Here is a 461,373-nt window from a genome sequence, read left to right as displayed (position 1 = left end):
GCCTTTTACTGCATCCGATAATTGTACTAAAAATTCGCCAAAAGCGTGCTCGTCGGTGATTGTGACATCCCCTTGATTACCAGTCGCTAAACTAAATAAATCGGGGTTTAAAATACGCGAAATTTCTTCGACTTCTTTGAGTGATAACTCTTCACGCATCCGAGTATAAAGATTGTATTCGAGATTTTTCAGTTGCAGTTTTAAGCTCTTTATCTGTTTTTCGGTCTCTTTAATCCTAAAATCGAGAGTATGTAAACTTTGTCCTTGAGCACTGGTAATAGAATGCGACAGCTGCTCATATTGGTTTTTAAGCTGTTGCAAATTGGTTTTTAACGTCGGTAGGCCAACTAACTCAAATTCTTGATGCAAACCATTAAATTGAATAAACCACTGCTCAATTTGGCTATTGCGGCGCTCAATATCACGCAGTTGTTGCATATAAAGATTCTGTTTTTGCTCAAAATCGTGCTTTTCACTTTCGATATCGGCCAAGTTTTGTTCGAGTTCTTCTAGTTGGGCATGTTGATATTGTTCAAAATCAATTAATGCTTGGTCTATTTTAGGTGTATGAGCCGCAAGTTTACCTTTTAATATGCTTTGATTTTCAAGCATGGCTTCAAGCGCAGCGATGGGCTCTTGCATTGCTTCGAGTGCTTTGAGCTCTTTGCGCGAGCGATTTACTTTATCAAATGCGCGGCGCCAGACTTCATAAAAGTCGACTTTAGAATTTGACATATGGCGCTCAAACACTCGTAGCATAAAGCGTTTTACATCTGGTGCGCCAAGTTTATGCAAGTTTAAGATTTTACGGAAAATCTCTTTGTAAATAGCGGAGTCTTGCACATTATTAAGGGGGATCATTTTTAAGCTGATCTCAGAATCAAATGCGCTGGCTCCCCCAGTTAGTAGTGCATTAAGCTCTTGTGCTTTAAGTTCAAAAGGCGTGAAGTTTAAGCTCTTTAAGTGGTTAAATAACTTAGTATATTTAACGATGGTTTTGCCTTGAGTGTAATCTTCAATATTCAGTTTGCCGTTGTAGCAAAAAAATTGATGGGCAAACCCTGCAATTTTACCAAGACCTGCCACACCAATGACCACAGGGCCATGAGGGAGTTCGGCTTCGAGTAAGATGTACGATTGATCGGAGCTAAAATAAAATTTACGTGTTTCTTCTAAGTCGTGGCCATCCCATTCTGTGAGGCGTAAATCATTAATCAGAGGAAACTGAAGCGCATTAATAACTGAACTTTTACCCGTATTATTTGGCGCGCAAATTGAGCTGCTTTTATCAAGCGGGATCACACATTTGGCATATCCGGCGGTATTAAGTAGGGCAAGTTTTGTCAGGCCGTATAAATGTTGCATTAGTTGTCCTCCTGCAGATCAAGTTCGTTGATTTGCATTAATGCATCCAGATAGCGATAAATTGGGCTTTGAATTATAAAGCCTTGCTCGACTTCTTTTGCCAAACCAAAGCGGCTCATGCGCATAAATACATCTTTGCGTAAGTCTGAGCCTGAAAAAATTTCGAGCTGATCGTACAGGTGTTTATTTTGTTGTACTAAGATTTGCATCAGTTCTAAATCACACACTTGTTCAAACAGGGCACGCAGTGGGTCTTTGCCAAGGTTGGCAAAGTACTCGACCAAGACATAGGTGGTGAGGGCAAAGGCACGGGATATTTTGCCCATATTGGGCGTGCTGTCTTCAATTTCAAGGTAATAAAAACCTCGGCCATCTTTGATTAGATGGTGACCAAGTGATTGAAAAAGTTCAGTATATTGCTCATGGCAATGGTCAAGTTGTTGCCAAAGTTGTACGTCTTGTTCACTAATGTGATAACCACTGACCAGCTTTTTATTAATGTGCTGTAACTCTGTGAGTTCAGCTAAATTTATGTGTGTCATATTAATTCGATTTTAAAGAAGTCGTTTTTAACGATGCGTGATAAGGGTGTAATTTAAATTGGCAATCGGCTAATGCGATAACGCTCGGTTGTGCGCTGTGTGTAACGGTTAAGTCGGGATCATTGGCCATTTTTTGATATAAAAACAGTAACTCATCCGCTTCAAGCTCAGGGTATTGCGTATCAAGCCAGGCCAAAATGCCCGTTTGTTTGTTACCAAGATCTGCTGTAAAACGGGTTTTAACGCTAAAAAAGTCTGGAATATTAGGATTGATAAACGCAGGTACGTGGCTTTGATCTGGTAGTTGGTATTCTTCTTGTTCAAATTCGTCAATGTGTGCCATGTACGCCACCATTTGATGGGCGGTACCTAAAGAGAATTTTTGTTGATCAGATGTTATGTGTGGTTGATGGGCACTGAGTACGGCATCGACGCCATTTTTACGAATTGCACCTAGCACCTTGGCTGCTTGGCGAGTCAGGAGCGTATTGCGACGTAACTCTTCACGCAGTGGCATTAGCATATCGGCACTTTTGCGCAGGCTTTCACGCCCTGTTAGGTGCATGTCTAAAATGCGGGTGCGTAATTGTTCTAACATCCGCTTTTCGCTAAACAGCTTGCCGGTGATTTGAATTTGCTCGAGTAGGGTGCTGATCTGCTGCTCAATCTCGCTAAAACACGCTTTAAATTCACCGCCAATATCAACCATTTCAAGCATAGGTTCGATGTATAAATCAAATGCTTCAATCACGGCTTGATAACGTTTTTCGAGTGAGCGCTGTGAGTGATCGGCTTTGGCCTGTTCAACAATATTTAATATGGCATTTTCGTTGTGATAAAACAGTTTTACGATTTTACGTACCCGTTCATCCATAATGCGGCAATTACGGCGCAATTCTTCAAAATCATTGTCTTGACCAGCTTGCGCTAAACGATGACCAAGGCGGGCTAAATCTCTAATTAGTACATGCACTTCTTCGGCAATGCCAAGGCTTTCTTCTTGCAATAAATACTGGGCAAATTCAGCCACGGCACGATTGAGTTCAAGTTGAGATGACTTTGCCAGCGGGATCAAAATATCGTGATTGAGTAGTCGGTTTGCTTCTTTAAAAATCTTATCGCCCGGCCAGGTGGGGTATTTAGTTTTTAAAATAGTTTGTACATCATGAATGTTAAAATCGGCCATATTAAAGCGTCGGATCAAAGTCTCAATTAAGGGCCAATGTTCAGACAAAATAGTCAATATTTTCTTCGGTGGGATCATACCTATCCACTATGTTGTTTAATAATTATTCTGTTAGGAAGTACTACTAAGATAGTAGGTACACTGCGGTAGTTTTATGTCATTTTAAGTGCTAGACTACGCGCCGCTTGATTGTAACGCAAATATTTTACTTTTCTAACAAAGGTTGTTAACGAAAAATGGTTACTGGTATTATCCTGTCGCTAATCGCACTTGCATTTGTGCTGATCGTTATAGAGGATATTATTCACGTAAACAAGGCCAAAACCACGCTTTTTTTTGGTACTTTATGTTGGATAATCGCTTTTATCTTCCCTATTCACGGTGAAAGCCCTGAAACTATTCAACATCAATTAGATCATAACATTCTTGAAATAGCGACTTTGTGGTTATTTTTGATGGCTGCTATGACCTTTGTTGCCTATTTGAATTCAAAAGGATTTATTCAAAACTTAGTTCATCGCATTATGCCAAGAGAAATTAGCGAACGTCGCTTGATGTTTTTGGTTGGTGGTTTTGCCTTTTTGTTTTCATCAATTTCCGACAATGTGACTGCGACCTTAATTTCGCTTGCGGTGGTAATGTCGCTAAAACTTGATAGTAAAAAGCTGATTAAATACACCACGTTAATTATTTTTGCTGTGAACTCAGGTGGTGTATCGCTGATTACCGGTGATGTAACAACGTTAATGATTTTCTTAGCGGATAAAGTCACCATTGGTCATTTGCTGTTATTGGTAGCGCCGGCGATTTTCAGTGTGCTTGCTCTTGCGGTTATGCTATCGATTGGTATGAATGGCAAAGTATATTTTGAACCTGATACCTCACGTCGAATTGAAAAAACCGATATCACCATTGCGGTTATTTTCCTTTCAACCATTTTTGGTACTTTGGCTTTGAGTGTTTTATATTCGGTTCCGCCATTACTGACGTTTTTATTCGGTTTAAGTTTTATGTTTTTAGTCGCGCAGTTTTTAATGCGTAAAAAAGACGTAAACAAAAAAATCATCGATTACATTCGTGAGATTGAATACGATACCTTGTTATTCTTCGTTGGGGTTTTACTGCTGGTTGGTGCGATGAAAGAAGTAGGGGTACTGACTCAATTTACTCACTTATACGAGATTTTAGCGCCAGAATACGCAAACTACTTTATGGGGCTATTATCAGCCACGGTTGATAACGTACCGTTAACGGCTGCGTTATTAAAAGCAGACATTGCGATGGATGCGCGCCAATGGCTAACCTTTACTTATGCAACCGGTGTGGGTGGCTCAATGCTTATCATAGGTTCAGCTGCTGGTATTATTGCAATGAGTAAAGTAAAAGAACTTACCTTTGTTAGCTATTTACGCTTAAGTATTTATTTACTAGCGGCTTACACCATTGGTTATGTTGGTTCGTATTTTGCTGGATTATTAATTACCGTAAATTAATGATTGACAGCTAGACGTCTAAACGTTAGATTTAAAACCCCGCTAAACAGTGGGGTTTTTTATTGCCAGTTTCTTAAATTGGCAATAAACAGAAGAGGTGCGAAGGCCAGGTAGAACATACGAGGACGCGGTGTCCGATGATGATGTTTCGAGGGGGACCTTCGCCGAGGGGGAATAACCACCGTACAGTTATTTTCTCGGTTTAAGAGGCTGAATCCTCTGAACTGTCACCTATTTTGGTGGAGAGCTTCTGGCAGTGGATTACCGTTTTCATCTCAAAGTACCCTTGCCGTGCAGTTCTCCTTGTGTATTTTTATCAACAAATGACGTTGATAAATAAGGAGACCCAATGAGTTCATCTTTTATTGTTGCCAAGTTTGGTGGCACAAGTTTAGCCGATTTTGACGCCATGTTTCGTTGTGCGCAAATCATTCATGACGATAACAATGTCCGTGTTGTTGCAGTAAGCGCAAGCGCGGGTGTGACCAACCATTTAGTTGCCTTAAGTCATAAAGACATCAGTGACGCAGTGCGCCAAAGTCATATTGATGGTGTGTTAGCTATTCAAAATAATATTCTGGCAAAATTAACCCTTGATGCCGATTTAGCCACTTTATTTAGCCAAACCTTGGCTGACTTTGAACAATGTGCAGCCTTAACGAGCACTAGCGAGCAGCATAACGATGAATTACTGAGCTTTGGCGAGCGTTTATCATCATGTTTGTTCACCCAAGTATTGCGTGATTTAGGAATAAAAGCTGAACGATTTGATGTACGTAGCGTACTTAAAACCGATGCACATTTTGGTAAAGCAACACCAAATGTAGCGCAGACACGCGCTGCAGCTCTTGAACATTTAGTGCCGTTATTAAACGAAACCGTAGTGGTAACTCAAGGCTTTATCGGTTCTGATCAGCATGGTCGTACAACGACGTTAGGCCGTGGAGGTTCTGATTATAGTGCAGCATTATTAGCCGAAGCGATTGATGCCTGTAGTGTACATATTTGGACTGATGTAGTTGGTATTTTTAGTACCGACCCACGTTTATGCCAAAAGGCGAAACCGATACCAAAACTGAGCTTTGATGAAGCTGCTGAAATGGCGACTTTTGGCGCCAAAGTGTTGCATCCTGCGACTATTTTGCCTGCAAGCCGTGCCGGGATCAGCGTTTTTGTTGGTTCAAGCCGCGCCCCAGAGCAAGGTGGTACTTGGATTGAGAAAGAAAAGTCGCAGCATCCTGGAATTCGTGCCGTTACTCAGCGTAAAAATCAAATTCTACTGACCTTAAAAAGCCCTGAAATGTTGCTTGCCAGCGGCTTTTTAGCCCGTGTATTTACCATTTTATCTGAATACAATATTTCGGTTGATTTAGTCACGACATCTGAAATTAGTGTTGCTCTGACCCTCGATAACGCGCCAAATGCTAGCCGCCCAGAGCTAGATCAGGCATGTCTTCAGCGCTTAAGTGAATTTTGCCATGTGACGGTTGAAAACAACTTAACACTCGTGGCACTAGTAGGTTCTGAGATTCAATTACGTCAACATGAAATGAACTTAATGCAAGTTTTGGCTGATTTTAATATCCGCATGATTTGCCACGGTGCCAGCAAACATAACCTTTGCTTTTTAGTCGAGCAAAGTGAATCAGATGCGGTTGTACAGTCCATTCACCGTCGCTTGCTTGAAGTGTGTTAATCACCATAGCCATTAAAAAAGCGAACTAAACAGTTCGCTTTTTGTCACTATTTGCTAGTAATAGCTTGATTCAACAAGTCACTATTACTAACTTAGGTATTTGTTTTTGGTGCGTTGTTAACAGCGTGAAAGCAAAATCGTAAAATTCGGTGCTAAAATTACGTAAATTGTGGCGTTCAATCAGTTCAAATACATTGGGGCGAAGGAGTTGTGCAATGGGCCGTTTTAGGGTTTTTGCCAGTGCTTCTTTGAGTGTCCAAATGCGATAAAAATACGCGGCATGTTGTTTTGGGCTAAGTCGGCCTGCCTGTTCAATCAATGTCACTTCATCAACATGATAAAAATGGTGCGCAAGTTTATCAAACGCGCGTAATTTAGTCGTCTTTTCAAGATCAATACCAAACGAAAATACATGCTGTTGTTGCATGCACAGTGCAACTGCGACCATTTCATGGCTATGCGAGAGGCTGAGTTTTATCGGCAAAAGCTGATTATGGTGGTAGAGCTCAAGCTCTTTTTTTGTATCGTTAAAGCGAGTTTCAAACGCAGTGCAGTGATCGTCGTACTGAGCGCTAAGGAGCTGCTTGATAATATGGCGGCTTTTTAAATATTCACGCTTGGCTTTAGGCTGTTTACGTTTTGCTAAAATTGCAATTTCTGCTTGGCAAAGAAAGTGCTCTGGCACTATCTGCTCTAAATTGAGTTCGCTGGCATTGGCAACAAAAACCGTGAGTTCACCCTCATGCAATGACTGGTTTGCAAGGCCGGTATCAAAAGTTGCGGTATGAATAATTAAATTGTTGGCAAAATAATCAATTGGCATGAAAACTCAGCAATTAAGTTCAATTGGTTATGAATTATACCTAAGTAAGTGATCCAAGGAACTGTTTTAGCTATATGAAGCGCCTCCATTATGGTTTAATAGCGAAAAATTATAAGAGATGGGCGCAATGGCACAGATTCGTGATGGCTTTCAGAGTCGTTTAGGTTTTGTATTAGCAGCGGCAGGTGCCGCTGTTGGTTTAGGTAATATTTGGGGTTTTCCAACACAAGCTGCAAACCACGGTGGTGGGGCATTTTTGCTGGTGTATTTTATCGTAATTTTTTTACTTGCCTTACCTGCTTTATATACCGAATTATATTTGGGCCACAGCGCACAAGCCAATCCTGTGGTGGCGCTTCGTAATGCGTGTAGCGAACAAAGCAAAAAAATGGGTGCTGCAGCGGGATATATTGGCTTAAGTGGCGCAATTGTAATGTTGAGCTTCTATTCAATTGTTGCAGGGTGGATGATTGCATACAGTATTGAACCGGTTGCTCGCTTTTTTGGTGCAACGGCAGTGGCCGATTTTTTAAATAGCGATACCACGCTCCGTAATTTTATTTTCACGCCAATTATTTTGATTTTAACTGCGGGTATTATTTTACAAGGGGTTAAATCGGGTATCGAAACTTGGTCTCGTCGTTTAATGCCGATGTTGCTGCTATTGCTAATTGGTTTGATTGGATATATTGCCACACTTGATGGGGCAATGGCTGGTTTTAAAGCCTATTTAGTGCCTGATTTTTCTAAAATAATGGATCCCGATTTAATTATTGCAGCCATGGGTCAAGCGTTTTTCTCTTTATCGCTCGGTGTTGGTTGCATGATGATTTATGGCTCTTATTTAAAGCCGCAAGAAAATTTACCTAAGCTCGCTTGTTCGGTTGCGTTGCTTGATACGAGTGTGGCTTTTTTAGCTGGCTTGCTGATTATTCCTGCTATTTTTGTTGCGCAACAACAAGGTGTTGAAGTCTTTCAAGATGGTAAGTTGATTGGCGAAGGGCGACTCATTTTTGCAGTCTTACCTGAATTATTTGCCACTATGGGCCAAGTAGGTTTATTGGTTGCGTTATGTTTTTTTGTACTGATGTCGATAGCTTCTGTTACATCCACAATTTCATCAACTGAAATTCCGGTGGCATTTTTAGTTGAAAGTCATGGTTTAGAGCGCACAAAAGCAACTTGGTTGGTGACGCTGGTGGTATTTGTCTGTTCAAGCGTGATCATTGTTAATTTCGATTGGTTGTTTGGCTTAGTGATTATGTTGTTTACCCAATATCAATTACCGTTAATGGGCCTATTTTATTTTATTACGGTGGGCTGGATGTGGCGCCGAGGTAATAAATTATTGCAGGTGACTTCAGGACCGCATTATTGGTTTGCGCAATATGTACGGTTTGTTTGCCCAATTTTAATGACTGCAGTGTTTTTAAACGTGGCATTTTCATAATATATTTGACGTTATTCGATAGAAAAAAGCCGAAAGAGCGATGCTCATTCGGCTTTTTTTGTTGGCTAGGGGTGCTGATATATCGGCAGCGTTAAACCACGGTATTAGTTAAAACGCGTTGTTCAGCAAATTGCTTAATGTTGAAAAAAGTAACAGTGGCAATTTCATCGAGTGCTTCTTGAGTAAAAAAGCCTTGGTGGCCGGTGATCAAGACATTTGAAAAACTTAATAAACGTTGAAATTCATCATCTTGAATAATTTCATTACTCATGTCTTTAAAAAATAATTCGGATTCTTGTTCGTATACGTCTAACCCTAAATATCCTAAGGTTTTATTTTTTAATGCTTTTATAGTCGCTTTAGTATCAACTAAGGCTCCTCTGCTGGTATTAATTAACATGACGCCTGGTTTCATTTGCTGATAGGCATCGTCATTAATCATGTGATGGGTTGCTGGCAACAAAGGGCAGTGCAGAGAAATAATGTCGGATTCTGCGAGCAGGGCTTCGAGTGATACATAGTTGAGTCGATCCGAGCTTGGTTTGGGGTCGTGGGCTAAAATACGACAACCAAAACCCGTGAGTATATTACAAAGCGCTAAGCCAATTTTACCTGTGCCAATCACGCCGACCGTTTTTTTATGCAGGTTGAAGCCTAACAATCCATTAAGGTCAAAGTTGCCTTCTTTTACCCGATTATATGCCTTATGGGTTTTGCGGCTTAAGGTGAGCATTAACGCAATACAATGCTCTGCGACGGCTTCTGGGCTGTAGGCGGGCACACGAGTAATATTAATACCAAGATTTTTTGCTGCAATTAAATCAACATTATTAAAGCCAGCACAGCGTAGCGTAACCAGTTTAATATTCAGTTTCAGTAAACTTTGCAGTACCGACTCAGATAAATCATCGTTAACAAATGCGCAGACAGCATCACAACCTTGCGCAAGTTTGGCGCTTAATTCGGTTAGCCGTTCACTAAAAAACAGTAATTGATGTTCAGCAGAGTTATGAGCGATAAAGAAAGATTGTTCGTATTTTTGGGCACTAAAAAACGCAATTTTCATGTTATAAAATACTCTCTATGACTGAGCTTATCGCATCGGGTTTAGTGCGTGGTGCATAACGTGCAACAACTTGACCGGTGCGGTTAATCAGAAACTTGGTGAAATTCCATTTTATTGCCCGCGCTTGCATTAATCCTCTTGAATTGGTTTTTAGAAAATTAAACAGCGGCAAAGCGTCGGGACCATTTACAGCCACTTTCGCAAAAATTGGGAAGCTGACACCAAATTGTAGCTCACAAAAATGTTTTATCTCATCGTTTTCGGCAGGTTCTTTGTTCTCAAACTGATTACAGGGAAATGCCAATACTGTGAAACCTTGATCTTTATATTTTTGATAAAGTTGCTCTAATGCAAAATATTGAGGAGTTAATTCACATTTACTGGCTGTGTTAACAATTAATAGTGGTTTTCCCTTAAATTGAGCCAAATCACAGTGTTCGCCGTTTGTTAATGGGGCAGTAAAGTCAAAAATTGACGCCATCATGGGTCCTTTAAAGTACTAGGAGAAGCGATTTGTTCTCCTTATAATCAGATTAATTTTCACAGTCTAGCAAGCAAATAGGACAAAATTATGTCAATCAAAGTGGCCTTTATTGGTTTAGGTGTGATGGGGTTTCCCATGGCTGGGCATTTAAAAAAAGCAGGGTACGACGTTACGGTTTTTAATCGTACATCAGCAAAAGCAGAGCAATGGGCCCATCAGTATCAAGGTTTGTTTGCGTTAACCCCTGCACAAGCAGCTAAAGAAGCCGATATAGTGTTTGTATGTGTTGGTAATGATGATGATTTACGCGCAGTGACTATCGAGCATGACGGTGTTTTAGCAGGTATGAAACAAGGTGCTATATTGGTTGACCACACGACAACTTCGGCCGATGTTGCAAAAGAAGTCGCCACAGCGGCTAAAAAGCAAGAGATTGAATTTTTAGATGCGCCAGTTTCGGGTGGTCAGGCGGGCGCCGAAAATGGTGTGCTTACGATTATGGTTGGTGGCGATGAAGCTGTGTTTAATAAAGTACAGCCAATTATGGCCAGTTACGCACGTTTCAGTCAGCTGCTTGGGCCTGTTGGGTCGGGTCAATTGTGTAAAATGGTTAACCAAATTTGCATTGCAGGTGTGGTACAAGGTTTGGCTGAGGGCCTACACTTTGCCCGCTCAGCAGGGCTTGATGGTGAAAAAGTGATTGAAACTATTTCCAAGGGTGCTGCAGGGTCATGGCAAATGGAAAATCGCTACAAAACAATGTGGGCAGGTGATTATAACTTTGGTTTTGCAGTTGATTGGATGCGTAAAGATTTAGGAATTGCACTTGATGAGGCACGTAAAAATGGATCTACGCTGGCGCTTACGACATTAGTGGATCAATTTTATGCTGAAGTACAAGCTATGGGTGGTAATCGTTTTGATACATCGAGCTTATTCGCACGTTTAGAAAAAGATAGAACTAAATAAGTTTTCGTGGGTAAATGTGACGTTGTTATAAAAGGTGCGATCAAACGCACCTTTTTAGCAGAAAATTAACGGGGTTAATTAGGCAAGTCCACGGGGTAAACGGCAGTCTTGAAATGTTTCTGCTAATTTGACTATCCAAAGCTCTTCGGCTGTGAAACCAGTATCATTGGTTTTGATTATGCTGAAGGGAGTTTTGGTAGGCTCGTTTTCTTCTATCGAAGAGTGTACTGGTGCTGTTTTCACCGCAGATGCATTTAAGTCATCAATTTGTGCATTAAGATCGGCTAAGCGAACATTTTTATTGCCATCAACACTGTACCAACCACCTTTTGCGGTGATCTCAGGTAACGTACCATGGGCTGCGACATAAGCCGCTTCAAACGCTGCTAAAACAGCTGTTTTATCAAGAGTGGTCATCGTATATCCTATTTTTATCGATACGAAGATTAGTTTGAAGCGAATAGTTATACCGATTTTTGCACTAACTTTCAAATTTTTGCCGTTTTTTCTTTATTTTCGCCGCTTTTAAACTGACAATTGCGGTAAGTTTTTTATTAATCAACAGAGTCAATTATGCAACGCAAAGACTTGCTACAGATCTTAGATAGCTTATTAAAGCCTCATTTAGTGCGAGACTTTTGCCCGAATGGATTACAAATTGAAGGTAAAAATGAGATTAAAAAAATTGTCACTGGGGTAACAGCAAGCCAAGCGCTAATTGATGCAGCGATTGCTGCTAACGCTGATGCGATTATTGTTCATCATGGCTATTTTTGGAAAAATGAAGCTTATCCTATTGTAGGGATGAAAAAGCGCAGAATCGCGGCATTGTTGGCTCATGATATTAACTTATTTGCTTACCATTTGCCGCTTGATGTTCACCCCGAATTGGGTAATAACGCTCAGCTGGCTAAATTACTCGATTTGGAGTTTGAGCAAGGTTTAGAGCCGGGATCTGCGCCAAGTGTGGCGGTTCGTGGTCGTTTACGTACCCCAATGTTAGGCCAAGATTTTGCCGATAAAATTAGTACGGCACTCAATCGTCCTGTGCTTAGCAATTTAGTCAGGCAAACTCCGATTGAAACCATTGCTTGGTGTACGGGAGGTGGTCAAGGCTATATTGATTTAGCCGCAGAACAAGAAGTTGATGCGTATTTAACGGGTGAGGCTTCAGAGCAAACTATTCATAGTTCGCAAGAGCAAAATATTGATTTTTTTGCAGCCGGTCATCATGCTACTGAGCGCTATGGCATTAAAGCCCTTGGTGAATATTTAGCTGAAAATCATTTGTTTGATGTTGAGTTTATTGATATTGATAACCCGGTTTAAGTATTTGGTTTGAGTAATAAAAATGGGCCGTTAGCCCATTTTTTATTGGCTTATTTCGAGCCAAAGATTGCCAATCCATTCATGTTGATGCTCGGTGAGCGCCATTAATGCTTCCGGTGTTGGTACAAACTGACGCCAAAGCGGATTCATCGGCATTTCTTGCCAATCGGTAGGGGCCGCAATAACATCAACACCTTGTTGATTAAACAATTCAACCGCTCTTTGCATATGGGCTATCGAAGTAACGAGAGCAACTTGGTTATCAACTAACTTAGGTGCCAGTAGTAAGGCTTCTTCTGCAGTATCGCGGGCTTTGGGATTGAGTAAAATTCGTTGCGGATCAAAGCCAATAGCGATGGCGGCTTGGCGCATAATTTCGCTATTACTGACACCCTTAAAACCACCTCCAGAGACAACCAGTTTGGCGCTAGGATAAAGTTTTGCTAATCTTAAGCCTTCGTAAAGCCTAGCTAGAGAGCAATGGCCTAGTTGTGAATTGGCTGGACGGCTTTTGTTGGGCATAATTTTACAACCAAGTACCACAACATAATGAATAACAGGGTGTTTATTTGAGTTAAATGCGCTGTAACTTGCTTCTTTTTTTTCAATAATCAGATTGCTGATAAAAGGAGTACTGAGCAAAATCAGCAAGACAAGCGGCAAGAACATCAGTAATAAGCCGCTACGCCGTTTTTGTCTGATTAATTGTATTAGGCCAAGTAAGACCAGCATCAGCATCAGTGGTAATGGCATTACCAAGCTACCAATCAGTTTTTTTAGTTCAAAAAAATCCATCTAAACAGTCTTTTAATGCGGTATTTAAGAGGTGCTATCTTACGGTTTTACGAGGATGAAACCCACAAAAAAATCGTTTTTATTCGATATCTTGATAACGTTTTGACAGTGGGCTTTGACAAACAAAGCCCTCATGAACGTCATACTAGCGACGGTTTTGTTTGCAGGTATTTAAAAAGTGTCGGTAAACAGGATTATCTTTCATGTTCTTTTTCATTGCTAAATACATTGGACGATTAAGCCCAAGTGCACCAAGCGGAATAGATTTAATTAATCCTTGGCTTTCATAAGGTGTTACCAACCAATCGGGTAGGGCAGCTACACCCATGCCCGCACTGACTAATTGAAAAATCAACAACCCCTGATCGACTGTTTTTAAATTACCGTCATACCGGGCATTTTGAATAAAGTGTTTAAAAATATCCTGACGCTCTTTTGGGATTGGATACGAAATAATAGTTTCATCTTTTAAATCAAGTGCGGTGACATAGGCTTTTTTAGCCAGTTCATGATCAGGTGACACAATGAGTTTGAGTTTGAAATCGAATAGGTGCGCATATTCGAGTTTATCTGGCTCACGAATATCAGAGGTGAGCACTAAATCTAACTCATCATTAAGTAAATCAGGGATAGCGTCGTAGCTAAAGCCACGTTCGTAATCAATTTTAATGTCGGGCCAAAAGTTATTAAATTCTTTTATTGTTGGCAGTAACCAGTGAAAGCAAGCATGGCACTCAACACTTAAACGCAACTGTGAGATCGGTTGGTTGAGGCTTTCTTTTAAACGGCATTTGGTGGCTTCTACTTTGGGTAAAATATCGTAAGCAAGTTCTAATAAAAGCATACCTTGTGGGGTAAAACGCACTGGGTGGGTTTTACGTTCAAACAGTTGGCAGTCAAGTTTGTTTTCTAGATCTTTGATTTGATGTGATAAAGCAGATTGAGTCAAAAAGAGCTCGCGAGCTGTATTCACTAATGAGCCGGTCTCTTTTAGGGTGGCAATGGTCTTAAGGTGCTTTATGTCTATCATCTTTAATAATTCTCATGTTTGATGTGAGAGAACCTAATGGAAAGTCATCATATCCTTTACTTTTAGATGTTTCAACTTCCAGATGGCTATATTTTTAGGTTGCTAATCCTGTTTAGGTTAATAATGAATCAACAAGACAGCGTTGTCATGGTTTTATTTCAATTTAAGCGGATGACTTTTTTAAATTTTTATTAATTAGATGAATTAACTTCACTTATTTAATTGTTAGTCATAAATGACACATTAAATAAAGAGAGAGCTGGGCAGTCTCTATAAGGGTTCAAAGCAATGTTAATTAAATTCATATTCAATGCGAAAACGTTTCGTTTTTAAGTACAAAATGTTCAGTATAATATTTTAGCCATCTAAACATCCAAATAGAAAGGTGAGATATTATGGCAACAATACATAACTTAGGTTTTCCAAGAGTCGGAAAACGCCGTGAATTAAAACATGCTGTGGAAGCATATTGGGCAGGTGATTTATCACGCACTGAACTGTTTGTTAAAGGCCAGGCTATTCGAGCGCAAAACTGGGCGTTGCAAGCAAATGCTGGGATTGCGCTATTACCTGTGGGTGATTTTGCTTGGTATGATCATGTACTCGCAACCTCATTAATGGTCGGGGCTATCCCAAAGCGCCATCAAGATGACAACGAAACAGTCGATATTGATACCCTTTTTAGAATGGGACGTGGGCGTGCCCCAACGGGATGTGCATGTGCTGCCAGTGATATGACAAAATGGTTTAATACTAATTATCACTACATTGTACCAGAGCTGCATGCAGGACAAGAGTTTGCGTTAACCTATACCGAGTTATTTGAACAAGTTGCTGAGGCACAAGCTATAGGGCATCAAGTAAAACCTGTTTTAGTTGGTCCAGTGACCTATTTGTATTTAGCTAAGGGAGTTGGGGAGGAGTTTGATAAATTATCGCTGCTTGAAAAGTTGCTTCCTGTTTATCAGCAAGTACTGACAAAATTGGCTAGCATGGGGGTTGATTGGGTGCAGATTGATGAGCCGATTTTGGCCCTTGAGCTCAATGAAGCATATCTAACAGCATTAAGTAAGAGCTTTAATGTTTTGCAAGGTCAAGGAGTGAAATTATTACTGGCGACTTATTTTGGTTCAGTCACGCAATATCTACCCCAAATAACCCAACTTGCCGTAGACGGGGTGCATCTTGATTTAGTAGCAGAACCACAATCGCTAGATACAATTAGTCAAGCTATTGGCGTTGATAAAGTGCTTTCATTAGGTGTGGTGAATGGTCGTAATATTTGGCGTGCCGATTTAAGCGCGGTATACGAAAAAATTAATGCATTAGTTACCAAGAGAGCTGAGCAAATTTGGTTAGCGCCATCGTGTTCTTTGCTTCATTGCCCAGTTGATTTAGCGCAAGAGCAAAAACTTGATCCTGAATTAAAATCATGGCTGGCGTTTGCTAAGCAAAAAGGCAGTGAGTTAGCGTTATTAAATACGGCCCTACAAACTGGAGATACTCAAGCTATTAACCAATATTCTGCGCCAGTTAAAGCTCGTTTAACGTCTGCGCGCGTGAACAATAAAGAGGTGCAGCAGCGTGTTGCGGCATTAACAACAGCTGACGGACAGCGCCATAGTAGTTTTAATGTACGCATCGCTGCCCAGCATGTCGCGTTGCAATTGCCTTTATTACCAACAACTACAATAGGCTCATTTCCACAAACTCAAGTTATTCGTCAGGCTCGTCGAGATTATAAAGCGGGGTATTTAGCGTTTGCTGATTACGAAGCGCAAATGAAAGCCGAAATCCGTTATGCAATAGAAGAGCAAGAAGCGGTAGATTTAGATGTGCTTGTGCATGGTGAAGCTGAGCGTAATGACATGGTTGAATATTTTGGTGAGTTACTTGAAGGTTTTGCGTTTACGCAATACGGCTGGGTGCAATCGTATGGCACTCGATGTGTAAAACCGCCTGTTATTTATGGAGACATTAGTCGCAGTAAACCAATGACGGTGCAATGGACAACCTATGCCCAATCGCAAACTAATAAACACATCAAAGGCATGTTAACCGGTCCTGTCACTATTTTGTTTTGGTCATTTAGTCGCGATGACTTAGATAAACCAACGATTGCCAACCAAATTGCACTTGCGCTTCGTGATGAGGTCGTTGATTTAGAACGTGCTGGCATTCAAATTATTCAAATTGATGAGCCTGCCTTTAGAGAAGGTATGCCGCTTAAAGCATCACAATGGCAAGAGTATTTAGCATGGGCGGCTTATGCATTTAGGGTGTCAGCCAGTGGTGTAAAAGATGAAACCCAAATTCATACCCATATGTGCTATTCAGAGTTTAATGACATTATTGATTCGATTGCAGATATGGACGCGGATGTGATCACCATTGAAACGTCTCGTTCCAACATGGATTTGTTAAACGCATTTGAAGAGTTTGCCTATCCAAATGATATTGGCCCAGGAGTGTACGATATTCACACTCCAAATGTGCCCCAAGTACAATGGATGAAAGGTTTAATTCATACTGCTGCCAAAAAAATACCAGTACAGCGTTTATGGGTAAATCCTGACTGTGGTTTAAAAACGCGTGCTTGGCCTGAAACCCGTGAAGCGCTAAAAAATATGGTGCAAGCCGCCAAAGAATTACGCCAAGAGTTGCGTTAAGTGTGCCTGATCGAAGCGCAAAATGATGTTAGATGTAAGTTGCCAAGCCTAAACTCACTGCGAGCTTAGGCTTTTTTGCTATGCGCTTTTTTAAAGCTAGATTAGCTCACTGAGCATTTAAATTGAGTGTTTTGCTGTTTTATCGAGCAATTGAACTGGTGTTGAGCGATTTTTTGTTTATAAGTCGTTAAATAATGATAAAAGAGAGAATTGGAATTAACACTTTGAACTGTTAGCAACGAGATAATGTAATGAACTTAATTTTAAAATTAATACTGGGTATTATTGGTGGCTTTTTAATTGGACTCTATGCGCCCACTTTAATTGTCGAACTTATTTATACTGCCAAAGTGGTCATTGGCGAGCTGATTGGTTTTACCATTCCCCTCATCATTGTTTTTTTTATTACGTCAGGGATTGCCAGTTTACCGCAAAATTCAGGCTCATTATTAGGTAAAACGGTTGGTTTTGCCTATGGCTCAACCATTATTGCAGGTACGCTTGCGTATTTGGTGGCAAGCTTAGTGATCCCGCAACTAGGCGGCGAAATAAACCTTGCAAGCAGCGATGCAGTTGAAATTCAATCCTTCATTAATTTAGAAATCCCACCTTTATTTGGTGTAATGACAGCACTTGTGACAGCCTTTATTTTTGGTATTGCGATTAGCAATATGAATTTAACCCACTTAAAACAAGTGTCTGACCAAGGTCGCGATGTGATTGATGGTTTATTAGCTAAAGTTATTATTCCGGCATTACCCTTTTACATTGCAGGTGTATTTGCCGAAATGACGGTGGCAGGCACGGTTTTTGATACGTTAAAAACCTTTGCACTGGTTCTTGCAATGGCGTTAGTGATGCATTGGCTTTGGTTAACTGTACTGTATGTGGCAACAGGGATCGCGTTAAAACGTAGCCCACTTGAGTTACTTAAAAACATGTTACCAGCCTATTTTACAGCATTAGGAACGATGTCGAGTGCTGCTACTATACCGGTTTCGCTCCAGTCGACAAAAAATAATCAAGTTAAAGACGCCATTGCTAACTTTTGTGTGCCTTTATGTGCCACAATCCATTTATCAGGTTCAACCATCACTATTGTTACGTGTGCAACAGCTGTAATGTTTTTATCGCCAGACTTGGCGCTACCAAGCCTAACAAGCATGTTGCCATTTATTTTTATGCTTGGCGTTGTAATGATTGCTGCTCCTGGTGCCCCAGGTGGTGCGGTGATGTCGGCACTTGGTTTACTTACTTCTATGCTTGGCTTTAATGAAGCCGCTGTTGCTTTAATGATTGCACTTTATTTAGCACAAGATAGCTTTGGCACAGCTTGTAATGTAACCGGTGATGGTGTAATTGCATTGTGGGTTGACAAATTTTCACAAACAAAAGAATAAGTTGTTATAAAAACGGCTAGATTAAGCCTTTTTTATTAATAGCGTTTAAAACGAAATATGGTAAATTGGTCATTGCGTTGTAATGCCCATTTTTGACGATAGATGTATATGAGGAACCTGCTTTGATTAACGTACTTTTAGTTGATGACCATGAGCTGGTAAGAACCGGAATAAAACGTATATTAGATGATATACGTGGCTTTAAAGTGATTGGCGAAGCAAAAACCGGTGAAGAAGCGGTGACTTTTTGTCGTCAAAACCATCCAGATATTGTGCTGATGGATATGAATATGCCCGGCATAGGCGGATTAGAAGCAACAAAGAAAATTTGTCGTTACTGCCCAGATGTAAAAGTGATTGTATTAACCGTGCATTGCGAAGACCCATTTCCAAGTAAAGTGATGCAAATTGGTGCGCACGGTTATTTAACCAAAAGCGCAGGCCCTGATGAAATGGTCAATGCAATTCGTGCGGTTAATTCTGGTCAGCGTTATATTGCTCCTGAAATTGCTCAGCAAATAGCATTAGCACAATTTAGTGGCCGCAGTGATGAAAATCCTTTTAAAAGTTTATCTGATCGCGAATTACAAATTATGTTGATGATCACCCGAGGTGAAAAAGTACAAAATATTGCCGATCAACTCAATTTAAGTTCTAAAACCGTCAACAGCTACCGTTACCGTATGTTTGAAAAGTTAGGTATTGGTGGAGATGTTGAGCTGACTCACCTTGCTATCCGCCATAAAATGATTGAAATTGACACCGATAGTTTTTCGTAAGTAATAGTTTGTGTTTGATGCAATTGAATTCTTAAAAACTTTATCGAGTGAGCCGGGCGTTTACCGGATGCTCGATAAAGACGACCATGTTATCTACGTTGGTAAAGCAAAAAATCTTAAAAAGCGTGTGAGTAGCTATTTTCGAGCCAATATTCCTGAAAGTAAAACTCGAGCATTAGTTAAGAATATTCACCAAATTGAAGTGACCCTCACAAATACTGAAACCGAAGCCTTATTGCTTGAGAACAATCTCATTAAGCAATATATGCCACGTTATAATATCTTGCTGCGAGATGATAAATCCTACCCTTATATTTTAGTGACAGAACACCGTCATCCAAGAATTGCATTTCATCGAGGTAGTCGTAAACAAAAGGGCGATTATTTTGGTCCATTTCCAAGTTCAGGCGCGGTTTCAGAAAGCTTACGCTTAATGCAAAAAATCTTTCCGGTGCGTCAATGTGAAGATGCGTATTATCGAGCGCGAAGCCGACCTTGTTTACAGTACCAACTAAAACGTTGCTCTGCACCGTGTGTTGATAAAGTATCTGACGAGGAATACCAACAAGAAGTACAGTTTGTGAAACTGTTTTTAAGTGGTAAATCGTCTCAGGTCATTGCTGCATTGGTAGATAAAATGGAAAAGGCCAGTCTGGCACTTAATTTTGAGCTAGCAGCAAAAATCCGCGACCAAATTTTGTTACTGCGTAAGATGCAAGAACAGCAATCGGTCAGTGGTAATTTTGCAGAAATGGATGTGATTGGCTACCAAACTAAAAATGGATTAACCGCGGTGCATTTATTAATGATCCGCGATCATAAGATTTTAGGCAGCAATACCTTTTTTCCTAAAATTCCAAAAGATTCGATTGATGATGAGATTTTATCGTCGTTTATTGCCCAGTATTATTTATCGGTAGGTCGCTCAAGTCGGATTGCAAAAGAAATTATTTTACCTTTTGCTATAGCTGATACCGAAGTGCTTAATGCGGCAATTTCTCAAGTTGCAGATAAAAAAGTGCATTTAAAAGCTGTGCAGCGAGGAGAACGCGCTGAGTATTTAGAGTTGGCTAATAAAAATGCCCTTAATAGCATTTTAACCAAACAAAGTGCGCAAGACTCAATTAATAAGCGTTATGCAGCTTTAAAGTCAGCTTTGGCACTTGATGAAATTAATCGTATGGAGTGTTTTGATATCAGCCATACCATGGGAGAGAATACCGTCGCTTCTTGTGTGGTGTTTGATGGCCAAGGACCAAATAAAAAAGAATACCGCCGCTATAACGTTAAAGGGATCACTGGCGGCGATGATTATGCCGCCATGGCTTTTGCACTTAAAAAACGTTACGGCAAAATGACCGATGTGACTAAAGTCCCCGATGTCGTTTTTATCGATGGTGGAAAAGGGCAGTTATCGCAAGCTGAGCACTTTTTCTCTACGTGGACGCTTGAAAAACAACCGCTATTAGTTGGGGTTGCCAAAGGTGTTAGCCGAAAAGCGGGTTTAGAAACATTATTGATTGACGCAGGGCGAAAAACCATTAACCTCAGTGCCGATTCAATTGCATTACATTTAATTCAACATATTCGGGACGAATCGCATCGTTTTGCGATTGCTGGCCACAGAAATAAACGTCAAAAACAACGTAATCAATCTGTGTTAGAAGAAATACCTAATGTTGGACAAAAAAGGCGCCAAGCCATATTGAAGTTTTTAGGTGGTATGCAGGGTGTTTTAGGTGCCAGTATTAGCCAGTTAGAAAAAGTACCCGGGATCAGTCAAGAGTTGGCTGAAAAGATATTTAATCATTTGCATGACAAAAGCTAAGGCTTCATGCGAATATAACCAAAAAGAAACCTCCTAGTCGTTATGTGGAATATTCCTAATACCCTTACAGCTTTTAGACTTGTTTTAATTCCCATTTTTATGGTGATTTTCTATATCCCAGGTGAATGGGCTTATTTTGGCGCAGCGTTTGTTTTCTGGCTTGCATCAATTACAGATATCCTCGATGGCTACTTAGCCCGTAAACTTCAACAATCAACCCCTTTTGGAGCCTTTTTAGATCCAGTCGCAGATAAGGTGATGGTATGTGTCGCTTTGGTGATTTTAGTTGAGCATTATCAAAGCCTTTATGTCACCGTCCCTGCAATGATTATCATTAGTCGGGAAATTGTGATTTCTGCTTTACGTGAATGGATGGCAGAGCAAGGTAAGCGTGGCAATGTCGCTGTATCACAATTAGGGAAAATTAAAACTGCTGCGCAAATGTTGGCGATCATTGGCTTAATTTGGCAATTTGAACCATGGATGACACAGTTAAGTTTCGGCTTATTCTATATCGCAACCTTCTTAACCTTCTGGTCAATGGTGCAATATTTAACAGCAGCCTGGTCTGAATTGCAGAAAAGTTCATCATAAACGTTCAATTAAACAGCGCTTTAGATAAAAAATAAGCAAACAGTTCAAAAGTGACATTTTTTGTATTGACGATAAAGATAATCTCTGTAGAATTCGTCCTCGTTGAAAGGCACTAGCCATTCAGTAAACGGTAAGTCACGTTACCGAGTGAAAACTAAATTACTTGACAATGAAGCGGTACTAGCTCAGTTGGTAGAGCGCAACCTTGCCAAGGTTGAGGTCATGAGTTCGAGCCTCATGTACCGCTCCAAATTTTAGTAAGTAAATGGCGGAATGGCAGAGTGGCCATGCACCGGATTGCAAATCCGTTTACCCCGGTTCGACTCCGGGTTCCGCCTCCACTTATTAGATTTCACATCGCGAAAGCGGCCCGATGCCCGGGTGGTGAAATCGGTAGACACAAGGGATTTAAAATCCCTCGACTAACAAGTCGTGCCGGTTCAAGTCCGGCCCCGGGCACCATATGTGAAATACAATTTGATAGTAAAACCGAAAGAATTAATATGATGCGGTACTAGCTCAGTTGGTAGAGCGCAACCTTGCCAAGGTTGAGGTCATGAGTTCGAGCCTCATGTACCGCTCCATATTAGTTTTTAGCTTCACACTGCGAAAGCAACCCGATGCCCGGGTGGTGAAATCGGTAGACACAAGGGATTTAAAATCCCTCGACTAACAAGTCGTGCCGGTTCAAGTCCGGCCCCGGGCACCATCTATGAAGCTATAAAGTAATAGAGAATAAAGTAAAGAATATACCGAAAGAATTAATATGATGCGGTACTAGCTCAGTTGGTAGAGCGCAACCTTGCCAAGGTTGAGGTCATGAGTTCGAGCCTCATGTACCGCTCCATATTAGTTTTTAGCTTCACACTGCGAAAGCAACCCGATGCCCGGGTGGTGAAATCGGTAGACACAAGGGATTTAAAATCCCTCGACTAACAAGTCGTGCCGGTTCAAGTCCGGCCCCGGGCACCATATACGAAGTTGTAAAATAATAACTATACCGAAATTTAAGCGGCACTAGCTCAGTTGGTAGAGCGCAACCTTGCCAAGGTTGAGGTCATGAGTTCGAGCCTCATGTGCCGCTCCAAATTTAGATGTTGGCGGAATGGCAGAGTGGCCATGCACCGGATTGCAAATCCGTTTACCCCGGTTCGACTCCGGGTTCCGCCTCCAATCACTTCACACTGCGAAAGCAACCCGATGCCCGGGTGGTGAAATCGGTAGACACAAGGGATTTAAAATCCCTCGACTAACAAGTCGTGCCGGTTCAAGTCCGGCCCCGGGCACCATACTTACCTTCCTTCTGTAAAAAACAAAATACTCTACATCACTTTTAAAAAATATTTTTTCATTATCCCTTTAATTTTATCTTTTTAATTTATCGCTTGTGTTCAGATCAATTTTAACGATCGTTTTACTGGTAGTGCCTGGAGTAAGGTTATACTTGCACCGACATTAGGTGATTACGGTCTTACACTTGAGAAAGTATTAGAACATGAGCTTGCTACCTCAAATAAAATCGAAGTAATAACACCTATCATGCTGCCATTTTTATTGGCAGAGAATAATTTATTAGAAGCTTATAAAGTAGATCAGACAAACGCTATTTTTGAATTAGCAAAAAAAATAGGTGCTGAAGGGGTTATTATAAGTACGGCAGAAGGAAGTGAAGCATCAAGGTCGGTTGTTTATGCTAAAGCAGAGCTTTCAGCTCAATTGGTAGCTGTAGATTCGAAGGCCATAGTCACTAGTTCAATACATGATGAAAGGTCGATGTTTGTGAATGTGAACGAACTAGTCCAAATTAGCTCAGATAAAATAATCGCAGATTTGAATGAAGCTATTATAAGAATAAAGACTATTCAGTAAAAACTTGTGTGTCATGTTTGCGTTTTGCTTCATGGCACATACAGTATATACGTTTGGTTATTATCTCTCGCTATTGTTGATTTTAAAAAAATTGGTGTGTTGAAATTTCGCTCTTGCACAACTCTCAATCAGAAAACGCGATTTCAACCAATCACTATAAAATCCCACCAGAAAGCCGCTACATTATTCTCACTAGCAAATCTGTCATTGGAAACAGTAAGCTGCAAAAACTAAAAGATAAACTAAAATTTGGCCCCAAAGTAAATCACTGAAGCTATTTATGAGTTCAATCATAAAAAAGATACCTTATATAAAGAGTAAGTAGCGCTTAAAAACGGTGGGCTAATCTATCACAATAAATACATCAGTGCGAAAAGCTAACGGTCTGACCATTTTAAATGGGTTATTTCATTTAGTTATCCACAGGTTTTTGTGAATAAGGTGAGGGTAAGGTGGTGTTAAGTCTGTATGACTAACTAAGTGAAATAAATCGTAAATTTATGCAAAATAACGCTTGCCAAAAAAGTTCGCCGCCCTATAATGCGACCCCACTGACACGGCAGCACACCACGCTTAGCGGGGTATGAAGGTTGAGTCAGAGAGTTAAGTAAAACTTAGTTTGCTTCGAAAGAATTTAAAATTAAGTGTTGACTTGAAAAGTGAAACGTTTATTATAGCGCTCCACTTCGCAGCAAGCTCTTAGGGTTGGCGCTGCAACGTTCTTTAACAATTTAAGCAATCATCTGTGTGGGCACTCGTACAGATTGAGTTCTAACAGCTTAGTTCGAAACTTCGGTTTTGAATGAAGCAAAAAATTTAGAGTCTCAATTTAGTAAAGTGAGTGGCTACACAGTCATAAACAGAATTCATTGAGCAGTCGAAAGACTAAAAACTTTTAATTGAAGAGTTTGATCATGGCTCAGATTGAACGCTGGCGGCAGGCCTAACACATGCAAGTCGAGCGGTAGCACAGAGAAACTTGTTTCTTGGGTGACGAGCGGCGGACGGGTGAGTAATGCTTGGGAACATGCCTTTAGGTGGGGGACAACAGTTGGAAACGACTGCTAATACCGCATGATGTCTACGGACCAAAGTGGGGGACCTTCGGGCCTCACGCCTAAAGATTGGCCCAAGTGGGATTAGCTAGTTGGTGAGGTAATGGCTCACCAAGGCAACGATCTCTAGCTGGTTTGAGAGGATGATCAGCCACACTGGAACTGAGACACGGTCCAGACTCCTACGGGAGGCAGCAGTGGGGAATATTGCACAATGGGCGAAAGCCTGATGCAGCCATGCCGCGTGTGTGAAGAAGGCCTTCGGGTTGTAAAGCACTTTCAGTCAGGAGGAAAGGTTACGTTTTAATAGAACGTAGCTGTGACGTTACTGACAGAAGAAGCACCGGCTAACTCCGTGCCAGCAGCCGCGGTAATACGGAGGGTGCGAGCGTTAATCGGAATTACTGGGCGTAAAGCGTACGCAGGCGGTTGATTAAGCGAGATGTGAAAGCCCCGGGCTCAACCTGGGAACTGCATTTCGAACTGGTCAACTAGAGTGTGATAGAGGGTGGTAGAATTTCAGGTGTAGCGGTGAAATGCGTAGAGATCTGAAGGAATACCGATGGCGAAGGCAGCCACCTGGGTCAACACTGACGCTCATGTACGAAAGCGTGGGGAGCAAACAGGATTAGATACCCTGGTAGTCCACGCCGTAAACGATGTCTACTAGAAGCTGGGGTCCTCGGACAACTTTTTCAAAGCTAACGCATTAAGTAGACCGCCTGGGGAGTACGGCCGCAAGGTTAAAACTCAAATGAATTGACGGGGGCCCGCACAAGCGGTGGAGCATGTGGTTTAATTCGATGCAACGCGAAGAACCTTACCTACACTTGACATCCAGAGAAATCGCTAGAGATAGCTTTGTGCCTTCGGGAACTCTGAGACAGGTGCTGCATGGCTGTCGTCAGCTCGTGTTGTGAGATGTTGGGTTAAGTCCCGCAACGAGCGCAACCCCTATCCTTAGTTGCCAGCGAGTAATGTCGGGAACTCTAAGGAGACTGCCGGTGATAAACCGGAGGAAGGTGGGGACGACGTCAAGTCATCATGGCCCTTACGTGTAGGGCTACACACGTGCTACAATGGCGAGTACAGAGGGCAGCAAGCTAGCGATAGTGAGCGAATCCCTTAAAGCTCGTCGTAGTCCGGATTGGAGTCTGCAACTCGACTCCATGAAGTCGGAATCGCTAGTAATCGCAAATCAGAATGTTGCGGTGAATACGTTCCCGGGCCTTGTACACACCGCCCGTCACACCATGGGAGTGGGTTGCACCAGAAGTAGCTAGCTTAACCTTCGGGAGGGCGGTTACCACGGTGTGATTCATGACTGGGGTGAAGTCGTAACAAGGTAGCCCTAGGGGAACCTGGGGCTGGATCACCTCCTTATCACGATTTAGAACTGATTTGTTCGCAGTGTCCACACAGATGATTGTTAGTTAAACGGCTTAGGCTGTTTAATTAATATTGCTCTTTAAAAATTTGGAAAGCTGATAGAAAAAATTCTTTGAATCGAAAGATTTGAAAGAGTTTTCAAAAGTAAAATTATGCCATTTGCATCGAAAGATGTGATTGGTGTCTACTTTAGTATTCAATATTTAACTTCTGGCGAAGTTTAAATCAGTCCTTTATGTATAACTCAAACTATTTTGGGTTGTATGGTTAAGTGACTAAGCGTACACGGTGGATGCCTTGGCAGTTGGAGGCGATGAAGGACGTATTAACTTGCGATAAGCCTAGTCAAGCTAGTAAAAGGCGCTTGAGACTAGGATTTCCGAATGGGGAAACCCAGTGAGTTTACTCACTATCATATAGTGAATACATAGCTATATGAGGCGAACGCGGAGAACTGAAACATCTAAGTACCCGTAGGAAAAGAAATCAACCGAGATTCCGGAAGTAGCGGCGAGCGAAACCGGAGCAGCCCTTAAGTTTATTTGTGATTAGTGGAATGTTCTGGAAAGGACAGCGGCACAGGGTGATAGCCCCGTACACGAAAATCTATAGTAAGTGAAATCGAGTAGGTCGGGACACGTGTTATCTTGACTGAATATGGGGGGACCATCCTCCAAGGCTAAATACTCCCAACTGACCGATAGTGAACCAGTACCGTGAGGGAAAGGCGAAAAGAACCCCTGTGAGGGGAGTGAAATAGAACCTGAAACCGTGTACGTACAAGCAGTAGGAGCACCTTCGTGGTGTGACTGCGTACCTTTTGTATAATGGGTCAGCGACTTATATTTTGTAGCGAGGTTAACCAATTAGGGGAGCCGTAGGGAAACCGAGTCTTAACTGGGCGTATAGTTGCAAGGTATAGACCCGAAACCCGGTGATCTAGCCATGGGCAGGTTGAAGGTTGAGTAACATCAACTGGAGGACCGAACCCACTAACGTTGAAAAGTTAGGGGATGACTTGTGGCTAGGAGTGAAAGGCTAATCAAACCGGGAGATAGCTGGTTCTCCCCGAAATCTATTTAGGTAGAGCCTCGGACGAATACTTACGGGGGTAGAGCACTGTTAAGGCTAGGGGGTCATCCCGACTTACCAACCCTTTGCAAACTCCGAATACCGTAAAGTACTATCCGGGAGACACACGGCGGGTGCTAACGTCCGTCGTGAAGAGGGAAACAACCCAGAGCGCCATCTAAGGTCCCAAAGTGTATGTTAAGTGGGAAACGATGTGGAAAGGCCCAGACAGCCAGGAGGTTGGCTTAGAAGCAGCCATCCTTTAAAGAAAGCGTAATAGCTCACTGGTCGAGTCGGTCTGCGCGGAAGATGTAACGGGGCTAAACATACCACCGAAGATGCGCCTGCGTACTTTGTATGCGGGGTAGGGGAGCGTTCTGTAAGCCGTTGAAGGTGATTCGAGAGGGTTGCTGGAGGTATCAGAAGTGCGAATGCTGACATAAGTAACGATAATGGGAGTGAAAAACTCCCACGCCGGAAGACCAAGGGTTCCTATCCCATGTTAATCAGGGTAGGGTGAGTCGACCCCTAAGGCGAGGCGGAAACGCGTAGTCGATGGGAAACGGGTTAATATTCCCGTACTCGGCATGAATGCGATGGGGAGACGGAGCAGGCTAGGCAGGCATGGCGTTGGTTGTCCATGTGAAAGTAAGTAGGTTGGAGACTTAGGTAAATCCGGGTTTCCTTAAGACTGAGATACGAGACGAGCTACTACGGTAGTGAAGTTGTTGATGCCATACTTCCAGGAAAATCCTCTAAGCTTCAGTTCATGAAGAATCGTACCCCAAACCGACACAGGTGGTCAGGTAGAGAATACTAAGGCGCTTGAGAGAACTCGGGTGAAGGAACTAGGCAAAATAGTACCGTAACTTCGGGAGAAGGTACGCTGCTGATGGTGAAGGGACTTGCTCCCGGAGCTATTGGCAGTCACAGTAACCAGGTGGCTGGAACTGTTTATTAAAAACACAGCACTGTGCAAAATCGCAAGATGACGTATACGGTGTGACGCCTGCCCGGTGCCGGAAGGTTAATTGATGGGGTTAGCGGCAACGCGAAGCTCTTGATCGAAGCCCCGGTAAACGGCGGCCGTAACTATAACGGTCCTAAGGTAGCGAAATTCCTTGTCGGGTAAGTTCCGACCTGCACGAATGGCGTAATCATGGCCACGCTGTCTCCACCCGAGACTCAGTGAAATTGAAATCGCAGTGAAGATGCTGTGTACCCGCGGCTAGACGGAAAGACCCCGTGAACCTTTACTATAGCTTGGCACTGAACATTGAACCTACATGTGTAGGATAGGTGGGAGACTTTGAAGCAGGAACGCTAGTTCTTGTGGAGTCGTCCTTGAAATACCACCCTTGTAGTTTTGATGTTCTAACGTAGGTCCCTAATCGGGATTGCGGACAGTGCCTGGTGGGTAGTTTGACTGGGGCGGTCTCCTCCTAAAGAGTAACGGAGGAGCACGAAGGTTTGCTAAGTACGGTCGGACATCGTACGGTTAGTGTAATGGTAGAAGCAAGCTTAACTGCGAGACGGACAAGTCGAGCAGGTACGAAAGTAGGTCATAGTGATCCGGTGGTTCTGAATGGAAGGGCCATCGCTCAACGGATAAAAGGTACTCCGGGGATAACAGGCTGATACCGCCCAAGAGTTCATATCGACGGCGGTGTTTGGCACCTCGATGTCGGCTCATCACATCCTGGGGCTGAAGTCGGTCCCAAGGGTATGGCTGTTCGCCATTTAAAGTGGTACGCGAGCTGGGTTTAGAACGTCGTGAGACAGTTCGGTCCCTATCTGCCGTGGGCGTTTGAGAATTGAGAGGGGTTGCTCCTAGTACGAGAGGACCGGAGTGAACGAACCGCTGGTGTTCGGGTTGTCATGCCAATGGCACTGCCCGGTAGCTACGTTCGGAATCGATAAGCGCTGAAAGCATCTAAGCGCGAAGCGAGCCTCGAGATGAGTTCTCACTAGAGCTATAAGCTCTCTGAAGGGCCGTTGGAGACTACAACGTTGATAGGTTGGGTGTGGAAGCGCTGTGAGGCGTTAAGCTAACCAATACTAATTACCCGTGAGGCTTAACCATACAACGCCAAAGTGGTTTGTATGAAGCACTGAAGAACAAGCAAGAAGTTAAATAGCACTGAAGTAGACGAATTTGAAATCAGCCTTCCGAATTTTAGTTAATTGCCAAGGCGATTAACGAACCAGATTTGCTTGGTGACAATAGCGTTTTGGACCCACCTGATCCCATTCCGAACTCAGTAGTGAAACGAAACAGCGCCGATGGTAGTGTGGGGTTACCCATGTGAGAGTAGGACATCGCCAGGCTCCTAATTTAAAGAAAGCCTCTGAGAAATCAGAGGCTTTTTTGCATTTGGAACAATGAAAACAACGTCTTTTATATTAAAAATATCATTTTATCCTTTTGATTTGTGCAAGCGTTTGCTTTAGGATCGTTTTAAATGAATTTTTGAAATGACATGCCTGTGTTAAGACATTTTGTAGCGTTACTCATCACTACTTTCTCATTTTTTTGTTCTGCTGTAGAAGTACCAGATTTATATCAATTTAAAGTACTCGTTTCTGATAAGTCTAATAACGCTCGCGCTGCTGCTAGTAAACAAGCGTTGTTAGGTGTATTAAGTAAGGTGAGTGGCCAAGCCATTGAACAAACAAATCCTGAGATCCGTTTAGCGCTTCAGGACATTTCACAATTTATGCTTAAATTTGAATATCAAGATGCAGAGTATGGATCACAGCTTTTAGTGGTGAAATTTGATCCAACCAAAATTAATACGTTACTCAATGAATTACGTGCTCCTATTTGGGGGAACCGCCGTCCACTAGTGCTGATTTGGCTTGCCGTTGAAGATGCGCGTCAGCGAGAATTATTAACGCGCGAAAGCTTTCCTCAACTTGAAGAAGTATTGTCGGATAAAGCCAATCAACGTGCAGTACCGATAGTGCTACCTTTATTAGATTTAGAAGACAGGTTTAACATTACTGTCAGTGATGTGTGGGCTAATTTTTCTGAGCCAGTTGATTTGGCCTCTGTTAGGTATAATCCCGAACGTATTGTCACCGCTCGTATTTATAAGTTACCTAACCAATCAGTTTGGCAACTTGACTGGCGTTTTACGGTTAACTCAGAATTTCAAAACAATGTATTGGTAGGTGAGCAGCAGCAAATTATAGCGCAGATGATTGATGAAATAGCGCTGTCGTTATCGAGCCAATATGCAGTATTACGTAATGATTCTGCAGAGCAAGAAGGTGAATTTTTTATTGTTAATGGCATCAATGATTTTGTGCAAATTGAACAAGCGAAACGTCGGCTATTGAGTTTATCAGTAGTGCGAGAAGTCAATATTGTCTCAATGAAACAAGGTGAATTAGTATTTTCGTTACTGCTAAACGGTACTAAAACAGATCTAATCAATACCTTAAGTTTAGATAAAGGTTTTAAACGTTTATTTGATCCACTTGCTTCAATTGAAGCGCAAAGTATTAATCGTTATCAATGGATAGGCGAGTAATACATGTTGTCACATGAACCAATGCAAATGGCACTTGCTGTAACCTTACCTGATGATGAAACCTTTACTAGTTATTTTGGTGGTGAAAATTCGTTAGTAGTGAGTCATTTAAAAAATAGTTTTGAACAAATGAAAACAGATTTTCAGTTCACCTATTTATGTGGCTTAGCTGATTCGGGTAAATCACATTTACTATATGCGACTTGTGTGTATGCTCAAGAAAGGGGCCTTTCTACTATTTTATTGAGTATGAAAGAAATTATCGGCTTAGAACCGAGTATGCTTGATGGCCTTGAGTCTTTAAGTGTGGTGTGTATTGATGATTTACACCTGATTGCGGGGCATCCTAATTGGGAAAGAGCGATGTTTAACTTTTATAATCGCTTTAACGAACCTGATAAATTATTGCTTGTTGCATCTGACTTATTACCAGATATGATCACCATTCAGCTGCCGGATTTAGAGTCGCGTTTGAAATGGGGCACAACCTTCCAAATACGCTCAATGAGTGATGATGATAAAGCCGAGGCCTTAGTTAAACGCGCGAAAATGCGTGGGTTAGAGCTTTCAATTGAGTGTGCACGCTTTTTATTAACAAGGTTAAGTCGCGACATGCGAGCCTTACTCGATGTGCTTGATAAGCTTGATCATGCTTCAATGGTACAACAACGCAAGCTGACCATTCCTTTTATTAAAGTTACTTTAAACTTATAGTGTTAGCGACTAGCATCTAGTCGTTAATTTCAGTTATCATTAAGGATTGTAATAATCCTTGAAATCGGCAAATCTACCTCAGTAGAGGGATCAGAAATCTAATGAACTTAGAAACTATTGTATCGCAAGCACTTGCTGCGGTTGAAAACGCAAGTGAGATCGCACAACTAGAAGATGTGCGTGTAAATTATTTAGGTAAAAAAGGCCAAATTACGGATTTACTTAAAACCTTAGGTAAGATGGATCCGCAAGAGCGTAAAACTGCCGGTCAAGTTATTAACCAAGCGAAAGAAACGGTACAAGACCAAATTAACGCAAAGCGTGAATTACTTGTATCAGCTGCGCTTGCTAAAAAATTAGCGCAAGAAACCATTGATGTAACTTTACCAGGGCGTGTAATGCCTTCAGGTGGTTTACACCCAGTTACGCGTACGATTGAGCGTATTGAAAGCTTTTTTGGTGAGCTTGGTTTTGAAGTCAAAGCAGGCCCTGAAGTTGAAGATGATTTTCATAACTTTGATGCCTTGAACATTCCAGAGCACCATCCTGCACGTGCTGATCACGATACCTTTTATTTCAATCCGAAACTTGTATTGCGTACTCAAACGAGTGGTGTACAAATTCGTACGATGGAAACAGAGCAACCGCCACTGCGAATTATTTCTCCAGGTCGTGTTTATCGTAATGACTATGATCAAACACATACGCCAATGTTCCATCAAGTTGAAGGCTTAATGGTTGATAAAGATGTTAGCTTTACTGAACTAAAAGGTATTTTGCACGACTTCTTACGTAACTTTTTCGAAGAAGACATGGAAATTCGTTTCCGCCCTTCTTATTTTCCATTTACTGAGCCTTCGGCTGAAGTAGATGTAAAAGGTAAAAATGGTAAATGGCTTGAAGTGCTAGGGTGTGGCATGGTTCATCCAAATGTACTTAAGTCTGTAGGCATTGATCCTGAGCATTACACAGGTTTTGCTTTTGGTATGGGTGTTGAGCGTCTAACTATGTTGCGTTATGGCGTTAACGATTTACGTGCCTTTTTTGAGAATGATTTAAAATTCCTAAACCAGTTCCGTTAAGAGTGAAGATTTAAATGAAATTTAGTGAAAAGTGGTTAAGAGAGTGGGTTAACCCAGCAATTGAAACTGAGGCTCTTTCGGAACAGCTGTCGATGGCCGGTTTGGAAGTGGATGGCTTAGATCCAGTAGCGGGTGCATTTAGCGGTGTTGTTGTTGGTGAAGTAGTTGAATGTGGCCAACATCCTGATGCAGACAAATTACGTGTTACCAAAGTAAATATTGGTCAAGAAGAGTTACTTGATATTGTTTGTGGTGCCGCTAACTGTCGTCAAGGGTTAAAAGTAGCTGTTGCAACAGTAGGTGCTGTTTTACCCGGTGATTTTGTCATTAAAAAAGCAAAACTACGTGGTCAACCATCTCATGGTATGCTCTGTGCTTTTTCTGAGTTAGGTATTACGGATAACTCAGATGGTATTTTAGAATTACCTGCTGATGCACCAATAGGCCAAGATATTCGTCAGTATCTTGGTTTAGATGATTTTATTGTTGATGTTGATTTAACCGCTAACCGTAGCGATTGTTTAGGTATCAAAGGACTAGCTCGCGAAGTTGGAGTACTTAACTCACTTGATGTAACACCTATTACGATTACACCTGTTGCAGCAACAATTGACGACACCCTGAATATTGAGCTTGTTGCACCGGCTTCATGTCCTCGTTATTTAGGCCGTGTTATTAAAGGGATTAACTTAGCAGCGACAACTCCACTGTGGATGGTTGAACGTTTACGCCGTAGTGGCGTGCGTGCTATCGATCCCGTTGTTGATGTTACAAACTACGTATTACTTGAATTGGGTCATCCAATGCATGCGTTTGATTTAGCTAAAATCGAAGGCGGTATCAAAGTACGTAATGCATCACAAGACGAAGAATTAGTATTGCTTGATGGGAATACCGTTAAGTTACATGCAGATACTTTAGTGATAGCCGATCATCAAAAACCGCTGGCAATGGCAGGTATTTTTGGTGGTCTAGATTCAGGTGTCACTGAAACAACTCAAGATATTTTATTAGAAAGTGCATTTTTTAGTCCGCTTGCAATTGCAGGCCAAGCGCGTCGTTATGGCTTACACACTGATGCGTCACATCGCTATGAGCGTGGGGTTGATTACCAATTACAACACGATGCAATGGCACGTGCAACTGAGTTGTTACTTGAAATTGTGGGTGGTCAAGCAGGTCCAGTGGTTGAAGCGTTAAGCCAATCTCACTTGCCAGCAGAAAAATCAGTTGTACTGCGCCAAAGTCGATTAGATAAAGTCATTGGCTATGCAATTGCGCCTGAAACAGTTACGGATATTTTAACTCGTTTAGGATTAACCGTTGTTCATACCGATGGTCAATGGACAGCAGTTGTACCAAGTTTTAGATTCGATATTAGTATCGAAGAAGATTTAATTGAAGAAGTTGCTCGTGTTTTTGGTTATAACAACATTCCAAATGTTGCGCCAAAAGCGAGTCTTAAGATGACTACTCATAATGAGGCGACGTTATCGGTTAAGACTATTCGAAATACCTTAGTAACTCGTGGTTACCAAGAAGCGATTACCTACAGCTTTGTTGATCCAAAAGTCCAAAATTTAATTCATCCTCAAGCAGATGCATTAGTATTACCTCATCCAATTTCGATTGAGATGTCTGCAATGCGTGTGAGTTTATTACCAGGGTTACTGTCATCACTGATGTACAACCAAAATAGACAGCAAAGCCGTATTCGTTTGTTTGAACATGGTCTTAAATTTATTAAAGATGAACAGGCTGAAAATGGTGTTGCTCAACAAGCCGTTATTGGTGGTGTGATCACTGGTTCTGTTATGGGTGATCATTGGGCTGTGCCAAGTCGCCATGTCGATTTTTACGATCTTAAAGGTGACGTTGAAGCATTATTTGCATTAACAGCTGATAAAGCATCATTTGAGCTTAAAAATGAGGCGATTGAAGGCTTACATCCAGGTCAATCGGCTGCAATTTACCGCGATGGTAAAAAAATTGGCTTTTTAGGTACTTTACATCCTGAAATACAAGCTAAACTATCGATTAATAGTCAGACTTTTGTCTTTGAAATCGAAATGTTAGGGTTAGAAAAACGTCAATTACCACAAGCAAAAGAGATCTCTAAGTTCCCTGCAAACCGCAGAGACATTGCGATCGTTGTAAAGGATGAAGTTAAATTAGCTGATATTCTTGCTGTGATAGAAAAAGTTGGCGCAAATCAATTGGTTGACCTAAACTTGTTTGATGTGTATAAGGGCAAAGGTATTGAGTCAGATCATAAAAGTCTGGCTATTGCTCTAACACTGCAAAATGGTGATCGTACGCTCGAAGAGCAAGACATCAAATTAGTAGTAGATCAAGTAGTGGCCGTTTTGGCTGAAGAGTTTAATGCATCGTTGAGGGACTAGATATGGCGCTTACTAAAGCCGACATAGCTGAACACCTATTTGTTAAATTGGGTATTAATAAAAAAGATGCCAAAGAACTAGTTGAAAGTTTTTTTGAAAATATTCGTGCAGCTCTTGAAAGCGGCGAACAAATCAAACTTTCAGGCTTTGGTAACTTTGATTTACGTGACAAAAACCAGAGACCAGGTCGAAATCCTAAAACGGGTGAAGACATTCCAATCTCTGCACGTCGCGTGGTGACTTTTCGGCCAGGCCAAAAGCTCAAAACCCGAGTTGAAGTAGGTACAACTAAGTCAAATTAAAAATAAAGGCAGCGCAAGCTGCCTTTATTTTGTTTTAATTTCAGCGATAAATTTTAACTGTGTTTACCATACAGCTCAGCTACATTTATCTTCAAAACTTCAAAACTTCAAAACTTCAAAACTTCAAAACTTCAAAACTTCAAAACTTCAAAACTTCAAAACTTCAAAACTTCAAAACTTCAAAACTTCAAAACTTCAAAACTTCAAAACTTCAAAACTTCAAAACTTCAAAACTTCAAAACTTCAAAACTTCAAAACTTCAAAACTTCAAAACTTCAAAACTTCAAAACTTCAAAACTTCAAAACTTCAAAACTTCAAAACTTCAAAACTTCAAAACTTCAAAACTTCAAAACTTCAAAACTTCAAAACTTCAAAACTTCAAAACTTCAAAACTTCAAAACTTCAAAACTTCAAAACTTCAAAACTTCAAAACTTCAAAACTTCAAAACTTCAAAACTTCAAAACTTCAAAACTTCAAAACTTCAAAACTTCAAAACTTCAAAACTTCAAAACTTCAAAACTTCAAAACTTCAAAACTTCAAAACTTCAAAACTTCAAAACTTCAAAACTTCAAAACTTCAAAACTTCAAAACTTCAAAACTTCAAAACTTCAAAACTTCAAAACTTTATTTACGGATACAAATTTTTCGATAAAGCATAAACAGTGTTAATTTTTAGTGTAAAGCGTGTGCACGATTAAAATCCAAGCTTTAATTTCTCGGTGAAACAAACTTCCCATCTTGAATATCAGATAAGGTTTTATCTGCGAGGTCTTCTAAACTCTCGATTGATTTACCTTCACCGGCAAGTAAATTTTCAAGTCCTGCTAAGTCGATTTTCGCGCCGCCAGACTCTTGTGCGATTAATCCCCAAATATAGGCATTCTTATAATTTTTTTGTTTGTAGAATAAGTTAACTAAGGTGGTAAAAATTTCTTGGTTAATTGGTTTATCACCTTTATAGAGTTCTAATGAACGATAAAGTAGGGTAATGGTTTTATCAAGATCAAATTTAATGTAATAAGTGGCGAGCAAAAATTGTAACTCAGAGGTTTGCATGCTTGGCTGGTTTTCTTGTTGTAGTAATTGTTCTAAGGCTTGCTCAGAACCGTTTCGAGACCAGTGATAATATAGCAGCTGCGGTAACTGTGAATTGACAGTTTCTTGGGAAAGGCGTTTTATTTCTTTAAGGCTGGTGAGGTAGCCATTCATGCGAGAGGTTTTTTTGTCTTTTAATTTTATATGCTCAATGCCAGACGCTAAGTGAATGCATTTTGAGTATTTTTCAAAGCCATTGAGCAACGTAAATTTATTTACATCAGTTGGTTGTTGTTTTTCATAGTAGCGGGCCACAATCACATCTGAACGCTCAAAATTACAATGGCCATCCGTGTTGAGATCCTCGCACATCAGTGGTGATTGCTCGCAGACTTCTCGCACACTTATTTGGCTATCACAGCCTACTAACAATAAAGTACTTAAAAAAAGCAGGTACGCTAGCTTCATTGATTTTCCTTAAAAAACTTTACATTTGTCAGTCTAGACCAAGCTAATCGATCCTAACAGTAGAGAAATAAGCAATATTAAATTAGAATAGGCTCGCCCAATTAGGGCTATCCGTTCAAAATTTGTTTATTAGGCAGAAAAAATGACCTTATCTCACGAGCAAAACTATCAAAAAAGTTGGCAGGAACGCCAAGATTACGCAGAAAGTATGCAACCTATTATTGGTAAGTTATATCGCAATGCCGGTATTGAGATCGCCATTTATGGCCGTCCATTGGTAAGCGCAAGTACTATCGATATCATCAAAGCACATAAAACTGTGGCACAATTTGAAGAAAGTAAACTACGCCTGCGTGAAAGTTATCCATTCTTAGAAGCTATCAGCAAGATGCAATTGGCTTCTGCCCGTATAGATTTAGGTAAATTAGCTTATGGTTTTATTTATAAAAATGCGGGTGAAGGCCGTAGCATTGAAGAATATTTAAACGATGAACTAGCTGAAATCATCAATAAAGATGATCAATCAAAACCTCGTGACGTAGTGCTATACGGTTTCGGTCGTATTGGTCGTCTATTGGCTCGTTTATTAATTGAACGAGGCGGTTCTCACGCTGACCTTCGTTTACGTGCCATTGTTGTTCGTGGTGGTAAAGACGGTGATCTAGAAAAACGTGCGAGTTTATTACGACGTGATTCAATCCATGGTCCGTTTAATGGTTCAATTACTGTTGACCATGAGCGTAATGCAATTAAAGCTAACGGTGCCTACATTCAAGTGATTTATGCCAACTCTCCAGCAGAAATCGACTACACAGCTTATGGCATTGATGACGCATTAATTGTTGATAATACTGGTATTTGGAGCGATGAAGCTGGTTTAAGTCAGCATCTTCAATCAAAGGGTGCTGCAAAAGTATTGTTAACCGCTCCTGCTAAAGGCGATATTAAAAATATCGTATATGGCGTCAATAACGGCACTATTGGTAAAGAAGATAAAATTGTTTCAGCAGCAAGCTGTACGACAAATGCTATTACGCCAGTATTAAAAGCAATCAACGATAAATATGGCATTGCTAATGGTCATGTTGAGACCGTGCATTCTTATACCAATGACCAAAATTTAATTGATAACTACCACAAATCTGAGCGACGTGGTCGTAGTGCTGCGCTAAATATGGTGATCACCTCAACAGGTGCGGCTAAAGCAGTTGCTAAAGCATTACCAGAGTTAGCGGGTAAATTAACAGGTAACGCTATTCGCGTACCAACCCCAAATGTATCAATGGCAATCATTAATTTGAATTTAAATAGCAGCACTAATCGTGAAGAATTAAACCAATTCTTACGTGATACTGCGCTTTATTCAGATTTACGTGACCAAATTGATTATACAGCTTCAACCGAAATCGTTTCTTCTGATTTAGTTGGAAGTCGCTATGCGGGTGTGGTTGATTCACAAGCAACAATTGTTGAAGACAACCGTGCAATTTTATACGTATGGTATGACAACGAGTTTGGTTATAGCTGCCAAGTTGTGCGCGTAATGCGTGACATGGCTGAAGTTATTCACCCAAGCCTGCCACGTTAATTCGTGTATTAAATTAAAAAACCAGCCTAGTGCTGGTTTTTTATTTCTTTTAGCTAAAGACAGTTTATACCGCACTTGCAAGTATGATAGTCTTGGCAACATTGTGCTAAAAAGGTTAAATAAATGAAAATTTCTAGTCAATTCGACTCTGGTAATATCATAGTTAACGCAATTGAAAATCCAATGGATATTCAATTGGCAATTAACAAAGATAATAATTCTGATTTTTTTCAATGGTTTCATTTTCGTTTAGAGTCTACTCGTGGTGTAAAACATCAACTTCATATTGGCGGCCTTTTGCAATCGGCTTATCCTGATGGCTGGGAAAATTACCAAGCCGTTGCGTCGTATGACCGCCAAACATGGTTACGTTTACCAACTCAATATAAAGATGGCGTATTAACCATTGAGTGTGAGTTAGAGTGCGATCATGTTTACATCGCATATTTTGCACCTTATAGCTATGAGCGCCACTTAGATTTAATTGCCTGGGCACAATGTCAAGAAAGCTGTGATGCTGAAGTCTTAGGCCAAACGATTGATCAACGTGATATGACATTATTACGTATTGGTGAGCCATCGCCAGAGAAAAAGAACATTTGGGTGATTGCACGTCAACATCCAGGCGAAACAATGGCAGAATGGTTTGTTGAAGGTTTACTTCATAAGTTATTAGATGATGAAGACGCACATGCCGCTGCATTGTTAAATAAAGCGGTATTTTATGTCGTGCCGAATATGAATCCGGATGGTTCAGTACGTGGCCATTTACGCACAAACGCAGCAGGTCGTAACTTAAATCGTGAATGGCAAACGCCATGTGAAACAAACAGCCCAGAAGTATTTTATGTTCGTCAAAAAATGCTCGAAGTGGGTTTAGACATGTGTTTAGACATTCATGGTGATGAAGCACTTCCGTATAACTTTGTGGCTGGTTGTGAAGGGATCCCAAGTTATGATGAACGTCATAAAGACTTAGAAGACAGTTTTAAAGCGGCTTTATTAACAATTACACCTGAATTTCAAGATGTGTTTGGTTATGAAAAAGATGAGCCAGGTCAAGCAAATATGACCGTTGCATCAGCATGGATTGGTGAGCAATTTAAAACCCTAGCTTATACCGTTGAAATGCCATTTAAAGATAATATCAACTTACCTGATCCAGACTACGGTTGGTCAGATCGTCGCTCATATTCATTTGGCCAAGATACCTTAGCAGCCATTTTAAATGTGGTCGATAAACTGTAATCGTTAAAAAAACAAAATAATAATAAGAGGAAGTTCACGTGCAAGAGTTTGGAAATTTTTTAGACAACCTTGATGGTTTGTTAGGGGGAGCTTTTTGGTTCCCGTATGTGTTATTAGGGGTAGGTTTATTTTTTACTATCTATCTTAAGTTCCCACAAGTTCGTTATTTTCGCCATGCCATCCGTATTGTAACGGGTAAATATGAGAAAAAAGGTTCTGAGGGTGATACCACGCATTTCCAAGCGCTTGCTACAGCGCTTTCTGGCACCGTCGGGACCGGTAATATCGGTGGGGTAGCGCTTGCAATTTCTATCGGTGGTCCTGCGGCGTTATTTTGGATGTGGATGACTGCTTTTTTTGGTATGACAACCAAATTTGTTGAAGTAACTTTATCTCACAAATACCGAGTTAAAACCGAAGATGGCACTATGGCGGGGGGTCCAATGTACTACATGGATCGTCGCTTAAACATGAAATGGCTAGCAATTTTATTTGCTATCGCAACCGTAATTAGCTCATTTGGTACCGGCAGCTTGCCACAAATTAATAACATTGCCCAAGGTATGGAAGCGACGTTTGGTTTTGCTCCAATGGCCACAGGCGCTGTATTATCTGTTTTACTTGCGTTAGTTATTCTTGGTGGAATTAAACGTATTGCTGCGATCACGTCACGTGTTGTGCCGCTTATGGCTGCTATTTATATCATCGGTGCTCTAGGTGTTATTTTCTACAATATCGAAAACATTGGTCCTTCATTTGCGTCTATTTTCACCAATGCGTTTTCAGGTTCTGCTGCCGCAGGTGGTTTCTTAGGGGCATCATTTGCCTATGCATTTAATAAAGGTGTTAACCGCGGTTTATTTTCAAATGAAGCGGGTCAAGGTTCTGCACCGATTGCCCATGCATCAGCAAAAGCAGACGAACCTGTATCAGAAGGTATGGTCTCTATTTTAGAACCATTTATTGATACCATTATTATTTGTACGTTAACCGGTTTGGTTATTTTGTCATCGGGTGCTTGGACTGAAAAATTCGAAACTCAATTCGAGCGTTCAAGTATGAGTTTCCTAAAAGGCCAATACTCAGAAACTAATGAAACCGATAGAGCTGCGTTATACAGCTACCTTAATGGTGAAAAAAATAATGTTGAGCTTTATACCGGCCATATTAATGTGATTGAAGGTAAAGCAGTCAATAACGACTTTACCGTAATTCATTCGCGCTCAGTAGGCGAAGACATTCGTTTTGGTTTAACGGCTCGCCATGTGTTTACCGGGACTGTTGAAGTGGTAAACGGTGAAATTGAAGACACTGCTATTATGGTAAAAGGAAAGTCTTTAGTTCATTCTGCAGAGCTTACCACCATTGCATTTACCCGAGGTTTCTTTGGTGATAATGGCAAATACATTGTTTCTATTGGTTTATTATTGTTTGCGTTTTCAACTGCAATCGCTTGGTCTTATTACGGTGATCGTGCAATGACTTATTTGCTAGGTAGCCGTTCGGTCATGCCGTATCGGGTATTTTATGTGGCAGGTTTCTTTTGGGCCTCGTTTGCAGATACAACCTTAGTCTGGAAATTAGCCGCAGTTGCGATTGTGGTGATGACACTTCCAAACTTATTAGGGATCTTAATCCTTCATAAAGAAATGAAACAGTCAGTGGATGACTATTGGATTAAGTTTAAAAAAGACAAGGACGAGGAAAAAGAGTAGAATATGCGGCGTCCATCAGGACGCCTTTTTTATTCGAGTCCTTGGCGCAATCGCTAAGTAGTATTTAGGAGCGAGTATGGCAAGAATTGATTGTCCAAACTGCGGTAAACCTGCATCAAGTAAGCATGAACAATGTCCTCATTGTGACTGTAAGTTACAAGGATTGACAGAATATGATCGTCTGGCTTTAACCAATCAAATCTACAATCAAAAAAAGCAAAAATTGATGAATCAATCATTTTTAGCTCTGATTTTGTTTCTGGGTGGTTTTTTGTATTTGTATTCCAGATCACCAGCAACAGGCACTCCAGAATTAATGGCTTGTAAATTAGCTATTGGCGCAGGGTTTGTCTGGTATCTGATTAATCGCATTCGTATCGTTTTTTTGAAAAAGAAATAAATTCATGAACATAGAACATTTGGTTAATAATATTACTCCGCAATTGTATGAGCGCTTACAATATGGTGCAGCAACAGGTAAATGGCCTGATGGCACGGTATTAGAACCTGCGCAGCGTGAACAAACCATTCAGTTAGTCATGCTCTATCAAGCAAAAGTTGAAAAATCCCAGCAACAATTTACCGTCGGTGCTGATGGCCACATCGTACAGAAATCAAAGCAAGAGTTAAAAAGCGAATTTGCCAATAACAATGACATAGCAAGGTTTAGTCAAAATGATATTTAAAACCCTTTTTACGCCAAAGTGGAAACACCCGAAATTAGCCACGCGCTTAAATGCGGTTGAACAACTTGATTCCTCGCAAAGTAAAGATCTGCAAATTTTAAATCAACTCGCGTTTTCGGATGAATCAGTTGAAGTACGTCGTAAAGCCCTGACCAAACTTAATGATATTAAAATTTGGTGGCAAGCGTTTAAAGAAGAACAAGAGCATTCAATAAAAGAAATGGCTGAAAAACAAGTCATGAATGCGGTATTAAACCAAAATGATTCATTACCAGCACAATGTCGTACAGACTACATAGATCGTTGTGGTCGCCCACAAGTACTTGAAAAGCTAGCTTTAACAGATAGCGATTTGGCATTGCGCTTAAAATTATTAAAGCGTTTGGCCAAAGCAAACTTAATCGAAACAGCCTTTAACGAGGCCGATGAAGCATTTCAGTTGCAGCTAATGGATTTAATTGAGCAATATTCGCTATTGCGCACCGTTAAAAATAAGGCACAAGGCCACGCGGCTGCAGTAATTGCAGATAAATTAGAGGCTCAAAAACTAGCCAAAGAAATGCCACCTAAGGTAGAAAAAGAAGTTCAGCTTATTTTGGCCAAACTCAATGCATTACGTGAAAAGAATGATTATTTAGCAGTAAAAGCCGATGCAATTGCACTTTATGATGCATGGAATAATCTTGAACTGCAGTGGTTAGCAACAGAGCAAAAAGAAACCTTTAAAGAAAAATTTCGTTTACTTGAAACAAAACTAGAGCAAAAAATTGCATCACTTGCCGCAGCCTATGAGCAAGAACAGCAACGTATTGAGCAAGCAAACGAAATTAAAGCGCAGCAAGCAGCCCTTAATGATGCGCTCGCTCAGCTTGAAGCCAAGATTGAAACAGCGATGGCCGATTTGTCACACCAACAGTTAGAGCAGTTGCAGCAAATGCAACGTAACTGTGATGCGTTGTTAAAAATCACGCCGAATGTAGCTGCTGATGTGCAACAACGCTATCAAGGTTTTGCGAAGAAAGTAGCGTTATTACCGGAGGTTATTTCTGCTGTTGCGGCAATTAATCAGCAATTAAATGCTTATTCAGCGTTAGTTGTACCTACTGATCAAGCAAGTCTTGAGACTGTGCAGCAAGCGTTTAGCCAATGGCAAAACGACACTAAACAGTCAATTAATGCTTTACCAAAAGAGTTGGTAGCAAATTACCGTAAACCATTTAATGCACTTGTTAAACAATGGCAAGAGCAGGTTGCGCCGATAAGCCAAGAATTAGTGCAGCTTCAAACTCAGTGCCATAAAAAATTAAAAGATTTAAAACGCTTAATAAACCAAGGTCGTTTTAATGTCGCTTTTGGTGTCTTTAAAGGGATGGATCAACTTTATCAAGGGTTAACTCCGTCGTATCAAGAGACGTTGCAAAAAGAGTATCAGCAGGTTGAAGAGCAATTAGCAAACGCAAAAGATTGGCAACAATATGTTGGTGAACCAAAGCGTGAAGCACTGATTGAAGAGCTAAAAGAATTTGTACAAACCCAATGTACAGATCCAAAAGCCCGTGCTGAGCAAGTTAAAAAATTTCGCAGCCAATGGAATGAATTAGGCAAAACAATTTCAGAGCAAGATAAACAAAATGGTGAGATTTTTAACCAGTTGGTTGAAGCCGCATTTGTTCCTTGCCGTGAGTATTTTGCTGAGCAAGAAGCGATACGTGCGCAAAATATTATTGAGCGTGAAGCAATCATCAGCAAAATGCAGGCGCTGCACAGTCAGCTAGAAAGTACAGAATTTGACTTAAAAGCGGTTGAAAGCGAATTTAATAAGTTAACTAAAGCATGGCGCAGTGCTGGCAGTGTAGAAACAAAAGCTTTTAAACCATTGCTTGAAAGTTACAAAGTTGCTGAACGTCCAATTACGACAGCGATCCGTACTATGCACCGCACCCATGCAGAACAAAAAGCTGAGCTAGTTGCACAAGCTAAATTATTAGTTGAAAGCGATGATGTTTTCTCTGCAGCTAATGAAATTAAAGAGCTGCAAAAGAAATGGAAAACCATTGGTTTTGCAGGTAACAAACAAGAGCCTGAGTTATGGCAGCGTTTTAGAGCTTATAACGATGAGTTATTTGCCAAACGAGATACTTATAAATCAGAGCAAGACGAACGTAATGTTGCCTTAACAGCACAGTGGTTAAACGAACTTGCCCAGTTACGTGAAGCGTTTAATGAGATTTCGCAAAACAAATCTCAGTTAGTTGAATTACAACAACAACTAGCAACATTTACGGCGCAAGTTGGCTCAGATGCAAAAAAAGTACAAGAAGGGATCACCACGCTTAATCAATTAATAGAAAATGCGATTAGCACGATTAATTCTAAGCAAGTGAGTGAGAACTACCATGCTTTATTTGCAGCATTAGAGCAAAATGAAGCACCACAAGAGCGCTGGATTAAAAAGGTCAGCACACATTTAACTCGTGAGCAGTTATTGGTGCGTATCGAGATTTTATCTCAGGTGCCAAGCGCAACAACAAACGAAACATTGCGCATGAGCGAGCAAGTGGCAATGCTTAATGAGCGTATGTCGGGTCAAGAGTTAGACCGAGATCAGCTGCTCCTTTTATGGGTTAACCAAGGTGAGCTCACCGACGCCCATCGTGAGCAGCTCACAGTGTTAAAGCAGCTTTATACTGCTTAAACATTCAAAAAATAAAAAGCCAGGTTATGCCTGGTTTTTTATTGCCAAAAATCTGAGTGTTTAACTTCTTTGTGCTTGCTAAGGCCTTACCTTAAAGATTTTTATCTTGTTTTGATTGTGTGGTTATTGATGCAACCAGTAATAAAATACCACTGACTGCGGTAATCATCATTACCAAATACTCAATCGGCGGGGCTTCAAAATGAAACAACCGATTCATAAAAGGTAAAAACAGCGCTAATGCGAGCATGAGCAAAGCACACAGTACAACCCACCACAAAGCTCGATTGGGCAGTTTTAGCGTGTGATACAAAGATAAAGACCACGAACGATTAATAAAAATCAACCAAATATCACCTATAATCATGGCACTAAAGGTCAAAGCCCGAGCTTGTTCAGCAGGCAATTTCACCCATTGGGCTAATAGATAAACCGCAAGCAAAATCAGCAGTAATATTACTCCTTGCTGTAATCCTCGCATTAAGAGCTTTTTATCAAATATTTTGGCATTAGCAAGACGTGGCGAGCGCTGCATTACATTTGATTCCTCTTGCTCGGCTTCAAAGACCACAGAGCAGGTTGGATCAACCATAAGCTCAAAAAACACAATATGAACTGGCAGTAAAATAAGTGGCCAGCCCATCATGACTGGCAACATCGACATGCCAGCAATGGGAATGTGCGCTGCAATGACAAATACCACGGCTTTACGAATATTATCAACAATACGCCGGCCTAACCGAATAGCTGCAACCAGCGCGCTAAAATCATCATTAAGCAATACCAACGCTGCAGATTCTCGTGCCACATCAGTACCGCGACCTCCCATTGCAATACCAATGTGCGCGGCCTTTAAAGCTGGGGCATCGTTAACGCCATCGCCTGTCATGGCAACGATTTCTTTGCCATGTTTTAGTGCCATCACCAAGCGTAATTTTTGCTCAGGTTGCACTCGACAATACACATTTACTTGCTGTAAGCGTTTTAATAACTGTGCTTCATTTAAATCATCGATTTGAGAGCCTGTGAGCACCCCATTTTGAACATCAAGGCCACATTGGGCCGCAATGCTAAGTGCGGTGGCAGGGTAATCACCCGTGATCATCACCACTCGAATACCAGCTGTTAAACACTCTGTAATGGCTGCTTTTGCTGTTGGGCGCAGCGGGTCGGCTAAGGCAATCAGGCCAATAAATTGAAAATCAAAATCATGCTGCAACTTGGGTAAATCGGGTTTTTTAAAGCGTGCTTTTGCAATCGCCAGCACCCTTAAACCTTGCTCAGCGGCGCGATTAACATAAGAGTTAATGTGATAAGTTTGTTGATCCGACAGATGGCATAAATCAATAATGGCTTCAGGGGCTCCTTTTGCGGCAATAACAAAATCTGCGCTATCGGGTGATTGCCATACGCGCGACATAGCCAATAATTCAGGCGTCAGTGGGTAATCTTCAATTAAAGTCCAAGTATTGTGTAGGTGCTCTGAACCTGCAAGTACATCAAGCCCTACGTGCAAAATAGCTTTTTCCATTGCATCAAATGGATCGCGATGGCTCGAAAGCATCGAAAACTCGAGGGTTTCATGAAATTTTTCAGCAAAAGTGTCAGCGGTATTATTATGATTTTCAGCAGTTAAGGGGTTAAAATTATGGACTTCGTGATTGGCAATAATTTGCGCCAGTGCCATCTTGTTTTGAGTAAGCGTGCCAGTTTTATCAACGCACAACACTGTGGCTGCGCCTAACATTTCGATTGCAGAAATCTGTCGGGTAAGTACTTTTTTCTTAGCAATACGCCAAGCGCCAAGACCCAGAAAAATAGTTAAAATCAATGGTAATTCAGCAGGCAGCAGTGACATGGCCATAGTTAGGCCAGCCAAAATACCATTTAACCAGTCATCACGGGTGAAGCCGTACCAAAGCGCCAAAATAATCACTAAAATAATGCTCCAAAGTGCCACCACTTTGACGGCATGCGACGTCTCTTTTTGTAAATGACTGCTTTCACTTTTGAGCGAATATAAGGCTTTTCCGATGCGGCCAAGAGCGGTTTTTTCACCTGTTGCCAGCACTCGAGCTTTACCACTTCCTTGCACGACTAAAGTTCCTGAATAAACACAAGGCGTATCGTCACCACCGGGTTGTACCATTTCACTCATTGCTTCGTGACTGGCGCTTTTTCTAACCGATACCGACTCACCGGTTAATAAAGATTCATCAATCGTCATATTTTGGCTTGCAACTAATACTGCATCGGCCGGTACACGGTCGCCTTCTGCCAAAAACAGTAAATCGCCATTGACAACATCTTGGCCTGCAATACGCACTTGCTGATCATCACGAAGCACCAACGCCCGTGGGCTCGATAAGTCGCGCAGAGCTTCAAGCGCCCGTTCACTTTTACGTTCTTGCACAAAACTCATTGCCATGATGATGACCACTGAGCCGAGCAAAATATACGCATCTTCATTGCTGCCAAGCAGTAAATAAATACTGCCGCAGGCAATGAGCAATATAAACATGGGCTCACTTAAAATAGTCCAGGCGATTGCGAGCAATGAGCGTGGTTTTGCGCTGGGTAAGGTATTTAATCCGTCTTCTTTAAGTCGATTTTTGGCGGCAGAACTACTGAGGCCTTTGAGTAAATCGGCATTGTCGGATATATATTTCCTATAAAAAACAACTCATTGGGAGTCGTTAATATCTAGACTATTTTGTAGTGGTTGGCTGTGCGCTAACGTACTTAATTAAGTCATTGGCTAAGATTTGTTTGGTGGGTCAGCGCACCGACATAACAACAATATCAATGAATAATTAACCTGAAAGCTGGGTGGTAAATCTATTTTAGGCAGCTTTTTCAACGTTAACTGCGTTGGATTAACGTGCAATAGGGCGGCTATTGACACGTTAAGCGGCCTTCTTATCTTTGAAACTATCTGGCTAGAGACACATAACTAAGTAATCGACATTTAATTCAATATCTTAGTAATTCTTTTATCCAGGACTCAGGCGGATCAATCATCTTTATTCGCTTACTAACTATTTAAGCAGCCATAACATAGGAGTTAACCATGAAAACATTTTTAGCCATTGTTTTATCTCTTGCCTGTATCGCGCATCCTGTTAGCGCAGAAGATTCAAAACGAGACTGTGAGAGAAATACACGTTCAAAAGGCAACATGATGTATCAAAACGGCGTGATGGATAACCAGCGTATGATGAAAATGAAAGAGATGTCTGCGTTGATGACACAAATTGTACAAGAAGATAATTTAGAAAAACGCGAAAGCCTGATGGCTGAGCATATGAATAAAATGCAAGAAAATATGAAAATGATGGGGGCGACGATGCAAAGAAACGCCGATGACGATAACCAACAAGCAATGCCAATCGATGAACGCATTACCATAATGGAAGGGAGGATGAACATGATGCAAAAGTTTATCGATCAACTGGTCAGTCACAACGCGCAGCGAGAAATGCAGCTAAACCAAGCTCATTAACGCGCAAGATGATCCCAGATTACAAAAAATTCGCTTACACGATCCTTAATGTGCTTGCGCTTTATACCCTGTTGAGATGGCCAAAAAAGGGCATCTATAAATTTAAACTTGTTGCAAAGCGGTATGCAGCGTTTTTGGATATGTCATTAAGCTTTTGGCATTATCTATCACTCAACGAAGTTGAATCTAATGTTAAAAATTACCCGTTCTATTTTTACACTCGTGATGGTCACGATATTGCCTTTTGGTGCCGTAACGCAACTTCAGGCGACAGAAATGACAAATCGTGATTGGTGGCCTCAAAAGCTCAATTTGCAATCACTACGTCAAAATGCAGCACAATCTAACCCTATGGGTAGCACTTTTAATTATGCTAACGAATTTAATACGTTAGATCTTAATGCTATAAAAGCCGATATCAAAGACCTACTAACACAATCACAACCTTGGTGGCCCGCAGATTATGGTCATTATGGTCCGTTTTTTATTCGTATGGCATGGCACAGTGCGGGCACTTATCGAGTTGCTGATGGTCGCGGCGGTGCTGGTGGAGGGCAGCAGCGTTTTGAACCGCTTAACAGCTGGCCTGATAACGTAAGTCTCGATAAGGCACGGCGCTTACTTTGGCCTATCAAAAAGAAATATGGGCGTAAAATTTCATGGGCAGATTTAATTGTTTTAACTGGTAATGTCTCGCTAGAGTCAATGGGATTTAAAACCTTAGGTTTTGCTGGAGGCCGTAAAGATGATTGGGAGCCAGATTATGTGTATTGGGGGCCAGAATCAAAATTTTTAGCTGATGAGCGTTACACTCAAGAACGAACATTAGCAAATCCTCTTGCTGCCGTACAAATGTGGCTCATTTATGTAAATCCAGAAGGCCCTAATGGTAATCCAGATCCACTTGCAGCAGCCATCGACATTCGCGAAACCTTTGCTCGAATGGCTATGAACGATGAGGAGACGGTCGCCCTAATTGCGGGTGGTCACACCTTTGGTAAAGCACATGGAGCTCATAAACCTGCAAAATGTTTAGGGCCAGAGCCGGCCGCAGCTGACATCGAACAACAAGGCTTAGGTTGGAAAAACACATGTGGTAAAGGTAATGCTGAAGATACAATCACCAGTGGTATCGAAGGCGCTTGGTCAAGCAGCCCTACAGCTTGGACCCAGCAATATTTAATTAATCTATTTGCTTTTGAGTGGGAAAAAACCAACAGCCCAGCAGGCGCAATTCAATGGATCCCCATTAATAAACAAGCTCAAAAACAAGTGCCAGATGTGCATATTGCCGGTATGCGCCATGCTCCAATTATGTTTACTACTGACCTTGCGCTTAAACAAGATCCGATTTATCGGCCAATTGCGCTGCGCTTTAAAGAGAACCCACAAGAGTTTGAGCTCGCGTTTGCACATGCGTGGTTTAAGTTAACCCATCGTGATATGGGGCCTAAAGCTCGTTATGTGGGCAGTGATATACCCAAGCAAGATTGGCTTTGGCAAGATCCCATTCCAGCACTTAATCACAAGTTAATTAATAGTAAAGACATCAATAAACTAAAAACCCAAATCCTTAAATCTGATATTACAGGGTCACAACTTATTAGTACTGCTTGGGCAGCGGCATCAAGTTTTCGCGGGAGTGATTTACGTGGAGGTGTTAATGGCGCTCGAATTCGCCTTGAACCGCAAAAAAATTGGCCAGTAAACAATCCTACTGAATTAAGTTCTGTACTTGCGCGGTTAGAAAAATTACAGCAGCAATTTAATCAAGCACAATCAGGCAATAAGCAAGTTTCTTTGGCTGATTTAATTGTACTTGGTGGCGCTACAGCCATTGAACAAGCCGCTAAAAAATCTGGCCAAAATATAAGCGTTCCGTTTACACCAGGGCGAATGGATGCCACGCAGCAGCAAACCGACATTGAAAGTTTTAACCAACTTAAGCTCACCGCAGATGGCTTTCGCAATTATTATAGTAATGACAATGTAAAATCGCCGATTGAGCTACTCATTGACCGCGCTAACTTATTAACGCTGACAGTGCCCGAAATGACAGTCCTTGTTGGAGGAATGCGAGCGTTAAGCGTGCATAGCGACCCATTAGGTCATGGAGTTTTTACCTTGCAACCTGGAGTCTTAAGTAATGATTTTTTTGTTAACTTACTCGATATGACAACCGTATGGACAAAATCAAGCCAAACTGAAGGTGTTTATGAGGGGCGAGACCGTCAAACGAATTAGTTAAAATGGACCGCAACGCCAGTCGATTTAGTGTTTGGATCTAATTCAGAACTGCGAGCTGTTGCCGAAGTGTATGCTGCAGATGATGCAAACAAGCAGTTCACCGATGACTTTATAGCCACGTGGATAAAAGTGATGAATCTCGACCGCTTTAATCTCTAAAAATAACAAGCCCATATGATAAATAGCTGCTGACATAAGTGAGTTAAGTGTAGTTTTGCTCACATAGTACGACAACGGTTTTTAAATTAGCACTGTTGGCATCAACGTGAGCTTTGGTATTGGTGTAGGTGCAAGCCTGCTTGCGAAGGCGAGCGCAGCTCGGCAGTTTTTGTGTCGGGCTTTAACTCGACGCTTATTGCATTGTGATTTTTTACCACCAAGTACTTTTTTACCACAGAATACACCGAAGCTTCGCTCACCGAGAAAAGCTAAGTGATTACAGCCAACTAATTAATAGCTTTTTCTTTACTCTGTGTTTCTCTTAACCTCAGTGGCTAACCTTCTTTTTCACCAAAGAAAGCTCAGCGGTTAAAAGACTTTCACCACAGAGCGCTGCGCTACACCGAGCTTTTGATTGTTAATATCCGTGTTTGTTTGGAGATTTTACCGTAGGTGCATGCCTGCTTGCGAAGTCGAGCGCAGTTCGGCCGCTGTTGTAGGTCGGGCTTTAGCCCGACAGCTATTTAACAGCATTACTCGTTTTCACATCAACAATTGCTTTTAAATTGAAAACCGCTTTTTAAATTAACATTGTTGTCGCACTGGCGACAGCAGCCAAGTGGAGGCTATCGCCGGTCTCCCCTTGGAACCCCTCGACGCCCCAGATTTTCAAAAAATAGGCAAACTGATCTTCAAAAATACATTTGATGTGAACCATAAACGCCATGAAGCGGCTCGCTACTCCATCCCTGTACGCTACCCAGTTCGGCCATCCAAGGCCTCTCGTTCAAAGCAATGCTTTTCACCCATGCCTTAGCATGGCTTGCTCGACTTCCTGTCGCGCATTATTCATCAAATCTATTTTTTCAGGTTTGATTTAAGGGGGAATTGTTGGCATCGGCGTGAGCTTTGATATTTTTGTAGGTGCAAGCCTGCTTGCGAAGTCGAGCGCAGTTCGGCCGCTGTTGTAGGTCGGGCTTTAGCCCGACAGCTTTTTAAAAACCGTTTTCAAATCAATAACTGCTTTTAAATTAAAAAACCGCTTTTTAAATTGGCATTGTTGTCGCGCGGGCATGGGCAGCCAAAGAGGGGCTGACGCTGATCCCTCTCTGGACACTCTCAGCGCCCCGACATCACGCTTTATCCTGCGAATAATCAATTGATGAAATTTAGGTTGTTTTGTAGCAGCGACTTTATGTCGCGACTTGTTTTGAGTGTAAATTTCCGGTTAGGCTTCAGCCCGACAGTCGTTGCAGAGCATTCGTTGTTGTTAAATCAACATTCGCTCTAATTTACAAAAAATTGCTTTTCAAATTAACACCGTTGTCGCACTGGCGACGACAGCCAAAGAGGGGCTGGCGCTGACCCCTCTCTGGACACTCTCAGCGCCCCGACATCACGCTTTATCCTGCAAATAATCGATTGATGTGAACGCCAACGGTGAAGATAGGCCATCCATGGCCAAGCTTCACCTTGTATTTCATCCATGAAATACATGGCTCATCAATCGTTTATTTTTAGGGCGTGATCACGGGGGAAATTGGCATCGGTGTGAGTTTTGATATTTGCGAAGCTGTAGCTTGCTTGTGAAGGCGATCGAAGCTCTGCAAAACACCCAAACTAAATCAAATTAGAGTAGGTGCCTTTGTTATTTGGTCTTCCTAAATGCATGTATATATATACAGTGTTAATGAGTTTCTCGTATAGTCAAGAAAACGAGCAATTGGGTCGTTTTCACCTCAAAGCAATTTTAGCCTTAGAGGCAGAAAGCTTTTTGTAGCAATATGTTATCCAATGTGATAAAGATTCCGGAAGTAGAAACTCGAGACGGTTCACGGCAGAAAAACGACCCAATCGCTCGATATTAAATTGTTAGGCATCACGGAGGATCCATATGCATCTTGCACAATTGAATATAGCCAAAGCTAAATACTCTTTAGAGGCTCCTGAAATTAAAGAATTCGTTGATAATTTAGAACCTGTTAATAATTTAGCAGAATCAAGCAGTGGATTTATATGGCGCTTGAAGGATGAAGATGGAGATGCAACGAATATCCAAGCGTTTTCTGACCCTAATATTATCGTAAATATGTCAGTTTGGGATTCAGTAGATGCTCTGAAAAACTTTATGTTCAGAACTCATCATAGAGATTTCCTGCGTCGCAAAAAAGAGTGGTTTCATAATATTCCAGAAGATAGTTATGTTTTATGGTGGGTTCCGGTAGGTCATATTCCTACAATTGAAGAAGCTGTAGAAAAACTGGAATATTTACGAAGTAATGGTGATACACCCAATGCATTTTCTTTTAAAAGTAATTTTAGCGTAGCTGAGTATAGAGAATGTAATGCCTAACAAGGCAATTAAGCAGGACTAAAAACAGTTTGCTTGGTTTCGCTTCGCTACACATTTTAGCAAACAATTTTTAGCCCCTTATTGGGGCGTTGAGGCTGTAGAATTACTAATTTGGTCAAGTTTTTAGGTGATTTAAGGGGTCTCAAATGCATTGCTTAGTACGAGATAATCGCTTAGAAAGCGATACAGGAGGTCAAAAAAATGGCCAAATTTATAAAAATAGAAATTCTACAGTCTCGTTATATGCCTGAGGATTAGTTCCCGAAAAATGGATATTGTTTTTAAATTTACCCTATTAGGCATTCTAATATTTTTTGCTGGTTTTCTACTCTTTCAAACTTACATTAAAGAGGGGAAGAAAATTGACATTGAGAATGTTGGCTGGTGGAAATTTAATATGATTCTTAGGGGCTCAGCATTTGTTCTATTTTTTAGTATGCTGTTGTCTATTACAGGGTTAACTATCGCATTTTCCTTTGGTTCTTCATTAATTGAGCACTATTGGAATACTTGGTTTTAAAGGCATATAACAAGCCAATAAAGTGCGGGACTGCTAAAGCTTGGCTCAGTTCCGCTTCGCTACACAGTTTAGCCAAGCATTATCAGCCCCTTATTGGGGCGTTGAGGCTGTAGAATTTCTCTTTTTTAAGAAAAACAGGCTGTTTTCTGGGTTCCAAATGCATTAGTTAATGCCTTAAATGCGCTTAGGGTTGATTACAGGAGCTCGTTTTTTAGTTAAATTTGGCTGTTGGAGTTATTCTACAGTCTCGTTAGTGTCTTCGAGGAATAATTATGGAACAAGATGCTTTAAAAAATCAGGGTGAAGAATTAACTGCCCAAGGGAGTCTTCTTTCTAGAAAAAAAGAAGGAATAGTGTCCTTTGCTGTTGTCACTTTACTAGCACTTATAGTTAGCCTGAGTTCTTTGACGATTGTTTCTTCAAGACAATCATCCCTTGCTAGTGCTGAAGCTGATATGAATACTCTGCAAGAGCAAATTACAGCGTCTATTTTTCTAACACTTGATGCAAATGGGAGTAATGAAGAGAGCGCGGTGAAAGCTATAGAAAAGACAAGTTCAGGTGGTAACATAATTGAGCCGGAAAAAATAGCTAGATTGTATGAGTTGCTTTCTAACAAAATTGACACAACAAAGTCTCAAATCAGCAATGGCTTAACCAACCAAAACTCTTCAGAGAAATATTTTGATCAAACAGCTTATATGTTGGATGCATACCCTTTCAAAGTAATGTCCAGCGATATGTTACTTGGTTTGCTACTTATAAGCTGTGGGATTCTTGGCTCAGTTATGTCAACTATGAGAGATGGTGCAGGACGTGTATCAAAGCCTATAATTCTTGGAGCTTCGGTAGGGTTTGTTGCGTTACTTGGCGTAAAAGGTGGAGCAACAGTATTTATTCTTTCTAGTGCAGGTGCAAACATTCCCTTTAACCCATACAGTACTGCGTTTGCAGGCGTTGTTGCTGGAATGTTTAGTGAAAAATTATATTTGGCGTTATCACACCTTACAGATAAGGCGTTTGGCGATAGAGACACTAACAAATCAAGTAACACGGACGCCAAAGGCGCCGGTTCTTGAGGCGTTATGTACTATGGAGAGAGATGTGAAGACTCGTGATAAAGAAGAGATTTATGAAAAGGGTTTAACTTTGGCACTATCTGGCTACCAGTTGATTGAAGCGTCCCTAAAGTTATATCTTCGAAATTACTTCAACATCGCCAGATACTTGATTTCTGACCAGCTCTATTTCGGATTTGATGGTAAGGATTACGATAATGCGCCACTCGGTAAGCTCGTAAGTGTATTTGCAAAGACTTGTCCCGACAACAATCTAGTTTCTGAATTAAAAGCTGAAATATCTCATCGTAACCACATAGCGCATCAAGCTGCATTAAATTTATATAGAAAAGAGCCTTTACCCAAAGAACAATTCAGCGAATTGTCGGATGAAATTGAAAACCACAGTAGAAACATCACAAGCTTACTCAGTAGGCTAAATGAGATTAATCAACAATTAAAAAGCAGATTTGAGTAGTGATCAAGTCGCACATAACAAGTGTAGCCACCTGACACAAATTGCTCCGCGCTTTTTTGTGTTTTCGCTACGCTCAATTTTACACAAAAAAGCACTCCACAATTCGTGCAGGTGCTACAAGCGTTAGCTACCCATTAATGAACATGGACGTAATATGAAAGTTTTATTTCTCTTATCTATTATTTTCTTTTCTACATACAGCGGTGCTGTTGTGAAGAGGCATGATGTTCCTCCTGAAAATTATGTTCTTGATAAAATACCTGAATACTTAATTGATATGCCCCATGAAGGTCATGGTGTATTAATAAATTCACAATGGGTTTTGACCGTAGCACACACTATTTTTTATGATTATGTTGGTAAAGATCTAGTAGTTGGTTCAAAAGCATATGAAATTGAAAGCGTTCATATACACCCTGATTACAGTGCACCTAATAAAGGTTTACTTAAAGGCGATTTAGCGCCTTTAATGAGATTTTTCAAATCTAGAAGTGATATAGCGTTAATCAAATTAACTTCAACTGTTAGCGGTGTAGAACCAATCAATATATATTCTGGTAAAAGTGAAAAAGACAAAACAATTACTGTTTATGGTAGGGGAGCTACTGGGAACGGATTAACTGGCGAAGATCCTAGTACTAAATCACTTCGTGTGATGAACCAGTTTCAAAATATTATTGAAAGCGCGGAAGGTAACTGGCTAGCATTTAAATTCGACGAACCAGAAAGCGCATTATCACTTGAAGGCATGCATGGTTCAGGAGATAGCGGGGGTGCTTCTGTTATCTTTCAAGAAGGTATTCCTTTTCTTGTAGGCCTATCAAGTTGGCAATTAGGGCATGGCGATATATCTACTTTTAAAGGTGGTTTGTATGGTACTACTGCTTATCAAGTTAGGGTATCAAATTACCATGACTGGATATTAGGTGTATTGGGTAGCTAACAAGCTGTTAAACAAGGACAAAAAACAGTTGGTTTTTGCTCCTTCGTCGCTTATTTTAACCAACTATTTTATTGCCTGTTAACAGGGCGTTGAGGTTGTAGAATTACTCATTTGGTCAAGTTTTTAGGTGATTTAAGGGGTCTCAAATGTATTGCTTAGTACGAGATAGTCGCTTAGAAAGCGATACAGGAGGTCAAAAAAATGGCCAAATTTATAAAAATAGAAATTCTACAGTCTCGTTAGGCGAGGTTGTAGAGTACGCCAATTAACAAGAGGCAATGATTGATGCTAGAAATATTAAATGCGTTAGTGAGCCCAGCTCTAGCAACGGCAGTGGCGTATATTGCATATCAACAGTGGAAAACTAATGACAGAAGAGAAAAGCGAGAGGCAAGGGCAACGAAGATTGCGATATATAAAAGTGTCAAAAAGCATTTAAATTATATAGATGTTTTGCGCTCTATCGATAAATCGCTTCACGATGATTTTCAACAAGCAGCTGCTGAAGCAGAGTTTATTTTCCCTGAAGAAATCACAGAGTGTTTAGATAAAATCGATGTTTACTCATTACAGTGGTTATCGAACAAGGAATGCCAGGATAGCGCAACGGACCAGTCGAATAGAGAAACATTGATAAATCTTGAAAAAGAAATGGAGAAATACATTGACGATCTTCAGAATATTCATTGCAATATATTCGTCATTTTTAAAAAATATATAGATTGATCGCCTAACAAGTGCATGCAAAGGACGGCAAACTCCGCGGCACAAATTGCAATTGGCTATGCCAATTTTAACGCAATTTGCACCACTCCGTTTGCCGCCTTTGACGCAGGCGTTAGTGCGTCAAGCGAAGCTTGATGCATCTTGCAGGGTGCAAGTCCCTGTCGGGTAAGGTTTAACTCACCACCCGTATCGAGTGTTGCGCCTATGGCGGAGCTGTTTTTTTTCAGCGAACAAGATAGGTGAAGCGTACACAGAGAATTAAGTAGGCCACAGGGGATCCGTGTCCCTGAAGTGCTGAGATCGCTCCGATAAATACAGTCTGACTGACGAGGTTTGTAACGCCACTGAAGTCCAAGCAAAGCAACCGTAATGAGTGAGGTTGTGGCGAGTCAGCGGAGTTATTAAGCCGTGGCATGTTTTAAAGAGATGCATCAGGAACTTGAGAGAGCCAAAGGTGTTCCGCAAGGACGCGGTAGGGAAGCTAAGTCAAAAGCAAGGCCAACGATGACCCTTTGGCAGTCAGACCAGTTCGTAGTAGTTTGAGACGGGAAAGCCGATCACATGGCGAAGGGGCTGGCAGTTATATCACGTGTTTAGCAGACACATAGGCCGGACAATGTAGGGCTGGACTCACTATGATAACCGAACTAAACGCGATCACATTTAAATCACAGCGCCACCCCAAACACAGGTTTCAGAACTTATACGGATTACTAAGGGAAGATTTCCTGTATCAAAGTTGGGGTCAGCTCAATAAACAAGCAGCCGCTGGTATTGATGGCATCACCATGCCTGCTTATCAGCAGCAACTTGTTGGCAACATTACTCGACTGAGCGATGCCCTGAAGCATAAGCGCTTTCGAGCCAATGACATCAAACGTGTCTTTATTCCCAAAGCAAATGGCAAACAGAGACCGCTGGGCTTGCCCACGGTGGATGATAAATTGGTGCAACAAGGCGTGAGCCAGATATTGCAAAGTATCTGGGAAGCGGATTTTCTGCCCAATAGCTATGGCTACCGACCGAATAAAAGCGCCCATCAAGCGGTGCACAGTTTAGCGTTGAATCTTCAGTTTAAAGGATACGGTTACATTGTGGAGGCTGACATTAAAGGCTTCTTCAACAACCTTGATCACAACTGGCTGATGAAGATGCTCAAACAACGCATTGATGACAAAGCCATGCTGAGTTTAATCAGCCAATGGCTTAAAGCCCGCATAAAATCACCTGAAGGGGTATTTGAATACCCGAAAAGCGGTACGCCGCAAGGGGGGATCATTAGCCCGGTACTGGCGAACATCTACCTGCATTACGCACTCGACTTATGGTTTGAAAAGAAAGTAAAACCCCGAATGCGTGGCCGCGCGATGCTCATCCGGTACGCCGATGATTTTGTGTGTGCGTTCCAGTACGCCAACGATGCTGAGCGATTTTACGAGGTGCTGCCAAAACGACTTAAGAAATTCAATTTAGAAGTGGCAGAGGAGAAAACCTCACTGCTACGATTTAGTCGATTTCACCCGAGTCGAAAACGGCAATTTGTGTTTCTTGGTTTTGCCTTTTACTGGGCAAAAGATGCACAGGGAAAACCTCGACTCAGGCGGCGAACAGGGGCGGAAAAGCACCGCGCCAGCATGAGCGAGTTTTACCAATACATCAAAGTCAAGCGGTCAAACAAGCTCAACACTTGGATGCCGCAACTGAAACGCAAACTGATGGGATACCGAAATTACTTTGGCCTGCCAGACAACAGCTGCAGCCTTGATAGATTGTACAGTTATGTGTTGCACAGTTTATACAAATGGCTGAATAGGCGCAGTGGCAGACGCAGTTACAATTGGAGTAATTTCAAGAAGATGCTAATGTATTATGCAATTGAGCGACCAAGAGTGAGTAAGCGATTTATTCACGTAGATTGGTACTAGGAGCGTGTTGATTTACACGCGTGAATATATAACTGAAGAGCCGGATGCGGTAATTCCGCACGTCCGGAACTGTGTGGGGTCGGCCCAGTAATGGGTCGCTCTACCACGATTATACCTCTATGAGTTAATTTCTTCGACAGTCTAATAAAAACATAAATAGGGAAATAAAATGAAGATTGGTCAATGTGTTTACTTCGTCTGCCTACTATTACTTTCCGTTGATAGTTTAGCGGTAGTTGTTCGCCATGATGTTCAAGCCAGTAACTATGAATTAGAAAAAACACCATCGTTTTTCGTTGATATGCCAAATGGCGGACACGGTGCTTTGATAGCACCTAATTGGGTTGTGACGGTAGCGCACCTTTTACCACCAAATATTCTTGATAAAACACTACAAATCGGCGAATACGAAGTTGAAGTTGAAAAGGTAATTATCCATCCAGGCATAACGGATATTCCGGAACACATGCTGAGTGGGGATGCTGCTGAATTAATGACTTTTATGATGACTGCGCACGACATTGCTTTAGTCAAGTTAAGCTCTAATCTACCAGAGAGTGCCACTATTGAAATATATTCTGAAAACAAGGAACTCAATCAAGTAATAACAGGCTATGGCCGAGGGACAACGGGCAATGGTATAACCGGTTCTGTTCAAGGAACTCAGGGAAAATTCAGGCACCTGCAAAATAGAATTGAAGAAGCGCATACTAATTGGTTATCAATCACTTTTGACTCAGGTGAAAAAGCCCTTGAGCTTGAAGGGATTGACGGTTCAGGTGATAGCGGCGGCCCTTTGATTATGGCCTCTGAAGGAAAAAACTATTTAGTTGCCTTGTTTAGCTGGGACTATATTGAGGGCAATTTAGAAGAGTTTGTCGCTGGGCATTACGGCAAAAAGTCTTATCAGGTCAGAATTTCTGCTTATAGTGACTGGATCAGAAAAACCATGACCGAGAACTAAATAACGGTATATAACAAGAGACTATGGCGTCAATAGCTAATTTTAAACTTTTGGCGCTTCCCACATTACTCCGTCTCTGAGCATCGAATTTAAGATCACAATCATCTTCCTGACACACGCAATAAGCGCTACTTTTTTCGGTTTCCCAGCAGCAACTAATCGCTGATAAGTTGATTTAAAAACAGGGTTTGATTGGATGGCTGACATCATCGCCATGTATAAAACGGTGCGTACTTGATGTCGACCACCCTGAATTTTGCGCAGCCCTTTATAGCGGCCACTTTCGCGATTCATAGGTGCAACGCCAACCAATGCACCGGCTTCTTTATTCGACATATAGCCAAGCTCAGGTAAGTTGCTGATGATGGAAGCAGCGGCAATTTTACCAATGCCTTTCATGCTTTGCAGGATCGTGTTTTTGGCTGAATATTCAGGGCATGATTCAATGAGTGTTAGAATTTTATTTTCAATTTTTTCAATCTGATTTTTAAAGGCCGTTAAAATAGGTTTGATGGTTGAAATCAGCTCTTTTGGTAAAATTTGCAGGCGGTTTTTTTCCATCGTTTGCATAACTAACAGCTGATTTCTTCTGGCAACCAAATCACTCATAGTCTGCATAATGTCAGGCTTTAGGGTGGAGAGTGTGGGTTTAATTGCTTCGCCATAATGTGCAATTAACTGTGCATCCAGCTTATCGGTTTTAGCGCGTTGACCAATGGCACCAGCAAAGCGTTTTATGTGTATTGGGTTGGCAATGACAAAAGGTAAATTGGCCTTTGCACATGCAATAATAAAGGGCATTTCAAGGCGGCCAGTGGCTTCAATAATGATGCGGTTTGGAGAGTGAATTTTGATTTTTTAATTGCCTCAGCAATCCCTTTTTCATCGTTCTTAACGGTGAAATAGATATCAAGAGGGCGAATATAAATATCGAGTTGAAATTTGCCGGTATCGACACCGACATTAATGTTTTGATTAGTATTTGTTTTCATAATAAGCTAACTCTTGCTTGCATAATGCGGGTTCGAGACCCAGTAGACTATTCGAGTGTGATGCTTGGAGTCTTTTGTGGCGTTCATTCTTGTTATCGGTCTCTCAACAGAGGATCCATCGCTCAATCGAACTACCACAAAAGAGAGCTTTAGTTGCAGCTAAAGCCTGGGTCTCACATTACCCGAACTCGGTTTAAAAGAATAATTTGATGGGTTTATTATCCATACAAAGCGCTCAAAGCCGACGCGAAGAAATGCGCGGTTTAGCGCGGCGTTAGCAGGTGTTCGGGGTTTTAACGGTTTCAGTCAGTAGTTTTATTCCGGCATTGCTCGCGTTTGGTATTTTTAGCGGCAGCGCCAAAAGTTAAAGGTCGCCAGTTTGCGGGTTTGCTGTAAACGGTGGTGGCGGTAGCGTTGTTCTTTTTGGCTTCGCTTAACAGTTTTATAGGTTCCGGTTGGCTCGCTGTGTCGCAGTTAACGGGTTTAGTTTTTAATTAAAAGCAGCCGTGCCGTTGTTTGGGTTTGCCAGTGCGGCAAGCCGCGAAAGTTTGGTTTGGGCTCCTAACAAGCAAAGGCAAGGCGACGCGTACCGCGCGCTTGCTTTGAGCGTTATATGCCACGGAGATTCGGCGATGAAAAATAAGCCTTGGCTCGAAATTTACAATGAATCGTATCAAGATTGCATTGTTGGAAATCATGAAGGCTTAGTTGAATTACAAAAGGCTATTGATAAAGCCTTGGATGAAGGTAGCTATAAATTACCTGAGAGTTTAGATTCTGATTTTCTATCTATTCGTATTACTGAGATAAAACCTCATGAAGAGGAAATACTTAAATCAGATAAGTTAATAGGTTTAGCTGTAATGTCTGGGTTATTTATTTGGGGGCTGGCTTTACCAATCTTTGCTATCTATCAACTTTGGCAATTATTTCAGTAGCATATAACAAGCAATTAAAGCGGGACTTTTTACAGTTTGCTCGGTTTCGCTTCGCTACACAATTTTAGCAAACTAATAAAAAGCCCCTTAATGTGGGCGTTGAGGCTGTAGAATTACTCATTTGGTCAAGTTTTTAGGTGATTTAAGGGGTCTCAAATGCATTGCTTAGTACGAGATTGTCGCTTAGAAAGCGATACAGGAGGTCAAAAAAATGGCCAAATTTATAAAAATAGAAATTCTACAGCCTCGTTATGTTTAAGGCAGGCTCCTTTGATTAGAAAATGTAAAAAATGTAATTGTGCAATACACCCAATTGAAAAAGTTGGCACTGGTGGTAATTACTCAACATACACTTGTCCTGTGTGTGGTGCCAATGTCTCAATGGGTAGAACAAAGAGTGTATTGGTTTTTATTGGCTTGGCATTTATTGCATTTGCGGTGGCATACTTTTATAAACATCATGTCCGGTAACATTTTTTAGTTCCGTGGCATCACAACATAACAATTAAATATTATCGCCAGCAAAAAGCGCTGGCTGCGACGTCAACCCGCTGCGCGGTTTTCCGCGCTAAATTTGGGCGTTAGCTCTCAAGGATATTATGAAGCACATTAAACTATTATTTATTACAACATTATTAGTGTTACTTGGTGGTTGTAAATCAACAACTAGTGTTTCAGACAAAAATGTCAAAGTGAATGAATCACGAATTGACTACTTATCTATTGGTGAGTGGCATTTGGGAGATAAACGAGAGTTAATACAATCATTATCAACGTTACCAAACCTAAAGCCTGTTAGTGTTACTGGTGGTCTAGAAACTTCTGAAGCCATATTTAATAACGAAAAGAAGAACATTTCATTTGTATTTGAACAAAATGAGTTGGTTTATAGCCAAGTGTGGATGTATGAAGGAAATAATATTGAAGAAGCGGCAGTAGAATTTGCTAATTTGTATCAATATTTTGAAGACAACCTGGGAGGTGGCAGCTTAAAAGGATTTGATGCAAGCGGAGGTTTTAATGCTGGTTTAATAAAAAACGCCGTATTAGAACTCTACAGAAACGTTAAAACCAGTGTAGAAAAAACAAATTTAGATCAAGAGCAAAAAATGGCGTTCACAATCAACTTGGATTTAATTCCGAATATTCAGCCAAGAAAAAATAAATTACATGGTTCATTCATTTATTCAGGGGAACATGATCTTTTTCTAGTTTTTCTATTTGAAGATTTACCAAACTCAGGTGATCGTTCTTCTAAAAATCATGTGAGTTTAGATGCAGTTGAGAGCTAACAAGGCAATAAAGTCGGACTCGTAACAGTTTGCTCGGTTCCGCTTCGCTTCACATTTTAGCAAACTATTACTCACCGCTTATTGCGGCGTTGAGGCTGTAGAATTACTTATTTTAGGAACTGATTCTACACTTCTTTCTTTGCTCGATTTTTAACCTTGAACCCACCGAGTAACTGTGATCTAATAGATATTATTCACCCATTGTAACGTGTTATGGCCAACTATAAGCCTGACTTATCCTGCCAAAATAAATTCATTCCTATCAATTTCGCTGAGCAAATATTGCCAGGCACCTTTGAGTATGCCCTTTGTTATATTGTTGAAAATAAACTCGATTTAACGGGGTTTGATGCATGGTACAACAACGATAAAACAGGAGCTGCGGCGTATTCGCCTTCAGTGATGCTCAAAATTATTTTACTCGGATATGCGCATGGTTTAATTAGCAGTCGGCGTATGAAAACAATATTTTGTTCATGAGACTCTTTTGCAAGAAATAGCGGGTGACGTGCAGCCGCATTTCACCTCAATCGCGGCCTTTGTGGCTAAAATGCACCAGCAAATTGAACCGCTGTTTACCCAAGTGCTGATGATTTGTGATGAAGAAGGGTTAATTGACCGCAACCTATTTGCCATTGATGGCTGTAAGTTAAAATCCAATGTAAAAAATAGTAGGGTTAGGTCTATCTTTGCTATGGTGATAATTACCCTATAAATTCACAAGCTTTTAGCCCTCGGTAAAGCGCAGCGCCTTTGTGTTATCGGTGGTGGAAATAGCTTTAAACATCAAAGCAAACCTGACTAAATATTTGAATAAAAATAGGAACTAAGTTATCGTCTGTTGGTTAATAAAAACGCTAAAACAAGTAATTTCAAAGGCTCGTTATATTGCTATAGGTATTTTGAAGTTTATCGTAGGTACTTGAGTCACTCTTTATAGGAGCTAAAGACATGGAAAATTTAGGTTTTGTATTTGGAATAATAGGCATGTCTATGGGCGTAATAGGCTTTGTTTTTGGTATTATCTCAATGTCTAAAATTGATAAGCTTGAGAAAAGACTTAAAGAGCTTGATGTTTTAAATCATGACTTTAAGTCAAGTTGAACCCTATATTTTACTTCACAGGCCAGTCGCAATCTAACAAATCGATTATTCCGATCTTAACTCGCAGTGCGCTTTTTGTTGGCGTTATATAGCTTTCGGGTAGTGTTTTATAATTTGGTTTTGAAAGTCTGAATTGTGTTTGGTTAACGGTGAAGCGGCATTTCTCTGTGTTGATTAATCTTCGAGATAAGCAAATTTATTAATACCTAAAATGTCACTCGCAGCGCGCCGATTGGTGTTATCTCAAGTGCGGTAGCGTGCTTGGTTTTAAATACTGCTTTAGTAATTTGTATTAAAAATGGCTTTAGCTGCACTAGAAAGCCTATGCTCAATCGTTTTGTGTTTCTGTACATTCATTATCTATACATTATCTATGCGAGCTGGTGTATTGATAAAATCATTTAGTTGACTATATCAACTAAATTCGATATCGTTGATATAGTCAACTAAATCGAGATCCTTTCATGCCTTCATTGTCACTCAGTGAAACTTTGCACAGATTAATGCATGCCTACAAAACGCAATTGCTTAGCGATATTGCATCCCAAGAGATTGGTTTACCAATCACTCATATCCGAGCCTTAAAAGGTGTGTGTCGCAATCCTGAATCGACGGCCCAGTCGATTGCTCTGCGTATGCAGCGGGATAAAGCGCAAATTACCCGAGTGCTTAATGAGTTACAGCAGGGTGGGTTGATCACTAAAATCGATAATCCTAAGGATGGCCGCAGCCAGTTATTGCGACCCACTGCTGAAGGGGAAAAAATTATGACCCAGATCAGTACCTCAGAGCTTAAAACCGTGGCGCACATGACGCAGGCGCTCAGTTCAGCCGAAGTCGAAACCTTTATTAAACTTGCCAATCGGATCAGTAAAAGTGTGGATGAGGCGGCTGCCGTTAAAAGCGGTGCGGATTGCCATGCTCAAGAAAGCCTATCCGGTAAGCCAAAAAACACGAATGACAAAGAAGCCGTTGAGACACACTTAATGGCAGTAAACGCTACAGGAGAAAATCATAATGAATAAAGCTGCACCACGTGAGCTCAAAGTGATCCGCTCGACTTATATCACTGCGCATATGTTACGCATGACCTTAGGTGGTGCGGGATTCGCTGGTTTTCCCATTGATCAAGAGAGTGCCTATATCAAGTTGTTATTTCCACAAGTGGGTGAACGTCCCTTGATGCGAACCTACACCATTCGCCAGCAACGTGCTGATGAAATTGATGTGGATTTTGTATTGCACGATACCGACGGCCCCGCTTCGAGCTGGGCGAAAACGGCGCAGGTGGGCGATGTCATTCAAATAGGCGGACCCGGGCTTAAAAAACTAATTAACTTTGAGGCGGATTGGTTTTTACTCGCAGGTGATATGACCGCCTTGCCCGCTATCAGCGTGAATTTGGCACAATTACCAAACAATGCAGTGGGTTACGCTGTGATTGAAGTACTGAGCGAAGCCGACATTCAACCTCTCGCGCATCCTGAAAATATTAAACTGCATTGGGTGATCAATCCACAGGCCGACCCCGAAGGTCGCCCTTTGGTTGAGCGGATTGCCCAACTACCTTGGCTCGCAGGCGAGCCTGCCGTGTGGATTGCCTGCGAATTTAACAGCATGCGCGCGCTAAGAAGATATTTCAAGCAAAGACATCCATTGCCTAAAAGCCATTTTTATACCTCGAGTTATTGGAAAATAGGTTGCAATGAGGGCGAGCATAAGCTGGTAAAGCAAGAAGATGAGCAGATAGAAAATGGAGCGAGCGCTTAAACCCTGCTCTTGAACAAACCGAGCTACTCAACAAGATAAAGTCGCCAAATTTGATTTCGCGACTTTGACCTGCTTGCTGTTTATACCGAAATTAATATTTAAGGTTTTGATTTATATTGGTTAATTTTATAGTGTGAAAATGAAGCTCAACAGACTAGATAGCTACTTTGGCTATTTTTTTGAGTTGATCGGCTAATACATTCAAGCTAAAAGGTTTGATCATAAAGCCAGATACTTTTGCGGCTATTATTTCTCGAACCGTTTGTGCGCTATCTTCGCAGGTAACCATTAAAACAGGGGTTGTGCTCAGTAATTTGTCATCTCGAATACGACAAAGTAGGCTTTTTCCATCGAGTTTAGGCATGTGTAGGTCTGTGATAACTAAATCAAAATGCTGTTGTTGCATAAATAAAAACGCTTGCTCGCCATTGGTCGCCTCAACGATATCGTCGTAATGTAATTTACGCAGCATGTTGGTTAGCACATGGCGCATAAGAGGCATATCATCAACAACAAGTATTTTCATAATACGTATAATAATTACAAAGTTAATTAGATACTAAGTTTAGTTAACAAACTGAATATTAGCTATTAATGGTTTTTACAGCTGTTTTAAACTCACTTGGTTAATGCTGTAAAGTGTTTGTAGTTTAGTTTACGGGTTACGTTTTTGAGTCGAGAAAAACAGCTTTTAGTTGCTATTCGAGAGATCCCACTTTGTTATTCCTCAACTGTTACTTCCACCCATCGGGACCATTCTTGGTGTTAATAAAAAGCTAAAAAAGAAAATAAAATTTATTGCTTATGGCAAATCTTTACATTTAAACATGTGTACATACATTGGTTGGTGGTTTTTTGAACTATTTTTGACTAGTGTTATTTAAAGGTGGATTGGATGCCGCTTAACGTGGTTCGGCAGATAAATATTTTAGTTTAATACTTATGTTCAAGGATGAGGTTATGCTTAATCAATTTAAACTCGGAATTAAAATAGGTTCTGGCTTTGCAATTTGTTTATCTTTGATGTTAATCGCTTCGGTATTTTCATATTGGGGTCTTTCAAGTGCAGATGAAGGTTTTTCAAGTTATCGAAGTCTTGCACGCGATACCAATCTCTCAGGTCGTTTACAAGCCAATTTATTAATGATCCGAATGGATGTTAAGAATTATCTTATTTCAAATGATGATAAATTTTTAGCCGAATACGATGCTAGAAAAAAGAATGTGTTGGAGTTGTTCCAAAACGCAAAAGTTGAAGTTCATGACCCTGAACGTGCTCAAATCGTTATTTTAGCGCAAAGAGGTTTTATTCAGTACAGCAATGAATTTAGTCAAGCAGTTGATTTAGTTAAGCAGCGAAACGAGTTGGTGACAACGCTACTTGATCCCAATGGGCTTGCAATGCGTAAGGCCATTTCTGAAATTATTGCATCAGCTTATCAAGAAAAAGATAACGACGCTTCTTTTTATGCCGCTCAAGTTCTAGAAAATTTATTATTAGGTCGGCTTTATACCAATAAATATTTAAAAACTAACGATGTGACGGATTACAATTATGCCCGCGACTTTTTAACCCAAGAGCTACAGACAAGCGCTGCGTCGCTTGATGAACAACTTGATAATCCATCACGACGCAGGTTGTTTAACGAATTTACCTCGGCCTCAGCTTTATATATCCGTACCTTAAATGAAATTTATGCTGTTATTGAGCAACGAAATCAAATTATTCATAATCAACTTGATATATTAGGACCTAAAATAGCCAATGATCTTGAGCAGTTAAAACTTTCGGTTATGAAAGAGCAGAATTTAGTGGGCCCTGCGCTTCAATCAAGTAATCAGTTTAGTGTCTTGGTTATGCTGATATGTACCTTAGTCGCACTGATCGCGGGCGTTATCATTTCATTCTTTATTACTCGGTCTATTACACGACCCTTGGGGCAGGCTGTTAAAGTTGCACAAGCATTAGAGCAAGGCTCACTTAATACAAAAATTGAAGCAATCGGTAAAGATGAAATTGCCATTCTTATGGAGTCGTTGGCTAAAATGGCAAAAAGTATTGCTAATATGATTTCAAATATTAATGACGCGAGTGGCGAGATATTTAATTCGGCCGAACAATTAGCCAGTGCAACGGTGCAAACCAGTGAAGGGGCGCAAGATCAGCTGGTTGAAACGGATCAAGTTGCAACGGCGATGCATCAAATGGCCGTCAGTGTGCAAGAAGTTGCGCGCAGCGCCGCACAAGCAGCGCATGCGGCCGAAGAGGCAAGGGTACAAACCTTAAATGGATTTGAAGTGGTCAACAGTACGCTTGATAATATTCATCAGCTAGAGCGTGAAATGAGCAAAAGCTCAGAGGAAATTGCCAATCTTAAAAATCACTCTGAAAACATAGGCGGTATTTTAGATGTGATCCGTGATATTGCTGAGCAAACAAATCTGTTGGCATTAAATGCAGCAATTGAAGCCGCGCGAGCCGGGGAGCAAGGCCGAGGGTTTGCGGTGGTAGCTGATGAAGTAAGAACACTGGCACAACGTACTCAAAACTCGATAAGCCAAATAGAGAGTTTAATTAATCACTTACAAGCAGGTGCATTAAAAGCTGTTGGAGCAATTAATGTCGGTCATGACCAGTTGCAAGTGACAGTGATACAAGCTGCAAAAGCGGGTGAATCATTAGCTTTGATCCGTGATGCTATCAATACCATTAATGATATGAATGCTCAAATTGCCAGTGCCTCTGAGCAACAAAGTATGGTGGCCGAAACGATTAATATTAATGTCACGAATGTAAGGCGCATTTCAGATGAAAGTGCAGCTGTTTCATCACAAACCGCCCACTCATCAAGCGAATTGGCGATGGTTGCTGAGCAATTAAAGGGTTTAGTAGGTCAATTTAAACTCGCGTAGTTCTTACATTACAATGGCAAAACTAAAAAAGGGTAAACCGACTAAATCGGTTTACCCTTTTGTTTTTTTCAAGCGTGTAAAAAAAATTTACGATATTAATCTTTCTTTTCTATGGTTACTTCTATCGTTTTTGCATTTTCAGCAAACCATTTTTGTAAGTAAATTGTACCTGCAACTGGCGCTTGTCCGGGCTCGGGTACTTCTTGGTAGCGCACGCTGTTTTTAGTTTCTTTTTCAAATTCAAATGTAATTGTTTTTTTCGTCATCAGGATTATGCCATTTATGAAATTAGCTAAAGCATGCCATATCTCTGTGGGTTTAAAAATAGTGCATGGTATTTTAGTTCGGTTTAAAGGTTTGATAGTGCAAGAGTCGATTTTATTTTAGGCACTATTGGCATGCTGTTCATTACTCGGTAGGATTTGCATTCCTAGACCTAGTGCGCTGAGCATAAGACATGACAACTTTATATATCACCGGAGCAGGTGTCAGTGCTCAAAGCGGGATCCCGACATTTCGTGGTCAAGATGGCTATTGGACCATCGGAAGTAAAAATTACACGCCGCAGCAAATGGCAACACGAGCGATGTATCAGCAACAGCCTGCTGAGTTTTTAACTTGGTATTATCATCGATTTGCAACTTATCGGCATCATGGTCCAAACGAAGTGCATTTTTGGCTTAGTGATAAACAATTGATCACTCAAAACATTGATGGACTCGATGCAAAAGCGGGCAATAAAAATTATATTTCAATTCATGGTAGGTTAAATGAAGTAACACTATTTCATCAGCAAGGAGCATTAGTTGAGCGTATGCCTGCACCTTGGGAGCAAGTAGATGAAGCACATTTAACTGAATCATTACTCGATATATTTAAAATTGGTAGCAGCGGTCCACAATTAAATGTATCGCTTAAACCTTATGTTTTGCTGTTTGATGAATGTTATACCGAGTTGTATCAAATTGAAAAAGCAGAACAAATGATGATGTGCGCCAGTAAAATTGTATTTATGGGCACATCGTTCAGTGTCAATATTACTCAAATGGCATTAGAAATTGCCAGATACCACCAGATCCCAATTGAAATTGTTGACCCAGAGCCATGCCATGTATTGCATGATGATGTCACTTACCATGTGATGACGGCAAGTGAGTACATTGCAGGGCAATAATAACTAACCTCAATTCTGGATAATACATCACTCACAGCTAGCTATTTTCAACACTAGTAGCGGCCCGCTATTGACGCGTCAATCTGCGTTGTTAGCCTTGAAAATCTCTTATCCAGAGCTGAGATTAGTTTTTTGCAGATTCTACAAATGCGAGTACCGCACTGAGTTCTGGCAACGCAGGAAATGCCCCTTTTTGAGCGCAGGTTAAGGCACCGCAATGTAAACCAAATTGCAGTGCTTGTTGCAAGCATGCAATATTACGAAGTGATTGGTTTAAAGTCAGTTGTTGTTGCTTGGCGAAAGTGCTTAATTCAAATAAAAAACCTGCAATTAAGCTATCACCGGCAGCGGTTGTATCAATGGCGTTTATTGTTGGTGCTGCAAGACTGATGGTCTCTGTTTGAGTGACAATTTTTGCCGGTAATGGCCCATTCGATAATACAATAACCTTAACCCCCTGATGGAGTATTCCAGCTAAATAGTCGGATTCATTTACTCCCTTAAGTTTAGCCAGATGGGTTAATTCGTCTTGGCTGAGCTTAATAACATCAACCCATTGAAAACATTGTTCAACATAGCTGCCTATCTCGGTCGGCTTTTGCCAAAGAGCAGGGCGCAAATTAACATCAAAGCTAATGAGTTGTTGATTTTTTTGTGCTTGTTGGATGAGTTGATATGTAACCTTGGCAATCGTATCATCGGTTAAGGTATTAGAACAAAAATGGAAAATCCCATCATCTTGCCAGTGAATGGCCGAAAAGTGGGCCAAGTTGACTTGAATATCCGCGGTATTATGCCGATAAAAACTAAAACTGCGTTCACCCAAATCGTCTAATGTAACAACAGCCATGGCTGTTTGGCTGTTTGCTACAGCAACAAGGTATCGTGTATCTACACCATAATCGTGCAGCGCATTTTGTAATATGGGTGCAAAACCATCGGTAGCTAAGCCGCCGGCAAAAAAGGCTTGTCCGCCTAATTTGGCAAAGCCGACAGCCACATTAGCAGGCGCACCACCGGCAATTGCAAGAAACTGCGTGCAGCGGCTATCTGCAGGCAACATATCAATTAAAATCTCACCAAAACTGATTAAGCGGGTCATGCTATGTCCTAAAAAGGCTACGGCTCCTTTAGGAACCGTAGCCTTTGTTTGATAAAGGTTGAAATTAAAAACTATATTTTAATGTTAATGACGTTGTGCGACCATTTAAGGTACGGGCACGAATGATGTCATTACCAGGAATAGATCCTTCTTCTGCTTCGGTGATACCGACCGTATTAAAAAGGTTATTCACATTAAGCGATAGGTTGAGGTTTTCTGATAAGTCATAGCTTGCAAAAGCATTAACTTGGGTATAACCGTCAAATTTTAAATCGTTATTATCTTGAGCATAGGCGGCTGTAGAACCTATCAGGTTAACGCCTACCGCACCTTGGGCAAAATTATAACGACCCATCAAGGAGTAAATCATATCTGCTTGACGTCGAGGTGTATTTCCTTCGAGTTCAGGGCTTAGCGCATCTTTGTTAATGGTGGCATCAGTCCAAGTGACATTGCCTCTAAAATCGAATGAGTCAATAAAGTAAGTCGCTTCTAGCTCGAGCCCTTTAGCCTCATATTCTCGGTCAAAAAAGCGTTGGCTGGTCGCTTCAAAATTTTGCTCTTGGGTAGTGGCAAAAAAAGCGGTTGCAAAGATTTTAAAAGAATCAAAACGTTGTTTTATGCCCAGTTCATATTGTTTTACTTCATCAACTGCATCTTGTGCTGAAACAGAACCATCGGCATTAACCTTACCAAATAATAAGCGGTCAGCATTTGCGCGGCCACCTTTACTAAGCCTTGCAAACAGAGCTTGATCAGCGGTCACTTGGTAATTTGCACCTAATGAGTAAGAGTTATAACTCCAATCATAATTAACAATGCTGGCATGTGAATTATCAATGCCGGCTACTGCCTCTTCAGGTTTAGAAATAATACCATCGCCATTCATATCGACGGTTGATGTTACTGCGCCGGCATAGGTACCTGTGGCATCACCTGAATCGCGACGGACGCTGGCATCAATTGATACGTTATCAAAACGGGTTGAAAGTGCTAAATAGGGTGCCCGTGTTTCGTATTCGACATCGTAATTGCGTTGGCAGCAATTGCCCCAATACGGCGTGCCATAAGCATATAAGCCATTATCTGAAAATGAGGTTCCATCTTCTGCAACCACATTTAATAGTGCAGCGTTATCTCCTTTGACTTCCATCAAATAAGAATTCCAAAGCCATGACATATCAATTGATTGTGATGAGGCAAAGTAGCCCAATGTTAGGGTGGTATTTTCGTTTAAAGATTTTGATAATTTTAGGTCATTCATAATTGAGCCAAAATCATTCATGCTGACATCAAAGGTATGAATTCTCATGGCTAAATCGCCATTAAAGGTATTGCCTGCTGAAGGGCCATTGGCATAAGTGAGTATTGCATTGTCGCCACCAATTGAAGTAGCAATACTTTGCCGGTCTGCCACTTCTGCAGGGAATGGTGATAAAAATTGCCCCGAAACACTGGATTTTTTGAAGCGATTTTCGATATTCCAATCGTTACCTAAATCAAAGTTTGCAACAAAACCTATGCTATCAACACTTGGGTTCATGCCATCACGCATATCACCGATGCGTTTTTCATTATTTTTACCAAGGCTTAATGTATTAATAAAATACGCTGAATGAGGGGTATCAGAAAGGGCATCAAACCCAGCTAACGAACTACCATCTGAGTGCATTGGCATTGGTAAATAGCCAACGCTTTTATCATCTAGATGTTTGTAATAAACGCGAATGAAACCGGTCTTAAATTCTTTGGTAATATTGGCTTTAATTTGGCCTCCTTTATTACTGGTATAACCGGTATCACGTGGGCCTTCGCCTTGGCGTAAAAAACCACCAACATGAAAGCGCATACTATCTGATAAATCACCGCCATATTCAAAATCGGTGCGGTATTCATCATAATCTAGGCCAAAAGTGGTTGAAATACTGCCCGATTCACTTTCACCTGTTTTTGAAATAAAGTTAATGATGCCACCGGGTGCGTCACTTGCAAGCGTGGATGCTGAACCACCCCGAATCGATTCGATGCTTTGCACTGTATTGTCTAAACGCATAAAAATATCAGCATTACCAAAGGCGATATCGCCAAATTGTAATACAGGCAAACCATCTTCTTGCAATTGTAAAAATTTAGCTCCACCTGATGCAACCGGTAGGCCACGTACGGCAATATTGGCATTACCTTCACCGCCAGTCGCTTCTGAGCGGATCCCCGGTAAAATTCTAAATGCTTCTGCGGTGCTGCGCGGCGTGCTAATTGCTATTTCATCGAGCGAAATGTTGCTTACCGAGACACTTGATGCCATTACTGTGGTTTTTTGTGGTACCCCAGTTACAATTATTTTTTCAAATTGATCACCATTTTTGCTATTTGCAGACTCGTTTTGCTGCGCTGCAACTGAACTTGACAGTGCAAGGGCAATTGCACTGAAGGAAAAGATAGCCTGTTGTTGTGTTGTCATTGTGTGCCTCGTATCGCAATTTTATGAAGTGTTGTCGTATCGAGTTATCTTCTTAATCGATTAAGTTAAATTAGCAAAAAATTTTATCTTTGCAATAGCAATTGTTCATTTTTTAACAAATATTTTATTAGATTACTTAAGTGCCTTGGCTGAAGGATCATAAAACCAGTTATAAATCATGCCGATAAAGAGTAAGAAAGCAAAACCAGTCGCAAGAACAAAACCGTATTTGACATGACCAAAATAGTCACTGATCACACCCATTAAGAACGGAGCCACAGCAGCTGACAGCGCAGTGAAAAATAAAATTACTCCAGCAATAGCACCATGTTGTTTAGGCATAAAACACGAGATCCCTTTGGAATTTAAAGTCGGATAAATCATCGACATAAATAATCCACATAAAGGTAATAGCAATACTGCAACATCAACGCCATAGAGTAAGGTGCCTAAATAACATAAGAAAATCAGCCCACTTAAGGTCATCATTACACTTTGCCAACTAAAATGTTGTAATAACCATACAGCTAAAAACCGCCCAAGTGCCCGTAAAACAAAAAATAAGGTGAGTGCATAGGTAGCGAGCAACGGCCAGTTCCCTTGGTATTCTTGCAATAAGGTGGGCATCCAGACATAAATGGCAACCTCAGTGGCGACATACAGCGCAATCGCAAGTGAAAAGCCAAGCGCATAGCGGTTTTTAAGTAAACTAAGCGTTTGGTTAAAATTACTTTTTTGTTCAGTTGGATTTTTTTGTGGTGCAATGGGGTAATCAGTACGCCATGCAAAGATACATAGAATAGAGCATAAAACACCTGCAAAAACATAAAGGTATGTCCAACTGACCCCAGCAATTAATAAATAACTGACAATAGCTGGACCAAAAATAGCCCCGACCGCAAAAAAGCCTTCAACTTTATTCATGGTTTGGGTGTGTTCGTGGTTTGAAGTTGAAATATCACCTAATAAAGCGAGCGCACCGGTTTTAAATAAACCAATAGCGACACCAATCAAACAAAGCAACGCTAAAAAGGCGTAAAAAGTTCGACTGAAATAAAACATAAAACAGGCTAAAGCAAAAAGCGATAAGCCTATTAAAATGGTGGGTTTTCTGCCGATATGATCAGCTAAAAAGCCGAGTAATAAACCACTTAGCGCAATCATTGCCATTGGTGCGTAATGAAATGCGCTGGCTTGAGTCATGGATAAATTAAATTCTTTAATCAGTTCGGGAATAATCATGCCAACTGCGTCGGATGTCATCGCAAACATAAAAAACATCATGTATGTCAGCCATCTAACGTGTGTCAGTGACTGAATATTAGGTTGTGTGTGTTCTATTTTCATAAGTGTCTCTGCTTTTTAATTCAAAATATTCAATACCTTAGCTTTTAATGGTAGTGGGTTTTAATTAAGCCGCCAAAAAAGTGCAAAAAAATCTTGAATAAATAAGCGGCTTGATTAAAGATATATCTTAATCGATTAAGATTCAACATCACATTGAGATGGATATGAAAAATAGAGTACAGCTTATCACCTATGCAGATCGCATCACCGGTCATGACCTATCAGCGTTAGATCAGTTGTTAACAACACAACTGAAAAGCCTGTTTTCGGGTGTACATATCTTGCCGTTTTATTTTCCAATTGATGGCAGTGATGCGGGATTTGACCCGATTGATCACACCCAAGTCGATCCTCGTCTTGGGGATTGGCAAACTGTCCGTCAAATTGGTCAGCACAGTGAAATCATGGCTGATTTAATTGTTAACCATATGTCGGCACAATCAGAAGAATTTTTAGATGTATTGGCAAATGCTGAAGCTTCTCCCTATTGGGATTTGTTTTTAAAAGAAACAGATATTTTCCCAGCAGGGATCACGCAACAACAAGCGAAACAGATTTATCGCCCACGTCCGGGAAGCTGCTTTAGCCAAAAAACGCTTAATGATGGCCGTGTGATTAATTTTTGGACCACATTTACCGATAATCAAATCGATATCAATGTTGAATCGCCAGCAGGGCAAGCATATTTAGAGCGTGTTTTAACCCTATTTGCTCAAAATGGTGTCAAAATTATTCGTTTAGATGCGGCAGGTTATGCGATTAAGCGGGCAGGGACTTCGTGTTTTATGACCGATGAGTCTTTTGCATTTGTTGATACGTTGTCGCGCCGAGCGAATGAACTTGGCATGGAAACTATTGCTGAAATTCATAGCCATTTTGAAACGCAAATCGCGGTGGCCAATCGTGTTAACCGTGTTTACGATTTTGCTTTACCGCCGTTAGTCCTGCACACTTTATTTAGTCTAAATTGCACCGCTTTACTGCATTGGTTAGATATTGCTCCACGGAATTGTTTAACAGTGTTAGACACCCATGACGGCATTGGTATTATTGATGCAGGCCCACAAGGCGAAAAACCAGGCTTATTAAATGCTGCCGAAGTGGATGCATTAGTTGAAAAAATTCATACCAATAGTGATGGTCAAAGCCGCTTAGCAACAGGGGCTGCCGCCAGTAATTTAGATTTGTATCAGGTTAATTGCACATTTTATGATGCACTTGGCCAAGATGATTTTGCTTATTTATTAGCAAGAGCAATCCAGTTTTTCTCTCCCGGTGTTCCCCAAGTTTATTATGCAGGCCTGTTTGCTGTACCAAATGCCATGGCATTACTCGGCAAAACGAATGTAGGGCGGGATATTAACCGTCCTTATTTAACAGGTTTGGATCTTAACGAAGCTTTTGAGCGGCCGATTGTAAAAGGCTTAATGAAATTAATTGAATTTCGTAATACTCACGATGCTTTTAATGGGGATTTTTCTTGTACGGGCACGGCAACAACAGCTCAATTATCTTGGCAAAAGCATGGTCAGATTGCGCAGCTTAATTTTGATTTAGCAAAAATGACTGCCGAGATCATCATTGATAATGGCATTGAAAAAACTGGTTTTGTATTAGCTGATTTACTCGTTGGATTAAGCTGATTCGTTTAAAAGAGTCAATTAGTAGCGCGGTTAATACTCTAACGGTGTGAGTATTAACCGCTTTGTCCAACCAAAATTTGGTAATCTATATTTTCTTTAACTCGTTTTTTAGCTAAAAATAATTCTGCAGCTCTGATCCCCTTATCAACGCTATTTTGATGCACTGTGGTTAATCGAGGTTGTAATGATTGACCTTCTTGCGTGCCATCAAATCCGACGATCCGAATATCTTCAGGTATTTTAAGCCCTTGTGCTTGCGCTTGTCTGATGGTGGCGATAGCTATCACGTCGCTCATGCAGATAATAAGTTCTGGTCGAGGCGAGCAGCTTAGGGCCTCTTTAGCGGCCATCGTTGCAAATTCGCTGCTACTTTCGGGAATGTTCCAAATTCGCTCACCATTTATAGCTAAACCATGTTGCGAAATAGCCCTGAGATAGCCGCTTAACCTTTTGTGAGCAATTGAATTTTTCTCGGCATTAAGTTGGTTTTGGTCATAAACACGACACACTAAGTCTTGTTCGATTAAACGTAAACCAAAAATGGCGATGTGCTCTGTGGGGGTTTTTAAACTCTGGTTGGTTAAGTCAAACGCGGCTTGTTGATTGTCGATGTTGACCGAGGCGCAATCGGCTAAATCAAAATCTACGGTGACAATTTTTTTATTAATTTGAGCTAAATGCTCAACTATGTTGCTATTACGTGGATTACCATAACAAATAAACCCATCCACAAAATCAACAATATCAAGCAAGTTATCAGAACTACCAGAATAAAGTAATAAGCTGACATTATGTTGCTCAAGTACACCCGCCACGCCTTTAATAAAGCTGCTTGCTACTGGATCTGAGACCATATATTGAACGCTATCGGGCAGAATTAAAGCGACAATGTTTGATGTGCCACGGCGTAATGATTGTGCGGCTTTGTTTGGCCCAAAATAGCCAAGCTCTTTGCAGGCCGCTAAGATGTCGTTACGACGTTGTTTTGACAGTTGATCGGGCCGATTAAATGCATTCGAAACCGTAGCATTTGAGACACCTAAATGTAGGGCCACACTTTTTAAGGTCCATTTTTTTTTGGTATTCATACAGCTACAACTGACAAACAAAATACAATACTTCTATCATAAAGAGGCCGCTTTCGAAGGGCAATCGCTAATTGTAATTAATCACTTGTCAGTTTTAACAATGGTTAGCTTTCAAACGCTAAGCTAACCATTGACTAACGTGCTTTTTAGTAAGCGACACCAATGCGTTGGTTGGGATAGGTCGCATTTTCGAGTTCATCAATCATGGCTTTTGCATAATCGGTCACCGAAATTTTACTGTTTCCCTCATCATCTGTGATGAGTGCATCGGCGCCAATTCGGTATGAACCTTGCGCTTCACCTGGAAAAATTTGAGCTGCAGGGCTAATAAAGGTCCAATTCACATCACTTTGGCTTGTTTTGAATACTGTGAGCGCTTGTCCTTGGGCTATTGCTTCATTTTTATATTCCGCGGGAAAATTAGGTAGGCTGACTAAAGTGACACCCGGCGATGCTTCAAGAGAACCCGCACCACCAACCCAAAGTAATCGGGATACGCCCATTTTTGGCAGTTCTGCTAATAACATTTTCGCTGTGTTTGCCACAATGTCATGGTTGCCAAGTGCTCGGCCTCCAATAGCAACAATGACGGCATCGACGTTACTCAACACTTCGCGAAGCGTGTTTATTGGTTGTGAAAGGTCATATTGTTGAATGTTTACCTCTTTATCGGTAATAGTATTTGGGTCTCGCACTAAGGCTGTCACCTCATGGCCGCGTGCGTTTGCTGTTGCTAAAATATGGCTACCGATCCAGCCAGATGCACCTAAAATTGCTACTTTCATAATGGTTTCCTCAAAGTTGTAGGGAAGATTGTTGTTGACCTGGCTAGTTTATTGTTTCTTTAATTTTCGATAAATAAGCTAAACTGATGCAGATTGTATCGTTTTAGTTTACTAATGAGGGGTTATGGATAAGCTTACCGCAATGCGCAGTTTTATCGAAGTGGCAAAAAGTGGCAGTTTTAGCAAAGCTGCAGAGCTACAAGGGTTAAGCCGATTGCAAGTATCAAGGCATGTGCAAGAAATTGAGTTATGGCTACAGCAAAGGCTATTGCATCGCACTACACGAAAAGTCACTTTAACTTCGGCAGGGGAAGACGTGCTTAAGCGGTGTGAATATATCTTGTATCAGACCACGCAGCTTGAGGTGCAAAGCTTACAAGGTGGGCACACGTTACAAGGCACCATTAGAATTGCGGCTCCGATTGGCCTTGCGCAAAATTTATTAATTGCTGCTGTGACCAAATTTAGTGCGCAACATCCGAAAGTGATCATCGATATTTTAGTCTCAGATCGCAATTCTCAGCTGGTTGATGAACGCATAGATATAGCCCTGAGATTTACTGAACAACCCGATGAACAGCTAATTGCAAGGCGTCTAATGAGCATTGGCTCAGTAATTTGCGCTTCGCCAAAGTATTTAGCTACTCACCCGCAGATTAATGATCTGGATGAGTTAGTAAAGCATAATTGTTTAATTCATTGTGCCAATGAATATTGGACATTTATTCATGAAAACCAACAGTATAAAGTTAAAGTAGCTGGAAATATTCGTGCAAATGACTTAGTGACATTAACTCAAGCCGCACTTGCTGACTGCGGTATTGTTTATTTACCCTGTGATTTGGCTAATCCGTTAATAGCGAGCAAGCGTTTTGTTCGAGTATTGAGTGATTATCATTGTGCCGATAATGCATTATGGGCTGTTTATTTATCGCGTAGTTATCAAACACCATTAGTGCGGCAGTTTATTGATTTTATTGCTGAACATTGGCAGGCAGATATTGTACCTATAAAATAATATCTTAGTTGTATTTATACAGAATTTGAGGTGCTTAACTACGACATTGTACTGATTAAAATGAATGAAATTACAGCAAAATGCAGCTAAATCCTATGAATTTAGTTTTAAAAAGCGAGATTTGAGGTTATTTTTTTTCGGCGATTCATGCTTTTTTATTGTGAAATAAATATAAGCTAAGTATCATTAAAGTCTTAAAAATGAATGATTCATTTACTCTCACATTTACAAAGGACTGATTGTGCAGCAAGACACTGAAATCACAAGTAATTTCATTACCTCTACCGTATCTCTAAAACAGTTTATTATTCATGGTTTCTTATTACATGCCTTATTTATCTTGCTTACATTAATACTACATGTTGCAACTTTTCCATTTTTTCAGCAATTGACTGATTCATTGGTTACATCGACTCATATCGCGGGTTTAGTCGGGTTTGGATTTCAAATGCTGACCGTGGTTGCGGTATTATTTGGTATGACTTTTATTTATGCCAGTGTAAAAAGATTTAAAACCATTCCGGTATTTTTCTTCACGGTTTATCCACCTATTTTATTATTGTTTTCTGCAACACGGGTCGTATCTTCGAGTTTGGTTTTTTTACTGGCATGGCTTGCGGTTGTTGTGGTGATGACTTTGCATTATCAACGTTTTAAACAGCAAGAGTTCGATCACATTTAACTTAGGGAGTGCCGATGAAACGTTTTGTTTGGTTATTGTTTGCGACTTTATTACTTGCTGTAATGGCATTGTTTGTATTAAAGCGCCCAGATGGCCAAACTTGGCTCAGTATCGATAATATTACTTATACTATCATTGATACAATCGGCCAAAATGACGTGATTTCAGACGCTGAAAACGCCTTAAACACTGCTTTCGAAAATGTAAGTAATCGCCTTGACCAAAGCACTAATTCAGAAACAAAAACAACAATTTATCGCTGGCAAGATGCACAAGGTGCGTGGCATTTTTCGGATAAACCGAATACCCAAGGCGTGAGTGAAACTGTTGAGTTAAATAGTCAGGATATAACGGTTATACCCGCAATTTCGCTTGATAAAGAGCAAACAGTTCCAACACTTTCGATACAAAAACATCTGCCAGAATCCCCCATTAATCGGTTACTTGAAGCTAAAAATGTATTAGATGATGCCAAACAAGTACAAGGTTTGGTTGATAAACGTCAGGCTGAGCTTGACCGTGCTATCGAATCGGCCACATCACAAAAATAGTCCTCTGCGTTGCTGATTGATAGAGATATATTATCGATTACATTGCTTGTATAACACCTTATTGCATCTGTATTTTTTAAGCGTTATGCTGTTTTATCTGTTAATCAATGAAGGTGTTCGATGCGCCTAATTCAACCGAGTGATCCTCGTTTTCGTTTTATCCCTGCTCAAGCTCATGATGAAGCTTATTTACTGGCTTTACGTTTAGCCACTATGGTCCCTCATCTTGAGAATGCTGGAATTTTTTTGACGGCTAAAGAGCATTTACTGCGTTTACATGATCATTATCATTGTTCTCATCTTATTTATTGTGATGCAGAGTGTATAGGCACAATAAAATTTCGTTTTAACGATAAAGTATTTGAAATCATGCAATTGCAAATTCATCCCGATTTTCAGGGGCGTGGTTTTGGCAGTTCAATATTACAACAAGTGATTTTAGCCGCAGGGCACAAAGCAGTGAATTTAACCGTTTTAAAGTGTAATCCCGCTTATCAGCTTTATCTTCGCAGTGGATTTAATGTAATCGGTGAAGACGAGCATGAATATCACTTAAGTTTTCAAGTGAATAAGGGGTAATTAAATAATGAGCGTTTACACTGCAAAATTGGCCCAATTCTTTAATTTTTACTTGATAGCGGGCAGTTTATTGTTCATTCATTTATCTTGTGAAGCTAATGATGCCTTTATCTGGCAACATCACCAATTGACTTCGCAGCCTTCTTTAAGAGGTAGCGCCATTAGTGGGGATACTTTATGGGTGACAGGGACAGATAATACGGTATTTACCAGTGTGGATGGTGGCAAAAGCTGGCAAGATCGCAGCGTAAAAACAATTCAAGCAACAGATTTTCGTGATATCGCAGTATTTGATGCTAAAACTGCGATTGTAATGGGCGTTGGCAATGGACAAAACTCTGCATTGTACTTAACCGAAAATGCAGGCGAAACTTGGCAATTGCTTCATCAAAATCAAGCAGCCGAAGGGTTTTATGATTCAATTGCGTTTTGGGACCGTGAAAATGGCTTGTTACTTGGCGATCCTGTTGATGGTTTTTATGTCATTGAGCGAACCGTAGATGGCGGTAAAACTTGGCAGCGGATTGAAAAAAATAAGCTTCCTGAACCACTTACTAGCGAAGCGGCTTTTGCTGCATCGGGGAATACTTTGATTGTGGGTGAAAACGGGCAAGCTTGGTTTACCACGGGCGGTTGGTCTGCTTCGCTCTATTACAGTGCTGATTTTGGCAAGAGTTGGCAACGTTTTGATGTACCAATCTTTAAAAATAGTGCCACAGCGGGAGGTTATGCGCTTGCTCGTAATCAGCTAGGGGATATTTTTGTCCTTGGAGGTGACTATCTAAAGCGTGACGGGCGTTATACCAATATGGCTAAATGGTCTAATGGCCAGTTTTATTCAGTTCCAAGTGGTGATTTTGGCTTAAGAACCGCAATGGGTTGCTCACATAAAATCTGTATTAGTACCGGTAAGCTCGCAAACGATATTTCTTATGATCAAGGGCTGAGTTGGCAGGGATTGTTAAACACACACAAAGAGGGTGATGCTGGTTTTTACACCTTAGCACAGCAGCATGGTCTGTTTTTGTTTGCCGGAGCGAATGGACATATTGCGGTACTTAAGAGTCACTAAGTTTCCGATGGCATATTCAATCACTTTGAGACATATCTTTAATTTGAGATGTTGCTAAATCCGTTATCTTACGCTGTAATTAAAAAGTTCAAAATCAGTATGGTCTTTGGCAGTTTACTCCCACTTTTGATAAGCTAATAGAATGAAAATAAAGGTTTTATTTTTATTCTAAAGCTATTATTTCTCGCTATCGTTTCTGTATTAGTCTAGAGTTATTGAGTATTTAAATAATTCGATTCGTTTATGAAAATCAAATTAATACCTCTTAATGTCTTTGTAAACTTGCCGCTTTTGTTCTCGGCAAGCTCTCTGTTGCTGCCTTTTATATCTTTTGAGGCACTCAGTGCTTCAGAACCGTCAGATTTATTTGAATTACCTTTAGAAGATTTACTCGACATTGAGGTACTTAGTCCCTCCCAAACGGTGAAAAAAATCGGTCAGGCACCGAATATCATTACTTCTATAACGGCTAAACAGATTGCGAGTATGGGCGCGCGTACTTTGTCTGACGTGCTAAAAATGGTGCCCGGCGTGCAGGTCCTTACACGTCGAAATGGCCAAGATATGGTATGGATTCGAGGGATCCCAACAGGGCGAAATAGTAAAGTCATGTTGCTAATTGATGGCGTGCCGCAGCGCGAAGGCTTGATTGGTGGTTGGTCTTCAGATGAACAAACGCAAATTAATAATATTGAACGAATTGAAGTTATCCGAGGTCCAGGCTCCGCTTTATACGGTGGTGACGCTTATTCTGGCATGATATCTATTTTTACCAAACACAAAGTACCGCAATACAATACGGTCACTGCTGGGATTGCCAGTTTCGACAAACAATGGCTGAACTTTGAAGCAGGTAAAGAAGTGGGCCAAAGCAAGCTGATTGTATCTGGGCGTTGGCAGCAAAGTGAAGGATATGCTCAGCAGTACGATCGCGCAGGGCTTGATTCTACTCATAATAATAATGTTAAAGCAAAAAGTCTCAGTGGTACATTTTTAAGCGGCAATTGGCAATTAGGTGCAAATTTTGATGATTTCACCACTGAATACCCACATTACTCATCTGCTCAATACAAATCCCAGCGTTATGAAATTTTAAGCGCATACCTCAAGCATGTATTCAACTTTGATAAATTAACCATTGAAAATCAATTATACACTTATCAAGTGACGCGTACCTTTGAGCGTACTATTAAAGACCTCGATGCGAGTATAAATTTTTATTCAGACTCAGATTTAGATTCTGACTCAAATGGGCTTCGCAGCCAGTGGAGCTATGCATTTAATAGCCAGCAGCATACTGTGTTTGGTTTGATTTATCAGCAAAGAAATGTCAGTCAATATCATGAAACAATTTCCCTCAAAAATGGTATCGCTGTAAACGAAATTGAATCGCGAGTGCTAAAAAATGGCGACAGTTCGCCAGCAAGCCATAATCGTGCAGTCTACATTCAACATGAGTCGTTGTGGATGGCCAACCAACTAGGGGTTACCCTTGGTGCACGAGTGGATGATTACCCCGAATTCGATACCGAAATATCACCTCGTGTCGCTTTAACTTATCAAAGTAATCAAGATTGGTCGGGCAAGGTGATTTTAGGCACCGCATTTCGACCACCGACATTTTTACAGCAATATGAGATTCGTAATGATAATAATGTATCAGGTAATCCAGCCTTAACACCTGAGCAAATTGAAACAATTGAAGCCGAATGGGTTTATCATTTTTCGACGAATAATAATCTTGCTATCCGTGGATTTCGTAGCCAATTAAGTGATTTTATTCAATCAATTGATGGTAAACCCTATGAAAACAGTGAAGCACAATTAGCTGTTCCAGGTTATGAAATTGAATGGAATAAAAAGTACCAAACAACTTGGTCATTCTTTAATCGAATTAGTACTTCATTTAATTATACTAGGGTTAATTCAGACCAAGCTTCGCTTGCTAAAAATACCTTAAACTGGCTGGTTTTTGCCGAAGATACCCAGTTTTCGTTTTATTTTGGTTTAAATTACCTTGGTCGTCGTAATGAAAGTGATACTTATCACAGTGCAGTTAAAGTTGCGCAATTAGCAGAGCAGGACAATAAACGTAGTTACTGGACATTAGACTCTCATTTAAGTTATAGACCTCATCTTGAGAGTCCATGGCTTTTGACCTTAAGCGCAAAAAACGTACTTAACAAACAGCATTATAATCCAACCCTCGCACCTGACAGTTATTATGATGTGCGAAAAGAACCTCGTAGTTTAGATTTAAGCCTGAGTTATCAATTTAAATAATGTTTCAATTTACCGTAAGTTATTCACTGTATGCATCTAGTTTGGTCTACTTGCTACAGTGGGCTTATTTTAGTGGGCTGAGCGATTTTTTTAATGATCACTACACTAGCGGCTTCAATTAGGTCAAGCACCGTTTCAAAACCATTTTCAGCGCCGTAATAAGGGTCTGGGATCTCAATTGTATTTTGCTCACCATACTGTAAAAATAGGGCTAATTTATAGTGTAAATGCTTAGGGCAAATCGCTTTTAAATCAGTCATATTGTGGTTATCTGCGGCTAAAATAAGGTCAAAATCGTCAAAATCTTGTACTGTGACTTGCCGAGCGTATATTCCTTGAAAATTATAACCTCGTTTGAGTGCAGCTTGCTGGGAGCGTTTATCTGGCGGGTTTCCTGCGTGAAAACCAATAGTGCCGGCTGAATCGACTTTAATGGCTACGCCGTGTTGCTGGGCGAGGTGTTTTAAAACCGCTTCACCTGTTGGAGAGCGACAAATGTTACCCATACACACAACTAAAATTTTTGTAACGTTATCTTTTTTCATCATTTCAGTATCTTAATCACGTTAAAGATAAAAATTACACTAAAACTCCAAGCTCGCATAGTGGGAGATTTATGTTGTGTGGTTTTTATCTTCAATTAGGTTAAGGGCCAGAGTTATGATTTGGTCGCAATTGCCTGTGCATGAATATTAAATGGCAGGTTAAGAAAGATGTTTTGCGTTATGGCGCATTGAACAAAGTGTGAACTGAACAATTTAACACCAGTAGAAATAGTGTTTAGTTGGCTTCTTTAAACTCGCTTAATAATGAGCGCTCATAACTTTGGCCAAAAATACGCATAAGGGTGCCATTTTCACGAAACAGAGCCATTTTTTTATCGTAAATAGCAGCTAATTTTCGGCCATTTTCTGTATTTTGAAATGCAACATATAAGGTTTCAGTGTCATGTATTTTGAAGAGCGTGACGTTTTGATAGTTTGCTTGCTTAAAATTAGCTTCGTAATCAAAAAAAGCATCAATTCTTTTGGCTTGCAGTAGTTTAAAACCAGTATCTATGTCTTCAACCAAATAAGGTTTGTGTACATTTGGAAAAAACTGAGCAAAACCATATCCTTTTTTCCAAGCGATGGTCTTATTATTTAACGATTCAATGGAGTTAAATTGACTGTCTTTGAGTACAAAAGCAAAAATAGGTGAGTCAGTATCGATAGGCCAGGTTGGGAAATGCGCATTGGGCAAGTCGCTTTGATAAACCCCGACCATAATATCCGCTTTTTGAGTATTAAATAAATTCAGAGAACGAGAAAAATCGTCGGCATTAAAAGTCAAAATATCTTCAGAATAAATCTTCTTTAATAATTCGAAATAAATGCCTCGACCACCTGTTTCAGTGAAATGTTGCCAGTGATCTGCCGTGATGCGAATAGTTTGGCTATTTACTGGCCAAGCTGTAACACATAAAAACAGAGCAACTAACAATATATGGCGGTAGAACATAACACTCCTCAATTAACTGTATTTAAATCAAATCAAGCTAAGCGGATAAAAAGGTATTTTTAGTTTATAGCACCTTGTAATATTTAGCTAATCTCACCATGATTGACTCTTAAATGGGTAATGTTAGCCATCTTGTTAGATGGCTATAGCGGGTGGATATCTTTATCAGCGATGGCAATCGTGGCGTAGGTAGCTGGATATCGAGTTTAAGTTATTATGGCCTATATTGTGCGTTATTGGTTGAACCAGATAGAATAACCATATAGCTTATGTTGGGGCTTAAAATTCAACTTACAGCTGTAAAAACAAACGGCTAAGGTCATATCTCTCGTATTAAGATTGTTTTAAAGCACCGCTGTAGTGTTTAAAAATGATGAGAGGTGACTCGTATCGTATTTTTGCTTGATATGTTTGAGTTCGAGCAGTTAATTAACTAGAGTGTCTGGTTTTATTGCCAGATATAATTTTAAGGTGAAAATGAAACTTTTTATCACGGCTTTCGTTTTTGTAATGTGTGTTTTTCAAAGTGCTGCTGCATCGTTTAATGATGATTTTATTAAAGTTGGGGCGATCAGCACACGGATCGCAGATGTCAACGGATTAAAACTGCAGGGAACTAACCTTGAAGGTCGCAAACAATTTGGTCATTGGTTCGGTTTAATGCAGTGGAGTCAGCAAGCAGATAGCTTAAGTGAAACGGCTTTTTATGATGCAACTGTCGATGAGTCTGATTATATCAATGAGCCTTTTAAATTAACGTTCGATTTTAACCGATACAGTGTTGGCTTGGGTCGATATGTATCACTTAGCGAGCAAACTCAGCTCGATTTTAGTGCTCTGTATGGCAAAATGGTTTTTAAACTATCGCTAAATGAATTTGCAGAGCGTAATCAAACTAATACTCTGAATTTAAATATTCAACTGCGCCACTTTATTACCGCTCAAATCGAATTAAATGCAGGTCTTAGCTATGAGCGATTCAGTGACAATTTTGCCGATAATTCGTTGGTCTATCGGTTAGGTGCTGAGTATTATTTTGCCCAATCTTGGAGTCTGAGTGTGTATTTTAGGAACGTTGGTAGTGCCTCATTTTCAAGTGAAGCGTTAAGCGTGAGCGCAAACAATGATAAAGAAGATTACTATCGAGATTTAGCATTAATGCTGGGTTATCGTTTTTAATGCCAGGTATTAGTTACGTTTTCCGGGCATGAAAAAAATAATTTGTTTTGGCGATTCAAATACCTTTGGTATTACACCTCAAGGAGGGCGCTTTAATGCAAATGAACGCTGGCCAACATTGCTTGAAACATTACTCAATCAAACCACAACGTCAAAACAGTTTCATGTTATTGAACAAGGGCAACCCAACCGTACATTAGTGCATAATCCACCGTTTCATGGTGATAAGTCAGGATTGCGTTATTTTAAAAATTGCCTTCTTGATCACCAACCTGATTTAGCATTAATAATGCTAGGAACTAATGATTTAAAACGAAAATTTTGCCTTGATGCGAGTGAGATTGCAAGCGGTTTAAACGCCTTAATAACCGCCAGTTTAGCGCTGCAACCAGCATTAAAAGTACTGATTATTTGTCCGCCGCCGATTTTAGAGGTGGGAAGTTATGCGCAAATCTACCTAGGTGGCGCAGTTAAATCGTTAGCGTTAGAAAGTGCCTATCAAGCTGTTGCCAAAGAACTCAATTGTGCTTTTTTTGCCGCAAGTTCAGTTGTTAACAGTTGCCCTATAGAAGGTATTCATTGGTCTGCAAAGCAACATACTCAACTCGCCCAAGCCCTCGTTAAAGTTGTAATTGAGCTGTGTCAACATGAGTTTTGATAATTACATGCGCGTTCAATGTTAATTTGTGACAGCAAATACGGGGGTTTTGACTGTGCACTACTTCTGTATTTTGATACCATCTTGTGATGTAAATTGAAGTGAAAGAATTTTATGGCTGTTTTACCTATTCTAACCGCAGGTGACCCTTTTTTAGCTGTGCCTGCGACAGCGGTAACTGATGTTAAATTGGTTGAATCATTAATTGATGATTTACTCGATACCTTATATGCAACTGACAATGGCATTGGTTTAGCTGCGACCCAAATTGGCCGTAAAGAGGCGGTGATCGTAATTGATTTATCTGCCGAGCGTAATCAGCCGCTTGTGCTGATCAATCCTGTGGTTGTCAGTGGCGAAGCAGAAGAAAAGGGTGAAGAAGGCTGTTTGTCCGTGCCCGGTTATCGTGCTGATGTGGTGCGTTATACGCACGTGGTGGTTGAGGCGTTAGACCGCAGTGGCCAAGCTGTTCGTATTGATAGCGATGATTTTTTAGCCATTGTGATGCAACACGAAATTGATCATCTTAAAGGCACATTATTTATTGATTATTTGTCACCTTTAAAACGTAATATAGCCCTAAAGAAAGTCAAAAAGTGTGTAAAAGAAGCCAATGCTTGATATTAAATCAAGCTCAATGCTTCGTTTAGTAGATTTCTAAATTATCATGCTTTAATTCACGATTAATTTGAGCAATTGTTGGGCCGATGCCGGCAACTTGTGGCATTCTTTATTGATGGTATTTAGGCTCGCGAGTTAAAATATCGATTCTGCTGGGTGCATTACAGTACCTACCTTTTTTGCATCTATGGTTACTTATGTCTCAAACTGACGCCTGTTTTACTGCATTTACCCAAAGTATTGCTGAGCATACTTTACCGACTCGGTTTACTTTTCCGTTTTATTACGACCCTCATCCTTTATGTATTTTGGCTGCTGAGCAACTACAGCAGCATTTAGCGTCACAACACAATTGGCAGCATAACTTTGGCCTAACGGGGCAGTTACAAGGTGCAATTGGTAAAATGTTTGGCGTTTTGTTGGTTGAAAATGTATCCGGTGAAATTGGTTTTTTAGCGGCATTTTCGGGTAAGTTAGCTGAGTCCAATCATTTACCTGGCTTTGTGCCGCCCGTGTTTGATTTATTAAATCAAAATAGTTTTTTTCTAGCAGAACAAGCCAAGATTAATCAAGTTAACCAAATGCTTGAATCGCTTGAGTCCGATCCTAGGCGCCTTGAGTTAATGGCCGCATTATACGCTGAGCAAGATAAAACCAGTCAGGCGCTGGATTCGTTGAAACAGCAGATGGCAGAAGATAAAAAAATGCGCAAACAGCAACGCGCAGAGGCCGAAAAAACCTTACAAAATGAAGCGTTTATGGTATTTAGCCGTGAGCTTGACCAAAAAAGTATTCAACAAAAATTGCAGTTGCGAGACTTAAAGTTAGCAACTCAAACCAGCTTGACAGAATTACAAAGCCAACTAAATGAGTTTGAAAATAAAATCGCGGTGTTAGCAGCGCAGCGAAAAAAGCAATCAAGTGCATTACAACAAGCTATTTTTGCCAAGTACCAGTTTTTAAATGCTGGTGGCGAAGTTAAAAATCTAAATGATATTTTTGTAGAGTCTGAAAAACCAGCAGGGGCAGGTGAATGCGCAGCACCAAAATTATTGCATTATGCGTTTAATCAGGGGTTTAAGCCACTTGCAATGGCTGAATTTTGGTGGGGAGCATCACCTAAATCAGAGGTGCGACAGCATCAAAACTTTTATCCTGCCTGTTTAAGTAAATGTCAGCCGATTTTATCGCACATGTTACAAGGTTTAGAGGTCGATGATAATCCACTGTTAGTTAATCCTGCTGAGGGATTGGAGTTAAGTATCATTTATCAAGATGATGTTATGCTGGTGATTAATAAGCCGGCTGAATTTTTATCAGTACCTGGCAAAAGCATCACCGACAGCGTTTATACTCGAATAAAAGCACAATTTCCTAATGCCAGCGGCCCGTTAATTGTCCATCGGCTTGATATGTCGACCTCAGGATTAATGGTCATTGCGCTTAATAAACGCAGCCATCAAGCTTTGCAAAAACAATTTATTTTACGTACCGTGACTAAACGTTATGCTGCGCTTCTTGATGGTGAGCTTAGCGTGCAATCAGGCGACATTAGTTTACCGCTGCGGGTCGATTTAGCCGACCGACCAAGACAAATGGTATGTTATGAACATGGTAAAGCAGCGCACACTTATTTTGAGGTGATTAGCCATCAGGCGGGTCGCACAAAAGTGCATTTATACCCTAAAACAGGGCGTACCCATCAATTACGGGTTCACTGCGCTCATACACTTGGGCTTAATACGCCGATTGTAGGTGATGATCTTTATGGCAAAAAGGAGCAGCGCTTGCATTTACATGCCGAATTGTTGGCATTAGCCCATCCCATCACGGGCGAGGTGCTTACTTTTATAGCTCAAGCGCCATTTTGATGATGAAAAAATAAACCATAAGTTATGATGGTGAGTTAATAACATCAACTCCTTATGCTCTCAAAGCACTTAGCGCTAGAAGTTAAAAAATTAATGCGAATGTTACGCCAGAATAAATTTGGCTTTTGGCATCCCAATCTGTGCCATTGATTTCTCGAAAACGACTAAAGCCTTCAAGCCGAATGGTTTTATTTAAATTGACGCCTACGCCAAGACCTATATAAGAATCAACATTAAAAGGGTATTCATAATTATCGTCATAATCACTGTTGTGATATGAATATTGGCGGTCGTCATTACGTTCAAAAATAGAGCTATGCAAAAGGTTGCCAAGGCCTTCACCTAAGTCGACACCTGCTTCGATAAATACTGACAGATCAGAAAAATAGCCAAAACGCCCACCGAGTTCGGCAGTTATAAACTCTTGAGTGGTGTTTTTTTTATCCACAATGCTCGCTGCATTGATACTTGAATTAATGGCTACCCCAATATTTGAATGAGGCCATTGTAAAAGGAATTCCGTTCCAATCGAATAAATAACATTTTGGTCATGAAATTCAGATTTAAAATAAAAAAGTTGGTCAACATCTTTGCCAGCAGCATATGCAAACGAGCTACAATAAAGCGAAAATACAGCTAGAGTACTAAGTAATGCATCGATCACGCGTTTATTGTTTTGTCGCTTGGTTATCATGAGGCATCTCGATTAAGGAAAGTGGCTTATAGTACTGAGGTATTAAGTAAATTAATGTCACAATAGTGTAAGAAAATGTAGTAATTAATTCCCATGTTTATTGATCAAAATTAAGACTGCATAGCTTAAAGTGGCTACACTAATACTATCTTCCTACTCGCTAAGGATATTATGAAAAGATTTAGCTTGGTTTATATTATCTTGATGATGTTAATAATTATTTTAGCCAATATCGTCTTTTTTACTGTTAAAACCGAGATAGATTATTGGAGCTTTGCGTCCGAGAGTTTTATTTTTATTACTTTTTTATTAATCTTTCATAATTTATCAGAGCTTAAAAGCAACAATACCATTCATTTTATTTTGCTAGCGGGTTTTAGTTTTATTTTAGTTTCCATGCTGATGGATACCTTGAACGAAGTATTAGAACACCCAATTTTTATAACGACCTTGTTTGAAGATACTCCTCAAGTTTTAGGTTTTGCTTGTATATTTATTGCGATTAAAAAATGGGTTAAATTTAATGGTGCTAAAACAACAAAATTAACCGAACTCTCACGAATTGACAGCTTAACAGGGCTATTTTTACGCCGTTATTTTTTAGAATTAGCGCAAAACGAATTTGATTTGTACGCGCGTAAAAAACAACCGTTTTCAATTTTAATGCTTGATCTAGATTTTTTTAAACGAGTTAATGACCAGTTTGGTCACGCTTGTGGTGACAAAGTTTTAATTTGTTTTGCTCAGTTAATGAAAGAAAGCTTACGTAAAACAGATGTCGTTGCGCGCTGGGGTGGGGAAGAGTTTATTGTATTATTACCCAATACTCGGCTCAAAGAGGCGGTTGAAATAGCTAAATTAATTAATATGCATACTCGCAACAAAAAAATGGCATGCGAAACTAATACAATTACTATCACAGTCAGTATTGGCGTGATTGAAATGCACGATGAGTTTGAACATTTACAAACTATGATAACTCAAGCCGACGAATTACTATATCAGGCCAAAAATAATGGTCGTGATCGGTCGGAGTTTGCGTTAAGCAATTAAATAGATCAAATTATTTAAGGTGATAAAAAAACCGAATATAAATTCGGTTTTTTATCGTTTACCTACTTAAATTGCAATGTTATGCAAAGGCATCTTGTAGTGGCGGTACAACTTGTTTTTTACGGCTTAATACACCATCTAACCATGCTTTACCTTCTACAGGTGTAACGCCATAAGCACGTTCAATCAGACTTTCATCATCGCTTGCGATTAAAATTTGAGAGCCTTCTTTCATGATATCGGTCAGAAGTAAAAATACTGAGTGGCGATTGCCTTCTGCTTTTAATTTAACAATATCAGCTTCTAAATCAGCTCTAATTTCATCAAAAACTGATAAATCAATTACTTCTAATTGACCAATACCCACTAAATTACCATTCATATTAAAATCTTTAAAATCACGCATTACTAAATCGCGTGCTGGCGTGCCTAATACCGCAGATTTTACTTTAAACATTTCCATGCCTAATGCTTTAAAGTCTTCAATGCCTGCAATTTCAGCTAGCGCTTCAACACATTTAATATCTGCCGTGGTACAGGTTGGAGATTTAAAAATAACGGTATCACTTAAAATGGCACACATCATGATGCCAGCAATGTTTTTAGGGATCTCAACATTATAAAAGTCATACATCATTTTAATGATGGTATTACTACAGCCAACAGGGCGGATCCAACACTCAAGGGGTGTTGAGGTTGTTAAATCACCTAGTTTATGGTGGTCAACAATTCCAACAATTGTTGCTTGCGCAATATCGTCAGGTGCTTGGGTGACTTCTGAGTGATCAACGATATAGACGTTTTCACCGGCGTAACTTAATTTAAGCTCAGGCGCTTCAAAACCAAATTTATCAAGGATAAATGCAGTTTCTGGTGATAATTCACCTAAACGTGCAGCTGTTGCGGCTTCACCAATTTGATTTTTTAAATAGGCTAGTGCGATGGCACCACAAATTGAATCTGAATCTGGGATTTTATGACCCACTACATACATAGACATGCTTACACTCCATAAAAATTTGCCCCATTTTAGCAAATTAAATGCAAATTATCCTATAACGAAAAATAAGAATTTATGACGCTTGCTCACTTTTGTGAAACACTGCCCTTTTTATATTGCTTTAGGTAAACTGTTACAAATCAAATTAAGGGTGAACTATGATCCAACTAAGCCGCGCGGGCTGGAATAATGTCATTATTTATTCCATGTTATTAATGATTTTTTTATTTAATGGCCTGCATCACAAATTGATTTCGTCAGATTCAGAACAAGTAATACAAGCTATTTTTCCGGAGCAGAGTTTTGTTTTAACTCTAAGTTATCGTGATGTTACATTTGAGCGCATAGGCACGAGTTGGCGTACTAAAACACATCAAACATCAAATGAGCAAAGTCTACAAACAAGAGCGGTTGAGCAAATTAGCCAGTTGGTAAACCAATGGCAAACGAGTGAAGCAGAAATAGCCACAGACATCGCACCGCTTCAAGCCCAATTAAAACAAGTGACAACGCTTGATACTGTCACTGTGTGGTTTGCCGGGCAGGCCGAACCTGCGGTATATGATTTAATTGAGTTAAATAATCAATTTTATTTGTTTGATCACCTTGGTCAGCGTTGGTTTTTATTAACGGCTGCGCTACATCGCCAACTTTTTAGCAATAAGTGAATAAATAATGCCTGAATTACCAGAAGTTGAAGTGAGTCGCATGGGCATTACGCCGCATATGCTGCTAAAAACAATCCGTACGGTGCGGGTGCATCACTGGCAGTTACGCTGGCCTGTGCCTAAAGAAATGGAGCAACTTGCGGGGCAAACTATTACCGCAATTGAGCGACGGGCAAAATATTTGCAGCTTGTTACACCTATTGGCACCGTAATTTTACATTTGGGAATGTCGGGTAATTTACGTATCGTCGATAAGGCGGTTGCTCTTAAAAAACACGATCATATTGAAATTGAACTCGAATCTGGTTTAGTACTTCGGCTTAATGATCCACGGCGCTTTGGTGCTTGTTTATGGCAAGCGCCTGGTGAAACTCACAGTGTGTTTGCCAAACTAGGCCCTGAACCATTAACAGATGCATTTAATCCAGAACAATTGTTTGAACAAGCAAAAAATAAAAAAACAGCAATAAAACAATTTATTATGGATAATAAATTTGTTGTTGGGGTTGGCAACATTTACGCGAATGAAGCATTATTTAAAGCTAAAATTCACCCGCAAACTCCTGCAGGGCAATTGCAATTGGCCGACTTTGTGGCTTTAGTTCCTATCATCAAACAAACATTAGCGCAGGCAATCACTCAAGGCGGTACGACACTCAAAGATTTTGCCCAAACTGATGGCAAACCGGGTTATTTTGCGCAAGAGCTACAAGTTTATGGTCGAAAAGGAAAACCTTGTGTGCAGTGTGATACCGTATTGCTTGAAATTCGTTTAGGACAACGCAGTACAGTGTTTTGTCCAAGTTGCCAGTTAGCAATATAATCTAGTACTTTAATAGTATTTTTGTGCCTGTTTTCATTGCAAATCGATTGAATAACGTTCAATATAACCCGCGCGGATTTTAACGCCGCGTTTGAATGTTTGCTGCTATTTAAATGGATTTTAAATGAAAAACACGATTGCGTTTATTGGCCTGTTGATTGGGGCCTACTATTTAGGTTATACGAGTAATACCTCAGCGGTTAACTTCAGCCATGTTGCCACTAAAGCTGCCAGTAAAGAGCAACTACTCGATTTGGTCATCGCTAAAACCGATTCACTTTGTTATGAAAAAGCTGGCATGAGTGATGATAATTTCACTTATACCAGCTGTATTCGCCGCGCTCGCGATTTTAGTAAAATGTGTAAAAGTAAAATTAGCCGAGATATGCCAGCGCAAGTCAGTAATCCAGAAGAAGCAAAACGTTTTTCACTGCGGATGATAAACTGTTTAGTACCAATAAGTTAGCTATACCATTCGAACGCTTTTTTCATAAACCGCTATTATTGTTGTTATTAATGTTTGCGTTAAATTAACTTTTATAAATTCGCTACAACAATGCTAAGATACTATCTTATTGATTATTATTTTGATTCATGTATTTCGTCAGTTATTTAGCTAACCTTGTTGCTCTTTAATTGGCTCAAAATTTAGCCTTGTTTATTCAAGATAAAAAGATGGTTTAATCAATAGCAAAATAACTTGGGCAAAATTTAAAATAATAAGGGCGTAAGATGCATAAGTTTATAGTTAATTTAATTCCAGCTGTGTTTGCCGCAGCATTGATAGGATGCCAACCTACACTCGAAGATGAAGTGATTGACGAACAAGAAATGGTTCAGCTTGAGCAAGAACAAACGAATAAATTAAGTGAACAACAAAATGCTAACCTAGCAAAACAAGTACTTAAACAATCACAGGCTGTAGCTAAGCAAGAAGCCTTAAAGACTAGTATTCCAGAAAATGTGACTAAAGAGGAATTGGCAAACCTTAAAGCTGCATTAGCGACCTTAACCGAAAATAAACAAGCGTCTTCAGCCAACAGCTGTAAAGTGATGGCATATGGTTACAAATCTTGCGGTGGCGCAGCAGGCTATTTGGCTTATTCAGCAGAGCAAGTCGAAGAGGGACTACTGCAAGAGTTAGTGCAAGAATATACTCAATACGAAAAACAATATCAGTTAGAAAACAAGATGGTTTCAACCTGTGATGTCTTACCACAACAATACCCAGCTTATGGCAATGGTCAATGTGGTATGAGCACGGAGCAGCGTTTTTAACAGCGCTACTTTTACAGCTGAAGTGTAATGAAATTAAAAAGCCACTTTTTGCAGTGGCTTTTTAGTATTTTTAAAAGTAAGAAGTTGATTTATAAGGTTTTATTTTACGATCAAAACTTATAATTCAAACGGCGCAACGCCAATACCCGTTAAGCTATAACCGACTTGCGCAATCTCACCGCTCCAACCTTTGGTTGAAATAACCCCAGTGACCACAATGGCATCGTACAAGCTTTCAATTGGTACGCCATCTTTAATTGTTACATGCACAATTTGATTTGGTGGTGGAGGTGGTACATGAATACAGGCACCAAAAAACGGCACCAATAAAAACTCCGTAATGGTTTCATCGTCGCCTTCAAGCGGTACTACAAAACCCGGCAAACTCACCAATTGTCCATCAAGCTCTTTAACAACCGGTGCCTCAATATCAGGTTGGATCCAATTTTGCTCAGAACCTTCATGATTCGCTTGTGCGCTCGTTTCGATTTGAACATGACCTTTAGGAATAAGGTCTTCCCAAAAAATCTCTTTAGGTTTACCGTTCGCAGCAACAGCTTGGCTGAAAATTAAGGCTGCGCCAAGTAGTAGTTTTATGGAACTTACGGGGTGCTTAAATAAACTCATAGTTTGATACTCATTCCATCGGCAAGAGAATAACGGTACGCCAAAAACGCAGGGATCAATCCAATGACAGATCCGGCTGCAATGATACTGGCAATCAATCCTGATTCATAGCTGCTCAAAACACTAAACGATAAGCTTATGCCTGTGCTTGCTTGAATAAAGGGGGTTGCGGTAAATAACATCGCATAAAAACCAATAATGCCAAATAGCACCGCGGTGCAGGTGAGCAGCAGGCTTTCAAGCGACATTAAAATAAAGATATGACTTGGCCGAGCGCCGACAGAGCGTAAGATGGCCAGTTCGCGGCGTCGTTGATTGAGTGTACTGAGTAAAGTGGTCACCATGCCTAATAAGCTGATGATCACCACAGCTATTGAAATCAGCCAAAGCGCTTTTTCAACAATCGAGAGAATTTCCCACAATTGACGTAAGGTAAAGCTAGGTAAAATAGCCAATAAAGGCTCGCCTTTAAATTGATTAATGCTGCGCTGCGCTTGCAGTGCCATTACTGGTGAATTAAGCCCAATTAGCATCGCACTAATGTGTTTAGGTTCACCGACTAAATCATTATTCTTGTCATGGTCATGGTCATGGTCATGGTCGTGATTGATGTGTGTTGGTTTTGACGATTCTTGATGAATATTACTTATGGCAATCAGCGGCACATGCACGGTTTTATCAACGGGTGTGCCAGTCGGCGCTAAAATGCCCACCACTTTAAAAGGGTGTTCATCGTGATGATGAAAACTGGTATTGCCCGCACCGTGGGATACCACGATGTCATTACCAAGCTCATAGCCTAATTCTTTGGCAACAATGGCACCAAGGACGACTTCAGTTTGGTTTTGAAATACCCGACCCGTTGCAAAAACAAGCGGCTGTTTTTTCGCAAAACGATAATGGCTAAAATAATCAAGGTTAGTACCAAGTACCGCATAACCGCGGTGTGAATCTCCCAATGAAATAGGGATAGTCCATTTTATACCGCGTTGGGTTTTAATCTCTTGATAGCTTTGCCAACTCATCATGTTGGTGCTGTGGCCAATGCGAAATACCGAGGCAAGTAGCAATTCGGTCGCCCCAGTGCGCGCTCCTACAATTAAATCTGTGCCTGAAATAGTATTACTAAAACTGGTTTTTGCATCGACTCGTACTCGTTCAATACAGAGCAATAACATCACACTAATCGCAATTGTTATTACAGTCAGTAAAACACTGGTTTTTCGATTTAATAAACTCTTTTTAGCTAACTTAATTAAAATCATGATGATAGCCCCAAATTTTGCGCTGTAATAGCTAGTTTTTGCTCAAACAGCGGGGCTAAGGTCGTATCATGGCTCACAAATAAAATAGTGGCATTGTTTATGGTTGCTTGTTCAAACAATAACTCAATAAAGCGATTACGGCTGTCGCTATCGAGCGCAGATGTCGGTTCATCAGCAATAATAATTTCGGGTTGACCAATAAAAGCCCGTGCTGCTGCAACGCGTTGCTGCTGACCAATACTTAAATTCACAACGGGATGCATTAATACTTCATCAGGTAACTCTAAGGCCTGTAATAGGGCTTTAGCGGCGCAAGCAATACTTTTATGGCTTTGCAGCACCCGTTGTTTGCGACTTGTTGAAAACTCGGTGGCTAAAGTGACGTTTTCGATAGCGTTCAGATAGGGAATTAAATTAAAGTTTTGAAAAATATAACCAATATGATCAGCCCGAAATTGATCACGTTGGCGATTTGATAAACCAGTTTGCGCCTGTCCTAATAAAACAATTTCGCCTGCACTGGGCCGATTGATGCCTGCAAGTAACGATAACAAGGTTGATTTGCCACTGCCGCTTGGGCCATAAATAAACACATGTTGGCCTTGCTCAATATGTAAATGCTTAATATCAATAATTTTTTTTGCTGCGCCCGGCCAGCAAAATTGTAACTCGCTCAGAGTGATCATAACAACAATACTCAGATAATCGTAATGCGACACTATAACAAAATAAGCCCGACTCCAAGTGTAATACGATAAACTGCTTTTTATTTACGCTTGCTGTTACACAATGATAAATGTTGGCTGTTTTAAGCCAAGTTAAAGGAGAAATTTAGCATTTGCAACGCAGGCTTAGATTGTGATTTTTAGCGTGCTGCACTATTATAGCGCCTGAAAAAATACACCAGAAAATCAACCCCATTTTCTAGTTTCATTTAGTATCGAGTTAAATCTTTTGGAGAGCCAATGAGCACCTATAAAGTATTGGAAGTCAATGATGACTTACCTATTCGCACCCAAGGTAATGTCCACAGCGGAAAAGTTCGCAGTGTTTATTGGTTAACGTCAGCCGACAGCGAACGTTTAATTGAAGAAAAAGGCTATCAAATTCCAAAAGATACACCGCTTGCAATTATGATCATTTCTGATCGTATTTCAGCCTTTGATTGTATTTGGCAAGGCGAAAATGGCCTAAATGGCGTACCAGGTAAAGGCATTGCACTTAACTCAGTTGCTGCACATTGGTTTAAATTATTTGACCAATCAGGCCTTGCAGGCAATCACATTGTTGATATTCCACACCCATATATTTGGATTGTGCGCAAAGCGCAAACCGTACGGGTCGAAGCCATTGCGCGCCAATACATTACTGGCAGCATGTGGCGCGATTATGCCAAAGGCGTGCGTAACTTCTGTGGTATTGATTTACCAGAAGGCTTACAAGCAAATCAAAAGCTTGAAAATGTGCTTATTACCCCATCAACCAAAGGCATTATTACTGATGTGCCAGAAGTACCTGCGGTCGATGATGTTAATATTACTCGCGCTAATATCGAAAACAATTTAGCCGCGTTTAACTTTAAATCGCTGGGTGATGTTGATAAGTACGAACAATTATTAACGGAAGGCTTTAAATTAATCAGTGCACAACTGGCTGAAATTGGTCAAATTTTTGTTGATACAAAATTTGAATTTGGTTATGTGGACGAAATTGATGGCACACAAAAGCTGATTTATATCGATGAAGTGGGCACGCCAGATTCATCGCGTATTTGGGATGAAGCCGCGTATAAAAATGGCCAAATCATCGAAAATTCGAAAGAAGGCTTCCGTCAGTTACTGATTAACAACGTGCCAGATAGCGATGTATTATTAAACAAAGACCGTATGCCAGAGCGCGAAGCACTAGCTGAGGGCTATAAATTACCAGTCGAAGTGATGATGCAAGTTTCTGATACTTATGTTGGTATCGCGAGTAAAATTATCGGCAAACAAATTGTGATCCCACAAGACCCTCGCGCTGAAATTATCGAATTACTTGATAAAGAATATGGTTTAATTGAAAAATAACAATCGGTTATCTACCAATATTGATTAAGTTAAAAGCGCCTCAGGGCGCTTTTTTAATGCACATTTGTTTATTATTTAGGTGCGGGTTTGCTGAGAAAGTGAGCAAAGTGAGTCAGGTTTTTTTTCTCAGTGAAGACAAATAAAGCTTATTGCTACCGCGTTATTTATTTTTTCAAGATCATCAAATTGCCTAATAAGTATCTGTTTACCTGTATCAGGAGATGAATAACTTAGATATCGACTTTTAATTGTGCGTATTGGCACAGCTCTAATCCAGAACTGAGATTAATTTAAAGATTATCAATTTAGTTGTGATGTTAACGGGCGATTAAGGTTTGCCATGTAAAATTGCTCGCTCTTTTTGACCCTTTGATTAGGTTCACTAAGGTTTGTGCAATATCACTTCATAACGAGCTCTGTTTATTTGAGCTGTTTAAATTATCGGTAAATTACTATGTTAGCTTTTGGTTGTAACCAATATACATTTGGCTCTTCTGTCACACTTTATAAATCACTTTTAAGTTTATCAATTTTATCAGCCATGAGTAGTGCTTATGCACAGCAAGAAAGCCCTAAGATACCTTTACCTGATGATATGGAAGTCATTGAAATAAGAGGGATCCGTGCAAGTCTGGCTGAAAACTTAGATGTTAAACGTATGGCAAGCTCGGTTGTTGATGCGATTACAGCGGAAGATATTGGTAAATTTCCTGATAAAAATGTCGCTGATTCATTACAGCGGGTTCCGGGTTTAATGATTGAGCGCAACGGTGGGGAAGGCGCCTCGGTAAGTATTCGTGGCCTTTCATCCGAGCTCACATTCACACAACTTAATGGTAATTTTATTGCCTCATCTCCGGGCGAGCCTTCGCGCTCATTTGATTATGCATTATTGCCTTCTTCAATGATTGAACGTGTTGAAGTATTTAAATCCTCAGAGGCACGGCTTGATGAAGGCGGGGTTGGTGGCACTGTGCTTATGCATACGCGTAAACCTTTAAACATGGAAGCCAATTCAGGCGTACTCAATGTTGAGACAACCTATGCAGATGTCACCAAAGAATACCAACCTCAACTTACAGGGCTGTATTCGTGGAAAAATGATAACGAAACCTTTGGTATATTGTTTGGTTACACAGCGCAGGAGCGAACCAATAGAACATTAGCTGGTGGTACAGATGGTAATGTATGGCGTTACACCGGCCAAGGTAACCCTGTTGATGTTAATAATAATGCTGTTGAAAATAACAATTCGTGGGACATAGTCACCGATGCTGAAGGCAATCGCTTTGATGGTGTGTGGTTTCCTCAGGTTGTTCGCGGTTCAGTCTTTAACGAAAAACGTCAACGTGAAGGAGTACAACTGAGTACTCAATGGCGTGCGACTCATGCGCTAGAGTTTGGTCTAAATTATTTTGGTTTTTCACTTGAACGAGATAGTACGCACTCAGTGGTCGATATACCAGAATGGTCTTTAAACCCATCATTTTTAACTGATGTTGGCCTTGATGAGTCAGGAACAATCGTAAATGCGATGCAATTTGATGCCAGCGCCAGTGGGGTTGAACATGATATGCAACTGCCCTGGATGCGAGGCAGTTATGTGCGTGAAAAATCAACCTCAGACACCTTAGATTTTAATGTTACCTATGAAGGGGATTTATTTAAATTACGCTTTGTTGCTGGTCATACCCAATCGGATGGTGGTCCGAGCGAGAGCTGGGAAGCGGCTTATAAAAGCTCGAATGCAGGTGAAAATGCCAGTACTGTCGAAAATGCAGCGCAAACTGCTGGCTGGTCTATTGACCGCAATTCAGTATCACTGAATATTGATCCCAATACCTTAACCAATTTACTCAATGGGATTGGCGGTGGGCGTGATCCAGGTTCTTCTAATTCAAGTTTTGTCAGAAGTGAACTTGCAGAAACCTATTATCAAGGCGACCTCGATTTTTATGCTGATTGGGGTATGCTAAAAACCATTAAAACCGGTGTTAAATATCGCAAGGCAACCTTGCACCGCGAAACAGCCAACACATTTTTTCTCGATCCTAATTTTGATATTGCCGCTGCGCAAGCAAGCGATAATGGCATTACGCGTTTTGATAGCTATCAATGGAACAATGGTATGCCTTTAGCTAAAGATGTATTTACCAGCGAAGACAACCTTATTGGCGGTTTTAGCATCAACCAAATGCCAACAATTGATTGGGATAAATACCGCAATACCATTTTAACTAATTATGTACCTTATACCCGTATCGAAGATAATTTTGTCTATGACATTGAAGAGCAAATATCTGCATTTTATATCCAAGGAGACTTTGAATTTAACGATGTGAGGGGAAATTTAGGTGTACGTGTGGTGCAAACGACAACCATGACTTCATCGACAGATTTATATACCTATTTGCTAGATCATACCAATGATCAAACCGGTGAAGCAGTAACTGGCGATGCTCGATTTTTAGATGATTATCAGCTTGTTACACAAGAGAATACCGATACACAAATTCTGCCAAGCTTTAATATTGCATGGGATGCAACCGATGACTTGGTCGTACGTGGTGCCGTTGCTAAAGTGATGTCTCGTCCGGATTATAGTGACTTAGGTGGTCAACAACATATTACATTTGTATCCGATGAATGGGCGCAAGACCGTGCCGCGTTTAACGAACAAGCTGGCTTTAGTGGCCGTGGGGGAAATAAAAATTTAAAACCCTTTGAATCACTGCAATCCGATATATCTTTGGAATATTACTATGGTGAAGGCTCTGCAATGGGCCTCGCATTATTTTATAAAAAGGTCGATAACTTTGTTGTCCCCCTTGTGATTGACTCTTTGCAATATTTTGCCGGTAAAGATCAGGTTGTGGCAGCGGGAACCATCACTATTTCACCTTATAGCACAGTAGGTAATGGGACCAATGCCGTATCTAAAGGTGTTGAAGTCTTCTTGCAACATGCGTTTGATAATGGCTTTGGTTTTAACGCTAATTATACCTATAACAAAACCAATAAAGCTGATGTTTCAGTTGATGGTCAAGCGTTTGGGCAATCGCCATTAATTGGCAGCGCAAAGTATCAATACAATACCTCGGTTTATTATGAAGGTGATTATTTTAATGTCCGGGCTTCTTATAATAAACGTGGAGAAACTGTGTTGGGTTTAAATAGTGGCTTAAATGTTTACCAAGATCCATACAGCCAAATCGATCTTAATGCTTCAATTCACTTATACGAAGGGTTGAGTTTTACTGCAGCGGTTATTAATTTAACTCAATCGGGATCAGTGACACGGTTAGGTAATGATACCGATGCGCGCTTATTAAACGCTAGTTACTCTGGTAGGCGCTATTACGCCGGATTTAATTATAGTTTTTAACACTAAGAAGCCGATTTAAAGTCGGCTTTTTATTGCTTAGATTCATATTGTCTGATTCAAGCATAAAATATAAAAATTATTCTTCATTATGTTATGAGGGTAAAAGTATTACCTAATGTTGCACTTAAAGTGACAGCCAAACAGTTATCTCAGCAACTAAAACTTTTAATCAATCAAGTAATGGGCAATTGTTAGGCAATACCAGTTTGATTTCGAGCGGGCAGAGAGTAAAGGTAATATCTTTACTGCTAATAGGTTCGCCATCGAGATTAATTGGCATTAACTCATCGGCTTGCCATTGCACTTTTGTAGCTTGATAGCGCTTAACAAACTCGCCAGTGCCTTGCGGATCGGATAATTGGCCAATAACGGAGCTGATAGCTGCAGCAGGAAAATCATAAAGTGCAACCAGCTCCATTTTGCCATCATTAATACGGGAAATGCTTGATAATATTTGCCCGCCGCCCGCTTGCGGGCCGTTGCAAATGGCGGCCAAAATCACGCTGCTTTTTAATGTGCGGTCATCAAATTTAATGATGCCTTGAAACGGTTTAAAGTCTAGAGCATTGATTAAACCTGTCAGCGTATAAGCACCGCCGCCTAAAAAATTTTTAAGAGCGGGCGGGGTTGTTGCAGTAACTTGCGCACCAAACCCTCCGGTGGCAACATTGATAACATAATCGTCGCTCGCTTTAATCACATCCACGAATGTACTTTCGCCTTCACAAGCAAGGGTGAGTGCATCAAGCGCTATGTCGGTTGGTACTTGGCATGCAGTTGCAAAGTCATTGGCTGTGCCAAGCGGTAAAATAGCCAGCTCTGGTCTTTGTTCTTTTGGGTGCTGCATTAAGGCATTAACAACTTCATTAAGCGTCCCATCGCCTCCACCGGCGATAAGTCGGGTGCATTGCTCCTCAATGGCCTCATTAACTAAACGTGCCATATCACCCGCTTCCCAAGTGACTCGCACTTCCAGTTCATAACCACGGTTACGTAATGTGCTTACGGCTTCGCGCACACTCTCAAGTGCGGCTTTTTTACCATTAAGTAATAAACGTAGTGTCATTTTGCTGTCCTTAACGCTGTTTTCAATTAACCTCAGTTTTGGATAAGAGACTTATCACTGTATTGAACTAAAACTAAAGATATCAGTTAATTCAACGCTGTTAGCGTTGAAAGTAGCTAGTTAAGATAGATTTATTATCTTTTATGAGATTTGTTATCTTAACATTCATCTGATTAATCTCAATTCGATCATATTTTTAGCTTTGTTTAAATAAATGATTTCAGATATCGCGGTATGTTTTAGCCATAACACAAAAATTTGATTTGCTAGGTGCAAGCCTGCTTGCGAAGGCGAGCAAAGCTCGGCCGCTGTTGTAGGTCGGGCTTTAGCCCGACAGCTTTTAAAAAGCCGTACTCACATCAACAACTGCTTTTAAATTGAAAACCGCTTTTTAAATTAGCATTGTTGGTAACAGTCGCACTGGCGACGGCAGCCAAAGAGGGGCTAGCGCTCCCCCCCCTCTGGACTCACCCAGCGCCACCGACATCACGCTTTATTCTTCAAATAATCCATTGATGTGAACGTACACGCCATGAAAGTACGTCCATGTACAAGCATGGCTTATCGCGCATTGCCTAGATGGATGTTGGTACTTAGGATTTGTCGGGAACAAAATCCTGCCATGCGCGACATTACTCATCAATTGTTTATTTTCGGGGCGTGATAACGGGGGAATTGTTGGCATCGGCATGAGCTTTGAGTTTTGCGTAGGTGCAAGCCTGCTTGCGAAGGCGAGCGCAGCTCGGCAGGTTTTTATGGTTGGGCATTAACCTGACGCTACTTTGTTGAATTGTGATTTTACCACCGAGTATTTTTTCACCACCGAGTACACCGAAGCTTCGCTCACCGAGAAAAGCTAAGTGAGTAAAGCCAACTAATAAATAGCTTTTTCTTTCTTCTGTGTTTCTCTTAACCTCGGTGGTTAACCTTCTTTTTCACCATCGAAAACTCAGTTGTTAAAATTGTTTCACCACCGCCGAGTATTAATAGCCCCTAGGCGCTGCGCTACACCGATATTTTGATGTTTTTTTTGAGATTTTACCGTAGGTGCAAGCCTGCTTGCGAAGGCGAGCAAAGCTCGGCCGCTTTTTCATCGCTATAAAATAGCTTGCTTGTAATAAGTTGTAAGAAAATTAGACTTGTATCTTATTGTCTATTATGAAGTTTATCGGTAACCTTACTGATTATTGCATTTAAAAATGTGAAATAGGGGTTGAAGTTAAGTTTTACTTTTTATGATCAAAGGCAAAAAGAAAGATCTATCCTCATTGATTGTTGCTCTTTAATCATAATGAGAAAGGCGCCACAGATAGCTAAACCGCTGAAACCAAAGAGAGCAAAAGAAACACAGATACCTCATTGGCCGTGCCAAAAATGTAAAACAGGCACACTGCGATTTATTGGCATCGTCACTGTTGATGAAGTGATGAATAAAGCAGAGCGAACGAGCTAGCGGTCACGCTTGCTTAGTCAAATCAGAGGGTTAACCTGTTTAAGTGTTCAGGTAAGGTGACGTTGTGCCCACGAAAAATAAGATTGCCTCAGCGCTAAAAATTAGGTGTAATGGGGACGTAAAAATGGCTGAGCCATGCAGGGAAGGCTAAGAAAACACCGTTAATCCGATAAAGTAAGCGTGATGTAGCCTACATCACGAAAAGCAAATTCCCATAGAATAAACAATATCCACTCAAACACCGAGCAGGTAGCGCCTCAGTTCAACAAGCGATTATGCAACACAAACAGCGTGTCGCATAAATACTAAATTGTTATGCGTATAGAGAGTATCAATGCAACTTGAGCTGTTATCTGAACATCATTTGAAGCAATTGTTTGATTTTGAACTAGAAAATAGATCATGGTTTGAATCATTAATTGAGCCTCGGGATAATGATTTTTATTCTGAGCAAGGTGTTGAACAACATATTAATGCAGAACTTGATAAAGTACGTTCTGGTTCTGCGTTTTGTGGTTTACTTATTAAAGATAATGAAATTGTCGCAAGAGCCAATTTAAGAGATATTAGCTCTAATAAAGCTTATGTAGGTTATAGGGTTTCAAAACGTTTTATATCCCAAGGCTATGCAAGCTTTTGTCTAGCTTCGCTAGTTGAAATTGCACAAAGAGAATTTAGTGTTCAATCTCTGGAAGCTAGAGTATTAGAAAACAATCCTGCTTCAAAGCATGTGTTGTTAAAGCAAGGCTTTGAAATTATTGGCGATGCACCTGATTTTATTAGTTTAAATAATAAGCCATTATCTTGTACTACGTTTAGGTTAAAATACGCATAACAAGCACTTCAAACGGAACAAAAACAGTTGGTTAGGTTCCGCTTCGCTTCACATTTTAACCAACAATTTTTGTCCGCTTAAGTGGGCGTTGAGGCTGTAGAATTACTCATTTTAGGAACGGATTCTACACTTCTTTCTTTGCTCGATTTTTAACCTTGAACCCATCTGTTCGCTGTGATCTAATAGATATTATTCACCCACGGTAAACTGTTATGGCTCTTTCGTTGGGTAAGGAGTCAAGCATGACTTATCCTGCCAAAATAAATTCATTCCTATCAATTTCGCTGAGCAAATATTGCCGGGTACATTTGAGTATGTCCTTTGTTATATTGTCGAAAATAAACTCGACTTGTCGGGGTTTGATGCGTGGTATCACAATGATAAAACGGGTGCTGCGGCGTATTCGCCTTCAGTGATGCTCAAAATTATTTTACTCGGATATGCGTATGGTTTAATTAGCAGTCGGCGTATTGCTAAAGCGTGTAAAAACAATATTTTGTTCATGAGACTCTTTTGCAAGAAATAGCGGGTGACGCTCAGCCACATTACACCTCGATAGCGGCTTTCGTGGTTAAAATGCACCAGCAAATTGAACCGCTGTTTACTGCTTGGTTCATAATATAGAAAAGCTGCAAAATAGGTTGCATTAAGCAGGGGAAACCCTTTTAACCTAAATTAAAGCTACTCAACCACCCATAATCCCTTCCAAAATGCCAATTAAAACAATATCAAACACTTCTATATTCTGCGTAAAAATACAGTAATCAATTGAACCAAAATAGGAACTAAGTTATGGTTTGTTTATCAATAAAAACAAATTTAAAAACGAGTTAATCTACAGGCTCGTTATAAGCACCAGTAAAGTCCGAATATGGAAGAAGCCAAATTAAAAAGAAAAAGTATTATTTTACAGCTCGTATTGAATATTTTTCTCGGACCGTTTGGATTGTTTTATTCAGGTAAAATTACGGCAATTATTCTTTCAATAATTTGTATCGTACTTCTTCCAGCATTTGGTTTAGGGTTATTTCTTACTTGGCCTACATCAATCGTACTTGGTGTATTGTATGTCAAAGATCACAATGATTATGTATATATCATGGAAGGTTTGAGAAAAAATTAAAGTGCTTATAACAAAGCAAATTAAAAGTACGGACAAAAACCAGTTGGCTTTGTTCGTGCCTCACAAATTTTAGCCAACTAATTTTTGCCGTTTATTTGCGGCGTTAGAAGTTTCAATCACCGACATGGAGTTCATGTGAACAAATACCTATTAATTATCTCTTTAGCTGTTTTATCGTTTAGCACACAAGCCACCAATTTAATCAATGATGAACGTATCAAAGATCAAAAAGACTGCTTCAGTTGGATTTTTACCGACTATGATTCATGGCGTACTATGGTCAAAACACAGCAAAGTAAAAAACTTGCCTCAGAAGGTGAAGTCAAAGGTGCTATGCAATCATTTGATAACACCTTTGGAAAAGAAAATTTTAATTCATACAAAAATAACCTGTCGTGTCGCACGTTTATGTATCAAGTTGATGGGATTGATGTTCATGGCTATGTCATTAAGCCAAAATTATCTCAAAAGAAATTACCTGTGTTAATTTTTAATCGTGGGGGTAATGGTAACTTTGGTAAAGTCAGCTTTCCTAATATGATGCCTAATTTGTTTCCTATTGCTAATGAGGGTTTTGTAATTATTGGTTCTCAATATAGAGGTACCCTTTCAAAAAATACTCTACTCGATGAATTTGGTGGAAAAGATGTTAATGATGTCATCGCATTATTCGATTTTATTCCTAATATTGAGGGGGCAGATCCTCAGCGTGTAGGTATGTATGGGCATAGTCGTGGTGGTATGCAAACATTCTTAGCTTTGAATAAAATGAAGGGTATAAAAGCTATTGCTAGTATCGCAGGTGCGACTGACTTGTTAGAAGAGCTAAAATTTCGCCCATTTATGGAAAAGATTTATAGTCGTCAGATTCCTGATTATCAAGAAAATAAAGCAGCAGAATTAGAGAAACGCTCAGTGTTAAAATGGGTAAATAAATTACCTTCGAACACCCCCATTTTACTTTTACATGGTGCAAATGATAAACGTGTATCAGTCAATAACTCAATTGAGCTGGCAGCTGCGCTGACTGAAAATAGCATCCCTCATAAACTTGTTATATATCCCGACGATAATCATGCCTTAACGCAAAATAAAGAAAATGCACATAAAGAGCTAATTAGTTGGTTTCGAGAGTATTTATAAGAAACTTCTAACACATATGAGCCATTCTCTCGTCAATAGGCATTACTTATCTTTTTGACCGCGCAAGCGGTCAAATCCAAATCAATCAACAAACTCATCTACTTCGTCTGTCGGTTAGCTGTTAAATCGTCGTGCTGTTAAAAATAAAAGTATGCAAACACCAATAGAGGCTCTCTAAGTACGAAATCTTTAACAAAAAGAATGCTGCCTAACGTTTTTCAATCCATTGAAATGTTAGGGGCATTACGACTAAATGGATTTAGGAGGTAGAGCGACGCAGGAAGCCAAAGCCGAGACATTTATCGGTTAACCCTAAGATGGCACTATTCAAGTCATAGGTACTTTTTGCACAGTTAGTTTCAGGCTCATTTAAGGTGTAAACGACTTTGTTGATTGTATTAATGCGCGCCAATAAGGTGTCACTCTTTGTGAAATCAAGAATAGGCAATGTAGCTTAAATAGCTTTTGGCATAGAGAATCAATGGGGTCGCGTCTTGCTTTTTGCCTTTGGCTTAATAATTTAATTTACCTTAAAGAAAAACCTGCCGAGCTGCGCTCGCCTTCGCAAGCAGGCTTGCACCTACACAAATCTCAAAGTTCGGTGTAGCGCAGCGGTGAACTCGGTGGTAAAAGTTGCTTTGGTCATACTATCGAAAGCTGCAAAACAGGCTGCACTAAATTAGGGGGAAACTCTTTGTAACCTTAAAAAGACCTCAGAACCCCCACTGAAACCGCAAGATAACCATCTAAAACCTTGATTAAAATATCAGCTCAAAACAGACTGAACGATTGAGTCAAAATAGGAACTAAGTTATAGTTTGCTGATTAATAACAACAAATTAAAAACGAGTAATTCTACAGGCTCGTTAGGCCCCCACTGAAACCGCAAGATAACCATCTAAAACCTCGATTAAAATATCAGCTCAAAACAGACTGAACGATTGAGTCAAAATAGGAACTAAGTTATAGTTTGCTGATTAATAACAACAAATTAAAAACGAGTAATTCTACAGGCTCGTTAGGCTTCATCTTAACAAAGGAGTGTTATTAAAGTGATGTTAAATTATCCTAAAATCGTTATCGTAGTTTTATCCTTTTTCCTGTCTTCTAACTGTGTTGCGAAAGAGGCACAATGGTTTGACCTAATGAGTTTTAGCCCTTGGGATGACTCCGTGACATATACTGCAAATATAAAATACCCATCAGTTACACTACTTGAACTAAAGGATAACCAATTAGCCGTAGTTGTATCTCAAGTGTCTCCTGATATTAGTTCGCGTAATAATGATTGGCATCAAGATTTTAGAATTGTTTTTATTTCAAAAAACAATAATAGGGTTCAGTCTACAGTAGCGGGTGAAAGTATAGGTAGATCATCTGATGCTTGGGTTTCGAGCTTGACATATTTACCAGCTCAAATCCTTGCTAAAAAGGATACATTAAAAGTTATACTTCAAGGCAAAGCAACTTCAGAACTTATTGCTCAGAGAGCGCTTGATGAGAAAAAGAAGAAAGAAAAAAATGATAAAATTTCAAACCTACTTACCTCTATCCCGTTTCCTACAATTTTTGTTGGTGAACAATACAATTTTTCCTTGAACCTTATCGGTGGAGAACAATACAAGTCACAAGACAATATTGGGAAAGTTGTATTAATTGATTTTTATGGGACATGGTGTGCACCATGTAAGAAAGCGTGGCCTATATTAAGAGATCTTCGTAATAAATATTCAGAAGATGAATTTCAAATACTAGGGGTATCTTTGCAAGACAGTAAAGATACTGTATTAGAATTAATTAAAAATGAATCTCTTACGTGGCCTCAGGCACTATTTGAAGATGAATTTAGCGTTGGAGCCGTATTTAAAAAATTAGGTTTTAACGGTGTTCCCCATTATTTATTAGTAGACCAATCAGGTGTCTTAGTTGGTCAAATCAAATCTGAGAACTTAGATCAGGAAATTAAAAAGCTAATAAACTCTATGAAGTAAATAAAGCCTAATAAAATCAATGGGGTCGCTTTGCTTTTTGCCTTTGGCTTAATAATTTAATTTTTCTTAAAGAAAAACCTGCGCTCGCCTTTGCAAGCAGGCTTGCACCTACACAAATCTCAAAGTTCGGTGTAGCGCAGCGGTGAACTCGGTGGTAAAAGTTGCTTTGGTCATACTATCGAAAGCTGCAAAACAGGCTGCACTAAATTAGGGGGAAACTCTTTGTAACCTTAAAAAGACCTCAGAATCCCCACTGAAACCGCAAGATAACCATCTAAAACCTTGATTAAAATATCAGCTCAAAACAGACTGAACGATTGAGTCAAAATAGGAACTAAGTTATAGTTTGCTGATTAATAACAACAAATTAAAAACGAGTAATTCTACAGGCTCGTTGAGGCTGGTTAATGACTATTTTTTAGTAAAAACAGCTTGTTTGATCGGTTCTAGATACATTACCTAATGCCTAAAAAGGGCTTGAGAATGATTTTTGGAGCTCGATTTTTAGTTAAATTTGGCTGGTGGAGTCATTCTACAGTCTCGTTATACACAAGGAAGGTTATGAGTTTAATTAAGGTTATTGTAGTAGTCGTTATATTTACTTTAATATCGTTTTGGGCAGGTATGCAGGTAAATGGCAGTGTTATTATTGAAAAAAATACAGCTATAGAGTCAACGCCTTTATCCTATGAGCCTGAGAAAAATTCGGTTGCAGTATATCAGTCTAATAAATCTGATAACGATAAACTTATCCAAGATTTAAAAATAAAATTAAAGAATCTTGAGCGCAACTATGAAGAATTAGTAACTCGATTAGATGTGAAAGAAAATGATTATTTATCAAATATTGAACCTGAGAAAATTGAAGAATCTATTCAACCTAGGTCATCTATAACATTGGCTGAAGTAGAACCATACTTACCTGAGCCATTTGCAAATACAGTTTCAGAATCAAAAGGTACTGTTGTTGACTTATTTAAAAAGTTACAAGCAGAAGAGGTTGATTACGATTGGGCTGTTGAGATGGAGCAAAAAATAAAAGATTATTTTGTCACACATGATCTAGCGGGTGAAGTTAATTTGCAATCGGTCAACTGTAAAAAAACAATATGTGAAATTCGAGGATTTGAAAAAAGTAATAATGTTGTTGGCGTCATAATTAGTGGGATGCATACTCAAGTATGGTGGAATTTTAATGGTTCGCATACATCAACAGGAAGCAATGAAAAGGATGGTTTATTCTTTTATATGTTAGCTAGTCGAAAGGTATAATTTGTATATAACAAGATAACTGAACTCCCAAACTCTAGACTGTAGATCATCTCTTTTAGACGAATAAGTTAAGAATTGGTGTTGCTCTAGTTCATAGATTAATACAAGTTTGTAGTTATAAAAACTACAAAGCAGCCAACAGAGTTCAGGTTTTTCATTTTTCTTTGGACGTTAAAAATAAAACGCTTTTTAATTACATAAAAAGCGCTTAGATTTTTTCGATACAGCTTAAAAAGAACACTTGCACCTTATTGATAGCAATAAGGTGTTTTATTTTAAACATTTTTCCTGAGTAATTATTGAGGCTTTTTTATTGGTAGATTACTCGTGTTTTATCGCTATAAATCACGACCTAAAATGTAGTTTTTACTGCTCTTTTTTCTGAAGTAATTGGATTATTAATAGTCGTTATAATGCGTTTAACCTCGGTGTCGCGCAGCACCTCAATGCTCTCTGTGGTGGAACGTTGTTTTTTATACTATCGGCTTGGTATCAAAATATTGAACCATTTATTCTAACCAGAGCGCGCTTGTACAGTTGTTAGCCAATCCCCAAATGACCCACTTTAACTAAAATAATGGTTTCTTGTTCAACAAATGGGTGATGCTCGCTCATGTGTGGGCTGCGCAGCCAAGTGCCGGTGGGGTAGTTGCCGTGTTCGTCACAAAAGGTGCCGCTCAATACCAAAATTTCTTCACCACCATAATGACGATGCGGTAAAAAACGCTCGCCAGCAGGCCATTTTACTAATGCGGTGTGCTCAACATCATGTTGATGCAGAGGCATCACTTGCAAGCCACCTTGGCCGGCACGCCATTGTGCGGTATGAGTATTGACTCTCACTGAACTTAAATCATCAGCTAAAAATTGATTGAGTTTTACAAACAAGGTGCACCCTTGAACGCTAAAAGGCTGATGGTGGCTGCCAGGTGGGTTGCGAATATAAGTGCCTGCAGGGTAGTCGCCATTTTCGTCACTGAAAACGCCGTCGAGCACAAAAATCTCTTCACCCATTGGGTGACTGTGGGAGCTAAATTGTGAGCCTGCTTCATAACGTACTATGCTGGTGGCATGGCCACTTTCGGCTGATTCGCGTGATAAAATTTTGCGCGTTACCCCAGCAAGTGGGCTTGGTTGCCAAGGCTCAAGGTGTGAGTTAATCACTACTTTTTTACTAAAGTCTAAATTAATGTGTTGCATACTTACCCTTGCTGGATTCGAATAACAATAATGGCGCAGTGGATTATACGGCCATTTTTAGGTTTTATACGGTTTAACTTTGTAACGGGTTTACCTCTGCATTTGCTTAAGCTAACACCGCGTAAGGTTAGTTGCGACCTGCCATTACGCCGCCATCAACATCCCAAATTGCGCCAGTCACCCAACTTGCTTCATCAGAGAGTAAAAATGCAATGCTGTGGGCGATATCACTTGCTTGGCCAATGCGCCCAATTGGGTGGAAACTATCGAAGGTAGCAAGCGTTTCATCAAGCTGGCTTTCATCTATAAAACTTTGATAAATTGGTGTTTTAACCACGGCAGGTGCCACAGCATTAACCCGAATGTTGCTATCGGCCAATTCCATTGCTAAATGTTGAGTAAATGCATGTAAGCCTGCTTTTGCCATTGAATAGGCGCTCGATGGCGTGGCTTTGATGGCTTGTTTTGCCCACATCGAACCGATATTAACCACGCTGCCGCCACCATGTTGTTGCATTGATTTGGCGACAATTTGACTTAAATAAAACGTTGCCCAGTTTAAATCCATATAACGTTGATAGTCAGCTTGAGTATGGTCTAAAAAGGCGGTTGGGCTAAAGTAGCCTGCGGCATTGACCAAATAATTAATTGGGTAATGAGTGAGTTGCTCTGCCAAACGGGTTAAATCAGCCTGTTGATATAAATCGGCTTGTAGCGCCACAACCTCGGTGATAAGGCTTAATTTATCGGCAGCGGCGTTTAATTTTGCTTGATTATTACCGACAATAATTAGCTTTACTTTTTCATTGGCAAGGCGCTCTGCAGTCGCAAGTCCCATACCACTGGTACCACCAATAATTAATGCATAGCCTGAATGTTGAAAGTTCATCATATTACCTCAGAGTTTTGGGTTAAAACGTGGCGTTGTTTGCCGTTTAAGTGTGGTAATCTTATGCGGTTGACCCACAGTAAAAAAGTAAGCACAAATAGGTGCCCTAGGTACAAATTGGTACATCTTTATGAATAATAACGATAAAAAAATTTCAAGAATTCAAGGGCCAAGTGAAAGTGCCCGCATGGTCGAAACCATTGTTGGTTGCAAATGGTCACTTACGGTTTATCAATTACTCGCGCAAGAGATTAATCGGCCGGGTGAAATGGTACGCGCTGTTGATGGGTTAACCACTAAAGTGCTTAACCAATGTTTAAAACGTAATGTTGAGTTTGGGATTCTCGATAAACAGGTGTTTGCCGAAGTACCGCCACGGGTTGAATATCAAGTGACGCCCTTTGGTCAAAAATTTATGGTAATTCTAGAGGCTCTGAAAGATCTGCAATCTAAAATATAACAAGATAATATTATTTTATGTATTAGTTTGACAGTTTAATGATTTTACCGATTATATAAAAATTTAAAGTTAGAATAATTTAAAAGGTAGTAAGTTGAAAAGTACACTGTTCATAATGGGTCCAGATGATTTTGGAAGAAGCTCTTTCTCTGGTGGTAATGGTTCTTTTAGAGATGCTTCAAGCATAACAGTTAAAGGTGTATTACCAATCTACCCATATATTAGAGAAAAAGATAAAATTAAAAATAATAGCTTTCTATTTATTCTCGGTTTAAATGAAAGTATTCAGTTAGAAAATAAGGATAAAAGTACTAATGTAGTTAATTTGATTGGTGATGCAGATGGGAGCAAAAAAACTTTAAAAGCAGTTAATTTATTAATTAATTCACCTCAATTTAATAGGGTTTTTAATCACCCTGAAGATATCTATAAAACTTCTAGAGTAAACTTATCGAGATTATTAAATGGAATTTCAAATGTTAAAATAGCTAGAGTGGAAATTTTTTATATTGAAACTATTGAGGATCTTAATAATAATATAAAAAATACTTTTATGAGTTACCCTCTTATTATCCGTTTAGAAGGTTTTCATAATAGTGAATTTATGGTGCGGGTTGATAGCGAAGATGACTTGATAGGGCTAACGAACTGGCTTGATCAAAAGAGAAGTTTTATAATTATAGAGTATATAGATTGTATAGATACAACAGGACTTTACCGAAAAGCAAGAATTGCGGTTATTGACGGTAAATTTTACCCCCAGCATTTTTTAACTTCAAAGAATTGGTGTGTTGGTGCAGATGCTCGTTACAATTTAATGCTTGAGCATAAACAGTTTAGAGATGCAGAACAACATTATTTAGAGTCATTCAATACAAATATTCTACCTCATTATAAAAAGCAGTTATTACTTATCCATGAAAAAATAGGTTTAGATATTTATGGCATTGATTGTTTCTTTGGTGAAAATGGAGAGCTAGTAATTTTTGAGCTAAATGCTTGTATGGATTTGCTCTCAATGTGGCTGGGTCCAAATGGAGAATACAATTATAAAAAGCCTTTTAGATCAGCCGTTTCAAATGCAATTATAGATTTAATCGCCAACTAATTAATATAAAAATGCACATAGTTAAATTAATTTATGCGTCCAATTAATTTTAATAAAAAATTATAAAATAGTAGTTCTAATTTTATGAGTGATGAATGTTAGATAAAAACCAATTAATCATCAGCATTATTTCTGCATTAAGCCAGTTGTTAGCAATCGCTAAAGAAGGGGCTGAAAACGCCCATGCGGGGGCGATTAACGAGCAAAGTGTGGCCGAAACCCAGTACGATACGCTAGGGCTTGAGTCGGCTTATTTGGCTGAGGGTTTAGGGCGCAGAGTTGTGATGTATCATCAAGAAATGAATGCCTATAAGCAATTAGTACTGCGTGAATTTGGCCCTGATGATGCGATTAAAGTTGGGGCTTTAGTGCAGCTCGGCAATAACGAGGGGGTGGTGCAAACCTTGTTTTTTGGCCCTTGTAGTGGTGGCTTAATCATTACGTTAGCTGGGCAAAAAGTGACGGTGATCACCCCAAGTGCGCCTTTAGGTGCCGCCCTTGTTGGCAAATATTTAGATGATGAAGTGACCATTATGGTGGCAGGTAAAAAACAAACTTGGTCTATCGATAAGGTATATTAATCTAGGTTCTGGTATTCGATTTTCATTATTGGAATGAGTTTGGGCATTATGTTGAAATTTTTAGTCTGTTTGCCCGTTCTTAGCTGTATGGATGCATGTTTGAAACAAATTATTGCACTTAAGTTCATATTTTAATCGCAAAGCGCTTATAAAATGTCATGTGCTGTGGTTAGATAATTAAATGTTGGCTTTCACAAAAAGCCTAGAGAGTGATGTTAATTCAAGACGTTAATTTAAAATGTTAATTTAAGATGTTTAGTCAAAATGGTTAGGCATCGCTTTTCACTAGTGCAAATGATACAACCGAGTTTTTAGGAAATTTTAACTTAACAAACGTCTCTTTTAGCAACGTCTATCTTCAGGAAAGTATTGAGTCTTTGCTCATTGCGTAAAACCATAACAATAAGGAACTAAAATGAAAAAGTTAACCTCATTAGCGCTCTGTAGTTTGCTTGCAAGTGCCACACTTGCGGCTACCACAGTGTATGCGGCACCCGTAAGTGAGGTGGTGCAAAGTGATATTCGCAGTGCCAGCAACAAAGCACGTGATGAATTTCGTAACCCACAACAAACACTGAATTTTTTTGGTATTGAAGATACCATGACAGTTGTTGAAATTTGGCCTGGCGGTGGTTGGTACAGCGAAATTTTAGCCCCGATGCTGGCCGATAAAGGCGTATTTTACGCAGCGCATTTTCCATCAGGTACTGATGTTGAATACTTCAATAAAAATTTACCTAAATATCAGGCCAAATTAGCCAATACCAAAGGCATGGAAAAAACCAAATTAACGGGTTTTCATCCAAAATATACTACTGAGCTTGCGCCTGCCGGCAGTGCTGATGCGGTATTGACCTTTCGTAACTTACACAACTTTTATATGAATGGCGATGACGCCCTTAAAACGACTCTTGCTGCGGCTTTTACTGCGCTAAAACCAGGAGGTATTTTTGGCGTGGTTGATCATCGTTTACCCGAAAACCTTGATGCGGAGCAATATCGCCCATCGGGTTATGTTAAGCAAAGCATAGTGATCAGCATGGCCAAAGCCGCAGGTTTTGATTTGGTGGCCGAATCAGCCGTTAATGCAAACCCACTTGATAACGCACAGCATGAAAAAGGCGTATGGACGCTTGCGCCAACGTTTGCGTTAGGTGATAAAGACCGCGCTAAATATGCCACACTGGGTGAATCAGACCGTATGACATTAAAGTTTATAAAACCAAACAAAATGTAATGTTTTAGTTTGATAAAAAGGGAAATCAGCTGATTTCCCTTTTTTATTGCCGTTTGTTAAAAAGAGTACCTAAGGCATCAACATCTGTTCGCTTCGGTCAATATCAGCTTTTAAGATGTAGTGATTAATATCAAGGCCAAATAACTGCGGTAATGTTGCCGAAATACAAATCGACGACAAGGTGCCGACCACAATGCCGCTAAATAGCGCTAACGAAAACCCAGCCAGTGGTGGGCCCGCTAACAGCCAAATAGAGGCAATGGTCGCAAGGGTGGTACCAGAAGTAATTAAGGTGCGGCTGAGTGTTGACGTAATGGCATCATTGATGGCGCAGCCTAATGGGTCAACTTCGGCGCGAGGTAAATTGGCGCGCATCAGTTCACGTAAACGGTCGGCTACAATAATCGAATCATTTAATGAGTAACCGATAATGGCTAAAATACTGGCCAGTACCGTTAAATCAAATTCAACTTGTAACCAAGCAAATAAACCCAAAACCAATAAAATATCATGAAACAACGCCGCTACTGCACCCACAGCCAAGCGCCATTCAAAACGCAGCGCCAAGTAAATTAATACCATTAAAATGGCACTCAACATGGCCATTCCACCTTGGTCTAGCAACTCTGCACCCACTTGCGCGCCAATAAAATTGGCTTCTAATAAAGTAAGCTCACCATGGTAAGTGTCGTTGAGTGTGCTAAACCATTGCTGGTTTGTTTCACCAGCGGCATCTAAGTTTTGCCTAATGACAAAATGATGCTGATCAGCGGTGCTGACTTTTAGGCCTGCAGCCTGTTCTTGACCTAACAGCGCACTAATGGCGGTGCGAACTTCGGGCACATTGAGTGATTGCTGCGACTGAAACTCGGTAATATAACCGCCATTAAATTCAATACTAAAATTAAGGCCATTTTTAACTAACCCTAGGGTGGCAAACAGCATTAAAAATAAAGATAAAAATAGCCCAGCAAAACGTAATTTAGTCGCGAGCGGGCGAGTTGATAAAAACAATTTAAACATGATTAAGCTCCTCGAATTTAAACGTATCAAATAGTGCGGCTTTGACGTGGGCGATAGACTAAATAACTCAGTGCTTTGGCAACAAAAACGCCCGTAAACATACTGGTTAAAATGCCAAGCCCTAAGGTGAGGGCAAAGCCTTTAATTGGGCCATAACCAATTGAATATAAAATAACAGCGGTTAATAAGGTGGTGATGTTGGCATCAACGATTGAATGAAACGCCTTGTTGTAACCGGCTTCTAACGCCATCATGGGGCTGCGACCTAAGGCACGTTCTTCTTTTATCCGTTCAAAAATAATCACGTTGGTATCAACCGCCATTCCTATGGTAAGTACCAAACCGGCAATGCCGGGTAAGGTGAGTACTGCGCCAGGTAATAACGACATCAAACCAATTAGGCAAATTAAATTGAGTAATAATACGGTATTAGCAACCATGCCCAAACGGCGATACCACAGCGCCATAAAGGCAAACGTAATGGCAATACCGAGCGCTAAAGCGGCAAAACCGTTTTCGATATTAGCTTTACCTAGGCTTGGGCCAATGGTTTGTTGATGTACTATGGTGACTGGCGTAATTAACGAGCCCGCACGCAGCAATAATGCAAGTTCTTGCGCCGCTTGTGGGCTTTGCATATTGGTGATGCTAAAACGTGCACCTAACGCTGAGTTAATGGTGGCGACATTAATCACTTTGCTTTTTTTAACACTGTTGCCATTGGCATCTTTAAAATATTCCGAAAACACGGTAGCCATCGGATTGCCAATATTGTGTTTTGAAAACTCAGCCATTAATTTTCCGCCTTGAGCATCTAATTGCAGTTGCACAGCAGGTTTGCCCATTTCATCGCGACTCGATTGTGCGCCTTTGATGTATTGCCCCGATAAAATAACCTTAGGATTGAGAGAAATACTGCTGCCATCTTCCATGGTAAAACGTTTACCACCGATTTCTTGCAGGGCATGAAAATCAAGGGATGCCGTTGCACCAATAATGCGTTTTGCAGCAGTTGGGTCTTGCACGCCGGGTAGCTCAACGCGAATTTTATTGCTGCCTTGGCGCTGTGTTACGGCTTCGGTAATACCCAGCTCACTAATTCGGCCACGCAGTGTGCTAATTGCCTGCAGCATGACTTGTTGATGAAACGTTTGAATGGCATCGGGGGTAAAAAATAAAGTCACCGATTGCTCAGTTTGTTTTGTACTGAGCCCGGTAAAGGTGTGTTTAAGCTGGCTAATTAGGGTATTGAGCTCTGTAGGCTGTGCATTAAAACCCAGCATCACTTTGCCTTCTGCTGGGGTCGCATCATCGATAGTCAGTGTCACGCCACGGATTTTTTCACTGCGAAGAACTGATTTAGCTTGTTGCTCAACACTTTGCAGTTGTTCACGCAGCGCTTGCGTGGTATCAACTTCAAGTACAAACAATACACCGCCATTTAAATCAAGCCCTAACTTGATAGGGGCAAGGCCGAGCGCTTGTAACCACTTTGGGCTGGTGGCTTGGCTGACAATTTTGCTCGTAAATTGTGTCGCATAGTTGTGTTGCAACCAGCTCAGCGCCGCTGCATTTTGGCTTGGCTCAGCGAGCAGAAATTCAATGCTTTGGCTAGTGTGTTTGGCACGGTTAACTGCAAATCCTTGCTGCTCAAGTGCTGTTTTAATCGCCATTGGGGCTGTTATTTCGGATATTCCATCACTCTTTAATTGATTATTAAGCGCACTTAGCACTAAGGTATTTTGTTCTGGGTATAAATTGGGTAAGGCGCATAACGCCATCACCACTAACGTAAAAATCATCATTAACGTCGGCACCAAGCGTGCTTTTTTGGCAGGCTGTGGGCGCGGCGAATTCGCCTGTTGGGCAAATTGGGTCGAATTTTTGTTCATAATACATCTCTTTTAAACGCTAACCTGTATTACCCGCGATTTGCTAAATCGTTAAGGTAAATGGGTACAGGTAAAGCACGATTAATTGGGCCTAACTAGGGTTAGGTAGGCATAAAAATTAATTAAAAAAGAGAGTTATGCGAAGTGGCGATTGCAACCGCAGTATTGAAGATTTGACTCTTGCCAACCACTAATGCGTGATTTTGCCGAGCTATAAATATGAATAAACCACAGCACAATCGGTCGGTGGCTAATTAGGCTGAGCATAGCAACAAGGCTAAATACCCAAATAAAAAACTCAATCACTAACCAGTAAATCGGGTTGATTTGGCTAGGATACAAAAATAATGCGGGATTAGTCGGATTAACCAGCGGTGCAAGGCTTAAGGTGTGCAACTCATCACTAAAGTCTGGTAAATCAACAAAAAAATGCTGGCTGGCTGCTTGGTTAAGTTGTAACTCTGGCAGCGCTTCGCTGTGTTTATAGTGGCTTTGCAATTGGCTGGCAAAATCAGTACTAAAAGCATGTTCAAGTGGCGTGCGATCGCTTGCTTGTTCACTAAAGAACAAGGCCATCACCACCAAAATTACGCTTAAAGCCTGCCAAACTGCTTTCATAACCACCTAAAAAATCGTTTTTGAAAAAATAAGCCCATCATTGAGCTTAAAAATCAATGTGGGGGCAGTCTACTGAGATTTAAATGCGATGCAAGGAGTTTTAGATAATTGTATTTAATATAGGTACTCAAGGTTAGGCCATGCAGTATAAAAATGTTGTTAAGACATTTACGTTATTAGGACCAAAATTCAAAACGTTTTACCGTGCGATAACGAACAGAGAAATTAACAAAGCACTAATACACTTTGATCAAGACAGATAATGTCACCAGATTTTATGGTTTACAAAGGAGGGTGTTATGGCACATGGTTATTGGAATGATTGGTATTTTATTTGGGGTTGGTTTTTGTGGTTTGGGGTTTTTTTTTTGCTCCTTTCTAATTTTGGTCACTGGTTTTACAGTTATCGTTCTAACCAACGTCATGGTTTACACCTGCAAAAAACCGCGCTTGATTTATTAAACGAACGCTATGCCCGTGGTGATATTGAGCAAGCCGAGTTTGCTAAAATAAAATTAGATATTGCCGATAGTGAACAGTCTAAAAAGGCGCATCCTATTCGCCGCTCCGATCAGCGACAAATCCGCTACTTTGTTTGAGCATTGCGCCCGAGCGCTTGAACAAACCATAGCGCTAACTGGCCAACATGGTTTGCCGTTAATGGGCACCGGTGATTGGAACGATGGCATGAACCGTGTGGGCGAAGCGGGCCGTGGTGAAAGTGTCTGGTTAGGTTGGTTGCTCATTCGCACCATTACGCTTTTTGCGCCACTGGCTGATAAACGCACGCCCGAAGCAGATTTACAAGAAACGCGCCACGTTACGGGGCTTGAAACTCACCTCAGTGCGCAGCAGCGAGCCAGCGCATGGCGTGCACATGCCCAAACGGTAAAACAAGCCATTGAAGCTAATGCGTGGGATGGTAAATGGTATCGTCGCGCCAGTTTTGATGATGGCAGTTGGTTGGGCTCCGTTAATAATGATGAATGTAGAATTGACGCCATCGCCCAGTCTTGGGCCATTTTATCGCAACAGGGCGACGTTGAGCGGGGGAAAATAGCCATGCAGTCGGTAGAGCATTGGGTGATTAAACCCGAGCAGAAATTATCGTTATTGTTTACGCCCCCGTTTGATCATACCAGTCATAACCCAGGTTATATTAAAGGGTATCCACCGGGGCTGCGTGAAAATGGCGGGCAATATAGCCATGCTGCAATGTGGAATATTTTAGCTTACACCCAACTGGGCGAAGGTAAAAAAGCCTGTGATTTATTTGCCATGCTCAACCCCATTAACCATTCAAATAGCCCAAGTGCAGCACATACTTATAAAGTTGAACCTTATGTATTGGCGGCAGATGTGTATTCAGTCGCACCCTATGTTGGGCGCGGCGGCTGGACGTGGTCCACGGGTGCGGCAAGTTGGATGCACCGCGCAGCCGTCGAAGGAATTTTAGGCATTACCCGCGAGGGCGATAATTTAATGATTGCGCCGTGTATTCCTGCGAAGTGGCCAGGGTTTGAGGCCAGTATTTTTGTGCAAAATACCGCTTATAAAGTCACTGTGGAACAACACACCACTGGTAAGAAAAACGAAATATGCGCCGAGCTCGATGGGGTTAAATTACAATGCCAAGACCACAAAGTAACCGTGCCCCTTGATGGTGGCACACATCAATTACAAGTCAGCTTAAAATGGGCGAAGTAACTGAGCAAAAAGGGCGCTTGCAATAGCGCCCTGTGTTCTAAGATTAAGCGTTTAAGACCTTAAGGGTAAGATCTAAAACTTAAGCGTTATGTTGCGCCAATATAAAGTCAAGCCCGCTGGTGATCACCATGACTTGCGCTGCAATGCATTCTTGCGGAGTTGCCGTTGCGCTATCCGGGTAAACTTCGGTGGTGGTTTTATACATTGCATTGCTTAAACCGCCGCATAAACCCAGCTTTGTTTTGGCATAATTAATCACACCTAATTGCTCAAGTGGCGCGCCAATAATTTCGCCGTTTTCGTCAGCAGGGGCAATGTGCGTGACCGTCGCAACGGCGTTAATAATGGCCGCTTGAAACTCAGCTTGTGGGTTTTCGCTATCGCCCACTAAATAAAAACCATCAGGAATATTCCAGTTATCATGGGTCTGTGCATCACGCGCAGCAAGAGCAGGGCGAAATTCAGTATTATCGGAGTCGGTTGTTTCGTGTAAATCAAAATGTGCGAGTAATTCAACACCTAACTCATTGACCATTTTCATTAGCGCAGCCGACTCTTGCGCTGGGCTATTGGCATAAAACGAGCGATTTGGGTCTGTTGCTGTTGGATTCCAACGATTGATGGTTTCATAACCCCACGGGCTAACACAGGGCGCAATAACCAAGTTAAATGCTTGGCTGTACTGCGCTGCTGCGGTTTTGGCAAACGCGAGCGCACCATGCACGCCACTGGTTTCGTAGCCATGCACACCACCGGTGACTAATACAGTCGGTTTATCGGTTTGCCAGCTTTTTGGTTTGAGCACAAATAACGGATATTCAGTGGTTGCAGGTGCAAGCTCGGGATAGCACAGCTGACCATATTGTTCGACCGAAAACTCACTCCCCAGTGCGTCAATTTGGCTCACCACATCAGCAAAATAACTGCGTTTAACCGCTTGTAACGCTAACCATTGCTGTTTTTCGCTATCGCCCCATTTCACACCAGAAGTGCCAATTGTCGAAACTTGAGTCATGTATTTGCCTTTGAATTAATTGATGAATTGAAAAAAGAGAAAGATTCAAGCATCTAGCTTAAAGGCGCACTGCGCTTTAGGCAATGGCAGTGGGATATTTTGTATAAAATCTGCGATGGGTACTGGTGTTGTGGGTACAAGCTTTTGATTTTATCGTAGGTGCAAGCCTGCTTGCGAAGGCGAGCAAAGCTTGGCCGGTTTTGAAGGTTGGGCTTTAGCCCGACAGCTTTTAAAAAGCCGTTTTCAAATCAATAACTGTGTTTAGTTTTAAAAACCGCTTTTTAAATTAGCATTGTTGTTGTCGCACTGGCAACGGCAGTCAAGGGTAGGCTAGCGCCGGTCTCCCCTTGGCACCCCAGATTTTCAAAAAATAGGCAAACGACAGTTCAAAAATACATTTGATGTGAACCATAACCGCCATGAGGCGGCATCCATCCCTTAGCATGGCTTGCTCGACTTCCTGTCGCGCATTATTCATCAAATCTATTTTTTCAGGTTTGATTTAAGGGGGAATTGTTGGCATCGGCGTGAGCTTTGATATTTTTGTAGGTGCAAGCCTGCTTGCGAAGGCGAGCGCAGCTCGGCCGCTTTTATAGGTCGAGCTTTAGCTCGACAGCTATTTAACAGCATTACTCGTTTTCACATCAACAATTGCTTTTAAATTGAAAACTGTTTTTTAAATTAGCATTGTTGTTGTTGTTGTTGTTGTTGTTGTTGTTGTTGTTGTTGTTGTTGTTGTCGCGCTGGCATGGGTAGCCAAGGGGAGGCTATCGCCGGTCTCCCCTTGGAACCCCTCGGCGCCCCAGATTTTCAAAAAATAGGCAAATGACTGTTCAAAAATACATTTGATGTGAACCATAACCGCCATGAAGCGGCATCCATGCCTTAGCATGGCTTGCTCGACTTCCTGTCGCGCATTATTCATCAAATCTATTTTTTCAGGTTTGATTTAAGGGGGAATTTGTTGGCATCAGTGTGAGCTTTGAAATTGGTTGTAGGTGCAAGCCTGCTTGCGAAGGCGAGCAAAGCTCGGCCGCTTTTTCATCGGTATAAAATAGTGTGCTTGTAATAAGTTGTAAGAAAATCAGATTTGTATCTTATTGTCTATTATGAAGTTTATCAGTAACCTTGCTGATTATCGCATTTAAAAATGTGAAATAGGGGTTGAAGTTAAGTGTTACTTTTTATGATCAAAGGCAAAAAAAGATCAGAACAGACTAATTTTGGTAAAAACCGTATTATTTAAGTTGTTGTTTTAAATTCATTAAGATTGACAGTCCTTAAGTATGTGTACAACGTAAAGATCATGTTGTTTGCGCTTCTCACTTACTATGAATGACTAAAACTCCTTACTTAGCGAGTCTGTTACAAGCTTTAGGTTAGCTTACAGTAGTTGCGATAGTGGGCTTTGCACGGCATTGCCTCCTTGCTTTAGCACATGAGTATAAATTTGCGTGGTTTTTACATCGGAATGCCCTAGCTGCTCTTGCACAGTGCGGATATCCATACCCGCTTGTAACAAGTGGGTGGCGAAAGAGTGGCGTAAAGTGTGGCAGCTAACATGCTTGCCGATAGCCGCTTTGCGGGAGGCACTCTTGACTGCCTTTTGCAAACCTGACTCATCAATATGATGGCGACGCAGCAATGTAGAATCAGGATCAATGCTTAGTTTGCCGGATGGAAATAAATACTGCCAGCCAAGCTCTTTTGGCGCACTGGGATATTTTCGGGCTAAAGCAAAAGGTAACCAAACCCCAGCATAATCTGCAGTTTCCAGATCTTGCTGATAATAAGCCTCGACCAAGGAAGTTTGGCGTTTTAATGCCGGCACCAGCTCAGGCGCTAAGGTCACCCGACGGTGCTTACCACCTTTACCATGATGGATAGGTAATCAAAATCAATGGCCGCAACCCGTAACCGCACCGCCTCCATTAACCGCAAACCGCTACCATATAACAATTGCGCCAGTAGCAAATAGCCAGGATCAATTTCTCTTAACAGACGTTTGATTTCGTCTTTGGTTAATACAACAGGCAGTTTTCTCGGCTTACTTGATTGATTAAAATTAAGGTTAAGTGATAACGGCCGCTGTAAAATCTCTTTATACAAAAAACTGAGTGCATTTAGTGCCAATGCTTGTGTTTGCACTGCAACATGCCGATTGACTGCAAGGTAGGTTAAAAATTGATCTACATGTTGCTCCGCTAAGTCTTTAGGGTGCCGCTTTTTATGAAATAAAATATAAAAACGGATCCAATGTAAATACGTTTCCACCGTGCGCTTAGCATAGCGGCGTTTGTACATCTCTTCAGTTACGAAGTCTAAAAAAGGTGATTGCGTTGGCATTTTTATACTCCACTAATAACCACTGTTTAAGTATACAGTTATTCAAAAAATGTCAAGCCGCTCTTGTTAGACGGATGTTTCCGTATTTTCACTTAACGTTATAAAATTAATTTTATAACGTGTTGTCTGTAGTGAGTTTTTTGGTTAATGTATTGCCAAATAAATTTACAACTACGGAAAAGTCCGTTTTTAAATACGGAAAGTTCCGTCGAATAAGCGTTAGTGGGCTCTAAGAAGTAATGTATCGGGTTTATCTACACGTTTAATTTTATATTCAAATCGTTGTCGGAAAGTATTTAATCGTTTAACAATTAGGCAGTTTTGTTCCTGTCGCATCCGTTAAAGCTGTGTGGATTCGGCGGGTTATTACAGGTTAATATTAATTTCTATCAGGCAGTGGCTTCGCTAGCGCTCGCAAAGTGGTTCAACCAACCATCTTGTGTTCGCCAACTAACAAACGCAAGCACGCGGACCGTATTTAAGCTGTCTTCGTTTTTGCAAAAGGGCCGCAAAACCGCAGCCAACTCAAATCCGTCCGGTGTTGCGGGCGTTATGTGCACCCATGATTAGTGAAATCGAGAAAAAACAAATAGATCAAATTCAATATGAAGAAGATATTGATAAGATCGTTTCTATTGCAAAAGCATCGAGTAACCCATGCTTTCTTCAGCAATGTGCTATCTCATATAATTGGAATGAAGGTATGAAATTACCTACCGCGATTGCAATTAATGAGTACTGTGATTTGGGTACTGCTCTTACTCTCTTTTGGTTAGCCGGAGGAATGAGTTACTTTCTCAAAGAAGTAGAACGAAACGAATATAACAATGAATGGGCAGATTTTTGTGAACTGATTGTCCAAAACTTAACAAATAACGTTTATGCTTGTGGTCAAGTTAGCTTTAAACCTGATATTAATAAGCTCACTCAATACAAATACAAAAAGGCAGGTATTCCTTCTGTACTATATCAGGAGGTCAACGGTGCAAGCACATAACAAGTGCCAGCAACGGACTCGTCAAACTGTCACTTTTTGTGCAAGGAACCGCACAAAAACTGCCAGTTTAACTCACCGCTGTGGCAGGCGTTATGTGTTTCTATGATTCTAAGAATATTTATAAGTTTGGCTGTACTGGTATTTAGCTTCATTTGCTTTGAGCATTTGATTAGTGAATGGTACATAGAGCTGCATATGGAAAAAGTAGGTGCGCCAAATAGAGAGGCGCTTTCTGAAGATTATGGGCTCGGATTGGTGGGTTTATTAGTAATTGTGCCATTCAGTTTTATTTTGTCAGTGATTACGGCCAAATTAACGTGGAGTTGGCTAGGTCGCAGAGACAAAAGTAAAAACACATAACAAACAAATTTTATCGCCAGCAAAAAGCGCTGGCTGCGACGTCAACCCGCTGCGCGGCTTTCCGCGCTAAATTTGGGCGTTAGGGATGATGATGGCTCAGACTGATAATCCAACCATAAAATGCGGTACACATGGTACGGTGAACTCTGCTGTCGTATGTTGCCATTTGTTGCAGAAAACAGAAGGTGTTTTGGGTTTCGTTGAAAACAGCCCCGAGCCTGATGACTTGCAAGCTTGGTGTGGTGCTTGTGAGGAGTTTTTTCTTAGCGAAGGTGAAATGACTGAAGCGTTCAGAGCATTTAATAATTTCAGTCTTGTATGCGAGTTTTGTTATGCAAAAATTAAACAGCAGCATTCGGCCAATCCCTAACAATCCGCGTCATTCGGGGCCTACGGCCCCTGCGACGCTCACACGTTCGCGCGCATGCGCGGGGCGTTATGTTTAATCGTGAAATTTCGCTGGCATGGAGTAAAGCTTGGTGAAGGATAAAATCATTACATGGAGTTACTTTGCTTATGCAGCCATCGCTCTAGTTTTTGCAGTATTTACAGCCTTTGTAGATCCATCTGATCCATCGCTTGGCGGCGGCAAAGGACTGTTTGTTATTGTTCTGGCTCATGCTGTAGGTATATTTATCAAACCTCTATTTGGCCTATATTCAACTTCAGTTGTGTTCGTTGCTTTGTCAGCTCCATTTTTCTACATATGGCAGAAAAGGCTACGTGTATAATGCATAAAAACATAACAATCACAGGCACGGCGACCAAATACTCTCCACTTCGATTTTGTGCGGGAAAATACTCGCACAAAATCAAAGTTCCGGTATTTGGCGCGTGCTGTAAGCGTTAAGCCTCTTTGATAAATCGGGAATATAAAATGAGATATAAGCACGTCAAAGCCGGCAATGCCGAAAGATACAATCTTGACCAAGGTGAAATTACTTCCATTCTTGCATCTGGTTCTGATACTGATAACAGAGTTTCTATTTTTGATAGCAAACTTCCCAAAGGGAATCAGGCTCCTTGGCACTTCCATGAAATTGATGATGAGATCTTTTATCTAATTTCAGGAGAAATTGAGTTTGGTGTAGAAAACGACGAATTTGTTGCAAATGCAGGTGACCTTGTCATTGCAGGTCCTAACGTAAAAAGGCGTTTTAAGGCCATTACAGACAGTCATTTGCTCGTCATCAATGCTCCATCAGGCCCTTCAGAGGGTTTTATTAGAGACATATCCAGATTCACAAATGATAATCCACCTACTGACTCAGATAGACAGGCGTTTATTGAAAAATATAAAATCCATATAGTCTAGCCACTCTGAAACGCTAGGCTTAACAAGCGCATGTTGTCGGACTGGTTTTCCGCTGCGCTTCAAACCAGCCGCAAATGCGAGCGTTAGCCTTTAAAATCGGAACATTGGAGATAACTAATGAACTCACCAAGAGTTCGCCTAATAATAACTTTGGTTTTGACTATTATTATTGGTGTCCTATCAAGCCTATTTGCAACTGAAATCACTCCTGACGGAGTAATTGATTGGGCGTTAACATATAAAACATTTTCCTTTTGGGGGCTTCTGGTTACTAGTGTAATTTGGATTCTCATTCATTTAATTTTTTTAAAACATGATGAAAACATTTTGAGGTTTACCGACGACGCTCATTGTATCGGGCATATAAGAAAAACTAAATTAGATGGTTATGCAGCTTTGGTTAAGGATGACCCTAAGCAAGCCAATTTGATTAATGTTACTGACTTATTAAAAGATTTAAAGGTAAAAACCAGATGAATTTATTAGTTTCCGAAAAATGTGCCAGTGAATTAAAAAAAGATAATTCGAAAATTACTCTTTATGAAGTAAGTCAATTATTACAAACCCTTGAGCCTAAAACTTTCAAATCTCGCCCTGATGTAAAAAAAGTGCAAGATTCGGAGCAAGAGATTTATGTTCTTAAATATAAAAGTATGCGTATGTTTTTTACTTTTAGTAAAGATGAGGATTTAGTTCTAATGAGTACCTCGTATAATTAAAGGCTAACAAGTCAATTCAGCAGGACAAAAAACAGTTGGTTTTGCTCCTGCGTCGCTAATTTTAACCAACTGATTTTTGCCTCTGATTGAGGCGTTGAGGCTGTAGAATTACTAATTTGGTCAAGTTTTTAGGTGATTTAAGGGGTCTCAAATGCATTGCTTAGTACGAGATAATCGCTTAGAAAGCGATACAGGAGGTCAAAAAAATGGCCAAATTTATAAAAATAGAAATTCTACAGTCTCGTTAGGCAAATAATAAAGGAGAGAATTTCATAGATGACCGTAATTTCATCTTTCAACAATCTAGACAAGAGATTTGCATGGTCATTTCTCGGATTCATGCTGGCAGCAATTTTAGGTAGTCTTACAATATATACGGAGTTTTTTCGTGTAGATAATCCTGAGCTTATTGTTGAAGTCTTAAATGATACTAATGTTCTTGATGTTAAAGAGGATATGAATGAATTAAAGGTCTTTTATGGTGACGTAGATATCAAAAGCTTAAACCAGACATTATCAGTCGTATTCTTGAGAATTAAGAATGATGGTGGAGCCCCGATTCTAAAGGGGTATTACGATGATAAATATCCTCTGAATCTAACAATCAAAGATGGAAAGTTTTTAAAGTCTGAACAGGTCAGCTCAACCAATGATTACTTAAAGTCCTCTGCTTTACCTATTATTGATACAGAAAGGAGTATATTACTTCCTGGAATCATCCTTGAACATGGTGAAAGTTATACGATAAAAGTATTAGCTTTGCATTCGGCTGGCTCCGATGTTGAGCTGAATGTCCTTGGGAAAATTGCTGGAGTAAGGGAAATAAGGCTAACAAAATCTATAGACTCTGAAGAGGAAATTTCTTTCTGGAGTAAAGTTATTGCAGGCGATATCTTTGTTCATCTAGCACGTATACCTATCTACTTTTTTGGTTTCATTTTTTCAATTATTTTAATGATTGCTCCAATTGCTATCGCATCGGATTTCTTCTCAAAAAGAAAACGTAGAAAAGTCATTAAGCAATATAAGTTATACATAAAAGAGGATATTACAGATAAACATGAGTTTTTATTTGAATCTTATATTGATGATGGATTAGTCCCAGTTGCTGAAGCAAAAGAAACACTTTCTGATAAAGAAAAGCTTAAAAAAGTTGTTCGTAAAGGCCTTAATCCAGAGGCTCGATCACATGAAAGGCATCCCGAGAGGCATGATGGAAGGTATCCCGATAGATATGATAGGAGTCACCCGGACTATCAAAGAGTTGTTTATCGTAGAGCTGCGATCTACAGGCTCTTAAAGGGAGTAGATGGTTTTATTAAAGATGAAAACAATGAAATCATGCCAGCCCCTCATGCAGAAGATCTTTTAGGTAAATTTATTGATTTTGTTGTTATAAAAGAAAGTTGAATGCCTAACAAGGCCATGCAATCTGACTCCGCAAACTGTCACGCTTTATGCGTTCCGCATAAAGGCGCGCCAGCTTGCTACGCAGTTGATGGCGGCGTTATACGTTTTAAGCAACTAATCATCAGTTAAACTTATGGGGAATACAATGGGGTTAGCAAGAGCATTTGTAGGTTTTAGTAGTACAGACATTCATAACTACAGGTTAATGCAAGCATGGAAAGCGAATAGTAATATTGATTTTAATTTTGCCGACTGCCAGTTAAATAGTGCTTTGAACTCACAAAGTGAAGTGTATATCAAAAGAAAGTGCCGTGAGCGTATCAATATGGCTGGTAAGTATTTAATGCTTATTGGGAAAGACACTAGAAGTCGGCATAAATATGTCCGTTGGGAAGCTGAAGTTGCTATTGAAAAAGGTTGTACAATCATAGGTGTAAATTTGGATGGTTCACGTTATATGGTTAAGGAAACCTGCCCACCAATAATACGTGATATAGGTGCTATTTTTGTTCCTTTTTTGCCTAAGATAATTGCTTATGCTATCGAAAACTACAGCATGGCTAACGATAATGACAATTATCATTACCTTGAGCATATTTACACAAGCTTAGGGTATAAATAGTGTCTAAATTTAAGCTAGGTGACGAAAATTTTCCTGCGTTATTTCAAGCCGCAGATCATGCATCTCTAACTGCACAATTAAGTTATTACTTTGCTCTTAAAAGTTATCTTTTTTTATTGGTAGCTGCTGCACTAATTTCATTTTACTATCCAACTGATTTGATTGGCGCCCTAGCATCAGTATCATTGTTTTTGATTACCTTATGCATATTAATTTGGCTTAAAGTCCAAAAGCCAGAGGATATTTGGTATAACGGAAGAGCCGTTGCTGAATCTGTTAAAACAAGAACTTGGCGGTGGATCATGAAAGCTGAACCTTATGATGACGATGTCCCAAACGAACAGAGTAGAAAAGAGTTCTTGTTGGATTTAAAGTCAATTCTTGACCAAAACCGATCCTTATCAGCTCATTTGCAGTCAGATAAAAATAATGGAGACACTATTTCAATTCAGATGTTGAACATTCGTAATTTACCCTTCGAAGAACGGTTGAATATTTATAAAAATGAAAGAGTGAAAGATCAAGCTAACTGGTATGCAAAAAAATCCTTATTCAATAAACGCAGAGCAAAACAATGGTTTATTGCTTCAGTAGTATTGCATGCAATCGCTATCGGACTTTTGTTATGGCGCATTACAAACCCAGCATTATCATTACCAATTGAAGTCGTCGCTACCGGGGCAAGTGCAGTTTTAACTTGGCTTCAAGCTAAAAAACACAATGAATTGAATTCGTCATACTCATTAGCTGCACATGAAATTGTGTTAATTAAAAGTGAAGCCGAATTAGTCGACTCTGATAAAGCTTTATCGAACTTTGTTGTTAGTAGCGAGTCAGCTTTTTCACGAGAGCACACACAATGGACTGCAAGAAAAAATGTTTAATAAGTTCCTCGAACAGAAAACAGAGCTAATTTTCCGTTCTTCACAAGTTTTAGTAAACTATTTGTAGCACTTAGCAAGCGTGTTAATTTTTAATTATATAAAGGAGTATAAAGTGGCAAATCGAATTTTCGTTTCTTACAATTTTAATGATCGAGAAATGAGTCGTAGTATTAAAAGTTTCACACAATCATATGGAGGTCCAGTAAGAGGTAATTTTATTTTTGTCGAAAATGATGTTTCGGCATATGGAGACGCTGCTATAGATAATGAAATTAAAAATGTTATGTCTGGCTGTGATTCTGCATTTTTTGTGGTAGGAAATAATAACCATAATAGCCCTTGGATCAATAGAGAAGTTGTTCTTGCAATGTCTAAGGGACTTAAAATTGTAGTGTCTAGTTTTCCTAACTCGAATGGCGGAGTGCCAAACCAATTAAGGAAAATACCTCATACGGAAGTGAAATGGAAACCTTCAGATATTGCTAATGAATTAAACAAGTAGTGGTGCAATAAAAACGTATAACAAGAGACTATGGCGTCAATAGCTAATTTTAAACTTTTGGCGCTTCCCACATTACTCCGTCTCTGAGCATCGAATTTAAGATCACAATCATCTTCCTGACACACGCAATAAGCGCTACTTTTTTCGGTTTCCCAGCAGCAACTAATCGCTGATAAGTTGATTTAAAAACAGGGTTTGATTGGATGGCTGACATCATCGCCATGTATAAAACGGTGCGTACTTGATGCCGCCCACCTTGAATTTTTCGAAGCCCTTTATAGCGGCCACTTTCGCGATTCATAGGCGCAACGCCAACCAATGCACCGGCTTCTTTATTCGACATATAGCCAAGCTCAGGTAAGTTACTGATGATGGAGGCAGCGGCAATTTTACCAATGCCTTTCATGCTTTGCAGGATCGTGTTTTTGGCTGAATATTCAGGGCATGATTCAATGAGTTTTAGAATTTTATTTTCAATTTTTTTAATCTGATTTTTAAAGGCCGTTAAAATAGGTTTGATGGTTGAAATCAGCTCTTTTGGTAAAATTTGCAGGCGGTTTTTTTCCATCGTTTGCATGACTAACAGCTGATTTCTTCTGGCAACCAAATCACTCATAGTCTGCATAATGTCAGGCTTTAGGGTGGAGAGTGTGGGTTTAATTGCCTCGCCATAATGTGCAATTAACTGTGCATCTAGCTTATCGGTTTTAGCGCGTTGACCAATGGCGCCAGCAAAGCGTTTTATGTGTATTGGGTTGGCAATGACAAAGGGTAAATTGGCCTTTGCACATGCAATAATAAAGGGCATTTCAAGGCGGCCAGTGGCTTCAATAATGATGCGGTTTGGAGAGTGAATTTTGATTTTTTTAATAGCCTCTGCAATCCCTTTTTCATCGTTCTTAACGGTGAAATAGATATCAAGAGGGCGAATATAAATATCGAGTTGAAATTTGCCGGTATCGACACCGACATTAATGTTTTGATTAGTATTTGTTTTCATAATAAGCTAACTCTTGCTTGCATAATGCGGGTTCGAGACCCAGTAGACTATTCGAGTGTGATGCTTGGAGTCTTTTGTGGCGTTCATTCTTGTTATCGGTCTCTCAACAGAGGATCCATCGCTCAATCGAACTACCACAAAAGAGAGCTTTAGTTGCAGCTAAAGCCTGGGTCTCACATTACCCGAACTCGGTTTAAAAGAATAATTTGATGGGTTTATTATCCATACAAGTCGTTTAAACGGACAAAAAACAGTTGGCTTTTGTTCGTGCCTCACAAATTATAGCCAACTATTTCTCGCCGCTTAACGAGGCGTTGAGGCTGTAGAATTACTTATTTTAGGAACTAATTCTACACTTTTTTACTTGCTCAAATTTTAACCTTGAACCCACTGGGTGTCTGTGATCTAATAGATATTATTCACCCACGGTAACGTGTTATGGCCAACTATAAGCCTGACTTATCCTGCCAAAATAAATTCATTCCTATCAATTTCGCTGAGCAAATATTGCCAGGCACCTTTGAGTATGCCCTTTGTTATATTGTTGAAAATAAACTCGATTTAACGGGGTTTGATGCATGGTACAACAACGATAAAACAGGAGCTGCGGCGTATTCGCCTTCAGTGATGCTCAAAATTATTTTACTCGGATATGCGCATGGTTTAATTAGCAGTCGGCGTATTGCTAAGGCGTGTGAAAACAATATTTTATTTATGAGACTCTTTTGCAAGAAATAGCGGGTGACGTGCAGCCGCATTTCACATCAATAGCGGGTTTTGTGGCTAAAATGCACGAGCAGATTGAACCATTATTTACGCAAGTGCTGATGATATGCGACGAAGAAGGCTTAATAGGCCGTAATATGTTTGCCATTGATGGCTGGCACTTTATTTTAACGAAAGAAGTCGAATGCAAGTAAAGACAAATTTAGCGGGAATAAATTTGAACAGCGAAGCTGGCCTGAAAGGTGAGTATCAGGACGATACGAATAATGGAGTGGTACGTTCGATGAACTCGGCCGTAAAAAAGCAAAACTAGAACGGGCAAGCAAACGCATTATTGAGCGCCATCAAGCCCAAGATGGATTAAGTGAAGAACTAGTCACACAAGACTTAAAGCAAAAAGAAAAGCTCGATAAAAGTGCCGCTAAAATCACTGAATTTCTCGCCACTCATCAAGAAAAAACAGGCAGTCAAGGTAAGCCGGTTAAAAGTAATATCACAGACCCAGACAGCGCTAAAATGACCACCTCAAAAGGCACCATCCAAGGTTACAACGGCATTGCGATTAATGATGATAAACACCAGATTATCCTGCAAGCACAAGCGTGGGGTTCGGTGGGCGAGCAACAAACCTTGCAGCCAGCCGTTAATCAATTAAAACAACAACTCGCTAAACTCAACGCAAACCGAACGTCAAAGGAACAGGCCATCAAATTCACCGCAGACAGTGGCTTTAACAGCGAAGCGAACCTCGAATTTATGGCGCAAAGTGGCTTTGATAGTTACATAGCCGATAACCAATTTAGAAAACGCAATCCGCTGTTTAAAGAGAGCGAAACCTACGAAACAGAGCAAGAAAAGCGCCGATTAAAACGCAGTAAAGGCAAGCCACGGTTATTTACCTCGGATGACTTCCACTATGATGAAGTAACCCAAACCTGCCGCTGCCCCGCAGGCAATGAGATGTGGCGAAGTGGTATCAATGTCAACAGCCATCATCAACAATACACCCGATTCTGCGGTTACTTAAAAGACTGTAAAATCTGCCCATTGCAACAGCAATGTATGCGAAAACCACCAATAAAAACAGGCAGGAAAATGCAATTTAAAAATGATGGATCACGCAAAAAAGTCAGTTACATCGACAAAATGAAGTAAAAATAGACAGCCCAATGGGACGACGACACCTTTTTATTCAAGGAATGGCAAACGACTAGGCTGTATCGAACCTGCTTTCCTTTAAATAAAAGGCGGAATATCACCGTCAATAAAGGCATGAATAAATTGACCTTGCGTGGTCAAACGAAAGTGAATGCCCAGTGGCAACTGTATTGCCTTGTTTATAATCTAGAAAAGCTGCAAAACAGGATGCATTAAGCAGGGGAAACCCTTTTTACACTTAAAAAGGGCTCAAAACCCCCACATAAACCGCAAGAAAACCCATCTAAAACCCCGATTTAAAATCTCACCTAAAAACAGCCTAAACGATTGAATCAAAATAGGAACTCAGTTATGGTTTGCTGATTAATAAAAACAAATTAAAAACGAGTAAATCTACAGGCTCGTTATAAGTTTTGAAGGTATGATGAAGCTCGCTATATTTTTGTTAATTTTTCTTTCTCCTTATGTATTGGCTTGCACGGCTGAAAAAGAGGCGAAAGAAAAAGAATCGTTTGCTTACGTATCAGAGTTTCAAGAGTTCAAAGGGATGTTATCGCTGAATTTAAACTTCCCAAATGAAGTTGAGTCAGTAGCAATCAATAATGTTTACGTTCATATCGAAGGTGTTTTTGGCTCTTACATTAACTTTATGACTCGGTGGTATTATCCTGATTATTCAACTTCCGATATATCAATAAAAGAAGGTGATATTGATAAAGTTAAAATTTATGTAAGCTATCGAGAAAGTACAGAAAGAGGTGTGGCTTTCTGTGGGCCAAATCGAGAGTATACCTTAAGGGAGTTACTCAATGTTAATACGCCAGCTAAAGAGCCAGGACCTCCCCCGCCACCAGATTTTTAATAAAACTTATAACAAAGCAAATTAAAAAGTGCGGACAAAAAACAGTTGGCTTTGTTCGTGCCTCACAATTATAGCCAACTATTTTTAGCCGTTTATTTGCGGCGTTAGAGAGCAAAGGAGAGCATAATGGCATATCATGCCACAGTTATTCCTGTGATGATCGCTTCACCAGGTGATGTTGCAGAAGAACGAGAACTCATTCGTGAAATCATTCATGATTGGAATGATGTAAACGCTGAAATTTCAAATGTCATGCTGGCTGGAATTGGTTGGGAGACTCACTCATCTCCAGAGTTGGGGACTAGACCCTGACGAATCCCCACAATTTGATAATATAAATCAATAAGATAATATAAAAAAAATAGTTGAAGTGAAGTGCATAGCTAATTTTGATCTTATATGCTTTTTCCGACCAAAGAAATTACATACTAAATCGACTATGCACTTAAATAAATTATTACATAAAACATTTTCTAATACAGTAGGTGTTATTGATAAGCGTAACCACTGCACATTAATGAAAGCAGCAGCAACACTCTGCCAACATAAGTTCTTATCCATTGCTGCTTTGGGAAGAAAGCTAAAGAGCAATGCGAAGGTTAAACACAATATTAAACGAATAGATAGGTTATTTGGCAACCCTCGCGTCCAGTTCGCCCGCTACCACTATTACCAAGAAATCACTCACCGCGTGATTGGTCAAATTAGACGCCCATGCGTGACGATTGATTGGTCTGGGTTAACACCCTGTGGCGAGTTTCATTTATTACGGGCAGCGGTGCCAGTTAAAGGTCGAGCAATGACAATCTATGAGCAAAGTTTTCGTGAATGTGAATACATGAAGCAAAGCGTACATAAGGATTTCATCAAAACACTTAAATCAATATTACCTTCTGATTGCAAGCCGATCATTGTTACCGATGCAGGATTTCGCAACCCTTGGTTTAAGTTAGTGCTTAAATTTGGTTGGGATTTTGTAGGTAGAGTGAGGCATCAAACACAATATCAAAAGCCAGAAGATGATACGTGTTGGTTACCAGTAAAAACACTTTATTCTAAAGCGACAGCAAAACCCGTTTATCTATTTGAAACACAACTCGCTAAAGCCAATTCATTGAGTGGTCACTTTTACTTGTTTAAATCAAAGCCTAAACAAAGAAAAAAGAAAAATCTTCGAGGAAAAACGATTCGCTGCAGCGTAAGCTTGAAACATGCTAAAGGCGCCACGGAGCCATGGTTATTATTTACCTCACTGTGCAATATTAATTATTCAGCGCAAGATATGGTTAAAATTTACAGCCAGCGAATGCAGATAGAAGAGTCCTTTCGAGACTTAAAAAACACGAGTAATGGTTTGAACTTACGTCATTGTCGTAGCTATGAAAAAGGCCGTTTAAATGTCGCATTATTGATTGCATTAATTGCTAATTTTATCCTTTGGCTAGCAGGTTTAACGGCAAAAATATTGAATGTGCATAGAAGCTTTCAGGCGAATACGATAAAGAATAGAAACGTGCTGTCTAGCTTTAGTTTTGGGACGCAATACTTCGAAAAATTTGGTTATAAAATAAAACTGAAAACTTTTTTAGAAGCACTCAAGCAATTAAATAAGGATTGCCGTGAGTGCTTGTAGCTTGGATAAAATTGTGGGGATCCCTCAGGACTAGACCCCAAGAACTCATCAATAAGCGCATACAAAAAAATTGTGATTTACTCATTGGTGTTTTTTGGACACGTTTAGGAACCCCAACTGGAAAATCCTCTAGTGGTACGGTAGAAGAAATTGAGGAGCATGTGGCCGCTGGTAAGCCTGCAATGATCTATTTCTCTTCCAAGCCTGTAGCTCCTCAGAGCGTTGACGCTGAACAATTTGCTAAAGTTCAAGAAATCAAACAAAAATGGATGCCGCAAGGTTTAATAGAAACATATGATAATCTTGAGGAGTTTCAGAAAAAACTCTCAAAACAACTACAACTTTGCCTTGCTAAAAATGAATACTTACGCGGCTTAGTGCCTGTGACAAAAGTTGAAGTTATTCCTACCTCAGAGCAAATACCAACGCAGAATGAGCAGTATTCATTAAGCCAAGAGGCCAAATCCTTATTAAAAGCAGCTTCTAATCGCGATGATGGAACAATATTGAAAATGGCTCTTCTTAGCGGTCGGCTTATACAAGCTGGCGGTGAATCTTTTGGTGGTGAACGTGGTCGCGAAACAGCTAAATGGGATGCGGCGTTAGAAGAACTTTTAAGCTATGGGCTTGTAGCTGCTAGAGGTTACAAAGGAGAGGTATTCGAGCTCACAAATAAAGGTTGGGAGGTTGCAGATGCTCTCTAACAAGTTAAATCATCGGAAAATCACTCGCTACGCTCATGCTTTCCGCTGTTTAAAGCGTTATGTTTTACGGAGGCTTCAGTGTTAATTCGACTAATGTTTTTAATATTCTTATTACCTTCTTACGTTTTTGCTAATGATTCGTGTGAAAGAACTCCTGAGTACATTGAGCTACGAGATGAGATTTACCAATTAGTAACTAAACCATATAGAGAGTGTAAAAGTAGCACGAAGAGTTCTGAGCATTGGAAAGCAGTTTCTAATTGTGTAGCTGATGCGCAGGGAGAGGATGCTTTTGAATGTGGGAAGTTAGTGGATAATCAAGTTTATCCAACACCTCATATTAATGTTACTCATTGTGAGTTGCTAAAACCATCATCTGAGTTTTTCATTCAAACTCTGCATGAGATCGCAGATGCAAAAAAAATAGTAGAATGTAAAACATAACAAGCAAATTAACAGGACAAAAAACAGTTGGTTTTGCTCCTGCGTCGCTATTTTAACCAACTATTTTTTGCCCATTATTTGGGCGTTGAGGCTGTAGGATTACTTATTTTAGGAACTGATTCTACACTTCTTTCTTTGCTCGATTTTTAACCTTGAACCCACTGGGTGTCTGTGATCTAATAGATATTATTCACCCACGGTAACCTGTTATGGCCAACTACAAGCCTGACTTATCCTGCCAAAATAAATTCATTCCAATCAATTTCGCTGAGCAAATTTTGCCTGGCACCTTTGAGTATGCACTTTGTTATATTGTCGAAAATAAACTCGATTTGTCGGGGTTTGATGCGTGGTATCACAATGATAAAACGGGTGCTGCGGCGTATTCACCTGCAGTGATGCTCAAAATTATTTTACTCGGTTATGCACATGGTTTAATTAGCAGTCGTCGCATTGCTAAGGCGTGTGAAGACAATATTTTGTTCATGAGTGTGTCGGGTGACGTGCAGCCGCATTTCACCTCAATCGCGGCCTTTGTGGCTAAAATGCACGAGCAGATTGAACCACTGTTTACTCAAGTGCTGATGATATGTGATGAAGAAGACTTGATAGGCCGCAACATGTTTGCCATTGATGGCTGGCACTTTATTTTAACGAAAGAAGTCGAATGCAAGTAAAGACAAATTTAGCGGGAATAAATTTGAACAGCGAAGCTGGCCTGAAAGGTGAGTATCAGGACGATACGAATAATGGAGCGGTACGTTCGATGAACTCGGCCGTAAAAAAGCAAAACTAGAACGCGCAAGTAAACGCATCATTGAACGCCATCAAGCCCAAGATGGCCTAAGTGAAGAGCTGGTCACACAAGACTTAAAGCAAAAAGAAAAGCTCGATAAAAGTGCCGCTAAAATCACTGAATTTCTCGCCACTCATCAAGAAAAAACAGGCAGTCAAGGTAAGCCGGTTAAAAGTAATATCACAGACCCAGACAGCGCTAAAATGACCACCTCAAAAGGCACCATCCAAGGTTACAACGGCATTGCGATTAATGATGATAAACATCAGATTATCCTGCAAGCACAAGCGTGGGGTTCGGTGGGCGAGCAACAAACACTGCAACCCGCTGTTAAGCAATTAAAGCAGCAGCTCGATAAACTCCAAACTGAAAAACAAACAGACAAACACGCCATTAAATTTACCGCAGACAGTGGCTTTAACAGCGAAGCGAACCTCGAATTTATGGCGCAAAGTGGCTTTGATACTTACATTGCCGATAACCAATTTAGAAAACGCAACCCACTGTTTAAAGAGAGCGAAACCTACGAAACAGAGCAAGAAAAGCGCCGATTAAAACGCAGTAAAGGCAAGCCACGGTTATTTACCTCAGATGACTTCCACTATGATGAAGTAACCCAAACCTGCCGCTGCCCCGCAGGCAATGAGATGTGGCGAAGTGGTATCAATGTCAACAGCCATCATCAACAATACACCCGATTCTGCGGTTACTTAAAAGACTGTAAAATCTGCCCACTGCAACAACAATGTATGCGAAAGCCACCGATAAAAACAGGACGGCAAGTGCAGTTTAAGAATGATGAATCCCGCAAAAAAGTCAGTTACATCGACAAAATGAAAGTAAAAATAGACAGCCCAATGGGACGACGACATCTTTTTATTCATGGAATAGCAAACGACTCGGCTGTATCGAACCTGCTTTCCTTTAAATAAAAGGCGGAATATCACCGTCAATAAAGGCATGAATAAATTGACCTTGCGTGGTCAAACGAAAGTGAATGCCCAGTGGCAACTGTATTGCTTGGTTCATAATATAGAAAAGCTGCAAAACAGGATGCATTAAGCAGGGGAAACCCTTTTTACACTTAAAAAGCCTTAAAACCCCCACATAAACCGCAAGAAAACCCATCTAAAACCCCGATTTAAAATCTCACCTCAAAACAGCCTAAACGATTGAATCAAAATAGGAACTAAGTTATGGTTTGCGTGATTAATAAAAACAAATTAAAAACGAGTAAATCTACAGGCTCGTTAGCCCTAGGAGGAAGTAATATGAAATCGGCACTTTTAGTCGTAGATGTTCAAAATGGAGTTTTTGGTTCTACCAATCCTCCATATTTATCTGAAAATGTAATAAGCAACATTAAGCAATTGTTGGGTTACGCTAGTTCATCTGAAACTGAAATTGTATTTATACAACATGAAATTCCGGGAGTGCTCGAACCAGAAAGTGATGCCTGGCAACTGTTTTCAGATTTAGCAATTAATGATTCTAGCTATAAGGTTCGCAAAAGTACTCCAGACTCGTTCCATGATACAAACCTAAAAGAGTATCTAGATGAAAAAGGGATTGAGCATGTTCTCGTATGTGGCTATTCAACAGAGTTTTGTATAGATAGAACTGCGTATAGTGCTGCAAGCAAAGGCTACAAGGTTACCTTGATAGAGGATGCTCATACAACACATGGTAAGCCTCATTTGGATGCACCTTCGATTATCGCACACCATAGCTTTAATCTGTCTAAGCATCCCAATATTGTTCTGAACTCTACTGCAACGTTGACTTCGGGCTAACAAAGCGTTTAAGAGGGACTCCTAACGCTTAGCGGTTTTGATTTCAAGTTTGGCTTAGGTGTTTATGGCACAATGCTCAAGTTGGGTGGCATAGCGTTGTCGCCCCTTAACGCGGCGTTGAGGCTGTAGAATTACTTATATTAGGAACTAATTCTACACTTCTTTATTTGCTCAAATTTTAACCTTGAACCCACTGGGTGTCTGTGATCTAATAGATATTATTCACCCACGGTAACCTGTTATGGCTCTTTCATTGGGTAAGGAGTCAAGCCTGACTTATCCTGCCAAAATAAATTCATTACAATCAATTTCGCTGCGCAAATATTGCCCGATACATTTGAGTATGCCCTTTGTTATGTTGTCGCTTTTTTCACCCGAGCTTAAGGCTCAGGGCAAGGTAAAACTAGCAGGCACTTTTTTAAGGGGCACAAAAAAGCCTTTGATGGGTTTTATAGGCGTATTCGTCGGTCATTCCTGCAATATAATCGCAAATAATACGATGCCCTTGGCTGGCATGTAATTGAGCTTGACGCCATTTTGTTTGGGTGCTGCGTGGCAGTAATCGTTCTGGGTCGCTGGCAAAAGCGCTAAATAAATCAATAATTAATTTTTGTCCTTTAAACTCAATTTGTTGCATTTCTGGTTTGCGAATAACAGTTTGATAAACAAACGATTTTAAACTCGATAAAAATTCATTTAGCCTTTCTGGTAGTAGCACGTTATGTTTGAGTAAAGGCGATTCAAATTGTGTTTCTATGGTTTGTAATTGAGCTTGGGTAATAAACAAGTTTACTAACTCACCAATGGCATCTTTGCGTATGGCTTGTTGGCGAGAAAATAAACTTGCGCTAATTCGCGCTAAGTGTGCTTTTAACCAAGGGTGGTCGTTGTCTTTAAGCTTTGGCATGGCAAGTTCATACCAATGATGCTCGGTTACTGTGCCGGTTGCAATCGCATCTTCTAAATCATGTACGGCGTAGGCAATATCGTCTGCCAGCTCCATAATTGAGCAATCTAATGATTTAAACAGTGTTTTGTGACGGTATTGATCGAACGATTTGAACTGCAGCAATTTCTGTTGGTCGGCTTTATTTAATGCGCTGAGGATCCAATCAAACACATCATCATCGTCTTGGTAAACGCCTTTTGCAGGCAGCCAGTCTGCTGATTTAATAAATGCCGCATTGGGGTCAAAACGTGGTTGTGTATGCCAAAGTGTATTGATTATTTGCGGGTATTTGATAAATCCTAATAAAGTACGGCGGGTTAAATTCATGCCGTAGCCATCGGTATAAGGTTCAAGCTTTGAGACAATGCGTAAGGTTTGGCCGTTGCCTTCAAAGCCACCGTGTTCACGCATCATAAAATTAAGCGCAATTTCGCCGCCATGACCAAAAGGAGGGTGGCCTATGTCATGGGCTAAACATAATGTCTCGATTAAGCTGCGGCAAGGTAAAAAATCCGGTTTATCATTTTTACTGCGCAGCTGCCCTAAAATTCCACTGCCAATTTGCGCCACTTCTAGAGAGTGGGTGAGGCGAGTGCGATAAAAATCATCAACTCCAATGCCCATAATTTGGGTTTTTGCTTGTAAGCGTCGAAATGCCGCAGCGTGGATAATACGTGCACGGTCTTTTTGATACGCGGTACGTTGATCATCAGGACGTAATTTAATTTCATCAAAGCGCCGTTGTGTCCAGTGATCCATACACTCTCCCTTAATTGAACCTCAGTGTGGCTATTACACATTTTGCAACAACTGTGTCTGTGGTATTCATTTGTTTTGTCGGTAATTGGTATAGAATTTATCAGATAGGCGGGTTGAATTATAGGTCAATTATGGCATTTCCATTATTAGTATTAGGTGGGTTGCTTGGTAGTGTGGCGTTAAATGCGCAGCATAAACGTTATTTACTTGAGCAAGATCAGAGCCGGCGTTTATTGCCTCAGTCGTCTTTGCTCACTGTCGCCCAATTAACCGAGATGCCGATAGGTCGCTGGCCAAGTGATAGTATTCCCAGCCCATTGAGTCATTCGCTGGTATCTGGTGCATTAGTATGTTGTACCGTGTATCAGGCGTTTGATCATGTTGGTTTAGTGGTTGATAACGATACAATTATTGAGCTTCATGGCAGTGGTTTGATCCGTGCAGTATCTCCTGAGCGTTTTTTAGCAAAACGAAGTGGCAAACATATGTTTATTGCTTGCGATCAGCAAGGGCAGGCATTTGTATTTCCCCAAGCAGTAAACGCTGCCATTAATGATGTATTCAGCTACTGTGAATATGATGCACTTGCGCAAAATTGCTATCGACAAACATGGCACTGGATTGATGGAAGTGATAAATCAATCGAATCATTTTTGCTTTTTAATCAATGTATAGCTTTAAAAATAAATCAGCGAGTCTATTGGGATTTGGCCCGTAGTTAGTGTAGCCAAATGGCACGGTTAGCAATTTGGGCACGTTGCTGTATAATGTAGCGCCTGTTGCAGGAAGCAACGGTTTATTTTCCGAAAGAAATGGCTGTTTTGTGCATTCTTTTAGTCTTTTAAACAACTGAGGAACACCGTATGCTTAAAAGCGTATTGCGAGTACTTGCGATCTCTTTTACCCTATACTGTCTTGTATATCCGTTTATTAATCAACCAGTTAAAGAAGTCACTGAATCAGTTACTGAGCCAGAAACCGTAACTGAGGTGGTTATTGTTGAAGAAAAACCCAGACACAATGTGATATTGCCTGATTTTGCCAATATCCCCGATATTAAACAAAAGAAAATGGAGTTCTTTTCGTTTATTCGCCCTCATGTTATTGCTGAAAATAAGCGTATAAGTCAACAAAGGGCACAGCTAGAAATTGCTAAAATGATGCTGGAATTTGATGATGTTCTATCAGAGCAGCAGCTGCGTAATTTACGATTAATTTTTAAAGAATACAAAGTAAAGCAACCAATTGATAAGGCGAGCATTACGGCCGCTTTAAAGCGGGTCGACATTGTACCTGAAGAGTTAGTTTTAATGCAGGCGGCCAATGAGTCTGCATGGGGTACGTCGCGTTTTGCTCGGATCGGCTTAAACTTTTTTGGTCAATGGTGCTATCAAGAAGGGTGTGGCATGGTGCCTTTGAATCGAAATTTAGATGCCGCGCATGAAGTGGCCGTTTATGAATCAGTCTCGCATGCCGTTGCTGCTTATTTTAGAAATATTAATACTAATCGTGCATACAGAGAGCTTCGTAATATCCGTTCATTGCAACGCGAGCAGCAAGAAGAACCCTCAGCTGTTGAGTTAGCAAATGGGTTATTAGCGTACTCTGAACGTGGTAACCACTATGTCGAAGAGATCAGAGACATGATTTATGCTAATCAGGAGTTTTTTAGTGAATAAGCGGTGTGTAGGATTAGTAAGCGCAGCATTATTATTTGGCTCAACGCTGAATGCAGCAGAATTTGCAGTCTCATACGATGGTTTTTACGATCGAATGAAGGTGGTAAATAAAGGCGATTATCTGTTAGCGAGTGTTGGCTTTTATTTGGTTGATGGGCAAACACCCTCGCTGCCATGTGATATTTTATCGGGTAGAATTGTAACTGAACAATATGAGCAGCCATTAAGTTTTACTGACAAAGGGCAGTTATTACTGCCTTTTGAAAAACAATTAGATCAAGATAAAGCGGTCATAGTGGTGCAGCACTCATCAGCGCAATGTCAGTTACAGATGCAAATTGAAGCGCGAGATGATTATAGTCAAAGCGTGACGAAGCAGCAGTTATTTGCAACCTATCAAGAGCTGGATAAATTAATGGACGATTTATCTGGTTTTTTAATGAGTAAAGTATTTTCTTTTTTGATGCCGCACATGACCGGTATTACGGTGGAGTTTACAGATTTGGCCGAAGCTGTTAATGATAAAGAGCAGTGGCAATGTGTAAAAAATCGCTGTTTTAGCAAAGTTGATCAAAGCTGGGAAACACAAAAAGACGCAGTTCTTTTTTCTCAAGCACCCGTTAGAATTTTACCTTATCTTGAAAAGTAACAGGTCTAAAAATTTACTTTAACTTATTGATATTAAAAGTAATTGCTGTTTAACTTTGAACAATAAACTAATAAAAAAGCGACTTTTGAAGTCGCTTTTTTATTAAGTTCGAGCGATAGCCATCGCTTATCGCTTATCGCTTATCGCTTATCGCTTATCGCTTATCGCTTATCGCTTATCGCTTATCGCTTAGTTTAACTCAACCACCATCACATCGTTATCTTCAGAATCTTGAATTAATCCAACCGGAATAGCGGGTACTTCTACTTTATCTAGTGCAATATCACCCTCGCCAATAGCCACATCTGATTTTTGTAAATTTTTAAAATCAAACAGGTTGTTATCCGCAAGGTGTGACGGCGTCACATTTTGCATGGCAGTAAAAATTGTTTCAATGCGCCCTGGGTTGGTTTTATCCCATTCTTGCAGCATCATTTTAATGTTTTTACGCTGTAGGTTTTCTTGTGAACCACATAAGTTACATGGAATGATCGGGAATTCTTTATGCTCAGCATATTCTTCAATGTCCGCTTCTTTACAATATGCTAAAGGGCGAATGACCATGTGCTGGCCATCATCGCTGGCCAATTTTGCAGGCATTCCCTTGAGCTTGCCACCGTAAAACATGTTTAAAAACAATGTTTCAATCATGTCATCTCGGTGATGACCAAGCGCAATTTTTGTCGCGCCAAGCTCTTTTGCTGTACGGTATAAAATGCCGCGACGCAAACGTGAACATAACGAACAGGTTGTTTTACCTTCAGGAATTATATCGGTAACAATTTTATAGGTGTCTTCTTCAACAATTTTATATTCCACACCTAAAGACTCAAAGTACTGAGGTAGAACATGTTCAGGAAATCCTGGTTGCTTTTGATCAAGATTTACCGCAATCAGTTCAAATTTAATAGGCGCTGCACGCTGTAAGCTTTGAAGTATGTCAAACATTGTATAGCTATCTTTGCCGCCAGACATGCAAACCATAATACGATCACCATCTTCAATCATATTAAAATCGGCAATTGCCTGCCCAGTTAGGCGACGCAAACGCTTTTGCAACTTGTTAAAGTTATATTTCGTTTTAGCTGTAAGTGAATGTGACATTAAAGCCCCTAGATTCGATGCGACAAATAAAGGGGCGTATTATAGGGGGATTTGCGCCAGTTAAAAAGCAATTACCGCTCATTTATCCAGAGGACTTTTATATCCTTCAGGTTTGAGTGCTAATACATCACAATTTAAGCCATCAATAACATGTTCTGCGGTATTTCCCATTAAGGCTGCACTTAAACCTGTGCGTCCTACCGTACCAATAACCACTAATTCGACATCAAGCTCATTGGCTACAACAGGAATAACGTCTTCTGGTAGGCCTTCTTTAACATGGCAATGCGTTGGTGCTACTGAAAATTGTTCAGCAAGTTCTGCTGTACATTTTAAATGGTGATTTTTAACTGAAGTATTAAACTCTGCAACGTTAAACTCAGGAATTTCGATAGCAATATTAATTGGTGTACCGGCATAAGAATTAACCAGATGAACATCGGCTTGTACCAGTTGGGCAATAAATTGTGCATCTTTGATAATTTTATGATTTAACCCTTGATGCTCTTTATCTTCGCATGAAGAATGGACCGCTGCTAAAATAGACCCTTGTTTTTGCCAATCGTGCTCTTTGACTAATAACACTGGGCAAGGGCATTTTCGAATGAGGTGCCAATCTGTTGGGGTGAACAGCACCGATTTTAATGTGTCGTGTTGGTGAGTGCCTTTTATTACCATATCGTAACCATCGCTGAGCACAGTTTGGATCACAGCTTCAAAAGGACGATTATGCCACACTACTTTTAAGTCAATATTGAGGTCATTAAGGTAGGGGCCTATTAAGCTTTTAATCCAATCTTCACGTGATTTTATTACGGCACTGCGCATTAAATCTCGCTCTTCTAGCGATAACATGGTGGTCATTTCGTATGAAAAATCATACACAGATAAAAAAGCCGTAATGGATGCGCCTGATTTACGCGCTAATTCAAAGGAGCGTAACAAGCCTTTTTGTTGTTCTTTACTCGGGTCGAGAACAGCGAGTATCTTTTTGATTGCATTCATAACTAAAACCTTACACTTAAGATGTTATTCTTAAGTGTAAGCTAAGTTCAGGTAAATGGCAGGATTAACTCGGTTAAGTTTGTGTTAGATCAAGGTTTGATTGCAGCTAAATTATCAAGCTCTGCACTGTCTAAAATGGTAATTAATTTACCCTCAACTTTTATTACGCTTAGCTTTTGAAAACGACTAAGCAAACGGCTAATTGTTTCAACGGTTAAACCAAGATAGTTGCCAATTTCACCACGAGTCATGGTTAAACGAAATTCTTTTTTAGAAAATCCACGCTCACCAAAACGACGAGCTAAATTAGCTAAAAAAGCAGCCAAACGTTCTTCAGCTGTTTTTTTGTTTAATAATAAAAGCATTTCTTGATCGTAGTTGATTTCACTACTCATCATCCGCATAACTTGCTGACGAAGTTTAGGCAGCTTCCCCGATAAATCATCTAATGTTGTATACGGAATTTCGCAGACCATAGCGGTTTCCATCGCTTGTGCATAGCTTTGGTGTTGCATTTTGTGGATTGCATCAAACCCAACAATGTCACCAGCAAGGTGAAAGCCGGTTATTTGCTCTTCGCCTTGTTCTGACAGTGTATAAGATTTAAAAGAACCTGAACGGACTGCAAAAATAGATTTTAAAGGCGCCGATGCTTCAAATAAAAAATCACCTTTGTGAAGTGGTTTTTTACGCTCGATTATTTCGTCAAGTTTATCCATCTCATCATTATTTAATGTAAATGGGATACAGAGCTGGCTAATACTGCAGTTATTACAACTAATGGTACATTGAGATTTTGCAGCAAGTTTGTTTTTAAATTCCATTGATTATCCATACACAACTGGGAATAGTTAATAGCTTAATGCAGTGAATTACGTACCGCAATAGTTAAAAGGTATAAACCATAAAATACTAAAAAGTTGCCCATAACCAAGCGAACCACCTGATTATTAAGCCATTTCGTTATAGATTGCGTGGTTAGACCAAGCGCAAGCATTGCAGGGGCGGTGCCCAGTGCAAAACATGCCATAAAAGCCGCGCCTTTGGCTGCTGTGCCTGTTGTAATCGCCCATGTGAGTGCGGAATAAACCAAACCACATGGTAGCCAACCCCAAAGTGCGCCGTAACCTAGCGCTTTTAGTTTGGAATCAAGCGGCATAACATAGCGATTTAATTTCACTACAAACTGCCAAATTGCAATTTTACCAATTGATTCTAACCAATTTAAAGTTGCCATTACACGCATTACGTACAATCCAACCAAAATCATAAAGAATGCACTGATAAACGCAAGTATTTGCGATATAAGGATTGATTGGCTTGCGAATGTGGCACTAATACCTGCAACGAGCGCGCCGGCTAAGCTATAGCTCAATAGACGCCCAAGATTGTAAAGCAGGGTATAGCTGCGCGCATCTTGCTTATTTTTAACCGCTAACTGCAAGGATGATGCAACACCGCCGCACATTGCAACACAATGTCCACTGCCAGCTAAGCCCATAAAAAAAGCACTCAGTAGTAAGGGATCAATCATTACTGTTTTTATGCTGCTCTTTATCGTCTTCAAATAAAATACTGTGAGCTTGTTTATCTAAATTTGAAAACTGCTCACTGCGCACGGCCCAAAAAAATATCCCAAGCGCAATAATCACTAATAAAATAGCAATTGGGATCAATACAAAGATAATACTCATATCTTTAATAACCTTAGTGAATTTGTGATCACAATAATTGAACTGGCCGACATACCAATCACGGCAATCCAAGGTGGTATTAAACCCATTGCCGCTAAGGGTAGGATAGACCCATTATAAAGCAATGACAGTGTTAAATTCTGTTTAATAATCCGGCGTGTTTTGATGCTAATTTGATGTAAATGTTTAACCGCATTTAGGTCGCTATTAAGTAAAACCACATCAGCGGTATTTTTGGAGATATCAGCGCCGGTTGCCATCGCAATCGACAAATGCGCAGTATTAAATACTGGGCTGTCATTAACACCATCGCCAATCATGGCGACAATTTTGCCTTGTTGGATTAACTGTGCGACATGCTGCTGTTTGTCACGTGGGCTGCAGCCTATTTCAACATGATTTATTGCCAGTTGTGTCGCTAATTCAAGCCCTGCTGGAGATGGGTCGCCTGTTAGGAGGTGGCAGCTTATTTGCTTAGAGTCTAAATAGTGCACTAATTCTTTGGCATGATCGCGCGTTTTGTCGCTAAGTTCAAATGCAGCAACGGCTTGATTGTCGATATAAAGCACAGCCTGACAGGTCTCTCTTACTTCAGCAAACCAATTATTTTTGCCTATCGCTACAGATTGACCTTGATAAATAGCACTGATCCCTAGTGCCGTATGAACTTCAACGCCGCTGAGCAATGTTTGACTGATCTCAATGGTATTTATTTGATCTGTTTGACAAAAAGCCTTAGCAATAGGGTGCTCTGAATGATGTTCAAGCGCCCGCGCTAATGCCATTAAATGGGCTTGCTGTGAAAGATCATGCTGCGCATCACCATAAAATACACTGCGTTTTATGGTAAATCGTCCCTCGGTTAAAGTACCTGTCTTATCAAAAGCAACCGCATCAATTTTTGTTAAGGTCTCAAGTACATGAGACTTTTTGATCAGCACCCCTTTTTGGGTTAAGTTTGCCACAGAGCAGGTCAGCGCAGTTGGAATTGCTAAGCTAAGCGCACATGGGCAAGTTGCAACAAGCACAGCAATGGTGATCCAAAAAGCATGGCTTGGGTCAATGGTATACCAAACAGCCGCAGTGATAGAGGCAAAAACTAATAGCGTAGCCACAAACCATTGGGCTACTTTATCGGTGACTTCGGCGATTTTAGGTCGACTTGCTAACGCTTGGTGTTGCAATTTTACAATTTGATTGAGTAAGGTATTGCCACCAATTTGATTGATTTTAACCGTAATCACACCATCATGATTAATTGTACCGGCAAAAACTTGATCATTAACGGATTTAGCGACCGCTTGATGTTCACCTGTCATCATTGATTCATCTACTGATGTTTTGCCTGTCACTACTAGGCCATCGGCTGGAATGGTTTCACCCGGTTTGATAAAAATGATGTCGCCTAATTGTAATTTTTTAGCTGCAATGATTTTTTCTTCACCCGTTTCTGAGGCAAGACGTGCAGTTAACGGCAGTAATTTTTGTAAATTAGCCGTAAATTCAGTTGCTTTAAGGCGCGCCCTAAATTCGAGATATTTACCCAATAACAGTAAGAAGGTAAACATACAAATCGATTCAAAATAAACTTCACCAGTTTCAAAAAAGGTGGCCCAGCTACTTGCCGCATAAGCACCAAAAATAGCGAGTGAAACAGGTAAATCCATATTAAGTTGCCGGGCTTGTAAACCTCGCACCGCATTGGTCAGAAATGGCATCGCGGAGTAAAGAATAACCGGTGTTGCAAGGGTAAAGCTTATCCAGCGAAAATACTGTTCAAAGTCTTCATCCATACCGGAAAACATACCAAAATACATGGCAAAGGCAAACATCATCACTTGCATGGTCATTAACCCTGCAACACCTAACCGACGAATGTATGACTTAGCGACTTGTTTTTTCTGTAATTCTTCTTCATCAGCTTGAAACGGGTAGGCTTGATAGCCAATTTTTGCTAATGCTTCAATTATTCGGCTTAATTTTAAACTAGGTCTATGCCAATAAATCAGTGCTCGATGGGTTGAGGTATTTACATCAACACGCAGCACTCCTTGCAAGCCTAGTAATTGTTTTTCTATTAACCAAGCACAAGCCGCGCAACTTATCCCTTCAATGCTCAAAAGTAATTCAGCATTGTCTTGATCGCCAGTAATAAAATCAGCTTGTATGTCTTCGTCATCATAACTTTTGAACATTGCAAGTTGTTCAGGTATGAGTTCTTTTACTTTACCCGCCGCTTCAGTTCGAAATTTATAATAGTCCGTCATCCCACCTTGAATAATTGCCTGTGCAACTGCTTGGCAGCCAAGACAACAGACAGCGTGCTGTTGGTTATTAAATTCGACACTTTGTTTGAAACCGAGGGGAATAGGCTCAAGACAGTGAAAACACACATCACTCATAGTTTATTTATATTCCGGAGTAATTTTAAAAGGGCCTGTAGCAGGCAGAACAATATTTTCTTTGAGTTTCCAGCTTTGATCCATTGGCTCAATGAAAATGGTATAACGTTCTTGATTAATATGATCAGAAAAACCACTAAAATGACCATTGGCATTTTTTGCCAAAATCATATCAAAATCATTTTCTTTAAGTGTTGGGTGGTAAAAGGCTAATTTAAGAGCTGTCACTTTACTGGCATCACCTTTGGTAAATGCAAAGGTTACTTTATCAGCATCAATCATTAAATCGCCGTGCAAATATAACGCTTTGGCTTTTTGAAATTTGCTTAATTCAAGGTTGATTGCCTTACCTTGTTTGTAGTAATCATCTACAACCATGTCAGGGCCTTTTTGCACAGAATAGACAATAAAAAATATACAGGTAACAACCGTAATCATTGGAATCGAAAGAATGAACCACGGCCAAAATTGTTTATACCAAGGAAGAGTTTGCATAATAGATTCGATCTGAAATTAAGTGTGCTTATTTTACAGGAATGTAGATTAAAAACCTAAGAAAAAGCCCCCAGGGAGGGGGCTTTTTGACAATTACTTGTCTAAAGACAAACTATAAACATAAGCGGAGATAATATGTATTTTATCTTCACCTAGAATATCTTTCCATGCAGGCATTACACCAGCACGGCCATTGTTTAAGGTTTCTTCAACAGCACGTTGAGAACCACCATATAACCAAATGTTGTCTGTTAAGTTTGGTGCACCAAATGGTAGGTTATGAGCAATAGAGCCTTTACCATCCATTCCGTGACATGCCGCACACATAGCAAATTTAGCTTGGCCTGCATCAGCGTCTTTTTGGTTTACTTTACGTCCTGATAAGCTCAGAACAAAAGCAGTGACTTCTTTTACGCCTTGCTCACCAAGAGCCGGACCCCAAGCTGGCATAGCAGCTACACGACCATATAACAGAGTTTCTTTGATTTTATCTGGCGTACCGCCATATAACCAATCTTTGTCTGTTAAGTTCGGGAAGCCATGCGCACCACGTGCATCTGAACCATGACACTGTGAACAGTTTTGCGCAAATAAACGCTGACCAATTTCAAGTGCTTGCTCATCTTGCGCTAAGTCAATGATGTCACGCTTAGCAAATGATTCAAATAGTGGACCAAAACGGTCTTCAGCTTTTTGAATTTCTGTATCAAGTTGTACAGTTTCACCTGCAGCTTTTGCATCTAACGAAGCTTGTTTTGATTCAGCCAAAGATTTAACGCCTTGGTTAGAACTTGTCCACTTCGCTAAACCTTCCCAGTTACCTAAACCTGGGTATGCTGCTAGGTAATAAACAGCCCAAATAAACGTAGCGAAGAACATATATGTCCACCACTTCGGTAACGGGTTGTTGATTTCTTCGATGCCGTCGAATTCATGACCACATGACTCGCCTTCTTTTACGCCTGCATAGTTTTTTAAGTTCCAAACTAGTAAGCCAAAACAGATTGCAAGACATGCTAAGGTTAATACGACGACCCACACACTCCAAAAGCTAGTCATTTCTCAGACTCCTTTTCCTGATCACCAACTGTGTTGTGATGCAATTTTTCATCATCAAAAATAGCATTTGCGGCGTCATCAAAACGACGTTTGCTACGTTTGCTGTATGCCCACCACACAATCACAATAAAAAGTACCAATAAAACCAGAGTGAAAATGCCTCTGAACGTTCCGTAATCCATAATAATTACTTCAAGTGAGTGCCAAGTTGCTGAAGGTAAGCAATTAAGGCTTGCATTTCGGTTTTGCCTTTAACTGCCGCTTCTGCACCGGCGATATCCTCATCCGTATATGGCACGCCAAAGCCTTTAAAAACAGAAAGTTTTTTAGCTGTTAGCTCACCATCCAGTACATTTTTATCTAACCAAGGAAAAGCTGGCATGTTCGACTCAGGAACCACAGCGCGTGGGTCCATAAGGTGAGCATGGTGCCAGTCATCCGAATAACGATTACCCACCCGTGCTAAGTCAGGACCAGTACGTTTAGAACCCCATTGGAATGGGTGATCCCATACTGACTCACCAGCAACTGAATAGTGACCATAACGTTCCACTTCATCACGAAATGGGCGGATCATTTGTGAGTGACAGTTGTAACAACCTTCACGTACATAAATGTCACGACCTTCCATTTCAAGCGCTGTTAATGGACGTAAGCCATCAACAGGTTTAGTGGTATCGTCTTGGAACATCAGTGGTGTAATTTCTACTAACGCGCCGAAACTGATAGCAAAGACAACTAAGATAGCCATCAAGCCAACGTTTTTCTCGACGATTTCATGTTTGTTTTGTGAATTATTTTCGCTCATTCCTGACCCCTTATGCTGGTTGAACTTCAGCTTCAGCTTGAAGTGAACCTTTTTTGGCTGTAACTGTGCGATACGTGTTGTAAAGCATAATTAACATACCGGTAACGATGAATACGCCACCCACAAAACGCATGAAGTAGAAAGGTTTAGACGCTTCTAACGACTGTACAAAGCTGTACATTAATGTACCGTCAGAATTCACTGCACGCCACATTAGACCTTGCATTACACCTGAAATCCACATTGCAACTATGTATAAAACAACGCCCACAGTGTGTAACCAGAAATGTGTATTAACTAACTTAACACTGTACATGCGTGATTGTGCAAACAAGTTTGGAATTAAGTGATAAACAGCACCAATTGATACCATTGCAACCCAACCTAACGCACCTGAGTGAACGTGACCAACAGTCCAGTCAGTATAATGTGACAATGCATTTACAGATTTTATTGCCATCATTGGGCCTTCAAACGTAGACATACCGTAGAAAGATAATGAAACAACTAAGAATCGAAGCACAGGGTCATTACGAAGTTTATGCCATGCACCTGATAACGTCATGATACCGTTGATCATACCGCCCCAAGAAGGCACAAATAAGATTACCGACATAACCATACCTAAAGACTGAGTCCAGTCAGGTAAAGCTGTGTAATGTAAATGGTGAGGACCTGCCCAAATATATAAAGAAATCAATGCCCAGAAGTGAACAACAGATAAGCGGTATGAATAAACCGGACGACCCGCTTGCTTTGGTACGAAGTAATACATCATACCTAAGAAACCTGCTGTAAGTAAGAAACCTACTGCATTGTGACCGTACCACCACTGAACCATCGCATCAACGGCACCTGCATAAATCGAATAAGATTTAGTTAAAGACACAGGTACTGCCATGCTGTTTACAATGTGAAGCACTGCAACAGTAATGATGAAACCACCATAGAACCAGTTAGCCACATAAATATGTGACACCTTACGTTTGATTAGCGTGCCGAAGAAAACCACAGCATACGATACCCAAACTACAGTAATTAATAAATCAATAGGCCATTCTAGTTCTGCATATTCTTTACCACTGGTATAACCAAGTGGCAGAGTAACTGCGGCTAAAACGATTACCAGCTGCCAACCCCAAAAGGTGAAAGCGGCTAATTTGTCAGAGAAAAGACGCGTTTGACATGTACGCTGAACCACATAATAAGATGTGGCAAATAGTGCGCTAGTACCAAATGCGAATATAACAGCGTTCGTATGTAACGGACGCAGTCGAGAGTAGGTTAACCATGGAGTATCAAAGTTCAAAGCTGGCCAGACTAACTGGGCAGCAATCAGAACCCCAACACTCATACCAACGATACCCCAAATCACAGTCATAATTGTGAATTGGCGAACAACTTTATAGTTGTACTCAGTTTGTGATGCTACTGTTTGGCTCATTTTCCGGCTTCCGCTGCAATATATATTGCATTAAGAAATGAATTTCCCATTCGATAAAGAACGGGGCCTGCTTATTTTCAACAAGTTTATTACCTAAAAAGTTCAAAATCCTTTGAACATTCCAGAAAAGAAACTCGAGAAACCCTTATTTTTGCGCGGAAATAATAAAATTTTTAGTCAAAAAAAGATAGCGCAATTGGCTAAAATTATGACTTCAATCAAATTATTCCCGATATGTCGCTTTATTTTTCATCAATGTTAGTCGTTTTAAATATCTCGCTTTATAATCTTGACGTTTTTTAGCGAGGAGTTTTTGATTTGCGTTCATTTTTTGCTTGTTTTTTAATCGTTGCTGGGTGTGTTGCATGTACACCCGAAGTTAACCAACCGCTTGATAAGGTCAGCTGTCAAATTAATAAACCTTGTAACTATAGTGATGGAATTTCTATCTCGCTAGGTTCAGAGAGTGTTGAGCCTGAAACCCCGTTCACAATCATATTAAAAGCACCTAAAAATCAAATTGTTCATCAGGCTAAGCTTGAAGGTGTTGATATGTATATGGGAACAATCCCCGTGTTTTTTACCGAACAGTCAACTGGGGTATGGCAAGCGCAGGTGATGGTGGGGGCATGTTCATTGTCATTGATGCAATGGCGTTTGATGGTTCAATTAGCGCCGACAGCAGCGGGTGAACAAAACAGTGTTGCAGGCAACAGAGAGATTTTTTATTCAATTTATGTTTCACGCCATTCTTGATGTTGTAAAAAGTAGCAATCATCAACGTAACCTAGCCATTTAGGCTAATTTATTCAATGAATTAGAGTGCTTGCACTGTCATTAAACTAACATGTTTCTGTCATATAACAGTGATGTTGTGAGATTACCTTTGGCGCAATTAAAAGGAGTCACCGATGTTACATTATCAAAAGCGCCATTCTTTAGTCGCAAAACGCAGTAATGCTCAAAAAGTGTATGTGCCAGCTAATGCTCGAGAAAACCAATACTTACTATTATCTTTTCGACCAAGCTATGAATTAGTTAGCCAGTTGACCCAACAGCTTACTGATGATTATGGTTTGTTTTATCAAATATTAAGTCAGCAGTTTTTTGAATTATGCGAAGCGCATGGATTGCACAATACACATGTTATTGCCAATCAAAAATTGGCTCGAGTTCGTTTTAACGAAGAACAACAGATTATAGAAACAGCGGAACAACTGTTATTTTTTTATAATCCAGGCTATCACACCGGTCACCATAGCTTTGTTGAAAAAAGTCAGTTAGCTGAAAAAATAGACTTTTTAATTTTGTCGACCGGCGAAAATGTACGAGAAAACGCGCATTATTTTCATCAGCAAACCATTGAACTTTTAAATGATTTAGCAAAGCGATTTGCTATTCCTCTGTCTGAATTTAAAATCAAAGATCATCAACATATTACTTATGACATCTATGCACCAGAGCGCGGAGATCGTCAAACTAAAACCCATGGCTTAAGAGATTTATCATTTCGTTATCAACAACAGTCACTTGAGTTACCGATTGATTTTAATAGGCAAACTTATGCAATTGCCAATTTACCTATGACATTAAAGTTAAGTAAAACTGTGGAATATGAAACAAATTCAGAGCCTTGTTATGGTCGGTTGTATCAACGAATTGCTGATGAGTTTGACGCGATAGCGAAAAAGTACGAGCTATCAAAAGTTGCTTTTTTAGCCAATGGCAAAGCACCTATAGTTCGTTTAGCCAATGACAATAATGTTTTATTGGGTAAAGAGCTCAATTACTTGTATTTTGACCTACAAAAAGAGTCCTCTTCAATGCTTGGTGCATGGCAAAATGACGAGCTAACCGACACCTTATATTTGGTTTTTTGTGCTGATGAAGTTGCTTTATATCGCAATAGCTATGCAAAATTTGTTAATCAACTGACATTAGCTGTTAAAGAGCTTTGTTTAACGTTAGGGTATGAGCCGCAAAAAGATGTGGTGATGCTGCGATTTTTTCAACATCTTTCATACCAGCTCACTTAAATTATGTTACCTCAGCGCTTGGTAATAGATTGAACAACGCATTAAATTTGCCCATAGCACGTTAATCCAACGCTGCGAGTGTTGTAAAAAGCTGCTTGAGACAGATTTATTATCCAGTATTGAGGTTGCTTAGTAAGACTTAAGTCGTAATAACCAGACAGCTCAAGAGCGTGATAGACTCATTTTTTTAACATTGAGAATGAGGAAAAGTCGATGGAACAATTTGATAATGTCGCTGTGGTTAAAAAAGCAAACAGTTACTTTGATGGTAAAGTGACCAGTAGAACCGTGATATTTAAAGATGGTAGCAAAAAAACTTTAGGTATTATGCAACCTGGCGATTATGAATTTGGTACCGAGCTTGCGGAGGTAATGGAAATACTCGCAGGAGAGCTTGAGGTGTTATTACCAGAGCAACCTGAATGGCAAACTATCCGTGCAGGTGATGTGTTTGAAATTCCAGCTAAAAAGAGTTTTCAATTAAAGGTTTATAGTCTTACAGATTACTGCTGTTCATACTTCGAATAACCAAGTTATTACATTGAGAAAAGCAGTATTGCTTTTTTCAATGTACCTTGCACCGACAATTAAAATCATCTTTCTTAACGTTAAATTAAATTCATTAGCTTTAATCTAAAAACTTGATTAAGCTCAATTTATTGATGTTATAAATATGGAGTTTGTTGGTGTTATGAAATGTATCTATCTAAGTGTGTTATTTCTTTTTGCTCAAGCTGTGCACGCTGCACCGGCCAAAATGAGCTCCGGCCCTGTTATCCAAGCTTTTGGTAAGCATTACAGCGTTCAATCTGATTTAGTTTTACCTGCTGATTTAAAACTAAAAGTAGTCTTTGATGTGAGTGAGCAAACCGCATCAAAAAAAGAAAATCGTGGTTTTAATAATTTAGCACGATTTTTAAATATGCATGTTGCAAATGGTGTCAAGGCTGAGAATATTGAGCTTGCATTAGTGGTCCATGGTAAAGCAGGATATGACTTATTAAGTGATGCTGCATTTCGACAAGAAAATCAGCGTGATAATCCAAACTCTTTATTATTAGCTGAATTGATAAAAAATAATGTCAAAATTTATTTATGTGGTCAGTCTGCTGCCTTTTTAGGGATCCAAAAAGCCGATCTTTATCCTGGTGTGCAAATGGCGCTATCAGCAATGACTGCTCATGCAATTTTGGCGCAGCAAGGCTATTCAGTTAATCCATTTTAGTGGCTTATTAAGTGCGAGTGAGCATCAATAGCTGTGCCCAAGCCTCGGTGTTTGCCACAGCTTTGTTTTGCTCGTTACTTGATGCCAAGTCCTACCAGCTGCCTCAAACAAAACAATTAATAGGTCTGCCCAGCACTCATATTGTGCAGCAGGGTGAATATTTTCTTTCTATATCTGAAATTCATAATGTGGGCTTTTTGCCATTAATTGCTGCAAATCCAAATGTTGACCCACTTTTGCCACAGTTAGAAACACAGATAACGTTGCCGACACAAATGATTTTGCCCAGTACAGCTCAAGTTGGGATAGTTGTTAATTTGCCTGAGTTGCGTTTGTATTATTTTGAGCCTGAAAAATCCCAGGTACATGTTTATCCAATAGGCATAGGGCAAAAAGGTCATCGTACGCCAGTTACTCGAAGCTTTATTTCGCAAAAGAGAAAGTCGCCAGATTGGATAGTTCCTGAACCGTTGCGAAAGCGCTATTTAACTGAAAAAAATATCGTTTTGCCGCCAATAGTTCCAGCAGGACCAGATAATCCCCTTGGTAGTTACGCTATGCGCTTGGGCAAGAGTGAATATTTAATTCATGGCACCAATCAACGTTTTGGCATTGGCTTAAGTGTTAGTTCTGGCTGTATTAGAATGTTTGAATCAGACATTGAAGAGTTATTTAATCGAGTGGAGCTAAATACGCCGGTTCGAATTATTGATCAACCTGTTAAGCTACTTCTGACCGAACAAAATACAGTGTATCTCGAAGTGCACAGTCCACTTGAAGGCTCAAAACGGCAATTAGATATTGATGCCACGCTTAAAAAGTTACGCCATATTTTGGAGCCTGCAAAGATAGATGAATCACAACTCGAAGATATTTTTTCGCAGGCGTCTGGCTTACCCATTTTATTAAACACATCGTTCAAAAATATTGAGTTATAAAAAACTAGCACTAGGCTAGTTTTTATTAAGTAACAGTGTATTAGCTTACATGTTGTTAGCTCACTTAGTTGTTACTTTTTATATGATGAGACTAGATTATCTAATCGCATATTTGCTTTATTCGCGTTAGCTGAGGCGCTATCAACCGCTGATTTGAGCATTTTTATTTCAGTGTTATTGCTTTCGCTCATACTTTTTGATGCCGCTACATCACTAGACATAGCATCGACCTTCATGGTGAGCGAATCTACTTTACTACTAAGTGATTGTATTTGTTGCTCTAAATTTGTAGTGTTAGAACAACCAGCCAACATCAATATACTAACGATCGCAATACTTGGAGCTATTTTCTTTAACATTGGAACATCCTTGAGTGAAAATTATACAAACTCCAACAGTATTGCATGTTTTTGATATTGTGCTAGTTAACCGTATCTCTGGATAAGAAATTTAGCAACATATTGAATTAAAGGTAAATATTTAATTTATTTATCGCAAATTATAGATTTTCAAAGCTAACAAGACGGATTGGCGTGTCAATATTAAGTTTATTGCACTTCAATCCAACGTTATTAGCATTAAAAATAACTACCTCAGATAGATTTCTGCTTTAGTATCGAGGTTAGCTACGAAGCTTTAATGGCTGTGCTTCAAATATAATCCCAGACCATCCAAAGCGCATAAAGTTACGAATATTTTGGTGATCATCGCCATCAGGGTGCTGTAATACATCCTGATGATAATAATCGCCGAATAAATTAAGCGTTTGAACCGGTGTGAGCTGATGTAATAAAGCAAAGGCAAAAAGTTTACACGAACCGTTATTTTGTCCTGCAAGGTTGGTTAACTGACCATTACTAAATTGAGTTGGGGTAAAGGTATAATAATGCTCAATGGTTGCGATGCTTTGCGCAAAACTGACCTGACAAGGATCAGCAGATAAACCTTTAATCAGCTCATCTAAAAGTAAGTGCGGCATTTTATTCTTCCTGCTCGTTTATTCAGTAATAACAGCGTTATGATACACTTCTTGCACGTCGTCACAGTCTTCTAACATACTGATAAAACGCTCAAAAACTGCAACATCTTCACCACTAATCTCAGTGGTTGTTTGAGGCACAAATGCAATCTCTTCCACATCTAGCGTAATGTTATCTAAAGATTCCAGCACGGTTTTTGCTTTGTAAAATTCAGTATGCGGAGTAAAAACGGTGATTTTGCCATCTTCGTTTTCAACATCAAGAACATCCACATCATCCATCAGCAAGGCTTCAAGAATTGGGTCTTCATCATCGCCAGCGAATGAAAATATAGCTAAATGGTCAAAAAGGTGGGCAACTGAACCTTGAGCACCAATTTTTGAATTGGCTTTGGTAAAACACACTCGAACATCGGAGAAAGTACGATTATTATTATCGGTGAGGCAATCCACAATCATCATGCAACCGCCTGGGCCATAACCTTCATAGCGTGCTGTGCTGTATTCTTCACCCGCACCGCCTTTAGCTTTTTCAATTGCACGATCAATAACATGGGCTGGTACTTGGTCTTTTTTAGCACGTTCAATTAAGCGGCGTAATGAGAGATTACCATCGGGGTCAATACCACCATTTTTGGCGCAGACATAAATTTCTTTACCGTATTTTGAATATACTTTGGTTTTTGCTCCGGCGGTTTTCGCCATAGAGTCTTTTTTGTTTTGATACGCTCTGCCCATTTTCCGGCCTATGATTTAAATATTTTTAGTAGCCCTGATGGTACAGATAAATTCGTTGTATTTATAGTGTGTTATCTTGGCGTTGCATCATGAGGCGGTTTTATAAGCCATAGGCGTCACGTTCATCGATACATTCATCTGAGCTCATTTCGAACTCTCGGCAGATTAACGGCCTTAATTCATAAATGGTGCAGCGCATTGAGGTACGGTCAAGTGCAGCGCACCAACCATCATCTAATCGAAGCATAGTGCTGACGGAATCATCTTGGTGTTGAATAAAGTGGTCAGGTACACCGGTTTCGGTGATTAATAACACCTCTAATTGACAACAACATGCTTGGCAAGTTGCACAGGTAATAATAGGGGGCGTTTCTATCTCGATAACTGTGATGGGGATCAATAAAATAAGGCCTTATGTCTAAAAGCACCTCATTATACTCCTGAAGGTAGCTATCGACTATTCATTCCTTATTATAAATAAAAGCAATTGAATTAATTGATAAAATACTAAAGCTGTCTAGACTTATTTGCGAAGTTGTTCTGGTTTTAAACATCTGGCTGAGCTAATAGCAGCCTTGCCTTAGTTAATTAAGAGTAGATACATGGAAGTAATTAAAAAAGTTAGAAATAGAGTACTATTTTCTATCAAATCTACCGTTGTGGGAATTTTTATTTTTGCCGTTGCCTTTACAGCCGCTGCAGCTATTGGCTTACAGTATTATTTTAGCCATCAAATGGCTGTTGAATCCGCCACTAAGCTATTTAATGTCACAACCCAAGGTACTGCTTCGAATTTAGCCGGTATTAGTAAATCAGCTGAAAACACTTTACATATTCTTGCTCAACATCCTAATGTCAAATCGCAATTTTCTGAAAAACAGCTCAGCACCGATATCAGTGATGTAATGCAATTTAATCCTCATTTTTATGCCATTTATTTAGGCTTAGATAATGGTGATTTTTTTGAATTAATTAATTTGCAGTCCAGTCCGTCCGTGCGTAACCAACTTAATGCCCAATCAAGCGATTATTGGGTTGTGATTGAAATTATTCATGCTCAAGAAAACCAACAAAAACTGACCCATTATTATGATCAAGACTTTGTAAAAAGAGCCACTATCACAGAATCATCAGACTACGATCCACGCGATAGAATGTGGTTTAAAAAAGCACAAGCGAAGCAAGTTTTTACAACTAAACCTTATCTCTTTCAGCATTTGCAAGCACCTGGACAAACTTATTCAATTAAATTAGATAATCAAAGTGGTGTCATTGCGATTGATATTGCACTGTCTTCTATTTCGCAGTATCTCATCACTAAACAAGATCAAGATATCGATGCTGAAGCGGTTGAAATGTATCTTTTTCAGGATGATGGTCAAATAATTGCCTCTAATGGCAATGCATTAGATAAGCTGGTGATCCCTTCAACTAAACGCTTAAATTTAACTCAACCCCAACAAGATGTTGTAAATAAATATCAAAGCCTGTCGGTATCGAATGAATCCGATTGGGCACCAATCGATTTTGCTATTTCTGGAAACCCCGATGGTTATAGTGTTGAAGTATTGAACATTATTAGTCAGTTAACCGGGTTACATTTTAATTTTATTAACGGCTATACATGGCACGAAATGGTTGAGCTGTTTAAACAAGATAAATTAAATATGCTCAATGCAGCCTATGATAATCAAATAAATCGAGACCTTGGATTATTAACCGATTCATTTTTACAAACGCCATTTGCAATTGTAACTAAAGCGGGAGAGGCAGATATAATGTCTCTGACGCAGTTACATGGTAAAACACTGGCTATTTCAGAGGATTGGTCAATTATCCATGATATTCGCGCCTATCATCCACAAATTAATTTAGTCGAACTACCCAATACTCATGCAGTATTAAAAGCGGTTACAGCAGGGCAATATTACGCGGGGATAGATAATCAATATGTATTACAATACATTGCCAAACAGTTTTTTATAAGTGACATTCAATACCATTTTAATCTTGAGCAAAATACACCACCGTTATTGGCTAAATTGCATTTTCTATTGCCAAAAAATCAAGCGGATTTAGTCGATATTTTTAACTTGGCAATTAAACACATTACACCGGCTCAACGTGAAGCGCTGAGGCAAAAATGGTTGTTAAGTGAAAAGGAAATTAAACATACTCAAACGGTAGGCACTGTCCCGTACCAAGAATTAATTCAGTTTATTAAAAAGCCCTATTTATTTGGTCAACTGCACCGCATTAACATTAACCAAACAGACATGTACATCTATGTCAGTAAATTAACCGCTAAAGATGACTATTTTGCACTGCTAATTTCAGAAGATGCGCTGTTTGCAAATATAAATACTAAACTACGAATTTCAATTTTAGTTACTGTTGTTTTACTCCTTATTCTATTACCTTTGTGTTGGATTTTTGCAAGCCCGATTGTTGAACCAATAAAAAATCTAGCGATTGAAAGTATCAAAATTAAAAATCGACAATATGCACAAGTAAAACATGTTGAAACGAATATTATCGAAATTGAAGAGTTAGCTGACTCGATAGCAGCTATGGTGCTGTCGATTCAGCAACATGAACAAAATCAAAAAGATTTAATGGATTCTTTTATTGAGCTAATCGCGCAGGCAATCGATGATAAATCACCGTATACCGCAGGCCATTGTGAACGGGTTCCTGAACTTGGCATGATGCTGGCACAAGCGGCTGCGCAAAGTAGTGCAGCGCCATTCATTGCTTTTAAATTTGAGAATAAAGACGCGATACGAGAGTTTAAAATTGCAGCATGGCTGCATGACTGCGGCAAAATCACCACACCAGAACACATAGTTGATAAAGGCACTAAACTTGAGACCATTTATAATCGGATCCATGAAATTCGAATGCGGTTTGAAGTGCTGTGGCGTGATGCAGAGGTTGATTATTTAAAAGCTGTGCTTGCAAACCCTGAACAACGTGAGTTGCTTAACGCTGAAAAAGAAGCCAAACAGCAGCAATTAACAGCTGATTTTACCTTTATAGCAAATGCGAATGTGGGGGGCGAATTTATTGATGCGAATGATGTTGCCCGTATTCGTCAGATTGCCACAATCACTTGGCAGCGTAATTTTGATGATACTTTAGGGCTTTCTCCGATAGAAGAATTACGATTTTCGAAAAAACCTACATCGTTACCTGTCACTGAGCAATTATTAAGTGATAAACCAAGCCATATTATTGCCCATGACAAGCCAATTTCTTACGATGAAAGTTTGGGAATTAAAATGCAGCCTACAGAGCATCGGGCTAATTTAGGCGAGGTCTATAACTTAATTATTTCACGAGGTACGTTGACTGCTGAAGACCGCTTTAAAATCAATGAACATATTATTAGTACAATCAAAATGTTAGACCGTTTACCATTTCCAGCCGAGCTAGCAAAAGTACCTCGTTATGCCTCGACCCATCATGAAACCTTGATTGGAACGGGTTACCCGCGAAAATTAACAAAAGAGCAATTATCTATCCCTGAACGAGTATTGGTACTTGCGGATATTTTTGAAGCCCTTACCGCCGCTGACAGGCCTTACAAAAAAGCAAAGCCGCTGAGTGTTGCTATTAATATTTTACATAAAATGGCGTTAGATCAACATGTTGATTTAGATGTATTTAAGTTGTTTATTTCTTCAGGTATTTATTTGCAGTACGCAGCAAAATTCTTACACCCAGACCAACTTGATGAAATCGATGTTGATTACTACCTCAACGATGGGCACACTGAAGAGGATAAACGCAGCGCATAAAAGAGGTCAAATGTACCATCAAATTGTTCCACCAAGCCAAGGTGAAAAAATTCAGGTGTTAGCAAATGGGCAATGGATCATTCCCAATGAGCCAATCATTGCCTTTATTGAAGGTGATGGTGTTGGCTCAGAATTAACGCCTTTAATGCGCCAACTAATTGATAGTGCAATATTAAAAACCTATGAAACGGCTAGAAAAATTCATTGGTTAGAAGTGTATAACGGCGAAAAGGCGGCTGAGCTGTATGATGGTGATTGGTTTCCTGAAGAAACGTTAAATGCGATCCGTGATTATCACCTGGTTTATAAAGGACCACTTACAACGGCGATGGGAGCCGGATTTCGCTCACTCAATGTAGCACTTCGCCATGAAATGGATTTATTTATTAATCTTAGACCAATCAAATCGTTGCCTAATCTCAATACCCCAGTCAAACACCCTGAAAATATCGATATGGTGATTTTTCGCGATAATAGCGAAGATCTTTATTCGGGCATCGAATTTAAAGCCGGTTCTGCCCAAGCCGATAGTTTGCTTGAATTTTTACAACAGCAGCTCGGTGTTAACCGCTTTCGTTTTACTGAGCAATGTGGCCTTGGTATTAAACATATTTCAGAGCAGGGCAGTAAACGTTTAGTCCGGGCAGCCATTGCATTTGCGTTAAAAGAGCATAAAACCAGTGTTACTTTAGTACATAAAGGCGATGTGATGAAATTCACTGATGGTGCTTTTTTAAAATGGGCATTAGAAGTGGCTATCGAAGAATTTTTAGCAGTCCGTCATCCTAATGGTCGCTGGTGGCAAATAATACAAGGTGAACATGAGCTGATCATTAAAGATGAGCTGTGTGATGTGATGCTGCAAAATTGTTTATTAGCACCTGAGCAGTACGATGTGATTGCTACGACCAACTTAAATGGTGACTTACTGGTTGATAGCCTTACGGCTCAAGTTGGCATGATTGGTATGGCGGCAGGGGCTAATTTAAGTGAAGCACTGGCTTTATTTGAGCCTACTCATGGCACGGTCGAAAGTTTAGTTGGTCAAGATGTAATGAATCCAGTATCAAGCATTTTGGCAGGCGTGATGATGTTACGGTTTATGAATTGGCATGACGCTGCTGATAATATTGAGCAATCGTTGCACAAAACATTATGTAACAATCAAGTGACTGAGGATATGCAGTCACTTTTACCCGATCCGACAGTTCAGGGTACGCAGGCATTTGCGCAATGCATAATATCTCATCTTATTTAGCTATTATGCGCTTTTACGCAAACAAAGAGTTGCTTTAGGTGTTAAGTTAACCACTTGACCTAATTGCAATTCTTTGTATAAAACCTTGCTTATATGTTCAACCATGTGCTGGCAAAAATCAGCATGTTCTTTATCCATGGTTAAAGTCATTCTTAATGTGCGCTGCTGTAGCTGTGCATTTAAGCAGGCTAAAGTCAGTTGGATAATTAACAAAGGTAATGGACAACGATGTTGATCTAAAGTTGCTGGGCAAAAACGCGTTAAATCTTCCAGTGTGATCCGTTGATGTGAAGAAAGCCAGGTTGCGTAGTCATACTCGCTTGCTGTTTCTTGAGCTGTTTTACGAGCAAAAAAACGAATTTTAGGCGCAAACTGCTGATTTATTTCTGCTAACAAAACATAAAAAGTTTCGCTGTTTAAATGATGAGTCTCTGATAAATGCTGGTCAATTAATTCAATTAACGCCGGTTGAAAATAAAAATCATTGATATGTTTAAATCCACGATTGCAAGTATTCATTATTAGCTCCAGTTGTTTTAAAAGTAAGCACATCATTGCGCTGGCTATGATTTAACCTTAATCCCAACCGGTGTATTTATAAAATTTAACATTTCAATAACTGCTATTGATAAAATCAATATCTCAACGATCAACAATGGTTTTAGCAAATTCGAGCAGTTGACGACGTAACCATTGGTGAGCTTGATTGTGCTGTAACAATGGGCTCCAGATCATTTTTATTTCGATGGGCACGATTTGAAAAGGGACAGAGGTAATACATAAACTGGGGTGATGCTTAAGCAGCATTGCCTGTCTGCGTGGTAGGGTGGCCAAAAGTTGCGCGTCACGTAAAAGATAATCGACTACCGCATAATGACGGCTGTACACTCGAATTTTACGCGTTTGTTCTAATTGCCAAAGTGCTTCATCAACCCAGCCTAAATGTTGATTGCCCGATTTATTGGTTGCGGTATTTTCGGTTTGCCAGCCGGGCCGATTAACCCAAATATGTTCAGCTGCTAAATAATTCGCTAAATCAGGCTGATGGGCATAAGGATGTTCGATATGACTTACGCAACAAAAGTTATCACGCCACACCGAAGCCTGATGAAATGACTTGGGCAAAACACTAAAGCGATTTATGGCTAAATCAATATTCCCTTGTTCCATATCGGCTAAATTAATATCGCCAGGGGTTAAAATATCAAAATTGATCCCGGGGCATTGCGCAATAATCGACAGCAAAAAAGGGGTCAGTAAACAGGCTTCAATATAATCATTGGTGACAATCCGAAACGTTTGTTGATGATGGGATGGGTCAAATTCTTCATCTTTTTGCGTTATTTGCTCAGCAAGGGCCAATAATGCGGTGATATCAGCCTTAAGCCCTGATGCTTTTTGAGTTGGTACCATGCCATTGGCGGTGCGTACCAGTAAGGGGTCATTAAATAGCTCTCGTAATCGATTGAGCGCATTACTCATAGCAGGTTGGGTCAGGGCTAATTTGTTGGCTGCTTTAGAAACGCTGCGCTCTTCTAGTAATACGTTTAAATACACCAATAAATTAAGGTCGACATTTCTAATATTCATAGTATCAATGCTGCATATTTTATTTATAAATTAATTCTATTTAAGCTGGGCTGCTAAGGTGTGTAAATACTCTGGTGACTATAACCACTATATTCTGCAGTGATGATAACTTTATGGCACAACTCGATATTCAATCAGTTGAACAATTAATCGCAACAAAAGTGGCTCGTTCTATCTTGGCCAGTTTTGAGGCCATGTTTGCTGAATTTTTAAATATTACCCTTGGTGCTCAGTCTCGTTTTGAGCAAGCAAAATGGTTAGCTGTGCAAGATGCAATGCGGGCAAGGCTCAAGGTCTATGAAGGAAAAGTCAGTGTAGCAACCGTTGCGGTGGCAACCATTGCGGGTGAGTTTATTGATGATACAAAAATGTGGCATCAGGCAAAAAAGTATTATGCGCAATTACTGGCTGAGCACAGTAATGAGCCAATAGCCCAAACCTTTTTTAATTCGGTGTTTGGCTCAATTCGTGGCCATAATAAAATCCGCGATGTGCATTTGTTTATTTTAAAGCGTCAATATCGTCAAATTAATCCCAAAACGCCCAGCATCATTTGCCATACCCAAAGGTCTGCCTCGTTAGAAGCGGTGCTCAAACAATTACTTGGCCAGTTTTATTTTCGCTTGCCTTTTGTTGACTTAACATGGGATTTAAATGCAGTTCAACAAGCGATTTATAACTATGTGCAGCAACAACCTAAGCTAACTATCGTAAACCGTGAGTGGCAAATTGAATATGGACGGTCATTGTTTTTTCGCAATAAAGCCACTTATTTGATTGGTTGTGTGATGCTAAAGCATGATGAACAATTACAACGTATTCCATTTGCTGTCCCTATTTTAAATGATGAGCAAGGAGGTCTTTTTATTGATGCAATTATGCTCGGTGAATCTCAGCTCAGTATGTTATTTGGCTTTGCGCGCGCTTACTTTATGGTAGATACCGATGAGCCGGTCGCGTATGTCGATTACTTAGCAACTTTGTTGCCTAATAAAGAGCGGTTTGAATTGTTTAACGCGATTGGATTTATCAAGCATGCTAAAACGGAGTTTTATCGTTTTAAAGTTGATTCGACTCGCAAAATGCCACCCACTGAATGTTATCAAAGTGCCGATGGCATCAAAGGCATGGTGATGTTGGTTTTTACCACCGCTCAGTCAGAATACGTTTATAAAGTGATCCGTGACCGATTTGTGCCACCTAAACAACTGACTCGCCAAGATGTGATGGATAAATATGAGTTTGTCAAAAATGCTGACAGAGTTGGCCGATTGGTTGATACCCATGAGTTTCGCTATCTTGCATTTGATTTATCGCGCTTTTCTCCTCAATTGCTTGCCCAATTACAGCAAGATGCCCCCAGTAGCGTGGTTATTTCGGGTAAAGCATTGATTTTAAAACATGTGTATGTTGAGCGAAAAATGATCCCGCTTAATTTATACATAAAAACCGCGAGTCTTAATCAACTAGAAGCGGTGATGCAAGATTATGGTTTAGCAATCAAGCAATTAGCTGCAGCTAATATATTTGCAGGTGATATGCTGATGAAAAACTTTGGCGTAACACGTTGGGGCAGAGTGGTATTTTATGATTACGATGAAATTTGTCCGATGACACAATGCCATTTTCGATCTTTACCTAAAGCGACCACGACTCAGCAAGCAATGACCGCTGAGCCTTGGTTTATGATTGAAAGTAACGATATTTTCCCTGAGCAATTTCCAATATTTTTTAAAGGAAATAACCAAGCAAAGTATTTTTTTGACCGCTACCATCAGGATTTATATACCCCCGAATACTGGCAAAAAATCCAACAAGATATTCAACAAGGCGTAATAGCCGATGTTTTTCCCTATAAACAATACTCACGTTTTCAACGAAATACTCGTAAAAAGATGGTAAATTAACATATACTGCGGTAAAAATGATTAAACATGTATCTTTATGACAGAACAACAATTTTGGCAATTAGTCACCGCGAATGATTTTTTTGCTGATCCTGAAATCATCGCGGATGAACTCAAAAGTAAACTCACTACATTAGATAACGATCAGTTAGCCGCTTTTGACAAATTATTTAGTCAAAAAATGCGTTTAAGTTATGAATGGTCATTGTGGGGCGCAGCTTATGTGATTGCCGGATGTAACTCAGAATACGGCTTTTCAGAGTTTCGTTGTTGGTTAATTTCTCGTGGTCAAACGGTGTTTGAAACATGCTTAGCACAGGCCGATAACTTGGCTGACTTTGATGTTGTGCCAGTTAAAGATGATTTGCCGTATCCGTTTTTAGACGAGTACGATTTAATCGCCGGTATGATTTATGAAAGTCGAACAGAGGATGAATTACCCTTTGTCCCATCGGGTTTATCACAACCTCGAGGCAAGCGTTTTAAAGACAAATCGAAAGAGTTAAAAAAAGTGTATCCAAAGTTATATCAACGTTTTTGGACCCAAGGACAATAAATTAAATGTTAATACGTGCGCATAATTATCTTTTGATACTCAGTTTGTTTGCTTTTTCATGCAGCCTTAAGGCGGTTGTGATTGATAAAGCACAGCTTCGTACTGAATGTGATAATTATCCACGTCATTGTTTAAATCAAGTTGCAGAACTATTGCCTACGGTTGCTGTTGATAGCCTGCAATTTTATGAATTAAAACTGCTAGAATTTGAAAGCTTGTTTGCTTTGACCGAAGCCGAACAATTATTTGCTCAAACCAGTCAGTACATTTTAAAAGATGAATTACCTGAGTATTTTAAGATTAAGCTTTATATTTACCATGCTAAAAGTCTTAAAAACCTCAATAGATCGGAAGAATCCATCCGATTTCGCTCTCAAGCAGAGCAACTGCTTAATCAGGTTAATAAAAATTTTGCGAACCCTGAATTGCTGGTGGAATTATTGAACTTACAGCTCTATAGCGATTTTGACCCAGCCCTTGGTCTTCGAATGTTGCAACAGCTTGATAAAAAGTTTTTACGCCGCGATGCGCCAAGGTTTAAGTTTGAGCTTTATACCAATTTAGGGCATTTTGCTGACAGATGTAATGAAACACAAAAAAGTGTAATTTATCGAGAGCAAGCACTTCGTTTTGCTTATGCGCTCAAAAGTGATTATAAAATTGGTGAGGCGCTGTTTAATTTAGGGAGTTCGCTACAAAAAAGCGGTGATTTATCAGATGCACGTCAACGCTATATGGCATCAATTGAATTTGCCGAGCGGGCCCATGATGATGTGGGAGTTAATCTTGCCCATTTGTATTTGGCCAATGTTGCATTACAGCAAGGGCAGGTCGAGGAAGCAAAAACGTGGTTAAGCAGGCTTTCAATCGAAAATTTACCTCAACCACGTCATCAGCTATTTGTTGAGTTACAAACTAAGCTTTCGATTCTGTAGCTTCAGGTGTCTCATTATTTTGCGTTTGGGCAAGTGCTAAACGCTCACGTTCAGCTTTAGAAACATACGCAGGCTTGTTGCCTGTATGGAGCTTTGCTTTAGCGCGCTTTAATCGTTTTTGGAAAATTTCGTTCAATTTTTTTTGTCTGTTCATTTGCTATCGCCCAAAGCTTTACATAATTTAGGGCGGCGATTGTACGTTTTAACACCATTAAGGCAAGGTTTTTTTGCTATTAATCGCCCTGAATCCCTCTTTTATTTTACTTTGTTGCCAAAATGACACGATTAGCTGCTTAAATTACGGTTATCAGGCCTTTTATTGCGCTTATGGGGTAAATCCTGTACTCTTCAGCGCCGCAATTGGCGGTTAGATTTAGTAACAAAGAGAGTTCATATGAGTTTTGCCCGCTTGGGTTTATCCGCACCAATCTTAGACGCAGTAGCCGAGCAAGGTTACGATACGCCAACCCCTATTCAGCTTGCAGCAATTCCTGCAATCATCGAAGGGCGAGATATGATGGCCGCGGCCCAAACGGGAACAGGTAAAACAGCTGGTTTTACTTTACCTTTGTTAGAGCGCTTATCAAAAGGTAAGCCTGCTGGAAATAACCAAGTCCGTGCATTAGTACTAACGCCAACCCGAGAACTTGCAGCACAAGTAGCTGAAAGTGTTGAGTTATATGGTAAAAACTTAAAGCTTACTTCGTTTGTGGTTTATGGCGGTGTGAAAGTAAATCCACAAATGATGCGTTTACGTCGCGGTGTGGATATTTTAGTGGCGACTCCTGGGCGTTTACTTGATTTATTTAATCAACGCGCGGTTAAATTTGATCAACTTGAAGTGCTCGTGCTTGATGAAGCTGACCGTATGCTTGATATGGGCTTTATTCACGATATTAAAAAAATTCTTAAAGTATTACCTGCCAAACGCCAAAATTTAATGTTTTCGGCAACTTTTTCTGATGATATTCGTAATCTTGCCAAAGGATTAATAAACGATCCGGTTGAAGTCTCCGTTGCACCAGCAAACACCACAGCAGCAACGGTTGAGCAGCGTTTGCACCCCGTTGATAAAGCTAAAAAACCGGCGCTATTATCACACCTCATTTTACAAAATGATTGGAAGCAAGTGCTTGTTTTTACTCGTACTAAACACGGTGCAAACCGATTAGTAAAACAGCTAGAAGCGGATAAAATAAACGCAGCTGCAATTCATGGTAATAAAAGCCAAAGCGCGCGCATGAAAGCATTAGCTGGTTTTAAAGATGGTCAAGTCCGTGTCTTAGTGGCGACCGATATTGTGGCTCGTGGTTTAGACATTGATCAACTGCCGCAAGTAGTGAACTTTGATTTACCTAATATTGCTGAAGATTATGTTCATCGGATTGGACGGACTGGTCGAGCAGGTGCCAGTGGTCATGCTATTTCGTTTGTAACAACCGAAGAAGCCAAAGAACTTGCCGATATTGAACGCTTAATTAATGCCACGATTGCAAGAGAAGTGGTGCCTGGCTTTGAGCCAAGCAATCAAGTAAAAGAAACAGATTTAAATATCAAGGCAAAAAAACCGAAGAAAGCTAAAAAGCCAAGAGAATTTAGCTCAACCGACGGCGCGGCAAAAGTTGCCCAACCGCGTCGAAGTAACGCAAATTCACCGGCTAAAAAGCCTGCTATAGGTCAAAAGCCCGCGGGTGAACAAGCGGCCAACAAGCCTGCAAAGCGCCGCGTATGGCGCAATAAGCCTAAACCTGTTGCTAATTAACCGATAAAAGAAAGAGTCCATCGCAAGATGGATTTTTTTTATTCAAAGGTTTGATAAAGTGGTCTAATTACTTAAATTAAAGATGGTATTTATGATGTTGCGTTCTCTTATCTCGTTTGTTAGCTTAACATTTTTCAGTGTTGTCTTATCGGCGCAGGCAAATGCAGCCCAAGAGCAAAGTGTTGTTTTAATTTCTTTAGATGGTTTTCGCTGGGATTATATTGAAAAACATCAAGCTAAAAATTTAGCCCTTATTGCCAAACAAGGAGTGCGTGCGCAAAAGTTAATTCCGGTTTATCCAACAAAAACTTTTCCCAATCATCTATCGATTATGACAGGGTTGTTGCCAACTCATCATGGGGTTGTTGATAATAAATTTTGTGATAAACAACGCCAAGAATGTTATGCCATGGGTGATGGCCGTAAAGACAGCAGTTGGTTAAACGGCGTGCCACTTTGGAATCTGGCTACCCTACAAGGTGTTAAATCTGCTACTTATTTTTGGCCTGAGTCGGATGCATTATTTAACGGTGTTTTACCTGATTATTATTACCACTATTCAAAACACAGTGATTATCAGGCTCGGATCGACCAAATGTTATTTTGGTTAAAATTACCTCATGCACAGCGTCCTCGCTTTATTGCGGGTTATTTTTCATTAGTTGATTCTATGGGACATGATTTTGGCCCAGATGCACCACAAACTTATGAGGCAGTGCAAAAACTCGATAGCTTAATTGGTCAGTTGGTGACGCGAATAAAGAGTGAAGTTGATGCGCCGGTTAATGTGATTTTAGTTTCTGATCATGGTATGGCGAGCGTTGATCCGACACAAAGTATTGCCATTGCTGACCTTGGCATTAGCCAAGAAGATTTTGATATTAAAAATAGTGGTACTCGAGTTCAGTTATATCAAAAACAAGGCCGAAAGCTTGATTTATCTACATTCAAATCTAGTTTAAGTAAGCAAGCAAAAGGTCGCTTTACGGTACTCACTTCAGCACAATTGGCGAGTGTCGGTTATCAACATAGTCCACGAGTGGCCGATGTGATTATCGAAACAACGGCGCCACGAGTGTTCAGTTCATCGGGTGAAGTCGACTATTTAGGCACCCATGGTTATGCCTATACACAGGATATGGCTGCTTTTTTTGTAGCAAATGGCCCTGCGTTTAAACAAGGCTTTAGCTTAGATGAAGTAAAAAATCTTGATATTTATCCTATTGTGGCGCAAATATTGGGCCTTTCCCTTTTATCACCAATCGACAGTGAGGGCGATACCCTTCGTCCGGCTTTAAAACCAGCGGTTAATTAACCTCAATACTGGAAACAAATCACTCTCAGGTCGAGATTTACTTTTCAATTCGCTGTTAAATCTCTTATCCAGCACTTCGGTTAATTAGATAACGGCACAAACGAGAGGTTATTGAATTTTTGTTGATGTAGAAGAAGTGCATTATGCGCTTCTTCTTGGCTAATGGCACAAAAGGACACTTCAACACCGGGCCTACTTTGTGCCAGTTTAGCGCAATCGAGCGAGAGCACAGTCCCAAGTTTTGGATATCCGCCAATAGTTTGCCTGTCATTGAGTAAGATGATGGGCTGACCATCGGGGGGCACTTGAATTGCGCCATAGCAGATCCCTTCGGAATACATTTGGCTTTGTTTACTGTCAATTGCAACGCCGCTTAGCCGATAGCCCATCCGATCACTTTGGTTGGTAATTTGGTATCGATGATGTAAAAACCGCTCGATTTGCACTGATGGAAATTGGCGAGCTTGGTAACCTAAAATAACACGCAGCTGTAATGCATCAGGATAAGTGTGTCTGTGTTGAAAGGCCAGTTGCTGTAATGGCGCAGCTGACAGTGTGGGCACGGTCAATATTTGTTTCGCAAAGAGCGCTTGCCCATCAAGTCCGCCAATCGCTTCGCGTATTGTGGTCGATGTTGAACCAAATTGCTTGTTAACTTTAAACCCTTGACTAATAGCTAAATAGATTCGTGTACCCTGCATCGCCATGCCGATGCTAAGCCTATCACCAGCTACAAGATGATGGCTTTGCCAATTAGAGATTGGCTGCTGATTAACATAAAGTGGACAATCTGCGCCACAAAGTGCAATGGTGATCCTGTTAAGAGCTACAAATTCAGCGCCACCTAAGCTTATTTCAATTACCGGGGCATTATCATTATTTCCTAATAAACGATTCGCAATGCGGTGCGCAAATGGGTCTGCAGCACCTGATGTGGTCATGCCCAAATGTGCTTGACCAAAACGGCCTAAATCTTGAATTTGGCTTAATATTCCGCTTTGAATAACTTGTAACGCTTGTTTCATTCTTTGCCACCAAGACGATGATATTCGGCTTCGTCAATTTCATAAAATTCAACACTATCACCTACTTCAAAGGCCATTACGGGTGAGTGTTTGGGATTAAATAAGTCAAAAGGGCAAAGGCCAATTAAATTCCAGCCGCCAGGCGAGCGACTTGGATAAACTGCTGTTTGGCGATCGGCAATGGCGACAGCACCTTTGGGCACACTCGCTCTGGGAGTTGCATGACGTGGCATGGCAATTTGGGGGGGGATTTCGCCTAAAAATGCAAATCCAGGGGCAAAACCAATCGCAAAAACGTGGTAATGAGTTGCTTGGTGCAAGTTAATCACGTCTACTTTGCTAAGTTGATGATGCGCGGCAATAAGTGCTAAATCGGGGGTGGCAGGCGCATCATACCAAACCGGTAATCGTATCAGTTTACTGCTTTGTTGCTGCAACGACTGGGGATGATCTAGCAGTTGAAGAAGCAATTTTTTCACCGCAAAATGGTCTACCAAAAAGGGGTCGTAAATAATCAGTAACGAAGTATAGGAGGGGATTAAGTCTATCAGCGTATCACCTAATTGTTGGCGTAGTTGTGATACTAAAGTGTGTATTTGAGTACTGCACTCATTAGACGGTTGCATTGCTAAATAAACAATCAGTGCATTTTCACTGGCCACCTCAATACGATAGCTCATTGATTTTTAAACTCACTTTTTATACACAGCTGCTTGATTTGAGCAATAAGGGCAATAGCCGCTTCGTTATCACCATGCACACAAAGTGTGTCGGCAGATAGGGGGATCTCAGTTGCGGTGTCTGTTATAACTGTGCCTTTACTAAGCAATTGCTGCACTTGGGATAATATTTCGTTTTGCGAAAGTACCGCACCTAGTTGACTGCGAGGCGTGAGTTGACCGTTATCTTGATAGCGTCGGTCTGCGAAGGCTTCAAATAGTAAACTTACATTATGATGTTGCGCTTTTTGTAGCAGTGTTTGGTTGTCATTGCCCGCAAGCATCATGAGTTTTAGTGGGCGATGATATTGGCTTATCGCAATGAAAATAGCGTCTTGCACCTCGGGCTTTGCCATCATATCGTTATATAATGCGCCATGTGGTTTAACGTAACTTAATGTTAAACCGATATTTTTTGCCATGCCATCAAGCGCTGAGATTTGATAATGCACCATGCTGATAATCTCGTTTTGACTGCATTGCATGCTACGGCGGCCAAACCCGACTAAATCTGGGTAGCTTGGGTGTGCGCCAATAATAACGTTATGCTGTTTGGCTAACGCGAGGGTTTGCGTCAGCACCAGGGGGTCGCCTGCATGAAAGCCACATGCAATATTGGCCATGTCGATGTGTGCCATCATTTGGCTGTCTAAACCCATTTGCCATGCGCCGTAGCTTTCGCCTAAATCACAATTGAGCTTCATTGTTGATCCTTCGTTAAATCACCTTGCCATTGATGGTGTTTTAGTTGGCAGATTTGCCCTAAAATTTCGTTTCGTGATGCACCGGTCACTAACATATCGTTACCGTTTTGACGCTCTCGGCATCGTTTCGCAAGCCAAGCAAAGGCCATCGCTTCCATAAAATCACCGTCCACGCCAAAATTGGTCGTTAACTCGATTTGCCAATTGGGTAAAAGAGCCTGAATATTGTGTAATAAATGGCTGTTTTTTGCACCGCCACCACAGACTAGAAGTAAACCCGGTGACAGATGCGTTAAACTTTGGCTGATAGACGTTGCCGTTAATTGGCTTAAAGTAGCCAGCACATCTTCAAAACTAAGCGCAGGATAGTGGATTAATTTTTGTTGTAACCAATCGAAGTTGAATAACTCTCGCCCTGTACTTTTTGGCGCTGTGAGGGCAAAGTAGGGGTCGGCTAAGCAATCTGCTAATAAGGCATCACAAACCTGACCTTTTGCCGCAAGCTCACCATTATGATCAAACAATTGCTCAGGGTTTTGTTGTTGTAACCACAGATCCATTAATACGTTACCAGGGCCGGTATCAAATCCTACTAAGGGTTGCCCCGATAAAATAGATACATTGGCAATGCCACCAATATTGAGTAATACCAAGGCCGAGTATTGCTGCTGTAAATGCTCAAATAGTTGCTGGTGAAAAGGGGGGACTAATGGCGCACCTTGCCCACCTAATGCTAAATCCATGCTTCTAAAATCGCTAATGGTGGTAATGCCGGTTTCGGCGGCAAGGACACTGGCATTTATGAGTTGCATTGAAAAAGGATAAGGACCACCTGGCAGATGATAAACCGTTTGACCATGGCAACCAATCGCACAAATATCATTACCATTAAGTTGATGCTGCGCCAGTAATTGATTGACGGCCTTGGCATATGCAAGGCTTAACCGTACACATATTTGACCAAAATCACGTAACGCAATAGTTTGTGTTTGGCATAAAGCTAAAATATCACGACGTAATTTTGGCTCAAATGGCATCTCAAGCGCGCCAAGCAATGAAATGGTATTGTTTGGCATCGCGACTAAAGCAACGTCGATACCATCAAGACTTGTCCCAGACATAATGCCAATGTAATAATGCTTGCCCACGTGCGTACTTTCCGTTGAGAATCTTTACGGTTAGATTTTAGGGGCTTAGGGTTGTAAGTGCTAGTTTTATTAGCGCTAGTAACGGCGTTTTTATTGTTTAAAAAAGGGATTATTAATGTTTAAAAAAGCCATGCTACTCCCTCTGATGCTAGGGCTTAGTGCTTGTAGCCAGACGGTTTCGACACAGTTTCGTTCTGAAAATTATAATAGTCGGATCCGCTTTTTGGTGATGCACTACACCACGGGTGATTGGCAAGATTCCTTACAAGCGTTGACCAAAGGTGAGGTGAGTTCTCATTATTTAATTCCTGAACAAGGTGATGCAAGTTATCCCAAATCACATTTGGCAGTGTATCGATTAGTTGATGAACAACATCGTGCGTGGCATGCGGGGGTCAGTCATTGGCAAGGCCGTAGTAATATTAATGATCAATCTATTGGTATTGAGTTAATTAATCGGGCAGCCTGTGCGCACCAACCCCAAGTATTAACTGAAATAGCCCCCAGTGCGGCATTTTTTGATAATCAAACTTTTTGTCAGTATCCAAACTTTGATCTACAACAAATTCAATTGCTGATTGAATTAAGTAAAGATATTTTGGCCCGTAATCCAGATATTGATCCAACCGCAGTGGTCGGCCATTCTGATATTCAGCTTGGTAATAAACAAGATCCTGGGCCTCATTTTCCTTGGTATACCTTATATCAACATGGCATTGGCGCATGGTATGAACATGCAACGGCAAGTGACCATTGGCAAGCCTTGTTGACCGAGGGCCTACCGACCGTGGCCCAGGTGCAATGTAATTTGCAAAAATATGGTTATGGCATTGAAATAACAGGTGAGTTTGATAAACAGACTTTTAATACTGTTAAAGCATTTCAATTACACTTTTTACCATGGCAAGCAACCGGAGAAATTACCATTAAGACGGTAGCGGTATTGTTTGCACTCATGGATAAATATCGCGCAGGCATTCGCCAGCAACACTGCCAAAATCCTACTTTAGTGAGCGACAGAGGATAATTATTGATGATATGCTTTTTGATAAAGCGCGCTTTGAAGTACGACAGCAATGGCCGCTTCAACTTGAGTAATTATCGCGGGGCTGGTATTTTTATTTGCTGCTAAATAACCCTCAATTTCGAGTTCAGCGATGGCATATTCATAGGTCAGATGGTTGGATGGAAGTTGTATTGATTTGGCTGTTATAGGGACTGCACTTTTTACATCAACCACTAAATCAACTTTACCACCTAATAGTAGTTGCCAAGAGTTTTGGATATCAGTGGTTAAAATTAGATGGTTAGCTTTATTAAAACCTTTTCTCTCAAGGTATTGCGTTGCCATATCGTTACGTTGTGCTGCAATTATCCATTTTTTAGCATCTTCTAAGGTGTTTATTTTAATATCAGTGCGCGAGCTTAATTTAACGAAACCGAGTTTAAATTTTGCAACTGGTACTAGCCAAATAAATTTATCCTCGCGCTCTGGCGTACGACCGATACTGTAGATAAAACTATTTGGATTATTCAGCGCTAATTTATAGCTACGGGCCCAAGGGTATAATTTAAATTGCGGTGTTAGCTGGGCTTGTTTAAAAATGGCTTGGACTATCTCGGTAGTGATGCCTTTAACTTCATTGTTCTCAATGGTTTGATAAGGAGGCGATAACTCAGTAAGTACAGTAAGACCTGCATTAGCATGCGTGCTAAGCAGTAATAAAAAAAGTTTAAAAGTTGTTTTATACAATAACATATACAAACCTAAAGTTAAGGTGCAACAGCTCACACCTTAACCCTAGTCTAAAATAATCAATCGCTCTATTTCATTCGCTAAACTAATAAGGATTTTTTATGAATTTGCTGGCGAAAACGGCTTGGCGTACAGCCTTTTATTTGTAAAAAACGCCGATTAAAGTTCGAAATATTACGAAAACCACATTGATCACTGATCACAGTAATAGGTGAGGAACTATTAATCAGTAATTTACATGCTTTAGCAATGCGCAATTGGTTAATAAATTCGGTTAAAGTGCGTTCAGTTCTTTTTTTAAAAAAACGATGAAAATGATTGGTACTCATATGTGCTAAATCGGCGAGTTCATCGGCGCAAAGGCTTTTGGTGTAATTGTGATAAATAAAGTCGATTACTTTATCGAATTTATTTTTCCCAGGATCTCGTTGTTGGCCAGAAATAAAAATAGAAGTTGATAATATTTTCGCATCGGTATCAAGTGCCATAGTTTGCAATAATTCAATCAGTAAAATATAGCGAGTAAGCGGTTCACTGACTTTTATTTTCTCAAATAATTGCCTAGCAATGACAGCGGTGTCATTTGTGAACTTAATACCTTGTTTTGCGTTGCTTAATAATGGCCGCAGTAACGAAAACTCAGGGTGTCCATTTACAAATTGATGTAGCCATTGTGCTGGAATTTGTGCGACATGAACAATTTGACTGCTGCCATCAGGGTTAGTATTCGATTGCCAAGTATGTGGTAAATCAGGGCCTAAAATGACTAAATCTAAATCACCAAACGGAGAAAGGTAATCACCAATATGACACACACCAGTACTGTTTAGTGTTAAGCAAATTTCATATTCAGGATGATAATGCCAATTAAAGGGAATGGTATTAAGTCGATATTCACAATATCGCCAAGACGAATTATTAGAAGGGATGACCTTTTCGCACATAGGTTTCATGACAATGGCCTCATTTTACATCGTGGTAAAAAAATTAGTTTACCTGAAGTGTATTCAAGCGTTATTCCACTTTGGTGTAATAACCTTACTTTTTATTGTTAATATTATATTAACAGCATTTGACCATTTATATCTATCGAGAGTGATACTTAGCTATCAACTACTAATACTAGTCTATTAAATAAGTAGTCTAAAAATTAATTTTCCTACATTTTTAATTGTCGATAGCGAAAATTATGAATTGAAAAGTATCAAAACTCCGGTGAAAAGTGCCTCAATGACTTTGCAATACAAGGCACTATATAAAAAGGGTGATGGTTACAGGTTCCCCTTGAAGTAATTCGTTTGTCTGCCCACAAACAGGCTTGATCCATCACCCTTATTTTTCATTAAGGAATTTACAATGAAGTCTAATTTTGTCGTGGTTGGCTTAGTGCTGGCCACTTTTTTTGTTATCTCGTTTATTACCAATGTCCTTGGGCCTATTTTTCCAGCCTTGATTGAGAGCTTTTCGATTGGCTTGGCATTGGCTGGGTTTTTTCCATTTGCTTTTTTTGTTGCCTATGGCGTGATGTCCATTCCTGCGGGGTTATTGGTGCAGCACAAAGGTGAAAAATTTGTCATGTTGGTGGCGTTTATTTTAGCAGCGTGCGGTTCGTTGTTGTTTGCATTGATGCCTGTTTTTTATGTGGCTATGTTGGCATTATTTTTTATTGGTACTGCGATGGCAATGCTTCAAGTAGCAATTAATCCACTATTACGCAGCAGCGGAGGCAAACAACATTTTGCGGTGTATTCGGTGGCGGCTCAATTACTTTTTGGCAGTGCTGCTACGTTATCACCCTTGGTTTATCAGTACTTTGTGGCCAGTATTGCAGATCAAACTGCCCTTGGTCAGCAATTGAGTGTGCTTATTCCTAGCAATATGGTGTGGTTAAGCATGTATTGGTTATTTGCGCTGTTATGTATTGTGATGGTGATTATTGTCTTTTATACCAAGATAAGCGCTGTTGAGCGTCAAGATGATGAAACCGTGGCAGGGTTTAGCCAAAGCCTTTTATTGTTTAAAGACCCCACTGTTTTGCACTTCTTTTTTGCTATTGTCGCATATGTGGCGTTAGAGCAAGGTATTGCCAATTCAATTGGTGTGTTTTTAACGCAATATCATCAGGTTTCAGATTATGCTGCCAGTGAAGTAGTGAGCCAATTTTGGTTACTGCTGACCGTTGGCTGTTTACTGGGCATACTGTTGCTAAAACTATGTGATGCCCAACATGTATTAATGCTTTTTAGTCTAGGTGCGTTGTTTTGCCTATTAAATGCGATTTTTACCACAGATCCGACTTGGTCGATGTGGGCATTTGCTGGATGTGGCTTTTGTTTATCGATTATGTGGTCAGTGCTATTTTCATTGGCATTAAACTCGGTGTCTCATAGTCATGGCGCAATCTCAGGGATTTTATGTACCGGTATTGTTGGTGGTGCGATTATCTCGCCTTTAATTGGTTTAATGGCCAATATGGTGGGGAGTTTGCAACTTGCCATGCTCTTGTTGCTTATTCCGCTTAGTTATATTTCTAGTGTTGGCATATGGGCCAAACCGCTGGTGCGTAATCATAGAATCAATCTCTTTCGATTATTGTTTTCTCAAAAGACAGCTAAACCTCAGTCATTTTCCAAATCTTAAAAGGTGTTGTATGCAAGATGCAGTATTAAGTGTCGACTTAGGCGGCACTAAGCTGTCTTTAGGGTATGTATTAGCAGGTCAAGTACATAACAAAAGACAATTGAGTGTGCCCGCAGATTTTGAAAAACAGGCTTTTAACGATTTTTTATTGGGGGCAATTGGCGAGTTATATCAGCCTAATTGTAAAGGTATTGCGATTGGCGTACCCAGTTTAGTTGAGATGAGCCAAGGCCGAGTGATTGAAACAACCAATATTTTATATTGGCAAGATGTACCTTTAGCACAGCTATTAACTGAGCGTTTTAATTGTCCTGTGGTTGTGCACAACGATGCAAATTGTTTTGCGGCGGGTGAGTATTTTGGTGGGAGTTTTGCTAAAAATACTAATTTAATTGGGGTTTGTTTAGGCACAGGGCTTGGTGCGGGCTTAATGCTTGAGGGTCGTTTATATACTGGCACTCATTCGGCTGCAGGTGAGTTTGGCAGTTTTCCGTATCAAGATTCAATTATTGAGCATTATTGCTCAGGAGCTTTTTTTAAACATCGCGGGCTTAATGGTAAAGAAGTTTACGAAGCTGCAGTAAAAGGCGATAGCTCAGCATTGGGATTATTTGATGAGTTTGGCAAACACATGGCGCATGCAATTTCGTTGGTGGTTTTAGCCTTTAACCCAAATGTTGTCGTCCTTGGTGGGTCGGTCTCGATATCGTTTCCTTTATTTATTGATTCATTACATACAACTCTTAACAAAATTAGTCACCCAACTATTGTGGAAAATTTACACATAGTTGCGAGTAATGTCTCGGATGCAGCATTAAAAGGTGCGGCGTTTTTATTTGATTTGCAATGGCAAAATACGGAAGTATCACAATGATAAAATGGATAGTATTAGGGTTATTATTAGGCTTATCGCATCAGGCTGATGGTTTTGAGCAATCGCAACTTAATGAGTTTGCAGACAAATTACAGGTAACTTATCAATTAATTGACAGCAAACCGACCCAGTGCCCAAATGAGCAGGCGCAATGTTATTTCTCAACACTGAGTCTATCGCTTCCTTATGATTTAAAAGATGCTGATTGGCAGATTTCTTTTAGCCAATTAATGCCGATTTATAGTATGCAAAGTGACTCTTTTATAATCAGTCATGTAAACGGAGATCTGCATCGCCTAGAGGCAAATGCAAGCTTTAAAGGATTCACCAAAAATACCACTTATGTCATTTCGTTTTATACCCAAGAGTCGCAAATTACCGAATCAGAATACATGCCCAATTATATTGCAACAGCAAAAGGGCTTAGTGCGAGAAATATTAGCTCCACAGCGATTAAGCTTGATGCTGATACAGGCCTTGAAATTCAACCTTATTTAGTTGATTTTGAAGGCTTAAATAATCATCAGGTCAGTGAGCGTGACCAAACGCCTTGGATGAATGCCAATTATTTGTTTGAAACTCAAACTAAACCTTTAAAGAGTACAGCTTTGGGAGTGATCCCGCAGGTTAAGCACTTAACTATTAATGATGACAGCAAGTTGATTGATTTACGTCAGGGCCTAAGCTTTACTGAACATGCTGATTTTAAAGAACAATTAACTGCTGCAAGCTCACGATTAGGAGTTTTTGGCGTTACATTTAAATCAATGGGTATTAATCTGAATATACTCAAAGATGACAAAATCATCGGTGAGGAAGGGTATGAACTCACAGTGAAAAATACAGGTATAACGATTAAAAGTGGTACCGCAGCAGGCGCATTTTATGCCATGCAAACCTTAGCTGGACTTATTTCTGTTGAGAGTGCGATTTTGCCTGAATTAACTATTATCGATGCCCCTCGTTATCCATTTCGTGGTTTACACATTGATGTTGCTCGTAATTTTCGCTCCAAAGCGTTTATTTTAAAAACGATTGAACAAATGGCTGCCTATAAGCTTAATAAACTGCATTTACATTTGGCAGACGATGAAGGTTGGCGCTTAGCAATTGCCGGTTTACCTGAACTCACCAACATTGGGGCTGCTCGCTGTTTGGATTTAACTGAACAAAGTTGCTTGCTACCCCAGCTTGGCGCGGGGGTAGACCGAGATGCCAAAGTAAACGGCTATTACACCAGCGATGATTATAAAGACATTTTATTAGCCGCCAAAAAGCATTTTATTGAAGTGATCCCGTCACTAGATATGCCGGGTCATTCTCGCGCTGCAATAGTGGCAATGGAGCAACGTTTTAATCATTACGCTGCACTTAATCAGTTTGAGTTAGCGAATCAATATCGTTTAATTGACCCATTAGATACAACGGTTTATTCCTCTATTCAGCATTATGATGATAATACAATTAATGTTTGTCAGGACTCGAGCTTTGCATGATCAAGTGGGAGTCCCGCTGAAGGTCTATCATATTGGTGCTGATGAAACCGCAGGGGCATGGTTAAATTCTCCCGCGTGTTTAGCACTCAAGCAATCACAGCCTGAACTGTCGGACTTTAATGGGTATTTTATTGAAAAAGTAAGCCAGTTTTTAGCGCAAAAAAATATTGAAGTGGCAGCGTGGAGTGATGGTTTAAATAGCACGCAACAAAGCAAAATGCCGAAAAAAGTACAAGCTAATGCATGGGCAATGTTAAGCGATAATGGCCATAAAGTAGCGCATCAACATGCAAATCTTGGTTGGCAAGTGGTGATTTCGGCGCCTGATGTCACTTATTTTGATTTTCCTTACCAAGCGCATCCAAAAGAGCCTGGCAACCACTGGGCATCACGTGCAATCGATAGTCGAAAAGTATTTGAGTTTATGCCCGATAATTTGCCAGCCCATGCGGAAATTTGGCCAAGTGTTTTAGGACAGCCTTATGAGGCCGATGACAGTGAGTCGATGCTCAAACCAGGTGTAAGTTTTTATGGGTTACAGGGGCATTTATGGAGCGAAATGATCCGCAGTGACCAACAAGCACACTATATGTTATTTCCGCGTTTACTGGCTTTAGCTGAGCGTGCTTGGCACCGTGCGCCTTGGGAGTTAGCGTATGATTATCAGGGTAAAAAATATCATAAAAGCAGTGGTTATTTTGATAAACAACAGGCATTTGAACGTGAACAAGATTGGCTGCGATTTGCTAGTTTACTTGCCTACAAAGAGCTACCTAAATTAGCACAAGCAGGGGTGTTTTATCGCATTCCAACCGTTGCTGCCAGTATTGACCAACAAGGCTATTTACATGCTTTTACATCAATCGATGGCTTTGACATCCAATACCAACAAAATAATGGGCCTTGGTTGTTATATCAGGAAAATATTAAAGTAACAGGAGCGGTGCGAGTACGGGCGAAGGACACTGTAACAGGACGAAAAGGCCGTATGTTAAGCGTGAAATAAGCTTTATTATATTGATTGCTTACAAAGTATTCAAAATAAAGCTTTTCGATTCTCGATGGTAAGGCTGAAGTTGAACTACCATCATAAGTAGGCTTGTTAATGTTGGGGTTTGTTGTATTGATGCGGTTGAGTGTGTATTTTTTATTGTTGGTTCTGAATACCACTCTTTATGCAAAAGAGCAGCTTAGTATCGTCACAGAAGAGTGGGCACCCTACAGTGTTACCAATGCCAACCATAAAGTAGTGGGTACCGCGACTGCAAAAGTGAGATGGGTTTTAGAGCAAGCTGAAATTGATTACACTTTAAATAGTTATCCGTGGGCCCGTGCTATTCAGCTTGTACAGCAAAACCCAAATACGATGATTTATTCGATTTATCGGACAAAAGCGCGCGAAACACAGTTTAAATGGGTCTGCCCCTTGTTTGAGCCTGTGCCACTTTTTTTATATAAATTAAAAAGTCGTAGTGATATCACCGCAAAAAATATTGAACAAGCGAAAGATTTTTTGCTCAGTGTGACTCGGGATGACATGGTCAATGATTACCTCATTGAAGCAGGGTTTGAAATAGGCCGCAATCTCGATATTTCACCAAATGGTCAAACGAGTCTTAAAAAGTTGTTTGCCAATCGCATTGATTTTGTCATTTATTCTGAAAAAACACTTATTTCTGAGCTAAAAGGGCTTAATTTTAGCTATGGTTCATTTGAGAAAGTTGTTGAAATTCCATTAGCCCAAACGGCTCAAATCTGTATGGCATTTAACCAAGATACTGATGATGCTTTGGTTTTTAAAGTGCAGCAAATGTTAGATTTGCTCAATCTGATTAAAGAACCAATCGCATCACATTGATTAATGTAACGCGCTCACTTAACCTCAGTTCTATTGCACGTTGATTCAAGGCTGCGAGCGTTTAAATAGCAGCCTGAGATATATTTACTACCAGTAATGAGGTTGATTTATTGTAATTCTAATGCAACTTCTGCAATTTGTTGTCTGAGCCAAATATGACTGGCGTCTCGGTGAAGCAGTGGGCTCCAAATCATATCCAGTTCAAACGGTGGAATAGGAAATGGCGGATCAATAATGGTGAGCTCCGGATCATTTTTATAAATGTTAGCCGCTTTGGTCGGTAAAGTTGCGATTAAGTTTTGCTCTTTGGCCAAATGGATAGCGACATGGTAATTACGAGTGAATGACGCAATATTACGATGTTTACCAAAATGAGCCAGCGCCTCATCAACCCAACCTAACTTTTGCACATCAGCGGGATCCATGCCGACTCCGACCCCAAAACCGGTTTTACTTACCCAAATATGACGGGCTTTGAGGTAGGTATCGAGACTAAAATTAGCAATAATCGGGTTATTTGCATTTACTAAGCACGAAAAACTATCTTTCCAAATGCGCTTTTGGTGAAACGATTGCGGTAAATTTTCAAAGCGATTAATTGCCATGTCGACTTTACCGTTCTCAACATCGTGAAATGTGACATCGCTTGGCGTCATAATATCGAGCGTAGTATCAGGGGCGTGTAATTGTAACTTAGACAGCAACTTAGGAGCGAGGGTACTGGCGGCATAATCGCTGGCCATAATACGAAAACAGCGCTTACTCAAGCTCGGTTCAAAATCACGATTAGGTTGCAACGTTTCTTCTAGTGTCAGCAAAATCCCTCGGATAACCGGCTGCAACTCACGCGCTCGCTCTGTTGGTACCATGCCATCTGAAGTGCGCACTAATATTGGGTCGTTTAATAAGTTTCGGAGTCGTTTTAAACCGTTGCTCATGGCAGGCTGAGTAATGCTGAGTTGATTGGCTGCTCGGGTGACATTGCACTCGCGCAATAAGGTATCGAGATAGACCAATAAATTGAGGTCAACTTTACTTATATTCATAAATTAGATGCTTACGCTATTTTTTATAATTATGGTGAATGATATTAATCACAATGTTTGCCCCATGCAACTACCAATCATTTTTAAACCTGAGGGCTTTAGGATATGGGCAGATATTGGCAAATTTATTGGCTTTAATATTGCGTTGTGCTTGTTGCCAGTAATCGACATCCAGTAACTGTGGGTGCAATTGTTCTAATAAATTACGTACCGTGGCATTGGTTGTGACAAAGGTGGTGAGTTGTTCTGGAAATACATCCTGTGGTGCCACCGAATAGCTACTATGTGCCATTAAATAATCATCATAGTTTTTGGCTTTGGGTAGCGCGCGAAAATTCATATCGGTGAGGTACTGTACTTCATCGTAATCGTAAAAAATTACCCGCTGGTGGCTGGTTACGCCAAAATTTTTAAGCAGCATGTCACCTGGAAAAATATTTACTGAAATCATTTCTTTAAGTGCTTGGCCATATTCATCCATTACTGTCCGAGTTTGCTCTAGCGTTGCGGTTTGCAAATATAAATTAAGCGGCGTCATCCGCCTTTCAATATACAGATGTTTTATGATGAGTAAGTTATCGCGAAACTCTAACGCCGATGCAACCGTTGTTTTAAGCTCTTCTAATAATGAGTCACTGATTGTACAAAGCGGGAATGCAACATTTGAATATTCAATGGTATCGGCCATGCGACCGACTCTGTCATGACGTTTAACTAATTGATAGCGCGCTAAAACGGTATCGCGACCAAATGGTTTGCCTTCACCAAACTTATCTTTAATAACTTTAAATACATAAGGGAATGAGGGCAGGGTAAAAACCGTCATCACCATGCCTTTGGTACCCGCTGCACTTTCGAATTGCTCTTTGGTTTGGTTAAGCTGGTGCTGTAGTTCACGGTAAAATTGGGTTTTAGCTTGTTTATGAAAACCAAGGGCACTGTAGAGTTCAGCGGGAGTTTTATTGGGCATTAGTTGATTTAAAAAGTGCACTATGGCTGATGGTGCTTCAGTTTGCACCATAAAATAGGCTCGCGCAAAACCAAAAATGACTCGCATGTGTGATGACTGAGTGATCAGTGCATCAAGGTATAAACCATGGTTAAAGTGATGCAAAATGGGTACAATAAATGGCTGAATACCACTTTTTGATACTACTCGACCTACAATATAAGCTGCTTTATTTCGATAAAATGGACTTTTTAAAATATCAAAGCGCATCTGATGCGCATGATGATGGCTATTGGGAGATTGTTTTATAAAGGCTTTTACTAATAAACGAATATCCCGTTCTAAATTTACAAACGGGACTTCAAAATTAAACTGTTTAATGATATCGCGAATAGTTTGTTTTAGGCCGTCAACCACAGGGAAATAACTTCTATATTCTGCTGCAGAAGGAATGGTTGGTTGTTCCGATAACGTACTTTTGACAAAAATAAAGTCGTTGTTGAAATAACCATAATGAAACAAACGACAAAAAACAGAATTATAAAATGATTCGGCCAGTTCAGGTTGTGGGTGAAATAGCAGTAGTTGTTGGTAAATTGCTCGAATATCGCGCCATAATTGAACATTTGGCTGCTCGCTTTGATCGAGAATTAAGCGGGCTTTAAGTTCAGCGATGGTTTCATTGACTCGGTCATCATAATAACTAATTCGGTCTGCGCTGGCTTTTTGAATAGCAAGCCAGTTTGCTTGATTAAACGCTTTGGGTGCAATGGCGGTAATTTCTTGAAAAAGCTGATAATGCTTCTTAAATCCTTTAAGAATTAAATTAGCGATCAGCTGAGGGTTATCCATATACACTCCTTTAGAGTTTTTGCTCTATTTATGTGACTTTAGCCTATGTTGCTTTAGTATTTCAACTACTTCATCAATATCATCTGTAATAGTAAATAATGTTAAATCAATCGGTTCGATTAAATCATTGGCAATTAATTGCTCGCTCAGCCAAGTGACCAGTCCTTGCCAAAATGATTTACCAAATAAAATCACTGGCATTTTGCTGACTCTACCGGTTTGTAGCAAGGTGAGTGCCTCGAAGGTTTCATCTAAGGTACCAAACCCACCTGGCATACATACATAGCCTAGAGAGTGTTTTACAAACATCACTTTGCGAGTAAAAAAATATCGAAACTCAATAGGAAGGGTTTGATAAGGGTTAGCCATTTGCTCTTTGGGCAATTCAATATTTAAACCGACACTGATCCCGCCTGCTTGGTGTGCCCCCCGATTGGCGGCTTCCATAATGCCAGGGCCACCACCTGAGATGATGGCAAAGTTGTTTTTAGCTAACATTTGTGCCAGCGTGACTGTGTGTTGATAATAAGGAGAATGCTCAGTTAAGCGCGCAGAACCAAAAATTGAAACGGCAGGTCCTAAATCGGATAATTTATCAAATCCATCAGCAAATTCACTGATGATCCGAAACATACGCCATGATTCATCACCTTTGAGATTGTCTATCATAGTATTCTCTTTACTGTGGTTGAGGTTGTTTTAGCACCATAAACCAGACATTGATGTAATCTGGTAAATGGCGATTTGCAGCTGCATATTCGGCAAATCCATGATAACTACCGGCTAAATAGTCTAACTGATATAAGTTGTCATCAAATGCGCCACCGGTATCGGCTAAAATGCCAAGTCGATATTCCTGATGTTGTTTAAAATTAAATTGGCTTAATAATAAATGCCCTAACCCGAGTTGATATAAATCACCCGCAAAGGTGACTTCGGGTTGTACTGTTATTTTAAATTCTGCATCTTTACCGTACCCTAAAATCCCCTCTACTTGTTTAAAGTACCAATATCGCTGTTGTTGTTCAGGTTTAAGGTTACGATCATACGCGATGGCGTTGTTGCGATGTACGTTATAAACCGTTTGGGTTTTATCTGAATCCACGACTACAGTACCTTGTAATAAGGCCGACTCTAAGTCGCTACGAGATAAATACACCAATGGCTTGGCAATATCTGCACTAAGGGGTTGTTGTAAAATAGCTTGTTTACCAAATTGAAAGCGAGTTAAACCAGGTTGCTCATTCGCTTGATCTAGAGTCAAATCACTTTCATCAAAAGGTAGTGCATATAAAGCATGTGGGAAATCAACCGAAGGGGTTGAATGCCCTTTTGCAAGATGTACGTAATACTTCGTCATTAATAAACGATCATTAGGTAAATTTGCCAATAATGGTTTTTTAGCGGCAAATCGTTGGGCATTTTCACCATCAGGGTACCAGCGAATAAACTCAAAATGTTGCTCGATAAATGCAAATGAATTGAGTCTTGATGCTTGGTTACGTGCTTTATCTTCTTGTGTAATTTGGCAAATAAAATCTAACGTCGCTTTTATTCTGTCACTACTTACACCGAACTGTTTTAATACATTGGCGTGGTTTACGTTAGGGTCGTACTCAAACCCGCGCTGAAGGTACGCCGAGGTTGATGCTGCTACTTGGCAAAGTTTTTCAGTATTGGTATTAATTGTTAGAGCCTGTGTGGGGAGTTGAGGCTCAAATAAACGGGCAACACTAGACACAGAGAAAAACAATAAAACTAAAACAAAAAATAACTGGTACATGAAACAACCTCAATGAAGTGGAATGCTTCAGTCTAATAAAATGCTCTTAATACGCAAGGTATTTATCTTTTATCTTATTATTTCAGCAGCTTGGCTATTGGTAACGTTTTTTGAGACTGGTTAACTCACTTTTTAAGTCTTTTAAAATAAGGCGCTGCTCTTTTACTTGCTCGTCATATTTATTTTCGATATTTTTTACTTCTTGTTTTACAGTTTTGCTTAGTGCTTTTTTGGTTTTTTGATCCATTAACTTTTCGAGTTTATCAAGCTCATCACGTCGCTCAGTCATTTTGGCTCTTTGATAGTTTCGGATCTTTTGTTGCGCAGTTTTTATTTTTGATTCAAGAACTTCAATTTGTTGCTCAAATTGAGTTTGATTAAGTTGAATAATATCTTGCTGGGTATCACGAGTTTCTTTAGGTACAAATGTTGATACCGTTTTCAGCTCAGCATCTGCAGAGCAAGGAAACTGGCTGATTATAATTCCTTTTTCGCCTTGGCATTGATAAAAACGAGTATTATCAGTTTTTGCCATGCAAAAAGATGAATATGATATGAAAAGGATTGAGACTAATACAGAACCATTTTTTATTACTGACATAACATCTCCCTAGTTACATTTTTAACATAACTAGGGATCACTGTAGCGACAAGCAATACTTTAGTCTAGTTTTTATGGACTGAAGCGTTTGAGCTCTTTAATACTTTCAACTAAAAAGGGAACGTCTAGCTTGTGTTCGAGTGCAAAACCTTGAGCTGCAGATATATTTTTAAAGCTGCCATCAGGTTCAATCAAGGTAATACGGTCTTTTTTATAGGCAATAAACACGCCTTGAGAGTAATTTATACCACTGTCTGCTTGCTCTTTTATTAGATTATTACCCATTAATGTTGCGGCTGCTACATCAGAGCAGCCCCAGTAATACGCCAAGCTAGTTGTAATTAAGTCCATAGGTTGAATGATATTGCTGTCTTGACGAAGCGCTTTATCACTGACGTATAAAGTAGATGACTCGACTACTCGAACATGGTTTGTTGCTAAGCTAAAAGCAAAAATACGATCAGCGGTACTTTGAGTTGAGTCACTTGCGCGAACTAAGTTGATTTTTGCATTGTGTGCTGAAGTTGCTGGGCGATTTAAAAATTCAAACTCAGGCCAACCTTCACTAGTAAACTGAATATGCTCATTTAACCAAGCTGGCTTTATTTGTTCACTTAATAACGACGGTTTGTAATAGGCTGGTAGGCCATAAACCAAATTAAAGACAGTATCTTCTGCGAGCGTTGGCTGTAAAAAGCGCTCAAGCGGATAAAACGTTTGTATTGTTTGTTTTTTGATATAACGCTGTAATTCTTGCTCAGAATCAAAAATTAAAAAATCAATGTTGCTGCTATTTTTAACCTGACTGGTGAGGCGACAAGCTGGAATATGAGTTGGTAACTGGTAGTGATTATCAAGGCCAGTGACTTTAATATCTCGCTGTTTCTGATAAAGGTCGATATCTAATAAATTATTTTTAGCCAGTAAGCTACGCGCTGTTGTTGGGTATGATAATGGTAAAACGTTATCTTGTTTGGTGATATCAAAATTTAAGTTCGCATCAGCCCAAATATGCATTAAGTGGCTGGCGGCAAAGCAGCAAACAAATAGGGCGGTTATCTTCTTACCGCATGTAATTTGTTTTAGGCGCTCAAGATGGTGCCAGCAAAAATTACTGATAACCAATTCAAAGCATAAAATGAGCAATACAATGGCACCGGCACTAAATGTTGCAAGCCAAGAACCTTTTACCAATGTTTGCCATGTTAATGACATAATTTGTGGTAACGCAGAGGAGCTTAAATGATACCCTAAATTAAAATATACAAAGGCATCAAGGGCTAAAAGTGACGCTCCAAAGGTGGCAAGCACCGCCGCCATACCTCGAATATGCCGTGGGTATGGGAAAACTAAACTCAGAGGGAAAATGGTCAGAACAAAGCAAATAAACGTTAAAAAGCCAATATGGCCTAGCCAATTTATTAATAGATAGACACCACCTAAAAAAGTTTCAGGAGCGTTATCTGCTGCAAGGTAAGCAAAACTAATTATGAGCGCTAAGCCAATATTGGCGAATGTAAACCAATGGCCCCAGCTTAATAGTTGACTTGCTTTAGAGGTAAATTGACTTTGTTCTGCAAGATTCATTCAGTTATTTAACCGATTGTTTTAATGCTTGGGCGAAGTTACTCGCAACTTCTGCTTGTTTTTTAGCTGGAACATGTTCGCTAATGATATGGGTAATTGCATTTCCTAAGCACATTAAGCTTAAGTCTACAGGCGCTTTATGGCTTTGTAGTAATGTAATCACTTCATCAACGATTTTTTCTACTTGTTCATTAGAGTATTTTGATATAATTGGCATTCTAGGATTCTTCACACAACAAAAATTACTACCATATTAACATTGGAGGCGCAAAAAACAAAGATGACAACACAAGTTGAAAGATTAGTCGTTCATTATGTCGACAAAAAAGACGAAAAAATAGAGATCCATCTCAGAGGCGATGAGATGCCTGTGAATGACCGTGTTGAGGTTTTCATCGAACAGCTCCATCATGCTTATAATGGCAAGCCTGGTAAGGGATTTTGTGGCTTTAGTGGCCAGAAGAATAGCGTGGTCGCATCAGCATTGCAGTCATATCGGCAAGGTGATTGTCATTTCTGGAATATGACAGAGCAAGCCACACAAGTGCTAAAAGAAGAACTCAATAAATACGCCTTTAACGAAACAGGTTATTTAGTCTTTTGCCATTATAAGTATGTGGCAGATGATTTTATGATGATAGCGTTAATTAATATCAAAGATCATTATTCGATTACCTCAGATCTTGATTTAGCGATGTCTCGTCATTTAGATATCACCCGTATGCAACTTGCGGCAAGAATTAACTTATCGCAATGGGCGGCACAAGCGGATGAAAATCGTTATGTTTCATTTATCAAAGGACGAGCTGGGCGTAAAGTTGCAGATTTCTTCTTAGATTTTTTAGGTTGTGAAGAGGGGATTGATGCCCGTCAGCAAAGCCAAGTGATGTTAGAAGCCGTGGAAGATTATTTTTCTGAACAAGAATTTGATCGCCAAGAAAAAAATGAATTACGTCGTCAAGTTTTTGATTACTGTAGTGATTGTGTTACAACCGGCAATGATGCTGAAGTTGTTGCGTTATCGGATACCATTAGCAAAGGCGAAGGCCCAAGTTTTGATACCTTTTATCGTGAGCAAAATTACGACTTATCGGAAAGTTTCCCAATTGATAAGAAAACAGTAACCAGTATGGTGAAGTTTGCCGGTGCAGGTGCTGGCGTGAGTATTAGTTTTGAGCGTAAGCATTTAGGCGAGCGTATTCATTATGATGAGCGTTCAGATACACTGACAATTAAAGGGATTCCACCGAATCTAAAAGACCAATTACAAAAGTTTTTTGCTGAAGAATCTTAGTATTAACTTAGTCAATATGCCTTTTTGTCTAAAGATATTGACGGCTCAATGTTGTCGTGAGTGGTAGCAATTGATATTAACTTAACAGAGTCAGTTTTCATTAAACTAAAAACAAAAAAGCAGCTCAACTTGAGCTGCTTTTTTATTGGTTTAACTAAACGTTAAACTGCTTGAGCTTTAGTCATTGGTGCACTTGCACGACTAGTCGGTGCAATTGAACCTGATTGTTGCTCACTGTATTGTACTTGTACTCTTTGCTCTGCTGGCATCGCGCTAGGTAGAGTAACATTTTCAGTTAACGCAATAGCTGTTGGTTTAGTCATTGGTGCACTGGCAATTGCAGACACTCGGGCTTCAACAACCGTAACAGGGTTTTGTTCAGCACCAATAGCTGGTGTTGATTCAACTTCAACGTTAGGTGTTGATTCAACTTCAACTGCCATAACTGTTTCAACCACTTGTTCAACAGCAGCATTTGTTACATCAGTAGCTTCTGCTTCTTTAGATTCTTGGTTTACTTCAGTTTCTGACGTTTCAGTTTCAATTACTGTTTCAGCTTCTGACGCTTCAGTTTCAATTACAAGCGGCGTATCCGTAGACTGCAGAGCAGTGTCTGTCGATATTTCAACATCATTTACTGGTGTAGTTTCGGCTTCAATCGCTGTTTGCGTTACATCTTCAGATACTAGAACACTTTGTTCAACCGCAGGACTAACTTCAACCACAGGACTAACTTCAACAGATTGCGCAACTTCATCGCTTTGAGTCTGTTCAACAACGGCAGTCGTAACAGCTAATACATCACTTACCACTTCAGCAGGTTCAATATCCGTTGTTTTACTCACCTCTATTGAAGCGACTTCCGTTGATGTAACTTCAATCACAGGTACTTCAGTCGTTGCAACTGGAGCAGAATCCTCAACAATTTTCGCATCAACCGCATCAACCGCATCAACCGCATCAACCGCAACTTTTAATGCTTGTTGTTTGCGAGATTGCTGTGCTGCTATTTCTTGGTCTGCAACAGGTACGAAACCTGGCGATTCCACTGTCTCTATTTGTGCAGTATTTTCACCTTCATTTGGTTTGCGGCGTTTTTGACCCGCAGCACGTAAATGACGAGGTGAACGACGAGAGCGACTACGCGGTTCTTTCGAGTCTGCGCCATCTTCTTCATTGTTTAAAGCATCAACATTATCAAAACCAACGTCTTCATCACTGATAACTTTCTCAGTTTTAGTGCTTGGCTTATCTTCAACTTTAACGTCTGCTTGAGCGGTTTTTACTTGCACTTGTGGTGCTGGCTCAACAACTTTAATATCGTCCAGTGTTAAAGTCTCAAGCACATCTTCAGTTACACGTACTTTTTTACGCAAATTACGGCGTTGACGGCGCTCTTTAAAGCGCGGCTCAGGTTGTTGCTCAACAACTGCTTCAACAGCAGCGGCGGCAGTTTCAACTACTTCGCTTGCAGGTTTACGGTTAGGTGAGCGACGACGCTTGTTTTTGTTATCACGGCTATCACGTTCCACACGTGAATCGCTATTATCACGAACCGGCTTATCAGCTGGTTTTGTAGCCGAATCACTTGCATCGACCGATTTGCGTGGTGGACGCGCACGACTGTTATTGCGACGACGAGAATCGTTATTACGTGGAGGAGTCGTACGCTCTTGGGCCTCTTTAACTTCGGGCTTTTCTTCGCTCGCGAATAAACTTTTTACCCAACGAGTCAGCTTGCTCAGTAGACCTTCACTTGGCGCAACAGCAACTGGAGCAGGCTCAGGTTTTTTGGCAACTGGAGCAGGTTCAGTAGGTGAAATAACACCTTGTAATGCAGGTTGTTCTTTTTCAACTTTTTGAATTTTGCTGGCATCAAACGACATCGCTTCAGGCTTTTTAATTTGGCTGTAGCTTACCGATTCAACGGTTTCATCGTGTTTTAGACGGTGCACTTCATAATGAGGGGTTTCCATGTGCTGATTTGGCACAATAACCACATCACATTCATGATGTTTTTCAATAGCACTGACGCTGCGGCGTTTTTCATTGAGCAAGTACGCAGCAACGCTCACAGGCACTTGAGCATTCACTTGTGCTGTATTGTCTTTTATCGCTTCTTCTTCGATTAAACGCAAAATTGATAGTGCGATTGATTCCGTCGAGCGAATTGTACCTTGGCCATTACAACGCGGACAGGTGCCTTGGCTTGCTTCACCTAATGAAGGGCGAAGACGTTGACGCGACATTTCAAGTAAACCAAAACGTGAGATTTTACCGATTTGAACACGAGCACGGTCAGGGCGTACGGCTTCTTTTAAACGATTTTCAACTTCACGTTGATGACGTGGTGGTGTCATATCGATAAAGTCGATAACAATTAAGCCACCTAAATCACGTAAACGCAATTGACGGGCAATTTCATCAGCAGCTTCTAAATTGGTATTAAATGCTGTTTCTTCAATATCACCACCTTTAGTGGCTTTTGATGAGTTGATATCAATTGAGGTCAAGGCTTCTGTTGGGTCAATTACAATTGAACCTCCTGAAGGTAGACGTACTTCGCGTTGAAACGCTGATTCGATTTGACTTTCAATTTGGTAATGAGTAAACAGCGGTACTTCGCCTTTGTAAAGTTTAACGCGGCTCATAAAATCAGGGCGAAAACGCTCTATATGGGCTTTTGCTTCTTCAAAAACGCGTGTTTTATCAATCAGAATTTCACCAATGTCACGACGTAAATAATCACGAATAGCACGGAAAATTACGTTGCTTTCTTGGTGGATTAAAAACGGAGCAGGGCCTTTTTCAGAGGCTGTAACAATGGCATCCCAGTGAATAAGTAGTGCTTTTAAGTCGTAATCGAGTTCTTCAAATGATTTACCAACACCAGCAGTACGAACAATGAGTCCCATGCCTTTTGGTAATTCTAAACGGCTTAATGCATCTTTAAGATCAGTACGCTCATCCCCTTCAATACGACGAGAAATACCACCTGCACGCGGGTTATTTGGCATTAATACTAAATAACTACCAGCGACACTGATAAACGTAGTTAATGCAGCACCTTTTTGACCACGTTCTTCTTTGTCTACTTGAACAATAACTTCTTGACCTTCTTTGATCACGTCTTTGATATTTGGACGACCACTGAAGTTATAATCTTTAGGAAAGTAAGTGCGGGCAATTTCTTTTAAAGGAAGGAAACCATGGCGTTGTGCGCCATAATCAACAAATGCAGCTTCTAAACTTGGTTCAACGCGGGTAATTTTACCTTTGTAAATATTAGCTTTTTTCTGTTCGTGACCTGGGCTTTCGATATCTAGATCGTATAAGCGTTGGCCGTCAACCAGTGCGACGCGCATTTCTTCTTGCTGCGTAGCATTGATTAGCATACGTTTCATATTGTTACTCTATTAATGTGTCTAATTGGCCTAAATGGTGGAGATTGTTTCAATTAGTTCAGACACCCCTTTATTTTTGTGCAGTCTCACGACTGGATGTCTGTCGGGGATATGTATTTAAAAATTAAACTAAACGAACTGTCGACCACTTAAGTTTGGACAAAACCGTTATATTATTCGCTTTTTTTAGGCAGGCGTTCAGCTCTATCTGACGATACATTACGCTCATCGTCGTAGGCTGAAGACACGAGTTATTCGGATATCTACTAAAAGCTTTGGAAATCTTAGCTTGAATCTGTATGATCTTGTATCCGAAGTGTGCGACACCACTTCCTATTTGTGCAAAAAAGCACCAAAATTCCTGCTTTACAGGTAATTTACTGCGGGATTATCCCACTATTCATTACAGGTTAGCAACTAAAATTATTACTCAAATCAGTGATTAGGCAATGTCAGAGAAACTCGGAACGCAAGTTATTTTTCATACAGTTACAGAAGATCATGATGGTCAGAGGATCGATAACTTTCTGATAACGAAGTTAAAGGGTGTGCCAAAAAGTGCCATCTATCGTATTTTACGAAAAGGTGAGGTTCGAGTTAATAAAAAACGCATTAAACCGATTTATAAATTAAACATCGGTGATGAAGTGCGTATTCCACCAATTAAAATGGCTGAACAAGAAGAGTTTGTGCCAAAAAATCTAGATGTAATCAGTCGGTTAGAAGATGCGATTTTATTTGAAGATAAGTACCTTATCGTGATTAATAAACCTGCTGGTATGGCAGTGCACGGGGGCAGTGGTTTGAGTTATGGCTTAATTGAAGCCATGCGAACACTAAGACCACAAGAAACGGCTCTTGAATTGGTTCATCGTTTAGACCGTGACACTTCAGGGTGTTTGTTGATCTCGAAAAAACGTTCTGTGCTAAAAAGTTTGCATGAACAATTGCGTGAAAAAACCATGCAAAAAAATTATTGGGCATTAGTATCGGGTGAATGGTTATCAAAAGATAAAAACGTGACTGAACCGCTGCGCAAAAATACGCTGCAATCAGGTGAGCGCGTTGTACGCGTTGATCATGAAGAAGGTAAAGCATCTCATACTCGTTTTAGAGTTTTGGAGCGTTTTCGTGATGGCACTTTAGTTCAAGCATCACCTGTAACGGGTCGTACTCATCAAATTCGTGTTCATACCCAGTGTAAAGGGCATCCGATAGCGTGTGATGATAAATACGGCGATACTGAATTTGATCAAAAAATGAAGGGGTTTGGGTTAAATCGTTTATTTTTACATGCCCATGATTTAACTTTTTATCATCCAAAGCTCGAACAAGATATGACTGTTGAAGCGCCGTTAGATGAAACCTTAAAGCGCACAATTGTAAGATTACGTGCTGATCATGCGTTATAAACTAGCTATTTTTGATTGGGATGGCACCATAATGGATTCGATTGCGCGAATTATTGCCGCGATGCAATGTGCCGCGCAGGAGTTTTCGTTGCAGCCACCCGATGCCTCAGCAATTAAGAATATTATCGGACTTAGTTTACCCGTTGCTGTTGCGCGCTTATTCCCGGATCACATAGAGCTTCATACTGATTTGGTTGATGCCTATAAACGTCAGTATAAATTAGACAGTCAACCAAAAACGCCTTTATTTGAAGATGTAAATAGGGTGCTCGAAACGCTTAAAGCCCGCGGTTATGTTTTAGCGGTTGCCACAGGGAAGGGGCGACCAGGTTTAGATCGTATATTGGCTGAGACCGGATTAAGTTCATTGTTTACTGTGACCAGAAGTTCTGATGATGCACAGTCAAAACCTTCTCCTGACATGCTTGCTCAAATCCTCGCTGTTACGGGCATAGCTTTAGAAGATGCAGTGATGATTGGCGATACCACCATCGATTTGCAAATGGCTCAAGCGATAAACATGTCTGCAATAGGAGTGACCTTTGGGGTCTGTACCGCAGATGAATTAAGACCACTTAATCCAATTGCGGTAGTCGATTCGTTTGCTGAGTTATTGTTGATACTCACCTAAACAACACATTTAGCCTTGGCGTTGTTGCAAGGCTAAAATATCTATCTTCCAATTGAGTAACATTTCATTTAAGGCCATTAAAGGCAATCCGATTAATGAATTAGGGTCTCGTCCTTCAAAACGTTCAAATAAGCAAATTCCCAACCCCTCACTTTTAAAGCTGCCAGCACATTGAAATGGTTGCTCTGCGTCAACATAGTGCTCGATTTGAGATAAAGTAAGCGTGCGAAAATAAACATCAAATGGTTCAACTGTGGTTTGTTGTTCACCCGAGTGGCTATTAATTAATGCAAGACCAGTTAAAAAAGTGACTTTTTGACCACTAAATGCCGTCAATTGTGCAATTGCGTTCTCTTTAGTATGAGGTTTTCCAAGTATTTTCTCATTAAACAAAGCCACTTGGTCTGAACCAATAATAATGGCATTTGAGTTGTTTTTTGCGACAGCCTGCGCTTTGTATAAGGCTAAGCGTTCAACTAATGCAGGAGCTGTTTCGTTTGGAAGCGCTGATTCATCAACATCGGGTGATGCAGTCTCAAAAGGGAGATTAAATTTTTTTAACAAAGACTGACGAAACACAGAAGTTGACGCTAAAATGATGCGTGCGGTCATACTAATCCTATGTGATAATAGATACCCGAGCAGAGTAGGCCGCTAAGGTGCGAAATGCAAAGGAAAGTTTATTTTTATTTTGACTATATTGGTAACTATCTATATGATGCAGCCCCTATGCAAAAGGTAAAGATTCCTAGAACTATTGATCCTGTTAAAATTGCGAAGCAACGCCTGACTTATGATGGCATTGTAACGTTTGACAGCTTTGCTCGTCTTGAGCAGGTTGTACAAGAAAAAGTAGGCGAGGTACAGGTAAAAATCCATTGCGATTATGATGCGCAAAAGCGCCTGGTTATTTACAGTAATGTAAAAGCGCCAGTCACTTTAACGTGTCAACGTTGTAATGGCGATATTGGGTTGGATTTGGAACTAGACTTAGCTTATGCAGCTGTTGCTGCTGGCAAATCGTCTGATCATTTGCCTGACTACTATGAAGTTGTTGAGTTAAATGAGGAAGGTGAGGTCAATCTTCATCAACTTATCGAAGATGAGTTGATATTGGCTATACCATTAGTACCAATGCATGAAGAGTCGCTATGCCGTTATTCACCAGAGCCTATCAGCTTTGGCGAAATTGATGAAGTAGAAGACAAACCAAATCCATTTGAAATTTTAAAACAACTTAAGAAAGATTCTTAGGAGAAGGCTAATGGCTGTACAAAAAAGCAAAAAGTCTCGTGCACGTCGCGGTACACGTCGCGCTCACGATTCATTAAGCGCACCAACTTTAACTGTTGATCAAGTTTCAGGTGAGACTCATCGTCGTCACCATGTAACTGCTGACGGTTACTACAAAGGCGTTAAAGTAATTTAATTTCTTTTTAGAGATTATATTATGCCAAATAATCTAACCATAGCGTTAGATATAATGGGGGGCGATTACGGCCCCCGTTCATCTCTTCCTGCTGCTGTCGAAGCGGTTAACTCTATTGAAAATTTAACGCTTATCCTTTGTGGTAACGAGCGTTTGATCCGCACCGAATTAACCAAGCGTGGTGCACTTACTCACCCTAGAATACATATTCAACATTGTTCCGAAATGGTTAACAATGATGATAAGCCGTCTTTAGCGCTGCGTAACAAAAAAGATTCATCCATGCGTGTCGCGTTAGAATTGGTCAAATCCGGCCGAGCACAAGCCTGCGTGAGTTCTGGTAATACCGGTGCTTTATTAGCGACCGCTCATTATGTCTTAAAAATGCTGCCAGGTATTTCGCGGCCAGCCTTAATCACATCCGTACCCACTCAAACACCGAAACCAGTTTATTTGCTCGATTTAGGGGCAAATGTAATTTGTGATGCTGAAACATTATTTCAGTTTGCGCTCATGGGCTCAGTGGTAGCAGAACAAGCTCAGAATTTAACTCAAGCCCGAGTGAGTTTGCTCAATATTGGTGCTGAAGAAATTAAAGGGCATGATTGCATTAAAGAAGCTGCAAAATTAATGCAGGCCAGTAAGCATCTCAATTATATTGGTTACAGTGAAGGCAGTGATATTTTTACTGGTAAAGCAGATGTAATTGTCTGTGATGGATTTGTGGGGAATGTGGCACTTAAAACCTGTGAGGGTATTGCCAAACTTATTTTTTATAAACTTAATAAAGCACTCAATAAGAGCTTTTTTTATAAAATTTTAGCCTTATTACTTACTCCAGTATTAAAAAAACTCTATAAAAGGGTGAACCCCGACCAGTATAACGGTGCAAGTCTGATAGGATTGCGCGGAATTGTGGTGAAAAGTCACGGAAACGCCTCAGAAAAAGCATTTCTTGCCGCAATAAAAGAAGCTGTACGCGAAGTTGAACGTCAATTGCCAGAGAAAATCCAGCGCAAGTTCGAACAAGTTTTAGCTCAAAGCACTGCTAAAAACGATTGTAATAGTTAATGGCTGTTACACGCTAAAGCGGTGTGATTAATTGTTAAGTCGCTTTGGAAATAGTCAAAATAATAAATTCCTGCTGCTTATCGTCATACTTATTTGATTTTAAGCTCATCGATGAGCTGCTTGAAATAGGTCATTTTTTTTGTAAAAGAAGAAAATTATATGTCAGAAAAATTTGCAATTTTATTCCCCGGTCAAGGTTCTCAGTCAGTTGGCATGTTAGCCGATTTACTTGCCTCTTCAACGGTTGTTCAAGAAACTTTCGCAGAAGCATCAGCTGCGCTTGGTTACGACTTGGCGGCGTTAGTTTTAAACGGACCAGAAGAAAGCCTCAATCAAACTGATAAAACCCAGCCGGCTTTATTAACTTCAAGTGTTGCTATTTATCGCCACTGGTTGTCACAAGGTGGTGCTAAACCTGCGGTACTCGCTGGTCACAGTTTAGGTGAATATTCAGCCTTGGTGTGTGCCGGTGTACTCTCTTTGGGTGATGCGGTAGTGCTGGTTGAAAAGCGTGGTCAATATATGCAACTTGCAGTGCCAGCCGGTACGGGTTCGATGGCCGCAGTGATTGGTCTAGCCGATGATTTAGTTGCTCAAGCATGCCAAAGTGCGGCGCAAGGTGACGTTGTAGCACCTGTTAACTTTAATTCTCCAGGCCAAGTAGTAATAGCCGGTGAAAAGGCGGCGGTTGAACGTGCATCTGCGGCTTGTAAAGAAGCCGGTGCTAGAATGGTCATGCCGCTTGCAGTATCTGTACCTTCACATTGTGCATTAATGAAGCCTGCAGCTGAAAAATTAGCAAATGATTTAAATGCGATTGATTTTAATATTGCTGACATCAATGTGATTAATAATGTCGATGTTGCCACGGTTACTGAACAAGCACAGGTAAAAGACGCTTTAGTTCGTCAGCTTTATAGCCCTGTACGTTGGACAGAAACGGTGCAACATATTGCTGCGCTAGGTATTACTACAACGTATGAATTTGGTCCAGGTAAAGTATTGTCTGGTCTTGCAAAACGAATTGATAAATCAGTGTCTTGTGTATCAGTAAACGATGTTGCATCGGTAACTGCTGCATTAGCGCAAGAATAATAACGGAACAGCAAATGAATAATTTATTTTCTTTAGCGGGTAAAATTGTACTCGTAACAGGTGCAAGTCGCGGTATTGGTAAATCAATCGCAGAAACCTTAGTTGCACAAGGTGCTACGGTTGTGGGTACAGCTACAAGTGAAACTGGCGCTGCGGCAATTTCAGAATATTTAGGTCAGGCTGGTAAAGGTTATGCGTTAAATGTGACTGATATTGCATCGGTTGAAGCGGTATTAGCTGCAATTCAAGCTGATTTTGGTGATATTGATGTACTTGTTAATAACGCCGGTATCACACGTGATAATTTGTTAATGCGTATGAAAGACCAAGAGTGGGATGACATCATTGATACCAACTTAACGTCAATTTTCCGCTTATCAAAAGCTGTATTACGTCCGATGATGAAAAAACGTGCTGGCCGTATTATTAATATTGGTTCTGTAGTGGGTACAATGGGGAATGCGGGTCAAGCAAACTACGCAGCAGCAAAAGCGGGTGTGATTGGTTTTTCAAAAGCGCTTGCGCGTGAAGTTGCATCACGTGGTATTACAGTCAACGTCGTTGCTCCTGGTTTTATTCAAACGGATATGACCGATGAATTAACAGCTGAGCAAAAAGCTGCGACGCTTGCCAATGTGCCTGCAGGTCGTTTAGGTTTACCAAATGAAATTGCAGCCGCAGTGGCTTATTTAGCATCTGATATGGCGGCGTATGTCACAGGTGAGACTCTCCATGTAAATGGTGGGATGTACATGATCTAAACTCAGTGCTAAAGTATCGCCGTAGTTGAAAATAGACAACTTCGACGATCTTACTGAATTTTAGATTGATATCGCTGTTAAAATGAGCGATAAAAGAGTGTTTTTAGGTTCATGAGGTTTGACCAGATCAAAAAGTATGGTTTAATTCTTGAATCACATTATTTTGCACCGTAAACTACGCTGCAATCTGAAAAGTAACGCTTTAGCGTTTTAATAAAGGAAAGAAGAATGAGCAACATCCAAGAACGCGTTAAGAAAATCATCATTGAGCAACTAGGTGTTAAAGAAGAAGAAGTTAAAAATGAATCTTCTTTTGTTGATGACTTAGGTGCAGATTCTCTAGACACTGTTGAACTTGTAATGGCTTTAGAAGAAGAATTTGATACTGAGATCCCAGACGAAGAAGCTGAGAAAATTACTACAGTTCAAGCTGCTATCGATTACGTAACTGCACACGCAGAGTAATACATAGCAAGTTAAGGGCAGCATTCGCTGCCCTTAATCTATCTATAATCCCCTAAATTTTAAAACCAACATTTTTTCCCCATTGGAGGACACTGTGGCTAAACGTCGAGTTGTAGTTACTGGCTTAGGTATGTTAACCCCGTTAGGTAATGACGTTACGTCTACTTGGCAAGGGTTGCTAAATGGCAAAAGTGGAATTGATTTAATTACACACTTTGATACGTCGGACTTTGGTACTAAATTTGCTGGCACATTAAAAAACTTTGATGCTTCGTTATACATGGCACCTAAAGATACTAAAAAAATGGATTTATTTATCCAATACGGTATCGCTGCAGGGGTTCAAGCGTTTAAAGATTCCGGTCTTGAAGTGACAGAGCAAAATGCAACGCGCATTGGTGTTGCTGTTGGTTCAGGCATTGGTGGTTTAACTTTAATAGAAGAAAACCACATTAAATTATTAAATAGTGGCCCTCGTAAACTTTCTCCTTTTTATGTGCCATCGACCATCATCAATATGATTTCAGGTCACTTATCGATTATGCACGGCTTACGAGGCCCAAATATTTCTATTGTTACGGCCTGTACAACGGGTTTACATAATATTGGCCATGCCGCGCGTATGATTGCGTATGGCGATGCCGATGCTATGGTTGCAGGTGGCGCTGAAAAAGCATCAACCCCAATCGGTATGGGCGGCTTTTGTGCCGCACGAGCACTGTCAACACGTAACGATAACCCACAAGCTGCGTCTCGCCCTTGGGATAGAGATCGTGATGGTTTTGTACTGGCCGATGGTGCGGGTGTAATTGTGCTTGAAGAATATGAGCATGCCAAAGCGCGTGGTGCAAAAATTTATGCTGAACTGGTTGGTTTTGGTATGAGTGGTGATGCTTACCATATGACATCGCCTCCAGAAGATGGTTCAGGCGCTGCATTGGCCATGGTGAATGCACTTAATGATGCGCATGTTAACGCTGAGCAAGTAGGTTATATTAATGCTCATGGTACTTCTACCAATGCGGGTGATAAAGCTGAAACCGCAGCAGTAAAATCAGTATTTGGTCACAATGCTCATAATGTTATGGTGAGTTCATCAAAATCAATGATGGGTCATTTATTAGGTGCGGCAGGCTCTGTTGAATCAATTATCAGTATTTTATCATTACAAGATCAAAAAGTTACACCAACGATTAACTTAGATAATCCGGACGAAGGGTGTGATCTTGATTACGTACCTCATACCGCCCGTGATGCCAAACTTGAGTATGCGTTATGTAACTCATTTGGTTTTGGTGGCACAAATGGGTCACTATTGTTTAAGAAAATCTAATCTATTAGCAATACGTTAACCTTGATATACTGTCAAGATTAGCCACAAATGATGAGAGCCTGGTTGATACCGGGCTTTTTTATGAAGAAAATACAGCTCCATATATCTGATGTAACAACAGTTTCTACTCTAGATCGCGGCTTTAATTATGGTGATGGCTTTTTTACCACCGCAAAGGTGATTGATGGCACAATTGAGCTTTGGCCACTTCATCGTGAGCGTTTACGTCAATGCCAACAAAGATTGTTTTTTCCTGAGCTTGATTTAGACGATTTGACTACCAAGCTAATGCATTATGTAGCTGAGTGTAAATTAGCTGTAGTGAAAGTTGTGATCACCCGTGGTGTCGGTGGGCGAGGTTATAGTGCACCAGAAGATACACAACCACAGGCTTTTGTAACTGTTACTCCATTTCCTATTCATTATGAAACATGGCAACAATCAGGCGTAGCATTAAGCATTGCGCAAACCCGATTAGGGCTCCAGCCTTTGCTTGCTGGGTTAAAAACCTTAAACAGGTTAGAACAAGTATTAATTAAAGAAGAAATTCGCCATAATAGTGCACAAGATGCACTGGTACTTAATGTCAGTGGCAATGTGATTGAAACCTCTATTGCTAATATTATAGCAGTACGAAATGGTCGGTTTTATACTCCAGATTTAACTCAATCGGGTATTTTAGGCGTTTTTTTGCAACATTTAAGCTGTATTAATACCATTGAAATCATCAAAATGACGCTGGAAGATATTTACTCCATGGATGCAGTGTTTTGCTGTAATAGCTTAATGGGTCTTGTGCCTATTAAATCTATTAGTAATCAATGCTATGATCTGACCTTAGCAAATAAATGGCGAACAGAGCTTAACCCTAGTGCGTATTAAATTATTAATTACAGTAACATTACTGATTTTAGCTTTAACGAGCGCTGCTGTTTGGCAATTCAAACAATTACCATTACAGCGAATATCAATTGAGCAGCCTCGTTTGTTTTTAGTGCAATCGGGTATCGGCTTAAAAAAATTGTGTCAACAATGGCAAACAATTGCGTTGGTTGACTCATGCCTTGGGCTGGAAATTTTAGCAAAACTCGATCCAAGTCTGACAGATTTAAAAGCGGGCATGTATCAATTGCGCCCGGGTACTGTGCTTGAAAATGTAAGACGAATTAATCAAGGTGATGCTCACTTATTTAGTTTTACCATTATTGAAGGGCAAACTTTATATCAAATCATTGATAAGATAGCCGCAGCACCTTATTTGAGCGTGCCGAACTTTATATTTGAACTTGATGAACTTGAAGCCGCGCTTAATTTTACCGGTGATCATCTTGAAGGGTGGCTCTATCCCGAAACCTATTATTATCGTGCTAATGAAACCGCAATTTCCTTGTTAAAACGTGCTTCGTCGAAAATGAAAACTTATTTACAACAAGCATGGGAGCGCCGAGCAGAGAATTTACCGTATGCAAATGCGTATGAGGCGTTGATCATGGCCTCAATTATCGAAAAAGAAACTGGTATTGCCAGCGAGCGTCCTTTAATTGCATCCGTTTTTATTAATCGCCTGAATAAAAAAATGCGCTTACAAACCGATCCTACAGTGATTTATGGCTTGGGCGAGGCATTTGATGGCGATATTAAGCGAAGCCATCTAAAGCAGTTGACTCCTTTTAATACATATATGATCAATGGATTACCTCCAACACCTATCGCGAGCCCATCTGCTGCGGCCATTGATGCCGCTTTAAATCCTCTGCAATCAGATTATTATTATTTTGTTGCTAAAGGGGATGGGAGTCACCAATTTTCTAAAACGCTGAGTGAGCATAATGCTGCTGTGCGTAAATACCAATTAAAGAAGTAATATGACAGCAAAGTTTATTGTAATTGAAGGTTTAGAAGGTGCAGGAAAATCAACGGCGATTGCCTTGTGCCAAGAAATTTTAAAGGCACATCAGGTTAACTTTGTTAATACCCGCGAGCCAGGTGGTACCCCTTTAGCTGAGTCGTTACGTAATTTAGTGAAGGCAACACATCAAGAAATCATGAGTGCAGAGGCTGAATTACTCATTATGTATGCTGCTAGAGCTCAGTTACTCACCAATGTAATTCGACCTGCGCTGGCAAATGGTCAGTGGGTATTAGGCGATCGTCACAACTTATCATCGCTTGCATATCAAGGAGGTGGTCGTGAGCTTGATAGCAGTACATTAAATGCGCTCAGTAACATCGTACTGAAAGGTTTAAAACCGGATTTAACCATTTACCTTGATATAGATCCTGCCGTAGGCTTAGCGCGCGCAGCGGGTCGGGGTGCACTCGATCGCATCGAGCAAGAGCAATTGAGCTTTTTTGAACGAACACGGGCGCAATATTTAGCCATAGCAGCAAGCGATCCTAGCATTAAAGTAGTGCAGGCAGGTCAAGAAATAAGTGCAGTGCATCAAGATATACGCGCAGTACTGACAGCGTTTTTAGTTGAGCAAGGAAAATGATTTACCCTTGGCTTGGTGCTTCGCATCAGATGTTGGCAGATGCTTCTCAAAATAAGAAATTGCATCATGCGCTGCTGTTACAAGGTGTACAAGGGATTGGTAAACAAACCATGGCTGTGCATCTTGCTGGTGCATTGCTGTGCCCAAATCAGCAGAATCTAACAGCATGTGGTCAATGTAAATCATGTCATTTACTTGCAGCGCAGAGTCATCCTGATTATTTAGTTTTAGGCCATGAACAAAAGACGATTGGTGTCGATGAAGTACGAAAAATTGCTGATTTCTGCCAAACGTCAGCAGGACAACGCGGTGCAAAAGTCGTGGTTGTGAATGATGCAGATTTAATGACTACCGCAGCAGCTAATGCGTTGCTAAAAACATTAGAAGAGCCTGCAAACAACCGATTTCTAATTTTAGTATCAGCGCAAGCTGAGCGCTTGCCTGCCACTGTGCTTAGCCGCTGCAGTCAAGTGACATTAAGTGTTGATGATGCGCAATTAGTCGAGCAATGGATGGCTGAAACCGACTCTAAAATTGATTGGCAAAGCTGGCAACATCTGTTCCTACATCAGCCTTTATTATTATTAAAATGGCAGCAAAATGAAGATCACACTATTCTTACTAATCTGTATGAATTAGTCCAACAACTAAAAAATGGCATCTCGGCACAGTTACTTGTTGATATTTTGCAACAAAAATCAGAATATAGCAGCGTGTTTTATATCTTCGTTTGTGATTATGTAAAACAAGCCTTACTCAAACAACAACTCGATTTTAAGGCTTACCAAATTTGTTTACAGCATTTATTGAATTTTCAACAAGCGGTAAAACAAGTTTTGGGGTTAAATTTTCCACTGGCAGTCAGTGATTTAGTGTTTGCTTTACAGCAGCAATTGAAACGTTAGGGTGTATTTTGCAAGAACTGTTAATTGATTTTGAAGATTTACGTGAACTATATAAATCGTACATGCCGTATTTAAAAAACGGTGGTTTATTTGTTCGTACTAATATGCATTACGAAATGGGCCAACCCATGGCACTGCGCGTGACTTTGCCTGATGCTCTTGAAGAAGATGTAGTGACAGGTTCCGTAGTATGGCTCACTCCGCAAGGTAGTCAAAATGCGAATCCACCAGGTATTGGTATTGGTTTTATCGACGATAAGCATCTGTTACGTGATAAAATAGAACGAATTTTAGGTGGCATGCTCAATTCGGGCGATGTGACCTACACTATGTAGTAAGTAGATATTGTGATAGTAGATTCTCATTGTCATCTCGATAGACTCGATTTTGACAAACTTGATTTAAACCTCGATCAAGTTCTCGAACAAGCCAGACAAAAACAAGTCGAACATTTTTTATGTGTTTCGGTTACTTTGCAGCAATTTCCTGACATGTTAGCAAAAATTGCCCATTATCCTGACGTTTCGGCCTCTTGTGGGGTTCACCCTCTTGATCAAAAAGATGCGCTCGATAAAGAATTGCTGTTAAAGCTCGCTGTAGATCCAAAAGTAGTTGCGATAGGTGAAACTGGGCTTGATTATTTTTACAGTGCAGATACAAAACAAGTCCAGCTAGATTCATTTGTTGGTCATATTGAAGTAGCACGTGAGCTTAATAAGCCATTGATTGTTCATACCCGAGATGCACGTCAAGATACGTTATCATTATTAAAAAGCCATAAAGCCGATGAGGTAGGTGGAGTATTACACTGCTTTACTGAAGATTGGCAAATGGCAAAAGCGGCGATTGATTTAGGTTTTTATATTTCAATTTCAGGCATTGCCACTTTTAAAAATGCAGTTGAATTGCGCGATGTGGTAAAACAAATCCCATTAGATCGCTTATTAATTGAAACTGATTCGCCATATCTAAGCCCTGTCCCCCATCGTGGCAAAACCAATCAACCTGCTTATGTACAAGATGTTGCTTATTTTATCGCAGACTTAAAAGGATTGAGTTATCAACAATTGGCCAGTGCCACAACGGCTAATTTTTATAACTTGTTTCAGTTGGCTGCCAGAAGTTAACTTTTGAACATGTTATCTGCGGCGCTCTCGTTACCGTTTTTACTGTTAGGTCCGCAGATCCGCCGCGCTGAGCCTCATGCTATTTGTATCAGCGTTGCGACAACCACTCCCGCTGATTTAACTATTGAGCTAATTGGTTTAGACAATTACCACATAGATCAAACCTGTATTGAGCTTGGTAAGTCGCTATTTTTACGTTTTTTTAGTTTACGTTCTGAGTCTGGTTTTCCAACCAATCAACTGATTAGCTATCAATTACAAAGCGCTGAGGATATTGATCATAGTGAATTTTGTTATGATGGTGCATCAACACCGCGCTTTATTATTCCAACTGATCTTACCCAAGTACTTCATGGTTCATGTCGTAACCCTCACCATGATAGTCAAGATGGCCTCGTTGCTGCCGACCATTATCAAGCTAGAAGTAGAGACGCAGGTGAGTTTGGTGCTGAGTTACTGATTTTATCGGGCGATCAAGTTTATTGTGATGATGTTGCAGCACCTATGCTGTACAACATTCATCAAGTAATTAGTTTACTTGGTATTTACCCCGACAAAGGCATTGATTTAACTTTACCCAATACGCTTGAGCAGCAACTTTATAAACGGGCACGCTATTTACCTATCACTCCATGGCGTGAACGAGATAAAACTGAATTTGGTTATTGGTTACGTAAAGATTGGGTGCATTTTACGAGCCTAAAAGCCGCCAACCATCTGATTTATTTTGAAGAGTTTATTGCATTATATGTTTTAACGTTTAGTAGTCGTATTTGGTCGTATCTGGGTGATGGACTTGCTGATTTATCCTTATTTACGGCCAAAGAGCAGCAACTTTACCAGCACGAGCAACAAACTATACAAGCATTCTCACAAGCTCTGCCTGCTTGTAGCCGATTATATGCCAATATCAGTACCTTAATGATGTTTGATGATCATGATGTGACCGATGACTGGAATTTAACGGCTGCGTGGGAGCGGGCGGTTTATCAAAATAAAAATAGCCGACGAATTGTTGCGAACGGCATTATTAGTTACTGGTTATTTCAAGGAATTGGTAATGATAATGGTGAAAAAACAGCAGCCTTACTACCTGAATTTAAACGTTGCTTAGTTAAAAATACATGGCAATTAACAAAATTTGACAATACTATTTTTAAATTTGATCAGTGGTCGTATCATCTAAATTGTCAGCCGAGTGTGGTGGTGATTGATTCACGCACGCAACGTTGGCGTAATGAACAAAATTTTCATGAACCTTCAGGGTTGTTAGATTGGCAGCAACTGACGCAATTAGAAGAAGCGCTTGTTGGCAAGGATGAAGTAATTTTAGTCTCACCTGCGCCAGTTTTTGGTGTTAAATCAATTGAAGCCATTCAAGCCGTTTTTAACTTTTGTGGTCAACCTTTGTTAGTTGATGTCGAAAACTGGATGGCTCATGAGGGCGCAGCGCGAAAACTAATGCAAATTTTTCGCCGTGGCGATACTCCTTGTGAAACCTTAATTTTATCGGGTGATGTTCATTATTCTTTTTGCTTTTCGGTCCAAGCACGCTTTAGCCAACGTCATAACCGTATCTGGCAATTAACTGCCAGTGGAATTAAAAATGAATTTCCAACTAAGTTGTTAAGATGCTTAAATAAAATTGATAGTGTTTTATATGGAAGATTCAGCCCCCTCAATTTTTTCACTAAACGTTGGCAAATGAAAGTTGCTAAACATACGTTAGTGCACAATCAAAATCAGCATTTGATCAGTAAAAGTGGCATCAGCCTGATTGTATTAGCAGATCATAAATTAGTGAGTTACCAAATTTTGCATGGTAATGGTCAATTAAGCGAATTTGATTTAAACAAAGCGTAAAACAAAGTGATAGAAGTAACCTTTTAAGCGATTTTGTTCGAATAACAATCAAAAACTCGATTGTTAGATTTATAACGTCTTAAAAAATATAAGGTTATCTATTCATTGGTTGAAATTTTAAAGAAAATAAAAGAAAAAACGCCTAGGACGAATCCGAATTGTCCTAGGCATAGGGGAATGGCTCAGACTGAGCCGTGCGCTAACTTAAAAAATTCCACATACTTTAGGGAGAAGTGAAAGTAACGTTAAGTGTAGTTAACAAAACTAAAAAAGTATAAAAAATTTACAAATATTTAATCTTTTTAAAAACATAATGTTATGCATTGAGTGCACATTTAAATCACATTTTAGCCACACTTTTTACGCGGTTTATACCCAAGTTATTAACTGGTTATTCCTAACTAGATCGCGCGGTAGACTGTTTTTAATTTTCGATTTTTGCCATTTCCCCAAGCCAATCACTGAACCGCATAATCGTAATAATACTTCACCCGTGTCGTTGGTTGATGTGGGTAAACTAATGTCTTTTCCCTGAAAATAATCATTTGCTTGAACAGATGACAGCTCGTAGGTGTTTTTAAGGGCTAAGTGACCAAAACAGGTTGCAAACTCATGGCATAATCTCACACCCGTGCGGTGAGTTTGCCCCACTAAAATTCCCATTCGGCTGTATTTTATTTTTTCATTTATGAGGGCAAATTCACTCGGAAATAACCACACTTCTTTATCCCGTAAATGCAGTTGTCCTGGTAGTGAATCGATCCCAAACTGTTTTTTTAATTCGTTTAATAATGTCTGAGCATCTTTTTTACCGTAAAGCGTGAAAGGAAATTGGCCTTTTTTAGTCTGTGGTTTTGGATGAGATGAATGGCTGGATTTTTTGAATTTAGCGACAAAAAAGCCTTCAGTATCATAAAGTTGTGGCCAAATGTGCAGGTATCCCTCGGACGTTGCAGCGCGCTTGGCATCAAAAAATAAATCATCGAGTTTAACGACTTCAATTTGTCCGGCAAAGGTATCGAGTAAATACTGACACACCTCTTGGTTTTCAAGAGGGGTCAGAGTGCAGGTTGAATACACTAAAGTACCGCCTGTTTTTAACGCATAAAAAGCACTTTCAATGAGTTGTTTTTGCACTTGTGCTATCTGCTGGTTTGATTCAATTGACCAATTTTTCAGAGCATCGGGATCTTTGCGTACAGTGCCTTCGCCAGAGCAAGGGGCGTCTAATAAAATATGGCTGAAGCTTTGTTCCATATAAGGGCCAAACACAGCCGCATCAAAATGCGACAACGCAACATTGGCAATGCCTAAACGTTGCATATTGGCACTGAGTGATTTGAGCCGCGATGATGAAAATTCATTGGCAACTAATACGCCAGTATTTTTCATTTGTGCTGCGATTTGTGAGGTTTTAGAACCCGGTGCCGCTGCCATATCAAGCAAAATGCAATCGGTTAAATCATTTTGATGTTGTAGCGCAAATACAGGCAGCATAGAGCTTGCTTCTTGAATATAAATCGCGCCGCTTAAATGGATATCGGTATTGCCTATGGATAAATTTTGTTGCGCTTGCGGGCGCTGATACCAAAACCCTTCCTCGCACCAAGGCACAGGTGTAATTTGCCAATCATGATTTGCAGCATAGGTTTTAAAGTCGGCCACTGACATTTTTAAGGTATTGACTCTAAGCGCTGGGCGAAGAGGACTTTGGCAGCTGGTGAGGTAGTCGTCTAATGATAAATGACTTGGTAAATAGCGCTGCACATCTGCGATAAATTCTGCGGGGATATAAGTATGTTTGTCCAATGTGGTTGCCTTGGATTTTTGCGATAAAGTAATGATATCAGCAAAGCGGGGTGGGATTAAATAAAAGCCGATAAATAGCCATTTATTGTGACTTTTTGCCGCTAAAATGAAACAATTCAACGATAAAAAATAATAAAAACTCATTATGCTTAATAAAATTTGGTTATCTTTTTTTATCATCGCTTTTTTTTCAGCCTTAGCCACTTGGTTAGGCGGCGATGGCTTGGTGTTTGAACGCATGGTGCAAGCACTGTTTACTATGGCAAAAGTCTCCGTTGAAATAGCGATTGGCCTTGTTGGTGCATTGTGCTTTTGGCTGGGGGTGATGAAGGTGGCAGAGCAAGCAGGGCTGGTGAATGTGCTGGCGCGAGTTTTGTCACCCTTGTTTGGTAGATTAATGCCTGAGGTGCCAAAAAATCACCCTGCATTTGGTTCTATCACTATGAATTTAAGTGCTAATTTATTAGGGCTCGATAATGCGGCCACGCCACTTGGCATCAAAGCGATGCACGACTTGCAAAGTATCAACCCGCAGAAAGACACCGCCAGTAATGCGCAAATCCTGTTTTTAGTTCTCAATACCAGCTCAGTAACCTTGTTTCCTATTGCTGTTTTTGTTTATCGTGCCCAGCAAGGCGCGGCATCGCCAACTGATGTTTTTATTCCTATTTTATTGGCGACATTTAGCTCGACCCTAGTCGGGTTATTGGTGGTGGCGTGGATACAAAAATTAAAGCTTTATCATGCTGTTACCTTGGCTTATTTGGGCACGATTATCGCTGCCATTTTGGCCTTAGTCTTATATTTTTCAACCTTAGCGGCGCAGCAACTGAGTTACCAATCAGCAGTATTGAGTAATTTTTTAATATTTACGTTTGTATTGCTCTGTTTTTGTTGGGCATTTTATAAAAAACAAAATGTTTATGAGCAATTTATTGAAGGTGCCAAACAAGGCTTTGAATTTTCGATATCGCTTATTCCTTATTTGTTAGCCATGCTCTGTGCGATAGGGGTATTACGTGCCAGCGGTGCGCTTGATGTGGCATTAGATGGTGTGCGCTACTTGGTTGCGCTTGCCAATGGCGATGCCCGTTTTGTTGATGCCATGCCAACGGCATTTATGAAACCGCTGAGTGGCTCAGGGGCACGTGCTATGATGCTCGAAACCATGAATACCCATGGTGCAGATTCATTTGCTGGGCGACTAGCTTCAACCATTCAAGGTTCAACAGAAACCACTTTTTATGTTTTAGCTGTGTACTTTGGCGCGGTTGGAATAAAGCATACACGCCATGCAATTGGCTGCGGCTTAGCTGCTGATTTTGCAGGTATTGTGACGGCAATTGCGGTGTGTTACTGGTTTTTTGGTTAATTAAATAGTACCTATCTTTATTGCTGCCATTTGTTACAGTGGGTTAACTAAAAAATACAAGTGATAGATAGATGACTTTAGACCAACTTACCACCTTTTTTGGCTGGGCCAGCTGCATTAGCATCGCCATGCTCAGTATTATTTTTATTTTGTTGTTGGTATTTAATAAAAGTATTTTAATCTTACACAGTCAGCTTTTTAATGTGGCAGAAGATGAGTTAAATATGATTTATCTCAAATACTTAGCCCAGTATAAAATGTTAATGGTTATCTTTTTTATTGTGCCTTATTTGGCCTTAAACGTGATGGTATGGTAAAACTCATAACACAAGAAGGGTGAAAAATGTTTGTTGTATCAATTACGTATCGCACCGATTTAAGCCAAGTTGAATTGTTGTTAGCAGAGCACTTAAGGTTTTTAGATGCTAATTACCAAGCGGGGCATTTTTTAGCATCGGGGCCAAAAGTGCCGCGCACGGGTGGTATTATTTTGGCTAATATACCAAGCCGCGAAGCACTGCATACATTACTTGAAAATGACCCATTTTATCGCGATGGCATTGCCGTGTATGAAATTACTGAGTTTAGCGTCACTAAAGCGGCAGCAAACTTAAGTGAGTTAGTGGTACAAAGTAGCTAAAGCTGCTCGATATTGTCTAAACACCACTTTGCACGGCTGAGCGTGTCAGTTTGGCTTTGTGGTGATTGTTTATCCCAATTGCGATATATCATGCCAATGCGCGGATTGCGCTCAAGTCGCTCGCGATGTTGGATCATAAACTGCCAATATAAGCTATTAAGAGGGCAGGCGTTATCACCCACTTTATCTTTCACTTGGTAGTGGCAATCGGTGCAATAATCACTCATCTTATTAATGTAATTGCCACTCGCGGCGTAGGGTTTAGTGGCCACAATGCCGTTGTCGGCAAATTGAGTCATGCCACGAGTATTGGGCAATTCGACCCATTCAATCGCATCGATATAAATCCCTAAGTACCAGTCATCTACTTGGTCGGGGTCAATCCCAGTGAGTAAACAAAAATTTCCCGTTACCATCAAGCGCTGAATATGGTGGGCGTAAGCGGTGGTTAAACTTTGGCTGATGGCATGGTGCAAGCACCGCATTTTAGTTTTACCATGCCAAAAATAGCCAGGTAAGTCTCGTTTTGCGTCTAAGGTATTGTAGGTTTTGTAATCGGGCATGTTAGTCCAATACACACCGCGTACATATTCACGCCAGCCTAAAATTTGCCGCACAAACCCTTCTACCTGCGCTAAATTAATCAAGCCATCAGATTGCTCATAAGCCGACACTGCCGCCTGAATAACCTGCAAAGGGTGCAGCATTTTACAGTTAATCGCAAACGAGAGCCGGCTGTGGTACAAGCTCCAGCTATGCTCACTGTTGGCTGTCATTGCATCTTGAAAGCGGCCAAAGTTGGGTAATAAATGCTGGCAAAAAAAAGCTAGTAGCTCTTTAGCTTGGGTGCGATTGACGGGCCAGATAAAAGGCTCAGTCAGTTGACCTATGGTTTTGACGTGATGGCGAACTAAGCGCGCTTTAATGTCACTGACATCAATTTCAAATAAGAGTGGCGCAGGAATGGCCGCTAAATCGGTTTTTTTGAGTTTTACACGGTTATCGGCATCAAAATTCCACTGCCCACCTAGCGGCTCGTTTTCGTGCATTAACAGATTAAAACGCTTGCGCATTTTGCGATAAAAATGCTCCATGGTGACGTGCTTGTCTTTTTTAAAATACTGGCTTATTTCGTTAAAAGGCAACATAAAATGCTCGCTATCAACACACACTTTGGTGATGGGTGTAAAGTCAAACTCATTAAGCTGCTGTGCGAGACGGTACTCGTCTGGTTGTTGATATTCAATGCTTTTACATTGATATTGTAGGCATAAACGTGCGATTAAATGGGGTAAATTGGCATCGTGCTCGGTATCATCAAGGGTTAAGTGTAGAACGTTGAAACCCGCTTGTTTTAAGGCGTTGGCAAATTGGCCCATAGCGGCAAAAAAACCACACACTTTTTGAATATGATGCGGCGCATAATCCGTTTCTTGGCGCAGTTCGGCAATCACATATAATATATTGTCTTTGTCTTGTTTGAACCAAGAGTGATTAGCGTTTAGTTGATCACCTAAAATAAAGCGTAAAGTTGAAAATGAGGCGCTCATAATGCTCCAATTGGCCAATCGACCATGTCTGTGTGATTGATTGCTTGACAATGTTTGTCGCCTTGCCAAAAAGTAACAAAGGCGTTGTTTGGATCGTACAACGCTGCTTGTTTTTTAATATGAAAATGACGACCTCCACGGGGATCTGGTCCAACGCCTGCTAAATATTGCCAGTTGCCCCAGTTGCTGCCAACATCATAATCAATCAAACGTTGTTCAAAATACGCTGCGCCATAGCGCCAATCAAGTTCAAGTTCGTTGACAAAACAACTTGCCACAATTTGTCGCCCTCGGTTTGACATCCAACCGGTTTCATTGAGTTCGCGCATTAATGCATTAACCAAAGGGTAGGGTGTTGAGCCTTCGCACCATTGTTTAAAACGACTCGGATAAAAGCTGGTAGCAAGCGATTTTTGCCTCACACCGCCTGCGCTAAATAATCGCTGTTGGTGCTTACGTGCATACCAATAAAAATACTCGCGCCATAGTAATTCAAAATAAATCCAATAGGTTGATTCATTGGCCCCCTGGGTTGATTCATAGCGTTTAAGTGCCGCCATAATTTGCCGTGGGCTCAGTGCCCCGTGTGCCAAAAACCCCGAAAGTTTAGTTGAAAAATCATCACCCATTAGCGCGTTGCGTGTTTCTTTATAAATACTAGGGGCTTTGCTTGAAAAGTAGTGATGAAGATAAGCATGGGCCGTGATTTCGCCCCCATTATAATAACGATTAAACGCCGAGGGCTTTAAATCGTGTTTTTTATGCTCAGTTGAGAGTAGTGGAGGTGGTAAATAAGTGAGCGCCTCTAAAGGCGCTGGCACAGTAAGTTGCTCAAATAGTTTGCGACACGGGGTAAAGCTTTTTGGTAAATCTGCAAGTTCAAATGGTAAATCAGCAAGACGAAATAAACTACTGCCTGAATGCGCACAAAACTTGACAGCTGGAAAGGTTGCTTGCAAATACTGCCAATGGTGTTGTTCGTTAAATCCAGCATGAATTGTGCGGCCAATATCAGTAATGCCATAATGTTTTATGTAATTGCTGACGACACTTGGCACTGAGCCGTGTTCAATCACTAAAAACTGATTCAATAAACGTAAGTTTTCATCAAGCTCAACCAGATGTTGTTGTAAAAAACCAAGTTTGGCTGCACTTGGTTGGGTTTGGCTAAATTGCTGACTAAACGCATCTTGTGGTACATGAACATATAAGCAAATTAGGGTATCAACGCTATCGGCTAGCACTTTGAGCGCTGGATTATCGAGTACCCGCAAATCGTGATCAAAAATAAATAAGCCAATTTTTTTCATAAGGACATATCACAGTATTGTCATTGAGATGATTTGCCAATACGCATCATCAGGCCAAAAAGACCAATAAACCTGTGTTCAACGCAATGCCTTACACAGGTGTGAGTTTGACAATACCTACAAAGGTTGGCAAAGTAAAAAATGAATAAAAACATATGTTTTTAACTTAATAATAGGGAAGGATTCATGTTTAAGTCGCGAGTTTTGGCAATGTTTTTTATTGTGCTGTTAGGTGTCACCACACACGCACACGCAGGGCAAAGCGAAACACTGACCATTACCTCAGCACAATTTAAAACGCCGATTGAATATACAGTCACGCTACCAAATGATTACCACAGTGAAAATAAGCAAGATAAACGTTATTACCTGCATCTTGATATCCATCCGCGTAGCCAGGGTTATATTAGTCAACTTAATGATTGGCTCAGTCATAATGGTGAATGGCCATGGCCACAAACCATAGTGGTTACGCCAAAAAATTACCATAGCGGATTTGCTAAACAGTTTGAGCAATTGATCCACGAGCCAAATAATGCAGTGTTACTCAATTATATCGAACATGATTTACTCGCAAGCATTGATAAACAATATCGTACTAATGGTTTTCGTACTTATAGCGGCTTTATGGGCAATGCCGCATTTGGTTTGCACATTTTGCTTAATCGGCCGCAGTTATTTACCGGCTATATTTTGGCAAGCCCAACCCTTGGCGACAATATGTTTAATATCAGCCAAAGTGCTATTGAAAAATTAAAAGTCAAAGACGATAAACTTCGTTACCTCTATATTTCTATTGGAGGTCATCCGTATGAACAAAATAGTATAGATGCGGTAAAAAAGTTTGAATATGCCTTGAGTCAAACCGCGCCCAGCACATTAGAGTGGCAAGTGGTGTATAACCGTACTAACAATTACATGTCGCAACCTATTATTGCACTTATCAATGGTATAGAAGGCCTTTTTGCCGATAAATTTACCCCGTTAGCAGCAGATTCGGCGATTTCTCAGCAAGGTGCCGATGCTATTATTGCCTACTACCAACAGCTATCAGCTAAAAAATATGGCTTTGAAGTCTCAGCCGAAGGTTCGTTAAAACATTTAGCTGAGTCTTGGATTACTACCGAGCCAAATAAAGCACAAGCCTTATTCAGTCGTATTATTGTGCTTTATCCTGAGTCGTCTTATGCACAATCGTCTCTAGCGGCTTTTTATGCAAGCCAAGGCAATCTTGAACAAGCGATTGCCGCGCAGCAAAAAGCGGTCGAAAAAGCTAAAAATTTGGTTGAGTGGCATCAGTTAAAACAGCAAGGTCAACTTGAACAATATCAACTGCAACTCGCGGAACAAAAAGCTAAACAATAGGCAAAATAACTCTGGGCTTGTTATTGCAGGCAAATAAAATTAAGAGGCATCGAATGCGCAAACACAATTATACGGTTGAATTAACTCAGCCCACTGCCGCCGAGTTTGTGCATTTGCGCCAAGAGGTCGGTTGGGGTGAATTGCCGCTTGATTTAGCCCAAGCAGCGCTGGAACAATCACTGTTTCATGTGGCGATCCGTATGCAAGGCGAGTTAATTGCAATGGCTAGGGTGATTGGTGATGGCGCATTATTTTTTTATATTCAAGATGTGATTGTTGCGCCTAGTTATCAAAAGCAAGGGTTGGGTGCTGTATTAATGGAGCAAATACAAGGGTATTTGGCCACGGCCGCAAGCAAAGGGGCGACTGTGGGGCTTTTATCTGCCAAAGGTAAAGAACCATTTTATCAACGCTATGGTTATTTGCTTCGCCCAAGTGAGCAATTTGGTGCGGGAATGTGTGCGTTTATTTAACTCATTCCTCCTAACAACTCTTTCATCACCTTGTACTTTAGACTCACACCATCGAAAAAAGCGATGATGCTATTAGTTTTAAATCGTTAGCCACAACAACACTTTAGCACTATACCTATAGAGGCAATTTTGTGTTGTACCAAACGATACTAAAAGGAAGTCTATATTATGGCAGATACAGCAAAATGCCCGTTTAATCATACTGCGGGCATGGGCACATCCAATCAAGATTGGTGGCCAAATCAATTAAATTTAGCTATGTTGCACCAACATTCAGCGTTATCAGATCCTATGGCGAGCGATTTTAATTATGCACAAGCCTTTAAAAGCCTTGATCTTGATGCGCTAATTCAAGATTTAAATTATTTAATGACCGACTCACAACCTTGGTGGCCTGCAGATTATGGTCATTATGGTCCATTTTTTATTCGTATGGCATGGCACAGTGCTGGCACGTATCGTACCGCTGATGGCCGTGGTGGAGCGGGGTCGGGTTCACAGCGCTTTGCTCCACTTAATAGTTGGCCCGACAACGGCAATCTAGATAAAGCAAGACGTTTACTTTGGCCAATTAAACAAAAATATGGCGCTAAAATATCTTGGGCCGATTTAATGATATTAGCAGGCAACTGCGCCCTTGAAACTATGGGTTTTAAAACCTTTGGTTTTGCTGGTGGTCGAGCTGATATTTGGCAGCCAGAAATCGATATTTATTGGGGCAATGAGCAAACTTGGCTTGATGACAAACGATACCAAGGCGAGCGTGAGCTTGAAAATCCCTTAGCCGCAGTGCAAATGGGGTTAATTTATGTCAACCCTGAAGGCCCCAATGGCAAACCAGATCCGCTAGCTTCAGCCATTGATATTCGCGAAACCTTTGCCCGCATGGCAATGGATGACGAAGAAACCGTAGCACTGATTGCAGGTGGCCATACGTTTGGTAAAACTCACGGTGCAGGCGACCCCGCGCATGTAGGGCCAGAGCCTGAAGCCGCTGGGATTAGTGAGCAAGGTTTTGGCTGGAAAAACAGCATGGGATCAGGCAAAGGCGTTGATACCATTACTAGTGGCTTAGAAGGGGCGTGGACGCCAAACCCGATTAAATGGGATAACGGCTATTTTGACACCTTGTTTGGTTATGAATGGGAAATTGTAAAAAGCCCTGCGGGAGCGACACAATGGGCACCTAAAAATGGTGCAGGAGCAGGCACAGTGCCAGATGCACATGATGCTAGCAAACGCCATGCACCTATGATGGCCACTTCCGATATTGCGCTGCGAGAAGATCCAATATATGCCAAAATTTCTAAGCGTTTTCATCAACATCCAGAACAACTTGCCGATGCTTTTGCCCGAGCTTGGTATAAATTAACTCACCGAGACATGGGGCCAAAAACCCGCTGTTTAGGCCCGTTAGTGCCAAAGGAAGACATGCTGTGGCAAGACCCTATTCCAAAACGAGATTATCAGCTGATTGATGCTGCGGATATTACGGAGTTAAAAAGTAAAATTTTGGCAGCTGGCTTAACGGTGGCACAAATGGTGTCAACGGCCTGGGCTTCGGCTTCAACCTTTCGAGGTTCAGACAAGCGTGGCGGCGCCAATGGGGCACGTATTCGCTTAGCGCCGCAAAAAGATTGGCAGGTCAATCAACCGGCGCAACTTGTTGTTGTGTTGGGGGCACTTGAAACGATCCAGCATAGTTTTAATCACAATCATAAAGCGGCAGGTAAACAAGTATCGCTTGCTGATTTAATTGTACTAGCGGGTGGTGTTGCAATTGAACAAGCCGCAGCAAATGCTGGTATTACCGTAACAGTGCCATTTGCCTCTGGGCGTACAGATGCAAAGATTGAGCAAACCGATGTGGATTCATTTGGCGTACTTGAACCGATTGCTGATGGCTTTCGCAATTATCAACAAGCACGTTATTCGATTCCCGCCGAAAAACTACTGCTAGATAAAGCGCAACTTTTGACGCTAACAGCGCCAGAAATGACCGTTTTGCTGGGTGGTTTGCGGGTGCTAAATACTAATTTTGAACAAGCTAAGCAAGGTGTATTGACCAGTAAAAGTGACATGCTGAGTAATGACTTTTTTGTCAACTTGTTGGATATGAACACAAAATGGCAGCCAGTTGATGATACCGAGCAGCAGTTTGAAGGGCGCGATCGCAAAAGTGGTGAGTTAAAATGGTTGGCTACTCGGGTTGATTTAGTGTTTGGCTCTAACTCGCAACTACGGGCGATTGCAGAAGTATATGCAAGCAATGATGCACAGCAGCGCTTTGTAGAGGACTTTATTAAAGCATGGTTTAAAGTGATGCAACTCGACAGGTTCGATTTAGCATAAAGATTAACTTGACAATTAGTGTATGAGTATAAACCCAATGGCTTTCAAGATGCTCGTTGGCGGCAAGTGACTGAATCCTCATGAGCATAGAGAGGCTATGTGATTGAGGTCAAGGCGCGCAGCCAACACCTGAGCATCTTAAAAGAGGACGGGTATAAACTAAAATTGCCAATAAAAACCCCCAAAGAATCACTCTGGGGGTTTTTATTTTGACCAAGATTTAAAATACTTGATTTAAGAGCTAATTTTTTAAGGTGTTATTTAAGTGTTGCGAGAGCTGCACGCAGCTCTGCATCAAGTTCTGTATTTTTAATGCGTTTGGTGTCGGCATCAAAATTATCGTAAAAACTAGGTACTGAAAAACTCGCTTTTACATCGGCAGCAAAATAAGGGGCAGATCCCGTTGCTGCAGCTAATACTGATTTTGCTCCACCTGGGCCTGGTGATGTGGCTAATAAAACCATGGCTTTGTTTTGAAATACTTTTTGGTTAATACGCGACATCCAATCAAAAATATTTTTGTATGCTGCGGTATAAGAGCCATTGTGTTCTGCAAATGAAATAACCACGGCATCGGCTTGGCCAATTTTAGTGAATAAGCGCTGAGCAAGTTCAGGAATGCCATCTTGCGCTTCACGATCACTGCTGTAAATTGGCATTTCGTAATCATTTAAATCAACTAATTCAACCGTATCACTCACAATGCTCGCAGCATAATGTGCTAATTGTTTATTGATTGATTGACGAGAGTTACTGGCTGCAAAAGCGAGTACGTTCATAATAAATATCCTTAATGTGTTAAGTGATGGTTGTTGCACTCGCAAGATGCGGATAACGTTTTCTCAAATGCAACTAAGCGCGTGCCTTAACCGATAGAAACAGTGTATATTAAGTTTATATGTTTATTAATGATGTAAAAGTGGAGTCACTGTTTCCATATGATTAGTAATCAGCTGTTTGATGGCATCGAAATTTTTGTTCAAGTGGTCAAATGTGGCAGTTTTAATGCTGCAGCGAGTGTGCTTAGCCATTCAAGTTCGCACATCAGTAAAGAAATAAGCAAACTTGAAAGCCGCATTGGTGTGCGGTTAATGAACCGCACCACACGTTCGTTGTCGCTCACGCCCGAAGGTGAGGCGTATTTTCAACAATGTGTACAATTAATTAGCGACGCCGAGCAAGCCGTGAGCCTTATCACCGCCGATGATGTGCAGCCAAAAGGCACGCTGAAAATCAGTTGCCCCATCGGATTTAGTCAGCAATATCTGCAATCGGTAATTGCTCAGTATTTAGATATGTATCCAAATGTCACTCTTGAATGGGATTTGAGCGATAAACGGATAGATTTAATTGCTGATGGCTACGACTTAGCCATTCGAGCCAGTGAGCAGTTAGTTGAATCGAGTTTAATTTGCAAGCGGGTATTTCACTGTAAAGCCCATGTGGTGGTCTCAAAAGGATATATTGAAAAGTATGGTCGCCCGCATCACCCTCGAGAATTGGCTGCCCATCATTGTATTTGTTATTCCAATCTTAAAATGCCCGGGCGCTGGGATTTTGTTGAGCGAGATGGCACACCGTTTCAGGTCGATGTGCGACAAAAAGTACGCTGCAATAATGGACAAATGCAATTGGCGTTAGTGCAAGCTCATCAGGGGATCACCCGATTACCGGCTTTTTATCTAAATGATGCGCTGCAAAGTGGGGAGCTTGAAGTGCTGTTTTGTGATTATAAAGAGCCTGAAGTGAATGTGTATGCCATTTACCCAAGTCGCAAGCATTTGTCGCCAAAAGTACGTTGTTTTATTGACTTACTGAGCAGTAGTTTTGCTCAGTAAGTCGGCCTGTTATTTTTTAACACAGGCAAATAATGCGTTGCCCGCTGTGCCTTGCCAAGGCACGAGTTTATCGTAATCGTGCTCAAATATATGCACGTCAAAATAAGGTTCAAGCAGTTGTTGTAGTTGGCTAAAACTTACCGCAACCATAGAATGGCTGTCTTGCCACGACTGTGTAATACCGTTATCGGTTTTATCTATGCTCAACATTAATGCTTGTGCATTGCCGTTGCCCTGGTAATGCCAATTAGATGCAAATTTAAATAGGCTGTTGCCATGCTGTGCGCTGTGGCTAACAAACGAGTTGTTATCAATTTTATGTTTATCAACGGCATTAAAACAAAATAAGCCTTGTGCATTAAGTGCAGCATGTGCACTAGCTATACATTGGCTTAATCGCTCAAGTTGCGCGCTGTAATGAATCGAATACAAAAAACAGGTGATCAGATCGGGCGGCGTTTCGGTGCTAAAGCTACACATATCTTGCAGGCTAAAGTCTGCATCGGGGCAGCGAGTTTGAGCTAAATCAAGCATTGGCTGATTAATATCAAGACCGCCACTTTGGTAACCAAAATCAATAAAATGCGCCACATGTGGGCCAGTGCCACAGGCTAAATCTAAATGTTGGCGGCCATTGTTACCAAAGAGCTGCTGTAAACGGTGTACAGTATGACTTTGTTGAAGATAATCAATATCAGCACACATTAAGTCATAATAACCCGATAAATCGGTATAAAGGGCGTTGGAAGTCATGGTTACCTACTTGAGTGGATAGAACAAAAAGCGGCTGTTCATACACCAAAAGGTAAACGAAAATGGCAGCTCAAGGCGAAAAACGCGCCATATTACTGTAACTGAGGGAATTTGGGTATGTGTTTTTAATTAAAATGCTCGTTTGTTATGGTTGTAATTAAAAACGTTGTTCGTGATTTATTTATCAAACTTAGGTGCGTCAATATTAGTATCACTTTGATTACTTTTCATATTGTTCATTCGAAAATCAGACTTCGACGAGGGTTTTGTTTAATAATCATCAAGATATATTTATATTGTAGTCATTGTTATTTTCAACTGAACAGGGTCATTTAATCTAGCACTGGCTCTTGATTGTCAGACTCTTGTGAACCGCAGACAATTATTTCTTCTCCTAAATGATACACATTATGCACTGCGACATAGGTACCAGACACCACTCCAGTCAGCGGTAATAAAAGAATGCCACCAATGGAATAATAGTTATTGTTGTCTTCATGAAGATTAAATACTTTAAATGTTTTTTTATCGCTTGAAATCTCACATTTATTGTAATGAGTGGGATCAGTGACTGGTAATACAATACATCCAGAAATAAAGGCTGTTAGGGCGAGGGGGAGTAATCTTACTTTCATGGTCACAATCCTTTGAAAAATCAGACTTAAATATTTAACCTGCTCGAGTTTACAGAGGTACTATTTTTGCACAAAGAACATGATCTTGCTACATAGCTGCAAACTGTAGATTGTGCTTGGCATATCCTTTTTATTCAAAAATTCTATGCTCCACTTACGAAAAAAATTCTATCCCGGTCTAGCTTATATCTAAAATAAATCAGCCGCTTGTGGAGATGTTAAAATTACACAAACAGACGTCGAAATCTAAACGCTCGATCGTAAATAGCCAATAAATCGCACATATGCGCTTTAGAAAGTATCGCTATTAATAGCAGCGTTAATATTTAATCTGGGTTTTAGGGAAGGGATTTACTAACACATTGAGTTAGCTTTGAATATTTAAGCCGTTGTTCTCTTTGCCTGACGTTGTGAAAGGCGACAATTTCATTAAAAGTATTAATTGCAGTCCTATCCTTTGTTAATTCCACGTTGTGATGTTGAATTGAGCAACTTGAGATAGATGTAATATCGAGAACTTAAATTGTTTAACTCACTAACACAGGGCCAAGTCTAGGTGATCAACTTGCTATAAGATTCGCGCTGATTTATGTTGTGTGGAATAATTCACTGGGGTTGCGTACTCGATAGAGCGAGGTGCTTAGGATGAGTAAGATATTATACCAAGGGCTTTCGCATCTGGGTTTTCGTCGATTTAACCCTCGTGCTGAATTAATCGGCTTGGTTGATTGTTTTTGGGCAATAGGCGGTATTGATACTACACCATTTTGCTCTACAGAAAAGCTATATCCAGATGGAGGTTGCAGTCTAACATTTGTTATAGAACCGAATCACACAAGTGCTAAATTTGAATGCAATCGACGTTTGCAGGTGCAACAGTTCTCAACATGTAATTTGACCATTAGTGCCCGCTTTACACCTGGTTCATTGTTCATGTTATTTGGTTTGTCACCAGCGCAGCTGCCTGAGCATGGAGTCGATGGAACCATCGCACTGACAGGCAAAACAAAGCTCAGCTTTCAAAGGTTGTTAGATAGGCTGCCATACCTTGGACTGACGTCAGCGGTGGCTGAGTTTGAACTATGGCTGATTGAGCTTAGCCTTAATGTTGCGCAGCCTTTTCGCCTACAAATTGCATTGGTGTTGCTAGGTAAAAGCGAACAGACTGTGTTGTCTGTTGCAACAACTCTTGGCGTCAGTCGTCGGACACTTGAGCGTCAGATGACTTTACAAACGGGTTTTAATCCGGCCTATTTTCAACAATGTCAGCGAATTAAAAAAGCCCGAGGTAAGCTTTGTAATCCAAGCTTACAATTAGCGAATATTGCGCTGGCATGTGGCTTTTATGATCAATCACACTTTAATCATGCATTTCGTGATTGTGTAAATGAAACACCTGCAAATTATCGTTTGCGCAAGCTGTCGCAAATTTACAATACCGACTCAAACGCAGCCGCTACTATCTTCAGCATTTAACAAAAAGGAGATACAAATGCGTAAGATATTTTACTTGTTACTGTGCTTGGTTTTAGTTCAACCCGTAATAGCAAAAGCGACCGATTTACAGTTGGTGGAGTTGCGAACATTTCCAAGCTTTACCTCGGTTAATCTCAGTACATTACCAAAAGATAAACCGCTTTATGTCAAAATGTGGGCGAGTTGGTGCAAGCCCTGTATGGAACAAATGCCACATTTTCAGTCGCTCTATCAACGTTTTGGTGACAAGGTGAATTTTATCGCCGTAAATATCGATTTTAATGAAAAACCTGAGGAAGTAAGTGCCGTTATTGAACGTTTCGGTTTAACAATGCCAATTTGGACCGATGCCAAAGGGCAGCTAGCTTTAGAACTGGGACTTGTAGGAACCCCATACTCGGTATTAATGAATAATCAGGGTCAACAGGTTTATACCAGTCATGAGTCAGATAAGGTGCTTGGAGGTTTTATCGAGCGCCTAGCACAAGGGCAAAATTTGCCTTTAGCATCTTCAGACTCTGTAAGTGTCAGCGAGCAAAATCGACTACTTGCACCTTATCAGCGAGGAGAGCACTATTTATTTTTCAGCGCCACTTGGTGTGATTGGTATCTTGCAGATTCTCGGCCCAAGATGGCTGCACAGTGTAAAAATGCTCAACAAGGTCTCGATTCATTAGCTGCGAAATTACCCAATGTAAACTGGACTGGCATAGTTAATCACTTATGGACAGATGATAAAGCGCTTGCAGAGTTTAATGTAAAGTATGAGATGAAGTTACCTTTTAAAATCGATCACAACGGTGTTTTGTTCCAGCAGTTTAATATACGAAAAATCCCTGTATTATTAAAAGTTAAAGATGGCAAAGTATTAACAGAAATTAGCGATTTTACTGACTCAGCAGCCGTAATAGCGCGATTAAAAAAAGTACACTGAGTGCATGTATTGACTCATCAGCCTCATTAGTCAATGGGGCTTTTTAATAGGTAAAAATCATCTTTAAAACATGATTCGATAAATCACAATATGTAGCAAAATCTTGCTCTGTGCTCGATTACTTAATTCAAACCACATCAACAGAAAATGGCTTTTTTATTATGTAAAGCAAATAACAGTTTATTTATAGAGCTAACAATCGATAACTACTTATCGTCAGTGGCCCCTGCTGGTTCATACATTTCAATGATTGCCGATGAACCTGCATTTTATGAAAAGCTCGGTTACAAGCTGGTATCTCCTGCTAGTCAAGGTATGAGCAAAAAGTTTAAACCTCTCAGATAACTCGACAATCAACGCAGTCATTTCGGTTTGGCGACATAGATAAAACTATGATGAGTTGTACTATGCCTTTGAATATTGCGTTGATCTCATTAACCTCAATACAGGATAATAAATCTATCTCAGGCTAGCGATGAAAAATTTAAATATTTACTTTTAATTTAATGAATTGGTAAATGTCTTATTCAGAGCTGAGGTTAATTATTTTACTTTTGTAATTCGGCCTATTTTAGTCGATATTTTTACAGCTCACGGTTGAAATAGGTTTCATTAAAACTCGATTCCAGTTGAGTAATGCTCTGATTTTGTGTATCAATTTGATAGTTTATTCCTAGCGAAAGAATGATTTGCGGGTCTGTGTGGCCAAAACTCATATTAGTAACAATCGGTAAATCACCTTGCCCAAATTCGATAGCGATAACTTGCAGAATAACTTTATCTAACTGCTGTTTTTCCTCATCCGAATAGTCTCGAGCTCTGCCAAAAATTAGGCCGGATAACTTATCAAACACCCCCATAACACCATAATTTCTAAGCCAAAATTGGATGTAATCAATACTTGGTTTATCTTCAGATGTTTCTAAAAACAGTATCTTGTTATGCCAAAAATCGCTGTTAGGCCAAAATTGTGTTCCTTTTAGCATTTCCAATACTTCGATACAGCCGCCAAAAAGCTGGCCACTGCCGACCCCATTTCCTTGGATAAAGTGCGGACCGCTATTCACTTTTAATGGTTTTAATAGACCTAGATTTTTGGGCTCTGACCACTCAGGATAACCATCACTGTAGTAATCAAAAGCAGGGAGCTTCAATGCGCAAGGATTAGAAAAGATAAAGTCTGATAGATAGGTTTGATATTCAACAGAGTGCGTTTTTAATTGAGAGAAACCAGCCATAATAGAAGGGCCATTAAACGATACTATTCCTAACTGGTTAATAAAGGTAGTTATTGTTGTTGCATCTGAAAAGCCCATAAAAAACTTAGGATTTTCTAGAAATATCTCAGGATCAAGATAGGGTAATACTCTTGCTGAATCTGTCCCTCCGATCGCAGAGATAACTCCTGCAATATTAGGGTCTTGTAAGGCTTGATGAATATCATCCGCTCTTAACTTGGGATTATGATAAATAGTCTGCGCATCTAAGCAGGCTGATGGCATGATGATGACCTTAAACCCTAGTGATTCAAGATTTTTAATCCCCAAGTTAAATACTTCAGCAAAACAAGCTGGTCCACCCCAAGAGGGTGTAACAATGGCAAGTGTATCGCCAATTTTTAATCTGTTTGGTTTTTTCATTTTTAATGCATCTTTTTATAAATTCGATGATTTTATCACTTATTGTACTGTTTTGACCGAGATAAAAAAGAAATAGACGAGCGCCTTTGTAGCAGCCGGCTTATTCATATTTAGTCTTTATGTGACGCTAAGCGAGAAGGTTTTGTTGTTTGCAGCCGGTTAATATTCAGTGCAAGCTACTTTTTATTGAATGTCTTTATTAAAGGTATTTATTCAAGGTACTTTTTTGTTTTAGGTGCAATAACTAACCATTTGGTTGTTGTAATCAAAATCAAATTAAGACTTAATTAACCGCTAATAAAATGATTTATGTAAATTAAAGCGACGAGTATTTGCCACTATAAAAATTATTGCTTGTTATTTTTTCGTACCCAGTCGGAATTTATGTCCCCTATTTTCATGGGGGTCGCAAAAGACTTACTAGAAAAGGGCTATAAAGCTAAATATGATGAATAAAAAACAAAAAAAACTATCAATAAGAATAATTTTGCTTATTAGCACCTTAATCTCATTGACATATGTGCCGTGGATTTTAGTAAAAGCTTGGATATTGCCTTTACCTAATACGATTGAAGCTCAACTTGATGAGGCATTGGATCATGGTTTTGATGGCATCTTGGTTTTTGTCGATCAAGGTGGTAAACCGCCTGAATTTTATGCCGCTGGTTGGCATGACAGAGTCAATAAAATACCAGCTCTGCCAAACGCGTTATTTAAAATTGGCAGTATCAGTAAGCTTTATAGCGCAGTTGCGATTGCCAAGTTGGTCAATCGTCAGCAACTTGCTTTAAATAAAACAGTGGCAGATTATTTTCCAGAGCTAGTTGGGCGAATAGAAAACGCGGATAAAATCACTCTTCAAATGTTGTTGCAGCACAGAAGTGGTATTCCTAATTATACCGATACGCCAAATTTTTGGAGTAATCCAACCGACAGCTATCAAGGCGCGCTGGATCTCATTGTTGACCTACCTGCTAATTTTGCACCTGATAGCGATTATCAATATTCGAATACTAATTATTTGTTGATTGGTAAACTAATTGAAAAAACAACAGGAAAATCAAGGTTTCAATTCATAAAAGATGAAATATTAATCCCTTTGCAACTGCACAATACTTTTGGTTCGTTAAGTGACGTCACGCTTGATAAATTAATGGGCGGCTATCATGTTGGGGTGGACGAAAACATCAAGGCAACAGATTACGGCTCTATGATAGCGACAGCACAAGATGTCGGTATTTTTTTACGAGCTCTGAATGATGGCTCGGTTTTTAAACAAGGTGGTCGGGAGATTTATTCTACAATTTATGAGTATGAACATGGTGGCTGGGTACCGGGATTTCAAAGCCATGCTAAATACTACACAGAGATTGATACAGTCGTGGTGCAATTTAACAATACTACTGATAGCAAACTGTATTACTGGAACTTGTCAGAAATTATATTCAGTCGCGTAGTTCGGATTTTGAATCCTTGATGATCTGAGCGAGATAATTTAAAGAGAGTGAAGAGTGATAAAAACCAGCGTTAAACTTGATTAATGCTGGTTTTTAAAATGAAGTGAGTGCAATAAAACCATCTAATTTAAACTCACGCTTGCTTTACCACAACAGTACCAGCAATCAAGTCATGCCATGCTCTGTTTTGCTCATCAATTAAAATCCAAATAAAACCTAAACCAAGCGGTAATGCTGAAATAAAATAGCTTATGTAACGTAATAAGGCTTGGCTGGTGGATATGTTTAAGCCAGTATTTGCGTCAACCACTTTGGTATTCATCACCATTTTACCTGGTGTAGCCGCTTTTTTTACCCAAAAAGCTACCGCAAGCACCAAGGGTAATAACTCTTCATAAAATATATAATTTACGCTCCAAGAATTTTGTAAAGTGAGCCATTGGCTATCACCGTAAAACACAATAAAACAGGCCGCTAAGAACGTACTTAATAAGATACCATCAATAAGGTGGGCTAGGGCTCTGCGCATAAAACCGGCATTGTGCGTGTCCGAAACAGCTTGATAATAGCCAGATTGAGTTGAAGTTGTGTTCATAATAATTTCTCGATTCAAGAAGATGACTTGAGTATCGTTTAATTACGTTCCAATATTTAAACTTAATGATGAAAGGTCAACTACGGTGATAAGCAGCGGTATTTGTTTGATAACAATGGCTGAGTCCGCGACTGATCCTAGCCACTAGATAAATAAGCAATAGTAAATAGTATAGTGTCAGCTTTGTGATGTGAGAGTGTTTGCCGTTGAAGTAATACATTGGTTTTGGTAATGCCACAAACGGTCTAAAACATCACCTTGAGTTAAATTTACGTCAGTCAAAACCAATCAAGTAATTATGCCTTTAAATAAAAGCGGGTAACGCCTTAACCGATTGCCAATAAAGTCATCAGCTTGAATCTGCTGGCAAATCCGTTCAATGTCATCATCAACTTCAAATACCCAGTCAAAACGCTCAATCGCCAGTAAAAAGCCTTTTTTAAGAAAGGTTTGTTGCCGGTAATAATCACAATTTTGCTTGATAATGCTGATTTTATCAGGAGAACGCTTTAATTCAGCAATAACTAAACGAATGAATTCAAGTTGGTGTAATGATGTTTTACGTTTTGGTTTTTGTCGGTAAGTGCGACCTGCTAAAGGACTCATGGGGTATGATCTATCTGATGTTTTATGGATTCAATTTTTTGGATAAAATTGGTTTTTTGTTTTTCTTGTTCGTAGTCAAGGTGATAGGTATTGTGAAAGCCAAACCGCATAACAACACCACTGCCTTGCAAATAAATTGTATAGCCATCGAAGTCAGTAAAGGCGGTTATTCCTTGATACAAATAACCTTGTTCGTATCGCTCACCATTACGCTGAATATAATCAAAAACCGATAATATTGTTTTACTCGACAAGTCGTTTTTCATCGTTGGGCTCCAGTTGCTTATTGTTAGATACGACTTGAGGGTAGCATCAGATTACTGATTGTTTGAAAAATTATTGCTGCGTCGATTTTATTGACGTTAACCCAACGCTGCTTTGGTTAAAAATAGTGGCCAAAGATTGATGTATTATCCAGTATTGAGGTTACATATTACGTCGCTGATGAGGTAGCTTGTTTATCGAGCTTCGCTAGAGACCTTATTTACAGCCTAATTCACGATGTAAGTATGGTAATAGAATGGTGGCACTCGCGCCGGGTTGGTCGGTATTGTTGGTCAGGGTTAAACTGCCGCCATGCTGCTCTATAATGTTGCGGCAAAAACTTAAACCAATGCCTTGACCCCCTTGTTTTGTGGTGTAAAAAGGCACAAAAATATTATCGGGATTGGCGAGCCCTTGGCCACAATCTTTCACAATAATCTGATAGATGCTAGGTGCTTTTTGGCGGCTGTTTGGTGCACTCGTATTGAGGCTAATTTGCGCACTAATATTTACGCTAATTTTCGCGGGCTCTGCACTTGCTTCAACCGCATTTTTAATTAAATTAATCAGCACTTGGAATAAGAATGTCCGATCAGCATAAATCGGTGAACAGTCAATAGCAGCAGTGATCTGTGCTTTAGGATACAGTAATTTAATTTGTTCAATTAGTGGTTCACAGTCAATAAGGCTTGGCGTTAACGTGAGCCTTTGATTGATTGAAGCGTAGCGTCCCACAAATTCATTGAGGTGATTACAGCGCTCAGAAATAATGCCCAGCGCTTGTTGTTGGCGCTCGGTAGTCAGTTGACTTGCTAAGCTCTCGGCCATGCTGGCCACTGGGGTAAGTGAATTGCGAATTTCATGGCCTAATACCCGAATAATTTGCTGCCAAGCATTCAGTTGGCTTTCGCGCAGGGCGCTGCTGATGTTGATCATGACTAATAGTTGATGGGTTTGGCCTTGCTCGACAAATTCACTGTGGCGAATTTGCCAATGCTGTTGGGTGATCACATCGCTAAATTGCCATTGCCCGTTATTAAACACTAAACCTAAACTACTTACCCCCATATGGCGCAGGCTTTGCCAAGGCATGCCCTTTAAATCACCATAGGCTTGGTTTGCGTAATCGAGTTTATCGCGCTGGTCGAGCACCACAATGGGCACATTAAAATGGGCGATCAGTTGATAAACTAGAAAAACATGTTGATCGTAACGTGATTTTTTTTGATACAGCGACTCACTGAGGGCGATTAGCTGCTGCTGGAGGGTATTTACGCAGCCCGCAGGGTAACTTGGTTTAACAATTTGGTTGTAGTCTTCATTTAAGATGGCATCCAGATGTGCCTGATTACGATGAAAACTATTAATCACAGTGCGATAAAAAAGCATAAACAGCCAGCCAAACAAAGCGATGAAGCAAAGCGTGCCAAGGATAGGCAAACTCTGATGTAGCACAACCTGGTCAAGTAAGATATAACAGGCCACGCTACTTAGTAGGCACGAGAGCAGTGCAAAACAAATGAGCGTCTGTTCGAGTGACCATCTAAAGCTAAAAGTATGAGGTTTGGCGGTGTTTTTTGTCTGCATTATGATTCTTTATGGTGCGCAATCGCGTACTTTTCGAGGCGGCGATACATCGATGACTTGGTTAATCCCAGTAATTTTGCCGCCGCAGGAATATTACCTTGGCTGCGCTCAAGCGCCAAATCGATTAATGTGCGCTCCGCTTGGGCCAAGGTCATTAAGGGTAAGCGTTGAGTGTGAATGGTCGGTTGTAAATTTAAGTTCGCCTCAGCAATCTGATTTGTACTTGATAATAACACCGCACGTTCCATTACATGGCCAAGCTCGCGCACATTGCCAGGCCAGCGGTATTGGCGCAGAGCGTGTTTTGCATCGTCAGTTAAGGTTAATACAGGTCGTTGATATTTAGCACAATGCTGGGCAATAAAGTGTTCGGCTAAGGGCACTATGTCATCGGTGCGCTCTCGTAGTGCCGGCACTCTAAATTCAAGGGTATTAACGCGGTAATAAAGATCTTGGCGAAACAGCTCATTGTCAATCAGCTTGCTAAAGTCGCCATTTGAGGCACAAATCAAGCGAACATCCACTTGTTGGGTATGGCTTGAGCCGACCATTTCGAATTCATTTTTTTCTAGCACCCGTAACAATTTTGCTTGTTGTGAGAGCGGAATATTGGCCATTTCATCTAAAAATAAACTACCGCTATCGGCCAGCTCAAAACGGCCAATTCGTTGCTCTTTGGCATCTGTAAACGCGCCTTTTTTATGACCAAACATTTCACTTTCAAATAAGTTCTCAGGAATAGCCCCCATATTAACAGCGACAAAAGGGTGGCTATGGCGTTGAGATTGCTGGTGGATCCACTGGGCAATTTGAGTTTTGCCTGTGCCGTTTTCTCCAGTGAGTAAAATATTTGCATCGGTTTGCGCCACGCTGCCAAGTGCATTAAATAAACGCGTCATCACATCACTGCGATAGACAAAAGTGGGCGATGCGTTGTTTTGTAGTTGTTGATTGAGTTTTTGGTTTTGTTTAGCCAGTTCAGCTAATTTAAGTTGCTGTTTTATCAGGCTAATTAGGCGCTGGTTTTGCCATGGTTTTTCGATAAAGTCAACGGCACCTTGTTGCATGGCTGTTACCGCTAAATCAACACTCGACCAGGCCGTCATGGCTATCACGGGCAGGTTCAGTTGCTGCTTTTGCAAGTATTTTAAAAAACTCAGCCCTTCTTCGCCTGAGGTAGTATCGCGGCTAAAATTCATATCCAGTAGTAATAAATCCACCTCAATGCCTTGATCAAGTAGCTCTTGGGCATAAAACGGATTTTCGGCTTCAAGCACCTTAAAATGGTGATCTTCTAAAATGAAGCGGGCGCTTAAGCGAATTTCGGGGCTGTCTTCAATAATTAAAATCGTGGCGGACATTGTTTTTCCAAGTTATTGCTGTGCTAACCGTTATGATAAAGCGATAAGTATGCCAGCATTTTAACGCTAATTTTTCAGTGTGTTAGTGATAGAGTAACACTAAATTGAGTCACCTTGTCCGAAATCGAACTACAGAAGTCCGATTTTGGGATGATAAGGCGCCGCTTTTTTTACGTCACGTTTTAGTTGTGCCGCGCTTTAAACCGCTCTGTTGGGCACAAAAACGTATCACGCAGTTCAAAACTGAACTAATTGGTCCGAAAATGAAATAAAAATATGGTTAATAACATTGTAAATTATTTAACGTCATGATTTTAAATGGTTTTAATTTTGGCACGAGTATCGCTTAGTGTTCTGACATAGATACCTTCAGTGACAAAAATGAGTTGAAACTGCGATGGATGTAGTAAAAACAAAAGTAGTAAATCGTTTAGCGTTGTGGCAACAAGCATTGCTGGCAGTGGCTGTAATAATTGTATTAACGGTTTTGTATCAACAGCTCAAGAGCAACAAAGTGAGTGTTGCGCGTTCGCAAATTATTGTGGCGCAGGTGCAGCAAGGTGATCTTGATGTATTGGTCTCGGGTTATGGCATTTTAAAGTCTCATCGCCAACAGCTGCTGAGCGCTAAAACGGCCGCAACGGTGCAGGAAATTGTGCTAAAACCTGGCGCAATTGTCGCAGCCGACAGTGTGATTGTGCGCCTAGACAACCCTGAGCTCCAGCAACAACTTGATAATGCGAAACAGGAGCTGGCCAAGTTGCGCGCCAATTTACGTCAGTTAACACTGAATAATACCCGTGAAGTGCTTAACGAAACCGCAACCTTTGCCCAAATTAACGCCGAATACGAAAACGCTAAATTGAATCTCGCGGCCGAAACCACATTAATGAAACAAGGCGTTGTATCATCGCTTAATTATCAGCGCAGTATTTTAAATGAAGCGCAGTTAAAACAACGTTTAGAGATTGCCAAGCAGCGAGCAGTGCAACTAAAAGCGGTGCATCAAGAAGCCGAAAATATTCAATTAGAATGGATTAATCAACAGCAAGGGTTAGTGAATACGGCAAAGCGAAAACTCGACAGCCTTACGGTGAGGGCTGGCTTTGCAGGCGTGCTGCAAAATTTAGCAGTGGAGCTTGGTCAAAGCTTAGCTCCGGGGCAAGAAATTGCGCTGATTGGCTCAACCAAGGAGCTAATTGCCTTAATTAATGTGTCACAAAATCAGGTCGACCAAGTGGCCGTAGGTCAAGCGGTTGAAGTCGATACGCGCTTGGCAAAAGTGATGGGGCAGGTAACGCGCATTAACCCTGTAGTGATTAATAACACAGTTGAAGTCGAAGTGAGTTTACCAGAACAATTGCCTGAAAACGCGCGGCCTCAGCTTAATATCGACGCCAATATTTTAGTCGCAAGTTTAACCAATGTTCGTTACATAGAACGCCCAGCCAATATTAAGTCAAATAGCCAAGCGCAGTTATATCGCATTGATGCTGCGCAAAATAAAGCATTGTTGACCGATATTGAATTTGGTCGTCAAGCTGGCCGTTTTATAGAAATAAAACAGGGGCTTGAATTAAACAGTCAACTTATTATTTCGGATTTAACTAATTTGGCGCAGACGCATCCCGAGCTCGACATTTATTAAAGCAATACTTGGGAATACTCTGAAACATTTCATCACCAATGGTATAAAAAATTTAACAAGGAAAGCACAATGAACAATACACGCGATAACGCACGCACTGAACCACAACAAATTGTCATAAAAATGCGCAATATCAGTAAGGTGTTTGAAACTGAAGAGTTGCAAACGTACGCCCTGCGCAATGTTAATTTAACCATTTATCGCGGCGAGTACTTATCAATTTCTGGGCCATCAGGCTGCGGTAAATCCACTTTATTGTCATTGCTCGGTTTACTTGATTTACCGAGTAGTGGTGAATATTTTATTGAAGATAAAGACGTATCGTCGCTGACGTTGAATCAAGCGGCTGAAATCCGAAATGAGAAAATAGGCTTTATTTTTCAGTCGTTTAATTTAATAGATGAACTCAGTGTATTTGATAATGTGGCCTTACCGCTGCGCTACCATGCCAGCAAACCAAATAAAGAAACCATTCAACGTAAAGTAAAAGCCTGTCTTGAAAAAGTAGGTTTAGGTCACCGTATGAGTCATAAACCCAACCAGCTCTCTGGTGGGCAACAACAACGGGTTGCGATTGCTCGTGCCCTTGTCGCGGAGCCTGCGGTATTACTGGTCGATGAGCCAACCGGTAACCTTGATTCAAAATCGGGCGACCAAGTGATGCAAGTGCTGCAAGAGCTCAACCTTGCAGGTACCACTATTTGTATGGTGACACACGACCCACGTTATGCAGATATGGCCACGCGCCAACTTAAATTGCTCGACGGTGAGATTTTAGGTGAAGTGCAACAAAATCAACCACAGCATGATGTTATTCAAACGGCTATTTAATTGATCGCCTTGCAAGGTCGAACAAAAGGAATGTTGCAATGATATATCAACTTCAGGCTGCTTGGCAGAGTTTAAAACAGGCTCCCTTATTTAGTGGTGCGGTTATTGGTACTTTAGGTTTAACGCTTGGAGCATTGATCACGGTACTAACAATGGCGTATTTACTGCTTTATAAACCATTGCCTTACCCAGATCAGGCGCGGTTAGTGAAAGCTGAATATGTACAAATTGACCAAACAGGAGAAATTAATACTCGTGCGTTTAATTACCAAGCACTTATCCATTTGTACCAAAATCATGACGTATTTGAGCAAGTCGCATTGGTCTATTATGGCGAACAAATTGTTGATTCTTTAGCGCAATTACCGGTTAAAAATACCGCGTTTATTACCCCTGAATGGTTTGATTTATTTGCAGTGAAAATGCATTTGGGGCGTGTTTTTGATGCCCGTGATGGCCTCAATCAACAGCATCCGGTTGCGGTATTAAGTTATACCAGTTGGCAGCAAGACTTCGCCAGCGATAACAGCATTATTGGCAAAACTGTAGTGATAAATCAGGTGAGTTTTGAAATTATTGGGGTGGCTGCGCAGCAGTTTATTGAACCGGAGATTTTAAAAACGGGGCGCAAAACTGCAATTTGGTTACCTTGGGATTTTAATTTAACCTCAGAAAGAGCCCGTAGCTTTTGGTGGAACCGTTATTCTGACAGTCACTTTATTGCCAAATTGCCAGCAGGTACAGATAAAGATGAACTGGCAGCACGTTTATCAATCAATGTGAATAATGTGTGGCAACAACATGTTTCAGATTCTGAGTTTTTTAAAGGTTGGCAGGTTGCCCTTGAGCTCAACGCCCTTGATGGCGTTATTTTAGGTGACAAAGGGCAGAGCGTGGTGTGGCTGCTGGTGGCGGTCTTGGGGTTGTTGATAATTGCCACTGCGAATATGAGTAATTTATTTATTTCTCGGACTGTTAAGCGTGGTCAAGTCATCGCTATTATGTGTGCAATTGGTGCGAAAAAAAGCGCGTTATTTCGCCTTTTTTTGTCTGAAGCGGGCCTGTTATTGGGTATTTCAGCGGTGCTTGCGCTGGGTTTTGCCTATGGCATGCTGCGCCTACTGGCCGATTTTTTTAAAGTATTATTACCAAGAGCGCAAGAAATACAGCTTAATGGTATTTCGGTTGCAGCCATCATGGTGATTGGTGTTGTACTCGCGTGGTTGTTTGCAGCTATGAGTATGCAGATGATCCACTACCGAACCTTGGCAAGTCATTTAAAATCATCAGGTAAAGGCACGGGTATTCAAGTAAGGCCGATTGCTCGGCAATTGATGATAACTTTTCAGGTGGCTGTGGCCAGTTTTTTAGTGGCGATGAGTAGTGTCACGCTCAAGCAAAATTGGCAAGAGGTTTTAATCGCCGAGCAGATGCCTGTGGCGAATTTGGCCAGTTTAAGGATCAGTACCGCTACGCATTTGAGCGGCGATAATCGGCGCAATTTGCTTGAACAAGCGGTGCAAAAAATCTCGGCGTTGCCAGAAGTTGACCAAGTTAGCAGGTCGCGATCTCCTTTTGAAGATAACCTTATTACATGGTCGTTGATTGAACTCAGTGAACAGCAACAAGTGCTCCCTAAAGGTAAAGTAATTGATGCCCATTATTTTAATTTAATGGCTCAAACACTGGTGGCAGGTGAGTCTTTTACGCCAGATCACTACGGTGAAAATGACAATTATTTGGTGATAAACCAAGTGTTTGCACAGCAGCTTGGCGGTAATGCGATTGGCAAAAAACTCAGTTTTGATGTGACTGCGGGGCCTGAAAATGCATTTACCATAATTGGTGTGGTGCGCACGCTCGACATCCCTGGTAAAGGTGCAACGCCAGCCAAAGTATTTCGTGCCAGACGAGGCTCATCAGATTTACTGATCCAATTTAAAGCGGGGCAGTCGGTCAGCAAAGCACTGCTTAATCAACAATTACAGCAACTTGATGCAGGGCTTGCGGTGTTTAGTTACACCCCACTTGCAGCACAACGTCAAAAAGCACTCTTTCGCCCTTATAGCACATTAGTGATAAGTGCTGGGCTTATTGTGGTGACCTTATTACTGACAGGTTTAGGTTTGTTTAGTGTATTGCGCTACGCAGTCACATTAAGGCGAACAGAGATTGGGATCCACATGGCGGTGGGTGCACCACTTAACCGATTGTTCATACTTGTATTTAAAGATAATAGTATTGCACTGAGTATGGGGTGTGGATTAAGTGCCCTTGGTTTAGTCATGGCGTATTATTGGCAGCCTTTTGGCTATCAGTGGGTGGTTGATTCAGCCTCGGTGTTTATTATCACCACGAGTTTTATCATTACCTTAAGCTTGGCTTTTGTGGCAAGTTTGTTACCGCTACAGCAATTTTGTTCGCGCCCAGTCATTGAAAGCTTAAGGGGCGAGGTATGAATACTTATACTTTAAAACAAGCTTGGCTGAGTATTACTCGCGCTCCTTTAATGAGTTTTAGTATTGTGGCGACTATGGCGGTAGTCATGGCGACGTTATTTACCGTGGCAACATTGATTTATGTCGCGCTCTACAAACCACTGCCGTATCCAGAGCAAGATAAACTAGTAAAAATTGAGCAAATACAGCTAAATCATGCCGGTAAAGTCGATAACCGGGCTTGGACGTACCCAGTCATGATGCAGGTGTACCGTGAAAGTGCAGACATAGGCTCAGTTGCACTGAATTTTTATGACGAGGTAGTAATAAGTTCATTACCGAATCAACCGAAATTAATGGTCAGTTATGTCAGCCCTGAGTGGTTTACGTTGCTGGATATACCCATGGTGCTGGGGCAAAAAATGAGCACTTCTGAAAACGATTTAATCCTTGGCAATCAACTCCCAGAGGCGTTTATTAGTGAAGCGTTGTGGCAGCGCGAATTTGCAGGTTCCCCTGATGTGATCGGGCAATATATTACCTTGTATAGTGATTCATTTCAGATTAAAGGGGTGATAAGCAAAGATTTTATTGAACCCTTATTACATCGCGATAAGCCAAGAGAGGTGTGGTTACCCTTTGCTTTTAACCCCCATAAAACAAGGGAGAGCGCTTGGGGTTCAATTAGCCCCCCCTTGGCGATGCTGGCTAAAATCGCCGAGCCTCAAAATGTAAATTCATCGCTTGGCGACACCTTGACGCTGCGTATGAACCAATTATGGAAAGACAACTTAAGTGATACGCCATTTTTTAACGATTGGTCGATTAAAAGTACGCTCACACCCCTCAATGACGTTTTACTGGGTGATAATACTCAAAATTTACTGATTTTATGTTTAGCGGTTTTAGGATTGGCAGTGATCGCCACCGTTAATATTGCTAATTTTATGCAAGTAAAACAACAACAAAATAACCATACCATAGCTGTGCATATTGCTGTTGGTGCAAAACAAAGTGATATTACTTTGCAGCATAGCCTTTACCTTGGTTTATTGATGTTAACGGCAGGCTTGTGCGCAGTAGCTTTATCAAGTGGTTTATTAGCGCTTTGTCAGCGTTATTTTTCAGGCTTTATTTTACGTGCTAGTGAACTCGAAATGACGCCTTATTCAATGTTATTGTCGAGTGTTCTGCTGGTATTGATGACGGTGTTCATGCGTTTTTATGGGGGGTCTTCAGTCAACTTAAGACTTATTCATCGTGCATTAAAACAATCAGGAAAAGGTACGAATGTACAAATAAGTTCCAGTAAGCAACAGATTGTTATTGCCATTCAAGTGGGTGTTGCTGTTGTGATTATCTGTGGCGCAAGCATGGTACTAGCAAAGGCCTATCAGGCTCTTACTCAAAAGAGTGGTTTTGCATTAGAAGGGCGCTACAGCCTAGCGCTTACACATGCCGGTGTTTTGCGTCCATCAGAGGAACAAAGGGCGCAACACATGGTGGATTTTCAGCACGCCCTAATGTTAATTCCAGGTATGGTAGAGGTCAGTCAGGCACGTTCGCCCTTTGCTCATTATTGGGGGTGGCCCATTCATGACCAAGTCACTGATCAACGCTTTAGCCTGTTTATTAATACTGCCAGCGAAACGTCGTTTAATCTGATTGATAGGCCATTATTGGAGGGACGTTTTTTTGATAATCAAGACAGACAATTACAAACAAACAACATGATTATTGATAAAAACCTGGCGCAGTATCTTGCACCCAATGGGTCTGCGGTAGGAATGAGAATCACACCGGGAGAACCCGCTTTTACGGTGATTGGCGTGGTTGCCAATAGCGTCATTCCACAAGTAGATAATGACCGCTTTACCATTTATCAACCCTCAGCATTAAGTACAACTGATTTTTTGTTCAAAGCAGACCGGCCGATTAAAAAATCAGAGGTGATTGCGGTGCTCAAACGTTTAAATAATGACTATGTGATTGATGATTTTTATCATTTTAGCGATAAGTATTTTCAGTTACAGCAAACCGAACGTCTACTGCTCGTAAGCGCTTTATTTGTGGGCCTGTTTACCTTAATGATTGCAACTTTAGGGATTTATGGGGTGTTTCGTGTCAGCACTCAAATGCGCCAACATGAGATAGGCACACGAATGGCTGTGGGCGCAAAGCCGATTGATATTATCCAATGTGTATTTGGCCAACGCCTTAAAGCGATACTACTTGGGTTAGGTGCTGGTTGGCTGGTTTCTTTGCTGGTGTTTGCCACAGATTTTAATTTGGTTAGCTTTTTTATTAGTAGTTTATTAGTGATGACTGTAAGTGCTGTTGCACAGTATTTACCTCTGCGCCGTTTTATTGTGCGCCCAGCAATTGAAAGCTTAAGGGGAGAGGTATGAATTACACCTTAAAAGTAGCTTTGATGAACATCGCCAAAGCACCTATGTATGCAATGACCGTAATGAGTAGTTTAGCAATTACCTTAGGGGCGCTTGGTGCCTTGATGAGTATTTCATGGGTGTTGTTTTTTAAACCACTCGATTATGATTTAAAATCAATGCTGTTTGTTACAGAGCATCAAATTTTTAATCAAGTACAAGCGCTTATCTCAACCCAGTTTAGTCTGCCCGCAGCCAACGCATGGTATGAATTAAATACTGAGCAACAAAACAGCCCAAATGTTAATGGCAAGACCGAATCTTCGGCATTTTCACCACTGAAGCAACAGGTGATTTTGTCGTATTATATTGCAGATGTGATCAGCTCGTTAGCCAATACGCCGAGGGTAAACAGTGTGTATGTCAGCCCTAATTGGGTGAGTACGTTTGATGTACCACTGGTATTGGGGCGTGATTTCAGTTCGGTTACGCATATTAATGATAGTTTGCCTGAGGCGCTGATTAGTTATGAGTTTTGGCACACTGAGTTGTCACAAACCCCTGACATTATTGGCCAGAGTATCGAGCTTCGTGGTGTTTCTTATACTATTGTGGGTGTCGTTGCAGAGAATTTTGTTGAGCCGGAGTTATTTCAAACCGGTAGAAAAACAGCCGTTTTTTTGCCGTGGCGGTTTAACTGGTCAATTCAAATGAATTGGGGGCAGTGGACAACTCCGGATGAAGCAATAAAAGTGGTGAGTAAAATCGATGTCGCTCACCCACAAGCGGCACAAATGCAGTTTAGCTTTTCAGCAGCGTTAAACGAGATATTTAAACAAGGGATTGCTAACCAAAATAACTATCAAGATTGGCACACTAAAATCAAACAAACGCCATTAAAAGAGACCATGTTTGGACCCAGCCAACGCTTTGCTATGTTTGTTATGATAGCGGCATTAGCATTGTTTTTGATTGCTCTGGTCAATGTCAGTAATTTGGTGATGGCATATAATGGTGCAAAACACCGTACATTTGCCATTCATCTTTCACTCGGGGCACAGCCTAGTGCGATAAAGCAAATGTTATTGATTGAATTAAGTATTTTATTGTTTTTAGCGTTTATTTTTGCTGGTTTAATCGCCTACCTAGGAGTGTACTTATTCGCCAACTATGCAGGCCAATGGCTAGCTGGCATGACACAATTGCGTTTAACAGCTCAAGTCGTGGTTATTTTGCTGCTCGTTTTAGTCAGCATTGCACTTTGGTTTGTTTACATCAGCGCGCGCAGCATTGATTTCAAACATATTATTTTCAGTTTAAAAAGTAGTGGCAAAGGCGTTAGCCAAGGTATTAATTCAGTACTTCGTACAAGTTTAGTGACCAGCCAAATAGCGCTATGCGCAACCATTATTTGTTTGAATATCAGTCATTTTGAGCAGGCTGCCAAACTGGTGTTTGCAAAAAGTAATTTACCAGTCGAAGGCCTTTATCAGTTAAGGTTGAGCCCAAAAAATCCATCAGGTTTAGGTCGGATGGAGAATATAGCGCAAATGCAGCAACTCAAATTAGCTTTACTTGAGCAGCCAACAATAAGTGATGTGAGTGTTTCTTTGTCACCTTTGGCATGGTTTGGTCAATTCTCGATTACAGATGTAGCCAATACCCCGTATTTGCCAGAAACAAAATTTATTGATGAAGATTATTTTCGTTTACTTGGCCAAAAATTATTACGCGGCGATAACTTTACTCAAAACCAATTAGTGCAACGAGACAAAAAGGTTATCGTTAATGAAACCTTTGCAAAGATGCTGGCAAAAAATGGCGAGGTGCTTGGTCAAACAATTACCTTGTTTGAGCAGAGCTATCGAATAATGGGAGTGGTTGAGGATTTGGTCTTACCAAATCAAACTCGCTCAATTGCCCGTTTGTATGCACCTGACAATGGTACTCGTAATAATATTATGCTCAAGTTCAAACAAAAACAGCAGGCAATGAGCCGCAATGAGCTTGCGACACTTATCGGGCAGCTGGGTTCACAGTACCAACTCTTTTCTTATCAAAGCCTTGAAAAAGACAAAACTCAGTTGTTGTTTTTATCTAATATGACGTTTTATCTGACCTTGATACTGATTATTTTTACTTTGTTTATTGGAGCCGCTGGCTTGTATGCGATGGTCAGTTTCACTGTGCATGAGCGGGCGTTAGAGTGGGGCACACGCATGGCGCTTGGTGCTAAAGGGCGCGATATACTGCGGTTATTATTGGGTGAAAATAGCAAAGCTCTGCTACTGGGTTTTACCTTTGCAAGCGTTTTTTTGATGCTGATAATCTCTAATACTGAGCTATTAATAGTTAATATATCATTTGGTTATAGTTGGTTATTAACATTAACACTCATTTTGATGGTGCAAGTCTGGGCCTGTTATGCCCCGCTGCGCCGATTTATTACTCGCCCGGCAATGTATAGTTTAAGGGGGCTAAAATAATGGGCTATTTGATACTGCAAGCGTGGCGCTCGTTACGCCATCACAGAGTATTTAGCCTTAATGTGCTGTTTATTTTAGCGGTCAGTATAGGCGCGTTAATGGCCGCCATCACCTTATATTTGCAAGTAATGGTGAAACCTTTACCGTATCCACACGCTGAGCATTTGTATAGCGTTAAAGGCCACATTTATCATCAAGATAAGCCATTTTACAGTAATGCACTATCGGCTGTGGCTGCCTTTGATATCGCACAAGAATCCGTGTTTGATTTAGCCAGCCCGTTGGTTTATCACGATATTTTAATGATCACTGAGCAGGCAAGCCCAAGGCTAAATGCCACCTTTGGTTTTGCCACTTTATTTGAATTGATGGGCATGGAGTTCGAGCTTGGTGGGCCGTTTAGTGAGCCAAGCAGTCGCAATGCGTTTAATCATGAAGTGGTAGTGAGTTATACGTTTTGGCAAAACCAATTAGCAGGCGCCAGCGATGTGATTGGTACAACCATTCGTTTACGTGAGCAAAGTTATCGTATTACGGGTGTATTAACACAGCAAAGCCAAGAAGCTGAACTTTATCAACCAGGGCGCTTTAGCGAGGTGTATTTACCGTTTTTAGCCAGTAACTGGGTGGATTTAATGCCAGGAAATAGCGGGGCTATTCGCCCGCAAATAAAAGTACTTGGGCGGCTAAATAATCAGTTTTCAGCCAATCAAGCCGCGCAGTTGATTACGCCGCAGCAACAACAAACATTTAAGCAAGATCACCTCAATACTCCGTTTAAAGATCATGAGGTGCGCTTTGAACTGGTGTCTTTGAAAGAGCAGTTACACGGCAAGAGTGAATCCACAAGCCATACCCTGTTACTGGCAGCCATTGGATTACTGCTGATTGCGTTAGTGAATGTATTGGCCTTGTTTATTATGCGCGTGACCGAGCAGCAAAAAAAACTGGCGATTGAAATGGCACTCGGTGCGACACCTCGTCAGGTGTTTACTCAGTTATTATTGCAAACTGGATTACTATTTTTTATTAGTTATCTCTTGGGCAATGCAATTGCTTATATCTTGCTGCAACAAGTGCAATTTTGGGGCAGTGATGAATTTAGTTTATTGAGTCGTTTGGCGCTTTCATGGCCGGTTCAGTTGGCGGTATTGGGTTTATGTGTTGGGCTTGCAATAGTATTCGCCTTAATCGCGTTATTAAATCTGAACGCTAAACAGTTAATATTGTCGCTGCGCCAATCGGGCAAGGGCGCTGCGCAGCAGTTATCAACCGCAATTAAACAAGGTTTGCTGGTGGCCCAGTTGACGCTTGCTTTATTGCTCGTGGCAGCCATGAGTAGCATTATGCTGTGGAGTTGGCAGGCGCTTAATACGCCGCTTGGATTTAATGAGCAAAACCTGTATTTACTTCAGTTAGAACTGCCAGATTTTGACTATAACGGTGAGGTTTACGCAGCTAAAAAACACCAAGCGCTAGCATTGCTTACAGCCATACAACAGCTACCTGAGGTAAACAGTGCGGCATTGGCGATGGATCACCCCTTAGAATATGCGTGGTTTAGCGCAGTCAATACCGAGTTTAATGAGGCAACGCAAATCAATGCCTATGGTCATGGCATCAGCGCGGCGTTTTTTAATACCACAGAGCAAACTATTTTTGCGGGCCGGACTTTTAGCGATGATGAAGTAAATAATGGTGCCCGCGTGATGCTAATTAATCAAACTGTGGCCAATAAGCTTGGCCTGACCTATCAAGATATTGGCCGTACACTTTATTCACGCCAACCTGACCAGCCTTATACCTTAATTGGTATTGTTAAGGATATTCACCAGCCTAATGTAGGGCCAATTGATCGGGTTTATTTACCGGTGAATTTTTATCATACTCATACCCTTATTCGTACACAAAATGGTATAAAGCCAAGCATCAATACGCTCAATAAACTGATCCAACAACTGAACCCACAAGCACGAGTATTGGCCTTTATCTCGGTGGCAGATTTTAAATCTGCGGCATTTAAATATCAGCGCCTTGCATTGTGGAGTAGTTTTTTACTCGGCAGCTTTGCACTTTTAATTGCAGCCAGCGGTATTTACAGTTTACTCAATTACCAACACACCTTAAGTCGTGCGCAAATGGGCATGCACTTATTGCTAGGCGCAACAACTTCTCGGTTTATAGTGCTGCAAGCAATCGCTATGTTGAGCTTATTATTAAAAGCCTGTTTTTTACTTGTAGTGTGTATTGGTTTGCTATTTTTGCTCAGTGCACCAAACGGCTTCGCTTCATGGTTAACGATTAATGCACTCATTATTAAAGGAATAATAGTAAGCGTATTATTAGTTGCCGCGGTGCTCTTGATCAGTGCGTGGCACACCAGTCGCGCTTTACTGACTAGTTGGCCAATGCACAACTTACGCAGTTAACGTTGAAAAGAATTACCTGAAGTAGGGTAGAAGATAAAACGGTATTTTATGTAGTGCGTTAGGAAACTGATGCACCACGAGGTATGTTTATACTGTATCTAAGGAGAATAATCCAAAGCATTACTCGACATCATGCCGTTAGGCTCTGTATAATTTGCGCCCTCATTTAGACCGACATTTACGCAAGCGTTTAGCTGGTTTTTTGTACCATAAAACGATTTGCAGGCATTGCTTAGGAATTAATTTTGATCTCAACCGCTAATATCACCATGCAGTTTGGTGCCGAACCTTTGTTCGAGAATATTTCCGCTAAATTTGGTAACGGTAACCGTTACGGCCTTATTGGCGCCAATGGTTGTGGTAAATCAACATTCATGAAAATCTTAAGCGGTGTGCTGACGCCTACTTCTGGCAATGTCTCAATCACCCCTGGTTTAAAAGTAGGCACGCTAAGCCAAGACCAATTTGCCTTTGAGCAATATACGGTTATTGATGCCGTAATTATGGGCGACACCGAACTTTGGAAAGTAAAACAAGAACGTGACCGTATTTATGCTTTGCCAGAAATGAGCGAAGAAGACGGCATGCGCGTGGGCGACCTTGAAAGCCAATACGGTGAAATGGACGGTTACAGCGCCGAAAGTCGCGCCGGCGATATTTTATTAAAAGCAGGTATTGAAGAAGAATTCCACTTTGGTTTAATGTCACAAGTAGCCCCAGGTTGGAAACTGCGCGTGCTTTTAGCGCAAGCCTTGTTTGCCAATCCTGATATTTTATTGCTCGATGAACCGACCAATAACTTAGACATTCATACCATTGGTTGGCTTGAAAACGAGCTAAACCAACGTAAATGCACCATGATCATTATTTCTCATGACCGTCACTTTTTAAACGCCGTGTGTACTCACATGGCCGACATTGACTACGGTGAGCTGCGCATTTACCCAGGTAACTACGAAAAATTTATCGAAGCATCAACCCTTATCCGTGAGCAATTGTTAGCGGGCAATGCGAAAAAGCAATCTGAAATCGAAGAGTTACAAGACTTCGTAAACCGCTTTGGTGCTAATGCATCAAAAGCAAAACAAGCCAGTTCGCGCGCAAAACGCATGGATAAAATTACTCTTGATGAAGTTAAATCAAGTAGCCGTATCGCCCCTAGCATTCGTTTTGCTGAAGGCAAAAAAATGCATCGCCAAGCGCTGATTTTAGAAAACTTTGGTCATGGTTTTGATGACGAAATCTTGTTTGAAAAAGGCGAGTTAATTTTAGAAGCAGGTGCCAAACTGGCGATTATCGGCGAAAACGGTGTGGGTAAAACCACGTTTATTCGTTGTTTAATGAATGAACTTGCGGCAAATAACGGGGTAGTGAAGTGGTCTGAAAATGCTTTAGTGGGTTATTGCCCGCAAGACAGCACTAAAGATTTTGATAACGACTTAAGCTTATTTGATTGGATGTCACAATGGCGCACCGCAAAACACAACGACTTAATGGTTCGCGCCATGTTAGGCCGTTTATTGTTTACCGCCGACGACGCTAATAAAAAAGCCAAAAATTGCTCGGGTGGTGAAAAAAACCGCCTGTTATTTGGCAAATTAATGATGCAAGATTTTAACGTCTTAATCATGGATGAACCAACCAACCACATGGACATGGAAGCCATTGAAGCGCTGAACAATGCACTGAAAGATTATCAAGGCACCTTGATTTTTGTCAGCCATGACCGTGAGTTTGTATCCTCATTGGCAACTCGTATTATTGATATTAAAGATAAAAAAGTTGTGAATTTCCACGGCACTTTTGATGAATACCTAGCCAGCCAAGCAGAGCAAGCGGCATTATTAGGTGTGCGCTAAATTAGTTTGCTTATAAGCGATTAACATTAAGATTAAAAAAACCGGCGCGAGCCGGTTTTTTATTGGTATTAATGTGAGCTTTGGTATTGACGTAGGTGCAAGCCTGCTTGCGAAGTCGAGCGCAGCTCGGCCGCTTTTTGTAGGTTTGGCTTTAGCCCGACAGCTTTTAAAAAGCCATTTTCACATCAATAACTGTGTTTAGTTTTAAAAACCGCTTTTTAAATTAGCATTGTTGTTGCCGCACTGGCGACGGCAGCCAAGGGGAGGCTATCGCCGGTCTCCCCTTGGAACCCCTCGGCGCCCCAGATTTTCAAAAAATAGGCAAACTGATCTTCAAAAATACATTTGATGTGAACCATAACCGCCATGAAACGGCTCGCTAATACATCCCTGTACGCTACCCAGTTCGGCCATCCAAGGCCTCTCGTTCAAAGCAATGCTTTTCACCCATGCCTTAGCATGGCTTGCTCGACTTCCTGTCGCGCATTATTCATCAAATCTATTTTTTCAGGTTTGATTTAAGGGGTAATTTGTTGGCATCGGCGTATGTTTTGATATTTGCGTAGGTGCAAGCCTGCTTGCGAAGGCGAGCAAAGCTCGGCCGCTTTTTCATCGGTATAAAATAGTGTGCTTGTAATAAGTTGTAAGAAAATTAGACTTGTATCTTATTGTCTATTATGAAGTTTATCAGTAACCTTGCTAATTATTGCATTTAAAAATGTGAAATAGGGGTTGAAGTTAAGTGTTACTTTTTATGATCAAAGGCAAAAAAAGATCAGAACAGACTAATTTTGGTAAAAACCGTATTATTTAAGTTGTTGTTTTAAATTCATTAAGATTGACAGTCCTTAAGTATGTGTACAACGTAAAGATCATGTTGTTTGCGCTTCTCACTTACTATGAATGACTAAAACTCCTTACTTAGCGAGTCTGTTACAAGCTTTAGGTTAGCTTACAGTAGTTGCGATAGTGGGCTTTGCACGGCATTGCCTCCTTGCTTTAGCACATGAGTATAAATTTGCGTGGTTTTTACATCGGAATGCCCTAGCTGCTCTTGCACAGTGCGGATATCCATACCCGCTTGTAACAAGTGGGTGGCGAAAGAGTGGCGTAAAGTGTGGCAGCTAACATGCTTGCCGATAGCCGCTTTGCGGGAGGCACTCTTGACCGCCTTTTGCAAACCTGACTCATCAATATGATGGCGACGCAGCAATGTAGAATCAGGATCAATGCTTAGTTTGCCGGATGGAAATAAATACTGCCAGCCAAGCTCTTTTGGCGCACTGGGATATTTTCGGGCTAAAGCAAAAGGTAACCAAACCCCAGCATAATCTGCAGTTTCCAGATCTTGCTGATAATAAGCCTCGACCAAGGAAGTTTGGCGTTTTAATGCCGGCACCAGCTCAGGCGCTAAGGTCACCCGACGGTGCTTACCACCTTTACCATGCCATACCATGATGGATAGGTAATCAAAATCAATGGCCGCAACCCGTAACCGCACCGCCTCCATTAACCGCAAACCGCTACCATATAACAATTGCGCCAGTAGCAAATAGCCAGGATCAATTTCTCTTAACAGACGTTTGATTTCGTCTTTGGTTAATACAACAGGCAGTTTTCTCGGCTTACTTGATTGATTAAAATTAAGGTTAAGTGATAACGGCCGCTGTAAAATCTCTTTATACAAAAAACTGAGTGCATTTAGTGCCAATGCTTGTGTTTGCACTGCAACATGCCGATTGACTGCAAGGTAGGTTAAAAACTGCTCTACATGTTGCTCCGCTAAGTCTTTAGGGTGCTGCTTTTTATGAAATAAAATATAAAAACGGATCCAATGTAAATACGTTTCCACCGTGCGCTTAGCATAGCGGCGTTTGTACATCTCTCCAGTTACGAAGTCTAAAAAGGGTGATTGCGTTGGCATTTTTATACTCCACTAATAACCACTGTTTAAGTATACAGTTATTCAAAAAATGTCAAGCCGCTCTTGTTAGACGGATGTTTCCGTATTTTCACTTAACGTTATAAAATTAATTTTATAACGTGTTGTCTGTAGTGAGTTTTTTGGTTAATGTATTGCCAAATAAATTTACAACTACGGAAAAGTCCGTTTTTAAATACGGAAAGTTCCGTCGAATAAGCGTTATGTGTATAGGGAGGTACTAGTTAGATGTTAATTTTATTATTTTTCTTTTTACTTATATCTTTCTTGAGTTTATTTGTTGGTGCACTTATGGCTCTCTTTTCAGTTAATGAGCAAACATTAAAAGAATCTGGATATTCTAATGCAGTTGCCATATTTCATTTACCTGAGTTATTTCAAAAAAAGTGGTACAAGCCAAACCGGTTATATGTTCGTAAAATGATTATAGGTGGCTTTATTGGGTGCCTAAGTGGCTTTGCATTGTTATACATTTTGAATAAATTAGGATTGGTTTAAATACACATAACAAGCCATTGCAGTGCGGGACTTTTAACAGTTGTCTTTTCTCACTGCGTTCGTTATTTTAGCCAACTATTAAAAGCCCCTGAATGGGGCGTTAGAGCAATGCGAAATGAAAAAAATATATAGCAAGGTATTTTTGTCTATCGTAGTGATTGAATCGCTAATATTTATGATGCCAACAACACTGATGCTTGCCCTTGGAATAGTAGTGTCAATACTTGGTTTTTTCCAAGGTAATAAGGGTGGGGTTACTCCTGTCTATTTATACATATTTGCGTTTTTAGTTGTTCTTTCCTTCGCGGTTTATTCACTTTGGTGGGTAATATTTTCCTATAGAAAACTAACCCTAGGTACAATACCAAAATATATCTGGTTAGGTTTACTTATAGGCTCAATTTTTGCCGTACTTGCATCTAGCCCTTTCAATATAGAGCCTGTTCATTATATTAGTTCAGCTGAAATATTACGTAATAAATTACTTTTTGGCTTAGCGCCATTAATAACTGCTATAACTTTACTGTTTATAATCTATTGCCAAAAAAAGCTCTAACAAGGCGCAGCAACACGCCGCTGCGCGGCTGGACAGTTCGTAAGTCGCGCTTATGTGGTTTTGCTTCGCAAAAATATTCCACAACGCACAACTTACGAACTGCCGTTGTGCTTAACGTTATATGCCAAGGAGGTTTCGGTGGAAGAGTTAGCCGAAGGAGCATTCAAAGCTATTCTTAGATTTATCCGCTTCATCCTATTGGAAGCTATTTGCGAGTTTCTTATCTATTGGGTTGGTCGTATATTTCTAAATATTGTTACTTTAGGTAATTATCCTCGTGGCCGACAGGTTGAAGATCATGAAGGTCGCATTATATGTACGGGATTTGCGGTAATTATCCTAACCATTGTCTTGATAAGTCTTTATGTCTAAATTGGCATATAACAATCGCCATCAAAACGCCGCTTCGCGGCTCGACTCGCAACACGTTGCTCGCGCTTGTGGCGGGCGTTAGTGCGTCAAGCGAAGCTTGATGCATCTTGCAGGGTGCAAGTCCCTGTCGGGTAAGGTTTAACTCACCACCCGTATCGAGTGTTGCGCCTATGGCGGAGCTGTTTTTTTTTCAGCGAACAAGATAGGTGAAGCGTACACAGAGAATTAAGTAGGCCACAGGGGATCCGTGTCCCTGAAGTGCTGAGATCGCTCCGATAAATACAGTCTGACTGACGAGGTTTGTAACGCCACTGAAGTCCAAGCAAAGCAACCGTAATGAGTGAGGTTGTGGCGAGTCAGCGGAGTTATTAAGCCGTGGCATGTTTAAAGAGATGCATCAGGAACTTGAGAGAGCCAAAGGTGTTCCGCAAGGAAGCGGTAGGGAAGCTAAGTCAAAAGCAAGGCCAACGATGACCCTTTGGCAGTCAGACCAGTTCGTAGTAGTTTGAGACGGGAAAGCCGATCACATGGCGAAGGGGCTGGCAGTTATATCACGTGTTTAGCAGACACATAGGCCGGACAATGTAGGGCTGGACTCACTATGATAACCGAACTAAACGCGATCACATTTAAATCACAGCGCCACCCCAAACACAGGTTTCAGAACTTATACGGATTACTAAGGGAAGATTTCCTGTATCAAAGTTGGGGTCAGCTCAATAAACAAGCAGCCGCTGGTATTGATGGCATCACCATGCCTGCTTATCAGCAGCAACTTGTTGGCAACATTACTCGACTGAGCGATGCCCTGAAGCATAAGCGCTTTCGAGCCAATGACATCAAACGTGTCTTTATTCCCAAAGCAAATGGCAAACAGAGACCGCTGGGCTTGCCCACGGTGGATGATAAATTGGTGCAACAAGGCGTGAGCCAGATATTGCAAAGTATCTGGGAAGCGGATTTTCTGCCCAATAGCTATGGCTACCGACCGAATAAAAGCGCCCATCAAGCGGTGCACAGTTTAGCGTTGAATCTTCAGTTTAAAGGATACGGTTACATTGTGGAGGCTGACATTAAAGGCTTCTTCAACAACCTTGATCACAACTGGCTGATGAAGATGCTCAAACAACGCATTGATGACAAAGCCATGCTGAGTTTAATCAGCCAATGGCTTAAAGCCCGCATAAAATCACCTGAAGGGGTATTTGAATACCCGAAAAGCGGTACGCCGCAAGGGGGGATCATTAGCCCGGTACTGGCGAACATCTACCTGCATTACGCACTCGACTTATGGTTTGAAAAGAAAGTAAAACCCCGAATGCGTGGCCGCGCGATGCTCATCCGGTACGCCGATGATTTTGTGTGTGCGTTTCAGTACGCCAACGATGCTGAGCGATTTTACGAGGTGCTGCCAAAACGACTTAAGACTTTTATTTAAACATAAGCAATTTAGAAGTGGCTGAGGAGAAAACCTCACTGCTACGATTTAGTCGATTTCACCCGAGTCGAAAACGGCAATTTGTGTTTCTTGGTTTTGCCTTTTACTGGGCAAAAGATGCACAGGGAAAACCTCGACTCAGGCGGCGAACAGGGGCGGAAAAGCACCGCGCCAGCATGAGCGAGTTTTACCAATACATCAAAGCCAAGCGGTCAAACAAGCTCAACACTTGGATGCCGCAACTGAAACGCAAACTGATGGGATACCGAAATTACTTTGGCCTGCCAGACAACAGCTGCAGCCTTGATAGATTGTACAGTTATGTGTTGCACAGTTTATACAAATGGCTGAATAGGCGCAGTGGCAGACGCAGTTACAATTGGAGTAATTTCAAGAAGATGCTAATGTATTATGCAATTGAGCGACCAAGAGTGAGTAAGCGATTTATTCACGTAGATTGGTACTAGGAGCGTGTTGATTTACACGCGTGAATATATAACTGAAGAGCCGGATGCGGTAATTCCGCACGTCCGGATCTGTGTGGGGTCGGCCCAGTAATGGGTCGCTCTACCACGATTGTTTTTAGTTAAGTTGGGGAGTTTTGCATCAAATGGATAATGAAAATAAAGAAGAGTCCATGAAAGTTGAGCGTAAAGCGCAAAAACTATCTGATAATGCAAAAATCAAAAAGTATAAAATTTCCCAAATTGCTTTAAAACAAAATGTCTCACTTGAAGAGGCAGAGGCTCTTTACAACGCTAGGGTACAACAGCAGCAAGCTCTTGGTAAACGCAAAAGCCGCAAGGGTATAAATAAAAAGAATACATTGTGGAACGACACTCATTCTGTATATACATCGCTAGTTGGGGTTACGGGAGCAAGGACTTGGAAGAAGGTCAAGTAAAACATAACAAGTTGCTTAATTTCGTTCCGGCCACAAAAAGCGTGGCCTCCACTGGACTGCCTACGCTACGCTGCGGCAGCCAATTAGCAAAGCGTTAGGCAGCGGTGCAAATATTAAGAGTGGCGGTAATAGCCGACATAAGATATTAAAAAGGAAAAACAATGGCAAAAATACAACTATCTCAAAGGATGTACAGCATTCTTGATATCGCAAGGCTTTTGGAGAGTGGAGAATTATCTATTCAACCCAAATATCAACGGCGTAGAACAGCCTGGCCTGTTAATGCTAAAACGGCCTTAATGGATACGATTCTCAATAATTTTCCACTCCCACCAATCTACTTAAGGGATTACGTTGACGATAGTGGGAAGAGAAAAAAGGAAATTATTGATGGGCAGCAAAGGATCTCCACAATAGTAGAATTTTACAGAGATGAGTTTTTGCTATCTAAAAATATTTATGATGAAGAATTTTACGGCTGCACTTTTAGAGAGCTGCCTGCCGAAGAGCAATTAATGGTTGAAGACTTTGAGGTGTCATTTATATCAATTAGAGGGGCTTCAGATAGCGATATAATTTCAATCTTCTCACGTTTGAATTCCTTTAGTTTGCCTCTAAACAGCCAAGAGAAGCTAAATTCTGTTTACGCAGGAGAGATTAAAACTCTAATTTATGAGCTGGCATCTGAATACAACACGTTTTGGGTAGAGTTTAAAATACTTACACCAGCTGTAATAGCTAGAATGGCAGATGCTTCCCTTGTTTCTGACATTTTATATACGATTATTTATGGCACAAAGTCAGCTAGCTCGAAGCTGATTGAAAAGATGTATAAAGAGTTTGACGATGAGTTTCCTTTGAAACACCAAATCAACGAGCACTTTAATAAAACGCTTACTGTAATTGGCACTCTATTCGAATCAAATCATATAAGAAATGTATTCAAACCCAAATTCATGTTCTATTCACTTTTTTTGGTTGTTTATGCTCGACTTTATGGCTTTGAAGGTAGGGAAAACGAAAAAACTGGGAAAATTGACATTGGTAAAACATTGGAAAAAATGGAAGAGTTTTGCGTGCAGTATGTACAGACAAATTTTGATCCAGTACTAAAATCCCAGTTTAAACAAAGTACCGGTAATGTTGCACAAAGGCGTTTTAGGCATGAGGAAATAGCTAAGTTGGTAGTTTAATATGGCGTATTCATTAAAGGCAACGTATGAAAATTTCGATAAGGAAATCCAAAATCTGAATCGTATTGTTCTTAGGCTGTCCAATGAGCAAGAAAGCTTGGAGAGAGATACTCATATAGAAGGGTGTTTTATCCGTCTTGTTGTCAGTTGGGAGTGTTTTATTGAAGAGTACTTCCTTCGCTGCATGTGCAAGGCAAAAACTAGGGGGAATTATGAAATAAAGCCCCATGGTCCAGCATCAAAAAATATTAACGAAGCATTCAAAAAAATTAATAAAAATAGGAAAGATCGAGATAAAGATTTTACCGATTGGCTAGACGCAAAACTTTTTCAGCAACGCATTGATGATTATTTTAGGAAAAACTCAAGGGTTCAAAAATCCTGCGAAGCACCTGAGAAAATGTTTGAATTGCGAGTTATAAGAAATGCTATTGCTCACCGATCTCCTTCTGCTATGGCAAAGTTCGAAAAGTATGTGAAAGACCAAATGGCATACATAGCAGCGATGTCTCCATCAATGGCATCTTTATTAATTCAAAAGCGAAGAAATACGCATGACCTCATATTCACCATATTATCAAACTATTTTCTTTTATTAGCTGATAGGTTGACTAAATAATGCCTAACAAGTCGCTGCTACGGAAAATTTACTCGCTAGCGCTCCTAAATTTCCGCAGAGCAAGGCGTTGAGGCTGTAGAATTACTCATTTGGTCAAGTTTTTAGGTGCTTTAAGGGGTCTCAAATGCATTGCTTAGTACGAGATTGTCGCTTAGAAAGCGATACAGGAGGTCAAAAAAATGGCCAAATTTATAAAAATAGAAATTCTACAGCCTCGTTAGGTATTCATTGGGCTGAGTATGTTCAAAGGAAAAATTATTCCGGTTATAGGGCTAGCAATGGGTATCTTCTTCTTGGCAGCTCATTTTTGGGGTGATAAGTTTCTAGATTCGATACCTCCAAAATCCGAGCTGGTGGAGATTGCTGGAGAAGTTGAGTGGGTAAATCGTGCAAGCAAAAAAAGCAGGGACGTTCGCTTTAAAATTGTGGGTAAAGGTACTTTTGTACACAACGGTTTGGGATCGACTCTCGCGAAAGAAATATATGAAGCGATTAGTGCAAGCGGAGTAAATGTAACCGTGCTAGCAAATCTCAAGGAAACTCAGAAGCCAATAGCTCACGAATATAGCTACAATCCAGTTTACGAAATAGTGGCAAATGGCAACGTTGTTCGATCATACGACGAATCCGTTGCAAGCGAAAAACGAGGAGCTATATTGTTTCCTTGGGTCGGTCTATTTTTAGTTTTTGCGTCAATATATGAGTATCGAAAAAACAGAAAGAAGTATTGGTTCAGAACCTAACAAACGGCTCATGTGCGACCTCCATTCCGTTGGCCTTTTTTGTGGTAGGTACCACAAAAAAGGCCAACTGCACTCCGGCGCCATAGCCGGGCGTTAGCTTTCTCACATAAAGGATTTACAGTTGAAAAAAATCAATTATTTTACTGGCCTATGCGCCATCTTCTTAGCGTTAATCTATATTGGCGCATTTATTTACTTCGGTGCTTTCTGGGCTTATCCATATTCAGCAGAAGTTGCTGATCAAATTGTGTACCTAGAAGACAATCATATATCAATAGGAATCGTTTATTTTTCCATCTATGCCTTGTTTGGTGTTGTATTGTCGGTTTTGGTTCTGGGGCTGTATGAAAAGCATTCCACCCTCAAGACACAATATTTAAGTAAGCTCGCTACTTTATTTGGCGTAGTGTGGGTTGGTTTGGTTATAGCTAGTGGGTTTATATCGGTTATTGGCTTAGACGCTGTAGTTAACTTGGCGAGAACAAACGTCGAGAAGGCATCAGAGACTTGGCATATTGTAACTTTACTCACTGAAAGCCTTGGGGGCGGTAATGAACTAGTTGGTGGTATCTGGGTACTTTTAATCAGTCTATGCAATTTATATAGTAAAATATTTTCTAAGTGGCTCAATTATATTGGCTTATTTGTTGGTGCTGCTGGCATCGCAACTATCTATCCTGCCGACATTTTTACAGAGCTATTCGGTGTCTCACAAATAATTTGGTTTGTTTTTGTGGGGGCCAGTTTCATCGGTCAAGCAAAAGCTAACAATCAAAATCAGGCGGACGCGTAAACGCGCCGCTGCTTGGGGCGTTGAGGCTGTAGAATTACTCATTTAAGGAACGGATTCTATACTTCTTTATTTGCTCGATTTTTAACCTTGAACCCATCGAGTGACTGTGATCTAATAGATATTATTCACCCATGGTAACGTGTTATGGCTCTTTCGTTGGGTTACGAGTCAAGCCTGACTTATCCTGCCAAAATAAATTCATTCCAATCAATTTCGCTGAGCAAATTCTGCCTGGCACTTTTGAGTATGCCCTTTGTTATATTGTTGAAAATAAACTCGATTTAACGGGGTTTGATGCATGGTATAACAACGATAAAACAGGTGCAGCGGCGTATTCACCTGCGGTGATGCTCAAAATTATTCTGCTGGGTTATGCACATGGTTTAATTAGCAGTCGGCGTATTGCTAAGGCGTGTGAAAACAATATTTTATTTATGAGTGTGTCGGGTGATGTTCAGCCGCATTACACATCAATAGCGGGTTTTGTGGCTAAAATGCACGAGCAGATTGAACCATTATTTACGCAAGTGCTGATGATATGCGACGAAGAAGGCTTAATAGGCCGTAATATGTTTGCCATTGATGGGTGTAAGTTAAAGTCAAATGCGAGCAAAGAATGGAGCGGTACGTTCGATGAACTCGGCCGTAAAAAAGCAAAACTAGAACGGGCAAGCAAACGCATTATTGAGCGCCATCAAGCCCAAGATGGATTAAGTGAAGAACTAGTCACACAAGACTTAAAGCAAAAAGAAAAGCTCGATAAAAGTGCCGCTAAAATCACTGAATTTCTCGCCACTCATCAAGAAAAAACAGGCAGTCAAGGTAAGCCGGTTAAAAGTAATATCACAGACCCAGACAGCGCAAAGATGACGACATCCAAAGGCACCATCCAAGGTTACAACGGCATTGCGATTAATGATGATAAACATCAGATTATCCTGCAAGCACAAGCGTGGGGTTCGGTGGGCGAGCAACAAACTTTGCAGCCAGCCGTTAATCAATTAAAACAACAACTGGCTAAACTCAACGCAAACCGAACGTCAAAGGAACAGGCCATCAAATTCACCGCAGACAGTGGCTTTAATAGCGAAGCGAACCTCGAATTTATGGCGCAAAGTGGCTTTGATAGTTACATAGCCGATAACCAATTTAGAAAACGCAATCCGCTGTTTAAAGAGAGCGAAACCTACGAAACAGAGCAAGAAAAGCGCCGATTAAAACGCAGTAAAGGCAAGCCACGGTTATTTACCTCGGATGACTTCCACTATGATGAAGTAACACAAACTTGCCGCAGCCCCGCAGGCAATGAGATGTGGCGAAGTGGTATCAATGTAAAAAGCTATAACCAACAATACACACGATTCTGTGGTTACTTAAAAGACTGTAAAATCTGCCCGCTGCAACAGCAATGTATGCGAAAGCCACCGATAAAAACAGGGCGGCAAGTACAGTTTAAAAATGACGAGTCATGCAAAAAGCTCAGTTACATCGACAAAATGAAAGTGAAAATAGACAGCCCAATGGGGCGACGGCAGTACAGTAAAAGGCTTGGTTCTATTGAGCCTGTATTCGGTAATATCACCGTCAATAAAGGCATGAATAAACTGACCTTACGGGGTCAAACGAAAGTGAATACCCAGTGGCAACTGTATTGCTTGGTTCATAATATAGAAAAGCTGCAAAACAGAGTGCATTAAGCAGGGGAACCCCTTTTTACCCTTAAAAACACCTCTAAAACCTCACAGATACCGCAAAAAAAACCACCTAAAACATAGATTTAAAATATCCACTCGAAACTGACGAAACGATTGAATCAAAATAGGAACTCAGTTATGGTTCGTTGATTAATAAAAACAAATTTAAAACGAGTAAATCTACAGGCTCGTTATGTGTTTCTATGATTCTAAGAATATTTATAAGTTTGGCTGTACTGGTATTTAGCTTCATTTGCTTTGAGCATTTGATTAGTGAATGGTACATAGAGCTGCATATGGAAAAAGTAGGTGCGCCAAATAAAGAGGCGCTTTCTGAAGATTATGGGCTCGGATTGGTGGGTTTATTAGTAATTGTGCCATTCAGTTTTATTTTGTCAGTGATTACGGCCAAATTAACGTGGAGTTGGCTAGGTCGCAGAGACAAAAGTAAAAACACATAACAAACAAATTTTATCGCCAGCAAAAAGCGCTGGCTGCGACGTCAACCCGCTGCGCGGCTTTCCGCGCTAAATTTGGGCGTTAGCTAGACAGGAAGTTTATGGTAGAAGTTGAGTATTCAATAAAGAAAGAACAAGTGACATTAAGAGGGACAATTTGCCTTCCGCAAGAACAAGGAAAATTTCCAGTCGTATTAATGATTCATGGCAGTGGTGAACTCGATAGAGATGAAAATCAACAAGGCTTAGACCTTAATATATTTAATAATATTGCTCATTATCTAGCTGATAATGGTATTGCCAGCATTCGATATGATAAAAGAGGTTGTGGACAAAGCACTGGAGATTTTTATAAAACAGGTCATTTCGATCTAGTAGATGATGCATTATCTTGGTTTGATGAACTTCAAAACATTGAATTTTTTAACCTACAAGAAATATATTTATTAGGTCACAGTGAAGGTTGTATTATTGCCCCACAAATTAATATTAAACGTGACAATATTGCAGGCATGATCTTACTTTGTCCATTCATTGAGCGATTGGAAGATATTTTAATGTCTCAAGCTGAAACGTTACACAATGAGTTAATTGTCGAAATTGAAACCAATAAAGGACTTAAACGCCTTTATAAAAAAACTATGTTTAAGTTATTTGATGAGCCAGTTTCTGATACAAGTAAGTTTATTAAAAAGATAAAGCGTACATCATCAGATTATTTTGTAGAACGCTCTGAAAAGGTTGAAGCTAAATGGTTTAGAGAAATGTTGACTATAGTACCTTCGCATATATTTAATAAAATATCATCTCCTGTGCTTGCAATTTCAGGCAGTAAAGATATTCAGTGTAAACCTCAAGATGTTGAACAGATAAAACTCATAGCTCCGGTAGCAGTGGAAAGTCATATGGTGCCTAACCTTACACATATATTACGCTGTGAAAATGAAGAGCCTTGTTTTTCAAATTACCCATTATTGGCAAAGGAGCCTATAGATACAGAAGTATTAAACATACTTGTTAAGTGGTTAAAGTCTAGCTAACAAGTCGTTAAAGCAGGACAAAAAACAGTTGGTTTTTGTTCCTTCGTCGCTTATTTTAACCAACTATTTTATTGCCTCTTAATGAGGCGTTGAGGCTGTAGAATTACTCTTTTTTAAGAAAAATAGGCTGTTTTCTGGGTTCCAAATGCATTAGCTAATGCCTTAAATGCGCTTAGGGTTGATTACAGGAGCTCGTTTTTTAGTTAAATTTGGCTGTTGGAGTTATTCTACAGTCTCGTTATGTTTTTCTAGAGGTTTGAGTGCAATCTAAGCTACTAAAAATCAAATTGAATCCTAATTCTCGAAACCATTTAGATACTTTGATATCTTATATGCGTGAAAATATTGAGTTTCCTAAAAGCGAAATGGAGCAAAAAGGTTACTTTTGGGATTCTGTGTTTTATGAAAAAGGCGATGACTTTGAATGCATATATATAGTTATTAAATCTGCTGATTTTTCTAAAATCATGATGGATGAAAGAGAATTAGTAGTATCTCCTTTTAGAGACGTTTATGAAAAATTTAGGACTACTTGTTGGGCTCCTGAACCATACATAGATTTAGAGCCAGTATTTTGTTTTAATTCATCATTAACTTTTTCTGGTTAAAGTAGAGTTATCAAAAACATAACAAGCAAATTAATCAGGACTAAAAACAGCGGGCTGTTCGCTTCGCTCCATTTTAGCCCACTATTTTTAGCCCATTATTTGGGTGTTAGTAGTATTAAAGTTACAGCTTCAATCAAAGGGTAGTGTTAATGAATAAAAACTCGTCATCTCAATTTAAATCTTATATCGGTGCATCTTTTATTATGGTTATAGGCTTGGCTTATAACGTAATCGAGCAGGATTTTATCGGCTCAACCGTGTTCTTAATTTCTTCTATCGTGTTTTTATCTTTAGGTCTTATTAAAAGACGTAAATCCCAAAAAGAAACTTGAGCGGCGTAAAATACTACTAACAAGCAAATTAATCAGGACTAAAAAACGTTGAAAAATACTAGACATATATGGACACGACCGACTTTGCAAGCATGAGCAGTTTTTATCTTGTAAAAAATACAAAATAAATCGTTTATTCTTTTTGTTCGTTAACATATGTTCATGTGGTTTTCTGATAAATAGATATTAAAAATATCAGCACTGACATATATACAGGCTCTGTTCTTTCCTCTGATTCTGAGGAAAAGAGTGGCGGGAGTTGACTCCCGCCGGCCTCTGATGAATTCCGTACTTGAAATACCTTAACACCCACACGGATTTTAAACCCTTGTCAAAACCAGGTTATTTTCAAGTGGGAAAACCGTTTACTCATCAACATGTGTTAGCTAACAATGGTGTGAACAACCCGTTACTATTTAGGTAATGGTTGAATAAGCAACCATTTATAAATAACGTTATGGTGTGAAATCTTCATGTTAGGCCTTTATATGTTGAGGTTGGTACATCACATCTTTTTGCAACAAGTGCCAGACAATCCGTGCAAGTTTATGGGCAATGGCAACCACCGCTTTATTAAAACCACGTCGATGTGCGACCGCTTCACCCCACACCTTGAGCGCATCGTTTTCATTTTTATAGCGATTAAGGACGGCTCTGGCGCCATGAATGAGTTGCTTGCGTAAATAACGATGGCCTCGCTTTGATATTTTGCCCATATAACTATGTGACCCTGATGCATATTGGCGCGGTGTTATTCCCAACCAAACAGCAAAATCTTTTGCGCTTTTAAATGCTTGCCCTTTATCAATGCAGGCAATTAACGCGGAAGCGATGATGTAACCAACTCCTGGCACACTAAGCAGTATTTCTGCTTGTGGAAACTGGGTTAAGTTTTGTTTTAATTTGGCTTCGATTACTTTTAACTTGGCTTTAAGCCCTAAAAACTCTTCATGCAACATGGCAACCAGAGATTTTATATTTTCGCTCACGTGTGAGCTTGCCGCGACGATATGGGCCATGACAGAAAAACAACGTTCTCCTTGACTGAAAATAATCCCAAAGTCACTCAATAAACCATGTGCTTGGTTTGTTAATGCGGTTTTGTTTTTGATTAACCGTTCACGAATACGATGTAGTGCCATGACTTCTTGTTGCGCTTCACTTTTTATCGGCACAAATCGAATGTTAGGTCGTTGACTTGCTTCAACAATGGCTAGAGCATCATTGCGGTCATTTTTATTCCCTCGAACAAAGGGCGTAACATGTTGAGCGGGGATTAGGCAGACAGTATGCCCTAATTGGGTTAATTCTCGACCCCAATAATGGGATGAATAACAGGCTTCCATCACCACTTGCGTGGGCGGTTGCTCTGCCATAAAAGCATAAAAATCACGCCTAGCTAATCGTTGATTAAAAACAGGTTTTAGATGTTGATTCACTCCACACGCTTGGAAAACAGATTTTGCTAAATCAATGCCAATAGTTCTACACTTCATGATGGATGCTCCTAGAATAACTGAGTTTCACTTCCAGTTTGGCGCATAGACGCCGTTTTGGGAGTGTCCATCTCATCACCCATAAATATCTTCTTGAAATAAAAAGACTTTTAAAATTTAGTGCTCGTAAAACAATCGTTTAACCTCGTTGTAGCGCAGCGCCTCGGGGTTCTCAGTGGTGAAAACGTTTGTATCTCACAATGACGCCAAAAGCCAAGACGTGTAGTGATAAGTCACGACAAAACAGCGGGTGAGCTTCGCAAGCAGGCTTGCACCTACGGAAATATTTGGCACCCATAATTATTTTTTGCCGCTGCCCCGCAGGCAATGAGATGTGGCGAAGCGGTATCAATGTAAAAAGCCACAATCAAAAATACACACGATTCTGCGGTTACTTAAAAGACTGTAAAATCTGCCCATTGCAACAGCAATGTATGCGAAAACCACCAATAAAAACAGGCAGGAAAATGCAATTTAAAAATGATGGATCACGCAAAAAAGTCAGTTACATCGACAAAATGAAGTAAAAATAGACAGCCCAATGGGACGACGACACCTTTTTATTCAAGGAATGGCAAACGACTAGGCTGTATCGAACCTGCTTTCCTTTAAATAAAAGGCGGAATATCACCGTCAATAAAGGCATGAATAAATTGACCTTGCGCGGTCAAAAGAAAGTGAATGGGCAACTGTATTGCTTGGTGCATAATATAGAAAAGCTGCAAAGCAGGTTGAATTAAGCAGGGGAAACCCTTTTTATCCTTAAAAATGCCTCATAACCCCACATAAACCGCAAGAAAACCCATCTAAAACTCCGATTTAAAATCTCATCTCAAAATAGACTAAACGATTGAATCAAAATAGGAACTAAGTTATCGTTTACTGACTAATAAAAATAACTTTAAAAACGAGTAATTCTACAGGCTCGTTAGAAGTTTCAACCACCGACATGGAGTTCATGTGAACAAATATATATTAATAACCATTTTAGCTGTTTCATCGTTTAGCTCTCAAGCAAACGATTTAATCAATGATGAACGAATTAAAGATCAAAAAAATTGCTTTACTTCAATATTCGAAAGCTATGATTCATGGCGTGGCTTTATCGAAAAAAAATATAAAAAGAGAAGTAAATCTAAAGAAGATCTATCAAAAAAACTGTCATGGTTCGACTCTATGTTTGGAGAAGATAACTTTAATCAATATAAGAAGAACTTATCGTGTAATACCTTCACGTATCAAGTCGATGGCAGTGATGTATCTGGTTACATTATTAAACCTAAAACAAACTCAAAAAAATTACCTGTATTAGTATACAACCGCGGCGGTAATGGTAGCACTGGTTCAGTCGAATTTGGCTCAATGATGAATAATCTATTTCCAATTGCTAACGAAGGTTTTGTTATTATTGGAAGCCAGTATAGAGGTAGCCAACATCCCGGTACACTTACAAAAAATGTAATGAACGATGAATTTGGTGGAAAAGATGTTAAGGATGTTACTGCGTTATTAAGTTACATCCCTAAAATTGAAGGTGCTGATCCACAACGAATAGGTATGTATGGCTTTAGTCGAGGAGGAATGCAAACACATTTAGCTTTAAAGCAAGTAAAAAACGTAAAAGCGATAGCAACTATTGCAGGTGCTACTGACTTGTTAAAAGAGCTAAATTTTCGCCCCGCTATGGAAGAGGTCTATACACATAGAATTCCTGATTATGAAACTAATAAAGTAACTGAATTAGAGAAGCGCTCAGTATTAAATTGGGTCAATGAATTATCGCCAAATGTACCTATTTTGCTTTTACATGGTGAAAATGATGAACGGGTGTCCGTGAATAACTCAATTGAGCTTGCTGATGCGTTATCTAAAAATAATATTCCGCATAAGTTTGTGCTTTATTCAAAAGATGATCACGATTTAACAAACAACAAAATTAAAGCGCAAAAAGAACTAGTTAGCTGGTTCCAAAAGTATTTATAAAAAACTTCCATACAAGGCATTAAAGCAGGACAAAAAACAGTTGGTTTTGCTCGTGCCTCGCTTATTTTAACCAACTATTTTTTGCCTCTTAACGAGGCGTTGAGGCTGTAGAATTACTTGTTTTAGGAACTGATTCTACACTTCTTTATTTGCTCGATTTTTAACCTTGAACCTACCGAGTGACTGTGATCTAATAGATATTATTCACCCACGGTAACGTGTTATGGCTCTTTCGTTGGGTTAGGAGCCAAGCCTGACTTATCCTGTCAAAATAAATTCATTCCTATCAATTTCGCTGAGCAAATTTTGCCTGGCACTTTTGAGTATGCCCTTTGTTATATTGTCGAAAATAAACTCGATTTAACGGGTTTTGATGCATGGTACAACAACGATAAAACAGGTGCAGCGGCGTATTCACCAGCCGTCATGCTCAAGACAATTTTACTCGGTTATGCACATGGTTTGATCAGTAGCCGCCGCATTGCTAAGGCGTGTGAAAACAATATTTTGTTCATGAGACTCTTTTGCAAGAAATAGCGGGTGATGTTCAGCCACATTACACCTCGATAGCTGCTTTCGTGGCTAAAATGCACCAGCAAATTGAACCGCTATTTACCCAAGTGCAGATGATTTGTGATGAAGAAGGGCTAATTGGCCGCAACCTATTTGCCATTGATGGCTGTAAATTAAAATCCAATGTAAAAAAGAGTAGGGTTAGGTCTATCTTTGCTATGGTGATAATTACCCTATAAATTCACAAGCTTTTAGCCCTCGGTAAAGCGCAGCGCCTTTGTGTTATCGGTGGTGGAAATAGCTTTAAACATCAAAGCAAACCTGACTAAATATTTGAATAAAAATAGGAACTAAGTTATGGTTTACAAACTAATCAAAATAATTTTAAAACGAGTAACTCTACAGCCTCGTTAGGTCAGAAAATAAGTTTTGCTTTACGTTTTAATCAACAAAAAAGGAAATACTCATGTCATATGTCGATTGTTTTGTTGCCCCAGTACCTTGCGAAAACAAAGATAAGTATATTGAGCATGCGAAAGTATCCGCAGAAGTATTCAAAGAATATGGTGCGTTAGAAATAGTAGAAAATTGGGGTGATGACATTCCTCAAGGAAAAATAACATCGCTGCCTAAAGCGGTCAAAGCAGAGCAGAATGAAACCATTGTATTTTCTTGGGTGATATGGCCCTCAAAAGAAGTTCGAGATTCTGGTTGGGGCGCAATGATGGAAGATCCCAGAATGTCACCAGAAAATAATCCAATGCCTTTTGATGGTAAGCGTCTAATTTATGGAGGTTTTACTACACTCCTTAAGTCTTAGCTGCTAGACCGAACTAACGGCCCAAACCGACCTTTATTCCGGCGGTTTGGGCCGTTAGCGTTACAGAGAAATAATGAAGTTTCGATGAAGTATTATTGTCGTTTTATTATGTGTGCCTTTGCATTTGGCTTTAATATTAATAATTCAGTTTCAAAAATAACAGCAGGTACCTCTACTGAAACCAGCCCAGATGGGAAGGTTGTTACAATCCCCCGTCTTTTACAACGTTGAGCTTTAGTCGTGGTATAACGATTTTGGCCATCTAACTCGAGGGTGTTCTGAGCAATTCATAGCAGTATTAGTTAAAAAAAGTATGGCTTAGCGACCAAAGGTACTGAGCAAAATGAACCGTTTTTACTGAATGTCATGCATTGGTTGTCAAAAAAAACGTTAAAGAATTTTTGTGCTTGATATGTGAACAAGGTGCTATTGTCGCGCTGTGATTACCTAAAGCAATATTATTAGTATTGAAGAGGGTTGTTTAGCAAAACAGCATGGCAGTTATAACTTGCTATCACCTGGACAAGAAGTATTGTTGTAAAAGTTTACTTTCTAAAAATACCTTTTATGGTTATTTGTAGCCAGAATAATTTAATAAGATTTTATTCAAAGTGTTAAGCCAAAGCGCTGGCTATCTTGATGAGCTGCTTTATGAGGTATAATGAGTGATTATTCCAATTGAAAAAAAAGTATGCTCTTGGTCACTCATGGTGGCCTTTTCGATTTTATTAGCTCTTATTACTCTTTCCGTCCAAGCAAAACTTCAATATCGAGTCACAATACTTGTAGATGGCAGTTATCCGCCTTATAGCTATTTGGAAAATGGAAAGCTCACTGGCATTTATGTGGATCTAGTTTACCAAGCTGCAAAACTAATAGATGACAAATATAGTGTAGAATTACAAGCTGTGCCCTGGAAAAGAGGGCTTGCGGCACTGGAAAATGGTGATGGTTTTGCATTGCTGCCGCCATATAAACATATCAAGCGTAGGCCTTATATTTGGCCATATTCAGTGCCATTACAAGAGGAAGTCGTTGTTGCTTTTTGTAATCGAGGGGCGTCTTTACACGATATAGAGGAAAGCGATACGAATGCTCAACCACTTAATGTCGGAATTAATGCAGGGTATGTAATTTTAGATGAGACGCTTGAAAAGGCTATTATGCAGGGGAAAATTAGGCTATGGGAGAATAAAGATACCTATTCTAATGTATTAAAGTTATCGAAAAATCGAATAGATTGCTATGTCAATGATAGGTTATCAACCTTACATGGACTTGAAAATGTTAAGTTTTTACACCCTGAACTCGATTTAAGTAATATTGTTGAAGACCGAGAAGTACTCAGGCGAACAGCTCATATTGGTTATGTCAAAGACTCTATCAATAAATTTCCGTACAAGCATGATTTTATAAAACAAATGGATGAAGCGTTACTCATAGTCCTAGCAAGGAAAAATGCTCAAACCGTTCACCAGTAATAAAATCTTTAAATATCAGCAGTTAGCAAGTAAGAGGTTGTTCAATCCTTAATACTTGTAGCGTTATTTTTCTACTTTTAATGTCAGTGTGAGCTAATTTATTTAGCCTCTGCATTGGGCTATTTATCTGTAACTTGTTTTTTCATAGTTAAATTTAATCGACTCGAGGTTAAAGATATTTGACATCTTGTGGCTGCTTCAGCTATGGTTAGTCATGTTAAAAATTTTTAACTTTAGGTATGAAATATATGACTAGGTCAGACATGATTAAAGAATGGTTACAAAGTATTAGTTTTCGAGAAATTACCCTGAGTGTTGATTTACTGGCTTGTGTTTATATTGGTTATTTTTATGTCAGTAATGTGCTTGGTGCAACAGCAGAGCAATTAGCTTCTGCGAGTTGGCTTTCAGGGTTATTACTTGATGTGATTATCTACTCAGTGATTTTAATGGTAGCGAGTTATGTTTTGTTGGCCTTTGCCAGCGACAATGAGCTTAATCAACCCCTTGATGTGCGAGAAAAGCAAATCAGCTTAGTAGGCTATAAATACACAGCCTATATTTTACAAGTAGGGATTTGTGTGGCGATTTTCCAATACCAAATTGAGGCGCAAGAGTTAATGCCAGCAGAGTTTCAGGTGCCATATTTGCCTCTGCATATTATGGTGGGAGCGTTTATTATTGCTGAAATTGTTAATTATGCGACCCAGCTTTATAAAGGCCGAACAGGAAATATTTATGAGTAGCAATCTGAGCAACTCGATTCGAACGCTTCGTTTTTTGCATAATGAAATGACGCAAAAGCAACTTGCTCAAGCGATTGGGGTAACGCGACAAACAGTGATGGCGATTGAAGCAAATAAATATTCGCCAACTTTAGAGGTGGCATTCAAAATTGCTTTGGTATTTAACTTACCGCTAGAAGAAATATTTCAATATCAGCCCGATAGCGATTGAACAGATGTTTTTAATAGTAATGTGAGCGATACCAATAAACATATTAAAATAGAATGATACTGCTATTTTAATTAATGTCAGCTAGCGTTGGTTTGAACTCTTTTTGCCTCAGCGATTTCAAAATGAGGCACCAAATAGTGCCTCGAGAGTTTGGTTGTTTAGTCGTCTAAAAAAGTTGTAATGTCCAGCCTGAGAAATATAAGCCAAAACCAAAAACAGCATGGGTTATTAAGCTTTGCAGCCGGGCTGAATGGGGTTTTGCTGTTTTGCAGGCTGCAATACCCGCACCCATGGCTGGTTGCATTATGAAAAAAGGAATGACAACTGTGCTTATACCAACAAAAAGTGCAGGGCCAATCGTCGGTTGTTGGAGCCACGGCAGTCCAAATAGAGCGACTAATATGACTGCGAAGGCAATGCCTGTCAGGTAATGTGCCGCCCAGCCGATGATTTTTTCACCGGGTATTTGCGGTGAGTCAATAATAGAATGATGATGAAATTGGCCATTTAAGATGTGAGCAAGCCAACGTCCTACCATGGCATAATTTAAAGTTGGAATACCCCATAGTGATTTGCGCACTATTGCCCACAGATCCATCAGAACCGTTGCTCCAATACCAATCACAATGATGCTAAACAGAGTATTCATAATTTTCTCCTTTATTTTGAAATTAGACTGGTGCTATCGTACAACTTCAAGTCGACTTTAAGTCAAGGGAGAGTTATGGATATTGCCCAAGTTGCTAAACATTCAGGAGTACCAGCGTCCACATTGCGTTTCTATGAGGAGAAAGGCTTAATCAGATCGGTTGGTAGGCAAGGAATTCGCAGAGTCTTTACTGCTGATGTTTTGGAACAATTGGCATTGATTGCTCTTGGCCGTGCTGCTGGATTTTCACTTGATGAAATAGCTAGCATGTTAGGGTCTAAAGGTAAGCCAAATATCGACAAAGAGCTGCTGTTGCAAAAAGCAACTGAATTAGACAATACGATTAATAATCTTATCGCGATGCGCGATGGGCTTAGACATGCAGCCGTTTGTTCTGCGCCTAGTCATATGCAATGCCCAAAGTTTCGCCGTTTACTTGGCTTGGCAGCCTTGGGAACTATTCGACGTAAAACTAAAGCAAAGCCTTCGCAAAAATGGCTTAAAAACAAAGTATTATAAATAATAATCGATGATTTTCAACCAGGTTTTAAACACTTATTTTTGTGCAACGATGACTTATTAGCGAACAGATATCGGGTAAAAAATATATGCTAGCTTGTTTGTTAAACGTTGCTGATTAATACGTTGGGCCTAAAAGCGGCATTGGCTGATATAAGGTTTAGCCAATGCCACTAATATTACGGTTATAAAATTTTTAATCAAACAAGCATTACCTAAGCTGCAAGCTGTTAAATTTTGAAAAAGGAAATATCTTGTTTTAGTTTAGTGGAAAGCTTGGTTAAGGTGTTGGTCGAAGCGTTATTTTGATGCATGGATTCGATAAAATCTTCAGACATCGCAGCAATTTTTTCCATCGTTGTACTGATATCGCTGATCACAGAGACTTGATCTGCTGATGCTTGTGCAACTTCTTTAACACGGGCTAAAGAATCGCTTGCTTGTTTTTCGATATTTAACAGTAACTCGGTTGCTTTGCTTGTTTTTTCTTTACCGCTTTGCACTTGTGGTTGCACTGTTTTCATCGCATTAACGGATGCGATAGTCTGCGCTTGGACATCATTAATCATCGATTCAATTTGGGATGTTGCTTGCCCAGTTCGTTGCGCTAATTGGCGAACTTCATCAGCCACTACGGCAAAACCTCGACCAGATTCTCCTGCACGGGCGGCTTCAATAGCTGCATTTAAGGCAAGTAGATTGGTTTGCTCCGAAATACTGCTGATCACATTAATAATGCCACCAATTTGTTTGGTGTTTTCTTCTAGTTTGCTGATTTGCTCAACGGTTGTATTCACTGTTTGAGATATTTTTTCCATTTCTGTTGCGGTTGCATCAACTACTTCGCGGCCTTGTTTTGCATATTGGACAGTGAGCCCTGAATTGTCTTCAGTCCGATGCGCTATTTGAGCAACTTGATCGATACTTTCTCTCATTTCACTGAGTTTAGTTGCGGTTTTTGAGGTTAAGTCAGCCTGATCTTTTGCCGCATTAAGGACTAATTTAGAGCCTTGAGATACATCTTCAACTTGTGTCGCAACGCTATTAGAGGCTGCGATAATATTACTGACTATTTCTGTGATTTTTTTATTCATCTCAGCAATTGAGCCTATGATACTGCTCGGATAACGGGTGCTAACCGTGCGTGTTAAATCACCGCTTGCGGTTGTATTAATTGCGCTTTGTGCATCAAATGGTTCTCCACCAAGAGTTATTCGTAAGCTTTTTTCAATCAATAAACCAACAAATATGGAAGCCGTAAGTGCAATGGCACACAGAACTAACATTAGGCTTTGGAATCCACCCGCAACTGCTCGTGCCTCAGGGGTTGCGATTTGATTCTGATCTTCTTGAAAATCGATAAACTCATTAATGGTATTTAACCAATTAATAAAGGCGGGCCTTGCTTCATTTAATACTTGCTGCGAAACGTCTTTGCCAGCGCGCTTTGCTGCAATTATTTGATTTACCAGTGGTAGGGTTGTGCTTTGTATATCATCAATTCTTGAAAGAATAGTGCGTTCTTGGCTAGAGAAACCAATTCCATCGCTGAGCATTTGATTCATTTTATTTTCTGAGGTGCGATAAAAGGCTTCTAATTCTTTTATTTCTTCAACAAATTGATTTATTTGTATCTCATTCGATGCGATAGCAATATCTCGGATCGCAATGGCACGGTCGTGGACGCTACCACGATAATTAATTGCATAACGCTGTTTTACAGAATTAACATCGGTAATTTCGCTTAACGTTCGATCAATAAAGTTAACCTTTTGGATCCCCTGAATGGTTAGCAATATGAGTAGAGCTAATATGAAACCAAACCCTGCAATTAAACGGCTTTTAACCGTCATTCTTGATAAAAAATTCATCATAATAAGGCCCTCTTTAATTAATACAGTTGAACACACTCTAGTGGTAAATGAAGTAAAAACAATTAAGTATTTTTAATCAGAACCATCGCTTTTTTAGATAACTAATTGAGTGAAGTTCATGAAGGATAAATGGCACATCAATAGTCTGTTTCTAAACACAGATGTTTGGTTTTATCTATACGGCAACGTAATGGTAAAAGATCGTTAAGAGTAGGGTCAGCAGCTACGTCATTAAAAACATCGGAAAGTAAGTATCATTGGGGAGGCGCTGACTAGGGGGAAACCCAGCGGGGAGCGTTAATTGGGAATGCATAGCGCGTTATCGGCTGATACACCCAGAATAACGATACAATACAGTCTTTTCCTTACTAAATACTCAACGTGATGGCGAAAAAACAATAGAGTAGGGCAATACAGATTAGTGATGAACTAAAGTAATAGCCGCACTCGAAGCAAGGTTCGGCAGCATAATCAATGATTAATTTTCTGCAATAAAGTATTCGCTGTTTTTTCTGTTTCATTCACGGCGTGAGTAAACTAATATAAATTTAATTTAAATGCGTATTGGGTAAGGTTTTATTTTAATGTTTGCTGGTTTTCGTAGTCCAAACAATCTCTCAAAGAAAATGATGCGCGTGATCCTCTCTATCTATTTAGCAGTCACATTCTTCGTTACCAGTATGCAGTTTTTAACTGAATACCTAAAAACCCAAAACGCGATTTTAGATGAGTTGCAGCAGTTAGAACAAACAGTGCATGGCTCTATTGCAAGGAGTATTTGGCAATACAATCAAACTCAATTGGAAGCGCTGGTAGCTGGATTAATCAAAATGCCAATAATCGAAGGGGTTGAGCTGTTAGACAAAGACAATAAAGCTATGATAGATGCTCGTTCGTATCTGACTTCTTCTGTTCCTTTGTCAACATTTAGTACTCAATCTGATATCCACTGGTCACTCAATAATAGCCAAATATACCTTGGTTCGATTACCTTATATTCATCGTCACAGGTTGTATTAGACCGTGTTTTATTCGGTTTTGCTTTAATAGCCGTTACAGCAATCTTCAAATTATCTCTGTTATTTTGGCTATTTGTTTGGGCTTTTAACCGTTATTTGGCAACGCCATTAAGCGAGTTAATGTTACAAGTTCAAGACGTGCAATTAAGTCAAGATTCAACTAAACGCATTCACCTTTCACACACGGAAGATAACGAGCTTATGCAACTGCAACAACATATCAACAATATGCTGTGCTCAATGGCTCGCGACAGAGAGCGATTATTAGAAGATGAGCAAGCTAAGCGTAGTTGGTTAGAACAAGCAGTAGCAAAACGCACCGAAGCACTACAAATATCCAATGAAAAACTTAAAGAACTCGCCTCTAAAGACTCATTAACTCAGGTTTTGAATCGAGGAAGTTTTTTCGAAATGGCACAACAGCTACTAAGCCTTGCACAACGTCAGAAATCAACAGTGTCTTTTATTCTAATGGATTTAGATTTATTTAAAGAAGTTAACGATACCTTCGGTCACTTTGCCGGCGATAAGGTGCTTATTCATTGCACTCAAACAATCCAATCGTTATTAAGAAAGTCGGACTTAGTAGCCAGGGTGGGCGGTGAAGAGTTCGCAGTTTTTTTACCCGATACTGGCTTAGATGACGCTTATCGTATCGCTAATACCATTAGGCAAACCATCGCCGATTCGACGTTAGAAATTGATAATAAAACGATAGCTTACACCCTAAGCATCGGCGTTGTGTGTTCTGAACCAGACGATGAACTAATCGATGAACTATTTAAACGAGTGGATTTAAAACTATATGGCGCAAAAGACAAGGGGCGGGACCGTGTTGAAAAATAATATTGGTAGATGTTGGTCTTGTTTTGTTTGTGTAATCATTTCATCTATCAGCATAGCCAATGCAAGTGAAACTAAAATATTAAAAGTGTGTTATGACCAATGGCCGCCTATGACTATTTTTCCAACACACGATGCACCTCTGCGCGGGGTCGTAATTGATATGTTAGCGCAGGTTTATAGCGCTCACGGCTATACAATTGAGTACTATGAAGTGCCATTGGCTCGCGGGTTAGACATGGTAACAAATGGGCTTTGTGATATGTTGCCAGAGTTTCTTGATTCTAAACAAGCGGATAACGCTTTTGTTTATGCCTCAGAGCCAACGTTTGAATATCCATCTGCATTTGTGGTGAGAAAAGATGATCCATGGCATTACAATGGTATTAAATCAATTGAAGGTAAACGCATAGCAACTGGCCAGGGTTGGGATTACAGTTCTATGAGTCTTGAATATCAACATTACTTAGACAATCCTGATAACGCTCATTTTGTTGAGGTAATTGCTGGTGATGACGACGTGGTTGAGCGAGTATTGATGATGATCAAAGGAGAAAGGGTCGACTTATACGCAGATAATGCACTGGTTTTGCAACACGTTTTAAATCGAAATAATTTAAATAGCGCGCTAAAAATAGTGCAGCCGGGTTTAGAAAATAAGCTTGTGGAAATGCCCATTTTTTCAAATAAAATTCCAAGCGAAAAAAGACAACGGCTAATCTCAATTTGGAACGAAGGCCGCCGCGCATTAAAAGGTCAACAAGAGCAAATAATTCTGAAGAAATATAACGTAATGTTTTAATTCGCACAGTATGGTTTTTTAACTAAATTAACAGATTAATAAGCTTTGATAATTTATAAAACTAATTCGTTATTTTGTCCGTGACTCCATGGCACGTTTTCTTAATACTTTCATTTGCTCTTCAATACTAATGACATTATTTAACTTATAAGAATCTATGCTGTCATCCATTTGCATGGCTGAGTCTGCAATTTCGCGCGCTTCTATCGCGACGCTTTCAGCCCCGGCCACATTCTGATTTGATTGCTCATAAATAGTTAATATATTTTTACTCACTTCTAATATGGCGTCGCTCTGATCACTCGTATTAATCGATACCGAATCAGTCACCTCTTGAATAGATGCGATTTTATCTACAATCACATTAAGTACATGTTCGATTTTTGCTGCTTTTTCTGCTCCCGAAATAGCAAACTCTTTGCCGGCATTAATCACATTAAAAGCATTAGTTGCACTTTCTTGTAGCTCTAAGACTAAGCTTGAAATATCTTCGGTTGAATCTTGAGTACGTTTAGCTAAGTTGCGCACTTCATCAGCGACCACTGCAAATCCCCGACCTTGTTCACCGGCTCGAGCGGCTTCAATGGCTGCATTAAGTGCTAATAAGTTTGTTTGTTCTGCAATGGAGCGGATCATATCGACCATTCCAGAAATATTCCCCACCTTTTGATTTAGCTGGTCGATAGAGTCTGCTGAATTTGACATCTGTTCAGCTGAGCGATTTATTACCGCAACGGCCTCAGCAACAGACTGTTTGCCTGTTTGTGATTCTTTTAAAACTAAGTTTACATTGGCGACATTGTCTTTCATTGACTGAGAAATAACCTTTACGTTTTCACTCATTTCTTCTGCTGCTGATGCAATGGTTTGCACATTCTCCTGTTGCATCAATAAGTTAGTTTGGCTTTGACTAATGGCAATCGCTGTTTCATGCACTGATACAGTGATGTTTTTTGAAATATTACTAAAACTAGAAAAGTCATCGCCAATTTTATTTAAAATTTTGTTTATATTGACTGCGATATTACCCAATTCATCGTTACTGACCACTTTGAGGGCAGTTGTTAAATCTCTAGTTTTTAAAACATGGCTGATACCTTGGTGGATAGCAACAGATTGCTTTTTTCGAATTCCCAAGGCTAAAAAAATCGATATGGTCGCAAGTATCCCTAAACTTAAAATAATTAATTGGCTTGTAAGTTGAAACCACGCGTTATCAATCGTTTTTTTAGCGGTTATTGCAATAACCGCTAAAACGTCCATTTCTGCATTGCGTTGAACATTGATAAATTTAGTCGCATCTTTAAACCAATCATTAGGCGAGATGTTGTAATTCTCAGTCGCCGCTTTTACCTTGGTATTATAACCCTCAATAATGCTTGCTTCGTTTGAATTAAATGCTGACGTTAAAATTTTTAAGAGTGTGGTTGGTGCAACACCTAAGGCTTCATCTTTAAATAAGAGTTGACGAGTTCTGATAACTAAGTGTTTTTCTGCCAAGGCTGGCGATAACTTATTGGCAGAAAATACAGCACTTAGCATTGCTCGTTCTATCCCTAACGTTTCTTTGTAACTGCTTAGGTTATAAAGCGAAAATAATTCTGCGCTCACATCAGCATTATTAGCACTTTTTGACAATTTTATAACAAAATGTAAGCCCTGCTGGTTCAATTTAGTGTAGTGCGATATGGCATCAGATAATTCAATAGTTTTGCCATCGATTGCGCTGCGAAGGTTACTAATTTGAGAAAGGTCAGCTTGAAATTTAGTGGCAAGGTCGAAACTCTCAGGCTTTAAATCATGTGTCGTTAAAATCTGGCGGTACTGTTCAATTGTAGTTTATGTACTACCTCCAATAGAGAGTTAATGACGATTACATCATTTGCTGTTTGAGCAGCTGAACTCATATTGGCGCTCGATTTAATCAAGTTATTGGCTATGACGAGGGCGAGTAAAATCACTGGCATCAATAACACTTTAGTTAAGTGTTTTGACATGAATTTTGATAATTTGTTTATGTTCATGAAAATAAGGCCTTTAAACAAGAGTTTAATAGTATGAATAATAAGCACCTAGAGTATGGATGCAATTTTCGATATATGTAGATTACTTTTACTTTTCATATCACTTTTGGGTATGTGATGATGCACAAGATTAATAAATAGACCTTATGCCGTAGCTCATATTAGTGATTTTTTTAGTATGGTATTTAAAATCGAACAGAGAGTGGAGGGATAAACTTTTTTATCACTAAAAAGGAGCCTAGTTGGCTCCTTGTTGACTGGGAGTTAATATGGATTTATTGGTGTGTAGAAATTACTGATGCGGCCATCAATACCTATCGTTATATTAGAACCGATATGGCTGTGATTACTAAAGTTATAGGTATCACCGGCTAGCAGTTTAATTCGAGATATACCCGAATATTCAACAGCCTGACCGCAGTTCAGAGCCTTTCTAATTGTTTGTTCGGACTCTTTCAATATATAGACTTCGGCGCTACCATCAACAATACCTTTACCATCAGTGGTAATAAAAATTGATGTTGCTTCACTGGCTGCAATTGCAAAACTCGTTGTGGCATGGTGCGCTAAAGAAACAAGCGAACGGCCCATTCTATCTCTTTCTTTAAAGTGGGTATCGGTTAATGAGTTATCAAGCATTGGAACAGAAACAAAACGATTATTAAATTGCAGAGTGTTATGACAAAAATCGGTTACAACTTCATTAGACACGGCTCCTTGGATACCATCAGGGTCATAGATGCTATTTGCCATCAGTGCCATACCGGCAGATGTCCCACCAATCACTCCGCCTTTATCAAAGACATATTGCAAAGCACTTTGGAGGCTGGTTCCTTGCCATTGATTTAAATATTCAGATTGATCCCCACCCGAAACCCAAACAAATTCAGCACTACGAATGGCCCAATCGACATAAGGCTCATTGGCTTTGTTTCTGCTATCAACAATCAAAGTTTCAACTGAATTTGCATCCAGTAGCCCAAGCAAATAGTCATTATATGCGTCGGTCCCTGAAGTTCTCAGGACGACTACATCCGCACCTTGCCCAACATGAGGGCCAACTCTATTAATAAATGCATTGTCGACATCAGATCCTCCCCCCATTAGTAAAACAGCACCATTTTCTGTATTGAGTTCAGAACAGCTATCGGCCTGATCACCCAATAAGTACGTCTTTAATGTACTCGATTTGCTCGGTCTACTACCATATTCACAGGTGTTATTACTTGGTGGTTCGGTATTGCCTTCTGGATAGTTAATTGTTAAATCATACCAACCAGAGCCACTATATCGAGTGACTTTTAGAAGATAAGTGCCAGAACCTAATGCTTGGTAGCTACCAGTTTCTGGCACTTGACTTGTTTGAGCTTGCACAACGGCGCTTCCACTCGTTTGATAAAGTGACCAGTCAAAGTCATCTCTGCTATTGTGATCAAGGTTTATATTAATTTCTCCTGCACTGGAAACATTAAATTCAAACCAATCGATATCTGCTCGACTCATCGAGCCTTCAATTAAAGTACCGCTGCATATACCTTTATTGGCCGAACTTTCGATATTATTGGATTCAATTTCATTTGTTAAACATGCGTGGCTTTGAGCTGAAACTAGAAAAAGCGCAGCAAGTGATGCTGATAGAATGTTTTTATTATTGTTCATTTTGTATTACCTGAAATTTAATTGTGGCTAGACCTACCAAATTTTTTAGTAAGTATTTATGGAATTAATTTCAGAAAAGTTTATTCGTCAAACCACTCGCTTAAGTGGTAGTCGGCTGAACATTCTTGCAGATCACTAGGAGTAAACACGATAAAAGTATTCATTTACGTCTCCTTAATGATTATGGAAAGGTTTTTAACTTTCAGCGTTATTGCTGAAATTAAACAATTACACACTAATGTTTATTTTGCAATTAAAATGTTTATAAAGTGTTAATTTTTGCTGTGGATTTTAGCGGGGCGCTTAGTTGATAAAACTAGGTTCTAAACCTATCAGTCGAGTACGTTTTAACTATATATAAACAGCAGCTTGATGGCTGCTGTTTACAGATAAACTATGTCGGTATTTCACTTCTTGACGCTTGAGTACTATTCTTGCGCCATCACTCGTTTGCCATTAGCATCAACAACAACTAAGTAAGATTTACCAAAATCTCCAGTACACAAATCGATAGCTACGCCATTAACTGCAAGTCCATTGGCACAATTGTTAACTGCCATATAGCTCGATATTTCGCCTGATTTCGTAGCTGTTGCTTGGTTGCCATCAATTGCAACAGAGTAATTACCACTTGCAAAAACGCGGACATTAAATATATCAGCTTGGTCTTGTTTCTTTTTATTAACAAAAGATATTTTTTTGTCATTGCCAGATTGCCAAGCAATGACCCATAGGTTATCGCCATCTTTTAACGTATCGTAATTTTTTTCTTCATTACCATTGCTTTCTTTCACACCAACGTTAACCATGTTATTGATAGCTTTATAGTTGTATGAATACGTTGCCCCTACAGAGTTTTGGCTAACATCATCTGAAACTCTATTTTTGCTGTCAAAAAGCCCGCTGTAGCCTAAGCTGATGCTTCTTTTATCGACATAAAAATCAGATGTTGAATCAAGTGAATTCACAAAAGAGAATTTTGCATTTTTCTCTAAGGCTTCATCCACCTCATCAGAGCTCCCACAACCCATCAATGTTGCAGTCAAGCCAGCTAACAATGTTATTTTAATTCCATTATGATTGAATAAGTTACTCATCGTTTACTCCATTAAATTTTTAACTAATATAATTTGGGTTGTGTAAAGGTTTCAGATATGGCCTTAGTTTTTTAAAATAAGCGCGCAATATGACCAGAATATTACCTGAGCTATACTTACTCATACTGAAAATTCTTTACCTATTTAAATATGGTTTTGTATGTACGTTTGCTTTCTTGGACCTATATTAACAGCTCTTTAAAAATTAGGTACGTTAGCAATTGTGTAAAAATGTTTAATTTTGTATGAGGGTGTAAAGTAAGATTAATATGAATTTAAAATGCATTGTCATGGGGTTGTAACCTAGGGTTTAGGAGGTTTTGTTATTTTTATGCCAATTACTTTTTTTACTAAGCAATGAGCGATTTTGTAATCCGTTTTGGCTGTGGATAAATAAGTTACAGCTACCTTGCATTAAATACAGTTTCAAAGTGATTGCTCTTTAGTTCAAAATTCAGTTTTTTACTGTGCTAGTAATATCTTGATACATATAATCAATTGATTAAATTGAAATAATAGATGTAATTAGAATTACTGTATCAGCTATTCTCATCGAGACTCCAACATGATTAATCTTAATAAAGGTGCTTTTTGAAATACTTGGCGTTATTACTCATAGGAGCAATTGGTTTTAACAGCGAAGCGATCGAGAGTTTAGGCACTACCACAACAGTTAATTCATTGATTAAGACCATTGAAGCCAATTATGTACAGACCGAAAAAGTTGCCAGTATAAATGCTCAACTTTTGCAATTGGCCAGTGATGAAGATTTAACAGGCTTTCATCATCCAGCTGAATTAGCTACTTTTTTGACAGCCCAACTCAAAGTATTTGATACACATTTTGCGGTGCAATATCAGGGAAAAAACTCAGAAAAAACCGAAGATTCAGTAAAGGAAGGTTGGTTTGCTACGTTACAAAGGAGTAATTTTGGCTTTAACAAAGTCGAGATTTTATCGGGTAATGTTGGTTATATCGATTTTTGGGGATTTGATGCAGTTACCGATGAATCCCGTGCGACAGTAAAAGGATTAATGCAGTTTGTCGCCCATAGCGATGCATTAATTATTGATTTGCGAAGAAATGGTGGCGGCGATCCACAAATGGTACAGCTGATCAGCAGTTATTTTTTGCCTAAAAAAACACATTTAAACAGCTTTTACTCAAGAGCGACAGGCGCTTTAACTGAATTTTGGACTTTTGATAGCATTGAACAAATGTTTGGGAGTGATTTTCCGCTGTATATTCTTATCAGCAACAAGACGTTTTCTGCAGCTGAAGAGTTTAGCTATAACTTTAAACAGCTAAAACGCGCAACCATTATTGGGCAAAGTAGTAAAGGCGGCGCCAACCCTTGGCAATGGTTTGAATTAGGCGACGGTTTTCGCGCTGCAATTCCAGTTTCAATGGCTGTTAATCCTATTTCAAAAACGAATTGGGAAGGTGTAGGAGTCATTCCAGATATAAACGTTGCTTCTGAAAGCGCATTAACACACGCTTATATTCAAGCACTTACATTACTTGCAAAGCTTAAAACGAATCCCTACCAGCTGGTTGAAATTAATCAAAAACTCACAGAGTTGACAACAGAAAAGCCCTAATTTAACAAAAGTGTCGTTGTTACTGGGTCAGACATCTGTTTTGTTGTGCTTGCCAGCGTCGTTCCATCAGTGGAATTGAAATAGCATAACAACACACTACAATAAACGGTTGGATGTGAAAGCTTAGTTCTGGCCAAATCATAAAAGCAATTACGCAGGCTAATGTTCGAACAATTGCATGTCCTATCGCCACTTTATGTGCAGCGAGTACCCCATAAATGAGCCACATCAGCCCTGTTTGCACTGCTAATGCAAAAGGGAGCGCTAAATAATTCTCCATAAAAAATGGAATACTGATCCCAAAGGTGAGAAAGCTCATGCCGATTGCGGCCAAAAATAGGCTCTCAAACCAGTTACGCTCAGATTTATTCTTAAAGGTTATATTTTCGCCTGTTAGCTTAGACAGCGCCATTGCCAAATAAACGATAGAACCAGTGCCAATAAAGACTGCAAACACTATTTGTGAAAGGGGTAAAAGAAAGCTCAGTGTAAACAGTAAACTCCAAATAATCATGCCAGCTAAAGGCATGGCGAGTGCCCGTTGTTGGCGGTATTCAATAAGTTGTTGGTCGAGTGATTTGCATGTCATGATACTATCTCCTGGTGTGTATGGGGTTAGTATCTGCGTAAAACAGGCAATATTTGAGTGTGCATTGTCAGCAATCGAGTATGACAAAAGTCATTACTGTGATTGAGAAAAAGCAACCTGTGTTTTGGTTATGCCAAGGGTTCTAACGGTTGAATGCGTTAAGACATGCACGAGGTAAGTCGCTTAAACCTATGATGTAATTGTTGTGGATACTGCATTAGTAACCTATAAGTTAAAGCAGTCCTACGATTAAGATTTAACATTTTGGGGTGAGCTACTTTGAAAGGTTTGGCTTTAACAACAATGTGTTGCCTTTCTTTTTGTACATACGGTGAACAAGGGCCTGACTTATTTTCACTCAGCTTGGAAGAGTTAACCACCATTGAAATAGCAACTAAAAATAAACAAACTATTTATTCATCGCCTTCTATTGTTTATGTCATCACCCGTGACCAAATAAACGAAATGGGGATTTCCAACTTACAAACGCTGCTTAATTTTGTTCCTGGTTATCAAAGTACTAGAGACATAGAGCAAGGCACAGCTAATCGAATTTCTGCGCGTGGACGCAGCACTGCGCTGTCGGAATCAGTGCTGGTTCAAATTGATGGCAATAAGATCAATGATTTATATACAGGTGGAATATCCATATTAAATCGGCTAATTGATTTAGGAAATATTGAGCGGATTGAAATAATTAGAGGGCCGGGTTCTGCTTTGTATGGCAGCAATGCATTTTTAGGTGTGATCAATATTATAACCGCCTCGAACCGTAACGAAATGAGTGTTTCTGTTTCGCATCCTAATCGAGTGTCGTCACGCTTTTCGCTTTCACACGCGTTTTCTGAGCATAAGAAGTTAGATTTTTATCTTGGCGTATTTGATGATGCAGGTGATAACTATCATTTAACCGATATTAATGGCATCGAGGGTGAGACTCACGATCCCATTAATGGCCTTGATGCTTATCTAAAACAAAGCTGGCACGATTGGTTATTTACCGCACGTTATATGAAACGGCAATTAAACGACTTTATTGCATTAGGCTCTTTAGGGAATGACATTAATAAAGAGCAATCGCAGCAATGGTCATTTAGTGCGCAGTACAATGGTACTTGGTTTAATCAGCTTGATTACGATGTTTCGTTTGCTCACAGTCAAGATAAATGGCAAACCCAAGCTTTACTTATTCCAAAAGAGGTTGAGATTTTTCCCGACTTTTCACTCGCAACCAATTTTGTAGGTGGCCCTTTTTTAACCTCAAAAAACAGTAAAGCAGCAATTAATGTATCTTATCAAGCGAGTGATAACCACTTAGTCTCGTTTGGCAGTGCTTACGAAAAAGCGCATATTAGTGACGTTTATACCGCTACAACTCATGATTTATTTACCTTAGAGCCTTACCAACAATCAATTAAACTAGTTGGAGATCAGAGTTTTAGCGATAGAAAATCGCGAAAGATAGTCAGTTTATACCTACAAGACCAAATACAGTTAACGACCGAATGGGAAGTGACAGCGGGTATTCGCTATGACTATTACAATGATTTTGGCCATGCTATTAGTCCCCGCATAGCGGCCGTTTGGAAGCCTGAGGAAAAAAGTAGTCTTAAACTAATGTATGGTACAGCGTTTAGAGCGCCCAACTTTTTAGAGCTTTATGATCGTAATAATTATGTTGATTTTGGTAATGTTAATCTCAACGCCGAAGAGGTCGAAACCATTGAAGTTTCTTGGTTACAGACATTTGAAAATTGGCATGTTGAAATAACGGCCTTTAATAATGATTTTAAACAATTGATCACTCTAGCAGCGCCTGTTGAACATCCTGAAAACCCATTTTTTTCACCTTCGTTTACTAATAACGATGGCCAAAAATCTCGAGGGGTAGAAACAGAGTTGCAATTCAAATTAACTCAACAATTCTCAATCAAGGTTTTGTGGAATTGGTTTACTGATGATTCAGATATCAATATTGCCCAAAATACTGGGGCTGTGATGTTCGATTATCAACAAGCAGCATGGCGCTTTAATCTTCATGGCTTTTACCGGGGAAACAATGAGGCTGTTGCAAATCAAAGTAGCTATTTTGTGGCTGCGGCGAATGCCAGCTTATCACTATCACCACATTTAACCGTCAATTTTGCGCTCGATAATATGTTTAATCAGCAGTATCGCACTCAATCTATTGTCTATGAAGAAGGCATTGCCAATAGAGGACGCGCGATTACTTTGGGCATGCAATATCAGTTTTAACTTAAGTAAAAAGCTTGCTTATTTTTGGCACAAAAGAAAACCAGTACAACTCAAGGGGTGGGTTGTACTGGTTTTTGATTTGGCAAAATAGCGTTATACGCCATCCATAAAAAACTTAATTCAATTTGTTGAGTTAAGCCTTTCATCTTCTGGGCAGAAGTGTGCCAAATTAGGTTTAGCTAACGCTTTGCATGCCTATTTGCGTTTAATGCGCTATTTCATGTCTAATATTTTAGGTTAGTTAATAACATTTGTTGATTATTATTGTGTTATTAATTAACATCACTTTTATTGAAAATGCAACTGCCATTCCATTTATACGTAATAATTTTTTAAAGCAAGATGTGGCTTTGCTATCTAACCTGATGATTTAAAATAAGAGTTCTTTGTTATGCTAAGTTTAACGATGAAAGACACCATACAAACTTATACCTTAAATAAAGGCTTAGGAGAGCAAGCGCAGTTGAAACAGGGTGGGTGGAATGTGGCACAGCAGGAGGTGAGCTTACCGTGTGCGTGTATTTATAAAACGCGGTTAGACAATAATATTGCTTGGATGGCGCAATTTGCGGCGCAAAGTCAGGTGAAATTTTCGCCTCATGGTAAAACAACCATGGCACCGGCTATTTTTAAGATGCAGTTAGCGGCAGGTGCATATGCCATTACAGTTGCGACTGTTCATCAAGCGGTGATTGCGGCCCATGCTGGTGCCAAGCGCATTATTATGGCCAATCAATTGGTGGGTAAAGCCAATTTTATTCAGCTTGCTCAGCTACTTAATCAGCATGACATCGACTTTTATTGCTTAGTAGATGATGTTGATAACATTGCGGCAATAGGCACTTTTTTTGCTAAGCAGGCGCTTTCAATCAAGCTGTTGATTGAGCTTGGGGTACCAGGCGGGCGCTGTGGTATTGTTGATGGTGCGCAAATCCAACAGTTAGTCTCACAGATCCATCAGTTTTCATCGATTCAGTTAGCAGGGCTTGAGCTTTATGAAGGTGTGCTTAGTACGCACACAGAGGTGACTGCGTTTTTAAATTATGCTGTTAATCTGTGTAAAACTTTAATTCATGAGCATGCATTTGAGACTGAACACGTGATGATAACTGCCGGCGGTTCAGCTTGGTATGACTTAGTGTGTGATGCGTTTGCACCAAATAATCTGCTTGCTAACATGGTGCCGGTAATAAGGCCCGGCTGTTATGTTGCGCACGACCAAGGTATTTATGAGCAGGCGCAGCAACAGCTTTTGGCGCGCAATCCTCTTGCTTGTAATATCGGCAGCGACCTACAGTCGTGTTTAGAGATTTGGGCCTATGTACAGTCAATACCAGAGCCTGGGCGTGCCATTATTGGCATGGGTAAGCGTGATGTGGCCTTTGATGCAGGCTTGCCAATTCCCAATTTACATATAAACCAGCAGGGTACCGTTACATCGGCAGGTACGGGTTGGAAAATCGAAAAAATCATGGATCAACACGCCATGTTACGTTTTAGTGATACTTATCCGTTAAAGGTGGGCGATATTATTGCTTTTGGTACTTCACACCCTTGCCTAACATTTGATAAGTGGCGTTATATCAACGTAATAGATGATAACTATACCGTTGTTGATATTTTTGATACCTATTTTTAGGAGAGTAATTCATTGGATATTGTTTCGAGAATTAAAGAACGCTTAGGGCATTTACGTCAATCTGAGCAGTTAGTCGCGCAATTAATATTAGAAAATTTACAGTTTGCCGCCTCTGCCAGTATCGGTGAGTTAGCGCAGCGCGCTAATGTTAGCCATGCCTCAATTACTCGTTTAGCCAAAGCGCTCGATTGCGATAATGTACGTGATATGAAACTGCAATTGGCGCAATCGTTAGCGGTTGGTGAGCGCTTTATTAGCGAAAATAATTCGCAACGTGAAGATATTCCAGCAATTTACAAAGCAATTCACGCTATTTTAGATTTAAACGCGGGATTGATTGCACAAACGCAGGTCGAAGAAGCCGCGCGCTGCATTGCTAGCAGTCGCCACACGCTTATTTTTGGTGTCGGAGGAGGCAGCTCTGTGGTGGCGCAAGAGTGCCATAACCGTTTGTTTCGCCTTGATGTATTAAGTAATGCTTATAGCGACCCGGTGATGATGCGCATGACTGCTGCCAGTGTTGATGTCTGTGATGTGGTGGTTGTATTATCGCTCACCGGTTTACCGCAAGACTTAATTGATGCCGCCAGTATTGCCAAAGACTACGGTGCCAAAGTGATTGCGATTTGCCCAGACAGCGCCCTTGCTGACGTCGCAACCTTTCATTTACCCATAAAAACCAATGAGTCAGATTACATTTTTACCCCAAGTACCGCTCGCTATGCCATGTTAGCGGCCGTTGATGTATTGGCCAGCGAAGTGGCAATTTTGACCCAGAAAAAATCACGCGAAAAGCTTCGCCGTATTAAACATGAATTAGATGAATACCGCCAAGGACCGAACAGGACCCCTCTAGGAGATTAATAATGGAGTACGGACACTCAGCTGTTGTTGATACTGTTATTTACCGCGCTTGGGTATTTGATGGGTTAGGCAATGATCCTGTGCACATGGACGTCGCAATAAAAGGCGAACGCATTGTGGCAATGGGCGAGTTATCGCATTTACAGGCCAACCATAAAATAATGGCCGATGGCTTGTGTTTAGCCCCAGGCTTTATTGATGTGCATACCCATGACGATTTAGAGCTATTGCGCAATCCGATCATGGCGGCCAAAGTGAGCCAAGGGGTAACAACCGTTATTATCGGCAATTGTGGCATTAGCGCAGCCCCTGCAACGTTAACTGCAGATGCACCCGATCCTATGAATCTACTGGGTGACAAAGCCGAATTTAACTTTATGCATATGCGCGATTACATTGCCGCTTTTAATGTCAAAAAAGCCAATGTAAATGTCGCCGCTTTGGTGGGTCACACCACTTTACGCAATAATGTGATGAATAATTTAGATCGCGCCGCCACCTCTGATGAAATAAATGCAATGCAGTTGCAGCTCAATCAAGCCATTAATGAAGGTGCTTTGGGGTTAAGTACTGGGCTTGCTTATCACAATGCCAAGTGTGCGCCAGAGCATGAAATACATGCATTTGGTGAAATTTTAAAAAAACACAATGCCCTTTATACCACCCATTTACGTACCGAGTTTGATGCAGTTTTAGAGGCGATGGACGAAGCGTTTGCGATGGAAACACACTTTGGTATTAAAGTGATTATTTCGCATTTAAAGTGTGCTGGCAAAAACAACTGGGGCCGCGCACCAGAGCTGTTGGCTAAATTTGCAGAGCAAGGTCAAGATTCAAAATGCAGCTGTGATGCTTATCCGTATGCAGCAAGCTCTAGCACGCTTGATTTAAACCAAGTAACTGATGACTTTGATATTTTTATTACTTGGTCTGAATCGCATCCAAAAATGGCCGAGCAATTATTAGCTGATATCGCCAAGCAATGGGGCCTGAGCTTGCTGGATGCGGCCAAAAAACTCCAACCCGCTGGAGCTGTGTATCACGGCTTAAACGAGGGCGATGTAAAAACCATTTTGGCCTTTGATAAAACCATGATTGGTTCAGACGGTTTACCGTGCGATCCGCATCCACATCCGCGTTTATGGGGGTCATTTGCGCGGGTGCTGGGTCATTACAGTCGTGAACAAGGGCTTTTTTCGCTGGCAACTGCCATTCATAAAATGACTGGGCTAAGTGCCGCTAATTATCGTCTGCATGATCGCGGAGCGATAAAAGTAGGGCATTTTGCCGATTTAGTTTTATTTGACGCCGATAAAATTATTGATAACGCCACCTTTGTTGACCCGACTTTACCTGCATCGGGCATTCATCGCGTTTGGACTAATGGCCAAACCACATTTAAAGATAAACAGATTTTACCGGCATTTTCGGGCAAATTTTTAACCTCTCAAGGAGTAATACATGATTAGACGAATTGGTATTGAAGGTGGCACGGGCACCGGTGGGCAACATTTACCGTTTGCCCGCGCTGTTGAAGCCGGTGGTTGGTTAATGGTGTCGGGGCAAACACCGATGAAAGACGGCGAAGTGGTTGAAGGGGGCATTATTGAGCAATCGCGTTTAGCGATTCAAAACTGCGTTGATATTATGACCGAAGCGGGTTATGGGCTTAAAGATGTGGTGCACGTGACGGTGATTTTAACTGACTCGCGCTATTTTCAATCGTTTAATAAAGTGTTTAAAGAATACTTTGGTGCTAACCCACCTGCGCGTATTTGTGCCGTGGCCGATTTAGTGGTCGACTGTAAAGTCGAAGTGGATGTCACATGTTATAAAGCGCCATAACAATTGAGTGCCTCTGAGCCTCCCGAACTCAGAGGATAACGAGTGCTGGATATTGCACTAAAAATAATAAATATCATCAATTTATGATGCATCAATACAATTAAAAATAATAAAAGAGTGCGCTATGAAATGGGAATTGTTGTTGGCCTTTTTAGGCTATTTAGGATTTATGATTTGGTTTGGCTGGTGGGTAAGCCGCAATACCAAAGGTGGTGATGACTTTTTATTAGGTGGGCGTAATTTACCGTTTTTTCTGACCTTAGGTACAACGGTGGCGACTATGGTAGGTACAGGTTCCTCCATGGGCGCTGTGGGGTTTGCTTATTTAAATGGCTGGGCAGGGATGATTTATGGCCTTGGCGGGGCGTGCGGCATTTTATTGCTGGCCAAGGTATTTGCACCGGTGCGAGAGCATCAGTTTATGACTATGAGCGAAGAAGTTTCTTATTATGTCGGTGCGCATCCTATTGTTAAAAATACCATTGCCGTCTTTATTTTTATTGCCAGCATAGGTTGGCTTGGTGCGCATATTTTGGGTGGCGGTATGTACCTTGCGTGGTTAACTGGGTTATCGCCATTTTCAGCAAAATTGATTATTGCACTGGGATTTAGCATTTATGTGGTGATTGGCGGTTATGTTGCAGTGGTTTGGACAGATTCTATCCAAGCTGTAGTCTTGTTTGTTGGTTTTTTCTTAATGGCGGGTGTTGCCCTTTATGAAGTTGGCGGTGTAGCCGAAATGGCCAGTGCTCAGCCTGTGCTTAATCAAAGTTTTTTATCGCTTGATAAAGTGGGCGTATTACCAGGATTATCGTTATTTTTTGCGGTGCTGGTGGGGGTTTTAGTGGCGCCTTCGTTTCGTCAGCGCATTTATTCGGGTAAACACGTTAAAAGCATTCGCCAATCATTTTATACCTCTGGTGGATTATATTTATTATTTGCCATTGTGCCCGCCATTATTGGCATGGCGGCGTTTAAGTTAAACCCAGACCTTGAAAACAGTGCGTTTTCGTTTCCGTACATGGCGATGGAGCTTTTACCATTTGGCTTGGCGGCTTTAGTCATTATTGCCGGGTTGTCGGCCACTATTTCGAGCGCTAGTTCCGATGCAATTGCCGCAGTCAGTGTGCTAATTCGCGACTTATATTGTTTAGTCTTTAACCGTATGCCTCATGCTAATGAAGTGGTGATGCTTTCACGTTTTGGTTTGGTGCTAACGATTGGTATTGCATTATTACTAGCGTTATTAACGAATGATGTCATTGGTTATATCACCAATATGATTGCCACTTTAATGTCGGGCTTATGTGTGTCGGTATTGTTTGGGCATTTTTGGTCGCGTTTTAATTGGCAAGGAGTAATGACAGCGCTGTTTGTTTCGTTACTTGTCTCGTTCGCCATTATCTTAACGCCAGATTGGCTTGCTTATTGGAGTAATCCGATTATTCCGGCTACCACAATATCGGCCATTTTGGCTGCCGTGGTCACTTTACTTACGCCTGTGCAAACACGCACCTCAATGGAGGCGCTGGCAATATTAAAAGCCCAACGCGAGGAGATGCAACATGATTAAAATCGCTTTTTTTGGTGAAGCAATGCATGAGTTATCACCTAATTATGCCGGGAGCTTCGGTGGCGATACGTATAACAGTGCGGTGTATTTAAAGCGTTTATTAGATCGCCAAGCCGATGTGTATTTTGTTTCGGCGATAGGGTGTGATGAGCTAAGCATTCATGCGCATACGCTTTGGCTCCATCAAGGATTAAATTTACAGTATTTACAACACTCGCCAGCTCGTACACTCGGTGTGTACGGCATTACCACTGATGAGCAAGGCGAACGAGCTTTTCATTACAATCGTAAAAACAGCGCCGCCAGAGTGTATTTTGACCTTGATCAGCAACAGATGTTTTTAATTGCACTAAAACAAAAACAATTTGATTACGTGTACTTTTCGGCCATTAGTTTAGCAATTTTAGATGAGGCTGCATTACAGCTATTTATCGCTCATGTTGAGGCGTATAAACAAGCGGGTGGGCGCGTCATTTTTGATAGTAACTACCGTGAAATACTTTGGCAAAACAAGGCACAAGCACAAAAGTGTTATCAGCAGGCCTTTAAGATTGCAGACATTATTTTTGCCACTAATGACGACCACTTTGGTGTGTTTGGCCAGTGTAGCGAATACCAATTAAGTGCATTTTATCAAGCATGTTCCCATGCATTAGTGGTGATTAAACAAGGTATTGACGATACCTTGGTATTGCAAACAGTGGGGCAAAATCACACTTTGTCCCGTTACCCTGTGAGCCCTGTTACACAGGTTGTTGATACCACGGCTGCAGGTGATTCATTTTCAGCTGGCTTCTTAGCTGAGTATTTATCTGGCCAACCGATTAAGGTTGCTATCAACACCGCGCAACGCCTTGCGGCACAAGTAATTGGTGGCTCAGGTGCCATTGTTGCAACTAGCATTATGCCAATGTCCAGCGCCGTGCTGCATGCCAAAGGACTTTTTGAATGAATAAGTTAATTTATCTTTTCTTTTGTGCCGTATTAATTGGTTTTTTACCCTTTAGTTCAGCCAATGCCTTACCCGCCCTGATGCCCATGCCTACCAATGTCACCTTACTTGAAGGAAACTCCCAGCTTAACAGCACCCTTACGGTGTATGTTGCCAAAGAGCAGCAAGCTGCGCTTGCGCCATTATTGGCCAACTCTCAGCTGTCAACGCAGTTTTCTGCTATTCAATGGACCGCGTTCGAGCGTGCACAGCTACAGCTGAAGGTCAATAAACTCGATGGCCCTTTGCCGTATTTAGCTATGGATGAAAGCTATGCCTTAAGTATTGAAAATCAGGTCATTACTTTAAGCAGTGCCAACCAATACGGGCTGTTACGTGGCCTTGCCACCTTGTCGCAGTTAGTGTTTTTGGCCGAAAAACCACGGCAACTGGTCAATGTCACCATTACCGATAGTCCTACATACCCGTGGCGCGGGTTGTTATTTGATGGTGTGCGCCATTTTTTACCGATTGATGATGTAAAGCGCACCTTGCGCGGGCTTGCATCAGCCAAATTTAACGTATTTCATTGGCATTTAACCGACGACCAAGGCTGGCGTATTGAATTAAACAGCTACCCTAAATTGCATCAAACTGCCTCAGATGGGCTGTATTATACCCAAGCACAAATTAAAGAAGTGGTGGCTTATGCCGCGCAGTTGGGCATTCGCGTAGTGCCTGAGTTTGATGTACCCGGCCATGCCAGTGCAATTATTTTGGCGTATCCTGAGTTGGGCAGCGGTACAGTTTTGAGTGAAATGGAGCGCCATTGGGGCGTATTTAAACCATTACTTGACCCCAGTAATCCTAAGGTTTATCTATTTGTTGATGAAGTAGTCGATGAGCTTGCAGGGTTATTTCCAGACCCTTATTTACATATTGGTGGCGATGAAGTCGACGACAGTGACTGGCAAACAAACAGCCAAATACAAGCCTACATGCAGACTAACAACCTTAGCGATAGTTATGCCTTGCATGCTTATTTTAACCAACGCGTTGCCACCATTTTAGCCAAATACCACAAAAAAATGATTGGTTGGGATGAAGTGCTGCATCCGAGTTTACCAAAAAACACCTTAGTACAATCGTGGCGCGGCCACCATTCACTCACCGCCATCCGCGAAGCGGGATTTGATGGTTTACTCTCCAGCGGCTTTTATATCGACCAGCCCCAGTGGACTAGCTACCATTATCGCAATCACCCCGTGCCCGCACCAACAAAAAAAGTGGTGGCACACAAGCTCAAAGGCAGTGTGAATTTTACGCTCACCCGATTAAAAGGTAGCCCCGTGACGGGGCAGGTTGATGTGTTTACCAATCACCATAATGCAATCTTTGCTCGCGTTGAGATAAAGGGCAAAGGCCAATTTATCAGTCACAACGTAAAGCAAACCGCCGGTGTTTATCAGATTACGCTCGATACCTGGATGGGCCCAACTACGTTGCGTTTTGCTTTAGGCCAAAACAGCCAGCTCGATGCGCTCATTGGTAATACGCCCTACACCTTTGCCGCGCAAGCCAATACAACCAGCCTCGAGCATTTAAATACCCTACTGATTGCCGAGCAGCAGCGTGAGCAAACTGGCAATGTGCTGGGCGGTGAAGCCACTATTTGGTCTGAGTTAATTACAACCGAGAATCTCGATACCCGGTTATGGCCGCGTTTGTATGCCATTGCCGAGCGGTTTTGGTCATCGCCCAGCCTCACCAACGAGCGCGATATGTACCAACGGTTGGCAGTTATGCACCGTTATGCCAATGAGCACGTTGGCTTATTGCAGCAACAACAATTTGTACAACGCCTAAAACACGTAGCGGGTGCGACAGTAGAAAACATTGATGCCCTGATAACATTTAGCCAACTGATTGAACCCGCTCATTATTATACCTTGCACCACCTAGCTTACTTACGTGATGAATATCATCAACTCGCCCCGCTTGATAAAATAGTCGATGCATTACCTGTTGAAAGTTTAGCGTTACGGCGCTTTGATGATGAGGTGGCCGATTACCAATTGCAGTGCGCAGCAGCAAAACTTTCGGCCTTACAAGCACAGCTGCAAGCATGGCAAAGCGAACTTGAAAAAAATCACCCGCTGTTTATGACGATAGATGAATGGCAAGCCAGTTATATTGCGATACTGCAAGCGTTAAAACAGTATAACGATTGGACTGTTGAGGGCGCGGTTAAAAAGGGAGTAGCTAAGAATGGGGTTGAAAACTCGGTTAAAAACCATAACGGCACCATCACGCAAGTTATTGCGTCTATTAACAATTTAAAACGTGCCCAACAGATGTGTTTATAAACAAATAACCCACATTTGTTTTGCCCAGATTAAAGCGCGGCAGTGGCGCGTGCTCTTTATTTAGAAACTTGATTTCAGAGTTTGCATTGAGGGGCGCAGGTGCAAGCCTGCTAGCCAAGTCGAGCGCAGCTCTGCCGCATTTTGTAGGTCGAGCTTTAGCCCGACAGGACATATCACAGCAAACATATTGGCAGTTTTTTTGTAGTGTAAAATTTCAGTTCCAAGCTTTAATTTGCCAAAAAATGAACTTTTTCAAAAGCATGCGTACACTAATTGAACAAAAATGAGCGTTTGATTGCGCTTTGTTACACATACAAGACATAAAAAATGACAAAACTTATGCCTTTCCTCTAGCCATTGCCGGAGCTATTACCACCTTTATCTATCCCTTTAACACCGCCTTAGCGCAAGATACAAAAACAGTTTTAGTTCCATGACCCTCAGTTGATGGCTTCACAAAAGGCAATAAAGGCTGAGCGTTTGGGCTTGGCCTCGGCGTTGAATATGAAACAGCGTACGAAGGCTCAGATGAATTTGGCTTGGAAATCCAGCCTGCAGGGGCTGTGCAATGACGAAGTAATGATAATATTTTTTATTTCGCAGGCGAAGCATTGGGCTTGCGTGGTCTATTAGATGAAACTTGGTTAATTGACACCTTGCTTGGCTTTGAAGAGGGTCGCGAAGAAAGCGACTCAGACGACGGCCATTTAAATGGCCTAGGCAACCAAGAAGAAGGTTTTGAAGTTGTGCTTCAAGCACGCCGAGCATTTAGCTCTGATTGGCGCTCTTGGATAATAGGGCGGGTCGTGACGGGAGGTGATGGCAATTTAGGATTATTTGGCGTGGGTTACTGCTTTGGAAGCCAAAATGATAGCAGTGGTTCAGAAGTTAATTTGGTTGCTGTTTTTCATGACAGCGAGTACGCCAACAAGGGGTTTGGTATAAACGTAATGCAAGCTGCTGCTTCAGGCTTAGCCGCAACGAATCTAAATGGAGGCTTACGATCTTTCGGAATCGATTATTCATACCGTCACAACATCAATGAAGATTGGCAGATTTACGGTGAAGCACTATTTGAATATTTCAGTAGTGAGTTGCGCAAAAGCCCAATTGTTTGCAATAACTATGAAACCGAAGTGGGGATAGGTTTTATATATGTGTAATAATTTCAGATTGTTATGGATAAAAATGCGAGGCTGCGCCACCATTTTTGATGTGCAAAGAGTGTAACGAATTTGTTCTTAAAGTTAAGTAATGTAGCTGAGCAATAAACTCGACATCGTTTTCAATGTTTATTATACAAGTTATTGAAAATAAATAAAATATTTAGGGTTGATGTCGAGCGTTTATTCAGTATTAGCTTAAAAGGCTAAAGGCGCTGTTCTAAGATCCAAAATAGTCTAATTTACCTGATACAACGCCTTTTTCGCCAAATTGTAATGTGCCGTACCACTTATCGTTACTTATTTCGAGTTGTTGCTCAAAGATGAATGGGTTGCTCACTTTTAGCTTATCAATGACCTGGCTTTCAGGCATGCCTTGTTTTATTGCACCAAATTTCCATGCCTCTTGTTGATTGAGCAGTTTATTTAAAGGACTGAGTTGATAATTTGTTAATTCTGTCAGCTGCATCAACTTAACCTTTTTTAAATATTGTCCTTGAAAAGTAAGCAGCTGTTGGCAATCGTTTAAATAGCTAACATTTTTATCTTGCTCATTAAACTTCAGTCGATAATGGTGCTTTAAGGATGTTAATTGGGCTTCAAGGGGGGCGTTAAAGTCTACGCAACGTGTATTGTTGACCATAGGTATAAATGTGTTGGTTTCACCTAAACTAAAAGAGATCAATTTAGTTTTAATTTCTTCTGTTATTGCATTTTTGACTGTTTCAATTTGTGCGTTATTGTTGGTTAACTTTTTAATGGCACTTTTTGCACTGGCACTAAGATCATCATTGATTAAAATATTTTGATTATCAAATTGAAACTGCGGCCAAGTTTGTGTCATTGCAAGTTGATTGGCAAAGACAATGGGCAATAAATTGTATGCATACTGATAACCAACTAATAAGTTGTTTTTAAAATAGAAAGCGTGATTACGGCCAATAATGTGAATCACAGAAATTGGGCTTATTTGGATCTCTAAATCAAATCCTTGCACATGATCGAGCACCGCTTCTTTGGTCATCCCTAATGAAAGTCCATAGAATGTTGACTCAGTGATCACTGGATCAACCAATGAAGGTGATGCATGGTTTGATTTGTTTGTTTCTGCTGAGATGTTGATGTTAAATACGTGCTCTCTTGTCACAGTACCAGAAGCAAGCAATGACTCTTGTGACGATACTTTTATTTGATCCCAGCTAACACGCCTTTGCACATTACATTGTGTTGCAGGATAAAGTGTTACAGAGGCTTTTAAACGATCAGCAAAACGGCTAGGAGCGCTTCTGTCTGGTGGGTTTTCTAGATTGATACTCTTGAAATAAAAACTGTCGATATTTTCTTCTTTAGCTAATTTATCAATTTTCTCCCATAAATCTTTTTTTAAATCAGAAATGGCATCGTTTTTTTCTTTTTGAGGGTTAGATGCAATTATATCGAATACTTTTGTACTTTTGATGGCGTAAGGGCTGGTTTTATCGATTGATTCACACCATTCTTCACGTTGATAAAAGTCAAGTGCAAAGCTTATTTGGGGTAGCAATGTTATTAGCAAAATCCCTGTTTTTATCATTAATGTATTTCCTAATTGTATGTTGCGCTATAAACAAAAACACTGTCATGTTTTAACTTTTCCATCAAGTCGAATGCTTGAGGGTGCTGTTTTTGTATGTCATTGAGAGCCAATTGAGCATGTTCTAAGCTACTTTGTTGATGCTGTTGACTCAATAACGCCAAGATAGTGTTAATTTTATCAACTCGTTGTTCGCTATTTTGGCTATAGCTCACAAAATTATCGTAAGGCATTAAAATATCACGTTCTAGTTGCGACCAATCAAGTAAGGCTTGGTGTATTTTGGGATAGTCAGTAAAAACAGGATGCGTCATTAAGTTATTGGTAACTAATAAAAAAGGTGCATATTGCTCTTGTGCTTTTATAAATAACGGTTGCATTGCATTCAATGCATTATCTGGATTAAAAGAGCTTAACAAAGGGCTTGATTTGTCAGTTAAAAACCGATTGTGGTCGCGTATTTCATCTGCACTTTTGGTAAATGCGACAATATAAACCTTATCAATTAGGTTAAGTTTTAATGTAAGTTGTAACCTCAACGTAACGAACAGCGCCTCAGTTTCAGGGGCGTATTGAGTTAACTTATGTAGCTTGGCAAGTTGTAGCGCTTGTTCGAGAGCATTTTTAGCGTTAATGGTATGTTTTAGTTGACTGTTTAAATCAACCAAAGGCCATTTATTTAAGGGCAATGCTTGAAGTTGCTGGGTAAACGCCACTGTAAGCTGAGCCGGTTCTGTCAATGCGCTGGTGATCAATTGGTTTATTTTTATGAGTTCATTGAGCTGGCTGCCATGCTGCACAATCGCCTGTTTTGCTTGTTTACTATTAAACAATAGGTTCGCCTGATGGCTGATTAAATAGTTACTTGAAAAAGAACGATCTGAATTGAGTTGTTTTAATAAAGCCACCGATTGCTTGATAGTATTGAGCTCTGATTCAAATGATTCGGGGTCTAAAGTATTCAACGTGATTAAGGCTGTGTGCAATTGATGTAAATCGCGATTTTTTTTAGCTAATTCATATTGCTTAAAAGCGGTTTTGTCAGATTCGCTTGAGCATGCCACTAATAATAAACACATTGCGGCGGTGGCTAGGATATTAAAATATTTCAAAGCGTGTAAACCTCATAACTTCCTTATTAAACAATAACTTTTATAACACGGCATAGTCTCGATTTAAATGTATATTTTGCAATGCGGTACGTTGAACATTCACCTATTTTCAAACGACAATAACATAAGTTAACAGTCACGATAGTAAAAATGACCGACTTTAGTACGCGCAAGCGCTTAAAAATGTACAGCGCATCATTTAGCCAAGTCGACTGATGTAAAATAAAAGACGAAACATAAAAAATATTGATAGGCTAAAAATTATTGCAGGGAAACCGTAACAAAATCGGTATAGAACGCCTATTTAAACTACCCACTCAAACCCGACTAAACAATTGAATCAAAATAGCAACTCAGTTATCGTTTATGGACTAATAAAAATAACTTTAAAAACGAGTAATTCAACATTCTCGTTAGTGTTCAAGAATGACAATAAGGAGAAGATTATGAAATTAGGTTGCTTTTCAATAAGTTTGGCTGTGAAAGATTTGGAAAAATCGAAAGCCTTCTACGAAAAAATTGGATTCGAAGTGTTTGCCGGTGAAGAGTCTCATGGTTTTTTGATAATGAAGCACGGGGACACAAACATTGGCTTATTCCAAGGTATGTTTGAAAAAAATATACTGACCTTCAATCCAGGATGGAATCAAAATGCTGAAAATTTAGAGTCGTTTGATGATGTGCGCCAGTTGCTTGAGCAGTTCAAGTCTAAAGGTATACAAATAGCTGAAGATTCTGTTGCCGCAGAGCAAGGTCCATCGAGTTTCTCGATTATTGACCCAGATGGCAATCCTATTCTTATAGATCAGCATGTATAAGAACACTAACAATGCCATTAAATTCGCTCCCTTCAGTCGTCAGACACTCGCAAATTCGCGACGTTTATGGCGCTGTTGAGGATGTAGAATTACTCTTTTTAATTAAAAAACTTGTTTTATGGGTTCCAAATGCATTATCTAATGCTTTAAAAACTCTTTGGCTTGATTTAAGGAATTTTGATTTTTAGTTAAATTTGGCTGTTGGTGTAATCCTTCAGTCTTGTTATGTTGATATAGTGTGGTGGTATTAAATTTGGATAATATGAGAAAAAATGTCGGAGCATTCCTAGTCGCCCTTGGTGTTATCATCTTGCTGATGTTGGTATTCAATTTAACGGAATACATTAATGACTTCACCAATAATCCAATACACGATTATATTGTAGGTACTGAAAAAGTAATTGAACCAATAACATTCGGATCCACTGAAATAATGCTACCTAGTAGTATCCTAAATATTGCTGCGCTGTTTCTTGGTATAATGTTGCTACGAATTTGGCTGGAAATTGGTATTTCGTTAATTAATACAGGCCGTAAATTAATTACCGATGATATTGAAAACCTTAAAGATATACTAAATAAAATAATAGCCGAAAAAGAGCGATAGATAATCAATATAACAGAGACTCTGGCGTCACTTGCTAATTTTAAGCTTTTGTCGCTTCCCCCATAACAGCATCTCTGAGCATCGAATTGAAAAAGAAAAGAGTAGCGTCAGGTTTTGTATCTTGCATATGGTGATTATTACCCTAAAAATTCACAAGATTTTAGTTCTCAGTGTAGCGCAACGCCTCAGTATACTTGGCGATGGAAATAGCTTTAAACATCATAACAAACCCGCTAAACAATTGAATCAAAATAGGAACTCAGTTATCGTTTGCTGTTTAAGAAAAAATAAAGTTAAAACGAGTAATTATGTAATCTAGTAATACGTTTTAAGGAGAAATAGTGGTTGTCATATATGGTATTAAAGAGTACTTGGATCCCATAAAAGCTGATTTATCAGATGTGATCCAACAGTCGATGACACAAACTTTAGGTTTACCTGAAAATAAGCGAGCTCATAGGTTCATCCCACTTGATAAAAGCGATTTTTACTACCCTTGCGGCCGCTCTGATTCTTACACAGTGATTGAAGTTAACATGATGGAAGGTCGCAAAGTAGAAACTAAAAAGGCTTTAATCAAGACACTCTTTAGTAATATTGAAACGCGATTAGGCATTTCACCAGTTGATATTGAAATCACAATTAAAGAGCAACCAGCGCATTGTTGGGGGTCAGGGGCATTACAGGTGACGAAGTCGCAGACTTGACATATAAAGTCCACGTATAAGAAAAACCAACAGTGTCAGCGCTTTGTTTTTTTTACATTAAACAGCAAAAAATTAGGCCTTATGCCAAGAATGTTTTGTAAATAAAAAGCAAGAGCAGTTGCTTAAGATAACGGATTATAATTATTTTATTATGATAAATAAAAAATATTCATTAATAGCAATTCTAACAATACTATTTTGGTTTACTTTCATACTGTAAAAGGCCAAATGAGTCCTGATCTTTCAGCTCCTACCGTCTTTTTACGGTCAATTGTTTTCAAGTTTCTTTTATTGAACTTATCACTATATTTTTCGTTTATTAAAACGATTATGTCGCTCTCAAAAGTGCAGCGTCAGTTAACTTCTTTGTAAATACTTAATTTATAAACCTGTTTGTATAAATATCTTTAATTGAAAATAAATGAGGGGAAAATCTCCCCCCTATAAATTTACTAATTTTTGATTCGTGTGGCACTAAGTCGGCCACAAAAGAGTTGTCATTACAAAATGAAGGTAGCTACTTTTTTGTTCAAGTCAGTTGCGCGATCTTTAAGCATTTTTGCTTGGCTTAAATGGGTCATAGCCGATGAGGTGATTTCATCAGTGACATCTTTTATCGCAACCGTGTTTCTGGTTATCTCATTTGTTACCTGTGTTTGCTCTTCTGCTGCGACTGCAATTTGCCCCGCCATGTCGGAAATTTCATTAACTGCTTGAGTAATCTCTTCTAAAGCTTGCGCTGCTGCGTTGACATCATTAACACTGTTATTAGCAAACCCTTTACTGCTATCCATCAAGCTAACCGCTTTTTTAGTGGTATTTTGCAACGTTTCAATAGTGGTATAAATCTCTGCGGTAGAGTTTTGAGTACGATGTGATAATACCCGCACTTCATCTGCGACAACGGCAAAACCACGCCCTTGCTCACCTGCGCGTGCAGCTTCGATAGCAGCATTTAATGCCAGTAAATTCGTTTGCTCTGCAATCTCCTGAATCGTCGTTAAAATACTTGAGATTGCTTGAGCATGAAGGCTCAGCTCACTGATAACCGCTGTGGTTTGATCAATTTCAGATGCTAATGAGTTAATTGTGGTTCTGGTTTTATCAACCAAACCTTTACCCTGAGCACTACTTTGAGCTGATTGCTGAGCAGCTGCTGCGGTATTTTCAGCGTTAGCGGCAATTTCATGAGTGGCACTGGACATCTCTGTAACTGCGGTCGCAACCATGGTAACTTCTTGTTGTTGGCGCTGTAATTCATTAACGCTCGATTGATTAGTTAGTAAACTTTTCTCGGCATCTGAATCCAAATCGGTCGCTAGCTGACGAATGTGGCTGATCAGCTGGTGTTGACTACTCACAAAACTATTAAAGCTATCAGCTAACATGCCGACTTCGTCTTGGCTGTCGACTGTAATACGCTGAGTTAAATCACCATTACCTGCAGCAATATGTGATAACGCCTGCGAAACGCGACTTAGTGGCGCAAGCAATAAGCTTAACAACCACGAAATAGATATGACACTCATAATCAGAGCTAGCGTTGCGAGTCCTAACTGGGTGAGCATCAAGCTTAGCAATGGTGCTTCTAACGTTTGTTTGTCGAGTACAAAAATCAGCTGCCAATCTGTGTTGGGGACTTTTTCACTCCAAAGTAGCTTATCCCGATTTTCAGTTTCAAAATAAACAGGCGTAAGTTGGCCTGTTTGGCTACTTGATTCGATTAGTCGGCTGCTTAATTTAGCCTCAATATTGGTTATTTTACCCATCAATTTACTTGAGTCTTTGTAGGCGATAACAGTACCGTCTTCATGCATCATGATGGCGTAACCGTTTGCTGGTAATGACATATTACTAACACTATCGACAATACTTGAAATTGACACATCACCGCCAACCACACCATTACGCGTTGGTTGAGCTATGGTAACGACCAGTAGATTAAAGGCCACATCCAAATAAGGCTTGGTAAGTATGCTGCTACGAGCTTGTTGTGACTGCTGATACCAATGACGAGTGCGAGGATCGTAACCTGAACGGTCAATGCTGAGGTCAGAATCTACCATCAGCCCGTCGCGGTTACCAAAATAGGTTAGCTGAAAATCGCCAGATACCTGTGCTTGCTGCAATGCATTAAGCGTATCACCTTCGACTTTAGTGGCGACAGAGGCGATCACTCGCTGACGATCGGCTAACCAAGCTTCAATACGTGCTGCTTGTTGCTTACCTGCTTGCCTGACACTATCAACACTGTTTTGCAGTAACAACGCTTTTTGCGTGGAGTAGCTATACCATGATAATAAGACAACGACGATTACGAGGGCGAGAACAACCGACAATAATATTTTTTTCTTTAGTGAATATGAATTCATATTGAGTGCTAATACTGACTTTAATTAAATTGAAATACGGATATAAATACAGCTTGGGGTTAGCTTAATTTAGAACATGAATTGAGAGATAATCTCAACCTTGTTTTATTTTCGCATACAAGATTTAAAGAATAAATTAAAATCAAAGCATTAGAAAACATAAGCTGCATTATTGAACACAGTTTCGATGGTCTTGATGGCGCGAGTAGTGTGTTGTGCGACGACAGAGTAAGCACGGGTCTACAGGAGTGAAATCTTGCCAATTTTTACAGCAAATTAACCCTAAACGTATGGTGTTTGCAGTACCACATTTTTATGCCAGCAATGAAGACTGTGAGCGTTTGTCACATTCAGCTATTAGTGAAATTTTAATACTGAATACATTAGCAACGATTTTTAATCGTGATGAGCAAGGTCACTTACGTCAGAAAATGGTCGTATTAAAAGTTGAAAACTGGCTGGCTCAAGCACTATACAATATTGACGATTTACCACACACTTATGAGCCAAATCCTTATAAAATAGATATGTCGTCTAAAAACCCATGCTTTAAACGTAAAATTTGGTTCAGTGAAGTATTATCTAAACTAAAGGGCTAGAATAAATACAGTCCAACGGCAAATTATGTTGGGCTCTATAGTCACTCGCTAAATCGGACTATTTCACAAAACTCGACATTCTCTCAGACTAATTCACATAGTTCAGCAAACCATTAACCAGTTGATCAAAGACAGCTTTACAAGCAGGGCTTTTCCTAAGGTCTTCATGCATCGTCACCCAAGTATCCATTTCAAAATTGAAATCGTCTGATAATAAGCGAACTAAATTTTTATCTTGCGAGGCTAAGCCTACCTGACAAATACCGATACCAGCGCCTGCACGAATTAGTGCAAGTTGCGCCACATTGCTATCAGTACGAAAACAAAAATTGTTTTTATCTACAGAAAAAGGCAGCGTTTTTTCCGCCGTTCGAATGTAATTCGTTACTTTATCAAATCCTATTAAGCGATGTTCATTTAGGTCGGCCAAAGTCGTGGGCGTGCCTTGCGTTTTTAAATACTCTTTATGGGCAAAAAATCCCACGTCTATGTTGCCAATACGCCGTGCAATTAGTTGGGTTTGTGTCGGGCGAAACAATCGTATTGCAATATCTGCTTCTCGATTTAATAGGTCTTGCGCCTTGTCCGACAAGACCAACTCTAAAGTGATCTTAGGAAACAATTTGACCATCTCAGCAAAAATAGTTGGCAATATTTCGGTTCCAATTACATCACTTGTTGTGATACGTACCGTCCCTTGAATGCCATCACCTTGACTACAGGCAACACGCTCCATAGCCTCAGCAAGGCTGGCCATCTCAGTGGCTGGCAACAATAAAGCGTTGGCAGCCTCTGTTGGTGTCAGCCCACCCTGAGCGCGGATAAATAGCGTAATGTTCAATGCTCGTTCTAACTGCGCAATATGGCGTCCAACTGTCGGCTGAGTTGAACCAAGAGCACGAGCCGCAGCGGATAAAGACCCTTCTTGCATAACGCGAAGAAATGATCGATACAATTCCCATCCAATATTTTCACCCATACAAAAATGTATAACCACTCTATTATTTTAGGCAATTTCATTTAGCTCAAAGAATATCTAAGCTTGCTTCAACAATCTAGTAAATTTGGAGAATCAAGATGACTACACCATTAGAACAAAAGAAAGCCTTAGTATTAGGTGCTACAGGCGGTATTGGCAGCGAAGTAGTTCGCCAATTAAATAATGCTGGGTGGCACATTCATGCTCTTAAACGCGGCACTCATCAAACACCTGAAAACAATAACATCACTTGGTTCCAAGGTGATGCACTCAATCAAGCCGATGTAGAAACTGCGGCAGTAGGCTGTCAAATTATCCTACATGGTGTTAATCCTCCTGGTTATAAAAATTGGGGAGAGCTCGTTTTACCTATGTTGGATAATACGATTACAGTCGCGAAGAAAATCGGCGCATGCATCGTGCTTCCTGGTACAGTTTATAACTATGGTCAAAATGCTTTCCCTTCAGTAAACGAAGCCTCACCACAAAATCCAGAAACAAAAAAGGGTCTTATTCGAGTTGAAATGGAACGACGCTTGCAAAATTTTGCGATGCAAGGTGGGCGAGTCATTATTGTAAGAGCAGGGGATTTTTTTGGTCCAAGTGCAGCTAACAGCTGGTTTTCTCAGGGATTAATAAAACCTAATAAGCCAATCAAAAACATCAGTAATCCGTCTACAATTCATGTTGGACATCAATGGGCTTACTTGCCTGATGTGGCAAAAACCATGGTCAAATTGATTGAAATTCGCGATACCTTAGACGCTTTTGCAACTTTTCATATGAATGGTTTCTGGGATGAGGATGGTAAACAAATGGCAAAAGCCATTTGTAGAGTCGTAGAAAGACACATGGGTGAAACACCTAACATTTCTACTTTTCCTTGGTGGCTCATGCATTTAATCGCCCCCTTTAATACCACTATTAAAGAATTGATAGAAATGAAATATCTTTGGAAGCAGCCAGTTAGGATGAAAAATAATAAACTTCTTCAGCTGTTAGGCGAAGAGCCTTCAACACCTATCGACAAAGCCATAGAAGACACTTTAATAGCATTGAATTGTTTGACATAAACCCTATCGATAGCACAACAATGCCGCGAGTTATCGCGGCATTGTTAAATTACTTTATTGCTTAAATACGAAACATTAGCAGTAGAATGTCTTTGATTTTACGGTCTATTTCTACCTTTTCAGCATCAAAATTGGTTTTTTACTATATGTAAAAAAGGCTGAATACCTCATAATTTATTGATAGCCAGTGAGTTTTTAGTTAATAAGACCGCGGTATAAGAGAAAGCCATAGGGTCAGATTTTTTGACTGTTGTTTCAAAAAGAAAATACTTAGGGTTGAGCATTATTTTACAATAGGAAAGTTCGGCGCCTTTACGCTTCAGTGTGCGCTTTAATGACTTTGTTCGTGGTGAAATGACACTTCTTGGATGACCCATAATGAATGGTTTGACAAACCATAGCTTGCCATCAATGCTTAATTAACCTGCTATTTAAAGTCGATTCTAATGATAAAACGCTCCCTTATTTTTAGTATTATTTTATTTAGCGCCAGTGTGTTTGGTCGTTGTGAGATCTCGATGAGAGCCCATGTATTCCCACCTTTAGCAATCAAAAATAACCAACAATGGTCTGGTATCGATATTGATTATGCGAATATTTTAATAAATGCTGTTGGTTGTAAGTTGAAGATAGTTGAAGCGCCTTGGCTTCGTGGTTTAAAGTTACTTGAACATGGCGAAATTGATTTAATGGTTAATGTCACCAAATCGGTTGAACGGGAAAAATACTTTTATTTTGTTGGTCCACAACGAATTGAATACATTAAACTGGTGAGTAAAAAAGGCGGTTTGCCTTTGATTAAAACTTGGCAGCAATTAGAAGCACTCGATGCGGTAATTATGCGTCAAAGAGGGTCTTATTTTGGTGAAAAATTTGAACAGGTCTTAAATAAAAATGCGCCGCTTAGAGAAAAACTCGTTGAGTTAGCGCACAATAAAACGCGGCTTGAGCTGTTAGAGTCGGGTAAAATAGATGCCTTTCTTGTTGATGAAATGTTTTTAAAAGGCTTGCCAAATAAACTCAAAAATCGGCTTGAAATCCATCCTTTGGTTATCAATAGTAATCCAGTTTTTTATGCATTCAGTAAAGCGAGTATCACAGAAGCCCGCATTTTAGAGTTTAGAAATGCATTTGAAATGATTGCAAAAACAAGTGACTTTAAAGCAATCAATTAGCTAGGCCCTTCTGAATACTTCACCATTTCACATTTAGGTTCTTTGTTTATCAATATTTTTTAACCTCAGTTCAAGATAAGAGACTCATCAAGATATTAAATTAAAAATAATTATCTAAGTTGTGCTACAAAGCTTGGCAAGATAAATTTATTTTCAAGTATTAAGGTTATTAACTTATTGGTTCATCTGCGCATATTTTACAAATTCAGTATAAATAGTGTCTTTAATTAAACGCTCTGGGGTGAAGGCGTAATAATGTTGGTAGGCGTTTTCAATGGTGCCAATAAAATGCACATCGTAGTGGCGCTCAATTTCGGCTTTCACTAGCATGGGAGCAGGAAAAACGCCAAAGCCTTGCTCACCAAGTGCTTTCATTAAGGCGCTGTCATCGACGTGGCCTGCAACAGTGACTTCTATGCCCAACTCTTGCAACCAAAAATAGATTGCTCGGCTTACTGGGCTGCCTTTAGCGGGCAGTACTACGGGTTGATTGTGAAGCGATTGTGGAAAGTTGGCGACCAATTGTTGGTGCCAGTGTTTATTGCCAAAAAACGCTAGCTGGCTTTTGCCTAATTCATGACAAAACGCTTTAAAAAGCAGCGAATTGTCTAGTGGTTTGTCTGCTAAAACTAAATCGAGTTTATGGGTCGCCATAAGGGCTAATAGCTCATCTTGCTGGCCGTCGATGCAGTGTAGGTTGGTGATGCGTTCATTATCGATTAAAGGGGAGAGCCACTTGGAGACGAGCGATTTAGGCAATACATCTGAAATGCCCACTTTTAAGGTTTGTGATATTTGAGCTATGTCGCCTTGGGTTGTTTCGAGCCATTCTTCGGCAATAGCAAACATATCGTTGGTATATTGCACTGTAACTTGGCCAAAGTCGGTTAGCCTTAAACCGCGCCCCTCACGAATAAACAGAGGCTTGCCTAAACGCTGCTCTAAACTGGTGATTTGTGCACTGACTGTTTGCGGCGTTAAATGCAGGATTTTGCTCGCTGCTGCAATACTACCGCAGCGGCTCACTTGCCAAAAATAATATAAATGATTGTAGTTAATGTTGGTTATCATTCGAAAATACCTGTTCTTTAGTCAGAAATAATCAGCTTTTATCTTGTTGGTTACGTTAGTAGATTAAGCCCAAGCCTGCAAGGTAGGCGCAACTAAAAGGTGGTAATGGTATGAAGCTAAAACTGACAATCAAAAATAAATTGGTTCAATCGGGTATTAAGGCCTCTTTGTCAAAATTGGTCAAAAATAAAATAGCCAAATACGCTTTGCATGTTCGTAAAGTAGATATTCATGTTGATGATGTTCCATCGACTTTGCATGGTACTTTTAAGGAGTGCAAAATCAATATGTTATTGCCAGGCTTACCTACGGCAGTGGTAAAAGCTAGAGGCAAAAATATACTGCATGCTATTCAACGCGCCCTTAAAAGTCTGCAGCATGTTTTAGTGCAAAAGTACCAATTTTCACAGTTACGCCCTTAATTTTGTTGCTGCACAATGATGTTAGAAGGAGGTGAGCAGCTCAACATGCGTTAAACACTTAACAACCGGACAGTTGTATTTGTTATCCTTTGTTTCATGTTAATCCCAAAAACACGTGCATAGGCAGGGATGCCCTCTATTGAAGCCCATCAAAATAGACCATTCACAGTGGGCTATTTTTTTATGCGTGAGAACGCGCTTGTACAGGTTTATATGGTGATTCATCTAAAAACCACGCTTAAAGGGGACTTGCTCAGGTATGATGTCATTTTTGGGTATTAATTACAGATGTTAGTCTGCAAGTAATAGGTAACTTGGTGAATACCCATAGGCAGTTGTATTTTATAACTGCTTATTTTTTAAAGGAATAGACTATGACTTTATCTCTTCGAGAGATTGATTCACACAATTATGAAGATGTCTGCGATCTTGAACTGCAACCAGAGCAAGTTGGTTTTTTGGCAAGTAATACTTGGACTTTGGTTGAGGCTGCTTATAATTCGGGTTATCACGCTCGCGCTATTTATTTATCAGATCAATTAGTTGGGTTGGTTATGTGGGTGCAAGAAACGCCTGAGCGCATATCTATTTGGCGTTTTATGATTGATTGTAATTATCAACAACAAGGATTAGGTCGCCATGCCTTGAGTATGGTGATTGAGGAAATTAAACAAGTCCCTGATTTAAATGAAATTGAGATTTGTTATTCCCCTAAGAATAGCGTTGCACAACGTTTTTTTGCCAGTTTAGGCTTTATTGAAACCGGCATGGATGTTCACGATGAAGATATGCTTGCTGTGATATTGCTTTAAAGCTGAGGATGGTCTGTTTTGCGCGCACTTAGCGCGCAATATCGCCTTAGTATTCCCCTTGTGTAAGTTGAGAGACAGCTTTGCCGTAGATACGAGCAAAACAGCACATAAACACAGCCAAGTAGTTAACTGCTACCCATTTTATGTTGCCGATGTTTCGAGAGTCTAAAATAAGTAACCGCTCAACCCCACCTTTTTAATAGAGTAAATTCTATTTTTTTTCGGCCTCTAGGCGTTGAATTTTTTGCCATAGATTTTCAGCATCTAAGGTCAGCATTGAATAACCGCGAATATCGCCTTTTCTTTGTGCATGCATGGCTTGTTCTAACAAGGCATCGTATTGTTTTCTCAATTTTTTGCTTGGATCAGATTTAAAAAAACTAAACATTGGCGGCTCTTATGCAATTTTTGTTATTCGATAATACGGTACTGAGTTTAAAAATGATCATAATTTAAAAATAATCATAAAAATTAGAGTGCCGCTTAATAGTGAACTAAAGTCTGTAGCGGGGCGTATTGAGTGCACATTCTCTTTTAGTTAGCAGTTTGGCCGCGATGATAAAATTGTCATTAAATTGCGCTTTACTTTTTAACAGCAAAAATAACAACAAGGTTCTCATTATTAATGGATGAAGTGAGTCGCTTGGCCAAAGAAGCCATTTTGCTATTCCAAAGTATCTTTAAGCATCTTCATTTAACTCCTGTGGTTCATTTTGAGCTTGAAGGAGGGTATGAACCACCGCTGATTGGCAATGCATTGCAGCACAACCATGCAAACCTGGGTCGTATTAATTACCAGTTAGCTCAATTGGGTATAAATGGTGAACTAAAACCTGAATATTGGCGCAACCAATGGGAATATGTGTCGTTGTTTAATGGCCAATCTCCGTTAACCGAAGCCCATGATTTAGCTCGTGCCATGATGGTTTTACCTCAACTGTTTGGTCAACAAGGTATCAAACAAGTCTTCATTAAACCTGTGCTGTGGGCCGGCGATACGGCTCGTTTAGCTAAAGGGAATAAGACGATTTTTGCTAATGGCACTCAATTGGTTCATATTCCAAATGCTGTACAAATTAATGTCAGTGTCAAAGACAGTGAAGGCAAAAATTTAGTGCCTCAAGCGGATTTTGGTGAGCAATTACAGCAGTCTTTCTTGCAATCAAGCCTAGGGTGTAGCTTAATTTACCTCCCTGAAGAAGAAGCGTTTGAGCGTTTAGGGTTAAAAAGAAACTATCAGCTTGATGCCGAGCTGAGCTCACCAGAAGACATATCAGGCGGTCATCAAGGCAGTATTGCGCTTTATAAACAGCATGGCAAACATAATCAATTAATGGGTGAAACACCGTTAATTATTGGCTTAAACCAACAAGTATTATTAAGCCAAATAGATTGGCATGCCACGGCACGCGTCGAGCATCGCTTGGGCGCGGCAAGCCTGCGTTATAATCCGTATTTAAATGTACTGTTTGCGTTAGCCAATGTTTTTTGTACGGTTAAACAGTACCTTAATCAAGATGAACAGTTTGATATTTCGATAAAACAAGCTGCCATTAAGGCGTTTATACCACAAGCGCTGCCCACGTCTTTACATTGCAAGGGACATTCAGTGGGCGCCATTACTTTATTTCGCGAACAAAATTGGCTTAGCAATACGCTGGCCGAAGCGTATCAATTTGCTTGCAGTGCTCGATTACTGTCAGCGTGGCAGCCAGAAGATAGTGTTCGCTTAAAAACTGCATTACTAAACCAATATCACCCTCAACCCGTATTACTGACAAATAAATAGCAGATAATGACTATGACTAAACTCGCCACTACCTTAAAGCCGCCTTTACTTTGTGGGCAATCAGAGCAAGAAAAACGAGCGCATATTAAAGCCTATTTTAACAATAGCTGGGCACAATATGAGTCGTTGTTTAGCAACATCAATAATGACGATGCGTTTTACATTAAAGCCGAAAAATTGCGTCATCCTTTGGTCTTTTATTTTGGTCATACCGCCACGTTTTATATCAATAAACTGATTTTGGGCAAATATATCGAGAGCCGAATTAACCCACATTTAGAGTCGATTTGTGCGGTGGGTGTTGATGAAATGTCATGGGATGATCTCAACAGCGAAAATTATGATTGGCCTGCAATTGATGAAGTACGAGCCTATCGTAATCAAGTTAATGAGCTTATCAATGGCATTATTGATGCTATGCCGCTGAGTTTGCCGATTACGCAAGATTCATTGGCGTGGATTATTTTAATGGGCATTGAGCATGAGCGTATTCATCTTGAAACATCATCAGTGATCATTCGTATGCTGGATTTAGCGCATTTGACCCCGGTTGAGGGCTGGCAAGCGTGCACCGAGTCTGGTGCTGCGCCAACAAATACCTTGGTTGCTCAAACTGGTCGCACGGTGCAATTAGGTAAGCCCGACAGTAATGCAACGTATGGTTGGGATAACGAATATGGTGATAAACAAGTAAAGGTTGATGACTTTGCTGCAAGCCAGTATCTGGTCTCGAACCAAGAGTTTTTAGCGTTTGTTGAAGCCGGAGGCTACCTGGCAACTCAATACTGGACTGAAGAAGGTCAGCAATGGCTCGCGTCAATGAAACCGCAGCTGCCACGTTTTTGGTTTAAGCGTGATGGTCAGTTATATCAGCGTAATCTGCTTGGTGAGATGCTGTTACCGCTCAATTGGCCGGTTGAAGTGAATTACCTAGAAGCCAAAGCATTTTGTAATTGGTTAGCGCAAGAAACAGGGCGCCTTATTCGCCTACCCACTGAAGCCGAGTGGCAACTGCTGCGCGAAACTCAGCCACAAGATTTAACCACTTGGTCTGAGGCGCCAGGAAATACCAATTTAGAATTTTTTGCCTCGTCATGTCCGGTTAATCGTTTTGAAACCAATGGTGTTTTTGATGTGCTTGGCAATGCATGGCAGTGGACTGAAACCCCAATCGATGGTTTTGCAGGGTTTAAGGTTCACCCCCTTTACGATGATTTTTCGACCCCAACATTTGATGGTAAACATAATTTAATTAAAGGCGGATCGTGGATTTCAACCGGTAATGAAGCGGTGATGCATTCTCGCTATGCATTTCGTCGTCACTTTTTTCAGCATGCCGGTTTTCGTTATATCGAAAGTACTAGTGCAAAAGTGCCGCTTGATCCCGTTGCCAGTTATGAAATGGATGCCAATATTGCCAATGAATTGGCAAAACATTATGGTCAACCGCTTGGTCAATTTGATAATAGCCTAGTAAGCGCCGTGACCACGGCCATGGCTCAATTAGTTGGCCATTCGTTTGAGCAAAAACGTGCACTTGATATTGGTTGCTCGGTTGGGCGAGGCAGTTTTGAACTGGCGCGTTATTTCGATAAGGTTGATGGTATTGATTTTACTGCGCGTAATATTTCACATGCTTTAGCCTTTAAAGAAGGCCAACTGCTGCGTTATGCGACGCCAATCGAAGGTCAATTGGTCGACTTTTTTGAAGTCAGTGCTTCGCAGCTTGGTTTGGCTGAGTTGACAGATAAAGTTGATTTTTATCAAGGTGATGGCCATAATTTAAAACCTCAGTTTAGTGGTTACGATTTAATTTTCTGTAACTTGGTACTGAGCCATGTTTATGATCCTGCTGCCTTTTTAACGGCACTGTCTGAGCGATTAAACCCAAAAGGGATCTTGGTACTTAACAATGATTATCAGTGGCACGTTAGTATTACGCAGCCAACAAAATGGCTTGGTGGTTTTAAGGTCAATGGTGAAAACTTTACCGGGCGTGATGGGTTAAATCAGCAACTTAAAAGCCAGTTTACCTTGTTGACCGAAACCAATGTAAATCAAGCGATGCAATTAAACCTGCGCCAAACTGTTTTAACTCAGTCTGAGTTGACGATTTGGCAGCGAAAGCAATAGCCTAGCGTCATTACTTTTTTGCGGCCTCATTAAGGGGCCGCAATTGTTTGTGCGTATTATTAGGGAAAGTTGATGACCACCTTAGTATTTGAACAACCAAAACATTTAGCTTTTATGCAAAGCCTCAATACCGAAATCACCCTTAATCTGAGCGATTCGTGTGCTGAAGGATTAAATCTTGATGAATTACTTGCACTCGATCCTGATACATTAAGTAATGTGTCGCTTGGTTATGCGCCAATTAAAGGTTCATTATTATTGCGCCAACAGATTGCACGTTTTCATAGTCAAGGATTAAGCGCTGCCTTTAATGCCGATAATGTGGCCACTTTTTGTGGTGCGCAGGAAGCTATTTTTGCCCTAATGAGCAGTATTTTATCTGCTGATGACGAAGTGATTGTATTTACTCCTTGTTATCCATCGCTTGAGTATTTACCTAAGGTGCTTGGGGCCAAAGTTCACACTATTGCATTACAAGAAAAACAGCATTGGCAGTACGATATTGAAGCATTACAACAGCTTATTAACTCTCGGACTCGGCTCATTATTATTAATATGCCTCATAACCCAACCGGTAGTGTGCTAAATCAGCAGCAAGCGAGCGCAATCTGCCAGATGGCGGCAAACGTGGGTAGTTTTATTTTGGCCGACGAAGTTGCCTTGCAAGGTTATAGCGAAAGTGAGCCACTGCGCAGTTTATTTAGTGAATATGATAAAACTATTCACTTTGGGGTGATGTCCAAAAGTTTAGGGTTAGCGGGTATTAGAATTGGTTGGGCCATAACGCAAGATAAAGCATTACTGCAAAAAATGCTGAGCGTAAAAAGCTACGGTTCAATTTGTGGCTCAGCAGTTGATGAACAACTAGCACGTATTGCACTTTTGCACAGCGAGTTGATATTAGCCCGAAATAACCAGCAAATACGCGATAATATCGCCCATTTTGAGCGCTTTATGACAGCCTATAAAGGGTTATTTTCTTGGCATCCGCCACAAGCTGGCTCCCTGGCACTAGTTAAGTTTAATCATGCAATGCCGATTGAACTGTTTGCTCAAGAGTTGGCAAATGAGCAACAAACCCTGATTTTGCCAAGTCGTTTATTTGGTTTAACGGGTAACTATTTTCGCCTAGGGCTTGGACGGAAAAATTTTCAGGAAGGCATTGAGCGACTCGCAAGTTTTATCGATAGCCAATATCTCTATCACTCTCCTTAAATGGGATCTGTTGGCCTTTCGAGATTTTTACTTAGCCCAGTTACCAACCTCGTGCCGCGATTAAATTACCCCTAGATTAAACAAATTTCAATCCACAAAGGTCAACACGGCCTAGTTGAAAGAGCTCTACGATAGGTGAGAGCTCATTGACTAGACTCACTAGCTCCAATCTGGCGAGCCAGTTTGCTGTTTTATGTGTGATTAAATAACTTGGATAACTTGCTCTGCCGCAAGGCGTGATTTTGGTAGGGCAGCATTATAGTCTTCACTTGGTAAGTGATAGCCTAACGCAAGCGCCACATCACAGACATAACCGTTTAATTCGGCCTTAAAAATTTCACCGATTAGCTCGGCATCTACCCCCTCCATCGGGGTTGAGTCAATCCCCAAACGCGCTGCTGCATGCATGGTATTTCCAAGCGCAATATAGGTTTGAGCTTTTGTCCATGTGGCATTGTTACCGGTTTCATCGGTATTTAAGTCAACAAACGCAAATGCACCAAATGCTTGCTCACGATTTTCTGCTTTTGTACGGCCATTTTTAATATCTGCTTCAATGACTTTGGCATAATCATCACGGCTATATTTTGGTTGATGAGCAAATAAAATGATGTGAGATGCTGCTTTAATATGCGGCTGATTAAATTGAAATTTATTAGCAAATGAGTCGTGCATACGTTGCTTAGCTTCATCAGACTCAATCACAATAAACTTCCAAGGTTGAGAATTAATTGATGAGGGAGATAAACGCATGGCTTCATAAATTACGGCTAAATCTTCAGGTGCAATTCGTTTAGTTGCATCGTATTTTTTGGTGGTATAGCGTTTGTTGAGGTCGCTAATAATTGGGTGTGTCATGGCACTCTCCTGAATAAGTTTAATGTTTAAAATTAGTTGATAGACGTCATTTCGTTAAGCGTAAATGATTCAACGGCGTCTTCAGTTGCAACTAAATACTGCTTAAAGTGTGGTGTATTCATGTGGGCGAGTAAGGCTTCGCGATTTTGCCAGTTTTCATAAAGCATAAAGTGAGTTTGGTTATCATTGTCTTGGTGTAAGTTATAATTGATACAGTCAGGCTCAGCACGGGTCGCTGCAATGAGTTTTATCAACTCGGTTTTTACTAACTCTATCATGTCGTTTTTGGCAAAAACATTGGCCAAAATTGTGAGTTTGCTCACTTTAATTCCTTAAAAATGAATAAAAAATAGTGCTCACCATATTTGATGATATGGCCGCTATGGTAGTTCTTGCTTTGTATTAATTAAACAGGATAATTATTGAATCATTATCAAAAAAATATAGATAATATGCAGATTGAAGACTTAAAACTTATTCTCAAAGTCGCTGAGTTTAGAAGCATTACCCTTGCTGCGGCGAAACTAGATATGCGCATTGCAACGGCAAGTGCTGCGATTAAACGAGTTGAAACAGAACTCGGTACTGAGTTATTTGTCCGTACAACACGCCATTTGAGACTTTCATCTGCTGGAGAGCGTTATATTCCGCAATGTGAACAAGCATTGCTCGTGCTTGAGCAAGCAAGGCAAAATCTCAAAGGGGAACATGATGAAATTGAAGGCGAACTGCGTATTGCATTGTCATCTGATTTAGGGCGCAATTTAGTGATCCCCTGGATAGATGAAATCATGGATAGCTACCCAAAAGTGAGTTTAAGAACACACATCAGTGACAGTAATATCGATTTTTATCGTGACTCGGTAGATATTGCCCTGCGTTATGGTTCGCCCAGCGATGCAAGTATGTATGGTTTTAAAATTGGCCAAGTGCCGCGCTTATTGTGTGCCAGCCAAGCGTATTTAGATCAACATGGTTATCCAACCCATCCAGATGATTTAAGCCGTCATCAAGGGCTTTTTTATCAGCTGCAAGATATTATCAATAATGTTTGGGAGTTTACCGATGGTGAAAGCAAATTTAAGGTCAAAATGGATGGTCGCCGCGCTTCAAATGATGGTGATTTAGTGCGGCGATGGTGTGTGGCGGGTAAAGGTGTGGCGGTTAAATCAGCACTCGATATTGCAGAGGACTTACTCAATGATAAAGTAGTGGCTTTGATGCCTGATTACCCGCATATCAGTGCTGAGCTTTGGTTAATATGCCCAAGCCGCCAATCGATTACGCCGGCTGTGCGTTTATTGCGTGATGTTTGCCGAGAAAAAACGGCGTTTTTATTAAATCAATTGGTTGCTAAAGGCATTTTAGATAAAAATGCGCTTAGTTAACTCTAAGCGATTTAAATAAAACACTATGCGACATGACTGATTTTGACTAATTAAAGCTGTTGATTTGAATAGAAATTCCCCTTGTAAGGCCACATAGCTAGGGTATTTATAGCAATTCACCTAAAACTAATAAGTGTTGATAAGTCTTAAAATAGTCGGTCATAAAGTGCTCAGCTTTATCGCTGATGGTATCAATACTGCCGTGTGCCATCGGTACATTAATCAAGCCATTAGCTTCAAAACAAATTACTTTACCATTGCCTTTACCGTCGAGATAAATAAAGCCGGTATAGGCTTTTGCTTGACCTTGTAAACTAAAAATAACTTGTTCTTTTAAGCGGTAAATGCATTCATAAGTGTGATTATCGCGCCAGATTGCATCATCAAGTGCGTTGGGTTGTATCAGCTTTTGTTTTAGTTGCAGCAGTTGCATTTGGCTATGGTTGGCTTTGGTATGCAAGGTTTGATTGCGATCTTTAAGTTCTTTAATTTTAGCGCGTACTTTTTTGGCTGTAGGCGCAATAGTTTTAAACTCGGCCAGTTGCTTTTTGTATTGATCTAAGGTGTCGTTGCTTGGCGCAGTAGGTTCGTTAATATTTTGAAGTTCCAATACTTTTTCGTGGTATCTATCACGCTCAATCAGTAGTTGGAGGTTTTTAGCTTGTAGTTGGCTTATTTGATCTTGTAGCGCATTTATCTGCTGTTTGGATTGCTCTAGTGCGTTGTGCATATGCTCAAATTCAGACACATCTTGATTGCATGACGTAATGAGGGCTTCAAGAATGTCGCTCGTTTCAAGGTTGTGGTTAGAAAGTAAACTTGCTAATGCGGTATTCATCACTAAGGCTCACCTTTTTGGCAGATTAAAAACAATTAAGATTAGACACATACCTAGGGCGTACATTACAAAACGAGGTATGCAGATTAACAACACTAAATACGGCTTAGCGCGCGGCAAAGTTCACCGTAATATTTAAAATGCGCAGCATATCTGAGTAAAAATATTCGCTGCGTTATGCGTTATGCGTGATATTTGACTATGCAAACCTAGGGTCACTTAAATTATGTAACGAGCGTGTGCAAATCGCTTTTTCATAAGTTAAGTTGTTACGTTCAATGGTGCTGCAGATTCTTCAAGGGCCAAAATACTATTTTTAATGTTAACTGCGTTAGAGTGCCAGGTGGTGCTGCTTTTTTCACACCTGATTTTAGCGTCTAACTATTTAAGTTTAAAAATAAAAATTATCTTAAATATTAACTATGTACTATATTTTTTTAGCTAAGTATTGGTTTTATACTTTTTATAAAGCAAATAACGCAAGGTTAATCAAAGGAGAGGTTAATGACTAGCGCTGAAAATGTATTATTTGAGTTTGTTGAAAACAACTCTCTGCCTGAAGAAAATAAAAATCTAGTAAAAATCCTAACCGTTGAAGACGATATAAATTATCAAAATGCCCTCATTAATAGTTTTAAAGCACTCACCCTGGATGATGGTATTCAATTAGACATCTTAACTGCTCAGTCGGTGACTGAAGCTGCCTTGGTTTTAGCGCGAAATAGCGATATTGCATTGGTATTTATTGATGTGGTGATGGAGGACGATGATTCTGGTTTAAGGCTCGTTGATACCATACGTAATGTGATTGGTAACCGAGAGATGCGAATTGTCTTATTGACGGGCCAACCTAGTTTTGCGCCAGAGCGTAAAGTGATGGAATCACTCGATATTGATGAGTACTGGAATAAATCAGATATCACCATCGAAAAACTACACTCTATAGTTAACAGTAACCTTCGAACATATAATTATATTGTGCAGATTTCTGCGGCCAAGCATGGCTTGCAATTGGTATTAGACGCTGCAAGAAGCATAAACAGTAAACATGATATCGAGTCATTTTCATCAGCGGTTTTAGACGAAATCACTAATATTTTAAATATCTCCGAAGGGGGCGGTGTGCTGTGCTCTGGTAATACTCAACATTCTGAAGTTGCGCCCAAAGTGATAACAACCAGTGGTTGTTTTAGAGGGTTGGAAGGGCAGTTCCTTACGGCTAAATCACTTGATGATGAAATTTATCAAGCAGTTAAAAAATCCATACACACTAAAACACATGTTTTTAGCCCGCACCATACAGTATTTTATTTCGAGACACCTGATTTTGATAATAACCATTACATCACAATTGTAAAATCTGACAACCCTATAAGTCAGCAAAATATTTATTTATTACAAGTGTTTAGTGAAAATGTGAGTACCGGATTTAGTAATATAGCTTTATTAAATCGACTCACCGAACTTGCCTATACCGACGTTGCGCTCAATATGCCAAACCGTAATTGGTTACAGCGTGAAATTGAAAATATGAATGCGAGTGAGCAGCAAAAAACGTTGCTGTTAGTATTTGAAATACTTCAATTTGATGAAAAGTCATTTAGTTTTGGTTATGAGTTTTGTAATAAAACCTTAAAAAGGTTACAGCTCAATATACAGCAGCAGTTGGCAAGCTATTCACCGAGGATTGCGTTATTTAAAAATGATAGTTTGGGTGTGTTAATTGCCAACGACCCCCCATTAAGTGACTCGGTTATTGATTCTTTCAACCGACAAGCTTTTGTGGCTGACGGTGTACTACAAATTATGGATGTTCGAGTTTTGGCCGTTGACTTGAATTCTGTGCTGCAAAATAACGCCAGTCAAATCTTTAACTTAGCCGAGTCGACCTTAAATGAAGCAAACATTAATTTAGCAGAGTTTATTCGATTCACTCCGGCCAATACTCAAGCGTTAACACGCCGATTTGATTTGATGTTAAAGCTGCGCTCGGCAATTAGAAATAATGAACTTATGATTGCTCTGCAACCTAAAGTAAATTTGAATTCGCACAAAGTTGTTGGTTTTGAGGCACTCGCTCGTTGGCAATTAGCGGATGGTACGTTTATTAGTCCAGATGAGTTTATTGAGTTAGCAGAAACGGCAGGGCTAATTAGTGTGCTCGATAAATTAATATTTGATAAAATACTTGAAGCGACAAACGTATTAAATTGCCATGGTTATTGTTTACCTATTGCATTTAATGCATCCACTTCTGATTTATTATCTGATCAATATTTTGTTGAAATGACAGAAAAAATTGCAAAATATGGGGTATCACCACAACAATTAGAATTAGAAGTGACCGAAACTCAAGCTATTTTTAATTATGAAAAGGTCAATAAAACGTTGCACAAGTTTGCAAAGTTAGGGATTAAAATTAGCATAGATGATTTTGGCACTGGTTATTCTTCACTGCAACATATAGCGCAAATACCAGCTCATGCAATCAAAATAGACCGTTGTTTTGTAAGTAATTTACAAAATAACGAGTCTAATGAGCATATTATCAATATGATTATGATGCTGGCTGATACCTTTGGTTTTGAAGTGATAGCGGAAGGGGTTGAAAATAAGTACGAGCAAGAATGGCTATCAAACATTGGCTGTCGAATTGCACAAGGCTATTTATTTGCCAAACCCATGTTTATGGATGATTTACTTGTTTGGTTAAAAAATAACGAAAAGCTTCATGGCAGATAACAGATGCTTAAGCAAGTAGCTTCGATTAAGCGTAGCTTTGTAATAACGCTAACAGGTGCAATTGTTGCTTCATTCTTGTTTAGTTGCCTTGTGTTTTATCAACAATATCAAGCAAAACTAAACAGTATTCAAGATATTCAAGATGATCTCATTTTTCGATCGCATAATCTATTTAATCGAGAACTCGGCAGTATTCGACAGCTGATGAAGTTACTTGTTGCCGATAATGCCTTAAAAAGCACAACTGACAACAGTGACTCGGTTAATTTGAATCAGATAAATTCTAAGGTATTACAGCACTTCATCGACTTTGGTTCTGCCACGGATCTTATTTCACAAATTCGCTGGCTTGATGCGTCAGGCCAAGAGCGTTTTAGGGTTAATTTTGAAAATAATGCGTATGAGGTGATCCCAGAAAATGAACTCCAAAACAAAAAACTAAGATATTATTTTCAACAAGGTATGTTAGTTAAACCACCTAATATCTATACCTCAGTATTAGATTTAAACATTGAAAATAAGGTGATTGTTAAGCCTTATCAACCGACATTGCGTGCAACTTACCGCACCAATAGTTCCGACTATTATTTTGATGGATTATTGGTGGTTAATTTTAATTTATCTGACTTATTTAAACAGTTTGCTTCACATTCTGAAGCTAAAGCGCAGTTATTTGTTTTAAATTCAGAGGGTCATTGGTTATTACATCAAGATAAAAGTAAAGAGTGGGCTTTTATGTTTGATGCACAGACCCCGTCGTTAGCCGAAGAGTCCCCAAAACTTTGGCAACATATAGCATCATTACCGATAGAAGAAATAGGTCATTTTGCAGAGCACAGAGTAAAAAGCTTTATTAAAATGCTGATGTTTGATGACAATACATCAGAAGTAGAAACTAACTATGTAATTTTACTTGTTAAAAGTATTGATGAAGTGCTGCAAAATTTATTTTGGCATGCCATCCAAACGGCGGGCCTTACTATGCTGATATTGGTGGCTATATTTGGTGTATATCTTTGGCGTGAATATCACTTCAAGCTCAAATTATTAAGTAGTGCGATAGAGCTGCAACAAGAACAACAGGCCCTGACTGTCGCAAACCAAAAATTAAACAAAAACCTAATTCAGCAGCAGAAGTTACAAAAAGATCTGGTTGAGGCACAGAAGTTATCTTCACTTGGTATGATGGTGGCTGGCATTGCGCATGAAATGAATACGCCAGTTGGTGGGGCTGTGATTTCAACTTCCAATGCGCAGGTTATTTGCCAAAAACTGCAAGATCAAATTCAAAAAGGGCTTACAAAACAATATTTAGATGAAAGCTTAGTTTCAATCAATGATAACTTATATTTATCGCGCTTGAATTTAGATAAAGCGGTGATGCATATTAAAAGCTTTAAACGAATGGCAATAGATAGGGCCAGTGAGCAGCTCGTTAGCTGTGATATGAATAAAATTGTTGATGATTTATTTGCTGTTTTACATCCTAAGTTTAAAACCTCAAGGGTTGCGTTAAATAAACATATTGAGACTAACTGCAATTTAGTTAGCAGGCCTGGTATTATTTCTCAACTATTGGAAAACTTAATTCTCAATGCATTAGAGCATGGTTTTAATGAGGGGGAGGTAGGTCAAATTGATGTCAGAGTATTCAATCTTGACCTTAAAACGATTTGCATCACAGTTAGTGATAATGGCATGGGCATTAATCCCGACTTGCGAGATAAGCTATTTGAGCCCTTTGTTACATCCTCACGCAATCATGGCCATACAGGACTTGGATTATCTATGGTAAAGCAATGGGCGACAAAAATTTTACAAGGAAGCGTTAGCATTAAACAGCAAGAGGAGCTGCCAAAAGGGATCTCGACTCAATTTGAAATTGTTTTACCTATCAATATTAGTGTTCTGTGAAGAGGGGGATCGGTTGCTGCTTTAGCGTGTCGCTTTTAAAATTGGTTTTTTTCAATAGCTAATACGCATCTCTTATTTTTTTTGCATACGTATTCAAAGGGTGTTTCCGAATAAGGTTCGCTATTGTTATTAAATTGTAAACAATAACAAAAAGAGCACACCATGAAAAATAGCACTATTTCAGCAATTGCAACAAGCTTATTCTTTTTTCCAAGCATTAGCATTCACGCGGCCCCCACCACTTTTGTTCATTTATTTGAATGGAATTGGCAAGATGTGGCGACAGAATGTGAAACATTTTTAGGCCCAAAAGGCTATGCCGCTGTTCAAGTATCCCCGCCAAATGAGCATGTTACAGGCAGCCAATGGTGGACCCGCTATCAGCCTGTTAGTTACCAGTTGCAAAGCCGAGGCGGAAACCGCACCGCTTTTGCTAATATGGTCAGTCGTTGCCAAGCGGTCGGGGTTGATATTTATGTTGATGCGGTCATTAATCACATGGCGGCAGGAAGTGGCAGAGGGGTAGCAGGTAGTGCGTTTTCGGCAAAACAATATCCAATTTATAGCCCCCAGGATTTTCATACCACGTGCACCATAAATGGGGAAGATTACGGTAATAATGCTTGGCGAGTGCAACATTGTGAATTAGTTGGATTGCCCGATTTAAATACCGCATCAAGTTATGTGCAAGATACTCTTGCCGAATTTTTAAATGATTTAGTCGGTTTAGGGGTCAAAGGCATGCGTTTAGATGCATCAAAACACATGCCTGCCGGTGATATTGCCAGTATTTTAGCCAAAGTGAATGGCTCACCACTTATCTTTCAAGAAGTTATAGATCAAGGAGCTGAAGCCGTATCAGCCAGCGAATATTTTAATAATGGTTTAGTAACCGAATTTAAATACAGTACAGAGTTAGGCCGAACATTTAAAACGGGCAAGTTAGCTTGGTTGAGCCAATTTGGTGAAGTGTGGGGCATGATGCCTAGTCACAAGGCGGTGGTATTTGTTGATAATCATGACAACCAGCGCGGTCATGGTGGTGCTGGCAATGTGATAACGTTCGAAGATGGCAAGCTGTACGAATTGGCTAATGTTTTTATGCTTGCCTATCCGTATGGTTATCCAAAAGTGATGTCGAGCTACAACTTTCATCATGATACTGACGCGGGCGCCCCTGGCGAATCAATTCACCAAAATGGCCAAGTAAATTGCACCATACAAGGTTGGCAGTGTGAGCATCGCAAAGACATGATTGCCGGTGCGGTTGATTTTAGAAACAATACCACAGCTGCATGGCAAGTTAGTAACTGGTGGGATAATGGTAATAATCAGATTGCTTTTTCTCGCGGTGCAGAGGGCTTTGTGGCTATTAATCGGGAGTCCTCGTCATTAATGGCTACTTTGCAAACAGGCTTAGCGCAAGGGGAATACTGTGATGTATTGCAAGGGCGCATTTCAGCCGATAAAACCCAGTGCTTTGGTCAAACTATATTGGTCAATAGTGCTGGTTTTACCTCACTTTCTGTCAGTGCAATGAATGCCATTGCGGTGCATAAACAGAGTCGACTTGAACCTTTAAATGAAACGCCAACAATGCAACGCACTGTGGTAATGATTAAAGCGCAAACTCAAGCTGGGCAAGATATGTTTATTCGCGGTGGTATAGATCATCAATTTGCCACTTCATTAGGGCGCGATTGCACAACAACCCCAAATGACTGCGCGTTAACAATCAATCACAATAATCTTAAAAACCCAACGACTGCAATGTACAAACAAGGCGATACGTTACTCAATTGGCAGGGCGGCGAAACAAATCAAGCTGCGCAAGCACAAGGTAGCCCGCTTGATTGGACAACTGATGTTTGGCCCGCTAGTTGGGGTGCAAAAAAAACCGTAGCCAATGATGGTTATGGTGAAACTCCACTTAATACATTTGGCCAACATTATTGGTTGTTTGATGTGCAAATGGATTGCAGTAATACGGTTAATGGCTGGTTTGAACTCAAAGCCTATGTTGAAAATGGCCAAGGTTGGGAGAGCGATATCCAACAAGCTAATGCACCCTATGCCAGTAATAATCACTTTGCTAAGTGTGGTCAGCTTAATGTATTTGAATTTGGCCAAGCGGCTGCTCAGCACTTAAGCTTGTAGTTAGCCAATTGGGTTAAGATGAAAAATCAGCCAGTTGAAAACTCAACGGGCTGATTTTTTTTGTTTTTATTATTGAGCGCTTGGGTATTAACCTTAGTTCTAGATAAGGGTTTTACCAGCGTAGAGACGTTATTTACTAAAATCAGGTAATTCAATGGTGATGGTGGTGTGGCTCAGGGGCTTGCCAGCGAGAAATTCCTTAATTACCTCAGTGACATCAGGTGAACTCATAAATAAATTATGTCCTGCATTTTGTACTGTCACCTTTTGCAGGTTTGTGAGCCCAGCGGTTGCCTCATATTGGCTGGCTAAATAAGTTCGGCCATCAAGCGTGCCTGACAAAAGTAGTGTTGGCACTGAACTGCTTGGTTGAGTTCGAAACCCATCACCTAAATCTAAGTTGGGCACTTGTTTATTCAGTTGGGGCATCGGGAAGTTTAGCGCTAACCCTAATAAGCTGGTTTTAGCTTGTTCATTTACTTTTGTTAAGCGTGCATCACTAATACCAGATGCGATATCCATCGCAAAAGGCATCGCCTCAAACTTAATGCGATTGTCATTAAAATAACCACGTTTTAATACCGCATTTAGCATCTCAACTTGGCCTGTATCAAGGTCATTATACAGTTTGAGTAATAACCCAACAAAGCGTTGCGGGTCGGCAATCATGCCCGATGCCAATGCTTGTAAATGGTGTTTTTGAAATAAAAAGTCCAATTCAGGGCCATCTTTTTGCGTAAGTTTTACAGCTATTGGTTGTAATTCAAGTTTGGCATGAACGCGTTTTATTAATGCTTTGAGATCAGGATAAAGCGCTGCCGCATTAGGTTGAGTATTGATAGCGTGTTGTAAACGCTCAAAGTACGCATCTGTTTGTGCAGGCAATTTAACGGTTTGATTGAGCCCTTCAGCGCTGGCAATCACTACCTTGTCTATCTCATTTGGAAATAGTTTTAGCGCTGCAAGTGCTAAATGGCTGCCGTAAGAAATCCCCCAGAGTGTTATTTTTTTAGCGTCTAAATGCTCTCGTAGCGCATTTAAATCATGGGCATTTTGCACTGTGGTATAACCTAAAATATCAACCCCCGCTTGTTGCCAAAAATCAGTACATTCTTTGGCTGCTTGTTTATAAAGAGCATTGATTTCATCTGCTGTTTGTACTTGGGTCATAGGGGTTACTTGGCTTGACTGGCAAGTAGGTGTGTCTTTTGATAACCCAGTGCCTCGTTGATCAAGTGCTATCACATCACCAAATTCTCTGAGTGCCATAAAAAGTGGAAAGCGAAAATTAGGGTATTTTGCAGTACTGATCCCAGAGCCGCCAGGCCCACCTGATAAATACACAATAGGCGAGCCAGCTTGATTACCTGTGGCAGGAAAGCGCACGTAATGAATCGATATTTTTCGGCTGGCTGGATTAGCGCGATTTTCGGGCACCTGTAAAAATCCACTAAACGCTGCGGTTTTTTGACCATCCATGGTTTCAAATACAATGGCTTGCTCGTTTTGATATGTTTGGCTTGTTACTGGTAATGCTGTGGCAAACGTGTCTGATACCCAAAGTGTCAATAAAGTAGTCGTTATTTGGCTTAGTAATTTATAGTTGAAATTAAGCATAGTAAAAATCCTCGTTGTTTAACTGGGATTCATTTAAACTGCAATGAGTTATCTTTGCAGCTACTAATCTACTAAGTGCATTGATTTTTAAGGTTAAACCGTTAAGTGGTTGTGTTTTTTCGATAAGTGGTAGGGTTATTTTGCAGCAAATTTCACAGTTGAGTTTTCGTTTTTACCTAATAGCCATTCTAGGCTTAATGTGTTTTGCCAAACAAGCCGTTGCCAGAGATCTTATCAGTATTGACGCCCAAGCAGTCAAAGTGTGCCCTGCGCAGTTTGAGCAAAATGTACCGCCAACTTTTAGCGAACCCGAATGTAAAACCATACGCTTTTATGAATTAAATCCACAAAATAATCATCTTTGGGTCAAAGCAATACTGACGATAAATCAGCCTTATTTAGATTTACAGCAAGCCAGTGCGTTTTACCTTTTTGGCAAAACCTCGAGCGAAGTGTATTTTAACGGCGTAAAAATCGGCCAAAATGGCACGCCGCACAGCAACCCAGAACGTGAGTTTGTGGGTAAAATGGATGTGCGGTTTTATGTCCCTAATGAGTTGCTAAAGCTTGGCCCAAATGAGGTGATCTTTCATTTATCGTCCCATCATGGTTGGCTGGATTTATCGAGTCCGATGCACTTTGCCGGAATAGGTGAATACGGTTCGAGCCAAGATTTTTTTCAAAACAATATGTTGGTTTCACTTTTGTTATTGGGCGCGTTACTAATTGGCGCGGTTTATCTTGCGGCTTTAAGTATAAAAGCGCAGTCACCGCATCATGAGCGTTGGCTTTTTTTAATGGTATTTTTTGCAATTGCTCAGTTGTTTTTAGAGTTGTCTCGAGGTTTGTTTCAGTACGATTACCCGTTTCAGGATTTACGATTAATCCTGATTGTGATCAGTGCCTTTGGTTTTGGTGTCTGTTTGCTGTGGGTTTGTTTGAGTAAATTTGCCATTCTCTATCGTCAAATATGGTTGCTGCTTGGCACGGTGACAAGTGTGATGACGATTTATTTTATTCCCTGGTTTGATGTTAAAACTGCGGCCGCCATTTTAGTGCCTGCGATTATGGTGACTGTATTACTGGGTTGGCAAGTTTACTTGCAGCGTACTCAAACCTTACTGACTTATGTTGTGATTTTACTCCTGTTTGATTTGGTCGCCTTGATCACTGTTGCAACGTTCCATTCAATCTTGTTTTACTACATTATTACTGCTTTGATGATGGTCTTGCTGATTAAGCAAGCGCAAGAACTGATTGCTCATAAAGCGACACTTGCCGATGAACAAAAACAAATAGCTAAACTGGAATTTCGTTTAGCCCAATCGGTGCAACATCAAGCACCGCCTAAATTAACCCTTAACAGTGCAGGGCAAACCGAAATCCTTAATACGGCAGACATTATTTTTTGCAAAGCGGCAGGAGATTATGTCGACATTATGCTGACAGATAATAAACAACGCTTATTTAGCGGCAGTTTAAAAAGTTTACAGCTGCAGTTACCCGATACCTTTATGAAGGTGCACCGCTCTTATCTTGTGAATCTTGATTGTGTTAATGCGCTCAAATCGGCTGCAAAAACTAGCGACAGCAGCAGTGCTGGCTTTTTAATAGTGGATAATAATCATGCCATTCCTGTAAGCCGGCGTTTATTACCTCAAGTCAGAGAAGTGATTAAAGCCTAAAGTTAAGCGTTAAAACCAATATTACTTACTTGGGTGTATTTTGCTGTTAATGGGGTTGAATTGGCTCTTAATGTGGGTTTTTGAACAAAGTCGCCTCATATGTTGAACGCTGTTATTCAACAGATCTGACAAGTTGAAAATTGTTTGTTTTGAGTTGCTAAATTGTTAATAAGTTGTATCTTTTGTTTTGTTGTTATTAAATTGGCAACACCACATAATTAATAATAAGGCAATAAAATGAAAAAACTCTCACGCACCGTATTCACTCTTGCTGGTTTGTTAGCCATGCAAGCACACGCAGCTCAGCATAATATTGACGTACAATTAAATGTCGATATGCAAGATAATGGTAATGTTTTAGCGACCTTATCGTTGACCAATAACGGTAAAGGTAACGAAAAAATATTAGGTTGGTACACTGACTTAGAAGAAGAAGCGATTTTTAACATCACCCGCGATGGCGAAAAGGTGACGTTTAATGGCCCGCACTACAAACGCCCAGCACCTGCTGAAAAAGATTACATCAAACTTAAAAAAGGCCAAACCATTACGAAAAAGTTTGAATTGTCCTCTTTATATGATTTCTCAGCGCCGGGTAATTATGAAGTAAGCTATAACGTGGTGTCGTTGGATTTATTTAGCAATCAATCAATTAATAGCAATAAGCGTGAACTTCAAAACTTAAGTTCAAATTCAGTTTCATTTTGGGGCGAAGGATTAGCTAAAGGCACTGCAAACAAAGGCAAACCAGGCTCGGGCACCAGTGATTGTTCATCGGGTACCTGTTTTACCGGGCGTTGTTCTAATAGCGAGCAATCGGCAATTTTAAGTGCGCTCGCTGCTGCGGATCAAATTGCCAATGACGCAGTATCGTATTTATCAAGTCATTCAGCTTCAAACCCATCTACGCGTTATCAAACTTGGTTTGGTCAGGCCACAACAGCTCGTTACAATATCGCTACGGGTCATTTTGATGCGATTAATGATGCGATTGACAATAAACCACTTACATTCGATTGCAGCTGTAGCAAGTCATATTTTGCTTATGTATATCCTAATCAGCCTTACAAGGTGTATTTATGTAATGCATTTTGGTCTGCTAATGAGCTAGGCACTGACTCACGTGCGGGAACCATAGTACATGAGTTGAGTCACTTTACGGCTGTTGCGGGTACTGATGATATTGTTTATGGTCAAGCTGGAGCAAAAAGCTTGGCAATTTCTAACCCAGATCAAGCATTAAATAATGCTGATAGCCATGAGTATTTTGCTGAAAATACCCCAAGACAAAATTAGTTTGAGCAATATCCATTTAGCGTAAATTAAGTCAACATGCGAGATAAAGGAGCTGTCTTTGTCTCGCTTTTAGTTGCTTAATTGTAGCTCCCACCAAAAGGACAATAAATTCTATATGATAAAAACCGTTTTATTTCTTTTATTATTTAAACTAGGAGCTGCTATGGCAACGCCTGAGATACTGTGTGATTTTTCAATTAAATCGGCTTCAGCCAACGAGGCGGTATTACTGACTTTTTCAGTGCATAATCAAACCAGTCAAATCCAATCTGTATTGACTTGGCAAACACCTTTGGAAGGGTTTTGGTCCGAGATGTTTATAATAAAGGATGAAAATAATCAAGATGTGATATACCAAGGGCCGCTTGCAAAGCGGGGGCAGCCAGCAAAAGCAGATTATCTCAACCTTGCGCCACAAGAAAAAACCATGATGAGCTTAGTATTAAGCGATGCTTATGCGTTGAAAAAAGGGCGTTATCAGTTAACAATTGCGCCAAATAACCTTCATTTAGCCCAGTTATGTCAAGCATACACATTCCCAATAACATTTAGGGTTAAATAACAGCGTAGTTGTATTCTTCAATCAAAAATTTATTTGCCCACTCTAGGCTTAAAAAGGTAGCGCGCAACCAAACGCACCAATTTGTGGACTACCCATGCCATAGCCGCAAAAACAAGCCCAAATACCGCAGGTAAAAATGCACCAAATCCGTAGCTTGAAACCACCACATAACCGAGTAAAAACGCTGCTTGATAAACAGGAAAAAATAAAGCGGCAATTAAAATGGTTGGCACCGCCAACATGGCAACGAGGTTTTGATGACCAGTATAAAATAACACAGTAATAATAAGCGCATAAAGGCCAGCGGCCGAGAATTGCAGCCATATTTTTTTGGGAAAGTGTGCGCCGTATTGTTTGGTTATTAAGCTAGTAAGCACCCAACTATACAGAGGTAAAATTGCCAGCCCCCACCAATTTGAAATTTTAGGTAAACTTGGGTCTGCAAACAAATGGTGCGCAGGCACGCCTGAAGTTAAGTATTGCCATGTTAAGGTTGTTACAATATACATGCTGACTAATAAGGTGAGCACAATGCGATGTTGTTTAAATAATGAGTTCATATTTATACCTTTTTTTGGTTGGAATTAGCCAAGCGCGCTTAGCTGATTTAAACCAGCCAAGTGGGTCACACAATTTATTGCTGCGCTATTGAGGCATCTTTCACGTTTTTTTTCGGTAAAGTCAGGCTAAATTTAGCGCCGCCTAAGGTATCGCTTTTGCCGATAGTGAGTGTGCCATGGTGCCACTTGGTGACTCTTGTTGCGATGGCAAGCCCCATGCCAAAGCCCTTAATGGTTTGGCGATGCAGCTCTCCGCGCGTAAAAGGTTGCAACATGGTTGCGTAGAGGTCGGGCGCAATCCCAGGGCCATCGTCACTGATATTAATAGAGACTGTATCAGACTGCATAAACACCTCAATGGTGACGTGTTGCTTGCAATATTGTAGTGCGTTTTGTACTAAGTTATTGATTAAAATATTTAAATAAGCTTGGTCACCATCGATAAAACACGGCGTTGCTGCTGGCAAGTAGTTAAGCGTTCGCCCATCGCAGGTTTTGTTTTTTAGGCAATGTGTCACTAAGTCATTCACATTAACGGCCGATTTTGTAAGGCTTATCATGGCTTGGTCGAGTCGTGCGTAATTGAGTAGGGTTTCGACTAAGTCGACCATTTCATCGACGTTGTCGCTAATTCGTTGCTCGTAACGTTTACGCAGCACGGGGTCATCTTCTTCTTGCAAGGTATCGATCCCAAAACGAATACGCGCAAGCGGCGTGCGCAAATCATGTGACACAGCGCTGCTGAGTAATTTAACATCATTGACCAGCGCTTCAATGCGCTCAGCCATGTGGTTAAACTCGGTTTCGATGTCTTTAATATACGAAATGCTGCCCACACTAATGCGTTGATTTAATTGCCCTTCACCAAATAATTTTGCGGTTTTGCGAAGCGCCAATAGGCGAAGTGCAAGCGGTGCCAGCCAAGCCACCATTAAAAGTAGCATGACAAAATAAAATAAGCTGGTGAGCACCAAGCGTAAATCGGCGTTATCTCGATTTGGATTCAACATAGGAGCACGCAGCATGAGCACACTGGCATGGTTGGCGAGATAATAATACAGCGTTAAGTCGGTATCGGTTTCAAGCACTAAGGGTTTGCCGTTAAGTAAATCGTTTTTAAGCGCTGGTGGAATAAGCGTTTGGTTGATTGACGTTAATGCGAGCGTATAAGCATTATTATTTGGCCAATCGGTAATAAATTCATTGGGATGAGGCTGGCTATTGAGCGTATCAGCCATGTTTTGCCCAAGCGGTTCTAAAACCATTAACGGGTCATTTTGATTGAGTTCGCTCTGTTCGCTGTATTGGTTATACAGTGCATCAAACATCCAACCTAAACCCATGGTGGCAATTAAAACCACTGCCAACAGTGATAGCGTTAAATTTCGCATTGGCTTACCACACGTCTTTGGCAAATAAATAACCTTTGCCCCAAATGGTTTTGATACGAAAGGGTTCTTGGGGGCTGTCGTTGAGCTTTTTGCGGATACGAGAAATACGCAAATCGATAGAGCGATCGAATCCATCGTATTCAAAGCCTCGAAAATGGCTCACCAAATCATCTCGTTGCACCACCTCACCCGCGCGGGAGGCTAAAAACCACAGCACATCAAATTCATTGGAAGAAAGCTTAATAGACTCGCCATCTAAATGAACGCTGCGCGTTAATTCGTTAATACTCAAACCATTAAATTGCAGTAAATGCACCGATGTTGCTGGCGGGCTGAGGGGGAATTCACTCGCAGGATTAAATCGCTCTTGTTGACGCAGCAGCCCTTTGATGCGGGTCAATAATACCCGCGCACGCACGGGTTTAGTGATGTAGTCATCTGCGCCCATTTCTAGTCCTAGAATTTCATCAATCTCTTCATCGCGCGCGGTGATCATAATAATTGGATTAATAAAGTCAGGGCGTACGGTTTTACAGACTTCAAAACCATCCATGCCTGGCAACATGCCATCGAGTAAAACACAATCTGGGTTGAGATTTTTGATGAGCGTGACCGCTTCGTCGCCACGATGACAAGTGGTAACGTTAAACCCGCGCGCCGATAAGTATTCTTCAATCCAGGTGGCGAGTTCAACATCGTCTTCTACCAGCAGTAAATGGGCGGTGTGCAATGTGTCCATGAGTTACCTTTAATATCTGAAAGATTGGCGACTAAAACAGTCGCCATGAGAGCCGTGGTTTCCCTTTTTTCTTATGCACCCACGCAATTTTTAATTGGCTAGTTGCTAAAGGCGTACTGTTGTTATTGGATCGTAAGGCAAAATCAACATTTTGATTGGTTTTAAGCTCTTGCTTAAAGGCCCCTTGCTGCGCATTTTGCCAGCAAAAAAGTGCCTGCTGAGTGTGATTGGCATACAAACAGACATCAAGCAGCGCGGCACTTTGCCAATTAATTTCAACCGTGACATAACAATCTTGCCCTTGTTGCATTGCAATACATTGCTCAGGATTAAGCGTCATGGTTGCTTGCTCAAGAGGCTCAGCCATGGCTTGAGTAAAAGACAAATAAGTCATCAAGCCAAGCAGCACCCATACATAAGCAAGATGGGGTTTTGTTTTAAAGTGCGTCATAGTGGCCACCTTAAAAGACAAAACTGAGTAACATGCCCGCTCTAACACCATCGTTAGCAAGTTGCGGGCGCTCAATAATAGTGCGATTAGAGACTTTGTTGTAACTGACAAACGTACCAAATACCCAGTCTGTAGTAATGGGGTATTCAAAACCAATTTCAGCAGCGCGGCTTAGGCCATCACTTTTAGATAAACCGCTGCGGCTATCGTATTGCACTAAGTCACTTGGCTGTGGCAATACTTCACGTGAGCGGTATTGCATGCCCAGGTTTGCATAGTAACTCCAGTTTTTAAACTGTCCGTTATAGCTATATGAAACCGACGCTTCAACCCCATCACTGCCCACATTATTGCGGCTAAAAGGTGAATAAATGAGTTCTAATTGGCTGTTATCAAAATAACCGGTTGCTCTTAAGCCACCACGTTTATCGAGGTTGCGAATTTGCAAACCTTCGAGGCCTTCAATGCCTTTGTTATTACGTTGATAAAAGACATCAAATGACCAAGTATCGGTATTAATTACATTAAAACCCCACGCAGGCAGCGAATACATACCATGCATACGGCGGGTACTTAAGCTTGGTGATTCAATAAAAAAACCAAGCAGTTGCACACGGTAACTTAAGTCGATATCAAATTGTGAACTTGGTTCGTCATCAGAAGGATAACGAAAGTCATCACCAAAACTGCTAATGGCACTTAACCCTAAATAAAAGCCATCGCGCGGGTTAGACTCAAAACGAAAATCAATGTCATCATCCTCGTCATTGTCTTCATCATGTGTGATTTCGATACTGTGATGACGGTTTACTTTGCAATCGATTTTGCAGTTGGCTGCTTGTTCTTTTTCAAAAGTAATTAAAATTTGGCGATAATCATCTTGGGTCAGCGGTGGCTGTGTTTTTTTCTCATCACTTTGTGGAGCTTGTTTGATTGCTGGTTCAACGGGGTCGTGAGCCGATGCGTAAAATGATGGGGTCAGTAATAATGTGGTTGCAACTACGCTTGCCAACATGCTGTATTTGAAGTGTGTCATAAAATCCCTGTGATCGTTTTTGTTTGTTGGGTCAAGTGTATGAACTCAGCCGTTAAAAAGACGTATCACATATTGTGTAAATGTATCACTTTGTATCAGTTAAGAGCGCCATTACAGCAAATACAGCGTGTTAACACAAGGTTACTTAACAGCCTTCGGTTAAGTTATGGGCGATATGAGCGGGTAATTAAATACATTGATCCATCTAAGAGGACGATGTTGTGCATTAAGGCTTGCAAACGACTTAAAGGTAATGCTGTTTTAGATTATCTTAACGGCAATTGTTGGTGTTTATAGTGGCTAAGTTGCTGTATCGTAACAAGTGTGCGGGGGGATATTATTATTTTTAGCAGGCAAACTCTTTTATTAGGCCAAACCAATTGGTGTGATTTTTTATTTAAAGTTACTCAGCATTAAGTTAGGGTTGAATATATTCTGTCACATCAAGCAGGACGTCAAACAAGAAGCAAAACAGGAGTACGCAATGTTACACATTTTAGGGATTGATCATATTGTGTTGCGCACCACACAGTTAACTAACATGGTGGCGTTTTATACCAAAGTGCTCGGCTGTCAAATTGAGCGCGCCTTACCAGAGCTTGGCCTCACACAACTGCGTGCAGGCTCAGCTCTGATTGATTTAGTCCAAGTAGATAAACCACTTGGCCAACAGGGCGGTGGGGCACCGACAAAAACAGGTAATCACCTTGATCATTTTTGTTTAATACTTAAGTCGGTATCGCAAGATGATATTCGCACGCACCTAACAGCGCACAACATAGAGGTGGGTGACTTCACGCAGCGCTATGGCGCGCAAGGGTATGGAGAGTCTATTTATATTCACGACCCGCAGGGCAATACAATAGAGTTGCGCTGCGAACAAGCTTTTAATCCAATTAAGCCAAAAGGTTAAACGAGTAATGCAACAAAAGTTGAAACAAAAAATAATCGCAGTGTGCGATAAAAAAATTGCCGCTAAAGGGGAAAGTGTTGGGGTGTCTTTTTATGCTTTTTTTGCCAATAAAAATGATGATCCTGTATTGTTGATGGAAGCGGCAACGTGGTGGATCCAAACCCATAAACTCGATCACTTTGAAAAAGCAGTTAAAATTAAGGCCATGGTTGAAGCTATCTAAACAATCGCAATTTCAATCATGCTTTTGTTTTTGGCCTGTGGCACACTCGGTTTGATTTACCTGTTGGAATTGACCTTATGACATCGCCCGTTGTATTAGCCCACCAAGCACGTATTAATCGAGTGTGTGATTTTATTGTGCAGAATTTAAATGACGAGCATACCCTTGAGCAACTCAGCCAAGTTGCTGCGTTATCAAAATACCATTTTCATCGGGTTTTTTTAACAAGCACCGGGCTTACTGTGATTAAGTTTGTGCAATTAGCACGGTTAAAACGCGCGTCATTTCGTTTAGTATTTGAGCCAGAAAAGCGGGTATTAGATATTGCACTTGAAGCGGGTTTTGACAGCAGCGAAGCGTTTTCACGCGCCTTTAAACGCACCTTTATGCAATCGCCTTCGCAATTTCGAACCGAACCAAATTGGCCTAACTGGCATGGTGTTTTTGCTGAGGTAAAAAACCAGCAACGGCTGCAAATACCTGCTCAATTGTGTGTTGAGGTGATTGATTTTCCAAAAACACGTGTCGGATTAATTGAACACCGTGGTGCACCAGAGCGTATTTTTGAAACCACCGCCCAGTTTATTAATTGGCGTAAAAGCAGCGGGTTATCACCCATAAACAGCAGCCAAACCTTTGGCATAGTGTTTGGCGATCCCAATGCGACCAAAGCCGCAGACTTTCGTTTTCAACTGGCGGGCAGTGTACAAAAAATGATTAGCGATAATGCATTTGGTGTGGTGAATGGGGTTATTGCTGGCTGTAAATGCGCCAAAATAATCCATCATGGTAGTTTAGATGCCATGGAGCCTGCTATTTATGCGTTATACCGTGATTGGTTGCCAAGCAGTGGTTACGAGCTTGGCGAGCAACCTTTATTTTTTGAGTATTTAAACTTTATACATCAAGTTGATGAGTGCGATTTACGTACCTATATTTATTTGCCTTTGAGCTAGCATGGCTTTGCTGCCATGGTTCGGCCAGAGCCAGTTGTGGATGAAAAGCTGATCGACTTATGTATTATGCCCGTATTAAATAATCAAATTTCTATGAGCAAAAGCAACCATGCCTTCTACCCATCATGTAAATCTAAGCTACTTAGGCTTATTACCTTTTTTGACTTTAACCGGTGGCTATTTTTTTAGCGAAGCACCCTGGATTTTGCAGGCGTTTGTTATTTATAGCGTCAGTATTTTAAGCTTTGTAGCAGGCAGTTTGTGGCAAGCGCCACTTAATATTCAAACTAAACAAGGCAAAAACCATCAGCAAAATAACGCGAACTCATTAGATGAATCAATAGCTCGCAGCCAGTCAGTCACTCAGGCCTGGCTTGTGGTGCTTGTCACTTTACCTTTACCGCTTGGGGTGTTTGTGAGCATTGAATTTAGCTTGCTGTGGTTGGCGGGCAGTTTTGTTTGGCTTTTATTGCTGCAAAAGCGCTTACCAAACTGGGCGTTATTAAGCAAAGAGTACCAGCAAATGCGGGCCAAAATAACCTCGGTAGTCTTGGTGTGTCACTTATTAATGTGGGCGCAATTGAGCCATTTAGGGGCCGTGGCATGAATCAAATCAATCCAAAAGCCTTGCTGCACAGCAAGTGGACGGCAACATCTCCTGTGAACAGAGAAAAGCATTTTGCCGTGACCGCCGTTGAATTTGATGAAGATAAAAAAGTCACACGCTGCGTCATTCAAGCGGTTTACAGTAATAATGAATATGAGATTAATTGGCGTGACTTAAAGCAGCCTACGCTCTGGCGTCAAGGCTGGTGCTAATATTGGTGGTAACTGCAAGCTTGCTTGCGAAGGCGGCGGGCGGGAGCAGCTCGACCGTTGTTTAAGGTTGGGCTTTAGCTCGACGCCTGTTGCATTGTGATTTTTTACCACCACAGAGTACACCGAAGCTTCGCTCACCGATAAAAACTAAGTGAGTAAAGCCAACTAATTAATAGCTTTTTCTTTCCTCTGTGTTTCTCTTAACCTCGGTGGTTAACCTTCTTTTTCACCACCGAGAACTCAGTAGTTAAAATAGTTTCACTTCCACCGAGTAATAAGAGCCCCGAGGCGCTGCGCTACACCGATCTTTTGATGTTTTTTTTGAGATTTCACCATAGGTGCAAACCTGCTTGCGAAGTCGAGCGAAGCTAGGCCGTTTTTGTAGGTCGGGCTTTAGCCCGACAGTTATTTAAAAGCCGTTTTCAAATAACTAACTGTTTTTAAATTGAAAAACCGCTTTTTAAATTAGCATTGTTGTCGCGCGGGCATGGGCAGCCAAGGTGAAGCTATCACCGGTCTCCCCTTGGAACCCCTCGGCGCCCCAGATTTTCAAAAAACAGGCAAACTGATCTTCAAAAATACATTTGATGTGAATATAACCGCCATCCATGCCTTAGCATGGCTTGCTCGACTTCCTGTCGCGCATTATTCATCAAATCTATTTTTTCAGATTTGATTTAAGCGGGAATTGTTGGCATCAGTGTGAGCTTTGAGTAGGTGCAAGCCTGCTTGCGAAGGCGAGCGCAGCTCGGCCTCTTTTTAATCGGTATAAAATAGCTTGCTTGTAATAAGTTGCAAGAAAAATAAACTTGTATCTTATAGTCTATTATGAAGTTTATCAGTAACCTTGCCGATTATTGCATTTAAAAATGTGAAATAGGGGGTGAAGTTAAGTTTTACTTTTTATGATCAAAGGCAAAAAGAAAGACCAATCGCTATTGATTCTAGGCTTAGACTCAAGCTGATAAATCATTTTGAGTAAATTACGGTCAATCAAACGTTATGATGTATGAAGTCAAGATTTGACCCTGACGAATCCCCACAATTTGATAATATAAATCAATAAGATAATATAAAAAAAATAGTTGAAGTGAAGTGCATAGCTAATTTTGATCTTATATGCTTTTTCCGACCAAAGAAATTACATACTAAATCGACTATGCACTTAAATAAATTATTACATAAAACATTTTCTAATACAGTAGGTGTTATTGATAAGCGTAACCACTGCACATTAATGAAAGCAGCAGCAACACTCTGCCAACATACGTTCATATCCATTGCTGCTTTGGGAAGAAAGCTAAAGAGCAATGCGAAGGTTAAACACAATATTAAACGAATAGATAGGTTATTTGGCAACCCTCGCGTTTGACCCTAAGGGATCCCCGTAACGAACAAAAAGAACAAACTATTTATTTTGTATTTTTTTACAAGATAAAAACAGCTCATGCTTGCTAACTATTCGTGCAATAACATGTCCTTAAGTTTAGAATGTTAATTCTAAAAGCAAAACAGACTAAACGATTGAATCAAAAAAGGAACTCAGTTATGGTTTGCAGATTAATAAAAATAAATTTGAAATGAGTAATTCTACAGGCTCGTTATATTTACTAAGGAAGTTCAGTGTCGATTATTAGAATATGTCTATTGTTTTCGCTATTTTTCAATTTAAATGCTTATTCTAGTGAATCAGAGTCTTGCCTTGAAACAGCAATGAGTCAGCGAGACATGAATCAATGTGCGGGTATTGATTACAAAAAAGCCGAATCTGAATTATTTAGAGTAATCACAGAGATCAATAAACTGTATAAAGATGAAGAAAAATTTCTTGTTAATCTAGAAAAATCCCAAAGAAACTGGGAGGCCCAACTTGAGTTAGATTTAGATTTAAAATTTCCTAGAGCTGGCGACCCTATGTATTACGGAAGTATTTTTCCAATGTGTTACTCGGGTTATAAAACAAGACTTACGCTGCAACGAATTGCCTTTTTAAAAGAATGGTTAATTGGTAGTAGAGAAGGTGAAGTTTGTTCTGGTTCAATAATGAACGAGTATTATATAAAGAATGCTAAAGAGTAACTAACATGCCAAGTAGTGGGAATTTTACTCGCTGAAAAGTGCGTACAAAACTCCAGCTCAGGGCATTGAGGTTTTATTATTACTTTTTTATTAAAAATAACGTTCTATATTTATTCCAAATACATAATCTAATACCTTAAATTCGCTTTGGATCTATTTCAGGAGCTTGCTTTTTAATTAACCAGCAGGGTAGGGTCTTTCTTTTTGCCTTTTGCTTCTTAGGTAATTGCGAATAGGCAACCATTTATAAATAAGGTCATGGGGTAAAGTTTTCATATTAGGCCTGCATTGTTTGGGGTTGGTATGCCACATTTTTTTGTAATAAATGCCAGACAAAACGTGCAAGTTCATAAGCGATTGCAACCACCGCCTTATTAAAGCCATGTCGATGTGCGACCGCTTCGCCTCACACTTTGAGCGCATAGTGTCATTGTTATATCGATTGAGTGGAGCTTTGGCACTATGAATGAGCTGCTTGCGTAAATATCGATGGCCTCGCTTTGATATTTTGCCGATATCACTATTTGAGCCTGAGCAAACTAGTGGGGTGATATTGCCAACCAGACAGCAAAATCTTTTGCACTTTGAAATGCTGCCCTTTATTTATTAATACTGGCATTTAAAGTTGGAACGACGATGAGCCTATTCCAGGCTCGCTGAGGAGTATTTCTGCGTGAAGAAAATGCGTAAAGTTTTGTTTTAATTTTTCTCGTCATTCTGATGGCTGGCTGTTTTACGATGGATTGTTATTAAAACGCTGAAGCATAAAATCGATTAACAAGCGCAATCGAAAGGGCATGTTATCTCGGTCACGGTAGAGCATTTGGCAACCGCGAGGTTGGTTGCTCCACTCCGGTAAAACTTGTCGAAGCTCTCCCGAATCAATCAATGGCTGCGCATGATAATCAGGTATAAAACCGATACCTAAACCATCTTGTATGGCGCGTGTAAGCAAGCTGATATCGTCTACTTTTAGGCGAATATTATGGTTTGGTTTATGGGTTTGCATCTCTCCCGAGGTCGTGTGTTGCAGCTTCCATGTGGACATAGGCGAGCACAACACAGTGGCAAAACCTTCTAAATCACAGGGCGTTTTTAGGCTGGATAGGTCCAAATTGACTGAGCCACAAATAACAAAGCGAATGTTCGTTAAGTGCCTACCAATCCAATGAACTGCATTGTGATCACCGACGCGAAATGCAATGTCGATGGCTTCTTCCTCAATATCGATGTTTTGATTTGAAAGGCGTAAATCCAAATGGATGTCAGGGTATTCAATCAAAAAAGCATTAAAATGCTGAGCTAAAACATGCACACCAAAGTTCACTGGCGCAGAAATCCGAATAGTCCCTTTGGCTTGGGTTTTGTCCTGCTGAAGGCATACAGCAACATCCTCTAGTTCCTCAAAAAGAGATGCGCTTCGTTGATAATATCGTTGCCCTGAATGGGTGAGTTGGACTCTATGAGCGTCACGGTTTAGCAATCGTATCGCCAAGTCCTCTTCTAATTTAGCGACTCGTCGACTCAATGTAGAAAGAGGAATTTCCAGTGCTGCCGAGGCTTGTTTAAAACTGCCGTATTGGGCAACAGCACAAAAACAACGCATATCATCTAGTGAATAGTTAAATTTCATATTTGGGATCTATTGTCTCAATTTTGTCTATTTATTCCGTATTTAAAATCTATACACTGCGCCTTATATTTTCAAGTTTTCTTTTAATGGAGAAAGATATGAACCGTTCGGCGAGTACCAACGCGGTATTATTATTGTTGCTATGCACGTTTTTCTGGGGAGCGTGTTTTCCTGTGGGTAAACATGCGTTGGGAGAGGTGCACGCGCTGACTTTGGTCATTTGGCGTTTTGCCATTGCTGCTGTTTGTTTGTTTATTTATGCTAAGTGGAAAAACATGCCAATGCCTAGCTTAACGGCAAAACAATGGGCGTGGGCGATTGGCGTTTCTATCATTGGTGTCGGCGGGTTAAATCTTGGCTTGTTTACTGGCTTGGCGCACACGGATGCAAGTAATGGTGCCTTAATTATGGCGCTCAGCCCATTAGCAACGTCTTTGATTGGCTCTTTGTTACAACGCAAACTGCCAACTCGCAGTGCGGTTTTTAGTTTGGTGGTTTGTTTATCTGGTGTTTTGCTGGTATTAACCAATGGCGAGCTAAAACGCTTGCTGGGTTTTGAGTTTAACCATGGCGATCAAATGATCTTTATGGGCATGTTGTGCTGGAGCCTTTATACCTATTTAACGCAAGGTGTGAGTCGTTGGATGCCGATGATCCCTTACACCTTGGTCGGTATGTTATCAGGGCTAGGGGTGATCTCTTTGGTTACAGCGTTTAGTGCTGAGGTGCATCCACTACAAGAAAGCTTGGCGATTAGTGGTTATGTATTGGGCGACTTATTGTTCATCGGTGTGTTTGGCACCGTAGGTGGTTACTTATTGTGGATTTCTGGTGTGAAACAGCTTGGTGCTGCAAACGCTTCGTTGTTCTTCAATTTTGTGCCTGTCTTTGCGGCCTTGACGGCATTTGCATACGGTCAAACTGTTACAAGTTTACAGCTATTGGGTGTGGCGATTGTTATTGCCGGTTTGTTACTGCCAAGAATCGTAAAATGGCAGCAACAACGTTTTAGCCGCCAAGAAGCATCATTGGCTAATTAAACGTTCAATCAGAAAGTAAAAAGTAGAAATTAGAGCAATTCGATGTTTTCCAAACACCATTCGGCTCTTTCTAAGACGGCGTGTTTTTGCGCGTCGTCTTGCTTATCCAAATTACCGAAAATCATGCCGTTACGATGATTCTAAGCAAGCGTGCTCGATGTTTGACCATAAAACGCCAATACAAGCAGTTGAGAGAAAAAGCCTCCTCGCTGGTTTTATCTTTGCCCGTGTCGTAAAAAAGCAAAAAACTAGACCTTATCATCATATTTAAAACGCCGCGGTTTTTTTGATTCAGTTGAAAAATAAAATCCAAGCGTAAATAAGTATCTACTTGATATAATGAAATTTATTTAGCTTAGAACACTTGGCTTTATAAAATATTGCGGCTTTTTATATTCAGATAACCTGTTCTTGTCGTGATAAAGGACTACCTCAAAATTTTATTTTGATTTCACCGTGCGTTGAATTCGTTGGAATTATAGTCTGTTGTTGAAATGTTTTTTAATCCACGATGCTGCGAAGCGCCTCGATGTGCTTGGTGGTAAAATCATTTTTATACTACCGAAAAGGGAAGACTGTGGTGTCAGTCTAGTTTTTTCGTTTTTAAAAAAAAGGCAAAAAATCTAGAAGTTATGCTGTTGATTGGTTGTTGGTTTAGGGCTTAGCTTTAGGACGAAAATCAATGAGAAAAAGTAATAGTAATATAAAAATACGTGATTTTCTGTACCTTTTTCGTTTACATTTGTTTCTGTTTTGGTTACTTTATTGTTCAGTTTATTTAATGGAAATTAATGGAGTTAAAATGAGTAAAGTTCTAAAAGTATTAGCCACTGCTTTAGTATTTGCATCAGCTGGGGCGAATGCATCATCTTCATTCGGTGTTGATATTACAGAGAAAGCAAGACCTGGTGTGCCACAAGCTCGTTGGACGGATGTAAAAATAACAGACAATTTATTCGCAAGCTCAGTTACAAATTTTGATTACCAGATTTCGAATTATTCCGTTTCATTTAATTGGGTAACAAATGAAGGTGCAAAAGGTGGATGTAATATTTATTACGATGTGAATAAAGACAGCTCAACTGATTTTTCAGATCAAACCGCGAAGCGTAGATATAACAATACTAAAGAAATATTATCTAATCTTAAGGTAGGAGATCATCTATTTATTCAATCGGCGTTTTCAACAAATTCAGCTCCTTGTGAAGTAACGCTTAAGCATAATATAGGTCTTTAAATAGTTAGCTTTATCGTTTTAGTTATTAATTATTTATTTGAAAGCTGAAAAATATTTCGGCTTTTTTGTTTTTAATATCCCTTAGCTACACTGGTTCATCCATATATTTTACCCTTTGATTGTTAAATTTCACGCCTTCTATATTTGCCACAAAGCCTATGCTCAATCTGATTTATTTTTAGGTAATAGTTTTTAGTTTGATAAAATAAGCAATAAAAAACGCAATTTTGTATTAATTTATTTACATTAAATTCACTAAATAAACACAAGCTTGTTGTTACATTTTTCTTAATGGCCATTAAAGTACCTAAAACAGTGCATTCAACAGATGTGAGTTAACTTCTATTGTTGTCAAATATCGAACTGACAATGCAAGCCGACTATTTTCCTTGTTAATTTGTTTTTTTGTCTTCTGCTTATACTTTTATTTGTACCCATTTTGTGCTGTTGGGTCGAAGTTAAAAATTAACAGAACTAAGGAACTAGTATGAAATTACGTTTTTTAATACCAGTATTAAGTATTTTTTATGCCGCAACGGCTATTGCAAATATCGATGAGTTACACGTTTTAAGAGTGGCAGCCGCATCAGGTGAAGCGAGCAAAACCACAATAGGTAAACAAGCTGCGAGTAATTTGGTACTGAGTAGCCAATTTAGCGCTTTATCAAATCAAGGTTTAGTCATAAGCCATAAGCTTAGTCATCCAAATGCAGATTACATCAAACTACATTTTAAAAATGTTCAATTAGCAGGCAGTGCCAAACTAGTTATACGTAATCCTGATAATACTGAACGTTATGAATACACAGTAAATAATATGAGCTTAGCCACTAAAGATACCACATTAGGTGATGATGGTATTTCGTCTTTCTCGGCCATGTCTATTTCAAATGACAGCGTTATTATTGAATATTATCCTGATGAAAATACCGCAGATCAGCACACAGAATTTGGTGTAATAGACAGCTATTTTTATGGTACTGAAAGTGTGATCCCTGCCAATATCAATCAAAATGATGCGTCCCTTCTTTCAACTTGTGGGGTGAACGAGCGACAAGATGTACAGTGTTGGGCCAATAGTCACCCTACAGAGTTTGATCGCAGTCGTCCCGTTGCTCGCTTAGTGATAGGCGGGCGCAGTTTGTGTACTGGCTGGCGTGTTGGTGCAGATAACAAAATGTTTACAAATAACCATTGTGTTGAAACCGCAGGTGAGTTGGCGTCGACAGAAGTATGGTTCAATTATCAGCAAAAAAGTTGTAATGGAAGTACCCGAGAAGCGGTAGTTAAAGTTACTGGGAACCAGTTCTTCAAAACAGATTATACGCTTGATTACACCTTATTTAGTGTGAATGATTTTTCTTCTATCTCGCAGTTTGGTTATTTAGGACTGGATGTACGTGATGCGTTGCAAGGTGAACGAATCTATATTCCTCAGCATGGTTCGGGTAATCCAAAAGAGCTCGCTATCGAGTCAGATCAAGATAGTAACGGCTTATGCCAAGTTAATGCCGCGTCGACCAATGGTCGAGGCACTGGCACTGACATAGGTTATAATTGCGATACAATTGGTGGCTCATCGGGCTCACCTGTTTTGGCTGGTGTGACTAATAAGGTTATTGCCTTACATCATTTAGGCGGTTGTTATAATAAAGGCGCAAAAATTAGTAAGATTTGGCCCCAAGTTTCAACTTATTTTAATGGCGAGATACCGATAGGTGATGATAATGATAGCAGTAATCCTATCGCTCGATTCACATACAACTGTAATTTTGAGCAATGCAGCTTTGATGGAAGCGGATCAAGTTCAGCTGGCTCAATTAATTCTTACAGTTGGCAGTTTGGCGATAATCAAACTGACTCAGGTTCACAAGTTACACATACATTTTCAGCTGCTGGCAACTATTCAGTTAGCCTTACGGTACTTGATTCTAATAATCAAAGCCATACCGTGACTCAGCAAGTTGCTGTTACTTCAGATAATACAATCCCTGATGATGAATTAGCCAAAGGCCAAGCCAAAGAAGGGTTGAGTGGCACGATGAGTTCTGAGGTTTTTTACTATTTTGATGTGCCAAGTGGTGCAAGCAATATTCGAGTGACGTTATCAAATGGGACTGGTGATGCTGATTTATATGTAAAAAAAGGCAGTAAACCGACATCGACTAGTTATGATTGTCGCCCGTTTAAAAATGGCAATAACGAAAGTTGCACCTTAACAGGTGGTGAAGGACGATACCATGTGATGCTAAAAGGTTATCGTTCATATAGCGGGGTGAGCTTATTGGCCGATTATACCAGTAACTAAAATTTCTAAGAAAAACACTGACGACAATGCGTCAGTGTTTTTTCTTTACAAGAAAGTCCACTTAAGATACTTAATTTTAGAACAATATAAATTAATCAGAGTTCAGGTTAATTTAGCGAAAATAAAGTACGATAGTAAGGTATAAATTAGGTTTTAATCCCCAGATTGAAACCTTTCCCGGTGTGAGATGCTATAAATCCTCAGACATTTTTATGGATTATTTTTAGGTTAAAAAATAAAAATCATTCATATGAAAAATAAAATTTATTGTTCGCGTTTTATCCGCAGTAAAAATAATTCGCGATGTAATAGCGTGTAATATCAATATCTGCTTGTTGGTTGTATTTGTTTTAGGTACTTTAAGTGTGGCTTTTGTCAAAGTTGCCACATTTCATATTTATTTAAATATTACTAACGAGGTTTTATGGATAGCTTCAAAACAAAAAAAAATAAACAATCATATTTTATTAGTAAAAAATAAATCAATTAAATTTAAAGTTATTAATCTTAATTTTTTGGATTTTAATTTTAATGTAACTCAGAAAGAATTGGACTTTTTCCGAAGTGAAGAGAGGATTGACACACCAAGATTGATAATTATATCTACATTAGATAAAAATTTTAAAGAAATTTACAATGACAAAATGATAATTTCAAATTACTTTAAAAACCTCGCCTTACCTCAACCGGTATTTATTGCCATTGTAAATATAACATCAAAAAAAAAAGAAACTATTTGAGATTGGTTTTTTAGATTACATAAGCTACCCGATAATAAAAAAAGAGCTTTATTACAGAGTTAGATGCATTGTTTATCCTAATGACTATCAAGAGTATGAATCTAATTCTATAGATTACAACATTGATATTAAGTCTAAGTTAATTGAAAAAACAGAATGTTATCTTAAGGAAAACTTAGCTAATAATATTAACCTTGATGTATTAACACGTAATGTTGGTACTAATAGAAATAAGTTAAATAATCTATTTAAATTTTATCATGGCATAAGCGTTTTTGATTGGCTCAGAGAGCAGCGAATGAAAAAAGCCGCCGAACTTTTAGATAAAACCTCCCTTAATATTATGCAAATATCCGAAAGAGTTGGTTACCCCGATTCAAATAATTTTTCTACTGCATTTAAACGATTTTATCAATTATCACCAAGGCAATATCGTCAAAAAGAAAAAGAGATGCAACCATCAAAGAAGTATATGCATTGCGCAAAGGTTTAATCATCGTCGAGAAAATAAACTGAGGATTCAATAACGACTAACAGGGTATAAAAATATCTTTGGATATGTCTATTCAATGTTTATTACTCCCTAATGATGTTCAACAAGGTCGTTGATAAATCTATTTAAGGACTGAGAGATGAAAAAGTTTATTGACCAAAAAAACACAGTTGAAAAGATGCGTGAAGATAGTTGCACCTTGATAAAGGAGTTACACAATGGCATTCATTGTGATTGGTTTTTTTGGATTAAATATGAGAAAAAAATATTTAATTACTGCTTTTATAGTCTTACCAAAAATAATCATCACGATGCAGAAGATCTAGCGAGAGATACATTACTAAAAGCTTATGAGAAGTTGCCTTTAGCTAATCCAGAGTTAGCAATTTTGGGATGGTTAATAAAATTAGCAAAAAATATATATTTTGACCAATTAAGAAAAAACAAAACTCAATTAAAATATAATGTTACTTACTTTGAAGATGACAGCTGTGAAGGTGATACGCTTTTTAAAGATGAATGTAACAGAAGGAAGTTGATATTAATTAATAAAGAAATATCAAAGATAACGACCGAAGTTCGACAAATCACTATTGATCACTTAGTAAATGATAAAGAATATAAGGCAATTAGTTTGGATTACAATATATCAGAAGCACACGCTAGAAAACTTATCTTTACCAGTAGGCAGAAAATAAAATCAGCGTTCAAGAAACAAATTTAAAAATTTAAAATAAAAATGGGAACAAAAGTCAGAGTCAAACGTTATTAGATTACAAACTTAATTTATATTGATTAATGTACTAATTATAACTTTGGTAAGGAATCGTAATGTTTTGTGATACCCAAATAACCTATATTAATAAATCTATAAATAGAGATGTGCCCAAGATATTTATATTTGCTTCAAATGCAATCCCATCTTTTGATGCGTTAAAAGAAGGTGTGGCCTGGAAAGTGATTGAAAATATAGGGCAAGACTCTATGAGTTGTTTTGTTTACCCAGCAAAAACAGAGGTTTATGCATCATGGGAAAATAATTGTAATCAAACAAAAGCACTTAACTGTATCCCTGGAAAGCGATATACAATCACTGAGAATAGCTCTGGAATTATACTGATAGAAAATGGTAATGCATTAAAAAGTAGTGAAGTTGAGTTGACCAATGATATTAAAGTTAAAAATGGTATAAGTGCTCACCTTAGTAAAGGTGGGAGTGACCTAATAAAAAAGAATGTTGTAGCTTTTGGTCAAAAAGCATCTTTTTTAATTAAACCAAAAATATACTGGGGAATAGCGTCTGAAATTCAACAGTCAGGTGCGATTAGCTCGGCGGTAATCGATTCTCTTAATTTTTTTGAACAAAATCTTGAAAGTGTATCCTCTGCAACTGTTTCATTAAATGGTAATGCAAAAGAAGGTTACTCATTTAAGGTTGAAGAACAAGAATAATAAGGTGATTAAATGATAACTAACATTAAGTATATTAATAAGTCTTCGAATAAAGATTTGCCGCAAGTATTTATAACGGCTGAGAACAATATATCTGATTTTAATTCTTTTTCAGATGGTATTGCATGGCGAGTTTTAAAAAATATAGGTCGAGATTCAATATCATCATTTAGTTTTAATGATAATTATGAGTTAAGAGCTGGGTGGCATAATGGCGAGAATATGACCAAAATATTGTCGGCTCAACTTGGTGGCCAATATGCGATATTGCAAAACGAAACCGGGATTGTGCTTGAAAGAACCAATGATACGGTCGATCAGGGCATTATAGAATTGGTTAATCATATTCATGTACAAGATGGTGTTTTAGCGCAGTTGTTTAATGCTAATAAAATGATTTTACGTAAAAAAATTGTTGGATATCAACAAAGCGCTGTGTTTAAACCAAGTAGAAAACTCTACTGGGGCTTAGCGTCTGAAATTTTTGAAAGTAAAGGATTAAGCTCTGAATCTGCAGTGCTCAGCACCAAAAATTTTTTTGAACTCGATCTCTATGGTCTTTCAGATGTTTTAGTGTCTCTAAATGGTAATCCCAAAGACGGATATTATTTTAAAACAGAATATCAAACGTAAGTCACCGTTATGGCAAGTATTGAAATAAAAGGAGTGAAAAACGAAGATCTTAACCACTTACTTGTTTCAAACAATGGTTTTTTTTACCAAGTTTTAAGTAATGGCAATTTAATTATTCGTTCGAGTTTAGCTAAATTTTCAGATTATGAACTCACTACCTTAAAAAAAAAAGTAGCATCGTTGAATGCAAGGTTTATTGCATCTTCGGACGATCTCTTTGAGTCAACAACCTCCATTAAACCCCAACCCAAGCAAAGGAAAAAAAGTATGAGTAGTCAAATAGTTATGACCTCGAGTTTTGTCGTGTCCAATACAGATAGTTTTATTTCAATGTTAGTTAACGAGCTTGGCTCAGAGTCTAGCTTGCAAGCAAGTATTCAAAAACAATTGAATGAAATTGCAAAAGCCGCAGAGAAATCAAAATTGGAAGGTAGTGTAATTTCAATTGATTCTGTGCTTCAGTCATCCACCACACAATCAAGTGAGACGATTACAGTAACAGTTGATAGTGATGTATCGACATTAACAGTACCACAGTCCATTAGCATGACACTGGTGGCAACCGTTATTGAAACTGTGCCTGCAGGCCAAAGTAAAGGGGGCGTTGCAATGTCAGTCTCTAATACTAAAACGTATCCACTTGATGGTGCAACAAGCACTGGCATAGCTCAAGTAGTCACGGCATTAAATGCATTTGATGATGGCAAGTCATTTGACGCTAAGCTGACCTCAGCAACGATTAAAACGTCGGATGATTCACCAAAAGATTAGTAGTAGCTGTACCGCCTAAGCCTTCAGGCTTAATTATTCTTTTTAAATAAAAAGGAGGACTTATGTCTTCAGATATTGAAATTACTTATGTTAATAAATCCATGAACAAAGATTTACCGACTATTTTTGTTTTTACCAAAAATGAAACGCCGACTTTTGATGCTTTAAAAGAAGGTGTTGCTTGGCGTGTTATTCCAAATATTGGTCGTTCTTCTTCAAGTAGTTTTGTTTTCCCGATTGAAACAAGCGTTGGTGCAACGTGGCAAGGTGGCCAAAACAAAACACAGAAGCTTTCATCGACGATTGGTAAGCGTTACACCGTGAGCAAAGATGCGACAGGAGTTGTGCTTGGTGCCAATGGTAATGCAGCAGATTCAAAATCAATTGATGTGAATAATGACGTAAACGTGCCTAATGGAATTAGTGCTGAGCTTTACAAAGATGGCAAGCTGATGATGACAAAAAACATTGTTGGTTTTGGTCAAAAGGCGACGTTTGTCCTTAAGCCAAAGTTATATTGGGGAGTGGCGTCTGAAATCCAAGAAAGTCAGTTCTTAAATTCAGCGGTATTGAATTCAGATAGCTTTTTTGAACAAGATTTGGAAGGCATCACAAAAGCGACTATTTCACTTAACGGTAACGCCGAAGATGGTTATAGCTTCCAAATTGATAGCCAAGAATAACTTATTAATCAACTAAATTTAATTTTTTCAAACACATACTCATTTTTAATTAAGGATCTATTATGCCTTCAAATATTGACATTACTTATATTAACAAATCAATGAATAATGATTTACCTACAATTTTTGTATTCACTAAAAACGAAACTCCTACTTTTGATGCGCTTAAAGAGGGTGTGGCTTGGCGTGTTATGCCTAACATTGGCCGCTCGTCATCAAGTAGTTTTGTGTTTCCAATTGAAACAAGTGTTGGCGCCACTTGGCTAAATGGCCAGAACAAAACCCAAACGTTAGAATCGATTATTGGCAAACGTTATACCGTCAGTAAAGATGACACTGGGGTGGTGCTTGGTGCCAATGGCAACGCGGCTGATACCAAATCAATTGATGTGAATAATGATATCAACGTACCTAATGGGATCAGCGCTAATCTTTATAAAGATGGCAAGCTGATGATGACAAAAAATATTGTTGGTTTTGGTCAAAAAGCAACGTTTGTACTTAAGCCAAAATTATATTGGGGTGTTGCGTCTGAGATCCAAGAAAGCCAATTATTAAATTCAGCAGTATTGAATTCGGATAGCTTTTTTGAGCAGGATCTTGAAGGTGTAACAAAAGCTACAATTTCACTTAATGGCAATGCTGAAGAAGGCTATAGCTTTAAGATTGAAAGCCAAGAGTAGTATTAATTTAGTCTTTTAACCCCATAAGTTTAATCATAAAAAACCCTACTTTAAACGTTTTAATACGTTCTTTTCAAAAATTAATACAGAGTAAACTTACTACTTAATATCGGCAGTTTATAGCCAATTATTAAAGTGAAGGTTTTTTATTGTTTAAATTTTTTGAGTGTTTACACCTATTTTAATTTATCGGTGTTTTTATTTAATTTTATTTTTTTTAACTAAAACAGAGGTCTGTATATATGCCAGTCAACCTAATTCAAAATGGGCCGATACCAAATATTTTTCAAGGCTCTCCAAATTCTCTCAATAAAGAAAGAAAAGAAGCAGTCTATAACGTTATAGGCAGGCTTGAATACCATCAAATATTTCAAAATGCAGCTGGTACCCTGGTTATAAATGACTTAATGCGAGTCGATATGCAAGGGACGTTTATGCAAGCTGGTCAAAGGTTTCACAATATTCAAGTGCAAGTAAATGGGGTTGCGGGAAAAAGTACCGTAGCACATGCTAATGTGAGTGAATCAACAATGACTGATGATCCAATTAATCAAACCGGAGTGCGAAATAGAGTGTCTTCGGCACTTAATCAAAGCTTTGACTCTGGCCATAGTTATAGTGTTACAGGGACCGCACCTTAAAGAGCTAGCTAAATGAATCAGATAAAGGCTATAGGTTTAGCCTTTATTTTAATAAGGATAAATTATTATGTTTCCATTGTCAGAACAGCAATATCATGCAATGTTTCCCAATCGCAATCGGGTTTTTACTTATAATGGTTTGCTTGAGGCTGCGTCAAAGTACCCTAAATTTTTAAACGAAGGGAGTGATGCTGTTAAAACAAATGAGTTAGTGGCATTTCTTGCCAATGTATCACACGAAACTACAGGTGGGTGGCCAGACGCACCCACTCCACCAAATGGCACATATAAATGGGGCTTGCACTTTGCTGAAGAAGTTGGCTGTGAAAGTGGTCAATGTTCACAATATACAGTTGAAAGCAAAGATTATCCGCCAGTGGCTAATCAGACATATCAAGGGAGAGGCGCAATTCAACTCTCTTACAATTATAATTATGGTCAGGCGAGCGAAGCTATTTTTAATGATAAAAACCAGCTATTAAATAATCCTTCACTGGTGGCAACAGACCCGGTAACTGCTTGGCAAACAGCAATTTGGTTTTGGATGACACCACAAGCGCCTAAACCATCATGCCATGAAGTGATGATCGGAAATCCTAAAAAATACGCGGATGATCCTTTTGGTGAAACGGTGAATATCATTAATGGCGGTATTGAATGTGGCAACAATATGAATCCACAATTAGACAATAGAATTGGATTTTATAAATATTTTGCAACGTTACTTAATATGCCTATACCTGACAATTTAGGTCAATACTGCGCCTCGTTAAAATAAACATTATTTAATTTTAATGCTATTGTTTAACGTGTAATTTAAAGTTGCAATGGCATTTATGTATTTTTATTAATAATTATATTCTTTTAAAATATTTAAATAATGTTAGTAATCACAATTGGTACAGGGTAATGTGCTTTTTTAGGGGCTAACTTATTCTTAAATAAAGTCATTTAAAAAGTAGTAATTACGTTTTAGCACGACTTAACTTAGTCGTAAAAAACGATTAAAAATAAATTTTTCGATGGGATAAAAGAAAATACATTATGGAAAATAATACTGTTTTTGCCAAGATGCCTATCATTTCTGCAGTTAATGAGGAAGTGATTGGCTACGAAATATTACTTAGAAAATTCAATTCAATCTCCTTAGATACCTTTAACCACTCGCCTCAGCTATATACCGAATTTTCATTCGAAATACTCTGTGAAATTTTTAGATTAGATGCAAATGGATTGATCCGAAAAACTGGGCAATTACTGTTTATTAATTTTACGGTTCAGCAGTTTTTATCTTCAGGTACGCTCAACTTTTTAGTTCAGCAATCAGACCAAAAATCTTTGTTTAACAATATCGTAATTGAAATTACAGAACAGGATTTGCATCACGATAGCGCTCAACTGGCTGAGCGAATGTTGTTGTTCACTCGTTTTAATTGCCAGTTTGCAATTGATGATTTTGGTGCTGAGAGTTCTAATTTTAAACGAGTGTTTGATTTTAAACCCCAATATATCAAGCTAGATGGAAAAATGGTCAAGAGTTTTACCGAGCAGAGCTGTGATATTAGCCCATTAAGTCAACTAGTTAAGATGTGTCATAAGTTAAACACTAAAATTATTGCTGAGGGGGTTGAAAGCTCGGAGATTGCAATTATGTTAAAAAATATTAATGTTGATTATCTGCAAGGTTATTATTGTGGTAAGCCGCAGCTAATTTCTTTAGATTAACTTCAGCTGACTGCTTGTGCACAGTGATATTTTAGGCAAAATGCTAAGCTAGAAGCTGGTCCTAAACCTCAGAGTTGGGTGCTATTTATTTTCTCATCAGCATTATCATTATGTGAATTTGCATCAAATTTGGCTTGTACTCTATTGTTTATCAAAAAATGTTAACTTAAATGTTTTTTTAAGTTCTTAAAAGTTATCAATGCGATAGTATCTTGTTAAAAATAATAATTATTCGTATAAACTCGAATTTATTTATTGAATTAAAACTGATAATTATTATCATTCGCTCCTCGCGTAATTAGGAGCCTTTAATGAAACCTTTCAATCAATCAATTCTTGCTGTGGCATGTGCTGCTGCATTTTCTTCGGTGCACGCTGATCCGACATTACAACAAACCTCTACTGAACAAAACGAACTTGAACAAATCACCGTTTATGGTCGTCAAAACAATGTAGTGAAAGATTCTGGTTTAGCGACTAAATCAAATATGTCGCTGATGGAAACACCTGCCGCAGTTGTGGTGGTTGATAAAGCACTTATTAGTACCCAAGGTGTTGATAATTTACAAGATTTAGTACGCAATATAAGTGGTGTAACTCAAGCGGGTAACAACTACGGTATTGGTGATAATTTAGTGGTGCGTGGTTTAGGTGCCAATTACACTTACGATGGCATGTATGGTGGGGCAGGTTTAGATAATACCTTTAATCCAACGCGTTCACTGACCAATGTTGACTCTGTGGAAGTATTAAAAGGCCCTGCGACTGGTTTATACGGTATGGGTAGTGCGGGTGGTGTGATCAATTTAATTGAGAAAAAACCACAATTTACTGAGTTTCATCAGCTTGAGGCTGAAATTGGCCAGTGGAATACCTATTCGGTAGCCTTTGATAGCACCGCAGGAATTACAGATAAATTAGCCTACCGTGTGATGGCTAAATCGGCCCGCAGCGATGGATACCGAGATCTCAGTGACGATAGAGACGAAGCATATTTATCGTTAAAATATGTCTTTGATCAATCACACGATTTAATGTTATCGGCTGCTTATATTAAAGATGCGCTAGCGGTAGATTCGATTGGTCATCCTATTCGTATTTTTAATGCACAGTCGGTTGATGGTAAAACGGCAGGTCAAGTAACCTGGCAAGACCTCATAAACGATCCAAAAGGAAAAGGTGTACAACTGACCGATTTACAACGTCAGCAATTGGCCGACTCTTTAGCAAATCAAGACGGGCTAACCCCTTATACCTTCGGTCATAATGGCATTATTTCGCCAATGGCCAAAGATAATCAAGGCGAAGAAGTGCGCTTTAAGCTTACGCACAATGCTGATTTGACTGATAACCTCTTTTTAAATCAGCAATTACAATACCGTAATTATGAGTCTGGGTTTGCCCGCCAAACCGGTGCATACAACTATGTATATTGGAACCGAAATGGCACTATTAATGCCGATCCTCGAGCACCGTTAGTGATTAACGATGTGCTTTATCCGTATGCCGCCAGACGCCAAGAGTATCGCCAAGTTCAAGCAGATGAACGTTCGTGGCAGTACTTTTTAGATTTACGTTATGACTTTAGCTTTGCAGGTATCGATCACGAATTATTAGTTAATGCCAATTATGAAGATCGCAACATTGCCTTTGAACAATATTCAATTTATGACGCCGACTATGTAATTAAAAACAAAGCGGGACAGCAGATTTATCAGGGCACCTTGCCTTATATTTTAGACATTCGTAATCCTAATTGGGCACAAGGCAGTTTTGCCGACCATGATCCGCTCAAAACCAGTAACTACAACAAAAAAGTGAAAGCATGGGGCACTGGCTTGCAACATGTGGCGTATTTTAATAACGGTTTTACGACCCGAGTGGGTATTGCCTTTAATGAAATTGAGCAAGCATACCAACATTTAGGTGTTGATCCTCGTTATAGCGCCAGTGCTGCATCACCCACACCAGAGCAAAATACCTCAGATAATGGTATGACCTATAACTTAGGTGCGACTTACATGCCAACAGATGATATTTCATTGTTTGTTAATCATGCCAAAGGGCGCACTGCATATAGCATTTTAGGAACTATTACGGGCACTGAAACCGACCGAGATGATTCACAGTCGCTTAGTAATGATATTGGTATGCGTTTTAAAGCGTTTAACGACCAATTACTGGGATCTATAGTGGTATTTCAAAGTGCACGTACAAATTTACAATACGGTAATCCGGAATTTGAAGCGGGCGTATCAGCAGCCAATGTTGCGCAGTATTTTTATGATGGTAAAGAAGAAACCACCGGAGTCGAATTTGATTTAAATGCCGAAATAAATAAGCAATGGCGTTTAAATGTAAATGCCGTTTACCAAGATGCACGAGATAAAAAAGATCCTAACGCAAGCAGTTTTGATACTCGTCAAAAGGGGGTGCCATATGTCACTTCTAGTGCTTGGTTAACGTATGGTGCAAGTTGGTTTGAACTTGAAAATCCAATTGAATTCAGTCTTGGTGTGAAATATGTGGATGATCGCAGTACCAACTCAACGTCGTTTGGGATCCCTGATGGCTATGTACCAAGTTACACCGTGTATGACTCCGCAGTAAGTTACCGCGCCGCGCGTTGGAAACTACAGCTTAATATCAACAACCTATTTGATGAAGTGTATTACAGTAAAGCGATGTTTTTAGGTGGTATGCCAGGCGAAGAACGCAATGCTAAATTAACCGTGAGCTATCAGCTTTAACTTTTAATCAGCTTTATTAAACATACAGCATAAAGCCAGAAGCATGATCCTGGCTTTTTTGTTTTCGTGTAATAATTTTGATAGCCGAGTGCCTGAATTAAAAAACAGCAAAATGCATAGCAGCTGCGCAAAGGTGTCGGTCCAAGCCTGCTTGCGAAGGTGAGTAAAGCTTGGCAGCTTTTCTTGCAGGATCCGCTTTAGCTCGATTCAACTGTGTTTAATTGTGATTTTCCACCACTGAGATCTTCGAGGCGATTCGCTACACCGAGAAAAGCTAAGTGAGTAAAGCCAACTGATTAATAGCTTTTTCTTTCCTCTGTGTTTCTCTTAACCTCAGGTGGTTAACCTTCTTTTTCATCAAAGAAAGCTCAGTTGTTAAAATTGCTTCACCACCGAGATCTCCGAGGCGCTGCGCTACACAGAGCTTATTATGTTTTTTTGATATTTTACCGTAGGTGCAAGCCTGCTTGCGAAGGCGAGCGAAGCTTGGCCGCTTTTGAAGGTTGGGTTTTAGCCCGACAGCTTTTTAAAAGCCGTTTTAAAATAAATAACTGCTTTTAAATTAAAAAACCACTTTTTAAATTAGCATTGTTGTCGCACTGGCGACAGCAGGCAAGGGGAGGCTATCGCCGGTCTCCCATTGGAACCCCTCGACGCCCCAGATTTTCAAAAAATAGGCAAACTGATCTTCAAAAATACATTTGATGTGAACATAACCGCCATCCATGCCTTAGCATGGCTTGCTCGAGTTCCTGTCGCGCATTATTCATCAAATCTATTTTTTCAGGTTTGATTTAAGGGGGAATTGTTGGCATCAGCGTGAGCTGTGGTATTTTTGTAGGTGCAAGCCTGCTTGCGAAGGCGAGCGCAGCTCGGCCGCTTTTTGTGGGTCGGGTTTTAGCCCGAATCTACTTAAAAGCCGTTTTCAAATCAATAACTGTGTTTAGTTTTAAAAACCGCTTTTTAAATTAACATTGTTGTCGCACTGGCGACAGCAGCCAAGGGGAGGCTATCGCCGGTCTCCCCTTGACACCCCTCGGCGCCCCAGATTTTCAAAAAATAGGCAGCGACTGTTCAAAAATACATTTGATGAGAACCATAACCGCCATGAAGCGGCATCCATGCCTTATCATGGCTTGCTCGAGTTCCTGTCGCGCATTATTTGTCAAATCTATTTTTTCAGGTTTGATTTAAGGGGGAATTGTTGGCATCGGCGTGAGCTTTGGCGTTTGCGTAGGTGCAAGCCTGCTTGCGAAGGCGAGCGTAGCTCGGCCGCTTTTTGTGGGTCGGGTTTTAGCCCGAATCTACTTAAAAGCCGTTTTCAAATAAACATCTGTTTTTAAAATAAAAACCGCTTTTTAAGTTAACATTGTTGTCGCACTGTCGACAGCAGCCAAGGGGAGGCTATCGCCGCTCTCCCCTTGGAACCCCTCGGCGCCCCTCAATCAAATTGATCTTCAAAAATACATTTGATGTGAACCATAAACGCCATGAAGCGGCAACCCCTGCCTTAACATGGCTTGCTCGACTTCCTGTCGCGCATTATTCATCAAATCTATTTTTTCAGGTTTGATTTAAGGGGGAATTGTTGGCATCGGCGTGAGCTTTGAAATTGGTTGTAGGTGCAAGCTTGCTTGCGAAGGAGAGTGCAGCTCGGCCGGTTTTTGTAGGTTGGGCTTTAGCCCGAAGGATGAATTTTTACGGCGCTACTTAGAGCATGTATTGCCCAAAGGGTTTATGCGCATTCGCCACTATGGATTTTTAGCTAATGCGTGTCGAAAACGAACACTCGCACTAATACGAGCACACAAGCCACAGACAAATAAACCGCTGAAACCAAAGAGAACAAAAGAAACACAGCTACCTCATTGGCCGTGCTAAAAATGTAAAACAGGCACACTGCGATTTATTGGCATCGTCACTGTTGATGAAGTGATGAATAAAGCAGAGCGAACGAGCTAGCGGTCACGCTTGCTTCGTCAAATCAGAGGGTTAACCTGGTTAAGTGTTCAGGTAAGGTGACGCTGTGCCCACGAAAAATAAGATTGCCTCAGCGCTAAAAATTAGGTGTAATGGGAACGTAAAAATGGCTGAGCCATGCAGGGAAGGCTAAGAAAACACCGTTAATCCGATAAAGTAAGCGTAATGTAGCCTACATCACGAAAAGCAAATTCCCATAGCATAAACAATACCCACTCAAACACCGAGCAGGTAGCGCCTCAGTTCAACAAGCGATTATGCAACACAAACAGCGTGTCGCATAAATACTAAATTGTTATGGCTCTAGGCTAACTTCGCGCATTAAATTATAATTCTAGGAAAATAAATGGATGTAACAAATAAAGAGCACTTTAAAACAATTCGCAAAGCGATTGAAAACAATAAACTTGCAGTGTTTGTTGGCTCTGCGGTGTCTTTTGATTCAAATCTCCCATCATGGGGAGAGCTCATAAGTTTAATGAAAAGTGCTTTGGAGTTACCTAGAACAGATGATTATTTGAAAATAGCAGAGCATTACTATCTTCAATTTGGAAGAAATACGTATTACAGCAAAATCAATGACTTTTTCCCATCAGATAGTAAGCCAAATCAACTTCACGAACTACTTCTCTCTCTAAAGCCACAGCATATAATAACGACAAATTGGGATGATTTACTTGAAAAGTCGATAAGCTCTAACGGAGACTTGTATTTTACAGTAGCTGATGATCATGAACTCGCTTCGTCACCAAGTTCACAACTATTGGTAAAAATGCATGGTGATTTGACTCATCGAAATATAGTGTTCAAAGAATCTGATTATTTAGCTTATACAGATAAATTTCCATTAATTGAAAATTTCATCAAAAGCCTTTTTTCTACTCATGTTGTAATTTTTGTTGGTTACAGTATAAGTGATTATAATTTAAATCAGGTTTTAAGCTGGATAAGAAATAGAACGCAAGATGCCCCACCTGCTTTTACAATTTTAACCGAAAGTAAAATAACATTATCGGAATCAAATTATTTAAGAGAAAAAGGTGTTTATCCCCTATTGTGTGAGGAAAACTCTGACAATACAGCGGAATATCCATCATTATCAGCTAAGAGTCGGAGGGTAGCTAAAACAATAGCGAAAATAACCCACCCTGAATCAACAGAAATGCTCGATATAATAGCTGAGATTGCCACAGACATCTCTAGTTGGGAAAATGTTTACCCTTCGGTATTTGTTCAACTTTTTAAAAATAGGTTTAATACAACTGAAATTAATAAAATTTATTTTGACTCGAGTCAAAATGTGATTGTTTACAACCTGAGTGAAGAAGAGAAGGTTTATAACCGAGATAAAATTAGAGAAATTAGAAGGCAACTCCTCAAAATATTACAATATATTCCTGTTTCTGAGATTCGACTTTCACTTTCTAATGGTAAATTTTATCGAGTAAGGAATTTATTTGAATTCGAGTTGATAGACGAATATACATCTTTTAATTTCAGTTGCATCTCAGATCGCATTTCTACAGTGACAGTTAATTCAAATGACAATCAAGATAAGCATTTTCTGAATGCATATGACAATTATTTTTTAAAGAAATTGCATATAGCGAGAGAAACGTTCACGCACGTTGCAAATATGTATTTTTCTAAGTCATTATTTATTAAATCTTTGATTTCATCATTTAATAAAAAACAATTATGCTTCGGTGAAATACCATGGGATCTTGAACGTGACTTTTTAGAGACATCAATGGAGGAGCAACTATCAAGAAATGACAACATTTCAGAACTAATTGAAAAATTCCCTAAAAGCATTGTAAATAGGCAAAAACCACTATTTCATGGGTTAGATTCAAATAATTCCTTTTTATTAGAGCGCTTTAGAAGCGTCGCTAACCTTAGTAGAGAAATCGATGATGAAATCGATAGTATAAACAGTGGTTCTATGGTGTTTAGTAATAAGCTAGCCTCCATGTATAACCAAGCTCGCTGTACGATTATGTTTATAACTAAAAATAGAATTACGACTTTATATTCCTCAGATTACAAAAACATCTGTAAAATTGCTTTTGAAGCAATTATAAAAAGGCAGTGTTTAGAAAAGGAAGTTGAGCTTGATGTGCTTCTTTCTTATAGCGCATTAATTTCATTTAAAGAAAAAGACCTTGTTAAGTTTTTATCTGACACATTAAATGAAGGAAAATCATTAGAAATATCAGAAGAAACAATTGAGTATATCTTCCTTGTTTTGGATAACTCAATCCCAACAATTTCTTCGGGGAGCTCATTCTATTTAAAAGAGCACTGTATTAAAGTTTGGTCTAATGCACTTATCTTACTTTCTTATGCAAAACACTCTGAAGTGACGCTCAAAGAAATAGTAAAACGTTTGATGGCCTCATTTGATACAAATAGGTGGTTCCTTTTATCTGAAGCAGTTAATAGATTTCTAGTATTTCAAGTTAATAGGTACGGCTCCTCATTTTCTGCGGCGGATTTAAAGCTACTATTTGACAAGCAAGTTGAGAAAATTAATTCAAACGAAAATATACCCATTCAAGAACGAGGTCATCTATTCTCTAACCTTTTATACTTAATCAGTGATAATGGAAATGATGCAAGTAATCTTTTTGAAGGAAATAAACAACTAGAAAGGTTTATTTCAAATATCACATCTATGGAATTTAAAGAGCGCTTAAGAGCTATAAATGGATTTGTATTCGTAATCCATTCATTAGCTGTTGGAGAGTTAAAAGAAAAAGTTTCAGAGTTGTTGAAAACTACATTCGAAGAATCTAAAAAAGAAGAGTTCAGTGAATCATCAATTATGTTTGGCTTAGATTTATATAATGTTGGAGTTTTACCGAAAACCGAATTGATATTTGTAATAAACCAACTGAAGATCAAAGTTGATGAACATATTCAAAAAGGTAGTACTACAAGCAGCTATTCAATAATTAACGAGCAACTAGGGAAAATCAAAAAAGAACAGTTAAATGGCTTTGAAGAAACGGTTGAAGGAGTTGCGAAATTAACCGATGCAATGAAAAATAGCTTTAAAAGGTTCAAAAATACAAGACACCCATAAATATCTCGTTCCACCGAAAACTCAGTTGTTAAAATTGTTTCAGCACCGCCGAGTATTAAGAGCCCCGAGGCGCTGCGCTACATCGATCTTTTGATGTTTTTTTTTAGATTTTACCGTAGGTGCAAGCCTGCTTGCGAAGGCGAGCGCAGCTCGGCCGCTGTTGTAGGTTGGGCTTTAGCCCGAGGCTCTTGGGATGAATTGAATTTTTACGGCGCTACTTAGAGCATGTATTGCCCAAAGGGTTTATGCGCATTCGCCACTATGGATTTTTAGCTAATGCGTGTCGAAAACGAACACTCGCACTAATACGAGCACACAAGCCACAGACAAATAAACCGCTGAAACCAAAGAGAACAAAAGAAACACAGCTACCTCATTGGCCGTGCTAAAAATGTAAAACAGGCACACTGCGATTTATTGGCATCGTCACTGTTGATGAAGGGATGAATAAAGCAGATCGAACGAGCTAGCGGCCACGCTTGCTTGTTCAAATCAGAGGGTTAACCTGTTTAAGTGTTCAGGTAAGGTGACGCTGTGCCCAGGAAAAATAAGATTGCCTCAGCGCTAAAAATTAGGTGTAATGGGGACGTAAAAATGGCTGAGCTATGCAGGGAAGGCTAAGAAAACACCGTTAATCCGATAAAGTAAGCGTGATGTAGCCTACATCACGAAAAGCAAATTCCCATAGCATAAACAATACCCACTCAAACACCGAGCAGGTAGCGCCTCAGTTCAACAAGCGATTATGCAACACAAACAGCGTGTCGCATAAATACTAAATTGTTAGAACTCAAGAAACGTAGGTGCTGTCGTGTCACTGACGTATAGATGGCGAATGTTTGTCGCCAATATTTCTGACATTTTGTTAGAGAATAGGTTCTTCACTTAACTGAAGGAATCAGTTGTTAATGAAAATTAATGCAGCATTAGTTCTCGAAATACGGTTACGTCGAGCTTGGACTCAAGAGCAGCTTTCTCAATTCTCCGGGCTGAGCCACAGGACAATTCAGAGAGTCGAAAAAGAAGCAACAGGGTCGCTCGAAACAAAAAAGGCGCTTGCTGCAACATTCGAAATTGATATTACTGACCTTGATTACGAGGAAGTACCTGTTATGAAAAAATATGAATATAAAACGGTAGAAGTACCCTTTAAGATGAGCCTTTTTAAGTCTGGTACGCCTGACATCCAGAATTTATTAAATGCTGAAGGCGATTCAGGCTGGAGATTGAAGGAGATCGTGTTACCGGCTACAGGGTTCGGTGAGTCTACCTCCATGGTAGTTATTCTAGAACGAGAAAGAATCGAATGAGTTCTAACAAAGGCAAGCACAGCGACTTCTTTTCTGTTGCGGCTTCGCCTTCACCACAAAGCTGCGCGAGATGGCGGCGTTGAGGCAGTAGAATTACCTTTTTCGGGAATAAAAATTACGGTTTTCGAATAGGTTATTTTTTAATCTTGAACCTGCCGTTAACCTGTTATCTAATAGCTATTATTTACTCTCGGTAAACTGTTATGGCTCTTTCGTTGGGTAAGGAGTCAAGCCTGACTTATCCTGCCAAAATAAATTCATTCCTATCAATTTTTCTGAGCAAATATTGCCAGGCACCTTTGAGTATGCCCTTTGTTATATTGTTGAAAATAAACTCGATTTAACGGGGTTTGATGCATGGTACAACAACGATAAAACAGGAGCTGCGGCGTATCCGCCTTCAGTAATGCTAAAGATAATTTTACTTGGCTATGCACATGGTTTAATCAGTAGCTGAAGCATTGCTAAGGCGTGCGAAGACAATATTTTGTTCATGAGACTCTCTTGCAAGAAATAGCGGGTGACGTACAGCCACATTTCACCTCGATAGCTGCTTTCGTGGCTAAAATGCACCAGCAAATTGAACCGCTGTTTACCCAAATGCTGATGATTTGTGATGAAAAAGGGCTAATTGGCCGCAACATGTTGGCCATCGATGGCTGGCACTTTATTTTAACGAAAGAAGTCAAATGCAAGTAAAGACAAATTTATAGGGAATAAATATGAACAGCGAAACTGGCTGAAAGGCGAGTCCATGGATAGGACGAGTAGTGTGCAAAAATGACCACCTCAAAAGGGACCATTCAAGGTTACAACGGCATTGCGATTAATGACGACAAACACCAAATACGCTCATTGGGTAAAGAGGGTAAGCCCGATGTTACGCAATTAAAACAACTACTCGGCAAACTCAATACCGATAAATCCTCAAACGAACATACCATCAAATTCACCGCAGACAGTTGGTTTAACAGTGAAGCGAATCTAGAGTTCATGGCTCAAAGTGTCTTTGATACTTATATCGCAGATAACCAATTTAGAAAACGCAACCCATTGTTTAAAGAGAGTGAAAATTTCCCATAAATAAAAAGGAAACAGAGCAAGAAAAGCACCGACTAAAACGCAGTAAAGGCAAGCCAGGATTGTTTACCTCCGATGACTTTCATTATGATGAAACGACACAAACCTGCCGATGTCCCGCAGGCAATGAGATGTGACGAAGCGGCATCAATTTCAAAAGTCATCCAGAATCGAGGAAAAAAGCCACTTTGAGTAAAGATACAGTCTGAAATAAAGACTATTGCGGTCTTTAGGCCCATGTATATGCAATTAAAGAAAGCCTATAACAAATGAGATGAATATTTAACATAAAAGGAAAAAAAATGAGTATAGCAACCTGGAATACACAAGGATTTAACCCATTAACATATACGTTAAATCAGAATCAACAAAATTTCCCTCCGGCCACCCATAATTTAGTGCCAGATTATATTTGTTTTCAAGAGGTCGGCAATGCTAACTATGCGGGGGCTTTAGGGCCTGCGATTGTTTGTGCATGGAATCCTGCACCATCACTTGGTGTCTATCACCAGATTACTAATGCAAACATAAACGGTACTCTATACAACGGTTATCATATTCCTTGGCGAGCAAATGTACCAGGAAACCAACGATGTAGTTTGGCTATATTATGGAGAGCTGCCCTTGGAGGACATGCCGTTTTCCCCATCGGTGCTTGGCCCTCTGGTAATGCAGCGCGAAGGCCTATTGTATGGGTGACACCTGTAGCAGGACCGAGAATAGGGTGCATTCATGCACCTGCCGGCGGAAATATGGTATATGTAACAAATGCACTAAATGCGATTGCCGTTGGAGCACCAGCTGCTGGATGGGTATTGGCTGGTGACATAAATATAGAGCCAGGCGCTCTTGGTCCTTTACCTGTTGCTGTTAATCAGCAAAATACAGGTGATTGGACACATCATGGTACCGATGGTGATCCTAATACGAATTTAGACTATATATTTCATCATACAGTTGGTCCGTTCGCAAATGCTCAAAGTGCTGGTAATCTTGTCGAATCTGATCACCTGCAATGTCGCTTTTCATAAAAATAAAACCCAATTTGGTAAATGGAAAACTACTTACATAGACATGGATTATTGATAGTGATAAGTAGTATTAATTTTAGGTAGTAAAGCCCATAACAAAACCTAAAGCCCATTAAAAAGGGCTTTAGCCCTATTGTTACGAAATTATATGCAATGCACATAGCACATATGAGCGGATCTCTCGTCAATAGGCACTATTAATCTTTTTGGCCGCGTAATCGGCCAAAGCCAAATCAATCAACAAATTCATCAACTTCGTCTGTAGGTTAACTGTTAAATCGTCGAGCTGTTAATAATAAAAGTATGCAAACACATATAGAGGATCTCTTAGTACGATCTTATCGCTGCCTAACGCTTTTTACTCATTTGAAATATCAGGGCACTACGACTCAATGGATTTAGAAGGGTCGATGATGCTATAGTTTTATCGGGGACTAGTTGGGCTGCTTCATGTTTGAATTCAGCGCTAAATGTTTTTCTGGTTGTCGATCTCATGTTCACTTAAATTCATCCATGAGGTAATAATATCACCTCTATTTAGATGGCCAAAATAGCTATGCCTTTACAATTTATTATCCAGTATTCAGGCTATATAGGTGAGTAAAAATTTTAAAACTGAGAGTACGGTTATTGAGCTAAGGTATTTTGTGCGTCATTTAACAATTGTTCAGTTAAAGTAAGTGCTTGTTCAATTTCATCGTGTGTCATTCTTTGCTCTAATCTGTCTCTTTGCCATTTTACTTTGCCGTAAAGGTCATTACTCTTGGTTATTTGCATAAAAAAATCGCTATAAGCGAGCGATTTTACGTAGTTTTGGCCACCCGTTTTTGGGTCGAGATGTTGGTAGGCATTGCTGAGCTTTAAAATCGCCGTTTCATTTAAGTTAAGTGCAGCGGTTTCACTTAGGTAGTATTTTAGTTCTATAAATTGTTGTTTAATTCGTCGTTGTTCTTCACGTTTATAATTTTTTAGGTTTAACTGTTTTATGAGTTCGGACCCATCGATAAACCAAAGCCACGAAATAGCATCTTCTGAGCCTTTTTCGGCTGCGGATATGACAAAATCAAGGTAGAGAGCGTTTCTATCAGGATTACGTTTACACTTATTGTATTTATCCGTCACATTTACAATGCGATCGGGCAGTTCATTTATCTGATATGCGGTTTCTAACCATGCTGAAAATTCTTCATCTGTTTGTGGAATATTGCTGCAAACTCTAATCTGCTTGGCTTTATTTAGCAGCTCGCTAACTGTAGCTTGATGCTGTGGCTTGTCACTTATGACAGAAAGATTGCTGCCATTATTTAAAGTGAGTGCTTTTTGATTATCAGCTTGTTCAATTTTATGATCATTGGCTTGATTCGTTGATGTTGTAATAATAGCTTTTTGCGTAAAATTAGTTGAAGGCGTGGATAAATGATGGTTGATGAAAAAGGTAAATATTATAATAATTACCGTAGAAAATATAATAGCAATGGCTTTGCCCATTACGGTCATCCTTGATAATTTGACTCATTAAATATGGTTAAAAGATTAAATTTGGTCATGCAATAAATGAAAGAAAGAGCCAATTTAAGTAACTGGAATGCTTGATAAAATATGTACTCACATCTTCAATTAAAGATACTATCTAATTAATTATTCTTTAGCCAGAGATTTTTAATGGTTACTAAGTGATTAGATGTTTTAATAATATGTCAATTTCAAGTCTGTTGAGCTTTTCTTGTTTTAGCCCTGAAATATTGGCTGCGTGTCTTACTTTTCCTTTAAAAATTAATGTAGAGTAAGCTCATCATCTATCAGCATCTCACTTTAGAGATTCTTGTTTTTTATTTGCAGTTGAATGGCGTTTTTTAGCAATAAACTACTATCGAAAAGTTTGATTTTTACTTTGTAAATTTTCGTAATTAATTGAATTTATATTTTTATGAATTTTTAACCCTCGGTGGTGAAAATTATCTTTGCTGATAATGTAGACAAACTGCAAAGGAGTATGCACTAACCAGAGCAAACTTTTTAATCTTAAAAACGCTGGCAAAAATTTGCTGATACCACACTAGGACCGATATAAAACCACCGTATGAGATATCAATTTAAAACAAACTAAACGATTGAATCAAAATAGGAACTCACTTATCCTTTGCTAATTAATAAATCTAAAGGAATGGAACTTTTATAATGCATAAATTAAGTAAAGAGTATTTAGCTGAATGTGTGCAAGCTCTTGATATCGAGCAAACTGATAGCTTATCAAGTACAGATAATTGGGCGCACGTCAATAAAACGCTTGTCCATCAGGACTGGGATATTCTATATAAAAAATTAGCAGAGTACGTTGATGAGACAGCCGTTAATAATGAAAGTGTTCAAGCATTAATGAAAGAACACTTTGAAATAGCTTGTAGATTTTATATTCCATCTAAAAAAGCATATATAGGTATGGCTATTTTTTATAATCAAAATGAAGATATGAAAAAATTTCATAATTCATATCATCCTGCAATGGTCGAATATTTGGGTGATGCAATTGTATATTACGCAGATAATAATTTATAAAAATACATAATCAGAAACCACAGCGTCACAGGAAATATAAGCTTTTGGCGCTTTCTGAATAATTCAAGAACTCTAAAAAAATTTTCACTATCGATGTTGCGCAGTTCTTCGATTAACTCAGTGGCGATAATGTGGTTGTTTTTAATATAGAAATTATTATCATGCTTTGGATCTTTATAAAAAAATCCAAACTGCAATAACGAAATAATATGCTAGTTGATGCGGATTGGCATGAATGCTTGCACATCTTGTAATATTGCCCCTGCTGGTTTAAGGAATGCGGATGGCGGGGCTTTTTTTGCATTTATTCCAAAATCTAAATTATTAGACATTATAGAGCGCCAAATCAATAAAGACCCTGAGGCGATTAAGTACATTGCTGAAAAACAAAAATAATTCACAGGGTATGGCGGCGAGTGCGTGAGAAGTTGTGCTGGGCTGAAATGCTTTTTTAAAGTCGTAATTTTTTAAATTTCAATTATCTGGCTTTGTATTCCGACAACTCTCTTTTCAACATATTAAAATTACTTAATTTGTTGAAAGAGGGCCTAGCTCTATCGCTGAGCCCTAGTAGTTATTATGGACCGAATGGATCAATACAATCCGAATGTTCAGGGTCAGGAATGATTTCTGGCGCACAAACTTTACTACTTGGGGTCGCATCACCCACTGTAATTGGAGTGAAATTTAAAATTAAAACAGTCATTAAACTAACTATAAAACTCATACTATCTCCTTATTAAATTTTTTATAAAAATAAAATGGGTACGCCCATTTGTTTCTATATTAGGTTTTTGTTTTTTTTAGGCAAGCTCTTTTTTCATTTATTTTAACCCGACTTTATATCAAATAAAAAACAACCCGCTATTGCGGGTTGTTTTTATTGTCACTTTGACTGACCTTAATTACTCCGGTAGTGAAAGGATTCAAGCTGATTACCAAATGCGAACGCGTTGATCTTCTGGTAAGTATAACGCATCACCCGGTTGCACATTAAACGCTTTGTACCAGGCGTCGTGGTTACGAGGTGCTTGCGCTCTGTATTGACCCGGTGCGTGTGTACCGGCGCGCAGTTGATTAAGCATGCTTTGCTCAGTGCGTTTTTCTTTCCACACTTGTGCCCATGCTAAGAAGAAACGTTGATCGCCCGTCAGGCCATCAATAATTGGCGCTTCTTTGCCTTTTAAGCTGAGTTTGTAAGCATGGTAAGCCATGGCTAAACCACCCACGTCGCCGATGTTTTCACCTAGGCTGTTACGGCCATTAACGAAGTTGCCAGCAATTGGTTCATATTGACTGTATTGTGCGGCAAGTTGGTCTGCTTTAGCGTCGAATGCAGCACGGTCGGCATCTGTCCACCAGTTACGTTGCACGCCATCTGCATCTGATTTTGAACCTTGATCGTCAAAACCGTGGCCCATTTCATGGCCGATAACGGCACCTATTCCACCATAGTTAACCGCAGCATCTGCGTTTGGATCAAAAAACGGTGGTTGTAAAATGGCTGCAGGAAAAACGATTTCATTAAATGAGCTATTGTAATAGGCGTTAACACGTTGCGGTGTCATGCCCCAGCGATTACGGTCGGTTTTTTTCTGCTCTTTGGCGATGCTTTCGGCTTGGAAAAACTCGCGCATGTTTCTCACATTACCCATTAAATCGGTTTTGCTAATGCTTAAACCATCAAATGACTGCCATACATCGGGGTAACCAATTTTTGGTACAAAGGCGGCTAGTTTTGCACGCGCATTCACTTTCGTTTCTGCGCCCATCCAATCTAGGTTATCAATACGCTCACCTAAAGCGGTGCGCAGGTTTTCGACCAGTTCAGACATTTGTTGTTTTGATGACTCAGGGAAGTAACGCGCTACATACACTTTACCAATGGCAAAACCAAGCGACTCAGTATCCGACATTTGGCTAATAGCACGTTTCCAACGTGGACGCGGCTCTTGCTGGCCGCTCAGCTCTTTGCCATAAAATTCAAAGTTTGTATTAAAAACATCTTCAGACAATAACTCAGCGTTTCCACTTAGGGCATGGTAGGTTAAATAATCTTTCCAAACTGCGATGTCTTCTTGGTTGATTAGTGCAATCATAGCTTTGATTGGCTCAGGTTGTGACATGTTCAGTTGTGGTACTTGGTAGCCTGTTTGGGCAAAATACAAATCCCAGTTAAAATCTGGATAAGCGGTGTTTAGCTCAGTACGCGCAATTTGATTGAGGGTCAAGTCACGGTTACGGCGTTGTTCACGTGGCCAATGGCCTTGGGCTATTTTTGTTTCAAGGGCCAAAATAGCCTGCGCGCGTTCTGCGGTGTTGTCGATGCCGGCAAAGTTAAGCATCTTGGCTATATGTTCAACATACGCAGTACGGGTTTTCGCAAACCGTTCAGCGTCTTCTAGGTAGAACGAACGATCAGGTAAGCCTAAACCACCTGCACCTAACGACATCTCGTATTTATTTGGATCTAAGCGGTTAAACCACATGCCACCACCGATTGGAGATTTAACGCCGGTCAACCATGATTGGCCAAAGAGTTTGATGAGATCATCGGTTGATGCAACTGCACTAATTTGGGCTAAAAGAGGTTGGATTGGTGTCACACCCAGTTTATTAAGTGTGGCCGTGTCCATATAAGCATTGTAAAAATCGGCAATGAGTTTTTCTTCAGCATTTAAATTTTTGCGGGTAGCTATTTCTTCGATGATAGTTTTAACGCGTTCTTCGCTGCGATCGGCAAGGGCTGCAAAAGCACCAAATCGGGTTTTATCTGCAGGCATCACATAGTTATCATACCAAGTGCCGCTGGCATACATGAAAAAATCATCGCCTGGTTTAATGGCTTCGTTACGAGCGGTTAAATCAATACCAAAACTGCCCAGTTCAGCTTTTGCAGGGGCAGCAGCGGGGGCTTGTTGTTGGGTCTTTGTTGCTTGTGGCTCAGAGCAGCCAGTGATAAATACAGCGACAAGAGCGGCTGCGATTAGTTTTTTCTTCATTGAGTTTCCCTAAATGTTTATTCAAATTGTTATTTTTTGAGCTTAAATTACATTCCGTTTTGATTGTTATTGATAATGCTAGGCCAAACAAATTTTTTGAGGTGAATGGCTTAAACACTAAGGTGTGTTGAGCCTTGAGGATTATTTTGTTGAAGCCTAGGGCTTTAAATCTGGCCAATGAGAATATGGAAAATTGATTAATAGTGAATAACACCAAAGTGTTAGCCTTGTATTTATTACCTTGGTCGTTACCAGTAAGATAGTTATAAAGCCTTATAGGCTCTTGAGGTATTTGAGCGATCTTATCGCTCAATGCGATCGTACAAAAGTAGGTTACAAAGGAGCTTAATATGAAACTGAGTAAATTAGAGAAATACTTTGAAGTCGAAAAATTAGTTTTTCATTCACTTGAATGTGCTTTGTATAACGTCAGTGCCGTGGTTGAAGGGCAGGAATATATGATCACCGATGAAAAAAATCAGCGTTTAAAAAGTCATAATATTTTGCTGTTGCAGCGCCAGTGCGAACGGGTCAAAGCCAAAAAACACGTGGTGCGTCAATCGAGTGCCTATGATGAAATGGTAGGTGGGCCGATTAAAGTTAATAATGAAATGGAAGTATCGCTTGGCGATAACAAGTTATATTAGTTTAAGTAGCTAGGTTTTAGCCCATAGTCTCAGATTGTACTATCTACCCGATGTGATAAAACTTATAATTCGGTTTTAAAATACCAATCAAGATGAATAAATATGAGTACTAACGAGCCATATGGCAATAATCCACTACATGGCGTCAAGCTAGAGCAAGTTGTCGCTGAATTGGTTGAACAATATGGCTTTGAAATTTTACATGCGTATTTAGAATTGCAATGTTTAAAAAACAATCCAAGTATTGAGTCAACCGTTAAGTTTTTACGTAAAACAGTGTGGGCTAAAGAAAAAGTTGAAAACTTTTATCTGTATCGGTTAAAAAATCTTCCAAAGCCAGATGATGTGCAATATTTATTACCGCCAAGGGATCGTACTATTCCAGCAGAGCATAAACCGGGTTTACCTTGTGAATTAAGTTTTAGTGATGCAAAACGTATTAAAGAGAAAAAAGCGTTAAAAGACCAAGCGCGGATCCGCAAAAAACGTTCAACGTCAGATAACCCTTGGGGCATCTAATTAAGCTGAGTGACGCCATGCGTTACTTTTCGTTTTATTTGCTCAAAATTGATCGATTGCTATATCAGTCGTTGTTGGGTTTTTGGTATCAAAATAGTGAGCAGTGATAATCACTTTGTTAGTTTTGGCTTTGCTTGAATATAAATTGGCTAAGTGATCTGGGCTCATATTATTCTCTTCAATGAATTTTTAAACTCAGTCACAATAGCCTTGCTGCTTAGGGCATGAGCCGTTTTTAACCAAGCCTGAATTGTTGGATAACAAATGAAAAACTGGAAGCTTACCCCAACAGATCCCAAGGTCGCTAAATATATTGACTGTTACTGGTTTCTTGAGCGAGAAGTAGGAGATACGGGTAATCATCGACCAAAATTAAACCCCGATCCTGCTGCACACCTTATTATTGTTGATGCTGAGCTGCCATATCACTACGAGCACGAATTAAACATTCAAACCGGATTTGGTAGTCATTGGATATTTGCTCATCGAAATACATTTATTATGAACCATGCGCAGCCTTTTCGTATGCTAGGTATTAAATTTAAAGTTGGGGCACTTTATTCATTAGCACTGTCCGGTACTTTGCCAACGCTGGATAAAGTTGACTGTATTGCGCTTAATCAATGGGTTATTGGCCAATCATTTTTGACCCAAGATCTATTAACACAGGCACAAAGCCACCAAATTCATACCCGAGATTTACTCAATAAAACCTTGTCTCCTTGGTTATCTACAATTGAAGATGATCGCCACAGTGAACTAACTCGGGCCATTTTGCCTTTACTTAATAGCAGGGTAAATATTTCTGAAATAGGGGAGCGACTTCATCGCTCTCAACGTACTATAGAGCGTAGTTTTTTGAAAACAACTCAACTTACCTTAAAGCAGTGTAAGTCAATGATCCGCTTAGAGGAAATACTCAATTATCTCTATAAATTAGATGAAAAAGAGATCAATTGGCCCGATCTCGCTTGTAAGTTTCAATTTAGTGATCAACCTCATTTGATTCGATATTTAAAAAGCGCTATTGGCGCAACTCCCTCAGACTATGCCGCGATGAGAGATTTAACTATCGATGTTTATGGCGATTTTGAGTTAAGTTAACCCCATTACTCATTACTCAATACTCAATCTATCTCAAGCCGTTTTTTTAACCTTTAGCCTTAGCTTAACGTGCATTCGACCTGCTATAGAGGCCTCAACGCGCCTTGTTGTGCTTAAAAAGTAAGTCTTGATAAATAAAGTTAATATTTATTTATAATTCAGCTGGTTATGTTTTTTGCTTGCCAAGTTTTAGCTTAAATTAAAACGTTGTCGTTTTTCTTCAATCCATCCTAATGAAGTGTTTATAGAATGAATGCCTCTAAAATGAAGCAGGTAAACGATAATGAATTTAACAATAAGACACTATGAGACTGAAGATTTAATTGCTGTGCTCGATTCTTGGGAAGAGGCAACGCGGCTTGCACATACATTTATGACGGATGAATTTATCTATCAAGAACGACAGAATGTAGCTCAATTGTATTTGCCCAATACCGATACTTGGGTAGCGCAAATTGATGGTGTTGTTGTCGGTTTTATTGCGTTGATGGGTAACGAAGTGGGGGCAATATTTTTGAAGCCTGACTTTCATGGTCATGGTATTGGTGCGGCATTGATGAATAAAGCCCGCCAGTTGCATGGGGATTTAGTTGTTGAAGTGTTTAAAGAGAACACGCTTGGCCGTAATTTTTATGCAAAATATGGTTTTGAGTTTGTTGAAGAAACGTTTCATCAGCCCACTTCACAAACATTATTGCGTTTGCAATACCACACTGATTTGTAAAGTAGTAGGGCACGTCCATGTGCCACTACTGAGTTTTGTATTTTAAGTGAACCATATTGAGTCCCTTAACTTAAAACAGAGTATAGAACATTTTATTTAACTTCTGTTCTCGATAAGGGATTTGCCAATATTTAACAATTAAAAGTAAATATTTACGATGTTGATCACTAGCCAGAGACTGTTAAGGCCACAAGGAGCGTTAATAGTGAGCTAATTCAACCCTGTTAGTATTGACAATAGCTGCCCGAGATTGATTTATCATCCAGTATTGCGATTATTTGGCCTGTTGCTTTAACCATTGGCCGATAATGTCTAAGGCTTTGGGATTGATGGTTTCTTCAATGCTAGCATATTCATCATTTGCACCGCTTTGTGCATCTTGAAACATGTGATTAAGACCAGGCAAAATATATTGCTGATAGCTTATTTTGTTGTTTTTTAGTGTGTTTGCAAGTCCTGCAATGTTTTCTTGTGCTGGTACTTGGGAATCTTTATCACCATTAAGTAACAAAGCGGGTATAGCTAGTTTTGCCCAGTAATCGAGTGGGTTTTGCTGTAACCAAAGATAAAACGTATTACTGGCGGCTAAATTAACATTTAAGGTGCCTTGCTGTGCGACCCATTTGTTCACTATTTCAGCCCTCGAGCCGGTTAAATTATCGTACAAAGCTTGCAACTCAAGTTTACGTTTGTGTTCATCCGTTGTACTGAGTACCGTTCGATAAAACGGTTGACTGAACTTTAGCAATACGTCAGTTTCTGCTTTAGTTGCTCCTTTTGCCGCGGGCTCTGTTTGATCTTGTAATAAAAGAATGTCTAAGGTAGACATTCCAGGGCCTGCCATCGAAATCACGCCTTGCACTTTTTCAATTGTGGCAGCCATTGCTGCAATAAAACTACCTTCGCTATGTCCTATAAGGAAGATGCGATTGGCATCAACTTGGTCATGAGTTTTTAAAAATTGAATTGCCGCCTGTGTATCATTGGCAAAGTTGTGTACATCGCCTTCTTTAAATTGACCCGCAGATTGATAGACGCCACGCTTATCAGCGCGCAGTACAACAAACCCTTGTTTTGTTAAATAATCAGCCAATACTTTAAATGGTCTATGACCGTTGTGATATGAATCGCGTTGATTTGGACCCGAGCCCGCAATTAACATAACAGCAGGGTGGCGAAGGTTATCTTTAGGAGTGGTTAATGTGCCAGATAACCATGTTTGATCGTTCGAATTAACATAGCGTACTTCGTTTTCATTATACGTCGTAATAGCCGTGGGTGTTTGCGCGCGGTTGATTTGAGGAAGCATAGTTACTTTGCTTAAAGGTAAGGCCCAGTGGTTATCACCTTGGGTAAACTCTGCTGCAATTGTTTTACCATCAGCACTCAATTGACCGGTAATTTTGATAGGTGCTTCGCGCAATTGTACCGTTAGAATGTTGTTCTGTAGTGCAATATCTGAAGTCATATAGCGGCTCATTTGATCTAGGCTTGCGACATTTGCTCCCCATTCGTTGTTTGCGCGTTTAAATACTTCCACACCAACACGTAATGTTGGGCCATTTGGTATGCTCATGGTTCCTAACCATGCGCCTTGCGCATCTTTTATCTGTGTTTGGGCAAACGCAATAGAACTAAACATGAGCCATGAAATTGTTGTCAGTATGATACTGGTTCGATTAAGCATAGTAACTTCCTTACTAAGTAATAGGTGTGTACATTGTTATACTATGTACGTTACATGAACTTAAATTACATAGCAATGCTATGTTTTAAGTGCGGGTTGAATTCCCATATCAATCGAGCTATAAAGAATGACTTAAAAGGTTAACTAATTAGTTTTTATATGAATTTATTTTTTAATTGTCTCAAATATAGATGTGGGTATAATTCGATGTATGTAGTAGTGCTATGCCAATAAGTATAAGGGTACGTATTTCATGACAACTGAAAGCGATCAGGTGATCGAGCGATGGTTACCGCAATTTAGAAAAGGGCTTTTAGAATTCATCATTCTTTTAAAGTTACAACAAGGGCAAAGCTATGGTTATGAAATTGCGTCTGAAATAAAAAGGCTGACGATGATAGACGTTGCAGAAGGTACTTTATACCCATTGTTAAACCGACTTAAGCGCGACGGGTTAGTGATAACCGAATGGCAAACGGCCGAAGTGGGTACTCCTCGTAAATACTATCAAATTACTGAGTTAGGCTATGAAGTACTGACTAAAATGAAGTTTACTTGGAGCAATACCCATAATTCAATTTTACAAATGGTGATGCAATCATGAGCCAATTATTTCCTATCGAAAGCGAGATTACACAAAAGGTTTGGGACCATTTTGATACTGAGTTAAAGCATAAACTCAAACCTTTACCATTGGCAGAAAGAGAGGATATTCGTTTAGAAATATTGAGTCATTTGTATGAATCTGCGATGCACAACGAAGGTGAAACAGAAGCGGATAAAATGATCAATGCGATTACAAAATTGGGTTCCCCAGATGAATATTTAACGCCTTTAATCAGTGAAATTTTACATGCGCAAGAAGTATCAAAAGGGCATCCTCAGGCAATTTTAACTGCGTTGATCAACCACACTAAAAAGGGCGTATTGCATTTTGTTGCAACCCTTGCTTTTGGCTTTGGCTATTGTTTAAGTATTTTGATATTTATTATGGGCTTATTGCATATAGTTGATAATAATGTTGGCGTTTGGCTCGATAAAAATGGCGGCTTAATGTCGCTCTCATTTTCGTTTCAACCTGATGCGGTACAATGGTTGCCAAATTGGTTTTCGTTAATCGCAATCAGTGGCAGCATCGCTGTTTATTTCGTTTTAAACAAACTATTGTTTTGGTTACTGGCACGAACAAAAAAATCGCCAGCGTTATAAAAGACTCTTTTGTAATCTAGTTTTAAATGGATTGTTAGCAGGGTAGATAAGCCTAAGAATTGATATCAAGCTACATTTTTAAGTTTATATACATAAACGGTCAAGTATAAAAAACCCTAAAGCAACCAAGGTTGATTTAGGGTTTTTTCATATAAAGTCAGAGTATTAAATTGGTTAAAAAGTATAATTCATACTGACATTCAACGAGCGACCTTGACCGCGTAATTGTTGATACCCTTGTGAGGTATCGGCTTTAAATTCTGCAATATTAACGCCACCTAATGGTAATTCGTACTGAGTATCAAGAAAATTAGTGATGGCAAATGTCATGCTTAATTGCTGCCAAGTCACACTGCTTTGAATATTAACCAAATGATAACTATCGGTTTGATTTTCAAGGCGGCGTGCGTCTATACGATGTTTGCTATCGACCCATTGCCAACTGATGGCGTGCTGCCAGTTATCCTGTTGTTGTATCAGCTTTAATTCACTTTGTAAGGGTTGAATTTGATAAAGCGGGTCGTTACTATCATCGCGCTCACCACGGGTCGCATTAACCTTGGCTTTTAATGTAATTTGGCCTTGGTTTTTACTGTCATGAAGTTGTACTGAGCCATCGAATCGCACCCCATAAAGGTGTGCATCTACATTGGTAAATTTTAAAATATGACGTTTATTATCCGCAATATTACTGCGATTAAAACGACCCACCACATCGGCATCGATATAATCATTGACTGCGCTGTACCAAAGGTTTGTACTCCATTGCCAAGGTGATGTGTCACCGGCCATTGCATAGGTAATACTGGCGGTATGCGCCGATTCTGGTGCTAAATGAATATCGCCAATATAGCCGTTACCATCACCATACCAACCTATCATGCTGGTCGCCATAGCGCTTTGCCCCCAGCTATAGCGCTCATACAAGTTAGGTGCACGATTTTTGCGGGCTAATCCAAATTGTAGTTCTTTAAAATTATCGAATGCATAACGCGTAACTATTGTGGCATCTACCAAGGTGTCGCTTTGTTTTCGGTCTTGCTGATTAAACTGTTCGGCTGCTTTGGCATCGATACTTTTCATTGGCATTGCCATGCCTGGCATCGTCATTGGCATGCTGTTGTAATTTTGTACCAAACCAGCTTGGGTGCGCACTTGTTCAATTCGAATGCCGCCTGACATTGACCAAGCGGTATTCAGTTGCTGATCTAACTGTGCAAAAGCGGCCAAACGTTGCCGTTTACCATCATGAATATTGTGATATTCATTAGGGCCCATCATCATTGAGCCTGCAACCGGTGGCCACCAGTCTTCGATTTCGTAATGGTAATACTCTTGGCCGAGAGTAATGGCCGATGTATTGTTAAACTCGTGAGCGAATTTGAGTTGGTAACTGGCATCTTCGGCATCGGTTTTCATTGGCATTTTGCCGGTTTTCTCATCAGTAAAGAACCCCATTTCGTGGCTCACTTTATGCCAGTTTAGGTGCGCCGAAAAATCACCTAACTCGGTTTGGCGTTGATATTGTGTGGTCAAACCAACACTGGTGTTATCAACCATGTCCATGTATTGATTAGCAAATCCTTGAAAGGGAATATGCTGATGATTGAGTTTAATGGCCAATTGTTGTTTATCAGATTTTAATGCCGCTATAAGCACATGGTTTTGTGAGCGGTATAAGGTATCAAGCACAGTCTCACCATTACCATCTTGGTAGCTTTTCGCATCTGAATATGCGCCTTGATAACTTAAGCTAAATGTTTTACTGGCCAATTGCGCACTCGCACCGAGAGAAACGCCTTCATCAACGCTGCGATATTGCGCAGCCAATGAGCCCGCTTGCCACGTTAAACTGGTTGAATCGCTAAATGTTGGTGCGATGGCGTTAACGTGGATCACGCCAGCAATATTATCGCCACCTGCACTGACAGGTGAAATACCCGCAATAACAGTTAAGCTTTTGATTTGATTTGCTGATAAGTACGAAAGTGGCGGGTTCATTTGATTCGCGCATGCCGCGGTAATATCTGCCCCATCGACTAAGACTTTAACTCTATCGCCCATCATGCCGTTTAAAATAGGCAAGCTAGAGACACCCCCAGCGGCAGAAAAATCGACCCCTAATTCTGTTAAAAGCTGCTCGCTTGAGCCTAATAAGCTTGCGTCTTTGAGATGATCAGCATGAATTTCAATCACTTCAATTTTATCATCGGCGACAGCGGTTGCTGAAAAAAGACCATTAATGATTAACGCAAGGGGAGACAGCGCTAGTATCGTTTTATTCAGCTTTGGATAAGCATGTTGAGTAGCCATAATTTCCTTCAAATTCTTTGAGTTATCCAGTTTTCAGCTTAATTATAAAGCTGCTTATTAGTGCTGAACATGTGACAAATTGTCGCAGGTAAGAATAAAAACCTTATATCCTAGAGCAGTAAACTGTGTTTGGCGTGATAAAAAGATAAAATTGGTACAGCGATTGCTTTGTAAAAAGACTTTGAAAATTAAGTGTAAGGACGACTATGTTTTTATCTATTCAAACTATTGCCAACAAGGTGGCAATAGACACACAAATAAGTAAAAAAGACGCAAACATTAATCATCAAGGAACGTTAACTAAATTTACAGATGCACTAGATAACGCCAGTGTGGCGACTGGGGTGCTTGATGCCAATGTTAAACATGAAATACCTGATTCGACGCGAACCTTGTATAAGAAAATAACGGATAAAGTTACCAGTGAACTTGATGTGCGGCTAAATTCTCGAGAAAAAGCAATTAGTTATAGTCGTAATAGTATTGATGCTATTTTAAATGAGCCAATTGAAGTTGAAATGACACCCCAAGATTTAAAGCGCGCCATTATTTTTGCTCGTTTAGGCATCGATTATGAGAAAGTCAAAGAACTTGAAGCTAAAATTGATCTGCTTACTTTAGCTAAAGAAGAAATAGAGCAATCCATAGCTTTAACTGCAACAGATAAAGCAACGTTGCTTGAGCAAATTGAAGAAGAGCAAACAAATCTTAACGAGAAAATTGAAGCATTAATGAAGGGTCATGAAGGCAAAGAGCTTGATGCCCTTGAACAAGTGCTTTATGGCAAACAAGCAAACGGAGTTGATCTTTTAGCCAATTTGCAGCAAGCCAGTGAGTATCATTTGCAACTGCGTGCTGGAGAATAAAGCGTGACGTGCTAAATCTGACTGTTAAATGGTGCCTGGCTATTCAATCGAATTATCACAGATTTGATGGGATAGTCACTTTAATCACTTCCAATCAGAGCTTTAACTCTAAAATAGCTCTTAAAATGGTTCTTTTGTCGAAATTAAATTGTATGCAGCATGAGATATTTGGCTTCTAAATACTTGTTAAATATCGTAATCTGAGTGCCAAAACTAAAGCTATAACAATAAATCTAGCTTTGGTTTAGTTTAATAATGACAAGTTTACGCCATGATTTCTGTGGCAGTGCGCTTGTTTGATGTGTTTCGACAGGAGTGTAAAATGGCATTTGATTACGGATCTATTGATTTAGGGCTAAAAAATCCCTTTAAAAAAGAAGGGGCTGTCACAGCAATCCGAGGGGCAATCGAAGCACTATTGGGCGTGTATTTATTGGTACAAGCAGCATCAAGTGTTAAAAGTGATGCCGTTTTGGGCTGGATCACTGTGGTATTTGGCTTATTTTTGTTGGGCTTGGGTTTAAAAACAGCCACATCAGGAATTATTGCTACGTTACGTTATTTTGTTGGACGAAATCACCCAACCTCGTTAGCTGCCAATTTTAGTCGCTCTGAAGCCAGTACGGCGAAAGAAGAATCATCTTATGTTGCTTATTCAAAACAAGATTTAACAGAAATGTTAGTTGGGCGTAAAAATGCAACTTTTATAGAGCCGCATGGTTTCTTAGCGCATTTTTTACATAGTATCTTACCAAAACTAACGTTTATGCCGTATCCAGTGCGCAACATGGCACAGCGTTTATTTGGCGCGATTGTAAAAACACTTGTAGCATTAATTGCCTATGCTTTAGCTGCGTTTGTCTCATTAGCGGGTTTTGCCGGCGAAATTGGTGAGTTTGTATTTCCGCTATATTCTGTTGCACTTACACTGTATTTGCTTTTAGTCTGGCGCCAAGTAGGTACAGCCTTAGTGCGCACAGCTGATAAACACATTCCAAGTATGGGGGGCATGGTGCTTGCCAAAGTGATTGCGGGCGCCATTATTTTACCTGTCGCTGTGGGGGTGGGTTTTAGCTTGTTTTTAAATACCGCGAAGATGGATTTGGCCGATGTCAGCCAACTTGCCGTGTACTTACCCGATCCTCATACTGCATTGTATTTAATATCGATTTTAGTTGGCGCAATTGTTGTAACTACAATTACTGCACTGATGTTATTTAAGCGTCTAAATTATACCGATCCGAAAGTAGAAGTATCTGAACTGCGTGAAAATTGGCAGGAATCTGTTCATCCTAATGAGATTTTTATTAATTTAGATAACTTAGTGATGGCTAATCGTCGTTATAAAGAAGTACCAAATCGGGTATATCAAGAATTAGAGCCCAATTTAAACGAACAAGTTGAAGGCAAGGGAAAGTTTTTTGGTGAAATGATCCAAGAAATCCAACCTAAGGTCAAGCCGATGGAATTAGGCTCAAGCTTCAACTTAGCGCGCTTAACAAGCCTGGTGTTAGGTAATTTACTGTATATTACCGGTGCAATTTTAGTGGTTTTATTGGCGTTTAATTTAGGGGCTGTGTACCAAACAATTGCTCAATTTGGTGGTAAAAGTTTAGCGCGATTATCAGCAGAGCAAATTACAACCTTGAGTAATGTAATAAGTACCGTAGTGCATTTGTTTTTCGCCGCCATTCTTTTACGTGCTTTTGCCCGTATTTTAACTAATTCTGCTCATGTGTTTTTTGCGGAAATGTTATTTGAAAGTGAGCTGATTTATTTAAAAGTAGAAGGAACGTTCACCGAATCAAAAATCTCAACCGGTACAGGTATTCACGATTCGACTCGTTCAGAAAATACCTTAGTGCGCTCAAGCATTACACCTTGGATTATCGTCAGTCGTATCGTTTCAAGCACTTTTGCGGCCAGTGGCATGCGTAATTTAGAGCATCCTCGGTTTATTTTAGAAATGCACAAAAATGATGAAGAGCTGGCTAGTATTCGTAAAGATGTGGTTGGTTTCTTAAAAGATCGCGAGTCGATTGCTGCCATTACCAGTGAGCGAGATTTATACAATGCGGCGCAAATTCATGAGATTAATCAGCAATCGCGCGCGATTCCTATGCAACAAGCGATTGGTCAAAATCATGATGAAGCAGCCGGTTACGTGCGCCAAGAAGCACAATTAAGCGATGAGTCGAAATCTTAACTCATTGTTTATATTTATAGTTTAGTAGCATTGTTAAGGGCTCAGAGACTTAGGTGTATCTGGGCTTTTTTTATTATTAATTTTTTGGAATTACCATGTCTTTAATCGCAACCACGCCCACACCGCCTTATTACGCGGTCATTTTTAGTTCGGTTCGAACTGAGCTTGAGCAAGGCTATATTGAAATGGCCAACCAAATGATGGCACTCGCAGCAGAGCAACCGGGTTTTTTAGGTGTTGAATCAGCCCGTAATGAACTGGGTATTACGGTGTCATATTGGCAAGATTTGCAATCAATAAAATTATGGAAAGCCAATATTTGTCACCTAGAGGCACAAAAGCGTGGGCGCTTGCAGTGGTACAGTGCCTATAAAACACGTATTGCCAAAGTCGAACGTGACTATGAAATGGATAAGATTTAGCTTATTTAATTGATGCCTTAAATCTAAGCGATGTTGACCTTAGATTGGCAGCTTTATGCCGTGCTAGTTTTGGAGAGTAAAATGGGATTCAGATTTTGGTTCAAAAGAGCGGTGTTTGTCTATTGCGGTATTTTTGTGGTGCTGATGATTGCCGAATTAATAAAACAAAATAGTATTACAACAGCGTTAGAGCACAGCTTACTGTGGGCTGCAATTTCGACTGCTATTTTTATTATGGCAAGATTCATTCAATCAAAACAAGGTATTGTTTGTGATTCATGCCAGGATTTCCCAAAGCCAAAAGCACCTAGTAAAAAAGAGTAACAATGAGTTAGAGGCACAGCCACCTGTTTGACTAATCGACCTTTGACGAGGCTGCTAATGGGGAGCTGATATTTGCGTTGTGATTGTCTTTGGCAAAACACAGGCAATTTCGTCCACTCGCTTTGGCCCGGTACATTGCAATGTCAGCTTGTTTTAAAGCCTGTTCAATCGTGGTTGGCACAGCTACATGACATACGCCACAGCTAGCTGTTAGATTAAAGACATGACTGTTATATTTCACCTCGGCAAGCCTTAAGTTTTCGATTAGCTTGGTTGCAAAATACTCGGTTTGACTTTGGCTTTTATTCGGTAAAAAAACTAAAAATTCTTCGCCACCAAAACGACATGCAATATCCTTTTTGGCTAAATTAGCCTTTAAAACGTTCGCTGTAGTTAATAACGCTTTATCGCCTGCATCGTGACCAAATTCATCATTAATCAGTTTAAAAAAATCTAAATCAAGCAGCAGTAAACCATACTCATCTTGCGGGTGTTTTACAGTATAGGAGTTGATTAAACGCAGTGTTGCGCGCCGATTATAAAGTTCAGTTAATGGGTCTGTATCGGCTAATTTTCTTACTTTAAAAATTAAGTAGGTGATGGCGCACCCAATCATTGAACAATTAACTAACAACGCCAATAACATATAAAACCACAACATAGGCAAGGCTGCATGTGTCGTGACTGAAATAAAAGGAGCAATGCCTTCTTCATTTAATAGTAAATGACCGGCACGATAAATAAAGACACAGGTTAAGGATGCAATCGGAAAGATTAAGAAAATAGCACCAAAATAGGAGGTAACTTTGCGAGCACAATGAAATAAATCAAGACTCAATAAGCTAAATGCGGTGATAGCGCTTAATGAAAAAATAATACCTAAAGCATAATTTGATGATTCTAATGGAGGGAAGAATAAACCGGCCACAAAACTGATGGCTAATAATACTATATCGGTTTTTATGGTTACTTGTAGCTTGAACAGTTTTTGAGTCGCTAAACGTAATAAGTAAAATCCAGTTAGAACAATTAAATCTGCTCCATTCCAAACAACAATGTTTGAGTATTCACCTCTAAAAGTGACCAAAATAATCCCAGTTACCACACAAAAATTTGCTAGCGCATAAAATGCACTCGCTTTTGGTGCAATTTTAAGTGGGTAAGCCATCAAGCCCCATGCGAGCCCAGCTGTACCTGTAATAATACAAATTACCTGAATTAAAATAAGTGCCTGAGGATCAATCATTAAGGTTGGGGGCTAAATCGAATAATTTATTTGAGTATAGGCGTCAAGTCGCCTCTTGCCGTGATTATTGAATTAAAAAAGTTATAGCAGTAATGCCAATGAGAAAGCGTAAATCATAAAATTAAACACGTATTTATAACGTGGCTGCGAGAGCCATTTTTTCAATTAAAACACCATTCAATCATTAAATTGTCAACATAATGAACAATAAATGTCATTTTGAGCTGTAAAAATAAGTTTTCCTCTATAGATTGTCGACAATTTTAGCTTGCAAGCTTGACATCGAAACAGACATCGACCATAGTCTTGCCTCTATAATTGTCGACAAAAGAACTGTGATGGACTCAGAAAATCAGATAAAAACCGCTTCAGATAAAGTTTATGTCGACATTCGCCAAGCTATTGTTGAAGGTGAAATCCCGCAGGGCAGTAAAATATCTGAACCAGAGCTAGCAAAGCGCTATGGCGTGAGCCGCGCGACACTGCGTGAGGCACTTAATCGTTTAGAAAGTTGCCATTTGGTGGAGCGCAAAGCCAACGTAGGGAGCCGAGTGGTTGCTTTAACTGAAACTAAGCTCAAAGAAATTTTCCAAGTACGAGCGTCGCTCGAAGGGCTGGCATGTCGGTTAGCTGCACAAAATATGCCTGACGACGAAATTGCACAAGTCAAAGCCTTACTCGATTTACATTTAGCCAATCAACGAGTGAAACAGGGGGAATCCTATTACCAAGAAGAAGGTGATTTAGATTTTCATTATCGCATTATCAAAGGCAGTAAAAATAGTCATTTAATTCACTTACTGTGCAATGAGTTGTATCAATTAATTCGGATGTATCGAGTACAAATGGGCATGAATGGTCCTCGCGTTAGCCGTGCATTTGACGAACATTTAGCCATTATTAATGCCATTGCAGCAAAAGATGGTGAATTGGCAGAGTTGCTGATGAAGCGCCATATAGCTTCATCAGGCGCCAATATTGAAAACAAATTTAAAGCAGCCGCAGACGCTGTTAATCAATAAAATCTTATAACAGAATCTGGTTACACCATGATTTAGGAGAAGAAATACATGTCAGCAGGAAAAAAATTCAGACAAGCATTGGTTGACAATGCACCACTACAAATTGTCGGCACTGTGAATGCGTATTGCGCGATGATGGCTGAAAAAATTGGTCATAAAGCAATTTATTTATCGGGAGCGGGTGTAGCTAATGCTTCGTATGGCTTACCTGATTTGGGCATGACAAGTTTAGACAATGTACTTGAAGATATCCGACGTATCACTGCCGCCAGTGATTTACCGTTATTAGTTGATGCGGATACTGGTTGGGGTGGGGCATTTAATATTGCTCGTACTGTAAAAGAAATGACCAAAGCAGGTGCTGCGGGTTGTCATATTGAAGACCAAGTGGCGCAAAAACGTTGTGGTCATCGTCCTAATAAAGCGATTGTTTCTACTGAAGAAATGGTCGATCGCATTAAAGCAGCGGTGGATGCACGAACTGATGCTGAGTTTTTTATCATGGCACGTACCGATGCATTCGCTCAAGAAGGCTTAGAGGCTGCAATTGAGCGTGCCAAAGCGTATGTAGCGGCAGGGGCTGATGGTATTTTTGCTGAAGCGGTAAAAACGCAAGCACATTATCGCGCCTTTACTGAAGCACTTGATGTACCAGTATTAGCGAATATTACCGAATTTGGTCAAACTGAACTGTGGAATAAACAAGAGCTAGGCGAATGGGGAGTGAGCATGGTGCTTTATCCATTATCGGCATTTCGCGCCATGAACAAAGCAGCTGAAAATGTGTATCAGTCAATTCTTGCTACGGGCGACCAAAAAGCGGTGGTTGATACCATGCAAACTCGTATGGATTTATACGAGTACCTTGGTTATCACGATTATGAACAAAAACTTGACTCATTGTTTGCTGAAGGCAAAAACAAATAACTTAATTAACCAAAAAATTAATCAACAGGGTCGTTTGTCATCAAGGTGAACGATGCTTTTAAAATGACAATAAAATTAAGGACATGGATATGACAGATAAAAAATTAAGTGGGGCAGGCTTACGTGGCCAAAGTGCTGGTGAAACAAAATTATGTACGGTGGGCAAATCAGGCTCAGGCTTAACCTATTGTGGTTATGACGTATCGGACTTAGCCGATAATGCCAGCTTTGAAGAAGTGGCCTATTTACTGTTTAACGGTGAATTACCCAATCAAGCCCAATTAACTGAATATAAAGCTGGCCTTAAAGCGCAGCGCGATTTACCACAAGCGTTAAAAGAAGTATTACAACGTATTCCGGCTGATGCGCACCCAATGGATGTTATGCGCACAGGTTGTTCTTTTTTAGGTAATTTAGAGCCAGAAACAAGTTTTGATCAACAACACACCGCCGCGAATCGTTTATTGGCGGCATTTCCAGCAATCATGTGTTACTGGTATCGTTTTAGCCACGAAAACATTGAAATTGAGTGTACCTCAGACGAAGATTCAATAGGGGGTCACTTCTTAAAATTATTAAGCGGTGACACGCCATCAGAGCAACACCGTAAAGTAATGGATGTCTCGTTAATTTTATACGCAGAGCATGAATTTAACGCTTCAACATTCACTGCACGCGTATGTGCCTCAACGCTTTCAGATATGTTCTCGTGTGTGACGGGCGCGATAGGATCATTACGTGGCCCACTTCATGGTGGTGCAAACGAAGCCGCGATGGACATGATCCAAAAATTCAGCTCACCTGAAGATGCTAAAATTCAAATGGCTGGCATGCTTGAGCGCAAAGAAAAAATCATGGGTTTTGGCCATGCGATTTACCGCGAGTCAGATCCACGTAATGTGATCATCAAAAAATGGTCAGAAAAACTGGCCCATGAATTTGGTAATACGTCACTGTACGATATTTCGGTTGCCTGTGAGGAATACATGTGGGATAGCAAAAAACTATTCTGTAATGCTGATTTTTTCCATGCTTCGGCGTATCACTTTATGGGAATTCCAACTAAGTTATTCACGCCTATATTTGTCTGCTCTCGCGTAACAGGTTGGGCAGCACACGTAATGGAGCAACGTGCTAATAACCGTATTATTCGTCCAAGTGCCGATTACATCGGTGCAGAGCCGCGTAAAGTAACACCGATTAGCGAGCGTTAACAAAACCGTGCCCTTATTGCCAAATAAGGGCACATGTACACTGCCAATGGGTCAAAAATTTCACACTAACAAAACAAATAAAGTGTTATTAAGGCTCTTTTAGTACCTCACCGTCACCCATTTTTTGGAAAGAATTATGAATAGCCAATTTCGCAAACCTTTACCTGGCACTTCCCTTGATTATTTTGATACCCAAGCCGCTGTTAATGCTATTGCTCCGGGTGCGTATGCCAAACTGCCTTACACCTCAAAAGTATTGGCTGAGAATTTAGTTCGCCGCTGCGAACCTGAAAAACTAACTGATTCGCTTAAGCAACTGATTGAACGTAAACGCGATTTGGACTTTCCATGGTTTCCTGCACGTGTTGTTTGCCACGACATTTTAGGACAAACCGCGTTAGTTGATTTAGCAGGGCTTCGTGACGCGATTGCCGAAAAAGGCGGCGATCCGTCAAAAGTAAACCCTGTGGTACCAACCCAGCTAATTGTTGATCACTCATTAGCTGTTGAGCATGCCGGTTTCGAAAAAGATGCATTTGCTAAAAATCGCGCGATAGAAGACCGTCGTAACGACGACCGTTTTCATTTTATTAATTGGACTAAAACCGCGTTTAAAAATGTAGATGTTATTCCGCCTGGTAATGGCATCATGCATCAAATCAACTTAGAGCGCATGTCACCTGTGGTGCAAAGTCGCGGCGGTGTGGCGTTCCCAGATACACTCGTTGGCACCGACAGCCATACACCTATGGTTGATGCGCTTGGCGTAATTGCAATTGGTGTTGGCGGCCTTGAAGCCGAAAGCGTGATGCTTGGCCGTGCTTCGTATATGCGCTTGCCTGATATTATTGGTGTTGAGTTAGTGGGGAAACCCGCAGAAGGGATCACCGCAACCGATGTGGTATTAGCATTAACTGAATTTTTACGCGCTGAAAAAGTGGTGAGCTCTTACCTTGAGTTTTACGGTGAAGGTACCAAGCATTTAACCCTTGGCGACCGCGCGACAATTTCAAATATGACCCCAGAATACGGTGCAACAGCTGCCATGTTCTACATCGATGAGCAAACCATTGATTATTTACGTTTAACAGGCCGTGAAGATGAGCAAGTTAAACTGGTCGAAACCTATGCCAAACAAACGGGTTTATGGGCAGATGACTGCAAAGCTGCCGAGTATGAGCGTATTTTACGTTTTGATTTAACAACCATTTGTCGCAATATTGCAGGGCCTTCAAATCCGCATAATAGAGTACCGACATCAGAGCTTGCCAAGCGCGGCATTAGTGGTGTGGTTGAAAACGATGGCGATAAAATTCCAGATGGCGCAGTAATAATTGCAGCCATCACCAGCTGTACCAATACCAGTAATCCACGCAATATGATTGCTGCAGGTTTATTGGCGCGTAACGCCAATGCCAAAGGGTTAACTCGCAAACCTTGGGTAAAATCGTCACTGGCACCTGGATCTAAAACAGTACAAATGTATCTTGAAGATGCCAATTTATTACCAGAATTAGAAGATTTAGGTTTTGGTGTCGTTGCATTTGCCTGTACCACCTGTAATGGCATGAGCGGGGCGCTTGACCCTGTGATTCAAAAAGAAGTGCTTGAACGTAAACTGTATACCACAGCTGTATTGTCGGGTAATCGTAACTTTGATGGTCGTATTCACCCCCATGCAAATCAGGCGTTTTTAGCTTCGCCACCATTAGTGGTAGCCTATGCCATTGCAGGGACCATTCGGTTTGATATCGAAAAAGATATTTTAGGTTATGACCAAGCAGGCCAAGCGGTCACGCTTAAAGATATTTGGCCAACCGATGCTGAAATTAATGCAGTGGTTGCCAGCTCAGTCAAACCTGAACAATTTAGAAGTGTATATAACCCAATGTTCGACTTAAAAGTGGAATATGGTGACCACATTAATCCGCAATATGATTGGCGCCCACAAAGTACCTATATTCGCCGTCCACCTTATTGGGAAGGCGCATTAGCGGGGGAGCGCACGATGAAAGGCATGCGCCCACTTGCGGTATTGGGAGATAACATCACCACCGATCATTTATCGCCATCAAATGCGATTCAAATGAACAGCGCCGCAGGTGAATATCTGCATAAAATGGGTTTACCAGAAGAAGACTTTAACTCCTATGCAACGCATCGTGGCGATCACTTAACAGCGCAGCGTGCAACGTTTGCCAATCCTAAATTATTCAATGAAATGGTCAAAGAAAACGGCCAAGTGAAACAAGGTTCATTAGCGCGCCTTGAGCCAGAAGGCACAGTTACGCGGATGTGGGAAGCAATTGAAACCTATATGGCGCGTAAACAGCCACTTATTATTATTGCAGGTGCTGATTATGGTCAGGGTTCATCTCGTGATTGGGCTGCAAAAGGTGTGCGTTTAGCCGGTGTTGAAGTGATTGTGGCAGAGGGATTTGAGCGAATTCACCGCACCAACTTGGTTGGGATGGGGGTTTTACCGCTGGAATTTGTTGATGGTGAAAATCGCCATACTTATGCGATAGATGGTACTGAAACCTATGATGTGGTGGGTGAACCAACACCAGGCGCGATGCTGACTGTAGTGATTAATCGAACCGATGGCACGCAAACAGCGGTTGCGGTGAAGTGTCGTTTAGATACCGCTGAAGAAGTCTCTATTTATGCGGCAGGTGGCGTATTACAACGCTTTGCACAAGACTTTTTAGAGTTAAACCAAGCCTAATATTTTAAGCCTCAAGTGATTCACTTGGGGCTATTTTTTGGAGGCCAGTTAATGGCATTTAAACCACAAATCAAAATCCCTGCAACCTATATGCGCGGCGGCACCAGCAAAGGGGTATTTTTTAACCTCACTGATTTACCACCTGAGGCGCAAGTGGCAGGACAAGCCCGTGATAACCTGCTGTTACGCGTGATTGGCAGCCCAGATCCTTACGGCAAACACACCGATGGCATGGGCGGGGCGACATCAAGTACCAGTAAAACGGTGATCTTATCAAAAAGCAGCCAAGAAAATCATGATGTTGATTATTTATTTGGCCAAGTTGCTATCGATAAACCCTTTATTGATTGGAGTGGAAATTGTGGCAATTTAACCGCTGCGGTCGGCTCATTTGCCATAAGTAATGGCTTAGTTGATGCAAGCCGAATTCCTAAAAATGGCATGGCTACGGTGCGGATTTGGCAGGCAAATATCAAAAAAACCATTATTGCAAATGTGCCTGTAACGAACGGTGAAGTACAAGAAACCGGCGACTTTGAATTAGATGGTGTGACGTTTCCAGCTGCGGAAGTTGAAGTGGCGTTTATGGACCCTGCTGATGGTGAAGGGGCTATGTTTCCAACCGGCAATGTGGTTGATATTCTTGAAGTTCCTGGGGTGGGCAGCTTCGATGCGACACTTATCAACGCCGGTATTCCTACCATCTTTTTAAATGCAGCCGATTTAGGTTTTAGCGGAGCTGAGCTACAAGATGACATCAACAATAATGATGCGATTTTAGCGCGTTTTGAAACCATTCGCGCTTATGGTGCGCTTAAAATGGGGCTTATCAGTGATATTGAAGAGGCCAAAACCCGTCAACACACGCCAAAAGTGGCGATAGTGGCGCCTGCTTCAGCTTATGTTTCGTCAAGTGGCAAAGCAATTGCACAAGCCGATATCGACTTAAATGTTCGTGCATTATCTATGGGTAAATTACACCATGCGATGATGGGCACCGCTGCAGTGGCAATTGGTACTGCCGCTGCGATTGCTGGCACTTTAGTGAATTTAGCTGCTGGAGGTACTGCGCGCACCTCAGTGACATTTGGTCACCCATCGGGCACCCTTAAAGTCGGTGCCGAGGCTGAGATGGTTAATAATCAGTGGCAAGTAAAAAGCGCGATCATGAGTCGCAGCGCCCGAGTGTTAATGGAAGGTTGGGTACGCGTGCCGCAAGCGTAAATTAAAATCAGTAGCTTCATTACCAGAACACCACCTTGAGTGGTGTTTTTTTGGCTGTTTGTCATTTATTGTAAGGTTATAAAGCCAAAATTTCTGCACTGTTACTGGGTGACCATGCCTTATCTGCGGCTTCTTGCTGTGCTAGCCAGATTAAATCTGTGTGCTCGTTTGGGTTAAGGGTGATACGAATATCATTTGGGACACAGATACTAAACACATGTTCGGTATTTATTAACGCGTGGGCTTCATAACGATGGCGCCAACAGTCGCGGATTTCGTATTGATTGGTTTTGTGATGATCACTCAGGGTAATACCCAGTTTTAGTGCATCAATGCCTGTTTCTTCTTTAAGCTCACGATAGGCGGTATTGATTGGAGTTTCACCTGGGTCGATGCCGCCAGTGACCGATTGCCAAAAATTGGCATCATCCGCTCGTTGGATCAATAAAAATTCACGACTATGGTTGTAAATAACCACAAGGACTGAAAAGGGTTGTCGTAATGGCATGGGGCACCTAGCTGGTTTTTTGGCAATTGTACCTTAAGGTTGAGCTTTGCAATAGCCAACAGTTTGTTTTTAAGCGTCTGTTTCACTTACACAAGCTAGGCCCCTTTTGCTTATCTAACAAATCGATTAGTTTGCTGCACAAGGCCCACAATGAGGCAATGCAGTAGCCTCAAATAGTTTTAAAAAGAGCTCAGCTTTTTCTTGGTCGTTACTGTGTTGATCAAGCATAGGATATAAAATGTTTTCTTCGCGTTTGTTGTGGCGTGCCAGTAGTTGATTAAGTTGATTATATTCGGCTGCAATTTGATAGTGCTGTTGTGCCAGTTTCTCTGAAATCAACGAAAGTATGGTGATTATTTGTTGATGTTCTTGGCGCATCGTAACGGTTGGGCCTTGCTGTAAGCCTGTTTTTTCTTCAAAAAACGGAAATAAAACTGTTTCCTCGGCGACAATATGAGCGGTTAAGCCCTGTGCAAAAGCAGTGAAATACCGACTAGCCAGTTGCGGTAAAATCATTAAATAATGGCTAAATTGCTCAGCAAATAAATCAAGGCGTTTATGGTCAGCTTCAAAATAATGGCTCAAGGTATTAGAGTCCGTGATCTCTTGGATCCTTGCCAAATTTGCAGCATCAAATGAATAACAGCGCTGTTGCTTGCTAGTGTGAGTCGTCAAGTGTTTAAACGCATTAAATATGGATAAGGACACGTTCTTGTGCTCCAAAAAGAGATTTTACCTTTTAGCTAAATCTTTAACTGTGGCTCTGGTAAATAGAGCAGACATCAGTTTAAATTTGCTCCTTGTTCATAAAACATATTGTGCGGCTTGTAAGCGGTAAAAACCTTAATGTAAATCAACAAATGAGAGAATTTTTTGCTTATTTATTAGGTTAATTAAGTAGTAATAAAAATAAAAAAGGCGTGCGTTTTTATCACGATAGCCCAAGAAAAATGGTAGGAGGTGTGTATTTGTGTAGGTGATTTAAAAAGTGGTTTTAACTGATAAACCGAACTCCCAAGAATCAACAGCCTCAAACTGGCCAATGGGCTTGGTAAAATCAATGTGCACCACGTTTTCATTACTTGAACGGGATGAATAAAGCCGGATGCCTAAGCCCGCGCTCGATAATAAACTATCACTGACATTCGCTTGATTGGTGCTACCAAACGCTTGGCCTGCATCAATAAAGCCAACAAAGCCAATTTCAAATAACTGATAAACATTGATATCAGGATACATTCTGATTTCAGCAGTCGCTTGAATTTTACTCGTACCATGTTGATAACTTTGCGCAAATCCCCGAAGTCCTTCCTCACCACCGACAGCAAGCGGACGCTCAGCAAATACGCTATTTTGCCATGCGCCATTTACATGGCTATACAAGGCAAATAATCTTGATAGTCTATGGTTGATACTGACGCTTGATGTAAGCTCAAATCGGTCGTTGAGCTCAGTACCGACATCCGCTTTAAAATCTGTATTAAAGCGATATAAGGTGTGCTCATTATTAAACCAAGCTTTATTAATTGCAGTCTGAAATACAAAACCCTGGCCAAAATTAACAGTATCCACGCCAAATTTTGCATTAATTTCCCAGCCTAAATTAATGTCTTCGCTATGGTTGATTAAATCGATGTCATTGAGCACGACATAGTCATCCTCAATATATTGCATTGCAAGCCAAGGGGTAATGATTTGGTAATCGGTTAATCCTACGGGTAAAGGCTTCTCTAATGGCTCATAAGCTACGTTTTCATAATCAAGGCCTGCTAACCAATGCAATGTTGAGGCTGTGTTTTGTTGCCAAATTCGGCCATATGCGAGTTGTGCGTAAGTCGCATCGGTGCCAAATTCATGTTGCTGTTGGCCATTTTGATAAATAAACGCATTTTGTTGCTGTGACATTAGGTAGTAACGCTCAAGAGACTCACTACTGCGTTGATAAAATGGCAAATTATAATCAACCAGTAATACCTTACCATCATCAAAATCATCTGCTTGTAAGGTCAAAGTAGCATGCGGTTGCCACGGTGCGGGCATTTGGAGCATGGTATGGTAACCAGTGCGTTCGTGATCTTGCTGGTATTTTACTGATGCACGAATGCCATAACCGAGCAAATTTGTCTCTTTAAAACCTAGACTTATTTTATTATTTCCACTGCTACGTCCGGCACTGAGTGTGGGCAGTAAACTCCAAGTATCCCATGTTTGTACATCGATTGGTTGTGCTTGATCTGAGGGGCAGTCAGGATCAAAACTTATTTTGGCATCTCGGATATATTTTTTACTTCTTAAGATACGCTCCGCTTCGATTAAATCATCTACGGTTACGGTTACGGTTACGGTTTGATTTGCACTAAACGGTAGTTGGCTTTCAATGACTTCTTTACGCGTATCGATATGCAGCCAATTAACAAAGCGATGGAATGCGGTGCTATCAGGATTGTTTGGGTCAAAAATTGAGTGATTAGTAATGTTTATACCACTTAGCAGGATAGGTGTCGTATCTTTGTTATCTTGAGTTAGGTTGGGCGTTTTTTTAACTTTACACAGTTCTGAAAAATCGAATGGTTCTGCCGCGTTTACAGAAAATGAACTTGCGACTGCGAGGCAGCATAATGACAGTGTACGATAACATTTAACCATAGAACTATTCCTGTAAGACGCAATAAAAGCAGCCAACCTGCTGCGCGTTAACCTAAATGTGGACTGCTGAGTATCATGGGGTCAACGCAGTAGATATGTCTTTTAACTAGGTCTGAAACAATCTTAGGGGATAAGCCTATAATTATCAAACAAAAACAATATCATGGTTTCATCATAAGTATTGAAGCTTAAGAGATTCTTAAGCTTCTTAAAAATAATTTAAAATAAAGTTTGCAGCATTAATAACAGCGCTAAGTCATGACAGTTGCACTGCATCTCAGGGATTAGAGTACTGTCAGTGGTAAATAGAGCCTTTAATAAAAACATGATTTTATGTTTAGTGATAATAAAAATACGGTAAACATTCGTATAAAACGATTTATCCAAGTATATTAAAGCCAGTTTCATTCTGTTTTTAAAAAATAGCAATTGGATAAGAGATTCATCAACATACCCAATTGCAGTAACTATTTGAGTTGTCGTTTTTTTGTTTACTATTTTTAATGGTAACAAGGTGGATTAGTACGTCACTAGCGGTTCTACTGCAAGTAAATCCAACGTTGTTAACGTTAAAAATTGCTGTCTGAGATAAATTTATTATCCAATATTGAGGTTAATGAGTAAGAGGTTTCGCATTTTATGCTTGAAATGGCGGTAATTTATTTGGCTGCAGCTATTGTTGCTGTGCCAATTGCAAAACGTTTAGGTTTGGGTTCTGTGCTGGGTTATTTACTGGCAGGGATTTTAATTGGCCCTTATATCCTCGCTCTGGTAGGTGATCAAACAGATGTGATGCATTTTGCTGAGTTTGGTGTGGTACTAATGTTGTTTTTAGTCGGCTTGGAGTTGCAACCCTCGCGTTTGTGGAAACTCAAAAAAACCATAATTGGTTTGGGTGGCTTACAAGTTATTTTAACGACGTTATTAGTATGGGCTGTTGCTTATTATGTATTTGCTCTGGTTTGGCAAACCGCATTAGCGCTTGGTTTGATGATGGCGATGTCTTCTACGGCCATAGTACTGCAAACGCTGACTGAAAAAGGTTGGATCAAACAAGAGGCGGGGCAAAATGCATTTTCGGTTTTGTTATTTCAAGATATTGCCGTCATCCCCATTTTAGCGTTATTGCCTTTACTTGCTTTAACAGAGCCTGATGCTCATAGCCAAGGCCATACAAGTCTTATTGCTCATTTAGCTGTATATCAACAAGTTTTAATTGCAACGGGCGCGATCGTCGGCATTATTGCAGCCGGTAAATATATAGCCTCGCCATTATTTCGTTATATTGCCCAAACGAGATTGCGCGAGTTGTTTACGGTATTTGCCCTATTTTTAGTGATGGTTATTGCGTTATTAATGCAAAAAATTGGTCTGTCACCAGCACTAGGGACTTTTTTGGCTGGGGTTGTATTGGCCGAAAGCGAATTTAGACATGAACTTGAAGCAGATATTGAACCATTTAAAGGCTTGTTATTAGGCTTATTTTTTATTACGGTAGGCGCTTCAATTGACTTCCCACTCTTTATTGCCAAATTTTGGTTAGTGATTGGTTTAGTTACAAGCCTAATTTTAATTAAAGCATGTGTACTGTATGCCTTGGCATTTGGTTTTAGCATGCAGAAAAAACAACAAGTTTTATTTACCTTGGCATTGGCACAAGGTGGGGAATTTATTTTTGTTTTACTGTCACTGACCGCAAGCCTAAGTATTCTTTCACCTGAACACACAAAATTGGCAACCTTAGTGGTTGCTATCTCAATGTTGTTTGCCCCTTTACTCCTGATTGGTTACGAAAAATGGTTAGAAAAAAGCAGCCGTCATGCGCCATCTTTTGATAAACCAGAACATATTGAAGCCACTAAACATGTCATCATTGCCGGCTATGGCCGTTTTGGCCAAATTATTGGGCGATTACTCAGTGCCCAGGGTTATCATTTATCGATTCTTGATTACAGTCCAAGTCAAATCGAGTTACTCAGGCGCTTTGGTAATAAAGTCTTTTATGGTGATGCTGCTCGCCAAGATTTGCTAGAAGCAGCAGGAGCAAAGGATGCAAAACTCTTGGTTATTGCGATTGATGAGGGAGATAAAATCTTAGAAATTGCACGAATCTGTAAAAAACATTACCCGCATCTTAAATTAGTTGCGCGGGCAATTGATAGGCGACACGCCTATGAGCTAATGCATTTAGGTGTGGTACATTTTAAACGTGAAACGTTTGATTCTGCACTTAATTTAGGCATTGAAGCACTGCAATTATTAGGAAACGATCCCATAGCCGCGGAGCGTGCTGGTCAATTATTTGCTAAACATGACGATGATTCTTTAGCACAATTGGCACAGCTTTGGGGTGATGATAAAAGTTATGGCATCGCAGTGAAAAAACGCCTAGAAGATTTAAAAATTGTATTAATGAATGATAAAGCTGAGCAAGATAAACTTAATTTGTGCCACGGCGAACAGCAAAAGGATGAGTCATCATGCTTAGAATAAGTTTAGAGCAATGGCGAATGTTTCGTGCCGTTGTTGAGTTTGGCGGATTTAATCAAGCTGCGATCGGGGTGCATAAAAGCCAATCGAGTATTCATAATGCGGTGAGTAAAATTGAAGACTCTCTTGGGGTTAAGTTATTTCAAATTGAAGGGCGCAAAACCGTGCTGACACCCGCCGGACAGATGATGCTGCGCCGAGCAAACTATTTACTTGATGAAGCGGCAAAAATTGAAGCTGTAGGACAAACCTTAGGCGAGGGTATCGAAGGTAAGCTGAAAATTGCGGTTGATGAAATATTCCCGCAAAAACTGCTTTATACAGTATTAGATGCAATTTCAATCCAGTATCCATTGCTACAAATCGAGCTGGTTGAGTCTATTTTAACGGGTGCCAGCGAGTTATTGGCAAACAAAGAAGTCGATATTGCTATTTCACCGATTGCGTTAAATGAAGGGTTTAGCGAAGAGCTGTGCCAAATTGAATTTATTGCTGTAGCGACTCCAACACATGCACTTCATCAATTAAATCGGGAATTAACACTCGAAGATTTAAAAAGTTATCGACAAATAGTGGTGCGAGACTCGGCTATTTCACGTAAAAAAGATGAAGGCTGGCTAGGGGCTAATCAGCGCTGGACAGTAAGCCATTTGCGCACATCAGTTGATATGATAAGTAATGGTTTTGGTTTTGCCTGGTTACCTTTGACTTCTATTTTCAATGAATTAAAAAGTGAGCAATTAAAGGCTTTGCCGCTCAGTCATAACAGTAAGCGCACGACAAAATTACATTTAACGTTTATTGATGGCGACCGATTAGGTCCTGCAGCGACGGCTTTTTTAGTTTTGTTAAGAGCGCAATGCAGCAACTTGCCTAGCAGCCCACATGCCTAAATATTACTGTTCAAGCAATAGTAATGTGTATTCTTTTAATAAGTTCACTCAATTTTAGGTACAAAAAAAGGTAAGAATAAATTCTTACCTTTTCTCTACAATTTGCAACGAGTGCAAATTACAGTCTCAATTAAAGAACAACGATGTTCTCAGCTTGAGGACCTTTTTGGCCTTTAGTTACAACGAATTGTACTTTTTGACCTTCAGCTAAAGTTTTGAAACCGTCACCAGAGATAGCGCTAAAGTGAGCGAAAACGTCAGGACCTGAAGCTTGCTCGATAAAACCAAAACCTTTAGCTTCGTTGAACCATTTAACTGTACCAGTAGTCGTGTTAGACATAATAAATCCTAATTTTTAAGAGTAATTGGGTGCCTTAGAAAAGGCGGTAGTGCTGGAAGTTGAGCTGTTACTTATAAAAACAGAACGAGGTGACAGAGATGACTCATCGTAATGGTATGAAATAAATAGACGGTGCACTTTCAAACTGTGCAAATTATATACAGCACAGTAGGTAAGTAAAGTTATATTTTCTAAAATTTAAAAATAATATTAACAACTACAGCAGCAGGATTATACAACGGTCAAAGCTCTAGAAGTAAGGGGGCAAGTTAAAAAAATTAATTTAAAACTCGACAAAATTTTGACTGGTTATTTTTTAGCTAACATCATGAAATCACATATTTTTAAAATTAATCATAATTTGTTCAAATTGGCGTGTCTATTGCTTATTTACTAATCAGAACTGGTTTTTTATAGGCAAAGTAATAATGAAAACCCTTCCATTAACTTTAATAATTGTCAGCACAACAAGCTTAACCAGTTGCGCCACACTTGAGCTTGTAACCTTTGGGATCACAGGAATAAGTTATGTCGCAACAGGAAAATCACTGACAGATCATGCAATTTCGACTGTGATGTCACAAGACTGTGCGCTTTATCGGGTGATTATTGGGCAAAAAGCCTGTATTGAAGAAGCGCTTTCACCCAACTCAGTGCTGATTGCACAAGCCAAACCAATAATTCAAACTGAAGCTAAATCAGAGACTGCGGCATTGGTTCGCATTCCTCAACGTTTTGCCGAAGATGAAAATAAACCTGTAAAAGTGTCAAATGCTGTTTTATCAAATAATCGAGCTACTCATTCGCATAGCAAACTTATTTATACCGATAGTAACGCAACCTCGGTGCTTGCCAATAACTTGCGTGGTCAATCTTCGCGTAATCACCAAACTGATGACCCTAGTGAAATAGTGAGTGATGTAACCTGGTTAGATAGGATTGTGAGTGCGCAAGCAACCCCTAAATTATTTGCTGTACTTGGCAGCTTTAGTCAATTGCAATTTGCCAATGAGCGCATGGAAATTCATAGTCAGTACAACCCTAAGTTAGTTACCGTGAATAAATCAGATCACACCGTACAATATCGCGTCGTGATTGGGCCTTTAAATGAGCAAAGCTATCAAGCCTATATTGAACAAACAGGTCAAAGCGATGCGTGGCGTTTAATGCTATGCCAAGATAATTATGAACTGCCACCTTGTAATCCACCGATGTTAGTAAAAAATGATCCATTGTAACGTATTAAAATCATTATTATTTTTTCTAAAAAAGGTAAAGAAATGATTCATTTTCATCTATTTGAACTTATTTATTTGAAATATGATAATTTATGATCTTAACGACCTAAATTGTCGTAATTTTTTACCTATATCAACTAAAATAGAAGCAACAAGCGGTAGTTAAGCAATTATTTGCTATTAGGACTGTTGTACCTTTGCACTAAACTTATTCAAACACTATTTTTAATCAAACGCTTATTTTTAATCGGTACAAATTTTGGAACACACCATGAATACACGTAATAAACTATTTCAGCTGCTGTTTTGTGGCCTTTTTTTAGAGTCCATCGCGATGGCATTTGTCTATGGGACTTACCTTGAAGTAGTCTTTATTGGTTTGCCGGCTTTAATAATGCCGCTTTATTTTATTAAGGCCGCCCCTGATAGCGCATTGACTCGTCATACTTCAGCAATTGCTGCGATGGTATTTGCTTGTTTACATATTCATCAAATGAATGGATTAATTGAAATTCATTTTGAAATATTTATATTGATGGCTTTTTTGATTATTTATAGTGATTGGCGCGTTTTTATCTCTGCTATTTTAGTTATTGCGGTACACCATTTATCTTTTTATTACTTACAACTCAATAATATGGGCGTTTATATTTTTGATGCGAACCGGTTACAGTTTTCGACAGTATTACTCCATGCTGCTTACGCAGTGATTGAAGCACTCATTGCAGGGTATATTGCACGAACTTTATTTAATGACAGCATCGTTGGCAAAGAGCTTGCTCGCATCACCGAGCATTTAACTGAGGATAACAAGGGCATTGATTTATCAGTTCGGTCATCCATTCAAAAAAACCGTATTCTTAATGGTTTTAATGGCTTACTCGAATTACTTGATAAATTAATCATGGACGTCAAACAGCAGACCCAAGTTTTAGTGACGAATACTAATAATCTTGTGCATGTCAAAGCAGTGCTTGAAGAGTCTGCGGCGGTGCGCCAGCAAGAAACTGGCTTAATTGCCAGCTCAATTGATCAAATGGCGCAAACAGTATCTACCATTGCCACCGAAACAACCCAGCTCAGTGAGCAAATGAAACTTGCAAAAGACCTCACCAAGGCAACTGAAACAAACATCACAAATATAAATGATCAAAATAAAACACTCAGCCAAGCTTTAGCAAAAACTAGTTATGAAATTCAAGAACTTGCTAAATCGAGTGACATTATTACGGTTGTTTTATCTGAAATTACAGGCATTGCAGATCAAACTAACTTATTAGCACTTAATGCCGCAATTGAAGCCGCAAGAGCGGGTGAGCAGGGCCGAGGTTTTGCGGTTGTGGCCGATGAAGTGCGTGCACTTGCTAATCGTACCAAAGAAAGTACCGATAAGATTGGTCAAACAATTACCCAATTAAATAGCTATTCAAAAAGTTCAACTGAGGCGATGCAAGCTTGTATTAGCATTGTGGAAGGGGTTATTGATGTTGCTGGAAAAGCTAACGCACAAATGAGTGAAACAAGCTTGCTCGTTGCCAGTGCCAGTGACATTGCTATGTCGGTCGAAGCAGCGGTTGAAGAGCAGTCAAATACGACAAAAAGTATTTCCCTTAGCACTGAAAATATGCGCTCAGCGAGTCAGGATGATATCAGTCAAATTGATTCGTTATCGCAAGAAGCGGACAAAATAAAACGTTCGGCACAATGTTTGGAAAAAGATATTGAAAGCTTTAAATAAGCTTAAAAAACATGGACACAGCCTATTATTTGTTGCGTGGTTGATAAGTACAGTCACTGCTGGAATTTATTTTGTGCAAGCGCGCTTAATTTGGTTTGATCCACAGGGTGTATTAAATGAGGTAACCAGTGATGCTTTAATCGCATTGCTGGCAGAGCAACCTGAGCTAAATACTCAAGATTTATCAAATTCCTTAGTTCATTTTATCAGTGAGCCATGCCAGTGTAGTCTGTTGAGTGAAAACCATAAAGCTGAGCTGACACGTAAAGCAGAGCAATTGGGCTTAAAGGTCTTAACTGTGCGCATTGGCAGTGAATTTAAAAGCATAATCCCTTCTACGCCTGCCGCTTTAATTGTTGGTGAGCATCGTCAACTCGTTTACTTTGGCCCTTATTCAGTTGGATTGGCTTGTGCAAGTGAAAACAGTTTAATTAACAATACCCTGCAAAACTTTGAGCTGGGGTTTAATTCTCAGCTAATCGAGAATCAAGCTCGAGGGTGTTTTTGTAATTTGTGATTGATTCATTAACACCATCAGCACGACTATTTTTTTAACGACAATCTTGCCAACTGACTTTTAGTAAGTGGACTTTGTTCAGTACTTAACATCAAGGTTGTTGCATCTTGCCAAACAATGCCTTCCCATTGAGCATAATAGGGCAGCTCAAAATAACGTGCTGTGCTTGGATTAATTGAATTATTGCTAACATTAAATAACCAAACAAAAGCAAAACCAAAGAGTTGCTGTTGACTGTAACCAACTAGCGCAAGGGTTTGAGTGTCTTTATTAAAATCAGCACCGGTGACTAATCCTTTCATATTAATTCGAGTAACAGGACTAGTGATTTGGTTGGGTTTATCGAGCGCTAATTGATATAACTGAGTAAAACCATCTTGCCAATTTTTAGAAAATAACCACAAAGAATCATTTACAATGGTCACAGCTTCGCAGTCAAAATTATGGCGATAGGGCACATTTTGTTGCGGTTGGTCAGCATAGCTAAAATGCTGTACCGACGCTGGAAGGGCTGAACCATCTTTTGCTTGTTCGAGCATTGACCAAGGTAGATGATAAAGCTGAAAAACTCGGCGATTTCCCGAGTTATTCCCGCAATCGGCAATAATGAGGGTGCTTTCATCACTTGCCATAGATTCCCAATCTTTATTGACTCCATTACTGAGAGACATTGTTTTATCGATTGTGGTTAAATCATCACTTAATCGGTAAATAGAGGCGCTATCGCCACTGTCATTGATACTCCAATACCGCCCTTTATGCTGCGCTAAACCTGAGGTTTCATGGAGCTGTGTGGGTACATTATTTAAAAGTGAAAATTCAATATCTTGTTGGTCGAGTATCTGAACCGTGAGCTGCTCAGTGATTGCCAAATTGCTGGCAGTGTGTGGGGCTGCAATGATGCAGCCACCGATAGCCAAAAACGATATCAGTGCAGATAGCTTAAAAAAGCGACCAGTTGATTGAGTCAATAACACTAGAGCAATCCTTAACAATAAATATCACGCTATATTAACCTAATTTTAAGCCGGTGTTAGTTGTGGTTGCATTTATCATTTTTAACCAACTTTGATCTGTGCCGTCGCAAAATAGCTGTATTTCTTTTTTGGACTCGTGATGAGATAAATAAAGGTTAAAGGCCCCAAACGTCCGATCAGCATTAGCACAATAATGACCCATTCACCTGAGCTTGATAAGTTTGATGTAAGCCCACGAGATAAACCCACAGTGCCGATTGCCGATACAGCTTCAAAAACGACATCGACTAAGGTTGCATGTTCAGTGATTGAAAGAATAAAGATACTTAAAAACAAGGCTAAGACATATATTGCAAATAGTGAAAATGATTTGTTGATGGTGGTTTGTTCAATTGTACGGCCCATAATGTGAACTTGTTCGCGCTGACGTAAGTAATGATAAACCGCAAAAATAAGTACCACAAACGTCGAAATCTTTAATCCGCTGGCAGTACTTAAAGAGCCGCCACCAATAAACATCAGTAACAAAATTAGCACCGTACTGCCTTGGCTTAATGACTCAATCGGCACAGTATTAAATCCTGCCGTGCGAGGAGATACCGCTTGAAACCAAGCGGATAAAGCTTGATTTTTTACCGATAGATTGGCCAATGTTTCGGGATTATTTGCTTCAAGTAACCAAATGGCAAAAAAAGCGATTAAATTAATGATAAGGGTCGATTTAAGAACTAATTTGCTGTTTGTTGATAATTTATGCCAACGGCAATTATTTTTAAGGTCAATAAGAACAATAAAACCGATCCCACCGATAATAAATAGTCCTGTAATAATCAAATTAATGCCAATGTCGCCTTGGTATGGGGTGAGACTGTCGCTGTTTAAGGCAAACCCGGCATTATTAAACGCTGAGATAGTATAAAAAAATGCCTGATAGCTGGCGCTGTTGAATCCAATTTCAGGCAACCAACACAGCAATAACAGAACAAAGCCTATAAACTCTATAACGAGAGAAAAAAAGAATACATATTTTGCTGTTTCTATCAGTTTATCAAAACTAATTTGGCCAAAGGCTTCTTGAGCAATCAACTGTTTACCAATGTCAAAGCGAGCACCCACACTGAGCGCGGCCAAAATGGCAAAAGTCATAAATCCTAAACCACCAACTTGAATCAATAATGCAATAGTAACTTGGCCAAAAACAGTAAATTGACTGCCAGTATCAAATAATACTAGGCCAGTTACTGTCACAGCCGATGTTGCCGTAAAAACAGCTTGTAGCCAAGAAATAGGAGTTGTAGTTGCTACGGTTAGTTTTAGTAGCATTGCGCCTATAAAAATAAGGAATAAAAACCCTAAAAATAAAACGCGTGGTGGATTAAGCGGGGTTTTATGACGACTGGTAATTTTTTTACTTTTATAAGGTGAGTACCGCGGATCCCAAAGAGTCATGCTAATCTCGGTGCTAAAGTTCTGAGGGTTTCGATTGGACCGCACAATACTAAGGAGTCGTGATAATTTAAGGTAAATTGCAAATCTACATGATTAAAGGTTTTTGTTTGGCGCTTGAGCAATAATACCGATACATACTGCTGTGCTTTGCCAAGCATTTCGAGGATTGAAAGACCTTCGCAGCATTTTTTTATTTCAATTTCTACTACGTATAGGTTATGCCCCAAAAACATATATTGATTTACCATAGGATAATTTAATGCCTGTGCAACTCTTACCCCAATTTCTTCCTCAGGATGAATGACACGGCTGACCCCAAGTTTAGATAAGATAATATGATGGGCTTTGCTTGATGCCTTAACCCAAATATTCTCAACACCAAGTTGTTTTAAGGTTAATACACATAAGATACTGGCTTCGAGGTTTTCACCAATGGCAACCAATACAGTATCCGAATTTTGCACATCGAGTTCTCGTAACGCTTCTTCACTGGTCGCATCGCTAACAGCAGCAAGTGTGAAAATATCGGCAGCTTTTGCGACTAATTTTTCGCGATGATCAATGCCGATAACGTAATGGCCCAAACGAATTAACTCTTGACCTGCGGCAAAGCCAAAGCGCCCAAGGCCAATAATGGTGTATTGTTTCATTGTGTTCTCTTTTTAAAAGGTGCAAAGATACCGTCGGTGCATAACACTGACTGATTGGGTAAATTGAGTGATTGTTTACAGTGAGCTAGGAATCGTTGTTAGGAGCGCTTAAAAAGCGATAACCGACACCCGCTTCCGTTTTAATAAATTGAGGGTTTTCAGCATCATCGTGCAGCTTTTTGCGAAGTTGACGCACTAACACTCTTAAATAGTGAGTATCTTCACTGTGGCTTTGCCCCCAAATTTGACAAAGCAGTGTATGCTGCGTGACTAACGTACCTGGATGCGCCATCAGTAATACCAAAAATGCGGATTCTTTTTTTGTTAATGCAATCGGCATCTCGTTTAAAAATACCCTTTGATTAATTGGATCTAATCGCAACCCTTTGAGATAAAGAGGTTTTTGATTGGCTAAATGAGGTAAATCTCGTAACAATACTTTAATACGGACCACTAATTCTTTAATACTGAATGGCTTGCTTAAATAATCATTTGCCCCACCTTCAAGTAACCGAATTTTTTCGCTTTCGGCATCACGAGCGGTCAGCACTAATACCGGCAATAGACTTGTTTGGCGTAGTTCTTTAAGTAAAGTAAAACCGTCTAAATCGGGTAAACCTAAATCTAAAATGACTAAATTAATTGTTTGTGAAGTCAAAATTTGCTTCGCCTCAGCTGCTGTTGGGGCAAAATGGCATAAATAGCCCTCAGCATTAAGTGCAATGCCAACAAATTTTAAAATTTGAGGTTCATCATCAATGATTAAAATACTGTGCTTCATTGTGTTATTTCCTCGGCGATTGGTAAGCTAATTTGCATGCAGCACCCGGTTTTACTTGGCACGATAGTTAATTGTCCTTGATGTGCTTCTACAATCCCTTTTGCGACGGTCAAACCTAAACCGCTACCGCCATATCCTTTGTCACCTATCCGTACAGATACAAAACTATCGAAAATAGTGTCAATTAAATCAGGGCTTATACCTGTTCCTTGATCATTGATTGATATTTCAACCCGGTTTTTATTTTTAATTAAAAACAGATGCACAGGTTGATCATCAGGAGAATATTTTAAAGCGTTATCAACAAGGTTAAAAATAGCTTGCTCTAGTAAACTCGCTTGCGCTTGGACCATGATAGGCTCATTTGCATTAATCAAATGCAGGCGAGGGGACTCAGCTCTTTTTTCAACCTCTTGGCATATTGAAAATAGCGCGTTGTGCGATAAGGTAATTTGCAGTTGTTTGTGCTGTATTTTGGTCGCTTGTAATAAATTTTCGATGTAATTATGTAAGCGATGAGTTTGCAGCAATGCGCCATTAATTAACTCATCACATTGTTGTTCACTTAACTGCGGTTTATAGGTTTCGACCGTGGTTAAGCTGCCAATGATACTCGCAAGTGGCGTACGTAAATCATGGGAAACCGAGAGTAAAATACTGGCTCGTAATTGTACTTGTTTAAGTTCTTGGCGTTTTAGATGGATATAGCTGGCAACTTGACTGGTTAGAAGCGCAACGATTAAAAAAAACAGCATATCAGCGATATCAGTCGCATCACTCATATGAAACGAATAACGTGGTGCAGTAAAAAAATAATTAAATGCCATGGCACAGATAAAACTGCTAATAACAGCTGTCAAGCGGTTGCTGGCAAACGCAACCATCACAACAGCAAGTTGTAAAATAAGTAACAACCCTGTTTTGGGTAGGTTCATGAAGTCTGCCAAAATAGAGATGCTGATAGTGGCAACTAGAATCGTAAAACTTATTAACCCAGAGGTCATTGAGTCATTTTTTAAATCAAAAAGCATGACAGGCTTAATCTAAGTATCTGTTTATGAGCCTACTTTAAATGTTTTTAGGGTGATGTGGCGTAAAATTTACGTAAAATTTTTAACGTCTAGCTTTTTCTATACAAAATGCTAGCTATTAAACCCACAATGTATATTGCTATAAAACCACCGACCTGAATCAAACAAGATGTGTCAAACCAGTTTAATGATTGTTGAATAACAGAGCGTTTTTTAGATCAGCAAGCAAAAAATACAATTTTTCTTTTACAGCGCTTATTTTCTATTTATTTAAGCTAATGTTAATTTTTATTACGAATTTATTTATTTTTTATTACATTAAATCAAATAATTAAAAGATTTAATTCCTCATTTGAGCATTCAGACAGATGTATTTCTACCTTTATCTTACCGCTGAAGGTATTCATCTTGAGATAAAATAATTCACTTAATTGGTATCTTTTTTGTTAAATAATTTGATCTTTGCGTGATGGCAGTTTAGATTTATGAAAGCGCTTACATTCTCAGCGTGTTTTTTTGAAGGTAAATGGAAGCGCTTACATAAGTGTTGTTCTAAACTCGAACAATAAACTAATAATGATAATTAACTTAACTGTCTGTATCGGGGCTGAAGTAATGAAAAAAACAGCAATACAAACCACATCAGTTCTAGCACTGTTCTCAGCTACCATGCTAGTAGGCTGTGGCGGCGGTGCTAAAACTACCACCGATCTCACCAAAGTTGATCCTGCCGTTGCGGTCAGTGATTGGAAAATGGTGTGGAATGATGAATTTGATAGTACAAGCATCGACGATAGAAAATGGACTCACGAACTCAATTGTGATGGTGGTGGAAATAACGAGGCGCAATGTTACACCGATAGCGCAGAGAACTCGTTTATTGCAGAAGGCAAACTAAACATTGTTGCTAAACCTGCACCAGAAGGAGCAGCAAAACCTTATACTTCAGCCCGATTAAATAGCCGTTATAAAGCCGATTTTAAATATGGCCGTTTTGAAATGAGCGCAAAACTTCCATCAGGACAAGGCAGCTGGCCTGCGTTTTGGATGATGCCAACCGATGAAGTGTATGGTGGATGGCCACGCTCAGGCGAAATTGATATTTTAGAAGCGGTAAACTTAAAAGCTGCAACTAATGATGGGGGTATTGAAGCCAATGTTCACGGAACTTTGCATTACGGGCGTGAATGGCCAAATAACGCAAGCTCTGGTAAGGCATATAGTTTACCCGACAATATTAACCCTGCCGATGGTTTTCATACCTACGCCATAGAATGGCAAGAGGGTGAAATTCGTTGGTACGTTGATAACTATTTATATGCAACACAACGTAAATCGCAAGTGCGTTATAACAGCAAAGATGAAGCTGTTGGCCTTGCCCATAAAGGTTGGTTTACTGAATATTTTGACCAAACTTCTGGTGAGCTTAAAACTTTTTGGACCAACGCCCCGTTTGACCAAAAATTCTACTTGATTTTAAACTTTGCTGTGGGTGGTAATTGGCCTGCGAATGTCAATGAATTGGGAATTGACTCAGCTGCATTTGCTAATGGTCAAGCATTTCAAATCGACTATGTACGTGTGTATGAGTGCGCAATAGATCCAAATACCGGTAAAGGCTGCGAAACAGTTCGAGCAGGTTACGATAAACTAACTGATGGCTTAGTCGAAGGAGCTGCACCTGTACCTGCACCACCATCATCAGGGATCCCACAAAACTTAACTATTTTTGATGGTGTACTTAATCCAAATTGGCCTGCATGGGATTGCTGTGGGGGTTCGACACCTGCTGTTGTGAGTGATGCCGAACGAGGTGATGTAATGCACTTTACGGTGGGTGCACAACCAACGGTAAATGGCTTTATTAGTCGTGGTGAATTCATTACTGATCCAAATGGTAAGGCGTCACCGTTTGATGCATCGCCAATTATTGATAATGGCAGCATTAGTTTTGCGGTCAAAGTTACCTCTGCACCAAATAATCCTGATGCAACTTGGTTAATGAAAGTTGAAAGTATTGGTGGCGCAACAGCGATAGAAATACCGTTATCAACTAGCAGCGAAGGTCTATCACCAGTTGTAGGCCAATGGCAAACCTATACATTCCCGCTGCAAGCAGTTGCGGATTTAGGGTTAGATATCAGTTCAATCGACGCCATTATGATTTTCCCAGCATGGGGCACGGGCGAGGGAGCGCAATACTTGGTTGATGATGTGCAAATTAGCCAAGAAATGAATTACCCAGAGCTTGTATTGTTTGAAGATGCCATGAACCCACAGTGGCCAATGTGGGATTGCTGTGGTGGTTCAACACCAACAGAAGAAATGGATGATGCTGATCACGGTTTAGTGGCTGAGTTTGCAATTGGTGCACAGCCTACTGTGATGGGCTTCATTACTCGCCCTGCAAACGGCGGTGCGGATAAACCATTTGATGCCAGTGCAATTTTAGACTCAGGTGTGCTTCGTTTTGACCTAAAAGTAGTCAATGCGCCAGGTAATCCAGATTCAAGTTGGTTAATTAAGCTTGAATCAGATAATGGTGCATCAGCAGTTGAATGGCCAATTACCAATAGCGTTGAAGGAATTACACCAACAACGGGTCAATGGCAAACATATAACTTCAAAATTGCTGACTTAGCGAATGCCGGTCTTGATGTGAGCGCGATTGACGTGATCATGATTTTCCCTGCTTGGGGCACAGGCGAAGGCGCAGTTTATCGTGTTGATAATGCTAAAATCTTTAACCCAGATGCCAAACCAGCCAGTGGTTTAACCTTGTTCAAAGACACGGTTGCTGATAAGTGGAGTATTTGGGATTGCTGTGGTGGTTCAACGCCAACGCAAGAAACAGATGATGATGCTCATGGTCCTGTGGCGGAGTATAAAATTGGCTCGCAACCAACCGTTATGGGCTTTTTCGCCGAAGATGGTGTCTATCACGATGCCTCTGCTGACTTAGCAAATGGTGTGGTGCGCTTTGAAATGAAAGTGGTGGACGCGCCAAATAGCCCAGATGCAATTTGGACATTTAAAATTGAAGCCGGTGATGCATCAAGTGCTGTTGAATTACCTTTATCTGCAAGCAGTGAAGGGCAGCCTGTTAAAACGGGTCAATGGCAAACCTTTACCTTCCCACTGCAAACACTTTATGACGCTGGTTTAGACATCAGTGCCATTGATGTGGTGATGGTATTTCCATCTTGGGGGGCAGGAGAAGGGGCCGTGTACCGTATTGATAACGCAATTATTGCAACGCCTTAATCGCACAGTCTGACATTGAACGGCAGAGGTTAGCCTCTGCTTCTCACACAAATTTTAAAGGTAAGAATGGCAGTCATGAATAATTTAACATTTAAAAAGACTCATCTGGCTAGTACATTGGCGTTATTAATGGGCACAAGTTGGATTGGAGTCAGCCAAGCAGAAGAAACGCAACAAGTTGAACCGCAAAAAGACGTTGAAGTAATTGAAGTCAGTGGGGTGCGCGGCAGTTTAATTAAATCGATGGATTTAAAACGTGCAACCTTTGGTGTTATGGACGCCATTTCAGCAGAAGAAATGGGTAAATTTCCCGATACTAATTTAGCAGAGTCGTTGCAGCGTATTACCGGTGTGTCGGTCAGCCGTACTAATGGTGAGGGCAGTCAAATCACGGTGCGTGGTTTTGGGCCGAGCTTTAACTTAATTACCCTTAATGGCCGTCAAATGCCAGGTACAGGTAATAGCCGCTCATACAATCTTGAAAATTTATCGTCTGAAGGTGTGAGTACCTTAGAAGTCTATAAAACTGCCCGTGCTGAAATGCCAACAGGGGGGTTAGGTGCCACTGTTAATATTGTGACACTAAAACCACTTAATAAACCCGGTCAGCATTATTCAGTATCAGCTAAAGGAATTAACGATACCTCAAACGAAAAAGGCAGTGATATCACGCCAGAGCTTGCCGCTGTGTATAGCAATACTTTTGCTGATGACCGTTTTGGGGTATCTGTTTCGCTTTCGCACCAAGAGCGTGACTTTCAACGTCAAGAAGCCAATATTCAAGGTTGGCAAGCAAATGTTGATTTACCTGATTTAGCGGAATCAAAAGTGATTGATCCGCGCGGCGTTGATGCTGATGGCAAGCGCATTGGTAATCACTTTTTTCCAAAAGATATGAATTACTCCATCAACGATGTGCAGCGTGAGCGCACCAATGCGCAAGTCACTTTTCAGTACAAACCAATCGATGGTCTTGTTGCAACATTAGATTTTACCGGTTCAAAAGCTATTACAGGCCAAGAAACAACGGGCTGGGGTATTTGGAATGAGTTTGGTGGCAATATAAATGCCTACGAACTCGATGAAAATGGTACCGCTTTATTTGCTGATATTGGTGGTAATGATGGTTCTTTCACTGCCAGTAAAAATACCACTGAAGTCGAAGCTCGCTCGGTCGGTTTTAACTTAGACTGGGAAATTAACTCAATCTGGAAAGTGGCAGTCGATTATCACGATTCAAGCAATAAAACTGATAATGGTGCTGACAAAGGGTTAGGGAGTGATGGCCAAGTAATACTTGGTTCTGATCAGCTTATCTCAAAAATCTATGATTACCGAAGTGGTGAAGTGCCACACGCGATGATCAACTGGCGCAATGGTACCAATATTCTCAGCCCAGGTGAAATTGACTCAAATTTTAGTCAATTTATTCATAGCCCAGGTGAATCAGACATTCAACAGTTACAAGTTGATGCGCGCTGGTATAACGAGATTATTGATATTCCATTGGTTTCAGTAAAATTTGGTGGTTCGCGCACAGAGCAAACAATGGGCGGATTAAGCGCATGGAGTGGCTTACGAGGAGGCCCAGGTTTTAATCCAGCTTACCCTCAAATTTTCCCAGACGGCATGTTCGAATTACATAATACCAATAATTTGCTTGATCAATTTACTGGTGGTGGTTCATCACTTAACCCAAATTATTACTACAGCTTTGATTTTGATGAAGCCGTAGCCAGACAACTGGCTTTCTTAACCCAAGATGTGATGGGTTCAGATGTCTATTCAATCAATCCTTATTTTGATGGCATTGATAGCCAAAGTTCAGTGACTGAAAATACCACCGCGGTTTATATTCAAACCGAATGGGATTTTAAAGTGGCTGACTACCAAGTACAGGTAAATGCGGGTTTACGCTATGAAGAAACGGATGTTACCAGCACTGTGCGTCAACGTGTAGAGCGCCAAGTCAACTGGGAAAGTGCCTCAGAATGGATCATGCAATACGAGCAAGGTGGCACAGATAACTTTTTAACTCAAGAAGGTAAACACGACGTCTTGTTACCTATGATTGATGTCAAAGTCGATGTTACAGATGATGTAGTGGCAAGAGCTTCTTGGGGTAAAACAATTTCACGTGCACCGCTTGGTGATTTAGCCGGTGGTCGTAGTTTAACAGGTAGTCCAAAACCGGGTTCGCGTATTGGTAGTCAAGGCAATACTAACTTATTACCATTTGAATCAACGAACTTAGATTTCACGGTTGAGTATTATTATGGTGAGGGCAGTTATGCTGCCATTGGTTACTTTAAAAAAGACGTTGATAACTTTATTCAAACATCCATCACGCAAACATCTATTGACGGCTTAAACGATATCTTTAATGGCCCGCGTTATTTGCAAGCAATTGCAGATATTGAAGCGCGTGGCGACCAAGCCACCAGCACCGCCATTTTTGACCAAATGTTGGCTAACGGTAACGGTAATGCAGAAGGTAAAATCGAGCCAAACTCAAACGATCCATTAATTGTATGGAATATCAGCCAACCTACGAATACCGATAGTAAGTCGGTTGATGGGATTGAAATGGCCGTGCAACACTTATTTGGTGAAAGTGGTTTTGGTTTAGGTATTAATGCCACGTTTGTTGATGGCGATGTAAAATTTGACGTCAATAGTTTAGTGCAACAAGCGCCATTAACTGGCTTAAGTGATTCGGCTAACTTCCAAGCTTTTTATGAAAAAGATGGTCTATCAGTTAAATTGACTTATGCATGGCGTGATGAGTATTTAATTGGTGTGGGTCAAGCGCAGGGCAGTGCTGATGCGCCACCACAATTTGCAAAAAGTTTTGGTCAGTGGGATATGAGTGTCAATTACGATGTAAACGAAAACTTAACGGTATTCTTTGAAGGGGTAAACCTTAACAACGAAACTGAGCAAGGTTATGGCCGTTATGAAGAGCAATTCTTGTTTGCGCGTCAATATGGTCCACGTTACGCCATTGGTGCACGTTATAACTTTTAATGACATTAATTGGTTTTGCTGATTGAGTTAACCTTGTTGGTTAAAGTGCAACAAATCCTTGAATCAAAAGCCGCATAATGCGGCTTTTTTTATAGCTAAGATTAATCCTCAAACGTTCCCTTAACTTTGGCATGGCCATGTTCAACCATTAAAATACCGTTACTCCACACTGAATGAGGTGTCAGTGTCCGTGCATCCATGAGCAATAAATCAGCATCGGCATTCACGTTTATACTGCCTTTTTTCAGTCCAAGTAAGTTAGCTGGGTTTGAGGTAATGGTCATCAAAGCATGTTCAATACTGATATTGTGGGTAAAAACGGCCTCTTGAAATGAGCGCAATAGCGATGCCTCTTTACCCACTTCTAAACCGATTAAATTAAAGTCCTCATCAAAAATCGGCAAACTAGCATGGCCATCGGAGCTCATGGTTAATCGTTCTGGCGCAACTCCTTGCGCTAAACAATACGCGACAGCTTGAGCAGCAGGAATTTCACCATGCGCTAAATCATAAGCTGTGGTGCTGGTGGTAAAATCAATTGTGCCACCTTGGCGACAAAACGCGATGCCCGCTGCTAATAATTGCTGGCTGCGGCCCATATGGGTTGGATAAAACTGACTGAGCGCCACATCGGTTTGTTCACTGACTTGATGCAATAAAGCTAAATGCGAAGGCGCTGGGCCAACGTGAATGCTGATAATGCCTTTTTTACCACTGAGCATGCCTGCGACTTTGCTTTGTGCGGCCAGTTCGGCAAGTTGCTGCACTGTGGGCTGACTACTACGACGATCTGAAATGGCCACCTCACCCACACCAATAAACTCTTCGATGTAGAGAATATCGTCAGTGATAGAACCGGTTAACGTTTTAGCGGGTAAATGGTATGAACCGGTGTGGCAATATACATTTAATCCGTGTTCTTTTAGTCCTTTCGCTTTGGCGACTAAGTTCGATAAAGTACGGCTGCTTGAGTCAGTGCCAAGGGCCGCGATAACTGTGGTGATCCCTGCAAGTGTCGCATCGGTTAAATTCATTTCAGGCGTGCGACTAGCAAAGCCAGCTTCACCACCGCCGCCAGTAATATGGACTAACGAATCTACAAAACCGGGCGTCAAAATGTGTCCATGGCCATCAATAACGTCGACGGCTAGGTTGCTTTGTAATTGAATGTTTGGATCGATTGCGATAATTTTTTTACCGCCAATCAGCACATCGACAACGCCAAGCGCAGTGGGTGCAAAAACCTCTGCACCTTGAATAAGAGTTAACATAAAAATATCTTTTATTGATAATTAATAAAATAAGCGAGAAAAATAAAACCGCTCGCTAATGCAAAAAGGGTGAGTGTAAAACGCCAGATAAAAGCCGCCCATTCGCCCCAATCGAGTTTTACGACCCCCAAACAGCCAATTAAACTGGCTGAGGTTGGGATCAGTATATTGGTAAAACCATCGCCAAATTGAAAAGCTAATACCACGGTTTGTCGTGAGACATTAAGCAAATCGCCCAGTGGTGCCATGAGAGGCATAGTGATTGCAGCTTGGCCCGAACCAGATGAAACAAAAAAATTAAAAATACTTTGAAAAACCAACATGCCCCAAGCAGCAACCCAGTTGGGTACTTGTGCAATGCTGCTTGCACTGTGGTAAAGCAAGGTATTAAGGGTTGATGGCGAGGCTAGATCGCTGCCACCCAGCAGTAAGACAACACCTTTGGCGAGTGCAACTAATAATGCAGCAGGTAATAGCTCCTGTGCACCTCGTTTAAATGCCTCAGCACTTTGATTTGCGGTTTGTTTTTTAAAGATTAACGCAATGATGGCACTGGCAATCCCAATACAAAAAAATTGTGCTGCTAATTCAGGAATATAATATTGGCGAGCCATAACCCCCCATACAATCCAGACGATACCGAGTAAAAAGGTGATTAAAATCAGTGAGTCTGCATAATCAAGCTTGCTTGTGCTTGTGCTTGTGCTTGTGCTTGTGCTGTGTTGAGTCGTACTTATTTGTCTGCGGCTGCTGCGGGCATAATGCAAGGTGAAGGCTAAACCCACTAAGGTAAAGACCAACCAAGCAAGCATGCGAAAACTTGCCCCTGAAAATACTGGAATTTCAGCGATTGATTGCGCAATGGCGATACTAAAGGGATTCATCCAAGAGGTTGCAAAGCCAATTTGTGTTGCTACATAGGTTGTTAATACCGTCACTTTTGCATCGTAACCAAGCTGTTTCATAATCGGCAGTAGCACAATACAAAATGCAATGGATTCTTCTCCCATGCCAAATACAGCACCACCTAAAGAAAATAACGTAAATAATAGGGGTAAAAATAACCAAGCAACTTTTTGGGTCCGAGTAATGAGCGCCATGATGCCGTTATTAATGGCACCTGTTTGCATGATAATGCCAAACGCGCCACCGGTAATGAGAATAAATGCCATCACTCCGATGCTGGCGCCATATTTGTCACCCGATACCAACCCTTCAAAAAGGACATTTGCCAGTCCAATTTGCCCTGATTGAGCAAAAAAGGGCGTCGTCTCGACGGCTTCAACAGTTTGGTATTGTGATAAGGATACATTATGGCTATTAGGGTCCATAACAAATTGTCCGGGTGTTATCAGCAAACTAGCCAAATAAGCAAGGCATGCCACGCACAGTAAAATGATACTGGCATCTGGCATGGTAAATTTTTTATCGTTCATAATGTTTTTTAACCAAAGGGACTTCAAGCTATAAAATAACCAGCCGTTTAAGTGCTCTATTTGCAGTTTAAAATAAGGCTCCCAAGATTGGGTTCTGCGCTATGGGAGCCTTAGGGCAATTAGAATGTGTATGTCAAACCAAGTTGATAACGTGTGCCATCCGCATTGTGATTAATTGAGTCAAACCCTCTGCTTGAGCCAAACACACGTGGTGGTTCTTTATCAAATAGGTTGGTAATACTTAAGCGTAAGGTTAGTTCATCGGTCACGAAATATCCGCTGGCCAGATCCCATACTAGCCAGTCATCAACCTGATGTTGACCTTTACTATCAAGTACAGACAAACCTTCGAGTTCTTCAATTTCTCTAGCGCGCAGACCTTCAATGTCATCTTGATAACGACTGGTATAGTTTGCACTTAGAGTGAAGTAATAATCTTTAGCATCCCAATCAAACGATATTCGAGCAATATCTTTTGGATAACGATAACTACCAATGAGTTTCTCAAGCGAATCAGAACCTGGCTTATTGCGCTCATAGGTTAAATAATGAGTGCCTGAAATTGCAACGGTAAAATCACCTTCTTTAAAGTTAAAGCGCTGATCAAATTTAAAGTCAATCCCAGCTAAGGTTTGGCTACCCGTATTTTCAAGTGGAATGACATGATCACGATATAAAGGCAAAAATAGCTCATCGTCACGAGGGGTAAATTCACTGATATAGGCATCTAGAATTTGGCGTAAGTTTGCTCCTTGCTGCTCAATGTTTAAACCATTGGCATCGGTTACGTCACAAACTTGTGCTTCATAAGCAATACCTTGTTGGTTTTGTGGTACTAAACCACAGTGGCGCAAGGATGCATCGCTCATAGCACGATCTAGGACTGCGGTCATATTAGTATCAATTACTTCCTCGTGCTCAAATCGCCAATAATCGACCGTGAGATTGGTATTTTGCGATGGACTCCACGCTAAGCCCACGCTGATGGCATTTGATTCTTCGGCTTTGAGTTGCGGGTTTCCCAATTCAAGGGTATTAACACTAATTTGGGTCCCATCACCCATACAATATAAATCGGCAACCGCTTGATTTGCTCCGCAATCGAAGGTGGATTGTGTGGTGCGTAATTTTACACCCGCTTGGGTTAATGATGGCGCCCTAAATGATGTAGACCACGAACCTCGCACAATAAGTGAATCGCTTGGGCGGTAACTGAGGCCAATTTTAGGATTAAATGTGCCTCCAAAGTCATCAAAATGATCGTAGCGGCCAGCTGCTTGCAATTCGATTTGTTCTGTTAAAGAAACATTAAGTTCTACAAAAGCTGCGTATTGTTGGCGTTTAGCTTGCGACACACTTGAACCAAAACCAAACACCTCGACCAAATAGCCGTTATTAGCATCAGCACGAGCGTTATTTGAAGGAATATCCTTTAATTCTTCTTGGCGAACTTCAACACCAATAGCGGCATAGGCTGGCAAGTCGTTAAACGTAAAAATTTCGCCGCTAATATTTGCATCCCAGCCGTAAACAGTACTTTCACCATCACGAGTAGGACGCGCTTGCGTCAGTGCAAGTATCGCATCATTGCTAGCATCGCCTTGCAAGAATGGATTATAAAAAGGCAATAATTGGCTATTGCCACAATTTAAGTTATCACCATCAAAACTTGCAAGACTCCCATCTGCACAGAGCTCGCCGGTGATTGCACCATGAAATTGGTAACGGTTATAGACACCCGCAACCGCTTCTTGTGAAGAGCGAGAGCGTGATAATGTGACACCTGTTTCCCATGACCAATCACCAATTTCGCCTTCGAGACTACTCACTAAGCGGAAGTTTTTGGTTTCTACTTCAACCGTTCTTGGGTCATTAAAACGGGCATCAAAGCCAAAACCATATACAGTACGGCCACTTTGGGTGGTAAATGGGTCAATATACAGTTGGTCGAGTAGGGCATTGCTACCATCCGCGTTATCAAATATAAATAGCGCATCTTCAAGTACAAATGGACCATCGCTATCGTTAATTTGGTTAATCGGAGCTGGAGAAGAGTACGCGGTTGATTTTGTTTGGCTAAAGAAAAAGTCTGTATGCCATTGCACCTCACCAAACTGACTGTTTAGCATCAAACCGGCAGAAATACTTTCAAAAGGAGTTTCTAGATAATCATGTTGGTTTGGGTAATACGCGCATATTTCTTCACCGTATTCGGTGGTTGTTAACGGCGTTTGGCAGTTTGGTGCAGGGAGTTCATCACCAGAGCGGCTGCTGTAATAATAGACATTCGGTGCGTTTTCGAGTGTGGGTAAATATGAATAGGAGTTTGTTAATGGCGCAGTTGCACTGATAGCACGGTCGGTCGCTTTTAATGGATTGCGATCGAATATATCGGCAAATAGAGTCAGGTTTGTATCACCAATTTTTGTGCCATAGACTAAATTGAGTTGTGTTTTACTGTTATCTCCCTGCGCTGTGCTGTTTGAAAATGCGCCATTGAGCTGCGCTCCAGTAAAATCTTCTTTTAAAATGTAGTTGATCACACCAGCAACAGCATCGGCGCCATAAACCGCAGACGCACCAGTCGCGAGGATTTCAATGCGTTCGATAGCGGCAAGAGGTATGGCGTTAATATCAACAAAGTTTTCAGTGCCAGCGGCAAAAGAGCTTGGTGCAACACGGCGACCATTAATTAATGTAAGTGTTGCTGACGGACCCATGCCACGTAAACTGGCAGCGGCTTGTCCTGCAGGTGTTGAATTGGATGTACCACCACTTTCTGAGGTCGAAAATGTGCCATTACCCCCTTTTAACACCGATAAGTCTTTTAATAATTCATGGATAGTATTCGCCCCAGAGCGAATAATCGCATCCTGATCTAACACTGTTAGCGGCACAGTACCTTCAAGATCGACGCCTTTGAGGCGCGAGCCAGTGATTTCTACTCGTTCAATGTTACTGGTGTCAGAATTGTTTTGTGTATTGGCATAGGCAACCGGGCACAGCAACGCGCTGATTGCAGCAGCAATAGTTAATTGACGGAACATGATTTATACCTTTTGTCTTTTTATGCGCGCAGCAGTGATTTAAACAATTCAACCGAATGCGCAATTTTTAATGTTTTAGACAGGGCAGCGATGTGTAAGACATAGTAAGCCCCTCACAGAGAATGTGAGGAGGTCTCTACTCGTCGAACCACTCCGAAAGGTAGTAAGGTGAGTAGAAATATGTTTGTAGCGATGTTGCATTTTTAAACATAATTCTAATCCAAAAGGGTTTTGACAAAGCAAACATTTGAATGCTAGCTTACTTGCGATTTTAAAGTTCCTTATTTTTATAGCAAGCTTCAAATTTTGCTGCAAGCTATTTCGTTTAATTTTTTTACATGAGTGTAACATTATGGAACTGTATAAATTACCCCATACCTTAAAACCAAATGGTTTAACCAAATTTGCTTTTTCGCTGATTTTAACAGCACTTTCATTGCCATTGCTTGCTAATAAGCAAGATCAAACTCTAGTGCTAATAGGAGGTGCGTTAACAACATGCTCCAGTTTTAGTCCACAAAACTGTCGCTTAAATAGCGCGCTATCCGGTAAAAAACAAAATAATTATCAGCTTAATAAAATGGCAATAAGTGCGATTGCTGAGCGTTGGCCTACAGCAAATAACGATGCAAAATCTGCAACAGTGAAAAGCCTAACCATACTGATGGCTAACTATTCACAAATAATGAATAAAAGCGAATTGTTATGGGCTTGGCGTGATTTAGACCAGCAACAGCTTAATCAGTTGATTGATCAAGAATACAATTTTGTCCTAGATATGCTTGAACAACCGGTACTCGATGCATCAGGGCAAAGGCTAAAAGAGCAAGTGGACAGTGCAAAAAATAGCGAGCGCGCTGCCAATGATATTTTGGCTTTTATTGAAGGCGCAAGCAAAGTAAGTAATGCGACTCCTCAACTATTGGCCATTACAGCTTCAAGCCGAGATCCTTATGAAACTGCTGATTTTTATGAAGGATTACTGTCATTTGAAGGGGTGAGCCAAGCTTGGTTACCGTTAACCCCTGCGTTAGCTAAAGCAATTAGCCGTAACGAATGCAGTCAGCTCAATCAATACCGAGAGCAGTTGATGGGTCTTTATAATCGTGAGGTTATTTATCCTGATCGTACCGCGGCTGAGCAGGCTTTATGCGAAAAAGGCAGTGCTAATTTAGTCACCATTTTAGCTGCAAGCACCGGGCTAATGTTTAATGGTGGTGATCAAAGTTTGACACGCCAAGTGATGTTTGATGAGCAAGGAAATGAATATCCTTGGAGGGAGGTTTTACGTTCACGGCCAATTATTATCGGTACTAGTGCCGGCACTGCAGTGCAAAGCGGTGGTAAAAATACCGCAGGGCAGGTGGCGATGATAAGCAATGGCACAAGCTTAGCTGCGCTGCGTGAAGGGGCATTTGCGTTTAATGCACCGAGCGAGCGCTGCCTGGAAAGTTGCCCTGATAATCTAGGGCCAGATAGCTTAACCTATCAAGCGTTAGGTGGCTTAGGCACCTTTAATTACGGCATTTTAGATACCCATTTTAGCGAACGAAATCGTACCGCGCGTTTAGCCACGTTACTGAGCAAAACGGGGCAAAATCATGGTTTTGGTGTTGATGAAACCACAGCTTTGGTTGTGGTTAAAGCGAATAAAACTGAGCTGATGACTGTGGTAGGTAAACACGGTGTGGTGCATATTCAAACTAAGGGTCAGCAGCAAAAATATAATTACAGTTACTGGCCTTCAGGTACTGTGATCGATATCACAAAACAAGGGTTTTCACTCAGTTCTCGTACTAAGCAAGCTGCAAAAGCCGGGGCCGATATGCCTGCGTTACCAGCGCAAATATTTCAAAATATTCTGAACGATGCCAAGCTTCGTTCATTAACTCAAGCCATGTGTTTATCTAAAAGTAGTCAAAGCCAAGGGCAGCACGATGAATTTAATCTGAGCTTAAGTGCACAAGACAGTACTGAATATGTACGAGTCAACAGCCATCAAAACGGTTGTGCAATTAATGAACTTGAGTTGATGATCACAGCATCACAATAGGTTGGTTTTTTAATGAAAAATAAGGCCTTTGCTGTAATTCAACAAGGCCTTATTTTGTTAATCTATTTGTTTTTGATATCTTTGGTTAGTCGATTTCAATTAAATGGTGACTAAACGCTAATAACAGTTTTTTACTGAGCGCTTTATTAACGATGTTGGGATCGGATAAAAAGTCCGGTTTTATCGACTCGTTACTGATATCTGCAATACCCATAGCCCATTGACCAAAATTACGTTCATCAATTGGATTTAAGATCAGCGCTTCAACCTGATGGTGACGTGGGTCTTGTTTTATTTTTTTAAAAAGTGCCAAGATAGTCTCTTTGTCGCCCTCTAAAACTTGCATAAATTTCATATTATTATACAACAACATGCCTGTTATTTTGTGTTGAGTATTGTACTCAATGCACGATTTCTTAAGTGTACTTAGTTGCTCTGGACTGAGCGGGGTTTTAGCATGGCTGGTATAAATAAATTCAATTAGCATAAAGTACTTATATCAAAAAACGATAAACAAAGTTTAGACGAATATGAAAAAGAGTCGATTGCAACAGCTCAATTTGCTTAATATAGGCGCAAGTAAACGATAAAAAGGGTAATCGATTGAAAGTATAAAAAACAGCCTTTAGAAATATTAAAAGTACTCACTTTTAATATTTCTAAGGGCTGTTTTATCTGCCAATTATCAGGTAACGATACGGTTAACTAAAGTACACGGTATGAATAAAGTGGCACTTGCGCTTTAAAACCGAGCTTTTCATACAATGGCAAACCTGCTTGTGATGCTTGTAAAGTCAATAAGCTTGCACCTTGTTGTTTGGCAAAAGCAATCAAGTGTTGCATCATTTTTTTGGCAAGTCCCTGTCCTCGAAATTCTGTAAGCGCGCCCATTTGATGCAAACCAAAGGTGGTTTGTTCACCAAAACCAGAGTTTGTTTGATGCAAAATAGCTGTCACTGCAATTTTTTCATCTACTTTGAGCGACAATATCCAATTGTTTGAGTGTTGCGCTAGCTGCTCGATAACATCGGCATCTATTTGATAACCAAAGGCTTTACCACACGCATTTGCCCATTGAATAAAGTCAGTTTCAGGGGTTACTTTTGAGCAAAGCTCGGCGGCGGTATTATCATTAAGCCCTAAACTCATGGTAATTAAATGGCTTTGAGTAAATTGCGCCGGTAATAGTTGTGAATTTATAGGGTGTGTTGACACCAAAACATGATCCGCGATAGTCGTAAGGTTACTCGAAAGAGGACTATCAAACCCAGCCTGCCAAAGTTTATGTGGCCATTGATTATGGCGAAACCATGTACCTTGTTGAGTAAAAGGCATGGTTGACCAAAAGCTATGTAAATTAGTTAAGTTTTGTTCAAGTATTGACACCATTGAGTCAGTGTTTGAGTGTGGTAGCTTCATTTAAATTCCTTATTAATTAGCACTAATGCGGCAATCATAAAAATAATGCCAAGTATTTTTTGTCCGTCGATGTGTTTAATTGGGCTTTCAAACCAACCAAAATGGCTTATCACGATGCTGAGCATCAATTGGCCTGCTAAAGCAAAACTCATTACATTACCCACCCCTAATTTGGGGATTAAAAAATAAAAGCTTGCGACGCCAATTACACTGAAAATACATGAACACCATAAAAACCATGGCACTTGACTGAGGTTAAGGGCGCTGATAGTTGTCCCGTATTGATTGAAATAAGCCACCGTACTAACTAGTGCAAAACTGCTTAAAAACGCAAAGCTGGTGGCAAGAAGTGGGCTGCCTAAAAGTTGACCAAGCTGCGCGTTCATTGCAGCTTGCAGCGCAATGCAGGCACCTGCGCTAAGGGCTAATAATGCAAAAAGATTCATGGTTATGCTCCTATTTGTATGATGAATTTAGAGGATTGCTAAATATCGTTGTATTCCTTTACCTAGGTTGATAATGTAAAAATTTCAAAGGTATTTTATCGCCGCACTGTACATTCAATGTGATGGATGCAAGACTTGGTTTTAAAGCGCAATAACAAGCTCGTCTATTTTTAATCGATGCTTAGGTTTACTCGCTGCTTTATCGGTTAGCGCACGATAGCCAATAGGAATTAATACAGTTGCGCAGAGGTTTTGGGTTTTTAAGTCCAATACATGATTAATCCCTTGGGCATCAAAACCAGTTATCGGGCAGCAGTCGATATTCAAGATTGCGGCACTGGTTAATAGTGTGCCAAGCGCAATGTAAGTTTGTTCTGTGGCCCAACTCGAGCGTTCAGACTCAGAGCGATTTAATAAATCACTTTGAATATTATGTTGATAACCCGCTAAGGATTTACTCTTGGTATTTAATGTTACGGCAAGGGCCGTGATGAACTGTGTTATATCCTTATCCGTGATAGCAGTTTTACTGGCTAAAACCAGCAAATGAGAGCAGTTCATCACTTTATCTTGTCCATAGCTATGGACTAAACAAGCCTGTTTGATTTTTTCACTGCTGATAACAATTAGCTTATAGGGTTGAATACCATAAGCGGCTGGCGCTAATCTCACCGCCTCGATAAGGTGTTGAATATTCTGTTCAGATAAGCTTTTTTGTGCAAACTCTTTTACAGCGTAGCGCCAATTTAATGCGGTCAATAGACTCATCGTTATCTCCTGATATTGAATGACGCTACAATAACCAGACTTTATGGCGCTTTCCTTTACATATGTTGATAAACCAAGATTTTTTATAATTCTTTTTTGATACGGCTCAGTTGGGTAGGGGTTATACCTAAATAGCTTGCGATATGATATTGGGCTAAACGGGGTACGATGGCAGCGTGCTCGTTGATAAATTGTAAATAACGATCTTTTGCCTCAAATTGAAGGTGTTGCATTTCTTTACGTTCTTTTTCCAGTAGCCAATGAGTTTCTAGATAATGTATTTGAAAATGGCTGATCTCAAGATTGCTATACATCAGCGCTCTAAATTGAGCAAAATTGATTTCAATCACTGTTGATGCCTCAATGGCCTGCACAGCTAAATTAATCGGTTGCTGCGTTAATAGCGGGCTCATCACTCCAGGAAAGCGGCCTTCACGAAAAAAGGTTTTGTTATATTCATTGCCTTGCTCATCTAAAACATAACCACGAAATAAGCCTGTAACGACAAAACAAAAGCAAGTGGGTATTTCGCCAACAGGGTATAAAACCTCGCCTTTGGCAACTGTTTTAAGTTGACAACAAGCTTTAAAAGCGTGCCAGCTGGTTTCACTTAACTCTTGGTACTGATTAATAATCTGGCGTAAATAATCAAATGGGCACGGCATAACAAATTCCATTTTTTGTTTATGGTAACCAACCTAGCGACACGAATAAACGCTTTAGTAAATTAATTTTGCTGCTGGTGTTTATATTAAATACTGTGAATTGGTGTGAGGCACAGATTCACCTTGGGCTAAGTCATTTAACTCAATGATGGTGATGTCATTAAGTGCCAGTGATTTACTCAGTGCTATTTTTGGAATTAATACTTCACATGATTGCATGTAACAAAAAAGTATAATTTATAAAATTAAAAGAAAGGTTAAACTTTGACCTGTTGTAAATTTTAAGTTAAACATTTAATACCCAAATTGGGTAATTTAACTTTTAAGGGAACAACAATGAAACTGAAATTTACACTTTGTAGTGCAGCGCTTGTATGTGCTAATGCCTTTGCCGCCATTCCATACAACAACAGCCAATACACATTTACACAACCGAATGGTGAGGTGATCACTGTGGTGCTAAACGGTAATGACTATTACGCAGAGCAACGCACTCTAGATGGCCGATTGGTGATGTTTGATAACACCCTAAAAGGGATGGCCTTTGCCATGCTTAATCAAGCTGGCAGTGATTTAGTTTCGACAGGGGTGTTAGTGAGCAGCAATAATCTAAAAACGCTCACAAAAAATGACACTGAGCTTGCAACATTGCAAAATCAACAGCAAGGTTTAAGTACGCACGCCAAAGCTCGCTTGGTGTCAGAAAAAATGCAGCAGATGCTAGGTAACAGTTCGACCGCCGATTTTGAACAGACACTACTTGAACAAGATGATGAGTTACAACACAGCGATACGTTTACGCCAAGTTCCGATACCTCGACCTTGATCAGCGGCAACATTAAAGGGCTCACGATTATTATCGATTTCCCAGATGAGCGCGGCACAATTACCCAGCAACAAGTTGAACGTTTTTTAAATGATGTCAACTACAGCGAATTTGGCAATGCTCAGTCTGTGCGGGGTTATTTTAAAAGTGTCTCAGGCAATAAGTTAGATTACACCAATACAGTCACCCGTTATTACACCGCGAAAAAGAATAAAGCTTATTATGCTGATTCAAGCTTAAGCTCTACCGTGCGCTCACAAGAGTTGATTTTAGAAGCGCTAAATTGGCTTGAGTTCCAACAAGGATTCAATTTTGCAACATTATCAACTAACAGCTCAGGCGCAATTCGTGGGCTAAATGTTTTGTACGCTGGTAATTCAGACAGCGCTTGGTCAAAAGGTTTATGGCCACACATGGCAAGATTAAGCCCACGTTTTTGCGCCGATGGTGTTTGTACCGATCGCTACCAAGTAACCGATATGCGCAGTAGCTTAGCCATAGGCACATTTGTTCATGAATCTGGGCATTTGATCACCAATTGGCCTGATCTCTACGATTATGATGGCAGCTCTGAAGGCTCAGTCGCAAGCTTTGGAGTGATGGGTTATGGCGCAATTGGTAATACAAACCGTTTTAAACCAACGCCACCGGTTGCACATTTTAGAGCGCTGGCAGGCTGGGATAGCGTCACAGAGCTTAATCCTGCAATTAATAGTAATGCGCCTACAGGTACACTCACGGCAACCTCTGATAGTAATACTTCTTATAAATGGACTAACCCTGCTAATCAAAACGAAGCGTTTTATATCGAAGCAATTCATCAATCGGGGCAAAGTTCAGAGCAGCTTGATCAAGGTCTTGCTATTTGGCATGTCGATAGCCAAGGCTCAAACTCCAATGAATGGCGTCCTTATATTCAAATGGAGCATGCAGATGGTAATCGCGATCCAGAATACAAACGTAATCGGGGTGATGCCCGTGATTTATTTGATTATGCAGGTGAGTTCTCGAGCATTTATCCCAATGCACAAACATCCAGAGGCACCAATGCGCTATGGTGGAATGGGCAAGACTCAGGTTTGAGTATTAGTAATATCAGCTCACCCGGTAAAATCATCACATTTAAAGTGGGTGATACTGTCATTACACCACCGAAAGATGAAACTTACACTGGTACTTTAAACGAAAAGCAACAGGCAATTGAACCTAACGGCACTTGGTTTGAATATGGTGGAGGCGCGATAAGTTTAAAGCTTGTCGGACCTACGAATGCAGATTTTGATTTAAAAATCGAACGTTGGCAAAGTAGCACGTGGCAACAAGTAGCTATCTCTGAAACACCGACGTCAAATGAACAAATTAACTATAACGCCAGCGCAGGATATTACCGTTTTGTTGTCTATTCTTATTCCGGCGCAGGGAATTACACATTAACGGTGAGCAAATAATTCAGCTTTATTCTTTAGCTCAGTAAAAATGTTGTTTATTGCAAACACTTAAATTGGTCAATTGAATTACGTATGGGTCATTGTTAAAAAATGCAGGGTAAGGATTAAGACCATCAGCCGAATGTAAATTCGTTAATACTGCATAACGCTTGCAGGCATAAAAAAAGCACTTAACGCTGAATTTGTAGGTTAAGTGCTTTTATTCATTTTGATAATTGGTCATAGGCATCGCCTTATGGTGTCTGAGTGGTTTTACATTTAAATCCTTTGCTATCGACATAGTCAATATTGTGCTCGGTTTTACATTTTGACAACGCCATTTCTTCGTGATGTGCCAGGTTGTAACCCTCTGCCACTGTACCAACAACAATCAATGAAAACGTTGCTATCATCAGTGTTTTTACTTTCATGTCCTTGTCCTACTCCTTTTTTTAATGAGGCAATAATCTAAAAAGGTTAATATTTTTAGTCTCACCCGGTTGTTTGTAGTCAATCTATTTAGCGTGTTGCTAATACAACCGCACCACCTACTATAGTGCCAACTAATAAAGCACTGGCCATGCCTGCAATCACTAAACCACCAACGATTAAACCTGTTAAAGAAGTTGCCATTGCAATGTCAAATTTTGAAGTGTTCATAATAATTATCCTTTTCTGTTAAATTTGAAGCGATGTATTTCGTTTCGTTGAGGTAAGATTAGGGGAGATTAAGTAAGGTGTTTTTGCCTAAGTGATGAATGGTTAAAAGGGGTGATTAATGGCGAAAAATGATAAGGGAATGAAATAATTCAGAAGTGATTTATGTCTTAGTCTGTTTATCTGTCACATATGATGCAAGCTTGCTAATATTTGATACCATTGAAAAAACTTTAATGACGGGAATTTTTATGGCGAATGGAAAAAAGCAAAACATAGCATTGTTTGATTTTGACGGCACAATTACCGAGCGAGAATTGTTTAGCATTTTTTTAAAATACAGCGCCTCAAGAATGCGCAAAACAATCGGTAACCTCATTATTTTGCCATTCTATATTTTATACAAAAGAGGGTTATTGAGTCCTATCGCCTTACGAAAAATGAGTGCCTTTTTAGCACTTTTTGGCCGCAAATTTGAATCGCTGAACCAACAAGGCAAACAATTTTCTACAGAAATCATCCCGCAGTATTTGCGAAAAAATGCTTTGGAGCGAATTCTCTATCATAAGCTGCAAGGTGATACCGTAGTGGTCGTCTCAGCCTCGTTAAATCTGTATTTAACGCATTGGTGTCAGGAGCAAGGTTTAGCACTTATTTGTAATGAAGTCGCACTAAAAAATGGCTACGCAACAGGAAAATTTGTCGCGGATGACTGTAGTAATGAAATGAAAGTTAAGCGAGTACTCAGCCAATTTGATTTATCAAATTTTGATCAGGTCTTTGCTTATGGAGATACCGAGGAAGATTTAGCTATGCTCAAACTTGCAGATGTTAAATATATGGGCTGGCAAATTTACGGCTAATCTGAGTTAGCTAACACAGGGTGTGTCTTATTCTCTAAACTGCCTTAGAGAGTCATTTTGGCATTTAGGGCCTTATGTATCACAGACATTAATTGGTCAGAATCTAACGGCTTAGCTAAATAACCGTTAAAACCAACTTTGGCATATAAAATTTTGTCTTCTGCAAAAGCATTGGCGGTCAGGGCTACGATGGGAATAAAAGGGTCAAACGCTTTGATATGTTGGCAAGCGGTGATCCCGTCCATTTCAGGCATTTGTATATCCATTAAAATAAGATCAGGTTGGTGCTGTTGGGTTAGCTCTATCGCCTCTAGACCATTATTGGCGATGATTAATGTTGCATTAGTTGGTTTAAGCATCGCCGTGACAATAATGATATTGATGGCATTATCTTCTGCTATTAATATGGTTTTATGATCAAGATTTAATTGCGTAATAACATGGGGTGGCGTGTTTTGTTGCACATGCGCTTGTACAAGTGGGATCATAATACTAAAGCTGGTGCCTTTGTTTTCTTCACTTGTTACGCTGATTTCACCTTGCATTAAATCAATTAAAGATTGAGATATCGATAAACCAAGGCCAGTACCGCCATATTTACGAGTCGTTGATTTATCCGCTTGTTCAAAACGATTAAATAAACGTTCAATCGCATCTGGCGCGATGCCAATCCCGGTATCTATCACTGAGATTTGCAGCCCATTAGATGTGGGTAAGGCGTTAACCAAAACCTTTACGCCGCCAGTATTCGTAAATTTAATTGCATTTGAAATTATATTGAGCAGAATTTGCCGGATACGAATGGGATCACCAAACCAAAAGTCGTGTTTAACATTAATCTCAAACGTTAAATCGATTTGTTTGTTAAAAGCATTAACTGATAAATCGGAGTTAATATGCTCAATTAATTCTGATAGTTTGAAATTAGTCAGTTCAAGGGTGAGTTTTCCTGCTTCTATTTTAGAAAAATCTAAAATGTCATTAATGATAACCGTTAAGTTTTTAGCTGAATACAAGGCTTTATCAAGCAGGTTTTTTCCATCAGAAGAGAGATTTTCTTGTTTAAGTAATTGCATTACTCCAAATAGCCCATTCATCGGAGTGCGAATTTCATGGCTCATGTTCGCTAAAAACTCAGACTTCACTTTTACTGCTTTTTCGGCGCGATCTTTGGCATGGGCAAGGGCTTGTTCGCGTTTAAGCTGTTCGGTTAAATCCGATGCAATCCCTAAAAAACCTACTAGTTCATTAAATTCATTATATAAGCTGTTGATGCTTAGTTTTACTTGGAACTGTTTACCTTCTTTATGAACATAGGTCCAACGATTTATATCCTGTTGTCCAATACGCGCTTTAGCAACAAAGACCTCAAAACCAGGTTCTATCTGAGTACCAAGTTCATCACTGAGGGCTTGGGCTCTTGTCATTATCTCATCTGGTAGATGAAAAATACCTGGGTTGAGTTTACCAACAAGTTCATTGACGCTATAGCCGAGCATTTTTTCACCAGCGGGGTTGATAAGGGTAATTATGCCTTTGATATCGGTTGTAATAATGGCGTAACTCGATGCTTCTAATATTCTTTTTTGCAATAAGTTTATATTGGCAATCTCAGATGCGCGTTGCTCGACTTGTTCTTCAAGTTTTAAATTGGCTTCTGTCAGCGCTTTTTCGCGAGCTTGGGCCAGTTCTAATTCATAGGCTTTCATTTGCGATTGGCGCATTAAAATTAATTGACCACTAAATAGCGCAAGCATGATGGTAAATGTAATGGTCATTACAGCACCAAACGCTTGGTAAGGCGGCGCTAAATTTAGTTCGTTTAAAAATTCAGGTGTTGCTGTTAACGTTAATTGCCATTGTCGTCCCAGTAAATCGATAGTGTGCACACTGCGGTGCTCATTCAGAGCAAAAGCCATATCACCAAAGGTATAAAACTGTTGTGGGCTCTGTGTAGTTTGGTCGCTAATTGATAAAATAATATCGGCTTTTAAACTACTAACATCACTTAATACTTCATCGATTAAGATAGGTGAATAACTCCATGCCACTACATTTGCTACGCGTTGCTTCGAAGTAGTAGGGGGCGTAAGTGAATTGAATACCGGACTTAAAATCAAAAAACCTTGTTGTGTTTTTTGATTGGCTTGAACTAGGGTAATTGGGCCGGTTAACCTGGGGGAATCGTATTCGGCGGCATTTAAAGCGGCGTTGCGGCGCATTGCTTCAGAACCAATATCAAGGCCAACAGCTTGTTTATTGCGAGATTCCGGTTCGATATATTGAATAATAAACAAGTCATCGTTGTGAGGCGCAAGTTGCCTGATATTAAAGGTATTATCAGGACGTTCAGCTTTTGCCATTTCAATAAAAGCAGTTTGATCTTGCGGTTTGACTAATCGAATGAGCCCCAAACCACGCGGCTCAGGGTAATCGTCATTGTAACTGTGAGACTGGATATAGATCTGCATTTTTTGATAATTAAAATTATCTAAGCCAATGGTTGAAATATTGCTTCGTAAACTTTGTAAGGCATAGCCATATAAAGTGACACTGTCTTTAACATTTTCGGTAATATGGGATAAGCGCTCATTAAGTGCATTTTGAATCACACTTTGCTCTTCTTTAACAGCCACTTGATTAAAATGAATCGCCAAAGATAAACCCATAACAAGTGCAACTAATGGCAGCCATAAAGAGTGTAAAATCGATTTTTTAAGTTGCGAGCTTTTTGGACTTATTGATTGCATTATATCCTTACCGAATAAAAATCGAGCAAATAGGGTATTAGCGAAACGAGTTACGCATTTTACTCACTGATAATAGCATAGTATTAATTATTGCAATTATTAACAGAATTAATCACTTGTAATTAAATTTTTGCTGTTAAAGAGTATTGCTCATTACTGATAAAATACCCGTTGTTTAGCTTCTTTTTAATCGTTACTTATAACGTTGCTGTTGCTTGGGCGCCCAACATTGCCAATAAACTTGCTAATTTTGGATGAGTACGTTGGCGGGGCACGGTTAAGGCGTAGCAATTTTCATAGCTATTGGGTAGTTCAAGGTATTGCTGTAATACACCACTTTTTAGTTCATCTTCAACCACAATTTTAGGCAGTACCGCCAAAGCGCCACTGTCGCGGGCAAGTAGCCTGAGCATTGCCATATCATCTGCTTCAGCTACTACGTTTGTTTTTAGTTGATAATGGGCACAAAGTGCATCAAATGACGTTCGAAGTGGGCTTTCTACGGTGGGTAAGACCCAGTTTTGCCTCTGATATTGAGCGTTTAAATCCCCAGATAATGCTAAATTAGGTGGCCCAACAATGACAACGGGTTGATGAGCGAGTAGTTGGCTTTGCCATAGTTGTTTATTGCTGCCAAGCACTGCAATATTTGTTAGCGCAAAGTCGAGCTGGTGGTCTGCTAATGCGTTGAGTAATTTGGCTTGATCCATAGACTTAAATATGAAACGGCAATCACCTTGACTGAGCAAAGGGGCAATGAGTGCCTCAATAAAATTACGTGACATGGTTGCAAGGGTGCCAATGCGGATTGTGGCATGCTCAGGATCAAGACCTGATGCCAGTAACTGTTCAAGTTCGGCCCCTTTACTAAAAATATCCTCAGCATAGCGTAAAGTATGATGACCACTTTCGGTCAAAGTAAGCTGTCGCCCTGTGCGATTAAATAAGCTAATACCTAGATTTTGCTCTAGTTGCTTTATTTGTGCCGACAAAGCCGATTGTGAAACATGTAACTGCTCAGCGGTTTTAGTTAAATTACCTATTTTTGCAACCTGCCAAAAATAGTAAAGATGATGATAGTTTAATCGGTTCATTGTTCACTTTAACAGAACGAAAATTCATTAATTATGTATTTTACTTATGTATTTAAACTTTGCACAATAACGCCTTTAGATTAATGGGTTATCAATAGATGATTGAGCGCCATTTCATAAACTTATATGGCCCTTAAAATGACAGTTAAAAAACATATAGGCTTACTTACTTTGCATGGCAAAGCTGGGCAAATTGCACCGGCTTTTATGTCATCATTTGCCAGTAACCTAGTATTGACCACCGATTTTGATACCGACTTGCTAGGCAGCTTTACCGGAGAGCCTCCTCGACTTAAAACACCTCAAGAGTGCGCTATCGAAAAAGCAAGCCTAGCGGCGGATTTAACCTCGTTAGATGCAGGCATTGGCAGCGAAGGCAGTTTTGGTCCCGGTCCTTATGGCTTGGGGATAATGAACCGTGAGCTAATTGCCTATGTAGATACAGCACTGGGTTTTAAGGTATTAGGACAATTTAATGGGCCAATTTTAGTTAAAGGTCTTGAGGTTAACGCTCATCAACATAAGCAACTTGAAGAGGCTGAGCTGTTATTATCTCAAGTCCCTGCGGGACAAGGGCTGGTATTACAACTGGCCGATAATCTCAGTGTGCAGCAAAAGGGCTTAAGTGTTGACGAAGTCAGGTCAATGTTACCCCATTGGCTAGCACAAGGAACAGTTAAACTCAGTTATGATTTACGGGCTCATCAGTGCCCAGCGCGCCAAGTTCACATCATTAAAGCGGCGCAAAACTTGGTTGAGCGTTTAAAGTGCGAGTGTCCTAAATGTAGTACACCGGGTTTTTGGCCTGAACACTATGAAACCGGCTTACCTTGTGAGCTCTGTAATACACCCACTGAAAAAATAAAGCATCGTATTGCAAAATGCCAACACTGCTTACATACAGATATTTACCCAGAGGCTGAAGCATTCGCCCAGCCAGATTATTGCCCAAGGTGTAATCCATGAAAACCTTAGTATTATCAGCTCAGCAGCAAGCCGATATTGCAAAAGCTGCCCAGTTAATTGAGCAAGGTGAGCTTGTAGCCGTACCAACCGAAACCGTTTATGGCCTCGCGGCCGATGCGCGTAATGCACAAGCGGTAGCAAAAATTTTTGCCGCAAAAGGTCGCCCAACAAATCATCCTCTTATTGTGCATTTAGCTGATCACACAAAAATGGCCGATTGGGCAAAAACAGTGCCTGAAACGGCACTAAAACTAGCCGCCGCATTTTGGCCCGGCCCGTTAACGCTATTGCTCAATAAAGCCGAGGGCGTCAGTGATGTGGTAACTGGAGGTTTGACGACGGTGGGACTCAGAGTGCCGGCACATCCTGCATTATTAAGCTTATTACAACAGTATGATTTAGCGGTTGCCGCACCTTCGGCCAATCCGTATAAAAAGCTTAGCCCAACCTGTGCTGAGCATGTATTAACTGGACTTAACGGCAAATTAGCCGCAGTACTTGATGGCGGTGCCTGTGAGCATGGGTTAGAGTCAACCATTGTTGACTTAACAGGCGATACCGTACAGATTTTGCGAGCAGGCCCCATTACAGCCAATGAACTCAGTGCAGTTTTAGGGCAACCAGTGACTCAGCCGCAGCAACATAACAAAGCGGTACCCGGCAACGTTAAAGCCCATTATCAGCCCAATACGCTGCTTCGAGTTATGAACAAAACCCAGTTAAACGAAGCACTACAAAGTGTGACCGCTCAAATTGCATTGTTAAGCTTCGAGACCAAAAGCGATAAACCGAATGTGCACTTCGTTGCAATGCCAACAGATGCCAAAGACTATGGCCAAGTGTTGTTTCGTGAATTAGGAAAAGCCGACACACTCGGTTTAGCCGAAATTTGGCTTGAAAGCCCACCACAAGGCCAGCAATGGCTGGCAGCGCACGACAGATTAAAACGAGCCGCCACCCATTTAGGGTAAAGCCAAATTTAAAGCATAAAAAAGCGCATTATGAAATGCGCTCTTTTTATTTGTTCTCAATTTAGCCCGTTCTACTGTTTGAGTAAATTATGCGTTTATTTGCTCTGTTAATTTGTAAAAGCGAGCCGTTACGCCATTGGTCCAACCAAAACCTTGCTGCACCTTATATTCTCCGCCTCCGGCTCGGTGAGCAGGATCGCAAACATTGTATTTTTCAAGTAAGCAATGATCGGTGGCAAAGTTGGCCTCTATCATGGTTAACCAGCGAGCGATAATTGTTTGGGCGTCAGCGTTAAATCCGTAATAGTTAAATCCTTGCACCGCAAACCACTGCAATGGTGCCCAGCCATTGGGGCTGTCCCATTGTTGCGCTGTTTTATTCAAAGTGGTGACAAGCCCTCCCGGTTTTAAAAATTCGGCCATAATTTTACGGTTAACATGTAACGCTTGTTGATGGGTGGCCAATTGTACAAATAATGGTACTACGCCTGCCAAAGAAAGTACTTCAGATTGAAGTCCAAGCTTATGATTATAGTCTACAAAAAAGTTAAGCTCGTTATGCCATAAATAGTGATTAATTGCCTTGTTACGACTTGCAGCCAGTTGATTAAAATAGCTTTGTTTTTCTGGACGTTTTAATACGGCAAAATATTCGGCTAGTTGGTATTCAAGTTGATACAACAAACAATTTAAATCAATAGGGATGATATCAGTTGTTTGAATGCTAAGCAGGGTAGTGCCATCGGCTAACCATCGGCTACTAAAGTCCCAGCCTGACTCACATGCAGCTCTGATATTTCTAAAATATTGCTCTCGTTGCGCTTGCGCTAATAACGCGCTGTCGTGTAAATCTTCACGTAATGATTCTGGTCGTGCTGTCGCTTCATCATCCCAATAGCGGTTTAATAAAGCTCCATTTGCCATACGAACAATACGTCGGTGGCTTGTATTGTCTGGGTTTAACTCGTCATGTCCTTGCATCCAAAAACGATGTTCTTGCTCAAGTGCATTGGCACATTGTGCTAACCAGTCAAAGTCAGCCTTGTTGCGATATTTTGCTTGCCATACTAAATCAACCATAAGCGCTAAAATCGGTGGCTGAGAGCGCGAACTGTAATAACTACGGTTCCCATTGGGAATACAGCCATTACGATTTTGTAAATCAATAAAGTTCATCAGCATATCTTCAATGCTGTCAATATCGCCCATGTCTTCAAGGCCTAAGGAGGTAAAATAACTATCCCAATAGTAAATTTCTTGAAAGCGTCCTCCAGGCACAATATAGCTGTGTTGTAATGGCAGTAACGAGCTACTTTTGGCGTTATCTGCAGGGCGATGTAAATGCGGCCAAAGCGATTCAATATAGTCTTTGACGCTAGTTGTATTAAGCTGTTGGTTTGGCAGCTCAGCGCACTTAAATGTAAATTCCTCTGCCACAAACTGAGCTAAATCAGCCCCTTGCAAAGGCGCCTTTGCTAGATAAAGCGCACAGGCATGTTGCCAACTGTGTTTGGCCTCAGCATCAGCAAAGGTTTTACTGTCAGCAAATAGACCGGCTAATTGTACGTCTAAAAATAATTGGCTATTAACAAAGTTCATGATTGTCCTTTAACTGGCGCTTGGGTGCAGGCTGAGAGTCATTTTTTTAAAAAGAGTAACGCTAATTAATAAAAAGCTAATTGGGATTAACGTCAGATAAAAAGCATGTTGGCCACTGAGAGTATCAAAGACTAAACCGGTGATAATCGAGCCAGTTGTGCCACCTAACGCTGAAAAAACAACAATTAACCCTGTCATAGCTGCATGTTGATGTTGCTCAAGTGAGCTCAGCATGACGGAGTTAAGTAATGGATATAAAGGAGCCATAAAAAAACCAATCAATGGCAACAAATAGGCCGCTAAAGGCACATCAAGCAGACTATTAATATTACTGCCATCAACATGGTGAGTTAGAGGTAAAACCAGTAATACTAATGCCGCCATCGCGAGTAAACAGCCTAACAGGAGCTGATACCAGCCGATAAAACGCAGCATTTGGCCAGCCACTAAACGACCCAGCGCCAGGGCTGCGGCAAAAACACTCGCAAGTTGAATGCTAATATCAACTGGCAATTTAAGTACTTGATTATTAAACGTTGGTAACCAAGTACCGACACCTTGTTCAATCAAGACATATAAAAATGCGCTAATAATAAAAATAATGACGAGCGGTTTGTAAGTGAGTTTTAGCATTTCGATAAATGCTTGCCATTGATTATGTGGTAATTGACCAGCATTTTGTGCTTTGATTGGCGCAACAAGCACCGCTAAAAATGCCACACCAACAAAGGCTGCTAGTAAATAATAAACATCAAGCCAGGTTTTACTGTGTACATCTGTATTATCAATAAAACCCGAAAATACCCAATAACCAGATAACACACCCAGCATAAAGATGCCTTCAATGGTGTTTAACAGCGCAGAATGTTTATTTGCGCCATCAGTCACTTGACCAATCACCGAATAAACTGAGATTTTCATAATTGCAAAACTACAGCCAATGACCGCAAACAGCAGTTTAAATCCATAAAATTGCGCAATAGTGGGGATCAGTAAACAGATTAAAGCGACAGCTGCCAGCGCAAACAGCATGGCAAATTTATAACCAATACGGGGAATAAACGAAGCAATAACAAACGATACCAATGCGATGGTTAAATCTTTATATCCTTCTAAAACAGAAGCTTGAACTTTGGTAACGTCAAAACTATTAATGGACTGCAAGATGACAGTGCCGACGCTGTTGAGTAAAATTGCGAACACAAAATAGCTGCATGCGAGCGCTATGGTTATTCTTATTGGATTCATTCGCCTAGCCAGTTAATTATTTTTTTTAGTCTAGTTTAGCTAAATTTAAAATGCAAACGTTTGCATTTTAAATTTTAATTCAGCCATGAGTATCTAGGCACTGGATGGGTTAACGTTTGGTAGATTGACGATTAATTAATTCAATATCAACAACTTGGGACTGTGCTGTTTCGCCTTGTAGTTGAGCAAGCAGCTTCTCAACTAACAAAACCGATGCACGTTGGGTATTTTGTCTAATACTAGACAAAGAAGGGTGGCTAATATCGGCCATCGCAATATCATCAAAACCAACTAGAGCAACATCATTTGGAATGCTAATGTAGCGCTCTTTTAACGCTTTCATTGCCCCAAGAGCAACCATGTCACTGCATGCCATGATGCCATCAAAACAGAGTCCTTTTTCAACCAGCAATTGATTTATTCCAAGGTATGCAGCGCTACTAGTAATATCAATTGATACCACCTGTGGCGAGGCTTTAACAGCAGCAAGCGCAGCAAGATAACCGCGATAACGCTCTGCTATTTCGGCATGCGCAGGATCACCTAAAAACAAAATATGTTTGGCGCCACATGCTAATAAATGTTCAGTGGCTATGCGTCCGCCAACAAAGTTGTCACTGCCAACAATAGGGTAATTACTGGGAGTTTTAGGGTCGCCCCATACCACCAAAGGCACACCAGCGTTGGCCGCCGCTTCAATGTTTATCGGGCTTTTACCTTGGCCAACCACAATAATGCCATCAGCACGACGGCTGTTAATGAAATAATTGGCCCAATCATCCCCAGCCATAAAGGAGTTCGAAAGCAATAACTCTAATCCTTGCTTGTTTAACGCTAGATTTATTTCGCCGACCACTTTTAGCAAAAAAGGGTCATTAATCGACTGCTCAGTATCACCATCAAAATTAATTATCACTGCAACCACATTGGTTTTTTGTGATCGTAGACGGCTAGCCGCAGTGTTTAAACTAAAGTTATGCTGTTTGGCCAAATGCTGTAATTTGTCTCGAGTTTCTTGCTTTATCAATGGGTTATTGTTTAAAGCACGCGAAACAGTTGAAGTAGAAACGCCAGCAAGCTTGGCTAAATCCGTTAACTTTAATTTCTTGTTATTCATTGGGTGATACGAAACCTTACTTAAAGCTTTGAGTTTGCAATATATCATCATTATTAGCGATAGGCTGCGGCCTGAAGGATTAAATTTTTAAAAATCAATAGCACAAATCATGTGTTTAAAAATAATACAGTAAAATGCAAAAATGAATTGCAAACGTTTGCATAAAGTTCTAAGGTTTTAATAGACGGCGCATTAATCATTAATAAAAAAATTTAACGCACTGTAATTTATAGGTTTTTTAAATTAGTTAATAAAAATGGGGAACACACATGAAAATTAACCTAGCAATGAGCTCTATTGCGTGTGCAGTATTGTTTGCACTTGGCAATCACACAGCTCAAGCCGAAGAAGCAAACCAAACCACCAATAATAAAGTAGAACGAATCGTGGTATCTGGCACGCCAGCGGGTATGGGTGTACGTAAAATCGATGCAAGTTATGCTGTAACTAACATTGACGAAGAGCAAATTATTAAACTGTCACCTAAAAGCACTGCCGATTTATTTAAAGCTGTCCCTGGGGTTTGGGTTGAAAGTTCCGGTGGTGAGTCTGGCGCAAATGTGTTTGTTCGTGGTTTTCCAGGTGGTGGTGATGCGCCATTTTTAACGCTCAGTATGGAAGGATCGCCAATTTATCCGGCACCCACACTCTCATTTTTAGAAAATTCGTCCCTATTTAGAATCGATGAAACCATTGAAACCATGGAAGCACTCAGAGGTGGGCCAAATCCTGTGGTATCAAACGGTCAGCCAGGTTTAACCACAAACTTTCGTTTAAAACGTGGCTCTGAAGATAGCAAAGGTTTATTTAAATACACCACCTCAGATTATGATTTACAACGAGTTGATGCGGTTATCAGTGGTGAAATAGCAGACGACCTTTATTTTATGATGGGTGGTTATGTAAAAAGTTCGCCGGGTATTCGTGATGCTGGATTTACCTCAGAAAAAGGCAATCAATTTACGATTAACATTACTAAGGTACTCGATAATGGCGAAATTAATTTTTATACCCGTCAAACTGATGATCATGGTGCATGGTATTTGCCAACGCCGTTAAACGTTGAGGGTATTGATGCAAAATACACCCAATTGGGTACTTTAAACCGCAAAGCTACAATTTTTACAGGGCCAAACAATGAGGCACACCAAATTGATATGGGTGATGGCCGTGGTTGGGAAGGTCATGTATCAGGTGGTAGCATTAAACTTGAGTTTGCAAATGGCTGGGCATTTTCCGATCGCTTTAATATCACCAAAGGTGATGCCAATACATTGGGTTTAGTGCCAGCGGGATCAGCAACGACGCTTGGCGCAGTTGCTGACAATAGCTCAACCGCAATTGGGGCTGTAACTGGTACGGTTTATACCGCTAATACCCCAGTACAACAACTTGGCCGCTGGGTAGTGCTCAAAGAAATCAGTTCATTTACCAATGATTTAGCTTTTTCAAAACAGTTTGGTGATTTATCTACTGCCTTTGGTTATTACAGTGCAACAACATCGGCAAACGATTGGTGGAGCTTAGGCAATACTGCTTATCATGTATTAGAAGCGTCAGGCGAAATGCTAAATGGGATCGCGTGTAATCAAAACCCAGCAGGCTGTGATTTTAATTATGATATTAATTCATCAGGTGATGCCCGTACCAATGCATTTTATGCCACAGCGCAATATAAATTTACCCAGCTGCTGACCTTTGATGCCGGCCTTCGAAATGAAAGCCATGAAGTAGAGTACAGCGTTGATGAAGACCTCGATGGCATATTTAATAAAACCGTGCAATACGATGAAAACAAAACCTCGTGGACTATAGGCATTAACTATTCACTTGACGATGACATGGGGGTCTTTGCTCGTATTAATCGTGGTTATAAAATGCCTTACTTTGATGATTTCAGAGATAACTACGGTGCATATCAGGCAGGTGAAAAACTGATTAAAGAAGTGACGCAAGCGGAAGTGGGTTATAAGTTAATGACCAAAAGTACCGACTTTTTTGCCACTTTATTTACCAATGAAGTCAAAGGTGACACATTTGTCCGCCGCCCGGGAGAACCGGCAGAAATCCTGACAAATCAAGCTTATGGGGTCGAACTTGATTACAGCTATAATCATGAGTCGGGTTTTTCGGTCAATCTAAACTCAACCTTTCAATCAACAGAAATCACTCAAAGCCCGGCAAACAAGGGAAACGAAGCCCAGCGCCAACCTAAATGGCAAATGCGTGTCACACCCAGTTATGATTTTGAACTAGACGGTATGTATGCAACCATATATGGCACAATATCGGCAGTTGATGACCGTTTTGGTAATAACGAAAATACAGTGGTACTTGATGGCTATGAAAAAATTGATTTAGGTTTGATTTTAGAACCAATGGAAGGCATTAAATTGCAATTAGCCATTGATAACTTAAGCAACGAACAAGGCATTACCGAAGGTGATCCTCGTAATGCAGATGCACCAAATGGGCGCTACATTATGCCTCGTACGACCCGTTTTAGTGTTAGTTATGAATTTTAAGCACCGAGTTTAGATTATCCCAAGCCGCTAAATGAGCTCATTAGCGGCTTTTTACTGTGTGCTGCGCTGTATTTTGCCTGTTAGGTGACAGATACAAACGTATAAATAAAGCTCTGAAAAAGTCCTAAAAATAAATAGCGTCCATTTTCTAATTATTTAATCCGTTAAATAAACTCATTTACCATACTAAATTGTAAATACACTGTTAAGTAATCTAAAAAAGCCTGTATAGTTATTGCATTACTTTGGTCAATAATAAATACAGGAAATAAAATGATTAAAAAAACCTTTAAATGGCTGGGCGCGTTATTGCTGCTGGCTTTGCTAGGTGGTGGCGCGTTTATAGCCCACGAGTGGTATGGCGATAAACCTGTTCGTTTTAAATCCTACGTTGATCGCACTATGGTCAAAATGGCTTTTGATAGCCCAGAAACCTTAACATCACTCGGGTTTTTAGAAAGTATTGGTATTAAAGGTCACAATGCAAACTTAGATGATGCAAGCCTTGCCAAAGACAATGAATTGTACGATATGTTGCCACAAATTCGCCAAGGTGTGGCGCAATATGCCGATGAAGATTTAGACAAATCAGACCGCATGTCTAAAGAAATTGCGTTGTACCTGCTTGATTATGCCGCAGTAGCAACTCAATTTCGTTTTCATTCTTATCCTGTAAATCAGTTGTTTGGGATTCAAAATGGCTTCCCAAGTTTTATGGATGCCCAGCACCAAGTCAATACTGTGGAAGATGCGAAGAACTACATTAGCCGTTTATCGCAAGTCAAACGTCAATTTAGCCAAAGTTTAGAAGGGCTTAAATTACGCGAAGAAAAAGGCATTATTCCGCCGCGTTTTGTTATCGACCGTGTGCTTGATGAAATGCAGACATTTGTTGCTCAACCCATAGATCAAAATATTCTCTATGTATCGCTGCAAGATAAAATGATTAAAGCCGAGCAAACGGCGCAAACAAATAACAAATCAGTATTTAGTGCCCAAGAGCAGGCCCAAATTTTAAGCCAAGTCAGCACGCAAATGCAGGCTTCGGTGCATCCCGCGTATCAACTTTTTATTGATTATTTCACCAGCTTAAAAGCAAAATCGACCACAGATGATGGCTTTTGGAAACTACCAGATGGTGATAAAGCCTACGCTAGTCTGTTAAAGTTTTTTACCACCACAGAGTATACCGCCGATTTTATTCATCAAACGGGTTTGACAGAAGTTGCTCGGATCCAAGGTGAAATTTTAACTATTTTAGCCAGCGAAGGGTTTGATATTAGCCAAGGTTTTACCCCAGCAATCGACACGCTAAAAGCGCAACCACAGTTTTATTATCCAGATACCGATGAAGGCCGCGCGCAAATTTTGGCTGATTACCAAACCATTCTTGATGAAGTCAGTGCTGGCCTTAATGATGCATTTAATGTGCGACCAAAAGCAGGCATGAAAGTACGTCGCATTCCAGAATTTAAAGAAAAAACCGCGCCTGGGGCGTATTATCAGCAACCGGCCATTGATGGCTCGCGGCCTGGTTTATTTTTTGCCAACTTGTACGATATAAAAGCCACTCCTAAATATTCAATGCGTACACTGGCGTATCATGAAGGCATTCCGGGCCATCATTTTCAAATTGCCATTGGCATGGAAGCCGAAGGGTTACCCCTGTTTAGAAAAATGTCGCCATTTACTGCCTATACCGAAGGCTGGGCGCTTTATGCCGAACAAGTCGCGTGGGAATTAGGTTTTCAAAAAGACCCGTATGACAACATTGGCCGCTTACAAGCTGAGTTATTTCGTGCAGTGAGATTAGTCGTTGATACCGGCATTCATCATAAACGTTGGACTCGTGAGCAAGCCATTAACTACATGTTAGCCAATACAGGTATGGCAGAGTCTGATGTTACCTCTGAAATTGAGCGTTACATTGTAATGCCAGGTCAAGCAACCTCATACAAAGTAGGCATGATGAAAATTCTTGAAATTCGCGCAGCAGCAAAACAGCGTTTAGGTGAGCAATTTAGTTTGTCTGAGTTTCACGATGTGGTGTTGACCAATGGTGCAGTCCCGTTAGACATTTTGGCTCGTATTGTTGATGACTATGTGACAGAAAAATTAAATAACCCGGCAAAATAGGCCATAAAGGCAGATAGAGAAAACAAATACTGACATATTTTTTTACAAAAAATATCAGCTGCGATTCCCTTATGCAGCTGATATCGTTTCTTGGTTAATACCTGTGAGCTAACTGCACACTTTTTTATGAAAAAATGCGATGGCTTTATGCACCAACATTAATAATTTTTTCACAAATCTCAACACCCGACAGGGGCTTTTTCACTACGATGGTTTTTTCCTCGTAGAGCTCTTCATTAAGATAAACCCGTTTACCGGCTTTCCAAGTTTCAATCACAGGAATATCTCGCATACCTGCTACTGAGTTAGCGCTATGAGGTGCAACATATGTTAAAGGAGATTGCTCTAAAATAACAAAGTCGGCACATTTACCTACTTCAAGAGAGCCAACCCATTGCTCGGCGTAACATTGCCAAGCTGCGTCATAGGTCACGGCTTTTAAGGCTTCAAAGCGAGTAATACACTCGGCACTATTAAGTATTTGTGGCCCAAGCTCTTTAGGTGCGCCTTCCATTTTACGCGCTATGGCTTGTTCCATCATACGAAGTGGGCCAAGTGGCGTAACGCTGTAGTCGCTGTGCAACGTAATGCGCATATTGTATTGATGTAAAGCCGAATGACAGCGGTCGAGTTGTTGAGTGCGCGTTTGGCCTAAAATTGTTTGGCTAAACACCCAGCCCCAATAACCCGCGTGGCCAATTAAAAAGCTTGGCGACACACCTAAGCGAGCCATATCACTGAGATTGGTATCACTTAATAACGAAGCATGTTCAATTCGATTACGATAAGTGAATGACGAGCCGTTACCATACGCGTTATCAAACGCTTTAAGGGTACGCTCCATTGCATGGTCGCCATTGGCGTGGATCATCACTGGCCAGCCGTTATCATGAGCGGTGCTAATGAGGGCATCAAATTCAACCGGATAACCATAATTAAATAGACCGACATTGTTTTGTTTTTCTATATCCGCGTTTTCAGCTTGGTACGGCGTATAATTTTCGTCACAATCATAAGGGGTGTATTGATAGCCCGTTAACCCTTGGTTTGAGCCATCGGCAACCACTTTAATAAACGCTAAATTAAACTTTTCATCACCTTGGTTGGGTGCGTACTTGCCTTTAATATGGGAATTAAAGTCTTTTAAATGAGGGGCAACAAGCGAACCGCCAATGCGAATTTTACAGTCTGGCTGGTGGGCTAGGTGTTTTAAAAAAGCGACTTGATCAAAGTCTTTGTTTGATGCTGGCGCATCTATTCCTGCATCATAAATATAGGTAACACCACGTTTACTGGCATTGGCAAACAATAAATTGACCTGTTTAGTAAAAGCCTCATTGCTTGGCTTTGGCAACAAGCTCAGGACAGGCATAATTTCATCAATTTCGTGCAAAACGCCATTGTCGTTACAGATCACGCCTTTTTTAGCTACAAGGTCAATCGCCGCCTTATTGATATACGCTAAATGCATAGATGCATTCATTAAAAATATCGGGTTTTGTTTAGATACGTCATTGAGCACATCAGCATTAAACTCTTTTTCACCATTAACAAACAAAGATGGATCAACATCGCCACCAAATAACCAATCGCTTGGATTACTTGGAATATTCGCTTTTAAAATAGCAAGCACACTGGCCCGATTGTAATGCGGGTTTAAATATTGACCATTAAATGGGCTGACCGAAATGCCACAATTAAACAGTGACGTCGGTAAAATATGTAAATGCGGTTCAATCAAACCTGGTAATAAGGTATGGCCATGGGTTAAATACACAATGTCACTGTTAGCTGGCATGGCTTTTTTAACATCATCAAATTCACCAATAGCGATAATTTTGCCATTATGAATACCCATTGCTTCAACCAAGTCGTTTTGACCATTAGCCATGGTTTGAATATATCCCTTAGTTATAATGTCACCAACGTTGTGCGTTGCTTTAAAAATAATCGGGGCTGACTGCTCGTTAATTTCACAATTACTGGGGGGAGGGGGCGGAGTAATGTGAGGCAAAAATGCCTTCCATATTTTATTACAACAAGAACAGCTTAAACCTTCGTGATGAGAATGTGCCATGATCAAACGCTCCATTTACCAACTAATAAAATAAAAAGTCATTCAATATTCAGGGTCAAACCGTGAAGACTAAACAGGACTCTTTGTTGTTGTTCCTAAAATAGCGTAGATTTTTAGACCAATAAGATTATTACAAGCTATTACAATGACGTAGAAAAAAGCAGCGCAACAGTAACGCTAAAACCATATTAAAAAGCGGGATAATCTAAAACACATAGCAAACAAGCGATGGCAAGAGTGTGGTGAACACGCAAAAGCCCTTAATAATACTAAGGTTTTGCCAAAAAAAGCACATCGGCTAATGAGCTGAAAAATACAAAAACAAAAAATCGACTAAACGCTGCAATACCTTGGCAAAACAAACCACAGGCCAAAACTACACACACTTAATCTCAACTACTTGTTTTTAATTTAAAAACCGTGATATGTTTCAGAATCTAAAGTGATTGTTCTACTTTTGACAACCACCTCCAAACAAATTTAATACTGTGCATAATGAGTAAACTTAGGCAAACACTTAAAACAGCTATAAAAAGCCCTAAGCTCACAACAAAATAAAAAGTAGCAAGAACAAAAAACAAGCCAATCCAGACAGGCTTGTGACAACACTAAAAAATTCACGCACAGGACCCGCGGATGACAGCTAGAACAACGGATACCACCCTCGATTATTACAATCAACATGCGCAAGAATTCGTCGCTTCAACCTTAGACGTTGATATGAGCGCACTTTACGATGCGTTTTTACCGCTGTTTGCCAACAAAATTCCCAATCAAACCCTCATTTTAGATGCTGGATGTGGCAGCGGCCGCGATGCGCTGTATTTTAAAAAACAGGGTTATTTTGTACGTGCAATGGACGCAAGCCCAGCGCTGGTGGACATTGCAGCAAGCGTTTTAAACCAGCCTGTTGCGCTCAAAACCTTTACCGAAATTGACGATGTAAATACTTTTGATGGTATTTGGTGCTGCGCTAGCTTATTGCATGTGCCACATAACGAGCTGGCGCAGGTATTTAACAAACTTACGACCGCGCTTAAAACAGAAGGGGTGTTGTATGTCAGTTTCAAATACGGCGAAGGTGAACGAACTCACAATGGCCGAACGTTTACCGATTTAAACGAGCAAGGTCTCGCCGCGCTTAAACAACCAATACCTGAACTTAACATTCATAAAACCTGGATCACCGGCGACCAACGCAAAGGGCGCGAAAACGAACAATGGCTCAATGCGATATTGATTAAAAGCGGGCGTGTTTAATGCTTGCCATGCAGCAGCAACTCGACTTTATTGCCTACATTCAGCGTATGCTGGTGGAGGGTGATTTTAGTGCAACCTATAAGTTTGCGTTATTGCATGCGCTTGCTGATATCAGTATTGAAAAGCACCAAATAGATTCAGATTTAGAATTACAAATATCATTTGATGAATTAGTTGAAAAATTTGTTACTTTATATTGGCATCAAGCAACGCCATTTGGTGGTATCAATAACGACACAAAGCAATTACTTCTACAGAACACTAATTCAAAAAAACAGGCTAAAATCATAACCACTCTTCATAATGCAAAATTAAATAACATCAACTCAGTAAGCCAATTAATGAAAAGTAATGAATTTAAAAGCATTCGGAGCTCTACATTAAAAACAATTAAAGATGGTCCTTTGTGGTTATTACAAAAGCTTAATGGCAAAGATGAATGTTTTTTATATCCGCATACTAAAAGTTCTAAATACATCACATTAAATGCTGGTATTGCCAGTTGTTTCAGGCGTTTTTACGACCTAGTAACGTACTTGGCTAAAAATGCATGGCTGCAAAAAATTCAAAGCATAAAGCACAACCAAACACTTATTGGCCCGCAAAGCCAACTACATGATTTTTTATTTGGCTTTGACCGCAATGCACTTACCAAAGCAAAACCTATTTTGGTAGAGCTGCAATCAAACAGCTGTTTTTATTGCCAAAAGCCAATGAAAAACGATGTTGAAGTCGATCATTTTATACCGTTTGCCCGCTACGCAAATGACTTAGGCCATAATTTTGTGGCAGCGCACCGCACATGTAATAACAACAAACGCGACTTTTTAGCTGCACAGCAGCACCGCGAGCGCTGGCAAAACCAAAATTTGGTTGTTAACAGCCAAATTATTAGCAACGAACTAAGTGCGTATTTTCACTGCGATGCAGATAAATCTCTCGCAGTAAGCAATTGGGCGTATCAGGTGGCACAAGCCAATAACGCAAAGTTATGGCTTGGAAATAAAGACCATTTTGAACAAGCAAAACCAACTGCCGACATAGTGGCTTTCCCACAAGCAAAACAACCTGAGTTAGATCAAGTCGCTGAGCCCGAAGTTAGCTTAAAATCAATTGATGATGCATTAAAGCTGCCATTTTTCCCTAATTTAAAAATCGCCTGCGGCCATTTTAAAACTGGTGACGACAGCGACATGGAATTTAAAACCCTGCCAACAGGACTTGGTTTGTCAGATAAAGATTTAAAAACGCACTTTTTAGCCCACGCCAGCGGTAACTCGATGAATGGCGGTAAAAACCCAATTTCTGATGGCGATTTACTGTTACTGGAATGGATCACCCCAAACAATGCAGGCTCACTGCGCGACCAAATTGTCGCCATCGAACAAGATGGCGAGAGCGGCGAAGGGCAATATTTACTGCGTAAAGTAAACAAACTCCCCAACGGGCAATATGAGTTAATCGCTAAAAATCCAGAGTATAAAGTGATTATTGCAGATGAAGGGATGAGAACGTTTGCAAGGTTTAAACAAGTGGTTGCAGAGTAGTTTGTAGTCGCGCTTTAACTTGTAGGCGCAGAGCTTGCTCGCGCGAAAAGCGCAGCTTTTAAATTTGTAGGTCGTGCCGTATGCGGGAGTTTACCTCGCGCTTTTAAAGTGTAGAAACAGGCTTGAGTCGTGTTTTTACATGGTTTTGGGAAAAGGGATTTAAAAACCTCTATTCGAGGTTTTATCGCGTTGGCGATGGCAACCAAAGGGCGGCTGCCGCCGACCGCCCTTTGGAATCCCACGGCGCACCCGAGGATCACACTGTGTCCTCAAGTTAAAAATTGATGTGAACGTAATCACCGTGACTTAAATTGCCTAAAGGGATTTAGGTACTTGGAATTTATGGGGAACAAAATTCCGCCATGCAAGTGATTACTCATCAATTTATATCTTTCGTGTGTGATCATGGGGAAGTTAAGGAATAATTTTTTGCAATTAATTAGAGAGCTTGGAGCATATGATTCAAACTGATATCGGTCCATTAGATGGAAATAGCTGGGAAAGTCTTATTCAGTTAGTTTTTAAGAAAAAACATGACACTTATCAAGAAATGATTGCTTCACCAGGAGATCTTGGTATTGAAGGGGTTGTGCTATTGGATGGCATCGCTATTCAATGTTATTGCCCTAATGAAGATTATGATACTAAAACGCTTTATCAAAAGCAGAGAGATAAAATAACTAAGGACATAGGCAAGCTTTCTATAAATGAAAAAGAGTTAGTGAAGCATTTAGGAGATTGTATAATCCGGCAGTGGATATTTATCACTCCAAGAATAGCTAAGCATGAGATTCATGCTCATGCACGTATTCAAGAAAAGAATGTCAAAGAAAAAAAGCTTGAATTTATTTCGGACGATTTTCAAATTTTGATAAAAGATCTTAATTTCTATATTCATGATATAAGACAGCTTCAAATGATTGGTGGTGAACAACTCTGTTTTTCCAACAGCACAGGTGAAAAAATAACAGAACCTGAATTAACGACTGAGTACGATGATAATATCTGCGAAAAAAATAAAATTCGAAGTGTTATTAATGAGATTTATAAACCTAAGAACCACGTCATACTAAATGAGTTGACTAAAAAAAACTATTTAGATGGGTACGAGATATTAAGACGTATTTTTAATCAGTCACAAGAGCTGTATGAACGTATAGCAAAGCTAGTTAATAACTTTGAAAGTGAAGTAGAGGAGTTGTCTATTACTTGGGAAGATAGCCCGCAGAAACTTATTACAAAAGTAGAAGAAAAATTAATAGCTCGATTCAATAATTGCTGTCATATTTCTAAGATTGAGCATGAAGACTTAGTATCTATTACAAAGCATATGGTGGCTAAATGGATCGCTGAGTGCCCTATGAGGATTGAATAATGAGTAAGCTCATGTTTAACCGGAAAAAATCATCGGTGATTCCTGAATTAAGGCCTATGTACAAAATTGGAAAAATCCTTCTAATTCTTAAAATTTGTTGTAGTGGGAATAAAGGAAGTTTACTCAAACTTCATTTATTCAATTGGGCGATGCTAGAACCTGAACGATTGAAAGCGCTTAAAATTTCCTCAGAAAAGAAAGAGCTATTACTAGGTGTTTGGGGAATTGATCCTTCATTAAATATGGCTCTCAGTTTTGCTACTGCAGAAAACCTACTATCTAGAAAATCAAATGGTTCATATCAATTAACTGAGAAGGCTGAAACTTTCATTGCTGGCGCTGGGCTGCTTGAATTATTTGATAATGAAACGAATGATTTAAAAATCATAAATAAAAAAATAACAGAGACGATGGTACAGCAGACAGCTAAAAGGTGGAATGATGAAATTTAATCAGTTATTTGTAACTTTGACGGCTACAGACAATCAAGAATATGGATACCGAATCCCGTTTAGCTCAGGGCTGAACATTATTCGTGGAGATAACTCATCGGGTAAAAGTACACTCGTAAATTCTCTAATTTACTCACTTGGTATGGAGGAGATTATAGGCTCTAAAGGAAATGCATCATTACCCTATGCGCTCAAAGATAGATTTGATCTGAACGGTGATAATAAGAGCATAATCGGCTCCACCGTTTATTTAGAGTTAGAGAACCAATTAGGTAAAGTCATTACTTTAAAGCGTGCTATAAAATCTAGCGAAGTGGATACTAAATTAGTACAGATAATTGAGGGAGCATATTTAACTAACCCCTCTATGAATACTCTAAAAAGTAGATATACATTTTTGCATGATGGAGGATCAGCTCAAGATGAGGAGAAAGGTTTTTTTGCATATTTAGAGAAGTTCTTAGGATTAAATTTACCAAGAATATCTGATAATAAAGGCAAAGAAGCAAAGCTTTATTTGCAATCTGTTTTTTCAGCTATTTTAGTTGAACAAAAGCGTGGTTGGACTGATTATATCGCTAATATTCCATATTATGGAATAAGCGCTATGAGAGAGAAGGTTGCGGGATTTTTACTAGACTTAGATGTTTTTAGGAATGCAAAGGATTTAAATGAGCTGCAATCCAAACGTTCAAAAGTTATGACCTTATGGTCTGAGTTAGTTAGTGAAGTTAAAATATCAACAGAGAGTAAGTATTTATCTGTATCTGGCTTGAGTAAAACACCATCTATAGATTTTGACCCTAGATTAGTTTTTATTACAGAAAGGAACGGAGCAGAGGCTCAATCATTTGAACTAGTAAAGAAAGGCTTACAAAATGGAATGCAAGTAATAATTCAAAATGAAGCATCTCAATTTTCAGGAGAGTCATCAGACTTGATAAAGGAAATTGAATTAGTTCAGAATAGGGTTGATGAATTGTTAACCATGCAAAGTATGTGCTCCAGCCAAATTAAGATAAATGAGTCTCAACGTAGTCAGTATATTGAGAACTTGACGAGCATAGAAGATGATTTGAGGTCTAATAAGTTAACCGAAAAATTAGTGAAATTTGGTGCTGATGAAACCGATCTAGATTTTGTTAAAGGTAAGTGCCACACATGTTTAAATCCTATTGATGATATCTTAATATCACCTGATAGTATGGCAATGCCAATGTCGCTCCAAGAGAATATTGTTCATTTAAGTAATCAAAAAAAAATGATTAGTTCTCTACTGGGAGGGTTGAATAAAAATATTGAAAGGGATCAAGGGCAGCTCTTAACTATAAATAAAGAATTAGTAAAAACCAGTAAAGAACTTACTTCCTTAAAACGTGATATAAAATCAACTACAAATATTAAAGAAGCAGATATCAGACGAAAAATAAATATTGAAAATCGTCTAGAAGAACTAAATAAGCTTGAAGAAATGCTAGAAAAAAGTCTTCAAAGTTTGGTTAAATTATCAGCCAAATACAAAGAGCTCAATGCTTCTATTTTAGAATTATCAAAGTCGAGTTTCTCTCCTGATGATATGTATAAAATTAGAGATTTTTCCTATGAATTTAAGATATTAGCAAGAACGTTTGGCTATCGTAGTGCTGTAGTTGATGAGATTGAAGTTAAACCTCAAACCCTACTTCCTTATTTGAAGGATTTAGAATTAAGAGAGCAAGTTGATACGCCATCTGAGTTAAAAGATAAAAATTCTGCCAGTAATACTGATATAAAGTCGGACTCTTCTGCTAGTGATTTTGTAAGACTTATTTGGTCGTATTTAATTGCTTTGTATAAAACATCAGCTAAAGCTGGCGGTAATCATCCCAGTTTAATCTTATTCGATGAACCAGCTCAGCATTCTATGAGTACAAAAAGTGTAAACCAGTTACTTAAAACTTTATCTACAACTAAAGGCTTGCAAAGTATCATTGTTGCGTCTTTTGATGAAAATGATGATAATTATGCAGTATCTATTGCTGGTTTAGAAACTAGCAGTTTTGTTACTAAACGTTTGCCACGAAAAATTATTACCAAATTATAATTGGCTATATTTAAATCATTATTGCTTACAATGTTTTCTATTTTGTAAATATCATTATAAAAATAGGAAACATTGTAATTGCTCTTGATTGTTTTGCTCATTTTAATTTATATTAATCAACAGAAAGGTTGTCAGTTATAAAGTTTTTTTCCAACTTTTTTCATATTCCGTATAAAAGTACTTTTCAATTTCTTTACTATTTATAATTCCTTGAAAATTAATCAGATCTATGATTATTAATTTTAATTCTTCCAAATATTTATAAATTTGAGAGTCTTTTCGAGTTGACCAAAGTAACTCAACACCCTCGATAACTTCTTTATCAACAGTATAGTGGCTATTAATAACGATATGATTTCTATACTTCTCAAGTTCAACAAAAGCTGAGTGAATAATAATGTCAATACAATCTTTTTGTACTGTCGCGTCGAACTTCATAAGGTTACAATTTTGAAATAGTATACGATACAGTCGTTGAGCTGATAGTTTAAGTCCTACTGACTTATATTTAACTTCAAGGGTACCAGTATAACTATTAAAGTTACTGAAGTGTGAAAAGTAGTTATTAACAAGATTATTTTGTTCAATCAAACGGTTGCTTTTGGCTTTTTGCTTTGATGAATGAAACCGGTTAAACATAACAACTAGTGATAAAGGTACTGTTAAAGCTGTTATTGGGAATGCGTAAAATTTAACAAAATCACTTAGGGTTTTTGTAGTTATGAGTAGATCTTTATTTAAGCTGTATATCCCTTTTTGGTAAAGATCAAAGGTAATGAAAATAATGAGTGTGAATATTAGTAGTAGTGGATAACCTACCCATTTATGGAATGAGCTGTTTTCATGTAGTGCAATATCCGCTTCTACAGGAAGGTGTTTTATCAGCCAATTTTTAACGTTTTGAAATATTCTCACTTGAGAGCCTTTAAATTTAGTTACTGTATTTCATATAGTTGGGGTACAAAAATTTAACTTTTTGTACCGAATGAATTTTTCCAATCACCCAACTGCCAACTTCCCAGCCTCATGCCACATTTCGTTTGGCATGGGGCTTTTTAATTCCCATGTGATATTCATTGGTTGACTTGAATTATGGCTTTGGTATTTAACCTCGCCGTAGTTTACAAACCCCATAGTTCGGCCGTTTTCGTCTTTACCCTGTTCGCGCACGAATAACAGCATGGTTTTACATGTTTGTTGATGTTGAATATATCCTAAACCTTTTCCGCTATCTGGCCTCGCAGTGTTTTGCGTTTGCCAATGGAACAGGGTGGGGCTGAGGGCAAAGTCGTGATACAGCGTGGTGGGTGAATAGGTTTTTTCGCATTTATTCAAAGTCACAAACATAAGTTCGATGTTTTGGCTTTTAAGCTCTAATACGCCTTCGCGGGCAGATGATTTTTTGTCAAACGAATGGGCACCAAACGCAGCCAGTATTTGTTGGCGGCTGTAGCGGCTATGCAATTTAATCGCATGGTTTGGCAAGCTGCTTAAATCGGTTTCGTGTTGCTGAATACGGTTAATTAATAGCGTGATAACTTCGCTGAGTTCTTGCTGTAATGCGCTATGTTTAAGTGCTGTTAAGCTCTGTTCGAGTGTGTTAAAGCCAAGTTTTTTGCCGCTGTTATCCCAAAAGTTGTAATGGGCCATTAAGGCAAATTGTTGATTCAGTGGTGTATCGCTAAAGCTAAAGTCGTTGGTACATAAATCACGTAAAAAGCGCAAGTAGCTGATTGAGTTACAGCTGAGTAATTGTGTATTGATTGCGCGGTAATAGGCGCTGTAAATCTCTTTTTCATTGGCAGTTATGGCATTGCCTTTGAGCCAATGCCAACCACCAAGGCTTTTATCGCTGGGTTTATAAATATCTTCAAGTGTGACTTGTGGGTTAATGTGTAAAAAGTTACTCAAAGTCAGCGTTTGGTCACTATGTTGCGAATAATGATTGATCAGCTGTTGCAAACGGCGTTTGCTGTTTATTGCATGTTGAATATTTTTTAGAATTGTTTGTTGTGTACGTTCTTGCAATTCAATTCGGCAACCTAGCGGTAAATGCGGGAAGTTGTTTTCGATTTCGGTTTTTATTGGCTGATTGCTTTTACCAATGAGTGCGCGAAATTTACTGGCAAAGTCGTACTCTGGCCGCGCGTTACCGACAAAATCGAGCACAGTACAGCATTGTTTTTGGCTATTATCTGGCAAGCGTAAGCCACGGCCGAGTTGCTGTAAAAACAGCGTTAGACTTTCGGTTGGCCTTAAAAACAATAGGGTATCGACTTCTGGAATATCGACCCCTTCGTTAAAAATATCGACTACGCAGAGTATGTTTATTTTGCCTTGGCGAAGTGCTTGTTGTTTTTGTGCTCGCTCATTCGTGTTTTTGCTGGTCAGTACATCGGCATTTATGCCTTTGAGATTAAACTTGGCAGCCATAAATTCGGCGTGATCTTGGCTGACGCAAAATGCCAACGCTTTAATATCGTGAACATTAGTCACTATATCGGCAAGGCTCGATATAATTTTGTTTGCACGGTTGTTTTCGCCAGTATAAAGGTTACTGAGCTCGCTAATATCGTAACGGCCGCCGCGCCAAGTGACTTTGCTTAAATCGATATCATCATCAAGGCCAAAGTATTGAAACGGGCATAAATGGCGTTGATTAATTGCCTCAGGTAAGCGAATTTCAGCGGCAATCACGCCACAAAAATCATCTAAAATATTGGCGCCATCTTGGCGCTCTGGCGTGGCGGTTAAGCCGAGTAAAATCTGTGGCGTAAAGTAGTTGAGCACCATACGATAACTGGCGGCACTAACGTGATGTACTTCATCTATAACTATGTAATCGTAATAATCACTGCTTAAATTTAGGGTGTCGAGTTGACTGTTGAGCGTTTGAATAGATGCAAACAATTGATTGTAACTCTGGGGTTTGTAGTTACCGACCCAGAGTTCACCAAATTGATTGTTTTTAAGCACACCGCGATAGGCACTTTGCGCTTGTTTGAGAATTTCTTCGCGGTGAGCTACAAACAAAAATTGGGCATTTGGTTTGGCGTCGTAAACGGTTTTAAAGTCAAACGCCGATATAATTGTTTTACCTGTGCCCGTTGCGGCCACCACTAAGTTTTTAAAGCGTTGATGCACGGTGCGCTCAACACTAAGTTTTTCTAAAATGGTTAGCTGGTGAGTTTTGGGCGTGATATCAAAATAAAACTGATTGGTAAATTGGCCGCTACCGCGTTGTTCATTCAGTGAGTTAATCAGCTTTTCTTTACATGCTACTTGGCCTGTAAAGCGTTCAAAGTCTTTTGATTGCCAGTAGGTTTCGAAGGTACTTTTGGTTTTTTTAATAATATGCGGGATTTCTTGTGCGGTTATTTTTAAGTTCCACTCAAGCCCGCTAGTCAGTGCTGAATGTGATAAATTAGACGAACCAATATAGCCAGTATCAAAACCCGTATTGCGTAAAAATAAGTATGATTTTGCGTGCAAGCGTTCTTGTTGATTGTTATAGCTCAGTTTGACTTCGGTATTTGGAAGGCTTGCTAAAAACTCGACTGCTTTGGCATCGGTTGCGCCCATGTACGAAGTGGTAATGACTTTGAGTTTTTTACCACTTCGGGTAAAGGCTTCAAGCTCATTTTTAAAAATGCGCAGCCCAGTCCACTTTATAAATGACACTAACCAGTAAATAGTATCGGCTGATTTAATTTCGCGTTTGAGTTCGGTTTCAAGTGAAATGCCCGCATTGGCACCGCTAAACAATTCACTTTGCGATAAGCCCGTCAGCGGATAAATATCTTTTGAATATTGTTCTAAATTGGCTGCGATTGGATTTTCGGTATTAAAGAGGGCGGTAAGTATTCGGCCTTGGCTATCAATGAGGTTTTCGCTAATGAGCGCATCATCTTTAATGTGATTTTTTAGCCAAAGTACCAAACTATTAGCAAGGTTAATTTGAAGCTGTAAGCGATCATCTGAGTTTGGTATAGCGTCAATGGCATGAGCAATCAGTTTACTTAAAAAGCGCGAAAGCCATGTTGCAGCTTCGGTACTTTCGAGTTGCCTTTCACCAATATAAAAGCGCTGTTTATCAAGTCGCGATTCAACTACCTGCGTGATTAACTGCTCATAAATACCAATCTGTTCCATAACAACGTTTACTACCGTAAATCCATTTTTTGTAAATATATCAGATGGTAAGGAAGATTGATATGGTGTATAAAGAGCATGTTTTTTTTCTAAAATGGATGATATATCAATGGACTCTGATAATTTTCACAATATAGATAGTTATTTTGTTTTAATGGCAAAGATTATTACAGCTTTGACAGCTGTTTTCTTTGTGATTGGATTGTGTTATTCCATTGGAATCGACAATGGTTTTGGCATTAATTCGACACAATCTAGCTATGAAATTACGACTTTAGTCGGTTTTTTTTCATCCTTTCGGATCATTCCTGAGTTATTAAAATCAATGCTTTTTGCTTTAATATCCATGTGGTACATAATATTTTTTGGTATTTTAGCTGGTGTCTTAGCTGGTATGCTTTCAAATAACGAATCAATAAAAAAACATGTGAATTTATCAAGTAAAAAAACAGCTAATAAAGTGGCTGATTTTTTTAATACCATGGCTTACATTTTTTTAGTATTTGCAGCCTTAACTTCACTCTCACTCGCTTCGATAAATGTGGGTAAAAAATCAGCGGCTGAGATAATCACTCAATTAGGTGAGTTCGGCTGTAAAGCCACAATTTCAGGAGAACCTGGATGGTCAATTTGTAGTGAGATAATTATAGATGGCAAGGTTATTTTAAGAGGTTATCAAATATATAAACGTGTTGATGAAGTCGCGTACATTACCGCAAATGAACAAAACCTTGTTATACAAAAAATTCCACAATCAGCAGCTATAAAACGAGTATTAGCCTCAGAAAATTTAAAAACATTAAATTAACTAAGTATAAAGCCAATTTATAATCTAAAAAGAGATAGGTTTCATGACAGAACAAAAAAAATCAAACAATTTAATTACCCGATTTTTTGGTGTAATCACCCTTTTGATAGGCTTTTCTTGGGCTATGTTGCAGTACTTTGTACCTGATCCCTTAATTTATTTTTATAGTCTTTGGCGCCCTGAATACGTACTTATTTTTATTGCTTTGCTTGTTACTGTTTTTTCAGTTGGTTTATATGTTTATAGTTATATGAAAAACAGGTATTTATTTTTTGCTGCTAGCTTCTTTATTTACACTATCAGTTCATTTGTTTTCTTTATTATGGGCCGAGAATATTATGACCCAAATCTAAGCGATGGTGTGCCAAAGACCACATTAGAAAAAGGGAGCCTTTATCACAGAGGAATTGAGTTTTCCCATCGTATTTGTGATAGGCAAGGTGATACGGTTTCTTGCAATATTAAAGTCATCAATAAACGAGGTCAGGCAGAAGTTAATACTGGTCAATGGAAATTAGTTATGCAGGATGGTGCTATTTTTAAGGATTATGATGCACTGATAGCTGGACAAGAAATGCGTTATGGTCAAATAGATTTACCGCAGGGTGTTGAGGCTGACATCAATATTATTTTTTATAACGTGCCGCTTAAGTATGATCAGATTTTAAAGCTTGGGTTTAGAACAAATAATACTGATTTTGGCTTTAAAAATATCAAAGTTGTACGCCTTTAATTTTTAGAGAAGCAACATATTTCATACAATTAATTTTTTAAGTAAGTTGTTTTTAATAAGTAGAAATAAAAAATGAAATGGATTTTATCTCTTTGCTTACTTTTTATAAGTACTGTGCTTTTTGCGACAGCCAATAAACAAACTGTGCCCGCTGTTTGTTTATTGTTGCAGCACCAAATGAATGATTATGCTCATGTGCCAGAATCGCTGGCGTATCAGTCGGCAAAAAAAGATTATCGTAGGTTATGCAATCCGACGGCGGTTGTGCCGGATGCCGTTACTCAAGTGATTGATAATAAGCTTATTAATTCGCGGTATGATACTGTAAATAATGTACCTGTGAGTAATGTATCTTCTCAAGATATTTCTAATAACAGTGGTTTTTCAAATCGGCCTGTGGGCAAGCATGTGATAGCGCCAGATTTGCAATCGAGCTCTTTAACACTTGTACCAATAAGTGCGCCTAAACCCGTTGGAATGGTGCAGTCAATTTGGCACGCTTTGCCAAGTTATCTAGTTTTGCTGGTGCTGCTACCGTTTGTATTTGCTTTGCTCTTGATGATTTTGGCGCTGTTGGGGTGCGATAGGGCGGCTATTCGTGGTTGGATAGGTGAACGGCGTGTGAATGCGCAGCTTGCTCAATTATGCCAAACTGGCGATTACACCCTTTATAAAAACCTGTTGCTTGAAGTTGAAAATGGCCAATTGACTGAGATTGATCATTTAGTGGTGTCTGCGTTTGGTGTGTTTGTCATTGAAAGTAAAAATTACTCTGGCTGGATTTTTGGTAGTGAAAAACAAGCTAAATGGACTCAGCAAATTTATCGTAAAAAAACATCGTTTATGAACCCATTACGGCAAAATTATAAACACTGTTTGGCTGTGCATCGGTTATTGGGCGTGCTGTCGGGTGTTGAGTCTGTTGTGGTATTTAATGATAGTGCAGAATTTAAAACGACCATGCCAAGTAATGTGGTGCATTTAATGTCATTAACTACTTATATCACTAATAAGAAGGCTAACCATCAGGCTTTTGTTTTTACTGCTAATCAGCTCGCGGTATTTAATCAAAAAATACAAAATGTGGTGCAAGCAACCACTAAAGCAGACTACAAACGGCATCTTGTGCAGGTAAAGCAGTGACCAAAAACTGACCCCTGTTGAAACCTTTAAATTAAGGTTTAAAAATCAGCTGGGTTGCTAGTTGCTTTTTAGTCGTGAAATTTCATGCAGATGTGTTTATGTTGTTAAGCGCTGGTTTTTTGCGTGCGACAACGCACAGAATCAATCTTCAATATGGTTTAGGCTTTCATTAGCTTTCTAGAGTGCGGGTTAACCTCAATACTGGTCATTAATTTATCTCTGGCTTGAGATAAATAGCTTAGATATTTACATTTAATTCAATATGTTGGTAAATATTTTATCCAGCACTTAGGTTGGTTTATTCTTCTTTTTTTAATTCTCTGTGAGTAAATACCGCAATTAATCTGTTGGTTAAGTGAGGTGTTTTACATCTTCAGCAATGAGTTAGCGCCCCATTTTATTCAATTAGGAGTGTACATCATGTTACATCCGCTTAGTGATTTATAAAATTTTACTATTGGCGCAACCGATGGCGATATTGGCCATGTAAAAGATTTTTATTTTGATGATAAACAGTGGGTTATTCGGTATTTAGTGGTTGAGGCTGGCCTTTGGTTGATGAGTAAAAAAGTGCTTATTTCACCTATTTCAATTAAAGATTTAGACTGGATTGGTACAACCATTGAGCTTTCAATTACGAAAGATCAGGTTAAAAACAGCCCCGATATGGATACCGATAGGCCTATTTCTCGTCAAGCCGAAATTGATTACTTAGGTTATTATTCTTACCCGTCGTATTGGGGCAACATGGGGCTTTGGGGCGTGTATTCAAGCCCTTACATGATTGCGCCGGGTTATTCGAGCATTGCGCCTCAGCCCGATGAGGCTGAATTTGAAGTCGATGAGTTTGCCCGTGTCGACACTGCTTTAATACAAGAACAAGATAGGCATTTACGCAGCCACCATGCGGTGATTGATTATCACCTTGAAGCAAAAGACGGAGATTTAGGCCATGTGCAGGGCATGTTAATTGATATTGATACATGGGCTATTCGCTATTTAATTATTAATACCAGCAATTGGTGGTTAGGGCATTTGGTTTTAATTGCGCCAACATGGATTAGCGAAGTGAGTTGGCCTTACGCAAAAATGTATGTTGGTTTAACTCAGCAGCAAATTAAAGATGCACCTGTGTATGACCCCGCAGTTCCTTTTAATCGTGAAGATGAAAAAAGCCTTAGTCGTTATTATGGTAACAATGAAGAGTAACTTTAAGGTTTTGTTTTATTTAATTTAAATTTTAACAAACCCTTAAGCTATTAATGTGGCTTTAGGGTTTTGGCCACTGCGGTTAAGCGGTTTTTGAGCCAAGTGCTATCGTGGCTTGATTTTATGTTGCGCTCTATTAGTTCATCTAGGCAATGTAATTGTTCATTCAGGGCATGAAATTGGCTGGGTGTGGTAGTTAGGCTGCCAATGGTCTCAAGTGCGCTGAGTAATCGCGCTAATATTGCGACATTGGTGATGGCGTTTGTTCGAATTTGTTCAAACGCTTCGACTAATAACCCTTCAAAACTAGGCTCAATTGCGACTACGCGTAATGTTTGCTGCTCGTATCTATAGCGTGGTGGAAATTGCCTATTTACTAGCCGCGCCATAATTGAGGTTAAATAATCGATACACATCACTGCGGTTGAGGTATCGTTTACGCCAGGCGAGAGCGCTTTTAAGGCGATATCTACAATTTGCCTGATCCCAAAAGCAGGATCTTGCGCTACGGTGCGATGGCGGCTAATGCTGTACGCTTGATTAAATGCAGCAATGGTTTTTTGTGTTGGTGCAAAGGTGAGAGCAAGTGAAACCAGTGCGGTATCTTTTACTGCAAATGCACCAATGGCATGCTCCATTTTTACTATGGTTTTGTTGTCTTCTGCTAGTTTGAGCAGTTCAGCATGATTAATGCTTTGAATATAGCCACTCTTATGTGCCGCAATGGGATACCAGCTTCTTTTATCGTGTTCGGCCAAAATCACTGCTAGATTGTGCTGTTTGCCAAGTGTTGGGCATAGTGTGTGCGGTAAAAGCACATCGATTGCTGCATACGTTTCTTTAGCAACCAAGGCGATTATGCTTGATGCTTGAATTGACGAGGCAATGTGATGAATAAAATAAATCAGCACTGCCACGCCAACGAGAGACATGATAAAGGCAATAAATAGCACAAATTCATCAACTCCGGCAGTGCCGCGAATGGTGCGCAGCACAATTAGGCAATACACAAAAATACTAGCAAACACCCCCAAAGTGGTTTGGGTTACTCGGCTGCGCATAAAAGTTCGCAGTACCCGAGAGGTATATTGAGTTGATGCTTGCACTAGCGCCAGCAATGTCATCGAAAAGCTTATTCCCATTACTGTCATCATTGAACCAGCTAAAGTGCCGAGCATTTGGCGTGCGCCTTCGGCTCCGACCCCAAACATTCTTGGCCATTGTTTAAGGTGCTGGCTAAAATGGGCCGAATCTATTGCAATTAATACAAGTGCTAAAGCGATACTGAGCGACACCATCAAAGAGGGTAAAAACCAAAAGCTTGCACGTAAGTCGAACCAAAATCGTATTAATTTGTTCATGTTGTCACTTCTAATTTAATGTGCTGAGCGCTTGGGTGTGTGTATGGTTGTGGTTTAAAAGCTGCACTCAAAACGCAGCTAAAAAACCCTAATAAAAAACCCTGATAAAAAACACTGCACCGTTGAATGAAGGTACAATTTTTTAAAGGTGGCTTGTTTTATTACAGAGTGCAGTTAGCTGTTTGGGTTATCTGTGCGCTACGCCACATTTAGCTTTAAAAAATGTAGCTTTAATGTAAGGGCCTTTAAGTGGGCTACCTAAAATAAAGTAATAAGGCAAAATCTATTGTTGGCAATTATTTTGGTACAAAGTGATAAAAAGTCACGAAACTCTGCAATAAGAACTTTCAATTTTTAACTCGAAAATGTGTTTTGCACATCACAATAGTTTGGGTTTTATGCCAAAAGTGCTAGATAGAAAACCTTAACATAGCATCAAGCAATTGATTTATTTATCTAAACTAAAACCCGCGACATCCACTAAACAAACTTAAGGTTAATTCAATAATTACTTTCGTTGACGTCAACATGAACTACGCTTTTATATGTTTAAACATAATTTATTAAATAACTAGGCCTAGTTGACGTTGTTTTTGTGTGTTTTTTATCATAAAAAACCAACTGCTGCCGATAATGATAAAACTGGGCTTAATTTAATTCTTTTAAGCCTTTTTAAATAAACGATTTGTTACGCGTAACCCACTGCTACGTTACTCCAAGATTGAGGCTATAACGATGGAAAAAAAGGTGTTATTGATATCGAGTAAAGCGAGCTTTCTTAGTGCTGGCTTATTATTTACCGCGATAGTACTCATTTATGTTGTGATGCAATCCCTTGCTTTGCCACTCATGCAAAAAGAAGTCGAGAATAAAGAGTTGCTTAGGGTATTGGCAAGCGCCAATGAAGTTAGAACTGAGTTGAGTAAAGGCGCTGTGGTCACTCAAAACTTAGCCGCACTTGCGCAAAACTTACCTCTGCAAGAAACCGAATTTAACCAAATATTCCCAACTATTATCGACCATTTCGGTAATGCCAATATTTCCGGTGGCGGCATTTGGCCTGAGCCGAATATGTTTAGTAATGGCGTTGAAAGAAAGTCGTTTTTTTGGGCACGCAACAGTTCGGGTAAATTAGACAAAATTGATGATTACAATCAGGCCGGTGGTGCAGGCTATCATAATGAAACGTGGTACACCGTTGGACGTAGTCTTCAATCAGGTCAATGTTCTTGGTCACAAGCTTATGAAGATACAACAAGTGGCACAGCAATGGTTACCTGTACTGTGCCGATTAAACGCGATGGCCGTTTTTGGGGCGTGGCTACAGTTGATTTAAAGTTGGCAGGGTTAGACAAACTATTTGAACGTCAAAATCAAGATTCTGGCGGTTTTAGTTTTTTATTAGGCCAAGAAGAGCAAATTATCAGTTTTCCAAATATCCGTGCTACCTCTATCGATATGTTAAAGCTTGATGATGTAGTGACAAAAGATAAAAGCTTAAAACCTTTATTAGATGCAATTAAGAGCGGTGAAACAATTAGTGAATTACCAGAGGGTGTTGTTAAAGACAGCGCGTCTTTTTT

Annotated in this window: 399 protein-coding genes, 10 tRNA genes, 3 rRNA genes, 15 pseudogenes and 1 riboswitch (2 of these 428 only partly in view); of the genes and pseudogenes, 284 read left to right on the top strand and 143 right to left on the bottom strand. The window is 40.1% G+C overall.

What is annotated here, in order from left to right:
- The 3 genes in view from PTUN_RS11490 to PTUN_RS11480 are tightly spaced (at most 1 nt apart) and all read right to left on the bottom strand, a layout consistent with a single transcriptional unit that may run on beyond the window.
- Window positions 1-1,365, bottom strand: the start of a protein-coding gene (locus PTUN_RS11490; RefSeq protein ID WP_009840467.1) for a coiled-coil domain-containing protein. Its footprint begins 1,425 nt before the window's first position; the window shows 1,365 of its 2,790 coding nt (coding positions 1-1,365); the start codon lies at window positions 1,363-1,365; its stop codon lies off the left edge, out of view.
- The gene (locus PTUN_RS11485) at window positions 1,365-1,907 is read right to left on the bottom strand and encodes a condensin complex protein MksE (protein ID WP_009840466.1); all 543 of its coding nucleotides are present in this window, start codon (window positions 1,905-1,907) and stop codon (window positions 1,365-1,367) included. The genes PTUN_RS11490 and PTUN_RS11485 overlap by 1 nt, the downstream gene beginning before the upstream one ends.
- Window position 1,908: 1 nt before the next feature.
- Entirely contained in the window at window positions 1,909-3,171 is a 1,263-nt protein-coding gene (locus PTUN_RS11480; protein ID WP_040644187.1) for a hypothetical protein, read from the bottom strand.
- Between the two features lie 158 nt (window positions 3,172-3,329).
- Here PTUN_RS11480 and nhaD point away from each other — a divergent pair, with 158 nt between their 5' ends.
- The gene (nhaD, locus tag PTUN_RS11475) at window positions 3,330-4,586 is read left to right on the top strand and encodes a sodium:proton antiporter NhaD (RefSeq protein WP_009840464.1); all 1,257 of its coding nucleotides are present in this window, start codon (window positions 3,330-3,332) and stop codon (window positions 4,584-4,586) included.
- Between the two features lie 84 nt (window positions 4,587-4,670).
- Window positions 4,671-4,844: riboswitch (Lysine riboswitch) on the top strand.
- A gap of 91 nt (window positions 4,845-4,935) precedes the next feature.
- The gene (gene lysC, locus PTUN_RS11470) at window positions 4,936-6,282 is read left to right on the top strand and encodes a lysine-sensitive aspartokinase 3 (RefSeq protein WP_009840463.1); all 1,347 of its coding nucleotides are present in this window, start codon (window positions 4,936-4,938) and stop codon (window positions 6,280-6,282) included.
- A gap of 70 nt (window positions 6,283-6,352) precedes the next feature.
- On the opposite strand, the gene PTUN_RS11465 is transcribed toward lysC, so the two are convergent.
- Window positions 6,353-7,105, bottom strand: coding sequence for a 4'-phosphopantetheinyl transferase family protein (locus PTUN_RS11465; RefSeq protein WP_009840462.1), 753 nt, complete (start codon window positions 7,103-7,105; stop codon window positions 6,353-6,355).
- A 127-nt stretch (window positions 7,106-7,232) separates the two neighbouring features.
- Here PTUN_RS11465 and PTUN_RS11460 point away from each other — a divergent pair, with 127 nt between their 5' ends.
- The gene (locus PTUN_RS11460) at window positions 7,233-8,555 is read left to right on the top strand and encodes a sodium-dependent transporter (protein WP_040644322.1); all 1,323 of its coding nucleotides are present in this window, start codon (window positions 7,233-7,235) and stop codon (window positions 8,553-8,555) included.
- A gap of 91 nt (window positions 8,556-8,646) precedes the next feature.
- Here PTUN_RS11460 and PTUN_RS11455 read toward each other — a convergent pair whose 3' ends face one another.
- Window positions 8,647-9,621 carry a 2-hydroxyacid dehydrogenase gene (locus tag PTUN_RS11455; protein WP_009840460.1) on the bottom strand — a complete coding sequence of 325 codons (975 nt, stop codon included), beginning with the start codon at window positions 9,619-9,621 and terminating at the stop codon, window positions 8,647-8,649.
- Between the two features lies 1 nt (window position 9,622).
- Window positions 9,623-10,102, bottom strand: coding sequence for a glutathione peroxidase (locus PTUN_RS11450; RefSeq protein WP_009840459.1), 480 nt, complete (start codon window positions 10,100-10,102; stop codon window positions 9,623-9,625).
- A 90-nt stretch (window positions 10,103-10,192) separates the two neighbouring features.
- Between PTUN_RS11450 and PTUN_RS11445 the strand changes: the two genes are divergently transcribed.
- On the top strand, window positions 10,193-11,074 hold the full coding sequence (locus tag PTUN_RS11445; protein ID WP_009840458.1) for an NAD(P)-dependent oxidoreductase: 882 nt from the start codon (window positions 10,193-10,195) through the stop codon (window positions 11,072-11,074).
- A gap of 78 nt (window positions 11,075-11,152) precedes the next feature.
- Here the strand turns inward: PTUN_RS11445 and PTUN_RS11440 are convergent, their stop codons facing one another.
- Window positions 11,153-11,491 carry a hypothetical protein gene (locus PTUN_RS11440; RefSeq protein WP_009840457.1) on the bottom strand — a complete coding sequence of 113 codons (339 nt, stop codon included), beginning with the start codon at window positions 11,489-11,491 and terminating at the stop codon, window positions 11,153-11,155.
- A 156-nt stretch (window positions 11,492-11,647) separates the two neighbouring features.
- Here PTUN_RS11440 and PTUN_RS11435 point away from each other — a divergent pair, with 156 nt between their 5' ends.
- Window positions 11,648-12,403: a Nif3-like dinuclear metal center hexameric protein gene (locus tag PTUN_RS11435; RefSeq protein ID WP_009840456.1), complete on the top strand. Its 756-nt coding sequence runs from the start codon at window positions 11,648-11,650 to the stop codon at window positions 12,401-12,403.
- A 42-nt stretch (window positions 12,404-12,445) separates the two neighbouring features.
- On the opposite strand, the gene PTUN_RS11430 is transcribed toward PTUN_RS11435, so the two are convergent.
- Window positions 12,446-13,198 (bottom strand): YdcF family protein, encoded by a 753-nt coding sequence (locus PTUN_RS11430; RefSeq protein ID WP_009840455.1) that lies wholly within the window; start codon window positions 13,196-13,198, stop codon window positions 12,446-12,448.
- Window positions 13,199-13,343: 145 nt separating this feature from the next.
- Window positions 13,344-14,228, bottom strand: a complete 885-nt coding sequence (locus tag PTUN_RS11425; protein ID WP_009840454.1) for a LysR family transcriptional regulator — start codon at window positions 14,226-14,228, stop codon at window positions 13,344-13,346.
- A 395-nt stretch (window positions 14,229-14,623) separates the two neighbouring features.
- On the opposite strand from PTUN_RS11425, the gene metE reads away from it, so the two are divergent.
- The 25 genes from metE (at window position 14,624) to PTUN_RS11305 (ending at window position 35,580) form a co-directional block, all read left to right on the top strand.
- Entirely contained in the window at window positions 14,624-16,897 is a 2,274-nt protein-coding gene (metE, locus tag PTUN_RS11420) for a 5-methyltetrahydropteroyltriglutamate--homocysteine S-methyltransferase (protein ID WP_009840453.1), read from the top strand.
- A 251-nt stretch (window positions 16,898-17,148) separates the two neighbouring features.
- Window positions 17,149-18,297 carry a dicarboxylate/amino acid:cation symporter gene (locus PTUN_RS11415; RefSeq protein WP_009840452.1) on the top strand — a complete coding sequence of 383 codons (1,149 nt, stop codon included), beginning with the start codon at window positions 17,149-17,151 and terminating at the stop codon, window positions 18,295-18,297.
- A gap of 122 nt (window positions 18,298-18,419) precedes the next feature.
- Window positions 18,420-19,076 carry a UvrY/SirA/GacA family response regulator transcription factor gene (gene uvrY, locus PTUN_RS11410; RefSeq protein ID WP_009840451.1) on the top strand — a complete coding sequence of 219 codons (657 nt, stop codon included), beginning with the start codon at window positions 18,420-18,422 and terminating at the stop codon, window positions 19,074-19,076.
- Window positions 19,077-19,143: 67 nt separating this feature from the next.
- Window positions 19,144-20,904, top strand: coding sequence for an excinuclease ABC subunit UvrC (gene uvrC / locus PTUN_RS11405; RefSeq protein ID WP_232521791.1), 1,761 nt, complete (start codon window positions 19,144-19,146; stop codon window positions 20,902-20,904).
- A 42-nt stretch (window positions 20,905-20,946) separates the two neighbouring features.
- Window positions 20,947-21,498: a CDP-diacylglycerol--glycerol-3-phosphate 3-phosphatidyltransferase gene (gene pgsA, locus PTUN_RS11400; RefSeq protein WP_040644186.1), complete on the top strand. Its 552-nt coding sequence runs from the start codon at window positions 20,947-20,949 to the stop codon at window positions 21,496-21,498.
- Between the two features lie 174 nt (window positions 21,499-21,672).
- A tRNA-Gly gene (locus tag PTUN_RS11395) sits at window positions 21,673-21,748 on the top strand.
- 17 nt (window positions 21,749-21,765) lie between these two features.
- Window positions 21,766-21,839 (top strand) — tRNA-Cys (locus PTUN_RS11390).
- A 34-nt stretch (window positions 21,840-21,873) separates the two neighbouring features.
- A tRNA-Leu gene (locus tag PTUN_RS11385) sits at window positions 21,874-21,960 on the top strand.
- A gap of 46 nt (window positions 21,961-22,006) precedes the next feature.
- Window positions 22,007-22,082 (top strand) — tRNA-Gly (locus PTUN_RS11380).
- A 38-nt stretch (window positions 22,083-22,120) separates the two neighbouring features.
- Window positions 22,121-22,207: transfer RNA gene (locus PTUN_RS11375), tRNA-Leu, on the top strand.
- A gap of 62 nt (window positions 22,208-22,269) precedes the next feature.
- Window positions 22,270-22,345, top strand: a tRNA-Gly gene (locus PTUN_RS11370).
- 38 nt (window positions 22,346-22,383) lie between these two features.
- A tRNA-Leu gene (locus PTUN_RS11365) sits at window positions 22,384-22,470 on the top strand.
- Between the two features lie 39 nt (window positions 22,471-22,509).
- A tRNA-Gly gene (locus PTUN_RS11360) sits at window positions 22,510-22,585 on the top strand.
- A 12-nt stretch (window positions 22,586-22,597) separates the two neighbouring features.
- Window positions 22,598-22,671, top strand: a tRNA-Cys gene (locus tag PTUN_RS11355).
- Window positions 22,672-22,700: 29 nt separating this feature from the next.
- Window positions 22,701-22,787 (top strand) — tRNA-Leu (locus PTUN_RS11350).
- A 250-nt stretch (window positions 22,788-23,037) separates the two neighbouring features.
- Window positions 23,038-23,367 (top strand): hypothetical protein, encoded by a 330-nt coding sequence (locus tag PTUN_RS11345; protein ID WP_009840447.1) that lies wholly within the window; start codon window positions 23,038-23,040, stop codon window positions 23,365-23,367.
- Between the two features lie 896 nt (window positions 23,368-24,263).
- Window positions 24,264-25,805: ribosomal RNA gene (locus PTUN_RS11340) — 16S ribosomal RNA — on the top strand.
- Between the two features lie 271 nt (window positions 25,806-26,076).
- Window positions 26,077-28,965: ribosomal RNA gene (locus tag PTUN_RS11335) — 23S ribosomal RNA — on the top strand.
- A gap of 130 nt (window positions 28,966-29,095) precedes the next feature.
- Window positions 29,096-29,210 (top strand): 5S ribosomal RNA (gene rrf, locus PTUN_RS11330).
- Together the 16S, 23S and 5S rRNA genes form the textbook arrangement of a ribosomal RNA operon.
- Before the next feature lie 158 nt (window positions 29,211-29,368).
- Window positions 29,369-30,418, top strand: a complete 1,050-nt coding sequence (locus PTUN_RS21980) for a DUF2066 domain-containing protein (RefSeq protein WP_232285036.1) — start codon at window positions 29,369-29,371, stop codon at window positions 30,416-30,418.
- 3 nt (window positions 30,419-30,421) lie between these two features.
- On the top strand, window positions 30,422-31,132 hold the full coding sequence (hda, locus tag PTUN_RS21975; RefSeq protein WP_009840445.1) for a DnaA regulatory inactivator Hda: 711 nt from the start codon (window positions 30,422-30,424) through the stop codon (window positions 31,130-31,132).
- 101 nt (window positions 31,133-31,233) lie between these two features.
- A complete protein-coding gene (pheS, locus tag PTUN_RS11320) occupies window positions 31,234-32,214 on the top strand; it encodes a phenylalanine--tRNA ligase subunit alpha (protein ID WP_009840444.1) in 981 nt (326 codons plus the stop codon).
- Between the two features lie 14 nt (window positions 32,215-32,228).
- Window positions 32,229-34,616, top strand: coding sequence for a phenylalanine--tRNA ligase subunit beta (gene pheT / locus PTUN_RS11315; protein ID WP_009840443.1), 2,388 nt, complete (start codon window positions 32,229-32,231; stop codon window positions 34,614-34,616).
- A 2-nt stretch (window positions 34,617-34,618) separates the two neighbouring features.
- Entirely contained in the window at window positions 34,619-34,918 is a 300-nt protein-coding gene (gene ihfA / locus PTUN_RS11310; RefSeq protein ID WP_009840442.1) for an integration host factor subunit alpha, read from the top strand.
- 59 nt (window positions 34,919-34,977) lie between these two features.
- Window positions 34,978-35,580, top strand: coding sequence for a hypothetical protein (locus PTUN_RS11305; protein ID WP_096035252.1), 603 nt, complete (start codon window positions 34,978-34,980; stop codon window positions 35,578-35,580).
- A 49-nt stretch (window positions 35,581-35,629) separates the two neighbouring features.
- Here the strand turns inward: PTUN_RS11305 and PTUN_RS11300 are convergent, their stop codons facing one another.
- On the bottom strand, window positions 35,630-36,424 hold the full coding sequence (locus PTUN_RS11300; RefSeq protein WP_009840440.1) for a DUF2989 domain-containing protein: 795 nt from the start codon (window positions 36,422-36,424) through the stop codon (window positions 35,630-35,632).
- A gap of 142 nt (window positions 36,425-36,566) precedes the next feature.
- Here PTUN_RS11300 and PTUN_RS11295 point away from each other — a divergent pair, with 142 nt between their 5' ends.
- The 6 genes from PTUN_RS11295 to PTUN_RS11270 all read left to right on the top strand — a co-directional run bounded on the left by PTUN_RS11295 (window position 36,567) and on the right by PTUN_RS11270 (window position 44,356).
- Window positions 36,567-38,012, top strand: a complete 1,446-nt coding sequence (locus tag PTUN_RS11295) for a glyceraldehyde-3-phosphate dehydrogenase (RefSeq protein WP_009840439.1) — start codon at window positions 36,567-36,569, stop codon at window positions 38,010-38,012.
- A gap of 123 nt (window positions 38,013-38,135) precedes the next feature.
- Entirely contained in the window at window positions 38,136-39,260 is a 1,125-nt protein-coding gene (locus PTUN_RS11290; protein WP_009840438.1) for a M14 family metallopeptidase, read from the top strand.
- 38 nt (window positions 39,261-39,298) lie between these two features.
- A complete protein-coding gene (locus PTUN_RS11285) occupies window positions 39,299-40,975 on the top strand; it encodes an alanine/glycine:cation symporter family protein (RefSeq protein WP_009840437.1) in 1,677 nt (558 codons plus the stop codon).
- A 76-nt stretch (window positions 40,976-41,051) separates the two neighbouring features.
- Window positions 41,052-41,375, top strand: a complete 324-nt coding sequence (locus PTUN_RS11280; protein WP_009840436.1) for a hypothetical protein — start codon at window positions 41,052-41,054, stop codon at window positions 41,373-41,375.
- A gap of 4 nt (window positions 41,376-41,379) precedes the next feature.
- Window positions 41,380-41,661, top strand: coding sequence for a YeaC family protein (locus tag PTUN_RS11275; RefSeq protein ID WP_009840435.1), 282 nt, complete (start codon window positions 41,380-41,382; stop codon window positions 41,659-41,661).
- Window positions 41,651-44,356: a DUF349 domain-containing protein gene (locus PTUN_RS11270; protein WP_009840434.1), complete on the top strand. Its 2,706-nt coding sequence runs from the start codon at window positions 41,651-41,653 to the stop codon at window positions 44,354-44,356. Before PTUN_RS11275 ends, PTUN_RS11270 begins: the two co-directional genes overlap by 11 nt.
- Before the next feature lie 91 nt (window positions 44,357-44,447).
- On the opposite strand, the gene PTUN_RS11265 is transcribed toward PTUN_RS11270, so the two are convergent.
- Window positions 44,448-47,018 (bottom strand): cation-translocating P-type ATPase, encoded by a 2,571-nt coding sequence (locus tag PTUN_RS11265; protein WP_050760055.1) that lies wholly within the window; start codon window positions 47,016-47,018, stop codon window positions 44,448-44,450.
- Window positions 47,019-47,426: 408 nt separating this feature from the next.
- Here PTUN_RS11265 and PTUN_RS11260 point away from each other — a divergent pair, with 408 nt between their 5' ends.
- The 11 genes and pseudogenes from PTUN_RS11260 to PTUN_RS11215 all read left to right on the top strand — a co-directional run bounded on the left by PTUN_RS11260 (window position 47,427) and on the right by PTUN_RS11215 (window position 59,231).
- Entirely contained in the window at window positions 47,427-47,858 is a 432-nt protein-coding gene (locus PTUN_RS11260) for a hypothetical protein (RefSeq protein WP_009840432.1), read from the top strand.
- 225 nt (window positions 47,859-48,083) lie between these two features.
- Window positions 48,084-50,264, top strand: a pseudogene (katG, locus tag PTUN_RS11255) (catalase/peroxidase HPI).
- A 1,894-nt stretch (window positions 50,265-52,158) separates the two neighbouring features.
- Entirely contained in the window at window positions 52,159-52,617 is a 459-nt protein-coding gene (locus PTUN_RS11250; RefSeq protein ID WP_009840424.1) for a DUF3291 domain-containing protein, read from the top strand.
- A gap of 268 nt (window positions 52,618-52,885) precedes the next feature.
- The gene (locus PTUN_RS11245; protein ID WP_009840423.1) at window positions 52,886-53,137 is read left to right on the top strand and encodes a hypothetical protein; all 252 of its coding nucleotides are present in this window, start codon (window positions 52,886-52,888) and stop codon (window positions 53,135-53,137) included.
- Window positions 53,138-53,409: 272 nt separating this feature from the next.
- On the top strand, window positions 53,410-54,216 hold the full coding sequence (locus PTUN_RS11240; protein ID WP_009840422.1) for a hypothetical protein: 807 nt from the start codon (window positions 53,410-53,412) through the stop codon (window positions 54,214-54,216).
- A 25-nt stretch (window positions 54,217-54,241) separates the two neighbouring features.
- A complete protein-coding gene (locus PTUN_RS11235) occupies window positions 54,242-54,673 on the top strand; it encodes a hypothetical protein (protein ID WP_157579398.1) in 432 nt (143 codons plus the stop codon).
- A 154-nt stretch (window positions 54,674-54,827) separates the two neighbouring features.
- A complete protein-coding gene (locus PTUN_RS11230) occupies window positions 54,828-55,616 on the top strand; it encodes a trypsin-like serine protease (protein WP_009840420.1) in 789 nt (262 codons plus the stop codon).
- Between the two features lie 146 nt (window positions 55,617-55,762).
- Complete coding sequence (locus tag PTUN_RS22450; protein WP_269725741.1) at window positions 55,763-55,885, top strand: hypothetical protein; 123 nt, start codon at window positions 55,763-55,765, stop codon at window positions 55,883-55,885.
- Between the two features lie 16 nt (window positions 55,886-55,901).
- On the top strand, window positions 55,902-56,342 hold the full coding sequence (locus PTUN_RS11225; RefSeq protein ID WP_009840419.1) for a hypothetical protein: 441 nt from the start codon (window positions 55,902-55,904) through the stop codon (window positions 56,340-56,342).
- A 635-nt stretch (window positions 56,343-56,977) separates the two neighbouring features.
- Window positions 56,978-58,267 carry a group II intron reverse transcriptase/maturase gene (gene ltrA, locus PTUN_RS11220; RefSeq protein WP_009840417.1) on the top strand — a complete coding sequence of 430 codons (1,290 nt, stop codon included), beginning with the start codon at window positions 56,978-56,980 and terminating at the stop codon, window positions 58,265-58,267.
- A gap of 169 nt (window positions 58,268-58,436) precedes the next feature.
- Window positions 58,437-59,231, top strand: coding sequence for a trypsin-like serine protease (locus PTUN_RS11215; protein ID WP_009840416.1), 795 nt, complete (start codon window positions 58,437-58,439; stop codon window positions 59,229-59,231).
- 42 nt (window positions 59,232-59,273) lie between these two features.
- On the opposite strand, the pseudogene PTUN_RS11210 reads toward PTUN_RS11215, so the two are convergent.
- A pseudogene (locus tag PTUN_RS11210) lies at window positions 59,274-60,223 on the bottom strand (IS110-like element ISPtu2 family transposase).
- Window positions 60,224-60,855: 632 nt separating this feature from the next.
- Here PTUN_RS11210 and PTUN_RS11200 point away from each other — a divergent pair.
- The 7 genes and pseudogenes from PTUN_RS11200 to PTUN_RS11175 all read left to right on the top strand — a co-directional run bounded on the left by PTUN_RS11200 (window position 60,856) and on the right by PTUN_RS11175 (window position 65,327).
- On the top strand, window positions 60,856-61,161 hold the full coding sequence (locus PTUN_RS11200) for a hypothetical protein (RefSeq protein WP_083781310.1): 306 nt from the start codon (window positions 60,856-60,858) through the stop codon (window positions 61,159-61,161).
- Window positions 61,162-61,317: 156 nt separating this feature from the next.
- A complete protein-coding gene (locus PTUN_RS11195) occupies window positions 61,318-61,632 on the top strand; it encodes a hypothetical protein (RefSeq protein WP_009840413.1) in 315 nt (104 codons plus the stop codon).
- 128 nt (window positions 61,633-61,760) lie between these two features.
- Window positions 61,761-62,453, top strand: a complete 693-nt coding sequence (locus PTUN_RS11190; RefSeq protein ID WP_009840412.1) for a hypothetical protein — start codon at window positions 61,761-61,763, stop codon at window positions 62,451-62,453.
- A 213-nt stretch (window positions 62,454-62,666) separates the two neighbouring features.
- Window positions 62,667-63,129 (top strand): annotated as a pseudogene (locus tag PTUN_RS22665) (transposase); the annotation flags it as partial.
- Window positions 63,130-63,404: 275 nt separating this feature from the next.
- Window positions 63,405-63,557, top strand: a complete 153-nt coding sequence (locus PTUN_RS21960; RefSeq protein WP_009840409.1) for a hypothetical protein — start codon at window positions 63,405-63,407, stop codon at window positions 63,555-63,557.
- A 464-nt stretch (window positions 63,558-64,021) separates the two neighbouring features.
- Window positions 64,022-64,582 (top strand): MarR family winged helix-turn-helix transcriptional regulator, encoded by a 561-nt coding sequence (locus PTUN_RS11180; RefSeq protein ID WP_009840408.1) that lies wholly within the window; start codon window positions 64,022-64,024, stop codon window positions 64,580-64,582.
- On the top strand, window positions 64,575-65,327 hold the full coding sequence (locus PTUN_RS11175; RefSeq protein WP_009840407.1) for a siderophore-interacting protein: 753 nt from the start codon (window positions 64,575-64,577) through the stop codon (window positions 65,325-65,327). The genes PTUN_RS11180 and PTUN_RS11175 overlap by 8 nt, the downstream gene beginning before the upstream one ends.
- A 154-nt stretch (window positions 65,328-65,481) precedes the next feature.
- Here PTUN_RS11175 and PTUN_RS11170 read toward each other — a convergent pair whose 3' ends face one another.
- The gene (locus PTUN_RS11170; RefSeq protein ID WP_009840406.1) at window positions 65,482-65,853 is read right to left on the bottom strand and encodes a response regulator; all 372 of its coding nucleotides are present in this window, start codon (window positions 65,851-65,853) and stop codon (window positions 65,482-65,484) included.
- 434 nt (window positions 65,854-66,287) lie between these two features.
- On the opposite strand from PTUN_RS11170, the gene PTUN_RS11165 reads away from it, so the two are divergent.
- Entirely contained in the window at window positions 66,288-68,240 is a 1,953-nt protein-coding gene (locus PTUN_RS11165; RefSeq protein ID WP_009840405.1) for a methyl-accepting chemotaxis protein, read from the top strand.
- A gap of 95 nt (window positions 68,241-68,335) precedes the next feature.
- Here the strand turns inward: PTUN_RS11165 and PTUN_RS21955 are convergent, their stop codons facing one another.
- Window positions 68,336-68,506 (bottom strand): hypothetical protein, encoded by a 171-nt coding sequence (locus tag PTUN_RS21955; RefSeq protein WP_009840404.1) that lies wholly within the window; start codon window positions 68,504-68,506, stop codon window positions 68,336-68,338.
- Window positions 68,507-68,697: 191 nt separating this feature from the next.
- Between PTUN_RS21955 and PTUN_RS11160 the strand changes: the two genes are divergently transcribed.
- The gene (locus tag PTUN_RS11160; RefSeq protein ID WP_009840402.1) at window positions 68,698-69,414 is read left to right on the top strand and encodes an SIR2 family NAD-dependent protein deacylase; all 717 of its coding nucleotides are present in this window, start codon (window positions 68,698-68,700) and stop codon (window positions 69,412-69,414) included.
- A gap of 124 nt (window positions 69,415-69,538) precedes the next feature.
- On the opposite strand, the gene PTUN_RS11155 is transcribed toward PTUN_RS11160, so the two are convergent.
- The 3 genes from PTUN_RS11155 to PTUN_RS11145 form a co-directional block, all read right to left on the bottom strand.
- Entirely contained in the window at window positions 69,539-70,516 is a 978-nt protein-coding gene (locus PTUN_RS11155) for a carbohydrate kinase family protein (protein ID WP_009840401.1), read from the bottom strand.
- A 64-nt stretch (window positions 70,517-70,580) separates the two neighbouring features.
- On the bottom strand, window positions 70,581-72,977 hold the full coding sequence (locus PTUN_RS11150) for a TonB-dependent receptor (RefSeq protein ID WP_009840400.1): 2,397 nt from the start codon (window positions 72,975-72,977) through the stop codon (window positions 70,581-70,583).
- A gap of 132 nt (window positions 72,978-73,109) precedes the next feature.
- On the bottom strand, window positions 73,110-74,324 hold the full coding sequence (locus PTUN_RS11145; protein ID WP_040644183.1) for an MFS transporter: 1,215 nt from the start codon (window positions 74,322-74,324) through the stop codon (window positions 73,110-73,112).
- 164 nt (window positions 74,325-74,488) lie between these two features.
- On the opposite strand from PTUN_RS11145, the gene gtfA reads away from it, so the two are divergent.
- Window positions 74,489-75,967: a sucrose phosphorylase gene (gene gtfA, locus PTUN_RS11140; RefSeq protein ID WP_040644182.1), complete on the top strand. Its 1,479-nt coding sequence runs from the start codon at window positions 74,489-74,491 to the stop codon at window positions 75,965-75,967.
- A gap of 53 nt (window positions 75,968-76,020) precedes the next feature.
- Here gtfA and PTUN_RS11135 read toward each other — a convergent pair whose 3' ends face one another.
- Together PTUN_RS11135 and PTUN_RS11130 are read right to left on the bottom strand one after the other, a co-directional pair.
- A complete protein-coding gene (locus PTUN_RS11135) occupies window positions 76,021-77,055 on the bottom strand; it encodes a LacI family DNA-binding transcriptional regulator (protein ID WP_009840397.1) in 1,035 nt (344 codons plus the stop codon).
- A 146-nt stretch (window positions 77,056-77,201) separates the two neighbouring features.
- Window positions 77,202-77,840: an NAD(P)-dependent oxidoreductase gene (locus tag PTUN_RS11130; RefSeq protein WP_009840396.1), complete on the bottom strand. Its 639-nt coding sequence runs from the start codon at window positions 77,838-77,840 to the stop codon at window positions 77,202-77,204.
- A 124-nt stretch (window positions 77,841-77,964) separates the two neighbouring features.
- Here PTUN_RS11130 and PTUN_RS11125 point away from each other — a divergent pair, with 124 nt between their 5' ends.
- From PTUN_RS11125 to PTUN_RS11100, 6 genes are all read left to right on the top strand, one after another.
- Entirely contained in the window at window positions 77,965-78,858 is an 894-nt protein-coding gene (locus PTUN_RS11125) for a LysR family transcriptional regulator (protein ID WP_009840395.1), read from the top strand.
- A 241-nt stretch (window positions 78,859-79,099) separates the two neighbouring features.
- Window positions 79,100-79,540, top strand: coding sequence for a hypothetical protein (locus tag PTUN_RS11120; RefSeq protein WP_009840394.1), 441 nt, complete (start codon window positions 79,100-79,102; stop codon window positions 79,538-79,540).
- A 14-nt stretch (window positions 79,541-79,554) separates the two neighbouring features.
- Window positions 79,555-80,091 (top strand): DUF4124 domain-containing protein, encoded by a 537-nt coding sequence (locus PTUN_RS11115; RefSeq protein ID WP_009840393.1) that lies wholly within the window; start codon window positions 79,555-79,557, stop codon window positions 80,089-80,091.
- A 120-nt stretch (window positions 80,092-80,211) separates the two neighbouring features.
- Complete coding sequence (locus PTUN_RS11110; RefSeq protein ID WP_009840392.1) at window positions 80,212-80,670, top strand: GNAT family N-acetyltransferase; 459 nt, start codon at window positions 80,212-80,214, stop codon at window positions 80,668-80,670.
- A gap of 7 nt (window positions 80,671-80,677) precedes the next feature.
- Window positions 80,678-81,742, top strand: a complete 1,065-nt coding sequence (locus PTUN_RS11105; RefSeq protein ID WP_009840391.1) for a WD40/YVTN/BNR-like repeat-containing protein — start codon at window positions 80,678-80,680, stop codon at window positions 81,740-81,742.
- 243 nt (window positions 81,743-81,985) lie between these two features.
- Complete coding sequence (locus PTUN_RS11100; protein WP_009840390.1) at window positions 81,986-84,025, top strand: TonB-dependent receptor plug domain-containing protein; 2,040 nt, start codon at window positions 81,986-81,988, stop codon at window positions 84,023-84,025.
- A gap of 53 nt (window positions 84,026-84,078) precedes the next feature.
- Here PTUN_RS11100 and PTUN_RS11095 read toward each other — a convergent pair whose 3' ends face one another.
- On the bottom strand, window positions 84,079-84,570 hold the full coding sequence (locus PTUN_RS11095) for a low molecular weight protein-tyrosine-phosphatase (RefSeq protein ID WP_009840389.1): 492 nt from the start codon (window positions 84,568-84,570) through the stop codon (window positions 84,079-84,081).
- 235 nt (window positions 84,571-84,805) lie between these two features.
- Entirely contained in the window at window positions 84,806-85,525 is a 720-nt protein-coding gene (locus tag PTUN_RS11090) for a substrate-binding periplasmic protein (protein WP_009840388.1), read from the bottom strand.
- A gap of 477 nt (window positions 85,526-86,002) precedes the next feature.
- On the opposite strand from PTUN_RS11090, the gene PTUN_RS11085 reads away from it, so the two are divergent.
- The 4 genes from PTUN_RS11085 to PTUN_RS11070 all read left to right on the top strand — a co-directional run bounded on the left by PTUN_RS11085 (window position 86,003) and on the right by PTUN_RS11070 (window position 89,854).
- Window positions 86,003-86,704 (top strand): outer membrane beta-barrel protein, encoded by a 702-nt coding sequence (locus PTUN_RS11085; protein ID WP_009840387.1) that lies wholly within the window; start codon window positions 86,003-86,005, stop codon window positions 86,702-86,704.
- 28 nt (window positions 86,705-86,732) lie between these two features.
- The gene (locus PTUN_RS11080; protein WP_009840386.1) at window positions 86,733-87,362 is read left to right on the top strand and encodes an SGNH/GDSL hydrolase family protein; all 630 of its coding nucleotides are present in this window, start codon (window positions 86,733-86,735) and stop codon (window positions 87,360-87,362) included.
- Window positions 87,363-87,476: 114 nt separating this feature from the next.
- Window positions 87,477-87,983 carry a peptide deformylase gene (def, locus tag PTUN_RS11075; protein WP_009840385.1) on the top strand — a complete coding sequence of 169 codons (507 nt, stop codon included), beginning with the start codon at window positions 87,477-87,479 and terminating at the stop codon, window positions 87,981-87,983.
- A 197-nt stretch (window positions 87,984-88,180) separates the two neighbouring features.
- Window positions 88,181-89,854 carry an RluA family pseudouridine synthase gene (locus tag PTUN_RS11070; RefSeq protein ID WP_009840383.1) on the top strand — a complete coding sequence of 558 codons (1,674 nt, stop codon included), beginning with the start codon at window positions 88,181-88,183 and terminating at the stop codon, window positions 89,852-89,854.
- A gap of 82 nt (window positions 89,855-89,936) precedes the next feature.
- On the opposite strand, the gene PTUN_RS11065 is transcribed toward PTUN_RS11070, so the two are convergent.
- A complete protein-coding gene (locus PTUN_RS11065; protein ID WP_009840382.1) occupies window positions 89,937-90,548 on the bottom strand; it encodes a hypothetical protein in 612 nt (203 codons plus the stop codon).
- Between the two features lie 171 nt (window positions 90,549-90,719).
- Here PTUN_RS11065 and PTUN_RS11060 point away from each other — a divergent pair, with 171 nt between their 5' ends.
- On the top strand, window positions 90,720-91,601 hold the full coding sequence (locus PTUN_RS11060) for a GGDEF domain-containing protein (protein ID WP_009840381.1): 882 nt from the start codon (window positions 90,720-90,722) through the stop codon (window positions 91,599-91,601).
- Between the two features lie 79 nt (window positions 91,602-91,680).
- On the opposite strand, the gene PTUN_RS11055 is transcribed toward PTUN_RS11060, so the two are convergent.
- A complete protein-coding gene (locus PTUN_RS11055; protein ID WP_040644180.1) occupies window positions 91,681-92,601 on the bottom strand; it encodes a manganese-dependent inorganic pyrophosphatase in 921 nt (306 codons plus the stop codon).
- A 158-nt stretch (window positions 92,602-92,759) separates the two neighbouring features.
- Between PTUN_RS11055 and PTUN_RS11050 the strand changes: the two genes are divergently transcribed.
- The 4 genes from PTUN_RS11050 (at window position 92,760) to PTUN_RS11035 (ending at window position 95,370) form a co-directional block, all read left to right on the top strand.
- Window positions 92,760-93,269 (top strand): hypothetical protein, encoded by a 510-nt coding sequence (locus PTUN_RS11050; RefSeq protein ID WP_009840379.1) that lies wholly within the window; start codon window positions 92,760-92,762, stop codon window positions 93,267-93,269.
- A 7-nt stretch (window positions 93,270-93,276) separates the two neighbouring features.
- Window positions 93,277-94,092, top strand: a complete 816-nt coding sequence (gene mutM / locus PTUN_RS11045; RefSeq protein WP_009840378.1) for a bifunctional DNA-formamidopyrimidine glycosylase/DNA-(apurinic or apyrimidinic site) lyase — start codon at window positions 93,277-93,279, stop codon at window positions 94,090-94,092.
- A 124-nt stretch (window positions 94,093-94,216) separates the two neighbouring features.
- Window positions 94,217-94,558 carry a hypothetical protein gene (locus PTUN_RS11040; protein ID WP_009840377.1) on the top strand — a complete coding sequence of 114 codons (342 nt, stop codon included), beginning with the start codon at window positions 94,217-94,219 and terminating at the stop codon, window positions 94,556-94,558.
- Window positions 94,559-94,824: 266 nt separating this feature from the next.
- A complete protein-coding gene (locus PTUN_RS11035) occupies window positions 94,825-95,370 on the top strand; it encodes a hypothetical protein (protein WP_009840376.1) in 546 nt (181 codons plus the stop codon).
- Between the two features lie 117 nt (window positions 95,371-95,487).
- On the opposite strand, the gene PTUN_RS11030 is transcribed toward PTUN_RS11035, so the two are convergent.
- The 3 genes from PTUN_RS11030 to PTUN_RS11020 are packed head-to-tail and all read right to left on the bottom strand — an operon-like array spanning window position 95,488 to window position 97,948.
- Window positions 95,488-95,997, bottom strand: coding sequence for a DUF3299 domain-containing protein (locus PTUN_RS11030; protein ID WP_009840374.1), 510 nt, complete (start codon window positions 95,995-95,997; stop codon window positions 95,488-95,490).
- Window positions 95,994-97,262: an ABC transporter permease gene (locus tag PTUN_RS11025; RefSeq protein WP_009840373.1), complete on the bottom strand. Its 1,269-nt coding sequence runs from the start codon at window positions 97,260-97,262 to the stop codon at window positions 95,994-95,996. Before PTUN_RS11025 ends, PTUN_RS11030 begins: the two co-directional genes overlap by 4 nt.
- Window positions 97,259-97,948, bottom strand: coding sequence for an ABC transporter ATP-binding protein (locus tag PTUN_RS11020; protein ID WP_009840372.1), 690 nt, complete (start codon window positions 97,946-97,948; stop codon window positions 97,259-97,261). Before PTUN_RS11020 ends, PTUN_RS11025 begins: the two co-directional genes overlap by 4 nt.
- A 279-nt stretch (window positions 97,949-98,227) precedes the next feature.
- Between PTUN_RS11020 and PTUN_RS11015 the strand changes: the two genes are divergently transcribed.
- Together PTUN_RS11015 and PTUN_RS11010 are read left to right on the top strand one after the other, a co-directional pair.
- Complete coding sequence (locus tag PTUN_RS11015) at window positions 98,228-99,331, top strand: phosphoribosylaminoimidazolesuccinocarboxamide synthase (protein WP_009840371.1); 1,104 nt, start codon at window positions 98,228-98,230, stop codon at window positions 99,329-99,331.
- Between the two features lie 454 nt (window positions 99,332-99,785).
- A complete protein-coding gene (locus PTUN_RS11010) occupies window positions 99,786-102,716 on the top strand; it encodes a TonB-dependent receptor (RefSeq protein ID WP_009840370.1) in 2,931 nt (976 codons plus the stop codon).
- 169 nt (window positions 102,717-102,885) lie between these two features.
- Here the strand turns inward: PTUN_RS11010 and yegS are convergent, their stop codons facing one another.
- On the bottom strand, window positions 102,886-103,782 hold the full coding sequence (gene yegS, locus PTUN_RS11005) for a lipid kinase YegS (RefSeq protein WP_009840369.1): 897 nt from the start codon (window positions 103,780-103,782) through the stop codon (window positions 102,886-102,888).
- 1,787 nt (window positions 103,783-105,569) lie between these two features.
- On the opposite strand from yegS, the gene PTUN_RS11000 reads away from it, so the two are divergent.
- From PTUN_RS11000 to PTUN_RS10975, 6 genes and pseudogenes are all read left to right on the top strand, one after another.
- The gene (locus PTUN_RS11000; RefSeq protein WP_009840367.1) at window positions 105,570-106,070 is read left to right on the top strand and encodes a GNAT family N-acetyltransferase; all 501 of its coding nucleotides are present in this window, start codon (window positions 105,570-105,572) and stop codon (window positions 106,068-106,070) included.
- 268 nt (window positions 106,071-106,338) lie between these two features.
- Window positions 106,339-106,691: pseudogene (locus tag PTUN_RS10995) on the top strand (transposase); the annotation flags it as partial.
- Between the two features lie 250 nt (window positions 106,692-106,941).
- Complete coding sequence (locus PTUN_RS10990; RefSeq protein ID WP_009840366.1) at window positions 106,942-107,193, top strand: hypothetical protein; 252 nt, start codon at window positions 106,942-106,944, stop codon at window positions 107,191-107,193.
- A gap of 135 nt (window positions 107,194-107,328) precedes the next feature.
- Entirely contained in the window at window positions 107,329-108,336 is a 1,008-nt protein-coding gene (locus PTUN_RS10985; protein ID WP_009840365.1) for an alpha/beta hydrolase family protein, read from the top strand.
- A 1,055-nt stretch (window positions 108,337-109,391) separates the two neighbouring features.
- Window positions 109,392-110,327: a TlpA family protein disulfide reductase gene (locus tag PTUN_RS10980; RefSeq protein ID WP_009840363.1), complete on the top strand. Its 936-nt coding sequence runs from the start codon at window positions 109,392-109,394 to the stop codon at window positions 110,325-110,327.
- Between the two features lie 561 nt (window positions 110,328-110,888).
- The gene (locus tag PTUN_RS10975) at window positions 110,889-111,599 is read left to right on the top strand and encodes a hypothetical protein (protein ID WP_009840362.1); all 711 of its coding nucleotides are present in this window, start codon (window positions 110,889-110,891) and stop codon (window positions 111,597-111,599) included.
- A 540-nt stretch (window positions 111,600-112,139) separates the two neighbouring features.
- Here PTUN_RS10975 and PTUN_RS10970 read toward each other — a convergent pair.
- On the bottom strand, window positions 112,140-112,799 hold the full coding sequence (locus PTUN_RS10970) for a cupin domain-containing protein (RefSeq protein WP_009840361.1): 660 nt from the start codon (window positions 112,797-112,799) through the stop codon (window positions 112,140-112,142).
- A gap of 127 nt (window positions 112,800-112,926) precedes the next feature.
- On the bottom strand, window positions 112,927-113,688 hold the full coding sequence (locus PTUN_RS10965; protein WP_009840360.1) for an SDR family NAD(P)-dependent oxidoreductase: 762 nt from the start codon (window positions 113,686-113,688) through the stop codon (window positions 112,927-112,929).
- Window positions 113,689-113,818: 130 nt separating this feature from the next.
- Between PTUN_RS10965 and PTUN_RS10960 the strand changes: the two genes are divergently transcribed.
- The 4 genes from PTUN_RS10960 to PTUN_RS10945 all read left to right on the top strand — a co-directional run bounded on the left by PTUN_RS10960 (window position 113,819) and on the right by PTUN_RS10945 (window position 117,074).
- Window positions 113,819-114,148 (top strand): winged helix-turn-helix transcriptional regulator, encoded by a 330-nt coding sequence (locus PTUN_RS10960; RefSeq protein ID WP_009840359.1) that lies wholly within the window; start codon window positions 113,819-113,821, stop codon window positions 114,146-114,148.
- 115 nt (window positions 114,149-114,263) lie between these two features.
- A complete protein-coding gene (locus tag PTUN_RS10955; RefSeq protein ID WP_009840358.1) occupies window positions 114,264-115,256 on the top strand; it encodes a hypothetical protein in 993 nt (330 codons plus the stop codon).
- A 95-nt stretch (window positions 115,257-115,351) separates the two neighbouring features.
- Window positions 115,352-115,837 (top strand): hypothetical protein, encoded by a 486-nt coding sequence (locus tag PTUN_RS10950; protein WP_009840357.1) that lies wholly within the window; start codon window positions 115,352-115,354, stop codon window positions 115,835-115,837.
- A 415-nt stretch (window positions 115,838-116,252) separates the two neighbouring features.
- The gene (locus tag PTUN_RS10945; RefSeq protein ID WP_009840355.1) at window positions 116,253-117,074 is read left to right on the top strand and encodes a class I SAM-dependent methyltransferase; all 822 of its coding nucleotides are present in this window, start codon (window positions 116,253-116,255) and stop codon (window positions 117,072-117,074) included.
- A gap of 69 nt (window positions 117,075-117,143) precedes the next feature.
- Here PTUN_RS10945 and secF read toward each other — a convergent pair whose 3' ends face one another.
- The 3 genes from secF to PTUN_RS10930 form a co-directional block, all read right to left on the bottom strand.
- A complete protein-coding gene (gene secF / locus PTUN_RS10940) occupies window positions 117,144-118,097 on the bottom strand; it encodes a protein translocase subunit SecF (RefSeq protein ID WP_009840354.1) in 954 nt (317 codons plus the stop codon).
- A 26-nt stretch (window positions 118,098-118,123) separates the two neighbouring features.
- Window positions 118,124-119,989, bottom strand: coding sequence for a protein translocase subunit SecD (secD, locus tag PTUN_RS10935; protein WP_009840353.1), 1,866 nt, complete (start codon window positions 119,987-119,989; stop codon window positions 118,124-118,126).
- A 135-nt stretch (window positions 119,990-120,124) separates the two neighbouring features.
- The gene (locus PTUN_RS10930; protein ID WP_009840352.1) at window positions 120,125-120,607 is read right to left on the bottom strand and encodes a hypothetical protein; all 483 of its coding nucleotides are present in this window, start codon (window positions 120,605-120,607) and stop codon (window positions 120,125-120,127) included.
- A gap of 299 nt (window positions 120,608-120,906) precedes the next feature.
- Between PTUN_RS10930 and PTUN_RS10925 the strand changes: the two genes are divergently transcribed.
- Together PTUN_RS10925 and PTUN_RS10920 are read left to right on the top strand one after the other, a co-directional pair.
- Window positions 120,907-121,206, top strand: coding sequence for an SHOCT domain-containing protein (locus PTUN_RS10925; protein WP_009840351.1), 300 nt, complete (start codon window positions 120,907-120,909; stop codon window positions 121,204-121,206).
- Entirely contained in the window at window positions 121,199-122,314 is a 1,116-nt protein-coding gene (locus PTUN_RS10920) for a GH36-type glycosyl hydrolase domain-containing protein (RefSeq protein WP_009840350.1), read from the top strand. Before PTUN_RS10925 ends, PTUN_RS10920 begins: the two co-directional genes overlap by 8 nt.
- A gap of 79 nt (window positions 122,315-122,393) precedes the next feature.
- Here PTUN_RS10920 and PTUN_RS10915 read toward each other — a convergent pair whose 3' ends face one another.
- From PTUN_RS10915 to PTUN_RS10905, 3 genes and pseudogenes are all read right to left on the bottom strand, one after another.
- Window positions 122,394-123,329: a M14 family metallopeptidase gene (locus PTUN_RS10915; RefSeq protein WP_009840349.1), complete on the bottom strand. Its 936-nt coding sequence runs from the start codon at window positions 123,327-123,329 to the stop codon at window positions 122,394-122,396.
- A gap of 676 nt (window positions 123,330-124,005) precedes the next feature.
- Window positions 124,006-124,254: a hypothetical protein gene (locus tag PTUN_RS10910; RefSeq protein ID WP_232521784.1), complete on the bottom strand. Its 249-nt coding sequence runs from the start codon at window positions 124,252-124,254 to the stop codon at window positions 124,006-124,008.
- Window positions 124,255-124,713: 459 nt separating this feature from the next.
- A pseudogene (locus tag PTUN_RS10905) lies at window positions 124,714-125,675 on the bottom strand (integron integrase).
- 562 nt (window positions 125,676-126,237) lie between these two features.
- Between PTUN_RS10905 and PTUN_RS10900 the strand changes: the two are divergent.
- The 11 genes from PTUN_RS10900 to PTUN_RS10855 all read left to right on the top strand — a co-directional run bounded on the left by PTUN_RS10900 (window position 126,238) and on the right by PTUN_RS10855 (window position 132,484).
- Window positions 126,238-126,672, top strand: a complete 435-nt coding sequence (locus PTUN_RS10900; RefSeq protein WP_009840341.1) for a DUF4274 domain-containing protein — start codon at window positions 126,238-126,240, stop codon at window positions 126,670-126,672.
- Between the two features lie 195 nt (window positions 126,673-126,867).
- Complete coding sequence (locus PTUN_RS21805; protein WP_009840340.1) at window positions 126,868-127,032, top strand: hypothetical protein; 165 nt, start codon at window positions 126,868-126,870, stop codon at window positions 127,030-127,032.
- Window positions 127,033-127,117: 85 nt separating this feature from the next.
- Window positions 127,118-127,402, top strand: coding sequence for a hypothetical protein (locus PTUN_RS10895; protein WP_009840339.1), 285 nt, complete (start codon window positions 127,118-127,120; stop codon window positions 127,400-127,402).
- Window positions 127,403-127,511: 109 nt separating this feature from the next.
- Complete coding sequence (locus PTUN_RS10890; RefSeq protein ID WP_009840338.1) at window positions 127,512-127,763, top strand: hypothetical protein; 252 nt, start codon at window positions 127,512-127,514, stop codon at window positions 127,761-127,763.
- Window positions 127,764-127,909: 146 nt separating this feature from the next.
- Window positions 127,910-128,347, top strand: coding sequence for a cupin domain-containing protein (locus PTUN_RS10885; RefSeq protein WP_009840337.1), 438 nt, complete (start codon window positions 127,910-127,912; stop codon window positions 128,345-128,347).
- A 117-nt stretch (window positions 128,348-128,464) separates the two neighbouring features.
- Entirely contained in the window at window positions 128,465-128,824 is a 360-nt protein-coding gene (locus tag PTUN_RS10880) for a hypothetical protein (RefSeq protein WP_009840336.1), read from the top strand.
- A complete protein-coding gene (locus tag PTUN_RS10875) occupies window positions 128,821-129,066 on the top strand; it encodes a hypothetical protein (protein ID WP_009840335.1) in 246 nt (81 codons plus the stop codon). Before PTUN_RS10880 ends, PTUN_RS10875 begins: the two co-directional genes overlap by 4 nt.
- A 276-nt stretch (window positions 129,067-129,342) precedes the next feature.
- Window positions 129,343-130,476 carry a hypothetical protein gene (locus PTUN_RS10870; RefSeq protein ID WP_009840334.1) on the top strand — a complete coding sequence of 378 codons (1,134 nt, stop codon included), beginning with the start codon at window positions 129,343-129,345 and terminating at the stop codon, window positions 130,474-130,476.
- Window positions 130,477-130,621: 145 nt separating this feature from the next.
- On the top strand, window positions 130,622-131,098 hold the full coding sequence (locus PTUN_RS10865) for a TIR domain-containing protein (RefSeq protein WP_009840333.1): 477 nt from the start codon (window positions 130,622-130,624) through the stop codon (window positions 131,096-131,098).
- Entirely contained in the window at window positions 131,098-131,982 is an 885-nt protein-coding gene (locus tag PTUN_RS10860) for a DUF4231 domain-containing protein (RefSeq protein WP_009840332.1), read from the top strand. Before PTUN_RS10865 ends, PTUN_RS10860 begins: the two co-directional genes overlap by 1 nt.
- Before the next feature lie 112 nt (window positions 131,983-132,094).
- On the top strand, window positions 132,095-132,484 hold the full coding sequence (locus PTUN_RS10855) for a TIR domain-containing protein (protein ID WP_069358453.1): 390 nt from the start codon (window positions 132,095-132,097) through the stop codon (window positions 132,482-132,484).
- 49 nt (window positions 132,485-132,533) lie between these two features.
- Here PTUN_RS10855 and PTUN_RS10850 read toward each other — a convergent pair whose 3' ends face one another.
- The gene (locus PTUN_RS10850) at window positions 132,534-133,484 is read right to left on the bottom strand and encodes an IS110-like element ISPtu2 family transposase (protein WP_009840330.1); all 951 of its coding nucleotides are present in this window, start codon (window positions 133,482-133,484) and stop codon (window positions 132,534-132,536) included.
- A gap of 438 nt (window positions 133,485-133,922) precedes the next feature.
- Here PTUN_RS10850 and PTUN_RS10845 point away from each other — a divergent pair, with 438 nt between their 5' ends.
- The 11 genes and pseudogenes from PTUN_RS10845 to PTUN_RS22655 all read left to right on the top strand — a co-directional run.
- Window positions 133,923-134,222 (top strand): transposase, encoded by a 300-nt coding sequence (locus PTUN_RS10845; RefSeq protein ID WP_009840329.1) that lies wholly within the window; start codon window positions 133,923-133,925, stop codon window positions 134,220-134,222.
- Window positions 134,210-134,404 carry a hypothetical protein gene (locus tag PTUN_RS10840; protein WP_009840328.1) on the top strand — a complete coding sequence of 65 codons (195 nt, stop codon included), beginning with the start codon at window positions 134,210-134,212 and terminating at the stop codon, window positions 134,402-134,404. Before PTUN_RS10845 ends, PTUN_RS10840 begins: the two co-directional genes overlap by 13 nt.
- 322 nt (window positions 134,405-134,726) lie before the next feature.
- Window positions 134,727-135,584 (top strand): annotated as a pseudogene (locus tag PTUN_RS22510) (transposase).
- A 205-nt stretch (window positions 135,585-135,789) separates the two neighbouring features.
- Complete coding sequence (locus tag PTUN_RS10830; protein ID WP_157579396.1) at window positions 135,790-136,230, top strand: hypothetical protein; 441 nt, start codon at window positions 135,790-135,792, stop codon at window positions 136,228-136,230.
- Between the two features lie 126 nt (window positions 136,231-136,356).
- Window positions 136,357-136,542: a hypothetical protein gene (locus tag PTUN_RS10825; RefSeq protein WP_009840324.1), complete on the top strand. Its 186-nt coding sequence runs from the start codon at window positions 136,357-136,359 to the stop codon at window positions 136,540-136,542.
- Window positions 136,543-136,669: 127 nt separating this feature from the next.
- Window positions 136,670-137,863 (top strand): IS4-like element ISPtu1 family transposase, encoded by a 1,194-nt coding sequence (locus PTUN_RS10820; RefSeq protein ID WP_009840323.1) that lies wholly within the window; start codon window positions 136,670-136,672, stop codon window positions 137,861-137,863.
- On the top strand, window positions 137,854-138,567 hold the full coding sequence (locus tag PTUN_RS10815; RefSeq protein ID WP_009840322.1) for a hypothetical protein: 714 nt from the start codon (window positions 137,854-137,856) through the stop codon (window positions 138,565-138,567). Before PTUN_RS10820 ends, PTUN_RS10815 begins: the two co-directional genes overlap by 10 nt.
- Window positions 138,568-138,645: 78 nt before the next feature.
- Window positions 138,646-139,011 (top strand): hypothetical protein, encoded by a 366-nt coding sequence (locus PTUN_RS10810; protein ID WP_040644177.1) that lies wholly within the window; start codon window positions 138,646-138,648, stop codon window positions 139,009-139,011.
- Between the two features lie 209 nt (window positions 139,012-139,220).
- Window positions 139,221-140,869: pseudogene (locus PTUN_RS22660) on the top strand (transposase).
- Window positions 140,870-141,003: 134 nt separating this feature from the next.
- Window positions 141,004-141,600, top strand: coding sequence for a cysteine hydrolase family protein (locus tag PTUN_RS10795; protein ID WP_198347086.1), 597 nt, complete (start codon window positions 141,004-141,006; stop codon window positions 141,598-141,600).
- A 297-nt stretch (window positions 141,601-141,897) separates the two neighbouring features.
- A pseudogene (locus PTUN_RS22655) lies at window positions 141,898-141,963 on the top strand (transposase); the annotation flags it as partial.
- A gap of 55 nt (window positions 141,964-142,018) precedes the next feature.
- Here PTUN_RS22655 and PTUN_RS10785 read toward each other — a convergent pair.
- Entirely contained in the window at window positions 142,019-143,308 is a 1,290-nt protein-coding gene (locus PTUN_RS10785) for an anti-phage deoxyguanosine triphosphatase (protein WP_009840316.1), read from the bottom strand.
- A 131-nt stretch (window positions 143,309-143,439) separates the two neighbouring features.
- On the opposite strand from PTUN_RS10785, the gene PTUN_RS10780 reads away from it, so the two are divergent.
- From PTUN_RS10780 to PTUN_RS10770, 3 genes are all read left to right on the top strand, one after another.
- Complete coding sequence (locus PTUN_RS10780) at window positions 143,440-144,030, top strand: hypothetical protein (protein ID WP_009840315.1); 591 nt, start codon at window positions 143,440-143,442, stop codon at window positions 144,028-144,030.
- A 141-nt stretch (window positions 144,031-144,171) separates the two neighbouring features.
- Window positions 144,172-144,987: a glucosaminidase domain-containing protein gene (locus tag PTUN_RS10775; protein WP_009840314.1), complete on the top strand. Its 816-nt coding sequence runs from the start codon at window positions 144,172-144,174 to the stop codon at window positions 144,985-144,987.
- A complete protein-coding gene (locus tag PTUN_RS10770; RefSeq protein WP_009840313.1) occupies window positions 144,980-145,636 on the top strand; it encodes a DUF2987 domain-containing protein in 657 nt (218 codons plus the stop codon). The genes PTUN_RS10775 and PTUN_RS10770 overlap by 8 nt, the downstream gene beginning before the upstream one ends.
- 189 nt (window positions 145,637-145,825) lie before the next feature.
- Here the strand turns inward: PTUN_RS10770 and ttcA are convergent, their stop codons facing one another.
- The 11 genes from ttcA to ccoN all read right to left on the bottom strand — a co-directional run bounded on the left by ttcA (window position 145,826) and on the right by ccoN (window position 155,647).
- Window positions 145,826-146,740, bottom strand: a complete 915-nt coding sequence (gene ttcA / locus PTUN_RS10765) for a tRNA 2-thiocytidine(32) synthetase TtcA (RefSeq protein WP_009840312.1) — start codon at window positions 146,738-146,740, stop codon at window positions 145,826-145,828.
- 78 nt (window positions 146,741-146,818) lie between these two features.
- Complete coding sequence (uspE, locus tag PTUN_RS10760; protein ID WP_009840311.1) at window positions 146,819-147,745, bottom strand: universal stress protein UspE; 927 nt, start codon at window positions 147,743-147,745, stop codon at window positions 146,819-146,821.
- A gap of 89 nt (window positions 147,746-147,834) precedes the next feature.
- Window positions 147,835-148,569 (bottom strand): FNR family transcription factor, encoded by a 735-nt coding sequence (locus PTUN_RS10755; RefSeq protein ID WP_009840310.1) that lies wholly within the window; start codon window positions 148,567-148,569, stop codon window positions 147,835-147,837.
- Between the two features lie 35 nt (window positions 148,570-148,604).
- A complete protein-coding gene (locus PTUN_RS10750; protein ID WP_009840309.1) occupies window positions 148,605-149,279 on the bottom strand; it encodes a sulfite exporter TauE/SafE family protein in 675 nt (224 codons plus the stop codon).
- Window positions 149,272-149,439: a cbb3-type cytochrome oxidase assembly protein CcoS gene (gene ccoS / locus PTUN_RS10745; RefSeq protein ID WP_009840308.1), complete on the bottom strand. Its 168-nt coding sequence runs from the start codon at window positions 149,437-149,439 to the stop codon at window positions 149,272-149,274. Before ccoS ends, PTUN_RS10750 begins: the two co-directional genes overlap by 8 nt.
- Window positions 149,436-151,841, bottom strand: coding sequence for a heavy metal translocating P-type ATPase (locus PTUN_RS10740; protein ID WP_009840307.1), 2,406 nt, complete (start codon window positions 151,839-151,841; stop codon window positions 149,436-149,438). The genes ccoS and PTUN_RS10740 overlap by 4 nt, the downstream gene beginning before the upstream one ends.
- A 3-nt stretch (window positions 151,842-151,844) precedes the next feature.
- Window positions 151,845-152,336 carry a FixH family protein gene (locus PTUN_RS10735; RefSeq protein ID WP_009840306.1) on the bottom strand — a complete coding sequence of 164 codons (492 nt, stop codon included), beginning with the start codon at window positions 152,334-152,336 and terminating at the stop codon, window positions 151,845-151,847.
- Between the two features lie 93 nt (window positions 152,337-152,429).
- Window positions 152,430-153,395 (bottom strand): cytochrome-c oxidase, cbb3-type subunit III, encoded by a 966-nt coding sequence (ccoP, locus tag PTUN_RS10730; RefSeq protein WP_009840305.1) that lies wholly within the window; start codon window positions 153,393-153,395, stop codon window positions 152,430-152,432.
- Entirely contained in the window at window positions 153,392-153,577 is a 186-nt protein-coding gene (locus PTUN_RS10725) for a cbb3-type cytochrome oxidase subunit 3 (protein WP_009840304.1), read from the bottom strand. Before PTUN_RS10725 ends, ccoP begins: the two co-directional genes overlap by 4 nt.
- 5 nt (window positions 153,578-153,582) lie before the next feature.
- Window positions 153,583-154,203, bottom strand: coding sequence for a cytochrome-c oxidase, cbb3-type subunit II (gene ccoO / locus PTUN_RS10720; RefSeq protein WP_009840303.1), 621 nt, complete (start codon window positions 154,201-154,203; stop codon window positions 153,583-153,585).
- Window positions 154,204-154,213: 10 nt separating this feature from the next.
- Window positions 154,214-155,647 carry a cytochrome-c oxidase, cbb3-type subunit I gene (gene ccoN, locus PTUN_RS10715; protein ID WP_009840302.1) on the bottom strand — a complete coding sequence of 478 codons (1,434 nt, stop codon included), beginning with the start codon at window positions 155,645-155,647 and terminating at the stop codon, window positions 154,214-154,216.
- 318 nt (window positions 155,648-155,965) lie between these two features.
- On the opposite strand from ccoN, the gene PTUN_RS10710 reads away from it, so the two are divergent.
- From PTUN_RS10710 to PTUN_RS10690, 5 genes are all read left to right on the top strand, one after another.
- Window positions 155,966-156,403, top strand: a complete 438-nt coding sequence (locus PTUN_RS10710; protein ID WP_009840301.1) for a hypothetical protein — start codon at window positions 155,966-155,968, stop codon at window positions 156,401-156,403.
- A gap of 155 nt (window positions 156,404-156,558) precedes the next feature.
- On the top strand, window positions 156,559-157,683 hold the full coding sequence (locus tag PTUN_RS10705) for a DUF3083 family protein (protein WP_009840300.1): 1,125 nt from the start codon (window positions 156,559-156,561) through the stop codon (window positions 157,681-157,683).
- A gap of 213 nt (window positions 157,684-157,896) precedes the next feature.
- Window positions 157,897-158,211, top strand: a complete 315-nt coding sequence (gene ppnP / locus PTUN_RS10700; RefSeq protein WP_009840299.1) for a pyrimidine/purine nucleoside phosphorylase — start codon at window positions 157,897-157,899, stop codon at window positions 158,209-158,211.
- A 163-nt stretch (window positions 158,212-158,374) separates the two neighbouring features.
- Complete coding sequence (locus PTUN_RS10695) at window positions 158,375-158,908, top strand: DsrE family protein (RefSeq protein WP_119081487.1); 534 nt, start codon at window positions 158,375-158,377, stop codon at window positions 158,906-158,908.
- A gap of 17 nt (window positions 158,909-158,925) precedes the next feature.
- Complete coding sequence (locus PTUN_RS10690) at window positions 158,926-159,846, top strand: L,D-transpeptidase family protein (RefSeq protein ID WP_009840297.1); 921 nt, start codon at window positions 158,926-158,928, stop codon at window positions 159,844-159,846.
- Window positions 159,847-159,917: 71 nt separating this feature from the next.
- Here the strand turns inward: PTUN_RS10690 and PTUN_RS10685 are convergent, their stop codons facing one another.
- The 4 genes from PTUN_RS10685 to PTUN_RS10670 form a co-directional block, all read right to left on the bottom strand.
- Window positions 159,918-160,205 (bottom strand): Lpp/OprI family alanine-zipper lipoprotein, encoded by a 288-nt coding sequence (locus PTUN_RS10685; RefSeq protein WP_040644175.1) that lies wholly within the window; start codon window positions 160,203-160,205, stop codon window positions 159,918-159,920.
- A gap of 263 nt (window positions 160,206-160,468) precedes the next feature.
- Complete coding sequence (locus PTUN_RS10680) at window positions 160,469-160,825, bottom strand: HopJ type III effector protein (RefSeq protein ID WP_009840295.1); 357 nt, start codon at window positions 160,823-160,825, stop codon at window positions 160,469-160,471.
- Window positions 160,826-160,843: 18 nt separating this feature from the next.
- Entirely contained in the window at window positions 160,844-161,563 is a 720-nt protein-coding gene (locus tag PTUN_RS10675) for a YebC/PmpR family DNA-binding transcriptional regulator (RefSeq protein ID WP_009840294.1), read from the bottom strand.
- Window positions 161,564-161,663: 100 nt separating this feature from the next.
- Window positions 161,664-161,960 carry a YkgJ family cysteine cluster protein gene (locus PTUN_RS10670; protein WP_198138452.1) on the bottom strand — a complete coding sequence of 99 codons (297 nt, stop codon included), beginning with the start codon at window positions 161,958-161,960 and terminating at the stop codon, window positions 161,664-161,666.
- Between the two features lie 205 nt (window positions 161,961-162,165).
- On the opposite strand from PTUN_RS10670, the gene PTUN_RS10665 reads away from it, so the two are divergent.
- Entirely contained in the window at window positions 162,166-165,363 is a 3,198-nt protein-coding gene (locus PTUN_RS10665; protein WP_009840292.1) for an HD domain-containing phosphohydrolase, read from the top strand.
- 10 nt (window positions 165,364-165,373) lie between these two features.
- Window positions 165,374-166,621: an NADP-dependent isocitrate dehydrogenase gene (gene icd / locus PTUN_RS10660; protein ID WP_009840291.1), complete on the top strand. Its 1,248-nt coding sequence runs from the start codon at window positions 165,374-165,376 to the stop codon at window positions 166,619-166,621.
- A gap of 3 nt (window positions 166,622-166,624) precedes the next feature.
- On the opposite strand, the gene PTUN_RS10655 is transcribed toward icd, so the two are convergent.
- On the bottom strand, window positions 166,625-167,140 hold the full coding sequence (locus PTUN_RS10655) for a hypothetical protein (protein ID WP_096035250.1): 516 nt from the start codon (window positions 167,138-167,140) through the stop codon (window positions 166,625-166,627).
- Window positions 167,141-167,263: 123 nt separating this feature from the next.
- The gene (locus PTUN_RS10650) at window positions 167,264-168,211 is read right to left on the bottom strand and encodes a LysR family transcriptional regulator (RefSeq protein WP_009840289.1); all 948 of its coding nucleotides are present in this window, start codon (window positions 168,209-168,211) and stop codon (window positions 167,264-167,266) included.
- A 113-nt stretch (window positions 168,212-168,324) separates the two neighbouring features.
- Here PTUN_RS10650 and aceK (PTUN_RS10645) point away from each other — a divergent pair, with 113 nt between their 5' ends.
- The 3 genes from aceK (PTUN_RS10645) to PTUN_RS10635 are packed head-to-tail and all read left to right on the top strand — an operon-like array spanning window position 168,325 to window position 171,609.
- Window positions 168,325-170,118 carry a bifunctional isocitrate dehydrogenase kinase/phosphatase gene (gene aceK, locus PTUN_RS10645; protein ID WP_009840288.1) on the top strand — a complete coding sequence of 598 codons (1,794 nt, stop codon included), beginning with the start codon at window positions 168,325-168,327 and terminating at the stop codon, window positions 170,116-170,118.
- Window positions 170,119-170,155: 37 nt separating this feature from the next.
- Window positions 170,156-170,674, top strand: coding sequence for a DUF4240 domain-containing protein (locus tag PTUN_RS10640; RefSeq protein WP_009840287.1), 519 nt, complete (start codon window positions 170,156-170,158; stop codon window positions 170,672-170,674).
- A gap of 5 nt (window positions 170,675-170,679) precedes the next feature.
- Window positions 170,680-171,609, top strand: coding sequence for a tetratricopeptide repeat protein (locus PTUN_RS10635; RefSeq protein ID WP_009840286.1), 930 nt, complete (start codon window positions 170,680-170,682; stop codon window positions 171,607-171,609).
- Here the strand turns inward: PTUN_RS10635 and PTUN_RS10630 are convergent.
- Window positions 171,590-171,763 (bottom strand): DUF2986 domain-containing protein, encoded by a 174-nt coding sequence (locus PTUN_RS10630; RefSeq protein WP_009840285.1) that lies wholly within the window; start codon window positions 171,761-171,763, stop codon window positions 171,590-171,592. The two genes, PTUN_RS10635 and PTUN_RS10630, sit on opposite strands and share 20 nt — an antisense overlap.
- Before the next feature lie 240 nt (window positions 171,764-172,003).
- Between PTUN_RS10630 and PTUN_RS10625 the strand changes: the two genes are divergently transcribed.
- Window positions 172,004-173,371, top strand: a complete 1,368-nt coding sequence (locus PTUN_RS10625) for a DEAD/DEAH box helicase (protein ID WP_009840284.1) — start codon at window positions 172,004-172,006, stop codon at window positions 173,369-173,371.
- A gap of 82 nt (window positions 173,372-173,453) precedes the next feature.
- Window positions 173,454-174,686 (top strand): alkaline phosphatase family protein, encoded by a 1,233-nt coding sequence (locus PTUN_RS10620; RefSeq protein WP_009840283.1) that lies wholly within the window; start codon window positions 173,454-173,456, stop codon window positions 174,684-174,686.
- 80 nt (window positions 174,687-174,766) lie between these two features.
- Here PTUN_RS10620 and PTUN_RS10615 read toward each other — a convergent pair whose 3' ends face one another.
- From PTUN_RS10615 to PTUN_RS10600, 4 genes are read right to left on the bottom strand one after another with little or no spacing between them, the layout of a single operon-like run.
- On the bottom strand, window positions 174,767-175,711 hold the full coding sequence (locus tag PTUN_RS10615; RefSeq protein WP_009840282.1) for a 5-oxoprolinase subunit C family protein: 945 nt from the start codon (window positions 175,709-175,711) through the stop codon (window positions 174,767-174,769).
- The gene (gene pxpB / locus PTUN_RS10610) at window positions 175,708-176,391 is read right to left on the bottom strand and encodes a 5-oxoprolinase subunit PxpB (RefSeq protein WP_009840281.1); all 684 of its coding nucleotides are present in this window, start codon (window positions 176,389-176,391) and stop codon (window positions 175,708-175,710) included. The genes PTUN_RS10615 and pxpB overlap by 4 nt, the downstream gene beginning before the upstream one ends.
- Entirely contained in the window at window positions 176,388-177,134 is a 747-nt protein-coding gene (locus PTUN_RS10605) for a 5-oxoprolinase subunit PxpA (protein ID WP_009840280.1), read from the bottom strand. The genes pxpB and PTUN_RS10605 overlap by 4 nt, the downstream gene beginning before the upstream one ends.
- On the bottom strand, window positions 177,131-178,282 hold the full coding sequence (locus tag PTUN_RS10600) for an anhydro-N-acetylmuramic acid kinase (protein WP_086009683.1): 1,152 nt from the start codon (window positions 178,280-178,282) through the stop codon (window positions 177,131-177,133). The genes PTUN_RS10605 and PTUN_RS10600 overlap by 4 nt, the downstream gene beginning before the upstream one ends.
- Window positions 178,283-178,397: 115 nt before the next feature.
- On the opposite strand from PTUN_RS10600, the gene PTUN_RS10595 reads away from it, so the two are divergent.
- Entirely contained in the window at window positions 178,398-179,309 is a 912-nt protein-coding gene (locus PTUN_RS10595) for an N-acetylmuramoyl-L-alanine amidase (RefSeq protein WP_009840278.1), read from the top strand.
- Here the strand turns inward: PTUN_RS10595 and PTUN_RS10590 are convergent, their stop codons facing one another.
- Entirely contained in the window at window positions 179,310-180,041 is a 732-nt protein-coding gene (locus tag PTUN_RS10590; protein ID WP_009840277.1) for a substrate-binding periplasmic protein, read from the bottom strand.
- Window positions 180,042-180,118: 77 nt separating this feature from the next.
- Entirely contained in the window at window positions 180,119-180,991 is an 873-nt protein-coding gene (locus PTUN_RS10585) for an AraC family transcriptional regulator (protein ID WP_009840276.1), read from the bottom strand.
- Window positions 180,992-181,394: 403 nt separating this feature from the next.
- Here PTUN_RS10585 and PTUN_RS10580 point away from each other — a divergent pair, with 403 nt between their 5' ends.
- From PTUN_RS10580 to PTUN_RS10565, 5 genes are all read left to right on the top strand, one after another.
- A complete protein-coding gene (locus PTUN_RS10580) occupies window positions 181,395-182,678 on the top strand; it encodes an MFS transporter (protein WP_009840275.1) in 1,284 nt (427 codons plus the stop codon).
- Between the two features lie 10 nt (window positions 182,679-182,688).
- Window positions 182,689-183,552, top strand: coding sequence for an ROK family protein (locus PTUN_RS10575; protein WP_009840274.1), 864 nt, complete (start codon window positions 182,689-182,691; stop codon window positions 183,550-183,552).
- Window positions 183,549-185,048 (top strand): family 20 glycosylhydrolase, encoded by a 1,500-nt coding sequence (locus PTUN_RS10570; protein ID WP_009840273.1) that lies wholly within the window; start codon window positions 183,549-183,551, stop codon window positions 185,046-185,048. Before PTUN_RS10575 ends, PTUN_RS10570 begins: the two co-directional genes overlap by 4 nt.
- Window positions 185,041-186,054 (top strand): family 20 glycosylhydrolase, encoded by a 1,014-nt coding sequence (locus PTUN_RS22435; protein WP_009840272.1) that lies wholly within the window; start codon window positions 185,041-185,043, stop codon window positions 186,052-186,054. Before PTUN_RS10570 ends, PTUN_RS22435 begins: the two co-directional genes overlap by 8 nt.
- 99 nt (window positions 186,055-186,153) lie before the next feature.
- Window positions 186,154-186,906, top strand: a complete 753-nt coding sequence (locus PTUN_RS10565) for a substrate-binding periplasmic protein (RefSeq protein WP_009840271.1) — start codon at window positions 186,154-186,156, stop codon at window positions 186,904-186,906.
- 107 nt (window positions 186,907-187,013) lie between these two features.
- Here PTUN_RS10565 and PTUN_RS10560 read toward each other — a convergent pair whose 3' ends face one another.
- From PTUN_RS10560 to PTUN_RS10530, 7 genes are all read right to left on the bottom strand, one after another.
- Window positions 187,014-187,952: a LysR family transcriptional regulator gene (locus PTUN_RS10560; RefSeq protein ID WP_009840270.1), complete on the bottom strand. Its 939-nt coding sequence runs from the start codon at window positions 187,950-187,952 to the stop codon at window positions 187,014-187,016.
- Window positions 187,953-188,022: 70 nt separating this feature from the next.
- A complete protein-coding gene (gene aceK / locus PTUN_RS10555; protein ID WP_009840269.1) occupies window positions 188,023-189,753 on the bottom strand; it encodes a bifunctional isocitrate dehydrogenase kinase/phosphatase in 1,731 nt (576 codons plus the stop codon).
- 24 nt (window positions 189,754-189,777) lie between these two features.
- On the bottom strand, window positions 189,778-190,422 hold the full coding sequence (locus PTUN_RS10550; RefSeq protein WP_009840268.1) for an LOG family protein: 645 nt from the start codon (window positions 190,420-190,422) through the stop codon (window positions 189,778-189,780).
- Between the two features lie 10 nt (window positions 190,423-190,432).
- Window positions 190,433-191,536, bottom strand: a complete 1,104-nt coding sequence (locus tag PTUN_RS10545) for a hypothetical protein (RefSeq protein WP_009840267.1) — start codon at window positions 191,534-191,536, stop codon at window positions 190,433-190,435.
- Window positions 191,537-191,630: 94 nt separating this feature from the next.
- Window positions 191,631-192,137 carry a hypothetical protein gene (locus PTUN_RS10540; RefSeq protein ID WP_040644172.1) on the bottom strand — a complete coding sequence of 169 codons (507 nt, stop codon included), beginning with the start codon at window positions 192,135-192,137 and terminating at the stop codon, window positions 191,631-191,633.
- Window positions 192,138-192,209: 72 nt separating this feature from the next.
- Window positions 192,210-193,724, bottom strand: a complete 1,515-nt coding sequence (locus PTUN_RS10535) for a DUF3413 domain-containing protein (protein ID WP_009840265.1) — start codon at window positions 193,722-193,724, stop codon at window positions 192,210-192,212.
- A 4-nt stretch (window positions 193,725-193,728) separates the two neighbouring features.
- Entirely contained in the window at window positions 193,729-193,941 is a 213-nt protein-coding gene (locus tag PTUN_RS10530) for a YejL family protein (protein ID WP_009840264.1), read from the bottom strand.
- A 63-nt stretch (window positions 193,942-194,004) separates the two neighbouring features.
- On the opposite strand from PTUN_RS10530, the gene yejK reads away from it, so the two are divergent.
- Window positions 194,005-195,018 (top strand): nucleoid-associated protein YejK, encoded by a 1,014-nt coding sequence (gene yejK, locus PTUN_RS10525; protein ID WP_009840263.1) that lies wholly within the window; start codon window positions 194,005-194,007, stop codon window positions 195,016-195,018.
- 161 nt (window positions 195,019-195,179) lie between these two features.
- On the opposite strand, the gene rne is transcribed toward yejK, so the two are convergent.
- Complete coding sequence (gene rne, locus PTUN_RS10520) at window positions 195,180-198,422, bottom strand: ribonuclease E (RefSeq protein WP_009840261.1); 3,243 nt, start codon at window positions 198,420-198,422, stop codon at window positions 195,180-195,182.
- Between the two features lie 449 nt (window positions 198,423-198,871).
- Here rne and rluC point away from each other — a divergent pair, with 449 nt between their 5' ends.
- Entirely contained in the window at window positions 198,872-199,834 is a 963-nt protein-coding gene (gene rluC, locus PTUN_RS10515) for a 23S rRNA pseudouridine(955/2504/2580) synthase RluC (protein WP_009840260.1), read from the top strand.
- Entirely contained in the window at window positions 199,824-200,465 is a 642-nt protein-coding gene (locus PTUN_RS10510; protein WP_009840259.1) for an HAD-IA family hydrolase, read from the top strand. The genes rluC and PTUN_RS10510 overlap by 11 nt, the downstream gene beginning before the upstream one ends.
- A gap of 9 nt (window positions 200,466-200,474) precedes the next feature.
- Here PTUN_RS10510 and PTUN_RS10505 read toward each other — a convergent pair whose 3' ends face one another.
- A complete protein-coding gene (locus tag PTUN_RS10505; RefSeq protein ID WP_009840258.1) occupies window positions 200,475-201,077 on the bottom strand; it encodes a Maf family protein in 603 nt (200 codons plus the stop codon).
- A gap of 117 nt (window positions 201,078-201,194) precedes the next feature.
- Here PTUN_RS10505 and yceD point away from each other — a divergent pair, with 117 nt between their 5' ends.
- The 14 genes from yceD (at window position 201,195) to PTUN_RS10435 (ending at window position 213,009) form a co-directional block, all read left to right on the top strand.
- Entirely contained in the window at window positions 201,195-201,719 is a 525-nt protein-coding gene (gene yceD, locus PTUN_RS10500) for a 23S rRNA accumulation protein YceD (protein ID WP_040644303.1), read from the top strand.
- 10 nt (window positions 201,720-201,729) lie between these two features.
- Window positions 201,730-201,894, top strand: coding sequence for a 50S ribosomal protein L32 (gene rpmF / locus PTUN_RS10495; protein ID WP_009840256.1), 165 nt, complete (start codon window positions 201,730-201,732; stop codon window positions 201,892-201,894).
- Between the two features lie 21 nt (window positions 201,895-201,915).
- Window positions 201,916-202,965 (top strand): phosphate acyltransferase PlsX, encoded by a 1,050-nt coding sequence (gene plsX / locus PTUN_RS10490; protein WP_009840255.1) that lies wholly within the window; start codon window positions 201,916-201,918, stop codon window positions 202,963-202,965.
- A gap of 159 nt (window positions 202,966-203,124) precedes the next feature.
- Window positions 203,125-204,060, top strand: coding sequence for an ACP S-malonyltransferase (fabD, locus tag PTUN_RS10485; RefSeq protein WP_009840254.1), 936 nt, complete (start codon window positions 203,125-203,127; stop codon window positions 204,058-204,060).
- A gap of 14 nt (window positions 204,061-204,074) precedes the next feature.
- The gene (gene fabG, locus PTUN_RS10480) at window positions 204,075-204,821 is read left to right on the top strand and encodes a 3-oxoacyl-ACP reductase FabG (RefSeq protein WP_009840253.1); all 747 of its coding nucleotides are present in this window, start codon (window positions 204,075-204,077) and stop codon (window positions 204,819-204,821) included.
- 228 nt (window positions 204,822-205,049) lie between these two features.
- On the top strand, window positions 205,050-205,286 hold the full coding sequence (gene acpP / locus PTUN_RS10475; protein ID WP_009840252.1) for an acyl carrier protein: 237 nt from the start codon (window positions 205,050-205,052) through the stop codon (window positions 205,284-205,286).
- Window positions 205,287-205,380: 94 nt separating this feature from the next.
- Window positions 205,381-206,619, top strand: coding sequence for a beta-ketoacyl-ACP synthase II (gene fabF / locus PTUN_RS10470; protein ID WP_009840251.1), 1,239 nt, complete (start codon window positions 205,381-205,383; stop codon window positions 206,617-206,619).
- Between the two features lie 81 nt (window positions 206,620-206,700).
- On the top strand, window positions 206,701-207,501 hold the full coding sequence (gene pabC, locus PTUN_RS10465; RefSeq protein WP_009840250.1) for an aminodeoxychorismate lyase: 801 nt from the start codon (window positions 206,701-206,703) through the stop codon (window positions 207,499-207,501).
- Entirely contained in the window at window positions 207,491-208,483 is a 993-nt protein-coding gene (gene mltG / locus PTUN_RS10460) for an endolytic transglycosylase MltG (RefSeq protein WP_009840249.1), read from the top strand. The genes pabC and mltG overlap by 11 nt, the downstream gene beginning before the upstream one ends.
- 1 nt (window position 208,484) lies before the next feature.
- On the top strand, window positions 208,485-209,114 hold the full coding sequence (tmk, locus tag PTUN_RS10455; protein ID WP_009840248.1) for a dTMP kinase: 630 nt from the start codon (window positions 208,485-208,487) through the stop codon (window positions 209,112-209,114).
- A complete protein-coding gene (holB, locus tag PTUN_RS10450) occupies window positions 209,111-210,019 on the top strand; it encodes a DNA polymerase III subunit delta' (RefSeq protein WP_009840247.1) in 909 nt (302 codons plus the stop codon). The genes tmk and holB overlap by 4 nt, the downstream gene beginning before the upstream one ends.
- 8 nt (window positions 210,020-210,027) lie before the next feature.
- Window positions 210,028-210,354 carry a PilZ domain-containing protein gene (locus PTUN_RS10445; protein WP_009840246.1) on the top strand — a complete coding sequence of 109 codons (327 nt, stop codon included), beginning with the start codon at window positions 210,028-210,030 and terminating at the stop codon, window positions 210,352-210,354.
- Between the two features lie 12 nt (window positions 210,355-210,366).
- Window positions 210,367-211,146 (top strand): TatD family hydrolase, encoded by a 780-nt coding sequence (locus PTUN_RS10440; protein ID WP_009840245.1) that lies wholly within the window; start codon window positions 210,367-210,369, stop codon window positions 211,144-211,146.
- Between the two features lie 9 nt (window positions 211,147-211,155).
- Window positions 211,156-213,009, top strand: coding sequence for a metallophosphoesterase family protein (locus tag PTUN_RS10435; RefSeq protein ID WP_009840244.1), 1,854 nt, complete (start codon window positions 211,156-211,158; stop codon window positions 213,007-213,009).
- A gap of 369 nt (window positions 213,010-213,378) precedes the next feature.
- Here the strand turns inward: PTUN_RS10435 and rsmF are convergent, their stop codons facing one another.
- Window positions 213,379-214,818 carry a 16S rRNA (cytosine(1407)-C(5))-methyltransferase RsmF gene (gene rsmF / locus PTUN_RS10430; protein WP_040644301.1) on the bottom strand — a complete coding sequence of 480 codons (1,440 nt, stop codon included), beginning with the start codon at window positions 214,816-214,818 and terminating at the stop codon, window positions 213,379-213,381.
- 145 nt (window positions 214,819-214,963) lie between these two features.
- On the opposite strand from rsmF, the gene PTUN_RS10425 reads away from it, so the two are divergent.
- From PTUN_RS10425 to PTUN_RS10415, 3 genes are all read left to right on the top strand, one after another.
- Window positions 214,964-216,190, top strand: coding sequence for a nucleoside recognition domain-containing protein (locus PTUN_RS10425; RefSeq protein WP_009840242.1), 1,227 nt, complete (start codon window positions 214,964-214,966; stop codon window positions 216,188-216,190).
- 71 nt (window positions 216,191-216,261) lie between these two features.
- A complete protein-coding gene (locus PTUN_RS10420; protein ID WP_009840241.1) occupies window positions 216,262-216,507 on the top strand; it encodes a DUF6868 family protein in 246 nt (81 codons plus the stop codon).
- 26 nt (window positions 216,508-216,533) lie between these two features.
- Window positions 216,534-216,830, top strand: a complete 297-nt coding sequence (locus PTUN_RS10415; protein ID WP_009840240.1) for a YciI family protein — start codon at window positions 216,534-216,536, stop codon at window positions 216,828-216,830.
- Here PTUN_RS10415 and PTUN_RS10410 read toward each other — a convergent pair.
- Together PTUN_RS10410 and PTUN_RS10405 are read right to left on the bottom strand one after the other, a co-directional pair.
- On the bottom strand, window positions 216,827-218,380 hold the full coding sequence (locus PTUN_RS10410) for a cryptochrome/photolyase family protein (RefSeq protein WP_009840239.1): 1,554 nt from the start codon (window positions 218,378-218,380) through the stop codon (window positions 216,827-216,829). The genes PTUN_RS10415 and PTUN_RS10410 overlap by 4 nt on opposite strands.
- Complete coding sequence (locus PTUN_RS10405; protein WP_009840238.1) at window positions 218,377-219,690, bottom strand: DASH family cryptochrome; 1,314 nt, start codon at window positions 219,688-219,690, stop codon at window positions 218,377-218,379. Before PTUN_RS10405 ends, PTUN_RS10410 begins: the two co-directional genes overlap by 4 nt.
- 186 nt (window positions 219,691-219,876) lie before the next feature.
- On the opposite strand from PTUN_RS10405, the gene PTUN_RS10400 reads away from it, so the two are divergent.
- The 3 genes from PTUN_RS10400 (at window position 219,877) to katG (PTUN_RS10390) (ending at window position 223,880) form a co-directional block, all read left to right on the top strand.
- The gene (locus PTUN_RS10400) at window positions 219,877-221,055 is read left to right on the top strand and encodes an esterase (RefSeq protein WP_009840237.1); all 1,179 of its coding nucleotides are present in this window, start codon (window positions 219,877-219,879) and stop codon (window positions 221,053-221,055) included.
- A 53-nt stretch (window positions 221,056-221,108) separates the two neighbouring features.
- The gene (locus PTUN_RS10395; RefSeq protein ID WP_009840236.1) at window positions 221,109-221,528 is read left to right on the top strand and encodes a GNAT family N-acetyltransferase; all 420 of its coding nucleotides are present in this window, start codon (window positions 221,109-221,111) and stop codon (window positions 221,526-221,528) included.
- Between the two features lie 168 nt (window positions 221,529-221,696).
- A complete protein-coding gene (gene katG, locus PTUN_RS10390) occupies window positions 221,697-223,880 on the top strand; it encodes a catalase/peroxidase HPI (RefSeq protein WP_009840235.1) in 2,184 nt (727 codons plus the stop codon).
- A gap of 257 nt (window positions 223,881-224,137) precedes the next feature.
- Here katG (PTUN_RS10390) and PTUN_RS10385 read toward each other — a convergent pair whose 3' ends face one another.
- On the bottom strand, window positions 224,138-224,659 hold the full coding sequence (locus PTUN_RS10385; protein WP_009840234.1) for an NADPH-dependent FMN reductase: 522 nt from the start codon (window positions 224,657-224,659) through the stop codon (window positions 224,138-224,140).
- A 159-nt stretch (window positions 224,660-224,818) separates the two neighbouring features.
- Between PTUN_RS10385 and PTUN_RS10380 the strand changes: the two genes are divergently transcribed.
- Entirely contained in the window at window positions 224,819-225,718 is a 900-nt protein-coding gene (locus PTUN_RS10380) for a LysR family transcriptional regulator (RefSeq protein ID WP_009840233.1), read from the top strand.
- A gap of 9 nt (window positions 225,719-225,727) precedes the next feature.
- Here the strand turns inward: PTUN_RS10380 and PTUN_RS10375 are convergent, their stop codons facing one another.
- Both PTUN_RS10375 and PTUN_RS10370 read right to left on the bottom strand, forming a co-directional pair.
- Complete coding sequence (locus tag PTUN_RS10375) at window positions 225,728-226,471, bottom strand: class I SAM-dependent DNA methyltransferase (protein ID WP_009840232.1); 744 nt, start codon at window positions 226,469-226,471, stop codon at window positions 225,728-225,730.
- 332 nt (window positions 226,472-226,803) lie between these two features.
- Window positions 226,804-227,106: a hypothetical protein gene (locus tag PTUN_RS10370; RefSeq protein ID WP_009840231.1), complete on the bottom strand. Its 303-nt coding sequence runs from the start codon at window positions 227,104-227,106 to the stop codon at window positions 226,804-226,806.
- Between the two features lie 645 nt (window positions 227,107-227,751).
- Here PTUN_RS10370 and PTUN_RS10365 point away from each other — a divergent pair.
- Together PTUN_RS10365 and PTUN_RS10360 are read left to right on the top strand one after the other, a co-directional pair.
- Window positions 227,752-228,582, top strand: a complete 831-nt coding sequence (locus PTUN_RS10365; RefSeq protein ID WP_009840230.1) for a helix-turn-helix domain-containing protein — start codon at window positions 227,752-227,754, stop codon at window positions 228,580-228,582.
- Window positions 228,583-228,598: 16 nt separating this feature from the next.
- Complete coding sequence (locus PTUN_RS10360) at window positions 228,599-229,516, top strand: TlpA family protein disulfide reductase (RefSeq protein WP_009840229.1); 918 nt, start codon at window positions 228,599-228,601, stop codon at window positions 229,514-229,516.
- Between the two features lie 584 nt (window positions 229,517-230,100).
- Here the strand turns inward: PTUN_RS10360 and PTUN_RS10350 are convergent.
- Entirely contained in the window at window positions 230,101-231,156 is a 1,056-nt protein-coding gene (locus PTUN_RS10350; RefSeq protein ID WP_009840227.1) for a S66 family peptidase, read from the bottom strand.
- 448 nt (window positions 231,157-231,604) lie between these two features.
- Here PTUN_RS10350 and PTUN_RS10345 point away from each other — a divergent pair, with 448 nt between their 5' ends.
- Window positions 231,605-232,633, top strand: coding sequence for a serine hydrolase domain-containing protein (locus PTUN_RS10345; protein WP_009840225.1), 1,029 nt, complete (start codon window positions 231,605-231,607; stop codon window positions 232,631-232,633).
- A 113-nt stretch (window positions 232,634-232,746) separates the two neighbouring features.
- On the opposite strand, the gene PTUN_RS10340 is transcribed toward PTUN_RS10345, so the two are convergent.
- The 5 genes from PTUN_RS10340 to PTUN_RS10320 all read right to left on the bottom strand — a co-directional run bounded on the left by PTUN_RS10340 (window position 232,747) and on the right by PTUN_RS10320 (window position 237,026).
- Complete coding sequence (locus tag PTUN_RS10340) at window positions 232,747-233,208, bottom strand: RDD family protein (RefSeq protein ID WP_009840224.1); 462 nt, start codon at window positions 233,206-233,208, stop codon at window positions 232,747-232,749.
- Window positions 233,209-233,496: 288 nt separating this feature from the next.
- On the bottom strand, window positions 233,497-233,814 hold the full coding sequence (locus PTUN_RS10335) for a hypothetical protein (RefSeq protein ID WP_009840223.1): 318 nt from the start codon (window positions 233,812-233,814) through the stop codon (window positions 233,497-233,499).
- The gene (locus tag PTUN_RS10330) at window positions 233,811-234,080 is read right to left on the bottom strand and encodes a DUF3081 domain-containing protein (RefSeq protein ID WP_009840222.1); all 270 of its coding nucleotides are present in this window, start codon (window positions 234,078-234,080) and stop codon (window positions 233,811-233,813) included. Before PTUN_RS10330 ends, PTUN_RS10335 begins: the two co-directional genes overlap by 4 nt.
- Window positions 234,081-234,294: 214 nt before the next feature.
- Window positions 234,295-235,665, bottom strand: coding sequence for a sensor histidine kinase (locus tag PTUN_RS10325; RefSeq protein WP_009840221.1), 1,371 nt, complete (start codon window positions 235,663-235,665; stop codon window positions 234,295-234,297).
- Window positions 235,665-237,026 carry a sigma-54-dependent transcriptional regulator gene (locus PTUN_RS10320; RefSeq protein ID WP_009840220.1) on the bottom strand — a complete coding sequence of 454 codons (1,362 nt, stop codon included), beginning with the start codon at window positions 237,024-237,026 and terminating at the stop codon, window positions 235,665-235,667. Before PTUN_RS10320 ends, PTUN_RS10325 begins: the two co-directional genes overlap by 1 nt.
- A 397-nt stretch (window positions 237,027-237,423) precedes the next feature.
- On the opposite strand from PTUN_RS10320, the gene PTUN_RS10315 reads away from it, so the two are divergent.
- From PTUN_RS10315 to PTUN_RS10285, 7 genes are all read left to right on the top strand, one after another.
- Window positions 237,424-238,674, top strand: a complete 1,251-nt coding sequence (locus PTUN_RS10315; RefSeq protein WP_009840219.1) for an efflux RND transporter periplasmic adaptor subunit — start codon at window positions 237,424-237,426, stop codon at window positions 238,672-238,674.
- A gap of 69 nt (window positions 238,675-238,743) precedes the next feature.
- Entirely contained in the window at window positions 238,744-239,505 is a 762-nt protein-coding gene (locus PTUN_RS10310) for an ABC transporter ATP-binding protein (protein ID WP_009840218.1), read from the top strand.
- Between the two features lie 38 nt (window positions 239,506-239,543).
- The gene (locus PTUN_RS10305; RefSeq protein WP_009840217.1) at window positions 239,544-241,964 is read left to right on the top strand and encodes an ABC transporter permease; all 2,421 of its coding nucleotides are present in this window, start codon (window positions 239,544-239,546) and stop codon (window positions 241,962-241,964) included.
- A complete protein-coding gene (locus PTUN_RS10300) occupies window positions 241,961-244,351 on the top strand; it encodes an ABC transporter permease (protein WP_009840216.1) in 2,391 nt (796 codons plus the stop codon). The genes PTUN_RS10305 and PTUN_RS10300 overlap by 4 nt, the downstream gene beginning before the upstream one ends.
- Entirely contained in the window at window positions 244,348-246,816 is a 2,469-nt protein-coding gene (locus PTUN_RS10295) for an ABC transporter permease (RefSeq protein ID WP_009840215.1), read from the top strand. The genes PTUN_RS10300 and PTUN_RS10295 overlap by 4 nt, the downstream gene beginning before the upstream one ends.
- Entirely contained in the window at window positions 246,816-249,245 is a 2,430-nt protein-coding gene (locus PTUN_RS10290; RefSeq protein WP_009840214.1) for an ABC transporter permease, read from the top strand. The genes PTUN_RS10295 and PTUN_RS10290 overlap by 1 nt, the downstream gene beginning before the upstream one ends.
- A gap of 245 nt (window positions 249,246-249,490) precedes the next feature.
- Window positions 249,491-251,104, top strand: coding sequence for an ABC-F family ATPase (locus PTUN_RS10285; protein ID WP_040644169.1), 1,614 nt, complete (start codon window positions 249,491-249,493; stop codon window positions 251,102-251,104).
- A gap of 952 nt (window positions 251,105-252,056) precedes the next feature.
- Here the strand turns inward: PTUN_RS10285 and PTUN_RS10280 are convergent.
- Entirely contained in the window at window positions 252,057-253,028 is a 972-nt protein-coding gene (locus tag PTUN_RS10280) for an integron integrase (protein ID WP_096035249.1), read from the bottom strand.
- A 246-nt stretch (window positions 253,029-253,274) separates the two neighbouring features.
- On the opposite strand from PTUN_RS10280, the gene PTUN_RS10275 reads away from it, so the two are divergent.
- From PTUN_RS10275 to PTUN_RS10215, 13 genes are all read left to right on the top strand, one after another.
- On the top strand, window positions 253,275-253,544 hold the full coding sequence (locus PTUN_RS10275; protein ID WP_009840211.1) for a hypothetical protein: 270 nt from the start codon (window positions 253,275-253,277) through the stop codon (window positions 253,542-253,544).
- A 115-nt stretch (window positions 253,545-253,659) separates the two neighbouring features.
- Entirely contained in the window at window positions 253,660-254,100 is a 441-nt protein-coding gene (locus PTUN_RS10270) for a hypothetical protein (protein ID WP_009840210.1), read from the top strand.
- Between the two features lie 138 nt (window positions 254,101-254,238).
- Window positions 254,239-254,472 carry a hypothetical protein gene (locus PTUN_RS10265; RefSeq protein WP_232285023.1) on the top strand — a complete coding sequence of 78 codons (234 nt, stop codon included), beginning with the start codon at window positions 254,239-254,241 and terminating at the stop codon, window positions 254,470-254,472.
- A 601-nt stretch (window positions 254,473-255,073) separates the two neighbouring features.
- Window positions 255,074-255,910 carry a reverse transcriptase domain-containing protein gene (locus PTUN_RS22215; RefSeq protein ID WP_009839314.1) on the top strand — a complete coding sequence of 279 codons (837 nt, stop codon included), beginning with the start codon at window positions 255,074-255,076 and terminating at the stop codon, window positions 255,908-255,910.
- Between the two features lie 610 nt (window positions 255,911-256,520).
- Window positions 256,521-256,814, top strand: coding sequence for a hypothetical protein (locus PTUN_RS10255; protein WP_009840206.1), 294 nt, complete (start codon window positions 256,521-256,523; stop codon window positions 256,812-256,814).
- 161 nt (window positions 256,815-256,975) lie between these two features.
- Window positions 256,976-258,007 carry a DUF262 domain-containing protein gene (locus PTUN_RS10250; RefSeq protein ID WP_009840205.1) on the top strand — a complete coding sequence of 344 codons (1,032 nt, stop codon included), beginning with the start codon at window positions 256,976-256,978 and terminating at the stop codon, window positions 258,005-258,007.
- 1 nt (window position 258,008) lies between these two features.
- Window positions 258,009-258,626: a hypothetical protein gene (locus PTUN_RS10245; protein WP_009840204.1), complete on the top strand. Its 618-nt coding sequence runs from the start codon at window positions 258,009-258,011 to the stop codon at window positions 258,624-258,626.
- Between the two features lie 239 nt (window positions 258,627-258,865).
- A complete protein-coding gene (locus PTUN_RS10235; protein ID WP_009840203.1) occupies window positions 258,866-259,369 on the top strand; it encodes a hypothetical protein in 504 nt (167 codons plus the stop codon).
- Between the two features lie 121 nt (window positions 259,370-259,490).
- Entirely contained in the window at window positions 259,491-260,162 is a 672-nt protein-coding gene (locus PTUN_RS10230) for a DUF4386 family protein (RefSeq protein ID WP_009840202.1), read from the top strand.
- 131 nt (window positions 260,163-260,293) lie between these two features.
- The gene (locus tag PTUN_RS10225) at window positions 260,294-261,859 is read left to right on the top strand and encodes a transposase (protein WP_009840201.1); all 1,566 of its coding nucleotides are present in this window, start codon (window positions 260,294-260,296) and stop codon (window positions 261,857-261,859) included.
- Between the two features lie 293 nt (window positions 261,860-262,152).
- Complete coding sequence (locus PTUN_RS21945; RefSeq protein ID WP_009840200.1) at window positions 262,153-262,317, top strand: hypothetical protein; 165 nt, start codon at window positions 262,153-262,155, stop codon at window positions 262,315-262,317.
- A 98-nt stretch (window positions 262,318-262,415) separates the two neighbouring features.
- Entirely contained in the window at window positions 262,416-263,354 is a 939-nt protein-coding gene (locus PTUN_RS10220; protein WP_009840199.1) for an alpha/beta hydrolase, read from the top strand.
- A gap of 260 nt (window positions 263,355-263,614) precedes the next feature.
- On the top strand, window positions 263,615-263,962 hold the full coding sequence (locus PTUN_RS10215; RefSeq protein WP_040644168.1) for a DUF6176 family protein: 348 nt from the start codon (window positions 263,615-263,617) through the stop codon (window positions 263,960-263,962).
- An 808-nt stretch (window positions 263,963-264,770) separates the two neighbouring features.
- On the opposite strand, the gene PTUN_RS10205 is transcribed toward PTUN_RS10215, so the two are convergent.
- The gene (locus PTUN_RS10205; RefSeq protein ID WP_096035248.1) at window positions 264,771-265,790 is read right to left on the bottom strand and encodes an IS110 family RNA-guided transposase; all 1,020 of its coding nucleotides are present in this window, start codon (window positions 265,788-265,790) and stop codon (window positions 264,771-264,773) included.
- Between the two features lie 308 nt (window positions 265,791-266,098).
- Between PTUN_RS10205 and PTUN_RS22650 the strand changes: the two are divergent.
- The 7 genes and pseudogenes from PTUN_RS22650 to PTUN_RS10170 all read left to right on the top strand — a co-directional run.
- Window positions 266,099-266,530: pseudogene (locus tag PTUN_RS22650) on the top strand (transposase); the annotation flags it as partial.
- 220 nt (window positions 266,531-266,750) lie between these two features.
- Window positions 266,751-267,773, top strand: coding sequence for an alpha/beta hydrolase family protein (locus PTUN_RS10195; RefSeq protein ID WP_009840193.1), 1,023 nt, complete (start codon window positions 266,751-266,753; stop codon window positions 267,771-267,773).
- Window positions 267,774-268,052: 279 nt separating this feature from the next.
- Window positions 268,053-268,480, top strand: a pseudogene (locus PTUN_RS22645) (transposase); the annotation flags it as partial.
- Window positions 268,481-268,752: 272 nt separating this feature from the next.
- The gene (locus PTUN_RS10185; protein ID WP_009840190.1) at window positions 268,753-269,106 is read left to right on the top strand and encodes a DUF1428 domain-containing protein; all 354 of its coding nucleotides are present in this window, start codon (window positions 268,753-268,755) and stop codon (window positions 269,104-269,106) included.
- Between the two features lie 665 nt (window positions 269,107-269,771).
- Window positions 269,772-270,587 carry a substrate-binding periplasmic protein gene (locus PTUN_RS10180; protein WP_232285032.1) on the top strand — a complete coding sequence of 272 codons (816 nt, stop codon included), beginning with the start codon at window positions 269,772-269,774 and terminating at the stop codon, window positions 270,585-270,587.
- A gap of 248 nt (window positions 270,588-270,835) precedes the next feature.
- A complete protein-coding gene (locus tag PTUN_RS10175) occupies window positions 270,836-271,333 on the top strand; it encodes a hypothetical protein (RefSeq protein WP_040644167.1) in 498 nt (165 codons plus the stop codon).
- On the top strand, window positions 271,326-271,544 hold the full coding sequence (locus tag PTUN_RS10170) for a helix-turn-helix transcriptional regulator (protein ID WP_009840186.1): 219 nt from the start codon (window positions 271,326-271,328) through the stop codon (window positions 271,542-271,544). Before PTUN_RS10175 ends, PTUN_RS10170 begins: the two co-directional genes overlap by 8 nt.
- A 166-nt stretch (window positions 271,545-271,710) precedes the next feature.
- Here the strand turns inward: PTUN_RS10170 and PTUN_RS10165 are convergent, their stop codons facing one another.
- A complete protein-coding gene (locus PTUN_RS10165) occupies window positions 271,711-272,193 on the bottom strand; it encodes a DUF2938 domain-containing protein (protein WP_009840185.1) in 483 nt (160 codons plus the stop codon).
- A 75-nt stretch (window positions 272,194-272,268) separates the two neighbouring features.
- Between PTUN_RS10165 and PTUN_RS10160 the strand changes: the two genes are divergently transcribed.
- A complete protein-coding gene (locus PTUN_RS10160; RefSeq protein ID WP_009840184.1) occupies window positions 272,269-272,712 on the top strand; it encodes a helix-turn-helix domain-containing protein in 444 nt (147 codons plus the stop codon).
- Between the two features lie 230 nt (window positions 272,713-272,942).
- Here the strand turns inward: PTUN_RS10160 and PTUN_RS10155 are convergent, their stop codons facing one another.
- Window positions 272,943-274,586: a methyl-accepting chemotaxis protein gene (locus PTUN_RS10155; protein ID WP_232285031.1), complete on the bottom strand. Its 1,644-nt coding sequence runs from the start codon at window positions 274,584-274,586 to the stop codon at window positions 272,943-272,945.
- A 584-nt stretch (window positions 274,587-275,170) separates the two neighbouring features.
- Here PTUN_RS10155 and PTUN_RS10150 point away from each other — a divergent pair.
- A complete protein-coding gene (locus PTUN_RS10150; protein ID WP_040644166.1) occupies window positions 275,171-276,451 on the top strand; it encodes a GGDEF domain-containing protein in 1,281 nt (426 codons plus the stop codon).
- Complete coding sequence (locus PTUN_RS10145; RefSeq protein ID WP_009840181.1) at window positions 276,441-277,250, top strand: substrate-binding periplasmic protein; 810 nt, start codon at window positions 276,441-276,443, stop codon at window positions 277,248-277,250. Before PTUN_RS10150 ends, PTUN_RS10145 begins: the two co-directional genes overlap by 11 nt.
- Before the next feature lie 69 nt (window positions 277,251-277,319).
- Here PTUN_RS10145 and PTUN_RS10140 read toward each other — a convergent pair whose 3' ends face one another.
- The 3 genes from PTUN_RS10140 to PTUN_RS10125 form a co-directional block, all read right to left on the bottom strand.
- Entirely contained in the window at window positions 277,320-279,083 is a 1,764-nt protein-coding gene (locus PTUN_RS10140; protein WP_332306594.1) for a methyl-accepting chemotaxis protein, read from the bottom strand.
- Between the two features lie 455 nt (window positions 279,084-279,538).
- Window positions 279,539-280,933, bottom strand: coding sequence for a Type 1 glutamine amidotransferase-like domain-containing protein (locus PTUN_RS10130; protein WP_009840178.1), 1,395 nt, complete (start codon window positions 280,931-280,933; stop codon window positions 279,539-279,541).
- 428 nt (window positions 280,934-281,361) lie between these two features.
- Window positions 281,362-282,030 (bottom strand): hypothetical protein, encoded by a 669-nt coding sequence (locus tag PTUN_RS10125; RefSeq protein WP_009840177.1) that lies wholly within the window; start codon window positions 282,028-282,030, stop codon window positions 281,362-281,364.
- Between the two features lie 591 nt (window positions 282,031-282,621).
- Between PTUN_RS10125 and PTUN_RS10120 the strand changes: the two genes are divergently transcribed.
- Window positions 282,622-283,632, top strand: coding sequence for a S41 family peptidase (locus tag PTUN_RS10120; RefSeq protein ID WP_119081481.1), 1,011 nt, complete (start codon window positions 282,622-282,624; stop codon window positions 283,630-283,632).
- Window positions 283,633-283,651: 19 nt separating this feature from the next.
- On the opposite strand, the gene PTUN_RS10115 is transcribed toward PTUN_RS10120, so the two are convergent.
- A complete protein-coding gene (locus PTUN_RS10115; protein ID WP_009840175.1) occupies window positions 283,652-284,221 on the bottom strand; it encodes a DUF7010 family protein in 570 nt (189 codons plus the stop codon).
- Window positions 284,222-284,524: 303 nt separating this feature from the next.
- Between PTUN_RS10115 and PTUN_RS10110 the strand changes: the two genes are divergently transcribed.
- From PTUN_RS10110 to PTUN_RS10065, 9 genes are all read left to right on the top strand, one after another.
- Window positions 284,525-286,477: a TonB-dependent receptor plug domain-containing protein gene (locus PTUN_RS10110; protein ID WP_040644164.1), complete on the top strand. Its 1,953-nt coding sequence runs from the start codon at window positions 284,525-284,527 to the stop codon at window positions 286,475-286,477.
- Between the two features lie 406 nt (window positions 286,478-286,883).
- Window positions 286,884-288,116: an amino acid deaminase gene (locus PTUN_RS10105; RefSeq protein ID WP_009840171.1), complete on the top strand. Its 1,233-nt coding sequence runs from the start codon at window positions 286,884-286,886 to the stop codon at window positions 288,114-288,116.
- A 12-nt stretch (window positions 288,117-288,128) separates the two neighbouring features.
- Window positions 288,129-288,980, top strand: a complete 852-nt coding sequence (locus PTUN_RS10100) for a MurR/RpiR family transcriptional regulator (protein WP_009840170.1) — start codon at window positions 288,129-288,131, stop codon at window positions 288,978-288,980.
- 2 nt (window positions 288,981-288,982) lie between these two features.
- Window positions 288,983-290,449, top strand: a complete 1,467-nt coding sequence (locus PTUN_RS10095; protein WP_009840169.1) for an N-acyl-D-amino-acid deacylase family protein — start codon at window positions 288,983-288,985, stop codon at window positions 290,447-290,449.
- Window positions 290,442-290,825, top strand: coding sequence for a RidA family protein (locus PTUN_RS10090; RefSeq protein WP_009840168.1), 384 nt, complete (start codon window positions 290,442-290,444; stop codon window positions 290,823-290,825). Before PTUN_RS10095 ends, PTUN_RS10090 begins: the two co-directional genes overlap by 8 nt.
- Before the next feature lie 124 nt (window positions 290,826-290,949).
- Window positions 290,950-292,398, top strand: a complete 1,449-nt coding sequence (locus PTUN_RS10085) for a sodium:solute symporter family protein (protein WP_009840167.1) — start codon at window positions 290,950-290,952, stop codon at window positions 292,396-292,398.
- Entirely contained in the window at window positions 292,391-293,350 is a 960-nt protein-coding gene (locus PTUN_RS10080; protein WP_009840166.1) for a sugar kinase, read from the top strand. The genes PTUN_RS10085 and PTUN_RS10080 overlap by 8 nt, the downstream gene beginning before the upstream one ends.
- Window positions 293,347-295,695, top strand: a complete 2,349-nt coding sequence (locus tag PTUN_RS10075) for a family 20 glycosylhydrolase (protein WP_009840165.1) — start codon at window positions 293,347-293,349, stop codon at window positions 295,693-295,695. The genes PTUN_RS10080 and PTUN_RS10075 overlap by 4 nt, the downstream gene beginning before the upstream one ends.
- A gap of 587 nt (window positions 295,696-296,282) precedes the next feature.
- Window positions 296,283-296,858, top strand: a complete 576-nt coding sequence (locus PTUN_RS10065; protein ID WP_269725764.1) for a MipA/OmpV family protein — start codon at window positions 296,283-296,285, stop codon at window positions 296,856-296,858.
- 220 nt (window positions 296,859-297,078) lie between these two features.
- Here the strand turns inward: PTUN_RS10065 and PTUN_RS10060 are convergent, their stop codons facing one another.
- Together PTUN_RS10060 and PTUN_RS10055 are read right to left on the bottom strand one after the other, a co-directional pair.
- Window positions 297,079-298,431: a hypothetical protein gene (locus tag PTUN_RS10060; RefSeq protein ID WP_009840161.1), complete on the bottom strand. Its 1,353-nt coding sequence runs from the start codon at window positions 298,429-298,431 to the stop codon at window positions 297,079-297,081.
- Window positions 298,432-298,442: 11 nt separating this feature from the next.
- Window positions 298,443-299,543 carry a hypothetical protein gene (locus tag PTUN_RS10055; protein WP_040644163.1) on the bottom strand — a complete coding sequence of 367 codons (1,101 nt, stop codon included), beginning with the start codon at window positions 299,541-299,543 and terminating at the stop codon, window positions 298,443-298,445.
- 446 nt (window positions 299,544-299,989) lie between these two features.
- Here PTUN_RS10055 and PTUN_RS10050 point away from each other — a divergent pair, with 446 nt between their 5' ends.
- The 3 genes from PTUN_RS10050 (at window position 299,990) to PTUN_RS10040 (ending at window position 301,675) form a co-directional block, all read left to right on the top strand.
- Window positions 299,990-300,361, top strand: a complete 372-nt coding sequence (locus PTUN_RS10050; RefSeq protein WP_040644162.1) for a VOC family protein — start codon at window positions 299,990-299,992, stop codon at window positions 300,359-300,361.
- A gap of 262 nt (window positions 300,362-300,623) precedes the next feature.
- Window positions 300,624-300,968: a hypothetical protein gene (locus PTUN_RS10045; protein WP_009840157.1), complete on the top strand. Its 345-nt coding sequence runs from the start codon at window positions 300,624-300,626 to the stop codon at window positions 300,966-300,968.
- A 341-nt stretch (window positions 300,969-301,309) separates the two neighbouring features.
- Window positions 301,310-301,675, top strand: coding sequence for a tautomerase family protein (locus PTUN_RS10040; RefSeq protein WP_009840154.1), 366 nt, complete (start codon window positions 301,310-301,312; stop codon window positions 301,673-301,675).
- A 500-nt stretch (window positions 301,676-302,175) separates the two neighbouring features.
- Here PTUN_RS10040 and PTUN_RS10035 read toward each other — a convergent pair whose 3' ends face one another.
- A complete protein-coding gene (locus tag PTUN_RS10035; protein ID WP_040644161.1) occupies window positions 302,176-304,047 on the bottom strand; it encodes a methyl-accepting chemotaxis protein in 1,872 nt (623 codons plus the stop codon).
- A gap of 248 nt (window positions 304,048-304,295) precedes the next feature.
- On the opposite strand from PTUN_RS10035, the gene PTUN_RS10030 reads away from it, so the two are divergent.
- Complete coding sequence (locus PTUN_RS10030) at window positions 304,296-304,646, top strand: hypothetical protein (protein ID WP_009840152.1); 351 nt, start codon at window positions 304,296-304,298, stop codon at window positions 304,644-304,646.
- Between the two features lie 88 nt (window positions 304,647-304,734).
- Here the strand turns inward: PTUN_RS10030 and PTUN_RS10025 are convergent, their stop codons facing one another.
- Window positions 304,735-305,601, bottom strand: coding sequence for a LysR family transcriptional regulator (locus tag PTUN_RS10025; protein ID WP_198138449.1), 867 nt, complete (start codon window positions 305,599-305,601; stop codon window positions 304,735-304,737).
- 122 nt (window positions 305,602-305,723) lie between these two features.
- On the opposite strand from PTUN_RS10025, the gene PTUN_RS10020 reads away from it, so the two are divergent.
- Together PTUN_RS10020 and PTUN_RS10015 are read left to right on the top strand one after the other, a co-directional pair.
- Window positions 305,724-306,698 (top strand): NAD-dependent epimerase/dehydratase family protein, encoded by a 975-nt coding sequence (locus PTUN_RS10020; protein ID WP_009840150.1) that lies wholly within the window; start codon window positions 305,724-305,726, stop codon window positions 306,696-306,698.
- Between the two features lie 446 nt (window positions 306,699-307,144).
- Entirely contained in the window at window positions 307,145-307,873 is a 729-nt protein-coding gene (locus tag PTUN_RS10015; protein ID WP_009840148.1) for a substrate-binding periplasmic protein, read from the top strand.
- Between the two features lie 174 nt (window positions 307,874-308,047).
- On the opposite strand, the gene nhaR is transcribed toward PTUN_RS10015, so the two are convergent.
- A complete protein-coding gene (gene nhaR, locus PTUN_RS10010; RefSeq protein WP_009840147.1) occupies window positions 308,048-308,944 on the bottom strand; it encodes a transcriptional activator NhaR in 897 nt (298 codons plus the stop codon).
- A 110-nt stretch (window positions 308,945-309,054) separates the two neighbouring features.
- Here nhaR and PTUN_RS10005 point away from each other — a divergent pair, with 110 nt between their 5' ends.
- Complete coding sequence (locus PTUN_RS10005) at window positions 309,055-309,366, top strand: hypothetical protein (RefSeq protein WP_009840146.1); 312 nt, start codon at window positions 309,055-309,057, stop codon at window positions 309,364-309,366.
- 374 nt (window positions 309,367-309,740) lie between these two features.
- Window positions 309,741-310,178: a GNAT family N-acetyltransferase gene (locus tag PTUN_RS10000; RefSeq protein ID WP_009840145.1), complete on the top strand. Its 438-nt coding sequence runs from the start codon at window positions 309,741-309,743 to the stop codon at window positions 310,176-310,178.
- Window positions 310,179-310,389: 211 nt separating this feature from the next.
- Here PTUN_RS10000 and PTUN_RS21790 read toward each other — a convergent pair whose 3' ends face one another.
- A complete protein-coding gene (locus tag PTUN_RS21790; RefSeq protein WP_009840144.1) occupies window positions 310,390-310,566 on the bottom strand; it encodes a DUF6435 family protein in 177 nt (58 codons plus the stop codon).
- Between the two features lie 237 nt (window positions 310,567-310,803).
- On the opposite strand from PTUN_RS21790, the gene PTUN_RS09995 reads away from it, so the two are divergent.
- From PTUN_RS09995 to PTUN_RS09985, 3 genes are all read left to right on the top strand, one after another.
- Entirely contained in the window at window positions 310,804-311,967 is a 1,164-nt protein-coding gene (locus PTUN_RS09995) for a hypothetical protein (protein WP_009840143.1), read from the top strand.
- 12 nt (window positions 311,968-311,979) lie between these two features.
- On the top strand, window positions 311,980-314,100 hold the full coding sequence (ovoA, locus tag PTUN_RS09990; RefSeq protein ID WP_009840142.1) for a 5-histidylcysteine sulfoxide synthase: 2,121 nt from the start codon (window positions 311,980-311,982) through the stop codon (window positions 314,098-314,100).
- 72 nt (window positions 314,101-314,172) lie between these two features.
- Window positions 314,173-315,315, top strand: a complete 1,143-nt coding sequence (locus PTUN_RS09985) for an aminotransferase class I/II-fold pyridoxal phosphate-dependent enzyme (protein ID WP_009840141.1) — start codon at window positions 314,173-314,175, stop codon at window positions 315,313-315,315.
- Window positions 315,316-315,516: 201 nt separating this feature from the next.
- Here PTUN_RS09985 and PTUN_RS09980 read toward each other — a convergent pair whose 3' ends face one another.
- Together PTUN_RS09980 and PTUN_RS09975 are read right to left on the bottom strand one after the other, a co-directional pair.
- Window positions 315,517-316,173, bottom strand: a complete 657-nt coding sequence (locus PTUN_RS09980; protein ID WP_009840140.1) for a nitroreductase family protein — start codon at window positions 316,171-316,173, stop codon at window positions 315,517-315,519.
- 32 nt (window positions 316,174-316,205) lie between these two features.
- Window positions 316,206-316,496 (bottom strand): putative quinol monooxygenase, encoded by a 291-nt coding sequence (locus PTUN_RS09975; RefSeq protein ID WP_009840139.1) that lies wholly within the window; start codon window positions 316,494-316,496, stop codon window positions 316,206-316,208.
- A 129-nt stretch (window positions 316,497-316,625) separates the two neighbouring features.
- Between PTUN_RS09975 and PTUN_RS09970 the strand changes: the two genes are divergently transcribed.
- Window positions 316,626-317,561, top strand: a complete 936-nt coding sequence (locus PTUN_RS09970; protein ID WP_009840138.1) for a LysR family transcriptional regulator — start codon at window positions 316,626-316,628, stop codon at window positions 317,559-317,561.
- Between the two features lie 106 nt (window positions 317,562-317,667).
- Here the strand turns inward: PTUN_RS09970 and PTUN_RS09965 are convergent, their stop codons facing one another.
- A complete protein-coding gene (locus PTUN_RS09965; protein WP_009840137.1) occupies window positions 317,668-318,399 on the bottom strand; it encodes a hypothetical protein in 732 nt (243 codons plus the stop codon).
- Between the two features lie 504 nt (window positions 318,400-318,903).
- On the opposite strand from PTUN_RS09965, the gene PTUN_RS09960 reads away from it, so the two are divergent.
- The 3 genes from PTUN_RS09960 (at window position 318,904) to PTUN_RS09950 (ending at window position 325,212) form a co-directional block, all read left to right on the top strand.
- Complete coding sequence (locus tag PTUN_RS09960; RefSeq protein WP_009840135.1) at window positions 318,904-321,141, top strand: EAL domain-containing response regulator; 2,238 nt, start codon at window positions 318,904-318,906, stop codon at window positions 321,139-321,141.
- Window positions 321,142-321,144: 3 nt separating this feature from the next.
- Window positions 321,145-323,055, top strand: coding sequence for a sensor histidine kinase (locus PTUN_RS09955; RefSeq protein ID WP_009840134.1), 1,911 nt, complete (start codon window positions 321,145-321,147; stop codon window positions 323,053-323,055).
- A 162-nt stretch (window positions 323,056-323,217) separates the two neighbouring features.
- Window positions 323,218-325,212, top strand: a complete 1,995-nt coding sequence (locus tag PTUN_RS09950; RefSeq protein ID WP_009840133.1) for an alpha-amylase — start codon at window positions 323,218-323,220, stop codon at window positions 325,210-325,212.
- A gap of 129 nt (window positions 325,213-325,341) precedes the next feature.
- Here the strand turns inward: PTUN_RS09950 and PTUN_RS09945 are convergent, their stop codons facing one another.
- Complete coding sequence (locus tag PTUN_RS09945) at window positions 325,342-326,829, bottom strand: alpha/beta fold hydrolase (RefSeq protein ID WP_009840132.1); 1,488 nt, start codon at window positions 326,827-326,829, stop codon at window positions 325,342-325,344.
- Window positions 326,830-326,969: 140 nt separating this feature from the next.
- Between PTUN_RS09945 and PTUN_RS09940 the strand changes: the two genes are divergently transcribed.
- The 3 genes from PTUN_RS09940 to PTUN_RS09930 all read left to right on the top strand — a co-directional run bounded on the left by PTUN_RS09940 (window position 326,970) and on the right by PTUN_RS09930 (window position 330,372).
- Window positions 326,970-328,514 (top strand): LytR/AlgR family response regulator transcription factor, encoded by a 1,545-nt coding sequence (locus tag PTUN_RS09940; RefSeq protein ID WP_096035247.1) that lies wholly within the window; start codon window positions 326,970-326,972, stop codon window positions 328,512-328,514.
- A 237-nt stretch (window positions 328,515-328,751) separates the two neighbouring features.
- Window positions 328,752-329,810 (top strand): M35 family metalloendopeptidase, encoded by a 1,059-nt coding sequence (locus tag PTUN_RS09935; RefSeq protein WP_009840130.1) that lies wholly within the window; start codon window positions 328,752-328,754, stop codon window positions 329,808-329,810.
- 163 nt (window positions 329,811-329,973) lie between these two features.
- Window positions 329,974-330,372, top strand: coding sequence for a hypothetical protein (locus PTUN_RS09930; RefSeq protein WP_096035246.1), 399 nt, complete (start codon window positions 329,974-329,976; stop codon window positions 330,370-330,372).
- Window positions 330,373-330,401: 29 nt separating this feature from the next.
- Here PTUN_RS09930 and PTUN_RS09925 read toward each other — a convergent pair whose 3' ends face one another.
- The 5 genes from PTUN_RS09925 to PTUN_RS09905 form a co-directional block, all read right to left on the bottom strand.
- The gene (locus PTUN_RS09925) at window positions 330,402-330,932 is read right to left on the bottom strand and encodes a hypothetical protein (protein WP_009840128.1); all 531 of its coding nucleotides are present in this window, start codon (window positions 330,930-330,932) and stop codon (window positions 330,402-330,404) included.
- A 74-nt stretch (window positions 330,933-331,006) separates the two neighbouring features.
- Window positions 331,007-332,323: a sensor histidine kinase gene (locus tag PTUN_RS09920; protein ID WP_009840127.1), complete on the bottom strand. Its 1,317-nt coding sequence runs from the start codon at window positions 332,321-332,323 to the stop codon at window positions 331,007-331,009.
- Between the two features lie 4 nt (window positions 332,324-332,327).
- Window positions 332,328-333,062: a response regulator gene (locus PTUN_RS09915; RefSeq protein ID WP_009840126.1), complete on the bottom strand. Its 735-nt coding sequence runs from the start codon at window positions 333,060-333,062 to the stop codon at window positions 332,328-332,330.
- Window positions 333,063-333,093: 31 nt separating this feature from the next.
- The gene (locus PTUN_RS09910; RefSeq protein WP_009840125.1) at window positions 333,094-333,513 is read right to left on the bottom strand and encodes a DUF3019 domain-containing protein; all 420 of its coding nucleotides are present in this window, start codon (window positions 333,511-333,513) and stop codon (window positions 333,094-333,096) included.
- A 10-nt stretch (window positions 333,514-333,523) separates the two neighbouring features.
- Window positions 333,524-334,549 carry a MipA/OmpV family protein gene (locus PTUN_RS09905; protein WP_040644159.1) on the bottom strand — a complete coding sequence of 342 codons (1,026 nt, stop codon included), beginning with the start codon at window positions 334,547-334,549 and terminating at the stop codon, window positions 333,524-333,526.
- Between the two features lie 484 nt (window positions 334,550-335,033).
- On the opposite strand from PTUN_RS09905, the gene PTUN_RS09900 reads away from it, so the two are divergent.
- The 7 genes and pseudogenes from PTUN_RS09900 (at window position 335,034) to PTUN_RS09875 (ending at window position 339,539) form a co-directional block, all read left to right on the top strand.
- On the top strand, window positions 335,034-335,462 hold the full coding sequence (locus PTUN_RS09900) for a VOC family protein (protein ID WP_009840123.1): 429 nt from the start codon (window positions 335,034-335,036) through the stop codon (window positions 335,460-335,462).
- A gap of 7 nt (window positions 335,463-335,469) precedes the next feature.
- Complete coding sequence (locus PTUN_RS09895) at window positions 335,470-335,685, top strand: DUF6500 family protein (protein WP_009840122.1); 216 nt, start codon at window positions 335,470-335,472, stop codon at window positions 335,683-335,685.
- A gap of 77 nt (window positions 335,686-335,762) precedes the next feature.
- The gene (locus PTUN_RS09890) at window positions 335,763-336,641 is read left to right on the top strand and encodes an AraC family transcriptional regulator (protein ID WP_009840121.1); all 879 of its coding nucleotides are present in this window, start codon (window positions 335,763-335,765) and stop codon (window positions 336,639-336,641) included.
- 109 nt (window positions 336,642-336,750) lie between these two features.
- Complete coding sequence (locus PTUN_RS09885) at window positions 336,751-337,248, top strand: DUF3429 domain-containing protein (RefSeq protein WP_009840120.1); 498 nt, start codon at window positions 336,751-336,753, stop codon at window positions 337,246-337,248.
- Window positions 337,245-337,460, top strand: a complete 216-nt coding sequence (locus tag PTUN_RS09880) for a TIGR02450 family Trp-rich protein (RefSeq protein ID WP_009840119.1) — start codon at window positions 337,245-337,247, stop codon at window positions 337,458-337,460. Before PTUN_RS09885 ends, PTUN_RS09880 begins: the two co-directional genes overlap by 4 nt.
- A 1,159-nt stretch (window positions 337,461-338,619) precedes the next feature.
- A pseudogene (locus PTUN_RS21785) lies at window positions 338,620-338,829 on the top strand (IS4-like element ISPtu1 family transposase); the annotation flags it as partial.
- A gap of 254 nt (window positions 338,830-339,083) precedes the next feature.
- Entirely contained in the window at window positions 339,084-339,539 is a 456-nt protein-coding gene (locus tag PTUN_RS09875; RefSeq protein WP_050760053.1) for a lysozyme inhibitor LprI family protein, read from the top strand.
- A 177-nt stretch (window positions 339,540-339,716) separates the two neighbouring features.
- Here PTUN_RS09875 and PTUN_RS22585 read toward each other — a convergent pair whose 3' ends face one another.
- Window positions 339,717-340,091 (bottom strand): transposase, encoded by a 375-nt coding sequence (locus tag PTUN_RS22585; RefSeq protein ID WP_369118700.1) that lies wholly within the window; start codon window positions 340,089-340,091, stop codon window positions 339,717-339,719.
- Window positions 340,092-340,272: 181 nt separating this feature from the next.
- A complete protein-coding gene (locus PTUN_RS09865) occupies window positions 340,273-341,172 on the bottom strand; it encodes a LysR family transcriptional regulator (RefSeq protein WP_009840114.1) in 900 nt (299 codons plus the stop codon).
- A 98-nt stretch (window positions 341,173-341,270) separates the two neighbouring features.
- Between PTUN_RS09865 and PTUN_RS09860 the strand changes: the two genes are divergently transcribed.
- From PTUN_RS09860 to PTUN_RS09745, 22 genes and pseudogenes are all read left to right on the top strand, one after another.
- Window positions 341,271-342,212, top strand: coding sequence for a DMT family transporter (locus PTUN_RS09860; RefSeq protein WP_040644158.1), 942 nt, complete (start codon window positions 341,271-341,273; stop codon window positions 342,210-342,212).
- Between the two features lie 802 nt (window positions 342,213-343,014).
- Entirely contained in the window at window positions 343,015-343,449 is a 435-nt protein-coding gene (locus tag PTUN_RS09850; protein WP_119081474.1) for a hypothetical protein, read from the top strand.
- 487 nt (window positions 343,450-343,936) lie between these two features.
- Complete coding sequence (locus PTUN_RS09845) at window positions 343,937-345,757, top strand: PKD domain-containing protein (protein WP_009840111.1); 1,821 nt, start codon at window positions 343,937-343,939, stop codon at window positions 345,755-345,757.
- A 365-nt stretch (window positions 345,758-346,122) separates the two neighbouring features.
- A complete protein-coding gene (locus PTUN_RS09840) occupies window positions 346,123-346,497 on the top strand; it encodes a hypothetical protein (protein WP_119081471.1) in 375 nt (124 codons plus the stop codon).
- A gap of 1 nt (window position 346,498) precedes the next feature.
- Window positions 346,499-346,990 (top strand): helix-turn-helix domain-containing protein, encoded by a 492-nt coding sequence (locus tag PTUN_RS22505; protein WP_083781300.1) that lies wholly within the window; start codon window positions 346,499-346,501, stop codon window positions 346,988-346,990.
- Window positions 346,991-347,129: 139 nt separating this feature from the next.
- Window positions 347,130-347,714 (top strand): RNA polymerase sigma factor, encoded by a 585-nt coding sequence (locus PTUN_RS09830; RefSeq protein WP_009840108.1) that lies wholly within the window; start codon window positions 347,130-347,132, stop codon window positions 347,712-347,714.
- A gap of 107 nt (window positions 347,715-347,821) precedes the next feature.
- Window positions 347,822-348,442, top strand: a complete 621-nt coding sequence (locus PTUN_RS09825; RefSeq protein WP_009840107.1) for a hypothetical protein — start codon at window positions 347,822-347,824, stop codon at window positions 348,440-348,442.
- Window positions 348,443-348,454: 12 nt separating this feature from the next.
- Window positions 348,455-349,075 carry a hypothetical protein gene (locus PTUN_RS09820; RefSeq protein ID WP_009840106.1) on the top strand — a complete coding sequence of 207 codons (621 nt, stop codon included), beginning with the start codon at window positions 348,455-348,457 and terminating at the stop codon, window positions 349,073-349,075.
- A gap of 267 nt (window positions 349,076-349,342) precedes the next feature.
- Window positions 349,343-349,846: a hypothetical protein gene (locus PTUN_RS09815; protein WP_157579393.1), complete on the top strand. Its 504-nt coding sequence runs from the start codon at window positions 349,343-349,345 to the stop codon at window positions 349,844-349,846.
- Window positions 349,847-349,908: 62 nt separating this feature from the next.
- Window positions 349,909-350,529, top strand: coding sequence for a hypothetical protein (locus PTUN_RS09810; RefSeq protein ID WP_009840104.1), 621 nt, complete (start codon window positions 349,909-349,911; stop codon window positions 350,527-350,529).
- Window positions 350,530-350,591: 62 nt separating this feature from the next.
- A complete protein-coding gene (locus tag PTUN_RS09805) occupies window positions 350,592-351,212 on the top strand; it encodes a hypothetical protein (RefSeq protein WP_009840103.1) in 621 nt (206 codons plus the stop codon).
- Window positions 351,213-351,454: 242 nt separating this feature from the next.
- The gene (locus PTUN_RS09800) at window positions 351,455-351,853 is read left to right on the top strand and encodes a hypothetical protein (RefSeq protein ID WP_009840102.1); all 399 of its coding nucleotides are present in this window, start codon (window positions 351,455-351,457) and stop codon (window positions 351,851-351,853) included.
- Window positions 351,854-351,920: 67 nt separating this feature from the next.
- Window positions 351,921-352,631 (top strand): chitinase, encoded by a 711-nt coding sequence (locus PTUN_RS09795; protein ID WP_009840101.1) that lies wholly within the window; start codon window positions 351,921-351,923, stop codon window positions 352,629-352,631.
- Window positions 352,632-352,897: 266 nt separating this feature from the next.
- Window positions 352,898-353,578: an EAL domain-containing protein gene (locus tag PTUN_RS09790; RefSeq protein WP_009840100.1), complete on the top strand. Its 681-nt coding sequence runs from the start codon at window positions 352,898-352,900 to the stop codon at window positions 353,576-353,578.
- Between the two features lie 311 nt (window positions 353,579-353,889).
- Window positions 353,890-356,328: a TonB-dependent receptor gene (locus tag PTUN_RS09785; protein WP_009840099.1), complete on the top strand. Its 2,439-nt coding sequence runs from the start codon at window positions 353,890-353,892 to the stop codon at window positions 356,326-356,328.
- Between the two features lie 1,692 nt (window positions 356,329-358,020).
- A pseudogene (locus PTUN_RS22640) lies at window positions 358,021-358,290 on the top strand (transposase); the annotation flags it as partial.
- A gap of 364 nt (window positions 358,291-358,654) precedes the next feature.
- Complete coding sequence (locus PTUN_RS09775) at window positions 358,655-361,396, top strand: SIR2 family protein (RefSeq protein ID WP_009840096.1); 2,742 nt, start codon at window positions 358,655-358,657, stop codon at window positions 361,394-361,396.
- Between the two features lie 200 nt (window positions 361,397-361,596).
- Window positions 361,597-361,866: pseudogene (locus PTUN_RS22635) on the top strand (transposase); the annotation flags it as partial.
- Between the two features lie 438 nt (window positions 361,867-362,304).
- Entirely contained in the window at window positions 362,305-362,706 is a 402-nt protein-coding gene (locus PTUN_RS21780; protein WP_009840095.1) for a DUF4177 domain-containing protein, read from the top strand.
- Window positions 362,707-362,965: 259 nt separating this feature from the next.
- Window positions 362,966-363,366 (top strand): annotated as a pseudogene (locus PTUN_RS22630) (transposase); the annotation flags it as partial.
- A 114-nt stretch (window positions 363,367-363,480) separates the two neighbouring features.
- Window positions 363,481-363,920: pseudogene (locus PTUN_RS09750) on the top strand (transposase); the annotation flags it as partial.
- Window positions 363,921-364,088: 168 nt separating this feature from the next.
- On the top strand, window positions 364,089-364,817 hold the full coding sequence (locus PTUN_RS09745) for an exonuclease/endonuclease/phosphatase family protein (protein WP_009840090.1): 729 nt from the start codon (window positions 364,089-364,091) through the stop codon (window positions 364,815-364,817).
- 627 nt (window positions 364,818-365,444) lie between these two features.
- Here PTUN_RS09745 and PTUN_RS09740 read toward each other — a convergent pair.
- Window positions 365,445-366,305, bottom strand: a complete 861-nt coding sequence (locus PTUN_RS09740; protein WP_040644157.1) for a hypothetical protein — start codon at window positions 366,303-366,305, stop codon at window positions 365,445-365,447.
- 690 nt (window positions 366,306-366,995) lie between these two features.
- Between PTUN_RS09740 and PTUN_RS09735 the strand changes: the two genes are divergently transcribed.
- Window positions 366,996-367,373, top strand: coding sequence for a TipAS antibiotic-recognition domain-containing protein (locus tag PTUN_RS09735; RefSeq protein WP_009840087.1), 378 nt, complete (start codon window positions 366,996-366,998; stop codon window positions 367,371-367,373).
- Window positions 367,374-367,604: 231 nt separating this feature from the next.
- On the top strand, window positions 367,605-367,769 hold the full coding sequence (locus PTUN_RS21770) for a hypothetical protein (protein WP_009840086.1): 165 nt from the start codon (window positions 367,605-367,607) through the stop codon (window positions 367,767-367,769).
- Window positions 367,770-367,950: 181 nt separating this feature from the next.
- Here PTUN_RS21770 and PTUN_RS21765 read toward each other — a convergent pair whose 3' ends face one another.
- Both PTUN_RS21765 and PTUN_RS09725 read right to left on the bottom strand, forming a co-directional pair.
- Entirely contained in the window at window positions 367,951-368,100 is a 150-nt protein-coding gene (locus tag PTUN_RS21765; RefSeq protein ID WP_009840085.1) for a hypothetical protein, read from the bottom strand.
- A 208-nt stretch (window positions 368,101-368,308) separates the two neighbouring features.
- Entirely contained in the window at window positions 368,309-370,375 is a 2,067-nt protein-coding gene (locus PTUN_RS09725; RefSeq protein WP_009840084.1) for a M13 family metallopeptidase, read from the bottom strand.
- A 350-nt stretch (window positions 370,376-370,725) separates the two neighbouring features.
- Here PTUN_RS09725 and PTUN_RS09720 point away from each other — a divergent pair, with 350 nt between their 5' ends.
- Complete coding sequence (locus tag PTUN_RS09720; protein WP_009840083.1) at window positions 370,726-371,022, top strand: DUF6482 family protein; 297 nt, start codon at window positions 370,726-370,728, stop codon at window positions 371,020-371,022.
- Between the two features lie 102 nt (window positions 371,023-371,124).
- Window positions 371,125-371,541 (top strand): VF530 family protein, encoded by a 417-nt coding sequence (locus PTUN_RS09715; RefSeq protein WP_009840082.1) that lies wholly within the window; start codon window positions 371,125-371,127, stop codon window positions 371,539-371,541.
- A 42-nt stretch (window positions 371,542-371,583) separates the two neighbouring features.
- On the opposite strand, the gene PTUN_RS22430 is transcribed toward PTUN_RS09715, so the two are convergent.
- The gene (locus PTUN_RS22430) at window positions 371,584-371,709 is read right to left on the bottom strand and encodes a hypothetical protein (RefSeq protein WP_009840081.1); all 126 of its coding nucleotides are present in this window, start codon (window positions 371,707-371,709) and stop codon (window positions 371,584-371,586) included.
- A gap of 96 nt (window positions 371,710-371,805) precedes the next feature.
- Here PTUN_RS22430 and PTUN_RS09710 point away from each other — a divergent pair, with 96 nt between their 5' ends.
- The gene (locus PTUN_RS09710) at window positions 371,806-372,645 is read left to right on the top strand and encodes a helix-turn-helix domain-containing protein (protein WP_009840080.1); all 840 of its coding nucleotides are present in this window, start codon (window positions 371,806-371,808) and stop codon (window positions 372,643-372,645) included.
- 283 nt (window positions 372,646-372,928) lie between these two features.
- Window positions 372,929-373,369, top strand: a complete 441-nt coding sequence (locus PTUN_RS09705; RefSeq protein ID WP_009840079.1) for a GNAT family N-acetyltransferase — start codon at window positions 372,929-372,931, stop codon at window positions 373,367-373,369.
- Window positions 373,370-373,643: 274 nt separating this feature from the next.
- Here PTUN_RS09705 and PTUN_RS09700 read toward each other — a convergent pair whose 3' ends face one another.
- A complete protein-coding gene (locus PTUN_RS09700; RefSeq protein ID WP_009840078.1) occupies window positions 373,644-375,056 on the bottom strand; it encodes an alpha/beta hydrolase family protein in 1,413 nt (470 codons plus the stop codon).
- A gap of 253 nt (window positions 375,057-375,309) precedes the next feature.
- Between PTUN_RS09700 and PTUN_RS09695 the strand changes: the two genes are divergently transcribed.
- Both PTUN_RS09695 and PTUN_RS09690 read left to right on the top strand, forming a co-directional pair.
- The gene (locus PTUN_RS09695) at window positions 375,310-375,660 is read left to right on the top strand and encodes a PadR family transcriptional regulator (RefSeq protein ID WP_009840077.1); all 351 of its coding nucleotides are present in this window, start codon (window positions 375,310-375,312) and stop codon (window positions 375,658-375,660) included.
- Window positions 375,657-376,265 carry an HAAS signaling domain-containing protein gene (locus PTUN_RS09690; protein WP_009840076.1) on the top strand — a complete coding sequence of 203 codons (609 nt, stop codon included), beginning with the start codon at window positions 375,657-375,659 and terminating at the stop codon, window positions 376,263-376,265. The genes PTUN_RS09695 and PTUN_RS09690 overlap by 4 nt, the downstream gene beginning before the upstream one ends.
- Before the next feature lie 174 nt (window positions 376,266-376,439).
- On the opposite strand, the gene PTUN_RS09685 is transcribed toward PTUN_RS09690, so the two are convergent.
- Window positions 376,440-378,578, bottom strand: coding sequence for a TonB-dependent receptor (locus PTUN_RS09685; protein ID WP_009840075.1), 2,139 nt, complete (start codon window positions 378,576-378,578; stop codon window positions 376,440-376,442).
- A gap of 206 nt (window positions 378,579-378,784) precedes the next feature.
- Between PTUN_RS09685 and PTUN_RS09680 the strand changes: the two genes are divergently transcribed.
- The 4 genes from PTUN_RS09680 (at window position 378,785) to PTUN_RS09665 (ending at window position 382,396) form a co-directional block, all read left to right on the top strand.
- On the top strand, window positions 378,785-379,444 hold the full coding sequence (locus PTUN_RS09680) for a hypothetical protein (protein WP_009840074.1): 660 nt from the start codon (window positions 378,785-378,787) through the stop codon (window positions 379,442-379,444).
- A 322-nt stretch (window positions 379,445-379,766) separates the two neighbouring features.
- Window positions 379,767-381,650 (top strand): hypothetical protein, encoded by a 1,884-nt coding sequence (locus PTUN_RS09675; protein WP_040644155.1) that lies wholly within the window; start codon window positions 379,767-379,769, stop codon window positions 381,648-381,650.
- A gap of 95 nt (window positions 381,651-381,745) precedes the next feature.
- Window positions 381,746-382,072 (top strand): antibiotic biosynthesis monooxygenase family protein, encoded by a 327-nt coding sequence (locus tag PTUN_RS09670; RefSeq protein WP_009840072.1) that lies wholly within the window; start codon window positions 381,746-381,748, stop codon window positions 382,070-382,072.
- An 81-nt stretch (window positions 382,073-382,153) separates the two neighbouring features.
- Window positions 382,154-382,396 (top strand): hypothetical protein, encoded by a 243-nt coding sequence (locus PTUN_RS09665; protein ID WP_040644278.1) that lies wholly within the window; start codon window positions 382,154-382,156, stop codon window positions 382,394-382,396.
- 31 nt (window positions 382,397-382,427) lie between these two features.
- Here PTUN_RS09665 and PTUN_RS09660 read toward each other — a convergent pair whose 3' ends face one another.
- Window positions 382,428-383,642, bottom strand: coding sequence for a GGDEF domain-containing protein (locus PTUN_RS09660; RefSeq protein WP_009840070.1), 1,215 nt, complete (start codon window positions 383,640-383,642; stop codon window positions 382,428-382,430).
- Window positions 383,643-383,980: 338 nt separating this feature from the next.
- Between PTUN_RS09660 and PTUN_RS09655 the strand changes: the two genes are divergently transcribed.
- The 5 genes from PTUN_RS09655 (at window position 383,981) to prpF (ending at window position 390,757) form a co-directional block, all read left to right on the top strand.
- Window positions 383,981-384,664: a GntR family transcriptional regulator gene (locus tag PTUN_RS09655; protein WP_009840069.1), complete on the top strand. Its 684-nt coding sequence runs from the start codon at window positions 383,981-383,983 to the stop codon at window positions 384,662-384,664.
- A 48-nt stretch (window positions 384,665-384,712) separates the two neighbouring features.
- Window positions 384,713-385,591 (top strand): methylisocitrate lyase, encoded by an 879-nt coding sequence (gene prpB, locus PTUN_RS09650; protein WP_009840068.1) that lies wholly within the window; start codon window positions 384,713-384,715, stop codon window positions 385,589-385,591.
- A gap of 89 nt (window positions 385,592-385,680) precedes the next feature.
- Window positions 385,681-386,805: a bifunctional 2-methylcitrate synthase/citrate synthase gene (prpC, locus tag PTUN_RS09645; protein ID WP_040644154.1), complete on the top strand. Its 1,125-nt coding sequence runs from the start codon at window positions 385,681-385,683 to the stop codon at window positions 386,803-386,805.
- Window positions 386,806-386,941: 136 nt separating this feature from the next.
- Window positions 386,942-389,533 (top strand): Fe/S-dependent 2-methylisocitrate dehydratase AcnD, encoded by a 2,592-nt coding sequence (gene acnD / locus PTUN_RS09640; RefSeq protein WP_009840066.1) that lies wholly within the window; start codon window positions 386,942-386,944, stop codon window positions 389,531-389,533.
- 51 nt (window positions 389,534-389,584) lie between these two features.
- The gene (gene prpF / locus PTUN_RS09635; RefSeq protein ID WP_009840065.1) at window positions 389,585-390,757 is read left to right on the top strand and encodes a 2-methylaconitate cis-trans isomerase PrpF; all 1,173 of its coding nucleotides are present in this window, start codon (window positions 389,585-389,587) and stop codon (window positions 390,755-390,757) included.
- A gap of 76 nt (window positions 390,758-390,833) precedes the next feature.
- Here prpF and nudB read toward each other — a convergent pair whose 3' ends face one another.
- From nudB to PTUN_RS09620, 3 genes are all read right to left on the bottom strand, one after another.
- Entirely contained in the window at window positions 390,834-391,265 is a 432-nt protein-coding gene (gene nudB, locus PTUN_RS09630; RefSeq protein ID WP_009840064.1) for a dihydroneopterin triphosphate diphosphatase, read from the bottom strand.
- 126 nt (window positions 391,266-391,391) lie between these two features.
- On the bottom strand, window positions 391,392-391,973 hold the full coding sequence (locus tag PTUN_RS09625) for a hemerythrin domain-containing protein (protein ID WP_050760051.1): 582 nt from the start codon (window positions 391,971-391,973) through the stop codon (window positions 391,392-391,394).
- A 273-nt stretch (window positions 391,974-392,246) separates the two neighbouring features.
- Window positions 392,247-393,911: a BamA/TamA family outer membrane protein gene (locus PTUN_RS09620; RefSeq protein WP_009840062.1), complete on the bottom strand. Its 1,665-nt coding sequence runs from the start codon at window positions 393,909-393,911 to the stop codon at window positions 392,247-392,249.
- 639 nt (window positions 393,912-394,550) lie between these two features.
- Here PTUN_RS09620 and PTUN_RS09615 point away from each other — a divergent pair.
- Both PTUN_RS09615 and PTUN_RS09610 read left to right on the top strand, forming a co-directional pair.
- The gene (locus tag PTUN_RS09615; protein WP_009840060.1) at window positions 394,551-396,404 is read left to right on the top strand and encodes a monovalent cation:proton antiporter-2 (CPA2) family protein; all 1,854 of its coding nucleotides are present in this window, start codon (window positions 394,551-394,553) and stop codon (window positions 396,402-396,404) included.
- Window positions 396,392-397,294, top strand: a complete 903-nt coding sequence (locus PTUN_RS09610) for a LysR family transcriptional regulator (protein ID WP_009840059.1) — start codon at window positions 396,392-396,394, stop codon at window positions 397,292-397,294. The genes PTUN_RS09615 and PTUN_RS09610 overlap by 13 nt, the downstream gene beginning before the upstream one ends.
- 130 nt (window positions 397,295-397,424) lie before the next feature.
- Here PTUN_RS09610 and PTUN_RS09605 read toward each other — a convergent pair whose 3' ends face one another.
- Window positions 397,425-397,634: a cold-shock protein gene (locus PTUN_RS09605; RefSeq protein WP_009840058.1), complete on the bottom strand. Its 210-nt coding sequence runs from the start codon at window positions 397,632-397,634 to the stop codon at window positions 397,425-397,427.
- A gap of 428 nt (window positions 397,635-398,062) precedes the next feature.
- Between PTUN_RS09605 and PTUN_RS09600 the strand changes: the two genes are divergently transcribed.
- The 3 genes from PTUN_RS09600 (at window position 398,063) to PTUN_RS09590 (ending at window position 401,127) form a co-directional block, all read left to right on the top strand.
- Window positions 398,063-398,872 (top strand): hypothetical protein, encoded by an 810-nt coding sequence (locus tag PTUN_RS09600; RefSeq protein ID WP_009840057.1) that lies wholly within the window; start codon window positions 398,063-398,065, stop codon window positions 398,870-398,872.
- Window positions 398,873-399,143: 271 nt separating this feature from the next.
- Complete coding sequence (locus tag PTUN_RS09595) at window positions 399,144-400,610, top strand: methyl-accepting chemotaxis protein (RefSeq protein ID WP_009840056.1); 1,467 nt, start codon at window positions 399,144-399,146, stop codon at window positions 400,608-400,610.
- Window positions 400,594-401,127 carry a DUF6436 domain-containing protein gene (locus PTUN_RS09590; protein ID WP_009840055.1) on the top strand — a complete coding sequence of 178 codons (534 nt, stop codon included), beginning with the start codon at window positions 400,594-400,596 and terminating at the stop codon, window positions 401,125-401,127. Before PTUN_RS09595 ends, PTUN_RS09590 begins: the two co-directional genes overlap by 17 nt.
- A 26-nt stretch (window positions 401,128-401,153) precedes the next feature.
- Here PTUN_RS09590 and PTUN_RS09585 read toward each other — a convergent pair whose 3' ends face one another.
- The 5 genes from PTUN_RS09585 to PTUN_RS09565 all read right to left on the bottom strand — a co-directional run bounded on the left by PTUN_RS09585 (window position 401,154) and on the right by PTUN_RS09565 (window position 405,988).
- Entirely contained in the window at window positions 401,154-402,104 is a 951-nt protein-coding gene (locus PTUN_RS09585; protein ID WP_009840054.1) for a hypothetical protein, read from the bottom strand.
- Window positions 402,105-402,185: 81 nt separating this feature from the next.
- Window positions 402,186-403,553 carry a TrkH family potassium uptake protein gene (locus PTUN_RS09580; RefSeq protein WP_009840053.1) on the bottom strand — a complete coding sequence of 456 codons (1,368 nt, stop codon included), beginning with the start codon at window positions 403,551-403,553 and terminating at the stop codon, window positions 402,186-402,188.
- Window positions 403,550-404,203 (bottom strand): potassium channel family protein, encoded by a 654-nt coding sequence (locus PTUN_RS09575; protein WP_009840052.1) that lies wholly within the window; start codon window positions 404,201-404,203, stop codon window positions 403,550-403,552. The genes PTUN_RS09580 and PTUN_RS09575 overlap by 4 nt, the downstream gene beginning before the upstream one ends.
- Window positions 404,204-404,288: 85 nt before the next feature.
- Complete coding sequence (locus PTUN_RS09570; protein WP_009840051.1) at window positions 404,289-404,984, bottom strand: response regulator transcription factor; 696 nt, start codon at window positions 404,982-404,984, stop codon at window positions 404,289-404,291.
- Entirely contained in the window at window positions 404,981-405,988 is a 1,008-nt protein-coding gene (locus PTUN_RS09565; RefSeq protein WP_198138448.1) for a sensor histidine kinase, read from the bottom strand. Before PTUN_RS09565 ends, PTUN_RS09570 begins: the two co-directional genes overlap by 4 nt.
- Window positions 405,989-406,630: 642 nt before the next feature.
- On the opposite strand from PTUN_RS09565, the gene PTUN_RS09560 reads away from it, so the two are divergent.
- Both PTUN_RS09560 and PTUN_RS09555 read left to right on the top strand, forming a co-directional pair.
- Window positions 406,631-409,279 carry a glycoside hydrolase family 16 protein gene (locus PTUN_RS09560; RefSeq protein WP_009840049.1) on the top strand — a complete coding sequence of 883 codons (2,649 nt, stop codon included), beginning with the start codon at window positions 406,631-406,633 and terminating at the stop codon, window positions 409,277-409,279.
- 75 nt (window positions 409,280-409,354) lie between these two features.
- Window positions 409,355-412,306 (top strand): TonB-dependent receptor, encoded by a 2,952-nt coding sequence (locus PTUN_RS09555; RefSeq protein ID WP_040644271.1) that lies wholly within the window; start codon window positions 409,355-409,357, stop codon window positions 412,304-412,306.
- Between the two features lie 101 nt (window positions 412,307-412,407).
- Here the strand turns inward: PTUN_RS09555 and iadA are convergent, their stop codons facing one another.
- The 3 genes from iadA to PTUN_RS09540 form a co-directional block, all read right to left on the bottom strand.
- On the bottom strand, window positions 412,408-413,577 hold the full coding sequence (gene iadA / locus PTUN_RS09550) for a beta-aspartyl-peptidase (protein WP_009840047.1): 1,170 nt from the start codon (window positions 413,575-413,577) through the stop codon (window positions 412,408-412,410).
- Between the two features lie 11 nt (window positions 413,578-413,588).
- Window positions 413,589-415,013: a putative basic amino acid antiporter YfcC gene (gene yfcC / locus PTUN_RS09545; protein WP_009840046.1), complete on the bottom strand. Its 1,425-nt coding sequence runs from the start codon at window positions 415,011-415,013 to the stop codon at window positions 413,589-413,591.
- Window positions 415,014-415,132: 119 nt separating this feature from the next.
- The gene (locus PTUN_RS09540; protein ID WP_009840045.1) at window positions 415,133-418,060 is read right to left on the bottom strand and encodes a TonB-dependent receptor domain-containing protein; all 2,928 of its coding nucleotides are present in this window, start codon (window positions 418,058-418,060) and stop codon (window positions 415,133-415,135) included.
- A 352-nt stretch (window positions 418,061-418,412) separates the two neighbouring features.
- On the opposite strand from PTUN_RS09540, the gene PTUN_RS09535 reads away from it, so the two are divergent.
- Window positions 418,413-420,113 carry a cyanophycinase gene (locus PTUN_RS09535; RefSeq protein WP_009840044.1) on the top strand — a complete coding sequence of 567 codons (1,701 nt, stop codon included), beginning with the start codon at window positions 418,413-418,415 and terminating at the stop codon, window positions 420,111-420,113.
- Between the two features lie 85 nt (window positions 420,114-420,198).
- On the opposite strand, the gene PTUN_RS09530 is transcribed toward PTUN_RS09535, so the two are convergent.
- From PTUN_RS09530 to PTUN_RS21760, 6 genes are all read right to left on the bottom strand, one after another.
- Window positions 420,199-420,600: a BLUF domain-containing protein gene (locus tag PTUN_RS09530; RefSeq protein WP_009840043.1), complete on the bottom strand. Its 402-nt coding sequence runs from the start codon at window positions 420,598-420,600 to the stop codon at window positions 420,199-420,201.
- 218 nt (window positions 420,601-420,818) lie between these two features.
- The gene (locus PTUN_RS09525) at window positions 420,819-421,532 is read right to left on the bottom strand and encodes a GNAT family N-acetyltransferase (RefSeq protein ID WP_009840042.1); all 714 of its coding nucleotides are present in this window, start codon (window positions 421,530-421,532) and stop codon (window positions 420,819-420,821) included.
- Complete coding sequence (locus PTUN_RS09520) at window positions 421,529-421,978, bottom strand: DMT family transporter (protein WP_009840041.1); 450 nt, start codon at window positions 421,976-421,978, stop codon at window positions 421,529-421,531. The genes PTUN_RS09525 and PTUN_RS09520 overlap by 4 nt, the downstream gene beginning before the upstream one ends.
- Before the next feature lie 141 nt (window positions 421,979-422,119).
- Complete coding sequence (locus PTUN_RS09515) at window positions 422,120-422,746, bottom strand: NAD(P)H-dependent oxidoreductase (RefSeq protein WP_009840040.1); 627 nt, start codon at window positions 422,744-422,746, stop codon at window positions 422,120-422,122.
- Window positions 422,747-422,829: 83 nt separating this feature from the next.
- Window positions 422,830-423,411: a Crp/Fnr family transcriptional regulator gene (locus tag PTUN_RS09510; protein WP_040644153.1), complete on the bottom strand. Its 582-nt coding sequence runs from the start codon at window positions 423,409-423,411 to the stop codon at window positions 422,830-422,832.
- An 81-nt stretch (window positions 423,412-423,492) separates the two neighbouring features.
- The gene (locus PTUN_RS21760; RefSeq protein WP_009840038.1) at window positions 423,493-423,630 is read right to left on the bottom strand and encodes a hypothetical protein; all 138 of its coding nucleotides are present in this window, start codon (window positions 423,628-423,630) and stop codon (window positions 423,493-423,495) included.
- A gap of 117 nt (window positions 423,631-423,747) precedes the next feature.
- On the opposite strand from PTUN_RS21760, the gene PTUN_RS09505 reads away from it, so the two are divergent.
- On the top strand, window positions 423,748-425,685 hold the full coding sequence (locus PTUN_RS09505; RefSeq protein WP_009840037.1) for a M6 family metalloprotease domain-containing protein: 1,938 nt from the start codon (window positions 423,748-423,750) through the stop codon (window positions 425,683-425,685).
- Window positions 425,686-425,918: 233 nt separating this feature from the next.
- Here PTUN_RS09505 and PTUN_RS21755 read toward each other — a convergent pair whose 3' ends face one another.
- Both PTUN_RS21755 and PTUN_RS21750 read right to left on the bottom strand, forming a co-directional pair.
- Window positions 425,919-426,095 carry a hypothetical protein gene (locus tag PTUN_RS21755; RefSeq protein WP_009840036.1) on the bottom strand — a complete coding sequence of 59 codons (177 nt, stop codon included), beginning with the start codon at window positions 426,093-426,095 and terminating at the stop codon, window positions 425,919-425,921.
- Between the two features lie 88 nt (window positions 426,096-426,183).
- Window positions 426,184-426,324, bottom strand: coding sequence for a hypothetical protein (locus tag PTUN_RS21750; protein ID WP_009840035.1), 141 nt, complete (start codon window positions 426,322-426,324; stop codon window positions 426,184-426,186).
- A 248-nt stretch (window positions 426,325-426,572) separates the two neighbouring features.
- Between PTUN_RS21750 and PTUN_RS09500 the strand changes: the two genes are divergently transcribed.
- Complete coding sequence (locus tag PTUN_RS09500) at window positions 426,573-427,184, top strand: HAD-IB family hydrolase (protein ID WP_040644267.1); 612 nt, start codon at window positions 426,573-426,575, stop codon at window positions 427,182-427,184.
- Between the two features lie 44 nt (window positions 427,185-427,228).
- Here PTUN_RS09500 and PTUN_RS09495 read toward each other — a convergent pair whose 3' ends face one another.
- Both PTUN_RS09495 and PTUN_RS09490 read right to left on the bottom strand, forming a co-directional pair.
- Window positions 427,229-429,934 carry a CHASE domain-containing protein gene (locus PTUN_RS09495; RefSeq protein WP_009840033.1) on the bottom strand — a complete coding sequence of 902 codons (2,706 nt, stop codon included), beginning with the start codon at window positions 429,932-429,934 and terminating at the stop codon, window positions 427,229-427,231.
- Window positions 429,935-430,131: 197 nt separating this feature from the next.
- Complete coding sequence (locus tag PTUN_RS09490) at window positions 430,132-431,028, bottom strand: LysR family transcriptional regulator (protein WP_009840032.1); 897 nt, start codon at window positions 431,026-431,028, stop codon at window positions 430,132-430,134.
- Window positions 431,029-431,166: 138 nt separating this feature from the next.
- Here PTUN_RS09490 and PTUN_RS09485 point away from each other — a divergent pair, with 138 nt between their 5' ends.
- Together PTUN_RS09485 and PTUN_RS09480 are read left to right on the top strand one after the other, a co-directional pair.
- A complete protein-coding gene (locus PTUN_RS09485) occupies window positions 431,167-431,994 on the top strand; it encodes a DUF6671 family protein (protein ID WP_040644152.1) in 828 nt (275 codons plus the stop codon).
- Window positions 431,991-432,965 (top strand): L-threonylcarbamoyladenylate synthase, encoded by a 975-nt coding sequence (locus PTUN_RS09480; protein ID WP_009840030.1) that lies wholly within the window; start codon window positions 431,991-431,993, stop codon window positions 432,963-432,965. The genes PTUN_RS09485 and PTUN_RS09480 overlap by 4 nt, the downstream gene beginning before the upstream one ends.
- An 87-nt stretch (window positions 432,966-433,052) precedes the next feature.
- Here PTUN_RS09480 and PTUN_RS09475 read toward each other — a convergent pair whose 3' ends face one another.
- From PTUN_RS09475 to PTUN_RS09465, 3 genes are all read right to left on the bottom strand, one after another.
- A complete protein-coding gene (locus tag PTUN_RS09475; protein ID WP_009840029.1) occupies window positions 433,053-434,564 on the bottom strand; it encodes a trehalase family glycosidase in 1,512 nt (503 codons plus the stop codon).
- Between the two features lie 9 nt (window positions 434,565-434,573).
- Window positions 434,574-435,812 (bottom strand): MFS transporter, encoded by a 1,239-nt coding sequence (locus PTUN_RS09470; protein ID WP_040644151.1) that lies wholly within the window; start codon window positions 435,810-435,812, stop codon window positions 434,574-434,576.
- 109 nt (window positions 435,813-435,921) lie between these two features.
- Entirely contained in the window at window positions 435,922-436,929 is a 1,008-nt protein-coding gene (locus tag PTUN_RS09465) for a LacI family DNA-binding transcriptional regulator (RefSeq protein ID WP_009840027.1), read from the bottom strand.
- 269 nt (window positions 436,930-437,198) lie between these two features.
- Between PTUN_RS09465 and PTUN_RS09460 the strand changes: the two genes are divergently transcribed.
- Both PTUN_RS09460 and PTUN_RS09455 read left to right on the top strand, forming a co-directional pair.
- A complete protein-coding gene (locus tag PTUN_RS09460; RefSeq protein WP_009840026.1) occupies window positions 437,199-439,454 on the top strand; it encodes a TonB-dependent receptor in 2,256 nt (751 codons plus the stop codon).
- Window positions 439,455-439,727: 273 nt separating this feature from the next.
- The gene (locus PTUN_RS09455) at window positions 439,728-441,590 is read left to right on the top strand and encodes a DUF885 domain-containing protein (protein ID WP_009840025.1); all 1,863 of its coding nucleotides are present in this window, start codon (window positions 439,728-439,730) and stop codon (window positions 441,588-441,590) included.
- Window positions 441,591-441,735: 145 nt separating this feature from the next.
- Here the strand turns inward: PTUN_RS09455 and PTUN_RS09450 are convergent, their stop codons facing one another.
- Window positions 441,736-443,481 carry an amidohydrolase gene (locus PTUN_RS09450; protein ID WP_198138447.1) on the bottom strand — a complete coding sequence of 582 codons (1,746 nt, stop codon included), beginning with the start codon at window positions 443,479-443,481 and terminating at the stop codon, window positions 441,736-441,738.
- An 822-nt stretch (window positions 443,482-444,303) separates the two neighbouring features.
- Between PTUN_RS09450 and PTUN_RS09445 the strand changes: the two genes are divergently transcribed.
- The 5 genes from PTUN_RS09445 (at window position 444,304) to PTUN_RS09425 (ending at window position 450,384) form a co-directional block, all read left to right on the top strand.
- Window positions 444,304-444,927 (top strand): class I SAM-dependent methyltransferase, encoded by a 624-nt coding sequence (locus PTUN_RS09445; RefSeq protein WP_009840022.1) that lies wholly within the window; start codon window positions 444,304-444,306, stop codon window positions 444,925-444,927.
- Complete coding sequence (locus tag PTUN_RS09440) at window positions 444,927-446,474, top strand: S24 family peptidase (RefSeq protein WP_009840021.1); 1,548 nt, start codon at window positions 444,927-444,929, stop codon at window positions 446,472-446,474. Before PTUN_RS09445 ends, PTUN_RS09440 begins: the two co-directional genes overlap by 1 nt.
- A 457-nt stretch (window positions 446,475-446,931) precedes the next feature.
- Window positions 446,932-447,849 (top strand): hypothetical protein, encoded by a 918-nt coding sequence (locus PTUN_RS09435; RefSeq protein WP_009840020.1) that lies wholly within the window; start codon window positions 446,932-446,934, stop codon window positions 447,847-447,849.
- A complete protein-coding gene (locus PTUN_RS09430; RefSeq protein WP_009840019.1) occupies window positions 447,849-448,301 on the top strand; it encodes a hypothetical protein in 453 nt (150 codons plus the stop codon). The genes PTUN_RS09435 and PTUN_RS09430 overlap by 1 nt, the downstream gene beginning before the upstream one ends.
- Window positions 448,288-450,384, top strand: a complete 2,097-nt coding sequence (locus PTUN_RS09425; RefSeq protein WP_009840018.1) for a P-loop NTPase family protein — start codon at window positions 448,288-448,290, stop codon at window positions 450,382-450,384. Before PTUN_RS09430 ends, PTUN_RS09425 begins: the two co-directional genes overlap by 14 nt.
- Before the next feature lie 135 nt (window positions 450,385-450,519).
- Here PTUN_RS09425 and PTUN_RS09420 read toward each other — a convergent pair whose 3' ends face one another.
- Both PTUN_RS09420 and PTUN_RS09415 read right to left on the bottom strand, forming a co-directional pair.
- On the bottom strand, window positions 450,520-451,299 hold the full coding sequence (locus tag PTUN_RS09420; RefSeq protein ID WP_009840017.1) for a hypothetical protein: 780 nt from the start codon (window positions 451,297-451,299) through the stop codon (window positions 450,520-450,522).
- 84 nt (window positions 451,300-451,383) lie between these two features.
- Complete coding sequence (locus tag PTUN_RS09415; RefSeq protein WP_009840016.1) at window positions 451,384-454,536, bottom strand: DUF3427 domain-containing protein; 3,153 nt, start codon at window positions 454,534-454,536, stop codon at window positions 451,384-451,386.
- A 109-nt stretch (window positions 454,537-454,645) separates the two neighbouring features.
- Between PTUN_RS09415 and PTUN_RS09410 the strand changes: the two genes are divergently transcribed.
- From PTUN_RS09410 to PTUN_RS09395, 4 genes are all read left to right on the top strand, one after another.
- Complete coding sequence (locus tag PTUN_RS09410) at window positions 454,646-455,344, top strand: hypothetical protein (protein WP_040644148.1); 699 nt, start codon at window positions 454,646-454,648, stop codon at window positions 455,342-455,344.
- A gap of 43 nt (window positions 455,345-455,387) precedes the next feature.
- Window positions 455,388-456,077: a hypothetical protein gene (locus PTUN_RS09405; RefSeq protein WP_009840014.1), complete on the top strand. Its 690-nt coding sequence runs from the start codon at window positions 455,388-455,390 to the stop codon at window positions 456,075-456,077.
- Between the two features lie 72 nt (window positions 456,078-456,149).
- Window positions 456,150-457,220 carry a nuclease-related domain-containing protein gene (locus PTUN_RS09400; protein ID WP_009840013.1) on the top strand — a complete coding sequence of 357 codons (1,071 nt, stop codon included), beginning with the start codon at window positions 456,150-456,152 and terminating at the stop codon, window positions 457,218-457,220.
- Between the two features lie 456 nt (window positions 457,221-457,676).
- The gene (locus PTUN_RS09395; RefSeq protein ID WP_332306593.1) at window positions 457,677-458,429 is read left to right on the top strand and encodes a PRC-barrel domain-containing protein; all 753 of its coding nucleotides are present in this window, start codon (window positions 457,677-457,679) and stop codon (window positions 458,427-458,429) included.
- A 50-nt stretch (window positions 458,430-458,479) separates the two neighbouring features.
- Here PTUN_RS09395 and PTUN_RS09390 read toward each other — a convergent pair whose 3' ends face one another.
- Complete coding sequence (locus PTUN_RS09390; protein WP_009840011.1) at window positions 458,480-459,790, bottom strand: DUF2254 domain-containing protein; 1,311 nt, start codon at window positions 459,788-459,790, stop codon at window positions 458,480-458,482.
- A 735-nt stretch (window positions 459,791-460,525) separates the two neighbouring features.
- On the opposite strand from PTUN_RS09390, the gene PTUN_RS09385 reads away from it, so the two are divergent.
- Window positions 460,526-461,373, top strand: the 5' end (the start) of a protein-coding gene (locus PTUN_RS09385) for a methyl-accepting chemotaxis protein (RefSeq protein WP_009840010.1). The gene runs 1,144 nt beyond the window's last position; 848 of the gene's 1,992 nt are visible here — the first part of the coding sequence; the start codon lies at window positions 460,526-460,528; its stop codon lies off the right edge, out of view.

The organism is Pseudoalteromonas tunicata, assembly GCF_002310815.1.
Taxonomy (GTDB): Bacteria; Pseudomonadota; Gammaproteobacteria; order Enterobacterales; family Alteromonadaceae; genus Pseudoalteromonas; species Pseudoalteromonas tunicata.
The sequence above is the reverse complement of the archived record's forward strand: the minus strand, read 5'-3'. Positions and strand labels throughout refer to the sequence as shown.

Bases quoted from the DNA above. Each gene is read 5' to 3' on its own strand.
- PTUN_RS10280 (WP_096035249.1), bottom strand. From the start codon at position 253,028: ATGCCAACGCAATCACCCTTTTTAGACTTCGTAACTGGAGAGATGTAC.
- PTUN_RS10245 (WP_009840204.1), top strand. From the start codon at position 258,009: ATGGCGTATTCATTAAAGGCAACGTATGAAAATTTCGATAAGGAAATC.
- PTUN_RS09850 (WP_119081474.1), top strand. From the start codon at position 343,015: ATGAGTAAAGTTCTAAAAGTATTAGCCACTGCTTTAGTATTTGCATCA.
- PTUN_RS10505 (WP_009840258.1), bottom strand. From the start codon at position 201,077: ATGACCGCACGCATCATTTTAGCGTCAACTTCTGTGTTTCGTCAGTCT.
- PTUN_RS10360 (WP_009840229.1), top strand. From the start codon at position 228,599: ATGCGTAAGATATTTTACTTGTTACTGTGCTTGGTTTTAGTTCAACCC.
- PTUN_RS10110 (WP_040644164.1), top strand. From the start codon at position 284,525: ATGTGTTGCCTTTCTTTTTGTACATACGGTGAACAAGGGCCTGACTTA.
- PTUN_RS11415 (WP_009840452.1), top strand. From the start codon at position 17,149: ATGAACTTAATTTTAAAATTAATACTGGGTATTATTGGTGGCTTTTTA.
- PTUN_RS09935 (WP_009840130.1), top strand. From the start codon at position 328,752: ATGAAAAAACTCTCACGCACCGTATTCACTCTTGCTGGTTTGTTAGCC.
- PTUN_RS09525 (WP_009840042.1), bottom strand. From the start codon at position 421,532: ATGAAGCTACCACACTCAAACACTGACTCAATGGTGTCAATACTTGAA.
- PTUN_RS10615 (WP_009840282.1), bottom strand. From the start codon at position 175,711: ATGAAACAAGCGTTACAAGTTATTCAAAGCGGAATATTAAGCCAAATT.
- PTUN_RS21960 (WP_009840409.1), top strand. From the start codon at position 63,405: ATGGAAAATTTAGGTTTTGTATTTGGAATAATAGGCATGTCTATGGGC.
- PTUN_RS11105 (WP_009840391.1), top strand. From the start codon at position 80,678: ATGAGCGTTTACACTGCAAAATTGGCCCAATTCTTTAATTTTTACTTG.
- PTUN_RS21765 (WP_009840085.1), bottom strand. From the start codon at position 368,100: ATGAGTTTTATAGTTAGTTTAATGACTGTTTTAATTTTAAATTTCACT.
- PTUN_RS09580 (WP_009840053.1), bottom strand. From the start codon at position 403,553: ATGACTCTTTGGGATCCGCGGTACTCACCTTATAAAAGTAAAAAAATT.
- PTUN_RS10510 (WP_009840259.1), top strand. From the start codon at position 199,824: ATGCGTTATAAACTAGCTATTTTTGATTGGGATGGCACCATAATGGAT.
- PTUN_RS09560 (WP_009840049.1), top strand. From the start codon at position 406,631: ATGAAAAAAACAGCAATACAAACCACATCAGTTCTAGCACTGTTCTCA.
- PTUN_RS10575 (WP_009840274.1), top strand. From the start codon at position 182,689: ATGCAAGATGCAGTATTAAGTGTCGACTTAGGCGGCACTAAGCTGTCT.
- PTUN_RS21955 (WP_009840404.1), bottom strand. From the start codon at position 68,506: ATGACGAAAAAAACAATTACATTTGAATTTGAAAAAGAAACTAAAAAC.
- nhaR (WP_009840147.1), bottom strand. From the start codon at position 308,944: ATGATAACCAACATTAACTACAATCATTTATATTATTTTTGGCAAGTG.
- PTUN_RS11110 (WP_009840392.1), top strand. From the start codon at position 80,212: ATGCGCCTAATTCAACCGAGTGATCCTCGTTTTCGTTTTATCCCTGCT.
- PTUN_RS22450 (WP_269725741.1), top strand. From the start codon at position 55,763: ATGTATTGCTTAGTACGAGATAGTCGCTTAGAAAGCGATACAGGAGGT.
- PTUN_RS11010 (WP_009840370.1), top strand. From the start codon at position 99,786: ATGTTAGCTTTTGGTTGTAACCAATATACATTTGGCTCTTCTGTCACA.
- PTUN_RS09710 (WP_009840080.1), top strand. From the start codon at position 371,806: ATGAAAAACTGGAAGCTTACCCCAACAGATCCCAAGGTCGCTAAATAT.
- PTUN_RS09985 (WP_009840141.1), top strand. From the start codon at position 314,173: ATGACCACCTTAGTATTTGAACAACCAAAACATTTAGCTTTTATGCAA.
- PTUN_RS10165 (WP_009840185.1), bottom strand. From the start codon at position 272,193: ATGAATACTCTGTTTAGCATCATTGTGATTGGTATTGGAGCAACGGTT.
- fabG (WP_009840253.1), top strand. From the start codon at position 204,075: ATGAATAATTTATTTTCTTTAGCGGGTAAAATTGTACTCGTAACAGGT.
- PTUN_RS09900 (WP_009840123.1), top strand. From the start codon at position 335,034: ATGTTACACATTTTAGGGATTGATCATATTGTGTTGCGCACCACACAG.
- PTUN_RS21780 (WP_009840095.1), top strand. From the start codon at position 362,305: ATGAAAATTAATGCAGCATTAGTTCTCGAAATACGGTTACGTCGAGCT.
- PTUN_RS10370 (WP_009840231.1), bottom strand. From the start codon at position 227,106: ATGAAAGTAAGATTACTCCCCCTCGCCCTAACAGCCTTTATTTCTGGA.
- PTUN_RS09505 (WP_009840037.1), top strand. From the start codon at position 423,748: ATGAAACTGAAATTTACACTTTGTAGTGCAGCGCTTGTATGTGCTAAT.
- ccoN (WP_009840302.1), bottom strand. From the start codon at position 155,647: ATGAGCCAAACAGTAGCATCACAAACTGAGTACAACTATAAAGTTGTT.
- PTUN_RS11040 (WP_009840377.1), top strand. From the start codon at position 94,217: ATGAAAAACACGATTGCGTTTATTGGCCTGTTGATTGGGGCCTACTAT.
- PTUN_RS09575 (WP_009840052.1), bottom strand. From the start codon at position 404,203: ATGAAACAATACACCATTATTGGCCTTGGGCGCTTTGGCTTTGCCGCA.
- lysC (WP_009840463.1), top strand. From the start codon at position 4,936: ATGAGTTCATCTTTTATTGTTGCCAAGTTTGGTGGCACAAGTTTAGCC.
- PTUN_RS10550 (WP_009840268.1), bottom strand. From the start codon at position 190,422: ATGATAGACAATCTCAAAGGTGATGAATCATGGCGTATGTTTCGGATC.
- PTUN_RS09790 (WP_009840100.1), top strand. From the start codon at position 352,898: ATGGAAAATAATACTGTTTTTGCCAAGATGCCTATCATTTCTGCAGTT.
- PTUN_RS09475 (WP_009840029.1), bottom strand. From the start codon at position 434,564: ATGAACTTTGTTAATAGCCAATTATTTTTAGACGTACAATTAGCCGGT.
- PTUN_RS09810 (WP_009840104.1), top strand. From the start codon at position 349,909: ATGTCTTCAGATATTGAAATTACTTATGTTAATAAATCCATGAACAAA.
- PTUN_RS09970 (WP_009840138.1), top strand. From the start codon at position 316,626: ATGCAGATTGAAGACTTAAAACTTATTCTCAAAGTCGCTGAGTTTAGA.
- PTUN_RS10385 (WP_009840234.1), bottom strand. From the start codon at position 224,659: ATGAACGTACTCGCTTTTGCAGCCAGTAACTCTCGTCAATCAATCAAT.
- PTUN_RS10870 (WP_009840334.1), top strand. From the start codon at position 129,343: ATGACCGTAATTTCATCTTTCAACAATCTAGACAAGAGATTTGCATGG.
- PTUN_RS10630 (WP_009840285.1), bottom strand. From the start codon at position 171,763: ATGAACAGACAAAAAAAATTGAACGAAATTTTCCAAAAACGATTAAAG.
- PTUN_RS09485 (WP_040644152.1), top strand. From the start codon at position 431,167: ATGACAGTTAAAAAACATATAGGCTTACTTACTTTGCATGGCAAAGCT.
- PTUN_RS10085 (WP_009840167.1), top strand. From the start codon at position 290,950: ATGAAATGGGAATTGTTGTTGGCCTTTTTAGGCTATTTAGGATTTATG.
- PTUN_RS10295 (WP_009840215.1), top strand. From the start codon at position 244,348: ATGAATTACACCTTAAAAGTAGCTTTGATGAACATCGCCAAAGCACCT.
- PTUN_RS10255 (WP_009840206.1), top strand. From the start codon at position 256,521: ATGGATAATGAAAATAAAGAAGAGTCCATGAAAGTTGAGCGTAAAGCG.
- PTUN_RS11095 (WP_009840389.1), bottom strand. From the start codon at position 84,570: ATGAAAAAAGATAACGTTACAAAAATTTTAGTTGTGTGTATGGGTAAC.
- PTUN_RS10305 (WP_009840217.1), top strand. From the start codon at position 239,544: ATGATATATCAACTTCAGGCTGCTTGGCAGAGTTTAAAACAGGCTCCC.
- PTUN_RS10405 (WP_009840238.1), bottom strand. From the start codon at position 219,690: ATGAAAAAAATTGGCTTATTTATTTTTGATCACGATTTGCGGGTACTC.
- PTUN_RS09400 (WP_009840013.1), top strand. From the start codon at position 456,150: ATGAAATGGATTTTATCTCTTTGCTTACTTTTTATAAGTACTGTGCTT.
- pxpB (WP_009840281.1), bottom strand. From the start codon at position 176,391: ATGAGCTATCGTATTGAGGTGGCCAGTGAAAATGCACTGATTGTTTAT.
- PTUN_RS09655 (WP_009840069.1), top strand. From the start codon at position 383,981: ATGGACTCAGAAAATCAGATAAAAACCGCTTCAGATAAAGTTTATGTC.
- PTUN_RS10925 (WP_009840351.1), top strand. From the start codon at position 120,907: ATGGCACATGGTTATTGGAATGATTGGTATTTTATTTGGGGTTGGTTT.
- PTUN_RS10980 (WP_009840363.1), top strand. From the start codon at position 109,392: ATGTTAAATTATCCTAAAATCGTTATCGTAGTTTTATCCTTTTTCCTG.
- ihfA (WP_009840442.1), top strand. From the start codon at position 34,619: ATGGCGCTTACTAAAGCCGACATAGCTGAACACCTATTTGTTAAATTG.
- PTUN_RS09500 (WP_040644267.1), top strand. From the start codon at position 426,573: ATGGCGAATGGAAAAAAGCAAAACATAGCATTGTTTGATTTTGACGGC.
- PTUN_RS09595 (WP_009840056.1), top strand. From the start codon at position 399,144: ATGAATACACGTAATAAACTATTTCAGCTGCTGTTTTGTGGCCTTTTT.
- PTUN_RS11425 (WP_009840454.1), bottom strand. From the start codon at position 14,228: ATGATAGACATAAAGCACCTTAAGACCATTGCCACCCTAAAAGAGACC.
- PTUN_RS09495 (WP_009840033.1), bottom strand. From the start codon at position 429,934: ATGCAATCAATAAGTCCAAAAAGCTCGCAACTTAAAAAATCGATTTTA.
- PTUN_RS09680 (WP_009840074.1), top strand. From the start codon at position 378,785: ATGTTTTTATCTATTCAAACTATTGCCAACAAGGTGGCAATAGACACA.
- metE (WP_009840453.1), top strand. From the start codon at position 14,624: ATGGCAACAATACATAACTTAGGTTTTCCAAGAGTCGGAAAACGCCGT.
- PTUN_RS11090 (WP_009840388.1), bottom strand. From the start codon at position 85,525: ATGTTCTACCGCCATATATTGTTAGTTGCTCTGTTTTTATGTGTTACA.
- PTUN_RS09805 (WP_009840103.1), top strand. From the start codon at position 350,592: ATGCCTTCAAATATTGACATTACTTATATTAACAAATCAATGAATAAT.
- PTUN_RS11215 (WP_009840416.1), top strand. From the start codon at position 58,437: ATGAAGATTGGTCAATGTGTTTACTTCGTCTGCCTACTATTACTTTCC.
- PTUN_RS10185 (WP_009840190.1), top strand. From the start codon at position 268,753: ATGTCATATGTCGATTGTTTTGTTGCCCCAGTACCTTGCGAAAACAAA.
- PTUN_RS10625 (WP_009840284.1), top strand. From the start codon at position 172,004: ATGAGTTTTGCCCGCTTGGGTTTATCCGCACCAATCTTAGACGCAGTA.
- PTUN_RS10965 (WP_009840360.1), bottom strand. From the start codon at position 113,688: ATGAACTTTCAACATTCAGGCTATGCATTAATTATTGGTGGTACCAGT.
- PTUN_RS10545 (WP_009840267.1), bottom strand. From the start codon at position 191,536: ATGTACCAGTTATTTTTTGTTTTAGTTTTATTGTTTTTCTCTGTGTCT.
- PTUN_RS10035 (WP_040644161.1), bottom strand. From the start codon at position 304,047: ATGAATTCATATTCACTAAAGAAAAAAATATTATTGTCGGTTGTTCTC.
- PTUN_RS21805 (WP_009840340.1), top strand. From the start codon at position 126,868: ATGGAAAAAGTAGGTGCGCCAAATAGAGAGGCGCTTTCTGAAGATTAT.
- PTUN_RS10605 (WP_009840280.1), bottom strand. From the start codon at position 177,134: ATGAAGCTCAATTGTGATTTAGGCGAAAGCTACGGCGCATGGCAAATG.
- PTUN_RS10090 (WP_009840168.1), top strand. From the start codon at position 290,442: ATGATTAGACGAATTGGTATTGAAGGTGGCACGGGCACCGGTGGGCAA.
- PTUN_RS11280 (WP_009840436.1), top strand. From the start codon at position 41,052: ATGGCAAGAATTGATTGTCCAAACTGCGGTAAACCTGCATCAAGTAAG.
- hda (WP_009840445.1), top strand. From the start codon at position 30,422: ATGTTGTCACATGAACCAATGCAAATGGCACTTGCTGTAACCTTACCT.
- PTUN_RS10865 (WP_009840333.1), top strand. From the start codon at position 130,622: ATGGGGTTAGCAAGAGCATTTGTAGGTTTTAGTAGTACAGACATTCAT.
- PTUN_RS09605 (WP_009840058.1), bottom strand. From the start codon at position 397,634: ATGTCTAACACGACTACTGGTACAGTTAAATGGTTCAACGAAGCTAAA.
- PTUN_RS09955 (WP_009840134.1), top strand. From the start codon at position 321,145: ATGCTTAAGCAAGTAGCTTCGATTAAGCGTAGCTTTGTAATAACGCTA.
- PTUN_RS10325 (WP_009840221.1), bottom strand. From the start codon at position 235,665: ATGCAGACAAAAAACACCGCCAAACCTCATACTTTTAGCTTTAGATGG.
- fabD (WP_009840254.1), top strand. From the start codon at position 203,125: ATGTCAGAAAAATTTGCAATTTTATTCCCCGGTCAAGGTTCTCAGTCA.
- PTUN_RS10530 (WP_009840264.1), bottom strand. From the start codon at position 193,941: ATGCCAATTATATCAAAATACTCTAATGAACAAGTAGAAAAAATCGTT.
- PTUN_RS10290 (WP_009840214.1), top strand. From the start codon at position 246,816: ATGGGCTATTTGATACTGCAAGCGTGGCGCTCGTTACGCCATCACAGA.
- PTUN_RS09825 (WP_009840107.1), top strand. From the start codon at position 347,822: ATGTTTTGTGATACCCAAATAACCTATATTAATAAATCTATAAATAGA.
- PTUN_RS10310 (WP_009840218.1), top strand. From the start codon at position 238,744: ATGAACAATACACGCGATAACGCACGCACTGAACCACAACAAATTGTC.
- PTUN_RS09490 (WP_009840032.1), bottom strand. From the start codon at position 431,028: ATGAACCGATTAAACTATCATCATCTTTACTATTTTTGGCAGGTTGCA.
- PTUN_RS09690 (WP_009840076.1), top strand. From the start codon at position 375,657: ATGAGCCAATTATTTCCTATCGAAAGCGAGATTACACAAAAGGTTTGG.
- acpP (WP_009840252.1), top strand. From the start codon at position 205,050: ATGAGCAACATCCAAGAACGCGTTAAGAAAATCATCATTGAGCAACTA.
- PTUN_RS09695 (WP_009840077.1), top strand. From the start codon at position 375,310: ATGACAACTGAAAGCGATCAGGTGATCGAGCGATGGTTACCGCAATTT.
- PTUN_RS10095 (WP_009840169.1), top strand. From the start codon at position 288,983: ATGGAGTACGGACACTCAGCTGTTGTTGATACTGTTATTTACCGCGCT.
- holB (WP_009840247.1), top strand. From the start codon at position 209,111: ATGATTTACCCTTGGCTTGGTGCTTCGCATCAGATGTTGGCAGATGCT.
- PTUN_RS10270 (WP_009840210.1), top strand. From the start codon at position 253,660: ATGAAAAAAATATATAGCAAGGTATTTTTGTCTATCGTAGTGATTGAA.
- PTUN_RS09905 (WP_040644159.1), bottom strand. From the start codon at position 334,549: ATGACACACTTCAAATACAGCATGTTGGCAAGCGTAGTTGCAACCACA.
- PTUN_RS11125 (WP_009840395.1), top strand. From the start codon at position 77,965: ATGGATAAGCTTACCGCAATGCGCAGTTTTATCGAAGTGGCAAAAAGT.
- PTUN_RS10705 (WP_009840300.1), top strand. From the start codon at position 156,559: ATGTTACATTATCAAAAGCGCCATTCTTTAGTCGCAAAACGCAGTAAT.
- PTUN_RS11055 (WP_040644180.1), bottom strand. From the start codon at position 92,601: ATGTCTATGTATGTAGTGGGTCATAAAATCCCAGATTCAGATTCAATT.
- PTUN_RS09830 (WP_009840108.1), top strand. From the start codon at position 347,130: ATGAAAAAGTTTATTGACCAAAAAAACACAGTTGAAAAGATGCGTGAA.
- PTUN_RS10580 (WP_009840275.1), top strand. From the start codon at position 181,395: ATGAAGTCTAATTTTGTCGTGGTTGGCTTAGTGCTGGCCACTTTTTTT.
- PTUN_RS10170 (WP_009840186.1), top strand. From the start codon at position 271,326: ATGAGTAGCAATCTGAGCAACTCGATTCGAACGCTTCGTTTTTTGCAT.
- aceK (WP_009840269.1), bottom strand. From the start codon at position 189,753: ATGGATAACCCTCAGCTGATCGCTAATTTAATTCTTAAAGGATTTAAG.
- PTUN_RS09930 (WP_096035246.1), top strand. From the start codon at position 329,974: ATGGCAACGCCTGAGATACTGTGTGATTTTTCAATTAAATCGGCTTCA.
- gtfA (WP_040644182.1), top strand. From the start codon at position 74,489: ATGAAAAATAGAGTACAGCTTATCACCTATGCAGATCGCATCACCGGT.
- PTUN_RS10795 (WP_198347086.1), top strand. From the start codon at position 141,004: ATGGTTTGCGTGATTAATAAAAACAAATTAAAAACGAGTAAATCTACA.
- PTUN_RS11200 (WP_083781310.1), top strand. From the start codon at position 60,856: ATGAAAAATAAGCCTTGGCTCGAAATTTACAATGAATCGTATCAAGAT.
- PTUN_RS10895 (WP_009840339.1), top strand. From the start codon at position 127,118: ATGATGATGGCTCAGACTGATAATCCAACCATAAAATGCGGTACACAT.
- PTUN_RS10850 (WP_009840330.1), bottom strand. From the start codon at position 133,484: ATGAAAACAAATACTAATCAAAACATTAATGTCGGTGTCGATACCGGC.
- PTUN_RS10830 (WP_157579396.1), top strand. From the start codon at position 135,790: ATGATGAAGCTCGCTATATTTTTGTTAATTTTTCTTTCTCCTTATGTA.
- PTUN_RS10540 (WP_040644172.1), bottom strand. From the start codon at position 192,137: ATGTCAGTAATAAAAAATGGTTCTGTATTAGTCTCAATCCTTTTCATA.
- PTUN_RS09480 (WP_009840030.1), top strand. From the start codon at position 431,991: ATGAAAACCTTAGTATTATCAGCTCAGCAGCAAGCCGATATTGCAAAA.
- katG (WP_009840235.1), top strand. From the start codon at position 221,697: ATGGCAGATACAGCAAAATGCCCGTTTAATCATACTGCGGGCATGGGC.
- PTUN_RS09795 (WP_009840101.1), top strand. From the start codon at position 351,921: ATGTTTCCATTGTCAGAACAGCAATATCATGCAATGTTTCCCAATCGC.
- PTUN_RS11290 (WP_009840438.1), top strand. From the start codon at position 38,136: ATGAAAATTTCTAGTCAATTCGACTCTGGTAATATCATAGTTAACGCA.
- PTUN_RS09995 (WP_009840143.1), top strand. From the start codon at position 310,804: ATGGATGAAGTGAGTCGCTTGGCCAAAGAAGCCATTTTGCTATTCCAA.
- PTUN_RS10930 (WP_009840352.1), bottom strand. From the start codon at position 120,607: ATGAAAGCAGTTTGGCAGGCTTTAAGCGTAATTTTGGTGGTGATGGCC.
- PTUN_RS09865 (WP_009840114.1), bottom strand. From the start codon at position 341,172: ATGAAATTTAACTATTCACTAGATGATATGCGTTGTTTTTGTGCTGTT.
- PTUN_RS10425 (WP_009840242.1), top strand. From the start codon at position 214,964: ATGCTTAATAAAATTTGGTTATCTTTTTTTATCATCGCTTTTTTTTCA.
- prpC (WP_040644154.1), top strand. From the start codon at position 385,681: ATGACAGATAAAAAATTAAGTGGGGCAGGCTTACGTGGCCAAAGTGCT.
- PTUN_RS21770 (WP_009840086.1), top strand. From the start codon at position 367,605: ATGAATGCTTGCACATCTTGTAATATTGCCCCTGCTGGTTTAAGGAAT.
- PTUN_RS10410 (WP_009840239.1), bottom strand. From the start codon at position 218,380: ATGAGCGCCTCATTTTCAACTTTACGCTTTATTTTAGGTGATCAACTA.
- PTUN_RS09965 (WP_009840137.1), bottom strand. From the start codon at position 318,399: ATGAATACCGCATTAGCAAGTTTACTTTCTAACCACAACCTTGAAACG.
- PTUN_RS10915 (WP_009840349.1), bottom strand. From the start codon at position 123,329: ATGACTCAAGTTTCGACAATTGGCACTTCTGGTGTGAAATGGGGCGAT.
- PTUN_RS10975 (WP_009840362.1), top strand. From the start codon at position 110,889: ATGAGTTTAATTAAGGTTATTGTAGTAGTCGTTATATTTACTTTAATA.
- PTUN_RS10345 (WP_009840225.1), top strand. From the start codon at position 231,605: ATGAATAAAAAACAAAAAAAACTATCAATAAGAATAATTTTGCTTATT.
- PTUN_RS11145 (WP_040644183.1), bottom strand. From the start codon at position 74,324: ATGAAAATAGAACACACACAACCTAATATTCAGTCACTGACACACGTT.
- PTUN_RS10175 (WP_040644167.1), top strand. From the start codon at position 270,836: ATGACTAGGTCAGACATGATTAAAGAATGGTTACAAAGTATTAGTTTT.
- PTUN_RS09925 (WP_009840128.1), bottom strand. From the start codon at position 330,932: ATGAACTCATTATTTAAACAACATCGCATTGTGCTCACCTTATTAGTC.
- PTUN_RS09610 (WP_009840059.1), top strand. From the start codon at position 396,392: ATGCTTAGAATAAGTTTAGAGCAATGGCGAATGTTTCGTGCCGTTGTT.
- PTUN_RS10740 (WP_009840307.1), bottom strand. From the start codon at position 151,841: ATGAGTGATGTGTGTTTTCACTGTCTTGAGCCTATTCCCCTCGGTTTC.
- PTUN_RS11245 (WP_009840423.1), top strand. From the start codon at position 52,886: ATGGATATTGTTTTTAAATTTACCCTATTAGGCATTCTAATATTTTTT.
- PTUN_RS11160 (WP_009840402.1), top strand. From the start codon at position 68,698: ATGACAACTTTATATATCACCGGAGCAGGTGTCAGTGCTCAAAGCGGG.
- PTUN_RS09435 (WP_009840020.1), top strand. From the start codon at position 446,932: ATGATTCAAACTGATATCGGTCCATTAGATGGAAATAGCTGGGAAAGT.
- pheS (WP_009840444.1), top strand. From the start codon at position 31,234: ATGAACTTAGAAACTATTGTATCGCAAGCACTTGCTGCGGTTGAAAAC.
- PTUN_RS21790 (WP_009840144.1), bottom strand. From the start codon at position 310,566: ATGTTTAGTTTTTTTAAATCTGATCCAAGCAAAAAATTGAGAAAACAA.
- PTUN_RS10960 (WP_009840359.1), top strand. From the start codon at position 113,819: ATGAATAATAACGATAAAAAAATTTCAAGAATTCAAGGGCCAAGTGAA.
- PTUN_RS10535 (WP_009840265.1), bottom strand. From the start codon at position 193,724: ATGAATCTTGCAGAACAAAGTCAATTTACCTCTAAAGCAAGTCAACTA.
- PTUN_RS21945 (WP_009840200.1), top strand. From the start codon at position 262,153: ATGGAAAAAGTAGGTGCGCCAAATAAAGAGGCGCTTTCTGAAGATTAT.
- PTUN_RS11020 (WP_009840372.1), bottom strand. From the start codon at position 97,948: ATGATCACTCTGAGCGAGTTACAATTTTGCTGGCCGGGCGCAGCAAAA.
- PTUN_RS10000 (WP_009840145.1), top strand. From the start codon at position 309,741: ATGACTTTATCTCTTCGAGAGATTGATTCACACAATTATGAAGATGTC.
- PTUN_RS10560 (WP_009840270.1), bottom strand. From the start codon at position 187,952: ATGAATATAAGTAAAGTTGACCTCAATTTATTGGTCTATCTCGATACC.
- secF (WP_009840354.1), bottom strand. From the start codon at position 118,097: ATGTTTAAATTGTTTTTATCAACTCGCCCGCTCGCGACTAAATTACGT.
- PTUN_RS11480 (WP_040644187.1), bottom strand. From the start codon at position 3,171: ATGATCCCACCGAAGAAAATATTGACTATTTTGTCTGAACATTGGCCC.
- PTUN_RS09405 (WP_009840014.1), top strand. From the start codon at position 455,388: ATGACAGAACAAAAAAAATCAAACAATTTAATTACCCGATTTTTTGGT.
- PTUN_RS11440 (WP_009840457.1), bottom strand. From the start codon at position 11,491: ATGACCACTCTTGATAAAACAGCTGTTTTAGCAGCGTTTGAAGCGGCT.
- PTUN_RS11450 (WP_009840459.1), bottom strand. From the start codon at position 10,102: ATGGCGTCAATTTTTGACTTTACTGCCCCATTAACAAACGGCGAACAC.
- PTUN_RS10420 (WP_009840241.1), top strand. From the start codon at position 216,262: ATGACTTTAGACCAACTTACCACCTTTTTTGGCTGGGCCAGCTGCATT.
- PTUN_RS10590 (WP_009840277.1), bottom strand. From the start codon at position 180,041: ATGTTATTGTATAAAACAACTTTTAAACTTTTTTTATTACTGCTTAGC.
- PTUN_RS10115 (WP_009840175.1), bottom strand. From the start codon at position 284,221: ATGACATGCAAATCACTCGACCAACAACTTATTGAATACCGCCAACAA.
- PTUN_RS10565 (WP_009840271.1), top strand. From the start codon at position 186,154: ATGTTGGGGTTTGTTGTATTGATGCGGTTGAGTGTGTATTTTTTATTG.
- PTUN_RS11170 (WP_009840406.1), bottom strand. From the start codon at position 65,853: ATGAAAATACTTGTTGTTGATGATATGCCTCTTATGCGCCATGTGCTA.
- PTUN_RS10750 (WP_009840309.1), bottom strand. From the start codon at position 149,279: ATGATTGATCCCTTACTACTGAGTGCTTTTTTTATGGGCTTAGCTGGC.
- PTUN_RS09860 (WP_040644158.1), top strand. From the start codon at position 341,271: ATGAACCGTTCGGCGAGTACCAACGCGGTATTATTATTGTTGCTATGC.
- PTUN_RS10050 (WP_040644162.1), top strand. From the start codon at position 299,990: ATGAAATTAGGTTGCTTTTCAATAAGTTTGGCTGTGAAAGATTTGGAA.
- PTUN_RS10875 (WP_009840335.1), top strand. From the start codon at position 128,821: ATGAATTTATTAGTTTCCGAAAAATGTGCCAGTGAATTAAAAAAAGAT.
- PTUN_RS11445 (WP_009840458.1), top strand. From the start codon at position 10,193: ATGTCAATCAAAGTGGCCTTTATTGGTTTAGGTGTGATGGGGTTTCCC.
- PTUN_RS10950 (WP_009840357.1), top strand. From the start codon at position 115,352: ATGTTAGATAAAAACCAATTAATCATCAGCATTATTTCTGCATTAAGC.
- PTUN_RS10300 (WP_009840216.1), top strand. From the start codon at position 241,961: ATGAATACTTATACTTTAAAACAAGCTTGGCTGAGTATTACTCGCGCT.
- secD (WP_009840353.1), bottom strand. From the start codon at position 119,989: ATGAACAAAAATTCGACCCAATTTGCCCAACAGGCGAATTCGCCGCGC.
- iadA (WP_009840047.1), bottom strand. From the start codon at position 413,577: ATGTTAACTCTTATTCAAGGTGCAGAGGTTTTTGCACCCACTGCGCTT.
- PTUN_RS11155 (WP_009840401.1), bottom strand. From the start codon at position 70,516: ATGACCCGCTTAATCAGTTTTGGTGAGATTTTAATTGATATGTTGCCT.
- PTUN_RS10075 (WP_009840165.1), top strand. From the start codon at position 293,347: ATGAATAAGTTAATTTATCTTTTCTTTTGTGCCGTATTAATTGGTTTT.
- PTUN_RS11295 (WP_009840439.1), top strand. From the start codon at position 36,567: ATGACCTTATCTCACGAGCAAAACTATCAAAAAAGTTGGCAGGAACGC.
- icd (WP_009840291.1), top strand. From the start codon at position 165,374: ATGTACCATCAAATTGTTCCACCAAGCCAAGGTGAAAAAATTCAGGTG.
- PTUN_RS09745 (WP_009840090.1), top strand. From the start codon at position 364,089: ATGAGTATAGCAACCTGGAATACACAAGGATTTAACCCATTAACATAT.
- PTUN_RS09915 (WP_009840126.1), bottom strand. From the start codon at position 333,062: ATGGACACATTGCACACCGCCCATTTACTGCTGGTAGAAGACGATGTT.
- PTUN_RS10780 (WP_009840315.1), top strand. From the start codon at position 143,440: ATGGCATTTCCATTATTAGTATTAGGTGGGTTGCTTGGTAGTGTGGCG.
- PTUN_RS09910 (WP_009840125.1), bottom strand. From the start codon at position 333,513: ATGACGCACTTTAAAACAAAACCCCATCTTGCTTATGTATGGGTGCTG.
- PTUN_RS11180 (WP_009840408.1), top strand. From the start codon at position 64,022: ATGCCTTCATTGTCACTCAGTGAAACTTTGCACAGATTAATGCATGCC.
- PTUN_RS09600 (WP_009840057.1), top strand. From the start codon at position 398,063: ATGAAAACCCTTCCATTAACTTTAATAATTGTCAGCACAACAAGCTTA.
- ltrA (WP_009840417.1), top strand. From the start codon at position 56,978: ATGATAACCGAACTAAACGCGATCACATTTAAATCACAGCGCCACCCC.
- PTUN_RS10155 (WP_232285031.1), bottom strand. From the start codon at position 274,586: ATGATGAATTTTTTATCAAGAATGACGGTTAAAAGCCGTTTAATTGCA.
- PTUN_RS10655 (WP_096035250.1), bottom strand. From the start codon at position 167,140: ATGAATACTTGCAATCGTGGATTTAAACATATCAATGATTTTTATTTT.
- PTUN_RS11060 (WP_009840381.1), top strand. From the start codon at position 90,720: ATGAAAAGATTTAGCTTGGTTTATATTATCTTGATGATGTTAATAATT.
- PTUN_RS09410 (WP_040644148.1), top strand. From the start codon at position 454,646: ATGGACTCTGATAATTTTCACAATATAGATAGTTATTTTGTTTTAATG.
- yejK (WP_009840263.1), top strand. From the start codon at position 194,005: ATGACAACACAAGTTGAAAGATTAGTCGTTCATTATGTCGACAAAAAA.
- PTUN_RS09775 (WP_009840096.1), top strand. From the start codon at position 358,655: ATGGATGTAACAAATAAAGAGCACTTTAAAACAATTCGCAAAGCGATT.
- PTUN_RS11030 (WP_009840374.1), bottom strand. From the start codon at position 95,997: ATGAGTTTATTTAAGCACCCCGTAAGTTCCATAAAACTACTACTTGGC.
- PTUN_RS10595 (WP_009840278.1), top strand. From the start codon at position 178,398: ATGTTTAAAAAAGCCATGCTACTCCCTCTGATGCTAGGGCTTAGTGCT.
- PTUN_RS10335 (WP_009840223.1), bottom strand. From the start codon at position 233,814: ATGAGTCCTTTAGCAGGTCGCACTTACCGACAAAAACCAAAACGTAAA.
- PTUN_RS10275 (WP_009840211.1), top strand. From the start codon at position 253,275: ATGTTAATTTTATTATTTTTCTTTTTACTTATATCTTTCTTGAGTTTA.
- prpF (WP_009840065.1), top strand. From the start codon at position 389,585: ATGGCATTTAAACCACAAATCAAAATCCCTGCAACCTATATGCGCGGC.
- PTUN_RS09430 (WP_009840019.1), top strand. From the start codon at position 447,849: ATGAGTAAGCTCATGTTTAACCGGAAAAAATCATCGGTGATTCCTGAA.
- PTUN_RS10045 (WP_009840157.1), top strand. From the start codon at position 300,624: ATGAGAAAAAATGTCGGAGCATTCCTAGTCGCCCTTGGTGTTATCATC.
- PTUN_RS09565 (WP_198138448.1), bottom strand. From the start codon at position 405,988: ATGACCTCTGGGTTAATAAGTTTTACGATTCTAGTTGCCACTATCAGC.
- yceD (WP_040644303.1), top strand. From the start codon at position 201,195: ATGCAAAAGGTAAAGATTCCTAGAACTATTGATCCTGTTAAAATTGCG.
- yegS (WP_009840369.1), bottom strand. From the start codon at position 103,782: ATGACACTACGTTTATTACTTAATGGTAAAAAAGCCGCACTTGAGAGT.
- PTUN_RS11150 (WP_009840400.1), bottom strand. From the start codon at position 72,977: ATGACAACACAACAACAGGCTATCTTTTCCTTCAGTGCAATTGCCCTT.
- PTUN_RS11050 (WP_009840379.1), top strand. From the start codon at position 92,760: ATGATCCAACTAAGCCGCGCGGGCTGGAATAATGTCATTATTTATTCC.
- PTUN_RS11260 (WP_009840432.1), top strand. From the start codon at position 47,427: ATGAAAACATTTTTAGCCATTGTTTTATCTCTTGCCTGTATCGCGCAT.
- PTUN_RS11115 (WP_009840393.1), top strand. From the start codon at position 79,555: ATGAAACGTTTTGTTTGGTTATTGTTTGCGACTTTATTACTTGCTGTA.
- PTUN_RS10585 (WP_009840276.1), bottom strand. From the start codon at position 180,991: ATGAAACCTATGTGCGAAAAGGTCATCCCTTCTAATAATTCGTCTTGG.
- PTUN_RS10640 (WP_009840287.1), top strand. From the start codon at position 170,156: ATGACAGAACAACAATTTTGGCAATTAGTCACCGCGAATGATTTTTTT.
- PTUN_RS11195 (WP_009840413.1), top strand. From the start codon at position 61,318: ATGCATTGCTTAGTACGAGATTGTCGCTTAGAAAGCGATACAGGAGGT.
- PTUN_RS10330 (WP_009840222.1), bottom strand. From the start codon at position 234,080: ATGAAAAACGACTTGTCGAGTAAAACAATATTATCGGTTTTTGATTAT.
- ccoS (WP_009840308.1), bottom strand. From the start codon at position 149,439: ATGAGTATTATCTTTGTATTGATCCCAATTGCTATTTTATTAGTGATT.
- PTUN_RS10570 (WP_009840273.1), top strand. From the start codon at position 183,549: ATGATAAAATGGATAGTATTAGGGTTATTATTAGGCTTATCGCATCAG.
- PTUN_RS09510 (WP_040644153.1), bottom strand. From the start codon at position 423,411: ATGCCGTGCCCATTTGATTATTTACGCCAGATTATTAATCAGTACCAA.
- PTUN_RS09455 (WP_009840025.1), top strand. From the start codon at position 439,728: ATGATTAAAAAAACCTTTAAATGGCTGGGCGCGTTATTGCTGCTGGCT.
- PTUN_RS10755 (WP_009840310.1), bottom strand. From the start codon at position 148,569: ATGGAATTTAAAAACAAACTTGCTGCAAAATCTCAATGTACCATTAGT.
- PTUN_RS10380 (WP_009840233.1), top strand. From the start codon at position 224,819: ATGATTAGTAATCAGCTGTTTGATGGCATCGAAATTTTTGTTCAAGTG.
- ovoA (WP_009840142.1), top strand. From the start codon at position 311,980: ATGACTAAACTCGCCACTACCTTAAAGCCGCCTTTACTTTGTGGGCAA.
- PTUN_RS09415 (WP_009840016.1), bottom strand. From the start codon at position 454,536: ATGGAACAGATTGGTATTTATGAGCAGTTAATCACGCAGGTAGTTGAA.
- PTUN_RS21755 (WP_009840036.1), bottom strand. From the start codon at position 426,095: ATGAAAGTAAAAACACTGATGATAGCAACGTTTTCATTGATTGTTGTT.
- PTUN_RS09615 (WP_009840060.1), top strand. From the start codon at position 394,551: ATGCTTGAAATGGCGGTAATTTATTTGGCTGCAGCTATTGTTGCTGTG.
- PTUN_RS09570 (WP_009840051.1), bottom strand. From the start codon at position 404,984: ATGAAGCACAGTATTTTAATCATTGATGATGAACCTCAAATTTTAAAA.
- PTUN_RS11175 (WP_009840407.1), top strand. From the start codon at position 64,575: ATGAATAAAGCTGCACCACGTGAGCTCAAAGTGATCCGCTCGACTTAT.
- PTUN_RS10350 (WP_009840227.1), bottom strand. From the start codon at position 231,156: ATGAAAAAACCAAACAGATTAAAAATTGGCGATACACTTGCCATTGTT.
- nudB (WP_009840064.1), bottom strand. From the start codon at position 391,265: ATGCCATTACGACAACCCTTTTCAGTCCTTGTGGTTATTTACAACCAT.
- PTUN_RS11190 (WP_009840412.1), top strand. From the start codon at position 61,761: ATGAAGCACATTAAACTATTATTTATTACAACATTATTAGTGTTACTT.
- PTUN_RS10315 (WP_009840219.1), top strand. From the start codon at position 237,424: ATGGATGTAGTAAAAACAAAAGTAGTAAATCGTTTAGCGTTGTGGCAA.
- PTUN_RS10880 (WP_009840336.1), top strand. From the start codon at position 128,465: ATGAACTCACCAAGAGTTCGCCTAATAATAACTTTGGTTTTGACTATT.
- PTUN_RS09555 (WP_040644271.1), top strand. From the start codon at position 409,355: ATGAATAATTTAACATTTAAAAAGACTCATCTGGCTAGTACATTGGCG.
- PTUN_RS10955 (WP_009840358.1), top strand. From the start codon at position 114,264: ATGGGTCCAGATGATTTTGGAAGAAGCTCTTTCTCTGGTGGTAATGGT.
- PTUN_RS11230 (WP_009840420.1), top strand. From the start codon at position 54,828: ATGAAAGTTTTATTTCTCTTATCTATTATTTTCTTTTCTACATACAGC.
- PTUN_RS11135 (WP_009840397.1), bottom strand. From the start codon at position 77,055: ATGAATACCAAAAAAAAATGGACCTTAAAAAGTGTGGCCCTACATTTA.
- PTUN_RS10910 (WP_232521784.1), bottom strand. From the start codon at position 124,254: ATGAATAATGCGCGACAGGAAGTCGAGCAAGCCATGCTAAGGCATGGA.
- prpB (WP_009840068.1), top strand. From the start codon at position 384,713: ATGTCAGCAGGAAAAAAATTCAGACAAGCATTGGTTGACAATGCACCA.
- PTUN_RS09740 (WP_040644157.1), bottom strand. From the start codon at position 366,305: ATGGGCAAAGCCATTGCTATTATATTTTCTACGGTAATTATTATAATA.
- PTUN_RS09685 (WP_009840075.1), bottom strand. From the start codon at position 378,578: ATGGCTACTCAACATGCTTATCCAAAGCTGAATAAAACGATACTAGCG.
- PTUN_RS10015 (WP_009840148.1), top strand. From the start codon at position 307,145: ATGATAAAACGCTCCCTTATTTTTAGTATTATTTTATTTAGCGCCAGT.
- PTUN_RS11465 (WP_009840462.1), bottom strand. From the start codon at position 7,105: ATGCCAATTGATTATTTTGCCAACAATTTAATTATTCATACCGCAACT.
- PTUN_RS09445 (WP_009840022.1), top strand. From the start codon at position 444,304: ATGACAGCTAGAACAACGGATACCACCCTCGATTATTACAATCAACAT.
- PTUN_RS09845 (WP_009840111.1), top strand. From the start codon at position 343,937: ATGAAATTACGTTTTTTAATACCAGTATTAAGTATTTTTTATGCCGCA.
- PTUN_RS11270 (WP_009840434.1), top strand. From the start codon at position 41,651: ATGATATTTAAAACCCTTTTTACGCCAAAGTGGAAACACCCGAAATTA.
- PTUN_RS11250 (WP_009840424.1), top strand. From the start codon at position 52,159: ATGCATCTTGCACAATTGAATATAGCCAAAGCTAAATACTCTTTAGAG.
- PTUN_RS09945 (WP_009840132.1), bottom strand. From the start codon at position 326,829: ATGCTTAATTTCAACTATAAATTACTAAGCCAAATAACGACTACTTTA.
- PTUN_RS09660 (WP_009840070.1), bottom strand. From the start codon at position 383,642: ATGATTGATCCTCAGGCACTTATTTTAATTCAGGTAATTTGTATTATT.
- PTUN_RS10820 (WP_009840323.1), top strand. From the start codon at position 136,670: ATGCACTTAAATAAATTATTACATAAAACATTTTCTAATACAGTAGGT.
- PTUN_RS10845 (WP_009840329.1), top strand. From the start codon at position 133,923: ATGGCCAACTATAAGCCTGACTTATCCTGCCAAAATAAATTCATTCCT.
- PTUN_RS11460 (WP_040644322.1), top strand. From the start codon at position 7,233: ATGGCACAGATTCGTGATGGCTTTCAGAGTCGTTTAGGTTTTGTATTA.
- PTUN_RS11015 (WP_009840371.1), top strand. From the start codon at position 98,228: ATGAGCACCTATAAAGTATTGGAAGTCAATGATGACTTACCTATTCGC.
- PTUN_RS09520 (WP_009840041.1), bottom strand. From the start codon at position 421,978: ATGAATCTTTTTGCATTATTAGCCCTTAGCGCAGGTGCCTGCATTGCG.
- PTUN_RS11070 (WP_009840383.1), top strand. From the start codon at position 88,181: ATGTCTCAAACTGACGCCTGTTTTACTGCATTTACCCAAAGTATTGCT.
- pheT (WP_009840443.1), top strand. From the start codon at position 32,229: ATGAAATTTAGTGAAAAGTGGTTAAGAGAGTGGGTTAACCCAGCAATT.
- PTUN_RS09515 (WP_009840040.1), bottom strand. From the start codon at position 422,746: ATGAGTCTATTGACCGCATTAAATTGGCGCTACGCTGTAAAAGAGTTT.
- aceK (WP_009840288.1), top strand. From the start codon at position 168,325: ATGGCACAACTCGATATTCAATCAGTTGAACAATTAATCGCAACAAAA.
- PTUN_RS10205 (WP_096035248.1), bottom strand. From the start codon at position 265,790: ATGAAGTGTAGAACTATTGGCATTGATTTAGCAAAATCTGTTTTCCAA.
- PTUN_RS11430 (WP_009840455.1), bottom strand. From the start codon at position 13,198: ATGGATTTTTTTGAACTAAAAAAACTGATTGGTAGCTTGGTAATGCCA.
- PTUN_RS09665 (WP_040644278.1), top strand. From the start codon at position 382,154: ATGGGATTCAGATTTTGGTTCAAAAGAGCGGTGTTTGTCTATTGCGGT.
- PTUN_RS09470 (WP_040644151.1), bottom strand. From the start codon at position 435,812: ATGAATCCAATAAGAATAACCATAGCGCTCGCATGCAGCTATTTTGTG.
- PTUN_RS10945 (WP_009840355.1), top strand. From the start codon at position 116,253: ATGAAAAAGTTAACCTCATTAGCGCTCTGTAGTTTGCTTGCAAGTGCC.
- pgsA (WP_040644186.1), top strand. From the start codon at position 20,947: ATGTGGAATATTCCTAATACCCTTACAGCTTTTAGACTTGTTTTAATT.
- PTUN_RS10365 (WP_009840230.1), top strand. From the start codon at position 227,752: ATGAGTAAGATATTATACCAAGGGCTTTCGCATCTGGGTTTTCGTCGA.
- PTUN_RS10785 (WP_009840316.1), bottom strand. From the start codon at position 143,308: ATGGATCACTGGACACAACGGCGCTTTGATGAAATTAAATTACGTCCT.
- PTUN_RS11085 (WP_009840387.1), top strand. From the start codon at position 86,003: ATGAAACTTTTTATCACGGCTTTCGTTTTTGTAATGTGTGTTTTTCAA.
- PTUN_RS11080 (WP_009840386.1), top strand. From the start codon at position 86,733: ATGAAAAAAATAATTTGTTTTGGCGATTCAAATACCTTTGGTATTACA.
- uspE (WP_009840311.1), bottom strand. From the start codon at position 147,745: ATGAATGCAATCAAAAAGATACTCGCTGTTCTCGACCCGAGTAAAGAA.
- PTUN_RS09880 (WP_009840119.1), top strand. From the start codon at position 337,245: ATGAATCAAATCAATCCAAAAGCCTTGCTGCACAGCAAGTGGACGGCA.
- tmk (WP_009840248.1), top strand. From the start codon at position 208,485: ATGACAGCAAAGTTTATTGTAATTGAAGGTTTAGAAGGTGCAGGAAAA.
- PTUN_RS10160 (WP_009840184.1), top strand. From the start codon at position 272,269: ATGGATATTGCCCAAGTTGCTAAACATTCAGGAGTACCAGCGTCCACA.
- nhaD (WP_009840464.1), top strand. From the start codon at position 3,330: ATGGTTACTGGTATTATCCTGTCGCTAATCGCACTTGCATTTGTGCTG.
- PTUN_RS09720 (WP_009840083.1), top strand. From the start codon at position 370,726: ATGAAACTGAGTAAATTAGAGAAATACTTTGAAGTCGAAAAATTAGTT.
- PTUN_RS11100 (WP_009840390.1), top strand. From the start codon at position 81,986: ATGAAAATCAAATTAATACCTCTTAATGTCTTTGTAAACTTGCCGCTT.
- PTUN_RS10235 (WP_009840203.1), top strand. From the start codon at position 258,866: ATGTTCAAAGGAAAAATTATTCCGGTTATAGGGCTAGCAATGGGTATC.
- def (WP_009840385.1), top strand. From the start codon at position 87,477: ATGGCTGTTTTACCTATTCTAACCGCAGGTGACCCTTTTTTAGCTGTG.
- PTUN_RS09440 (WP_009840021.1), top strand. From the start codon at position 444,927: ATGCTTGCCATGCAGCAGCAACTCGACTTTATTGCCTACATTCAGCGT.
- PTUN_RS11240 (WP_009840422.1), top strand. From the start codon at position 53,410: ATGGAACAAGATGCTTTAAAAAATCAGGGTGAAGAATTAACTGCCCAA.
- PTUN_RS09950 (WP_009840133.1), top strand. From the start codon at position 323,218: ATGAAAAATAGCACTATTTCAGCAATTGCAACAAGCTTATTCTTTTTT.
- PTUN_RS10620 (WP_009840283.1), top strand. From the start codon at position 173,454: ATGGTATTTATGATGTTGCGTTCTCTTATCTCGTTTGTTAGCTTAACA.
- PTUN_RS11435 (WP_009840456.1), top strand. From the start codon at position 11,648: ATGCAACGCAAAGACTTGCTACAGATCTTAGATAGCTTATTAAAGCCT.
- PTUN_RS10125 (WP_009840177.1), bottom strand. From the start codon at position 282,030: ATGAGTAACTTATTCAATCATAATGGAATTAAAATAACATTGTTAGCT.
- PTUN_RS09820 (WP_009840106.1), top strand. From the start codon at position 348,455: ATGATAACTAACATTAAGTATATTAATAAGTCTTCGAATAAAGATTTG.
- PTUN_RS10885 (WP_009840337.1), top strand. From the start codon at position 127,910: ATGAGATATAAGCACGTCAAAGCCGGCAATGCCGAAAGATACAATCTT.
- rpmF (WP_009840256.1), top strand. From the start codon at position 201,730: ATGGCTGTACAAAAAAGCAAAAAGTCTCGTGCACGTCGCGGTACACGT.
- PTUN_RS10735 (WP_009840306.1), bottom strand. From the start codon at position 152,336: ATGCAAACTCTTCCTTGGTATAAACAATTTTGGCCGTGGTTCATTCTT.
- PTUN_RS10725 (WP_009840304.1), bottom strand. From the start codon at position 153,577: ATGGATTACGGAACGTTCAGAGGCATTTTCACTCTGGTTTTATTGGTA.
- pabC (WP_009840250.1), top strand. From the start codon at position 206,701: ATGAAGAAAATACAGCTCCATATATCTGATGTAACAACAGTTTCTACT.
- PTUN_RS10990 (WP_009840366.1), top strand. From the start codon at position 106,942: ATGGAAGAAGCCAAATTAAAAAGAAAAAGTATTATTTTACAGCTCGTA.
- mutM (WP_009840378.1), top strand. From the start codon at position 93,277: ATGCCTGAATTACCAGAAGTTGAAGTGAGTCGCATGGGCATTACGCCG.
- PTUN_RS21750 (WP_009840035.1), bottom strand. From the start codon at position 426,324: ATGAACACTTCAAAATTTGACATTGCAATGGCAACTTCTTTAACAGGT.
- PTUN_RS09735 (WP_009840087.1), top strand. From the start codon at position 366,996: ATGCATAAATTAAGTAAAGAGTATTTAGCTGAATGTGTGCAAGCTCTT.
- PTUN_RS09530 (WP_009840043.1), bottom strand. From the start codon at position 420,600: ATGCTAATTGAATTTATTTATACCAGCCATGCTAAAACCCCGCTCAGT.
- PTUN_RS09705 (WP_009840079.1), top strand. From the start codon at position 372,929: ATGAATTTAACAATAAGACACTATGAGACTGAAGATTTAATTGCTGTG.
- PTUN_RS22430 (WP_009840081.1), bottom strand. From the start codon at position 371,709: ATGAGCCCAGATCACTTAGCCAATTTATATTCAAGCAAAGCCAAAACT.
- PTUN_RS10060 (WP_009840161.1), bottom strand. From the start codon at position 298,431: ATGATAAAAACAGGGATTTTGCTAATAACATTGCTACCCCAAATAAGC.
- PTUN_RS09540 (WP_009840045.1), bottom strand. From the start codon at position 418,060: ATGTTCCGTCAATTAACTATTGCTGCTGCAATCAGCGCGTTGCTGTGC.
- rluC (WP_009840260.1), top strand. From the start codon at position 198,872: ATGTCAGAGAAACTCGGAACGCAAGTTATTTTTCATACAGTTACAGAA.
- PTUN_RS09675 (WP_040644155.1), top strand. From the start codon at position 379,767: ATGGCATTTGATTACGGATCTATTGATTTAGGGCTAAAAAATCCCTTT.
- PTUN_RS09715 (WP_009840082.1), top strand. From the start codon at position 371,125: ATGAGTACTAACGAGCCATATGGCAATAATCCACTACATGGCGTCAAG.
- PTUN_RS11165 (WP_009840405.1), top strand. From the start codon at position 66,288: ATGCTTAATCAATTTAAACTCGGAATTAAAATAGGTTCTGGCTTTGCA.
- PTUN_RS10665 (WP_009840292.1), top strand. From the start codon at position 162,166: ATGGAAGTAATTAAAAAAGTTAGAAATAGAGTACTATTTTCTATCAAA.
- PTUN_RS10220 (WP_009840199.1), top strand. From the start codon at position 262,416: ATGGTAGAAGTTGAGTATTCAATAAAGAAAGAACAAGTGACATTAAGA.
- PTUN_RS10130 (WP_009840178.1), bottom strand. From the start codon at position 280,933: ATGAACAATAATAAAAACATTCTATCAGCATCACTTGCTGCGCTTTTT.
- PTUN_RS22215 (WP_009839314.1), top strand. From the start codon at position 255,074: ATGATAACCGAACTAAACGCGATCACATTTAAATCACAGCGCCACCCC.
- PTUN_RS11025 (WP_009840373.1), bottom strand. From the start codon at position 97,262: ATGATTTTAATTAAGTTAGCTAAAAAGAGTTTATTAAATCGAAAAACC.
- acnD (WP_009840066.1), top strand. From the start codon at position 386,942: ATGAATAGCCAATTTCGCAAACCTTTACCTGGCACTTCCCTTGATTAT.
- uvrC (WP_232521791.1), top strand. From the start codon at position 19,144: ATGCTCGATAAAGACGACCATGTTATCTACGTTGGTAAAGCAAAAAAT.
- PTUN_RS09425 (WP_009840018.1), top strand. From the start codon at position 448,288: ATGATGAAATTTAATCAGTTATTTGTAACTTTGACGGCTACAGACAAT.
- PTUN_RS10320 (WP_009840220.1), bottom strand. From the start codon at position 237,026: ATGTCCGCCACGATTTTAATTATTGAAGACAGCCCCGAAATTCGCTTA.
- PTUN_RS09800 (WP_009840102.1), top strand. From the start codon at position 351,455: ATGCCAGTCAACCTAATTCAAAATGGGCCGATACCAAATATTTTTCAA.
- PTUN_RS10225 (WP_009840201.1), top strand. From the start codon at position 260,294: ATGGTAACGTGTTATGGCTCTTTCGTTGGGTTACGAGTCAAGCCTGAC.
- PTUN_RS10395 (WP_009840236.1), top strand. From the start codon at position 221,109: ATGCGCAAACACAATTATACGGTTGAATTAACTCAGCCCACTGCCGCC.
- PTUN_RS09390 (WP_009840011.1), bottom strand. From the start codon at position 459,790: ATGAACAAATTAATACGATTTTGGTTCGACTTACGTGCAAGCTTTTGG.
- PTUN_RS11455 (WP_009840460.1), bottom strand. From the start codon at position 9,621: ATGAAAATTGCGTTTTTTAGTGCCCAAAAATACGAACAATCTTTCTTT.
- PTUN_RS11225 (WP_009840419.1), top strand. From the start codon at position 55,902: ATGCTAGAAATATTAAATGCGTTAGTGAGCCCAGCTCTAGCAACGGCA.
- PTUN_RS09890 (WP_009840121.1), top strand. From the start codon at position 335,763: ATGACATCGCCCGTTGTATTAGCCCACCAAGCACGTATTAATCGAGTG.
- PTUN_RS09895 (WP_009840122.1), top strand. From the start codon at position 335,470: ATGCAACAAAAGTTGAAACAAAAAATAATCGCAGTGTGCGATAAAAAA.
- PTUN_RS09725 (WP_009840084.1), bottom strand. From the start codon at position 370,375: ATGAAGAAAAAACTAATCGCAGCCGCTCTTGTCGCTGTATTTATCACT.
- PTUN_RS09460 (WP_009840026.1), top strand. From the start codon at position 437,199: ATGAAAATTAACCTAGCAATGAGCTCTATTGCGTGTGCAGTATTGTTT.
- PTUN_RS10080 (WP_009840166.1), top strand. From the start codon at position 292,391: ATGATTAAAATCGCTTTTTTTGGTGAAGCAATGCATGAGTTATCACCT.
- PTUN_RS21760 (WP_009840038.1), bottom strand. From the start codon at position 423,630: ATGCAATCATGTGAAGTATTAATTCCAAAAATAGCACTGAGTAAATCA.
- PTUN_RS10415 (WP_009840240.1), top strand. From the start codon at position 216,534: ATGTTTGTTGTATCAATTACGTATCGCACCGATTTAAGCCAAGTTGAA.
- PTUN_RS10250 (WP_009840205.1), top strand. From the start codon at position 256,976: ATGGCAAAAATACAACTATCTCAAAGGATGTACAGCATTCTTGATATC.
- rne (WP_009840261.1), bottom strand. From the start codon at position 198,422: ATGAAACGTATGCTAATCAATGCTACGCAGCAAGAAGAAATGCGCGTC.
- PTUN_RS10675 (WP_009840294.1), bottom strand. From the start codon at position 161,563: ATGGGCAGAGCGTATCAAAACAAAAAAGACTCTATGGCGAAAACCGCC.
- ccoP (WP_009840305.1), bottom strand. From the start codon at position 153,395: ATGACTAGCTTTTGGAGTGTGTGGGTCGTCGTATTAACCTTAGCATGT.
- PTUN_RS10435 (WP_009840244.1), top strand. From the start codon at position 211,156: ATGTTATCTGCGGCGCTCTCGTTACCGTTTTTACTGTTAGGTCCGCAG.
- PTUN_RS09785 (WP_009840099.1), top strand. From the start codon at position 353,890: ATGAAACCTTTCAATCAATCAATTCTTGCTGTGGCATGTGCTGCTGCA.
- PTUN_RS10150 (WP_040644166.1), top strand. From the start codon at position 275,171: ATGTTTGCTGGTTTTCGTAGTCCAAACAATCTCTCAAAGAAAATGATG.
- PTUN_RS09980 (WP_009840140.1), bottom strand. From the start codon at position 316,173: ATGACACACCCAATTATTAGCGACCTCAACAAACGCTATACCACCAAA.
- PTUN_RS09815 (WP_157579393.1), top strand. From the start codon at position 349,343: ATGAGTAGTCAAATAGTTATGACCTCGAGTTTTGTCGTGTCCAATACA.
- PTUN_RS09620 (WP_009840062.1), bottom strand. From the start codon at position 393,911: ATGGTTAAATGTTATCGTACACTGTCATTATGCTGCCTCGCAGTCGCA.
- PTUN_RS11345 (WP_009840447.1), top strand. From the start codon at position 23,038: ATGCTGCCATTTTTATTGGCAGAGAATAATTTATTAGAAGCTTATAAA.
- PTUN_RS10825 (WP_009840324.1), top strand. From the start codon at position 136,357: ATGGCATATCATGCCACAGTTATTCCTGTGATGATCGCTTCACCAGGT.
- PTUN_RS09450 (WP_198138447.1), bottom strand. From the start codon at position 443,481: ATGGCTAATGGTCAAAACGACTTGGTTGAAGCAATGGGTATTCATAAT.
- PTUN_RS09885 (WP_009840120.1), top strand. From the start codon at position 336,751: ATGCCTTCTACCCATCATGTAAATCTAAGCTACTTAGGCTTATTACCT.
- PTUN_RS11065 (WP_009840382.1), bottom strand. From the start codon at position 90,548: ATGATAACCAAGCGACAAAACAATAAACGCGTGATCGATGCATTACTT.
- PTUN_RS10970 (WP_009840361.1), bottom strand. From the start codon at position 112,799: ATGCAACACATTAATTTAGACTTTAGTAAAAAAGTAGTGATTAACTCA.
- PTUN_RS09920 (WP_009840127.1), bottom strand. From the start codon at position 332,323: ATGCGAAATTTAACGCTATCACTGTTGGCAGTGGTTTTAATTGCCACC.
- PTUN_RS10900 (WP_009840341.1), top strand. From the start codon at position 126,238: ATGATTAGTGAAATCGAGAAAAAACAAATAGATCAAATTCAATATGAA.
- PTUN_RS10400 (WP_009840237.1), top strand. From the start codon at position 219,877: ATGTTTAAGTCGCGAGTTTTGGCAATGTTTTTTATTGTGCTGTTAGGT.
- PTUN_RS10685 (WP_040644175.1), bottom strand. From the start codon at position 160,205: ATGTTAAAGAAAATAGCTCCAAGTATTGCGATCGTTAGTATATTGATG.
- PTUN_RS09700 (WP_009840078.1), bottom strand. From the start codon at position 375,056: ATGCTTAATCGAACCAGTATCATACTGACAACAATTTCATGGCTCATG.
- PTUN_RS11275 (WP_009840435.1), top strand. From the start codon at position 41,380: ATGAACATAGAACATTTGGTTAATAATATTACTCCGCAATTGTATGAG.
- PTUN_RS10680 (WP_009840295.1), bottom strand. From the start codon at position 160,825: ATGCCGCACTTACTTTTAGATGAGCTGATTAAAGGTTTATCTGCTGAT.
- PTUN_RS10635 (WP_009840286.1), top strand. From the start codon at position 170,680: ATGTTAATACGTGCGCATAATTATCTTTTGATACTCAGTTTGTTTGCT.
- PTUN_RS10105 (WP_009840171.1), top strand. From the start codon at position 286,884: ATGAAAGACACCATACAAACTTATACCTTAAATAAAGGCTTAGGAGAG.
- PTUN_RS09670 (WP_009840072.1), top strand. From the start codon at position 381,746: ATGTCTTTAATCGCAACCACGCCCACACCGCCTTATTACGCGGTCATT.
- yfcC (WP_009840046.1), bottom strand. From the start codon at position 415,013: ATGAACGATAAAAAATTTACCATGCCAGATGCCAGTATCATTTTACTG.
- PTUN_RS10375 (WP_009840232.1), bottom strand. From the start codon at position 226,471: ATGACTTCCAACGCCCTTTATACCGATTTATCGGGTTATTATGACTTA.
- PTUN_RS10340 (WP_009840224.1), bottom strand. From the start codon at position 233,208: ATGAACACAACTTCAACTCAATCTGGCTATTATCAAGCTGTTTCGGAC.
- ccoO (WP_009840303.1), bottom strand. From the start codon at position 154,203: ATGAGCGAAAATAATTCACAAAACAAACATGAAATCGTCGAGAAAAAC.
- plsX (WP_009840255.1), top strand. From the start codon at position 201,916: ATGCCAAATAATCTAACCATAGCGTTAGATATAATGGGGGGCGATTAC.
- PTUN_RS11000 (WP_009840367.1), top strand. From the start codon at position 105,570: ATGCAACTTGAGCTGTTATCTGAACATCATTTGAAGCAATTGTTTGAT.
- ppnP (WP_009840299.1), top strand. From the start codon at position 157,897: ATGGAACAATTTGATAATGTCGCTGTGGTTAAAAAAGCAAACAGTTAC.
- PTUN_RS09535 (WP_009840044.1), top strand. From the start codon at position 418,413: ATGGAACTGTATAAATTACCCCATACCTTAAAACCAAATGGTTTAACC.
- PTUN_RS10650 (WP_009840289.1), bottom strand. From the start codon at position 168,211: ATGAATATTAGAAATGTCGACCTTAATTTATTGGTGTATTTAAACGTA.
- PTUN_RS11485 (WP_009840466.1), bottom strand. From the start codon at position 1,907: ATGACACACATAAATTTAGCTGAACTCACAGAGTTACAGCACATTAAT.
- PTUN_RS11130 (WP_009840396.1), bottom strand. From the start codon at position 77,840: ATGAAAGTAGCAATTTTAGGTGCATCTGGCTGGATCGGTAGCCATATT.
- PTUN_RS11035 (WP_009840376.1), top strand. From the start codon at position 94,825: ATGCATAAGTTTATAGTTAATTTAATTCCAGCTGTGTTTGCCGCAGCA.
- PTUN_RS10020 (WP_009840150.1), top strand. From the start codon at position 305,724: ATGACTACACCATTAGAACAAAAGAAAGCCTTAGTATTAGGTGCTACA.
- PTUN_RS09465 (WP_009840027.1), bottom strand. From the start codon at position 436,929: ATGAATAACAAGAAATTAAAGTTAACGGATTTAGCCAAGCTTGCTGGC.
- PTUN_RS11300 (WP_009840440.1), bottom strand. From the start codon at position 36,424: ATGAAGCTAGCGTACCTGCTTTTTTTAAGTACTTTATTGTTAGTAGGC.
- PTUN_RS10005 (WP_009840146.1), top strand. From the start codon at position 309,055: ATGAAGCTAAAACTGACAATCAAAAATAAATTGGTTCAATCGGGTATT.
- PTUN_RS09960 (WP_009840135.1), top strand. From the start codon at position 318,904: ATGACTAGCGCTGAAAATGTATTATTTGAGTTTGTTGAAAACAACTCT.
- PTUN_RS10775 (WP_009840314.1), top strand. From the start codon at position 144,172: ATGCTTAAAAGCGTATTGCGAGTACTTGCGATCTCTTTTACCCTATAC.
- ttcA (WP_009840312.1), bottom strand. From the start codon at position 146,740: ATGTCACATTCACTTACAGCTAAAACGAAATATAACTTTAACAAGTTG.
- PTUN_RS10695 (WP_119081487.1), top strand. From the start codon at position 158,375: ATGAAATGTATCTATCTAAGTGTGTTATTTCTTTTTGCTCAAGCTGTG.